464 protein-coding genes, 1 tRNA gene, 1 pseudogene, 5 riboswitches and 2 other annotated features (1 of these 473 cut by a window edge) are annotated in these 461,373 nt (G+C 47.7%); of the genes and pseudogenes, 377 read left to right on the forward strand and 89 right to left on the reverse strand.

What is annotated here, in order from left to right; genetic code table 11:
• Positions 1 to 71: 71 nt before the first annotated feature.
• Positions 72 to 446: a YtxH domain-containing protein gene (locus ABJ225_RS00660; RefSeq protein WP_347317934.1), complete on the reverse strand. Its 375-nt coding sequence runs from the start codon at positions 444 to 446 to the stop codon at positions 72 to 74.
• A 141-nt stretch (positions 447 to 587) separates the two neighbouring features.
• On the opposite strand from ABJ225_RS00660, the gene yhzF reads away from it, so the two are divergent.
• Positions 588 to 782, forward strand: coding sequence for a membrane protein YhzF (yhzF, locus tag ABJ225_RS00665; RefSeq protein ID WP_218245701.1), 195 nt, complete (start codon positions 588 to 590; stop codon positions 780 to 782).
• Between the two features lie 27 nt (positions 783 to 809).
• Here the strand turns inward: yhzF and ABJ225_RS00670 are convergent, their stop codons facing one another.
• Together ABJ225_RS00670 and ABJ225_RS00675 are read right to left on the reverse strand one after the other, a co-directional pair.
• On the reverse strand, positions 810 to 1,346 hold the full coding sequence (locus ABJ225_RS00670; RefSeq protein WP_056538020.1) for a tryptophan transporter: 537 nt from the start codon (positions 1,344 to 1,346) through the stop codon (positions 810 to 812).
• A 122-nt stretch (positions 1,347 to 1,468) separates the two neighbouring features.
• On the reverse strand, positions 1,469 to 1,888 hold the full coding sequence (locus ABJ225_RS00675; protein WP_218245702.1) for an HIT family protein: 420 nt from the start codon (positions 1,886 to 1,888) through the stop codon (positions 1,469 to 1,471).
• Positions 1,889 to 2,477: 589 nt separating this feature from the next.
• On the opposite strand from ABJ225_RS00675, the gene ABJ225_RS00680 reads away from it, so the two are divergent.
• The 5 genes from ABJ225_RS00680 to ABJ225_RS00700 all read left to right on the forward strand — a co-directional run bounded on the left by ABJ225_RS00680 (position 2,478) and on the right by ABJ225_RS00700 (position 6,216).
• Positions 2,478 to 3,221: an ABC transporter ATP-binding protein gene (locus tag ABJ225_RS00680; RefSeq protein WP_079515770.1), complete on the forward strand. Its 744-nt coding sequence runs from the start codon at positions 2,478 to 2,480 to the stop codon at positions 3,219 to 3,221.
• Positions 3,214 to 4,443, forward strand: coding sequence for an ABC transporter permease (locus ABJ225_RS00685; RefSeq protein WP_347317937.1), 1,230 nt, complete (start codon positions 3,214 to 3,216; stop codon positions 4,441 to 4,443). Before ABJ225_RS00680 ends, ABJ225_RS00685 begins: the two co-directional genes overlap by 8 nt.
• 81 nt (positions 4,444 to 4,524) lie before the next feature.
• Positions 4,525 to 5,208, forward strand: a complete 684-nt coding sequence (locus tag ABJ225_RS00690) for an EcsC family protein (RefSeq protein WP_481900601.1) — start codon at positions 4,525 to 4,527, stop codon at positions 5,206 to 5,208.
• 7 nt (positions 5,209 to 5,215) lie between these two features.
• Positions 5,216 to 5,731, forward strand: coding sequence for a GNAT family N-acetyltransferase (locus tag ABJ225_RS00695; RefSeq protein WP_347317941.1), 516 nt, complete (start codon positions 5,216 to 5,218; stop codon positions 5,729 to 5,731).
• Positions 5,732 to 5,805: 74 nt separating this feature from the next.
• A complete protein-coding gene (locus ABJ225_RS00700) occupies positions 5,806 to 6,216 on the forward strand; it encodes a DoxX family protein (protein WP_347317943.1) in 411 nt (136 codons plus the stop codon).
• 57 nt (positions 6,217 to 6,273) lie between these two features.
• Here the strand turns inward: ABJ225_RS00700 and ABJ225_RS00705 are convergent, their stop codons facing one another.
• A complete protein-coding gene (locus ABJ225_RS00705) occupies positions 6,274 to 7,662 on the reverse strand; it encodes a hypothetical protein (RefSeq protein WP_347317945.1) in 1,389 nt (462 codons plus the stop codon).
• Positions 7,663 to 7,839: 177 nt separating this feature from the next.
• The gene (locus tag ABJ225_RS00710) at positions 7,840 to 8,343 is read right to left on the reverse strand and encodes an antibiotic biosynthesis monooxygenase family protein (RefSeq protein ID WP_218245705.1); all 504 of its coding nucleotides are present in this window, start codon (positions 8,341 to 8,343) and stop codon (positions 7,840 to 7,842) included.
• A 287-nt stretch (positions 8,344 to 8,630) separates the two neighbouring features.
• Between ABJ225_RS00710 and hemE the strand changes: the two genes are divergently transcribed.
• From hemE to ABJ225_RS00740, 6 genes are all read left to right on the forward strand, one after another.
• Positions 8,631 to 9,662 carry a uroporphyrinogen decarboxylase gene (gene hemE, locus ABJ225_RS00715; RefSeq protein ID WP_053427606.1) on the forward strand — a complete coding sequence of 344 codons (1,032 nt, stop codon included), beginning with the start codon at positions 8,631 to 8,633 and terminating at the stop codon, positions 9,660 to 9,662.
• 88 nt (positions 9,663 to 9,750) lie between these two features.
• On the forward strand, positions 9,751 to 10,680 hold the full coding sequence (gene hemH / locus ABJ225_RS00720) for a ferrochelatase (RefSeq protein ID WP_347317947.1): 930 nt from the start codon (positions 9,751 to 9,753) through the stop codon (positions 10,678 to 10,680).
• 94 nt (positions 10,681 to 10,774) lie between these two features.
• Entirely contained in the window at positions 10,775 to 12,166 is a 1,392-nt protein-coding gene (hemY, locus tag ABJ225_RS00725) for a protoporphyrinogen oxidase (RefSeq protein WP_347317949.1), read from the forward strand.
• Positions 12,167 to 12,323: 157 nt separating this feature from the next.
• Entirely contained in the window at positions 12,324 to 12,890 is a 567-nt protein-coding gene (locus ABJ225_RS00730) for a TetR/AcrR family transcriptional regulator (RefSeq protein WP_079516702.1), read from the forward strand.
• Positions 12,891 to 13,000: 110 nt separating this feature from the next.
• Complete coding sequence (locus ABJ225_RS00735; RefSeq protein WP_347317951.1) at positions 13,001 to 15,196, forward strand: YhgE/Pip family protein; 2,196 nt, start codon at positions 13,001 to 13,003, stop codon at positions 15,194 to 15,196.
• A gap of 338 nt (positions 15,197 to 15,534) precedes the next feature.
• Positions 15,535 to 16,251 carry a FixH family protein gene (locus ABJ225_RS00740; protein WP_347317953.1) on the forward strand — a complete coding sequence of 239 codons (717 nt, stop codon included), beginning with the start codon at positions 15,535 to 15,537 and terminating at the stop codon, positions 16,249 to 16,251.
• 66 nt (positions 16,252 to 16,317) lie between these two features.
• Here ABJ225_RS00740 and yhfH read toward each other — a convergent pair whose 3' ends face one another.
• Complete coding sequence (yhfH, locus tag ABJ225_RS00745) at positions 16,318 to 16,452, reverse strand: protein YhfH (RefSeq protein WP_079515781.1); 135 nt, start codon at positions 16,450 to 16,452, stop codon at positions 16,318 to 16,320.
• Between the two features lie 185 nt (positions 16,453 to 16,637).
• On the opposite strand from yhfH, the gene ABJ225_RS00750 reads away from it, so the two are divergent.
• The 4 genes from ABJ225_RS00750 (at position 16,638) to ABJ225_RS00765 (ending at position 20,961) form a co-directional block, all read left to right on the forward strand.
• Positions 16,638 to 17,369: an MBL fold metallo-hydrolase gene (locus tag ABJ225_RS00750; protein ID WP_347317956.1), complete on the forward strand. Its 732-nt coding sequence runs from the start codon at positions 16,638 to 16,640 to the stop codon at positions 17,367 to 17,369.
• Between the two features lie 16 nt (positions 17,370 to 17,385).
• Positions 17,386 to 18,372, forward strand: coding sequence for a lipoate--protein ligase (gene lplA / locus ABJ225_RS00755; protein ID WP_347317958.1), 987 nt, complete (start codon positions 17,386 to 17,388; stop codon positions 18,370 to 18,372).
• A 192-nt stretch (positions 18,373 to 18,564) separates the two neighbouring features.
• Entirely contained in the window at positions 18,565 to 20,121 is a 1,557-nt protein-coding gene (locus ABJ225_RS00760) for a fatty acid--CoA ligase family protein (RefSeq protein WP_347317960.1), read from the forward strand.
• A 63-nt stretch (positions 20,122 to 20,184) separates the two neighbouring features.
• Positions 20,185 to 20,961 (forward strand): enoyl-CoA hydratase-related protein, encoded by a 777-nt coding sequence (locus ABJ225_RS00765; protein ID WP_347317962.1) that lies wholly within the window; start codon positions 20,185 to 20,187, stop codon positions 20,959 to 20,961.
• A 49-nt stretch (positions 20,962 to 21,010) separates the two neighbouring features.
• Here ABJ225_RS00765 and ABJ225_RS00770 read toward each other — a convergent pair whose 3' ends face one another.
• Positions 21,011 to 21,196, reverse strand: a complete 186-nt coding sequence (locus tag ABJ225_RS00770) for a hypothetical protein (protein WP_048004385.1) — start codon at positions 21,194 to 21,196, stop codon at positions 21,011 to 21,013.
• Between the two features lie 139 nt (positions 21,197 to 21,335).
• Between ABJ225_RS00770 and ABJ225_RS00775 the strand changes: the two genes are divergently transcribed.
• Complete coding sequence (locus tag ABJ225_RS00775) at positions 21,336 to 22,016, forward strand: protein kinase family protein (RefSeq protein WP_347317964.1); 681 nt, start codon at positions 21,336 to 21,338, stop codon at positions 22,014 to 22,016.
• A gap of 181 nt (positions 22,017 to 22,197) precedes the next feature.
• Positions 22,198 to 23,448 carry a YeeE/YedE family protein gene (locus tag ABJ225_RS00780; protein WP_347317966.1) on the forward strand — a complete coding sequence of 417 codons (1,251 nt, stop codon included), beginning with the start codon at positions 22,198 to 22,200 and terminating at the stop codon, positions 23,446 to 23,448.
• 301 nt (positions 23,449 to 23,749) lie between these two features.
• On the opposite strand, the gene ABJ225_RS00785 is transcribed toward ABJ225_RS00780, so the two are convergent.
• Positions 23,750 to 24,310 carry a helix-turn-helix domain-containing protein gene (locus tag ABJ225_RS00785; RefSeq protein ID WP_347317968.1) on the reverse strand — a complete coding sequence of 187 codons (561 nt, stop codon included), beginning with the start codon at positions 24,308 to 24,310 and terminating at the stop codon, positions 23,750 to 23,752.
• Positions 24,311 to 24,412: 102 nt separating this feature from the next.
• On the opposite strand from ABJ225_RS00785, the gene ABJ225_RS00790 reads away from it, so the two are divergent.
• The 3 genes from ABJ225_RS00790 (at position 24,413) to ABJ225_RS00800 (ending at position 26,895) form a co-directional block, all read left to right on the forward strand.
• Positions 24,413 to 25,132 carry an AzlC family ABC transporter permease gene (locus tag ABJ225_RS00790; RefSeq protein ID WP_347317970.1) on the forward strand — a complete coding sequence of 240 codons (720 nt, stop codon included), beginning with the start codon at positions 24,413 to 24,415 and terminating at the stop codon, positions 25,130 to 25,132.
• Position 25,133: 1 nt separating this feature from the next.
• Entirely contained in the window at positions 25,134 to 25,433 is a 300-nt protein-coding gene (locus ABJ225_RS00795) for an AzlD domain-containing protein (RefSeq protein ID WP_481900602.1), read from the forward strand.
• A 166-nt stretch (positions 25,434 to 25,599) separates the two neighbouring features.
• A complete protein-coding gene (locus ABJ225_RS00800) occupies positions 25,600 to 26,895 on the forward strand; it encodes a M48 family metallopeptidase (protein WP_317948516.1) in 1,296 nt (431 codons plus the stop codon).
• A 23-nt stretch (positions 26,896 to 26,918) separates the two neighbouring features.
• Here ABJ225_RS00800 and ABJ225_RS00805 read toward each other — a convergent pair whose 3' ends face one another.
• Complete coding sequence (locus tag ABJ225_RS00805) at positions 26,919 to 27,578, reverse strand: DUF421 domain-containing protein (RefSeq protein WP_347317974.1); 660 nt, start codon at positions 27,576 to 27,578, stop codon at positions 26,919 to 26,921.
• Between the two features lie 105 nt (positions 27,579 to 27,683).
• Entirely contained in the window at positions 27,684 to 27,920 is a 237-nt protein-coding gene (locus ABJ225_RS00810) for an IDEAL domain-containing protein (RefSeq protein WP_347317976.1), read from the reverse strand.
• 198 nt (positions 27,921 to 28,118) lie between these two features.
• Between ABJ225_RS00810 and ABJ225_RS00815 the strand changes: the two genes are divergently transcribed.
• On the forward strand, positions 28,119 to 28,685 hold the full coding sequence (locus ABJ225_RS00815; protein ID WP_347317978.1) for a competence protein ComK: 567 nt from the start codon (positions 28,119 to 28,121) through the stop codon (positions 28,683 to 28,685).
• Positions 28,686 to 28,688: 3 nt separating this feature from the next.
• Here ABJ225_RS00815 and ABJ225_RS00820 read toward each other — a convergent pair whose 3' ends face one another.
• Entirely contained in the window at positions 28,689 to 29,078 is a 390-nt protein-coding gene (locus ABJ225_RS00820; protein ID WP_048004377.1) for a YhjD family protein, read from the reverse strand.
• A gap of 191 nt (positions 29,079 to 29,269) precedes the next feature.
• On the opposite strand from ABJ225_RS00820, the gene ABJ225_RS00825 reads away from it, so the two are divergent.
• From ABJ225_RS00825 to ABJ225_RS00855, 7 genes are all read left to right on the forward strand, one after another.
• Positions 29,270 to 31,300: a S9 family peptidase gene (locus ABJ225_RS00825; RefSeq protein ID WP_347317981.1), complete on the forward strand. Its 2,031-nt coding sequence runs from the start codon at positions 29,270 to 29,272 to the stop codon at positions 31,298 to 31,300.
• A 215-nt stretch (positions 31,301 to 31,515) separates the two neighbouring features.
• Complete coding sequence (locus tag ABJ225_RS00830) at positions 31,516 to 32,157, forward strand: TVP38/TMEM64 family protein (protein ID WP_056537963.1); 642 nt, start codon at positions 31,516 to 31,518, stop codon at positions 32,155 to 32,157.
• Complete coding sequence (gene lepB / locus ABJ225_RS00835; protein ID WP_056537960.1) at positions 32,154 to 32,714, forward strand: signal peptidase I; 561 nt, start codon at positions 32,154 to 32,156, stop codon at positions 32,712 to 32,714. The genes ABJ225_RS00830 and lepB (ABJ225_RS00835) overlap by 4 nt, the downstream gene beginning before the upstream one ends.
• A 291-nt stretch (positions 32,715 to 33,005) precedes the next feature.
• Positions 33,006 to 34,115 carry an endonuclease gene (locus ABJ225_RS00840; protein WP_347319270.1) on the forward strand — a complete coding sequence of 370 codons (1,110 nt, stop codon included), beginning with the start codon at positions 33,006 to 33,008 and terminating at the stop codon, positions 34,113 to 34,115.
• Positions 34,116 to 34,275: 160 nt separating this feature from the next.
• Positions 34,276 to 37,752: a helicase-exonuclease AddAB subunit AddB gene (addB, locus tag ABJ225_RS00845; RefSeq protein WP_347317983.1), complete on the forward strand. Its 3,477-nt coding sequence runs from the start codon at positions 34,276 to 34,278 to the stop codon at positions 37,750 to 37,752.
• Positions 37,749 to 41,471 (forward strand): helicase-exonuclease AddAB subunit AddA, encoded by a 3,723-nt coding sequence (addA, locus tag ABJ225_RS00850; protein ID WP_347317985.1) that lies wholly within the window; start codon positions 37,749 to 37,751, stop codon positions 41,469 to 41,471. The genes addB and addA overlap by 4 nt, the downstream gene beginning before the upstream one ends.
• A gap of 40 nt (positions 41,472 to 41,511) precedes the next feature.
• Positions 41,512 to 41,808 carry an HNH endonuclease gene (locus ABJ225_RS00855; protein ID WP_347317987.1) on the forward strand — a complete coding sequence of 99 codons (297 nt, stop codon included), beginning with the start codon at positions 41,512 to 41,514 and terminating at the stop codon, positions 41,806 to 41,808.
• A gap of 46 nt (positions 41,809 to 41,854) precedes the next feature.
• Here the strand turns inward: ABJ225_RS00855 and ABJ225_RS00860 are convergent, their stop codons facing one another.
• The 6 genes from ABJ225_RS00860 to ABJ225_RS00885 all read right to left on the reverse strand — a co-directional run bounded on the left by ABJ225_RS00860 (position 41,855) and on the right by ABJ225_RS00885 (position 43,828).
• Positions 41,855 to 42,073, reverse strand: a complete 219-nt coding sequence (locus tag ABJ225_RS00860; RefSeq protein WP_048004371.1) for a spore germination protein — start codon at positions 42,071 to 42,073, stop codon at positions 41,855 to 41,857.
• A gap of 64 nt (positions 42,074 to 42,137) precedes the next feature.
• A complete protein-coding gene (locus tag ABJ225_RS00865) occupies positions 42,138 to 42,527 on the reverse strand; it encodes a spore germination protein GerPE (protein ID WP_347317989.1) in 390 nt (129 codons plus the stop codon).
• A 17-nt stretch (positions 42,528 to 42,544) separates the two neighbouring features.
• On the reverse strand, positions 42,545 to 42,724 hold the full coding sequence (locus ABJ225_RS00870; protein WP_048004369.1) for a hypothetical protein: 180 nt from the start codon (positions 42,722 to 42,724) through the stop codon (positions 42,545 to 42,547).
• Positions 42,702 to 43,328, reverse strand: a complete 627-nt coding sequence (gerPC, locus tag ABJ225_RS00875; protein WP_056537940.1) for a spore germination protein GerPC — start codon at positions 43,326 to 43,328, stop codon at positions 42,702 to 42,704. The genes ABJ225_RS00870 and gerPC overlap by 23 nt, the downstream gene beginning before the upstream one ends.
• Positions 43,329 to 43,360: 32 nt before the next feature.
• Positions 43,361 to 43,594, reverse strand: coding sequence for a spore germination protein GerPB (locus ABJ225_RS00880; RefSeq protein WP_048004367.1), 234 nt, complete (start codon positions 43,592 to 43,594; stop codon positions 43,361 to 43,363).
• A 12-nt stretch (positions 43,595 to 43,606) separates the two neighbouring features.
• Positions 43,607 to 43,828 (reverse strand): spore germination protein, encoded by a 222-nt coding sequence (locus ABJ225_RS00885; RefSeq protein WP_048004366.1) that lies wholly within the window; start codon positions 43,826 to 43,828, stop codon positions 43,607 to 43,609.
• 130 nt (positions 43,829 to 43,958) lie between these two features.
• Between ABJ225_RS00885 and ABJ225_RS00890 the strand changes: the two genes are divergently transcribed.
• From ABJ225_RS00890 to ABJ225_RS00900, 3 genes are all read left to right on the forward strand, one after another.
• Positions 43,959 to 45,161, forward strand: coding sequence for a DUF418 domain-containing protein (locus tag ABJ225_RS00890; protein WP_347317992.1), 1,203 nt, complete (start codon positions 43,959 to 43,961; stop codon positions 45,159 to 45,161).
• A 3-nt stretch (positions 45,162 to 45,164) separates the two neighbouring features.
• Positions 45,165 to 46,061 (forward strand): fumarylacetoacetate hydrolase family protein, encoded by an 897-nt coding sequence (locus ABJ225_RS00895; RefSeq protein ID WP_079515800.1) that lies wholly within the window; start codon positions 45,165 to 45,167, stop codon positions 46,059 to 46,061.
• 73 nt (positions 46,062 to 46,134) lie between these two features.
• Positions 46,135 to 46,506 (forward strand): YisL family protein, encoded by a 372-nt coding sequence (locus ABJ225_RS00900; RefSeq protein ID WP_053427579.1) that lies wholly within the window; start codon positions 46,135 to 46,137, stop codon positions 46,504 to 46,506.
• A gap of 96 nt (positions 46,507 to 46,602) precedes the next feature.
• Here the strand turns inward: ABJ225_RS00900 and ABJ225_RS00905 are convergent, their stop codons facing one another.
• The gene (locus ABJ225_RS00905; protein WP_347317995.1) at positions 46,603 to 47,166 is read right to left on the reverse strand and encodes a DUF2777 family protein; all 564 of its coding nucleotides are present in this window, start codon (positions 47,164 to 47,166) and stop codon (positions 46,603 to 46,605) included.
• Positions 47,167 to 47,316: 150 nt separating this feature from the next.
• Between ABJ225_RS00905 and asnB the strand changes: the two genes are divergently transcribed.
• From asnB to ABJ225_RS00925, 4 genes are all read left to right on the forward strand, one after another.
• Positions 47,317 to 49,164: an asparagine synthase (glutamine-hydrolyzing) gene (gene asnB / locus ABJ225_RS00910; RefSeq protein ID WP_347317997.1), complete on the forward strand. Its 1,848-nt coding sequence runs from the start codon at positions 47,317 to 47,319 to the stop codon at positions 49,162 to 49,164.
• A 306-nt stretch (positions 49,165 to 49,470) separates the two neighbouring features.
• Complete coding sequence (locus tag ABJ225_RS00915) at positions 49,471 to 50,991, forward strand: phytoene desaturase family protein (protein ID WP_347317999.1); 1,521 nt, start codon at positions 49,471 to 49,473, stop codon at positions 50,989 to 50,991.
• Positions 50,988 to 52,490 (forward strand): phytoene desaturase family protein, encoded by a 1,503-nt coding sequence (locus ABJ225_RS00920; RefSeq protein ID WP_347318001.1) that lies wholly within the window; start codon positions 50,988 to 50,990, stop codon positions 52,488 to 52,490. The genes ABJ225_RS00915 and ABJ225_RS00920 overlap by 4 nt, the downstream gene beginning before the upstream one ends.
• Positions 52,456 to 53,286 (forward strand): phytoene/squalene synthase family protein, encoded by an 831-nt coding sequence (locus tag ABJ225_RS00925; RefSeq protein ID WP_218245720.1) that lies wholly within the window; start codon positions 52,456 to 52,458, stop codon positions 53,284 to 53,286. The genes ABJ225_RS00920 and ABJ225_RS00925 overlap by 35 nt, the downstream gene beginning before the upstream one ends.
• A gap of 92 nt (positions 53,287 to 53,378) precedes the next feature.
• Here ABJ225_RS00925 and ABJ225_RS00930 read toward each other — a convergent pair whose 3' ends face one another.
• The 4 genes from ABJ225_RS00930 to ABJ225_RS00945 form a co-directional block, all read right to left on the reverse strand.
• Positions 53,379 to 54,764 carry an ammonium transporter gene (locus tag ABJ225_RS00930; RefSeq protein ID WP_218245721.1) on the reverse strand — a complete coding sequence of 462 codons (1,386 nt, stop codon included), beginning with the start codon at positions 54,762 to 54,764 and terminating at the stop codon, positions 53,379 to 53,381.
• Positions 54,765 to 54,796: 32 nt separating this feature from the next.
• The gene (locus ABJ225_RS00935; protein ID WP_053427572.1) at positions 54,797 to 55,138 is read right to left on the reverse strand and encodes a P-II family nitrogen regulator; all 342 of its coding nucleotides are present in this window, start codon (positions 55,136 to 55,138) and stop codon (positions 54,797 to 54,799) included.
• A 422-nt stretch (positions 55,139 to 55,560) separates the two neighbouring features.
• A complete protein-coding gene (locus ABJ225_RS00940; protein ID WP_347318004.1) occupies positions 55,561 to 56,910 on the reverse strand; it encodes an MATE family efflux transporter in 1,350 nt (449 codons plus the stop codon).
• A 24-nt stretch (positions 56,911 to 56,934) separates the two neighbouring features.
• On the reverse strand, positions 56,935 to 58,695 hold the full coding sequence (locus ABJ225_RS00945) for an alpha-glycosidase (protein ID WP_347318006.1): 1,761 nt from the start codon (positions 58,693 to 58,695) through the stop codon (positions 56,935 to 56,937).
• Between the two features lie 316 nt (positions 58,696 to 59,011).
• Between ABJ225_RS00945 and ABJ225_RS00950 the strand changes: the two genes are divergently transcribed.
• The 5 genes from ABJ225_RS00950 to ABJ225_RS00970 all read left to right on the forward strand — a co-directional run bounded on the left by ABJ225_RS00950 (position 59,012) and on the right by ABJ225_RS00970 (position 65,142).
• A complete protein-coding gene (locus ABJ225_RS00950; RefSeq protein WP_079515807.1) occupies positions 59,012 to 60,286 on the forward strand; it encodes an extracellular solute-binding protein in 1,275 nt (424 codons plus the stop codon).
• Between the two features lie 114 nt (positions 60,287 to 60,400).
• Positions 60,401 to 61,687: a carbohydrate ABC transporter permease gene (locus ABJ225_RS00955; RefSeq protein WP_347318008.1), complete on the forward strand. Its 1,287-nt coding sequence runs from the start codon at positions 60,401 to 60,403 to the stop codon at positions 61,685 to 61,687.
• A gap of 1 nt (position 61,688) precedes the next feature.
• Positions 61,689 to 62,525: a sugar ABC transporter permease gene (locus ABJ225_RS00960; protein ID WP_048004351.1), complete on the forward strand. Its 837-nt coding sequence runs from the start codon at positions 61,689 to 61,691 to the stop codon at positions 62,523 to 62,525.
• A gap of 38 nt (positions 62,526 to 62,563) precedes the next feature.
• A complete protein-coding gene (locus ABJ225_RS00965; RefSeq protein ID WP_347318010.1) occupies positions 62,564 to 64,108 on the forward strand; it encodes an alpha-amylase family glycosyl hydrolase in 1,545 nt (514 codons plus the stop codon).
• Positions 64,109 to 64,119: 11 nt separating this feature from the next.
• Entirely contained in the window at positions 64,120 to 65,142 is a 1,023-nt protein-coding gene (locus tag ABJ225_RS00970) for a LacI family DNA-binding transcriptional regulator (protein WP_056537890.1), read from the forward strand.
• Between the two features lie 54 nt (positions 65,143 to 65,196).
• On the opposite strand, the gene ABJ225_RS00975 is transcribed toward ABJ225_RS00970, so the two are convergent.
• The 5 genes from ABJ225_RS00975 to ABJ225_RS00995 all read right to left on the reverse strand — a co-directional run bounded on the left by ABJ225_RS00975 (position 65,197) and on the right by ABJ225_RS00995 (position 69,255).
• Complete coding sequence (locus tag ABJ225_RS00975; RefSeq protein ID WP_318341064.1) at positions 65,197 to 66,060, reverse strand: SDR family oxidoreductase; 864 nt, start codon at positions 66,058 to 66,060, stop codon at positions 65,197 to 65,199.
• A gap of 103 nt (positions 66,061 to 66,163) precedes the next feature.
• Complete coding sequence (locus ABJ225_RS00980) at positions 66,164 to 67,510, reverse strand: CoA-disulfide reductase (RefSeq protein WP_318341065.1); 1,347 nt, start codon at positions 67,508 to 67,510, stop codon at positions 66,164 to 66,166.
• Between the two features lie 72 nt (positions 67,511 to 67,582).
• Complete coding sequence (locus ABJ225_RS00985; protein ID WP_251404523.1) at positions 67,583 to 68,074, reverse strand: YajQ family cyclic di-GMP-binding protein; 492 nt, start codon at positions 68,072 to 68,074, stop codon at positions 67,583 to 67,585.
• Between the two features lie 148 nt (positions 68,075 to 68,222).
• The gene (locus ABJ225_RS00990) at positions 68,223 to 68,354 is read right to left on the reverse strand and encodes a DUF3941 domain-containing protein (protein ID WP_148794838.1); all 132 of its coding nucleotides are present in this window, start codon (positions 68,352 to 68,354) and stop codon (positions 68,223 to 68,225) included.
• 52 nt (positions 68,355 to 68,406) lie between these two features.
• A complete protein-coding gene (locus ABJ225_RS00995; RefSeq protein WP_347318014.1) occupies positions 68,407 to 69,255 on the reverse strand; it encodes a DegV family protein in 849 nt (282 codons plus the stop codon).
• A 175-nt stretch (positions 69,256 to 69,430) separates the two neighbouring features.
• On the opposite strand from ABJ225_RS00995, the gene ABJ225_RS01000 reads away from it, so the two are divergent.
• Complete coding sequence (locus ABJ225_RS01000; protein ID WP_056538648.1) at positions 69,431 to 70,276, forward strand: YitT family protein; 846 nt, start codon at positions 69,431 to 69,433, stop codon at positions 70,274 to 70,276.
• Between the two features lie 41 nt (positions 70,277 to 70,317).
• Here the strand turns inward: ABJ225_RS01000 and ABJ225_RS01005 are convergent, their stop codons facing one another.
• From ABJ225_RS01005 to ABJ225_RS01015, 3 genes are all read right to left on the reverse strand, one after another.
• Positions 70,318 to 70,497: a DUF3813 domain-containing protein gene (locus tag ABJ225_RS01005; protein ID WP_053427561.1), complete on the reverse strand. Its 180-nt coding sequence runs from the start codon at positions 70,495 to 70,497 to the stop codon at positions 70,318 to 70,320.
• A gap of 1 nt (position 70,498) precedes the next feature.
• Positions 70,499 to 70,642: a hypothetical protein gene (locus ABJ225_RS01010; protein ID WP_162838955.1), complete on the reverse strand. Its 144-nt coding sequence runs from the start codon at positions 70,640 to 70,642 to the stop codon at positions 70,499 to 70,501.
• Between the two features lie 105 nt (positions 70,643 to 70,747).
• Positions 70,748 to 71,557 (reverse strand): Cof-type HAD-IIB family hydrolase, encoded by an 810-nt coding sequence (locus tag ABJ225_RS01015; RefSeq protein ID WP_218245729.1) that lies wholly within the window; start codon positions 71,555 to 71,557, stop codon positions 70,748 to 70,750.
• A 157-nt stretch (positions 71,558 to 71,714) separates the two neighbouring features.
• Here ABJ225_RS01015 and ABJ225_RS01020 point away from each other — a divergent pair, with 157 nt between their 5' ends.
• Together ABJ225_RS01020 and ABJ225_RS01025 are read left to right on the forward strand one after the other, a co-directional pair.
• Positions 71,715 to 72,488 carry a prolyl oligopeptidase family serine peptidase gene (locus ABJ225_RS01020; protein WP_347318017.1) on the forward strand — a complete coding sequence of 258 codons (774 nt, stop codon included), beginning with the start codon at positions 71,715 to 71,717 and terminating at the stop codon, positions 72,486 to 72,488.
• A gap of 66 nt (positions 72,489 to 72,554) precedes the next feature.
• Positions 72,555 to 72,863 (forward strand): metal-sulfur cluster assembly factor, encoded by a 309-nt coding sequence (locus tag ABJ225_RS01025; protein WP_053427558.1) that lies wholly within the window; start codon positions 72,555 to 72,557, stop codon positions 72,861 to 72,863.
• 41 nt (positions 72,864 to 72,904) lie between these two features.
• Here the strand turns inward: ABJ225_RS01025 and ABJ225_RS01030 are convergent, their stop codons facing one another.
• Positions 72,905 to 73,582 (reverse strand): Crp/Fnr family transcriptional regulator, encoded by a 678-nt coding sequence (locus ABJ225_RS01030; protein ID WP_347318019.1) that lies wholly within the window; start codon positions 73,580 to 73,582, stop codon positions 72,905 to 72,907.
• Positions 73,583 to 73,632: 50 nt separating this feature from the next.
• Positions 73,633 to 74,451, reverse strand: coding sequence for an undecaprenyl-diphosphate phosphatase (locus ABJ225_RS01035; protein WP_347318021.1), 819 nt, complete (start codon positions 74,449 to 74,451; stop codon positions 73,633 to 73,635).
• A gap of 174 nt (positions 74,452 to 74,625) precedes the next feature.
• Between ABJ225_RS01035 and ABJ225_RS01040 the strand changes: the two genes are divergently transcribed.
• Positions 74,626 to 74,805: a YjzC family protein gene (locus tag ABJ225_RS01040; RefSeq protein ID WP_048004339.1), complete on the forward strand. Its 180-nt coding sequence runs from the start codon at positions 74,626 to 74,628 to the stop codon at positions 74,803 to 74,805.
• A 122-nt stretch (positions 74,806 to 74,927) separates the two neighbouring features.
• On the forward strand, positions 74,928 to 77,513 hold the full coding sequence (gene clpB, locus ABJ225_RS01045; protein ID WP_347318023.1) for an ATP-dependent chaperone ClpB: 2,586 nt from the start codon (positions 74,928 to 74,930) through the stop codon (positions 77,511 to 77,513).
• A 304-nt stretch (positions 77,514 to 77,817) separates the two neighbouring features.
• Here the strand turns inward: clpB and ABJ225_RS01050 are convergent, their stop codons facing one another.
• Together ABJ225_RS01050 and ABJ225_RS01055 are read right to left on the reverse strand one after the other, a co-directional pair.
• A complete protein-coding gene (locus tag ABJ225_RS01050; RefSeq protein WP_347318025.1) occupies positions 77,818 to 78,048 on the reverse strand; it encodes a hypothetical protein in 231 nt (76 codons plus the stop codon).
• Positions 78,049 to 78,243: 195 nt separating this feature from the next.
• Positions 78,244 to 78,426, reverse strand: a complete 183-nt coding sequence (locus tag ABJ225_RS01055) for a DUF2929 family protein (RefSeq protein WP_053427553.1) — start codon at positions 78,424 to 78,426, stop codon at positions 78,244 to 78,246.
• A 225-nt stretch (positions 78,427 to 78,651) separates the two neighbouring features.
• On the opposite strand from ABJ225_RS01055, the gene ABJ225_RS01060 reads away from it, so the two are divergent.
• The 8 genes from ABJ225_RS01060 (at position 78,652) to ABJ225_RS01095 (ending at position 85,640) form a co-directional block, all read left to right on the forward strand.
• Positions 78,652 to 79,392, forward strand: coding sequence for a hydrolase (locus ABJ225_RS01060; protein ID WP_218245735.1), 741 nt, complete (start codon positions 78,652 to 78,654; stop codon positions 79,390 to 79,392).
• Positions 79,393 to 79,410: 18 nt separating this feature from the next.
• Positions 79,411 to 80,124 (forward strand): hypothetical protein, encoded by a 714-nt coding sequence (locus ABJ225_RS01065; protein ID WP_347318027.1) that lies wholly within the window; start codon positions 79,411 to 79,413, stop codon positions 80,122 to 80,124.
• A 63-nt stretch (positions 80,125 to 80,187) separates the two neighbouring features.
• A complete protein-coding gene (locus tag ABJ225_RS01070; RefSeq protein WP_481900583.1) occupies positions 80,188 to 81,153 on the forward strand; it encodes a BMP family ABC transporter substrate-binding protein in 966 nt (321 codons plus the stop codon).
• Positions 81,150 to 81,332: a ComZ family protein gene (locus tag ABJ225_RS01075; RefSeq protein ID WP_053427549.1), complete on the forward strand. Its 183-nt coding sequence runs from the start codon at positions 81,150 to 81,152 to the stop codon at positions 81,330 to 81,332. Before ABJ225_RS01070 ends, ABJ225_RS01075 begins: the two co-directional genes overlap by 4 nt.
• Positions 81,333 to 81,703: 371 nt before the next feature.
• Positions 81,704 to 82,636, forward strand: a complete 933-nt coding sequence (locus ABJ225_RS01080; protein ID WP_347318030.1) for a beta-ketoacyl-ACP synthase III — start codon at positions 81,704 to 81,706, stop codon at positions 82,634 to 82,636.
• A 49-nt stretch (positions 82,637 to 82,685) separates the two neighbouring features.
• Positions 82,686 to 83,930: a beta-ketoacyl-ACP synthase II gene (gene fabF / locus ABJ225_RS01085; protein ID WP_347318032.1), complete on the forward strand. Its 1,245-nt coding sequence runs from the start codon at positions 82,686 to 82,688 to the stop codon at positions 83,928 to 83,930.
• Between the two features lie 94 nt (positions 83,931 to 84,024).
• On the forward strand, positions 84,025 to 84,786 hold the full coding sequence (locus ABJ225_RS01090) for a DUF2268 domain-containing putative Zn-dependent protease (RefSeq protein ID WP_347318034.1): 762 nt from the start codon (positions 84,025 to 84,027) through the stop codon (positions 84,784 to 84,786).
• A gap of 104 nt (positions 84,787 to 84,890) precedes the next feature.
• Entirely contained in the window at positions 84,891 to 85,640 is a 750-nt protein-coding gene (locus ABJ225_RS01095; protein WP_218245739.1) for a YjbA family protein, read from the forward strand.
• 39 nt (positions 85,641 to 85,679) lie between these two features.
• Here ABJ225_RS01095 and trpS read toward each other — a convergent pair whose 3' ends face one another.
• The gene (trpS, locus tag ABJ225_RS01100; RefSeq protein WP_481900584.1) at positions 85,680 to 86,678 is read right to left on the reverse strand and encodes a tryptophan--tRNA ligase; all 999 of its coding nucleotides are present in this window, start codon (positions 86,676 to 86,678) and stop codon (positions 85,680 to 85,682) included.
• A 76-nt stretch (positions 86,679 to 86,754) separates the two neighbouring features.
• Positions 86,755 to 86,986: a binding site (T-box leader), on the reverse strand.
• A 41-nt stretch (positions 86,987 to 87,027) separates the two neighbouring features.
• Positions 87,028 to 87,414: a DUF3899 domain-containing protein gene (locus ABJ225_RS01105; protein WP_347318038.1), complete on the reverse strand. Its 387-nt coding sequence runs from the start codon at positions 87,412 to 87,414 to the stop codon at positions 87,028 to 87,030.
• 459 nt (positions 87,415 to 87,873) lie between these two features.
• On the opposite strand from ABJ225_RS01105, the gene ABJ225_RS01110 reads away from it, so the two are divergent.
• The 12 genes from ABJ225_RS01110 to pepF all read left to right on the forward strand — a co-directional run bounded on the left by ABJ225_RS01110 (position 87,874) and on the right by pepF (position 102,467).
• Positions 87,874 to 89,538: a peptide ABC transporter substrate-binding protein gene (locus tag ABJ225_RS01110; protein WP_347318040.1), complete on the forward strand. Its 1,665-nt coding sequence runs from the start codon at positions 87,874 to 87,876 to the stop codon at positions 89,536 to 89,538.
• Positions 89,539 to 89,701: 163 nt separating this feature from the next.
• A complete protein-coding gene (opp3b, locus tag ABJ225_RS01115) occupies positions 89,702 to 90,631 on the forward strand; it encodes an oligopeptide ABC transporter permease (protein ID WP_218245743.1) in 930 nt (309 codons plus the stop codon).
• A complete protein-coding gene (gene opp3C / locus ABJ225_RS01120) occupies positions 90,631 to 91,656 on the forward strand; it encodes an oligopeptide ABC transporter permease (RefSeq protein WP_079515822.1) in 1,026 nt (341 codons plus the stop codon). The genes opp3b and opp3C overlap by 1 nt, the downstream gene beginning before the upstream one ends.
• Before the next feature lie 20 nt (positions 91,657 to 91,676).
• A complete protein-coding gene (locus ABJ225_RS01125) occupies positions 91,677 to 92,747 on the forward strand; it encodes an ABC transporter ATP-binding protein (protein ID WP_218245744.1) in 1,071 nt (356 codons plus the stop codon).
• Positions 92,747 to 93,682: an ABC transporter ATP-binding protein gene (locus tag ABJ225_RS01130; protein WP_053427538.1), complete on the forward strand. Its 936-nt coding sequence runs from the start codon at positions 92,747 to 92,749 to the stop codon at positions 93,680 to 93,682. Before ABJ225_RS01125 ends, ABJ225_RS01130 begins: the two co-directional genes overlap by 1 nt.
• A 318-nt stretch (positions 93,683 to 94,000) precedes the next feature.
• A complete protein-coding gene (locus ABJ225_RS01135; RefSeq protein ID WP_347318044.1) occupies positions 94,001 to 95,200 on the forward strand; it encodes a putative glycoside hydrolase in 1,200 nt (399 codons plus the stop codon).
• A 258-nt stretch (positions 95,201 to 95,458) separates the two neighbouring features.
• Entirely contained in the window at positions 95,459 to 96,031 is a 573-nt protein-coding gene (locus ABJ225_RS01140; protein WP_079515824.1) for a GNAT family N-acetyltransferase, read from the forward strand.
• Positions 96,032 to 96,323: 292 nt separating this feature from the next.
• Positions 96,324 to 96,719 (forward strand): transcriptional regulator SpxA, encoded by a 396-nt coding sequence (spxA, locus tag ABJ225_RS01145; protein WP_048004318.1) that lies wholly within the window; start codon positions 96,324 to 96,326, stop codon positions 96,717 to 96,719.
• Between the two features lie 354 nt (positions 96,720 to 97,073).
• On the forward strand, positions 97,074 to 97,745 hold the full coding sequence (mecA, locus tag ABJ225_RS01150; protein ID WP_218245746.1) for an adaptor protein MecA: 672 nt from the start codon (positions 97,074 to 97,076) through the stop codon (positions 97,743 to 97,745).
• Between the two features lie 74 nt (positions 97,746 to 97,819).
• Entirely contained in the window at positions 97,820 to 99,310 is a 1,491-nt protein-coding gene (cls, locus tag ABJ225_RS01155) for a cardiolipin synthase (protein WP_056537807.1), read from the forward strand.
• An 88-nt stretch (positions 99,311 to 99,398) separates the two neighbouring features.
• A complete protein-coding gene (locus tag ABJ225_RS01160) occupies positions 99,399 to 100,550 on the forward strand; it encodes a competence protein CoiA (protein WP_347318047.1) in 1,152 nt (383 codons plus the stop codon).
• Between the two features lie 93 nt (positions 100,551 to 100,643).
• Positions 100,644 to 102,467: an oligoendopeptidase F gene (pepF, locus tag ABJ225_RS01165; RefSeq protein WP_347318049.1), complete on the forward strand. Its 1,824-nt coding sequence runs from the start codon at positions 100,644 to 100,646 to the stop codon at positions 102,465 to 102,467.
• A 60-nt stretch (positions 102,468 to 102,527) separates the two neighbouring features.
• Here the strand turns inward: pepF and ABJ225_RS01170 are convergent, their stop codons facing one another.
• From ABJ225_RS01170 to ABJ225_RS01190, 5 genes are all read right to left on the reverse strand, one after another.
• Positions 102,528 to 102,701, reverse strand: coding sequence for a hypothetical protein (locus tag ABJ225_RS01170; protein WP_164468455.1), 174 nt, complete (start codon positions 102,699 to 102,701; stop codon positions 102,528 to 102,530).
• 283 nt (positions 102,702 to 102,984) lie between these two features.
• Positions 102,985 to 103,851, reverse strand: coding sequence for a ClpXP adapter SpxH family protein (locus ABJ225_RS01175; RefSeq protein WP_347318051.1), 867 nt, complete (start codon positions 103,849 to 103,851; stop codon positions 102,985 to 102,987).
• Positions 103,838 to 104,239: a globin domain-containing protein gene (locus ABJ225_RS01180; RefSeq protein ID WP_053427531.1), complete on the reverse strand. Its 402-nt coding sequence runs from the start codon at positions 104,237 to 104,239 to the stop codon at positions 103,838 to 103,840. The genes ABJ225_RS01175 and ABJ225_RS01180 overlap by 14 nt, the downstream gene beginning before the upstream one ends.
• Before the next feature lie 163 nt (positions 104,240 to 104,402).
• Entirely contained in the window at positions 104,403 to 105,017 is a 615-nt protein-coding gene (locus tag ABJ225_RS01185; protein WP_347318053.1) for a lytic transglycosylase domain-containing protein, read from the reverse strand.
• A gap of 59 nt (positions 105,018 to 105,076) precedes the next feature.
• Positions 105,077 to 105,676, reverse strand: coding sequence for a CYTH domain-containing protein (locus ABJ225_RS01190; RefSeq protein WP_218245751.1), 600 nt, complete (start codon positions 105,674 to 105,676; stop codon positions 105,077 to 105,079).
• 131 nt (positions 105,677 to 105,807) lie between these two features.
• On the opposite strand from ABJ225_RS01190, the gene ABJ225_RS01195 reads away from it, so the two are divergent.
• The 4 genes from ABJ225_RS01195 to ABJ225_RS01210 are packed head-to-tail and all read left to right on the forward strand — an operon-like array spanning position 105,808 to position 108,589.
• A complete protein-coding gene (locus ABJ225_RS01195) occupies positions 105,808 to 106,179 on the forward strand; it encodes a UPF0738 family protein (RefSeq protein ID WP_347318056.1) in 372 nt (123 codons plus the stop codon).
• Between the two features lie 57 nt (positions 106,180 to 106,236).
• Positions 106,237 to 106,884 carry a GTP diphosphokinase gene (yjbM, locus tag ABJ225_RS01200; RefSeq protein WP_048015489.1) on the forward strand — a complete coding sequence of 216 codons (648 nt, stop codon included), beginning with the start codon at positions 106,237 to 106,239 and terminating at the stop codon, positions 106,882 to 106,884.
• Positions 106,885 to 106,897: 13 nt separating this feature from the next.
• A complete protein-coding gene (locus ABJ225_RS01205; protein ID WP_048004306.1) occupies positions 106,898 to 107,692 on the forward strand; it encodes an NAD kinase in 795 nt (264 codons plus the stop codon).
• A 6-nt stretch (positions 107,693 to 107,698) separates the two neighbouring features.
• Entirely contained in the window at positions 107,699 to 108,589 is an 891-nt protein-coding gene (locus ABJ225_RS01210; RefSeq protein ID WP_347318059.1) for an RluA family pseudouridine synthase, read from the forward strand.
• Between the two features lie 33 nt (positions 108,590 to 108,622).
• On the opposite strand, the gene prpE is transcribed toward ABJ225_RS01210, so the two are convergent.
• Positions 108,623 to 109,354: a bis(5'-nucleosyl)-tetraphosphatase PrpE gene (prpE, locus tag ABJ225_RS01215; RefSeq protein WP_347318061.1), complete on the reverse strand. Its 732-nt coding sequence runs from the start codon at positions 109,352 to 109,354 to the stop codon at positions 108,623 to 108,625.
• A 244-nt stretch (positions 109,355 to 109,598) separates the two neighbouring features.
• On the opposite strand from prpE, the gene mgtE reads away from it, so the two are divergent.
• The 5 genes from mgtE to ABJ225_RS01240 all read left to right on the forward strand — a co-directional run bounded on the left by mgtE (position 109,599) and on the right by ABJ225_RS01240 (position 114,954).
• Positions 109,599 to 110,942, forward strand: coding sequence for a magnesium transporter (gene mgtE / locus ABJ225_RS01220; protein ID WP_048013149.1), 1,344 nt, complete (start codon positions 109,599 to 109,601; stop codon positions 110,940 to 110,942).
• A 24-nt stretch (positions 110,943 to 110,966) separates the two neighbouring features.
• Positions 110,967 to 112,829, forward strand: a complete 1,863-nt coding sequence (locus ABJ225_RS01225) for a monovalent cation:proton antiporter family protein (RefSeq protein WP_218245754.1) — start codon at positions 110,967 to 110,969, stop codon at positions 112,827 to 112,829.
• 109 nt (positions 112,830 to 112,938) lie between these two features.
• On the forward strand, positions 112,939 to 113,427 hold the full coding sequence (locus ABJ225_RS01230; RefSeq protein ID WP_218245755.1) for a DinB family protein: 489 nt from the start codon (positions 112,939 to 112,941) through the stop codon (positions 113,425 to 113,427).
• Positions 113,428 to 113,600: 173 nt separating this feature from the next.
• The gene (fabI, locus tag ABJ225_RS01235; RefSeq protein WP_218245756.1) at positions 113,601 to 114,377 is read left to right on the forward strand and encodes an enoyl-ACP reductase FabI; all 777 of its coding nucleotides are present in this window, start codon (positions 113,601 to 113,603) and stop codon (positions 114,375 to 114,377) included.
• Positions 114,378 to 114,525: 148 nt separating this feature from the next.
• Positions 114,526 to 114,954: a CotO family spore coat protein gene (locus ABJ225_RS01240; protein ID WP_218245757.1), complete on the forward strand. Its 429-nt coding sequence runs from the start codon at positions 114,526 to 114,528 to the stop codon at positions 114,952 to 114,954.
• Positions 114,955 to 114,995: 41 nt separating this feature from the next.
• On the opposite strand, the gene ABJ225_RS01245 is transcribed toward ABJ225_RS01240, so the two are convergent.
• Complete coding sequence (locus tag ABJ225_RS01245; protein WP_148794872.1) at positions 114,996 to 115,475, reverse strand: CotY/CotZ family spore coat protein; 480 nt, start codon at positions 115,473 to 115,475, stop codon at positions 114,996 to 114,998.
• A gap of 126 nt (positions 115,476 to 115,601) precedes the next feature.
• Between ABJ225_RS01245 and ABJ225_RS01250 the strand changes: the two genes are divergently transcribed.
• The 9 genes from ABJ225_RS01250 (at position 115,602) to ABJ225_RS01290 (ending at position 120,541) form a co-directional block, all read left to right on the forward strand.
• Positions 115,602 to 115,958 (forward strand): DUF1360 domain-containing protein, encoded by a 357-nt coding sequence (locus tag ABJ225_RS01250; RefSeq protein ID WP_347318064.1) that lies wholly within the window; start codon positions 115,602 to 115,604, stop codon positions 115,956 to 115,958.
• Positions 115,959 to 116,224: 266 nt separating this feature from the next.
• Positions 116,225 to 116,689 (forward strand): sporulation protein, encoded by a 465-nt coding sequence (locus ABJ225_RS01255; protein ID WP_286188182.1) that lies wholly within the window; start codon positions 116,225 to 116,227, stop codon positions 116,687 to 116,689.
• A gap of 12 nt (positions 116,690 to 116,701) precedes the next feature.
• Positions 116,702 to 117,172 carry a stage V sporulation protein AC gene (gene spoVAC / locus ABJ225_RS01260; protein WP_053427520.1) on the forward strand — a complete coding sequence of 157 codons (471 nt, stop codon included), beginning with the start codon at positions 116,702 to 116,704 and terminating at the stop codon, positions 117,170 to 117,172.
• Entirely contained in the window at positions 117,172 to 118,188 is a 1,017-nt protein-coding gene (gene spoVAD, locus ABJ225_RS01265) for a stage V sporulation protein AD (protein WP_218245759.1), read from the forward strand. The genes spoVAC and spoVAD overlap by 1 nt, the downstream gene beginning before the upstream one ends.
• 15 nt (positions 118,189 to 118,203) lie before the next feature.
• Positions 118,204 to 118,560: a stage V sporulation protein AE gene (gene spoVAE, locus ABJ225_RS01270; RefSeq protein ID WP_048012985.1), complete on the forward strand. Its 357-nt coding sequence runs from the start codon at positions 118,204 to 118,206 to the stop codon at positions 118,558 to 118,560.
• A gap of 139 nt (positions 118,561 to 118,699) precedes the next feature.
• Entirely contained in the window at positions 118,700 to 118,828 is a 129-nt protein-coding gene (locus ABJ225_RS01275; protein WP_079515832.1) for a YjcZ family sporulation protein, read from the forward strand.
• Between the two features lie 127 nt (positions 118,829 to 118,955).
• Positions 118,956 to 119,219, forward strand: coding sequence for a sporulation-specific transcription regulator SpoVIF (gene spoVIF / locus ABJ225_RS01280; RefSeq protein ID WP_048004293.1), 264 nt, complete (start codon positions 118,956 to 118,958; stop codon positions 119,217 to 119,219).
• A 122-nt stretch (positions 119,220 to 119,341) separates the two neighbouring features.
• Positions 119,342 to 119,584, forward strand: a complete 243-nt coding sequence (locus tag ABJ225_RS01285; RefSeq protein WP_148794878.1) for a hypothetical protein — start codon at positions 119,342 to 119,344, stop codon at positions 119,582 to 119,584.
• 60 nt (positions 119,585 to 119,644) lie between these two features.
• Positions 119,645 to 120,541: an MBL fold metallo-hydrolase gene (locus ABJ225_RS01290; RefSeq protein ID WP_347318068.1), complete on the forward strand. Its 897-nt coding sequence runs from the start codon at positions 119,645 to 119,647 to the stop codon at positions 120,539 to 120,541.
• Here the strand turns inward: ABJ225_RS01290 and ABJ225_RS01295 are convergent.
• The 4 genes from ABJ225_RS01295 to ABJ225_RS01310 form a co-directional block, all read right to left on the reverse strand.
• On the reverse strand, positions 120,532 to 121,209 hold the full coding sequence (locus tag ABJ225_RS01295) for a DUF421 domain-containing protein (protein ID WP_347318070.1): 678 nt from the start codon (positions 121,207 to 121,209) through the stop codon (positions 120,532 to 120,534). The two genes, ABJ225_RS01290 and ABJ225_RS01295, sit on opposite strands and share 10 nt — an antisense overlap.
• A gap of 127 nt (positions 121,210 to 121,336) precedes the next feature.
• The gene (locus tag ABJ225_RS01300; RefSeq protein WP_347318072.1) at positions 121,337 to 121,759 is read right to left on the reverse strand and encodes a GNAT family N-acetyltransferase; all 423 of its coding nucleotides are present in this window, start codon (positions 121,757 to 121,759) and stop codon (positions 121,337 to 121,339) included.
• Between the two features lies 1 nt (position 121,760).
• Positions 121,761 to 122,282 (reverse strand): YjcG family protein, encoded by a 522-nt coding sequence (locus ABJ225_RS01305; protein WP_056537753.1) that lies wholly within the window; start codon positions 122,280 to 122,282, stop codon positions 121,761 to 121,763.
• 93 nt (positions 122,283 to 122,375) lie between these two features.
• On the reverse strand, positions 122,376 to 123,104 hold the full coding sequence (locus ABJ225_RS01310; RefSeq protein WP_148794885.1) for an alpha/beta hydrolase: 729 nt from the start codon (positions 123,102 to 123,104) through the stop codon (positions 122,376 to 122,378).
• 139 nt (positions 123,105 to 123,243) lie between these two features.
• On the opposite strand from ABJ225_RS01310, the gene ABJ225_RS01315 reads away from it, so the two are divergent.
• The 4 genes from ABJ225_RS01315 to ABJ225_RS01330 all read left to right on the forward strand — a co-directional run bounded on the left by ABJ225_RS01315 (position 123,244) and on the right by ABJ225_RS01330 (position 126,268).
• Positions 123,244 to 123,801, forward strand: a complete 558-nt coding sequence (locus tag ABJ225_RS01315; protein WP_148794887.1) for a phosphatidylglycerophosphatase A family protein — start codon at positions 123,244 to 123,246, stop codon at positions 123,799 to 123,801.
• Positions 123,802 to 124,469: 668 nt separating this feature from the next.
• Positions 124,470 to 124,541 (forward strand) — tRNA-Val (locus ABJ225_RS01320).
• Between the two features lie 227 nt (positions 124,542 to 124,768).
• Positions 124,769 to 124,969 carry a cold-shock protein CspD gene (cspD, locus tag ABJ225_RS01325; RefSeq protein WP_048004281.1) on the forward strand — a complete coding sequence of 67 codons (201 nt, stop codon included), beginning with the start codon at positions 124,769 to 124,771 and terminating at the stop codon, positions 124,967 to 124,969.
• A gap of 165 nt (positions 124,970 to 125,134) precedes the next feature.
• The gene (locus ABJ225_RS01330) at positions 125,135 to 126,268 is read left to right on the forward strand and encodes a thiolase family protein (RefSeq protein WP_347318075.1); all 1,134 of its coding nucleotides are present in this window, start codon (positions 125,135 to 125,137) and stop codon (positions 126,266 to 126,268) included.
• A gap of 32 nt (positions 126,269 to 126,300) precedes the next feature.
• On the opposite strand, the gene ABJ225_RS01335 is transcribed toward ABJ225_RS01330, so the two are convergent.
• Both ABJ225_RS01335 and ABJ225_RS01340 read right to left on the reverse strand, forming a co-directional pair.
• Complete coding sequence (locus ABJ225_RS01335; protein WP_347318077.1) at positions 126,301 to 127,236, reverse strand: nucleoside hydrolase; 936 nt, start codon at positions 127,234 to 127,236, stop codon at positions 126,301 to 126,303.
• 57 nt (positions 127,237 to 127,293) lie between these two features.
• On the reverse strand, positions 127,294 to 128,139 hold the full coding sequence (locus ABJ225_RS01340; RefSeq protein WP_218245955.1) for a MurR/RpiR family transcriptional regulator: 846 nt from the start codon (positions 128,137 to 128,139) through the stop codon (positions 127,294 to 127,296).
• A gap of 172 nt (positions 128,140 to 128,311) precedes the next feature.
• Here ABJ225_RS01340 and gndA point away from each other — a divergent pair, with 172 nt between their 5' ends.
• A complete protein-coding gene (gene gndA / locus ABJ225_RS01345) occupies positions 128,312 to 129,724 on the forward strand; it encodes an NADP-dependent phosphogluconate dehydrogenase (RefSeq protein ID WP_347318079.1) in 1,413 nt (470 codons plus the stop codon).
• Between the two features lie 305 nt (positions 129,725 to 130,029).
• On the opposite strand, the gene ABJ225_RS01350 is transcribed toward gndA, so the two are convergent.
• Entirely contained in the window at positions 130,030 to 130,800 is a 771-nt protein-coding gene (locus ABJ225_RS01350) for a SurA N-terminal domain-containing protein (protein WP_053427506.1), read from the reverse strand.
• 534 nt (positions 130,801 to 131,334) lie between these two features.
• Positions 131,335 to 131,515, forward strand: a riboswitch (cobalamin riboswitch).
• 145 nt (positions 131,516 to 131,660) lie between these two features.
• Between ABJ225_RS01350 and ABJ225_RS01355 the strand changes: the two genes are divergently transcribed.
• The 3 genes from ABJ225_RS01355 (at position 131,661) to ABJ225_RS01365 (ending at position 135,396) form a co-directional block, all read left to right on the forward strand.
• Entirely contained in the window at positions 131,661 to 133,898 is a 2,238-nt protein-coding gene (locus ABJ225_RS01355; protein WP_347318081.1) for a ribonucleoside-diphosphate reductase subunit alpha, read from the forward strand.
• 18 nt (positions 133,899 to 133,916) lie between these two features.
• Positions 133,917 to 134,954 carry a ribonucleotide-diphosphate reductase subunit beta gene (locus tag ABJ225_RS01360; protein WP_218245766.1) on the forward strand — a complete coding sequence of 346 codons (1,038 nt, stop codon included), beginning with the start codon at positions 133,917 to 133,919 and terminating at the stop codon, positions 134,952 to 134,954.
• Positions 134,955 to 135,078: 124 nt separating this feature from the next.
• Positions 135,079 to 135,396, forward strand: a complete 318-nt coding sequence (locus ABJ225_RS01365) for a DUF3243 domain-containing protein (RefSeq protein ID WP_347318083.1) — start codon at positions 135,079 to 135,081, stop codon at positions 135,394 to 135,396.
• A gap of 99 nt (positions 135,397 to 135,495) precedes the next feature.
• Here the strand turns inward: ABJ225_RS01365 and ABJ225_RS01370 are convergent, their stop codons facing one another.
• Entirely contained in the window at positions 135,496 to 135,939 is a 444-nt protein-coding gene (locus ABJ225_RS01370; protein WP_347318085.1) for an SACOL1771 family peroxiredoxin, read from the reverse strand.
• A gap of 150 nt (positions 135,940 to 136,089) precedes the next feature.
• On the opposite strand from ABJ225_RS01370, the gene ABJ225_RS01375 reads away from it, so the two are divergent.
• From ABJ225_RS01375 to ABJ225_RS01385, 3 genes are all read left to right on the forward strand, one after another.
• Positions 136,090 to 136,905, forward strand: a complete 816-nt coding sequence (locus tag ABJ225_RS01375) for a YihY/virulence factor BrkB family protein (RefSeq protein WP_218245769.1) — start codon at positions 136,090 to 136,092, stop codon at positions 136,903 to 136,905.
• A gap of 102 nt (positions 136,906 to 137,007) precedes the next feature.
• On the forward strand, positions 137,008 to 138,033 hold the full coding sequence (locus ABJ225_RS01380; RefSeq protein WP_347319275.1) for a M42 family metallopeptidase: 1,026 nt from the start codon (positions 137,008 to 137,010) through the stop codon (positions 138,031 to 138,033).
• 127 nt (positions 138,034 to 138,160) lie between these two features.
• The gene (locus ABJ225_RS01385) at positions 138,161 to 139,636 is read left to right on the forward strand and encodes a UDP-N-acetylmuramoyl-L-alanyl-D-glutamate--2,6-diaminopimelate ligase (protein WP_347318087.1); all 1,476 of its coding nucleotides are present in this window, start codon (positions 138,161 to 138,163) and stop codon (positions 139,634 to 139,636) included.
• Positions 139,637 to 139,725: 89 nt separating this feature from the next.
• On the opposite strand, the gene ABJ225_RS01390 is transcribed toward ABJ225_RS01385, so the two are convergent.
• Positions 139,726 to 140,943 carry a NupC/NupG family nucleoside CNT transporter gene (locus ABJ225_RS01390; RefSeq protein WP_347318089.1) on the reverse strand — a complete coding sequence of 406 codons (1,218 nt, stop codon included), beginning with the start codon at positions 140,941 to 140,943 and terminating at the stop codon, positions 139,726 to 139,728.
• A 303-nt stretch (positions 140,944 to 141,246) separates the two neighbouring features.
• Between ABJ225_RS01390 and ABJ225_RS01395 the strand changes: the two genes are divergently transcribed.
• The 3 genes from ABJ225_RS01395 (at position 141,247) to nhaC (ending at position 145,735) form a co-directional block, all read left to right on the forward strand.
• On the forward strand, positions 141,247 to 142,815 hold the full coding sequence (locus ABJ225_RS01395; protein ID WP_218245772.1) for a peptide chain release factor 3: 1,569 nt from the start codon (positions 141,247 to 141,249) through the stop codon (positions 142,813 to 142,815).
• A 219-nt stretch (positions 142,816 to 143,034) separates the two neighbouring features.
• The gene (locus ABJ225_RS01400; RefSeq protein WP_347318092.1) at positions 143,035 to 143,982 is read left to right on the forward strand and encodes an EAL domain-containing protein; all 948 of its coding nucleotides are present in this window, start codon (positions 143,035 to 143,037) and stop codon (positions 143,980 to 143,982) included.
• Positions 143,983 to 144,340: 358 nt separating this feature from the next.
• Positions 144,341 to 145,735 (forward strand): Na+/H+ antiporter NhaC, encoded by a 1,395-nt coding sequence (nhaC, locus tag ABJ225_RS01405; RefSeq protein WP_347318094.1) that lies wholly within the window; start codon positions 144,341 to 144,343, stop codon positions 145,733 to 145,735.
• On the opposite strand, the gene ABJ225_RS01410 is transcribed toward nhaC, so the two are convergent.
• Positions 145,732 to 146,589, reverse strand: a complete 858-nt coding sequence (locus tag ABJ225_RS01410; RefSeq protein WP_347318096.1) for a hypothetical protein — start codon at positions 146,587 to 146,589, stop codon at positions 145,732 to 145,734. The two genes, nhaC and ABJ225_RS01410, sit on opposite strands and share 4 nt — an antisense overlap.
• Positions 146,590 to 146,760: 171 nt before the next feature.
• Here ABJ225_RS01410 and ABJ225_RS01415 point away from each other — a divergent pair, with 171 nt between their 5' ends.
• The 5 genes from ABJ225_RS01415 to ABJ225_RS01435 all read left to right on the forward strand — a co-directional run bounded on the left by ABJ225_RS01415 (position 146,761) and on the right by ABJ225_RS01435 (position 153,877).
• Complete coding sequence (locus ABJ225_RS01415) at positions 146,761 to 149,838, forward strand: efflux RND transporter permease subunit (protein WP_347318098.1); 3,078 nt, start codon at positions 146,761 to 146,763, stop codon at positions 149,836 to 149,838.
• 214 nt (positions 149,839 to 150,052) lie between these two features.
• The gene (locus ABJ225_RS01420; protein ID WP_218245776.1) at positions 150,053 to 150,517 is read left to right on the forward strand and encodes a hypothetical protein; all 465 of its coding nucleotides are present in this window, start codon (positions 150,053 to 150,055) and stop codon (positions 150,515 to 150,517) included.
• A 59-nt stretch (positions 150,518 to 150,576) separates the two neighbouring features.
• Positions 150,577 to 150,673: riboswitch (yybP-ykoY riboswitch) on the forward strand.
• Between the two features lie 99 nt (positions 150,674 to 150,772).
• Positions 150,773 to 151,537, forward strand: a complete 765-nt coding sequence (locus ABJ225_RS01425; RefSeq protein WP_056537694.1) for a TerC family protein — start codon at positions 150,773 to 150,775, stop codon at positions 151,535 to 151,537.
• Between the two features lie 439 nt (positions 151,538 to 151,976).
• Positions 151,977 to 152,720, forward strand: coding sequence for an RNA polymerase sigma factor SigI (gene sigI, locus ABJ225_RS01430; RefSeq protein WP_056537691.1), 744 nt, complete (start codon positions 151,977 to 151,979; stop codon positions 152,718 to 152,720).
• Complete coding sequence (locus ABJ225_RS01435) at positions 152,720 to 153,877, forward strand: anti-sigma factor domain-containing protein (RefSeq protein ID WP_347318101.1); 1,158 nt, start codon at positions 152,720 to 152,722, stop codon at positions 153,875 to 153,877. Before sigI ends, ABJ225_RS01435 begins: the two co-directional genes overlap by 1 nt.
• A gap of 39 nt (positions 153,878 to 153,916) precedes the next feature.
• Here the strand turns inward: ABJ225_RS01435 and ABJ225_RS01440 are convergent, their stop codons facing one another.
• The gene (locus ABJ225_RS01440) at positions 153,917 to 154,117 is read right to left on the reverse strand and encodes an alpha/beta-type small acid-soluble spore protein (RefSeq protein ID WP_048004262.1); all 201 of its coding nucleotides are present in this window, start codon (positions 154,115 to 154,117) and stop codon (positions 153,917 to 153,919) included.
• 229 nt (positions 154,118 to 154,346) lie between these two features.
• Between ABJ225_RS01440 and ABJ225_RS01445 the strand changes: the two genes are divergently transcribed.
• The 3 genes from ABJ225_RS01445 to ABJ225_RS01455 all read left to right on the forward strand — a co-directional run bounded on the left by ABJ225_RS01445 (position 154,347) and on the right by ABJ225_RS01455 (position 156,077).
• Positions 154,347 to 155,699 carry a TrkH family potassium uptake protein gene (locus ABJ225_RS01445; RefSeq protein ID WP_056537684.1) on the forward strand — a complete coding sequence of 451 codons (1,353 nt, stop codon included), beginning with the start codon at positions 154,347 to 154,349 and terminating at the stop codon, positions 155,697 to 155,699.
• 82 nt (positions 155,700 to 155,781) lie between these two features.
• Positions 155,782 to 155,943, forward strand: coding sequence for a hypothetical protein (locus ABJ225_RS01450; protein WP_164468453.1), 162 nt, complete (start codon positions 155,782 to 155,784; stop codon positions 155,941 to 155,943).
• Entirely contained in the window at positions 155,940 to 156,077 is a 138-nt protein-coding gene (locus ABJ225_RS01455; protein WP_162838950.1) for a hypothetical protein, read from the forward strand. Before ABJ225_RS01450 ends, ABJ225_RS01455 begins: the two co-directional genes overlap by 4 nt.
• Positions 156,078 to 156,112: 35 nt before the next feature.
• On the opposite strand, the gene ABJ225_RS01460 is transcribed toward ABJ225_RS01455, so the two are convergent.
• Together ABJ225_RS01460 and ABJ225_RS01465 are read right to left on the reverse strand one after the other, a co-directional pair.
• Positions 156,113 to 157,831, reverse strand: a complete 1,719-nt coding sequence (locus ABJ225_RS01460; RefSeq protein WP_347318104.1) for a B12-binding domain-containing radical SAM protein — start codon at positions 157,829 to 157,831, stop codon at positions 156,113 to 156,115.
• Between the two features lie 267 nt (positions 157,832 to 158,098).
• Positions 158,099 to 159,124 (reverse strand): acyltransferase family protein, encoded by a 1,026-nt coding sequence (locus ABJ225_RS01465; protein WP_056537680.1) that lies wholly within the window; start codon positions 159,122 to 159,124, stop codon positions 158,099 to 158,101.
• 158 nt (positions 159,125 to 159,282) lie between these two features.
• On the opposite strand from ABJ225_RS01465, the gene ABJ225_RS01470 reads away from it, so the two are divergent.
• From ABJ225_RS01470 to ABJ225_RS01480, 3 genes are all read left to right on the forward strand, one after another.
• On the forward strand, positions 159,283 to 161,433 hold the full coding sequence (locus tag ABJ225_RS01470) for a PAS domain S-box protein (RefSeq protein WP_218245782.1): 2,151 nt from the start codon (positions 159,283 to 159,285) through the stop codon (positions 161,431 to 161,433).
• A 15-nt stretch (positions 161,434 to 161,448) separates the two neighbouring features.
• Positions 161,449 to 161,916 (forward strand): methylated-DNA--[protein]-cysteine S-methyltransferase, encoded by a 468-nt coding sequence (locus ABJ225_RS01475; protein WP_347318106.1) that lies wholly within the window; start codon positions 161,449 to 161,451, stop codon positions 161,914 to 161,916.
• 196 nt (positions 161,917 to 162,112) lie between these two features.
• Positions 162,113 to 162,700 carry a DUF2087 domain-containing protein gene (locus ABJ225_RS01480; protein ID WP_056537676.1) on the forward strand — a complete coding sequence of 196 codons (588 nt, stop codon included), beginning with the start codon at positions 162,113 to 162,115 and terminating at the stop codon, positions 162,698 to 162,700.
• 46 nt (positions 162,701 to 162,746) lie between these two features.
• Here the strand turns inward: ABJ225_RS01480 and mtnA are convergent, their stop codons facing one another.
• From mtnA to ABJ225_RS01495, 3 genes are all read right to left on the reverse strand, one after another.
• On the reverse strand, positions 162,747 to 163,793 hold the full coding sequence (gene mtnA, locus ABJ225_RS01485) for an S-methyl-5-thioribose-1-phosphate isomerase (protein WP_056537673.1): 1,047 nt from the start codon (positions 163,791 to 163,793) through the stop codon (positions 162,747 to 162,749).
• Between the two features lie 18 nt (positions 163,794 to 163,811).
• Positions 163,812 to 164,990: an S-methyl-5-thioribose kinase gene (gene mtnK, locus ABJ225_RS01490; protein WP_056537670.1), complete on the reverse strand. Its 1,179-nt coding sequence runs from the start codon at positions 164,988 to 164,990 to the stop codon at positions 163,812 to 163,814.
• 98 nt (positions 164,991 to 165,088) lie between these two features.
• Positions 165,089 to 165,236: riboswitch (SAM riboswitch) on the reverse strand.
• A gap of 111 nt (positions 165,237 to 165,347) precedes the next feature.
• Positions 165,348 to 166,145, reverse strand: coding sequence for a carbon-nitrogen family hydrolase (locus ABJ225_RS01495; protein ID WP_347318108.1), 798 nt, complete (start codon positions 166,143 to 166,145; stop codon positions 165,348 to 165,350).
• Positions 166,146 to 166,247: 102 nt separating this feature from the next.
• On the opposite strand from ABJ225_RS01495, the gene ABJ225_RS01500 reads away from it, so the two are divergent.
• The 8 genes from ABJ225_RS01500 to ABJ225_RS01535 all read left to right on the forward strand — a co-directional run bounded on the left by ABJ225_RS01500 (position 166,248) and on the right by ABJ225_RS01535 (position 173,533).
• Positions 166,248 to 167,432, forward strand: a complete 1,185-nt coding sequence (locus tag ABJ225_RS01500; protein WP_347318109.1) for a pyridoxal phosphate-dependent aminotransferase — start codon at positions 166,248 to 166,250, stop codon at positions 167,430 to 167,432.
• A gap of 49 nt (positions 167,433 to 167,481) precedes the next feature.
• A riboswitch (SAM riboswitch) is annotated at positions 167,482 to 167,583 on the forward strand.
• Positions 167,584 to 167,653: 70 nt separating this feature from the next.
• Positions 167,654 to 168,856 carry a 2,3-diketo-5-methylthiopentyl-1-phosphate enolase gene (locus ABJ225_RS01505; protein WP_056537662.1) on the forward strand — a complete coding sequence of 401 codons (1,203 nt, stop codon included), beginning with the start codon at positions 167,654 to 167,656 and terminating at the stop codon, positions 168,854 to 168,856.
• Complete coding sequence (locus ABJ225_RS01510) at positions 168,856 to 169,518, forward strand: 2-hydroxy-3-keto-5-methylthiopentenyl-1-phosphate phosphatase (RefSeq protein ID WP_056537659.1); 663 nt, start codon at positions 168,856 to 168,858, stop codon at positions 169,516 to 169,518. The genes ABJ225_RS01505 and ABJ225_RS01510 overlap by 1 nt, the downstream gene beginning before the upstream one ends.
• Positions 169,515 to 170,144, forward strand: coding sequence for a methylthioribulose 1-phosphate dehydratase (locus tag ABJ225_RS01515; RefSeq protein ID WP_347318110.1), 630 nt, complete (start codon positions 169,515 to 169,517; stop codon positions 170,142 to 170,144). Before ABJ225_RS01510 ends, ABJ225_RS01515 begins: the two co-directional genes overlap by 4 nt.
• A gap of 14 nt (positions 170,145 to 170,158) precedes the next feature.
• Complete coding sequence (locus tag ABJ225_RS01520) at positions 170,159 to 170,671, forward strand: 1,2-dihydroxy-3-keto-5-methylthiopentene dioxygenase (protein WP_056537653.1); 513 nt, start codon at positions 170,159 to 170,161, stop codon at positions 170,669 to 170,671.
• Positions 170,672 to 170,849: 178 nt separating this feature from the next.
• Positions 170,850 to 171,074: an aspartyl-phosphate phosphatase Spo0E family protein gene (locus tag ABJ225_RS01525; RefSeq protein ID WP_056537650.1), complete on the forward strand. Its 225-nt coding sequence runs from the start codon at positions 170,850 to 170,852 to the stop codon at positions 171,072 to 171,074.
• A 194-nt stretch (positions 171,075 to 171,268) separates the two neighbouring features.
• A complete protein-coding gene (locus ABJ225_RS01530; protein WP_079515865.1) occupies positions 171,269 to 171,718 on the forward strand; it encodes a MarR family winged helix-turn-helix transcriptional regulator in 450 nt (149 codons plus the stop codon).
• Between the two features lie 117 nt (positions 171,719 to 171,835).
• Positions 171,836 to 173,533 (forward strand): M3 family oligoendopeptidase, encoded by a 1,698-nt coding sequence (locus ABJ225_RS01535; protein WP_079515866.1) that lies wholly within the window; start codon positions 171,836 to 171,838, stop codon positions 173,531 to 173,533.
• A gap of 50 nt (positions 173,534 to 173,583) precedes the next feature.
• Here the strand turns inward: ABJ225_RS01535 and ABJ225_RS01540 are convergent, their stop codons facing one another.
• A complete protein-coding gene (locus tag ABJ225_RS01540) occupies positions 173,584 to 176,607 on the reverse strand; it encodes an efflux RND transporter permease subunit (RefSeq protein ID WP_347318111.1) in 3,024 nt (1,007 codons plus the stop codon).
• Positions 176,608 to 176,831: 224 nt separating this feature from the next.
• Here ABJ225_RS01540 and ABJ225_RS01545 point away from each other — a divergent pair, with 224 nt between their 5' ends.
• Positions 176,832 to 177,875 (forward strand): YkvI family membrane protein, encoded by a 1,044-nt coding sequence (locus ABJ225_RS01545; RefSeq protein WP_218245791.1) that lies wholly within the window; start codon positions 176,832 to 176,834, stop codon positions 177,873 to 177,875.
• A 52-nt stretch (positions 177,876 to 177,927) separates the two neighbouring features.
• On the opposite strand, the gene ABJ225_RS01550 is transcribed toward ABJ225_RS01545, so the two are convergent.
• Positions 177,928 to 178,107: a YkvS family protein gene (locus tag ABJ225_RS01550; RefSeq protein ID WP_048004243.1), complete on the reverse strand. Its 180-nt coding sequence runs from the start codon at positions 178,105 to 178,107 to the stop codon at positions 177,928 to 177,930.
• 164 nt (positions 178,108 to 178,271) lie between these two features.
• On the opposite strand from ABJ225_RS01550, the gene ABJ225_RS01555 reads away from it, so the two are divergent.
• The 8 genes from ABJ225_RS01555 (at position 178,272) to ptsP (ending at position 185,649) form a co-directional block, all read left to right on the forward strand.
• Positions 178,272 to 178,466, forward strand: a complete 195-nt coding sequence (locus tag ABJ225_RS01555) for a hypothetical protein (RefSeq protein ID WP_218245792.1) — start codon at positions 178,272 to 178,274, stop codon at positions 178,464 to 178,466.
• Positions 178,467 to 178,555: 89 nt separating this feature from the next.
• Positions 178,556 to 179,287: an SDR family NAD(P)-dependent oxidoreductase gene (locus ABJ225_RS01560; protein ID WP_347318112.1), complete on the forward strand. Its 732-nt coding sequence runs from the start codon at positions 178,556 to 178,558 to the stop codon at positions 179,285 to 179,287.
• 439 nt (positions 179,288 to 179,726) lie between these two features.
• Positions 179,727 to 180,659 (forward strand): AAA family ATPase, encoded by a 933-nt coding sequence (locus ABJ225_RS01565; protein ID WP_218245794.1) that lies wholly within the window; start codon positions 179,727 to 179,729, stop codon positions 180,657 to 180,659.
• Between the two features lie 5 nt (positions 180,660 to 180,664).
• Positions 180,665 to 181,879, forward strand: a complete 1,215-nt coding sequence (locus ABJ225_RS01570) for a DUF58 domain-containing protein (protein WP_347318113.1) — start codon at positions 180,665 to 180,667, stop codon at positions 181,877 to 181,879.
• Positions 181,831 to 183,090, forward strand: coding sequence for a hypothetical protein (locus tag ABJ225_RS01575; RefSeq protein ID WP_347318114.1), 1,260 nt, complete (start codon positions 181,831 to 181,833; stop codon positions 183,088 to 183,090). Before ABJ225_RS01570 ends, ABJ225_RS01575 begins: the two co-directional genes overlap by 49 nt.
• Before the next feature lie 80 nt (positions 183,091 to 183,170).
• Positions 183,171 to 183,431 carry a hypothetical protein gene (locus ABJ225_RS01580; RefSeq protein WP_079515872.1) on the forward strand — a complete coding sequence of 87 codons (261 nt, stop codon included), beginning with the start codon at positions 183,171 to 183,173 and terminating at the stop codon, positions 183,429 to 183,431.
• Between the two features lie 230 nt (positions 183,432 to 183,661).
• Entirely contained in the window at positions 183,662 to 183,928 is a 267-nt protein-coding gene (locus ABJ225_RS01585) for a phosphocarrier protein HPr (protein ID WP_048004236.1), read from the forward strand.
• Complete coding sequence (ptsP, locus tag ABJ225_RS01590) at positions 183,928 to 185,649, forward strand: phosphoenolpyruvate--protein phosphotransferase (protein WP_053427469.1); 1,722 nt, start codon at positions 183,928 to 183,930, stop codon at positions 185,647 to 185,649. The genes ABJ225_RS01585 and ptsP overlap by 1 nt, the downstream gene beginning before the upstream one ends.
• A 106-nt stretch (positions 185,650 to 185,755) precedes the next feature.
• Here the strand turns inward: ptsP and ABJ225_RS01595 are convergent, their stop codons facing one another.
• The gene (locus ABJ225_RS01595) at positions 185,756 to 186,433 is read right to left on the reverse strand and encodes a GNAT family N-acetyltransferase (RefSeq protein WP_347318115.1); all 678 of its coding nucleotides are present in this window, start codon (positions 186,431 to 186,433) and stop codon (positions 185,756 to 185,758) included.
• 310 nt (positions 186,434 to 186,743) lie between these two features.
• Positions 186,744 to 187,895: an aminotransferase A gene (locus ABJ225_RS01600; protein WP_056537618.1), complete on the reverse strand. Its 1,152-nt coding sequence runs from the start codon at positions 187,893 to 187,895 to the stop codon at positions 186,744 to 186,746.
• Between the two features lie 199 nt (positions 187,896 to 188,094).
• On the opposite strand from ABJ225_RS01600, the gene corA reads away from it, so the two are divergent.
• The 4 genes from corA (at position 188,095) to queE (ending at position 191,143) form a co-directional block, all read left to right on the forward strand.
• Positions 188,095 to 189,090, forward strand: coding sequence for a magnesium/cobalt transporter CorA (gene corA, locus ABJ225_RS01605; protein WP_053427466.1), 996 nt, complete (start codon positions 188,095 to 188,097; stop codon positions 189,088 to 189,090).
• A gap of 77 nt (positions 189,091 to 189,167) precedes the next feature.
• A riboswitch (PreQ1 riboswitch) is annotated at positions 189,168 to 189,212 on the forward strand.
• Positions 189,213 to 189,336: 124 nt separating this feature from the next.
• Entirely contained in the window at positions 189,337 to 189,999 is a 663-nt protein-coding gene (gene queC, locus ABJ225_RS01610) for a 7-cyano-7-deazaguanine synthase QueC (protein ID WP_347318117.1), read from the forward strand.
• Positions 189,996 to 190,424 carry a 6-carboxytetrahydropterin synthase QueD gene (gene queD, locus ABJ225_RS01615; RefSeq protein WP_056537612.1) on the forward strand — a complete coding sequence of 143 codons (429 nt, stop codon included), beginning with the start codon at positions 189,996 to 189,998 and terminating at the stop codon, positions 190,422 to 190,424. The genes queC and queD overlap by 4 nt, the downstream gene beginning before the upstream one ends.
• Positions 190,421 to 191,143: a 7-carboxy-7-deazaguanine synthase QueE gene (gene queE / locus ABJ225_RS01620; RefSeq protein WP_347318119.1), complete on the forward strand. Its 723-nt coding sequence runs from the start codon at positions 190,421 to 190,423 to the stop codon at positions 191,141 to 191,143. Before queD ends, queE begins: the two co-directional genes overlap by 4 nt.
• A 37-nt stretch (positions 191,144 to 191,180) precedes the next feature.
• On the opposite strand, the gene ABJ225_RS01625 is transcribed toward queE, so the two are convergent.
• Positions 191,181 to 191,345: a hypothetical protein gene (locus ABJ225_RS01625; protein ID WP_318341099.1), complete on the reverse strand. Its 165-nt coding sequence runs from the start codon at positions 191,343 to 191,345 to the stop codon at positions 191,181 to 191,183.
• 140 nt (positions 191,346 to 191,485) lie between these two features.
• On the opposite strand from ABJ225_RS01625, the gene ABJ225_RS01630 reads away from it, so the two are divergent.
• Positions 191,486 to 192,391, forward strand: coding sequence for a chemotaxis protein (locus ABJ225_RS01630; RefSeq protein ID WP_148985515.1), 906 nt, complete (start codon positions 191,486 to 191,488; stop codon positions 192,389 to 192,391).
• Between the two features lie 78 nt (positions 192,392 to 192,469).
• Here ABJ225_RS01630 and ABJ225_RS01635 read toward each other — a convergent pair whose 3' ends face one another.
• Both ABJ225_RS01635 and ABJ225_RS01640 read right to left on the reverse strand, forming a co-directional pair.
• Entirely contained in the window at positions 192,470 to 192,931 is a 462-nt protein-coding gene (locus ABJ225_RS01635) for a YkyB family protein (protein WP_347318122.1), read from the reverse strand.
• A 132-nt stretch (positions 192,932 to 193,063) separates the two neighbouring features.
• A complete protein-coding gene (locus ABJ225_RS01640; RefSeq protein WP_235563592.1) occupies positions 193,064 to 193,366 on the reverse strand; it encodes a hypothetical protein in 303 nt (100 codons plus the stop codon).
• A 177-nt stretch (positions 193,367 to 193,543) separates the two neighbouring features.
• Here ABJ225_RS01640 and ABJ225_RS01645 point away from each other — a divergent pair, with 177 nt between their 5' ends.
• The 5 genes from ABJ225_RS01645 to ABJ225_RS01665 all read left to right on the forward strand — a co-directional run bounded on the left by ABJ225_RS01645 (position 193,544) and on the right by ABJ225_RS01665 (position 197,555).
• Positions 193,544 to 193,762: a hypothetical protein gene (locus ABJ225_RS01645; protein WP_056537606.1), complete on the forward strand. Its 219-nt coding sequence runs from the start codon at positions 193,544 to 193,546 to the stop codon at positions 193,760 to 193,762.
• A 133-nt stretch (positions 193,763 to 193,895) separates the two neighbouring features.
• On the forward strand, positions 193,896 to 194,663 hold the full coding sequence (fadH, locus tag ABJ225_RS01650; protein ID WP_347318124.1) for a 2,4-dienoyl-CoA reductase: 768 nt from the start codon (positions 193,896 to 193,898) through the stop codon (positions 194,661 to 194,663).
• Positions 194,664 to 194,876: 213 nt separating this feature from the next.
• Positions 194,877 to 196,091, forward strand: coding sequence for an EAL-associated domain-containing protein (locus ABJ225_RS01655; protein ID WP_347318126.1), 1,215 nt, complete (start codon positions 194,877 to 194,879; stop codon positions 196,089 to 196,091).
• Between the two features lie 258 nt (positions 196,092 to 196,349).
• Positions 196,350 to 196,592 (forward strand): hypothetical protein, encoded by a 243-nt coding sequence (locus ABJ225_RS01660; protein ID WP_148985411.1) that lies wholly within the window; start codon positions 196,350 to 196,352, stop codon positions 196,590 to 196,592.
• 456 nt (positions 196,593 to 197,048) lie between these two features.
• Entirely contained in the window at positions 197,049 to 197,555 is a 507-nt protein-coding gene (locus ABJ225_RS01665; RefSeq protein ID WP_347318128.1) for a DUF3993 domain-containing protein, read from the forward strand.
• 366 nt (positions 197,556 to 197,921) lie between these two features.
• Here ABJ225_RS01665 and ABJ225_RS01670 read toward each other — a convergent pair whose 3' ends face one another.
• On the reverse strand, positions 197,922 to 198,194 hold the full coding sequence (locus ABJ225_RS01670; RefSeq protein ID WP_347318130.1) for a glutaredoxin domain-containing protein: 273 nt from the start codon (positions 198,192 to 198,194) through the stop codon (positions 197,922 to 197,924).
• A 224-nt stretch (positions 198,195 to 198,418) separates the two neighbouring features.
• Here ABJ225_RS01670 and ABJ225_RS01675 point away from each other — a divergent pair, with 224 nt between their 5' ends.
• The 14 genes from ABJ225_RS01675 (at position 198,419) to ABJ225_RS01740 (ending at position 215,171) form a co-directional block, all read left to right on the forward strand.
• The gene (locus tag ABJ225_RS01675) at positions 198,419 to 198,664 is read left to right on the forward strand and encodes a YkuJ family protein (RefSeq protein ID WP_053427455.1); all 246 of its coding nucleotides are present in this window, start codon (positions 198,419 to 198,421) and stop codon (positions 198,662 to 198,664) included.
• A 242-nt stretch (positions 198,665 to 198,906) separates the two neighbouring features.
• A complete protein-coding gene (gene cbpB, locus ABJ225_RS01680; RefSeq protein ID WP_056537586.1) occupies positions 198,907 to 199,356 on the forward strand; it encodes a cyclic-di-AMP-binding protein CbpB in 450 nt (149 codons plus the stop codon).
• Between the two features lie 117 nt (positions 199,357 to 199,473).
• On the forward strand, positions 199,474 to 200,352 hold the full coding sequence (locus ABJ225_RS01685) for a LysR family transcriptional regulator (protein WP_218245805.1): 879 nt from the start codon (positions 199,474 to 199,476) through the stop codon (positions 200,350 to 200,352).
• Positions 200,353 to 200,432: 80 nt separating this feature from the next.
• Positions 200,433 to 201,143: a 2,3,4,5-tetrahydropyridine-2,6-dicarboxylate N-acetyltransferase gene (gene dapD / locus ABJ225_RS01690; RefSeq protein ID WP_053427452.1), complete on the forward strand. Its 711-nt coding sequence runs from the start codon at positions 200,433 to 200,435 to the stop codon at positions 201,141 to 201,143.
• Between the two features lie 55 nt (positions 201,144 to 201,198).
• Positions 201,199 to 202,317 (forward strand): N-acetyldiaminopimelate deacetylase, encoded by a 1,119-nt coding sequence (locus tag ABJ225_RS01695; RefSeq protein WP_218245806.1) that lies wholly within the window; start codon positions 201,199 to 201,201, stop codon positions 202,315 to 202,317.
• Positions 202,318 to 202,346: 29 nt separating this feature from the next.
• On the forward strand, positions 202,347 to 202,751 hold the full coding sequence (locus ABJ225_RS01700; RefSeq protein ID WP_218245959.1) for a bleomycin resistance protein: 405 nt from the start codon (positions 202,347 to 202,349) through the stop codon (positions 202,749 to 202,751).
• A 388-nt stretch (positions 202,752 to 203,139) separates the two neighbouring features.
• Positions 203,140 to 205,524, forward strand: coding sequence for a DUF7408 domain-containing protein (locus ABJ225_RS01705; protein WP_218245807.1), 2,385 nt, complete (start codon positions 203,140 to 203,142; stop codon positions 205,522 to 205,524).
• Entirely contained in the window at positions 205,521 to 206,456 is a 936-nt protein-coding gene (locus ABJ225_RS01710; RefSeq protein WP_148985408.1) for an ABC transporter ATP-binding protein, read from the forward strand. The genes ABJ225_RS01705 and ABJ225_RS01710 overlap by 4 nt, the downstream gene beginning before the upstream one ends.
• A complete protein-coding gene (locus tag ABJ225_RS01715) occupies positions 206,453 to 207,304 on the forward strand; it encodes an ABC transporter permease (RefSeq protein ID WP_347318134.1) in 852 nt (283 codons plus the stop codon). The genes ABJ225_RS01710 and ABJ225_RS01715 overlap by 4 nt, the downstream gene beginning before the upstream one ends.
• Positions 207,305 to 207,308: 4 nt before the next feature.
• Positions 207,309 to 208,826: a hypothetical protein gene (locus tag ABJ225_RS01720; RefSeq protein ID WP_347318136.1), complete on the forward strand. Its 1,518-nt coding sequence runs from the start codon at positions 207,309 to 207,311 to the stop codon at positions 208,824 to 208,826.
• A 5-nt stretch (positions 208,827 to 208,831) separates the two neighbouring features.
• Positions 208,832 to 209,818: an AAA family ATPase gene (locus ABJ225_RS01725; RefSeq protein WP_056537569.1), complete on the forward strand. Its 987-nt coding sequence runs from the start codon at positions 208,832 to 208,834 to the stop codon at positions 209,816 to 209,818.
• A 5-nt stretch (positions 209,819 to 209,823) separates the two neighbouring features.
• Positions 209,824 to 210,696 carry a DUF58 domain-containing protein gene (locus ABJ225_RS01730; RefSeq protein ID WP_347319277.1) on the forward strand — a complete coding sequence of 291 codons (873 nt, stop codon included), beginning with the start codon at positions 209,824 to 209,826 and terminating at the stop codon, positions 210,694 to 210,696.
• Positions 210,697 to 210,700: 4 nt separating this feature from the next.
• On the forward strand, positions 210,701 to 212,440 hold the full coding sequence (locus tag ABJ225_RS01735) for a vWA domain-containing protein (RefSeq protein WP_347318138.1): 1,740 nt from the start codon (positions 210,701 to 210,703) through the stop codon (positions 212,438 to 212,440).
• Complete coding sequence (locus ABJ225_RS01740; RefSeq protein WP_347318140.1) at positions 212,421 to 215,171, forward strand: VWA domain-containing protein; 2,751 nt, start codon at positions 212,421 to 212,423, stop codon at positions 215,169 to 215,171. The genes ABJ225_RS01735 and ABJ225_RS01740 overlap by 20 nt, the downstream gene beginning before the upstream one ends.
• 42 nt (positions 215,172 to 215,213) lie before the next feature.
• Here ABJ225_RS01740 and ABJ225_RS01745 read toward each other — a convergent pair whose 3' ends face one another.
• A complete protein-coding gene (locus ABJ225_RS01745) occupies positions 215,214 to 216,038 on the reverse strand; it encodes a mechanosensitive ion channel family protein (protein WP_347319279.1) in 825 nt (274 codons plus the stop codon).
• A gap of 428 nt (positions 216,039 to 216,466) precedes the next feature.
• Between ABJ225_RS01745 and ABJ225_RS01750 the strand changes: the two genes are divergently transcribed.
• The 5 genes from ABJ225_RS01750 (at position 216,467) to ABJ225_RS01770 (ending at position 223,322) form a co-directional block, all read left to right on the forward strand.
• A complete protein-coding gene (locus ABJ225_RS01750) occupies positions 216,467 to 218,221 on the forward strand; it encodes an ABC transporter ATP-binding protein (RefSeq protein ID WP_079515888.1) in 1,755 nt (584 codons plus the stop codon).
• 16 nt (positions 218,222 to 218,237) lie between these two features.
• A complete protein-coding gene (locus ABJ225_RS01755; protein WP_347319281.1) occupies positions 218,238 to 220,049 on the forward strand; it encodes an ABC transporter ATP-binding protein in 1,812 nt (603 codons plus the stop codon).
• A 191-nt stretch (positions 220,050 to 220,240) separates the two neighbouring features.
• Positions 220,241 to 221,566, forward strand: a complete 1,326-nt coding sequence (locus tag ABJ225_RS01760) for a cytochrome ubiquinol oxidase subunit I (RefSeq protein ID WP_347319283.1) — start codon at positions 220,241 to 220,243, stop codon at positions 221,564 to 221,566.
• 3 nt (positions 221,567 to 221,569) lie between these two features.
• Positions 221,570 to 222,583 carry a cytochrome d ubiquinol oxidase subunit II gene (locus ABJ225_RS01765; protein WP_347318142.1) on the forward strand — a complete coding sequence of 338 codons (1,014 nt, stop codon included), beginning with the start codon at positions 221,570 to 221,572 and terminating at the stop codon, positions 222,581 to 222,583.
• Positions 222,584 to 222,659: 76 nt separating this feature from the next.
• Positions 222,660 to 223,322, forward strand: a complete 663-nt coding sequence (locus ABJ225_RS01770) for a potassium channel family protein (protein ID WP_056537547.1) — start codon at positions 222,660 to 222,662, stop codon at positions 223,320 to 223,322.
• A 226-nt stretch (positions 223,323 to 223,548) separates the two neighbouring features.
• Here ABJ225_RS01770 and rnjA read toward each other — a convergent pair whose 3' ends face one another.
• Both rnjA and ABJ225_RS01780 read right to left on the reverse strand, forming a co-directional pair.
• Entirely contained in the window at positions 223,549 to 225,216 is a 1,668-nt protein-coding gene (gene rnjA / locus ABJ225_RS01775) for a ribonuclease J1 (protein ID WP_053427822.1), read from the reverse strand.
• 4 nt (positions 225,217 to 225,220) lie between these two features.
• Positions 225,221 to 225,427, reverse strand: coding sequence for a DNA-dependent RNA polymerase subunit epsilon (locus ABJ225_RS01780; protein WP_053427437.1), 207 nt, complete (start codon positions 225,425 to 225,427; stop codon positions 225,221 to 225,223).
• A 611-nt stretch (positions 225,428 to 226,038) separates the two neighbouring features.
• Between ABJ225_RS01780 and ABJ225_RS01785 the strand changes: the two genes are divergently transcribed.
• On the forward strand, positions 226,039 to 226,809 hold the full coding sequence (locus ABJ225_RS01785) for a Cof-type HAD-IIB family hydrolase (protein WP_347318145.1): 771 nt from the start codon (positions 226,039 to 226,041) through the stop codon (positions 226,807 to 226,809).
• Positions 226,810 to 226,859: 50 nt separating this feature from the next.
• Here the strand turns inward: ABJ225_RS01785 and def (ABJ225_RS01790) are convergent, their stop codons facing one another.
• Complete coding sequence (gene def, locus ABJ225_RS01790; protein WP_053427435.1) at positions 226,860 to 227,411, reverse strand: peptide deformylase; 552 nt, start codon at positions 227,409 to 227,411, stop codon at positions 226,860 to 226,862.
• 287 nt (positions 227,412 to 227,698) lie between these two features.
• On the opposite strand from def (ABJ225_RS01790), the gene ABJ225_RS01795 reads away from it, so the two are divergent.
• The 5 genes from ABJ225_RS01795 (at position 227,699) to lpdA (ending at position 233,717) form a co-directional block, all read left to right on the forward strand.
• On the forward strand, positions 227,699 to 228,355 hold the full coding sequence (locus tag ABJ225_RS01795; RefSeq protein ID WP_347318147.1) for a YkyA family protein: 657 nt from the start codon (positions 227,699 to 227,701) through the stop codon (positions 228,353 to 228,355).
• A gap of 429 nt (positions 228,356 to 228,784) precedes the next feature.
• Positions 228,785 to 229,900: a pyruvate dehydrogenase (acetyl-transferring) E1 component subunit alpha gene (pdhA, locus tag ABJ225_RS01800; protein WP_053427433.1), complete on the forward strand. Its 1,116-nt coding sequence runs from the start codon at positions 228,785 to 228,787 to the stop codon at positions 229,898 to 229,900.
• A 3-nt stretch (positions 229,901 to 229,903) separates the two neighbouring features.
• Complete coding sequence (locus ABJ225_RS01805) at positions 229,904 to 230,881, forward strand: alpha-ketoacid dehydrogenase subunit beta (protein WP_053427432.1); 978 nt, start codon at positions 229,904 to 229,906, stop codon at positions 230,879 to 230,881.
• A 123-nt stretch (positions 230,882 to 231,004) separates the two neighbouring features.
• Positions 231,005 to 232,306, forward strand: a complete 1,302-nt coding sequence (locus tag ABJ225_RS01810) for a dihydrolipoamide acetyltransferase family protein (RefSeq protein ID WP_056537538.1) — start codon at positions 231,005 to 231,007, stop codon at positions 232,304 to 232,306.
• Between the two features lie 4 nt (positions 232,307 to 232,310).
• A complete protein-coding gene (lpdA, locus tag ABJ225_RS01815) occupies positions 232,311 to 233,717 on the forward strand; it encodes a dihydrolipoyl dehydrogenase (RefSeq protein WP_056537535.1) in 1,407 nt (468 codons plus the stop codon).
• 40 nt (positions 233,718 to 233,757) lie between these two features.
• On the opposite strand, the gene ABJ225_RS01820 is transcribed toward lpdA, so the two are convergent.
• Complete coding sequence (locus tag ABJ225_RS01820) at positions 233,758 to 234,126, reverse strand: hypothetical protein (protein ID WP_160316496.1); 369 nt, start codon at positions 234,124 to 234,126, stop codon at positions 233,758 to 233,760.
• Positions 234,127 to 234,356: 230 nt separating this feature from the next.
• On the opposite strand from ABJ225_RS01820, the gene ABJ225_RS01825 reads away from it, so the two are divergent.
• From ABJ225_RS01825 to ABJ225_RS01835, 3 genes are all read left to right on the forward strand, one after another.
• Positions 234,357 to 234,605, forward strand: coding sequence for a hypothetical protein (locus tag ABJ225_RS01825; RefSeq protein ID WP_053427429.1), 249 nt, complete (start codon positions 234,357 to 234,359; stop codon positions 234,603 to 234,605).
• Between the two features lie 92 nt (positions 234,606 to 234,697).
• A complete protein-coding gene (locus tag ABJ225_RS01830; RefSeq protein WP_056537526.1) occupies positions 234,698 to 235,525 on the forward strand; it encodes a polysaccharide deacetylase family protein in 828 nt (275 codons plus the stop codon).
• 363 nt (positions 235,526 to 235,888) lie between these two features.
• Positions 235,889 to 236,008 (forward strand): GapA-binding peptide SR1P, encoded by a 120-nt coding sequence (locus ABJ225_RS01835; protein WP_079515891.1) that lies wholly within the window; start codon positions 235,889 to 235,891, stop codon positions 236,006 to 236,008.
• Between the two features lie 55 nt (positions 236,009 to 236,063).
• Here the strand turns inward: ABJ225_RS01835 and ABJ225_RS01840 are convergent, their stop codons facing one another.
• Complete coding sequence (locus ABJ225_RS01840) at positions 236,064 to 237,533, reverse strand: aminotransferase class I/II-fold pyridoxal phosphate-dependent enzyme (protein WP_347319285.1); 1,470 nt, start codon at positions 237,531 to 237,533, stop codon at positions 236,064 to 236,066.
• A 200-nt stretch (positions 237,534 to 237,733) separates the two neighbouring features.
• Here ABJ225_RS01840 and ABJ225_RS01845 point away from each other — a divergent pair, with 200 nt between their 5' ends.
• Positions 237,734 to 238,690, forward strand: a complete 957-nt coding sequence (locus ABJ225_RS01845; RefSeq protein WP_347318151.1) for an NAD(P)H-dependent flavin oxidoreductase — start codon at positions 237,734 to 237,736, stop codon at positions 238,688 to 238,690.
• A gap of 13 nt (positions 238,691 to 238,703) precedes the next feature.
• Complete coding sequence (locus ABJ225_RS01850) at positions 238,704 to 238,973, forward strand: UPF0223 family protein (protein WP_053427425.1); 270 nt, start codon at positions 238,704 to 238,706, stop codon at positions 238,971 to 238,973.
• Between the two features lie 67 nt (positions 238,974 to 239,040).
• Here ABJ225_RS01850 and ABJ225_RS01855 read toward each other — a convergent pair whose 3' ends face one another.
• A complete protein-coding gene (locus tag ABJ225_RS01855) occupies positions 239,041 to 239,661 on the reverse strand; it encodes a YktB family protein (RefSeq protein ID WP_347318153.1) in 621 nt (206 codons plus the stop codon).
• Between the two features lie 173 nt (positions 239,662 to 239,834).
• On the opposite strand from ABJ225_RS01855, the gene ABJ225_RS01860 reads away from it, so the two are divergent.
• The 4 genes and pseudogenes from ABJ225_RS01860 to ABJ225_RS01875 form a co-directional block, all read left to right on the forward strand.
• Positions 239,835 to 240,029 (forward strand): hypothetical protein, encoded by a 195-nt coding sequence (locus tag ABJ225_RS01860; protein WP_053427423.1) that lies wholly within the window; start codon positions 239,835 to 239,837, stop codon positions 240,027 to 240,029.
• 201 nt (positions 240,030 to 240,230) lie between these two features.
• Entirely contained in the window at positions 240,231 to 240,656 is a 426-nt protein-coding gene (locus ABJ225_RS01865; RefSeq protein WP_347318155.1) for an inositol monophosphatase family protein, read from the forward strand.
• A gap of 272 nt (positions 240,657 to 240,928) precedes the next feature.
• Positions 240,929 to 241,678 (forward strand): helix-turn-helix transcriptional regulator, encoded by a 750-nt coding sequence (locus ABJ225_RS01870; protein ID WP_006119203.1) that lies wholly within the window; start codon positions 240,929 to 240,931, stop codon positions 241,676 to 241,678.
• Between the two features lie 3 nt (positions 241,679 to 241,681).
• A pseudogene (locus ABJ225_RS01875) lies at positions 241,682 to 242,062 on the forward strand (inositol monophosphatase family protein); the annotation flags it as partial.
• A 54-nt stretch (positions 242,063 to 242,116) separates the two neighbouring features.
• Here ABJ225_RS01875 and ABJ225_RS01880 read toward each other — a convergent pair.
• Complete coding sequence (locus ABJ225_RS01880) at positions 242,117 to 242,302, reverse strand: YlaF family protein (protein WP_056537512.1); 186 nt, start codon at positions 242,300 to 242,302, stop codon at positions 242,117 to 242,119.
• A gap of 203 nt (positions 242,303 to 242,505) precedes the next feature.
• Here ABJ225_RS01880 and typA point away from each other — a divergent pair, with 203 nt between their 5' ends.
• Both typA and ABJ225_RS01890 read left to right on the forward strand, forming a co-directional pair.
• Positions 242,506 to 244,347: a translational GTPase TypA gene (gene typA, locus ABJ225_RS01885; RefSeq protein ID WP_053427420.1), complete on the forward strand. Its 1,842-nt coding sequence runs from the start codon at positions 242,506 to 242,508 to the stop codon at positions 244,345 to 244,347.
• Between the two features lie 27 nt (positions 244,348 to 244,374).
• Positions 244,375 to 244,683, forward strand: a complete 309-nt coding sequence (locus tag ABJ225_RS01890; RefSeq protein WP_048004185.1) for a YlaH-like family protein — start codon at positions 244,375 to 244,377, stop codon at positions 244,681 to 244,683.
• A 74-nt stretch (positions 244,684 to 244,757) separates the two neighbouring features.
• On the opposite strand, the gene ABJ225_RS01895 is transcribed toward ABJ225_RS01890, so the two are convergent.
• Positions 244,758 to 245,201 carry a hypothetical protein gene (locus tag ABJ225_RS01895; protein ID WP_056537510.1) on the reverse strand — a complete coding sequence of 148 codons (444 nt, stop codon included), beginning with the start codon at positions 245,199 to 245,201 and terminating at the stop codon, positions 244,758 to 244,760.
• Positions 245,201 to 245,401, reverse strand: a complete 201-nt coding sequence (locus ABJ225_RS01900; protein ID WP_053427418.1) for a YlaI family protein — start codon at positions 245,399 to 245,401, stop codon at positions 245,201 to 245,203. The genes ABJ225_RS01895 and ABJ225_RS01900 overlap by 1 nt, the downstream gene beginning before the upstream one ends.
• Positions 245,402 to 245,574: 173 nt before the next feature.
• On the opposite strand from ABJ225_RS01900, the gene ABJ225_RS01905 reads away from it, so the two are divergent.
• Positions 245,575 to 246,030, forward strand: coding sequence for a pyridoxamine 5'-phosphate oxidase family protein (locus ABJ225_RS01905; protein WP_218245819.1), 456 nt, complete (start codon positions 245,575 to 245,577; stop codon positions 246,028 to 246,030).
• A gap of 24 nt (positions 246,031 to 246,054) precedes the next feature.
• Here ABJ225_RS01905 and ABJ225_RS01910 read toward each other — a convergent pair whose 3' ends face one another.
• Positions 246,055 to 246,651: a YhcN/YlaJ family sporulation lipoprotein gene (locus ABJ225_RS01910; protein ID WP_056537504.1), complete on the reverse strand. Its 597-nt coding sequence runs from the start codon at positions 246,649 to 246,651 to the stop codon at positions 246,055 to 246,057.
• Positions 246,652 to 246,825: 174 nt separating this feature from the next.
• On the opposite strand from ABJ225_RS01910, the gene ABJ225_RS01915 reads away from it, so the two are divergent.
• On the forward strand, positions 246,826 to 248,154 hold the full coding sequence (locus ABJ225_RS01915; protein WP_056537501.1) for a PhoH family protein: 1,329 nt from the start codon (positions 246,826 to 246,828) through the stop codon (positions 248,152 to 248,154).
• Positions 248,155 to 248,213: 59 nt separating this feature from the next.
• Here ABJ225_RS01915 and ABJ225_RS01920 read toward each other — a convergent pair whose 3' ends face one another.
• On the reverse strand, positions 248,214 to 248,711 hold the full coding sequence (locus ABJ225_RS01920; RefSeq protein ID WP_079515895.1) for a hypothetical protein: 498 nt from the start codon (positions 248,709 to 248,711) through the stop codon (positions 248,214 to 248,216).
• 125 nt (positions 248,712 to 248,836) lie between these two features.
• Between ABJ225_RS01920 and glsA the strand changes: the two genes are divergently transcribed.
• The 4 genes from glsA to pyc all read left to right on the forward strand — a co-directional run bounded on the left by glsA (position 248,837) and on the right by pyc (position 255,100).
• Entirely contained in the window at positions 248,837 to 249,760 is a 924-nt protein-coding gene (gene glsA / locus ABJ225_RS01925; protein WP_079515896.1) for a glutaminase A, read from the forward strand.
• Between the two features lie 139 nt (positions 249,761 to 249,899).
• Positions 249,900 to 250,181 carry an Fpa/YlaN family protein gene (locus tag ABJ225_RS01930; protein ID WP_056537492.1) on the forward strand — a complete coding sequence of 94 codons (282 nt, stop codon included), beginning with the start codon at positions 249,900 to 249,902 and terminating at the stop codon, positions 250,179 to 250,181.
• Positions 250,182 to 250,279: 98 nt separating this feature from the next.
• Complete coding sequence (locus ABJ225_RS01935; RefSeq protein WP_056537489.1) at positions 250,280 to 251,491, forward strand: FtsW/RodA/SpoVE family cell cycle protein; 1,212 nt, start codon at positions 250,280 to 250,282, stop codon at positions 251,489 to 251,491.
• Positions 251,492 to 251,656: 165 nt separating this feature from the next.
• Complete coding sequence (pyc, locus tag ABJ225_RS01940) at positions 251,657 to 255,100, forward strand: pyruvate carboxylase (protein ID WP_347318161.1); 3,444 nt, start codon at positions 251,657 to 251,659, stop codon at positions 255,098 to 255,100.
• 47 nt (positions 255,101 to 255,147) lie between these two features.
• Here pyc and ABJ225_RS01945 read toward each other — a convergent pair whose 3' ends face one another.
• A complete protein-coding gene (locus tag ABJ225_RS01945) occupies positions 255,148 to 256,053 on the reverse strand; it encodes a COX15/CtaA family protein (RefSeq protein ID WP_347318163.1) in 906 nt (301 codons plus the stop codon).
• A gap of 480 nt (positions 256,054 to 256,533) precedes the next feature.
• On the opposite strand from ABJ225_RS01945, the gene cyoE reads away from it, so the two are divergent.
• The 8 genes from cyoE to ABJ225_RS01985 all read left to right on the forward strand — a co-directional run bounded on the left by cyoE (position 256,534) and on the right by ABJ225_RS01985 (position 264,324).
• Positions 256,534 to 257,442 carry a heme o synthase gene (cyoE, locus tag ABJ225_RS01950; protein ID WP_056537480.1) on the forward strand — a complete coding sequence of 303 codons (909 nt, stop codon included), beginning with the start codon at positions 256,534 to 256,536 and terminating at the stop codon, positions 257,440 to 257,442.
• 98 nt (positions 257,443 to 257,540) lie between these two features.
• Positions 257,541 to 258,617 (forward strand): cytochrome c oxidase subunit II, encoded by a 1,077-nt coding sequence (coxB, locus tag ABJ225_RS01955; RefSeq protein ID WP_056537477.1) that lies wholly within the window; start codon positions 257,541 to 257,543, stop codon positions 258,615 to 258,617.
• A 29-nt stretch (positions 258,618 to 258,646) separates the two neighbouring features.
• A complete protein-coding gene (gene ctaD / locus ABJ225_RS01960; protein ID WP_053427407.1) occupies positions 258,647 to 260,518 on the forward strand; it encodes a cytochrome c oxidase subunit I in 1,872 nt (623 codons plus the stop codon).
• Positions 260,518 to 261,147 (forward strand): cytochrome (ubi)quinol oxidase subunit III, encoded by a 630-nt coding sequence (locus tag ABJ225_RS01965; RefSeq protein ID WP_053427406.1) that lies wholly within the window; start codon positions 260,518 to 260,520, stop codon positions 261,145 to 261,147. The genes ctaD and ABJ225_RS01965 overlap by 1 nt, the downstream gene beginning before the upstream one ends.
• Positions 261,148 to 261,151: 4 nt before the next feature.
• Complete coding sequence (gene ctaF / locus ABJ225_RS01970) at positions 261,152 to 261,484, forward strand: cytochrome c oxidase subunit IVB (protein ID WP_053427405.1); 333 nt, start codon at positions 261,152 to 261,154, stop codon at positions 261,482 to 261,484.
• A 162-nt stretch (positions 261,485 to 261,646) separates the two neighbouring features.
• Entirely contained in the window at positions 261,647 to 262,555 is a 909-nt protein-coding gene (gene ctaG / locus ABJ225_RS01975) for a cytochrome c oxidase assembly factor CtaG (protein WP_218245824.1), read from the forward strand.
• Positions 262,556 to 262,595: 40 nt separating this feature from the next.
• Positions 262,596 to 263,057, forward strand: a complete 462-nt coding sequence (locus tag ABJ225_RS01980; protein WP_347318167.1) for a DUF420 domain-containing protein — start codon at positions 262,596 to 262,598, stop codon at positions 263,055 to 263,057.
• A 145-nt stretch (positions 263,058 to 263,202) separates the two neighbouring features.
• On the forward strand, positions 263,203 to 264,324 hold the full coding sequence (locus ABJ225_RS01985) for a GNAT family N-acetyltransferase (protein ID WP_347318169.1): 1,122 nt from the start codon (positions 263,203 to 263,205) through the stop codon (positions 264,322 to 264,324).
• A 44-nt stretch (positions 264,325 to 264,368) separates the two neighbouring features.
• On the opposite strand, the gene ytvI is transcribed toward ABJ225_RS01985, so the two are convergent.
• Together ytvI and ABJ225_RS01995 are read right to left on the reverse strand one after the other, a co-directional pair.
• Positions 264,369 to 265,427, reverse strand: a complete 1,059-nt coding sequence (gene ytvI / locus ABJ225_RS01990; protein WP_347318171.1) for a sporulation integral membrane protein YtvI — start codon at positions 265,425 to 265,427, stop codon at positions 264,369 to 264,371.
• 146 nt (positions 265,428 to 265,573) lie between these two features.
• Positions 265,574 to 265,933, reverse strand: a complete 360-nt coding sequence (locus ABJ225_RS01995) for a YugN family protein (protein WP_053427400.1) — start codon at positions 265,931 to 265,933, stop codon at positions 265,574 to 265,576.
• A gap of 315 nt (positions 265,934 to 266,248) precedes the next feature.
• Between ABJ225_RS01995 and ABJ225_RS02000 the strand changes: the two genes are divergently transcribed.
• Positions 266,249 to 267,301, forward strand: coding sequence for a CAP domain-containing protein (locus tag ABJ225_RS02000; RefSeq protein ID WP_347318173.1), 1,053 nt, complete (start codon positions 266,249 to 266,251; stop codon positions 267,299 to 267,301).
• Positions 267,302 to 267,330: 29 nt separating this feature from the next.
• Here the strand turns inward: ABJ225_RS02000 and ABJ225_RS02005 are convergent, their stop codons facing one another.
• Positions 267,331 to 267,810, reverse strand: coding sequence for a PaaI family thioesterase (locus ABJ225_RS02005; protein ID WP_347318175.1), 480 nt, complete (start codon positions 267,808 to 267,810; stop codon positions 267,331 to 267,333).
• Positions 267,811 to 267,945: 135 nt separating this feature from the next.
• On the opposite strand from ABJ225_RS02005, the gene ABJ225_RS02010 reads away from it, so the two are divergent.
• From ABJ225_RS02010 to ABJ225_RS02025, 4 genes are all read left to right on the forward strand, one after another.
• On the forward strand, positions 267,946 to 268,350 hold the full coding sequence (locus ABJ225_RS02010; protein WP_235563585.1) for a YlbD family protein: 405 nt from the start codon (positions 267,946 to 267,948) through the stop codon (positions 268,348 to 268,350).
• 14 nt (positions 268,351 to 268,364) lie between these two features.
• A complete protein-coding gene (locus ABJ225_RS02015; protein ID WP_056537458.1) occupies positions 268,365 to 268,601 on the forward strand; it encodes a YlbE-like family protein in 237 nt (78 codons plus the stop codon).
• A 63-nt stretch (positions 268,602 to 268,664) separates the two neighbouring features.
• Complete coding sequence (locus ABJ225_RS02020; protein WP_347318178.1) at positions 268,665 to 269,045, forward strand: hypothetical protein; 381 nt, start codon at positions 268,665 to 268,667, stop codon at positions 269,043 to 269,045.
• Between the two features lie 55 nt (positions 269,046 to 269,100).
• The gene (locus ABJ225_RS02025; RefSeq protein ID WP_056537451.1) at positions 269,101 to 269,550 is read left to right on the forward strand and encodes a YlbF/YmcA family competence regulator; all 450 of its coding nucleotides are present in this window, start codon (positions 269,101 to 269,103) and stop codon (positions 269,548 to 269,550) included.
• A gap of 41 nt (positions 269,551 to 269,591) precedes the next feature.
• On the opposite strand, the gene ABJ225_RS02030 is transcribed toward ABJ225_RS02025, so the two are convergent.
• Positions 269,592 to 269,942, reverse strand: coding sequence for a hypothetical protein (locus tag ABJ225_RS02030; RefSeq protein ID WP_162244145.1), 351 nt, complete (start codon positions 269,940 to 269,942; stop codon positions 269,592 to 269,594).
• 66 nt (positions 269,943 to 270,008) lie between these two features.
• Here ABJ225_RS02030 and ABJ225_RS02035 point away from each other — a divergent pair, with 66 nt between their 5' ends.
• Complete coding sequence (locus ABJ225_RS02035) at positions 270,009 to 270,284, forward strand: YlbG family protein (protein ID WP_053427394.1); 276 nt, start codon at positions 270,009 to 270,011, stop codon at positions 270,282 to 270,284.
• A gap of 27 nt (positions 270,285 to 270,311) precedes the next feature.
• Here ABJ225_RS02035 and ABJ225_RS02040 read toward each other — a convergent pair whose 3' ends face one another.
• Positions 270,312 to 270,701 (reverse strand): DUF7147 family protein, encoded by a 390-nt coding sequence (locus tag ABJ225_RS02040; RefSeq protein WP_056537445.1) that lies wholly within the window; start codon positions 270,699 to 270,701, stop codon positions 270,312 to 270,314.
• 339 nt (positions 270,702 to 271,040) lie between these two features.
• Between ABJ225_RS02040 and rsmD the strand changes: the two genes are divergently transcribed.
• Entirely contained in the window at positions 271,041 to 271,595 is a 555-nt protein-coding gene (gene rsmD / locus ABJ225_RS02045; RefSeq protein WP_056537442.1) for a 16S rRNA (guanine(966)-N(2))-methyltransferase RsmD, read from the forward strand.
• 22 nt (positions 271,596 to 271,617) lie between these two features.
• Positions 271,618 to 272,106, forward strand: coding sequence for a pantetheine-phosphate adenylyltransferase (gene coaD, locus ABJ225_RS02050; protein ID WP_053427391.1), 489 nt, complete (start codon positions 271,618 to 271,620; stop codon positions 272,104 to 272,106).
• A gap of 85 nt (positions 272,107 to 272,191) precedes the next feature.
• On the opposite strand, the gene ylbJ is transcribed toward coaD, so the two are convergent.
• Entirely contained in the window at positions 272,192 to 273,406 is a 1,215-nt protein-coding gene (gene ylbJ / locus ABJ225_RS02055) for a sporulation integral membrane protein YlbJ (protein ID WP_481900585.1), read from the reverse strand.
• A gap of 157 nt (positions 273,407 to 273,563) precedes the next feature.
• On the opposite strand from ylbJ, the gene ABJ225_RS02060 reads away from it, so the two are divergent.
• Positions 273,564 to 274,343: a patatin-like phospholipase family protein gene (locus ABJ225_RS02060; protein ID WP_053427819.1), complete on the forward strand. Its 780-nt coding sequence runs from the start codon at positions 273,564 to 273,566 to the stop codon at positions 274,341 to 274,343.
• A 5-nt stretch (positions 274,344 to 274,348) separates the two neighbouring features.
• Positions 274,349 to 275,401, forward strand: coding sequence for a SepM family pheromone-processing serine protease (locus ABJ225_RS02065; protein WP_347318184.1), 1,053 nt, complete (start codon positions 274,349 to 274,351; stop codon positions 275,399 to 275,401).
• A gap of 12 nt (positions 275,402 to 275,413) precedes the next feature.
• Here the strand turns inward: ABJ225_RS02065 and ABJ225_RS02070 are convergent, their stop codons facing one another.
• Complete coding sequence (locus tag ABJ225_RS02070; RefSeq protein WP_347318186.1) at positions 275,414 to 276,634, reverse strand: nucleotidyltransferase; 1,221 nt, start codon at positions 276,632 to 276,634, stop codon at positions 275,414 to 275,416.
• 239 nt (positions 276,635 to 276,873) lie between these two features.
• Between ABJ225_RS02070 and ABJ225_RS02075 the strand changes: the two genes are divergently transcribed.
• From ABJ225_RS02075 to ABJ225_RS02090, 4 genes are all read left to right on the forward strand, one after another.
• The gene (locus tag ABJ225_RS02075; RefSeq protein ID WP_056537433.1) at positions 276,874 to 277,416 is read left to right on the forward strand and encodes a YceD family protein; all 543 of its coding nucleotides are present in this window, start codon (positions 276,874 to 276,876) and stop codon (positions 277,414 to 277,416) included.
• A 60-nt stretch (positions 277,417 to 277,476) separates the two neighbouring features.
• On the forward strand, positions 277,477 to 277,650 hold the full coding sequence (gene rpmF / locus ABJ225_RS02080) for a 50S ribosomal protein L32 (protein ID WP_034755898.1): 174 nt from the start codon (positions 277,477 to 277,479) through the stop codon (positions 277,648 to 277,650).
• Positions 277,651 to 277,751: 101 nt separating this feature from the next.
• Positions 277,752 to 278,495 (forward strand): enoyl-CoA hydratase/isomerase family protein, encoded by a 744-nt coding sequence (locus ABJ225_RS02085; RefSeq protein ID WP_347318189.1) that lies wholly within the window; start codon positions 277,752 to 277,754, stop codon positions 278,493 to 278,495.
• 70 nt (positions 278,496 to 278,565) lie between these two features.
• The gene (locus tag ABJ225_RS02090; RefSeq protein ID WP_056537427.1) at positions 278,566 to 279,162 is read left to right on the forward strand and encodes an RsfA family transcriptional regulator; all 597 of its coding nucleotides are present in this window, start codon (positions 278,566 to 278,568) and stop codon (positions 279,160 to 279,162) included.
• A 49-nt stretch (positions 279,163 to 279,211) separates the two neighbouring features.
• On the opposite strand, the gene ABJ225_RS02095 is transcribed toward ABJ225_RS02090, so the two are convergent.
• The gene (locus tag ABJ225_RS02095; protein WP_347318191.1) at positions 279,212 to 279,688 is read right to left on the reverse strand and encodes an N-acetyltransferase; all 477 of its coding nucleotides are present in this window, start codon (positions 279,686 to 279,688) and stop codon (positions 279,212 to 279,214) included.
• 195 nt (positions 279,689 to 279,883) lie between these two features.
• Here ABJ225_RS02095 and ABJ225_RS02100 point away from each other — a divergent pair, with 195 nt between their 5' ends.
• From ABJ225_RS02100 to pyrE, 46 genes are all read left to right on the forward strand, one after another.
• Positions 279,884 to 281,239 (forward strand): acetyl-CoA carboxylase biotin carboxylase subunit, encoded by a 1,356-nt coding sequence (locus ABJ225_RS02100; RefSeq protein ID WP_347319287.1) that lies wholly within the window; start codon positions 279,884 to 279,886, stop codon positions 281,237 to 281,239.
• A gap of 15 nt (positions 281,240 to 281,254) precedes the next feature.
• Positions 281,255 to 281,470: a biotin/lipoyl-containing protein gene (locus ABJ225_RS02105; protein ID WP_056537424.1), complete on the forward strand. Its 216-nt coding sequence runs from the start codon at positions 281,255 to 281,257 to the stop codon at positions 281,468 to 281,470.
• A gap of 22 nt (positions 281,471 to 281,492) precedes the next feature.
• Positions 281,493 to 283,031: an acyl-CoA carboxylase subunit beta gene (locus tag ABJ225_RS02110; protein ID WP_347318193.1), complete on the forward strand. Its 1,539-nt coding sequence runs from the start codon at positions 281,493 to 281,495 to the stop codon at positions 283,029 to 283,031.
• A 177-nt stretch (positions 283,032 to 283,208) separates the two neighbouring features.
• Entirely contained in the window at positions 283,209 to 284,093 is an 885-nt protein-coding gene (locus tag ABJ225_RS02115) for a ketopantoate reductase family protein (RefSeq protein ID WP_347318195.1), read from the forward strand.
• A complete protein-coding gene (locus tag ABJ225_RS02120; RefSeq protein ID WP_347318197.1) occupies positions 284,094 to 284,480 on the forward strand; it encodes a DUF3397 domain-containing protein in 387 nt (128 codons plus the stop codon).
• Positions 284,481 to 284,583: 103 nt separating this feature from the next.
• Positions 284,584 to 286,203, forward strand: coding sequence for a bacillithiol biosynthesis cysteine-adding enzyme BshC (gene bshC / locus ABJ225_RS02125; RefSeq protein ID WP_347318199.1), 1,620 nt, complete (start codon positions 284,584 to 284,586; stop codon positions 286,201 to 286,203).
• 209 nt (positions 286,204 to 286,412) lie between these two features.
• The gene (gene mraZ, locus ABJ225_RS02130; protein ID WP_053427380.1) at positions 286,413 to 286,844 is read left to right on the forward strand and encodes a division/cell wall cluster transcriptional repressor MraZ; all 432 of its coding nucleotides are present in this window, start codon (positions 286,413 to 286,415) and stop codon (positions 286,842 to 286,844) included.
• A 40-nt stretch (positions 286,845 to 286,884) separates the two neighbouring features.
• Positions 286,885 to 287,820 carry a 16S rRNA (cytosine(1402)-N(4))-methyltransferase RsmH gene (rsmH, locus tag ABJ225_RS02135; protein ID WP_347318201.1) on the forward strand — a complete coding sequence of 312 codons (936 nt, stop codon included), beginning with the start codon at positions 286,885 to 286,887 and terminating at the stop codon, positions 287,818 to 287,820.
• A 37-nt stretch (positions 287,821 to 287,857) separates the two neighbouring features.
• Positions 287,858 to 288,217: a cell division protein FtsL gene (gene ftsL, locus ABJ225_RS02140; RefSeq protein WP_048004141.1), complete on the forward strand. Its 360-nt coding sequence runs from the start codon at positions 287,858 to 287,860 to the stop codon at positions 288,215 to 288,217.
• Complete coding sequence (locus tag ABJ225_RS02145) at positions 288,217 to 290,397, forward strand: penicillin-binding protein (protein WP_347318203.1); 2,181 nt, start codon at positions 288,217 to 288,219, stop codon at positions 290,395 to 290,397. The genes ftsL and ABJ225_RS02145 overlap by 1 nt, the downstream gene beginning before the upstream one ends.
• A gap of 132 nt (positions 290,398 to 290,529) precedes the next feature.
• On the forward strand, positions 290,530 to 292,446 hold the full coding sequence (locus ABJ225_RS02150; protein WP_235563581.1) for a stage V sporulation protein D: 1,917 nt from the start codon (positions 290,530 to 290,532) through the stop codon (positions 292,444 to 292,446).
• A 192-nt stretch (positions 292,447 to 292,638) separates the two neighbouring features.
• Positions 292,639 to 294,099: a UDP-N-acetylmuramoyl-L-alanyl-D-glutamate--2,6-diaminopimelate ligase gene (locus tag ABJ225_RS02155; RefSeq protein ID WP_056537398.1), complete on the forward strand. Its 1,461-nt coding sequence runs from the start codon at positions 292,639 to 292,641 to the stop codon at positions 294,097 to 294,099.
• 2 nt (positions 294,100 to 294,101) lie between these two features.
• Positions 294,102 to 294,428, forward strand: a complete 327-nt coding sequence (locus tag ABJ225_RS02160; RefSeq protein ID WP_056537391.1) for a hypothetical protein — start codon at positions 294,102 to 294,104, stop codon at positions 294,426 to 294,428.
• Positions 294,429 to 294,466: 38 nt separating this feature from the next.
• Positions 294,467 to 295,441 carry a phospho-N-acetylmuramoyl-pentapeptide-transferase gene (mraY, locus tag ABJ225_RS02165; protein WP_053427375.1) on the forward strand — a complete coding sequence of 325 codons (975 nt, stop codon included), beginning with the start codon at positions 294,467 to 294,469 and terminating at the stop codon, positions 295,439 to 295,441.
• Positions 295,442 to 296,794, forward strand: a complete 1,353-nt coding sequence (gene murD / locus ABJ225_RS02170) for a UDP-N-acetylmuramoyl-L-alanine--D-glutamate ligase (protein ID WP_056537388.1) — start codon at positions 295,442 to 295,444, stop codon at positions 296,792 to 296,794.
• Positions 296,795 to 296,891: 97 nt separating this feature from the next.
• Positions 296,892 to 297,992 carry a stage V sporulation protein E gene (spoVE, locus tag ABJ225_RS02175; protein WP_056537375.1) on the forward strand — a complete coding sequence of 367 codons (1,101 nt, stop codon included), beginning with the start codon at positions 296,892 to 296,894 and terminating at the stop codon, positions 297,990 to 297,992.
• 1,420 nt (positions 297,993 to 299,412) lie between these two features.
• Complete coding sequence (locus tag ABJ225_RS02180; protein ID WP_056537372.1) at positions 299,413 to 300,198, forward strand: cell division protein FtsQ/DivIB; 786 nt, start codon at positions 299,413 to 299,415, stop codon at positions 300,196 to 300,198.
• A complete protein-coding gene (locus ABJ225_RS02185) occupies positions 300,173 to 300,883 on the forward strand; it encodes a DUF881 domain-containing protein (RefSeq protein ID WP_235563579.1) in 711 nt (236 codons plus the stop codon). The genes ABJ225_RS02180 and ABJ225_RS02185 overlap by 26 nt, the downstream gene beginning before the upstream one ends.
• A gap of 44 nt (positions 300,884 to 300,927) precedes the next feature.
• A complete protein-coding gene (locus ABJ225_RS02190) occupies positions 300,928 to 301,656 on the forward strand; it encodes a DUF881 domain-containing protein (protein WP_347318208.1) in 729 nt (242 codons plus the stop codon).
• Positions 301,657 to 301,658: 2 nt separating this feature from the next.
• A complete protein-coding gene (locus ABJ225_RS02195; protein ID WP_053427369.1) occupies positions 301,659 to 302,021 on the forward strand; it encodes a small basic family protein in 363 nt (120 codons plus the stop codon).
• A 114-nt stretch (positions 302,022 to 302,135) separates the two neighbouring features.
• Positions 302,136 to 303,434, forward strand: coding sequence for a cell division protein FtsA (gene ftsA, locus ABJ225_RS02200; RefSeq protein WP_053427368.1), 1,299 nt, complete (start codon positions 302,136 to 302,138; stop codon positions 303,432 to 303,434).
• Between the two features lie 82 nt (positions 303,435 to 303,516).
• Entirely contained in the window at positions 303,517 to 304,674 is a 1,158-nt protein-coding gene (gene ftsZ, locus ABJ225_RS02205; RefSeq protein WP_053427367.1) for a cell division protein FtsZ, read from the forward strand.
• A gap of 209 nt (positions 304,675 to 304,883) precedes the next feature.
• Positions 304,884 to 305,807 (forward strand): sigma-E processing peptidase SpoIIGA, encoded by a 924-nt coding sequence (gene spoIIGA / locus ABJ225_RS02210; RefSeq protein WP_056537366.1) that lies wholly within the window; start codon positions 304,884 to 304,886, stop codon positions 305,805 to 305,807.
• Between the two features lie 44 nt (positions 305,808 to 305,851).
• Positions 305,852 to 306,571 (forward strand): RNA polymerase sporulation sigma factor SigE, encoded by a 720-nt coding sequence (sigE, locus tag ABJ225_RS02215; RefSeq protein WP_056537364.1) that lies wholly within the window; start codon positions 305,852 to 305,854, stop codon positions 306,569 to 306,571.
• 224 nt (positions 306,572 to 306,795) lie between these two features.
• Positions 306,796 to 307,572: an RNA polymerase sporulation sigma factor SigG gene (sigG, locus tag ABJ225_RS02220; RefSeq protein WP_347318211.1), complete on the forward strand. Its 777-nt coding sequence runs from the start codon at positions 306,796 to 306,798 to the stop codon at positions 307,570 to 307,572.
• A 180-nt stretch (positions 307,573 to 307,752) separates the two neighbouring features.
• A complete protein-coding gene (locus tag ABJ225_RS02225; RefSeq protein ID WP_056538588.1) occupies positions 307,753 to 308,049 on the forward strand; it encodes a YlmC/YmxH family sporulation protein in 297 nt (98 codons plus the stop codon).
• Between the two features lie 54 nt (positions 308,050 to 308,103).
• Positions 308,104 to 308,919 carry a peptidoglycan editing factor PgeF gene (gene pgeF / locus ABJ225_RS02230; RefSeq protein WP_347318213.1) on the forward strand — a complete coding sequence of 272 codons (816 nt, stop codon included), beginning with the start codon at positions 308,104 to 308,106 and terminating at the stop codon, positions 308,917 to 308,919.
• A complete protein-coding gene (locus ABJ225_RS02235) occupies positions 308,909 to 309,583 on the forward strand; it encodes a YggS family pyridoxal phosphate-dependent enzyme (protein ID WP_056537357.1) in 675 nt (224 codons plus the stop codon). Before pgeF ends, ABJ225_RS02235 begins: the two co-directional genes overlap by 11 nt.
• 16 nt (positions 309,584 to 309,599) lie before the next feature.
• Positions 309,600 to 310,046 (forward strand): cell division protein SepF, encoded by a 447-nt coding sequence (locus tag ABJ225_RS02240; protein ID WP_053427360.1) that lies wholly within the window; start codon positions 309,600 to 309,602, stop codon positions 310,044 to 310,046.
• 8 nt (positions 310,047 to 310,054) lie between these two features.
• Positions 310,055 to 310,318 (forward strand): YggT family protein, encoded by a 264-nt coding sequence (locus ABJ225_RS02245; protein ID WP_347318216.1) that lies wholly within the window; start codon positions 310,055 to 310,057, stop codon positions 310,316 to 310,318.
• Positions 310,319 to 310,380: 62 nt separating this feature from the next.
• Entirely contained in the window at positions 310,381 to 311,151 is a 771-nt protein-coding gene (locus ABJ225_RS02250; RefSeq protein ID WP_347318218.1) for a YlmH family RNA-binding protein, read from the forward strand.
• Positions 311,152 to 311,238: 87 nt separating this feature from the next.
• Complete coding sequence (locus ABJ225_RS02255) at positions 311,239 to 311,754, forward strand: DivIVA domain-containing protein (RefSeq protein WP_048004120.1); 516 nt, start codon at positions 311,239 to 311,241, stop codon at positions 311,752 to 311,754.
• 52 nt (positions 311,755 to 311,806) lie between these two features.
• Positions 311,807 to 312,027 (forward strand) — a binding site (T-box leader).
• 69 nt (positions 312,028 to 312,096) lie between these two features.
• A complete protein-coding gene (ileS, locus tag ABJ225_RS02260; RefSeq protein ID WP_347318220.1) occupies positions 312,097 to 314,868 on the forward strand; it encodes an isoleucine--tRNA ligase in 2,772 nt (923 codons plus the stop codon).
• A gap of 206 nt (positions 314,869 to 315,074) precedes the next feature.
• Positions 315,075 to 315,356 (forward strand): hypothetical protein, encoded by a 282-nt coding sequence (locus tag ABJ225_RS02265; RefSeq protein ID WP_056537312.1) that lies wholly within the window; start codon positions 315,075 to 315,077, stop codon positions 315,354 to 315,356.
• A 102-nt stretch (positions 315,357 to 315,458) separates the two neighbouring features.
• Positions 315,459 to 315,950 carry a signal peptidase II gene (lspA, locus tag ABJ225_RS02270; protein WP_053427815.1) on the forward strand — a complete coding sequence of 164 codons (492 nt, stop codon included), beginning with the start codon at positions 315,459 to 315,461 and terminating at the stop codon, positions 315,948 to 315,950.
• Positions 315,925 to 316,836: an RluA family pseudouridine synthase gene (locus ABJ225_RS02275; protein ID WP_347318222.1), complete on the forward strand. Its 912-nt coding sequence runs from the start codon at positions 315,925 to 315,927 to the stop codon at positions 316,834 to 316,836. Before lspA ends, ABJ225_RS02275 begins: the two co-directional genes overlap by 26 nt.
• A 178-nt stretch (positions 316,837 to 317,014) precedes the next feature.
• On the forward strand, positions 317,015 to 317,560 hold the full coding sequence (gene pyrR / locus ABJ225_RS02280; RefSeq protein ID WP_053427814.1) for a bifunctional pyr operon transcriptional regulator/uracil phosphoribosyltransferase PyrR: 546 nt from the start codon (positions 317,015 to 317,017) through the stop codon (positions 317,558 to 317,560).
• Between the two features lie 130 nt (positions 317,561 to 317,690).
• Entirely contained in the window at positions 317,691 to 319,016 is a 1,326-nt protein-coding gene (locus ABJ225_RS02285) for a solute carrier family 23 protein (RefSeq protein WP_347318224.1), read from the forward strand.
• Positions 319,017 to 319,157: 141 nt separating this feature from the next.
• Complete coding sequence (locus ABJ225_RS02290) at positions 319,158 to 320,072, forward strand: aspartate carbamoyltransferase catalytic subunit (RefSeq protein WP_347318226.1); 915 nt, start codon at positions 319,158 to 319,160, stop codon at positions 320,070 to 320,072.
• Positions 320,047 to 321,327 carry a dihydroorotase gene (locus ABJ225_RS02295; protein ID WP_347318228.1) on the forward strand — a complete coding sequence of 427 codons (1,281 nt, stop codon included), beginning with the start codon at positions 320,047 to 320,049 and terminating at the stop codon, positions 321,325 to 321,327. Before ABJ225_RS02290 ends, ABJ225_RS02295 begins: the two co-directional genes overlap by 26 nt.
• A complete protein-coding gene (locus tag ABJ225_RS02300) occupies positions 321,327 to 322,418 on the forward strand; it encodes a carbamoyl phosphate synthase small subunit (RefSeq protein ID WP_056537302.1) in 1,092 nt (363 codons plus the stop codon). The genes ABJ225_RS02295 and ABJ225_RS02300 overlap by 1 nt, the downstream gene beginning before the upstream one ends.
• On the forward strand, positions 322,411 to 325,620 hold the full coding sequence (gene carB / locus ABJ225_RS02305) for a carbamoyl-phosphate synthase large subunit (protein WP_056537299.1): 3,210 nt from the start codon (positions 322,411 to 322,413) through the stop codon (positions 325,618 to 325,620). The genes ABJ225_RS02300 and carB overlap by 8 nt, the downstream gene beginning before the upstream one ends.
• A complete protein-coding gene (locus tag ABJ225_RS02310; protein ID WP_347318230.1) occupies positions 325,617 to 326,390 on the forward strand; it encodes a dihydroorotate dehydrogenase electron transfer subunit in 774 nt (257 codons plus the stop codon). The genes carB and ABJ225_RS02310 overlap by 4 nt, the downstream gene beginning before the upstream one ends.
• Positions 326,387 to 327,325, forward strand: a complete 939-nt coding sequence (locus tag ABJ225_RS02315; protein ID WP_347318232.1) for a dihydroorotate dehydrogenase — start codon at positions 326,387 to 326,389, stop codon at positions 327,323 to 327,325. The genes ABJ225_RS02310 and ABJ225_RS02315 overlap by 4 nt, the downstream gene beginning before the upstream one ends.
• Complete coding sequence (gene pyrF, locus ABJ225_RS02320) at positions 327,300 to 328,013, forward strand: orotidine-5'-phosphate decarboxylase (protein ID WP_148985377.1); 714 nt, start codon at positions 327,300 to 327,302, stop codon at positions 328,011 to 328,013. The genes ABJ225_RS02315 and pyrF overlap by 26 nt, the downstream gene beginning before the upstream one ends.
• Positions 327,994 to 328,626: an orotate phosphoribosyltransferase gene (pyrE, locus tag ABJ225_RS02325; RefSeq protein WP_318341132.1), complete on the forward strand. Its 633-nt coding sequence runs from the start codon at positions 327,994 to 327,996 to the stop codon at positions 328,624 to 328,626. Before pyrF ends, pyrE begins: the two co-directional genes overlap by 20 nt.
• A 61-nt stretch (positions 328,627 to 328,687) precedes the next feature.
• Here the strand turns inward: pyrE and ABJ225_RS02330 are convergent, their stop codons facing one another.
• Entirely contained in the window at positions 328,688 to 330,394 is a 1,707-nt protein-coding gene (locus ABJ225_RS02330; RefSeq protein ID WP_290031030.1) for an Rqc2 family fibronectin-binding protein, read from the reverse strand.
• A gap of 187 nt (positions 330,395 to 330,581) precedes the next feature.
• Here ABJ225_RS02330 and ABJ225_RS02335 point away from each other — a divergent pair, with 187 nt between their 5' ends.
• The 131 genes from ABJ225_RS02335 to recA form a co-directional block, all read left to right on the forward strand.
• A complete protein-coding gene (locus ABJ225_RS02335) occupies positions 330,582 to 333,263 on the forward strand; it encodes a cation-translocating P-type ATPase (RefSeq protein WP_347318235.1) in 2,682 nt (893 codons plus the stop codon).
• Positions 333,264 to 333,393: 130 nt separating this feature from the next.
• Positions 333,394 to 334,269, forward strand: a complete 876-nt coding sequence (locus tag ABJ225_RS02340) for a YicC/YloC family endoribonuclease (protein WP_218245863.1) — start codon at positions 333,394 to 333,396, stop codon at positions 334,267 to 334,269.
• Positions 334,270 to 334,325: 56 nt separating this feature from the next.
• Positions 334,326 to 334,598, forward strand: a complete 273-nt coding sequence (gene remA / locus ABJ225_RS02345; protein WP_048004103.1) for an extracellular matrix/biofilm regulator RemA — start codon at positions 334,326 to 334,328, stop codon at positions 334,596 to 334,598.
• A complete protein-coding gene (gene gmk, locus ABJ225_RS02350; RefSeq protein WP_053427342.1) occupies positions 334,599 to 335,213 on the forward strand; it encodes a guanylate kinase in 615 nt (204 codons plus the stop codon). It begins immediately after the preceding gene.
• Positions 335,214 to 335,435 (forward strand): DNA-directed RNA polymerase subunit omega, encoded by a 222-nt coding sequence (gene rpoZ / locus ABJ225_RS02355; RefSeq protein WP_056537277.1) that lies wholly within the window; start codon positions 335,214 to 335,216, stop codon positions 335,433 to 335,435. It begins immediately after the preceding gene.
• 145 nt (positions 335,436 to 335,580) lie between these two features.
• Positions 335,581 to 336,774 carry a bifunctional phosphopantothenoylcysteine decarboxylase/phosphopantothenate--cysteine ligase CoaBC gene (coaBC, locus tag ABJ225_RS02360; protein ID WP_056537276.1) on the forward strand — a complete coding sequence of 398 codons (1,194 nt, stop codon included), beginning with the start codon at positions 335,581 to 335,583 and terminating at the stop codon, positions 336,772 to 336,774.
• Positions 336,774 to 339,191, forward strand: coding sequence for a primosomal protein N' (gene priA, locus ABJ225_RS02365; protein ID WP_347318238.1), 2,418 nt, complete (start codon positions 336,774 to 336,776; stop codon positions 339,189 to 339,191). The genes coaBC and priA overlap by 1 nt, the downstream gene beginning before the upstream one ends.
• A 38-nt stretch (positions 339,192 to 339,229) precedes the next feature.
• Positions 339,230 to 339,715 (forward strand): peptide deformylase, encoded by a 486-nt coding sequence (gene def / locus ABJ225_RS02370; RefSeq protein ID WP_053427338.1) that lies wholly within the window; start codon positions 339,230 to 339,232, stop codon positions 339,713 to 339,715.
• Positions 339,712 to 340,665 carry a methionyl-tRNA formyltransferase gene (gene fmt / locus ABJ225_RS02375; protein ID WP_347318240.1) on the forward strand — a complete coding sequence of 318 codons (954 nt, stop codon included), beginning with the start codon at positions 339,712 to 339,714 and terminating at the stop codon, positions 340,663 to 340,665. Before def (ABJ225_RS02370) ends, fmt begins: the two co-directional genes overlap by 4 nt.
• Entirely contained in the window at positions 340,658 to 341,995 is a 1,338-nt protein-coding gene (gene rsmB, locus ABJ225_RS02380) for a 16S rRNA (cytosine(967)-C(5))-methyltransferase RsmB (RefSeq protein ID WP_347318242.1), read from the forward strand. The genes fmt and rsmB overlap by 8 nt, the downstream gene beginning before the upstream one ends.
• A gap of 125 nt (positions 341,996 to 342,120) precedes the next feature.
• Positions 342,121 to 342,870 (forward strand): Stp1/IreP family PP2C-type Ser/Thr phosphatase, encoded by a 750-nt coding sequence (locus tag ABJ225_RS02385; RefSeq protein WP_056537263.1) that lies wholly within the window; start codon positions 342,121 to 342,123, stop codon positions 342,868 to 342,870.
• 4 nt (positions 342,871 to 342,874) lie between these two features.
• Positions 342,875 to 344,914 (forward strand): Stk1 family PASTA domain-containing Ser/Thr kinase, encoded by a 2,040-nt coding sequence (pknB, locus tag ABJ225_RS02390; protein ID WP_318341137.1) that lies wholly within the window; start codon positions 342,875 to 342,877, stop codon positions 344,912 to 344,914.
• 96 nt (positions 344,915 to 345,010) lie between these two features.
• On the forward strand, positions 345,011 to 345,892 hold the full coding sequence (rsgA, locus tag ABJ225_RS02395; RefSeq protein WP_056537257.1) for a ribosome small subunit-dependent GTPase A: 882 nt from the start codon (positions 345,011 to 345,013) through the stop codon (positions 345,890 to 345,892).
• Positions 345,892 to 346,560, forward strand: a complete 669-nt coding sequence (gene rpe, locus ABJ225_RS02400) for a ribulose-phosphate 3-epimerase (RefSeq protein WP_347318245.1) — start codon at positions 345,892 to 345,894, stop codon at positions 346,558 to 346,560. Before rsgA ends, rpe begins: the two co-directional genes overlap by 1 nt.
• Positions 346,561 to 346,584: 24 nt before the next feature.
• Positions 346,585 to 347,232, forward strand: a complete 648-nt coding sequence (locus ABJ225_RS02405; RefSeq protein WP_347318247.1) for a thiamine diphosphokinase — start codon at positions 346,585 to 346,587, stop codon at positions 347,230 to 347,232.
• Between the two features lie 75 nt (positions 347,233 to 347,307).
• A complete protein-coding gene (gene spoVM, locus ABJ225_RS02410; protein WP_032088878.1) occupies positions 347,308 to 347,388 on the forward strand; it encodes a stage V sporulation protein SpoVM in 81 nt (26 codons plus the stop codon).
• Between the two features lie 784 nt (positions 347,389 to 348,172).
• Positions 348,173 to 348,361 carry a 50S ribosomal protein L28 gene (rpmB, locus tag ABJ225_RS02415; protein ID WP_048004091.1) on the forward strand — a complete coding sequence of 63 codons (189 nt, stop codon included), beginning with the start codon at positions 348,173 to 348,175 and terminating at the stop codon, positions 348,359 to 348,361.
• A gap of 185 nt (positions 348,362 to 348,546) precedes the next feature.
• On the forward strand, positions 348,547 to 348,909 hold the full coding sequence (locus ABJ225_RS02420) for an Asp23/Gls24 family envelope stress response protein (RefSeq protein ID WP_048004090.1): 363 nt from the start codon (positions 348,547 to 348,549) through the stop codon (positions 348,907 to 348,909).
• Between the two features lie 15 nt (positions 348,910 to 348,924).
• Complete coding sequence (locus ABJ225_RS02425; protein WP_347318250.1) at positions 348,925 to 350,592, forward strand: DAK2 domain-containing protein; 1,668 nt, start codon at positions 348,925 to 348,927, stop codon at positions 350,590 to 350,592.
• A gap of 71 nt (positions 350,593 to 350,663) precedes the next feature.
• Positions 350,664 to 351,326, forward strand: a complete 663-nt coding sequence (gene sdaAB, locus ABJ225_RS02430) for an L-serine ammonia-lyase, iron-sulfur-dependent subunit beta (RefSeq protein ID WP_347318252.1) — start codon at positions 350,664 to 350,666, stop codon at positions 351,324 to 351,326.
• A gap of 42 nt (positions 351,327 to 351,368) precedes the next feature.
• On the forward strand, positions 351,369 to 352,265 hold the full coding sequence (gene sdaAA, locus ABJ225_RS02435) for an L-serine ammonia-lyase, iron-sulfur-dependent, subunit alpha (protein ID WP_053427328.1): 897 nt from the start codon (positions 351,369 to 351,371) through the stop codon (positions 352,263 to 352,265).
• Positions 352,249 to 354,300 (forward strand): ATP-dependent DNA helicase RecG, encoded by a 2,052-nt coding sequence (recG, locus tag ABJ225_RS02440; protein WP_218245874.1) that lies wholly within the window; start codon positions 352,249 to 352,251, stop codon positions 354,298 to 354,300. The genes sdaAA and recG overlap by 17 nt, the downstream gene beginning before the upstream one ends.
• A 93-nt stretch (positions 354,301 to 354,393) precedes the next feature.
• On the forward strand, positions 354,394 to 354,969 hold the full coding sequence (fapR, locus tag ABJ225_RS02445; protein ID WP_048004086.1) for a transcription factor FapR: 576 nt from the start codon (positions 354,394 to 354,396) through the stop codon (positions 354,967 to 354,969).
• Between the two features lie 8 nt (positions 354,970 to 354,977).
• Entirely contained in the window at positions 354,978 to 355,976 is a 999-nt protein-coding gene (gene plsX / locus ABJ225_RS02450) for a phosphate acyltransferase PlsX (RefSeq protein WP_218245875.1), read from the forward strand.
• The gene (fabD, locus tag ABJ225_RS02455; protein ID WP_347318256.1) at positions 355,969 to 356,916 is read left to right on the forward strand and encodes an ACP S-malonyltransferase; all 948 of its coding nucleotides are present in this window, start codon (positions 355,969 to 355,971) and stop codon (positions 356,914 to 356,916) included. Before plsX ends, fabD begins: the two co-directional genes overlap by 8 nt.
• Entirely contained in the window at positions 356,913 to 357,656 is a 744-nt protein-coding gene (gene fabG, locus ABJ225_RS02460; RefSeq protein ID WP_053427324.1) for a 3-oxoacyl-[acyl-carrier-protein] reductase, read from the forward strand. Before fabD ends, fabG begins: the two co-directional genes overlap by 4 nt.
• A gap of 75 nt (positions 357,657 to 357,731) precedes the next feature.
• The gene (acpP, locus tag ABJ225_RS02465) at positions 357,732 to 357,965 is read left to right on the forward strand and encodes an acyl carrier protein (RefSeq protein WP_048004082.1); all 234 of its coding nucleotides are present in this window, start codon (positions 357,732 to 357,734) and stop codon (positions 357,963 to 357,965) included.
• A gap of 203 nt (positions 357,966 to 358,168) precedes the next feature.
• Positions 358,169 to 358,912 (forward strand): ribonuclease III, encoded by a 744-nt coding sequence (rnc, locus tag ABJ225_RS02470; RefSeq protein WP_053427323.1) that lies wholly within the window; start codon positions 358,169 to 358,171, stop codon positions 358,910 to 358,912.
• Positions 358,913 to 358,923: 11 nt separating this feature from the next.
• Positions 358,924 to 362,490 (forward strand): chromosome segregation protein SMC, encoded by a 3,567-nt coding sequence (gene smc / locus ABJ225_RS02475; protein WP_347318258.1) that lies wholly within the window; start codon positions 358,924 to 358,926, stop codon positions 362,488 to 362,490.
• Between the two features lie 57 nt (positions 362,491 to 362,547).
• Positions 362,548 to 363,537, forward strand: a complete 990-nt coding sequence (gene ftsY / locus ABJ225_RS02480; RefSeq protein WP_053427321.1) for a signal recognition particle-docking protein FtsY — start codon at positions 362,548 to 362,550, stop codon at positions 363,535 to 363,537.
• A 138-nt stretch (positions 363,538 to 363,675) separates the two neighbouring features.
• Positions 363,676 to 364,008 (forward strand): putative DNA-binding protein, encoded by a 333-nt coding sequence (locus ABJ225_RS02485; protein ID WP_048004078.1) that lies wholly within the window; start codon positions 363,676 to 363,678, stop codon positions 364,006 to 364,008.
• 12 nt (positions 364,009 to 364,020) lie between these two features.
• Entirely contained in the window at positions 364,021 to 365,364 is a 1,344-nt protein-coding gene (gene ffh / locus ABJ225_RS02490) for a signal recognition particle protein (RefSeq protein ID WP_079515936.1), read from the forward strand.
• 118 nt (positions 365,365 to 365,482) lie between these two features.
• Positions 365,483 to 365,755 (forward strand): 30S ribosomal protein S16, encoded by a 273-nt coding sequence (rpsP, locus tag ABJ225_RS02495; protein WP_048004076.1) that lies wholly within the window; start codon positions 365,483 to 365,485, stop codon positions 365,753 to 365,755.
• 12 nt (positions 365,756 to 365,767) lie between these two features.
• Positions 365,768 to 366,001 carry a KH domain-containing protein gene (locus ABJ225_RS02500; RefSeq protein WP_056538584.1) on the forward strand — a complete coding sequence of 78 codons (234 nt, stop codon included), beginning with the start codon at positions 365,768 to 365,770 and terminating at the stop codon, positions 365,999 to 366,001.
• Positions 366,002 to 366,145: 144 nt separating this feature from the next.
• Complete coding sequence (locus ABJ225_RS02505) at positions 366,146 to 366,529, forward strand: YlqD family protein (RefSeq protein ID WP_218245879.1); 384 nt, start codon at positions 366,146 to 366,148, stop codon at positions 366,527 to 366,529.
• Between the two features lie 19 nt (positions 366,530 to 366,548).
• Complete coding sequence (rimM, locus tag ABJ225_RS02510) at positions 366,549 to 367,064, forward strand: ribosome maturation factor RimM (protein WP_218245880.1); 516 nt, start codon at positions 366,549 to 366,551, stop codon at positions 367,062 to 367,064.
• On the forward strand, positions 367,064 to 367,792 hold the full coding sequence (trmD, locus tag ABJ225_RS02515; protein ID WP_079516720.1) for a tRNA (guanosine(37)-N1)-methyltransferase TrmD: 729 nt from the start codon (positions 367,064 to 367,066) through the stop codon (positions 367,790 to 367,792). The genes rimM and trmD overlap by 1 nt, the downstream gene beginning before the upstream one ends.
• Before the next feature lie 131 nt (positions 367,793 to 367,923).
• Positions 367,924 to 368,268 carry a 50S ribosomal protein L19 gene (gene rplS, locus ABJ225_RS02520; RefSeq protein ID WP_048004072.1) on the forward strand — a complete coding sequence of 115 codons (345 nt, stop codon included), beginning with the start codon at positions 367,924 to 367,926 and terminating at the stop codon, positions 368,266 to 368,268.
• A 204-nt stretch (positions 368,269 to 368,472) separates the two neighbouring features.
• Positions 368,473 to 369,012 (forward strand): signal peptidase I, encoded by a 540-nt coding sequence (gene lepB / locus ABJ225_RS02525; RefSeq protein WP_056537231.1) that lies wholly within the window; start codon positions 368,473 to 368,475, stop codon positions 369,010 to 369,012.
• 25 nt (positions 369,013 to 369,037) lie between these two features.
• Positions 369,038 to 369,898 (forward strand): ribosome biogenesis GTPase YlqF, encoded by an 861-nt coding sequence (gene ylqF / locus ABJ225_RS02530; RefSeq protein WP_347318262.1) that lies wholly within the window; start codon positions 369,038 to 369,040, stop codon positions 369,896 to 369,898.
• 85 nt (positions 369,899 to 369,983) lie between these two features.
• The gene (locus ABJ225_RS02535) at positions 369,984 to 370,757 is read left to right on the forward strand and encodes a ribonuclease HII (RefSeq protein WP_347318264.1); all 774 of its coding nucleotides are present in this window, start codon (positions 369,984 to 369,986) and stop codon (positions 370,755 to 370,757) included.
• A 14-nt stretch (positions 370,758 to 370,771) separates the two neighbouring features.
• Positions 370,772 to 372,433, forward strand: a complete 1,662-nt coding sequence (locus ABJ225_RS02540) for a hypothetical protein (protein ID WP_347318266.1) — start codon at positions 370,772 to 370,774, stop codon at positions 372,431 to 372,433.
• Entirely contained in the window at positions 372,430 to 372,711 is a 282-nt protein-coding gene (locus tag ABJ225_RS02545; protein WP_347318268.1) for an EscU/YscU/HrcU family type III secretion system export apparatus switch protein, read from the forward strand. The genes ABJ225_RS02540 and ABJ225_RS02545 overlap by 4 nt, the downstream gene beginning before the upstream one ends.
• A gap of 183 nt (positions 372,712 to 372,894) precedes the next feature.
• Complete coding sequence (sucC, locus tag ABJ225_RS02550; protein WP_053427310.1) at positions 372,895 to 374,055, forward strand: ADP-forming succinate--CoA ligase subunit beta; 1,161 nt, start codon at positions 372,895 to 372,897, stop codon at positions 374,053 to 374,055.
• Between the two features lie 16 nt (positions 374,056 to 374,071).
• On the forward strand, positions 374,072 to 374,974 hold the full coding sequence (gene sucD, locus ABJ225_RS02555) for a succinate--CoA ligase subunit alpha (RefSeq protein WP_053427309.1): 903 nt from the start codon (positions 374,072 to 374,074) through the stop codon (positions 374,972 to 374,974).
• Positions 374,975 to 375,099: 125 nt separating this feature from the next.
• A complete protein-coding gene (dprA, locus tag ABJ225_RS02560; RefSeq protein ID WP_187443096.1) occupies positions 375,100 to 375,909 on the forward strand; it encodes a DNA-processing protein DprA in 810 nt (269 codons plus the stop codon).
• 249 nt (positions 375,910 to 376,158) lie between these two features.
• The gene (gene topA, locus ABJ225_RS02565) at positions 376,159 to 378,237 is read left to right on the forward strand and encodes a type I DNA topoisomerase (protein ID WP_347318271.1); all 2,079 of its coding nucleotides are present in this window, start codon (positions 376,159 to 376,161) and stop codon (positions 378,235 to 378,237) included.
• A 337-nt stretch (positions 378,238 to 378,574) separates the two neighbouring features.
• Positions 378,575 to 379,468 carry a tyrosine recombinase XerC gene (gene xerC, locus ABJ225_RS02570; protein ID WP_053427306.1) on the forward strand — a complete coding sequence of 298 codons (894 nt, stop codon included), beginning with the start codon at positions 378,575 to 378,577 and terminating at the stop codon, positions 379,466 to 379,468.
• A gap of 20 nt (positions 379,469 to 379,488) precedes the next feature.
• Positions 379,489 to 380,031, forward strand: a complete 543-nt coding sequence (gene hslV / locus ABJ225_RS02575; protein WP_053427813.1) for an ATP-dependent protease subunit HslV — start codon at positions 379,489 to 379,491, stop codon at positions 380,029 to 380,031.
• Between the two features lie 37 nt (positions 380,032 to 380,068).
• A complete protein-coding gene (gene hslU / locus ABJ225_RS02580; protein WP_079515943.1) occupies positions 380,069 to 381,478 on the forward strand; it encodes an HslU--HslV peptidase ATPase subunit in 1,410 nt (469 codons plus the stop codon).
• Between the two features lie 93 nt (positions 381,479 to 381,571).
• On the forward strand, positions 381,572 to 382,351 hold the full coding sequence (gene codY, locus ABJ225_RS02585) for a GTP-sensing pleiotropic transcriptional regulator CodY (RefSeq protein ID WP_048004060.1): 780 nt from the start codon (positions 381,572 to 381,574) through the stop codon (positions 382,349 to 382,351).
• A gap of 590 nt (positions 382,352 to 382,941) precedes the next feature.
• The gene (flgB, locus tag ABJ225_RS02590; RefSeq protein ID WP_056537206.1) at positions 382,942 to 383,331 is read left to right on the forward strand and encodes a flagellar basal body rod protein FlgB; all 390 of its coding nucleotides are present in this window, start codon (positions 382,942 to 382,944) and stop codon (positions 383,329 to 383,331) included.
• A 2-nt stretch (positions 383,332 to 383,333) separates the two neighbouring features.
• Positions 383,334 to 383,789 carry a flagellar basal body rod protein FlgC gene (gene flgC / locus ABJ225_RS02595; protein ID WP_056537203.1) on the forward strand — a complete coding sequence of 152 codons (456 nt, stop codon included), beginning with the start codon at positions 383,334 to 383,336 and terminating at the stop codon, positions 383,787 to 383,789.
• A 53-nt stretch (positions 383,790 to 383,842) separates the two neighbouring features.
• Positions 383,843 to 384,103 (forward strand): flagellar hook-basal body complex protein FliE, encoded by a 261-nt coding sequence (gene fliE, locus ABJ225_RS02600; RefSeq protein WP_048004520.1) that lies wholly within the window; start codon positions 383,843 to 383,845, stop codon positions 384,101 to 384,103.
• 30 nt (positions 384,104 to 384,133) lie between these two features.
• Positions 384,134 to 385,729, forward strand: a complete 1,596-nt coding sequence (gene fliF, locus ABJ225_RS02605) for a flagellar basal-body MS-ring/collar protein FliF (protein ID WP_347318275.1) — start codon at positions 384,134 to 384,136, stop codon at positions 385,727 to 385,729.
• Positions 385,730 to 385,739: 10 nt separating this feature from the next.
• Complete coding sequence (gene fliG / locus ABJ225_RS02610) at positions 385,740 to 386,750, forward strand: flagellar motor switch protein FliG (protein WP_053427301.1); 1,011 nt, start codon at positions 385,740 to 385,742, stop codon at positions 386,748 to 386,750.
• Positions 386,743 to 387,480 carry a flagellar assembly protein FliH gene (fliH, locus tag ABJ225_RS02615; protein WP_053427300.1) on the forward strand — a complete coding sequence of 246 codons (738 nt, stop codon included), beginning with the start codon at positions 386,743 to 386,745 and terminating at the stop codon, positions 387,478 to 387,480. The genes fliG and fliH overlap by 8 nt, the downstream gene beginning before the upstream one ends.
• Entirely contained in the window at positions 387,477 to 388,796 is a 1,320-nt protein-coding gene (gene fliI, locus ABJ225_RS02620) for a flagellar protein export ATPase FliI (RefSeq protein WP_347318277.1), read from the forward strand. The genes fliH and fliI overlap by 4 nt, the downstream gene beginning before the upstream one ends.
• A gap of 4 nt (positions 388,797 to 388,800) precedes the next feature.
• Positions 388,801 to 389,247 (forward strand): flagellar export protein FliJ, encoded by a 447-nt coding sequence (fliJ, locus tag ABJ225_RS02625; RefSeq protein ID WP_053427298.1) that lies wholly within the window; start codon positions 388,801 to 388,803, stop codon positions 389,245 to 389,247.
• Positions 389,248 to 389,254: 7 nt separating this feature from the next.
• On the forward strand, positions 389,255 to 389,845 hold the full coding sequence (locus ABJ225_RS02630) for a MotE family protein (protein WP_079515949.1): 591 nt from the start codon (positions 389,255 to 389,257) through the stop codon (positions 389,843 to 389,845).
• Entirely contained in the window at positions 389,842 to 391,017 is a 1,176-nt protein-coding gene (locus tag ABJ225_RS02635; RefSeq protein ID WP_347318280.1) for a flagellar hook-length control protein FliK, read from the forward strand. The genes ABJ225_RS02630 and ABJ225_RS02635 overlap by 4 nt, the downstream gene beginning before the upstream one ends.
• Positions 391,014 to 391,649: a flagellar hook assembly protein FlgD gene (gene flgD, locus ABJ225_RS02640; protein ID WP_079515951.1), complete on the forward strand. Its 636-nt coding sequence runs from the start codon at positions 391,014 to 391,016 to the stop codon at positions 391,647 to 391,649. The genes ABJ225_RS02635 and flgD overlap by 4 nt, the downstream gene beginning before the upstream one ends.
• Before the next feature lie 25 nt (positions 391,650 to 391,674).
• Positions 391,675 to 392,901, forward strand: coding sequence for a flagellar hook protein FlgE (locus tag ABJ225_RS02645; RefSeq protein WP_053427294.1), 1,227 nt, complete (start codon positions 391,675 to 391,677; stop codon positions 392,899 to 392,901).
• A 49-nt stretch (positions 392,902 to 392,950) separates the two neighbouring features.
• Positions 392,951 to 393,172 carry a flagellar FlbD family protein gene (locus tag ABJ225_RS02650; RefSeq protein ID WP_347318282.1) on the forward strand — a complete coding sequence of 74 codons (222 nt, stop codon included), beginning with the start codon at positions 392,951 to 392,953 and terminating at the stop codon, positions 393,170 to 393,172.
• Positions 393,162 to 393,587: a flagellar basal body-associated protein FliL gene (gene fliL, locus ABJ225_RS02655; RefSeq protein WP_148985368.1), complete on the forward strand. Its 426-nt coding sequence runs from the start codon at positions 393,162 to 393,164 to the stop codon at positions 393,585 to 393,587. Before ABJ225_RS02650 ends, fliL begins: the two co-directional genes overlap by 11 nt.
• A gap of 36 nt (positions 393,588 to 393,623) precedes the next feature.
• The gene (gene fliM / locus ABJ225_RS02660) at positions 393,624 to 394,619 is read left to right on the forward strand and encodes a flagellar motor switch protein FliM (RefSeq protein ID WP_218245891.1); all 996 of its coding nucleotides are present in this window, start codon (positions 393,624 to 393,626) and stop codon (positions 394,617 to 394,619) included.
• Positions 394,612 to 395,721 (forward strand): flagellar motor switch phosphatase FliY, encoded by a 1,110-nt coding sequence (gene fliY, locus ABJ225_RS02665; protein WP_218245892.1) that lies wholly within the window; start codon positions 394,612 to 394,614, stop codon positions 395,719 to 395,721. Before fliM ends, fliY begins: the two co-directional genes overlap by 8 nt.
• Positions 395,722 to 395,745: 24 nt before the next feature.
• Positions 395,746 to 396,108, forward strand: coding sequence for a response regulator (locus ABJ225_RS02670; protein WP_048004044.1), 363 nt, complete (start codon positions 395,746 to 395,748; stop codon positions 396,106 to 396,108).
• A gap of 26 nt (positions 396,109 to 396,134) precedes the next feature.
• Entirely contained in the window at positions 396,135 to 396,734 is a 600-nt protein-coding gene (locus tag ABJ225_RS02675) for a flagellar biosynthetic protein FliO (protein ID WP_148985367.1), read from the forward strand.
• The gene (gene fliP / locus ABJ225_RS02680) at positions 396,727 to 397,392 is read left to right on the forward strand and encodes a flagellar type III secretion system pore protein FliP (protein ID WP_053427288.1); all 666 of its coding nucleotides are present in this window, start codon (positions 396,727 to 396,729) and stop codon (positions 397,390 to 397,392) included. Before ABJ225_RS02675 ends, fliP begins: the two co-directional genes overlap by 8 nt.
• Positions 397,393 to 397,405: 13 nt before the next feature.
• On the forward strand, positions 397,406 to 397,675 hold the full coding sequence (gene fliQ, locus ABJ225_RS02685; RefSeq protein ID WP_056537141.1) for a flagellar biosynthesis protein FliQ: 270 nt from the start codon (positions 397,406 to 397,408) through the stop codon (positions 397,673 to 397,675).
• A 4-nt stretch (positions 397,676 to 397,679) separates the two neighbouring features.
• A complete protein-coding gene (gene fliR / locus ABJ225_RS02690) occupies positions 397,680 to 398,456 on the forward strand; it encodes a flagellar biosynthetic protein FliR (protein ID WP_053427287.1) in 777 nt (258 codons plus the stop codon).
• A 1-nt stretch (position 398,457) separates the two neighbouring features.
• Positions 398,458 to 399,555 carry a flagellar biosynthesis protein FlhB gene (flhB, locus tag ABJ225_RS02695; protein ID WP_053427286.1) on the forward strand — a complete coding sequence of 366 codons (1,098 nt, stop codon included), beginning with the start codon at positions 398,458 to 398,460 and terminating at the stop codon, positions 399,553 to 399,555.
• A 5-nt stretch (positions 399,556 to 399,560) separates the two neighbouring features.
• On the forward strand, positions 399,561 to 401,597 hold the full coding sequence (gene flhA, locus ABJ225_RS02700) for a flagellar biosynthesis protein FlhA (protein WP_347318287.1): 2,037 nt from the start codon (positions 399,561 to 399,563) through the stop codon (positions 401,595 to 401,597).
• Positions 401,594 to 402,664, forward strand: coding sequence for a flagellar biosynthesis GTPase FlhF (gene flhF, locus ABJ225_RS02705; protein ID WP_347318289.1), 1,071 nt, complete (start codon positions 401,594 to 401,596; stop codon positions 402,662 to 402,664). The genes flhA and flhF overlap by 4 nt, the downstream gene beginning before the upstream one ends.
• Positions 402,661 to 403,515 (forward strand): MinD/ParA family protein, encoded by an 855-nt coding sequence (locus ABJ225_RS02710; protein WP_347318291.1) that lies wholly within the window; start codon positions 402,661 to 402,663, stop codon positions 403,513 to 403,515. The genes flhF and ABJ225_RS02710 overlap by 4 nt, the downstream gene beginning before the upstream one ends.
• Positions 403,502 to 404,548, forward strand: coding sequence for a protein-glutamate methylesterase/protein-glutamine glutaminase (locus ABJ225_RS02715; protein WP_347318293.1), 1,047 nt, complete (start codon positions 403,502 to 403,504; stop codon positions 404,546 to 404,548). The genes ABJ225_RS02710 and ABJ225_RS02715 overlap by 14 nt, the downstream gene beginning before the upstream one ends.
• A 15-nt stretch (positions 404,549 to 404,563) precedes the next feature.
• Positions 404,564 to 406,600: a chemotaxis protein CheW gene (locus ABJ225_RS02720; protein ID WP_347318295.1), complete on the forward strand. Its 2,037-nt coding sequence runs from the start codon at positions 404,564 to 404,566 to the stop codon at positions 406,598 to 406,600.
• A gap of 13 nt (positions 406,601 to 406,613) precedes the next feature.
• Positions 406,614 to 407,054: a chemotaxis protein CheW gene (locus ABJ225_RS02725; protein ID WP_056537127.1), complete on the forward strand. Its 441-nt coding sequence runs from the start codon at positions 406,614 to 406,616 to the stop codon at positions 407,052 to 407,054.
• 1 nt (position 407,055) lies between these two features.
• Positions 407,056 to 407,679 (forward strand): chemotaxis protein CheC, encoded by a 624-nt coding sequence (locus ABJ225_RS02730; protein ID WP_347318297.1) that lies wholly within the window; start codon positions 407,056 to 407,058, stop codon positions 407,677 to 407,679.
• Positions 407,676 to 408,173 (forward strand): chemotaxis protein CheD, encoded by a 498-nt coding sequence (locus ABJ225_RS02735; protein WP_347318299.1) that lies wholly within the window; start codon positions 407,676 to 407,678, stop codon positions 408,171 to 408,173. Before ABJ225_RS02730 ends, ABJ225_RS02735 begins: the two co-directional genes overlap by 4 nt.
• Before the next feature lie 34 nt (positions 408,174 to 408,207).
• Positions 408,208 to 408,978: a FliA/WhiG family RNA polymerase sigma factor gene (locus ABJ225_RS02740; protein WP_347318301.1), complete on the forward strand. Its 771-nt coding sequence runs from the start codon at positions 408,208 to 408,210 to the stop codon at positions 408,976 to 408,978.
• Positions 408,979 to 408,982: 4 nt separating this feature from the next.
• Positions 408,983 to 409,252 (forward strand): hypothetical protein, encoded by a 270-nt coding sequence (locus tag ABJ225_RS02745; protein ID WP_079515960.1) that lies wholly within the window; start codon positions 408,983 to 408,985, stop codon positions 409,250 to 409,252.
• Between the two features lie 93 nt (positions 409,253 to 409,345).
• A complete protein-coding gene (locus tag ABJ225_RS02750) occupies positions 409,346 to 409,795 on the forward strand; it encodes a hypothetical protein (RefSeq protein ID WP_347318303.1) in 450 nt (149 codons plus the stop codon).
• Positions 409,796 to 409,969: 174 nt separating this feature from the next.
• The gene (rpsB, locus tag ABJ225_RS02755) at positions 409,970 to 410,677 is read left to right on the forward strand and encodes a 30S ribosomal protein S2 (RefSeq protein WP_347318305.1); all 708 of its coding nucleotides are present in this window, start codon (positions 409,970 to 409,972) and stop codon (positions 410,675 to 410,677) included.
• A gap of 122 nt (positions 410,678 to 410,799) precedes the next feature.
• Entirely contained in the window at positions 410,800 to 411,681 is an 882-nt protein-coding gene (gene tsf, locus ABJ225_RS02760; RefSeq protein ID WP_056537119.1) for a translation elongation factor Ts, read from the forward strand.
• 78 nt (positions 411,682 to 411,759) lie between these two features.
• Positions 411,760 to 412,485, forward strand: coding sequence for a UMP kinase (gene pyrH / locus ABJ225_RS02765; RefSeq protein WP_048004026.1), 726 nt, complete (start codon positions 411,760 to 411,762; stop codon positions 412,483 to 412,485).
• Positions 412,485 to 413,042 (forward strand): ribosome recycling factor, encoded by a 558-nt coding sequence (gene frr, locus ABJ225_RS02770; protein WP_048004025.1) that lies wholly within the window; start codon positions 412,485 to 412,487, stop codon positions 413,040 to 413,042. Before pyrH ends, frr begins: the two co-directional genes overlap by 1 nt.
• Positions 413,043 to 413,264: 222 nt before the next feature.
• Positions 413,265 to 414,056, forward strand: coding sequence for an isoprenyl transferase (locus tag ABJ225_RS02775; protein ID WP_056537118.1), 792 nt, complete (start codon positions 413,265 to 413,267; stop codon positions 414,054 to 414,056).
• Positions 414,056 to 414,844, forward strand: a complete 789-nt coding sequence (locus ABJ225_RS02780) for a phosphatidate cytidylyltransferase (RefSeq protein WP_056537117.1) — start codon at positions 414,056 to 414,058, stop codon at positions 414,842 to 414,844. The genes ABJ225_RS02775 and ABJ225_RS02780 overlap by 1 nt, the downstream gene beginning before the upstream one ends.
• Before the next feature lie 38 nt (positions 414,845 to 414,882).
• Complete coding sequence (locus ABJ225_RS02785) at positions 414,883 to 416,025, forward strand: 1-deoxy-D-xylulose-5-phosphate reductoisomerase (RefSeq protein ID WP_218245899.1); 1,143 nt, start codon at positions 414,883 to 414,885, stop codon at positions 416,023 to 416,025.
• Between the two features lie 101 nt (positions 416,026 to 416,126).
• Positions 416,127 to 417,392 carry an RIP metalloprotease RseP gene (gene rseP, locus ABJ225_RS02790; protein WP_309517060.1) on the forward strand — a complete coding sequence of 422 codons (1,266 nt, stop codon included), beginning with the start codon at positions 416,127 to 416,129 and terminating at the stop codon, positions 417,390 to 417,392.
• 111 nt (positions 417,393 to 417,503) lie between these two features.
• A complete protein-coding gene (locus ABJ225_RS02795) occupies positions 417,504 to 419,210 on the forward strand; it encodes a proline--tRNA ligase (protein WP_347318309.1) in 1,707 nt (568 codons plus the stop codon).
• Positions 419,211 to 419,303: 93 nt separating this feature from the next.
• The gene (locus tag ABJ225_RS02800; protein WP_347318313.1) at positions 419,304 to 423,623 is read left to right on the forward strand and encodes a PolC-type DNA polymerase III; all 4,320 of its coding nucleotides are present in this window, start codon (positions 419,304 to 419,306) and stop codon (positions 423,621 to 423,623) included.
• A gap of 185 nt (positions 423,624 to 423,808) precedes the next feature.
• On the forward strand, positions 423,809 to 424,279 hold the full coding sequence (gene rimP, locus ABJ225_RS02805; protein WP_048004018.1) for a ribosome maturation factor RimP: 471 nt from the start codon (positions 423,809 to 423,811) through the stop codon (positions 424,277 to 424,279).
• A gap of 36 nt (positions 424,280 to 424,315) precedes the next feature.
• Positions 424,316 to 425,446, forward strand: a complete 1,131-nt coding sequence (nusA, locus tag ABJ225_RS02810) for a transcription termination factor NusA (RefSeq protein ID WP_053427265.1) — start codon at positions 424,316 to 424,318, stop codon at positions 425,444 to 425,446.
• An 11-nt stretch (positions 425,447 to 425,457) separates the two neighbouring features.
• Entirely contained in the window at positions 425,458 to 425,727 is a 270-nt protein-coding gene (gene rnpM / locus ABJ225_RS02815) for an RNase P modulator RnpM (RefSeq protein WP_053427264.1), read from the forward strand.
• A 10-nt stretch (positions 425,728 to 425,737) separates the two neighbouring features.
• Positions 425,738 to 426,055 (forward strand): YlxQ family RNA-binding protein, encoded by a 318-nt coding sequence (locus ABJ225_RS02820; protein ID WP_347318315.1) that lies wholly within the window; start codon positions 425,738 to 425,740, stop codon positions 426,053 to 426,055.
• Positions 426,056 to 426,059: 4 nt separating this feature from the next.
• The gene (gene infB / locus ABJ225_RS02825; RefSeq protein WP_056537101.1) at positions 426,060 to 428,210 is read left to right on the forward strand and encodes a translation initiation factor IF-2; all 2,151 of its coding nucleotides are present in this window, start codon (positions 426,060 to 426,062) and stop codon (positions 428,208 to 428,210) included.
• On the forward strand, positions 428,207 to 428,485 hold the full coding sequence (locus ABJ225_RS02830) for a DUF503 domain-containing protein (protein ID WP_347318317.1): 279 nt from the start codon (positions 428,207 to 428,209) through the stop codon (positions 428,483 to 428,485). The genes infB and ABJ225_RS02830 overlap by 4 nt, the downstream gene beginning before the upstream one ends.
• Positions 428,486 to 428,524: 39 nt before the next feature.
• Positions 428,525 to 428,893, forward strand: coding sequence for a 30S ribosome-binding factor RbfA (gene rbfA / locus ABJ225_RS02835; RefSeq protein ID WP_048004012.1), 369 nt, complete (start codon positions 428,525 to 428,527; stop codon positions 428,891 to 428,893).
• Positions 428,894 to 428,955: 62 nt separating this feature from the next.
• Positions 428,956 to 429,864, forward strand: a complete 909-nt coding sequence (gene truB, locus ABJ225_RS02840) for a tRNA pseudouridine(55) synthase TruB (protein WP_218245904.1) — start codon at positions 428,956 to 428,958, stop codon at positions 429,862 to 429,864.
• 18 nt (positions 429,865 to 429,882) lie between these two features.
• On the forward strand, positions 429,883 to 430,827 hold the full coding sequence (ribF, locus tag ABJ225_RS02845) for a bifunctional riboflavin kinase/FAD synthetase (RefSeq protein WP_218245905.1): 945 nt from the start codon (positions 429,883 to 429,885) through the stop codon (positions 430,825 to 430,827).
• Positions 430,828 to 430,960: 133 nt separating this feature from the next.
• Positions 430,961 to 431,230, forward strand: a complete 270-nt coding sequence (gene rpsO, locus ABJ225_RS02850) for a 30S ribosomal protein S15 (RefSeq protein ID WP_053427258.1) — start codon at positions 430,961 to 430,963, stop codon at positions 431,228 to 431,230.
• Between the two features lie 242 nt (positions 431,231 to 431,472).
• Positions 431,473 to 433,593, forward strand: coding sequence for a polyribonucleotide nucleotidyltransferase (pnp, locus tag ABJ225_RS02855; RefSeq protein WP_056537091.1), 2,121 nt, complete (start codon positions 431,473 to 431,475; stop codon positions 433,591 to 433,593).
• Positions 433,594 to 433,708: 115 nt separating this feature from the next.
• Positions 433,709 to 434,677: a polysaccharide deacetylase family protein gene (locus ABJ225_RS02860; protein ID WP_056538581.1), complete on the forward strand. Its 969-nt coding sequence runs from the start codon at positions 433,709 to 433,711 to the stop codon at positions 434,675 to 434,677.
• A 47-nt stretch (positions 434,678 to 434,724) separates the two neighbouring features.
• Positions 434,725 to 435,966, forward strand: a complete 1,242-nt coding sequence (locus ABJ225_RS02865; RefSeq protein WP_347318320.1) for a M16 family metallopeptidase — start codon at positions 434,725 to 434,727, stop codon at positions 435,964 to 435,966.
• A gap of 87 nt (positions 435,967 to 436,053) precedes the next feature.
• Positions 436,054 to 436,287: a YlmC/YmxH family sporulation protein gene (locus ABJ225_RS02870; protein ID WP_347318322.1), complete on the forward strand. Its 234-nt coding sequence runs from the start codon at positions 436,054 to 436,056 to the stop codon at positions 436,285 to 436,287.
• Positions 436,288 to 436,454: 167 nt separating this feature from the next.
• Complete coding sequence (gene dpaA / locus ABJ225_RS02875; protein WP_238284409.1) at positions 436,455 to 437,354, forward strand: dipicolinic acid synthetase subunit A; 900 nt, start codon at positions 436,455 to 436,457, stop codon at positions 437,352 to 437,354.
• On the forward strand, positions 437,351 to 437,944 hold the full coding sequence (locus ABJ225_RS02880) for a dipicolinate synthase subunit B (protein WP_048004004.1): 594 nt from the start codon (positions 437,351 to 437,353) through the stop codon (positions 437,942 to 437,944). Before dpaA ends, ABJ225_RS02880 begins: the two co-directional genes overlap by 4 nt.
• 147 nt (positions 437,945 to 438,091) lie before the next feature.
• Complete coding sequence (gene asd, locus ABJ225_RS02885) at positions 438,092 to 439,138, forward strand: aspartate-semialdehyde dehydrogenase (protein ID WP_347318324.1); 1,047 nt, start codon at positions 438,092 to 438,094, stop codon at positions 439,136 to 439,138.
• Between the two features lie 84 nt (positions 439,139 to 439,222).
• A complete protein-coding gene (dapG, locus tag ABJ225_RS02890) occupies positions 439,223 to 440,479 on the forward strand; it encodes an aspartate kinase (RefSeq protein WP_347318326.1) in 1,257 nt (418 codons plus the stop codon).
• On the forward strand, positions 440,476 to 441,345 hold the full coding sequence (dapA, locus tag ABJ225_RS02895) for a 4-hydroxy-tetrahydrodipicolinate synthase (RefSeq protein ID WP_309518205.1): 870 nt from the start codon (positions 440,476 to 440,478) through the stop codon (positions 441,343 to 441,345). Before dapG ends, dapA begins: the two co-directional genes overlap by 4 nt.
• Before the next feature lie 253 nt (positions 441,346 to 441,598).
• A complete protein-coding gene (locus tag ABJ225_RS02900; protein WP_347318328.1) occupies positions 441,599 to 443,272 on the forward strand; it encodes a ribonuclease J in 1,674 nt (557 codons plus the stop codon).
• 115 nt (positions 443,273 to 443,387) lie between these two features.
• Positions 443,388 to 444,128 (forward strand): ClpP family protease, encoded by a 741-nt coding sequence (locus ABJ225_RS02905; RefSeq protein ID WP_148985356.1) that lies wholly within the window; start codon positions 443,388 to 443,390, stop codon positions 444,126 to 444,128.
• A complete protein-coding gene (locus tag ABJ225_RS02910; RefSeq protein WP_053427250.1) occupies positions 444,125 to 444,331 on the forward strand; it encodes a YlzJ-like family protein in 207 nt (68 codons plus the stop codon). Before ABJ225_RS02905 ends, ABJ225_RS02910 begins: the two co-directional genes overlap by 4 nt.
• A 178-nt stretch (positions 444,332 to 444,509) precedes the next feature.
• Entirely contained in the window at positions 444,510 to 446,855 is a 2,346-nt protein-coding gene (locus ABJ225_RS02915) for an FtsK/SpoIIIE family DNA translocase (RefSeq protein WP_347318331.1), read from the forward strand.
• Between the two features lie 394 nt (positions 446,856 to 447,249).
• Positions 447,250 to 447,975 (forward strand): GntR family transcriptional regulator, encoded by a 726-nt coding sequence (locus tag ABJ225_RS02920; protein ID WP_048003997.1) that lies wholly within the window; start codon positions 447,250 to 447,252, stop codon positions 447,973 to 447,975.
• Between the two features lie 43 nt (positions 447,976 to 448,018).
• On the forward strand, positions 448,019 to 449,110 hold the full coding sequence (locus ABJ225_RS02925; RefSeq protein ID WP_056537071.1) for a BMP family lipoprotein: 1,092 nt from the start codon (positions 448,019 to 448,021) through the stop codon (positions 449,108 to 449,110).
• 206 nt (positions 449,111 to 449,316) lie between these two features.
• Positions 449,317 to 450,852 carry an ABC transporter ATP-binding protein gene (locus ABJ225_RS02930; protein ID WP_056537068.1) on the forward strand — a complete coding sequence of 512 codons (1,536 nt, stop codon included), beginning with the start codon at positions 449,317 to 449,319 and terminating at the stop codon, positions 450,850 to 450,852.
• Positions 450,845 to 451,894 carry an ABC transporter permease gene (locus tag ABJ225_RS02935; protein WP_056537065.1) on the forward strand — a complete coding sequence of 350 codons (1,050 nt, stop codon included), beginning with the start codon at positions 450,845 to 450,847 and terminating at the stop codon, positions 451,892 to 451,894. Before ABJ225_RS02930 ends, ABJ225_RS02935 begins: the two co-directional genes overlap by 8 nt.
• The gene (locus ABJ225_RS02940) at positions 451,895 to 452,854 is read left to right on the forward strand and encodes an ABC transporter permease (protein ID WP_056537062.1); all 960 of its coding nucleotides are present in this window, start codon (positions 451,895 to 451,897) and stop codon (positions 452,852 to 452,854) included.
• A 186-nt stretch (positions 452,855 to 453,040) separates the two neighbouring features.
• Entirely contained in the window at positions 453,041 to 454,312 is a 1,272-nt protein-coding gene (gene yfmF / locus ABJ225_RS02945; protein ID WP_056537059.1) for an EF-P 5-aminopentanol modification-associated protein YfmF, read from the forward strand.
• Positions 454,313 to 454,316: 4 nt separating this feature from the next.
• Positions 454,317 to 455,606, forward strand: a complete 1,290-nt coding sequence (yfmH, locus tag ABJ225_RS02950) for an EF-P 5-aminopentanol modification-associated protein YfmH (RefSeq protein ID WP_056537057.1) — start codon at positions 454,317 to 454,319, stop codon at positions 455,604 to 455,606.
• 58 nt (positions 455,607 to 455,664) lie between these two features.
• Entirely contained in the window at positions 455,665 to 456,378 is a 714-nt protein-coding gene (ymfI, locus tag ABJ225_RS02955; RefSeq protein WP_056538572.1) for an elongation factor P 5-aminopentanone reductase, read from the forward strand.
• 372 nt (positions 456,379 to 456,750) lie between these two features.
• A complete protein-coding gene (locus ABJ225_RS02960; protein WP_048003989.1) occupies positions 456,751 to 457,008 on the forward strand; it encodes a DUF3243 domain-containing protein in 258 nt (85 codons plus the stop codon).
• Between the two features lie 172 nt (positions 457,009 to 457,180).
• Positions 457,181 to 457,972, forward strand: a complete 792-nt coding sequence (locus tag ABJ225_RS02965; protein WP_048003988.1) for a DUF3388 domain-containing protein — start codon at positions 457,181 to 457,183, stop codon at positions 457,970 to 457,972.
• A 19-nt stretch (positions 457,973 to 457,991) separates the two neighbouring features.
• Complete coding sequence (locus ABJ225_RS02970; RefSeq protein WP_347318333.1) at positions 457,992 to 458,900, forward strand: helix-turn-helix domain-containing protein; 909 nt, start codon at positions 457,992 to 457,994, stop codon at positions 458,898 to 458,900.
• 53 nt (positions 458,901 to 458,953) lie between these two features.
• The gene (gene pgsA / locus ABJ225_RS02975) at positions 458,954 to 459,532 is read left to right on the forward strand and encodes a CDP-diacylglycerol--glycerol-3-phosphate 3-phosphatidyltransferase (RefSeq protein WP_053427240.1); all 579 of its coding nucleotides are present in this window, start codon (positions 458,954 to 458,956) and stop codon (positions 459,530 to 459,532) included.
• Between the two features lie 63 nt (positions 459,533 to 459,595).
• Positions 459,596 to 460,834: a competence/damage-inducible protein A gene (locus ABJ225_RS02980; RefSeq protein WP_347318334.1), complete on the forward strand. Its 1,239-nt coding sequence runs from the start codon at positions 459,596 to 459,598 to the stop codon at positions 460,832 to 460,834.
• A 213-nt stretch (positions 460,835 to 461,047) separates the two neighbouring features.
• Positions 461,048 to 461,373: the 5' end (the start) of a recombinase RecA gene (gene recA, locus ABJ225_RS02985; RefSeq protein WP_053427238.1), read on the forward strand. It continues 712 nt past the right edge of the window; the window shows 326 of its 1,038 coding nt (coding positions 1–326); its start codon is at positions 461,048 to 461,050; the stop codon falls past the right edge of the window.

Consider the following 461,373-nt stretch of genomic DNA (forward strand, 5'->3'; position numbering starts at 1 on the left):
TTGAAAAACCCGCATCGCAAAGGCCTTCATGTTTTGGAACATACAAGGTGGATACGGGCTTTCCCTATGGTTTACTTCGATTGGGACGAACCTGAAAGATCGATGGATTTTTCTAGATCTTCAATCGTTTGTCTTACGGTCTCGATTTCTTTTTGCAGGCGCTCGTTGTTCGGAGCGGTCGATATTTGCCACTCTTTAATGGAAGCCTGAAGATCTTTTGAAAGCTGAAGAACGGTTTCCTTGCTTTCCTGAGAAAGCGTTCCGATGGATTCCTTCAGTTCATTTGCCCGCTCTTTTAAGTCTTCGAGCGTCAGCTTCCAATCATTCTGCTTATCTTTCAGTTTTCCCCTCAATTCCTTCCCTGAAGAAGGAGCTGAGAGAAGGGAGCCTGCACCTGCGACGATGCCGCCCACGATCAAACCGTACATCAATGATTTCACTTTCATGCCCTTCACCTCTGATTGCTTGGTAGTATTATTATTCTACAAAAGATGTAGATATCCTTTTCCCTATTGTAACAGTTTGAAACGGGATTGTTCATAAGTATTCGAATGGACGCATACGAATAAGGGAGAGGAGGGGGAAGAATGGACGGGATCATTTTCGGTTTCTTTGCTCTCAGTGTGATTTTGGTGATCAGTATGGTGTACAATATTATGAGTTTTCAAAGGCCGGGGATCTATCCCCCTAAGAGCATCCTGAAGAAAAGGGCGGGGTTGATGGGGACGGCGGGAGCAGCTTCCCTAGTGATCGGCAGCTTCCTGTGGTGGATTGCTTCATAAAAAAAAGGCCCAAAGGGGGGCCTTTTTTCATTGAAGCTGATCTGACGTGACCGCTTCGCTTATGGAAGAACGCTTTAAGATACCATTGATTATCGGATATACGACGAACATTGCACCGGCGTTGACGACTGTAGCAGGCAGTACGACCGCTGCGAACAGGGCGATGAATGCTCCAGGAAGACCGCCGATGACTGAAGCTGAACCAAGGAAGATGGCTCCGGAAACGAGCGTTCCAATGGCTGTCAGTACAATTGCTCCCAAAATGGATCGGGAGTACTTTCTTGTAAGCAAGAATAATCCGTAAAAAACAAATGCTGTCACGGGCTTGTCGATCAGGTTCGGGAGGAATCCTCCAGGGAACTGGGTGGTTAATCCGGAAATGACACCGGTCAACAGTCCCACAAGCAGTACATTTTTCTTGGCAGGGAACAGCATGATCCCTAAAAACATCATCGTAAGCATCATGTCAGGCTTCATACCAAGGAAGATCCCAGGGATTACGGCATGCAGTGCGGTTCCGATCCCGATCAATAGTGACAGGGATACAAGCGTTTTAGTATTCATCTTCATCTCTCCTCAACTCGTCTATGCTTTCTCTGCTCCTCCTGATGTGCACTATTGCCATCAGCGAAAAGTTAGGACTATTATAACACATCGGCCCCTCATGTCAACGGACCTGTTCCATCTCAAATATGGCCAGAGATGGATGCGGCGATTTCCTGCAGGTCCTCGGGGGTGTAGTCGTCCGTATGGGTCTTCCAGACGGCGCCGAATCCGTCGCCTACACCGTAGCGCGGGATGAGATGCAGATGGAAATGAAACACGGATTGGCCGGCTGCTTCCCCTGTGTTGCTGAGGAGATTCAGCCCGATGGGTTGGAACGCTTCCTTGATGGCAGACGCGACTTTCGGAGCCGCTTGAAACACGTGCCCGGCCGCTTCAGGGGAAAGCTCATAAACGTTTTTCATATGCTGCTTCGGGATGATCAGTGTATGCCCTTTCGTCACTTGGCTGATATCCAGGAAGGCAAGCACGTTTTCATCTTCATATACTTTTGTGGATGGGATCTTCCCATCAATGATTTTACAAAAAATACAGTCGCTCATTGTATATCCACCCTTCAATATGTAGTAGTTGTATTTTATCACGGGTGCAGATATAAATGAAGAAGAGACGGGAACGAATGTCCCGCCTCTCCATGTAGGGGCTGTGCTTCCTGATGCTTTTCGTAAAGTCGGCGATTCCATTCAGCAGGTGAACGGAACGATCCTATCGCAATCGATTTTTAAAAAATCTTGAGCGTCTTGGACAACCACCTCATTTGACGGTTTGCATACATACGAATGACTCGTGCAATGTGACCATCTCCATCTCCTTACATCACGTAAAGCGAATAAGTGTTTGGATATACGTCAACTTGTTCTTTAACAAACACCTCATTTGTCTGAATGAATGGTGAATGAATGTCATTCACTAAAGAAGAGCATAAATGCTGCAACAATTAGTGAAATTCGGATCCTGGTCTTTAACAACCACCCCGTTTTTCTTATTGCCTTACCCCTACAACTATAGGATGACCCGTCTGTAGGTATTTATTTGTACTAGATAATGGAAAAGTTGTAGATCAAACATGCCTTCATAACGGAATTTTGATAAAATGAAGCAAAGACTGTGCAGAGAAAGGACGTTTTCGCTTTGGCATTATTGGAAATTAACCATTTGATTGGTGGATATACACGTAAGCCTGTATTAAAAGATATTTCCTTCTCAATCGAGTCCAATGAAATTGTAGGACTGATCGGATTGAACGGGGCAGGTAAAAGTACGACGATCAAGCATATCATCGGACTGATGGAAGCAAAGCAGGGGGATGTATCCATCAACGGAAAGACCTTAAAGAAAGATCCCGAGCAGTACCGTAAACAATTCTCCTACATTCCCGAAACACCGATCCTTTATGATGAGCTCACCCTTGAAGAGCATTTAAGGCTGACAGCCATGGCATACGGATTGACGGAAGAAGAGTATTCCGATCGTCTCCCCGGATTGCTGAAGGCCTACAGGATGGAAAAGAAACTGAAGTGGTTCCCTGCCCATTTCTCAAAGGGAATGAAGCAAAAAGTAATGATCATGTGTGCGTTCCTGATCCAGCCAAGCCTGTACATCATCGATGAACCATTTGTCGGGCTTGATCCCCTCGGCATCCAGTCACTTCTTGATTCCATGGAGGAGATGAAAGCAACAGGAGCCGGCATTCTCATGTCCACACACATCCTGGCGACGGCCGAACGCTATTGTGACTCGTTCGTCATCCTGCATGAGGGGAAAATCCGTGCAAAAGGGACCCTTGACGATTTGCGGAGGGAATTCACGATGGCTGGGGCCACCCTTGACGATATTTACATTCAACTGACAAAGGAAGAATCGGATGATGAATAATGTAAATGGGATTTGGAAGCAGCGGGTGACGGAATATACCCTTGAGCTTCAAAAATATCTGAAGTACATGTTCAATGATCACCTTTTATTTGTCTTGATCTTCGCATTCGGCGGAGGAGCCTATACATACAATCAGTGGGTCAAGACATTGGAACCGTCTTTTCCTGCTCCTCTGATCATGGCTGTCATTTTGGGACTTGTTCTGGCATGGAGCCCCGTATATACCTTCCTCCGCGAAGCCGATGCGGTGTTCCTGCTCCCTCTTGAGAAGAAATTGAAGGGCTATTTCACGAAGAGCCTCTGGGTGAGCTTCGCTTTTCAATCCTACATCCAGCTTATTGTGCTCGCTGCCATGATGCCTATGTATGTTGCAGTGACGGGGAAGGGATTCGGCACCTTTTTCCCGCTTCTGATCATCGTCCTGGCCGTGAAATGGTGGAACCTTCTCATGCGGTGGCAGATCCTCCGTTTTCAGGAGAGGAGTGTCCATTTCACTGATTCGTTTTTCCGCTTTCTATTGAGCGGCAGCATCATGTATCTGATTCTCTCTAGTGCTCACCTCTGGGTAATTGCAACGATTGCAGTCATCCAGCTCCTATACGTGGGGTATTTCATGCAGGTTGCCAAAGGGAAAAATCTGAAATGGGACCTGCTGATCACCCTTGAGCAGCAGCGTATGCTCATGTTCTACCGTATGGCCAATATGTTCACCGATGTCCCGAAATTAAAAGGAAAGGTTCATCGGAGGAAGTGGCTCGATGCCTTATTGCCGAATGAGATGGACCAAGGAAAGTCATACCGCTATCTTTATATCAGATCATTGGTAAGGACCAGTGAATATTCTGGCCTCTATATCCGATTGACCCTCATCGGTGCCGTTTTGATCTACAGCAATACGTCCTTGATCTTCAGCGTGATCGCCGGTCTCCTTTTCATGTATTTGACCGGTTTCCAGCTCATCCCGTTATTCAAAAGGTTTGACTATAAGATATGGGTGCTTCTTTATCCGGTTCCCCGGAAGCTGAAGGAGTCATCGTTTCAAACCGTGATCATGCAGGCACTCATCATCCAGGCGTTCGTCTTAACCATCCCATTAATCGTAAGGGGAGAGTGGCTGGGGGGAGTGATCGTGCTTGCTGCAGGTTGTGTCTTTTCCCTCCTGTTCAGCCGCCACTATCTGGTGGGAAGGTTGAAGAAAATGCAGGATCCCCTTCATTCGTGAAACCATCTTCATGACCCGAACGTATACTAACCATCATGTGGAGGAGGGATGAGAGTGGAAATAGAAAAGCAAGAGCTAGATATGTGGAAGCGCCGCATCACACGTAAATCCTCCAGGCTGCAGAGAGTATCCAAGAGGGCCCAGACGAAAATGAACACGTGGATTCCCGAGAAGGCCCATAACCTGATAACGGACAGCATCCGCCGCATGGTGGAGATCACGCTGAACAGCGGAGGCTGGTTACCGATGAATCCCGTGACTGCAAAGGGAAACCTTCAGGAAAGGGAAGAAAGCATGAAGGAGCGACTGGAGTTTTACAGGAAGACGGCTACCATAGAAGGTGCAGGCACCGGTGCAGGAGGGCTCTTCCTCGGCATGGCGGATTTTCCTCTGCTTCTGTCAATAAAGATGAAGTTCCTTACAGAATGCTCGATCATTCACGGCTATGATGTGAATGTCTATGAAGAGAGGTTGTTTCTCCTATATGTATTTCAACTGGCGTATTCAAGTGATGAGCATAAGCGGAAGACCTTGAGCGTGATCGAAGACTGGAATGAGGAGAAAGAACGGGTCAAAGACATGGACTGGCGAACATTCCAACAGGAATACAGGGATCATATCGATTTGATCAAAATGCTCCAACTTGTGCCCGGGATCGGTGCGGTTGTAGGGGCGTACGCAAATTACCAGCTTCTCGATCAGCTGGGTGAGACGGCGAAATTCGCTTACCGAATCCGTCATTTCCACGAGCATGAAAAGGGGTGAAGTGCGGATGACAGTCAGTTTACGCCCTTTTCATCTGGAAGATGCATTAACCATTACCAGGCTAGCAGATGATAAGATGCTGGCAGATACGATCGGTTTGCCCCATCCTTATGAAGTCTCACATGCAGAGGAGTGGATTCGCTCACATCCCTCATTGCGGGAAGCTGATGAGGAGTATAACTTTGCAATCGAATACCAATCAGACATCGTCGGTACAATCGTGATCAGACGTAATCAGGAGCATGATGCAGGAGAACTGGGCTACTGGATTGGCAGTCGGTTCTGGGGGCGGGGCTATGCCACTTCAGCCGTGGAAAAGATCCTGTCATTCGGGTTCCAAGATCTTAGCCTGAACCGTATGTGGGCGATGGTACGTGACTCCAATATAGGTTCGAGGACTGTCCTTGAGAAAACGGGGTTCGTGGAAGAGGCGGTGTTGCGCCAGGCACGCAGGCGTGGCTCCGATTTCGAAGACTGCCTCCTTTATGCAATAACAAGAAGGGATTACCAATCGCTTGAATGACTGGTAATCCCTTCTTTTGTCTTTCGCTGAGCGAAATACATATAGTATGATGGAGTGGAAAGGTGGGGAAACGTGTGTCACGTCGAAAAAAAGTAGTGAGATGGTTCGGCCTCGTTCTATTCTCTTTCTTCTTCATTGCAGCGGGGATATTCCATTTCATAGAGGCCCAAGGCTTTGCGCGGATGATCCCTTCATTCCTTCCTCTGAAGGAGGAGGCGGTCTACCTGACTGGGATACTTGAGTTCATACTCGCCATCCTCCTTCTCATTCCGAAGACGAGAAGAAAAACCGGCATCGTAACGGCCGTCTATCTGGTTCTGATCTTTCCTGCCAATATCTATGCAGCCGTCAAAGGCATACCCGCTCCCGGGGCTGAAGAAGCAAACGCTCCCCTACTTTGGGTGAGGCTCCTCTTCCAACCGCTCTTGATCTGGTGGGTGCTAGCTGTCAGCAAGGTGGAAAAGACTCGTAGCTTCTATTCATAGGAAGATATCAAAAATGCGCCCCGTGAGCAAAACCTGCTTTCCGGGGCGCATTTCGTTTTACATAAGGAACATGGCTGCAATCGTCGTTACGACCAACCCGATGGTGACCGGGAGAAGGTTGCGACGGGCGAGTTCGAAAGGGTCTACCCCGCAAATCGCCGCTGCAGGAATCAGAGCCCATGGAACAAGTGTCCCACCACCGACCCAGATGGCAGCAATCTGTCCAAGGGCTGTGAGGGTCGCAACGCCAGATCCAATGCTGTCGGCAAATAGGGAGGCAATGGACCCGACGAGGGAAATCCCCGAAAACCCTGAACCATCAAGACCGGTTATGGCTCCTACAGCAGTCAGTGTAACAGCACCTACTGCTTGAGATATCGGAACGACTGCTGACAACGCGGCCCCCAAATCATTGACGATACCGTGTGAGGTTTGCGGCAGGTGATCACCGATGATGGCATTAAACCCTGAGTCGCCGAGGTAAAAGAACGCTGCGATGGGAATGACGGGACCGAACACTTTGAAACCGAACTGGAATCCGTCGATGAGGAACCCGGTGGTTTTTGACAAACCATCTCCTTTGAATGCTGCAAGGGAGATGATAAGAACGATGAACATGGCGGTACCACCAATCAATGCAGTGGCATCTCCGCCCTGGAGATTGAAAACAGACATCGCCACCACATTCAGGATGAAGGCGGCGGGAATCAGAATGGCAATGATCCGTCTCCAGACAGGGGAGAGGGAGGATGAGGTGTCCGTTTCGGTGAACAGCAAAGGTGAAGTCTCCACCTTCAGTTTTCCCTGCTTCATATCCCTCTTTAGGAAAATGAAAGCCGTTACGGTCGTGACCACCCCCATGATAATGACCAGTGGGATACTTGCAGAAATAACATCTCCAATCGGGATGCCTGCTGCGTCCGAAGTGAGCTTCGGTGCAGCCTGTATGACAAAGTCCCCTGAAAGGGCAATTCCGTGTCCGAAAAGGTTCATGGCCATGGCGATTCCGAGTGCCGGAAGCCCCACCCTGAGAGCGACAGGAACAAGGACGGCTCCGAGTAGGGCGACAGCTGGCGATGGCCAAAAAAACCAGGAGATGAACATCATGACGAGACCGATTGTCCAGTAGGCAAGGGCAGGAGTACGGATGAATGAAGCGAATGGTTTGATCATCACATCATTGATGCCGGTGGAGGTTAAACTTCTGCTCATGGCAACGATGATGGAAATGACGAGTATGGTGGGGAGCAGTTCGGTAATCGCATAGATGAAGCTTGAGAAGATTGAACTGATTGATCCGGTCAAAGAGCCGGTGGCGACAGCGGCAATGGTGAAAATCCCTAGGATGCAAATGATGGTGGTGTCCTTCCTGAACACCATAAAGGCGATGATCAATCCGATGAACGATAAATAGATCCAATGCAGGGAGGTCAAATCGATCCCCATTAGGAAAACCCCTTTCCATTCTTACAGGGCAAAAGCCCTGATTTGTAGTAATAAGATATGAAAGGGGAAACCTGTTCGTGCCAGGAGTGGTGCATTTCCTGGGGAATAGGGGGGGATATTGTCCATTCCGGCACACAAATAAGGAGCCGCCGAAAATCGGCGGCTCCACTGAAACCATCAGATGGTCGTCACATGATATTTTGTCACATAGGATGAACGGGGGAAGATGTCTTTTTTATTGTCGATTCCGGATTCCGTTCCGCGTTTGGCATGAGCCTTTTTGTACTGGTTGGATTCCTGCCAACCAAGGAAGCTTTTTTCATCCTTCCACTGTGTCATGATCACATATGTATCAGAGCTCTGAGGTCTCAATACCCTGATTGAGATAAAGCCTTCCACTTCTTCCACAAGACCGGCACGATTGGTAAAGCGGTATTCGAATAAGGGGCGCCCTTCGTCCGTTACAGGTATATTGTTGCAAACCACGAACCCTTCTTCCGTAAGCTCCCCGGATGAATCGAGGATGTCATAGGTGCGCGGGGAACTGAAGACGCTGTCCCCTTCGCTTTCGTGGATCAAAAGTCCATCTTCTCCCTGCATGAGGACCATTGTCTCTCCCGGGTGATCGTCTTTGATCGTCTTTAGGAAATCATGGGTCCCTGTCGTCATATAAATCTTCATGTCCATCACCTCTTGCGATATAGTTACCTTCTATTATACTCTTCCCTAAAACCGTTTGCATGTAACATGAAGAGGGAAATGTTTTATAAATCGGTGGCAAAGCCGTGAAAATCGGCAATTTTATGACAGTTGCCACGTAAATCTATACTTTCAGACTGAAAACGTCTATAGTAGTGAGGTTGAGAACATCTATATTCATGAAAACTCTTACATAATTGTTGGAATCAATCTTACTTAGGCTACACTATACATATTGGATGTACGAGGAAAGGTGGACGAACAAAGGTATGAAAGCAATGAATGATACGCTGCTGCGTGCAGCAAGGGGAGAAGATACGGAGCATACTCCGGTATGGTTCATGAGACAGGCTGGACGTTCCCAGCCCGAATACAGGGCGATCAAAGAGAAATATTCTCTTTTTGAAATCACGCATCAGCCTGAACTTTGCGCATATGTGACAAGGCTGCCGGTCGAGCAATACGACGTGGACGCGGCCATCCTCTATAAGGATATCATGTCACCGCTCCCATCGATCGGAGTGGACGTAGAGATCAAGTCTGGAATCGGTCCGGTCATCGACCAGCCGATCCGCTCCCTGTCGGATGTGGAGAAGCTTGGCGAGATTCACCCGGAAGAGGATGTTCCTTACGTACTTGATACGATCCGTCTCCTGACAACCGAGCAGCTGTCGGTTCCCTTGATCGGATTTGCAGGGGCACCGTTCACCATGGCAAGTTATATGATCGAGGGTGGCCCATCAAAGAATTATAATAAGACGAAGGCCTTCATGTATGAACAGCCTCAAAGCTGGTTCGCCCTCATGGACAAACTGTCTGACATGACCATCACGTATGGGAAATCACAAATCAAGGCAGGAGCATCTGCTTTTCAAATATTTGATTCCTGGGTTGGCGCACTGAACGTACAGGACTACCGTTATTTCATCAAGCCATATATGGAACGGATCTTCAATGAATTGAAAGAAACCGGTGTTCCCCTCATCCTCTTCGGGGTGGGTGCCAGTCATCTGGCAAGGGAATGGCATGACCTGCCGGTTGACGTCGTCGGTCTGGACTGGAGACTATCCATCAAGGAAGCAAGGGGGATGGGGCTTACGAAGACTCTTATGGGTAATCTTGATCCTGCGATCCTCCTTGCACCATGGGAAGTCATCGAAGAGCGTACAAAAGCGATACTGGATCAAGGCATGGAATTGCCTGGCCATATCTTCAACCTTGGACACGGGGTGTTCCCTCAGGTGAATCCGGACACATTGAAGAGGCTTGCTGCCTTTGTACACGACTATAGTTCGAGATAACCGATCTGCCGAGCACTATTTTTGGTATTAATGGTCCAAACATGGCACAATATTCACAGACAAGTTATCAACTAAGAGGTGAAGAGGTATGTCTAAGAAAAAAATGGGTCTCCTCGTCATGGCTTACGGGACCCCCTATAAAGAAGAAGATCTTGAACGTTATTACACGCATATCCGTCACGGTAGGGCGCCATCAAGTGAACTGCTTGAAGACCTCCGGGGCCGGTATGAGGCAATCGGGGGGATCTCCCCTTTGGCAAAGATCACCCTGGAACAGGCCAAGAGCCTTGAAGAACACTTAAATGATATGCAGGATGAGATTGAATTCAAAATGTATCTCGGCCTGAAGCATATCGAACCATTCGTGGAAGATGCAGTGGAACAGATGCATCGAGATGGAATTGAAGAAGCGGTCTCCATCGTACTTGCTCCTCATTTCTCTACCTTCAGCGTGAAGTCTTATAACGGCAGGGCGAAAGAAGCGGCAGAGAAACTGGGAGGACCAGTCATTACGTCTGTTGAGAGCTGGTACGATGAGCCGAAATTCATTCAGTACTGGGTCGACCGTGTGAAGGAAACCTACGCGGGTATGTCTTCTGAGGAACGTAAATCAGCCGTGCTGATTGTGTCGGCTCACAGCCTGCCTCAGCGCATCCTCCAATCAGGGGATCCGTATCCCAAGCAGCTTGAAGACACGGCACGTATGATTGCAGATGGTGCCGGCGTGAAGGAGTATGCGGTCGGATGGCAGAGTGAAGGGAATACGCCGGATCCTTGGCTGGGTCCCGATGTACAGGATCTGACCAGAGATCTTCATGAGGAAAAAGGGTACAAAACCTTTGTTTATACTCCCGTTGGATTTGTATCCGACCACTTGGAAGTACTATATGATAATGACTACGAATGTAAAGTGGTGACGGATGAAATCGGTGCGGCTTATTATCGTCCGGAAATGCCGAATAGCAAGCCGGAATTCATCGACGCCCTTGCAGACGTTGTATTGAAGCACATTCAGTAGCTCAGGCAGTTGGACTGAGGCAGAAGGAAACCATTCCCGCAGCCCAGTCCTTCTCTGTGTTTTATGATCTTTGAATAAAAGAAGGCGATGAAGTATGACAGATAGAATGAAGAAGCGGGTCGTCGTCATCGGCGGGGGCATCACGGGATTGGCGGCAACGTTTTACCTTCAAAAAGAAGCGCGTGAAAAGGGGCTTCCTTATGACGTGAAACTTGTAGAGTCGACACACAGGGTCGGCGGTAAGGTACAGACCGTCAAAAGGGATGGATATGTGATCGAGAAAGGTCCTGATTCCGTATTTACGACGAATGACTCGATCTTGAAGCTGGCCGGGGAACTCGGAATCAGCGATACATTGGTGACGAATGAGAAAGGGAAGTCCTTTGTGATTGCCGGGGGGGAATTATACCCCATTCCGGGAGGGTCGATCGTGGGCATCCCTACCCAGATTGCACCTTTTGTCACGACCAATCTTTTCTCTCTCACCGGTAAGATGAGGGCAGCTGCAGATTTCCTCCTGCCACGCTCTCACATGACGGAGGACCAATCACTCGGTACGTTTTTCAGGAGAAGGATGGGAGATGAGGTGGTGGATCATCTCATTGAACCCCTTTTGACAGGCATTTTTGCAGGGGACATCGATCAGATGAGCCTCATGTCCACCTTTCCGCAATTCTATGAACTTGAACAAAAACATCGCAGTTTGATAGCAGGAATCAAAAAAAACAGCCAGAAAGAGACATCAGAAGGCGGATTTTTGACCTTTACCGGCGGACTGCAGTCCATGATCGACGCGTTGGAGGCGAAGATCGAACCGGGAACGGTGTATAAAAGCATGAAGGCGACCCATATCCGAAAAGAAGAGAAAGGATATTCCGTCACCTTTGCCAATGGAAGCATCGAGTGCGATGCCATCATACTGGCTGCCCCCCATCACGTGGTTCAAAGACTTCTTCCACAAGAAGGGTATCTGAGTTTTCTGAAAGAGATGCCCGCCACTTCTGTCGCCACCGTTGCCATGGGCTTCGACAATGAAGCGATCAAGCAAAAAAGGGACGGCACCGAGTTCCTCGTGTCGAGAAACAGTGATTTTTCCCTCACGGCAGCTGCATGGACACATCGGAAATGGCCTCATACGGCTCCAAAAGGAAAGGCACTCATCAGGAGCTATTTAGGGAAACCGGGCGATGAAGCGATTGTTGATCTTTCCGATGATCAAATTGAGCAGATTGTCATTGAGGATCTGAACAAAATCGTTGAATTGAACGCGAAGCCAGAATTCACCATTGTGTCGAGATATAAGCAATCCATGCCTCAGTATACGGTCGGACACCGGGACCGCATAAGGGAAATGGCAAGGAAGGCGGAGGAATCCATTCCTGGTATTTTCATCACCGGAAGTTCCTTCGAGGGACTGAGCATACCCGACTGTGTTTTACAGGGTGAAACGGCAGTGGAAAAGACCCTGCAATTCCTTCAGGATTGATGCATCTCCCGAAAGGCCAAATCTTGCCGATTTGGCCTTTTTTCTTGTGGGAGCTATTTCCTTCTTGCTATAGGTGGGTGTATATGGTAAGTTAAGTAATGGTGATGAAATGACCAAAAATCAAATTTAGTCATTCGGTCATCTGGAGGTGGAAATCATCGACCGTAAAAAACAGATTGTGGATGCAGCAACTAAATCCTTTTCTTTATTCGGGTATAAAGCTACGACCATGGATCAAGTGGCAAAGCTTGCAAATGTGGGGAAAGGGACCATCTATACGTTTTTCAGCAACAAAGAAGAGCTGTTCGATGAAATAGCGTTTTCCTTGATGAATGAAATGAAGGGCAGAGCAGAGGAAGCCATCTCTCCGAACGTGACATTTTCCGAGAACGTTCACAATGCCCTGTTCTCTATGCTGGAATATCGGAAAGAACATAAGCTCACTATCAAACTTTATCAGGAAGCAAGAGAAATGGGGACGCCAGCTGTCTCAGATGCCCTGCATAAGCTCGAACAGATGGTGGTGGAGTTCCTTAGTGAACGGATATCAAGGGCCATCGAGTCGAAAGCAATCAAACCATGCAATCCAGAAATGACGGCTTTCGTCATGTTGAAGCTTTATGTGGCTCTTATTTTCGATTGGGAGCGTGAACGGGGAGAACTTGATAAAGATGAAATCGCCAATCTTTTTAAGCTTTATTTGATTGAAGGATTATCGTTTTGATAGTCCCTTTCTTTTGGAGGGGAATGACCAAATGAATAATATGGTCATTTATTTTATGACCAATATGACCAAATGAATAAAATAGTCAATTCGAATGTGAGGGAAGACAAATGTTTAAATCTGCGGGCTCAGAATTTAAAGCCATTTTTAAAAACAAGAAATTATTGATACCAATCATCGCGGTCCTCCTCATACCGGTCATGTACAGCGGTATGTTCCTATGGGCCTTCTGGGATCCATATGAACAGCTGAGTGATCTTCCGGTTGCCATCGTGAATAATGACGAAGGAGCTGACTTCGAGGGACAGTCCTTGGAAATCGGTTCTGAGTTGGTCAAGAAATTGAAAGATAGTGATCAATTCGATTTTCACTTTGTGAATGAGAAAGATGGATACAAAAACCTCGAGAAGCAGAAATATTATATGCTGGTGGAGATTCCGAAGGACTTCTCAAAGAACGGGACGACCTTGCTTGATGATCATCCTACAAAGCTTGCGTTGAAGTATGTACCGAATGAAAGCTTCAACTTCTTGTCCGCCCAGATCGGCGAGACGGCAATGAAAGAAATCAAAGCAAGCTTGTCCAAGTCTGTTTCTGAAACGTATGCGGAAACGATGTTCGATAAAATTGGAGAGCTTGGAGACGGGTTCAAAACGGCGAGTGACTCAGCCGCAGACATCAATAAAGGGGCAGGAGATCTGGCAAAAGGGGCAGGAAGCCTCAAGGATAATCTGACAACCCTTGCTGAAAAAAATGTGGAAATGAATAATGGTGTCGAGAAGACCCGCTCAGGTGCTAAGTCTCTGGCTGACGGTTCAAGCGAGCTGTCGGGAGGCATGGGGCAGCTTTCCGAGAACTATGGAAAACTATATAAAGGATCCGAGGATATTCAGGCCGGAATCGACAGCCTGTCCTCAGGTTTGGTACAAAGCAGTGAAGGATTGACCCAGGTGGATCAAGGTCTTCAGTCGGCTATCGACAATACGGGAAAACTCCAATCCGGTGCCCAGGAACTGACCGGTAGAATCGGTGAACTGCAGGAAGGGGCAGGCAAGGTGAATACAGGTGCTGAGCAGGTTAACGCCGGTTCGAAGCAGCTGAAAGAACAATTGACGCCACTCCTTGCCAGTCTCCCTGATGAGCAGAGAGCCGCATTGGAAGGAGCATTGAATCAGCTGACCGAGGGTACTGCATCCCTTCAACAAGGAACAGGTGCCCTCCAAGAAGGAACAGGTGCCCTTAAGACGGGAGCAGGTACGCTTGCTTCAGGACTCGGTGCCTTGAATGAAGGACAAAATACATTGCTTTCTGGAGTGAATCAACTTGAAAGTGGATCGGCAGCCCTTCAGGAGGGAGCAGGCAAACTTCAGGCCGGTCAAGGAGAAATCATGAGCAATTTCGCGCTCCTCAACGGAAAGCTGAATGAGGCCAAAGACGGGACCCAGCGTCTTGCTGCTGGTGCCGGAGAGTTAAGTGCCGGTATGGATCAGCTGTATGATGGATCGAGCCGACTGACGGAAGGATCCAGACAGCTCGCAGATGGATCAGCTAAGCTGGCGGATGGCTCGACTAAACTTTCTGAAGGAACCGGTGAGTACGATGAAAAACTGAAGGAAGCATCGGAAAAAGCCAACAGCGTCAAACCGAATGAAGAAACCGCCGACATGATGGCGGCTCCAGTCGACGTGAAAAATGAGAAGATCAATCATGTACCGAACTACGGTACAGGGTTTACACCTTATTTCCTTTCACTTGGACTATTCGTCGGTGCATTGCTGATTTCCATCGTTTACCCATTAAGGGAACCTGCAGGCATTCCTTCCAATGGAGGAAGCTGGTTCTTCGGTAAACTCATGGTTCTTGCAACCGTAGGGATCATTCAATCGATTGTAGCCGTCGCCATACTCCTTTGGGGTCTCGGGCTTGAAGTGGAAAGTGTACCGCTGTTCCTCCTCTTCTCAGTGGTGACAAGTTTTACATTCCTTGCTCTTATCCAGATGCTTGTGACAATCCTTGGAGACCCGGGACGCTTCGTTGCCATCGTGATCCTGATTCTTCAGTTGACCACAAGCGCAGGGACATTCCCACTGGAATTGATCCCTACCGCCCTTCAGCCGATCAGTGCGCTATTGCCGATGACCTATTCGGTTGCAGGATTCAAGGCGGTCATCTCAAGTGGTGATATGACGGTCATGTGTAATAATCTCGGCATCCTCTGTGGATATGCCGCAGTATTTGCCCTGATCACGTTGACATTCTTCATTGTGAAGTTCAAAAAACAGGTAGATCAACCTGTAGAAGCATAACAGTTAGGAACTAGGATAAATATGTTCCTGACAAAAAACATCCGGACGATCATTCGAGTTCCTTAATTGGAATCGAATGCGTTCGGATGTTTTTGTCTATATATGTATCCCCACAGTCAGAGTGATGCATGCCAAGGCGAAGGGAACGACAAAACCTTTAATGGAAGTATGAAAAATCCAAGATATCTTTCAGTGAAGCAACAGGGATATGTATATGAATGCCTCACTTCCTGACCTTCATAAAATGGACAAATACAGTCCTCCTCTTCGGGTGTATACTAGTGGAAGGATCGATTAATACTAGAATGGAAACTATGAAGTAAAGGAGCGGATCGACCATGAAAAAAGCATGGATGGTTCTGATGGGCGCTGCCATTGTATTGGCTGCATGCGGACAAGGAAATGACAAGTCTTCGGACGGCGGGGAAATGCAAAAGCCGATTGATGCCCAAATCGATATTCCTAAACAAGCTGATAAAGGGGAGAAGGTCCCCCTTGCCGTTACGGTGACCCAAGATGATAAAGCAGTGGATGACGCAGGGGAGCTTGAATTTGAAGTATGGCCGAAAGATAAAAAAGAAGATAGTAAAATGGTAGAAGCAAAACATGATAAAGGAGGACTTTATAAAGGGGAAACGACATTCGATCAGGATGGTACATATGTTGTCCAGGCCCATGTGACGGCCCGGGATATGCATACGATGCCAAAGGAAGAAATCACGATCGGCAATGGGGGAGATCATGAGCATCACCATGAAGGAAGCGACACCTCCATCCACTTTATGGCACCGGAAGAACTGAAAGCCTCTCAGGATGAAGTCTTTACCGTCCATGTGGAAAATGACAAAAAACCATTGACCGGGGCGGAGGTAAGGCTTGAAATTTCCCAGGAAGGCGTCGAAAAACATGAATGGATCGACGGAACGGAAAAAGGGAATGGAGAATACGAAGTGAAACACACATTCCCTGAAGCGGGGGAATATATGGTGAAGGTCCACGTGACCAAAGGGGACGAGGTCCACGACCACATCATGGAAACCGTAAAAGTTGATTAAGGTATCGAATAGAACAGAAAACATTGAAAGTGGCGCCCATATAGGGACGCCACTTTTTTCTCTATATCAATACTCGTAGTCTGTCGTACACTTCTCGCAGTATATGCCGTAGCATTCATGCTGTTCTTCGATTTCATCTCCACACTGGGCACAAGACTTTGGCGGCAGGTTCCTGAAAAACTCCATAATGTTTTTTACCATGTTCATCATCACCTTCCAAGTTAGTATCCACCCTTATTGTTATATAACTGATGGATTAATTTGTTTTATTGTATTATAACAGTATAAAAAGCGTCAACCATTTATTCGAAAATAGGCTGAAAAAATGAAAAACTAGGCACAATGAAGTATAGTATGAGTAGCGCACAACAGAATGGAGGTACAAGATGAAACTTACTGTTATCGGGCATTGGGGTGGTTACCCTAAAGCCGGGGAGGCTAGCTCCGGATACATAGTGGAACATGAAGGATTCCGTCTCCTCATTGATTGTGGAAGCGGCGTCCTCTCAAGGCTTCAGACCCATTTTCCTGTCAGTCAGCTTGATGCCGTCATCCTTTCACACTATCACCCTGATCATGTGGCGGATATCGGTGTTCTTCAGCATGCTCTCCTGATTCAGTCTTTTCTTGGAACGAAGAAAAAACTGCCGGTCTATGGACATCGCGAAGACGAGCAGGGATTCCGCTCTCTTGCATATCGGGATGTGATGGAGGGGATCGAATATAAAGGGGACTCAAGCGTTTCTGTCGGCCCCTTTACCATCAGCTTTGTGAAGACCCGTCATCCTGCCCCGTGCTATGCCATGAGGATCGAGGCTGATGGGAAGGTGCTGTATTATACGGGGGATACGTCTTTTACTGAATCCCTTATCCCTCTTGCCCATCAGGCTGATCTGCTGCTGTGTGAATGTAATTTCTATGGAGGGATGGATGGTTCGGGAGCGGGTCACATGACGAGCATCGATGCAGGGCGACTCGCCCATCAGGCCGGTGTAACACGACTTGTCCTGACTCACCTTCCGCATTTCGGGAATCTTCAGCAACTGGTGGAAGAAGCAGGGACAGCCTTCAACGGGACCATCGAACTTGCTGCCATGAACAAAGAATGGATCATATAGAGGAGGAATCATCAACATGAAATTCATAGACAATAAAGGCATCACGGATCCACGGATCAATCTTGCCATAGAGGAATACGCCCTTAAGAACCTTGATATCGATGAGAGCTATCTGTTGTTCTATATCAACGAGCCTTCCATCATCATCGGTAAAAATCAAAATACGATCGAAGAGATCAACACGGACTATGTGGAAAAGCAGGGACTGCATGTTGTTCGTCGACTCTCGGGCGGAGGGGCCGTCTATCATGATCTCGGCAACCTGAACTTCAGCTTCATCACAAAGGACGATGGTGACAGCTTCCACAACTTCAAGAAGTTTACCGAACCAGTGATCGAAGCATTGAATAAATTGGGTGTCAAAGCGGAGCTGAGCGGAAGGAATGATATCCTTGCAGAAGGAAGGAAGATTTCCGGTAATGCCCAGTTCTCTACCAGGGGCCGCATGTTCAGCCATGGTACACTGCTGTTTGATTCTGAAATGGAAAACGTTGTATCTGCCCTACGGGTGAAAAAGGACAAGATTGAATCGAAAGGCATCAAATCGATCCGGAGCCGGGTGGCGAATATTTCTGAATTCCTTGAAGGAAAATTGACGATTGAAGAATTCAGGTCCACCCTTCTCAAGTACATTTTCAATGACAGCGATGTAGAAGAATATGTTTTGACCGATGAGGACTGGGATCGCATTCACGCTTTGTCCAAGGAACGCTATCAGAACTGGGATTGGAATTATGGGAAATCACCTTCGTTCAATCTCCAGCACTCCCATCGCTTCCCTGTCGGTCAGATTGATGTGAGATTGGAAGTAAGAAAGGGCACCATTGAAAACTGCAAGATATACGGAGATTTCTTCGGAGTCGGCAATGTGGATGAAATTGAAGAAAAGCTTACAGGTACCCGTTATGAGCGCAGCGAAATCGAACAAGTTCTCGAAGGTATGGATATCCAATACTACTTCGGTAAAGTGACAAAAGAGGAATTTATCGATTTAGTATATTGAGTATCGGAAGGTGGGCCGTTATGGCCTGCCTTTTTCCATGTTGATCGCGATATCCTAAGTGGCAGAGGTTAAGTAGGCTCGATGGTTTAAATCTTGCAATCTGACTTTTCTTTTAATAGAATATATTTTGAATACTTTTACTAGTTTGATGAATGACCATTCATTCATTTCGAGAAAAAGGGAGGGGCAGGAATGAATATTGCTTCACGGTTAAAGGAAGTTTCACAGGACAAAGGGGAGAAGATCGCGTATCATTTCTTGGACACATCCGTTTCTTACAGGGAGCTTGATGATTCGGTTTCCCGCTTTGCGGGCGGTTTGGAGAGCCTTGGCTTGATGAAGGGGGATCATATTGCTCTCATACTGGGGAACTCGCCTCATTTCGTTATCGGTCTTTACGGCGCGCTTCGCCTGGGATTAAGGGTCATCCCGATCAATCCAATCTATACACCCGATGAAATGGGGTACATACTGAGTAATGGGGATGTGAAGGCGGTCATCACATTGGATCTCATGGTTCCACTCATGGGGAAACTTGAATCGCTTCTTCAATCCGTTGATCACGTCATTCTCTGTGAATCGGGAGATGACAGGGCAAAAGGGGTGGATCTTGAACGAATCGGTTTGTTGAACCCAAAAATGAAATCGTTTACAAATGTACTTTCCCTTGGCGGTACGGATTTTGAAGGAGCAGAGGTAGCAGAAGATGATACAGCCATCATACTTTACACTTCGGGAACAACAGGAAAGCCGAAAGGAGCCATGCTGACACATAAGAATGTGTATTCAAATGCATGGGATGTCGGAACATACCTCCAGATGAGTGAACAAGATCGTGTCATCACGGCCCTTCCCATGTTCCATGTGTTCTGTCTCACAGTGGCACTTAATGCTCCGCTCATGATGGGTGCTACCCTTCTCATCGCTCCGAAGTTCAGTCCAAAGGGGATCTTCGGGTTATCCAGGATGCATAAACCGACCGTATTTGCAGGTGTACCGACCATGTATAATTTCCTCTACCAGTACACTGATGGAGATCCCGATGACCTCAGTTCCCTCAGGCTATGTATATCCGGAGGAGCTTCCATGCCAGTTGCCCTCTTGAAAAACTTCGAGCAGAAGTTCAACGTCATGATTTCAGAAGGCTATGGATTATCCGAGGCTTCACCGGTGACCTGTTTCAATCCACTCGATCGCCCAAGAAAGCCCGGTTCGATCGGAACATCGATCATGAGCATCAAGAATAAAGTTGTCAATGAACTCGGTGAAGAGGTCCCGCCTGGGCAAGTGGGGGAATTGATTGTAAATGGCCCGAACGTGATGAAGGGGTATTATAAAATGGAAGAAGAAACCCAAGCCGCAATCAAGGACGGGTGGCTTTACACCGGTGATTTGGCCCGAATGGATGAAGAGGGGTACTTCTATATCGTGGATCGGAAAAAAGAGCTGATCATCGTCGGTGGATTCAATGTGTATCCAAGGGAAATAGAAGAAGTGCTGTATGATCATCCTGAGATCGTGGAAGCAGCCGTCATCGGGGTCCCGCATCCCGAGAAAGGGGAAGCCGTGAGCTGTTACGTCGTGAGGAAAGATCCGGCTTTGTCTGAAGAAGAGGTGATGGAGTATTGTCGTGAGCGATTGGCAAAATATAAACTTCCTTCTTCCATCGAATTTCTCGAAGAACTGCCGAAGAACACAACCGGCAAGATTTTGAGGAGAGCGTTGAAAGCACAGGTACTGAATCCATGATTTAGAGGTTTTTTTCGAAACATGTCGAATATACGTAGAGACATGAGGAAAGGGGAGTGAAGTATGGAATACATTCTGTTGGAACAAAAGGCTCATGTGGCGGTAGTGACAATCAACCGTCCGGATGCCATGAACGCCTTTCACTATGATTCCCTGCACGAACTGCAGCAAATCGTGGAATCTCTCAGGCTGAACCCTGATGTACGGGCGGTGATCTTCACTGGAAGCGGAGAGAAAGCATTCAGTGTGGGGGCCGATCTGAAGGAGCGCAAAACCCTTACGGATCAGCAGGTTGTACGGAACGTATATAAGATCGGAGAAGTATTCAATGAAGTGGCCATGCTGCCACAGCCGACCATTGCCGCCATGAATGGATATGCATTCGGCGGGGGGATGGAACTTGCACTGGCATGTGATTTCCGCCTGGTGGTCGAAGGCACGTCCATGGGACTGACTGAAACGAGTCTTGCCATCATACCGGGTGCGGGTGGTACCCAGCGTCTTCCAAGATTGATAGGGGAATCGAAAGCGCTGGAACTGATCCTTACGGCGAAGCGGCTGACTTCTGAGGAAGCGCTTGATGTGGGGTTGGTGAACAGGGTCTTCGGAAAAGACCGCTTCATGGAAGAGGTATACGACTTTATTGACCCTATGCTGAATAATGGCCCTATCGCTGTCCAACAGGCAAAATATGCGGTGAAATCCGGTATGAACGTCGATCTGCAGTCCGGCCTCCAGATTGAACGAAAGACTTATGAACGACTGATCCCAACAGAAGATCGTGTGGAAGCCCTGTTGGCCTTCAGCCAAAAACGCAAGGCGGAGTTTAAAGGGAAGTGACTCTTCTGCACATGGAAAAGGACTCGCGAATGAACGAGTCCTTTTTTTATTAATTGGTGAGGAGGGCGCGCAGCCCCTTGTAAATGAGGAATAAAGAGAACAACAAGACCGTGATGATACCGATGACGTCTGTCACTGGTGAAATCCCTTCAAGGAATGTTCCGCTAAGCGGGAGCTTCAATAGCGCAAAACCGGATAGGATGCTGGCGAGCATCAGCAGGATGAATCGATCCATAATAGTACCTCCTTTCATTGATAACACTATATGTAAGCGTTATCTTTTTGGTTGGGTGATAGTACCAGATGCAGATTTATATCAGTTTTCTGACAATCATGCTATAGTGTTTGGAACATATCCTGAAAGGGGAATCAGCATGTCTCATCAATGGAAACAGCTCATCTCTTCATTAGAACAGATTACCGTCACTTCGACGGATGACAATGAACCGGTGACCATCCGTGGTGAATATGAAGGGTTCACCTGCGTGGGAATCGGGACGGACGCTGCCGTATTCCGCTCCCCTGATGATCCGGAGTATGCCTTCAAAGTGTACGCAACAACTAAAGCCGATAAAGCCGAGGCAGAAGCCCGCGTCTATGAAGTGCTTGGTGAATCATCTTATTTTCCCACCTGCTATGGGACCTATGGGAATATCCTCGTACTGAGTTTTGAATCAGGCATCACGCTATTCGATTGCGTCCTGCAGGGGATTCATATCCCGAAACATGTAGTCGACGGAGTAGAAGAGGCGAGGGAGTATGTAAGGAGCGTCGGTCTTAACCCAAGGGACATCCATTTGAAGAATATCCTTTTGCAAGATGGAAGGGCAAAGATCGTCGATGTTTCCGAGTACATCCTGGATGGCAATGATTATCGTTGGGAGCACCTCAAGAAGGGATACGACGAGTTTTATTCCCTTATCGACGGGAGAGCAATCCCCTTCTGGGTCGTTGAAACGGTCCGCAAATGGTACCATCAGTGGGTAAACAGACCATCTACCATAGAGGACTTCATGGCCATGCTGTCCAAGTTCATTCCCTTCAATAAGCAATAGACGGATCTTTCCTAAAGGAAAGGTCCATTTTTCATTGTTCCTGGCACTTTTCTTGAAATCTCGACCTGCTGCAGGGAGAATAGTTCCTGCGGAAATGGGTAAAAGGAGAAGAGCGGATTTTTGACAAGTCGTTCAGAATCGTTTAAAATCCAACCATTACAATCAGAAAAGGAGGATTAAAATGACGAAAGTTATTCAACCGGTATCAGAGCAGAAAGGCCCGGTCCAAGGAGGGAAAGCATTGAGCCCCCCTCAAATTCCATTGGTGGCCGGGGGCAGCATCGTATCTGCCGTACTGGTCATCTATCTCGCTTTCACCCAAGATGTCAGCCAGGTCGTGCTCCTGATTCTCGGTCTCTTATTAGGATTCACCCTATTTCATGCACGATTTGGCTTCACATCTGCGTTCCGCCGGGTGATGTCGGTGGGGAACGGCCAAGCACTCAGGGCCCATATGCTCATGCTTGCCATCGCGGTCACACTCTTCGCCCCGATCCTTGCTACCGGGTTTACATTTTTCGGCGGACAGGCGACGGGGTATGTCTCCCCTGTAGGAGTGAGCCTGCTTGTCGGTGCCTTCGTGTTCGGAATCGGGATGCAGCTCGGGGGCGGATGTGCTTCCGGTACCCTATATGCCGTAGGGGGAGGCCGTTCCGTCATGTTCATCACGCTGCTATTCTTTATTGTCGGTTCGACGGTGGGGGCTTATCATCTGCCTTTCTGGACAGAAGAGATGCCTTCATTCAAGCCGTTTTCACTGGCCACTTCTACGGGTCTCGGTTACACAGGTGCCTGGATTATATCCCTAATCTTTTTTGGCCTTGTGGCATGGGTGACGCTTAGGGTCGAGAAGGTGAAGAATCCTCCCCGCATGGCAGCATTGCCTACTGCGAAAGGATGGAAGCGGGTTGTGCGCGGTTCTTGGCCGCTTATGGCTGCGGCTGTCGTCCTCGCTGTACTCAATGCGCTGACGCTTATGACACGCGGGACACCTTGGGGAATCACTTCTGCATTTGCCCTGTGGGGTTCAAAAGCGGCCTCACTCATGGGGATCGATGTGGCAAGTTGGGGATACTGGACAGGCGAGAATGCAAGCGCCCTCCAGGCTTCCATCTTCAGTGATTCCACGACCGTTTTGAACTTCGGCGTGATCCTTGGGGCATTCCTCGCCTCGGCTGCAGGTGGTCTTTTCCGATTCAATAAGATTACAGGCGGGAACGCCATGGCTTCCGTCATCGGCGGTCTGATGATGGGCTATGGTGCCCGGCTTGCCTTTGGATGCAATATCGGTGCGTATTTCGGCGGAATCGCTTCATTCAGCCTTCACGGATATGTATGGGGAATCGTAGCCCTTTCCGGAACATTCCTTGCCCTCTATCTGAGGCCGTTATTCGGATTGTCCGTGCCGAAGCCAAAGGATACCTTCTGCTGAATTTGCTGAAAAGAGGTTGAGACAAAAGGGTCTTAGATATAGAAAAACCCGAATCCAGTTTGAGATGGATTCGGGTTTTTCATTTGTTTCATGAGCCATTATTATTGTCTCCAGCAGTTGATTGGAGTGCAAGAAAAAAGACTCCTCCGGGGAGAGGAGCTGATGTGAGAAGGGCTGCCGAGGAGGCTCTCGGGATACCCGCGGAAAGCAAAGCCTTGCACGGAAATCATGAGCGGTTTAAAGAACCTATACTGATTTTTTTCATTAGATGGTACCTATTCGTTTTGTCCCAGGCTCTGGTTTATAAGAGTTCACCATAGTAGATGACCATATGACACTCGGCGTCTTCAGAAGAGGGGTTGAGGTATTCATGTGCAACATCAGCTTCAAACCGGATCGATTCTCCTTCAGAGAGGGAATAGGAAGCATCGCCGATCTTTAAAGAGAATGTACCTTTCAGGACGGTCAAGTATTCTTCGACCCCCCGTGGGTGCCCGTCGTTCCGGTAATCACAGCCGGGTTTCATGACAATGCGGTAGCTTTCCCATTTCTTTGTCGGTTCGAATGGGAAAATCGGTATGACCACATACTTTCCCCCGTCTTCGAGAACAGGCTCTACATCTTTGTAGTCAATGATGGCGACATCGGCAGCAGGGGCTTCAAGGAGGGAAGAGAATGATACTTTCAGACCGTTCGCGATCTTCCAAAGGGTCGCAACTGTCGGATTGGAATCATCCCTCTCGATCTGACCGATCATGGCTTTGCTCACCCCTGTCCTGTCGGCAACCTGATCAAGGCTAAGCCCTCTTTCTTTTCTGATTTTCCTGATATTGTCTCCGATCTTCATCGGCATCTCATTCATCCACTACACCCCTTGTGCAATATAACGTCTATATGTATACTATAATGAATTGTTAGAATATTTTCATTGTACGACAGTTTATATGATAAAGGAAGTGTAAGCGTGGAAGTTACCTACTCTGTCAAAAAAACCTCTGATTTTCGTTTGGGGCTGCAGGCGGGCTTAAGCATAGCAATCGGTTATATGCCCGTCGCTCTCACGTTCGGGCTCCTGGCAAGGACAACGGGCTTGACGTTTGCAGAGACGGTACTCATGAGTGTCTTTGTATACGCGGGAGCCGCGCAGTATATTTCTCTGAGCCTCATTGCTGTGGGAACCGGCGTAGTGGAAATCGTCCTTACAACGCTAATCGTAAATATCCGCCATTTCCTCATGTCTGCTTCACTGACTGAAAGATTGGAAGAACATCAACTGTATAAAAAGCTGATGACGGCTTTCGGCGTGACAGATGAAACGTTCTCTGTCATCTCGACTCAGGCAGGGAAGATCCGCACCGCTTTTGCAGCAGGCGTCATGATTATATCGTATGGAAGCTGGGTGGTATTTTCCGGAGTCGGACATCTTATGGGCGATGTCATGCCTGGATTCCTCCAGGTCAGCATGTCCATTGCCCTCTATGCCATGTTTGTTGGGCTTCTTGTTCCTTCCATGAAAAAGAGCGTGAAGGTCACGTATCTTGCAGCGGTTGCGGCAGCCGTGAACAGCCTGCTCATCTTTTATACCGATCTGTCCGGGGGCTGGTCCATCGTTGCTTCGACCTTGGTCTCATCCCTCCTGGTTGAATGGATCTGGCAAATGAAGGGGAGGAATCACCGTGGATAAAATGATGCTTTTGATGATTGCAGGTATGGCCGCTGTCACCTACGTGCCTAGGATGCTTCCGTTTGTGATGTTTTCCGGGGCTGAGCTGCCCCCATTTATGAAGGGGGTACTCAATAATGTTCCCTATGCCGTCTTAGGGGCCCTCATTTTCCCGAGCATTTTTCTGATCAAGGAAGGAGACTTGCTTTTCGGATTCGTCGGAGCCGCAGCCGCCTTCGCCCTCGCATTTTGTGGAGCCAATGTCATCATCGTCGTACTGGGTGCCATCGCGATTTTATCAGCCTATACCTTCTTGGTCTGATCGTGGAAGGGATAAAATGAGAAGAGTGGTTCATAATGAGTGATAGATGCTGCGTGGACAGGATTCAGGTCCTTGATGCGCTGATCAGTGCTCTGTACTTCCGGGTTCTAAATGAGTGGACAGGGTATTACATATAGTAGTGAGGGTTGAGAAGGGAGGAAGTTGTTTGGCGAAGAAGTGGGCGTTCCGTGCGATACTTGCTTATGCGCTGTTGGGCTTGATTTTATATGGTTATCTATTCTATATTGCCGGTTCTGGTGTACCTGAGAGCTTTAAAGGAAGCAGTGCCGATCCTTCAACATTCATGAATGCCAAGGAGATTCTCCTCAGCGAGGATTTTTCCAAGATCAAGAATCTGCTTTTCTTTTTATCCACTCCGTATGAATGGCTCCTGTATTTTTTGATCATGATACTGGGCGTTTCCCGTACGTTTGAGAAGTGGGCAAAAGGAACGGTGAAGAATGGATTCCTTCAGACGGCCATTTATCTGTTTTGGTTATCGATCACGACGTTCATCGCGATCTTTCCATTCCAGTACATCTCCTATCAAGTGTCCAAGGCATACAATATATCCACTCAGACGTTTTCCATGTGGATGAAGGACGAGACCATCGATTTTTGGGTAAATTACCTGTTGATGCTCATCATCGTATCGGTTCTCTATGGACTGATGAAAAGGTTCAAACAGCGGTGGTGGCTTGCTGCATGGGCACTGTCGGTTCCGTTTACGATATTCATGATGTTCATCCAGCCGGTTCTCATCGATCCGCTTTATAACGAGTTTTATCCGTTGAAGAATAAGGAGCTTGAGGCAAAAATCCTTTCCCTGGCTGATCAGGCGGGGATTCCGGCCAATCATGTATTCGAGGTCGATATGTCAGAGAAGACGAATTCCCTCAATGCGTACGTGACCGGTGTTGGATCCAATTCCCGTATCGTGCTGTGGGATACGACGCTGGAGCAGCTGACCGATGACGAAATCCTATTCGTCATGGCCCATGAAATGGCCCACTATGTGGAGAAGCATATTTACATCGGGATCGGGATCTACCTGCTCCTGTCATTCTTCGGTCTCTTCCTTGCATCGAAGCTCATGAGGGGGATCGTCGCCAATTACGGAGAGGAGATCAAGGTAGACCGTGTGGCAAGCCTTCGTTCCCTGCCTCTCTTCTTATTGATCATATCGGTGCTGCTGTTCGCCGTAAGCCCGTTCAGCAACTGGATATCCCGCTATCAGGAGACGAGAGCGGACCGGTATGCCATTGAGTTGACACAGGATAAGGAAGCGGCCATCACGTCTTTCCAGAAGCTTTCGAAGGTCGGTTTATCTCAAGTGAATCCACCCCTTCTGGTCAAGATCTTCCGATATGGTCATCCGACCATGCTGGAGCGGCTGAATATGCTTGAGCAATACAAAATGGATACAAAAGAAAAAGAAGATCCTGCGGAATCTTCTCCATGATCAAATAGGACCCGATGCGGGTCCTATTTGCGTTTATTGATCACGAGGTTTTTTGTTTTTTCCGTCACGTAGGCGAATAATATATCTTTATGATGGAGGTGCTCCCTGCGAAGGCGCACATTGATCCAATCCGAATCCAACCCGAGGAGGAGGAGGTTATGATGTTGAAGCTTTCCATCGACAATGACAGAGATGGGGAGGCCTTCGTCATCGATGTGAAGGTTCAGATGTTCAATCGTAACAGGTGTATTCTCCACTTTAGGGATGATGCTCACTTCGCCGATCGGCTCCAGTATGGCGTAATCCACGTCGGAAATCTTCGGGTATCCTTTAGCCCTCAGGATGGACGTAAGCTGTATGATCGAGATTTTCGACTTCTCCAGATTATCTTCGAGGATCGTGCCTTCTTTGATCAGTAGGGTGGGTTCCCCGAGAAAGAAGCGGTTCCCGAACTGACTCAATGTAAGGAACGAGAAAAGGATATGAAGGGATACAAGGATGATCAATGCCCATAGAGTAGGGAAGAACGCTGTTGAAATCAACGGCTCTGAAGCAATCGTACCGACGATGATGATGGCCACCAGATCATAGGGGGTCATCTGGACAATGGTGGACTTGCCCATGAGCCGCATGGCGGCGATGGTGATGAGGTAGAGGATAAGTGTCTTGAAAAGGATGGTCATGGTATCACCCCTTACTCTTTTCCCTTAAGATGACCATAGGATGGGGCTAACATGCGGAATAGACATGAAAATGGCCGCCTCCCCGTTGGGAAGCGGCCAAGCCATTCATCCATAATGGCAGGATAGTAAAGTCAATTCATCCGTCAATTTCATAAAAAGGTTTTCGTCTTTGCAATCCAGGGCGGCATCGATGGCTTCCAGTAAGTCGGCTCTTCTTGTCGTAAGGATGCTTTCGTGTATGACCATGTCAATATAGATATCTAGGACGCTCTTTTCAGCATGCTTTTTCCTGGTCATCGCGGAAGCCTTCATCATATCAGTATAGGATTTTTTGTTTTCCATATACGATCACCCCTGAATTCTTTTTCTTAGTATATGGGCAAAGGGGTGAAAATTCAACCTGAAAATTAAATATTCTGATAATATTTAACGTGGAAAACGGTCACACTTTTCAAATAACTGAATTTTTTAAAAATACGTAGGACAACTTAGTAAAAATGTGATAGTATTATGGGGAAAAATGTAAAAGGAGGCGATGGAATGAGCACAAAATCCCGAATTATAGAAGAATATGAGGTGAATCCTCATACAATGGTCCTGAAACCGATTGAGTATGGAGCCAAGACGTTCACTCAGATCATCGAAGTGAATGATGTTCTCATCTCACCGTTCAAGCCGCTGGAGATCTTGAAGAAAAGCTGTGAATACTTCGGCTCTTCATACGAAGGTCTGAAGGAAGGAACCAAAACATTGACTGGCATCGTTTATAAAGCCCCGATCATTGTGAATCCCCAGATGTCTCTCTTCTTCTTCCCTACAACATCTCCCGCCAAGCATGAATGCACATGGATATCCCATGCCTTTGTAAAGGAGTACGAGCCTCTTGAAGATGGTTCCACAAATGTTCATCTCCAAAACCAGCAAACGTGCATCGTGCCGATTTCGTACAGCTCCTTCAAGAATCAGATGAGGAAAACAGCGGAACTTCGCATTGCCTATTCACAGAGGATTTCCGAGATGGAAACCCGTTACGGGCTCAGTGCACCCGATTCTTCCCAGGTGAAGATGTTCTATCTGGATCGGGATATTCCGAAACAGGATGCGTGATGATCAAGCTTCCTTCGTCGAGTCCTTTCCGGGGCTGAGGAAGCGCTGGAATAAGTAGTGGCGCAGGAGTTCTTCCACCCTGTTCCTCAGCCTCGGGTTGAAGTAGTTATGATGTTCCTCATACCCCTTGTATAGAAACATGTACATGGTGAACGCATCATCCGTCTGGATTTTCTCCACCTTCATCTTGTTATTCCTCATATACCTCCTTACACGGGCAAGTTCTGCCTGTATCGTTTTCATCGTTTCCTCGATCAGTTCCAGATAGGGGCGTTTCAGTTTGAACGGGCTGGAGGTCACGACCTGCATATCACGATTCAGGATCGTCAGGACCATGGGCAGGTAAATCGCCAGTTCCAGGATATTTCGATCGTCTTCAGGGATCCTTGTCATGAGTGATGACTCCTTTGATTCATGCTTTCTATCCGAGAGGTCCCGGGGAAGGCATGAGTCTTTTTGTTTAGAACGTGTGTTCGTATCTATTGTACGGTGTATGACGATGCTTTTCAATACTAAGTTAATGTGTTTCTATTATGAAAGTTTTTGCAATGTTTTATCCATGGCGATGCCGGGATGGTAGAATGATGAGTATCCGTATCTTGATTACCGGGTACACACATTCATCTCAAAGGAGCGATCATACATACATGGACCGACAAACCGTTTCCATCCATGATCTATACCATATCAAGGCCATTTCCTCCCCGCGGTTTTCACCGGACGGAAAGGAAGCCATTTTTCTTCAGACGGTGATGTGTGAAGAAAAAGATGCCTATTTCACACAGCTTTTCCATTATGACGGGGATGGTGACCAACTTCGGCAGTGGACCTTCCAGGAAGAAAGGATTTCATCCCCTGCATGGTCACCGTGCGGGAGGTATATCGCCTTTCTATCAGACCGCACAGGCGTTTCGCAAATCTACAGGATGGCACGTGGCGGGGGAGAGCCGGAACGGATGACGGACTGCCCCTCATCGGTAAAGCAGTTTCTTTGGTCTCCTTGCTCCGCGAAGATCGTATTTAGTATGAAGCTTGGAACGGGGGAAGACCCGCAAGGAAAGATGAAAGAAGAAGAGCGTCCCCGTCCATACGTCACCTCTACCATGAAATATAAGGGCGACGGGGAAGGGCTTCGGGATCATCGCCATTCTCAACTTGTCATCCTGGATATCATCACCGGGAAGGCTGAAAGGTTGAGCGATGACCATCATGATTACAGTCTTCAGGACTGGTCCCCCGATGGGAAAGAACTCTTGGTGGCGGCCGACCTCAGTGATGATCCGGATTTTTCGTTTCAGCAGCATGTTTATACTTGGTCCATCGAAACAGGCCGCAAGCAAAGGATCACCGGAGGGGCGGGTCAGTACGGAACGGCCCGGTGGTCCCCAGATGGCCGACATATTGCCTACACGGGAGATGAGAGGGAATATTTCAATGCCACGCAGCCGAAACTCTGGATCTACAACGTGGAAGCGCGATATGCATACTGTTTGAGTGAAGGACTCGATCTTCCCATCGGTGATCATATGAACAGTGACGCCGTCCAAGCGGTACAGACCCCGGGGATCAAGTGGTCCACTGATAATGAAAGTGTATATTTTCTGGCATCCGACTCAGGGAATACGGTTTTATACTATGGTCACATAGACGGGGCCATCTTCCCTGCTTATCTGGAAGCGGAACAGCATGTATATGATTTTGACTTCCATCCGCAGGAACAACGGATCATCATGGCCATGAGCACTCCTTCCAAGCCTGGTGAGCTCTATCTGCTCCATGTTCCGACCGGGAGTATCCGGCAGCTGACTGCAAGCAATGATTGGGCAGATGATCGGTCATTGGCTGAAACTGAATCCTTTTACTTCCAAGGCGCGAAGGGTGAGATGGTTCAGGGATGGCTGATGAAGCCTGCAGGCGTAGGTGATGAAAGCAAAATTCCCCTCGTGGTAGAAATCCATGGCGGTCCCCACACTATGTATGGGAATACGTTCTTCCATGAGCTGCAGGTGTTAGCAGGAGACTATGCTGTCCTGTTCATCAACCCGAGGGGGAGCCACGGTTATGGTCAGGCATTCGTCGATGATGTGCGTGGTGACTATGGTGGCGGAGATTATGAAGATATTATGAAAGCCGTTGATCACGTGCTGGAAAACTTCAGCTTCTTGGACGGGAATCGGATGGGTGTGACCGGAGGGAGCTACGGGGGATTCATGACGAATTGGATCATCGGTCATACCGGCAGGTTCAAAGCTGCCATCACCCAGAGGTCGATCAGTAATTGGATCAGCTTTTACGGCGTGAGCGATATCGGCTATTTCTTCACAGAATGGCAGATCGGTTCAGGGCTTGAAGATATGGAGACACTTTGGACACGCTCTCCCCTTGCGTACGTGAGAGAGATGGATACCCCCCTTCTCATCATGCATAGTGAAGAAGACCTAAGATGCCCTGTCGAACAGGCGGAACAACTGTACATCGCTTTGAAGCGCCAGAAGAAAGAAGCAAGGTTCGTCCGCTTCCCGCAATCGGATCATAATCTCTCCAGGACTGGTGCTCCGTCACTCAGGGTGCACAGGTTGAACGAGATGATGGCGTGGTTCGAGAAGCATCTGTAAAGGGGAGGACCGCCTAGGGTGAAAGTGATCCCGAAGCGGTTTTTTTCTGGTCAGGGGAGAGGGATTGGAAAGGGGAGGTTTAAAGCGGCCCTTGCGAGGTTAAGGATGTATAATACAAACTGCGATATGGAAAATGAAACATGATATGATATGATGAAGAAAAATATCACGAAATGAGTCTTTTTTTCATGGTCGTTTAAGGGGAAACATATACTATGGATATCCAAGCGTTCAAAGATTGGTTCACATTAGAAAACATTATGGATCTCATTCAGCAATACCGGTCATTCGGGCCCGTTCCGGGAATCCTTCTCCCTTTGCTTGAAGCCTTCCTTCCTTTTTTGCCGCTGTTTGTGTTCGTCTTGGCAAATGCGAATGCATTCGGTTTGTGGTTCGGATTCCTGTTTTCATGGATAGGGGCTTCGGCAGGGGCATTATTGGTCTTCATGCTAGTCAGAAGATACGGGGAAGCAAAACTATTCCGTTTCTTAAAGAAGAATAAACAGGCAGCACGTCTGACCCATTGGGTGGACAGGCACGGCTTCGGTCCTTTATTCATCCTGCTCTGTTTCCCGTTTACACCCTCGGCCCTCGTAAACGTCGTGGCCGGGCTGTCCCGGATCAGTATCGCCCAGTATATGCTGGCCGTCATCACGGGAAAAATGGTGATGATTTTCACCATTAGCTTTATCGGGTATGATATTGTATCATTAGTGAAACAGCCGATCCGCACCGTCATCGTGGGAGCGATCATCTTCCTCCTTTGGTTTGTCGGCAAGCGTATAGAGGCTCATCTTAATAAAAAGCTTGAAATGGACCAGCGAAACGAACGCAAGAAGCAGGAGGAATCACATTGAAAGAGCAGATAAAGAAAGAGGGCCTGGAATGGATCAAGGCACTTGCGATCGGATTGATCATCTTCATCGTCATCCGCACGTTCCTCTTTTCGAATTATGTAGTGGACGGCGAATCCATGATGCCGACCCTTCAAGATGGCAATAAGCTCGTCGTGAATAAAATCGGGTATCAGATCGGGGATCTTCACCGCTTTGACGTCCTTGTATTCCATGCAAACGAAAAAGAAGACTATGTAAAGCGCGTCATCGGGCTGCCGGGCGACACGGTCACCTATAAGAATGATAAACTTTATATAAACGGAAAATATTACGAAGAACCATACCTGGATACATATAAAGCAGAAAGTCCAGGCAGCAAGCTCACAGGTGATTTCACCCTCGAGGAATTGACAGGTGAGAAGAAAGTGCCAAAAGGCAAACTCTTCGTCCTTGGAGATAATCGCCGTGGTAGTGAGGACAGCCGTTATTTCGGATTCATCGACCGCGATCAGGTAGTAGGGAAAGTGAATCTCCGCTACTGGCCATTGAATGAGTGGGACGTCCAATTCAAAGACTGATCCTGAAGGGTCTACCCGTATAAAACAGTCAAGCACCCAGCAAGGCATCCCCTGCCTTGCTGGGTGCTTTTTATCATATCCAGGTTCGAGTAGTATTACCGGGATGAGCCGAATGGAGCATTTTCCTGAAAACGATTAAAAAATCGATCTCTACGTACATGTTATCCTGTACGCTATAGGTAAACCATACCGGGGGAGGAAAGAATAGTGAAACGATACATGCGGATTACAGTGGTGCTGATCTTGGCGGTTTTTTTGACGGCATGTGGACAAGTGTCGGGAAATCAATCAATGGGAAAGAAAGATACTCCTCATCCCCAGATTGCCAAAAGGGACGTCTCCACACCGCTGACAGTGGAGGAAGCCCTTGAGCGCCAAGACGGTTCACTAGCTGAAGTAGCGGGATTTGTCACAGGTCAGCCTGTATCTGGTTCGGACGTGTTGACGGGCGATTTCACGAATGATTATGCCTTAGCCCTCGCGGATGAACCGGGAGAAGCAGATCCGGAGAAGATGCTGTTTGTCCAAATTCCTTCTTCACAAAGGCCTGAAGCAGGCTTGAAAACGAATCCCGACATATTCGGCAAGAAGCGAGTGATCTCTGGGAAACTGACCGGTTACTTTTCTCGCCCCGGATTAAAGGAGGTCACCTCCATTTTGCCGGGTGAAGAAGACGACGGGGAAGAGGATGAGGAAGAGGAAGAGCCTTCGACAGACCCGGGAGGCTACTACTCAAGCGCTGAAGGGTTGAGCGGTGAAGCACTGAAATCGGAGCTTCACGACATCATCGATGATCACCGGGAGCTCTCTTATAGCGAGCTATGGGACGCAATCGCCAAAACGGATGAAGATCCCGATCACCCCGGCAATGTTATCCTTCTTTATACAGGAAGATCCCAGGACCAGGCGCTGCACGGTGGAGATGTGGATGATTGGAACAGGGAGCACGTGTGGGCAAAGTCCCATGGGAATTTCGGGACGGCAAGAGGACCGGGGACCGATCTTCATCACCTGAGGCCGGCCGATGTCACAGTCAACTCTTCCAGGGGGAATCTGGATTTCGATAACGGTGGCTCACCCCATGAGGAAGCGGATGGGAATTTTTCCGATGAAGACTCATGGGAGCCGCGGGACGAGGTGAAAGGAGACGTGGCGAGGATGCTCTTCTATATGGCCGTCCGCTATGAAGGGGACGCGGGGGAAGTGGACCTCGAGCTGAATGACCGGGTGAATAACGGCAAGACACCGAATCACGGGCGGCTATCTGTCCTCTTGGACTGGCATGAATCAGATCCCGTCGATGACCGTGAAAGACGGAGGAATGAGATCATTTATGAAGAGTATCAGGGGAATCGGAACCCTTTTATCGATCATCCAGAATGGGCAGAGCAAATATGGTGAAATGGACAGTCCGGGGCATCTTCCCGGGCTGTTTTGCATTCTGTTGGAAATCAGGCGGATTAGCATATTTTATAGACAATCTATATTATAATGAACCTATCTAAAAAAACATGTTACTCGCCGGATAGACTAAGAGTATAACGGAAAGGGAGTGAGGGAGATGACGGTAAGATTCATTCTCGGACGCTCTGGGACAGGGAAGACGCATCGCATATTGCGAGAAATAAAAGAAGAACTGAGGGAACGTCCACAAGGCGCCCCGATCCTTTATATCGTACCTGACCAGATGTCCTTCATATCGGAATACGAGCTCGTGAACACACCGGGGCTGAACGGCATGATCCGTGCACAGGTCTTCAGTTTTACACGTCTTGCGTGGAAGATCCTCCAGGAGACAGGAGGCATGACCCGCTATCATTTATCCGACGTGGGGCTCAATATGATGATCAGGAAAATCATCGAAGAGAATAAAGGGGAATTGAGCATTTTCCGGAAGTCTTCGGAAAAACCCGGTTTCATCGGGCATGTGGAAACGATGCTCACGGAGTTCAAACGCTATTGCATCGAACCGGGTGACCTTGCCTCATTTAAAGAAAACGGCATGGGTAAAAAGGTGCTCCGGGATAAGCTTGCGGATCTTGAGCTGATTTACGAAGAATTCCAGTCAGCGTTATTGGGAAAATACCTTGATTCGGAAGACTACTTCCAACTGCTTTCCGATCAGATCCAACATTCCGATCTCCTGCAGAATGCAGTCGTCTACATAGATGGTTTTCATAGTTTCACCCCGCAGGAATACAGGATCATCCAGCAGCTCATTGAGCGCACGCGCAAGGTGACGATTGCCCTGACAGCGGATGCGGAGGAAGTGAGACTCCCTGAGAACGAACTAAGCCTCTTCCGGATGACGAGTGAAACATACGGGATCATACGGGAGGGCTGTATCGCGGCTTCTATACCGGTGGAAGAAGAAGTGATGGAGGCGCCGATCCGCTATCAGAGCGGACCGCTTGCCCATCTTGAACAGCACTATGAGACAAGACCAGTCATCCCTTCAGATGCAGATGGCGATCGCATTGAATTTATGGAAGCGTCCAATCGCCGGGCGGAAATCGAGGGGGTTGCACGAAAAATTCGGGAGCTTGCACGCGGAAGGGATCACCGGTATAAGGATATCGCCGTCCTTGTCAGGAACGGAGTGGACTACAGGGACAAAATCGAAACGATCTTCCAAGACCATGATATCCCATACTTCCTCGATCAAAAACGGACGATGCTCAATCATCCCCTGATTGAGCTGATCCGATCCACTCTTGAAATCATCTCTTCCAATTGGAGGTACGAACCCGTATTCCGGGCAGTGAAGACCGATTTATTATTCCCCCTTCACGAGGAACCGGGGGAGCTCAGGGAGAAGATGGACCGATTGGAGAATTACGTCCTGGCCCATGGGGTGAAAGGCGACCGGTGGGTGAAGAAGGACAGGTGGAAGTACCGCCGATTCAGGGGACTTGAACATGTGGACTCCCCTCAGACCGACCAAGAAAAAGAAATCGAGCATGAAATCAATGAGCTTCGACTCTTCATCTCCGCCCCTATCATCCGCCTGTCAAAACGGTTGAAAAAGCAGAAGACGGGGCAGGAATACTGCGAAACGCTATTCGCTTATCTCGAGGAACTTGATATTCCAGCGAAGCTTGAGCGGAAGCGTATGGAGGCGGAAGAGAATGGCGATCTGGTCGCCGCAAGGGAGCATGATCAGGCGTGGGCCGCTGTCATGGATCTCCTCGATCAATACGTGGAGATCCTTGGAGGAGAAAAGACGAGTGTGAAGGCATTCGCCTCGATCCTCGATACGGGAATGGAAGCGATGAAGTTTTCCCTCGTACCGCCTGCCATCGATCAGGTCATCATTGCCGACCTGGAGAAATCAAGGCTAGCCCATATCAAAACCGCGTTTGTCATCGGCGTGAACGAAGGGGTACTCCCTGCCAAAGTGACCGAAGACGGTATCCTGTCGGATGAAGACAGGGAAACCCTGCAAATCGCAGGTATGAAAGTCGGGCCAAGGAGTAGGACGAAGCTACTCGACGAAGAGTTTGTTGCATATAAAGCGTTCACAACACCGGGTGAACGATTGATCATTTCCTATCCGATTGCCGATGAAGAGGGAAAGGCCCTCCTGCCATCACCCCTCATCAAGAGGCTCAAGGAACTGTTCCCCGCAGCACGGCATTCCCTTGTCGTCAATGATCCGGCGGAGCTTGACGAAAGAGGGCAGCTTGACTATGTCAGCCATCCCGGGGTATCGATTGCCCATTTGACGACGCAGCTTCAGCAGAAGAAGCGGGGATACCCGGTCTTTGAATTTTGGTGGGATGTATACGACTACTACGTCACCTCCGATGAATGGAAGTGGCATACCAGTCATGTACTCTCGAGCTTGTTCCATCGCAATGAATCGGCCGATTTGACCGATGAGTCGAGCAAGGACCTATACGGGGAACATATCCTGGCCAGCGTCTCGCGAATGGAAATGTTCCACGGCTGTCCGTTCTCCCATTTTGCAAGCCACGGCTTGAAGCTGAGGGAGCGGGAATTATTCAGACTGGAGGCACCTGATATAGGGGAGATGTTCCATTCTGCGCTCAAATGGATATCGGAAGAAGTGGAGCGTGCCGGTCTGAGCTGGGCATCGCTCTCCAGAAACCAGTGCTTAAGCCTGGCCAAGGAGGCCGTGACGATGCTTGCGCCGAAACTGCAGCATCAAATCCTCCTCAGTTCCAATCGCTACAACTATATTGCGCAGAAGCTTGAACAGATTATCGGGCGGGCGAATTTGATCCTAAGCGAACATGCGAAAGCCAGTGGATTCGTTCCTGTCGGCGTTGAACTTGGGTTCGGACCACAAGCGACGCTCCCCCCGTTCCAATTCAAACTGCGCAACGGAACGCAGATGGAGCTTCAGGGAAGGATCGACCGGGTGGATAAAGCAGAGGACCAGAACGGTGTATACCTGCGCATCGTCGATTACAAATCGAGCGCCAGGGACCTGGACATGACCGAGGTGTACTACGGGCTAGCCCTGCAGATGCTCACCTACCTGGATATCGTCTTGAGTAATTCCAAGCAGTTTGTAGGAAAGGAAGCACAACCTGCGGGGGTCCTTTATTTCCATGTGCATAATCCTTTGATCAACAGCAAGAAGCTCCTTACCCTTGATCAAATTGAACAGGAGATTTTCAAAAGCTTCAAGATGAAAGGATTGGTGCTAGGGGACAGCGATGTGATCCGCCTCATGGACCAGACGTTGGATACGGGGAATTCAGACATCATTTCCGCAGGGATCAAAAAGGACGGATCCCTGTCATCAAGATCGAAGGCGGCATCGGGAGAAGACTTCCAGTTCATGCGTCATCATGTAAGGAAAATGTATGAATCATCAGGAAACCGGATCGTTTCCGGTGAAACGACCATTGCCCCATATAAACTGAAGGACCGGACACCATGTCAGTTCTGTTCTTACAAACCCGTCTGCCAATTCGATCAGTCCCTTGAGGAAAATGAATACAGAGTATTGCCCGAGGCAAAGACCGAAGACATCATGGCGAAGATAAGAGAGGAGGCTGATCAATGAGCAGTCATCATATACCTGTAAAACCAGACGAAGCAACGTGGACGGATGATCAGTGGAAGGCCATCTGGGCAAAAGGACAGGATGTCCTTGTGGCGGCCGCGGCTGGATCAGGAAAAACGGCGGTGCTCGTGGAGCGTATCATTCAGCGGATCGTATCAGGTCAAGACGGATTGGATGTCGATGAACTGCTGGTCGTCACCTTCACGAATGCTTCCGCGGCCGAGATGAGGCACAGGATCGGTCAGGCCCTTGAAAAAGCCATCGACTCCGACCCCCATTCCACCCATTTGAGAAAACAGCTGAGTTTATTGAATAAAGCATCGATTTCCACCCTGCATTCATTTTGCCTCGAGGTGATCCGGAAATACTATTATTTGATCGATGTTGATCCCGGCTTCAGGATTGCCGATGCGACCGAAGGAGATCTCATCAGGGATGAAGTGGTGGAAGAGCTGTTTGAAGAAGAGTATGGGAAGGAAGGGAATACACCGTTCTATACATTGGTGGATACGTTTACGAGTGACCGGAGCGATAAAGCCCTTCAGGATATGATTCTCAAGCTTTATGATTTCTCCCGGTCCCATCCCGCACCGTCCCTGTGGCTGAATGGACTTGGTGAAATGTATGGCGTGGGAGGGGTGGAGAGTATCGATCAACTCCCGATTGCCGACTATCTCCACAGGGATATATCCCTTCAGCTTGAAGGGGCAAAGGATGTATTTCAGCAGGCATTGAACATGAGCCGTATGCCTGGAGGCCCATCACCACGGGCGGAAAACTTCCTCGATGACCTTGGTATCGTCGAAATGCTTCAGCTCAAGCAGAAGGAGTCATGGGAAGCTCTTTACGAAGGGATTCAAGCCCTCCATTTCACTAAACTGAAACCATGCCGTGGAGATGACTTCAACAAAGATCTGGTGGATCGTGCAAAGGCCCTTCGTGATCAAGGGAAGAAGATGGTAGAGAAGATCCAGGAAGATTTCTTTTCCCGCCGACCGGATTCATTTTTGAAGGATATGGGAGAAATGCAGGCTGTCATCGTCACGTTGGCGGAACTTGTCTCCCGATTTGCCATCCGCTTCAAAGAAGCTAAAGAAGAAAAAGGTCTTGTCGATTTTGCCGATCTTGAACATTTTTGCCTCGATATCCTCAGGGAGCCAGGAAGTGCGGAATTGATTCCCTCAGCGGCAGCGATGGAGTACAAGGAGAAGTTCAAAGAGGTCCTCATTGATGAATATCAGGACACCAATATGGTACAGGAGTCCATTCTGAGGCTGATCACCGAAGCGGATGAAGGGAAAGGGAACCGGTTCATGGTAGGGGACGTCAAGCAGTCGATCTACCGCTTCCGCCTGGCTGAACCAAATCTTTTCCTGGATAAATACAACCGGTTCGGCAGTGACGGAACGGGAATGAAAATCGACCTTTCCAAAAACTTCAGGAGCAGAAAGGAAGTGCTGGACGGGACCAATTTCCTGTTCAAACAGATCATGGGCATGAATGTCGGGGAAATGGAGTATAACCGGGAAGCGGAATTGGTTCCAGGTGCCCCGTATCCGGCGGACGAGCCTTATCCTGTAGAGCTTGCACTGATTCAACAGGAGACAGGAGGCGATGATCCCCTCGACAGTGAGGATACCGAAAAATCTGTGCTGGAAGCAAGATTCATGGCGAAGAAAGTCAAAGAGCTCATCGAAGGCCGTACACTCATACATGATGCCAAGAGCGGTACGGATCGTCCGGTCGAATATCGTGATATCGTCATTCTTCTCCGTTCGATGCCGTGGGCGCCGGAAATCATGGAAGAGTTCAAGCATCACGGGATTCCGATTTACGCCAATCTGTCCACCGGTTACTTCGATGCCGTCGAAGTGGCAATCATGCTCTCGCTTTTAAAGGTGATCGATAACCCGTATCAGGACATCCCCCTGGCATCGGTCTTGAGGTCACCGGTGGTTGGCCTAGATGAAGAGGGACTTGCGAGGATCCGGATCCATTCTAAAGCCGGATCGTACTATGAAGCAATGAAATCCTTTGCGAAAAAGAGACCTCAGGGAGAACGGGATGAAGAAGTGTACGAAAAGGTCCGCGTGTTCTTGTATCATTTGGAACTCTGGCGCACCAAGGCAAGGCAGGGCTCGGTAACGGAACTGATCTGGCAGCTATATAGGGATACGCGATTTTATGATTACGTAGGCGGAATGGCTGGCGGAAAGCAGCGCCAGGCGAATCTGCGGGCTTTATATGACCGTGCAAGGCAGTACGAGGAAACATCGTTCCGGGGGCTGTTCCGATTCCTTCGATTCATCGATCGGATGAGGGAGAGAGGGGATGATCTCGGGGTTGCCCGGGCATTAAGCGAGCAGGAAGATGTCGTCAGGCTGATGACGATCCATTCAAGTAAAGGACTTGAATTCCCGGTTGTGTTCGTGGCAGGGACCACGAGGCAATTCAACCTCATGGACCTGAATGCTGCTTACCTTCTGGATAAGGATCTCGGGCTGGCGGCGAAATACACCGATCCGGTAAAGCGGATCAGCTATCCGTCCCTTCCGCAGCTTGCCTTCAAGCGAAAGAAGAAGCTAGAAGCGATTTCTGAAGAGATGAGGGTATTGTATGTAGCCCTCACAAGGGCGAAAGAGAAGCTGTATCTCGTCGGGACAGTCAAAAACATTGATAAGACGCTTGATAACTGGAAGCGCGGAGGCACAACGGAAGAGTGGTTGCTAAGCGACCATGAACGTTCAAAAGCCCTTTCGTACCTCGACTGGATAGGGCCGGCAGTTCTTCGCCACAGGGACGGAGACCCACTGAGAGCAGAGGGGCTCGCCGGGACGAATGATATTGCCGATCATCCATCCTCTTGGAAGATCACCACATTCCAGGCAGCAGACCTTATGGAAGAATCGGGGGATGATAAAGGGGAATCACAGGACTGGATGGACACCGTCAAAGCCTCGGAAAAGATGGGGATGAATTCACCTTTCGAAGAGGAAGTGCTTCACCGCCTCTCCTGGACGTATCCGCATGAGAGGGCTACAAGTCTCAGGTCCAAGCAGTCCGTTTCCGAGCTTAAGCGGATGGTGGAGATCAAGGATGAAGCTGCAAGCAACGATATTCTGAGAAGACACCAGAAGCCGGTATATGAACGTCCGAAATTCATGCAGTCCAAGGACCTCTCACCGGCAGAAAAAGGTACGGCCATGCATGCTGTCATGCAGCATCTTACCCTTGATGGATCGACACCAGACGAAGCTGACATTCGCAGTCTGCTGGAGGACCTTCTCAAACGCGAGATCATGACGGAAGAACAGATTTCCTCCATCGATGCCTCACGCATCGAGCAATTCTTCCATACTCCAGTCGGGACCCGGTTGTTGAATGCAAGTGAAATCCAACGGGAAATCCCGTTCAGTATGAGCGTCCCCCTTAGGGATATCACCCTCGACGGAGAAGGCGCACCGGAAGAAACGGTTCTGGTCCAAGGGGTGATTGACTGTGTGTTCCGGGATGAGACAGGTCTCATCCTTCTCGACTACAAGACGGATGGAATCCACGATCGATACGAGAATGGATTCGAAGAAGCAAGGCCGGTCCTGGAAGAGCGGTACAGGGTCCAAATCGAACTGTATACCCGCGCCCTCGAATCCATCTGGAAGGAACCTGTGAAAGAGAAATTCCTTTACTTCTTCGATGGCGGGCATGTCCTCGAAATCTGAAGGGTATCCTACATGTAACGAAAAGGGAGGGGAGACACCTATGGCTGAGGACCAAATGTGTGAGCTCTGCGGCAGACGCGATGTGGAGACGACCACCCATCATCTTACACCGAAAGAGGTGGGGGGAACATTTCTCCCGACGGCTGAACTTTGCATCCCCTGTCATAAACAAATCCATTCCCTCTATACGAATGAGGAGCTTGGGATCCGCCTGAATACCATCGAAACCCTTCGTCATGACCCGAAGATATCCGCGTTCATCAAGTGGATCAGGAAGCAACCATCGTCTAAACTCGTCAGAACGAGGAAAAGCAGGGAACGGAGAAAGAAAAAATAAAAATGAACCCAAAAAGCCAAAAGCCCGAGACGGGGCTTTTGGCTTTTTAGTTGTTGCCGGCAATCGGCTGGTCGACTACGTTGCAGTCAAAAGTGGTTGTGGCGCTGAATACATTGTAGGTGAGCTGGAATGGACCGGTGTTGAACCCTCCAGAGCCACCATAGGTTTTAGAAGCATTTTTGGGGGAAATGATTCCCGTGTCTCCGAACTGTACGTTACCCCCGCCGATATTCAGGATCGAGACGGGTCCGACTAATGCTGGCATATCTACCATCTCCTGTCGCGAGTAAGTCCTATCATCCTTAGCCTATGTGAGTGTATGGAAAAGGTTAATTGGACCCTTCGATTTCTTCCGACTGCGTCTGACCGGTGCTTCCCTCGGCATCTTCCAGCTGGCGGATATGTTTTACTCTGGCATCCATGGATACAAGAGAAACATTCCCGACGTGTACGATGGAGGAGAAAGCCGTTGCTTTTACAAATAAGCGATTGACCTTGATGGGACAAAGGTTCAACCGCGAGACGTTTACTCTTGGATCAATGGGGGCTTTCTGAATGGGGGATTGGAACACCCGATAATCGTAGCTCCCTTCACTGGAAAGGAAGAATTCCTTCTCCCGCTGGACGGCGTATGCCCATGACACGGAATCGATGTTCCGCGTATCCCCCAGTTGGTAAAAAGAGCTGAATGCCAGGGTGATGCCTTTGAGTTGATTCACGATGGAATAGCGCATGGTCATCCTTTCGGGGTCAGGGGTACAAAAGGTCCGATGATCAAGGATTCAGCAGGGGTGTCAAAAGCTGAGGTGAGCTGAATGATGTCTGCATCTCCGATCAGCACGAGGGAAGAGCTTGCGACCCCCGCAATATCAATGTTTCCGACGGATAATTCCCTATTGATTACCTGGAGGTTCATGTTGATTCATCCCTTCCATATTGTTTGGCATTTGAGACATGAAGGTGTACAGAGCCGTTTGGATATCCTGTTTGATCCGGGATAGCACTTTCGCTTCCCATTCTTCTTTCGTATGGCGGCCCTCCATGTAGGGGATCGTTTCAAGATAGAATTCGATTCTTCCCGGCATTTGATTCAGGAGGTCCTGTTGGATCATATCATGATACTGGGGATCCAAAGAACGTTGGAACTGCATTTCGTTATCCTGAATCAAGACGGGAAGTTCTTCTTTGATATACCTCCCGACTGCTTCAGCAAGCCTCGCCTTATAGGGCCCGAGATCCTGCATGGACTTGACGTTCACGTTTTGCTCCACCGCCAGATCTTCGATGGTTTCTTTCAGCGAGTTCGGGTTCAGTCCGATGTTCAATGTGCCATCAAGGGACTCCACCTTGAGCTGATCGAATTTATATTCGATTTTCTCCACGTTGATTGATGGAGAGTCCCTCATATTCTGGAGCTCAGCGGAGAGATCATTCATCCTTTTTTCTAACGCGGCAATCTTTGAGTGGAGATTTTCAATATATTGATAGAGTTGTTGTGGGGTCATATAGTAATTATTCATGGTACCACCTCTTTCAGTGCCGCGTGATTTCCTTACGATTCGCCTGGGGGTTGAAGAGGGACAAAGGGAGGTACGGATTGTGATTGGCCTCCCGTACCCCCGTTCTTTTGTGCTTGTGGAGCAGGTTCGGTGAATCCGCCTGTATTATAAAGGTAATCATTTGTAGCGATTTGTCCACACGTCCCGATCTGAAGGACCGAGGAATTGGACATTCCGCCGATTTTGATGAATTGGATTTGGATGGACTGCTGCACATAGTAATTCATCTCGCCACATCCTTAAACGTTTAGGATAATCCCTTGGTCCATCGTGTCGTCATCCACGGTGTACGTCAGGGAGCTTTCGTTATAGACGGATATTCCGCGTCCGGTGATGAAGGATCCAGCTCCTGCAAAGGTTTTGGCCGTTGAAATGGGGCTGATATTGAATACGTCACCTATATGGAAAACACCGCTCGAACCAATGCTGATCACCTGGGCGAAGCCTACGATCGCGGGCATAAAATACTCACACCTTTGTTTATCAATAATTAGTACCAATGTATGTGAGAATTTTGCAAAAGTGACAATCGCCTAATCGACCGTTTCGATGTACACTAGAGTAGAAGAGATTAAGAAAGGGGGACGATTCATGGCGGGACTATCACCTGTGAGTCAATCGGAAAGAATAATCAGCCTCGATGTGATAAGGGGTTTTTCACTACTTGGTATCTTGATCATCAATATGATCTCATTCCATTCACCATTTCTTTATATGGACCCGTATTCCTGGTGGAAAACGGCCGGTGATACAGCGTTGTATCCCTGGATCGATATCTTTGTCCAAGCCAGTTTTTATCCGCTGTTCGCCATGCTTTTCGGCTATGGTTTGGGTATACAAAAGATCCGGGCCGATGTAAAAGGGACATCCTTTTATATGTTCGGGATCCGGAGGCTGTTGATTTTACTGGTCATCGGATGCCTTCACGCCTTTTTTATCTGGTCGGGTGACATCCTCATCAACTATGCGGTATTCGGGCTGATGCTCCTTTTGTTCATGAACATGACTGGTAAATGGCTCATGATGTTGGGAGGCGCTATGCTGATCTTGCCTCAGGTTTTTTTCAGCTCTTTGCTCGTATTGATGACATTCGTCGATCCTGAAGGGGTAAGTTTTTACACGGATATCGCGTCACTTCAGAATTCGGTTGCCGCTTATGGGAACGGGTCATTCGGCGACATCATGAGTCAGCGCTTTTCTGACTGGTATGCGGTGAACGGTCCGGGGAACTTTATCTTCCTTGGTCTTTCGATCCTGCCCATGATGCTGATCGGAGCAGGGGCGAGCAAACTGAGATTATTGGAGAAAATCGCCTTACATAAGAAAGCCTGGCTGTGGATCGGGATCTCCACATTGGTGATCGGGACTGCGATCAAATCACTACCGTTTCTGATCGAGGCCAATACGGCCTATGGCTATATCCAGGATTTCTTGGGAGGTCCGTTCTTATCAGTATCTTATGCAATAATACTCTCATTATTATTGCAGAACCAAAAAATCTTGAAGTGGAGCAAGCCCATTGCGTCAATGGGGAAGATGTCGATGACCAACTACCTGCTTCAATCGATCATCGGGACCCTTATCTTCTATTCTTATGGACTGGGACTCTATGGGGAAGTCACCCTGACGACAGGGACTCTCCTCGCAATCGGGATCTATATCGTCCAGGTTATCTTCTCAGAGATCTGGCTCACGTATTTCAAATACGGACCAGTAGAGAAAGTATGGCGGTTACTGAGCTACGGGAAGCGAAATCTGTCTACTGACAGGTACCATCAAACCAAGGGGGAGTAAACGATGAAATTAGTCAGCTTTGCGGAAAATGATCGTGTATCGTATGGGATTTGCAGTGAGAACGGGGTAGTGGATGTATTCGCGGCCAGCACCGAGCTCGGAGAAGGACACGCGCTGCCGATGGATGTGAGGAGTGGAATCGCGGAAGGGGATGGATTCGTAAAAAGGATTGAGGAAGCATGGAATGCCATGGATGAGGATGCCCTTGACAGGCACACGTATGATTCCGATGCGATCCGTCTGCTCCCGCCCCTCACGTCACTCGGTAAAAATATCATGTGCGTGGGTAAAAATTACCGTGACCATGCCATCGAGATGGGGGCAGAAGATGCACCGGAAAACATCATGATCTTCACCAAAGCACCAACCACTCTGGCTGCATCAGGGGAAGAGCTCCCTGTCCATGATGAGCTTACGGAACAGCTCGATTATGAAGGCGAGCTTGCCGTGGTCATCGGGCAGGGCGGACGCGGGATTTCTGTGGAAGCCGCCATGGACCATGTCTTCGGCTACACGATCCTCAATGATATCACGGCGAGGGACCTGCAGAAAAAGCACGGTCAGTTCTTCCTCGGTAAAAGCCTCGATGGAACCTGTCCTATGGGCCCGTATCTTGTGACGAAGGACGAAATCGGTGATCCTCACGATCTGTCCATCACCACAAAGGTCAACGGGGAAGTCAGACAATCCTCGAACACGAGCAATATGATGTTCAAGATCAGCGACATCATCTCGATCCTGTCAAAAGGGATGACCCTCGAGCCAGGTGACGTGATAGCGACGGGTACCCCGGCAGGAGTAGGGAAAGGCTTCAATCCTCCCAAATTCCTGAAGCACGGCGACCTGATTGAAATCGAAGTGGAATCGGTAGGAAAATTGACAAATCGGTTACAGTCCTAGATAAAATTTTGGAATGGTGGCGGACTATGGTAATATTATGAGCGTACATATACTCTTTTTTAGGAGGGTTCACATGTTTGATAGAACGGATGCTCATATTACGACATGGGCGATCGCCATCATCTTGTTTTTTGTAGCGTTAGGGCTTCACAGAGCCGGGAATGCTAAAGCAATGAAGATTGTACATATGATCCTGCGATTATTCTACATCCTGATCATTGTGACCGGAGCACTGTTGTTCTGGAAACACCAAGGAATTGATCCTGCCCTTTACGGTGTCAAAGGGTTGGTCGGCATTTGGGTAATTGCCATGTTCGAAATTATCCTCGTGCGCTTGAATAAAGGGAAAAGTACGAAGGTGGCCTCTATATTGCTGGTCATTGCCCTTTTGATTGTTCTCTACCTTGGATTTAAGCTTCCACTGGGAATCAACTTCCTGGCGTAAGCAAAAAACCGTTGCCTATACATGGGCAACGGTTTTTTTGTTCTTTAAGTCTAAAACGCCTCGTAGCTTCTCCTTTTGTTGGTCTTCCCGCCGTTATTACTTCACGATATTCTCGATAACGATCCTCTTACCCGTGCTGAGGGTGAATTCGAAGCGGTCGCGCTGTTTTTTGTAGTAGGTGAAGTGGTGTTGTACCGCACAGATTTCGTCCCCATTGTCGAAGGTGATGAAATTCACGCCCTGTTTGATTTTCTGGTTTCCGAGGAATACCAGGTGGTTGTGACAAAAAATACAATCGTAAATGGAATAGTTCAGATTATTCAATGTGGTGATGAACTGGTTGAATGCGTCATCCGATATTTCCTCCATCAGGTTTTCGAGGGAGAACAAGATGCTTTTCTTGATCAAGATCCGATCTCCGCTCTCGATTCTGAACTTCTCATATGGGGTTGCGAGGATGCCGTCTTCCAACAGGACCCCCGTGACCCATTCATCGTCCCTGTACAGTCTGAGCTCCTGATGAAGATAAAAATCCAGTTCCGACTCCTCTTCGGCATCTATCTCAAAGAAATACCATATATCATCTTCTAAGAGCACGGTCCCTTCGGAGTATGCCCGCTTTTGGGATTTTAATATGTTCGATCGATAAATATTGCTCAAATGAATATCCCTCCTTAACTACATTACTTATCATTATTATCATATTTCATTCATATAAAATTGATTGAGTCAATTAACCATTTCCCTTTAGAAGCATAAGATAATCTACATGTCGAAGAGCAGTTTTCTACGAAAGTGAGGATGATGACCATGTGCGGGATCACAGGATGGGTACATTTCGAACGAAATCTGACAGGTGAACGAGGGATTGTTAGGGAGATGGCGGAAACATTATCGAAGCGGGGGCCCGATGAGAATAATCTTTGGGGCGGTGAACATGTCCTGTTCGGTCATAAGAGACTGATCGTGGTCGATCCGGAAGGCGGACGGCAGCCCATGTCCATCCAGCATGAGGGGAAATCCTATACCATCTGCTATAACGGTGAGTTGTATAACACGGAAGATCTCAGGGACGTATTGAAAGGAAAGGGATATACGTTCCGGGGGCATTCGGATACAGAGGTCCTCCTCACATCCTATATCGAATGGAAGGAAGCGTGCGTTGATCACTTGAACGGTATATTTGCCTTTGCCGTCTGGGATGAACAGGAAGGGCGGGTTTTCCTTGCCCGTGATCGCCTTGGTGTTAAACCCCTCTTTTATACCGAGAAAGACGGTGGTCTCTTATTTGCGTCAGAAATAAAAGCATTGCTGGCCCACCCTGATATAGAACCTGAGATCGATCTTCAAGGGTTGAAGGAAGTGTTGGGTCTCGGGCCATCAAGGACCCCTGGGCATGGTGTTTTCAGAGGGGTACAGGAACTGCGCCCGGCATTCGCCATGAGCTTCGGTCCTGAAGGTGTGAAGAAGTGGAGATACTGGAATGTGAAAAGTGAGAAGCACACAGATTCTTTCGAAGAGACCGTAGAAAAAGTGAGATTCCTCGTAACGGATGCAATCAAAAGGCAGCTAGTATCGGATGTGCCCCTGTGCACCTTCTTATCAGGTGGTCTTGATTCCAGTGCCATCACAGCTGTGGCTGCCAGTTGCTACAGGGATGAAGGGAAGGGGCAGCTCCATACGTATTCCATCGATTACGAAGGAAATGATGAACACTTCAAGGCCAATGCCTTCCAGCCCAATGCCGATGCATATTGGATCAATCAAATGACCCAGGAATTCGGAACCGTTCATCACAGCTGCGTCATCGATCAAGAAAAGCTGAAGGAATACCTCACGGAGGCCGTCCTGGTAAGAGATCTACCCGGCATGGCCGATGTTGATTCGTCCCTATTGTGGTTTTGTGAGGAAATCAAACAGGACTTCACGGTCGGTCTATCGGGCGAGTGCGCGGACGAAATTTTCGGGGGATACCCATGGTTCCACCGGGAGGATGATTTCAATCGCAAAGGATTCCCTTGGATGCGTTCAACGCAAGAAAGGCAGGGACTCCTGAAGGAAGAGTGGAGCAACAAGCTCAATCTCGAAGACTACGTACTTTCAAGGTACAAGGATACAGTGGAAGAAACCCCTTTGCTTGAAGGAGAATCGGAAGAAGAGGCGAAAAGGAGGCAGATGTTCTATCTGAATCAGCTATGGTTCATGACGACCCTCCTGGACCGGAAGGATCGCATGAGCATGGGGGCGAGCCTCGAGGTCAGGGTGCCGTTTGCCGATCACCGTCTCGTAGAATATGCGTGGAATATCCCTTGGGAGATGAAACATCACGAAGGGAGGGAAAAAGGCCTTCTAAGGAAAGCACTTGAGGGCATCCTTCCTGATGAGGTGCTCTACCGCAAAAAGAGTCCTTATCCCAAAACACATCACCCAAAGTATACGGAACTTGTACGTGGATGGCTGTCAGAGATCTTGGAAGATGAAACAAGTGTCCTCCATACCATATTCGATGAAGAAAAGCTGAAGGACATCGTACAATCCGGGGGCGCAGCATTCCAGACCCCGTGGTACGGTCAACTCATGACTGGTCCGCAGCTTCTTGCCCATCTGGCACAGATCCATGTTTGGTTCAAGACCTACAATATTAAAATCGTTTCCTGAAGCCAACGATCCCCGGACAATTGTCCGGGGATGTTTTTTATGGAAATGTCCTGTTGCAGCAGGAGCGGAGGTACTCGACTCGCGGATTCGTGATTAAAATAATCTTTTGCACATATGAATCATTAAAGAGAAAAAAGAGGGTAAACTATGAGAGATACCTCATATGACTATTTTTACATATGGCAAAAAAGAAATTTGTTAGTAAAATAGAGTGTTAATCTTTGTGCCCATGAAAAAAGCAATGTATACTTAATTTATAATCAATGTTCAGGTATTGTATATACTTTGTATAAGGGGGAAGACAAGATGTCCAAAAATGTGATTGTCATCGGAGCGGGACCTGGAGGTTTGGCTTCTGCCATGCTTCTGGCCAGTAAAGGATATGAAGTCGACGTATATGAAAAGCATTCCTTTGTTGGTGGTCGCAACGGTGCCATCAAACAAGACGGATACACATTCGATATCGGGCCGACGTTCCTTGGCATGCCGGAAATTGCGGAGGAACTTTTTGAAGCGGCGGGGAAAGACCTTCACGATTATGTGGATTTGAAGGAGCTGCCTATGATGTACGAGCTGAAATTCAAAGATAAAGATGTGAAGATGTACAGGGATCCAGAGCGGCTGAAAGAGGAAATTGAACGCCATTTCCCCGGGAATGGAAAAGGGTATGAGCGATTCATGAATGACACCCGCAAGAAGATGGAGCGCTTGAAACCCATCCTTCAAAGCCCGATGGACCAGTACTATCAATATATCAGCTGGAAAGTCCTTCGGGCCCTGCCTCAGCTTTCCCTCGGTAAGTCGCTCTACAGCGTGCTGAGTGACTACTTCACCGATCACGAACTGAGACTTTCATTTACCTTCCAGTCAAAATATTTGGGTATGTCACCTTGGGAGTGTCCCGGGGCTTTCTCCATCCTTTCTTTCATGGAACACGAGTACGGTGTCTTTCATCCCATTGGAGGGGTGAATCAGCTTTCAGAAGCGATGGCGAAAGTCGTAAGAGAGAGCGGAGGAAAGATCCATCTCTCGACGGGAATCAAAAAGCTTTGGCTTGAAGGGAAAAACGTCAAAGGGGTCATCCTCGAAAATGGGGAGAAGGTATCAGCCGATGAAGTGGTCATTAATGGCGACTTCGCTCACGTGATGACGAATTTGGTGGATGACGGTGTGCTGAAGAAGTACAGCAAAGAAAAGCTTTCAAAGAAAAAATATTCATGCTCCACCTTCATGATCTACCTCGGTCTTGATAAACAATATGATCTGCCTCACCATACAATCATATTTGCCGATGACTACAGGAAAAATGTAGAAGAGATCACGAAAACGATGGCTTTATCAGAAGATCCTTCCATCTATGTTCAAAATGCTTCCGTCACTGATCCTAGCCTCGCGCCAGAGGGACACTCTACGCTTTATGTCCTGGCCCCGGTACCGAATAATATGAGTGAGATCGATTGGGAAGAAAATCAAGAAACCTTCAAGGAGCTCGTCATTCGTTCTCTAGAGGAGAGAGCGGGTCTCGAGGATATCCGGAGTCATATCCGGTTCGAGAAGGTACTTGACCCCCATCAATGGGAGACCGACTTCAATATCTATAAAGGAGCGACCTTCAATCTTGGTCATCAGCTCACGCAAATGATGGCTCTCAGACCTCATAACAAATTCGAGGAACTCGATCACTGCTGGCTTGTCGGCGGCGGCACCCATCCGGGCAGCGGACTGCCGACGATACTTGAATCGGCCAGGATCACTACAGCCATCATGATGAAGGAAGATGCCTCCCAAACTTCAGGCGCTCACAGGGCATTGGAGGAAGCGCTATGAAGGTGGCGGTAGCGGGATCGGGAATCGGTGGGTTGATTACAGGGCTGCTCCTTGCGAAGAATGGTCACAAAGTGACGATTTTTGAAAAGGATGAGGAGATTGGAGGCAGGCTTGCGTTTATAACCAAGGGAGACTACAAGATTGATAAAGGCCCGACGATCGTCCTTCTGCCTGACATGTTGATGTCGATTCTTTCTGATGCGGGTGTGAATACAGATGAAATCGAACTCATTCGCTGTGATCCCCTCTATGGGATCCACTTCCCCGACGGGCAGACTTACCGGAAATTTGCGGATCTTGAAACGCAGCTGGATGAAATCAGGCGGGAGTTCCCGGGTGATGAGGAAGGATTCAAGAGGTTCATGTCGGATATGGATGAGCGCTTTTCCATCGGCGAACCACAATTCCTCCAGTCCTCCTTCCTTGGCATAAAAGACTATGTGAATCCAAAGACAATCGGCTCCCTCATTAAGCTCAAAGCATATCGAACGGTCATGTCGAACCTGAAAACATACTTTGCCCATGAGCGGTTACAGATGTCATACGGATTGCAATCACTCTATATAGGTGGGAATCCCTATTCCACTCCAGCCATTTATAGTCTCGTATCATTTAGTGAGCATAAGCACGGAATCTACTATATTAAAGGTGGGTATGCAAGTATCCTTGAACCGATACGGAAGGCGTGCGAGAGACTCGGAGTAGAGATCAAAACGTCGTGTCCTGTGGAGAAAATCCTTGTGGAAGACGGCAAGGCGGAAGGCATTCGATCGAGTGAGGGGAACTTTATGGCGGATGCCGTCGTAGTGAATGGTGACTTCCCTGGGACTCACTCCCTCATGGAGCGTCCATCCGACAAAAAATATACGCCTTCTTCCGGATGCGTCCTGTTTTATATGGGAGTCAAAGGTACCTATCCTGATAAAGATCTTCACCAGTTTTACCTCAATGAACATTTCTCCAAAAATATGAAGGAGATCTTCGAGAAAGGGAAAGTACCATTGGAACCTTCCTTTTATGTGTTCAATCCATCCATCGTAGACGACTCCCTTGCACCAGAGGGGAATAGTGTCCTCTACGTTCTGGTCCCGGTTCCCGCATCTGGAAAGATTGATTGGGAGGACGCTTCGGGATATCTTTCGTCCTATGTTTTAGATACAATGGAAGAGAGCGGATTCGATGATTTGAGGGAACGGTTGAATTGGATGGAAACACGGACGCCTGAACAGGCCCGTCAGGAAGGGCTGTATGCAGGAGGAAGTTTCGGTATAGCCCCTGCCCTTGGACAATCTGGTCCTTTCCGTCCACAGGTGCAGCCGTTCCCGGAGAAGAACGTGTTTGCTGTCGGAGCATCGACTCATCCGGGTGGGGGTGTTCCCATTGTGATGCAAGGGGCAAAACTGGTCGAACAGGCCGTGCAGAGATATGTTGAAGAGGAATTTGAAAGGAAGGATGTGACCATGGATGAACAGGATTTCGGCAGCGTACGATCACTGTGAATCGGTGATCAAACATCATTCGAAAACGTTTTTCAGGGCATTTTCCCTTTTGCCCAAGAATCAGCGTAAAGCGGTGTGGGCGGTGTACGCTTTTTGTCGTAGAGCGGATGATATTGTGGATGAGGGGAGCCCGCCAGAGGTATTGGATCGTTTTGAACAGGAATTTGAGCTATTCCTTGAAGGGACGTTTGAAGAGCAGCCAATCTGGATCGCCTTGGATGATGTCTTCAAGCGCTTCAATATGGACCGGGAAGCGTTCCGGGATATGATCAGAGGGCAGAGGATGGATCTTGCCGGCAGGAGATACATGACATTGGATGACGTCTTGGACTACTCTTATCATGTAGCGAGCACCGTCGGATTGATGCTCCTTCCAATCCTCGCGCCCGGCAAAGAAAAGGACCTGCGTGAAGACGGGATCTATCTCGGCTATGCCCTTCAGTTGACGAATATTCTGAGGGATGTCGGAGAAGATCTGGACCGGGGCAGGTTGTATCTCCCACAGGATCTTTTGGTCAAGCATGAATGCTCTGTGGAAGACCTTCGTGAAGGGCGGACAACAGAAGCGTTCCGTCTCGTCTGGGAAGAAATGGCCGGCTTGGCGGAAGACTATTACCGTTTATCCATGAGAACGATCGGTCTTTATCCGATCTACTCCAGGGCTCCCGTTAAAGGCGCGGCCCTTCTGTATAAGGAAATACTCAATGAAGTACGCAAGAACGGATATGATGTCTTTTCAAAAAAGAACTTTGTATCTGGGAATGAAAAGGAAAAAATCATTTCAACTATATCGTAAAAAAGAGCTTCCTGTGGGATCGGTTCCCGACAGGAAGCTCTTTACTGTCTTCAAGATGAAAGAGCTGCCCCATGGACAGCTCTTTCGCAGTGTCATATGCTATTGCGTTGCTTGAGGGATTCTTCGGAAGAAGGGGTGCCGATTGAGTTCAGCCTCTCGACAAGATCACTGCCGAATGGGCTTGAAGCGACATCAGGCTCCAAGAAGGTATCCTTCAATTCATATGCATTGGAGCCATGTTCAGCAAAGTCTAAACCTGATAGTTCCTCTTCTTGTGAAACGCGGATAGAGGAAATTCTCGTGACAATGAAGAGAAAGCCGCCTACGCTAATGGTGGTCCAGGCAATGACGGCGATGACTCCAAGGGATTGAACTCCGAGAAGGGAAGCGCCTCCTCCATAGAATAGTCCGTTTTGAACATCGAAAAGTCCAACTGCAAGGGTACCCCAGATTCCGCAAATTCCATGTACGGCAATGGCACCAACCGGATCATCGATCTTCAGGACAGAGTCCAGAAGGGTGACACCTTCAACTAGTATGACTCCCGCAATGAGTCCGATGATGATGGCTCCTGTAAGGGAGACATTTGCTGTGCCAGCTGTGATCCCCACAAGTCCTCCAAGCGCGCCGTTCAACGTAAGAGAGGGATCAATCCGGTTATAACGGAACAATGTATACAGGGCAGATGAGATGATGGCGGCTGATGCTGAGAACAGAGTCGTGCCGATAACCATTGGGACAAGGGAAGGATCGGCAGCAAGAGTACTTCCTCCATTGAATCCAAACCAGCCAAACCAGAGGATGAAGACTCCAAGGGCACCAATCGGGATGTTGTGTCCTGGAATTACGTTGACTTTCCCATTTTGATATTTGCCAGATCTTGCCCCGAGGAACAAGACGGTGATCAGTGCTCCCATGGCACCAGTTAAATGGACGACTGTGGAGCCGGCGAAATCTACGAATCCCAGTTCTGAAATCCATCCTCCGCCCCATATCCAGTGACCGACAACAGGGTAGATGAGGGCAGTCATGGCAACGGTCAGGACCATATAGCTTTTGAGTTTCATGCGTTCTGCCACTGCGCCTGAAATGATGGTGGCACAAGTAGCGGCGAAAACGGATTGGAATACAAAGAATCCAATATCTTCACGACCTGATAATAGAAATCCGTCGCTTCCGAACAGCCCCCCGACATCCTTTCCGAACATAAGACCGAAACCGACGAAGAAGTAAATTAAAGCACCTATGGCAACGGTGAGGACATTTTTCATCAGGATATTCAAGGTGTTCTTGGCACGTGTGAATCCAGATTCAACCATGGCGAATCCTGCGTGCATGAAGAACACAAGGATGGTGGCGATCATCACCCAGGTGGAATCAAGAGATGCCTGTACGGACTCCGCCGTAGGTGCTGCCGCGAATGCCTGGCTTCCGATGAAAAAGGACAATAATAGTAGGATGGAAATTTTCTTGATCAATGTAACCCCTCCAATTGGTTTTGATTGATGATTCATAATACGGCTTGCTTGCCTCTTTCTCCAGAGCGGATCCGGATGACTTCTTCTACGGGGAAGATGAAGATCTTACCGTCACCTACAGTATTGGTGCTGCAGTACTCGACAATCAGATCGATGATGTCTTCGACTTGATCATCGTCAATGACCATTTCAACTTTGATACGGGGGACCAGCTTGATTTCGAATTTATTGCCCCTAAATATGCCTTGTTTCCCTTTTTGTTTGCCGCAGCCGGCTGCTTCCGATACGGTCAATCCACTGAATCCTCTGGTGCTCAGTGCTTCACGTAGGTTGATGAATGCCTCTGCGCGAATAATCGCTTCCACTTTTTTCATTTTTTCGCCTCCTGAATTTGATGTTAGTTTTTATGACATGATTAAGTTATATCAACTATCATATTCAGAAAATATAAAAAGTTCAAGTGTTAATTTTGTATGTAAGCGGTTAAATGTAAAAAAACTTCACATTATTTTTCCTGTGTGAAAAAAGAAGGATCAAAAACTAAAAAGTTTCCCTTTGAAGCGAATAAAATCAGTATATATTTCTTTACAGCTATAATGTACTTCGCTTACCGCGGGTAGCCCGTGAGCCTCCTCGGCAAGCCTAGGGCTCTCACATCAGCTACACTTTCCGCAAGAGTCTTCGTCTTGCACTCCAATCAACCAAAAGCAAAAACCCGCATTCACTTGCCTGATCATAGGCTAATGAATGCGGGTTTTACTACTGCTAAAACACGTTTGTCCCAGCTTCAGATGAATCAAACGGCCTTTTCATTCCTGACAAATCCTTTATGGATCCAAGTTCTGGCACGCCAACGCCTCAGCATGAGAAGGCCCCTGAGCCATTCGTCTGCTATGAAGGAGATCCAAACGCCGACGAGCCCGAGCTCAAGAGTGATGCCGAGGAGATAGGAAAGGGGAACCCCGATACCCCACATCGAGGCGATGCCGAGATAAACAGGGAACTTAACATCACCGGCTGCCCTCAATGCATTGATGACAACGAGATTGAAGCTTCTCCCTGGTTCCAGGAGAAGGGTGAGGTAGATCAGGACCTTAGCCGAAGAGATGATTTCCTCGTTGGAAGTGAAGATCCCCAATAGTGGTTCTGCTGCAATCGAGACGATTCCTGCCATGCACAGTGATATGATGATGGCGATTTTGAGACTTTTTAGGCATCGTGCGTAGGCGTCCTCGTATTGCCGGGCGCCGATCATATGGCCGATCATGATCTGTGTGCCTTGACTGATGGCCACGCTGAAAAGAAAAATGAACATCATCAGGTTCTGTGCGTATACTTTGGTGGTCAAGGCATAGGTTCCGATACTCACGATGAAGTAGGTGATCACCATCTGTGAGCCGTTGTATGATAATTGTTCACCGGCAGATGGAATCCCGATTTTTAGCAGATTCTTCATATGACGGACAGGGATGTGCCCCAGCTTGTTCAACGGCAGGGCTGAAGGGATGCGCTTCTTGATGACAATGATGCTTACGACAAGGCCGATGAAGCGGGAGGCGATGGTGGAGATTGCCACGCCTTCCACTCCAAGGACCGGTAAGCCGAATGGGCCGAATATGAATAGATAATTTCCTGCTACATTCAGGATGTTCATGCCGATGGTGATGTACATAGCGTCTTTTGTATATCCGTAACTCCTGAGGATGGCCCCTGCCGTCATGATGATGGCCTGGATGAAGATGAATCCTCCGACGATCCTGAGGTATCCGGATGCTTCCTCCATCAGTTCCCGGGGGAGCCCCATGATCTCCAGGATGCCTTTCCCAGCTAGCAGAAGGATGGCGCTCAGTAGCACTCCGAATGCAAGGTTCGTGACAAGGGAGACGAGAGCGACTTCACCGGATATGGCATGCTCTTTGGCTCCGATGTGCTGGGCCACCAGGATCGCCGTGCCGGTTGCGATGAAACCGAACATCACGATGATGAGGGAGAGGATCTGATTCGATACCCCGACGGCTGCAACGGAACGATCTGAATATTGACTGAGCATGAGGGTATCGGCATTCCCCATGAGCATGTGAAGAAGGATTTCAATGAAGATCGGCCACGTGAGGGCAAACAAGGTCATTCGTTTTTTTGTATCCATGCTGACTCCTTACATAGAGATGCCTTAAAACTTGATGATGGCGAAACCGTATGCTTCAAGCGTTAATTCGATGCTTTCCGCTTCTGCCGTGAACTCCTCCCCGGTAAGTATGTTCATGAGGGGGACGCCTTTCAATTCGAATGGAATCGTGAATTCCAAGTCGGTGTCGGAACAATTCAATACCACGAGGATCGTCCTGTCACCGTCCGATTTCGTAAAGGCCACATGGCGGTCCTCTCCCACAGTCGGAAGGAAGCTGAAAACTCCCTCATTCCTCAGGAGATCGTATTCTTGGCGGAGATAGGTGAGTTTTTGCACATGTCCATGAAGGTCGAGGTCTTGCTGTCCTTCGTCCCATGGGAAGCATTTGCGGCATCCCGGATCCTGTCCGCCCGTAAGTCCGATCTCATCTCCATAATAGATACATGGGGTTCCTGGGGAGGTGAGCATGAAGGTATACAGCAACTTCAGTTTTCTGACATCTTCTCCGCACTCTGTTAAGATCCGCGGGGTGTCATGGCTTCCCACAAGATTGAAGTTGACATCGGTCACAGTCTGAGGGTACATATGCATGACGGTGGTCATATTCTCAACGAAGGTTTCAGGAGAAATGGCTTCGTGGGCAAACAGCTTCAGAATGTTGGTGGTGAAGGGATAATTCATGACAGCATCGAATTGATCACCCCTCAGCCATGCCATGGAATCATGCCATATTTCTCCGAGGATATACAGGTCAGGCTTGATGGATTTCACGGCATGGCGGAAGTCCCTCCAGAACTGATGATCCACTTCATTGGCAACATCCAGCCGCCAGCCGTCGATATCAAATTTCTCCACCCAGTGACGCCCGACGTTCAATAGATATTCCTTGACTTCCGGGTGTTCTGTATTCAACTTCGGCATGGATGCTTCAAAGGCAAAGGTATCATAATTGGGAGGATTCGACTCGGGGTCCACCGGGCAATCGTGCAGATGGAACCAATCCTTATAAGGAGATTCTTCACCCTTTTCCAATACATCTTGGAATGGGCCGAAATGATAACCGCTATGATTGAAAACCGCATCAAGCATGACCTTGATCCCGCGGTCATGACAAGCATGGATGAGTTCCTTCAAGGTCTCTTCCGACCCGAAGTGAGGATCAATCTCCATGTAATCGGTCGTATCATATTTGTGGTTGGAGGGGGCTTTGAAGATCGGGGTGAAATAAATTCCGTTGATCCCCAGCTCCTTTAAATAGTCAATATGGTCGATGACCCCCTGAAGGTCGCCTCCGAAGAAATGATCGGGGGCCGGTTCTTCCGAATTCCATTCCAATGTGCCATCGGGATCATTGGAAGGATCCCCATTGGCGAAGCGTTCAGGGAAGATTTGGTACCAAACTGTATCTTTCACCCATTCGGGTGCACAGAACACATCAATGGCATTAAGGAAAGGAAAGCAAAAATAGTCGCCGATTTCAAATGATGGTTCATCGCTGAACCCTTTTTCTCCATAGAAAATGTCTTCTTCGCCGTCCGAAAGGAGAAAACCATATCGAAGCCGCTTGAAGGAAGGGGTGACGGTAGCCTGCCAGTAATCAAAGAGTTGATCACTGCCTGTGAGGGTCATTTCAAAGTCGATATATTGCCACTCACCATCTCTCCAATCGTAGGGGTCACCGTGCAAAAGACGGATGGTGTGGATGTCACCCCGTTTCGTCCGGATACGGATGTGCAGGTCTGTTTCAGTGCAAGCGTATGCATATTGATCTCTTGGTTGGTGAAAAATGGCTTCAAGGAACATGGCTTTTCCTCCTTTTGTGAATTCCACTAAAGAGTATTCCAATTATAGGAGGTTGTCAATTATGTAATGACATAGAAAAGTTTTTACTAAAAGGGTATTGTCAAATGGGCGTTACTTAGTATAATGAAAGTAGATTGTGCAATCGCTTTCACAGTAAAAATGAAAACGTTATCTTATATCGGGTGATTGTAAATCATTTATGGAAATCCGATAGGGGAAGCCCGGGGACCATACATAGATTCCAGGGGGATATTCCCGTTTTTGTGCAAGCGGTTGTCCACATTCGGAAATTGACAAACCATTAGGAGGGGTCAGGGTGAAGAAAGTCGTTTCGTTATTCATGGTCTTATTGTTGGTAGCAGGGGTATTGGCTGCATGCGGTCCGAACAGGGAAGAAGGTGCATCCGGAGACGGAGACAAGAAGGCGGAAAACAAAGATAAGCCTGAAAAACTGGTCGTCTGGGAAGATGAGAAGAAATCTGGATGGCTGGACGAAGTCGGTAAGAAGTTCACAGAAGAAACAGGAATCGAGCTCGAGGTGAAGGAGGTCGAAATGGCTTCTAAAATGAAAGAGCAGCTGCGCCTCGATGGACCAGCAGGTACGGGTCCCGATGTCGTGACATTCCCTCATGATCAGATCGGGGAACTTGCCCTTGCAGGTCATATTGCGCCACTTGAAGTGTCTGATGACGTCAAGAAGCGTTTCACAGAGTCTTCCATTCTAGCAGAAAGCTATGATGGGAAGCTTTACGGCTTGCCGAAATCGTCTGAAACACCAGTGTTCATCTATAACAAAGAATTGATGAAAGAAGCACCTGCATCAATGGATGATGTATACTCGTTCGCAAAAGATTTCACGAAAGATGGCAACTATGGATTCCTTGCGCTTTGGGATAACTTTTACTTTGCCCACGCACCGATGGGTGGATACGGTGGCTATGTGTTCGCTGAAAATGACGGAGCCCTTGATCCGAAAGATCTTGGTTTGAATAACGATGGAGCAGTAGAAGGAACAGAATATATTCAGAAATGGTACAAAGAAGGATTATTCCCTAAAGGAATCATCGGTGAAAACGGTGGATCTGCCATGGACGGATTGTTCAACGAAGGCAAAGTGGCATCTGTCATGAACGGACCTTGGTCTTTCCAAGGCTACAAGGATGCGGGGATCGATATAGGTGTCACAGCGATGCCGAAGCTTCCGAACGGTGAGCCGATGAAAACATTCATGGGTGTTAAAGGATGGCATGTATCCGGCTATTCCAAGAACAAAGAATGGGCACAGAAATTCGTGGAGTTCATCACAGAAGATGAAAATGCGAAATATCGTTTTGAACAAACACAGGAAGTACCAACAAACGAAGGCTTGATCAATGATTCTGCGATAGCTGAAAATGAAGGCGCTAAAGCTGTTGCCGAGCAGTCCAAATACGCTGTACCGATGCCAAATATCCCTGAAATGGGTGAAGTTTGGGATCCGATGGCCAAATCACTGCAAACGGTCGTGACAGGCAAGCAGGAGCCGAAAGCGGCTCTGGATGCTGCGGTCAAGCAAATCGAGGATAACATTAAAGCCAACCATTCTAACTGATGAAGAGTGGCGGCACCTGTCTGCGGGTGCCGCCATCCTTTTCAAGAGCTTTCTAAGCAAATAGCCGCCGGCTTAGAAAGCTCTTGAAATATAAAGATAAAGGGGGAGTTCAGGATGGATCAATCCAATCCTACTACTAAACATAGAAAAACGGCACTGGCCCTATCTCTCATTCCTGGCCTTGGCCAGCTTTACCATCGTCAAATCCTGAAGGGGGTCTTCTTCCTCATCATGACCCTTTCCTTCATCCTAGTGTTCAAGAATCTCATATCCTTAGGGCTCTGGGGCATTACGACCCTGGGTACCGATGTTTCCTATGGGGATCATTCCATCTTCCTTATGGTGTACGGCATTTTGGCCATCATCGTCATCTTATTCGGAATCGCATTCTATCTGTATAATCTGAGGGACGCTTATAAGAACGGAGTCAAAAGGGACAATGGAGAGAAAATCGCGACGATCCGCGAACAATATCGGAACCTTGTGGATAACGGTTTTCCCTACCTTATCATGTCGCCGGGATTCCTTCTTCTGATCTTTGTGGTCATTTTCCCGATCATCTTCGTTGTCCTGCTGGCATTCACGAACTATGATCTCTATCACTCTCCGCCAGCGAAACTCGTAGACTGGGTTGGCATCCAGAACTTCGTCGATATCTTCAAGATCGATATCTGGCGTGAAACCTTTGTGACGGTCCTTGCGTGGACGCTGGTCTGGACTTTAGGTGCTACGACCCTGCAAGTGGCTCTTGGAATCTTCCTGGCCATCATCGTGAATCAAAAAGATCTGAAAGGAAAAGCCATCATCCGTACGGTTCTCATCCTGCCGTGGGCCATCCCGGCATTCGTCTCCATCCTCGTCTTCGCCGGGATGTTCAACGAATCATTCGGTGCCATCAATCGTGATATCCTCGGATTTTTCGGAATCGAAGGACTCCCATGGATGACAGAGCCATTATTCTCAAGGATTGCCCTGATCATGATCCAGATGTGGCTTGGCTTCCCGTTCATCTTTGCCATGACGACCGGAGTACTCCAATCGATCCCGGATGAATTGTACGAAGCAGCGACCGTGGACGGTGCTTCGGCGGTACAAAAGTTCAAGAATATCACACTGCCCCTTGTTTTGTTTGCAACGGCACCGATCATCATCACCCAGTACACATTCAACTTCAACAATTTCAACGTCATTTATCTATTCAACGGTGGCGGTCCGGCACTGACAGGTCAAAATGCCGGCGGTACCGACATCCTGATCTCATGGATCTATCGATTGACCATGACTTCGGCGCAGTATTCAAAGGCTGCAGCCATCACGCTGCTCCTGTCCATCATCGTCATCACAGTGGCCATCTGGCAGTTCAAGAAGACGAAATCATTCCAGGAAGAGGATATGATGTAAAATGAAAAAACAAAAAATCATCCGGTTGACCCTATCGTACCTTGTCATTGGCATCATGTTCGCGGTGATTCTCTATCCTGTCGCATGGATCATCGGTTCCTCGTTCAATCCCGGGCAGAGCTTGTCCGGTTCGAGCATCATCCCTAAGAATGCGACCCTTGCCCATTATAAAGAGCTTTTTAATCTGGAAGAAAGCAACTATATGCTCTGGTATTGGAATTCCTTGAAGGTGAGTCTCTCGACCATGGCCCTGACCGTGTGCCTTGTGAGTTTGACGGCCTATGCCTTTTCCCGCTACCGCTTCGTCGGACGGAAAAATGGCCTGATGGCTTTCCTCGTCCTGCAGATGATTCCGAACTTTGCAGCCCTGATTGCCATTTTCGTCCTGGCGCTTTTGACAGGACTCCTTGACAGCCATCTCGGACTTATCCTCGTTTACGTCGGAGGACAGATCCCGATGAACACGTGGCTGATGAAAGGGTATCTCGATACCATCCCGAAGGAGCTCGACGAATCGGCAAAGATCGATGGAGCAGGACATCTCAGGATCTTCCTGCAGATCGTCATGCCCCTTGCAAAACCGATCATCGCCGTCGTGGCCCTGTTTTCGTTCATCTCTCCGTTCGCAGACTTTATCATCGCAAGCATCCTGCTTCGTTCAGAGAAGATGTATACGCTTCCTGTGGCACTATATGATATGGTCGCGAAGCAATTCGGGGCGGAATTCACGACCTTTGCAGCAGGCTCCGTACTGATTGCTGTTCCAATTGCCCTACTTTTCCTTTTCTTCCAGAAATACTTCGTTTCAGGATTGACGGCAGGGGGCACGAAAGGATAATCTTATAGGCGTTACTAACATTTGGAGGAGGAGCGGAGATGAAAAGAAGAGTGTTATCTCTCATTTTAGTCCCGTTTCTTCTTTTTTACGCCCATCCGGTAGGTGCAGCTGAAAAAGAAGAGCGAATGTGGCAGGATGAATCGATTTACTTTTTGATGGTGGACCGGTTCAACAATGGGGATTCAAGCAATGACAAAAATGTGGACGCCAATGACCCGCTGAGTTATCAAGGGGGAGATTTCCAGGGGATCATCGATCGCTTGGATTACATTCAGGAGATGGGCTTCACAGCCATCTGGCTCACCCCGATTTTTGAGAATCAGCCTGGGGGATACCATGGATATTGGACCACAGACTATTATAAGACAGAAGAGCATTTCGGCTCGATCGAAACGTTTAAGAAGCTTGTGGAAGAAGCGCATAAACGCGATATGAAGATCATCCTCGATTTTGTGGTGAACCATGTCGGACCTGAGCATCCGTGGGTGACGGATCCTGCCAAGGCAGACTGGTTCCATGAAAAGCAGACGATGAACTTCGAAGATGAAGACAGCGTGAAAAATGCCTGGTTATACGACCTGCCCGACCTTAATACGGAGAATCCGGAAGTAAAGGAATACCTGATCGATGCCGCTAAGTGGTGGATCAAGGAAACCGATATCGATGGGTATCGCCTTGATACCGTGAAGCACGTACCGAAGGAATTTTGGAAGGATTTCACGAAAGAAGTGAAGGCCGAGAAGGATGATTTTTACGTTTTAGGTGAAGTGTTCGACACGGATCCTGAGAAGATAGCCGAGTATAATGGAGTGGGGATCGATGGATTCGTCAATGTACCCCAGGCCGAGGAAATGCGGCAGGTATTCAAGAAACCGGATACATCCATGGATCGTCTTTTCAATTTCTGGGGATACAATCAGACCTTTTATGAGAACCCTTACTTGATGGGTACCTTCATTGATAACCACGATATGAAAAGGTTCACGCGATTAATGGTGGAAGAGAAGGAGTTCCCGGGAACGAGATGGAAGCTCGCCCTTACCTATATGTATACAACGCCTGGGATCCCGATCCTTTACTATGGTTCTGAAATTGCCGTCGATGGGGGAGAAGATCCTGACAACCGAAGGCTGATGAATTTCCGGGCCGATAAAGAACTCATCCATTACATCACCCGCCTTGGGGAGCTGCGGAAGACCCAACCCGCTCTCACAAGGGGAGAGATTGAAAAGGTATACGAAAATGACGGCATGGGAATCTACAAGAGGACCTATAAAGATCAAACCCTGCTGATCGCCATCAATAATACGACGGAAACACAAACGATCGATTTGACGGAAGATCAGCTAGAAGCAGATCAAGAGCTGAAGAGTCTCCTGACAACGGATCTTGTCAGGAGCGACGGTGAAGGGACCTATAAAATCGTCCTCGACCGTGAGGAATCGGAGATCTATGAGCTGAAGAGTAAGTCCGGGCTCAATATCCCATTCCTCGTCGCTCTTGGGATAGTCTACGTATTATTCATGGTATTCCTATATGTAGTGAAAAAACGCGGTAAAAAGAATAAGCATCAGAAAGAATAGAGGTGGAATACATGGCGATTACCATAAAGGATGTGGCAAGGCTTGCGGACGTTGCTCCTTCGACGGTTTCCCGCGTCATTGCCAATAATCCAAGAATCAGTGAGAAGACGAAGAAGAAGGTGAGGGAAGCCATGACCGAGCTCGGATATCACCCTAACTTCATCGCCAGAAGCCTCGCCAATCAATCGACACAGGTCCTGGGTCTGGTCATGCCCGGGTCCACGAGCACATTCTCACAGAATCCATTTTTCCCAACCGTGTTGAGGGGCCTTAGTGAAGGCGCCCATAAAGAACAATATGCGCTGCAAATGTCCACTGGCCAGACCGAGGAGGAAATCTATGAGGGCATCGTCCAGATGGTCCAGGGAGGAAGGGTGGACGGGATCGTCCTTCTATACTCCAGGGTGGAAGACCGGGTGATGAACTACCTGAGAGAAAGGGATTTTCCCTTTGTGATGATCGGGAAGCCATACAAGTATGCCGAAGAAATCACCCATGTGGACAATGACAACTTCCGGGCGACAAAAGAGGTGACCGAGCATCTGTTGAATCTCGGGCATACGTGCATCGGATTCATCGGTGGAGATCTGAACCTGGTAGTGACGGTCGAACGATTATTAGGCTATGAAAAAGCGCTGGGTGAGGCCGGACTTGAGCTTCATGATGACTACATCATCCATGAGGAGTTCCTCCGGGAAGGCGGCCGGGAAGCCATCAATGAGCTGATGCAGCTCGATGAACCTCCGACGGCCCTGGTGGTGGCAGATGATCTGATGGCTCTGGGGGTACTCAATACCCTGGACGAGATGGGGATCACGGTGCCGGATGATATTTCCATCGTCAGCTTCAACAACGTCCTGCTGGCGGAGATGTCCCGTCCACCCCTGACCTCGGTTGATATCAACATCTTCAAACTTGGGAATGAAGCAGCGAAGAACCTGATCCAGAAAATCAAAGATCCTCTCGAGCCGGTCAAGCGGATCATCGTTCCCCATTGCATAGTGGAGCGGCAATCGTGCACGCGTAAGAGGTAAAGATATGCAAGCAAAAAGGCATTCCAATCGGAATGCCTTTTTGCGTTGGTTGCGTCACCCGTTCACGATCATGCCGCCATTGACATGGATCATCTGACCTGAAACGTATGTGGAGTCTGTACTCGCCAGGTATACGTATGCAGGTGCAAGCTCGAATGGTTGTCCCGCTCTTGCCATCGGTGTATTGCCGCCGAACTGTGAAACCTTCTCCGAGGTGAAGGTGGAAGGGATGAGCGGCGTCCAGATCGGCCCCGGAGCCACTCCATTCACCCTGATGCCCTTGGAAGCGATATTGTCGGCAAGGGAGCGGGTGAAACTGACAATGGCCCCCTTGGTGGCCGAATAATCAATCAGGTCTTTACTGCCTTTATACGCGGTGATGGATGCTGTATTGATGATGGAAGCTCCCTCTTTCAAGTGGGGAAGGGCAGCACGGGTCACATAGAACATGGAGAAGATATTGGTCCTGAACGTGCGCTCCAGCTGTTCATCATCGATCTCTTCAAGACCCGCTTGCGGATGCTGCTCGGCTGCATTGTTCACGAGAACGTCCAGTTTGCCGAAGCGGGAGATCGTATTTTCCACAAGCTCTTTGCAGAAATGGGAATCCCCGATATCACCCGGGAGGAGCTCACAGCTGACCCCTTCCGCTTCAACGAGCTCTTTCGTTTTCTGTGCATCTTCATGTTCATCAAGATAGGAAATGACCACATCTGCTCCTTCACGGGCGAAATACCACGCAACAGAACGTCCGATTCCGCTGTCTCCTCCCGTTATAAGGGCTACTTTCCCGTCCAGTTTGCCGCTGCCTTTGTAATTTTGATCGGTATGAATCGGCTGGGGGTTCATTTCATCGATTGTACCGGGCTGGTGATCCTGGTGCTGAGGGGGGAACTGCTGTTTATTTTGTTGGGTCAATGCAAACACTCCTTTTTAGTATTTCGTCATCTGGAATAGTGTTTACCCAACGTTTGGAAATGATAACGTCATCTTTGCAGATTTTTGATCATTAAGACTCTGGTCAATCCATTTCGGCTTCAGCCTTATATCCGACCATGTTCAACAGTCCTTTCGGAGAAGAGAATGGTGGGGCATAGCACGTTTCGATTTCCTGAAGTCCAGTGATTGTAATCCCCCCATAAATGGCGGTAGCAAGGATGTCAATTTGTTTATCGACTTTTTCTTCGCCGATGACGCTCCCTCCATAGATCTTTCCGCTGGAGGGATCGAAGTGGACTCGTACGTATACATCCTTTGCCCCAGGGTAATAGGCGGCATGGGATTTCCCTTTATGGACAATGGTCTTGAACCGATAGCCCTTCTTGTTCAGTTCTTTTTCCCCGAGACCTGTGGAAGCGACGTGGAGATCGAAAACTTTTGCTATGGCCGTGCCGAGCATTCCGTGGAATGGTACGGGGTCTCCTGTGATATGTCTGGCGATAACATAAGCCTGACGATGAGCGGGCCATGCGAGGGGCACCTGCTTTGGGGCGTGATCAATGAAGTCAATGGACTCCACGGCGTCCCCGACACAATAGATGGAAGGGTCATCCGTCTGCATGAACTCATTCGCCTTGATACCCCCCGAATCCCCGAGAGAAAGTCCCGCCTGTTCTGCAAGGACGTTGTTCGGTTTGATCCCCACAGCAAGAAGCATGCAGTCAGCCTGGATCATCTTTCCGCTGTCGAGCTTAAGCTGATCAGGTCCCGAGACTTCACTTAAGCCATCGTCAAGAAAAACATCAACCCCGTTGTCGTTGAGATGCTTCTGGACGATTTCAGCTGCTTCAGGGTCAATGATATGGATGAGCTGCGAAGAGCGCTCCACTACCGATACACTCATGCCGAGTCCCGTAAGGTTTTCCGCCATCTCCACCCCGATGTAGCCTCCGCCTATGATGGCACAGGATGTGGGCTTTTCTGTTACAAGATGCTGCTTCATCCGGTCCATGTCTGCGACGGTCCGCAGATGGAAGGCGGGAATCTGCTTCAGTCCCGGAATATCGGGGAGGATGGAGGAGGCACCAGTGGCAAGAACCAGTACGTCATAAGTCTCTTCATAATCCTCATTGGTGGTATGATTGCGAATATGTAAGGTCTTTTGTTCCCTGTCGATCGTTAATGCCTCATGCTTCATCCTGACGTCCAGCCCTTTTTTTGTTTGAAGGGATTCAGGAGTGGCGGCGAACAGGCTTTCACGATCCTTGATCACATCCCCGAGATAATAGGGCATCCCGCAGGCGCCGTATGAGAGGTGATCGGTTCTTTCAAGGACGATGATTTCCATTGTTTCATCAAGCTTCCTGAGCTGGGATGCCGTGGTGGCCCCGCCACCGACCGCTCCGATGATGATCACTTTTTTAGTCATGTTCTGCCTCCTAAAAATAAAAAGTCCGATGGGTTTATGATACCCATCGGACAGATAGAAGAAACAGAAGGATCAGCGGAAGTTCACAAACTGGACGTCGATGGAGAGGTCGGCTCCCCTGACAGCTGCCATGATTTGCTGAAGGTCATCTTTGCTTTTTCCCGTAACCCGGACCTGGTCGTCCTGTACCTGGCTTTTGACTTTCACACCCGACTGTTTGATTAGGAGATTGATTTTTTTCGCATTTTCTTTATCGATTCCCTGTACAAGCTTGGCGCGTTGGCGCACGGTACCGCCGGAAGCTCCTTCAAGCTTACTATAGTCCAGATTCTTGACAGGCACATTGCGCTTGATCAGCTTTCCAAGAAGGACATCCTTCAGCTGGTTCATCTTGAACTCATCATCCGAAATCAGGACGAGCTCCTCCCCGTCAAGTGTGATATCGCTTTTGCTCCCTTTGAAATCATAGCGTGTCTTGACTTCCTTCAGTGCAATTTGAATCGCATTGCTTACCTCAGACATATCAACCTGTGAAACGATATCAAATGAATTTTCTTTTGCCATATGTAAATCCCTCCGTATATGCATCATTCTTTTTCTCTTATTAAAATACCACCTGGGCCGGTATAAAGTACAGGATATTCCCCTTATGGGATGGATTTCTTGAATGATCGGCAACAAAAAAGCCGCCTTAGAATAAGGCGGCAGCTGATCAAAGATGATCGGTTTTTTTGGAAAATTGATGTTTACCTGCTTCTCTGTTCTTTTCTTTCAGCTTGTTCTTTTTTTGAAGCAGGGCGTTATTGTCCCTGGCTTTCTTCTCGTTATCTGATGTATGTGACATGATATACCCTCCTTTCCCTTAGTATGGGCAGGGTGGGTAGGAATATGTCTGATCAGTTCAAGAAATAGATGGCGAGGGTGCCGGTGCCTGTATGAGAACCCACAGCACATCCAATAATATTGATGGTAACATCCTTAGGAGAGAAACGCTCTTCAATCATCGCTTTCATCTCTAGGGCAAGCTCTTCATCATCTCCATGTGAAATGCCGATTGTCTGTTGGGAAAGGTTGTTTCCGCGTTCTTCCATCAGATCGAGGATGCGCTTGAGGAGCTTCTTCTTCCCGCGATGTTTTTCAAGTGGCACGAGTTTACCATCTTCCACATGAAGAAGGGGCTTAATATTCAACAGCCCTCCAAGGAATGCAGAAGCTTTTGATACACGACCGCCCTTGGCGAGATATTCCAAGTCTTCGACGGTGAACAAATGCTCCATATGCTCCACATGGTAGCGTGCCGTTTCCAGGATTTCATCCTTGGTGCCGCCGGCATGGAGTACTTCTGCGGTCTTGATGACCGACAGTCCGTATCCAAGGGATGCGCTCCTGGAATCGATGATGGTCAAATCAAGATCAGGATACTCTTCCTTCACCTGATCCCTGATCATCACCGCTGTCTGATAGGTCCCTGACAGTTGGGAGGAGAAGGCGATGTAGACACCTGCATCGCCGGATTTGGCCAACTCTGTGAACGTCCTCAGGAACATATCGGGTGAAACCTGGGAGGTCTTCGGAACATGACCTTCGCGGATTTTATCAAATACTTCCTTGGGCTGGATCGTGACAAGGTCTTCATAATCATGTCCGTCAATATGTACCTGCAGTGGAAGCAGTTCTATGTTGGGTTGGTCGAAGAAAGTTACCGGCAGGTCGCTGGCACTATCAGCAAAAAGTTTTACGTTCATATCTATCACCTTTTTTCGTTATATAGGTTTAGTCTAGCTATTTTTCAGTAAAAGCACAATCGATAGTTATTCAAATTCTTGTACATAAGGATCATGTGCAAGGGGTTTAGCTGTGATATAGTGTGGAACATAAGGAACAATGACACTTGCCAAAGGAGTTCGATTCATGAAAAAAATGCACGTTACCCTGGAAGCGAAGAAGTTTCTTGTTGTATTGGTGGGAGCGGTCCTCGGGGCTGTTGCCATGAACTTCTTCCTGATTCCTGCTAATGTATATGCAAGTGGATTCACGGGTATGGCTCAGTTATTATCCAGCCTCCTGAAGGAATTCACACCGTTTCATCTGTCTACAGGTATTTTATTATTCATACTGAACATACCCGTCACCATCTTGGGATGGATGAAGGTGGGTCGGTCATTTACGATTTACAGCTTCGTCTCGGTTTTCCTTACTTCATTCTTCCTTGAAGTCATCCCTGTGGTGGAGCTTTCACCCGATATCCTCCTCAACGCTGTATTTGGAGGCGTCATTGCTGCAGTCGGTGTCGGTCTTACCCTGAAGTATGGTGCCTCGACCGGAGGGATGGATATCATCGCCATGATCCTTTCGCGGTTGAAGGACAGACCGGTCGGAACCTACTTCTTCATTATGAATTCAATCATCATCATTTCAGCGGGCTTCCTGTATGGGTGGGAAAAATCCCTTTATACGCTCGTGACCCTTTATGTAACAACCAGGGTCATCGACGCCATCCATACGCGTCATGAAAAGCTTACCGCCATGATCGTCACGAAAAGGACGCAGGAACTGAAAGATGCCATCCATGCGAAGCTGGTGAGAGGGATTACGACGGTGCCGGCCAAAGGGGCTTTCTCAGGGGAAGATAAAGAAATGCTCATCATCGTCATCTCCAGATATGAACTGTATGAACTGGAGCACACCATCAAGGAAGTTGATCCCCAGGCATTCACGAATATCGTCCAAACGACAGGTGTATTCGGATTTTTCAGGAAAGACTAAACAAAGGGCAGCCATTTTATCGGCTGCCCTTTTGCATGTTCTTACGATAGGCGGTTCAACTCATCCTGCATGGAGTGAAGCTGCTTTCTCTCCTCGTTATTCGAGTTGGCAAATGCAGAGGAAAGGGCATTTTTCGCTTTCTGTATCGCCTGTGGATCCGATTGTGAGCCACAGGCTTCCTCAACTGCGGTCCGGGCCTGTCGGAAAAGTGGATTTGCCATGTTACAGACCTCCGTCGTAAGGAGTATTGGAAAGCTTCCTTGCTTCTGCCTCGGCATAAGTCAAATGGTATGGAATGCGTTCATCATGTTTAGAGACCGCATTTTTTCCTTGCTGTACAAAACGCTTGGACTTGTTCCTTCCCATCCTAACCACCCCTTATCGAAGTTGGAGCGCCACTTGGACGCTCCTGATTAGTATGGCTGAAATCCATTGAAATACGTTAGCAAGTATTACCCTCCATTGCCAGAATTACAATTCAAGATGCCTTTGAAGGAACCTGCCGATCCCGTCATCTTCATTACTTTCCGTGATATGGTTGGCAAGATCTTTAAGTGGATCGATGGCATTCCCCATGGCTACACCCGTTCCGGCATATTGGATCATTTCAAGATCATTATCCTCGTCACCGAAAGCAATGATGCGGTCCTGTGGAATTTGAAGGCTCGCGGCCACTTTTTCGATGCCGACGGCTTTATTCAGGCCGGTTTTGACGATTTCGATGATGTGCCAAGGAGCAGCCCAGCGGCGATGATCGATTAGTTCTGCATGGACGTCGTCGAGGTGGGAACGGATCTCCGGAACATCGTGTTCATCAGCATGTATCAGCATGGAAGTGGGGTGATCTTTCAATACTTGACGTATATCTCCGGTAGAGATGGACGGATTCCCCATCATGAATACATCGATGATCTTTTCATCATGATAGTGAAGGTACACATCATCCTTCACTTCCGCCACGATATTCTGGAATTTGAAACCGTGACAGGCATCAATGATTTGTTTGGCTGTCTCAAGGTCCATCGGTTCATGATGGACTCCCCAGGAAGAGTCACCCGGGTGATGGACGAATGCCCCGTTAAAATTGACGATCGGCGTATTGAGCCCCATCTGCTTATAGTAAAGTTCACTCGCACGGAATGGTCTGCCTGTTGCAATCATGACCTCATGTCCATTTTTCCTGGCTTTATTGAGAGTATCCAACGTGCGCACGGATATTTTCTTTTCATCTGTAAGCAAGGTTCCGTCCAGGTCAAGGACGATAAGATGTTTATCTTTCATGTTCACTAATCCCCCATTTATATATTCTCTAGTTGTAGTGTACGCATAAGGCCGCACGCTTGTCCACTGAACGTGGAGGTGAAGGCCAAATAATATACATGCCCCTTCCACTAGGATATCATAGGAAGGAAGCTATACTTGGAAGGAGCGGACGATCGTGATCATCGTAGAGAATAATACCATTGAAGAAATCCCCTTTCTTCATCTGGTGAAAGAAGAATACCGCAATGAAGCGCTGCCGACGTGTTTTTTCGTCCACGGATTCACGAGTGCGAAGGAGCATAATCTGCACTATGCATATTACTTAGCCGAGAAAGGCTTCAGAGTGATCCTGCCTGATTGTCTTGAGCACGGGGAGCGGGGGACAGGTAAGACCGAATATGAGCTGGGCAAACGATTCTGGAATATCGTCATCCATACCATCAAGGAGTTGGATATCCTCAAGGAGACTTTCGCCCTGGATGGCCTGATTGATGAGGAAAGAATCGGTCTAGCGGGTACGAGCATGGGCGGAATCGTGACCCTTGGTGCCCTGACTCAATATGAATGGATCAACAGTGCGGTATCCCTCATGGGAAACCCATCTTATGTGAAGCTAGCAAAGGCTCAGCTTGGCCAGCTTGAAAAAATGGGCTATGAGAATCCTTTCACAGAGGGGCAGGTCGAAGAAATCTTGTCCGAGCTCTCACGGTTCGACCTCAGTCTGCAACCGGAAAAGCTGAACGGACGTCCCCTGATGTTCTGGCATGGTAAAAATGACAAAGTCGTACCGTTCCAGCTTACATATGAAGCGTATACGGAACTTCTTCCTTTCTATGAAGGACGCGAGGATCAACTGGTCTTCCTTGAAGATAAGAAGGCTAATCACAAAGTGAGCAGAGACGGTGTCTTGAAGCTTGTGGACTGGTTCGTCGATCATCTGATGGCGTAACCTTTTGTCATATGGGACAGATTTTGTTAAGATTGGTTAAGAATACGGACAGATAGGAGTGATCGTGTGGATCAAGATCTGAAAGATAATATGATGGGCGCCCTTGAACAAGTGGTGGACCCTGAACTCGGAATAGACATCGTGAATCTGGGATTGGTATACGACGTGGAATTGAATGAAGAAGGAACAGCCACCGTTACGATGACGCTGACTTCTATGGGATGTCCCCTCGCCGGGACCATCGTGGATCAAGTAAAAACAGCGCTTCGTGATATCCCTGAAGTAAAAGATACTGAAGTCGACATCGTATGGAATCCGCCTTGGAGCAAGGACAATATGTCACGCTATGCCAAAATCGCATTAGGGATCCGTTAATCGTTCCATAAGAAAAGGGCCTGCACATAGCAGGCCCTTTTCTAGTTGATTTGACAAACGCATAGGGGGCATTGATCGCAATCGATCGTTTCTTTCAGTCGATCCAGTTTATGAATGGTGATGAAGCCTTTGTTCATGGAAATCACCCCGTCTTCCTTGAGGTCGTGCAGCATCCGGTTCACCATTTCCCTGGAGGCACCACAGAAATCGGCCAGGTCCTGATTGGTGAGGCAGATTCCGATGAGGGTCCCGCCCACTTGGTGTTCACCGTACGTATTGGTCAAACGGATCAAGGTTGAATATAGGGCGCCCTTCTTGCCATGAAGAAGAAGATCCCGGAACCTCGATTGGTCTTTCCTCTGTTGCAGCTGAAACCATTTGATCCAATCCCGGTTCCTCACACGATCGTCCAAAAGGGATGTCTCGAAGTCGGTGATAGGAATCGAGAGGAGGGAACAGCGATCCATTGCCCTGGCACTGACCGAATAGGAAGAATCTCCGCAAAGCAATTCTCCCACCACATCACCGGCTCCGACAATTCGAAGGGCCAGTTCACGTCCACCGGGTGTGGACCTCGTTACTTTGATATGCCCTTCCTTGATAAAGAACAAGTGGCTTGGAACTTTTCCTTCAAGAAACAGGTAGCTTCCTTTGGAAACATCATATGGGTGACCATCCAACATGAACATCTCTTTGATCGATCCAGGTACATGTCCCACAGCCTCACACCATTTCGTTTAGATAGGTAAAGGATATTCCTCCCCGTGGATTATAGAAGGGAAAATAGTGCCACGCCACCGCCGACAACAAAGCAGTAGATGGCGAACACTTTCAGGTTGCCCCTTGCCATGATCCCCATGAACCATCTTAATGCATAGTAGGATGCAATGAGGGAGGCAAGGAACGCAACGGTATATGGTACGGCCAGTTCCCCTAAGTTAGGGTCGTTGATCAGGTCTTTGATGCCGAGCAGCATGACACCGAACGAAACAGGTATGTATAAAAGGAAAGAAAATCGAAGGGCGGTTTCGGGTTTCATTCCCCGTCCCATGGCAGCAACAATGGTAGCTCCTGAACGACTGATGCCAGGAATCAGAGCGATTGCCTGTGCCAGTCCAACGATAATGGCATCTTTAAAATTGAGGTCCCCGTCATTTTTACGCCCGCGCAGATTGCGGATCAACCAGAGGGCGATACCCGTAATGAAGAGGGTGATTCCCACAGTGATGATACGGTCCGAAACGAGCGCCTCGATCTTATCACCGAACAGGACACCGATGACACCGGCGGGGATCGTCCCCACAATCAAATACAGGATGAATTTGAAGTCGCGGGTATTTTCCGGGGACTTCGTTTTGAAGTATCCGATCCCGTTTGCAACCAGCCTGTAGATATCACGACGGAAAATAACCAGGACTGCCAGCAAGGATGCGGTGTTCACAAGAATTTCAAACGTTAAAGAAGTGGTCTTGATATTAAAAAAATGCTGGACAATTTGAAGATGGCCACTGGATGAGATCGGGATCGGTTCGGTCAGACCTTGAATGAGTCCGAGTATCAGGTATTTCAGTATTAAAATAAAATCCATTTTGTTTCCTCCAAGTAAAAAAATTCACACTTATTCATTTAACACCATTGTACAAAAGACTGTAAAGGGAATTTCCAGATTCGAAAAGAGATTGACATATTTCTGACAGGTATGAATGGCTCCTGTATGTCGAAAAATAGAAGGGAAGCACATGCTTCAAAAGGAGGGGGCATTATGGGACAGCGCAGACACTTCAAGGGTGGCGAAAAAGCACCTAATAATGGAATATACATTGAAATCGGTGAAACCGGGAGTACAGTCAATCACCCGAAGCAGGCTAAACTGAAGGCCGGGGATCGTTTTCCTGAGACGACAAACGACGATCGCCACTGGACATATGCCAGGAAGCCGTAATGACAAGGGATGGGGCATCTGCTCCATCCTTTTTTCTGCCGTTACGGGCTTTTATTTTCCAATAGGGAAGGAACAAGCTATAATAAAGAAAAGGTCAAGAATGGTCAAGGAGGAGTGTGTACATGAATTTTGATCAATTCACCGTTGCCATCCAGGAGGGGCTCGTGGCGGCAGGGGAACTGGCAAAGGCGAAAAAGCATACTGACATCCTGTTGATCCATCTGTGGGATCGTCTGCTTGAAGGGCCGGACAGCTTTTTGGCTTCCCTTTATGCCCGGATGGATGTCGATATTTCAGAGCTGCAGGAGTTTATACAGTCAAGGATTGAGCAGGTCCCGGAGGTACAGGGGGAGAATATTCCTTATGGACAATACTTCGCTACTGATATTCGTCGTCTCCTTGAAGATGCCAAACAGCTTATGGAAAAATGGGATGATGAGTACATATCCACAGAACATCTTGCTGTAGGGATTTACCGTCAGCAAGACCATCCCATAACGCGTTACTTCCTTTCAAAAGGGATTGAGCAACAATTGATTCAAAATCAGGTGGAAACCATCAGGGGAGGGGACAAAGTGACAGATCAACATGCTGAGATGAAATATGAAGCCCTTAAGAAGTATGGAAGGGACCTTGTGGAAGAGGTGCGATCCGGAAAGCTTGATCCGGTTATCGGACGAGATGGAGAAATCCGTCATGTCATCCGGATCCTTTCAAGAAAAACCAAAAATAATCCCGTTCTGATCGGGGAACCGGGTGTAGGGAAGACGGCCATCGTAGAAGGGCTTGCTCAGCGGATCGTCCGAAAAGATGTTCCGGAGGGGTTGAAGGAAAAGACCATCTTTGAATTGGACCTGAGCTCACTCGTAGCAGGGGCGAAGTTCAGGGGAGAATTCGAAGAGCGACTGAAGGCGGTACTGAAAGATGTGAAAAAAAGTGAGGGAAGGATCATCCTCTTCATCGATGAGTTGCATACGATTGTCGGTGCAGGCAAAACCGAGGGTGCAATGGATGCAGGAAATATTCTCAAACCTATGCTCGCCAGGGGGGAACTCCACTGTATCGGCGCGACGACGCTAAATGAACATCGTACGTATATTGAAAAAGATCCCGCCCTCGAACGACGCTTTCAGCAAGTGCTTGTAGAAGAACCGACCGTAGAAGATACGATCTCAATCCTCCGTGGACTGAAGGATCGCTTTGAAATCCACCATGGTGTCAATATCCATGACCGGGCCATCGTAGCAGCTTCGACTCTATCTGACCGCTACATAACCGATCGTTTCCTGCCGGATAAGGCCATCGATCTTATTGATGAAGCATGTGCCATGATCCGAACCGAGATCGATTCGATGCCCACAGAGCTCGATGAAATCACCAGGAAGGTGATGCAGCTCGAAATTGAAGAAGCGGCTCTGGTGAAAGAAAAGGATGCAGCTTCCTTGGGGCGACTTGACTCCATCAGGGGGGACCTTGCCAGCCTGAAGGAAAAGGTGAATGGAATGAAGATGAAGTGGGAACAGGAAAAAGAAAGCATCGCCATCGTCCAGGAAAAACGTGAGGAGCTGGAAAAGCTGCGCCGGTCCCTCGAGGATGCGGAAAATCAATATGATTTGAACAAAGCAGCGGAACTCCGGCACGGAAAGATTCCAGAAGTCGAGAGAGAGCTTGCTGGTCTCGAAGCAAAAGCGCTGAAGGAAGAAGAAGGGCGTTTACTGAGGGAAGAAGTCACAGAAGAAGAGATTGCAGGCATTGTGGCCAGATGGACGGGAATCCCCGTAACGAAATTGGTGGAGGGTGAAAGGGAGAAGCTCCTGAAACTCGACAGCATCCTTCATGAACGGGTCATCGGCCAGGATGAGGCGGTCGGTCTGGTGACAGATGCCGTCATCAGGGCAAGGGCAGGGATCAAGGATCCCAACCGTCCAATCGGATCATTCATCTTCCTAGGTCCCACAGGGGTAGGAAAGACCGAGCTTGCAAAAACCCTCGCCCAGACCCTGTTCGATAGTGAGGATCACATGATCCGTATCGATATGTCAGAGTACATGGAGAAACACGCGGTTTCAAGACTTGTGGGAGCTCCTCCCGGGTATGTGGGCTATGAAGAAGGAGGCCAGCTTACTGAAGCTATCCGGCGTAAGCCATATTCGGTGATCCTACTTGACGAGATCGAAAAGGCCCATCCAGAAGTGTTTAATATCCTTCTTCAGATGCTTGATGATGGGAGGATCACCGATTCTGCCGGACGAACCGTGGACTGCAAGAACACGGTGATCATCATGACCTCCAATATCGGATCAACCCATCTTCTTGAACGCAATCACGGAGAAGAGGAGATCAATGAAGAAACGAAGGAATTGGTCATGGGTCAGCTGAGGGCTTCGTTCCGACCGGAATTTCTGAACAGGGTGGATGATATCATCTTATTCAAACCCCTAAGCGTCAACAATATTAAAGGTATCATTGATAAGCTCTTTAAGGAGCTGCAAGAGAGGGTAGCTGAACAGGGTCTCTCCCTGCAAATCACGGACGACGCCAAGTCCTTCATTGCTGAGTCGGCCTATGACCCCGTGTACGGGGCGCGTCCATTGAAACGTTTCTTGCAAAAAGAAATCGAAACAAAACTTGCCAGGGCCATTATAGCTGGCGAGGCCACTGGCGAAGTGATGGTTGAGAAAGGGGAGCGGGGTCTGACGATCAGGTAAGGATGGTTGAAAAAAGTCCTATCAAATGATGAACAAGATCAATTCATGTTTTTAATACCGCTAATGATTTCCGTGCAAGACTTCGCTTTCCGTGGGTAGCCTGTGAGCCTCCTCGGCATACCTGCGGGGTCTCACATTAGCTACTCTCCCACAGGAGTCTTCGTCTTGCACTCCAATCAACCGCTGAATACAATGACATTTAAATGTTCGTAAATCAAATTAAAAACCCGAATTCCTTTACCTAGTGGTAGGCAAAGGAATTCGGGTTTTACTATGACTAAAACACTTATGTCCCATCTATTACTCATTCTGAGCGAGCATCATCTTTGTATGTAAGAACAATGAATTTATAGTCCGAACGATTACTGTCCGGAACCTTTTTAGATGGTCGTACATTAATCGTATTTAATATTTCTTCATTGATATGCTCCCACTCATCTAAAGTGAGGGTCACGACTTGTTGAATTATGGCCACATTGATAAATTTCAGTATACTATCCGGATTGATTCTCGGTGGTTGGTCGGCTGCTGGCATTGGTCCCTCTCGGACGGTTATATTGCCTGGATTCTTTCTGCTCGTCATCAGTATTAATTCTCCGTTCACGAAATCTTAAGACGAGTTAATTGCACCAACAGCTCAAGCGGAAAGAACGGAGAAATCTCCGGCGTTTTGAATAAAAAAAGCATGTAGACGGTCTTCTGAAATTCAGACCCGGTCTACATGCTTTTTTTAATGATCTTCGACAGGTTCGTTGGGAAGGATCAATGTTACGATATAAGCAAGGATCGTGACAGCTACGGATAAGATCAATCCCTGCATGAAATCGAATTTTCCGCCACTCATGTTTGCTACAACATAAGTCAGCATCTCGGTCAGTGCAAATGCCCAAAAGAACATCCAGAAAAATTTCACGGTTACACCCCGTTTCTATATAATTGGCTGAAAAAGCCTATGTAAACATTCATAATCTCCTCTATACTACCACAGCTTCAGCTTTTAATAAATGGCGAAAATGTGAAATGTAAACCCTATCATTTTATTCTCTTCATCATGAATTCCTTCATTAATGGGCTAATCCCCTTTCCGATACAGGAACCTCGCATACACTATAGTACCTTGGAAAAAGGAGAATTTCAGATGTATCAACGATTGTTTCAAGTAGAGCAAGAGTGGTGCATGATTCATTATCCAGAACGACCGAACGGTTTTGCAGTGATGATCATCGGTGACTACGGTCAAGATGTAGATGAGAAAAGCAGTTTCTGGTCCCATCATGAATTCCGCAAGAAATGGGTCCGTGACATGACAGATAAAGGGTATATCGTTTTTTACAGCAATCTCTACGGAGCCAATTGGGGAAACAAAAGGGCAGTCCGCCTTGCTCATCGCCTCTATCAATATGTGAAAAGGACTGAGATCATCAATCCGCGTATTCATATCCTGATTGAAGGAATGGGCGGGCTTGTGCTGAAAAACCTGTATCCCCTGATGAAAGACGAGGTAAGGAGCATCGTCATGCTGTCTCCATGTGTGTCCCTTCGAAACCATCTTGAACAGGAGAAGGAGCAGAAGTTTTTCCACAAAAAGCTCATTCGGGAAATCAGACATGCTTTCAGCGTGACGGAAGATCAGTGGCCGGCATTCATTGAATCTTTAACAGAATCAAATGTGTTCCACACCCTCCCCATGCCACTTTACATTGTGCAACCTACCAGTCTGAATCGTTATAAAAATCAAGTCTCACTCATACTAGATATATATAGGGACCGGTTGGAAAATGGTCTGATGGTCGATCTGTTTTATGTTCTTCCTGAGAAGCGGATGTCATTGGGAAGGAAATTCACATCTTATTTTGCGAAGCACGAGAGCGATCTTTAGCTGATGGGAGTGAAAGAAGTGAATCATGCATATGTGTTTCCGGCCCAGGGTTTTCTGGGCTTTCAATTATGTACGGCACTGTTGGAGGAAGGGTGGGAGGTGACGGCACTTGATTCCGGCAGGGAGATGGGTGACCATTGGATGGAAATCGGGCGTAATGCCAATCTTCACTGGACGTCTTTTTCGACTTGGGATCGTCTCGTCCCTTCGGGTAGTCATGTGTATCTACCCTATTATGATGAAGATGACCTTTTGACTGAAAAAGAAGGAGAAACCTTGATGGAACAGGCAGGATACACCATCAGGGTTTTCAGCCATTTTCAGGACCCTCCATCAGTTAATCCATCCGGAGCTGATATATACGTTCCCACTTTGATCGGTCTGCGACAGCCGGTGTCCTACCATTTTGCCAGACTTATAAGGGATGTCCGTGTGGATGAACAGGTCCAGGATGATCCGACCGGGGTGATCTATGTAAAGGATGCGGCCAGGAAGATCATCTCATGCACAGGGGAAAAGGGGGAACTTCATCTGAAGGGAGAGGCAGCTTGGGCCGATGCTTCTGCCCTCCTGACGGAAGCGGGAATTCCGCAATTGAAAGCACCGAAGAACATCAGGGGGAAGGCGATTCCCGTCATGGCTTCAAAGAGTTTAGAAAATATATTTGATGAGCAATTAAAGGAAGCCGGGATAAAAAAAGGAAAAAATAGCTTCCCTTATTCGGACAGGTAAAGGTAAAATATACCCGTTGCAATTATTTTTACGAGTTCCGAAGAAACAAAGGAGTTGCTGTACTTGATCATGAAATTTTTTCACTTGTCGATGATCCTTTTGCTGCTGGGGGGCTGTACTTCCGGTAGCCGGTCAGGAGAGATGGACAATGCTGGCCTGCTGGTCCCGGAAACGATCGATGATGGCGTTTGGGGGACAAAAGGGTATCAAGGTCTTTTGGGCATCCAGAAAGAGTTCGATGTGAAGGTTTACTATAAAGAAGGAATGAATGGAGACACGTCGATCCGTCATGCCCTGGATGAATTTGAAAAAGAGGACGTCAATCTTGTGTTCGGTCATGGGAATGAATACTCTTCCATATTCAATGAGGTGGCATCGGAGCATGAGAAGATGCATCTGGTAAGCTTCAATGGGGACGCTACGGAGAAGAATACTACCAGCTTGACGTTCAACGGGTACGCCATGGGGTTTTTCGGAGGAATGACTGCTGCTTCCCAGACAAAGACGGATCGACTCGGCGTCATTGCGGCCTTTTCCTGGCAGCCGGAAGTCCAGGGGTTCATTGATGGAGCCAGATACCAAAACGGTAAAGCCGAGGTCCTGGTCGAATATACGGGTCACTGGGACCACTCGGAGGTTGCACTCGATAGGCTCGACGGGCTTCTCGATCAAGACGTGGACGTTGTATATCCAGCAGGGGACGGGTATAATGTGGCTGTAATTGAAAAACTCAAGGAATCAGGTCGCTATGCCATCGGGTATGTGAGCGACCAGTCAGATCTTGGGGAAACAACGGTGTTGACGAGTACGGTCCAGCATGCCGACAAGCTGTATGAACTGATTGCCGGGAAATATACTGCCGGTGAACTTGAGTCTGGTAATCTTGAATTCGATTTCCGGGACGGGGTCATCTCCATGGGAGAATTCAGCCCTGTCGTTCCTGCCGGATTCAAGACAGAGATGAACCAGCATATCAAAGCGTATGTCGATACCGGAAAACTACCGAACGGAAAGGAGTCGCCACAATGAATGAAGACAAAACGATGCAATTCTTGCAGATAGCGATGAAGTATCTTCCAGAAGCACAGGAACAGCTCGAAAAATCAGGAATCCAGCTTAGCCCGGAGATGATCGAACCCTTCCTGTCCATGTTCACCAACGTTATGAATGAAGCGTATGAACTAGGTAAGCAAGACGCAGCGAAGTAATGTACATAGAACAGTAGGGGGAAATACACCTTCTGTTCACCGTAAAACCCAGGAGCAGTGACGTTCAGTCCCTCTTGGGTTTTTTCGTATGTGATGAAAAGTGGGTTACTCACTAGCCGGGTTTGAAGAACACGTCTAAATAGAAGAAGTCCTTGCTCCGGGTCAAGTGGGAGTATATCATTCACCCAGCCTGAATCAAATACACACTTCCAGCGAATCGTGAAAACTTTTAGGGACCCTTCAAGGAAACTTGGGTCTGATAATGCAAAACTAAGGCAAAAAGAATTGCAGAAAGAGTAAAAGTCCGTTAAAATTAGTACCAAGTCATAATAATTGATAATAAAGCGAAGGTAAAACAGGGGGATGCCGATATGAATACTGGAATCATTGGAATAGGGCGCTATCTGCCTGAGAAGATATTGACCAATGCCGATTTGGAAAAAATGGTGGATACATCGGACGAATGGATCCGTACTCGGACGGGGATTGAAGAGAGACGTGTTGCAGGGGATGATATCGATACATCGGATATGGCCTATGAAGCAGCGAAGAAAGCCATCGAGGATGCAGGCATCTCACCTGAGGATATCGACCTGATCCTTGTGGCAACCGTTACACCTGATCAGCCGTTCCCTTCCGTCGGATGTCTCCTCCAGGAGCGCCTGGGGGCGAAGAAAGCGGCAGCCATGGATATCAGTGCTGCATGTGCAGGCTTCATGTATGGTATGATAACCGCAAAACAATTCATCGACAATGGAGCCTACAAGCATATCCTTGTCGTCGGTGTGGAGAAGCTCTCGAAAATCACAGATTGGGATGACCGCAATACTGCCGTCCTATTCGGTGATGGGGCCGGGGCTGCCGTCATGGGTCCTGTACCAGATGGGAAAGGGATCCTCGCTTTCGAGCTGGGTTCTGATGGAACCGGTGCAAAACATCTTTATCAGGATGAGCACATCATCATGAATGGTCGCGAAGTATTCAAGTTCGCTGTCCGTCAGATGGGTGAATCCTCCATCAACGTCATCAATAAAGCAGGGCTGGATAAAGAGGACGTCGATTTCCTCATTCCTCACCAGGCGAATATCCGCATCATGGAAGCTGCAAGACAGCGTTTGGAGCTGCCTGTTGAGAAGATGTCCAAGACCGTGAATAAATATGGAAACACATCTGCCGCATCCATTCCGGTTTCACTCGTCGAGGATCTTGAGGCCGGAAGGGTGAAAGAAGATGACGTCGTCGTCATGGTGGGCTTCGGTGGAGGCTTGACCTGGGGTGCGATCGTCATGCGCTGGGGAAAATAATCGATAATAAACTATCTTCTACTACTTATACGATAAAGGAGACCGAACAATGGATATGAAACGTGTTGTCGTAACAGGATTGGGTACCGTCAATCCATTAGGAAATGATGTAGAAACAACGTGGGCGAATGCCCTTGCTGGGAAATCCGGGGTCGGGCCACTCACAAGGCTGAATGCTGATGAGTATCCTGCCAAGGTAGCGGCTGAACTGAAAGATTTCAATATTGAAGACTTCGGAATCGAAAAGAAGGAAGCGCGTAAGATGGACCGTTTCACTCATTATGCCATCGCAGCGTCCTTGATGGCAGTGAAAGACGCCAACCTTGAAATCACGGAGGGAAATGCCAACCGTGTCGGTACATGGATCGGTTCTGGAATCGGCGGGATGGAAACATTCGAAACCCAGTATGAAACCTTCCTTAAGCGTGGATACCGCAGGGTAAGTCCTTTCTTCGTCCCAATGATGATCCCTGACATGGCTGCCGGCCAGGTATCGATCCTCCTAGGAGCAAAAGGATTCAACTCCTGTACCGTAACGGCCTGTGCAACAGGCACGAATTCCATCGGTGATGCATTCAAGGTCATCCAGCGCGGTGACGCGGATGTCATGATCACGGGTGGAGCGGAAGCACCAATCACGAAAATGTCCGTAGCCGGTTTCTGCGCCAATACGGCCCTTTCGACCAATCCCGATCCGGAAACGGCTTCAAGACCATTCGACTCTGAACGTGACGGCTTCGTCATCGGAGAAGGAGCGGGGATTGTCATCCTGGAAGAACTCGAACACGCGGTGAAACGCGGAGCAACGATCTATGCTGAAATCGTCGGCTATGGCTGCACGGGTGATGCCTATCACATCACTGCCCCTGCACCAGGCGGGGAAGGTGGGGCGCGTGCCATGAAGATGGCACTTGATGATGCCGGTGTAACGCCTGATCAGATGGATTACATCAACGCCCATGGTACAAGTACGGCTTATAATGACAAGTATGAAACCATGGCCGTCAAAGAAGTATTTGGTGATCATGCCAACCGTCTGGCCATGAGCTCCACAAAATCCATGACCGGTCACCTTCTTGGTGCAGCGGGTGGAGTGGAAGCGATCTTTACGGTTCTTGCCATGAAGGATGGAAAGCTCCCACCGACAATCAACCTTCAAAATCCGGATCCAGACTGCGATCTGGACTATGTAGCCAATGAAGCACGTGAGCAGGAAGTCAATGTTGCCATGAGTAACTCCCTGGGCTTTGGTGGCCATAATGCCACGCTCGTATTCAAAAAATATGTGAAGTAATCGTGAGTCCGCCGAATCTTTCGGCGGGCTTTTTTTCTAACTCTCCTGCAGATTGCATATACATGAACCAAATTAGCAGGAAAGAGGGATAATGATGCCAGTGATCCCAACAGACGAGTGGATGGATCAAACATTCGAGGACCCAGTCGAGTTGTTAGAAAGGACGAAAAGAGGGGAAGGAGAAGCAGCAGCTTTCTATGCCTACCTCCGAAAACAAGGGATGTATCGCCCGTCTAGGCAGGTGGAAGAATGCTTTAATGAGCTTAAGTCTGACGAACTATGGAAGAGGCTTTCCGTTTTTGAGAAAAGGTACAAAAGAAAATGGAAAGGACCTGATATACCCATCTATTTATTCCCCCTAGAGCCGAAAAGAGGCTTATTCAGAGAACCGGCTAAAAAATCAGGAGTTTGCTTTTTTGATGAAATGTTTCTTTTTGTTCAAAAATTGGAGGATCACAAAGAATATGAGGCACTATTTGTGCATGAATACCACCATTGCACCCGTATGAAAAAGCTGGCGGGTAAAGAGGAGGAATATACCCTCCTCGATTCTGTCATCTTCGAGGGACTGGCAGAGAATGCCGTGAGGGAATATTGCGGCGTTGACTATGCTGCTCCGTGGACAAGGAAATATACTGAAGAGGAATTGAGCGGATGGTTCAAGGAATGGATCGAACCCCATGCTGATCTAACGAGGAAATCACCACTTCATGATGAACTTCTCCACGGGAAAAGACACTACCCAGAGCTGCTGGGGTACGCCATCGGTTACCGGCTCGTACGGTCATTCGCTGAAAAGAACGGAATGAATAGTGTGATGATGCTGGGCCTCCCGTCGGAGACTTTTCTAGAGTAAGCACTTATCATACAGGATAAAACAGGAGAGAGCACGAATAAATCCACAGGTGATTGACCATACTGATTGACAACCAAACAATGTAGTAAAGCGAGGGGTCAATCATGTTATATCTTCATGATGTATGGGTCAATTGGTTCGAAGGGGAAGAAAACGGATATAATATCTGCCATTTTCACGAATGGAGAAAAGAGGACGTAATTGAGTTGCTGGATCAGGTGCCTCTATTGAAAGTCGGCAAAGAGTTGTATCATTACATCGAGAATGATTTATCAGAATTACCTCGGCAGATGCTGAATGATGTGTATCAAAAAGCGTATCTCAGAAAGAACCATGAACGCATTCAACAGGATTATTGCTTCGTGGTCACCGATGGCACGGCGATTCTGGCCGTCGATACGATCGGTTACACCGTCCCGATCAGGAAGAGCCGCCTGATACCACGTCAGGAACAGCTCGTTTATGAAATGGTGGAAAGTCAAGAAGAGCTTGAATATGAGTTCAAGCCTGATCAAAAGCGGGAGGAAGCGTACCACATCCTTTCTCCAAACCCGTTCATGATGAGTGGGCTGACACGCAAGGAAAGGCAGTTGAAACAGCTTCTTTTCATGGCCCTCGATCAACTGCGCACTTCGGAAAATACGGCTGAAGTGAGATACTGGTATACGGAATGGGCCCCGGAACAGTACAGGACGATCCAGGAGCTCGATTTCCAAGAAGCATGGCAGATGCTTTATGAGGACACAAAATACGGATGGTCCGACAAGCATCTGTCACTCTGCGAGAATCTGATTAAAGGACAACCATTCTTCGAAAAGTTATGGGAAGTAGAGAATCGTCCAAAAGTAAATTGAACAAAAAGAACCTTGAGCCCATGCTCAAGGTTCTTTAGTTTATCGCTTTTTCCGTTCTTTTCTTCCAAGACCCATGGCCTTTTCCATTTTCTTCAGCATCTTCCCTGCGGTTCGATTCGCTTTCTCAGCTCCGCGATCAAGGATATCATCAAGTTCCTCGGAATCGATCAGCTCGTAATAGCGGTCCTGAATCGGCTTGATGACATCCACAACCACTTTGGCAAGGTCACCTTTGAAATCGCCATATCCTTTTCCATCATATCGCTCCTCAAGTTCGGCAATCGGAGTGCCTTCAAGAATCGAGTAGATAGAGAGCAGATTCGAAACCCCAGGCTTTTCATCCCGGTCGAATCGGACGATGCCATCCGAATCCGTCACAGCGCTCTTGATTTTCTTTTCAATGACTTTAGGGTCATCAAGCAGTGTAATGAACGCCTTTTTGTTCTCGTCGGATTTGCTCATTTTCTTTAGTGGATCCTGAAGCGACATCACACGTGCTCCTACTTTCGGAATGCGCACCTCTGGAACCGTGAAGATATCATTGTATTTCTTGTTGAAACGCTCCGCAAGGTTCCGGGCAAGCTCGAGATGCTGCTTCTGATCCTCTCCGACTGGGACAAGGTCCGTACCATAGAGCAGGATATCGGCTGCCATGAGGGGAGGGTAGGTGAGAAGACCGGCAGATACGGCTTCTCTTCCATGGGACTTATCCTTGAACTGAGTCATGCGCTCAAGTTCACCGATATAGGTCACGCACTGCAGGATCCATCCGGCCTGTGCGTGAGCCGGAACCTCCGACTGAATGAACAGTGTCGCTTTATCGGGATCGATCCCGCAAGCAATATAAAGGGCAGCAAGGCTGCGGATGTTTTTGCGCAGTTCTGCTTTATCCTGGGCAACAGTGATCGCATGCTGGTCGACCACGCAAAAATAGCAATCATACTCTTCCTGAAGCTCGGTGAATTGCTTCATAGCTCCGATGTAATTACCAAGCGTGATCGTCCCGCTCGGCTGAATGCCGCTAAAAATCGTTTTCATCTTCATTCCTCCTATAGTACAGTTCCTGTATCATCATGACCATCCGGCCAAAAATAAAACCCACCCGTCCAAAAAATATAGGGACGAATGGGTTGTTTCCGCGGTGCCACCCTAAGTTACTCAGGAATGAGTCGGCTTAGTCCATGCATTGCATGGTCCCCGGTTAACGGAAGGGGTCCGTCTCCGGCTACTGCTTTCACCGGGGAAGCTCGAAAGTCCATTCCCCCGCAAGCGGATACCTGCTTTCAGCGGGCGCAGGCTCTCTTGGAACCGGCAAGCGGGGTACTACTCTTTGTCAAAGCTTGTTTCATATATGCAAAAGTCATTATATGAAAAAAAAGCGCCGAAATCAAGTATAGAGAGAATATGAGAGGATCAGGGATACGGCAAGGGATAAAATCCCGATGTAGAAAAGGGGTGCCGTCAGGCGGAATGGTTCTCTCACTGCATACACCTCGTGAATTTCCTTCCGTTCCTCCACGTCATCGAACTGCGCCACGTATTCATCTTTCTTCGACCTTGACCTGAAGCGCTTGAAGGCATATAAGATCCCATTCAAGAAACCGTTTTGGAAAACAAACATCAAGGCGGCTACAGAAGCATAAGAAATTCCGACGATGAATAAAGTATCAATGAGGGAAAGGAGCAAATCCGATCCATTCATGTAACGGACAAGATAGACCGCAGCAAGGTAAAGTAATGTGACCATCGGTAGGACGCGTAAACGTTTCATCATGTTGCACCTTCACTTCCAAAATGATTTCAAGCATTCCTTCCAAAAGAAACGATCAGGAATGCATGCTGTTCTCCTATAGAAGTATACCCGAAGCGTTCAAGTTTTGAAAAGGAAGCAAGAGCACGAATTCACAGTTTTTTATATCTATCCGCCATATTAGATAATTATAATGAAGATAGGAGAACGCTTTCTTTCGATAAAGAAGGAAAAACGCCAGGAAAATCGCTGGTTTAATTGGGTGATTGTAACATTTGTAATGGGACAAACCACCCTGAATTCGATTTCGGAACCCTTATATATCAAGGTTTTAACACCTTATTACCTAGTAAACTGATTATTTAGCAAAAAAACTGTTAAATTCGTATTGCAAAAATATCTCTATCATGTATAATAAGTAACAAATCTTCTGAAAATTAGAAGATAAATAAATATGAGAAGTATGAGGAGGTCAATTTCAAGATGAAGAAAAAGTTTTCTTTATTACTGGTTCTTCTTCTAGCTGTGAGTACTTTCTTGGCTGCCTGTGGCGGAGACAAGAAGACTGACGGCAAAAAAGAAGGGGCAGCTGGGGGATCTGACACGAAAGACGAGCAAGTATTGAATCTTGCGGAAGCTTCCGAAATCCCGTCAATGGATTCAGCTCTTGCAACGGATGCAGTATCATTCAACGTTATGAACCAGGTGTATGAAGGTCTTTACCGCCTAGGAGAAAACGATGAGGCTGAGCTGGGTATCGCTGCTGAAGAGCCTGAAGTAAGTGAAGACGGTAAAAAGTATACTTTCAAACTACGTGATGCAAAATGGTCTAACGGTGACCCTGTCACTGCACAAGATTTCGTATACGGATGGCAACGTGTTCTAAATCCAGACACAGCAGCTGAATATGCGTACATCATGTCTGATGTCAAAAATGCTTCCAAAGTAAACGAAGGTAAAGCGAAACCTGAGGAACTTGGAATTAAAGCACTCGATGAAAAGACTCTTGAAATCGAATTGGAAACGGAAGTTCCTTACTTCAAAGCGTTGCTTTCTTTCGCAACATTCTATCCGCAAAACCAAAAGTTCATTGAAGAACAAGGCGATAAATATGGTCTAGAAGCTGATACTTCTGTATACAACGGACCTTTCACACTATCTGAGTGGAAGCATGAGCAAAGCTTCAAACTTTCTAAGAACAAAGATTACTGGGATGCTGACACTGTTAAACTTGAAGAAGTTAACTTCAACATCGTAAAAGATACAACAACTGCCGTTAACCTTTATGAAACAAACAAAATCGACAGGGTTGGCCTAAGCGCTGAGTTTGTTGACAAGTACAAAAACGATGAAAACTTCAAAACGCGCGGAGAAGCGTCTGTATTCTTCCTTCGTTTGAACCAAGCGTCTAAAAACTCTGAAATCCTGAAAAATGAAAATGCACGTAAAGCATTCGACGCTGCATACGACAAGCAAGGTATGGTTGATGTTCTATTGAACAACGGATCTGTACCAGCTTACTACCTCGTTCCTAAGGACTTCGTTACAGGTCCAGATGGAAAAGAGTACCGTGAAACTGCTGGAGAAGCATACGGTGGATTTGACGTAGAAAAAGCAAAAGACTACTGGGCTAAAGCCAAAAAAGAAACTGGCATCGACAATGTTGAGCTTGAGCTATTGAACTATGACAGCGAAAGTTCCGCGAAAATCGGTGAGTACTTCAAAGAACAACTTGAGTCAAATCTTGACGGTCTGACTGTTAAGATCAAAGCGCAACCGTTCAAGCAAAAGCTTGATCTTGAATCAAAAGGTGACTATGACTTCTCCTTCGCAGGTTGGGGTCCGGATTATCCAGATCCGATGACGTTCCTGGATATGTTCGTAACAGATGGTGCACATAACCAAATGGGTTACTCTAACCCTGAATTTGACAAATTGATCGAGCAAGCTAAGACTGAGCTTTCTTCTGATCCAGAAGCTCGCTGGCAAGCAATGGTTGATGCTGAAAAGATCCTCTTCGATGATCAAGCAATCAGCCCGATCTACCAACGAGGTGTTTCTTACCTTGAGCGTCCATACGTGAAAAACGTATTGGATCACTCTTTCGGAGCTGACTACTCTTACAAGTGGGCTTCTATCGAGAACTAAAACGCTCTAAGTTGAACCTTCTGAAGGAGAGTGTATGCATAGGCATACGCTCTCCTTTTCCAGTCATAAGCGACAATTTTCGCAATTTAAAAAATAAATTGAAAATTTGTCGATTATCGCTATAATGGAGAAGTAGTATAAACATAGAAAAGGGGGGCTAAGCATGGTCAAATATACTATCAAGCGTATTGTTTATATGATCATCACTTTGCTTATTATTGCAACCGCCACATTCTTCTTGATGAAGCTCCTTCCAGGGACTCCACTCACAAATCAAGAGAGACTGTCTCCGCAACAACAACAAATCATCCTAGATAAATACGGACTCAATGATCCACTGCCGGTTCAGTATGTCACCTATATGACGAACTTGGTGCAAGGGGACTTGGGTTTGTCATTCCAATATGACAATCGACCGGTTTCTCAAATGATCGCTGACCGTATAGGACCTTCCGCAATTCTTGGTTTCCAAGCAATGGTATTAGGGACAATCATCGGTTTGATTATCGGGATTATTGCAGCTATAAGACAGAACACCTGGGTTGACTATGGGTCTACATTCCTGGCCGTTCTCGGTATTTCGATTCCCTCGTTCGTATTTGCAGCACTTCTGCAATATTACGTCGGTGTAAAATGGGAAATTCTACCTGTTGCGTTGTGGGGAGAGTATAAACATACCATTCTTCCGACCCTCGCTCTGACAGTAGGGGTAGTAGCCACGATCGCCCGTTATATGAGAACTGAAATGATCGAAATCCTTAATACAGACTATATTTTGCTGGCTAAAGCAAAAGGAACGACGAACACGAATGTCATCGTGAAGCATGGCGTCCGGAATGCTATGATTCCAATCATCACGATTCTTGGGCCGATGACAGTCGGTATCATGACGGGTACGATGGTTATTGAGCAGATTTTTGCCGTGCCTGGATTAGGGGAGCAGTTCGTACGTTCAATCAATACAAATGATTATACGGTCATCATGGGCGTAACATTATTCTATAGTGTTCTTCTTGTTGCCGTAATTTTCTTAGTGGATATCCTTTATGGAATTATTGATCCACGTATTCGTCTAGTTGGAGGGAAGAAATAATGGAACCAAACAATAAAAATCAAGAGCAGCTGTCAAAAGACCTCTTCCAACGACAAAAAGCAACAAGTGCACAGGCTGAAAAAATTGAACGACCAAGTTTAAACTTCTACCAGGATGCATGGATTCGTCTACGTAAGAGCAAGGGGACCATCGTCGGGTTCATTATAACGATTATTATCGTATTCTTTGCGTTTGTTGGACCGATGATGAATGATCATAAGTTCTCTGATCAAAATATCCGTCATGCCAAACTTCCTCCGAAAATCGAAGCGTTGTCTGGAATCAGCTGGCTTCCGTTTGACGGGAAGGATCATGAAGGCTTTGATGTCTACGAAGCGCGCCAAGTGAAAGAAAATTATTGGTTCGGAACAGACGATTTGGGCCGGGACCTATGGACCCGTGTATGGAAAGGGACTCAAGTTTCCCTTTATATCGGGATCCTCGCAGCGATCATCGATTTCTTGATCGGTATCTCTTACGGTGGGATCTCAGGATACTACGGAGGAAGAGTCGATGATATTATGCAACGGATCATCGAAGTACTTGTAGGTATACCAAACTTGATTGTCATTATCCTCTTTATTTTGGTATTTGAGCCTGGGATCTTCTCCATTACTATGGCCATGGTACTAACGGGTTGGACAGGAATGGCTCGGATTGTTCGAGGACAAATACTTCAACTGAAGAATCAGGAATATGTACTTGCTTCAAGAACGTTAGGTTCATCAAATAACAGATTAATTTTTAAACATCTACTTCCAAACGTAATGGGACCAGTTATCATTACTACGATGTTTACAGTTCCTGGTGCCATTTATACAGAGGCGTTCCTGAGCTTTATCGGACTCGGCATTGCACCGCCAAAGGCATCACTCGGATCTTTGGTTAATGACGGTTACAAATCCATTCAGTCCTACCCGCATATGATGCTGATTCCGTCAGCGGTCATTTCATTGATCATCCTGAGCTTCAATCTTATGGCCGATGGGCTGAGGGATGCTCTAGATCCAAAACTGCGTAAGTAAGAAAAAGGGGGATATAGAATATGGAAAAAGTGTTGGAAGTCAAAAATCTGCACGTCTCCTTTAATACTCATGCTGGAGAAGTGAAAGCCGTTCGCGGTGTGGATTTACACTTAGATAAAGGTGAAACATTGGCGATCGTTGGAGAATCGGGATCAGGTAAGTCTGTTACGACGAAAGCACTGATGCGTCTGATTCCAAACCCGCCTGGATTCATCAAGCACGGCGAAATGATGTTTGAAGGAAAAGATCTTGCTAAAATACCTGAGAAGGAAATGCAAAAGATCCGCGGGAAAGATATTTCCATGATCTTTCAGGATCCAATGACTTCTTTGAACCCGACCATGACAATCGGGAAACAAATCATGGAGCCATTATTAAAACACCAGAATATGAGCAAACCGGATGCAAAGAAACGTGCCATCGAACTTCTGAAGCTTGTTGGTCTGCCAAGTCCTGACACCCGTTTCAAACAGTATCCCCACCAGTTCTCCGGTGGTCAGCGTCAGCGTGTGGTCATCGCGATTGCCCTTGCTTGCAATCCTAAGATCCTGATTGCAGACGAACCTACAACGGCACTTGATGTAACAATTCAAGCACAGATCCTTGAACTGATGAAGGATCTGCAAAACAAAATCGATACGTCCATCATTTTCATTACCCATGACCTTGGGGTAGTGGCGAATGTGGCAGATCGCGTAGCCGTTATGTACGGTGGACAAATTGTCGAAACGGGAACGGTGGATGAAATTTTCTACGATCCGCGTCATCCGTATACATGGGGATTGATCAGCTCCATGCCGACGACCGACACAGACGGTGAACAGCATCTCAGTGCGATTCCCGGAACGCCTCCAGATCTGTTGAATCCACCTAAGGGGGATGCCTTTGCACTAAGAAGCGATTACGCCATGAAGATCGATTTTGAGCAGGAGCCACCATATTACCAGGTTTCTGATACTCACTATGTAAAATCATGGTTGCTTCATCCAGACGCTCCGAAAGTTGAGCCACCAGAGGCAGTGAAAATAAGATATCGCAGAATGCCTTCCAACTTTGCAGAGCCTGTACTTGTTGAGGGGGTACGCGTATAATGGCTGAAAAATTATTGGAAATCAAAAACCTGAAACAATATTTCAATCCTGGGAAAGCAAATATGGTTAAAGCCGTCGATGACATCAGCTTTGATATTTATAAAGGAGAAACGCTCGGTCTTGTTGGTGAATCGGGTTGTGGAAAATCCACTACCGGACGGACCATCATCCGCCTTTATGATGCAACAGACGGTCAAGTACTCTTTAACGGAGATGACGTTCACGGGAAAAAATCCCGTTCGCAGCTGAAGAACTTCAACCGTAAAATGCAGATGATCTTCCAGGATCCATATGCTAGTTTGAACCCGCGTATGAAAGTCGCAGACATCATTGCAGAAGGAATCGATATTCACGGTCTTGCTACAAATAAACAAGATCGGATGAAGAGGGTCCATGACCTTCTTGAAACAGTCGGACTAAACAAAGAGCATGCAGGCCGCTATCCTCATGAATTCTCAGGGGGGCAACGTCAGCGTATCGGGATCGCCCGCGCCCTGGCAGTGGAACCTGACTTCATCATCGCCGATGAGCCGATCTCTGCACTGGATGTATCCATCCAGGCGCAGGTCGTGAATCTTATGCAGGAGCTTCAAAAAGAAAAGGGACTAACGTACCTATTCATTGCTCATGATCTTTCCATGGTTAAATACATCAGTGACAGGATCGGGGTCATGTACTACGGTAAGCTTGTAGAACTGGCACCAAGTGATGCCCTGTACAATAATCCGCTGCACCCGTATACGCAATCACTCCTGTCGGCGATTCCACTTCCGGATCCTGATTATGAGCGCAACCGCAGAAGGAAAGAATATAACACGGCTGTCCATAACTATACAGCTGATGACAAACTTGAAATGCGCGAAGTCGCACCAGGACATTTCGTCTATTGTTCTGAAAAAGAATTCGTCCAGTATCAAGCACAATACAAGCATTGAGAAAAAGAAGACTCCCGGACCTGGGGGTCTTCTTTTTTGTGCTGAAGGGCGATACGCTCGTGTACTCTAAAATCGACAAGATTCTGCTGATTTGTTTTAACTCCTCTAGGTGAGAAGGATGAAGCGGTAGGATTACGACTAAGGTATGTTGTTCTCTACCATAATCATCATTCAAGTGAGAAGAAAACGACAGAAATCACATCTTTTCGGAAATTTCGACATTATCTGTCCGTTTTCCCTTTTCTTTCAAGTTCAATCATTGTTAGAATAGGTAGAGAAGATACATATTTTACTAGACGAATAGAGGAGAGGTTCGCTTTGAAGTGGAAAAAATGGGCTGCTGCTGCGGCAGGGGTCGCAGTATTGTGTGCGCTTCCTTTCCAGACGGCAGATGCCGAAGGAACTGGAAAAGAGGCCGGAACTCATCAAGTAAGAGCGATGGCGATGAAGGAAAAGGATGGGAGCGTGTCCCCACGCTTTAAGTATGATTCCGGTTTGGATTTTGAGTATCCTGACGCCGTCCGCGGTATCTATGTGACGGGGCATTCAGCGGGTGGATCCAAATTCGGTCAGCTGACGAAGCTGATCGAAGAGACGGATCTGAATGCAATGGTCGTGGATATCAAGGATGATAATGGGAATCTGACGTATGTACCAGAGGAGTCGTCCCCCTATCATGATATCGGCCAGCCTTTCATCAAAGACCCGAAACAGGTTTTGAAGACGATGGAAGAGAAGAAGATCTATCCCATCGCGCGCGTGGTGGTATTCAAAGATACGGTCCTAGCCAATAAAAAACCTGAACTCTCATTTGTAGATGGAAATGATGTGTGGAAGAACGGGCGCGGGGAATCCTTTGTCAATCCTTTCATGAAGGAAGTATGGGATTATAATGTAGGCATTGCCATTGAAGCGGCAAAGATGGGCTTCAAGGAAATCCAGTTTGACTATGTGCGATTCCCTGAAGGCTTCGAAAACCGTGACGGTGAGTTGAAGTATGATGGTGGGACGTACACAAGTGAAGACTCCGATAACGTGCAAAAACGCGTGCACGCTGTAACGGATTTTGTCGAATACGCTCACAAGCAGCTGGAACCCTATGATGTCGAAGTTTCTGTTGATATTTTTGGCTACAGCGCCACATTGCCTGAAGCTCCGGGGATCGGCCAGAATTTCTCTAAAATCTCAGAGAATGTCGATGTGATTTCATCCATGATCTACCCGAGTCACTGGACGTCTTATTTCGGGATCGACAAACCTGACCTTGAGCCGTACAAATTGGTTGCTGAATATTCCAAGCTCGAGAATAAGAAGCTGGATGAGCTGAAGAATCCACCTACTTCCCGCCCATGGCTGCAGGATTTTACGGCCTCTTGGCTCGGCTCCGGAAACTATAAAGCATATGGAAAAGCAGAAGTAGAGGCGCAAATCAAAGCGCTTAATGATAACGGAATCAATGAGTTCCTACTATGGGATGCAGGAAACTCCTACACAAGAGGTGTGGATTACACGCCTTGATCAATTGACGGTGAGGATCTTTCGGTTTAATGAAAGATCCGCACCGTTTTCTTCTATTAAGTGAACGTTGGATCCAGCCCTTTACACGAGGTGGACATTTGACAATACACTACATACTGCTATCATTATAAGTAGAGTGTCTACCGAAATCCCCTTTTTTCACCCTTAGGCGTGAAAACCCCTCTCTCAAATCTGACATACATTTTACCATTTAGAGAATTCTAGTAATGCAAAAACATTTTCAGAAGGAGTAGATCCATGCATTGGTATGAGAAACTAAATCAATATTTTCCTGTAGAGGAAATGAAATCGCGCGAACATATGGAAACGCTTTTAAAGGAAAGAAGCGATATCTATCACAAAGATGAAGGACAGTATCACGTTCTAATGTATGCGGAACTCGAGGAGTTCATCTTCATCGACTATCTGTTCGTCTCAAAGGATGCCAGGGGCCAAGGTCTTGGAAGCAAACTGATTGAAAAGCTGAAAGAGAGGAAGAAACCGATCCTCCTGGAGGTGGAACCAGTGGACTATGACGATACCGACACCGAAAAGCGCCTTAAATTCTACAAAAGGGAAGGGTTCAAACATGCCGTGACGATAGGATATGCGAGAAGATCCCTTGCAACGAATGAAGTCAATCCAATGGAAATCCTTTACTGGGCACCTCAGGATGAGCCTGAAGAACTGATTTATGAATCCATGAAGAAAACCTACGAACTGATTCATACCTATAAAGATGAAACGTTTTACGGTGAATCCTACGAGTCAGTGGAGGATGTTCTGACAATGGATGAGGATCGTGACGGAGATGTATTAAAAAAACTGTAGCACACCAACCTTATTGCGATTCGCAATAAGGTTTTCTAAATGAAAATGAACTCTTATGTTTAACAGTGAGCAGAAGGGGTATATGTAGAGTAAATGGATATGATTATACTTTGTTAAACAAATGTATAAGAAAATTGACAAATTGGTTAAAAGTATATTCAACAATACATTATTCATGTATAATACGTTATAGAGATTGCTTATTTAAACTTATTTTAATTAAACCGTATACGTTTAAATAATACTCTACCATAATCTTTTCAAAAAAATCTTGAGGGAGTGTGAATGATTCGTGGTAACATTATTCACTTCACCTAGTTGTACATCTTGTCGTAAGGCAAAAGCTTGGTTAGAAGAACATGAGATTCCATATACAGAGCGCAACGTTTTTTCTGAGCCATTGAGCATTGATGAAATCAAGGAAATCCTTCGCATGACTGAGGATGGAACGGATGAGATCATTTCGACTCGTTCGAAAACATTCCAAAAGCTGAACGTCGACCTGGAGACCCTTCCTCTGCAAGAGTTGTTCGAACTGATCCAACAGAATCCTGGGCTTCTCAGACGCCCGATCATCTTGGATGAAAAACGCCTGCAAGTAGGTTATAATGAAGACGAAATCAGACGTTTCCTTCCAAGGAAAGTTCGTACATTCCAACTCATGGAAGCTCAGCGCATGGTTAACTAATTCATATCCGCCCCGGTCGGAATGGCCGGGTACCTTTTCTAAAAAAAGGGGGCCAGCTAATGAAGGTACGTTGCGTATCCTTTTCAGCTGGTCCCCTTTTACATTGGACGAGTTTTATCACTTGAATTTTCTGCAAATATCCGCTAAACTGGCAAAAACACTTAGTTAATCAGCAGGATATGTGAAGTAAAATGGGTGCAAAATGTATTCCCATTTCAGTGGAATCAACATAAAATAGAAGTACAAGGTACAAACTAACCTAACTGTTTCTTCTATCTTCACCAGCAATCGAGCTGCAAGGCTCGGAGGGTGCAGTCCCTTCACTAACTTCATGCAAGAAGGGAGAGGTGTCAAATGGAAATCGAACGCATTAACGAAAATACAGTCAAGTTTTATATATCTTATGGGGATATCGAAGATCGCGGTTTTGACAGGGAAGAAATCTGGTATAACCGCGAGAGGAGCGAGGAGCTATTCTGGGAGATGATGGATGAAGTTCATCAGGAAGAAGACTTCGGGATCGAAGGCCCCCTTTGGATCCAGGTTCAGGCCCTTGATAAGGGACTTGAGATCCTCGTGACTCGTGCACAGGTCTCCAAAGATGGTCAACGTTTCGAACTGCCGATCCCGGAAGAAAAGCTGAAGGATCTGCCGGTTGATGAACGGATTGAAGAACTCCTCGATCAGCACTTCCAGATCAAGCAGGACCCTGAAGGAGAAGGGGATGCTTCACTCGATTTCACTCTTACGTTCCGTGATTTTGAAGATGCGATCTCCCTTGCCCACCGGATGAAGGACCAGTCGCTGGAGCAAATGGCCACAAAGCTATTGGCTTATGAAAATAAATATTATCTATACATTAAGTTTTCCGAAGAACACTTTACGGAAGAGGAAATGGAGAATACGCTCAGCATGCTCCTCGAATATGCGGATGAATCACGCATGACGGTCCATCGTCTTGAGGAATATGGAAAAGTCGTCATGGCTGAAGATGTATTCGGTACGTTACGTACACATTTTGCATAATGCCCAATACCGGTTTCTGATGAAATCGGTATTTCTTTATTTTTAAGAATCCATCCTGAAAGGTGTTCACGAGTGTGAAAAATACAGTGCGTGTTCTCTTATTCCTGCTGGTACTTGTTATCAGTTACCTGCTCTACTTTGATCAGTACTTACATGGTGTAGTCAAATACGTCAGCTTGTTGTTCACCTTCTCCGTCATCTTGATCGGATTTTTGATCTTCTTTGAAAACCGCCATCCGACCCAGACATTGACATGGCTCGTGGTGCTCGGCGCATTTCCGTTCCTGGGCTTTATCTTTTATCTATTGTTTGGCAGGAACTTCCGGAAGGAACGGATGTTCAAGAAAAAATATATATTGGATAAGCAGACCTATTTGCGGTATGAACCTGGTCCGAAAGAAATGGATCGGGATTTGTTTCAGGACAAGTATTTCCGTCTTGCCAGGCGAATCGGCAACAGTTCGATTTCCTTTTCTTCTTCGACAAAGGTGCTGACCAATGGTGATGAAACGTTCCAGGAGATTTTGGACTGGCTGAAGACGGCGAAACATCATATCCATCTTGAATACTATATTGTCCGCCATGATGACATCGGCTCTCAGATCAAGGAGGTCCTCATCCAAAAAGCCAGCGAAGGGGTGAAGATCCGCTTCTTATATGACGCTGTGGGTTCATGGCAGCTTTCCAGAAAATATATCACCGAATTGAAAGAAGCGGGAGTCGAGATGGTTCCATTCGGTCCGGTTAAAATACCCATCCTGAATAATAAGTTCAATTTCCGCAATCATCGCAAGATCATCGTCATCGACGGTTCTATCGGCTTTGTGGGTGGGTTGAATATAGGTGATGAGTATCTTGGGAAGAACCCTTCCTTTGGATTCTGGAGGGATACCCACCTGATGGTGAAAGGGGATGCCGTCAGGACCCTGCAGCTTATCTTCCTCCAGGATTGGTACTATATGACGAGTGACGATTTCATCACACCAGGTTATCTTACTCCTGACCCAAGCGAGGGGGACGGAGGCGTGCAGATGATCGCGGGAGGACCTGACAATGAAGTCAGCGTCCTGAAGAATCTGTTCTTCTCCATGATCACATCTGCTCAAAAGAGTGTGTGGGTTGCGTCACCCTATTTCATACCGGATGAAGATATATTCTCAGCCTTGAAGATTGCCGCCCTCAGCGGAGTGGATGTGAGGCTTCTTGTGCCCCACAAGCCTGATAAAAGAATTGTGTTCCACGCTTCCCGTTCCTATTTCCCTGAGCTCCTTGAAGCGGGTGTCAGGATCTATGAATACCAAAAGGGCTTCATGCACAGTAAGATCCTCATCGTGGATGGTGAACTCGCTTCGATCGGCACGTCCAATATGGACATGAGGAGCTTTCATTTGAATTTTGAGGTCAACGCCTTCCTTTACAAGACGGAGAGCACCCTTGATCTTATGACTGAATATGAGCATGACCTTCTTCATGCAGAAGAACTGTCACTTGATACATTCCAAAAGCGCCATCTTGGCTACAGGTTCCTTGAATCAACATCTCGTCTGCTCTCACCGTTATTATGAACTTTCCCGGGGAATCCCGGGGAAGTTTTTTTGATGGGGGAAAGGAAATGGACGTGTGCACGTAGAATGAGTGTGGAGGAGGTGTTCCATGCTGACTGCTCATGTCAATAACCGTTTAGTCACCGCGTTCCATCATTCGAGAGGAGAACTCTTGAAGCTGCGTTCTTCCACTCCCACGATCACTTGTCCCCACTGTCGTAAGCCCTTGGTCCTCAAAATTGGAAGGAAGACCATCCCGCATTTCGCCCACCAACTAAAGCAAGACTGCCCCGTCATGCATAAAGGGGAGTCCCGTCTTCACCACTCGGGTAAGAAAATCCTTTATGATCGGTTCCACAGCCTGTTCCCGGATGTGAAAGTGGAGTATTTATTAAAGGAAATCAATCAGATAGCCGATGTGTTCATCACTTCGGGGAGCGCAAGAATGGCAGTCGAGGTCCAGTGCTCGACCCTCTCTGCAGCAGAACTGAAGAAGCGGACAGAGGGGTACCGGTCTCTCGGCATCCAAGTGATCTGGCTGTTAACGGAAGGAGCCCCCAGACCGAGCGGGGCAATCAGACTTTCATCGTTTCAGCAAGGCTTCCTGCGCCATGCAGACCCCCTTGGATTATTCCTTCTTCTTTTCCTCCCTGATCAACAGGAATTCCATCTCTACCAAAATCTCATCCCCCTTTCTGCGAATACCTTCCATGCTTGCACGCTTCACAAGATTCCCGTAAGTGAATTCACCATACCCATGACAACCCAAGCACTTGTAAGATCATTTCCCTACAAAATTTGGGACCGCTCGAGGACTGGTTGGATCCAACGCATCCTCAGGTACCCAACCGAGCAAGCCTTTAAGCAGGAAGTATACCAGTCAGGTGATACGTTATTGTATCTACCTCAATGGGTGGGTCTACTTCCCCACTACCGGATCGAAACGCACCCTGTCATCTGGCAGTATTACCTTTGGAGTGATGCGTTGAAGAAAGGGGACGTAGGACTCGGCACAATCGTTTCTGCAATGGCTGTGAGGTCAGAGAGAGGTGACGTGCGGGTCAGGGATCTGCCCCTTGTGGACCAAGGGGGCTGCCCTATAGAGGAAGCCGTCAACTGGTACTTATCTTTATTGGAGAAGCTCGGAATGGTCCGAATGGAGGGAGGGATGTGCAGACTTCTTCAACAGTGGGAATGCCCGGCGACTTTCGATCTCTATATGCTCCACCGAGCGGATTTTTCAGCGCGGTTCCGCATATAGTATAGTGAGACCGATTAGTTGCAGGAATACGTTCGTTGAGAGAGAATAGTACTATTAAGGAAAAATTGCAAAAAATGAGGATGGAGGATCACTATGTCTAATGAAACAGCTGTAAAACGCCTGCCGACCCGCAGTGAAGTAAAGCAGGAGTTAACGTGGAGGCTTGAAGATATCTTCTCGAGTGACGAAGCCTGGGAGAAAGAGTTCAAAGAAATCCAGGAGCTTTCAGGCAAGGCAGGGGATTTCAAAGGAACACTCGGCAACGGAGCAGATGAACTATATGCCGCTTTTGCTTTCCAGGATGAGATCCTTGAGCGGATGGGGAAGGTTTATACATACTCACATATGCGCTACGACCAGGATACCACCAACTCCCATTATCAGGGGATGGACGATAGAGCGAAGAGTCTTTATACAAAGCTCGGCAGCGCATTTGCCTATATGGTTCCGGAGGTTCTTTCCATCGAGGAGGAAAGGATTGTATCATTCCTTGAAGAAAAAGCTGAACTGAAGGTTTATGCCCATGCCCTTGAAGAGATCAACCTTCAACGTCCCCATATTCTGACTGAGAAGGAAGAGTCCCTTCTGGCTCAGGCATCAGAGGTGTTCAGTTCATCGAGCAATACATTCGGAATGCTGAATAATGCCGATCTTGAATTCCCAAGTATCAAAGATGAAAACGGGGAAGTAACGGAAATCACCCACGGGCGATTCATCCGTTTCATGGAGAGCAGTGATCGCGCAGTCAGGAAAGAAGCGTTTGAAAAAGTCTATGAGACGTATGGTAAGTTCCGTAATACATTCGCTTCAACACTGAGCGGTGCCGTGAAGAAAGATAATTTCTCAGCGAAAGTTCGGAACTACGATTCAGCACGCCATGCGGCCCTTTCAAACAATAATATCCCCGAGCAGGTGTATGATAACCTGGTTGAGACCGTCAACAGCAATCTGCATCTCCTTCAGCGATATGTGAAGCTGCGCAAAAAGGTCCTTGAGCTCGATGAAGTCCATATGTATGACTTGTACACGCCACTTGTGAAGGAAGTCAAAATGGAAGTCGGGTATGATGGAGCCCAGAAGATGATCCTTGACGGCCTCAAGCCCCTCGGCGAAGAGTATGCGAATGTCCTGAAGGAAGGGTTTAAGAACCGCTGGGTGGACGTTGTGGAGAACAAAGGGAAGAGGAGCGGGGCCTATTCATCGGGGGCATATGGGACGAATCCGTATATCCTTATGAACTGGCAGGATAATGTGAACAATCTGTTCACCCTTGCCCATGAGTTCGGCCACAGTGTCCATAGCTATTACACCAGGAGCGCACAACCATACACGTACGGGAATTATTCCATCTTCGTGGCGGAAGTGGCATCAACGTGCAATGAAGCCCTCCTCAATGACTATTTATTGAAAACGATCGACGATGAGAAGAAGCGTCTGTATTTGTTGAACCACTATCTCGAAGGATTCAGAGGTACGGTATTCCGTCAGACCATGTTTGCCGAGTTTGAACATCATATCCACAAAAAAGCACAGGAAGGCGTGGCTCTAACGTCGGAATACCTGACGAAGGAATATTATGAACTCAACAAGAAGTACTTCGGTGAGGAAATCATGATTGATGAGGAGATCGGACTGGAATGGGCAAGGATCCCTCACTTCTATTACAATTACTACGTCTATCAATATGCCACAGGCTTCTCGGCTGCAACGGCCCTTAGCCATCAGATCCTTGAAGAAGGCGAGCCTGCAGTCAAACGGTATATCGAGTTCCTGAAAGCAGGAAGTTCGGATTATCCGATTGAGGTGCTCAAAAAGGCAGGAGTCGATATGACAACGTCCTCGCCAGTTGAGGAAGCGTGCAAGGTCTTTGAAGAAAAACTCAATGAAATGGAAGCCCTTCTTGAGAAACTCCAATAAGCGTTAAATAAAAAGACGCCCGCTGAACCACTAGCGGGCGTCTTTGCTTTCGGGCAGAAATCAGCGTTGAAAACCTTTGAATCGATGGCGTGTGAAGAGTGAATGGATGAAGATCAGCACGCATACGAAAAGAATCGGGGATGTGACATAAAGCGGGATCAGCTTCATGAGACCGAAAATATTGAGGATGAAACTGATTCCGATGAGTATAAGGAGGATCACCTGTTTCACCATGAGCACGTCTCCTTTGGAAGCCGTTTTTTACTATGTATATGTGGCAGAGTGAATTCTCATTCAATGGAATATGACAATATTGTGAAATACCATACAAACTCTTGTCATAGCCAGCCGGCTCATGGTATATTATCAGTGTGAAGTTGATCACAAGCAAACATATACCCCTTTGTTTGACCGTGAAAAATTTCTCCCATCCCCTTTGTTCGTATTTGAAAAGCCGATGTTGGCGACAACATCGGCTTTTCCATTTGTGCGATTATTATTATACCGGGATAATTAATTACCCGATATATCTCCAAAATGTCCCGTGTTTTGCGGGGATCTTCTTCACCTTCTGCTGAAGGGCCCACTTTTTCATTTCTTTCTCTACTTCCTCAACCGATAAATCGTATACAACGGCAATTTCCATCGTACCGACCAGGCGGTAATGCTTCATGAATACATCCAGTGAGGGAAGCGTCTTTTTTTCCGGTTTCTCTGCAAGCATTTCTTCAATGATGTGTACGTAGACGTCATAAGGATACATACCTGCGATCTTCAACCCTTCGTCTTCAATGTTTTCATTGAAGAAAACAAGGGTAGGGATCTCTTCGACTTCCATCTCGGATGTGATCTTAACATCACACTTGAACGCCTTCGCAGCAGAATCGGAGTGAATATCGTTCATGAACTCGTTCAGGTCCAGCTTGGCTGCAGTGGCGCATTCCTTTAATACATCGATGGAGGATACGTCCCTTTTTTCAAGGAATAATCGCTCCTGAAGACAACGAAGGAATCGGATGCCCTGATGTTTCCCCTGAAGTTCGGCTGCCTTGATGGCGAATGATACCACATAAGGCGAATCGATGGGATTTTCTTTCCATAGGCTGCCGTCGCAAGACATTCCCGAACGGCTGGCGGTCTTATCCCAGTGCTGGGCGAGATCCGCTTGTTTCTTTCTCGTTGCGATATTCAGCGAGGACAGCTGACCACTTAGGATGTAGCGGATGCGGAAGTATTGACCGTATTCAATGTGAAGCTTTTTCATGATGGGTTCCAGGGCCCAGCATTCCGGACAAAGAGGGTCGACGAACATATAGATTTCCAGAGGCTTCTTATCGGCGCTGCATCCCTTCAACGGATGCCAGTTCACGCTAGTCAATGTCATTCTGCTCCCGTTCATCGGTATTCACCATATGGTGCGCGGTGAGTGCAAGGCGATGGAAGAAATCTTCGCGTACAGGACCCTCTAATTGTACGTCGTCCATTGCTTCATGCATACAGCCGAGCCATGCCTTAGCACGCGACTCGGTAATCGGGAAGGGAAGATGTCTCGCACGGAGCATGGGATGACCATGTTCTTCCGTGTAGATCGGCGGCCCCCCCAGGTATTGTGTCAGGAATTGTTTTTGTTTCCGTGCTGTTTCGGTCAAATCATCCGGGAACAGGTTGGACAGCTCCGGATGGCGGGCTACTCTATGGTAAAACGCTTCTACGAGCATGGAGAGTTTCTTTTCGCCGATTAGATTATAGGGCATGTTAGGTTTCTCGACCATAAGAATGACTCCTTTTTACTAAGTTTGTAAGTTCATTCTAGCAAGCCTGCCGTGTTAGTACAAACAAATCGGCTTGCCCTTCAACCATAGTGTGACCTCGATGGGGGAAACGTATGAAAGGGGGGGCGGGGAAATAAAAAAGAAGCCGGCCTCAATGGCCGGCTCATGCGTAATAAGAATCCATGATTTTTCTCACATAGTTCTGGGTTTCCTGGAAAGGAGGCACTCCACTGTACTTATCTACATTCCCGGGCCCAGCATTATAAGCTGCCAAGGCGAGCTTCATGTCCCCGTCGTATTTCACCAGCATCTGTTTCAGGTACTTAGAGCCGGCAAAGATGTTCTGTTCAGGATCAAAGACGTCAGTGACCCCGAGCCCACGAGCTGTTCCGGGCATGAGCTGCATCAATCCTGCTGCACCTGCGTGACTGGTGGCGGCAGGGTCATAACCCGATTCCTGCTTCACGACGGAGTGGATCAGCTTAGCGGGTATCCCGTAGCGTTCGGCGGCCCTGCTGATGATGGAGTCAATGCCTGTTTCCGGCCCCTTGCTTGCATCACGCTTTTGGGAAAGGGCGAGCGTCGGAGAAAGAGCCTGCTGGGGCATGGTATCGAGAAGATTCTGTACACTCCCCAATGTGTCGGTCCCGGTTGTCTGAAGAGCATTTTCAAGCACGGTTTGGAACACATTGGTTCCTTCGCTTGATGATGAGGCGATGGACCCGAGGTTACCGAGTGCCTGAAGCTCCATCATCGCTTTTACTTGTTGGATGTTCATGTATCGGATCTCCTTGCTCTGATTAGTAGGCGTATACAGTTACTATCGGTAAGATTCCTCTACTGTGAAGGATTTTCCTTCTGCTTTTTCTTCAATTCATCATAAAAGCGCCTGACTTTGTTCTTGGTCTGTCGAACCGGGATCTGGAACGTCTCAAGAAGTTCGAGGAAGATGGCTTCTCCTTCGGTCCTGTCCGCTACTTCATATTCCAGTTCATAGTCTTCTTTATCCAGGTACTCGCTCTGATCCAGAACCAGGAGCCCACCTTTGAATCGTTGTTCCGAGCGTTTTGTATTCAGCGTCCCGAAGTGGTGCAGGGTGTCTGGATCGATATTGAGTCCGAGGATGGTATCCCGCACTTCACCCTCAGGGAATCTTCTATCCTTGAGAAGAGAAGCGACTTCATCCGCGCTTAGGGGCTGGTTGGTCTCGAGCAGGTCTTCGCCGTGGGGGGTCTTCAATGTCAGCGTATGATGTCCGCTCTTGGACCGGATCCTAAGGGCTGAACGGGCTTCCTTCAGTTTGAAATCTTCGGTATCGAAGTAGTGATTGGCCTGGTGCAGAAAATCCGCTTCTTTCACATTGAACGCTGAAGAGAGCTTAACAAACTCTTCGGGTGTAAGAAGGTTCTTGAATTCGATTTCGATTTCTTTTGGCATGAGGGTCTTCCTTTCTACTGTCGGTCATTGCTCCATTATCTCATTGACGAATGGGGAACTTCAATGTTTAGATGAATCCATGAAATGTGGTAGAATGATACTGATTGTTTTATGGAAGGAATGAGTGTTGAATGAGGAAAGTAATCCAGTTTCACCAGACAAGCGTTGAAAACGGTGTCCTGGTCCTGCACACAGAACAGGACGATCTCCTGGAAGGAGTTCGGGCAGCCGGTCAGATCATAGCAGACTCTGATCGATTCGCTTTTGTATACCTAGCAGAAAATGCGGAAGAGTATGTGTATTTATATTTGGAGGAACCGATCTGGCAGGAACTGAAGAACGTCCTGGAAAGCGGCATGCCGGTCATGGCGCGCGGATCGGAACGGACCCTAGAGCTGCATCAGTTCCAGGATGAGCTTCAGTACCTGGTCGAGAATATTCAGGGGAACGGAAACTACGGTGATGAAATGGTCGCTAAGGTTGAAGCGGTATTTTTCCACTGATCAAATAAACATCGTTCATTAAGGCATTGACAGCCGACCCTACCAGGAGGTGATGGAATGAACCATTGGGAACAGTTTTTAGCTCCGTATAAACAGGCTGTTGACGAACTGAAGGTAAAGCTGAAGGGGATGCGTGGTGAGTATGAGAAATATAGCATCCATTCACCCATTGAGTTTGTCACGGGCAGGGTGAAGCCGATTGCCAGCATCTTGGATAAAGCGAACAAAAAAGGAATCAAGCTGTCTGCGATCCAGCAGGAGATGCAGGACATCGCCGGACTAAGGATGATGTGTCAGTTCGTTGAAGATATCCATGTGGTGGTGGAAAAGCTCCGTGCAAGGAAGGACTTCACCATCATCGAGGAACGTGACTATGTGACCCATAAGAAGCCGAGCGGCTACCGCTCCTATCACATCGTCATCGACTATCCCGTGCAGACCATTCACGGGGAAGTGAATATCCTGGCGGAAATCCAGATCAGGACTTTGTCCATGAACTTCTGGGCAACGATCGAGCATTCATTGAATTATAAATACAGTGGCCAGATCCCGGAAGAAATCAGACATAGGTTGCAAGGTGCTGCAGAAGCTGCTTTCCGCCTTGATGAAGAGATGAGCCTCATCAGGGAAGAGATACAGGAAGCACAGGTCATTTTTACGAACAAAACGGAAAAGGACCAGCGAGGGAGACCCAGCGGGACTTGAAAGGGGCATGAGTATGAAGTTCGCGATCACGTCAAAAGGTGATTCCAAATCCAACACGTTGATGCATAAAATGAGGACCTATCTTCAAGATTTTAATCTTACATATGATGAAGACCAACCCGACATCGTCATCTCCGTCGGTGGGGACGGCACGCTCCTCTATGCCTTTCACCGCTATCGTTCAAGACTTGATAAGACGGCTTTCGTCGGTGTCCATACCGGCCACTTGGGCTTTTACGCAGATTGGGTGCCCGAGGAGATCGAAAAGCTGGTCATCGCCATTGCGAAGACTCCTTATCAAGTCATTGAATACCCTCTACTAGAGACGATCATCCGTTATCAGCACGGTGGAAAGGAAACGAGGTATCTTGCACTCAATGAATCCACCGTCAAAAGCGTCGAAGGAACTCTTGTTATGGATGTGGAAATTCGCGGCCAGCACTTTGAACGCTTCCGCGGGGACGGGCTCTGCCTTTCCACGCCTTCGGGAAGTACGGCCTATAACAAAGCCCTTGGAGGTGCTATCATCCACCCGTCGATCCCGGCGATCCAGTTTGCTGAAATGGCGTCCATCAACAATCGCGTCTTCAGGACGATCGGTTCGCCGCTCATCCTCCCGGCCCATCATACATGCATGCTGAAGCCGGTGAACGGTCCTGACTTCCTCGTCACGATTGATCACTTATCCCTGCTTCACAAAGATGTGAAGAGCATTCAATATCGCGTGGCCGATGAAAAGATCCGATTTGCCCGCTTCAGGCCGTTCCCGTTCTGGAAACGGGTGCATGACTCCTTTGTGTCGGACTGACGGATCATGATTCCATACGAAATGAAGTGGGTCATCGGTGAAGAGGACCAGGGACGACGCATGAAAGATTTCCTAAAGGATCATGAGATTTCCAAGCGCACCTTGACGGCGGTCAAATTCGAAGGCGGGGAGCTTAGCGTCAATGGAAAGCGGGAAGATGTAAGGTTTCGCTTAACCAAGGGTGACTGCCTCCGCGTCGTCTTCCCGGTTGAAGACAGTTCCATCCTCCCTGAGCCGCTTCCCTTGAAGGTCCTTTATGAAGATGAGGACGTTCTGGTGGTTTACAAACCCGCTGGAATGAAGACGATTCCTTCGACCGATCAAGCAGGGGGGACATTGGCAAATGCAATCAGGTTTCATTACATGGCTACTGAAGTCGCATCCACTGTCCATATCGTCACCAGGCTTGATAAAGATACGTCTGGGATTGTGCTGGTGGCAAAGCACCGACATATTCATCATCTCTTCACGCTGAGTCAGAAGCAGGGGAACGTTAGCAGGGAGTATGAAGCCATTGCTCATGGGTTGTTTACAGATGCAGAAGGGGTCATCGAAGCTCCCATCGGAAGGAAAGAGACCAGCATCATCGAACGGATGGTGAGGGAAGACGGCCGCCATGCCAAAACCCGATATCGCGTCGTGAAGCAGTACAGAGCGTATGCTCATTTGAGACTGCAGCTCGAGACTGGGAGGACCCATCAAATCAGGGTGCATCTATCCCATATCGGGCACCCTCTTGAAGGTGACGATCTTTACGGCGGTGCGCTTGATCGTATAAAGAGGCAGGCACTCCATTGCAGCCGACTTACCTTTTTTCATCCGGTGAAACAACGCGAGCTGACCTTTCACTGTCCGCTGCCTAAAGATATGAGTCGGTTGGTGGATCAAGGTTCATAATAAGAGCGAGAGCCCCGTGGCCCTCGCTCTTTTTTAGTAACAAGTGAATTTTGTCGGAATCGATGGCATCGTGGAAGGCACACTGACCGTCTCGATTTCCGGGTAGCGGAACGCGGTGAGGCGTCCACCAAAGACGGCACCGGTGTCAATATTGACTGTGCGATGGATCATTCTTGGCTCTGGGACGGGTGTATGGCCATAAACAATCCAAGCATCACCATGATAGTCCCTGGCCCAGTCCCTCCTGACGGGTGTCCCGTTGGGATTCCGTTCCCCGGTGATGTCCCCGTAAAGAACGAAGGTCCTGATTCTTCTATCTTTCCGCCCGATCCATTCCTCTTTCATCCCTGCGTGGGCAAGGATCAGTCTTCCTCCATCGAGCACATCGTAGAGAGGGGCGTCTTCGTACAGAGCGAGGAATTGCTTCTTGATTGCTTCCTGCTTCGAAGGTGAGGCGGATTCCCACTCTGCGACCGTTGTTTCAAGTCCATGGCGTATTTGAACATCATGGCCCAGGAAATAGCGGTACAATTTATCGCAGTGATTCCCAGGGACATACCTTGCTTTTCCCCGTGAGCAGAGAGCTGCCACAAGTTCGATCGTGTCGAGTGATTGCGGCCCCCTGTCCGTAAGATCTCCTATGAAGGCAAGCTTTCGTTCATGATGGACGGGTATCCCGTCATTCCAGCTGTATCCAAGCTTTTCAATGAGTGCGGTCAATTCCTCATAGCAGCCATGTATATCCCCGATGATATCCAGTTTCATATGAGTCAGCTCCTTTTCGCTTTTCTTTTTATTGAAATTATGCCATATTAATGGTTCAGTGTTTCACATATACGCTCGGACCGCAGGACTTCAAGAAAAAGGATGTCATTTTTAAGGCGACAAGAACTGAAGGATTTGCTAGTATTAAAACGATAAAGATACATGTGATAGGAAGAAGGTGTGTTCAATGACTGATATCACACAAGATCAGGAAAGAGACAAAGATAAACCGAATGATAGGGAAATGTTCGATGAAGAACTTCTGATCAGGGCGCTTGAAGAGGAGAATATGGATCTCTTCCGTTCAGAGTTTATTGAACTGCACTCGTATGATCAGGCGACATTCTTTGCACGGGTGGAGGAAGGATTGAGGGCCCGCCTCTATCACTACCTATCCCCAGAAGAAATGGCAGAGCTTTTTGAAAGTCTTGATATTGAAGAAGAAGATTATCAGGATATCCTTGCCGAAATGAATCCCTCTTATGCAGCTGAGATGCTCTCCCATATGTATACGGATGATGCGGTCGATGTATTGAATGAGCTGGATAAGGAACAGGTGGTCAGTTACTTGACCATCATGGATGATGAATCGGCGAAAGAAATCAAAGAACTCCTGCACTATGAAGAATACACAGCCGGTAGTATCATGACCACGGAATTCGTGGCCATCAGCAAGAATCAGACGGTGCGGTCGGCCATGTATATCTTGAAGAACGAAGCGCCGAATGCCGAGACCATCTACTATATCTATGTGATCGACGACGATAAAAAACTCGTAGGGGTCATCTCCCTTCGCGACCTTATCATCAGTCACGATGACGTGATGATCTCAGAGATCATGAGCGAACGTGTCATGTCTGTAGGCGTCAGTGAAGACCAAGAGGCAGTAGCGAGACAAATGAAGGATTACGACTTCCTTGCCCTGCCGGTTGTGGATTTTCAACAGCACCTCCTCGGTATCATCACCGTCGATGACATCATGGACGTTATGGAAGAAGAGGCATCCGATGACTATTCGAAGCTCGCAGGGATCTCGGATCTTGATTCCATCGACCAGAACCCGTTCAGTGCAGCCAAGAAAAGGCTGCCGTGGCTCATTGCCCTTTTGTTCCTCGGAATGTTTACCGCAAGCCTCATCAGCCGGTTCGAGGACACCCTTGCCGTCGTACCGGTCCTTGCCATCTTCATCCCGGTCATTTCGGGGATGTCCGGTAATACGGGTACCCAGGCCCTCGCCGTTGCGGTTCGCGGTATTGCAACGGGAGATATTGAAAAAGAAAGCAGATGGTCCCTTATCATGCGTGAAGCAGGGACCGGTCTGATCACGGGTACAACATGCGGTGTCGGTATCAGCATCATCGTGTACGTGTGGAAGGGTGAGTTCTTCCTCGGACTGGTCATAGGGGTTTCGCTGCTCATATCCCTCTTTGTGGCCACACTTGCCGGGATCCTGGTCCCGCTCGTGATGCATAAGCTCAAAGTCGATCCGGCGGTTGCGTCGGGGCCGTTCATCACTACGATTAATGATATCATTTCGATTTTGATTTATTTCGGCCTCGCCACCATTTTCATGAGCTACCTACTATAACTATAGACAAGGGGGAGAATTAGAATGGAACAACATGCATCTGTTACGTCACTGGTCATTGTGATCCTTGTGGCGTTTCTGACACCTATCCTGCTCCATAAGTTCAAACTCAACTTCATCCCCGTGGTCATCGCAGAGATCATCGTCGGATTGATCATCGGGAAAAGTGGATTTGATATTGTTCACCAGGATATGTGGCTTGAGACGCTTTCTACATTGGGGTTCATTTTCCTAATGTTTCTCAGTGGATTGGAAATAGACTTCACCGCGTTCTCGGGGGGCAAGAAGAAAAAGGCCCTACTGCCGAACGGTAAGGAAGAGCCGAACAGGCTCCGGGTAGCCATGATCATATTCCTGGGAATCTTCGTGGTCTCCCTTGGCCTCTCTTATCTGTTCGTTTGGTTCGGTTTGATTAATAATGCCTTCCTCATGACCCTCATCATCTCGACCATCTCTCTGGGAGTGGTGGTTCCGACGTTGAAAGAGGCCCATATCATGAAAACGGCAATCGGTCAGATCATCCTCCTGGTAGCGGTCATCGCCGATCTTGCGACGATGATCCTGCTTGCCGTATTCGTCTCCCTATACGGGGACGGCCAGGGAAGCATGTGGCTCCTTCTCATCCTCTTCGGTGTGGGAATCCTGCTTTACTTCCTTGCCAGACGACTGAAGAATAATCCGTTCATCAGGAGTCTATCGACAGGTACCGTTCAAATCGGCACGCGGGCGGTATTCACGCTCATCATCGTCCTGGTGGCCATCTCGGAAACCGTAGGGGCAGAGAATATCCTCGGGGCGTTCCTTGCTGGAGTGCTTGTTTCACTGCTTGCGCCCAATCAGGAAATGGTCCATAAGCTGGACTCTTTCGGCTACGGATTCCTCATCCCGATCTTCTTCGTCATGATCGGGGTTGAACTGGACCTCTGGACCCTACTGAGCGACAAGAAAATGCTTCTGTTGATTCCGTTGCTGCTGCTTGCTTTCTTTATCTCGAAAGTCGTGCCGGTGTACTTCCTGAAGTATTGGTATGATACGAAGACGACCCTTGCTTCTGCGTTCCTTCTGACCTCGACCCTTTCTCTGGTCATCGCGGCAGCTAAGATCGCGGAGCGAATCGAGATCATCACTCCGCAGATGAGTGGAACATTGATCCTCGTCGCCGTCATTGCCTGTATCATCACGCCGATTTTCTTCAAGAAGCTTTTTCCGAAAGAAAGTGCGGCAGAGAAGAAGCTCAAGGTTTCATTCCTTGGAGCCAATCAGCTGACGATGCCGGTATCAAGGGAGCTTCAATCCTCCCTGTATGAACCGGTCCTTTACCATACGAGGCAGGACAAATCGGAACAGACCATTGCAGATTCGCTGTTCACCATCAATGAAATCGAGAATTATGATTCTTCGACCATTGAAGCACTTGGGATATTTGATTCGGATATCCTCGTCATTTCTACCGGAGACGAAGCGCTCAATGCTTCATTAGCCGTAGAAGCGAAAGCAAAAGGTGTGGACCGGGTAATCGTCCGGGCCGAGAGTGCAGACCTTCATGAAGATCTGAGGGAGAAGGAGATCGAGGTGTATTCTGTCTACCTATCCACGAAGGCACTCCTGCGGGCCTTGATTGAATCACCGTCTGTACTGAATATCCTTACCAATCAAGAAACGTCCCTGTATGAGATCAGGATGCTGAACCATCAATTCGAGGGAATGTCCCTCAGGCAGTTCCCATTCACCGGAGATGTCATTTTCGTCAGGATTTTCAGGGGGAAGGATTCCATTGTTCCCCACGGTGATACAGAGCTTCATATGAATGATCGCCTGATTGTCACCGGTTCGAAGGAATATGTGGATGAATTGAAGAGAGAATTGGAATTCTGTGAAGACTGCTGAACACATTGGAACTTCCCATGCTATATGCTGGGAAGTTCTTTTTTTATCTCATTAGACAATGGATATCACTATGTTTAGAATGAACGTATAACCAATAGGAGGTGTTCTCATGTGGAGAGAGAATGTGAAGACCATTCGTAATGAATTGATCGACAGCTTCCATGACGCAGGAGAAGATAAACTGAATGAAAAGCCTGCGAGTGGGGGATGGAGCATAGCGGAAGTCGTCCTTCATCTTGCCGGGGCGGAAACACGATTCATGGAGCTCGCACTGCGCTCTGCCTCTGAGAGTATGGCGAAGGGAGAAAAGGTCGACCTGACAGTATTCGATGATCCCGCACATAAGATGATCGCGCCCATCGATCCACCTGACGTACACAAAACCTGTGACGAGCTTCTTAAGGCCCTTCATACTTCGAGGCAGTTAACGGAACGCCTTGAATCTTCCTACACAATAGAAGAGCTGGAGCAAAAATCAATGGATCACCACCGCTTCGGCATCATGCCCATTGAGCAGGTATTCGAACTGCTGGGCAGGCATGAGAAGCGGCATATCCGCCAAATCCACCGGATCAAAGAGCAGATCACCCGACTATGAAAGGATCCCGGTTCTTGGGGGCGTGACGTATGAAGAGCCCCTCCTGTAAGTACGGATGCGGTGGTGGGAGGGATTAGCTTATAAACATCGCGAACAAGGCTTTTCATTTTGGTAATTATCATGTAGAATTAGTATCAGGTACTAATAACATGTATTAAACAGGAGGATATTCAATGACTCTTTCATTAAAGGGAAAAACATACGTCGTCATGGGAGTGGCGAATAAACGCAGCATCGCTTGGGGGATTGCCCGTTCGCTCCACCAGTCGGGAGCACGATTGATCTTTACATATGCTGGTGAACGTTTTGAAAAGGGAGTAACGGACCTTGCTTCCACACTCGAAGGAGGGGAAGATTCACTGATCCTTCCTTGTGATGTGACAAGTGATGAAGATATCGACAAGTGCTTCGCAACCATCAAGGAAGAAGTCGGTGTCATCCATGGCCTCGCTCACTGCATCGCATTCGCGAACAAAGAGGAGCTTGCCGGAGACTATATGAATACGACCCGCGACGGGTTCCTTCTCGCCCACAATATCAGCTCCTACTCACTGACGGCTGTCAGCAAGGCGGCAAAAGGGATCATGACCGAAGGCGGAAGCATCGTGGCTATGACGTACCTTGGAGGAGAAAGGGTCATGCAGAACTACAACGTCATGGGAGTGGCGAAAGCTTCCCTTGAAGCAAGCGTACGCTACCTTGCAAGCGACCTTGGTAAAGATGGAATCCGCGTGAATTCTATTTCTGCCGGTCCGATCCGTACCCTGTCTGCTAAAGGAGTGGGTGACTTCAACAGTATCCTGAGAGAAATTGAAGAGCGCGCACCTTTACGCCGCAACACGACTCAGGAAGAAGTAGGGGATGCCGCTGTATTCCTCTTCAGCAACTACTCAAGAGGAATCACTGGAGAAAATCTCCATGTTGATTCAGGTTATCACGTACTGGGTTAAATTCAGATATCGATAGAAAGAACCTTCATCTAAAGAAGGCTCCTGTTGGAGTCCACCGCGATGAAGGTTCTTTTTTGCATTTTGCCTTGAAGAAACACATAGGAGGGGTGTGCATACATATAAAAGTAGACCATAAGGAGGGATGAATGTGAGGAAAGAAAAGAAGCCTCTGTTATATATTCAGCAGCCCCGCATGATCGATGTGGGCAGCAATATGCAGAATACCTATAAGGGATCAGCCAAGAGGGCCGAATCCAGGCCGAAGCTCCCCGAAGAATTGAAGGAAGAGGTAGTGGAAGCCGTCATAGAGGAACCGGCGGCGCTGACGACAGAATCCTATTTCCGGCCGCTGAAGCCATTCAGGGAGATGGATCTTGAAGGGAAGATAGGCTACCTGAAAGCGAGCATCATGGGGAGGGCCCCGTTCCCATGTACATTCCAGACGGATCAGGTCTCTTACAGAGGTGTGCTTCGATCATCGGATTCCACTACATTGACGGTTAAAACCTTCCAAGGGGAAGATGTGGTGCTGGAAAAAACGGCAGTCAAAAACATCCAGATCATCGGATTGAAATAAAAAGAGCCAGGCGGTCACCCGACTGGCTCCTTCCCTGTTAATCAGTCACAAACTCCGTCCACTCTTACATCATCGATGCATTGGATGGCGCAGAAGCAATCTAGATCAACTGTAATGCAATCCCCTGTCAACTCATAGTAATAGTTATTGTGAAGACCCATCATTTCATCTTCGGAATCAACATCTGCTCCGGAAGCATGAACCTTTTTCAAAACTTGAAGGGTGGCACAACAATCGTCGAATACGTTTTTGACACGGAAGTACGGTGTTTTCCAGCAGTGATGTTTAGGATGCACCTTGAAAAGGTCTCCTTTTTTGTTGTAAAGTTTGAAAACACGCGTGTTTGGTGCATTTCCGACAGGACTGATCAAAGACCCAAGCGGCTCAAGAAAGCAGTCATTCTTACAATCGAAGCAATCTTGATCAGCTGCATCTTGGATATCTTTAATGGCGCGTACGGCTAGACAAACGCATCCTTTACTGGCACCGTGCATATCATCATTTCTTTTTCCGCAACCCATAAGAAATTTTCCTCCTTAAATTGTTTTCATTACACTACTAACATATTGACAGAACGGGTTTTGGGTCACGGACAATAGCCCCTTTTGGGGAAAATAGGCAGAATTGAATGAAGGAGTGGGCGCTTTTTGAAGCTAACTGTTCTGGAATTGATCATCATGGGATTGGCCGTCTTCAGGCTTACCCATCTCATCGTATTTGATAAGATCACTGAATTCATCAGAAGTCCCTTTTTCAACGAAATCACTGAAGCGGATGAAAATGGCTTGGAGGAAGTATATCTGGTTCCAAAAGAGGAGGGGGTCAGAGGGTTTATCGGGGAGTTGTTATCGTGCTATTGGTGTACCGGTATATGGATGGCATTTTTTTGCTACGCGGGATTCATCTTTTACCCTGTTGTGTTCCAACCGTTTCTCGCGATCATGGCGGTAGCGGGGATAGGCGCTATTCTTGAATCGGCCATTCAAAATTGGAAATCACAGTAGGGATTAGGGAAACAGTGGAAACAAGCAATGCATCTTGCGCATATAATGGGAGTGGGAATGAACGAAAGGAGGACGGGGAAGTGAAGAAAACCCCTATACATGTACCGGTCACCACCAATTCCACTCCGAAGAAAAAAGGCTGCGGATGTGGATCGAAAATCAAAAAGAACTAAGACTGCTCCTTTGGGCAGTCTTTTTCTATTCATAAATAATTGCTTTTTAGTGAAAAATACAGGTGAGAACGAACCAAACGGAGGGCGGTATATATGACACGAATGACCATCTGCATCCTGTTCATCCTCCTGCTGACTGGCTGCAAGAGCATGGAAGATGGGAAAGACAGTAAAAATGCATTGATGAAGCGCACCGATCTATCTCCCATCGAACTGGTGGATAATCCGGAAACCGACAGCTTCGGCCATGCCATCAAAAAAGAACTGGCAAAGAAAAAGGAATTATACGATGTTGCTGTGATTCAGGGGAAGGAAAAGACCCTGGTCGTCTATAAAGTGAAACACCTGCAGCGATTCCATATGAAACGGATCGAGCACGACATGGAGGCCTACCTTGAAGATAAGTATCCCGATGAGGATTTCATTCTTTCGAGCGACTATAAAATCTTCCTTGAAACGGTAAGGCTCAAAGAAAGAATAAAGAATAACGATATCGGAAATGAAGAGGCAGAGAAGCATTTCAATGACATCATCACTCTTCAGAAGGAAAAAACATAGGAGGGCTAAGAAGTGGCTAAAACACCAAAAACGCCTGAACAAAAGCAGTATGAAGCCATCGAGAAGAAGTATGAAACGAAACGCCCTTTAATGAAGAACGTGCTGAAAGCCTTTTTTGTCGGGGGATTCATTTGCGTTATCGGACAGGCATTCACTTATATGTATATCTATTTTTTTAACTTCACCGAACAGACGGCTGGAAATCCAACCGTTGCCACCATGGTCTTCCTTGCCATGTTATTGACTGGTTTCGGCTTGTATGATCATCTTGGTCAATTTGCAGGAGCCGGCAGCGCCGTGCCCGTCACCGGTTTCGGAAATTCGGTGATTTCCGCAGCAATCGAACATAAAACAGAGGGGTATGTCCTCGGGGTAGGTGGAAATATGTTCAAGCTTGCCGGATCGGTCATCGTATTCGGCGTTTTCTCTGCCTTCGTCGTGGCCCTCATCAAAACAATCCTCATCCAGTTAGGGGTGATCTAATGTTAAAAGGTTTACAATCATGGGTGTTTCCCCTTAAACCGAAAATCCTTTCCACAGGTGTGGTCGGAGGCCCGTTTGAAAAGAAAGGCCGTCTCAGCGCTGATTTCGATCGTTTCTATGATGATGTGAGGATGGGGACGGATACGTATGAAAAGGCAAACCGTACCATGATTGAAGATGCTGTATCCATCGCACTTGAAAAGAAATCCATCACTAAAAATGACGTCCAGTTCTTCCTGACCGGGGATCTGATCAATCAGATCACACCGTCAAGCTTTGCCGCAAGGACGATCGGGCTCCCTTATTTCGGATTATTCGGGGCATGCTCCACCTCCATGGAAGGCCTCGCCCTTTCTGCACTCATGGTCAATTACCATGGGGCACGCCACGTCATAACCGGAGCTTCGAGCCATAATTCGGCTACGGAAAGACAGTTCAGATATCCGACAGAATATGGCGGTCAAAAGCCTCCCACAGCTCAGTGGACCGTTACGGGAGCGGGGTATGCACTCCTTGGCAATGAAGAGGTCGGATCAGCACCGGGACCGAGGGTCACCTCCGCTACAATCGGAAAGGTCATCGACATGGGTCTATCCGATCCCTTCAATATGGGAGGTGCGATGGCGCCGGCAGCAGTGGATACCATCACGGCTCACTTCAGGGACCTGGAGCGTGATCCATCCTATTATGACTTGATCGTCACAGGAGACTTGGCGAAGATCGGCCGGCTTACGGCCCTTGACCTTCTTCAGCAGAAAGGACTGGGGATCCAGCCCGATCAGTTCCAGGATTGTGGACTGCTCATCTATGATGATGATCAACCGGTTCAGGCAGGGGCAAGCGGTCCGGGCTGTTCTGCCACCGTGCTATACGGCCATCTCCTCAACGAGATGCGTCAAGGGACGTATAAAAGGATCCTCGTAATTGCTACGGGAGCTCTTCTTTCTCCGCTTACCTTCCAACAAGGTGAAACGATTCCTTGCATTGCCCATGCTGTATCCATTGAATATTCATAAGAAAGGGGAGTACCTATGTTAGCGATGTTTTTTTGGGCCTTCGTGGTCGGTGGACTCATATGTGTTGTAGGGCAGCTGCTGCTTGACGTGGTGAAATTCCCTCCGGCATATGCCATGAGTTTTCTTGTAGTCGTGGGTTCCGTGCTTTCGGGATTGGGGCTTTATGAGCCCCTCATTGATTTTGCCGGAGCAGGTGCCACGATCCCGATCATGAGCTTTGGGAATTCCCTGGTGAATGGGGCCATGCAAGAATCCCAGGAGCATGGGATCATCGGGGTGCTGACAGGGATGTTCGAAGTCACATCCTCCGGAATATCGGCAGCCATTGTATTCGGATTTCTCGGGGCCCTCTTGTTCAACCCGAAAGGATGAAGATCAAGCGGTCAGATGGACACCATCTGATCGCTTGATTTCGTTCAGGGCTTCACCCATTTTCACCTCAGCCCAACCATAGGCCTTGTCCGATACATATGTTAATAAGGATTATAGGGCAAAGCGAGGTGATATTTGCATGTACGGATATGGAGGATACGGATGCGGCTACAATTACGGCTGTGGAACTGGCGGATATGGTTCTACATTTGTATTGATTGTCGTTTTGTTCATTCTTTTGATCATCGTCGGAGCCAGTTTCTGCTAGAAAGGAGTAGAAAGGCAGTATCCTTGAGCTATTGGGGATCCTGTCTTTTTTATGGTTTCTGCTTGATCCGAGGAACGCTATTGGGTTTTTTACATATGATGCTTATAGTTAAAGGAGGCGTGAGTAGATGAACAATAATTTTTTCAAGAACCTCGAGAAGAAGACCGGTGTGGATATGAATGAGGTATTTGAACTGGCAAACTCCCTGCAGAATGCAAATTTCAAGGATGAGGCAACTGTACGCAGCGTCATCAAAAGGGTTTCTAAAATCGCCAATAAGCCTGTAAACAAAGAAATGGAAGATAAAATCGTTAAATCCATCGTAAACGATGGGAAGCAACTTGATTTCGGCACCATTTCCAACATGTTGAATAAAGGGAATAAAAAATAAGCATCAGGTACCGATGTCGGTGCGATCGGGAGGCCGGTATATGAGCCTCCTTTTTTTGTTGGGAGGATTAACGTAAAGGGGTACCGGGTAACATACATTAAAAAAGAAGGAGGATGGATCCCATGGGCTATATCGCACCGATTCCCCATTATCAGTATAAGCAGTATCAGGAAAGGGAGCTGAAGGTCACGGAGCAGCCTTACCATTATACCCCTGTACATGCCATCACCGCCCTGTCGAGAGGGATGGGTGGGTATGAAGGAGGACCTCCAGATGATCAGAATGGAAAGGGGAAGGAGAAGGTTCCTGAAAAGATCATTGCAAGACTAACAGGAAAAGGGATCAACTTTCACGAATATGTCTAAGGAGAAGCCATCTCTTCGGAAACGGGGAAGCATCTGACATTATAGTGGGAGCTGAGGACATTGGAATTCATTTTATTACACGAAAACACCTATGCCTTCACTGGGGCCGTGAACATTGGATACTCGGTGAAGGAAGGGAAGGGACTGCTGATCGATACGGGTCTGGATGACTCGGCCGCTAACAAAGTTCTGCGGATACTCGACGAAAAAGGTCTTCCCCTTGATTATTGCATCATCACACATGCCCACACAGACCATTACGGAGGGGCCAATCGGATCAGGAGTAAGAGGGACGTGACGATTCTCGCACCCCGTTTGGAAAAGGCCATCATGGAAAATCCCGTCCTTGAACCCATCTACTTATTCAACGGGGCTTTTCCTCCCATTTCCCTACGGAATAAATTCCTTGAGGCCAAGGGTATTTCTGTCGATAAAGAAATCGAAGCTGGTCCCTTTCAGCTTGGTCCGTTTCAATTGGACATCTTGAGTCTTCCAGGGCACTCCTACGGGCAGATCGGCGTGATGGTAGAAGGGGTCCTCTATGCTTCCGATGCTTACTTTGGCAAGGAGGCACTGGCAAAGCATATCGTTCCATTCATCACAGACGCCGACCAGACCCTGTATACACTTCACTACATATTGGAACAATCCTGTCATGGGGCGGTTCCCGGCCACGGCATATATGAAGAAGATTTTAGAAAGACGGTAGAGGAAAACATCGCCCTTCATCATCGGCATATGGAAGCGTTGGAAGAACTGATTGCGGGCAAACAATCGTGCTCCTTTGAAGGGATCGTCAAGGAGTATTTGAATGAAGTGGGGGTTTCCTCCCGGCAGCTTGGCCAGTTGCTTCTATATCGTACAAGCATAACGGCCTATCTGATTTCACTCGAGAGAAGGGAACGGATCACCATGATGGTCACTCAGAATGAACTTGTGGTGGCCCTTCACTCATAGCCCTGAACCAAGAGCGGTTCATTCTCGGTCCATTCTGCAAAAAGCACGTCTTTTGGCGAAGTGAATCCCTGCATGCTGATCTCAATCTGAAGCCAACGGTCATCTTCCCCCACAATCTTCAAGTTATCATAAAGGATTTCGCCATCCATGATCAGCGACGTGGGCAGGGTTGCTTTCTTCAGTGGAAGGGAAAGGTCCTGACGCTGAACTTGATCGTAGAGAGGCTTCTTGATGACACTGAGGGTACCGTTGGATTCAAGTAGTGCGTACTCGCACTCTTTGACAGAAAAAATATCCTTTGCCCGTAAAAGGTGCTGCAGCTGATTCAAGTCCAGATGATTCTTTTTCAGGACATTATAGTTGATGATTCCCTTATTGATGACGATGGCTGGGGTTCCTTCCATCAAGTGGCGGAATTTCCTGGATTTCTGGGTGAAGAATTCAGTCACAAAAATCAGGGCGCCCCATATCAGGATAGCGGTCAATACTTGAAATACCGAGATATTATCATCGTAAAGGGAGTTACCGACAAGCTCTCCAAGGATCAGGGCCGAGATGAAATCAAATGCTGAGATCTGCGTGATCTGTGTCTTACCCAGTACTTTGGTAAGAATAAGTAATGCGAAGTAACCGACAATCAATTCCACGGCGATGGATGTGTACTCCATGGGGAATCCCCCTTTCGATAGGCTACTCCCCATTATGGACGAATGACCTCTACTCTATACGAATTTGCCGTGAAACTAAACCAGACACAAAAAAGCGCCGGATTCACTCTCCGGCGCCTTCTTGTGTTCATAATGCTTTTTCCATGGTACGGTGGGGAATCCCTGCATCCAAGAATTCATCAGAGACGATCTCATATCCTAATTTCTCATAAAATGGAATGGCTTGACTTTGTGCATTAAGCTTGAGGACAGGAAGGGTCATCTCCCTTGCGTACTCCTCGATGGCCTTCATGATTTCCCGTCCGGCTCCGCGTCCCCTAAGAGAGGAGAGTATGCAGATGCGCTCCGCTTTTCCTTTTCCATCCACGATCCTGAAACGACCTGCGCCTACGGGCTGATCCTCGTCATAAAGGAGGAAATGGGTGGACTCCTCTTCATGTTGATCAATTTCCTCTTCAGGAGGGACATTTTGTTCCCCCACGAAAACGATTTTTCTGATGGAAAATACTTCTTGAAGCTGTTCTTCTGTTGAGGCGATTTTAGTGTGCAATTTACTGATTTTCCTTTCCGAGTCGGAATGTTTCATAGACGGTCCATGAACCGTTCTCCAGCTGATAGAGAAGGTGGAACCGGTCGATGGTTTCCTCATGATCGATGCCAAGCATGGATAGGGAGCCGAAAATGTCAGAGTGCTCATCATTACTCAGCTTCTGGGCTACAGTAATGTGGGGCACGAAAGAGTACTCCGGCTCATCTCCCATGAATTCCCTGTGATGCATGGCATCGTGAAGTGCCTGCAGCTCAGGGTTCGGATCCACTTTGAAATAGATCACGTTATTAACGGGCTGGAAAGAGCTTACTTTATACGCCTTCAGCGTAAAAGGGTCATGTTCTTTGGCGATATGGGAAAGCTTACCGGCGATATCCTTGATATGCTCATCATCGGCGCTGAATACATTTTTCAGCGTCAAGTGAGGCGGGATCAGAGCATAATGAGGGTCATAACGTTTTCGGTAAGAATTTGCGATATCTTGAAGTTTTTTAGATGGGAAAATGACGATGCCATAGTTCATTTTCGTTCAATCCTCCTTAGAAACATATGTGCGTATGAGTAGTATAGCAAATTTTTAAAAAATTTAACATAGGGCGAACGGAGCGACCGCCCATTACTTATGGAACATGAACTTCAGGGCCCTGCGCAGATCAGGCTGCCAGTATTTCCATGTATGATCTCCGTCGAACTCATCATAGAACGTGGTGTATCCTTTTTCTTCGAATGCGTGATTCAATTCACGATTCGGTGTCAGGAAATCCTTGATTTGACCGTCTGTGGTTTTTACCTCGGTTTCACCTTGGCCGATCACATGGTAAATATCCAGCAGGTGAGGGGAAGCGAATGATTCGACGGCTTCAAGAACGGTTTCGTTGACGAGAGGAGATTGCAGGATCACTTTCCCGAATGTATGCGGATATTTCAGGGCCGTCATCAAAGAAACGGTCGCTCCCAATGAATCGCCGATGAGCGCACGCCCTTTTCCCATTTGGTAAGTCGGGTACAGTTCATCAAGCTTCGGTGTCAATTCGTGGGCGAGGAATCGGATGTAATCTGCATTCTCTTCGCCTGCAGGATGATACTTGCGGCTCCGATCCTGTACATTCTTATAGGGGACCCCTACGATGATCGTGTTCTCGATCTCCCCGTTGCCCAAAAGCTCATCGGCCAGTCTTGGAATCCTTCCCAGCTGGAAGTAATCCTTTCCATCCTGGGTGATCAGAATGGAGTATTTATATAGGGGAGAGTAAGAAGCCGGAAGATAGACCAGCATCTTGATCTCCTCATTCAGTGCTTCGCTGTATAGAACCAATTCTTCCACGGTCCCTCTAGCAGTCGTCATTCTACACACATCCTTTATCTCTGTTAACGTTTACAAGTGGATTGTATCACAAAGTGAAGAGAAAAGCTTATATGAGAGAGTTCGGTGGAAAATTCTGATAAATGGTATAATTCAGATAAGTAGGAAGGGAGAGAAAACAATGACAAAAACATCCGTACCATCTAAAGAAGTAACGAAGGCAGCTCTCAGGAAGTTAGAGGAAAGGGGAGTGGCCCTGGAGGATATCGCTGACATCGTCTATCAAATGCAATACCCGTATAATGTTGCTCTTACAATGGAAGATTGTCTTGAGAGCGTAAAGAAGGTCCTATTGAAACGGGAGATTCAGCACGCCATCCTGGTAGGAGTCGAACTCGATCAGCTTGCAGAGCGGAAGATGCTTTCTGAACCCCTTCAATCCATCGTTGCCTCCGATGAAGGTCTTTTTGGGGTCGATGAAACGATAGCCCTTGGGGCTGCCCTTGGATACGGAAGTATTGCGGTCACGACTTTCGGCCATTTGGATAAAAATAAGATTGGCATCATTCAGAAGCTGGACACGAAGGAAGGCGGTTCTGTTCATACATTCCTCGATGACATCGTGGCAAGCATCGCGGCAAATGCCTCTTCCAGACTTGCCCACCGTTTAAGGGACTTGGAAGAGGGAAGACCGCTTGAAGAAAGGCTGGAAGTGGAGGGAGAGGAATTGATCGGTTGAAACACATATATGATAGCATAAAGGGATGAAGTCTTTGACTATACCAAGGTTGCTTCCTTGATGCCATGGAGAGGTAATGACGACACCAAATTGTGTCATAACCCTTACTACTATCCTCTTGGATCAATCTGAATGATTCACCTATCTCAGTATCTATTGAACTCTATAGCAGGAACTACATTATTAGTAGAGTTGATGATCTACTATCGAATGTGAGGGACCAAGTCGCAAAAGAGGAGACGATATGCAATCCGTATCGCTGTTTCATCACCCCGGCAGCTGGTTGTTTATTCTCCTATACGACCGGGATCTCCCTTCAAAAGAGTGGAGGGAGACCGCCAGGATCCCATAAGTCTTAAATGTACGAGGAGCTTTTCTAAGATAGCAATAGGCCTCCACTGCGTTTTCCGTAAGACTATGGACGCGTATTTTTCTTTTGGTAAAGCATTCGCCGTCAAAATAGATGATATCAATATTGATCCCTTCATTTAGGGAGCGGGTAATCAGATTCATGGTGTGGTACCTCCTTCATCCTATCAGCCTACGCGCTGAACGATGCTTTTATTCAGGGTGTGGACCGAATAAATAATATAGAAAAAATTATTTTCGTAAAACATGTTGACTTTTAGCGAAAATCTTATATAATTTAATTTGTACCTTACATAAGCGACCTGTTAGCTCAGTGGGAGAGCACTTCCTTGACAGGGAAGGGGTCGGGGGTTCAAGTCCCTCACAGGTCATCGCTAAGAACGTTTCCATCGGGAAACGTTCTTTTTATATCGAAAATCCCCTTAAATAAAATAAAGGTCTGACTTCTATCGGATTGGCTTGATTAATGTGCGCATACCTGTTATTCTATAGAAGAATTATTTTTGTTCGGTATGTAAGGGAAGAACAAGATTTGCTTTTCGCCTGATATCGCAAGAATAGTAATAATTTGTGCACAAGCACGTAGGAGGCAACAATTATGGAAAACGGTAAAGTGAAATGGTTCAACGCAGAAAAAGGTTTCGGTTTCATCGAAGTTGAAGGTGGAGACGACGTTTTCGTACACTTCTCAGCGATCCAAGGCGAAGGTTTCAAATCTCTTGACGAAGGTCAAGAAGTATCTTTCGACATCGAGCAAGGTGCTCGTGGACCACAAGCAGCTAACGTTGTAAAACTTTAATTTTACATTCCAGGAACAGGCTCCCTCGGGGCCTGTTCTTTTTTTGTGCTTCTTCATCTCTGCTTCCCTTATAAGTTCAATTAACGGAATAGTTAAAATCTGATTTTAATTCCTCCTATTTACAGGTAATATGGGGATATAAATAGGAAGAAGGGGTTGATTGCTGTGAGGGAAGTTGTCATTGTCGAAGGAGTACGCACGGCTGTCGGGAAGCGGAACGGAGCACTTGCCGGAATAAGGCCAGATGACCTTGCCGGTGATCTGTTGAAGGGATTGATGGAGAAGGCGGGTGTTTCACCTGGGCTTGTAGAGGATGTGATTATGGGGTGTGTCACCCAGTCGGGGGAGCAGGCAGGAGATATTGCCAGGGTGGCTACTCTTATAGCGGGTTTTCCCGTTGAAGTGCCAGGGGTCACGATCGACAGGCAGTGCGGTTCGAGCCAGCAGGCAGTCCACTTTGCTTCCCAGGCCATCCTTTCAGGTGATATGGATATCGTCATTGCCGGGGGTGTGGAGAGTATGAGCCGCACGCCGATCGGATCGAATTTCGCCGGGGCCGGACTGAGTGAAAGCTTGAAAAACCGACATGAAATGATCCATCAGGGAATATCGGCAGAACGGATTGCAGACACGTACGGCTTATCGCGGGATGAACTCGACCGGTTTGCTCTGGCTAGTCACAAGAAGGCTTTACAGGCCAGGGCGAACGGATACTTCAAAGAGGAGATCCACGCCATCAAACACAGTGGAGGAGAGTTCTTGGAGGATGAAGGACCGAGGGTGGGAACATCCCTAGAGATGCTAGGAGGCCTGCGCCCTGTGTTCAAGGAAGAGGGCATCATTACAGCAGGAAATTCATCGCAAATCAGTGACGGAGCGGCGGCTCTGCTCCTTATGAGCAGGGAGAGAGCCGTTTCACTCGGATTGAAGCCCAGATTCAAAGTCCATACGAGAGTCGTGGTCGGTTCAGACCCGACGTTCATGCTCACAGGACCGATACCGGCAACGAAAAAGGTCTTGGAAAAGTCAGGTATCCCACTTTCCGAAATCGACGTATTCGAAGTGAATGAGGCTTTTGCACCCGTAGTGCTGGCATGGCAGCAAGAAATCGGAGCAGATCCTGGCAAAGTCAATCCGAATGGCGGGGCCATTGCCTTGGGGCATCCCCTTGGGGCAAGCGGGGCCAGGATCATGGTGGGCATGATGCATGAGCTTGAACGCACCGGGGGGCACTTCGGCCTTCAGACGATGTGCGAGGGTCATGGTATGGCAAACGCAACGATCATCGAAAGACTATGAAAGAACCCGGCCCTTAAAACGGCCGGGTTCTTTCATATCCCACTCAAGATCCTCGTGAAATCACGTATGAATGCTTCATAATCGATGGAGAGATAAATGTTTGGCGAGTGATTGCCCGGTTTTGAAGCCGGGCGGAAATCTGCGTTGGATTGACCCTTGAATGGTCCGGCCGTTTCAACCCCTACGTCCCTTTCAAGAGAACGACCGAATGATGGATTCATCATGAGGGAGGCAGCAACAAGATCATGGATCGGTGGCCCAGGCAACCCGGGTATCTTTTCCTTATAAGCACGGTCATAGAATGAATGGACGTCTTTAAGAATCGAGGTGAGACCCGTACCCGACGCAGGAGAGGATGTGATCATATCGATATGTGATGATGTCACAATCGCCCGATTGGTCACGTTGAGGGGGAAGAGGCTGATGCGCGGTACGGTGGAAAGGATGGCGTGACTGGCGACGGGGTCACCGTGGAAGTTGGCTTCGGCTGTTTCTGTCACATTTCCCGGAACAAGGAAAGCGCCTCCCATGATATAGAACCCGGACACCTGATCGATGAACCCCTCGTCAAGAATGATGGCAACGGCAAGGGAGGTACTCCTTCCAAGGTCCAGGATGTGCACATTGTCATAGGAACGGACGATCTTGAAGATCTCGCTGAACTCTTTGAAACTTCCTTTGAAGGTGGCCGGAGGAGTGATGGGGCCAAGTCCATCCGGTCCGTGGATCTCAGGGTAATAAACAGGCGTTTTCCCCGTACACGAACGGGTGGCACCCATGATGACGGGGATGTCTTTTTGACCTGCAAGGTCCAGGATATAAGCGATATTATTCGCGGCTTTATCACGTGCTGTATTTCCATAACCCGATACGATTCCGATCACCCGGATGTCAGGATGCATGAGGGTATACATGATGGCCAGGGTATCATCGATACCCGGGTCAGCGAATATCAATACATTCTTCACACTTCTTCACCTCCTTACCTCACTATATGAAATGGAAAAGGAAGGTTATGCCAACCCTCAGATCTTCTTCACGGAGATGGCGTCCCTCATTTTTTTGAGTGACCTTGAGGACTGATCTTTCCGTTTCATCATGATGGTCACATAAAGAGCGTCGACGATGCTCAGTTGACCGATACGGGAAGCGAGTGCTTCTGATCGGTAATCGGTTTCTTGTGAGGAAGTGAAAAGAGACACGTCAACACCTAGACTCATGGGGGACTTGGCAAAGTGGGTGATGGCAATGGTTGGAACGCCGTTGCCCTTCGCTACCTCCAATACCTCGAGTAGATCCTTATTCGCTCCTGAATGGGAAATGAAAAAGATGAGGTCTTCACTGGCTAGCTGGGATGCTGATATCAGTTGCATGTGGGAGTCGTTATAAGCAGTGGTCGTCATGCCGGTACGAAGGAATTTGTGATGGGCATCCATGGCAACGAATCCTGATCCCCCGGTTCCATAAAATTCAATTCTGCGTGCCTTCAGCATCATCGCAACCGCCGATGTAAATGATCCCTCATCCATGATGGCGATGGAATCTTCCAACGTCCGGATGTTGGAGCGGAACACCTTTTGTGCAATGACTTTTTCACTATCACCTTCTTCAATCGTTTCATGAATGTCATCCAGGGGGGTGACGATTTCTGCCGCCAAGGAAATCTTCATGGCCTGATAGCCCTTGAAACCGATGCGTTTGCAGAACCTGAAGACGGTGGCGTCGGCTACGGAAAGATCTTCTGCAAGCTGACTGATGGTAGAATGGATAATTTTTTCAGGGTCAGCAATAATAGTATTGGCTATTTTCTTTTCTTTTTCGCTGAATTGAGAATAGTGGGACCGGATGCGTGGTAAACAATGTTGAGGTATATCGTTTTGCCGCAAGGTGAGGCCTCCTTATAAGGGATGATGGATGAAAATTATTTTAACCTATTGTACAATAGAAAAAAATATTATTTCAAATATAGTATCAAGAAAATTTATTTCGTATTATACTATGGATGATGAAATGATGTTTATACAACTGAAAGGATGATGAAAAATGGGACAACAACAAATCGGTGTAGTCGGCGTCGGCGTTATGGGGAAAAGCCTTGCGCTGAATTTTGAAAGCCGTGGATATAAGGTTGCAATCTACGATGTGTCAGAAGAGAAAGTGGCAGGTGCCCTTCAGGAGCATCAGGATAAAAATCTGACAGGATTCCACCAGGTGGAAAAATTCATTGACTCCCTTGAAGTGCCAAGGAAAATCATGATGATGGTACCGGCAGGGAAGATCACGGATCTTGCCATTGAATCCATCCTTCCGCACCTGGATAAAGGGGATATCCTCATCGACGGAGGAAATACATACTTCGAAGATACGGTGAGACGCAATAAGGAGCTAGCTGAGCGTGGAATCAACTTCATTGGGGCCGGAGTATCCGGTGGAGAAGAAGGGGCCCTATACGGACCTGCAATCATGCCTAGCGGGCAGAAGGAAGCCTATGACCTCGTGGAGCCATTCCTCACGAGCATTGCAGCGAAAGTAAAAGGAGATGCATGCAGCACCTATATCGGTCCCGATGGTTCCGGTCACTATGTGAAGATGGTGCATAACGGAATTGAATACAGCGATATGCAGTTGATCTGTGAAGCCTACTATTTGATGAAGAATGTTCTTGGACTGAGCGCACAGGAGCTTCATGAAACTTTCAAGGAATGGAATGAAGGTGAACTTGACAGTTACCTCATCGAGATCACGGCCGATATCTTCACTAAGATCGATGAAGAGACAGGAGAACCTCTCGTTGAAAAGATTCTCGATACAGCTGGCCAGAAGGGAACCGGTAAATGGACAAGTGTAAGTGCACTTGATCTTGGCGTACCGCTTTCCATTATCACGGAATCCGTTTTTGCACGGTTCATCTCGGCCATGAAGGACGAGCGTGTGAAAGCGAGTAAGATCCTGAAGGGGCCAAAAAACCAAACCTTCTCAGACAACAAGGAAGAATTCATCGAGAGCATCCGTAAAGCTCTTTATCTGAGCAAGATCTGTTCTTATGCACAAGGCTTCGCCCAGCTTCAAGTTGCTTCAAAGGAATATGGTTGGAATCTGAAACTCGGTGAACTGGCGAAAATCTTCAGAGGGGGATGCATCATCCGCGCTGGATTCCTCGAAGAAATCATGAATGCCTATGACCGTGATGGCGAGCTTTCAAATCTTCTCCTTGATGATTACTTCAAAGGTATCGTTGAAGGCTACCAGGAAGATGCACGTGAAGTCGTGGCGACAGCGATCAAGCTTGGAGTGCCTGTACCTGGACTTGCCAGTGCCCTCGCCTATTACGACAGCTACCGTTCTGAATCGCTCCCTGCGAACCTTCTGCAGGCACAAAGGGACTACTTTGGTGCCCACACGTATCAGCGGAAAGATAAAGAAGGTGTCTTCCACACTGACTGGCTGAGAAAATAATAGGAAAAACAAGCCTGGCATCGACGCCAGGCTTGTTTTGTTATTCTTCACTTAAAGATGAGTCTTTGCTTTTATGCTTTTTCTTTTCATCATGGAGTTCTTTTTTTTAGTCATCCAAAGGAATTGAGTCGACTGTCTGTTCCTTTTCACGGTCCAGGTTCTCACGGTTTTCACCCGTCTGTTCTGGTTGGTCGTTCTTATTTTTCTCCACGTCAGTTCCTCCTTTCCGTCTTGGTAGTTCAATACCCTCAACGTTCAGTGGGAAACATAAAAAAAGGACATCCGTCGGGATGTCCTTTTTGAAATTAGATTTTCACGTCGACTTTTGCATTTTTCTTGAGATCTTCCACGTGCTTCACAAGCTGTTCTTGTTTCTTTTGCTGTTCAAGCTGTGATTTGAGCTGAGGCTCGACATCTTCAAGTTTTGGTGCATCTTTTGAATCTTGGCCGCTTTGGCTCGCGTACTGTTCGTACATTTTCTTCACTTCATCGTCTGTTACTTTTTCGGTCTTGATTTCTTTATCGACATATTTTGTATATTTGATGTTTTCGGCAATTTGATTTTTCAGTTCATCCATGGTGAATCCGGCATCTTTCATGGCCGCATTGAACTTTTTATCATCTTCGTATTGCTTTTTGACTTCTTCGAGCTGCTTGTCCACTTCGTCATCTGAAGCTTTGTACCCTTTTTTATCCGCTTGTTGAAGCAGAAGGGTCTGTCCTACAAGACTGTCAATCGTTTGTTCTTTGATCTGCTTGGCAGCATCCTTAGAGGTTGGATCCTGACCCATTTGCTGATATTGCATTTGAGAAGAAGAAAGTACGTTGTTGTAATCTTCCCCTTTGATTTTCTCATCATTTACGATGGCGACGACTTTATCGTTGTCGACTTTCTGCTTGTCCATCTTTTTTTGCATTTCTTTCATTTGTTTCGCTTGTTCTTCCTCGCTTTTTGCCTGTTCGGAGGATTTTTTACTATCATCGGATTTTTTTGCACTATCGTCATTAGCCCCGCAAGCTGCGAGCAGCAGTACGGTCATAGCCGCTAAAAGGATCGTGAGTAAACGTTTATTCATAGTGATCTCCTTTCGAAACTGGGTTTCAAGCTTCTAAATGGCATTTTAAAGGATTCCTCAAGAAAAAGAAAGTATTTGGGGGGATTAATTTCCTTGTAATTCCCTTGAAATAGAAGAGAAGTCTTGAAAAGTGCGGGTTTATCACAAGGGAAGCGTGTGACGGCCAGGTGAATGAAACATAACTGTAAGGAATTCAGGGTAAAAAAGGAGCCGCTGCAGATGGGGGTACCATCTCAACGGCTCAAAATAATAGGGGACCTAAGAATACGGTCAAAACAACCTTCTATTGCATCATAAAGGGATAACAGCATTTCCTCAAGGGAAGTCTGGCGTCATGTGGACCGATATGGATGGATTACACGCTGTCTTGTTCCACTCTTCTGTGGAATTTAACGAATAAAATAATTGTAGGCATAAATTCATCTTGCTTTCATTCTTTTCATTTGAGCTTCTCTGTTGTAAAATGTAGAAAGTTGGTTTAATATAAAAGACGCAACATATTGTGTTTTGTTTAAACTTCATAACAATATATTGTTTATAACCTATGATTGTGGTGTCGGATATCGACTTAAAAGGGAACCCGGTGAAATTCCGGGACTGTCCCCGCAACTGTAAGTGCAAACGAAAGAAGGAATGCCACTGTCCATCGGACGGGAAGGCCTTCGAGTAGGCAAAAAGCACAAGTCAGGAGACCTGCCAAGATCAGTACGTGTTATCTTCTTCGGGAATTGGGAGGATAGGCGAGGATTACCTTCGGCGTAGTATGCCTTGTGAATCTATCGTTTATGACTGCCCATCCTATCTTAATAGGATGGGCTTTTTTTATCCTCTCCCGACTAATTAAAGGGAGGAATACTAATATGACATCAACCATTAACGGAACAACGGCATCCCATAGAGCGGAACGTCTACTAAACGGGCTTCGGGAAAGCCACGAATCATTGAACTGGGAGGAATACACTCAAAAGGTATCACTGTATACAGAAGATCAGCCGGGAGTGGAAGAAAAACAGCTTCTTCAGTTCTTGATCCTGTCGGCTGTTGAGCGGATCTCATCCAATGAACCTGATTGGACGTACGTGGCAGCATCGCTTTATCTGAAGAATCTTTATGCCATCAGCTCAAATGCAAGGGGCATGGAGCTATATAAAGGCCTGCATGAACTTATCGGGACACTCACAGAGAAGAATTTGTACTCTCCAACATTACTGAATGCCTACAGCAAGGAGGAGGTGGATCATCTCGAGGGTCTCATCCGTCCTGAACGGGATGAACTGTTCACTTACATAGGAATTGTCACGCTGTCAGAGCGTTATCTCACAAAGGACCATGCAGGAGTCCTATATGAACTTCCGCAGGAGCGATTCATGATCATTGCCATGACGCTACTGATGAATGAGCCGAAAGAACACAGGCTCATGCTCGTGGAGGAAGCGTATTGGGCGCTTTCAAACCTATATATGACCGTGGCGACCCCTACGTTCGCCAATGCAGGCAAGAGTTACGGACAGCTCTCGAGCTGCTTCATCGATACGGTGGAAGACGATCTGCGCAGCATCTACGACAGCAATACCGACGTGTCCACATTGAGCAAGAACGGAGGCGGGCTCGGTATCTATATGGGGAAAGTAAGAAGTCGCGGAAGTGATATCAAAGGATTCAAGGGGGTCAGCTCCGGTGTAATCCCGTGGATGAAGCAGCTGAACAATACGGCTGTCTCCGTGGATCAGCTCGGTCAGCGCCAGGGAGCCATCGCCGTCTATCTGGATGTGTGGCACAAAGATATTTTCTCCTTCCTTGATACGCGGCTGAACAACGGGGATGAGCGTCTTCGTACCCATGACCTGTTCACCGGCGTCTGTCTCCCTGACCTCTTCATGGAGCAGGTTGAAAACCGTGGAAACTGGTATCTATTCGATCCCCATGAAGTCAAGACCATCATGGGCTATGCCCTTGAAGATCACTTCGATGAGGAAAAAGGATCCGGTTCATTCCGCGAAAAGTACTGGGAATGTGTTAACGAACCGGCTTTGTCCAAGGAAATCATCCCGGCGATCGATATCTTCAAGCGGATCATGATCTCCCAACTTGAAACAGGAACGCCGTACATGTTCTATCGCGACAGTGTGAACCGTCAAAATGCGAATAGTCATAAGGGCATGATCTACTGCAGCAATCTTTGCACGGAAATCGCTCAAAACATGAGCCCGACAGTGATGGAAGAAGAAGTAGTCAAGGATGGGAAGATCATTACCTATAAAAATCCTGGAGACTATGTGGTGTGCAACCTGGCATCCGTGTCCCTCGCAAGGACGGTACGGGACGGTCAGATGGAGCGCGTCGTCACCATCGGTGTGAGGCTCCTGGACAATGTCATTGATTTGAACGATATCCCGGTCCTGCAGGCTCAGCTGACGAATGCCCGGTACAGGGGAATCGGACTCGGTACCTTCGGATGGCATCATCTCCTTGCCCTTGAAGGGATCAAATGGGAGAGCGATGAGGCAGTATCTTACTGTGATCATTTATATGAAGACATCGCCTACTTCACAATTAAGGCAAGTCAAAAGCTCGCGGAAGAAAAAGGGGCGTATCCTTACTTCCCGGGATCCGCTTGGGATACTGGAGCCTACTTCACGAATAAGGGATATGAAGGCGAGAGATGGTTGGACCTTAAAGACCAAGTAGCAAGCAAGGGGATCCGCAATGGGTATCTGATGGCTGTGGCCCCGAACTCTTCGACTTCCATCATTGCCGGTTCGACGGCAAGTATCGATCCACTCTTCAGACTGGAATATTCCGAAGAGAAGAAAGACTACAAGATTCCGGTCACGGCACCGGACCTATCTCCAAAAACGACCTGGTACTATAAAACCGCTTATCATGTGGATCAGCACTGGAGCATCAGACAGAACAAGGCAAGGCAGCATCATATCGATCAAGGGATTTCCTTCAACCTGTATGTGAGGAATGACATCAAGGCGATTGAGCTTCTTAACCTTCATATGGATGCGTGGAAATCGAATTTGAAAACAACCTATTATGTAAGATCGACATCTGTTGCAAACTTTGAAGAGTGCGAGAGTTGCCACAGCTAATAAGAAAGGATGGGACATATGGAAGGATTGAAAAAACGGGTGCTCGTGGACGAGACAGCACCGAATAAATCAACAGGGATCGTCAACGGAGAAAGCTCGAACATCCTGAACTGGGATGATGTGCGCTATACGTGGGCATACCCTAAGTATAAGCGAATGCTGGGTAACTTCTGGACGCCGTTTGAAATCAATATGGCAAAAGACATCAAGCAGTTCCCGCAGTTGACGGAAAAAGAACAGGAGACGTTCCTTAAGATCATCGGCCTACTTGCTCTCCTTGACAGTATCCAGACGGACTACGCTGGAAAAGTGGCCGACTATTTGACGGATTCAAGCGTAAACGCACTCATGATCATCCTCGCACAGCAGGAAGTGGTGCATAATCACTCCTACAGCTATGTGCTTTCAAGCATAGTGCCGAAGAGCGTGCAAGATGAGGTGTTCGATTACTGGAAGAATGAGCCGATCCTGATGAAACGGAATGAATTCATCACTAATGGATACAAAGAATTCGTCGAGGCCCCGACGGTAGATAAACTGCTAAGATCCATCATCTATGACGTGATTCTGGAAGGGTTGTTCTTTTATTCAGGGTTTGCCTTCTTCTATAACCTGGCAAGGAACCAGAAGATGGTTGCGACCAGTACAATGATCAACTACATCAATCGTGACGAACAGCTCCATGTCGGATTGTTTGAAAAGATTTTCAAGGAAGTGCTCGCAGAGAATCCGGAATATGATACGGAAGAGCTCAAGCGCTACGGCACAGAAGCTTTCAAGGAAGCGGCCCTCCTTGAAATTGAATGGGGGAATGAAATCATCGGAACGCATATGGATGGGCTCATGTTCAGTGACCTTGAGGCTTACATTAAGTTCATGGCGAATAAAAGGGCCAAGCAGCTCGGTTTCGAAGAGCCATTTGAAGGGTTCAAGTCAAATCCTCTCAAATGGATCATCGCCTATCAGGAAGTCGATATGGGTAAAACCGATTTCTTTGAGCAGAAATCAAGACAATACACGAAAACATCCGATGCAAATGGGTTCGATGAACTCTGATCCAAGAAAAGGCGGTCCCTCCAGGGACTGCCTTTTGCCATATATTCGATGATCTGCACATCACTATGTTTAGACAGGTAGTTCAGGGGGAAATACCCTACAAATAGAAAAGGAGAGGATCAAGATGGCAGACACGAAAATGGATCAGAAGGTAGAAGATAAACTCGGTCGCATGTCCCAAGATAGAAAAGAGGATATTCTTGCAAACTTTGACCACTTCAAACAATACTTAGGCAAGAAAGTATCACTCGCTGAGAAACTTGGACTTGATGAAGAGCAGCAGGCAAAAGCAGCACAGAAGGTCGGGGATTATCTGGCTGCACATGAAGAGCCGAAAAACCGTGAAGAAAAATTACTGTATGAACTGTGGAAAGCAGGGGACGAGCAGGAGCAGCATATGCTATCTCACATGCTCGTGAAGCTCGTTCATCAAGAAGGCTGAATAATAAATGGGATGTCGGAGAAGCGTCCCCAATTTCCAATAGACTCCCAAAACAAACAAGAAACGCACGGTGCCCGGCACCGTGCGTTTCTTGTTTGATCACCCGTTTTGGATGGTTGGGAATACTTCCACTTCGACATTTCCTTTTAAGGCCCTTGTGATCATACAGGATTGTTCGGCCTTGTACATCAATTTTTCAGCCAGGGCATATTCTCTATCCGTAGATCGGTCGAGTGTGAGTATAGGACGGTGTAGAATGCGTTTATAGGTGATGACGCCCTTTTCCACTTCCACTTGACCCTCAGAGGTCATCCTCAGGTTCGATTTGTTGATGTTACTTCGCTCAAGCATAGCGGCAAGGGTGATAATGTAGCAGGTAGCGGCAGCGCCGAGGAGCATTTCATCTGGATTGGTGCCGGCACCGGGTCCATCCATTTCAGGCGGGATCGAGATGTCGGTTGTCAATGTCTTGCCGGACATCGTACCCACATCGTTCCTGAGGCCGGGCCAGTCAGTATCAATAAAGAATGAATGTATAGCCATGATATCTCTCCGTTCTACTAGTAGTTCCTCTCTATACTAAAGGGTGATGGGGTCCTCTTGCAATGAAATGACTTCTCCACATCCAAAGTGGTACGAATCCATCGAATTGGGTAAAATACAGTATCAACTCGTAAGAGGAGAATGAACAACATGAGTGAATATATCAAACAGGTTTTTAGTCGATTTTTCCAGGAGCGCTTTTATGATCAGGCGGCACAGCTTGCCTATTACCTGCTATTGTCCTTATTTCCTTTTTTGCTATTTGTGTTTTCATTGATCAGCTATCTGCCGATTTCCGAAACGAATGTGCTGTTGCTGATCAAGCCTTTTGCCCCTGAAAATTCATATGACATCATCGAGAAGAATGTAGAGAGGGTCCTCTACAATCAAAGAGGGGATGTATTATCGCTCTCCCTCATTTTTACTTTCTGGCTTTCTTCCATGGCGGTTCAATCCATGGTGAGGTCGATGAATCAGGCCTACGGCATCCAGCGCAAGCAGCCGTTCTTGGTAGCCCTCTTTTACGATTTTCTCTTGACGGTGGGATTCATGATCTTGATCTCCTTCTCCCTCATCGTCCCGATTGTGGAGGAATTCATACGCCATACCCGGATCGCAGAAGGACGGATCACAGGAGAGTGGGAGCCTCTTTGGGTCATCGGGAAGTGGGGATTGAGTTCGGTCTTCATGTTCTTTTTGTTTCTATTCCTCTATTATGTCGTGCCGAGTAAAAGGATGCTACTCCGCTATGTCGTGCCAGGGGCCCTGGTCGCTACATTCGGCTGGCAGTGTGTTTCCTGGCTGTACGGTTCCTATGTGAAATTGACGGACTACTCCCAATTCTACGGACAGATGGGGAGTGTCATCACCCTGATGGTCTGGTTCTATCTATCATCGACGATCCTTCTCATCGGCGGCCTGCTGAACGGAACCATCTCCATCAAGCACAATCGTACCTCCGGCTGAAGAAGGCCGGAGGTTATTTTTCCTGTTGTAAATGGGGAATTCGTTCTATAATGGAATAAAGGAGGGAGTCATTTGAATACATATCCAAATGCAAAGAATACGATGGAACTGATCAAACAGCTTGTAGAAATCCCGAGTCCTTCTGGAAACACTCAGGAGATCATCCGATACGTTGAAGAAGAGCTCGGTGGACTTAGACTTCAGATGAAGCGGAATCATAAGGGGGCACTCCTCATCACGATCCCGGGTGAGGATCAAAGCCGTCACCGTATGCTGACAGCCCATGTGGATGCTCTTGGAGCCATGGTCAAAGAAGTGAAGGGGAATGGCCGACTTCGTCTTTCCATGATCGGCGGCTTCAGATGGAATGCCGTTGAGGGAGAGAACTGTAAGATCGAGACTTCTTCCGGTAAAGTTTACACGGGCACAATCCTTATGCACCAAACCTCTGTCCATGTATACAAAGATGCGGGAGAAGCGAAGAGGGATGAAGTGAATATTGAGGTGCGCATCGATGAAAAGGTGCGAAGTGAAGAAGAAGTCAGGGCTCTTGGCATTGAAGTCGGGGACTTTGTATCATTCGATCCACGTGCCGAAATCACCGCCAGCGGATTCATCAAGTCAAGGCATCTTGACGATAAGGCTAGTGTGGGCATGCTTATGAAACTGATTGGTCACATTTGTTCTGAGGAAATCACACTCCCTTATACCACACACTTCCTCATCTCGAACAATGAAGAGATTGGTTACGGGGGGAATTCGAATATCCCAGTCGAGACGGTTGAATACCTCGCCGTCGATATGGGAGCGATTGGGGATGGGCAATCGACAGATGAATATACGGTTTCCATCTGTGCGAAAGATTCAAGCGGACCCTATCATTATGGATTGAGGAAACATCTGGTAAGTATGGCAGAAGAAAATAACGTCGATTACAAAGTCGACATCTACCCGTACTATGGATCCGACGCTTCTGCCGCGATCAGGGCAGGTTTTGACATCGTCCACGGCCTGATCGGTGCAGGAATCGATTCATCACACGCTTATGAACGTACCCATGAGTCTTCGATCCTTCATACAGAAACCCTGCTTTGGCACTATGTCCGTTCGGCCATGGCCGATGCGTAAAGATCTCCTTCCACTTTATGTGGAAGGTTTTTTATATAGGATAGGGGATGTAGGATGTATTTCTCTTATCAAATGAACGCTGGTAAGGTAAAATAGAAACAACTTTAAAATAAACGAGGTACGAATAATGAATACATACACACTACTTGAAAGCATGAAGTTAAAAACCATATATGGAGAACTGCCGGAAGAAGTGAACGGGATCTTCGTGGACTCCAGAAAAGTGATGGAGGGCAGCGTATTCGTATGTACAAAGGGATACACCGTGGACGGCCATGATTTTGCACAAGGGGCAGTCCAGAAAGGTGCCCGCCTCATCATTGCGGAAAAGCGCCTTGATATCGATGAGTCCAAAGCCGCCCTTGTCGTCGTGAAGGATTCCTTCAAGGCACTGGCGTTACTTTCTAACAAGTACTATGATTATCCATCACAGAAGATGAATATGTTTGGCATTACGGGTACGAACGGCAAAACGACGGTGACCAATCTCATTCATTCGATCCTGAAGCGCGATGGTCAACGTTCGGCGCTGTCCGGGACCATCGGGTTCAATCTGGATGGTGAGCTCTTCCCGAGTGAAAATACGACGTGTGATAACCTGACGAATCAGCAGATGATCCGGGAAGCACACGATAAAGGGATTGACAACTTCACCCTTGAAGTATCCTCTCACGGTCTCACACTTGGCCGCCTGTGGGGAGTGGACTTCGACGTAGTGGCCTTCACGAATCTCAGTCATGACCATCTCGATTACCACGGGACGATGGAACATTATGGTTATGCAAAAGGGCTATTATTCTCCCAGCTGGGTCAATCGCTGGATATGCCCAAATATGTTGTCTTGAATGCAGATGAAGAATGGTATGAGCGGTACAGTAATATGACCGCCCATGAAGTCATTAGCTATGGACTTGACGCACATGCCGACTTCAAGGCTGAGAACGTCGAGTACTATAATGATAAAACGACATTCACCCTCCAGTCCCCTGAAGGAGTGTACGAGGTTGAGATGAAGCTTCTTGGCCGGTTCAATGTTTATAATGCTTTGACAGCCATGGCCTCCCTGTTCGCCAAAGGGATGAAGGTCAAACGGATCGTTGAAATCTTTCGGGACCTACCCCCGGTGGACGGACGGATGCAAAAAGTCGAGATGGAAGCACCTTTATCGGTCTACATCGACTACGCCCATACACCGGATGCTATTGAAAAAGCTATCGAATCCGTCATGCCCTTCAAAGAAAACAAGATCATCTTCCTTGTCGGTACGGGTGGAAACCGCGATAAGTCGAAACGCCCGACGATGGCAGAAAAAGCATCGATTGCAGATTATGTGATCTTGACGACGGATGATCCAAGATATGAGGAATATGACAGTATCCTTAATGACCTGGAGAAAGGGATGCAGCATGATCAATATGCGTTGATCGGGGATAGGGCAGAAGCCGTCAAGCATGCCATCGAAGTCTCTGAACCCGGTGATATCATCATCTTCGCAGGAAAAGGGCATGAAGACTATCAAATCATTGAAAACACCAAGTACCCGCATAGCGATAAACAGATCGCCATTGATGAGAGCCTCATGAAATACGTGCATCATTCTTGATATAATTCCGGCCGGGGATTACTCCACGGCCGGTTTTTTTTGCATGAAAAAAGGGTCCCAACCGGGAACCCTAAACGAAACGATTGAAATTAGACAAACATACCAGCGATGGCCGCACTGAGAAGTGATGCAAGTGCACCAGCTAAGACAGCCCGCAAGCCCATTTTGGCGATATCAGTGCGGCGGTTCGGTGCCAGATTACCAAGTCCGCCAAGGAGGATTCCAAGGGAGGATACATTGGCGAAACCGCAAAGGGCGAATGAAATGATTGCAACCGCTTTGTCTGATAGGTCACCAATGACCGGTGCGAAATTTGAATATGCCACAAATTCGTTGATCACTAGCTTTTGACCGATGAAATTCCCGGCGGTAACGGCCTCGCTCCACGGTACTCCTATTGCCCATGCAAGTGGAGAGAAGACATAGCCCAGGATCAGTTCAAGGGTAAGATCGGAATAACCGAATACTCCCCCAATTAGACCAAGTATTCCGTTGATAAGGGCAACAAGTGCTATGAACGCGAGAAGCATGGCCCCGATATTCAAGGCAAGCTGCAACCCGACGCTTGCCCCTTTTGCCGCGGCATCAATGACGTTGGCAGAGTCAGAATCAGCCTCCATTTTAAAGCTGTCCGGCTCCGGTGAATCAACAGTCTCCGGAACAAATAGCTTGGCCATTACCAGTCCTGCAGGAGCAGCCATAAAGCTTGCCGCCAGAAGATACTCAAGGGGAACGCCGAGTAAGGAGTAACCGACAAGCACAGATCCGGCAACGGAAGCCAGTCCACCTGTCATGACGGCAAATAGTTCGGATTTGGTCATGGTAGACAAGTATGGTCTGATGACGAGTGGTGCTTCCGTCTGTCCTACGAAGATATTGGCCGCGGCTGAAAGTGATTCAGCTTTTCGGGTACCAAGAAGCTTTGATAGCGCTCCTCCAATGATTTTGATAAAGAACTGCATGATGTTTAAATAATAGAGAACTGAAATCAGTGCAGAGAAGAAAATGACGACCGGTAGTACATTGAAGGCAAAGACGTACCCAATGCCGGATTCTTTTGTGAATAATCCGCCGAAAAGGAAATTGATTCCTTCGTTAGAATAGTCGATGATGGCATTGACGAAAAATGTCAATGCTTTGAGACCGCTTTGACCCCAGGATGTTTCCAACACAAGGAAGGCGAAAATAATTTGTATGAGAAGCCCGCCGATCACACTCCGATAATTGATGCGTTTCTTATCGGTTGAGAAGAGAAAGCCGATTCCCAACACAACTAGAATTCCAAAAATCCCCCATAAATACTGCATTCTGTCACCTCTTAGTAGTATGTTTTTCTGGTTGTTCGGTTTTTTATTTTACAGTTCTTTCAGAAGTCTGACAACCACCAATTTTCAAGAAGTACGTACATCTGTGTAGGTTAGTGTGCACATATATAGCGTTTTCATGAAAAGGCATACATAATCCAGATGAGATAAAAACCTTTTGGGGATAATGGAAGGAAAAGGTATAGATTTAATGTGGAAATGGTACGGAACATCAGAGATTTATTGCAAAGTAAGTATAGAAAGAATATGATGGGAAAGTGAGTACGACAAGAAAGGAAAGAACTAATGAAAATAGACTTTATCGAAGAAGTAAAATCAAGACGTACATTTGCAATCATATCCCATCCGGATGCAGGTAAAACCACTCTGACAGAGCAGCTGCTGCTGTTCGGGGGAGCCATTCGCGCAGCCGGGACAGTCAAAGGGAAAAAGACCGGGAAGTTTGCTACTTCCGACTGGATGGAAATTGAAAAGCAGCGGGGAATCTCTGTTACAAGTTCTGTCATGGCCTTCGACTATAACGATTTTCGCGTCAACATCCTTGATACCCCTGGTCACCAGGATTTCTCCGAAGATACGTACCGGACCCTCATGGCCGTAGATAGCGCCGTCATGATCATCGACTCTGCCAAAGGGATCGAAGCACAGACGCTGAAGCTATTCAAAGTATGCCGCATGAGAGGTATTCCGATCTTCACCTTTATCAACAAACTTGACCGCCAGGGCCGTGAACCGCTGGAACTGCTGGAAGAGCTTGAAGAAGTGCTGGGGATCCAATCCTATCCCATGAACTGGCCGATCGGAATGGGGAAAGAATTCCTCGGCATTTATGATCGTTTTCATAATCGCATCGAACAATTCCGTGTTGAGGAAGATGATCGCTTTATTTCCCTGAATGACGAAGGAGAGATTGCCGGTGAACATCCGCTGACTGAGAGCGGCTTGTACCAGCAGGCACTTGAGGACATCCTTCTATTGAACGAAGCAGGAAATGAATTCTCAAAGGACCGCATTGCCTCAGGCGAACTCTCTCCTGTATTCTTCGGCAGTGCCTTGACGAACTTCGGGGTACAAACATTCCTTGAAACGTATCTGCAGTTCGCCCCGTCGCCTCAACCTAGAAATTCGGATGCAGGGGAAATTGAACCGACTGCAGAAGAATTTTCCGGTTTCGTATTCAAGATTCAGGCGAATATGAACCCTGCCCATCGTGACAGGATCGCCTTCGTACGGATTTGTTCAGGTCAGTTCGAGCGCGGGATGACCGTCAATCTACCGCGTACAGGTAAGCCGATCAAGCTCAGTCAATCGACCCAATTCCTTGCAGATGATCGAAGTACCGTTAATGAAGCGGTCAGCGGGGACATCATAGGGGTATATGATACTGGGACCTATCAGATCGGAGATACCCTTGTACAAGGGAAGAAAAACTTCCAGTACGAAAAACTGCCACAGTTCACCCCTGAATTATTCGTGCGGGTGACTGCGAGAAACGTCATGAAGCAGAAGCACTTCCAAAAAGGGATCCTCCAACTTGTCCAAGAAGGAGCCATCCAGTACTATAAAACGCGTACTGAGGACGTCATCCTAGGGGCTGTCGGACAGCTTCAGTTCGAAGTATTCGAGCACCGTATGAAGAATGAGTACAATGTAGACGTGAAGATGGAATCCGTCGGTTCCAAAATCGCACGCTGGATCGAGAACGAGGAAGATGTGAAAGACACAATGTCCAGTCAGCGAAGTATGCTGGTAAAGGATCGTCATGGACAGATGGTCTTCTTGTTTGAAAATGACTTTGCCATGAGATGGTTCCAGGATAAACACCCTGAAATCAAACTGTATAGCTTGCTATAAGGAAAAAGTCGCAGCCTGTTGCTGCGGCTTTTTTTGTATACCTGAATAATGCAGAGTAAACAGTTGAATGATGATAAAACGGGTGGGTAAATGGTCTTTTTTTTAAGTGTCGGTGTAGGGGATTGTGAATATTTTTCAATATATAAAGTGAAATGACTGGCTTTATATAGGTAAAAAGATTTAGTATTGAAGGAAAGACTTGTGAAATGAGGGAGACATATGAAAACCACGTGCATCCATTGCGGTGTGACCATGCAGTATGAATCCAAAGGACAATTGAATGTACCATCAATCGGGCAAACGTTTATCTACCGGTCCAAGGAGGAATTGGAGGGGGTGGCCAAGTCACTTGCGGATCATTCCGATGAAATTCAGGTTCATCTGAATGGCAAACACCAGATGACCGCTTCTGAACTCCACTACCGACTTAAATATGAAGAGGTCGTCACGTTAATTCAGTCTGAGAGATTCATCAGCCATCTCCAGCCTATTATCAATGTCGCATCGGGAGAAATTCACGGATATGAATCATTGTTGAGGAGTGATTCAAGGGCATTGAATCCGGGGCTTTTATTTAAAGCGGCATCTCTTACAGGATTCCACTCCATGCTTGACCAGAAAGCGAGGCGTGCAGCCATAGAGGCGAAGAGTAAATACGTTCCACGCGGTGTGAAAAGCTTTATCAATTTCCTTCCATCCACCATCTACAATCCGGAATTTTGTTTGCGTCACTCATTCCAGATCGTCGAAGACTTCGGAGTCGACCCTAATGATCTCGTGTTCGAGGTCGTAGAAACCGAAAAAATCGAAGATATTGATCATTTGAAGAAGGTATTGAATGTATACAAAAGGGAAGGAATGAGGGTGGCACTCGACGATGTGGGCTCGGGATTTGCTGATCCTGAACTCCTCACCCTCCTGAATCCCGATTATGTGAAAATCGACCGCTCCTATATCGATCATTGCGATGAGAGTCCAGACAAGCAGGCCTTTCTGCGGAAAATCATCCATCTGGCACGTGAACGAGGCATCACGGTGTTAGGGGAAGGAATCGAGAGAAAGGAAGAACTAGAGTATTGCCGAAGCATCGGTATCGATCTTGCTCAAGGCTATTTTATTGGGAAGCCGATGGAGCGTCCATTGGTTCCTTCATTCACTTTTGATTGACAAAAATGAAAACCGTGATAAAATACTCATATATTACTTTAGTGCTTAAAAGCGTTTAAGGAAAATAGTGATAGTAAACGATCTTGAAACAGCATAGTAGGTTGAGGGGAACAGCAATTAGAGATCAGGCGGTTTGGTGAAAGCCTTGAGTTCCTTTTAAGTGAATTACACTGCTTCTGGAGGGTAACCTCTAAAAAGGGATCGGAAAGATAGAGTGGGGATGGGCCTTAGGTGTTACACGCTAAAGGCCGTTCCAATTAGGGTGGTACCGCGGAGAGCTCTTCGTCCCTATTTCAGGGAGAGGGTTCTTTTTTTCGTCCTTTCCCACTAAACAGCATAGATAAGGAAGTGACATACGTTGAACAAACATATTTCAAACACGCCAAAAGTCTGGGAAGCTGCCCTCATTCTCCTCATGGTTCTGTCCATGATCGGTACCTTTCTCATCAAACTGGAGACGGTTCCTCATATTCCCATTGCCGTTGCCCTCATCCTTCTTACCATTTTCGGATTGGTCAAAAAGGTCTCCTTTAAATCAATCGAAGAAGGAATGATCTCAGGCATTCAAGGAGGTCTGGGTGCCATTCTCCTGTTCATATTCATCGGGATGCTCGTGGGGAGCTGGCTAACGAGCGGTACGATCCAGACCATCATGTATGGTGGATTTTCTTTCCTGACCCCTGCTTATTTTTATGCGATTGCGTTTTTGGTCACCGCCCTTTGTGGAGTGATTGTAGGTAGCTCCTTGACTACAGCAGCAACTATCGGGGTTGCCATCATCGGGATTTCCGAAACCATGGGGTTATCTATGGGGATCACAGCCGGGGCCATCGTTTCCGGTGCGTTTTTCGGAGATAAGATGTCACCATTATCCGATACCACCAACCTTGCTTCTTCCGTCGTAAAGGTGGACCTTTTTGAACACATCAGGAATATGGCTTGGACCACGGTCCCAGCTTTCATCATTTCGTTGATCCTTTTTGCTGTTCTGTCACCAAACGGGAAAAGTGCCGGTCTAGGAGACTTGAATGCCCTTAAGCAGGCATTGGGTGAAACGGGGGTTATCCATTGGTACAGTCTTATCCCGCTATTCCTGCTTATCGTCATGGTGATGATGAAGGTTCCAGCTTTGCTGACACTCGCCATCAACATTATCGTGTCAACCGGCTTGGCATTCATTCACGGAATGATGGGTGGAAAAGCAATTTTGAATGCACTATTTTCCGGATATGTTTCAACATCAGGGAACGAAGCCCTGGATTCCCTGTTAACAAGGGGAGGGATCGACAGCATGATGTTTACCATCGGACTTGTCATCCTGTCTCTGAGTCTGGGGGGACTCCTATTCAAGCTCGGGATCATACCGGTTCTCTTGGAGAAGGTCAGTTCCATCCTTCAGTCTGCAAGCAAGACAATCTTTACTACGGCCATGACGGCAATCGGATTGAACTTTGCAGTCGGGGAGCAATACCTCTCCATCCTGTTAACTGGGGAAGCATTCAAGGACCAGTACAAAAAAATCGGACTTCATCCAAAGAACCTCTCCAGGACCCTTGAAGACGCCGGGACGGTCATCAACGCCCTTGTACCGTGGGGAGTGAGCGGTATCTTCATTGCAGAGGTGCTAGGTGTACCGACACTCACCTATCTTCCGTTTGCATTCTTCTGCCTACTGTCTCCCATCCTGACCATCCTATTTGGCTTCACAGGCTGGACGATTACGAAAATAGACGGGAAATCCGCTGAGCGTTAATGCTCAGCGGTTTTTTTTTGCGCATATCCATACCAGGAGAAAAGCTTTTTACCTAAAAGGAGCATAGCGATATGGAAAAGGGGTAACGTGAAGAAGCCGCCTATGCCACGAACTACAAGGAAGTTGAAATGAATCAGTCCGTAATCGAGAGTTATCAGGATCAACATGGTAATCAAGAACGCCCCAGTATTATTTGGACGATAGAAGATCGTCAGGGTGTAGAAGTAGTTGCATACCCACGAATAAATGCTGTTCCCCGTAATGGAATTCCTCATTTCGTCTGAGAAGAGATGAATGGGGATTTTGTAAAGATCAAGCAACGGAGACAAAATCCATGATATCGAAAGAGTGAGCACAGACAATGAAAAATAGAGCGTGATAAAATGAAGTTTTTCCAATCCCGGGTCTGCCATCCTCTCCCACCATTTCTTTGAAAGGTAAGCCCCGAGAAGGAGGAATATACTCGTATAGATGCTTTTCCACCAGAAATGTTCATATATGCCTACTGATACGAACCAACTTTCGATGAAGTAAAAGAAAGCGATGATAAGCAGGATCCAGCCGAACTTCAAGCGCTTGAAGGCGATGACGGTCAGGGAAATAGGCACTGAAAACGCCTGAGAGCTTATCGAACCAAGGACGCTGTCATTATATTGATTGGAAAGGATAGCGGGATCGTATTCATAGCTTCCCCCGAGGATAAAAATAAGGAACTCAAACACATAAGCCAATCCAGAGATGAAAAACCAGAAGACGACGATCTTACCGGCTTGATCCCGATTTGTCATCATGAGGAATCCGAGGATTATCAATGAAAGTATGACGAGAATCAAAAACGGGACGGAATTAGTCATCATTCGTTCTCCTTACATGTGAGGTTATGATGTATTGTTTGCAGAAAGATAGGAATTATGACGATAGGCGCACAATATGATGCAAGTGCATCTTATAGATTGAAGGATTTTCCTTTACCCTTTATAGTTGATACTATCAACAAGATAATAGAGAAAGGGGAAAGACACCGTTTGAAAATAAGTGATTTTTCCATACGTAGACCGGTATTCACAATCGTCACCATGATCCTGATCCTGATTCTTGGAGGGGTATCCCTGTCCAAGATCCCCCTTAAACTGATTCCGGATCTTAATCCACCAGTAGCGGTGGTCGTGACATCTTACCCAGGGGCAGGACCGCAAGAAGTGGTAGAAAAAGTAACGAAGCCCCTTGAAGAAAGCCTTTCCACTCTCCCGGGATTGAAAAACGTCCAGTCTACTGCACAAGAAGGATCGAATTTCATCCTTATGGAATTCTCTTGGTCCACATCCATTGAAGAAATTGAGAATGATGTCCTGCAGCGGATTGATCAGGCACCACTTCCCGAAGAAGCGGATAAACCGAGATTCCTGAAATTCGACCCCGCACAATTTCCCATCATCCAGTTCTCATTGAAAGCGGATGGGGATAATGCTTCCCTTCGGACGTTGGCGGAGCGGATGAAACTTGAACTCAATCGTGTTGAAGGAGTCGCCAACGTAAACGTTACCGGTTCTTTCGAAGATGAAATCACGGTCAATCTTGACCAAGATGCCCTCGAGAATAAAGGGCTTAGCCAGAATGATATCGTAAATACCCTCCGCAGCAATAACATCACATCACCGGGGGATACAATCGATACGGAAGGGAAGACGCTCACGACACGGGTCATGAGCGAACTGAAGTCGGTGAAGGAAATCGAGGAGCTCACCGTAACGGTCGATCCCAAAACAGGTAAGAAAGTACCGCTTTCCGATGTGGCTGATGTGAAGATGAAACCGGTGGATGATAATACATACACCCGTGCCGATCAAAAGCCTGCTGTCCTGTTCAGCGTGCTTCAGCAATCGGATGCCAATACCGCTACGGTGTCAAAGGCATTCCAGTCGGGATTGAATGACCTCCTTAAACAGAAACAATATAAAGATGTAGATGCAGAAGTACTTTTCGATCAAGGGGATTATATCACCGACGCCATTGGAAGCATCACGAACTCCCTCCTTCTTGGAGGCGTGTTTGCCATGATGGTCCTCTTCCTATTCTTGAGGAACGTCAGAAGTCCTCTGATCGTAGGGGTTTCCATTCCATATTCAGTGGTCGTGACCTTTGTTCTGATGTTCTTTGCAGGCTTTAGCCTGAATATCATGACCCTTGGTGCCCTTGCACTCGGTATCGGTATGCTTGTCGATAACTCGATTGTCGTCATTGAAAACATCTACAGGCACCTTGCCATGGGGAAACCACGGAAACAGGCAGCCAGTGAAGGGGCGAAGGAAGTGGGAGGAGCCATCACTGCTTCCACCCTGACAACCGTCGCAGTCTTCCTTCCCGTCGTGTTCATTTCCGGGCTCATAGGGGAAATCTTCACTGAATTTGCCTTGACCATATCCTTCAGCCTCTTTGCCTCACTTGTTGTGGCCCTGACCGTTGTACCGATGATGGCAAGCCGCATGCTCAAGGAGCCGAAAGGAAATCTTGAAGCAAGAAGAAGAAGATCGAAATCACGGAGCCGGTTCAAGCGATCGGTGGAGTGGGCCTTGTCCCATCGAACCATTGTCCTCTTGGCTACCCTTGTTATGCTCGGTGTGAGCAGTTGGGGAGTCACGAAGGTAGGAACGGAATTCCTGCCGGCGACAGATGAAGGATTCTTTACCATGAGGGTGGAACTAGAAAACGGTTCTTCCGTTAATGAAACGAACGCTGTCGTCAAAGCGATTGAAGAAGAGCTTGAAAACGAAACGAATGTCCAAACAGCTGTCAGCCTCGTGGGGACTGATCAAGAGCAGTCATTCAGGGGAGGAAAGTCAGGGAATATTGCCGAGATTTATGTGAAGATGAAGCCTTTTGACGAACGCAAGCAGTCCATCTTCTCATTTGCCGATGAAGTAAAGCCGAAATTGGAGAAAGCGGCAAAAGGACAAAATGATACGGCAAACATCGTATTCAATCTACAATCGACTTCTGGATCCAGCCCTCAGACCCTTACCTTCAATCTGAGAGATACGAATGAAAAGCGGCTGGATGATGGAGTTGAAAAGCTTCAAAAGGAATTAGAAGGGATGGATGATGTAAACGAGGTCTCGACGGATCGAATGGAAACGATCAAGGAAGTTCAGATGAAGGTTGATCGTGCGAAAGCCCTCGATCAAGGTCTCGCTCCTTCACAAATCGGTTCACTGGTTCAGGATGTGACTAGAGGGGTCACGGCTACACAGATTGTCACGGAGGACTCAGAAGTCGTAAGCGTATTCGTCAAATATGACCGTGACATCACCGAAAATCTGGATTCGTTGAAGAAACTCCTGATTCCTAATGGTCAGGGAAAATTCATCAAACTGGACTCGGTCGTTAATTTCTCTATTGAAGACGGACCGGTTAGCATCAAACGGATCGATCAGCAGTCGGCTGTTCAGTTCACGGTCAATTATGCGTCTAGTACGAACCTCGGAACGATATCCAAAAATGTGGAAAAGGAAATCACCAAGCTCGATCTTCCTGAAGAAACCCAAGTATCTTTCTCTGGGGAAAAAGAGCTTCTGGACGATTCAATCAATGATATGATCCTCGCTCTGGCCCTGGCTCTTGTTTTGGTATATTTGGTCATGGCTGCCCAGTTCGAATCATTCAAGTATCCGTTCGTTATTATGTTCACGGTTCCGCTTATGGTCATCGGTGTCGCACTGGGCCTATTCCTGACCGAGACCCCGATCAGTGTCCCGGCCGTGATCGGAGTCATCATACTGGCAGGTATTGTCGTGAACAATGCCATCGTCATCGTCGATTATATCAAACAGCGCAAGGAAGAAGGGATGGGGAGTTTTGAAGCCATTGTCACTGCCTCACAGGACCGGATCCGTCCGATTCTAATGACAGCGCTGACGACGATTCTTGGACTCGTCCCACTTGCCCTTGGATTGGGTGAAGGAACAGAAATCAATCAGCCCATGGCCATTGCTGTAATTGGAGGGTTACTCACCAGCACGCTGCTGACTGTGTATATCATCCCCGTCATCTACAGTCTTTTTGATAAAGAGACACGGAGAAGAGCATCTAGGAAAAGTATGGATTAAGGAATGGAGCCGGACCCTATAGGGGTTCGGCTTTCTTGGTTCGGAAGGGATACACAGCGGTCGGAGCGGTGACCGTTATGATCGAACAGAATTGATGTATGCTGACATATTTAGGAGGAGATTGGTCACAATAGGGGGAGAAGAAGCTAGGAGGAGTCCAGAATGCCATTTTCCATCCATCACCCATTACCAGTGAACGTGAGGCAGATGCCGCGTGAAAACATCCATCACAAAACTTGAAGCCATTCTTTGGAGCATTGCACTGCCTGGCTTTCCTCAGCTTCTCGTCGGATTGTGGTTCAAAGGGGCACTCCTGGTCCTTTTGGAGATTTTCATCAATGTCATGAGCGACTTCAACCTGGCCATTATGTACAGTTTTTTGGGTGAGACAAAAAAAGCCGCAGAAGTCATAGATTATCAGTGGCTGATGTTCTATCCCTGTTTATACATGTTCGCTATGTGGGATGCGTATAAGATTGCTTCAAATGAAAAGGAAAAACTCAGCTATCTTCCATTTGTTTTTTCGGCATACTTTGTGACGGTCGGCCTGATGGTCTCCCCGAAGGTCCACCTGTTCGGAGCATTCATCGGTCCCATTTTCCTGCCGATGCTGTTCGTCATTCCTGGCGTAGCGGTAGGCTTTTTTGTTAGAGCCATCGTAATCCGGCTCACCAGATGAATTTATTCTTTACATCTTGGGGGAAATAAGGTACGATTCAGGTATAAATTAAACGTTTTCTACCTGTCAAAGGGGAGTAGCTATAGGTTCACACCTAAACAAAGTCGTCAGTTCATGGGTTATGCCCATCGGCTTTGTTGGCATATCAACTATGCTAAGCAAGACCTTTGCCTTATTTAGGCAAGGGTCTTTTTCTTTTGATAAAAATCCTTGCCTGATGGAAAACTAACTTTATCATTGGGAGGGACTTATAGTATGGATGCATCAATGTTATTAGAATATGGATGGGTACTCCTCATCCTCATCGGTTTGGAAGGAATCCTTGCAGCCGACAATGCAGTCGTCATGGCCGTCATGGTCAAACATCTACCTGAAGAGCAGCGGAAGAAAGCGTTGTTCTATGGATTGATGGGAGCTTTTATCTTCCGTTTCGCCGCCCTTTTCCTCATCTCATTCCTTGTGAATGTTTGGCAGGTGCAGGCAATCGGAGCCATCTACCTGTTCTACGTCGCCATCCATCACTTCATCAAGAAGCGTAAGGGTGAAGGAGCTGTTGATAACGCTGAGAATAAAGGATCAGGTTTCTGGATGACCGTCCTGAAAGTTGAGCTTGCTGATATCGCCTTTGCGGTAGACTCCATGCTTGCCGCTGTGGCCCTGGCCGTAACGCTGAGACCGACAGGATGGTTCGAAGTCGGAGGGATCGATGGTGGACAGTTTACCATCATGTTCCTTGGTGGGGTCATCGGTCTAGTGATTATGCGTTTCGCCGCTACATGGTTCGTCAAGCTTCTAGAAAAATATCCCACTCTGGAATCTGCAGCATTTCTTATCGTAGGCTGGGTCGGTGTCAAGCTTGCCGTGTTCACCCTCGCCCATCCGGATGTCGCAATACTGGATCATCATTTCCCAGAGTCCAAAGTATGGAAACTGATCTTCTGGACCGTTTTGATCATCCTTTCCATCGGCGGATACCTCTTGTCGAAGAAGCGGGCAAATGCAGCCCAAACAGGGTCTTAACAATAGTCATAGTAAAAACCGAATTCAATTGCCTAAGGCAATTGAATTCGGTTTTTTTATTTGTTTTATGACCAGTCATACTTCATTGTTACTAGCGGTTGATTGGGGTGCAAGACGAAGTCTCCTGCGGGCTCATGTGAAAGGCTTGCCGTGGAGGCTCACGAGCTATCCGCCGAGAGCGAAAGCTTGCACGGAAATTATAAGCGGTATTTAGAACCTAGAGTGATCGTGTTCGTCATGAAATGATACGTCTCTAAATTTGTCCAACCACCTTTTATTACATATGACCCCCTCAAAAATTCCGGATTGTACGAAAACCCTTTATAGAAACAATCGATTGTTTTCAGCAAAAGGTTGAATGTCAACCCTTTCCTGTGGGTATATCCTTTGAAACTAGGGTGCTTCTTAGTATAATAGGGTGCAGGATGGAGGGGAACCGATGCTCAATCTACTATTACTCTCGCTGGTCAAAAGGAAAACGACCATCGAGGAAAAAGCGGTCCGGATCCAAAACGGAGAAGAAGAGTTACTTTCAAGTTTGTTGGATGAATACAAGCCATTCATAAAAAAGACGGTATCCTCCGTCTGTAAACGATATATTACCGAGAGCGATGATGAGTTCAGCATCGGATTGATCGCTTTTCATGATGCGATCGTCAAGTACAATACCGAAAAGGGTTCATCATTCATCAGCTTCTCAGAAGTGATCATCAAGAGGAAGGTCATTGATTATATCCGTAAAAATGGAAAGTACCAAGATATAAGTGTGGACATGAACAATACCGATGATGAAGATCTTCCGTCACTCCATATCGAGCAGCTTGCAGCAGTCGATGAGTACCAGAGAAAAGAGGATGCGAGGCTAAGGCGGGAGGAAATTCTACAGTTCACGAAACAGCTGGAAGAATACAATCTTACCTTTGAAGATCTGATCGACGCTTCACCAAAACATGAAGATGCACGGATGAATGCCATCAATATTTCCATGATTGTCGTCAATGAAATGGAATTCAAGGACTACCTACTGGCGAAAAAGCGTTTACCGATAAAAAAACTAGAAAAGACGGTAAGTGTGAGCAGGAAGACCATAGAACGGAATCGTAAGTATATCATCGCCATGTGCTTGATTCTTATGGGCGATTATGTTTATTTAAAGGATTACTTAAAAGGCAGGTTAGGCTGATGAAAAAAGGGATCATCATGGATATCAAGTCGGACGCCCTCGTTATGATGACCGCTGAAGGGGAGTTCATCAAAGGGAAGAAGCATCCTCATCAACAGTATTCAATCGGTGAAGAGATCCCGTTTTTTCCAGTGACGGGAGAACGGTTCTATGCAGGACGCCGATCAGGAAGGATGCGTTGGAAGGTTCTTCTCGCTTCATGTGCAGTCTTTGCTCTTCTGCTAATCTTGCTTCCAAGCACATTGACCGAGGATAGAAAGGCATATGCCTACGTGTCTCTTGACATCAATCCGAGTCTCGAATTGACGCTGGATGAAGAAAAACAGGTGCTTGATATCGTTTCGTACAATGAAGAAGGAGATGAAATCCTATCGTCCCTTCATAAGTGGCGAAACTCAAAAGCAGAGAAGGTTACAGCGAAGATCTTTGATTTATGTGAAGAGCTGGGATACTTCACTGAAACGGATCACATCTATATGACTTCTTCATTCCCTGAAGAAAAAGACGGAAAAGCCAAAGAGAGCTTTATTAATAGCATTTACTCAATGATCGAAGATGAGAATCAATCGAGACCCGTAACCATCACCTATAAAGAAGCCAGCCGGGAAGAACGGAAAGAGGCCCATGAAAACGGGGTGACGGCAGGGCACTTGATGAAAGAGCAAGAGAAGACGGTCGACGAAGCTCCAGAGGATAAGGTGAAGACAGTGGAACCTAAAGAGGGTGACAGGCCTTCTGTTCAGCCACCGGCCAAAGACAAAACGAAAAGCGATGCCGCAGGCAGGGAAGACAATACAAATAAAGAAGAGGAAAAAGAAGCCGTTCCCGAGCAAAAAGCAAACCCTCAAAGGAAACAAGAAAAAGAAAAAAAGAAAGTCACCCCACCGAAAAAAAGACCTGCTCAGCCTCATAAGCGCCATGAGCAGAAAGAACGGGGAAACGACAAGTCAGATACGACAAAAAAGCAAGAAGAATGGTCACCCCCGAGCCAGCAGGAAAAAAAGAACAAACAGGGCGACAAACAGAAGGAAGCAGATAAACACGACCATCGCATGAAGGAAAAAGAAGGTCCAAAAGGGGATGAAAACCCAGGCAAAAGGGGAGAGGACCAGGGCAAGAAGGAAGGCTGGAAAAAGAACCATAAACAAGATGATTAAAGAAAAGCCGGCAGAAACTGCCGGCTTTTGTTATCCATATTATTTAGTTGATTGTCCAGATAAATGTGATTGAGCTTGTTGTACCAGACGCTTAGTGATTTCTCCGCCAACTGATCCGTTTGAACGGGCTACAGTGTCTGAACCAAGGTTCACACCGAATTCCTGAGCGATTTCATATTTCACTTGATCAAGGTATTGCTCCACACCAGGAACCAATAATTTATTGCTGCTTCGTGCCATGCTTGTCTCCTCCAGTCTGTTTGTACTAGAAACAATATGCTTCTGTAAGGATATTATTTGATAAAGGCAGATGTTCATGTGTGGTAAAATTTCGAGGAAGTTGCAGAGTTTGGACAGGGTATCACAGGATCAAGTTTCAGGAACACTAATTTAAAGGTTTTCCTTTCAATCTCAACAAGAATTCATTAAGATAAGGTAGGAATCACCATACTGGAAAGGAAACGACGCTATGTGGCTCAAACTCAAATTACATATAAGCAAACTAACACCAACGCGTGTGATCGTCACCTACTACTTATTGGCGATCACCCTTTCAACCTTATTACTCAGCCTGCCTGTGGCTCACAAAAGAGGGGCGGATTGGAGCTTCATCGATGCGCTTTTTACATCGGTCAGTGCCGTAAGCGTGACGGGGCTGGCTGTCGTCAGTACGCCTGATACGTTCAATACGCTGGGGATTTTCATACTGATCTTTGTCCTCCAATTCGGTGGTATCGGAATCATGACCCTCGGGACCTTTTTCTGGTTGTTATTGGGGAAGCGGATCGGGCTCAAAGAAAGACAGTTGATCATGACCGATCAGAATCAGATGAATCTTTCGGGATTGGTCAATCTGCTTAAGCAAATCCTCCTGTTGGTCATCCTTATTGAAATCGTAGGAGCCGTTGTATTGGGAACCTATTTCTTAAGTTATTATCCATCTTGGCAGGAAGCATATATGCACGGATTATTCGCATCCGTCAGTGCCACCACCAATGCCGGTTTCGATATAACCGGACAATCCTTCATACCATTCAAGCATGATTATTTTGTGCAGGTAATAACAGTCATCCTGATCACATTGGGGGCCATCGGGTTCCCTGTATTGATCGAGGTCAAGAATTTCATCATGAATAAAGAAAAGAAACGCCATCATTTTTCCTTGTTTACGAAGATTACAACCACCACGTTTGGGCTTTTGCTTATCGTGGGCACCCTTTTGATCATCGTGATGGAATTCAATCACTTTTTCCAAGGGATGAGCTGGCACGAAGCTTTCTTCTATGCGTTCTTCCAGTCGGCATCGACAAGGAGCGGTGGCCTCGCCACCATGAACCTTGCCGAATTTTCACTTCCGACGCTCATGATGCTTAGCGGGATGATGTTCATCGGTGCCTCTCCAAGTTCTGTTGGAGGGGGAATCAGGACAACGACCTTCGCGTTGAACCTTTTATTCCTTTATCATTTTGCCAAAGGGAATCAGACCATCAAGATCTTCCGGAGGGAAATCCATCAGCAGGACGTACTGAAATCCCTGGTCGTCACCATGGTGGCAGTGCTTCTATGCTTCACCTCTGTGATCATTTTGACCATCACGGAAGATCACACCCTTATTGAAATCATCTTTGAAGTTTGTTCTGCCTTCGGAACAACTGGATTATCCCTTGGAATCACCCCGGATTTGAGCGTCATAGGCAAATGTGTCATCATGATCCTCATGTTCATCGGACGGGTCGGCATCCTTTCATTCCTGTTCATGATCGGCGGGAAAGAGAAAAAAGCGAATTATCATTATCCGAAAGAGCGTCTGATCATTGGTTGATGCTGAAGACGCTCTTGGCAATCGTTTTCAGTATGTCACCGAGCACCTGAGGGGAAGATATCCTTAAAGGAGCTGAATGAACATGAAACGAAAAGCCCAATGGGATGCAGCAGAGAAGAACAACAAGACCCCCAAGAAGAATAAACAGGAAACAGAAGTATCTTCAGAGTTCATGAATGGAGAAGATCCAGGGAAGGCGGCAAACCGCAATTCCAAACACGGCAAACAGGGGAATGGACAATGAAGAAACATGAAAAGAAAAACGAACTGAACGTACGTGAAGAGTTCGGTCTTGAGTTCGGGGACATGAATGCAGCCAAATTGATGGAAGCATCCCGTAAGGAATTAAAGAAAAAAGAAGCAAATAAAAAATGTTAAGCGATTTCGCTTAACATTTTTTATTTGAAGAGAAATCAGGAAACAACGACGGGGAAGAGGGTGGAGCGACCCGTGGAAGGTTCGAAATAGGCGAGGACATAGCCGTCCTTCCCATCTGTCCCGGTAATGGACTCCAGCATCGTATGCTTATACAGATCTTTCTCCGAAAGGTTCATCTCCATGAACTCTGCTCCCGCGCGTACAGGGGAGGCGAGGATTTCCTGATAGAGTGATGAGCGCTGTTCCTTGGTCATCGTGTTGCTCCACCATGGTTTTCTCGGCTTGTATTTTTGATTTTGGAGATAATCCAACTTCATAAGGCCTTCAACAATCGAAAGGGATAACCCTTCTTTGGTCGAGAGGAATTCGCGAAGCCTCTTGAACAGGTCTTCAAGCTGGTGACCGATCCGTGACCACCCCTTGCCTTCCCAGTAGGAACCGAACTCCTGGAAGAAATCGAATGGAGTCTCGAATACTTCTGAGACGAGGTATTCAATCGTCTGGTCCATGCGGTGGTCGTTCCAGTATTTTTCCAGTACGTCTTCCACTTGTTTGATCCGGACGATATCGTCAAAAGATAGGATATTATTCCCGAGTATTTCATACGGAGAGTGGTCCATATAGGTGTACTGATGATCGTTTGCACGTATTCTGAGGCCTGTATCCCTCAGCATCTTCAGGAAGCCGAGCTGAAGCTCTTCCGGCCTTAGTTGGAATACATCATTAAAGGTCTTTTTGAACGAATGATAATCTTCTTCCGGCAGTCCGGCGATAAGATCCAAATGCTGGTCGATCTTTCCGCCATCTTTGACCATGGTGACGGTTCTTGTCAATTTATCATAGTTCTGCCTTCTCATCACGAGATCATTGGTCTCATCATTGGTGGACTGCACGCCGATTTCGAAGCGGAATAAACCGGCAGGGGCGTTGTGATTCAAGAACTCGATCACTTCAGGGCGCATGATGTCCGCTGTGATCTCGAACTGGAAGACGGTACCCGGCAGATGCTCATCAATAAGGAATTGGAACATCTCCATGGCATAGCTTCGGCTGATATTGAAGGTGCGGTCCACAAACTTGATTGTTTTGGCCCCGTTCTGCATGAGGAACCTGATATCTTCTTTGACCTTCTCTCTGTCAAAGTAACGGACACCGACTTCAATGGAAGATAAACAGAATTGGCATCTGAACGGACAGCCTCTGCTCGTTTCAATATAGGTTACCCTTTTTGAAAGCTGATCGAGATCTTCTTCAAATCGGAACGGAGAGGGAACCTCACGAAGGTCGATCTTGTTCGATTGTGGCCGGATGACGGGCTTATCATCTTTCATATAAGCAATACCGGCAACCTTATCCCAGTTCTCATCTCCATTGGCTTGTATAAGGAACTGTTTGAACGATTCCTCTCCTTCACCCAAAATGATGAAGTCCACATCCGTCAGGCGTTCGAGCCAGTAGGGAACGTCATAGGTCACTTCAGGACCACCGAGGATGATCTTGACGTCGGGCATGATCTTTCTCAGTATCCCGATGACGTTGATCGTTTCTTCGATGTTCCATATATAACAGCTGAACCCGATGACGTCGGGCTGCTTTGAGAATAAGTCGGTTGCGATATTCAAGACGGGATCTTTAATCGTATACTCGGCAAGTTCAACATCAAAGTCTGGCTCGGCATATGCTTTCAGGCATCGTATGGCCAGGTTTGTATGGATATATTTAGCGTTCAATGTACTTAAAACCACTTTCTTCATACCTGTACTCCTTTATTTCCTCATCAATCGAGGTCACTGCATCACACTGTTCCCATTGTAGCGGAGAAGGCGAAAAAGCTCAATCTTTGTCTAAAATCAATTCAAATTTATTGTATTCCAAGGGAGGATTTCGATGAAAGATTTCGAATAGTATTATAAAACCATATGAAATGACATATAGTGGGGAAATGGGAGATATTTTCGTTTTGTTCCATTTCATCCACCAAAAAGGGACTGACTCAATGAGCCAGCCCTTTCTATTGGGTTTTATCTTGTGTTGATTTCTTTTTTTGAAAATAACTTTTGAAATCGGGAGGTCCTGAACTCGACGAGAGGCTGAGTCAGGCTCGTAAAGAACTTGGTCGAAAACAGCATCGTTAATATAAGTGACACGCCGAGCAGGACGAGGATGCTTGTGGTAGGGTTGATTTCATCCTTCAGCGCACTGACCCTGAACAATCTGACAAGGAATCCATGCAGGAGGTACACATAGAGGGTGTTCTTACCCCATTTCGTGAAGAACTGCTGCTTGGTCGGCACGAAGGAGAAAAAGCTGAAGATCATGATGATATTCAGTGCGTATACGGCAGCTCGAATCCCCATTCCGTACAGGTTATTCCAGTTGAAGTCGCCATAAGGTTTAGACCCAAGGAGCCATTTGTCCGAAAATTCCGGTATGAGGAACATTCCCAGGAAGACAATGATGAATGTCAGACCGGCTGCCAAGCGCATCTGTGACGTTTTGAAGTAATCGAAGTGCTCTTTTTTCAGATAGTAACCGAGGAGGAACATCGGGAAGAATACGAATGTCCTCGACAAACTGAGCGTACTCGAGATACTGTCTGCGAATCCGACGATCAGGCCAAGTGAAAATGCCACTGTCAGTCCTGCCGCAGGACCGAATTTAAACCATTTGATGAATGCATAAAGCAGGGCGTTCCAGCAGAACAGGCTGATGAGGAACCACAGGGACCAGTGTGGCGTCAGTGGATCGACCTCAAGAGTGGAGCTGTCATATAGGAAATAATAGTACACGGTATAAATCAACTGGAACACGATATAAGGCAAAATGAGTTTTTTCGCCAGCTTCTGGATATAGCCTTTCTTATAAAACCCTTTGGCAAAGAATCCTGCAAGCAGGATGAATGCCGGCATGTGAAAGGTATAGATGGTTTTATAAAGGGAAAGGATGACGGGATCTTTTTCAATATACGACCGGATGATGTGACCGAATACGACGAGAAAGATCAGGATGAATTTAGCATTATCAAAATATGAATCACGCTGTTTCATAGGCTCACCAACTTTAACGATTTCATTGTTTCATTCATACTTTCCCTAGGATACTATGGGTAAAACCTTCATTTCATTGTTAATTATCGCCAAGGGGTTGTGAACATATGCAGACTGTATTACTAAAGTCGTCTTTAATGAAGCAGGGGGATGTAGAAATGACTAACGGCAGTAAACTTGATTTGGAAGTATTGAAGGAAGAATGTCATCCTATCGATAAGGAAATCTGCTCAGCATCACCACTTCCCATGCTGGTGATCAATGAGGAAATGAAGATCCATTATGCAAATCGCGGAGCATGCACGACCCTTGCCGCCCCTGTGGAGGACCTTATAGGGGAGCTATTCAGCACGTTTTTCACTCCTGTTCCAGCCCCTATCGTCTCTCACTATAAGGAAGTGATGGAGACGGGCAAATCGCTTGAAGATGAAACGCTCATGAACACGACAGGCGATAAGATCATCCATGTGGAGCTGATCCTCAAAAAATCGACCATTTCTCCCAATGCCTATTTGTACTTCAAGGATGTCACGCAGCTGAAGGAAAAGGAACGGAAGGATCATATGAACGTCCATCTCCTATCGAATATTTTCCAGAATGCTTCAGAGGGGATCGTTTTGTTTGATATTGATGGGAACATCAGCGATGTGAATCAGGCCTTCTGTATCCAGGTGGGCATGGATAAGAACGATGTGACAAAACGGAACATCAGCTGGTTTGTTCCTGAAAATGCCCATTACAAGATCGATAAGATCAAAGAGCTGATCGTCGAACATAAGAAGGCAAGGGGAGAGATTCCAATCCGTAAAACGCACAGTGTATCCATTGTGGAATTCACTACGAGTCCGTATGTTCATCATAAGCTCCATATGGCGATCCTGAGGGATGTGACAGAAAAGAGGCAAATGGAGATCCAGTTGAAGCGGAATGAGGAGCTTTTCAAAGGGTTGTTTGAAGAGGCGATCGATGCCATCGTCCTGTGGGATCAGGATGGACGGGTACTGAAAGCCAATACATCCGCCCTGAAAATTTTTGAATGCTCCCTGTCGGAACTCCTGTCCAAAAGGATCAAGGATTTCGTCTATCCCCTTGAAGTGCAAAAGTTCGATCTCCTCATGGAGCAACTAACGATTTCAGGTGCTGTAAGGGATGAAGTGTTATTTCTCATGCCCAATAATCAGCTCAAACATCTTGAATTCACATCCAAGCTCCATTCGGTCGACGGGTACAATATGACCATCTTCCGGAATGTGAGTGAACGATATCAGATGGAAAAAGAACTCCGGGAAAGTGAAGAACGCTTCCGGAAGATTTTTGAGGGGTCACTGGATGGGATGCTACTGACCAACCACAATTATGTTGTCGTTGACTCGAATCCCGAAGTGAGCGAAATTTTGGATGCACCGAAGGAACACCTGATCGGTAAAGATGTACGTGAAATATTAAATATTGACCCTGAGGAAGAAAAATATGCAGGATATCTCCGGCAATTGAAGGAAGAAGGACAGGCTACCTACCAGAAGTCCCTGTATCAGAAAGGGAGGCTGCAGCATGTAGAACTGTCATCGAAGTACAACCTCCTCTCAAACTTGAATCTGACCATTATAAGGGATATTACAGAGCAAGTCGAAATGCAGGAACAGTTGAGGAAAAGCGACACCTTGAGCGTGGTCGGAGAGCTCGCCGCCGGGATCGCCCATGAAATCCGCAACCCGATGACAGCATTGAAAGGGTTCATCCAGCTTCTCGAAAACAGCATCGGTCATGAACATGAAATGTACTTCAACGTGATCACGTCTGAATTCCAACGGATTGAATCCATCATCACCGATTTCCTTGTTCTGGCAAAACCCCAGGCCATCCAGTACCAGGAAACCAACCTCATCAAGATCATGAAAGATACGGTGGAACTGCTTAACGCTCAGGCGGTGATGCATAATGTCCAATACAGGGAGCACTACCAGGAGGGACTTCCGTGCATCATTGCCGAGCCGAATCAATTGAAGCAGGTGTTCATCAATATCATCAAAAATGCCATTGAAGTGATGACGCAGGGTGGCTTTATCTCGATTGCCATCAATGAAACAGACAATGGAATGATACACATCGAGATCCAGGATGAAGGGAGCGGGATCTCAAAGGATAAGATCAAAAAGCTCGGTGAACCATTTTATACAACAAAAGAACGGGGCACTGGACTCGGCCTTATGGTAAGCTTTAATATTATCAAGGAGCATAAAGGGACGGTAGAGGTTGAGAGTCTGGTGGGCAGGGGCACGACCTTTCATATCTATCTCCCGAAAAACTAAGGGAGGGATCAGGCAATGGAACCCATCCATAAGACGATCGATTCGCCGGTCGGTCTGTTGAAGATCACTGCAGACGACCAAGACCTCATCTCCATTGAATTTTCCGAAGGAGAACCTGATGAGGGTCCAGGTCACCATATAATAGATGAAACAAGTTCGCAGCTTCTGGAGTACTTCAAAGGTGAGCGGAAATCATTCAATCTACCACTGAGGTTGGAAGGGACTACATTCCAGAAGGAGGTATGGACTTCTCTCCAGGAAATCCCCTATGGAAAAACCGCTTCTTATCAAGAAGTGGCTGAAAAGATCCGCCGTCCCAAAGCCGTCAGGGCCCTTGGTCAGGCGAATAAAGCGAACCGTTTTCCCATTGTCATACCGTGTCACAGAGTCATTGGAAAGAACAATCAGCTGACCGGTTATGCAGGGAAACAGGTGGATAAGAAATCCGTCCTTTTAGAATTGGAAAAAGCATTCTGCAATTAAGGGAATTTCAAAAAACCATACCAAAAAAACGCACTGTATTTCTTAACGGAATCGTCAGTGCGTTTTTTTATGGCTGAATACGTCGAAACAGACGTGAACACGAGAAATGAAAATTCAGAAAAAAAGGATTGAGTTTTTATTATTATTAGATTATCATCTAAATAGATACTTATCTAATTAGTCGGGGTGGTTGTAAGTGCAACTGAATAAGCAGGTTGAATTTCATAAAACGCTTGGGGATCCTACGAGGCTCAAAATCATTTACCTTTTGTCAGAGGGGCCTCTTCACGTGGGAGCGGTGGCGGGAAAGCTTGGTTTGACGGCGCCGACCATTTCCCATCACTTATCACGATTGAAGGACTGTAACCTGGTGTACTCAAGAAGGGAAAAAAATACAGTATATTACCATCTCAATGCCAAGGTCCTTTTGCATCATGGTAAGGTGCTACAGCAGTTTGCAGAGGGAATGAAAGGGGAGGAACGGAATATGGATCAACGGGTACTGGAGAAACAAAAGGTGATGAATGCCTTCATCGGGAAGGATGGGAAGGTCAGTCAGCTCCCTGCTCAGCAGAAGAAGCGCTTGTACCTGCTGGAACATTGGGTGGAAGGACTGGAGATTGGGAGAAAGTATGAAGAGAAAGAAATCAATGCCTACATTAAACAGTTCCATGATGATTATGCAACAGTGAGGAGGGAGTTCATCATTCATCAATTCATGTTCAGGGAAAACAGTATTTATGAACGAAACCCAAAGGAAATGTGGGGAAGTGTAAAATCATAGGAAAACCAAAAGCCAGGAATCTGCATTCTTGGCTTTTGGTTTGGACTTAGTTCAGTGTATCGGCAATGCTCTGTTTGAAATCGGGATAAAGGATCCCGTTTTCGGTGATGATAGCCGAAATCAGGTCGTGGGGGGTCACATCGAAAGCGGGATTGAAGACAGGGACTCCTTCTGGAGCGATGACGCTTTGGCCCAATGTGGTTACTTCGGTGGATGACCGCTCCTCGATTTCAATGTCGTCTCCCGAGTCGATGGTCAGGTCAAACGTCGAAGAAGGGGCGGCAACATAGAAAGGAATCCCGAAATGTTTGCACAGGATGGCTAAGGAAGAGGTCCCGATTTTATTGGCAGTGTCCCCGTTTGCTGCAACCCGGTCCGCCCCGACGATGACCGCTTCTATGTCTTTGGTTTTCATTGTATGGGCAGCCATATTATCTGTAATGAGAGTGACATCGACGCCCGATTGCTGGAGCTCCCAGGCAGTTAGCCTCGCCCCCTGAAGAACGGGTCTGGTTTCGCAGGCGAACACCTGAAAATTCCGGTCTTTTTCACGTCCAATATGGAACGGTGCCAAGGCAGTTCCATATTTACTTGTAGCGATGGATCCCGCATTGCAGATGGTCATGACCCTATGTGCATCGTGAAGGAGTTCTAGGCCATTCTCCCCGATCCTCCGGCACATATCCTCATCCTCTGCATGGATCTGTATCGCTGTATGGAGAAGGTCGGTCTTGGCTTCATTGACCGTTGCTGCCTGATACAGTTCACGCTCGAGACGCTCGAGGGCCCATGAAAGATTTACCGCCGTCGGACGGGAAGAGAGGAGATGCGCCTTATCCTTCTTGAACAATGTCTTGAACTCTTCAAGGGACTCCGTTTCATATCCTCCTGCTGCCTGGGCGAGGCCATATGCAGCCGTGATGCCGATGGCAGGCGCTCCCCTTACCTTAAGGGTGATGATGGCATCGTAGTAATCCTTTATGGTATAGAGATGGACATATTCCACTGCCCCGGGAAGTTTTTGCTGGTCCAGTATGACCAGGTGGTCTTCATGCCACTCCAATGAAGTAGGTATGGTAAGTTGTGGTGTCATGGGTTTAAGAAAGCTCCTTTAAATAAGTTTATCGAGTAGATCCTGGATTGAACGAATGCGTTGGCGCTCAAGGATACATTCCCTTCCGAGGGCAAGGCACGTCTTTTTATACAAGATCCGTTTTTCTTCGTCCTGGACCGAGTCAAGATCCTCCACGTGAGCAAGACCGATCGTCCTTCGGATCAGTTCGCAACCGAGGAAACCGATTGTATCTGCAAAGCTTTTTTCTAGAACATACTCAAGGTATCCATCAATTTTGGTGTAGGCATCTTCACTTTGATCCCAGAATTGCGAGAAGGTGGACTCAAATACGTTCCAAGTGGTTTCAATATGACGAAGGATCTCTTCCTTCTTTGGCTTTTCTTCGCGGACCACAGCCTGGAAAATGAGATTTGCCAGGAACTGTCCGATATCAAAACCGATAGGACCGTAAAAGGCAAACTCCGGATCAATGACCTTAGTTTCCTCTTTGCCTGCAAAGATGCTTCCGGTATGCAGATCACCGTGGAGAAGGGCTTCCCCCTCGGTCAAAAAGGATCTTTTCAGTTTAGCGACTTCCAGTTTCAGGGGCAGGTCGTCCCAAAGATTCCGGACCTCTTCTTCAAGGGCTTGTTCAAATTCATTCGTTTCACTATTGAAGAACGGGTCGGTAAAGACAAGATCCTCAGTAATCTTGCATAATTCGGGATTCGAAAACTCTTTGACATATCCCTTTTTCTTGAAAGGATGAAGAGCATAGTCGGATGTGAAGAACAGTGTTGCCCCGAGAAATTCCCCGATGTCCTTCGAAAGGGAGGGATAGATTCCTCCTTTGTTGAGGCCTTTTCTGGCGATTTCAAGATGGCTCAAATCTTCCATGACTGTAATCGCAAGCTCTTCATCGGAATGATAGATCTCAGGGACAAGACGCTCAGCAAGGGAACGCTGGAGAGTCAGGGCCCGGGCTTCGATCCTCGCGCGGTCAAGGGTCAACGGCCAGCTTTCGCCTACGACTTTTGCATAAGGAAGTGCTTGTTTGATAATGATGCTTTTTCCGCTTTCGCTGCTTACAATGCGGAAAACGTAATTGAGATTGCCGTCTCCGATCTCTTCACAGGTCAGATTTTCCGATGCATCAAACAGGGAAAGGTCTTTGGCAAGGTTTATAGCAGATTCGATCGTCAGGGAACGATACTGTTTCAATTGGGTGATGGCCATGGGGGGTTCCTCCTTAAAATAGTTTGCAGGAGGCTTTTCTTGTGGAATGAGAAAAGCCTCTTCCAGTTGTGAAAGAGGCTTGAAGAATACTTCGTCGCCTCTTATCTCTCAGAATGGAATCATTCTGTTGGAATTAGCACCGTGCCCTGGTCAGGCGCATCGAATCTGCGCCCCGTCTTTCAACGGTATTACGGTCGGTTGCTGGGCTTCATAGGGCCAAATCCCTCAGCCAGCTCTTGATAAGAGTTGCATATTTAATTTGTTCAGAAAATTACCATTTGATTGACATCATACCACCTTGCGTTTTTTAGTGTCAATGCTTTTTTTGAAAAGATATCCTGATCGATTTTCGCCTCGTCAACGGTAAAAGTCTGGGAGACGGTCGTCGAATATCGGGATTTGCTTCCTTACTTCATCGACGGTATCGAGATTGACAACGGCTGTCACAAGTTCTTCGTGGAGGTAGCCTTCAGCAAGGATCTCTCCCCACGGGTCGATGATCAGGGATGATCCTCCGAACGTATTGTCCGGATCAGAGCCGACGCGGTTGCATGCAGCAACATAACATTGATTTTCAATGGCACGTGCACGGAGGAGGACTTTCCAGTGGTCGATCCGCTGTTCAGGCCATTCTGCACTGACGAACAGGATCTTTGCTCCGGAGAGAACATGCTTACGCACCCATTCAGGGAAACGGATGTCATAGCAGATGAGGCCGGCCATCTGCTCGCCGGAAAGCGTGAATAGACCGTCCTCTTTTCCCGGCAGGAGGTAGTGATGTTCGTCCATCAGTTTGAACAGGTGAAGCTTTGAATACCCTTTGACGAAGTTTCCTTTGGAATCGATCACGATCAAGCGATTATCGATTCCCGACTCCGTTTTATTTGCAACGGATCCCCCTATCACGTTTATCCCATACTGTTTTGCAAAACGGGATAGGAAGGCAATGGTCTTTTCACTGTTTTCATCAGCGATTCCCTCTATCCTCTTAAGGTCATATCCTGTTGTCCAAAGCTCAGGGAAGACAAGGATATCGCATTGTTCGCTTTCTGCTTGTTGAAACCATCTTTCTGCTTGTGCGTAGTTGGATTTTGGATCTCCAAACCGGATGTCCATTTGCGCGAGCCCGATCTTCATATGATCAGCACCTTTCATTGGGAATTGTAAGATTTTACTTTACATTCGTTATTTTCCGTTATATCATTTGTAGCTAGAATTTGAAAGTGAAGAATATTTGAACATTCAGAAGGTGAAGAGATGAAAACATTCCCATATGCGGATCGCCTCGATTCGCTGCCAAAGCAATTTTTCGCTGAATTGACAGCCAACGTTCAGCGTGTCATTAATGAAGGACACGATGTCATTAACCTTGGGCAGGGTAACCCTGATAGGCCCACACCTGAACATATTGTAGATAGTTTGAAGGCTTCGGCCGAAAACCCATTGAATCATCGCTATTCACCTTTCAGGGGGATGGCCTCTTTCAAAGAGGCGGTAGCGCTTTTCTATAAAAGGGAATACGGGGTGGAACTGGATCCTGACAAAGAAGTAGCTATCCTCTTCGGGGGGAAGGCGGGTCTCGTGGAGATTCCGCAGTGCCTGGTGAATCCGGGTGAATCCGTGCTGGTTCCGGACCCTGGGTATCCTGATTATCTATCAGGGGTGGCACTTGCAGAAGCGGAGATGAAGCTGATGCCGCTACTTGAGGAAAATGATTTTCTCCCCGATTACAGCCGGTTTAGTGAAGCCGAACTCGACGGTTCCAAGCTTATGTTCCTGAATTATCCGAATAACCCGACGGGAGCAGTAGCCACACCAGCCTTTTTTGAGGAAACGGTAAAATTGGCAAGTAGCCATGATATCTGCGTGGTACACGATTTTGCTTATGGGGCGATCGGATTTGAAGGCAAGCGTCCCAATAGCTTCCTTGAAACAGATGGAGCTAAGGATGTCGGCATTGAAATCTATACTCTCTCCAAAACGTATAATATGGCGGGGTGGCGAGTAGGATTTGCCGTCGGGAACGAGAGTGTGATAGAAGCCATCAATCTCATGCAGGATCATATGTATGTGAGCCTCTTTGGCGCCATTCAGGAAGCAGCGGTGACGGCGCTCCTCGGATCGCAGGAGTGCGTCCAGGCCCAGCTTGAGACCTATGAAAGCAGAAGGAATGCCCTCATCGGTGGATTGAGATCCATCGGTTGGGATGTGGATGCACCGGCAGGCTCATTTTTCGCTTGGCTCAAAGTGCCGGAAGGCTTCACGTCGATGGATTTCTCGAACCTACTCCTTGAAAAGGCCCATGTAGCCGTGGCGCCTGGCATCGGCTTCGGGGATCACGGGGAAGGGTATGTCCGGGTAGGTCTCCTTACCAGTGAGGAAAGGCTTCAGGAAGCAGTGGAAAGGATTGAAAATTTACATTTGTTCGATAATAGGGATTGACAGGACTCCCGATCGATGCAATAATCCTACTGGAAACCAAATGAATAGATTCTTATCAAGAGCAGGCGGAGGGACTGGCCCGATGAAGCCCGGCAACCGACTCATTACGAGCACGGTGCTAATTCTTGCAGCAGACGCTGGGAGATAAGATAGAGTGATGGATTGAAAGCCTCTTCTTATCGGAAGGGGCTTTTTTGATTGTATAAGGAGGTAGGCAGAACATGAGTGAAGTGATTGCAACATATAGATTGCCAGGGGCAAAAGGGTCTTTCGAAAAAAAGGCAGAAGGCATCGCCTTGGGCTTGACAGTGGGCTCTTGGACAGACCTTCCCCAACTCGAACAAGAGCAACTGCTGAAATTCAAGGGAAGGGTCGTTTCCATCAATGAAGAGGCCGGTGAAGGGGTGGGAGAAATTTCGATCGCTTACCCCGGTGGCAATTATTCAAATGATCTCCCTGCGATACTGACAACGGTCTTCGGGAAACTCTCCCTGGATGGTCAGGTAAAGCTTATCAATCTTGAATTCAGTGACGATCTCAACCGTCACTATCCGGGACCACGGTACGGTATCGAGGGGATCAGGGAACTTGCAGGCGTCAAGGATCGCCCCCTCCTCATGAGCATTTTCAAGGGAGTGATCGGAAGGGATCTCGCTTACATGGAAGATCAGCTGCGTGCCCAGGCTCGCGGAGGTGTTGACCTGGTGAAGGATGATGAAATCCTTTTTGATAACCACCTGACGCCTTTTGAAGAGCGGGTGAAAAACGGCAGGAGGATCCTTGATGAGGTGCAGCAGGAGACAGGTAAGAGGACGCTCTATGCGGTGAACCTGACCGGACGGACGTCTGAGCTTCGCGATAAGGCAAGAAGAGCACGGGATCTTGGGGCGGATGCCTTGCTATTCAACGTATTTTCTTATTCTCTCGATGTACTTCAAGAACTCAGGGAAGATGAAAACATCGGACTTCCGCTCATGGCCCATCCCGCCTTTGCAGGAGCTGTTGCCCAGGCTCCCCATCATGGAGTCGCCTACTCCTTATGGCTAGGGAAATTTTTACGGATGACGGGAGCGGATTTTTCCTTGTTCCCTTCCCCTTATGGAAGTGTGGCACTGGAGAAAGATCAAGTACTCGCCATCAGTAGAGAGCTGACGGATGAGCCTTCACCGTTCAAAAAGACATTCCCTGTCCCATCGGCAGGTATCCATCCAGGACTGGTACCACATCTTGTGGAGGATTTTGGTGAGGAGTGTGTGATCAATGCCGGCGGCGGCGTCCACGGACATCCGGGAGGTGCTGTAAGCGGAGGGCTCGCCTTCCGACAGGCAATTGAAGCGGTGAAAGCGGGAATTCCCTTTGAAGAAGTCCAGGGAGAAGAGCTTAGAGTCGCTCTAAGCTTGTGGAGCAAGGGAGGGAAGGGCTGATGACGGAACGGATCATCTTGTGTGATTTTGATGGAACGATTACGAAAACAGATAATATCATCTCCCTCATGAAGCAATTTGCCCCTCCGGAATGGGAAGGACTCAAAGATGCCATACTTGACCGGACGATGTCGATCGAGAAAGGGGTAGGGGATATGTTCGCACTTCTGCCTTCCCAACAAAAAGATGAGCTCGTGGACTATCTTTTACATACGGCAGTCATCCGGGAAGGGTTCTGGGACTTTGTTCAATTTGCGAAAGAGGAAGGAATCCCGTTATATATCGTGAGTGGAGGGATCGATTTCTTTGTCCGCCCACTCCTGGACGGATATGGCCCATTTGCAGGAATCTACTGCAATGAAGCGGATTTCACCGGTCCCTTCATTTCCATCAACTGGCCCTATGGCTGTGATGGGCAATGCGGGAATGGAGGATGCGGATGCTGCAAACCGTCCGTCCTCCGCTCCCTTTCCATACCGGATGGTGCAGAAGTGATTGCCATCGGTGACTCTGTAACAGACTTGGAGATGGCCAAGGTGGCTGACAAGGTGCTTGCGAGGGATTATCTTGCTGACACTTGCAATGAATTGGGGATTCCCCATATCCCATTTGAAACATTCCATGACTGTATAGAGGCATTGAAGGAAGGGGTGAGGGCATGAGTTACCAAAGAGAGTGGGAAGAGCTGTCCACCATCAAGGGGGAACTCGCAGACCGTGACTGGTTCATGGGCACTTCAGGCAACTTGGCCATCAAGGCCGGATCGGCCACTGGTGCCTTCCTGGTAACCGCCAGCGGAAAGGATAAGAGGAAAAGGACGGTAGAGGATTTCCTACTCGTTGACCTGGACGGGAATCCTCTGGAGGAAACGAAACTCAAGCCCTCAGCAGAAACCCTCCTCCACACGCATATTTTCAAAGGGACCCAGGCAGTCTGTTCCCTCCACGTGCATACCGTAGCCAATAATGTGGTCAGTGAGCTTTATGGGGATCAGGGAGAGATCACCTTCAAAAATCAAGAATTGATAAAAGCGTTTGGAAAATGGGGACAAGATGATGAACTCATCATTCCCATCATCCCGAATTACGCGGATATTCCGACCCTTGCGAGCGCCTTCTCCCATCATGTTAATGAAGACGCCGGCGCCGTGCTGATCCGGAATCATGGGATCACGGTTTGGGGACGGAGCGGTTTTGAAGCAAAAAAGCTTCTCGAAGCATCTGAGTTCCTATTTCAATATCAGCTTTCTCTCTTATCACTAAAATCCACCGTTCAACTTCAATCATAAAAGGAGGAAAAATCATGACAACAATCAAGGTCCAAGGAAGCAATAAAGTCATCGAAAATCAAGAAGAAGTGATACAGTATCTGGAGGAGCAAGGCGTCATTTATGAACATTGGGACATCGGGAAATTGAGCGGCGATCTTCAAGAAAAATTCGATTTGGCTGACGTGGAAAAAGAAAGGATCCTCACAACGTTCAAGGATGAAATTGAAGATATTTCAGCCAGACGGGGATATGAAGCGTGGGATATCATCTCATTATCAGACAGTACACCGAACCTTGAGGAACTGTTGAAGAATTTCCAGCAGGAACATCACCATACGGATGACGAGGTCCGCTTCATCGTCAGTGGTCATGGGGTATTCATCATCCAGGGAAGCGATGGTGATTTCTTCGAAGTCCACCTGAATCCTGGGGACCTTATATCCGTACCGGAGAACATCCGCCATTATTTCACACTATCAGATGACAAAAAAGTAGTGGCTGTGAGAATCTTCGTTACGAAAGAAGGATGGGTGCCGATCTACTGATGGTCACCCATACTAAAACCCGTTCCCTTCTTGATAGGAACGGGTTTTAATATGGCAGTCAATGTCGAATTTTCGGCTATAACTGATTGTTTTGTCTTGTTTTGCGGTTCTATTTACTTTTCTGGTAAACCCTGAGATAATGCTCAAATAAAGCAAGCTATCAAAAGGGGTTAGATGGATGAACCAAATGCTGAAAAGAAAGTGGTTATTGCTGAAGATCAATCAAAAGCGATCGGAAATGATCGCTCTTGGGGAAACGCACGGTCTTGGTGCAAGAGAGACCTTGGCGTGCAGTCAGGAACTTGATCGCCTCTTGAATGAGTATGATAAGGCTTCCCTGGATCGAAGCGAGGCCGAAATGGAATACTATAGTAGACATTTGCTCAAAAGACCCGCATCGTAACATGACATCTGAGAAATCCTCCAGAAAAATCACTCCGTGAAAACACGCATCACATCGACTACTACCTTAAGGGACGTCCATAATAGGGCGTCCTTTTTCCGTTAGACCCTAAGTATTGGAAAAAACAATGTCAGTTCCTTTGACAAAAACACGGCAGATTTGTATAATAGTTTGAAACCGAGATATTTAAAGGAATGAAAACTATGAGTGAATCCAAGCAATCCCTTAAGCTATTCATTGTTCTATCGAGGGCCTTCAAAGCCATCAATGAGGAAATAAATAAACACATCCAGGAAAATGGATTGAATCCTACGGAATTTGCCGTCCTGGAACTCCTTTATCATAAAGGAGATCAGCCCCTCCAACAGATTGGAGGAAAGATCCTTCTTGCGTCCGGGAGCATCACTTATGTCGTGGACAAGCTTGAAAAGAAGGGCCTTCTCAATCGCGTAGCCTGTCCGAATGATCGTAGGGTCACATACGCTCAAATCTCGGAAGATGGCAGGGTAATGATCGACCGTATCTTCCCCGATCATGAGAACAGGATCCATGAACTGATGTCCACCCTTACTCCGGATGAAAAAGAGGAAGCGATTGGACTCCTCAAGAAATTGGGGTTGTCGATTAAAGATCTTTCCTACTGAATGCCTGCAAAAGCAGGCTTTTTTTCATGGTAAAAAGTAGAGGTAGGGAAGGAAATGCACAATCATTGGCGAAGTACTAGAGAGCCCTGATAGATTCTATACAAAATGGAGGTCACAATGAAAAAATTTGAAGAGTATACATACGCCAGACCGGAACTCGATGAGATAAAAGAACGATTCTATGAAGCCTTGAATCAACTGAAAAAAGGTGAAAGCATGTCCCAGCAGGTTGAAGCTATAGAGAAGATTAATAGGATCCGCATGGAAGTCGATACGATGGAGAACCTCGTGTATATCCGTCATTCCATCGATACGAACGATAGCTTTTATAAAGCGGAACAAGACTATATGGATGAACTGTCCCCTGAGATGCACGGTCTGGTTACAGAATTCTATCATGTACTGCTTGAGTCCCCGTATCGCAGAGAATTGGAGGAGAAATGGGGCAACCAACTTTTTTCACTGGCAGAAAGTGAAATCAGAACCTTCTCACCTGAGATCATCCCACTCCTCCAAAAGGAGAATAAGCTATCCTCAGAATATACAAAGCTGATGGCTTCGGCCAAGATTCCTTTTGAAGGGGAGGAGAGGACGCTTGCCCAGATGGGGCCATTCAGCCAATCTCCAAACCGGGAAACGAGGAAGCAGGCGGCAACAGCTACAACCTCTTTCTTTGAAGAGAACAGAAGTGAACTGGACCGGATTTTTGATGATCTGGTGAAGGTGCGACATGAAATCGCCGTGACCCTCGGTTTTGATAACTTCGTCGAACTAGGCTATCACCGGATGACAAGGACGGATTATACACCGGAAATGGTGGAGATCTTCAGACGTCAAGTAGAAGAATTCATCGTGCCCCTTTGTGTCGAGCTGAAGGATAGGCAGGCAGATCGTATCGGTCTTCAACATCTTACATTTTATGATGAAGGCTTTAAATTCTCTTCGGGCAATGCTGATCCAAAAGGGGATCCCCAATGGATCATCGCTAACGGGAAACGGATGTATGAGGAACTTTCCACGGAGACGGCTGAATTCATTTCGTTCATGCTCGACCGCAACCTATTGGACCTTGAAGCGAAAAAGGGAAAAGCAGGAGGTGGGTATTGCACCTACATCGCTGAATACGAGTCCCCTTTCATCTTTTCCAATTTCAACGGGACGTCTGCTGATATCGACGTTTTGACCCATGAGGCAGGGCATGCCTTCCAGGTATATAAAAGCAGGGGCTACGATATCCCTGAATACCACTGGGCTACCTATGAAGCGAGTGAGATCCACTCCATGAGCATGGAATTCTTCACATGGCCGTGGATGGAGTACTTCTTCAAAGAAGATACAGAGAAATATAAGTTCACCCATTTAAGTGAAGCGTTGATGTTCCTTCCTTATGGAGTGGCCGTGGATGAATTCCAGCATTTCGTCTATGAGAATCCGGATGCTTCTCCAGATGAGAGGAAGCAGATGTGGAGGAGCCTCGAACGGAAGTATTTGCCCCACCGTGATTATGACGGCTTCGGATACCTCGAGGATGGTGGCTTCTGGCAGAGGCAGTCGCATATTTACAACTCTCCGTTCTACTATATCGATTATACCCTCGCTCAGATCTGTGCCTTCCAATTCTTCAAAAAGATGAATGAAAATCGTGAGAGTGCGTGGGCATCTTATTTGGATCTCTGTAAGCTAGGTGGGAGCAAGTCCTTCCTGGAGCTGCTTGAGGCGGTCCAGCTCGACTCTCCTTTTGTGGAAGGCACTGTTGAGAAGGTGATCGCTCCGATCCGGAAATGGCTTAATGAAGTGGATGATCAATCGTTATAAGGGCAAAGGAAAAGAGGCAGGCGCAATAGGCGCCTGCCTCTTTGTCATACTTATTTTTTCAATTCTTTCTTTACTGTTTTGTAGAAGAAGACTTCATACAGGACCGGTAGAAGGATGAGCGTCAAAAGGGTTGACGACGTCAATCCGCCGATCACGGTGATGGCGAGCCCCTTGGAGATGAGCGTACCCGATGATGTTGTGAACGCCAGGGGTAGAAGGGCCGTAATCGTCGCAAAGGCCGTCATGAGGATCGGACGGAGCCTCGTTTTGCCCCCTTCGATCAGGGAATCCCTGATGGTCATTCCTTTTTGTTCCCTGTTTTGCCCTATGCGGTCAACGAGGACGATGGCGTTGGTGGTCACGATCCCGATCAGCATGAGCAGGCCGATCATGACCGATACGCTGAGTGGTTCATTGGCGACCGACAGTCCGAGCAGAGATCCGATCGGCACAAAGATCAGGGATGACAGGATGATGAATGGAATCCTTGCTTTCCCGAATGTGATTAGCATGGTGATGTAGACGAGACCGATGGCGATCAGCATGGCGAGACCGAGATCCTGGAACGTCTGTACCGTTTCGTCGCTTCCGCCTCCACCTTCGAATGACACATCATCAGGAAGATCGAGCTTCTTCACACCATCCACTGTTTCTTGTGACACGGTACGGATATCATCACTTGAGATCTGTGCGCTGACACGCGCATAGATCTTTCCTTCTAGCTTCTGGATGGACGTGTAGCCTTCGACTTCATCAATTTTCGCGATATCTGTAAGTGGGACAGGCCCCTTCGCAGTGAATAGGGTGATATCTTCAAGTTCTTCTTTGGAGGATGTTTGATCCTCATAGCTTAATTGTACTTTTCGATCCGTCCCGTCCAGTGGCAAAGTCCCGACAGATACGGGTTCTGTCTGGTCCGTCACGGTCCCGAGCACTTGGAATCCGGACACGCCCGCTTTTGCGGCCTTCTCAGGATCGATATCGATGATGATCTGCTTTTGTTTTTCAGAGAAGTTATTGTTCACATATTTCAATTGATCTTGATCCTTCATGTACGCTTCTACTTCCTTCGCAGCAGATTGAAGGGAATCAAGATTATTGGAGAAGAGGTCGATGTCCACGTTGTTGTTGCTTGGAGGCCCACCAGTCTGCTGCTCCTGGACGCCGAGTTTTGCATCTGGTTCATCTTTGTATACAATGTCTTCCATATTCTTTTGCAAGTCTTCTAGATAAGCATTTACATTCGTATCTTCATCGAGGGTAAGGAAGTAATTGGCCTGGTTTTTCCGTTTCAATCCAGTTTGGAAATCACGGCTACCTATACCTGCCGTCACTTCTTTGATTTCTTTTTCCCCGTCGAAGAATTCTTCCAGCTTCATGGACACGTCATTGGTCCTTTCAAGTGAAGTGGATGAAGGGAGTTGGACACTTGCCACGAGCTGCTTTTGCTCTTCATTTGGAATGAAGGTGAAGCCCAGCCTACCGGCAAGTGCAAAAGACCCGAGAAGGGTGACAAGGGATAGGGCGATAATGACGGTTTTATGGTTCAGCGACCACTCAATTGCCCGTGCATACCATCGTTGTAGTCTCCCTTCCTTTTCCTCTGGCGGAACTTTCTTGAATGAGAATTTGGACAAGATCGGAACGATGGTGATGGCAACAAGCAGGGATGTGAGCAGAGAGAATACAATGGTCAATGCGAACGGAAGGAAGAACTCTCCCGTCACTCCGCCGACGAATCCAAGCGGAAGGAATACGACCACTGTCGTCAACGTTGACGACGTGATGGCTTTCAGGATTTCTTTTGTCGAGTCCTCAATGATTTTATCGTTGATCTCTTCACCTGATTTCCTGACGCGCCTGAATATATTCTCAATGACGACGATACTGTCATCCACTACGCGTCCCACTGCCACGGCCATGCCCCCGAGGGTCATGATATTGAGTGAGATATCGAGCTGAGCCAGGAAAATAGAAGACACGAGCAGCGACAAGGGAATCGAGATGATGGCGATGATTGTCGCACGGATATTCCGTAAGAACAGAAGAACGGCCAGAGAGGCGAATACGGCGCCGAGAAGACCTTCTTTCACCAGGGTCTCAACGGATTTTTTGATTCCGTCTGCCGAATCGAATCCGATGGCATAACTAAAGTCATCCTGGTAATCTTTCATTACGTCAAGAACCTGATCAGCTACTTCCACGGTGTTGGCGTCCTGCTTTTTCGTGATGGCCATGGAGAATGAATCTTCCATATTATAACGGGTGATTTCAGGACGGTCGGTCACCTCTTCAATTTTGGCAATATCACCAAGGGATGTTGGTGGAGCCTGTGGATTGACCTTCGATGTTAGGACAATCTCTTTCAACTGGTTGATGGTATCGACTTTCTCTTGCACCCTTACAGGGACCTGAATGTTATCCCCATCGAGATTCCCAGCGGGGAAAGAAAGGTCCTTTTCATTGATCTGGTCTTTGATATCCGTCAAGCTGAGTCCATTTTCAGCTGCTTTATCTTTATCGATGGTAATTTGAAGAAGTTCTTCCTTCAGTCCACCGACAGAAACGGAATTGACTCCCTCGATTTTCTTCAATTCAGGAATGACGTCATCTTGCAACAGGGACTGTAAATCAGCATTGTCCTTTGCAAATAGTGAGATATTGAAGATTGGAAGCGCTCCGAATGAGGTACGGCTGATATCGGTGGTCACTTCATCCGGAAGGTCGCTGTCAGAGATGAGGGAGTCCACTTTCCTTTCCACTTCATCCATGTCTGTATTGAAAGGGAATTCAAGGTTGATGACAGAAATCGTTTCGTAGGTGGAGCTTGATACTTGTTTTACTCCTTCAACACCTTTGAATTTCTCCTCGAGATCCGATGTCACTTTATCGTCAAGATCGTCGGGGGAAGCCCCAGGGTAAACGATTTCAACTGAAAGCTGAGGAAACTCGATATTCGGGAGCAGATCCAGTTTAAGTTTCTGGAACGAAAACAACCCCCCGAGAATGAGAAGGAATGAAATGATAAAGACCGCTACTGCATTCCTCAGGCTAAAACGGGTAAAAAAATTCAAGTGGATTCCTCTTTTCTGTATGGTTTTCATTTATGTGATCCCTCATATGTTGGAAAGGGACACAAGACTTATATTTATTATAATGACAAAGGCATAAAAAAGCCCATAGGAATATGTTCGTTTTACACTATTTCTAAATAGACATAACAAACGGGTGTAATCTGTACTTCTGATTCGGGGGGCCTGTACATACAGTTATAAGAGTAGAAGTACGAGGTGATGGAATGAAACGATTATCGGGCGCTTTTCAAATCGCCGCCGTATACGTGGGGACGGTCATCGGTGCCGGATTCGCAACTGGAAGGGAAATTGTTGAATTTTTTACGAGATTCGGGGTTTATGGATTAGTGGGCATCCTGGTAAGCGGGTGGCTGTTCATTATGCTCGGTACGAAAATCCTCGTGATCAGCCATGATATCAAAGCGAGATCTTATGAGCAGTTCAATGAATATGTGTTCGGCAAGTGGTTCTCAAAAGGGATGAATCTGTTGATGATGCTCATGCTGATCGGGGTTTCAGCGGTGATGGTGGCAGGGGCGGGAGCAGTCTTTGAAGAACAACTGGGTCAATCGAGGCAATTCGGTATTGTTCTTACGCTTGGTCTAGGGTTCCTGACCATGCTTGTGGGGACCAGGGGACTATTTGCAGTCAATACCATCGTGGTGCCCCTGATGATCTTTTTCAATTTGTATCTGCTTTATGTCTCCTTCACACACCAGCCTGATCTCGGCATGGTGCTCTCAAAGGGAGATGACGGTCTGGGGTGGAAGACGGTGCTTTCACCCTTTGCCTATGTGGCTTTCAACCTTGCCATGGCCCAAGCGGTCCTCGTTCCGATCGCCGGTGAATTAAAGGACCGAAATATGATCAAATATGGCGGATACCTTGGAGGTGTCCTGTTGACGGTCATCCTCATCTCCAGTCATCTGACGCTTAGCCTGATCCCCGATGTCACCCATTATGAGATTCCCATGGCGGTCATGATGAAGACGTTTGCTTCAGGCATGTATCTTCTCTATATCATTATTATTTATGGAGAAATCTTCACGTCGGTCATTGGCGGTATCTTCGGTCTGGAAAAACAGCTTTCGGGCTATCTATCCATCCCGGGAGTTTTTGTATTCACTATGATCATTGTCGTGATTTACAGCCTGAGCTTTTTTGAATACAGCCGTTTGCTATCCTATTTATATCCGCTATTCGGGTATATGAGCATCCTGTTTATGCTCTTGGTTGCCTGGAAGAAGGGACATAAGTCAGTACCTTGATCATATGGATAAGAACAGGCCGTCAGTTCCCTGACGGCCTGTTCTGTGCGACTCATGCTTCCACGACGGTATAATTTTTATGATTCACAACGGTCTTTTCCTCTAACTCAAGATCCCGGTAGTTCTTCATATACGTTAAATCTACGATCACTGAGTTTTCATTCACCTTCTCGACGACTCCTTTTAACCCATTCCTAAATTCAATGACATTCCCAATCTCCGCTTTTTTCATTAGAGGCATCTCCTTTTTACCAGAAATCTACAAACGATTATTAATATTTTGACGTAAAGTAAGGAAAGAGTAAAGAGTTTTTGGAAAATTTCATCAAGAAAAAAATCTTGAGGTTTTAATATGACCCGATAAAATAAGAAAGAGAATCAAAAGGAGGATCTACCATGGATGTCATAGAGATTGAAGGATTAGTGGAAGGATTGCGAAGTGGGGAACTAAATGAAGTGTATGTGAAAAAAGAAGACTTCTTGTCCTTTCGATCAGTCCTTGTGAAACAAAAGGATTTCAAGCACTTCCGAGGCATAGCTGCACAAGGGGGACACGCCGTTTATCATTATCTGGAGACAGCCAGAAGTTAAAAACCACCTGCACGTCCGCAGGCGACGTTTCTTTCACAGAATAACGGGTAAGCTTGTAGAGAATGTACTGTCAGAAGGGAGCAACGGATATGGAACGAATCATCTGCATCACAGGAGGGACTAATGGGATCGGCCGTGGTCTCGTGAAGGCATTCGCTGAAAAAGGCTGGATCGTGGAATTCATGGATATAGACGAAAGTGGGCTTGGATTTGCCGAGGAACTTAATGGACAAGGTCATAAGACACGCTTTCATAAAGTCGATGTAGCAGATCACACTGCCGTTGCCGGAGCATTTTCGAAGATCGGTGCCGATCACGGGCGAGTGGACGTCATGATCAATAATGCGGGTGTTTCAAAATTCAAGTCGTTCTGGGAGCTCGAACCGGGTGAGTGGGACCGCATCCTCTCCGTAAACCTTGGAAGTGTCTTCCATTGCAGCAGGGAGGCGGCCAAACTGATGAAGGATGACGGGGGGAGCATCATCAACCTGTCCTCGACGCGCGCCTTCATGTCCGAACGGGATACCGAAGCCTACTCAGCCACCAAAGGAGGGATTTACAGTCTGTCCCATTCCTTGGCCATCACGCTGAGCGAGTACGGGATCCGCGTCAACTCCATCAGTCCAGGGTGGATTGCGACAGAGGACTATGAGTCCCTGAGGGACATCGATCATGCCCAGCACCCTGCCGGGAGGGTCGGGAAGCCGGAGGATATCGCCAGAGCCTGCCTTTTCCTCTCAGACCCGGAAAATGACTTCATAACCGGAGAGAATCTCATCATCGATGGCGGGATGTCGCGAAAGATGATCTATGAACATTGAACAAATGGAGGCTGAGACAAATATGTTTTAGTCATAGTAAAACCCGAATCATTTGCCTACGATAAAGCAAATGATTCGGGTTTTAAATTTGTTTAATGAACTTTCAAATTTCATCGTTTCCAGCGGTTGATCGGAGTGCAAGACGAAGACTCCTGCGGGAAGAGTAGCTGATGTGAGACCCCGCAGGCGTGCCGAGGAGGCTCACGGGCTACCCGAGGAAAGCGAAGTCTTGCACGGAGATCATGAGCGGTTTAAGATTCTATGCTGATCGTGTTCGGCACTAAAGGGGCCTTTTTTAGTTTAGTCCCATCCTCATTTTATTAGTGTTAATGGATAGAATTATTTGATTATTGCTAATATTTGTATACTGTTTTACACTTAAGGGGGTATAATCAATAAGCTAAAGACATTCTCATAGAAGGGAAAAGGGGGAAGACGGATGTCTTCATTACAAGAATTAAAAAAAGAAATGGAAAAAGTACTGGTAGGAAGGGAAAAAGAAATCGATCTTTTGATGATCGCCCTTCTTCAGGATGGACATGTGCTCCTGGAGAGTGTTCCGGGGACAGGGAAGACACTCATGGCTAAAACCTTTGCACAATCGATCAGTGGTTCTTTCAAACGAATCCAGTTCACACCGGATGTACTGCCGAGTGATGTGACGGGAATCCAATTTTTCAACCCGAAATCTCAGGAGTTTGAGCTCAGGACAGGGCCGGTGCTGACCAATGTCCTTCTTGCTGATGAGGTGAATCGTGCCACTCCAAGGACACAGGCTAGCCTGCTTGAGGTAATGGAAGAAAAGCAGTTTACCATCGATGGGGAAACCATTGTACTGGAACCGCCGTTCATTGTCATTGCCACCCAAAATCCGATTGAGTCCCAGCAGGGAACATTTCCGCTCCCGGCCGCTCAGCTGGATCGATTTTTGCTGAAGATTCCTTTCGGTTATCCGGATTTTGAGGAAGAGAGGAGCATCCTAGGGCGATTCAAGCGTCCACTTGCAAAAGACGCCACCACGGCGGTCCTGGACCTACCGACGATCCAGCGTTTGTCTGAAGACGTGAAAGAAACCCATGTGTCTGCTGATATAGAAACCTACATACTCAAAATCACAAGGGCGACACGTGAGCATGAGTCGATCGAAGTGGGGGCGAGTCCAAGGGCCAGTCTTGCCTTATTGAAGGCCTCTCAAGGATATGCCTTCATCAACGGTCGTGACTATGTGACCCCTCATGATGTCGAGCTGACGGCGCCTTATGTACTTGAACACAGGATTTCCCTCACTTTGGAAGCTTCCATGACAAAGACGACCGGGGAAGTGATGCGGCAGGTTCTTGAGCGTGTCATGGTACCGGTAGAAGCGAGGTAGGGGGGATGAGGTGGAAACGGGATATCGGGGAAGATCCATATCTGAATATGAGCACGATGCTTCTTGTCATCATGCTGGCCGGAAGCTTATTTGTACAATCGTACATCGCTTCCGGGGTACTTCTCTTATGCATCGTCTACGTGCGCGTCCACCGCTGGTTCCTTTTAAGAGCGGGCGAGGGTGTGAAGCTTGATTCGACACCTAAAAAGGTACGGATGCATGAAGGAGAGGGAGGTGAGTGGACGCTAGGCTTCCGTAACGACGGGCTCCCGGTATGGGGTGCCTCATTGAAGCTGAAATTCAAGGATATCGTAGAACCCGCCTCCAAACAGCTGCGATATGACGTATCGTCCGGAGTGGTGGAAGTCGCGATTCCGTTCTCTGCAGGAAAAGGGGAGCGGGTGGAGGTCACCATCCCTGTAATTGGGAAAAGGAGGGGACTCTGCCGGATCACCTCCATGGAGCTCCATATTCCCCATCTGTTCGGGAGCGGGAGGACTGTGCTCCAGCTGATGGATCCGATTCCTTCGACATTGATGGTGTTTCCACATGCTACTCCTGTCGTGGTGGAGGATCACCCCATATCGATGCGTTTTGGAGATGTGTTTACCCCTCATTCCCTGTACAGCGATCCATTTCAAATCGTTGGTACGAGGGGGTATGTAGCAGGGGATAGGTTTCAGGACATCCACTGGAAAGCTTCAGCGAGGACCGGGGATCTGCAGACAAAACAGTTTGCACCCTCCACGCAAAAAGAGTGGCTGATCGCCATCAACTTGTCCGACCGTTATGCGATCACGGGCCGGCTGGAGTCGATCGTAAGCCAAGCTGCCTACATGATGCAGCTGGCAGTAAAAGGGGATATCCCATTCTCCATGGTGATCAATACGAGGGGACCGGGTGCCACACCGTACTTCCACCTGCCAGCGGGATCTGGGAAACCCCATATGCAGAGGGGGCTGGAACTACTATCCACCCTGTCGACGGATGACTTCACCATGCCATTCGAGCTCGTCCTTCAGCATATGCGGAGCAGGCAGTGGGTTCCGCCCGTCATCCTTCTTGCCGGAGAGCTGAATCAGGAAATCGAGCGTGTACTGACACAGATTGCCTCAGGGGGGACACAAATCCTTGAGCTTACTACATTGAATGAACAGGGGGTGGCGTCACGGTGGAATATGAAATCCGTTCCGCGTCAACCGATTACCAAAAGCTCCTGACCATGAAGCTTTGCTTCTTTGCGGGAGTGGAAACGCTTTTTGCATTTGTGCTTTTGACCTTCTTTGCACCAAGTGATCCTCTTCTTATGGACTATCTGCCTCTGTTGCTGCTATCCTTCATTGCGTTATCTGCGTGGTCAGTCATGATTGGACGCACGGGTAAAGTTAACCCGCTTCCGCTTTACGGAATGTTCGCACTGATTCTAATGGTTGGCGTATTCTTTTTCACGGTCAATCTGGTCTTCGTGGCAGGTGCCTTCGTGTTCCTTTACTGGAGAATGAATGCCCACCTACAGGACATGGAATCCAACATTGAAATCAGCAGCGGTGCATGGGTGATCTTCCTTGCCATTGCCGCAGCGTCAATGATGACGAGTCCCATGAGGGGGATGGAGAACGGTACACCGGTCATTGTCTCGATCTTCCTGTACCTGTTGTTGACTGTCAGTGTGACGCCCATTCAGCGGATGATGACCCATGCGTCAGGGAAACGTCCTTATTATGTCCCCCTGACGCTTATGGGTGCCATTGCAGGGGTGGCAACGGTCCTTGGAATGGTGAGCTATGTCCTCATGCAAGGGATATACTGGGTGTTTTCGAAAATCTTCTGGGTATTCTCCTTCGCCGTCGATCCCATCTATAATGCCATCGAGTATTTGAGGGATGTGGCGTCTTCCCTGTTTAATCAAATGTATGGAGATGGTGGGGAAGGGTCAATCGAAAAAGGGCAGGTCGAGGCTGAAGAGCCGCTTCCGATTTCGCAGGGGATGTCACTTGATTGGCTGGTGCTGGTGTCGGGTATCATCGCTGTCGTCCTCATCATTTTGTACTTCTACATGAAAAGGAGGGGAACGTCCGCCTCCCTACGGGAAAGGAAGGGGTTCTCTGTCCAAACCTATCCTGATAAACCGGTGGAAGGCCACCTGAGCTCTGATTACGACTACAGTCAAGCGGATGACCGGATCCGTGAATCGGTGACAGAATTCGAACGCTTTGCCCACTCAAAGAATGCAGGAAGAAAAACCGATGAGGACTTGCGTGGGTGGTTCAGGAGGCTTGGCCTGCAGGATGAAGAACGATTCTTCACCATTTATGAGCAGGTAAGGTACGGCAGGGGAGGAGTCCCACCAGAAGGCGGTGATTTCTTTGTCCATAGGATGGAGATCCATACATCCTCCCTCATGAATCTGTTTGAAGAAAAAGAAGCGTAAGAACCCGGGATCCTGTATGAAGATGCAGGATCCCGAATAAGCTGGATCAGGTTCAAAATTCTTAAAAGGGGATGTTGAGCATGAAAAGGGAAGCAGAACTTGCGTTGAGGGTGAAGAGCCTCGTGCTAGAGGGAATGGAAGAGCTTGTGAAGGATGGTGGCGCTACGGATGATAAAGATTGGAAGAAAGTCGCAGAAGTCTATTCAAGATGCATTTGTGATCTGGTGACAGTCATTGCGGATGAACAGAGCGACCCCGAACGGATCTTAAAAGGGACGGTTGCCAAAGCAAAGATTGGATACAATATGATAGGAAGGAAACAAACGGAATACACAAAGTAAAATTATTGAAGTTTCTAACATAATAAGGAACATATTGACCCTGAATGTAAGAAATACTAAAAAAACAGGATTTTATAATTGTGTATCTCCTCATTGCGTGCTATTATTTTTTTTTGAACAGGTTTATAGGAAGAAAGGATTAATGTAGAAAATGCTAACCGTTTTCATCATCATTCCGACTCTTTTTATAGATCAAACCTAAAACAGATATGATTAAGGAGTCGATTCACATGGCACAAAAAACATTCACAGTAACAGCTGAGACAGGGATCCACGCTCGCCCGGCAACTCTATTGGTTCAAACGGCAAGCAAATTCGATAGCGATGTACATCTTGAATACAAAGATAAGAAAGTAAACTTGAAATCAATCATGGGTGTTATGTCTCTAGGTGTCGGTAAAGATGCAGAAATCACAATCATCACTGAAGGTAGCGATGAAGCAGAAGCGTTGAACAGCCTTGAAGAAACACTTACTAAAGAAGGTCTTGCTGAGTAATGTCCAGCCTTCTTAACGGAATTGCAGCATCCAACGGGATTGCCATTGCAAAAGCATACCGCCTGGTCGAGCCTGATCTCAGCTTCGAAAAGAAAGCGGTTGATAATGTCGAGGCAGAGGTATCCCGTTTTCAGGATGCTATTTCCACATCAAAAACCGAACTTGAAGCTATCCGTGATAAAGCACGGGAGGATCTTGGAGAAGACAAAGCCCAGATCTTTGAAGCGCACCTGCTTGTTCTTAGTGACCCAGAGCTACTGACACCGATTGAAGACAAAGTGAAATCTGAAAATGTAAACGCTGAATTTGCCCTTAAGGAAACAGCGGATATGTTCGTGACCATGTTTGAATCCATGGATAACGAATACATGAAAGAACGTGCGGCCGATATCCGTGACGTGACCAAACGTGTCCTGTCACATCTACTTGGCGTGCAAATTTCGAATCCAAGCATGGTGACAGAAGAAGTGATTGTCATCGCAGAAGATTTGACCCCTTCTGATACTGCTCAGCTGAACCGTCAATACGTCAAAGGGTTCACCACTGATATCGGTGGTCGTACTTCCCACTCAGCCATCATGGCTCGTTCCATGGAAATCCCGGCAGTGGTTGGTACGAAAACGGTTACCTCATCAGTGGAAAACGGTGATCTCATCATCGTGGATGGATTGAATGGAGAAGTACATATCAATCCGACTCCTGAAGTAGTGGCTCAGTACAAAGAAGAACATGCCCGCTATGAGGAGCAAAAAGCCGAATGGGCTAAACTCGTCAATGAACCGACTGTTTCAAAAGACGGTGAACATGTCGAGCTGGCGGCAAATATCGGTACTCCGAATGACCTTGAAGGTGTGAAAAATAATGGCGGTGAAGGTGTGGGTCTGTACAGGACCGAATTCCTTTACATGGGCCGCGATGAGCTTCCAACAGAGGAAGAGCAATTCAAAGCTTATAAAGCCGTCCTTGAAGGCATGGAAGGAAAACCTGTTGTTGTGCGTACGCTGGACATCGGCGGAGATAAAGAGCTTCCATACTTGAATCTGCCTAAAGAAATGAATCCATTCCTCGGCTATCGTGCAATCCGCCTGTGCCTTGATGAACAAGACATCTTCCGTACACAATTGCGTGCACTGCTTAAAGCAAGCACCTTCGGTAATCTCAAAATCATGTTCCCTATGATTTCAAATCTTGATGAGTTCCGTGCTGCCAAAGCCGTTCTTGAAGAGGAGAAAAAGGCCCTTCTTGAAAACGGAGTAGAAGTTTCGGATCATATCGAAGTAGGAATCATGGTCGAAATTCCTTCTACAGCGGTCATGGCTGATGTGTTCGCTAAAGAAGTGGACTTCTTCTCGATTGGAACAAATGATTTGATTCAATACACAATGGCGGCCGACCGCATGAATGAACGCGTTTCCTATCTGTACCAGCCGTATAATCCGGCGATCCTTCGCCTTGTGAAGATGGTCATCGATGCGGCTCACAAAGAAGGGAAATGGGCTGGAATGTGTGGAGAAATGGCTGGAGACGAAATCGCCGTGCCGATCCTTCTTGGACTTGGTCTGGATGAGTTCTCCATGAGTGCCACGTCAATCCTTCGTGCCCGCTCTCAGATCTCAAACCTGAGCAAAGCCGAAATGAAGGAAATGGCTGAACATGTATTGACACTTGATACGAATGATGCTGTTCAAGAAGTCGTTAAAAAAGCAACATCAATGGAATAAGGTTTCAAAACAGGGGGAAAGGGTAAAGAGAAGTATCGAACAGGTTCCCCAAGAGCCTTTTCATTCTCATTTCCCCCTTTTTATTGGATTGAAGGACGCGATTCCTTCAATCCTTTTTTATGTTTGAAAACGGATTTCTCCACTCCATCAGAATGCCGTAATGGCAGGATTCTTCATCTTCGAGATAATCTTTTATGACTCGCACAGGCATCCGTCCGCACTGGAGGAGAAAGGTGATGACTGGGTCTTTGTGTTCTCCCCTGGCTAGTTTCTCCACATATTCATCCACTGTGTAGCGGTCGCGATATGAATGAAAGGTCGGTATGCGTCCACCGCCGAGAAGGCGCTCAAGGCGCAGATGGACGACAATTTCATAGAGTGCATCCATCATCCATTTCCCGAGCTTCAAGCCTCTGTAGGCCGGGTCGATGCACAAATCAACCACATACAACGTATTCCCGTCATCCGAATGATTGGTGATATATCCTTCATCTGTGATGTCATCCCATGTATGATCCGGATCTTCCGGGGAGTAAGAGACAATCAGGCTGGTCATGCTGCCTACCACGAGGCCATCCATCTCTACACAGATGGCTCCCAGAGGGAAACGGTCAACATGCTGGTGCAGCTGATCTTTATTCCACCATAATTCCGGGGGGAATGGAGGTGGGAACGCCCGCTGTTGGATCGAGATCAAAGAGTCAAAGTCTTCTTCCCTGTAGTTTCGTATCGTCACAAGTACCGGATTGCCATGACGGAAGACATATTGCTTTTTTACATACATCCGACAGTCCCCCTCGCTTCGTTATCATTATAGTATTATACTTTATGAAAGCGCTTTTTCATAGACCTTTTATAGGTTTTTACTATGAGAGCCAATGCAAAAGGAGAGAATCCGAAAAAATATTTATTTTTTTAAAATGCGGGTTTACATTTATGATATCTGGGTAGAATTAGAGTAAGCATGAAATTGGAGATTAATTTCTCACTAACACCCCCTTTTCCTTTTTTTGAACCAGTCGAGAACTGGTTCCTTTTTTTTGCATAAATAAAGAAAGGCCTTCGCTTCTCAAAGCGTAGGCCTTTCTCTTTTCTTAAAAGGATGCAAGGAAGTTTTCCATGCGATCCAACCCTTCTTCGAGTTCTTCCATTGAACAGGCGTAAGACAACCTGAAATAGCCTTCTCCCATGACCGAGAATGCCTCTCCTGGTACGACGGCGACTTTCTCCTTCTGTACAAGCTCCAAGCAGAATGCAAAGGAATCACCGTTGAATCTTTCAGGGATCTCCACGAAATAATAGAAAGCTCCGTCAGGCTTGATCACATTCCGGAAGCCCATCCCCACGAGGCGCTCATATACATATTCACGTCTTTTGCGGTAGGCATCCTTCATGGGGATGGCATCATCTTTCCCCTTAGTCAAGGCTGCGAGGGCCGCTTTCTGGGATACGGAGGTGGCGCAGGATACATTATATTGATGCACCTTCAATAGATGCTGACTGATCGCTTTTGGGGCCATGACCATACCGATACGCCAGCCTGTCATACTATGTGACTTCGAGAGACCGTTGATGACAATGGTCTGATCACGGAGGAATTCTGCGATGGAACGATGGCTGCGATCGAAGGTGAGCTCACTGTAGATCTCATCTGCTACCACGAAAATCCCTCGCCCTCGGACCAATTCGGCAATCTCTTCCAGCTCCTCTGCTGTCAGGCTGACGCCTGTGGGATTGGACGGGTAGGGGAGGATGATGCATTTCGTTTTTGATGTGATGGCGGTCTTCAAAAGGGAAGCATCCAGCTTAAAGCCGTTTGATGTTGTATCGATATGGATCGGTTTGGCTCCAGACAGTTTAATGATGGGCTCATACCCGGGGTAAACGGGCCCAGGCAGGATGCATTCATCGCCTTCGACGAGGATCGACCTGAGCGTGACATCAATACCCTGAGAAGCCCCTGAAGTGATGATGACCTCATCTTCATCGTAGTCCAGACGATATTTTTCTTTCATGAAGTCGGAAGCGGCCTTTCTCAGCTCGACCATCCCTGCATTATGGGTATATGAAGTGAAGTTTTCATCGATTGCCCGCTTCCCGGCGTCTTTCACGTGGAGAGGGGTGGGGAAATCGGGTTGTCCGATCGTCAGGGAAATCATGCCTTCGGTGCCTGCCACCATGTTGAAGAAACGCCGGATGCCTGATAGTTGCAATTCCAATACTCTAGGATTCATTTTCTCTTCCAAACTGCACACCTGCTTTGTTTATTTTTATCTATTAGTGTATCACTAAGGATCCCCCTATTTAAAGATGAGAATGGTTTTGGTACAGTATATCAGTAACGCCCGCAAGTTTCGGATGCACGTTCCGAGGGAAAGATGAACCTATAAAGAAGGCTCAGCATGGTTTCGGTTGGCGGCCCATGTGGAGGGTAAGGAGAACGAGATGATTCGGACCAGTGTGATATTGAAAAATGGGGAAATCGTAAAAGATGCCTCCCTGTCCATGATAAAAGATCCGTATGTGAAATGGTATTGGGTGGACTTTTCGGCTCCCACTGAAAAGGAAATCCGTATACTCAAGCTTTATTTCCGGTTTCACCCGCTCGCCATAGAAGACTGCCTCGACGATTTCAGTCAGCGGCCGAAGCTGGATTTCTATGAACGATACATATTCGTATTACTGCATACCATCGATCATGAAACCCATGCAGCAAGTGAAGTGAATATGTTTGTCAATTCAAGCTTTATCGTCACATTCCATAAAGGACGGACAAAGGAACTGGACCGCATTTGGAGCCAGGTGGAAGAAGAAAGGGACGATTGGAGTCCGTTCAAGGTGATGCATGGAATTGCAGATCAGCTTGTAGATGACTATTTTCCACTTGTTTATGCCATCGAGGACCGTTTGAATATCATCGAAGACAATACCAATCAGGACTCGGACAGTGATCTGATGGACCAGCTTTTTGACATCCGCCATGAGATGTCAAAACTGAGGAGGACACTTATTCCGATGAGGGATCTACTATACCGAATCATCAATTCCGGACGTCTGAACGCCCTGAAAGAGGAAAAGCTCTACTTCAATGATGTGTATGATCATTTGATGAAGCTTGTGGAAATGCTTGAATCGTATCGTGAATTTTCATCGGATATCCGTGATAATTACCTTTCAATCAATTCCGATAAGATGAATAACATCATGATGACCCTGACCGTGATCACCACGATCTTCATGCCGCTTACGTTCATTGCCGGTTTATATGGGATGAATTTCGTCAACATGCCGGAACTTCAAAGTCCATATGGATACTTCATTGTTCTTGGGGTGATGGGTATGATTGCCATCATCATGTTCGGTCTATTCCTTAAAGTGGGTTGGCTTCGTGTCTCCTCGAAAAAACGCAACAGGAAACGGCGGTTTCTCCGATTGAAGTGAATTTCGGGGAAATCACTGGATTTTTTCCTCAAAAAGCGTTATATTATTCTAGGATAAAAGAAGAAAAATTGGGACGTACCCGAGAGGTTCTAGCACAACCCTCTATAAAAAACTAAGGAAAACGGCATCCTTAGGTGTCGTTGTTTTTTTGTTTAGGCGAAGGAAGCCGGTATTATAGAGCATGATTAGGAATCTTTTTTCTTCTTTTCGGGGCATCTGCCGTTAGAAAAGAGAGGAGAATCTAGTATGAAAAATGATAAAGCAGTCGTCGTGTTCAGCGGCGGTCAAGATAGTACAACCTGCCTGTTCTGGGCAAAAAAGAATTTCAAAGAGGTGGAGGCCGTTACATTCAACTACGGCCAGCGCCACGTAGCCGAACTTGATTGTGCAAGGGAGATTGCGCAGGAGCTTGATATCCCGCACCAGGTTCTCGACATGAGCCTCTTGAATCAACTGGCACCGAGCGCCCTGACGAGGGATGAGGACATCGTACAGAAGGATGGCGAGCTGCCATCCACATTTGTTCCAGGCCGGAATCTGATGTTTCTTTCATTCGCTGGAGTGCTTGCCAAGCAAATCGGAGCAAAGCACATCGTGACGGGCGTATGTGAAACAGACTTCAGTGGATATCCGGATTGCCGCGATGTATTCGTGAAATCCCTTAACGTAACGTTGAACCTGTCCATGGATGACGAATTTGTGATCCATACGCCGCTCATGTGGATCGACAAGGCTGAAACGTGGGAGCTTGCCGATCAGCTTGGTGCCTTCGAGTATGTACAGGAAAAGACCCTTACTTGCTATAACGGCATCAAGGGAGCAGGCTGCGGGGAATGCCCGGCATGCGAACTCCGACAAAGGGGTCTCGATCAATACCTTGAGAGAAGAGCAGGGGGTGATACCGAATGATCCAGCAAATCTACCCTGTCCCGAATCATCCGTATGAATACGAATTGAACAAAGATATGCACTTTGCTGCCGCTCACTATATTCCGGCCGAGTCTGCAGGAAGCTGCAGTGAAATGCATGGTCACACGTATTTCGCCAATATTACGATTGCCGGTGACGCCCTTGATGAAACAGGTTTCCTTGTCAACTTCCAGCAGATTAAAAAGCTGATCCATAAGCGCTTCGATCACACGGTCATCAATGATGACGAGAGGTTTCAAGGGGACCTCAAATTTCCGACGACGGAAGTCATGGCCAAGGTAATGTATGACATTATCCAGGAACACTTGGATACACTTCCCCACTCTCCGAAATGCCTTCAAGTATTTCTACGTGAAACCCCGACGAGCTACTGCATCTATCGGCCTAAGGGGGGACGGTCATGAGGAAGATCCCTGTCCTTGAAGTATTCGGTCCCACCATTCAGGGTGAAGGAATGATGATCGGCCAGAAGACGATGTTCGTCCGTACCGCCGGCTGTGATTACAGCTGTGCATGGTGTGACTCCGCCTTCACCTGGGACGGGTCAGCCAAGGATGATATCAGGTTGATGGCGGCAACAGAAGTGTGGGACAAGCTGAAGGAAATCGGAGGGGACCGCTTCTCCCATGTGACCATTTCCGGTGGGAATCCAGCGCTATTGCCTCAAATCGGTGATCTTCTGGAGATTCTGAAAGCCAATGGAATCGGCTCTGCCCTCGAAACCCAGGGCAGCCGCTGGCAAGATTGGTTCTATGATATCAATGATCTGACGATTTCACCCAAACCACCAAGCTCCACAATGGAAACGGATTATGATCGATTGGATCTCATTGTCTCCCGCCTAAAAGAGAACGGCTCCAACTTCAGCCTGAAAGTCGTGGTATTCGATGAGAAAGACCTTGAATATGCAAAGGGGATCCATAGGAGGTATGAGGGTGTACCGTTTTATATCCAGACCGGAAATCCCGAAGTATCGATGGAAGATACCCCAAGGCTTGTTTCCAATCTGCTTCTTGACTATGAACGATTGATTGATGTTGTATGTGAGCAAAAGGAGTTGAATGATGTACGGGTACTTCCTCAGCTTCACACGCTTGTGTGGGGGAATAAAAGGGGAGTTTAATACGAAAGGGCTGTCTGCTTCAATGCAGACAGCCTTTTTATTTGGAAGCATCCATGTCTTCGGTTTTCCCGGTTTCAACAAAAGTAAAGTGATCCGGATCATCGACGCCTTCTGCGTTTTTTCCTAAAGATATAAGTGGAGCGGGGCCTTGAAACGGCTGGATATGTGCACTGATATCACCATGCTTATCATCACGATTCATTCGATCACCTCCTTGATACATAGTGTGCACAGACAACTTTAATGTATGAGGTGTGAGATGGAACTAAAGTTTTTCCTGATCTGTTCGATATAAGGAAGGAGATTATCTTATTCTGAAAACAGATTGGACTGACGAGCATGATGAACGATCAACAATCAATTCTTCTCGAAAGTGGGACGAATGAACTTGAAATCATAGAATTCGAAATTGAAAAAAGAAAATTTGGTATAAATGTCATCAAGGTGAAGGAGATCATCCTCCCAACGGCCGTCATCCCGGTCCCGCATTCCCACCCTCATGTGGAAGGTCTCATCCAGCTTAGGGGAGAGGTACTGCCCCTCATCAACCTGGCCAAAGTACTAGGGAAAACCGAGGTGCCGCCACCAGAAGCAAAATATATTGTGGCAGAATTCAATCAGCAGAAAGTGGTCTTTCATGTGCATAACGTGACACAGATTCACCGGATCTCCTGGAATGATATCGAAAAGCCGACGTCCATGTACCAAGGAGGGGACCAGTCGACGATCATCGGCGTCATCAAAAGGACGGAGGATATGATCCTTCTTCTCGACTTTGAGAGCATCCTTCTTGAAATCAATCCTCAGACGGGAATCAGGGTGGAGGAAGTGAAGAAGCTCGGTCACCGTGAACGCAGCGACAAACAGATTGTTGCTGCAGAAGATTCTCCGCTATTGAGGAAGCTCCTTCATGATACATTGAGTGAAGGCGGATACGGCCATGTGGAGTTTTTCGAAAATGGAGCGGATGCACTAGCCTATCTCGAATCCCTTGCTGACCAGGGCGGGAATGTCACGGATCAGGTTCAATTGGTCATAACGGATATCGAAATGCCCCAGATGGACGGACATCACCTGACGAGGAGGATCAAAAGCGATCAAAGGCTGAAAGATTTGCCGGTGATCATCTTCTCTTCCCTCATCACGAATGATCTTAAGCATAAGGGGCATAAGGTGGGTGCGGAGGATCAAATCAGCAAGCCTGAAATATCAGAACTTATCAGAACCATTGATAAACATATTTTGTAGAAGGATACATAAAGGGGATCAGCTGCTGCTGATCCCCTTTACAAAGTATTTGCGTTAGTGCACTAAAATCTACAGGGATTAAAAGAAGCTGTCCCCCAGCTTTTTGAATACGGGCTTCTGATAACAGGTACGCCGATCTCCGCCTGAAGAATGATCTGTCATGCCCGTGTAGTGTTCAAGAGTGCTCTTGGCCTGTTGAAGTCCCATCTTGCATCGCGGGTTCCTGAGAGTGGAATCCAGGGAACCGAGATGTGGAAGTTCCTTGAAGTCTTCCTTGGTTGGCGGGATGTGGAAGGTATACTCCCCGCACGTGACCAGGACATCGGACTGCTGCTGACTGAATCGGGGATTGTTGGAAAAATGCAACCCGACCTTCTTGGCTTTTCCTTCTTTGATCATTTTCAGCAGTGCTCGTTTTTTCAGAGAGTAAAGGTACTTTGGATTGCCGGCTGTCTTTGCATGACGATTCACGGTAAAGATGGCCTGGGAGAGGGTTAATGTTGATGTGGGAGAAGGGGCTTGTCTACTTGAATGGTTCAAATGATGATCTCCTTTCAGAATTGATTTCTCACCTATTATAGCTCATTTTCCTTAGATTGGAAAGGGGGTGGTGCATATAGCCCGTCCCTTCCAAAAAGCTCCCCCGGGGTCATAAACTCCCAGGGTCAAGCATTATCTTTGAGGGTAAATATTGATGTTTTCCGTGAAATTATAAGGGGAGGACTGGATATTGTTCCCATAAGGGACGGGACCCTGTGGATAAGGATAAGGTCCATACCCTGGTCCTGGATACGGAGGGGGATAGCAAGGACCTGGCCCATAACACTGCGGCCGATTGAATAATAATGGGCTGATGGCAAGACCTGCGAGCCCACCTGCTAAAAATGGAAGACCGAAAAAAGGAAAGAAGCGTTGATCTCCTTGATATTCTCGATAATAAGGATAGCTTCTGTAAGGGGCATAGGTTTGATACATAGGAAAACCTCCTCTCTACTCCTTTCAGTGTATGTACCCAGGATGCCTTGGGAGCATGTCTGATATAGAATGGGCTCCGGATCAATGCGTTTGACAGAAGCCTTCTGATGTCTTATGTTAGTGGAAGGGAACATTCCCCAATCAGATAAAGGCTGTTTGTTGAAAAGGAGAGGGACGATGAAAAAGACAAAAGAAATGGAAGTTCTCTTTCTCCCTACCGAAAAAGGAACGATAAAGCTATACGTGTTCGGCTTTAAAGCTCCTCGATCTCTAGGCCGGGTGATTGCAACTTATCATGACGTCACGTTCGAAGTGAAGGGTTACAAAAGGAATAAAACCATAATCAAGGCTTTGGCACAGATTCATGAAGCCATCGTCAATAATCAGGATATATGATCAAGGCTGACGCGTCAGCCTTTTTTATTTTGCCTTATAGTGATTGAAAAATCTGATAGTGAATGCAAAGGGTGACGAGAGTATGGTACTATAATGAGTGAGTATTCATTCATATGTGGAGGGGGATATCAAGTTGGAGGAGAAACAGGTCGTAATCGTGACGGGTGGATCTAACGGTATGGGGAAATACATGGCTAATAAGTTTCTTGAAGAGGGAGCAGATGTCTTGGTGACCGGGAGGAACAAAGAGCGCTTGGAAGCTGTCCAAGAAGAATTCTCACAACTGAAAGGGAACGTTGAAATCTTCCAGATGGACGTGAGGGAAGAAGAACACGTAAAAGCCATGCTTGCTCATTGTCTGGGCTCTTTTGGTCAGGTGGACGTCTTGATCAATAATGCTGCAGGGAATTTCATCTGTCCGGTTGAAAAACTGTCGGCCAATGGCTGGAAGTCGGTGATCGATATCGTTCTAAATGGTACCTTCCTGTGCTCACATGCGGTCGGGAATCATTGGATCGGAGAAGGGAAGAAAGGATCCATCATCAATATCGTCGCTACCTACGCATGGGGAGCGGGGGCAGGGGTTGCCCATTCTGCTGCTGCAAAAGCTGGAGTCCTGTCATTAACGAGAACCCTGGCCGTCGAGTGGGGACATAAGTATGGCATCAGAACAAATGCCATCGCACCGGGTCCAATCGAACGAACAGGCGGAGCAGACAAGCTCTGGGAATCGGAAGAAGCAGCCAAACGGACGCTGAACAGCGTTCCTCTCAAAAGGTTGGGAACTCCTGAAGAAATTGCAGGGCTAGCCTATTTTCTTTCTTCGGAGCAGGCAGCCTATATTAATGGAGAATGTGTGACAATGGATGGGGGCCAATGGCTTAATCCCTTCCCGTTTTAAAAAGTATCAATAAAATGCAGTATGTACCCGGGGTATGGAAGCCCCGGGATATTTGACGTTATGACTGTAAAGATCCCGCTCATGCCTGATGAACCGTTCTATGAAGGATGATGTCAAAGTTGACGAGGGAAATGGATACAAATCATAATGAATACTGTGTTATAATTATGCATACATATACTGATTGTTTTGGGGGAGATAGAGATGGACTCAATGGACGTATTATCCAACAAAGAACAAATCATCCCATACTTTAAGCCGGTCTTCAGCGCTGACGGTCATCGTATCGCTGGGTATGAAGTCTGGGGGAGGCTCGTTGAGGCGGACGGGACTGCAATATGTCTCGAAGGTTTCTTTGAGGATCATGAAATCCCGGATGAATATAAAGTGGAGGTTGCCGATCATATTGCTTCCTCTGCACTCGAACGATATCTGGATGAAAAAGAGGAGGGACTCGTTTTCCTTCACCGCGATGCCCGCCTCCTGATGCTTGATCACGGCGAATCATTCCTGCAGCTCCTTCAGCAATATGAAGAGCGGGGCTTCTCCCTTGACAGGATTGTCCTTGGACTATCAGAATATGCCTATACGGGGAATTTTGAACAATTGGTTCATTTGCTCGTCTACTACAAAACCTATGGGATCAAAATCTCCATGAACAATATTGCTGAGAACGGCGGTCAGCTCGAAAAACTTTCCTTCTTCTCACCTGATATCCTCAGGGTCAACCTTTATCAGCTAAGAAATGATGCAGGTAATAAAGTGTACAAGGACATTTTATACAGCCTATCAGTCCTTGCAAGGAAAATTGGGGCATCCTTGCTATATGAAGGAATCGAGATCAATTACCAGCTTCAATTCGCCTGGCTAAGCGGTGGGCGATTCTATCAAGGGGACTACCTTCACAAGGAGTCGAGCACCTTCCTTGATCCGGATATCCTGAAGCCGAAACTGAAACAAAAGTACGGTGATTTTATCAGATACGAAACCAAGCACCTCAATGCAGGGTACGACCTTGCCGATCTTTTACATAAAGACACGGGCAGTGAGCTCCTGAGGATTAAGAAAGAAATCGGTGATTTCGACGGCATCCTCATGGAACTGGCTAACCATTTTTCCGACAAAGCCTTCCGTCTTTATATTTGCAACGAAGTAGGATTCCAAGTGAGCAGCAACGTCTTGAAGGTGTCAGGCACCTGGGCGAAGGACCCTTCCTATATCGGGAAAAACTGGAGCTGGCGTCCTTACTTTCTCGAGAATATCATCCGGATGAGGATGGATAAAAAAGGACTTCTCTCCGATATGTATTCTGATATCGATTCCGGCGAATCCATCAGGACGTTTTCCTTTCCTCTCGGTAATGAACATTATCTATTCATGGACTTATCCTACGAGTTTCTTTTTGAAGAAGACAGCCTGCTTTATTGATCCATTAGAAGAATCATCCGCTCCCGGTCGTTGACCGGGAGCTTTTTCCTTTTTAATCCCCTTGTGCTTTTCTTCATGTCCAGCTCCAGGGGCTTGAGGCTCGAGGTTATAAGCCAAGAACCCCAAAAAGGCACAGGACGCCTTTCCGGTTTTCTTGTCTTATGCTTGTCGCCTCAGGGCGAGCCCCTTCCGCTTTTCTTGTATACCCATTCTTTTTTCTGGGGAAGTTATGGGAAGATGATGAAAGGGGGGCTTTCGGTGAGTGTTTATGTTTGGGTTTTGTCTTTTTTATGTGTGGGGCTTGCTGGTTACGCTCTTTACTATACGTTCAGGGTGACGGGGCAGACGAAATCGGGGAAGGACAACGGATTTGATTCTGATGTCCAAGAATCAGTAAAGGCACATCCAATTCTGCTGAACCCGGTATTTGTGACGATTGCGATCGCCACGGTTCTGATCACGGCATTTATTGTGTACCAGATCATTCTGTATTACGGTTGATCATGGTTTTAATGATCCTGAGTTAAAACCCATCAAGAAGGCCAGGGACGCCTTTCGGTGGGTTTTATTTTTGGTGGAGTCGGAAAGGTTGGAACTCTTGTATTTTTAGATGAAGCTTTGTTGGCGGGTTGGGGGTCGAGTTCATAAGCCGTGCTGATTCAGAAGGCAAAGAACGCCTTTCCGTGTGTCTTGTCTTATGCTTGTCGCTTCAGAACGACCCGCCTTCGCTTTTCTATCATGTCCAGCTCCGGCGGGTTGAGGCTCGAGGTCATAAGCCGTGCTGATCAAAAAGGCCAAGAACGCCTTTCCGCTAAGCCCGTCTTATGCTTGTCGCCTCAGAACGACCCGCCTTCGCTTTTCTATGTTTAAATGGCGGGGGATCGGGAAAACAAGAAATAAGCAATTGTCAGACAATGGACAAAAGGTTTGTACCATACATACAAGGAGGAATGGCATATGGTGAGAAAATACTGGTTGATCCTGACGCTTGTCCTTGGGTTGAGTTTGACCGTCGGCACACAGGCCACGGCAATTGGAACGACTGTAGATCAATTGGACGGAAAACAGGCTGTCACCCTGGTGGAAGATGCGTTTGAGGTTCAACGTTCTTTAAGTGAAAAGCCGAGGGAAAAGGCTGACATAGAAGCGATGCTTTCAGATTATTTCACGGATGAACAGGTGAAGGGGTTCATGGAAGAAAACCTTTATCAAGAAGGCGATGGGTATAGTGCATTCGGATCGGATTTTGCCTCTTACTATATTCCTTTCTTTACATTTGATAAAGAAACAAAGGCTGCATTTGATGATGGGCATTGGTACATATGGGAAGTACGATCAGGAGATGAGGAAGGACCTGTTTCCACGGTTCAAGGGGAAGAGGTAGTCAAACTATCCTTTACTGATGGAAAGTGGAAGGTCTCTTCTATCTCATATGAACTTCCGTCAGGAATAAAAGGGAGTTAAAGAAAAGGAGGCTGGGACAAGAGTGTTTAAGTCATAGTAAAATCCGAACTATCTTGCCTGAGATAGTTCGGTTTTTTGATTTGTTTCATGACCAATACTTTTTACTTGTTCCTAGCGGTTGATTGGAGTGCAAGACGAAGACTCCAACGGGAAGAGTAGCTGATGTGAGACCCCGCAGGCTAGCCGAGGAGGCTCACGGGCTACCCGCGGAAAGCGTAGTCTTGCACGGAAATCATGAGCGGTATAAAGAAGCCATACTGATATTGTTCGTCATGACCTTTATTGTTTTGTCCCAATTTCTTTTTCAGTGTTTTAAGGAAAGGCCGGGGGGAGCAAAGGGATGGTCGTGTTGACATAGAATACTGTTTAGGAGAGATCCAGGGCTTGAGCCAACTCCTCCATCTGAAATCCTTTGATCACCTGTTCGTCTACCGTAACGGTTGGTGTAGAATAGCTTTTCAACACGTTCAGCATATAGGACCGGGCGTTTGGTTCTTCTTTGATGTTTACCTCTATGTAGGGGATTTGCTGTTCTTTTAAGTATAATTTCACGATTTCGCAAGGGGGGCACTCGGGTTGAGTATATAAAGTGACAGTCTTCACTCTGATCATCCTCTCTCTCGGGTAATGTGAACCCATTTTACAAGAAGCCAGGTGCCCGTGTAAATCGTGAGGTCTTAGATGGTGGATAAAATTATTTATTGAATATGGACCGGATTAGTGGTTAACTTAGAGAGACCTTTTGGACATGCGTGATAAAAACTCATTGTCTAACAGGGCGTATCATTAGATTTTGCAGGATAGAATCTGTTACAATGCAAAAGCTATGACAAAGAATTAGAACAGGAAAGGAGAGACCTGATATGTCTCAGCTTCTTGGAATTATACAAAGACTAAAGTCTCTGCAAGAACAAGGGGAACAAGGAGAAACACAACAACGATACTTTGAATACAATGGAAAAAAAATCTGTGAGGTACGATACCTTCCAAAGCAGGATACCTTTGAAATCGAAGTAATGAAAGAGAATGGGAGTACATACCCTTTCGATAATATAGACATTACGGCTATCGAGATTTTTGAGCTACTGCAAGAAGCAGTTCAAGAATAAATATGTTGGAAAGGTAACCTGACGGGTTATCTTTTTTCATATCCACACTCCGCTCTTCTTCCTTCAGCTATGATGAACGGTTTTCTTTTCCTCCGATTCCCACAATCCGGCGATCTTTCAATATGCATGGTTCGTTCGTGAAAAATAATATGTAGAAAAGGCTTACAATTTGATTCATACATTTTTCTTCCAGTATGTTAAAATGGTAAGGAATGCATTTTTAAAAAATTGAGGGGTTGTACATGATTTCTTTAAGCAGTAAAGAGTTACTTGAAACAAGTATAAAAGAGTACATCATTCCGTCAGAGAAAGTGGCACACGTCCAAGTAGGTAATTCACTTGAGCACGCACTTTTGTTGTTGACTAGGAGCGGCTATTCATCTATTCCTGTCCTGGATCCCTCCTTCCGCCTTCACGGCCTCATCAGCTCCAGGTTGATTACCGATAATATCCTTGGATTGGAGCGCTTCGAATTTGAGAACCTCGAAGAAAGGAAAGTCGAAAGTGTCATGTCGACGGATCTTTCCACTATCTCCATCGATTCAACGTTCAAGGAAGCCTTCAATCTGCTGATCGATCAGCCGTTTTTATGTGTTGTATCCAGTGAAGGCCACTTTGAGGGCATCATGACCCGCCGTGTCGTGCTGAAGGAGCTAAAAAAACATATATATCAAATGATTCATTCAGGGTGATGATTCGAAGATCGGGGTTCCCCCGGTCTTTTCTTTTGCCCAAATTCATGAGTGTATTATGTAAATGAATCAAAAATACGTTATAATATAAGAAAAACTTATGAATGTGGTGAAGAGATGGCTTTTTCTGAATTTCAGCTGCTCCAGGTTTTGGCACATGAGATGAATATGCGGAAAGCGGCCGAAAGGCTCTTTGTATCTCAGCCTGCCCTTTCTCAGAGGCTGCAGAATATGGAGAAGGACTGGGGCACCAAAATCTTTCTTCGCTCACAGAAGGGCCTCTCCCTGACACCAGCAGGCGAGTTGATTGTGAAGCTTGCAGAAGACGTTCTCCAAAAAGAAGAATCCGTTCGGGAAAAGATCCATGCCCTCGAATCGGAGGTTCATGGGACCCTTAAAATCGCATGCGCTTCAATTGTGGGACAAAACTGGCTTCCGAAAGTGCTTAAACGATTTGTGGAAACCTATCCTCATGCGAAGATTTCCCTGATCACCGGATGGAGTAGTGAAATCCTGAAGGCCATTTATGATAATGAGGTCCATATCGGTATCATCAGGGGGACGCCTGATTGGAAAGGGCAAAAGCACCATCTTTTTGAGGATCCGCTGTTCCTTGTCGACCGGGAAATACAATCCATCGAAGATGTCATGAAGACGGATCGCCCCTTCATTCAGTTCAAAAGCGATTCCAATTACTTTCAAGAGATCCAGGAATGGTGGCTGAAGCATTTTCAGACCACGCCGAAACGAACCATCGTCGTCGATCAGATCGAAACATGCAAACAGATGACACTGAACGGGATCGGATATGCCATTCTCCCGGCAATCACCTTAACGGGAATGGAACAGGACATCTTCAAAATTCCTTTAAAGGATGAGATGGGTGGTTTTATTCATCGCGACACGTGGCTGCTCGGCTATGAGTCGGCCTTCCAGCTCCGTCAGGTTGGGGCGTTTCTGGAAGTAGTGGACGATTTTCTCATTGAAAACCGGTAGGTACGGGTTGTGTTACGTTCTTTATCATGATAAAGTAATTCAAGAACTCTGAATTTACTGCTTATAATGGAGGGATTAAGATGAAAATGATGGATGCCAATGAGATTATTTCGTTCATTCAAAATAGTACCAAGTCAACACCTGTAAAGGTATATGTGAAAGGGAAACTCGAAGGGATTAACTTCGGGGAATCGTCACAAACATTCCTGAATGGTGACAGCGGGGTTGTATTCGGCGAATGGAGTGAGCTTGCCGGGGTACTTGAAGAGCACAAAGAATACATAGAAGATTATGTAGTGGAAAATGACCGCCGGAATTCAGCGATCCCACTTCTTGATATGAAAGGGATCAAAGCCCGTATCGAACCGGGAGCGTTCATCCGTGATCAAGTAGAGATCGGTGACAATGCCGTCATCATGATGGGAGCCGTGATCAATATCGGATCAGTCATCGGTGAGGGTACGATGATCGACATGAATGTTGTCCTCGGAGGACGTGCAACGGTAGGAAAGAACTGCCATATAGGGGCAGGGGCCGTTCTTGCAGGAGTGATCGAGCCGCCATCCGCGAAGCCGGTTGTCATTGAAGATGACGTCGTAATTGGGGCGAATGCCGTCGTGCTTGAAGGCGTGACCGTAGGAAAAGGCGCTGTTGTCGCTGCTGGAGCGATCGTGGTGAAAGATGTTGAACCATATACGGTGGTGGCAGGTTCACCGGCGAAGAAGCTGAAAGATATCGACGCCAAAACAAAATCTAAAACAGAAATTAAACAAGAGCTCAGACAGCTCTGATTCAAAAGAGAACGGACGATTTTTCGTCTGTTCTTTCTTGTAAGGAGGGAATATAATGTCAACTGTCGATTTCAAAATGATCAGGCGTGATCTTCATCAGATCCCGGAGCTTGGATTCCAGGAATTCAAGACTCAGAAATACCTTATGGACTACATTTCGTCCCTCCCAAGGGATCGGTATGAACTTAAGCAGTGGAAGACAGGATTGTTTGTCAAAGTCCGCGGGACCGAGCCGTCTAAGACGATCGGTTTCCGTGCGGATATCGATGGATTGCCCATCACGGAACAAACGGGACTGCCGTTCCCGTCCCGTCATGAAGGTCGTATGCACGCATGCGGACATGACTTCCACATGGCCATCGGACTCGGCATCCTGACTCATTTTGTTCATCATCCCATAAAGGACGATCTTCTCTTCATCTTCCAACCGGCTGAAGAAGGTCCTGGGGGAGCGGAACCAATGCTTCGCAGTGATGAGATGAAGGAGTGGAAACCCGATGTGATTTTTGCCCTCCATATCGCACCGGAGTATGAGGTAGGGGCCATTGCACTGAAGCCCGGTCTTCTTTTCGCCAATACGTCCGAGCTGTTCCTGACCTTCAAAGGGAAGGGGGGGCATGCCGCCTACCCCCATCAAACGAAAGACATGATCGTGGCGGCTTCGGCTTTTGTCACGCAGATGCAAGGAATCGTCTCTCGGAATGTCGATCCGCTGGACAGTGCCGTTATCACGATCGGCAAGATGGAGGCGGGAACCGTTCAAAACATCATTGCAGAGAACGCCCGTCTTGAAGGAACGATCAGGACACTCTCTGAAGCCTCCATGGTAAAGGTCAAGGCGAAGCTTGAGGCACTCATAAAGGGAATTGAGACAACCTACGATTGTTCCATTGATGTCGATTATGGAAGCATGTATCATCAGGTGTATAATGACCCGGCATGCACACAAGATTTCCTGGATTATATTGAGGAGAGCGGAAAAACCGAAGCTGTCATTTGCAAAGAGGCCATGACAGGCGAAGATTTCGGTTACATGCTGAAAGAAATTCCCGGGTTCATGTTCTGGCTTGGTGTTGGATCTCCATATGGACTTCACCATGCGAAGCTTGATCCCGATGAAAAAGCAATTGATCATGCCATTAATCTCATGACCGGCTATATAGGACAGCTATGAAAAAAGGTTCAAATGATGAAATCCTCGCGATGAAAAGTCTGGAGGGCCCCGCACTCGTTCCTGAACTTTCTGTCAGGGATGCATCCGTATCTACAACTTTCTATACGGAGCTGCTCGGCTTTCACATCGTTTATGAACGACAGGATGAAGGCTTTGTTTACTTGTCGATGGGAAAGGCATCCCTCATGCTCGAGGAAGTGAACGGTCATTGGGAGACAGGTGAGTTGGTCCCGCCATTCGGAAGGGGGATGAACCTTCAAATCACGGTGGATTCAATCGAACCGATCTTCAAAAGATTGAAAAAGGAAGGGATTCCGTTGTTCAGGGAACCGTTCGTCTCCGAATATGCTGCTGGGGATGAATGGTTCCGGCAACGGGAGTTCCTTGTGCAAGATCCCGATGGGTATCTCCTGCGATTTGCACAATCCCTCTGATAGGAATGCAAAAAAGCTGGGACAAACGTGTTCTAATCATAGTGAAACCCGAATTCATTTGCGGACAATGAATTCGGGTTTTTTATTTATTTCATGACCATTTATCGTTACTTGTTTCGATCGGTTGATTCGAGTGCAAGACGAAGGCTCTTGCGAGAAGAGTAGCACTCTGCAAGCTTTCCGATGTGACTCACGGGCGACCCAAGGAATGCGAAGTCTTGCACGGAAATCATTAAAGGGATAATCCCAACCTCTTTATGTTTGACTAGATCCTTCAGGTAGGAATCGGCACGATGGAAAATATTTCAGATGATATTAGAAAGAAGAGAAACTTTTTATCGAGTGTTACGTCTAAACCATATAGAGAGAAAGAGAGGGGGAATGGGTCATGAAGAATGTGACCAAGTCGATTGCACTGATTCTATTATGTTTTTGTTTATTCCCGTTATTTCCAACCACATCTTCCGCAGCTGAAGGAATTAAGATCACCGTGGACGAAGGAATTGATGGAAAGGTCAAGGAGGAGCGGGGATTCCCGATCACCGTTACCGTGCAGAATGGAGCCGATCATTTCAAGGGGGATATCGTCTTTGATTACGCTCAATCCTATGAAACCGGAGGGGGGAGAGTGTTGTCCATCGACCTCCCGCCCGGTGAAACCCGCACGTTTTCCTTAACCATTCCGGGGTTTGGAGATCCTTTGAGGGGTAACACGTCAAAGGAGACCATTCACTTATTCCAAGGAGATTGGAATTCCGGAAAGGAAGTGAAGTTCACCGGTGATAAGCGGCTGAATCCAAGTTTTATTTATATGGACTATGCTTCGATCGGTGTATTGAGCAAAGACGCCGATCGCTTGAAATCATTGAAAGCCAGTCAGGTCAACGGCAACAAAGTGGAAGTGTTGAATCTTTCAGAGAAAAATTTCCCGGGAGATGCCACGGGTCTTCAGATGTTCGATTTCATCGTGATCGATGGGTTTGATCTATCGGTATTTTCTAAGAAACAACTGGACGCCTTCAATCGCTGGGTGGATAAAGGAGGCACGGTACTCATTGGAAGTGACGTGAATGCCCAGAAGACCCTGGGTCCACTGGCTGATATCGCTCCCCTCAAGGTGGGCGGAGAACAGACTCTTTCAGACCTGTCTTCCCTGGAAACCCAGGAGAATCTCAAAGTGAATTTCAAAACGCTACCCGCCGTCGAAGGTGAACTGACCCAAGAGGCTGAGGCAGTGATCGGAGAGAAGGAATCACCTCTCCTTGCAAAGAAATCCGTGGGACGAGGTGAAGTCTGGCAGACATCCTTCTTATTGAGTGATTCCCGGCTGAATGACTGGGCGGGCTTCACTCCATGGATCAATGAGTTTTATTCAAAAACCAAATATAGCACCAACTTCTATAACATGGGGGGAAGAGCGCAAGGCTTCTATTATGAGATGGGCATGGTCAATGAACTGTTCCCTTCCAATCAATTCAAGGTCAGCACCCTCATCCTGGTGGTTGCAGTCTATCTGATCCTGGTGATCCCTGTCCTCTACTTCCTGCTCCGTAAGTTGGATAAACGGGAGCAGTCGTGGTGGATCATCCCTACAGTGTCTATCCTTCTGTCTCTCGGGATTTTCCTTACGGGAGCTAAAGACCGCGTGACGAAGCCGCACATGAATCAGATGAGTATCCTTGAAGCGGATGGAAAAGGTGCCGTTCAAGGGATATCAGCGTTCACATTCTTCTCCAACTCGAGTGGTGACTATACCCTCAGTGCAGGGCATAATCTCGAGCTGTATGCCAATAACAGCATGAACGCACCTGAATTCGATCAATACAAGTACGCCCTGGACGAAGTAACAAGGAATACGACGGATACGACGCTGAGAGATGTAGAGTATTGGTCCACGAGGACGGTTATGGGAGATGCCTACAAGAGTGATGCAGGTTCATTCGCCCCAGGACTCACACTGGAAGATAAGACTCTGAAAGGAAGCATAGGCAATGACTTCCCGTATGACTTCGAAGAAGTGTATCTCTGGTCCGGAACACGCACTTATTCCCTTGGAAGCGTGAAAGCGGGGCAGTCCCTCGAAGTGGATCAAAAGGTCTCTGTTGACTATCTCTCGAGCCCGGTCAGCAATAATGCCATTCCACCTTCATTTACAGGTCAGCAAGGTCTGGATGATCAGAGAAAACAATCCCTTGAACAAGTTGCCTCCTTGCTGATGGAAGATGGAACGTCGGGAAATCGGCCAGTCATCTTCGGCTATACGAAGAACGGGGTCGTGGATGTAACCATGAAGGATCGAAAGCCCAAGAAAGATAATCTTTCCCTTGTCTATCAATCCATTCCCTCCTTGGGGGATTTCAACGGACCGTTTTCACTTAAGAATGAGCAGCTTGATATAGAGGTCAAACCGATTGACGGAAAGATCATCGATAACTACTCATGGGGTGGATCCGGAGAAATGGAACTTGAGGATGGCACGTATGAAATGATCCTTAAATTGCCTGAACAAATGAAGGACTCCGACATTTCACTGAATTCATTGAGCATCAGGCAATATCCAGAAACGCCGCTTGAGTTCGCCATGATTGCACCCTCTAACGGGAAGGAAAAGAAACTGGAAGAACAATCAGCCAATACGTTCGAAGTGAAGGATCGTCTGACGGATTATTTGAATGAAGATGGGGAGATTGTCATTAAATTGGTGAAATCCACCCAGGGTGACACCTTTACCCAACTTCCGAAAATCGCACTGAAAGGAGAAGCAAAACAATGATTGAACTTATGAACCTATCAAAATCATATGGCTCCTTTCAAGCGCTGGACGGACTTACCCTGAGTATCGGAAAAGGGACAGTATTTGGTTTTGTCGGTCAGAACGGGGCAGGGAAGTCTACGACATTTTCCATTCTGGCAACCCTCCTTGCACCGACGTCGGGAAGGGCGACAGTGAATGGCTTTGATGTATGTGAAGAACCGAAGTTGGTCAGGCGTCAAATCGGATATATGCCGGATTTCTTCGGGGTTTATGATCAGTTGAAGGCAGAAGAATACCTCGACTTTTACGGTGCGAGCTACAAGATTCCGGCCGATGAGAGGGAGGCCCTCATTCCTCAGCTTCTGGAACTTGTGAATCTTACTCATAAGAAGGATTCCTATGTGGATGAACTTTCAAGGGGGATGAAGCAGAGGCTGTGCCTTGCCAGGTGCCTCATCCATGATCCTGAAGTGCTGATTCTCGATGAACCGGCTTCCGGACTGGACCCGAGGGCAAGAATCGAGATGCGTGAGATTTTAAGAGAGTTGAAGAAAATGGGCAAAACCATCCTTATTTCTTCACATATCCTTCCTGAACTTGCCGAGATGTGTGATGAAATCGGCGTCATCGATAATGGGAAGCTAGTGGCGCATGGCTCCGTCGCAGATATCCAGCAGCAATTGGAGGCGGAAAAAATCATCGAGGTGAAGGTAAGGGGGATGCTTGAAACGGCTGCCTCTTTCTTTGAAGATGATCCGAATCTATCGAGCCTTGAAATGGATGAAGAGAAGAAGACAATCAAATTCCTCTATAAAGGTTCCGAAGTGCAGCAGGCCGAGCTGCTCCGATTGGCGATATTGAATGGGGTTGCGGTCGTCAGCTTCAAGGAGACGGAAACGGATCTTGAAGATGTCTTCATGGAGATCACGAAAGGGGTGAAGCCGTCATGAAGCAACTGTTCATCAATCCGATGCTGAATAAGGAGTTCAAGCTTCGGTTCCGTTCATTCAAATCATTCATCGGGATCTTTTGCTACCTCATGGCCATCAGTATTGTTGTGATCGGTTTCATCTACTTCCAAAGCCGGATGTCCATGAACGGATACTTCCGTCCGAACGAAAGCAGGACGATGTTCATGATTCTATCGTTCCTGCAGATCATTCTGGTCCTATTCATCACGCCCGGCCTTACCGGGGGATTAATATCGGGAGAAAGGGAAAAACAGACGCTGAGCATGCTGCTCACCACTGAACAAAGTTCCACAAGCATCATCCTGAGTAAGTTGGTGTCATCGGTTTCCTATCTGCTACTGCTCATCTTGTCGAGCCTTCCGATATACAGTTTCGTGTTCTTATTCGGAGGGGTTGCACCGACGGATGTACTCATGATTTTCGGATACAGCCTTTTCCTTGTATTCGTTTTCGGGTCATTCGGGATCTTTTTCTCCACGATCCTCCGGAAAACGATTGTCTCCATGGTAACGGCGTACGGAAGCGTCTTGTTCCTCGTAGGGGGATCACTTTTCCTGTTTGCCCTCACCATGGCGCTTACAGGCGTTTCGAGTAACGGTACACCAGCGACAAACCCGATCGCTTACTTCCTGGCCATGTTCAACCCGGGCATTGTTCTCTATAGTCATTTCGAACCGAGTATGATGGATGAAATCCTTTCCATGACGGGCATCTCATTCCCATTGTGGATATCTTTTATCATCACGTACAGCATCCTGGCCATACTTGCTTTGTTCGGAAGCATCAGGAAATTACGTCCTCGGATGAAGACCCGGGCAAGGGGGTAAGCCGATGGAAGGGAAAGTGCAATTCCTTCGAAACCTGAGCCGATTAAGAAAGAAACTGCGGTATGCACAGTTCATCCAACAGTTGCAATGGACCGTGTTCGGTTTAAGTATCCCTGCACTGCTTATAACAGCGGCTGTATGGATCCGTCCCTTCCCATTCTGGAAGAGTTACTTGGCGGGTTTGTGGATCCTGCTGATTTTTGGCATGGTGATTCACCTCTACAGAAGGAGGGCGACCATTGAGCAAAGCGTAAAGATATATGATGAGGCAGAAGGTGAGAACACTATCAGCACGGCCAATGCGGAGCTTGAGGGCAATCATCCGTTGCTTCCTCTTGTCCTGCGGGATGCCCTTGATGCCATGAACAGACATGCAGAGAAGGTACAAGGCCGCCGATACTGGTCGTTCCACACCCGATTGGCGATTGCTGCCCTCCTCCTCTATGGGGGATCTGCCCTGATCCTGACCCAGGGTCACGCATCATTCGAAACGGCAGCAGAATTAAAAAAAAAGAGTGAGATCACAAAAGAATCGGATAAGCGTCTAGAACAAGAAGCAATAAAAGATTCTGTTAAGAAAAAAGAGTTGGCAAAGGAGCTTCAGGAAATCAAAAAAGAAAAGGACCCAGTGGAGCGTCAAAAAGCCATTATGAAAAAGGTAAAAGAAAACAACCTTAAAAAACAAAAGGCGGATCTTTCACTGCGTGAGTTAGAACGGTTCAAGAAGATCGCCGAACAATCGAAGGCGGACGGAGTGGCGAAAGCTCTGAAAAACTTCGACCAAAAAGCACTGAGTAAAGAAGTGAAAGCATTGAGCGATGAACAGCTTGAACAGCTCAAAAAACAACTTGGAAGTGATCCGGAAAAGACACTCTCAGACGCATTGAAGGCGGCTGAAGGGGCTGACAAGGATTCACAAGCACTCGCAAAATGGAGTGAAAATCTATCCAAGGAAGCCGCGGACCTGGCCGCGGACCTTGATGACAAAGACCTTGAAAGCATGAATCTTGCAGATACGGGTGATTCACAGCCACCACAGGAACAGAGTGGTAACCAATCCGATCCGGGATCGGATCAGGAGCCCAAAGATCCGTCTTCTGGAAGCGGCTCAAATGCTCCTGGAAATGGCAATGGGGCAGGAAACGGGAGCGGAAAAGGCAGTGGAGGAGCAAATGGAAGTGGAAATGGTAACGGAACCGGAAATGGCACAGGGAGCGGCAGTGGCTCCGGCTCTGGAAAGGGTGCAGGATTGGGTCAGGGATCAAGAGATCTTTTGACGATACCAGAACGAATGGAAGGGAAGACCAACACAGAGACTGATTCAGGCAAGCTTAACAGGGGAATGAAGGGCGAACAATTCTCTTCTGACGGCCCTGTCAAAAGGGGTTCTGTACGGTCATATGAGGAAGTGTACCAGGACTACTATTCCTCCTATCGCAAAGGTGAAGACCGACAGACGATCCCTAAAGACTTGGAATCTGTGGTGGAATCCTATTTTAGTGAAATTGATCCGGGAGAGTGAAAAGGGTGGACGCAGCAGATAAAGAACTGGCCTATAAACAAGCCATAGAAAAGATTGAACAGGTAAAGAGAGAGGTCGGCCGTTATATCGTCGGCCAGAAGGATATTATCGACACGCTTTTATTGACGATCCTGGCCGGGGGCCATGCCCTACTGGAAGGGCTTCCGGGTCTCGGGAAGACTATGCTTGTGCGCTCCTTATCCGACGTCATGGAACTCAGTTTTTCACGGGTCCAGTTCACACCGGATTTGATGCCGACGGATATTACAGGGACCATGGTGATGAGCCATGACAAGGATGAACCATTCACCTTTCATAGAGGTCCGCTCTTTCATCATTTGGTCCTTGCAGATGAAATCAACCGCTCCACACCGAAGACACAAAGTGCCCTCCTTGAAGCGATGGCCGAACAAACGGTGACGGTAGTGGGAGAGACGATGAAGCTTGAGAAGCCATTCTTCGTTCTCGCTACGCAAAATCCCATTGATCTAGAAGGTACATACCCACTACCTGAGGCTCAAATGGACCGCTTTATGTGCAAATTACTTGTTCCCCATCCTCAAAAAGCGGAGTTGAAGGAAATCGTCCGACGAACCACGGGGACAGAAGAAATCCACTTGCAATCCGTCATGGACCGGGCCGAGCTGCTGGCTATACAAAGGCTGGTAAAAGAAATCATGGTCGGCGATGAAGTATTGGACTTTGCCATTTTACTTGTGGAGTCGACACACCCTGATCGGGAATCTTCGTCAGAGCTCGTCAAGCAGTATATCGAATATGGAAGCGGGCCGCGTGGGCTTCAAAACCTCATCCTGATGGCGAAGGCACGAGCATTGGTCAGCGGGAGATATCACGTTTCCATCGGAGACATCAAGCAGACGGCCATCCCGGTGCTCAGGCATCGGATTTCATTGAACTTCGAGGCGGAGGCAATGAATGTGAAAGAAGATGAGATCCTGATGGACCTCATCAAAAGGGGAGCAGGCTCTTGAAGCCCATGTTAAGTCCGCAATTCCTATCACAACTCAAGAGGCATCGGTTAAACCCTTCACGGATCAGCACCGGTCAGCATAAAGGCGCCAGGACATCGACCCGGCACGGGAGTTCACTTGAATTCTCGGACTATCAGATGTATGAACTTGGTGACGATGTGAGGCAGATTGATTGGAACGTCTATGCAAGGACAGAAAAGGTATATGTGAAGCGATATCTGGATGAGCGGGAAGTATCTATCAGCTTATACCTGGATTGTACTGAATCAATGAGAACCGAGTCCGTAAAGTGGGAGCGGGCGACGGAGCTCACGGCATCCCTTGCTTATATGATCCTCTCCTCCGATGACCGTCTGAGCCTCCATTTGGTGGGACAACAGGCAGTTCCGTTGAAGAAGAAGGGGACGCGGGATGCGAAGGGAATCCTGCACTCCATGGGAAATGTGCAGAACGATCCAGGTGAAAGGGATAGTCGAACACCGTTCATGCGTTCCCTGAAAGGGAGGCAGCGGTCAAAGAGCTCTGTCACGATATTGATCACGGATGCGCTTGAACCTCTGTCAGAAATATACGAAGCGTTGAAGTGGCTTTCTTCCAAGAAGGAAAGGGTATATTTCATCCAACTCCTCCATGAAGACGAGATTTCCCCACCCTATACGGGTGACTGGAAGCTGAAGGACAGTGAGCGGGGTGAAGAAATTGATGTATCCTTTCAGCATTCTGTCATCGATCGCTACCTTGAAACCCTTCATTCGCACAACGAGGCAATCGAACGGGAGTGCAAGCGCTTTGGCTTTACATATAGGAACCTCATTTCTTCACAGCCGGTCAATGAAATGGTGCTGAAGGATCTGAAGATGTCCGGAATGGTGAGGTGAGGGCATGGGCATTCAATATCCATTCTATGCCCTGATGGGGCTGTTTCTGATCGCTGTTGTCCTCATGTACTTCTTCAGGAAGCGGTACGACATGAAAGTCGTATCATCGAATCTATTGTGGAATCAAGCGATGAACGAGTGGCAATCATCACCCTGGTTCCATAAACTTCAGCGGAATCTCTTGCTGTTCCTGCAGCTTCTTATTCTGACCTTGCTTATCTTTTCACTGATGAAACCCTATTTGACCAGCTTTTCAGGGACCAGGGGTCATACCGTCATCCTCATGGATACATCCACTTCCATGAAAGCGGTGGAAGGTGGAGTCACCCAGTTTGATCTTGCCAAGAAGGGAGCAGAGGGTGTAATTGAGAAAGCTGGAGGCCCCGTGACGATCCTTGGCGTGGGGAAGAATATTACGATAGTGATATCCGAAGAGGAGAATAAACGGATGTCTTTGAAAGCATTGAATGAGCTCGAAATGACAAATGATCACGAGGATATGCAGAAGGCCATTCAGATGGCACTTGCCATTGCAGGAGCCGGGGACGTTCATTTATTCAGTGATGCTGTTACAAAAAGCATGTTTAAAGACCTTCGAACGGATGCCACGGTCACGGTACACAAGATGATCGAGAATCCCGTCAATATTAGTATCAGAAGCTTTGGAATCAAGGAGAACGGGGGAAAGATGGAAGGTGTTGTAACCATTTCAAATCAAGGTGGTGAAGACCGGAAGGGGACGCTGATCATCCATGGGGGATCGACCGTCGTGCATCAGGGTGCTGTGACCATTCCCTCCGGGGAAGACGTCACCATCCCACTTTCAGATTTTCCCCTGGAAGAAACGTATTCCGCTGAGATCCGTGTGGACGATGATTTTCATGATGATAATGTCATGACGGCTCTTAATATGAGTTCATCTCCTGAAATTTATGCGATGGGAGACATCAATCCGTTCATCATCAAAGGATTTCAGGCATTGGGAATGAATGTGAATACAGTGGAAGAAGCATCCATCCTTGATGATAATGGAATCCTAATCGCCTCCTCACAGGATGCAGAACAAACCGGGTTGCCGGTCCTGATCGTCCCGGATGAAGCAGAAAAGGGAAGGAAGATAGGGGGTACGGTCTCTTCAAAGACGGATCATCCCTTGCTTCGCTATGCCGACGTTGAAAAAATCTTTGTAGAAAAAGCGATGGACCACAACATCTCCGGACTTTCAACGATTGCGGAGCAAGATCGTGTTCCCCTCCTGCAAGCCGGTGAAATCAAAGGCAAAAAAATGGTCCTGATGAATTTTCAGGTGAAGGATTCAGATTTTCCGCTATACCCAGGCTTTCCGATTTTTTTATACAATGTCTACCATTACCTGGGTGATAATCAGCAGGTGATCGGAAACTTCCTGCCGGGTGAAAGACGGACCCTCCAGACAGAGGGTACATGGGATCTCTACAGCATGAACCAGGATTACATCGGTGAGTGGAAAATGGGCACCACCTTCACTGCACCAATCGAACCGGGAATCTACCAGGCTGTTCGTGGTGAGGATGTGAAGTATTTTTCTGTAAGCATTGATGATAGAGAAAAGATGATTGGAAAAGGGGAATCGTTCACAATGAGTGGAAAGGGTGTGGAAGGAAAAAGCGCTCCTTCTTCCATCACTTCCTGGTTTCTGGCGCTTGCCGTCCTTTTCTTATTCATAGAGTGGGAGGTGTATAGACGTGGGAATCAACATTCATGAGCCATTATGGTTTTTACTGGTTCTCCCTGTTATCGCTGTCCTGTATCTGTATGTTAAGCGAGGAAGGTTCAACAAAGAGAAGCGGATGATCATGATCATCAGGTGCCTGACGTTTCTGCTGTTGATCACGGCCTTGACGGATCCTTATCTGACACTGCCCCAAAAAGGGAAGAATGTGATATTCCTTGCTGATCGTTCTGCATCAATCAACGATAGCGCTGATGACATGATGGTTGCCATCGAAGATCAGGTTACGAAGAAAAAAGAAACTGATGCCTACGGTATCGTGTCATTTGCCAAGGGTGCAGCACTTGAACAAAGTCTTTCTTCCAAGGAAAGTGAAGTCCCCGGGTTCTCTGGGGAGGTCGGAGAAGACGAAACAAATATTCAGAACGGCCTCGAGTATGCATCGAATCTATTGGGCTCATCCAATGGGGGAAGGATCGTCCTCTATAGCGATGGAATCGAAACCCTCGGAGCAGGCGAGGATATCATCCCTAAACTGAAGGACAATGGAATCGAGGTAGATTGGGTGAAGCGTCCTTCCAATGGGCAAGACGACGTAGCCGTGACATCCGTCAACTCCCCTGCTTTACAATATAAAGGGGAGGAGGCGACTGTGAGTGTCACACTCCACAGTACCACCCAGACAAGCGTCGACCTGCAGCTTGACCTTAACGGGAATAAGATTGCTAGAAAGCAGGTCAAGGTTCAAGAGGGCAACAATGAATTCGAGTTCCAACATACTGTTGACGAGACAGGAATGCTCGTTTATCGAGCAGAGATCTACTCGGATACGGATGCAAGACCGGAGAATAACCAGCTGAGTTCCATAGCGAGGGCCGAAGGGGATCCCCTCGTTCTCCTTGTCCATGATGACGGGAAGAAGAGTAGGTTGGAGGAACAGTTGAAGTCTGCGGGATTCAGGGTCGAGGCACTTCAATCCTCACAGCTTCCCGACAAACTCAGCTCCTATCTTGATTATCAAACGATTCTATTTGACAATGTCGCTGCCACGGATATACCTGAAGAGAAGATGAACCTGATGGAGCAAGCCGTGAAGGAATTCGGAAGGGGTTTTATCATGTTTGGCGGGGATGAAAGCTTTGCTCTGGGTGGTTACTTCAAGACACCGATTGAGAAGCTGTTGCCCGTAGACATGGAGGTCAAAGGGAAAAAAGAACTTCCTTCACTGGGACTGGTCCTCGTCATCGATCGCTCGGGGAGCATGGATGGACAGAAGCTTTCCCTTGCGAAGGAAGCTGCTGCGAGGACTGTTTCCCTCTTAAGGGAGAAAGACACGCTGGGGGTACTCGCATTCGATGACCGGCCGTGGGAGATCGTCCCGACCGAACCGATCAAAGACCGGAAAAAAGCGGAAGAGAAAATACGTACCATTTCACCGGGTGGGGGAACGAACATCTATCCTTCTCTTGAAGAAGCGTATGTTAGCCTGCAAGACAAGCCGCTGAAGAGGAAGCATATCATCCTCCTGACAGATGGGCAGTCGGCGGCAGGGGGCGATTATGATACACTGATCGAAGGTGGGTTATCGAAGGGGGTCACCCTTTCCACAGTGGCCATAGGTTCGGATGCAGACAGGTATCTCTTGGAGGATCTCTCACAGATGGGGAATGGCCGATTTTACGATGTGGTGGATGCATCGGTCATTCCAAGCATCCTCACCAGGGAGACCGTGATCACGACAAGGACTTATATAGAAGATCATCCTTTCTACCCCACCATTCAATCGAGCAAATGGCAAAAGCTTTTCGAGGGCGGTATGCCTCGAATGAATGCCTACATCGCCACCAGTCCTAAGGATTCTGCACAGGTGGAATTGGCGAGCGACAAGAAAGACCCTATTCTCGCCACGTGGAGGTATGGGCTGGGAACCACCTTTGCCTTCACCTCTGACACAAAGGGGCAGTGGGCGGGCGATTTTGCATCATGGAAAGGCTGGCCGGAGTTCATCAACCAATTGGTTACACGTTCGTTCCCCAGTATCCAATCTAGTCCCTATTCCATCGAGTTGGACGGAAGTGGTGAGAAGACAAAGCTCCTTCTCACTTCGCCTGATAGCGGGACCATGCCTTTGTCCGTCTCTGTGTTGGCTGAGGATGGGAAGCAGGTAGAAGCCACCTCAAGGATCCTTTCACCGGGCGTTCACGAAGTGGAATTCAATGAGAGGCTATCGCCAGGGGTATACAGCATGAGCATCGGAGATCAAGCCCTGAATCAGGCGTATGAAACCGGCTTTGCCGTCCCGTATTCAGAGGAGTATTCTTATCAGGGGGGATCGGCCAGGACAGTGGAAGCCATTGTAAAGGAGACCGGAGGAAAGACGTACGATTCGGGAATAGACGCGTTCAGATCTATGAACGATCGACCGTATAATGAACAGTCCATTCGGACATTCCTTATTCTCGTAGCATTCCTGCTCTTCTTTGCGGAGGTCGCTCTTAGACGATTTGGTTTGCCTATTGCCTTAGCCACATTCGGAGAAAAATTTGGGAGGAAGGTTCAGAAGAATAATGGACCGGAAGCAACGAGAAGAAGGCCTGCAAAAGACTTGGATGATACACATTTAAGACGCGAGGAATCCGTGCCTGTCATGCAGGATGAACCGGAGCCTTCAGCCAAACCGAAACTGAAACCGAAACCGCAAGTCCATCATGATCCTGACAGGATGAAAAGGCTGCTCGATGCCAAAAACCGAAGGAATAAATGATGATCAAAAAAAGCGAAGGGAAATGATCCCTTCGCTTTTTGCTTACTGTTCTTTTTTCTCGATGAAGACCTGATGAGGGAATGGGATGTCGATGCCGTGGCGATCGAAGGCTTCTTTGATCCCTTTGCGTATTTTTCTTTCGACTCCCCATTGCTCCATATTCTTCGTTTTGCAGAGGACCCTCAGGACAACATCCGAGTCACCGAGGTTCTGGACGCCGACCACATTCGGACCTTCAACGATATTTTCGTCTTCTGCCGCCAGTCTGTCGCACACTTCCTGCATGATCACGATGGCTTCATCAATATTGTCATCATAGGAGATGCCGATATCGACAAGGGCACGCATATTGCCGCGCGAGTGATTGCTGACGCTTGATATTTCACGATTCGGTACATAATTGAGGGTACCATCGAATCCCCTTATATGGGTTGTCCTCAACCCGACTTCTTCCACGATCCCATCGAACCCGCCAGTTGTCACATAGTCACCGACATCGACCTGTTTCTCCAATAGAATAAAGAATCCAGTCACGATATCGCTCACGAGGCCCTGTGCACCGAATCCGACGGCTAAACCGACAATTCCAGCCCCAGCGAGGATCGCGGTCACTTGAATGCCGAAGATCTGAAGGATGGTAACGAAAAAGATAAAAATAAGAACATAACCGATGATATTCTTCGTGAGACTCTGGAGGGTCTGGGCCCGTCCGGTCGACACATCATTCCTTTTACTGTAGCGATCAAAGGCGCGCGTGATGATTTTATTGGCAGCCCCTTTGATTACAAGGAAAGCGATCCAGATGGCGATGATTTGGATGGCTCCGATGCCGATCTTCATAAGAAGTGTATTCCAATCGAAGTCCATGATTTTTCCTACTGCACTGTTTCCTAGTATGTAATTCAAGCAAAAACATCCTTTCTGTGTAAATGGTGAACTTTTATAGTATACACAATGGGGTCCGGGTTATGTCAAAGGGTGATTTGCCATAAACCCCTTTCTATATTCCCTATTCCGTTTGACGGTAAACGGTTCGAGGGGAGGGATCCCTTTTGTGAAGACAAATAAGGAATAGGAACAGATCAAAACGCAAGGTCGTGAAAAGGGAAGAACGGCATATCATTCCCTCCGTCATCCGACCGATTCCTTTCCAGACAGAAAAGATTATAATGAGGTTGCTCCACAAAAGAAGGACAATTTCAAAAAAACAAAAAAATGTGAAAAAAGGGTAGATAAATATTTCGAAACTCGATATATTTAGTAATGCACTGTTTTTTACTGAAGGGAGAGAATACATGGATACGTTTAAGAAATTAAAAGATTTTTACTGGCCGTACAAGTCGCAATTCCTCATCTCGATGATTTTCCTCATCTTTGTCACGGGTATCACCGTCGTGTACCCGATCATCCTTCAAATCACCATCGATGATGTTATTCTAAAAGGCGACTATCAGTGGATTCCTTACCTTGCCTTCGGTTTTATCGGAATCATGGCACTGAAGGGGATCGGCACGTTCATTCAGCAGTACTTCGGAGATCTGTTCGGGATTACTTCGGTATATCGCCTTCGCAATGAGCTGTACCAAAAGCTGCAATTCCTTCCTTTCAGCTACTATGATAATGCGAAGACTGGTGACCTCATGTCGAGGTTGACTGCCGATGTAGAAGCATTCAGGTTTTTCCTTTCATTCGGCTTTTCGGAACTACTCCGTTTTTTCCTATTGGTGTCCGTCAGTTTTTGTGTGATGTTCTACTATTCTCCTTCCCTGACATTCGTCACGTTGGCGACCCTCCCATTCCTGGCGGTTTCGGTATTTAAGTTCGATAAGGCCGTCCATCCTGCTTTCAGGGGGATCAGGAAATCATTCGGGAAATTAAACACGAATGTCCAGGAAAATATCAGCGGGATCAATACGGTCAAATCCCTTTCAAGGGAAGAATTCCAGAACGGTAAGTTCAATCGTTCAAACGGGGACTACAAGGATAAATATCTCTTCACCTCTGATATCTGGGCGAAATATTTCCCACTGATGGAGTTTCTGGGCAATGTGAGTGTCATCCTGCTTCTCGGTTATGGAGGATACCTCGTGATGAATGGGAACCTTGCCCCTGGTGAACTGGTTGCCTTCTACAGCCTGGTCTGGTATATCATCTGGCCGATCATGAATCTAGGATTCACCATCAATCAGTTCTCTCAATCGAAAGCTTCTGGAGAGAGGCTACTTGAGATCCTTGAGGTCGATGAGAAAATCAAGGACGGTGTACATGCGGTTGAAGCAACACGCATGAAAGGGGAAGTAAGATTCGAAGATGTTTCCTTCCATTATAATGACCTCGATGAAGATGCCGCCCTGGAGTCCATTACATTCAACGCACCACCCGGTAGGATCGTAGGACTGATCGGCGGGACCGGTTCAGGTAAATCAAGCGTCATTCAGCTTTTGACACGATTTTACGAGCCTCAGGAAGGGAGGATCACCATAGATGGGATGGATATCCGTGACTATTCCATCAAGTCCCTTCGTCAGAACATCGGCGTCGTGCTCCAAGAATCGTTCCTGTTTTCTTCCACCATCAGGTCGAATATCGCGTATGGGCGTCCTGAAGCGTCTCAGGAAGACGTAGAGAAGGCCGCAAAGCTTGCTCAGGCCCATGACTTCATCATGACTCTTCCCGATGGATATGAGACAAAGCTAGGGGAGAGGGGGCTCGGTCTGTCTGGGGGTCAGAAACAGCGGATCGCCATTGCGAGGGCCATCTGCCTCGACCCTTCTATCCTTGTTCTTGACGATGCCACATCGGCGGTGGACATGGAAACGGAATTCCGTATTCAAAAAGCACTGAAGAACGTCATGTCCGACCGGACGACATTCATCATTGCCCATAGGATTTCTTCACTGAAGCACGCTGATGAAATCCTGGTTCTTGAAAATGGGAGAGTGGCGGAGCGGGGTAGACATGAGGACCTCCTTGCCAACAACGGTCCTTATCAGCGCATCTATGATATTCAATACAAAGACCAAAAGAAAATTCTGCAGGCTGGGAGGTGATGAGTGTATGACAAAGATGAAAAATGACAAAAAAGTGATGGACCGGTTCCACTACTCAACCGATCAAGTAATCGACAAACCATTCAACTGGGGACAGCTTTCGCGGCTACTGACGTATCTGAAACCGTATTCCAAGAAGCTGTTGCCTTTGTCCATCCTGACGGTCCTGATCACAACGGCCGTCAGATTGATCATTCCGATTCTGATCGGGGTGTATACGCTGGATAAAGCCATCCGCCAGAAGGATGGGAATCTGTTGATGACCTTGATCGGTGTGATAGCCGGACTCTATGTGCTCAGTTACTTCGCCAACATCCTCAGGATACGATGGATGAATCAGTTGGGCCAAGGCGTGATCTATGACCTGCGCAAGCATCTGTTCAGTCACGTGCAAAGCCTGTCTCACCGATTCTTCGACCAGCGCTCAGCCGGCTCGATCCTTGTCAGGATCATGAACGACATCAACTCGCTTCAAGAATTATTTACAAACGGGGTCATCAATCTATTGATGGATATCATCCTACTTGCAGGGATCATCGTCCTCCTGTTCACTCTAAGCCCAGAGCTCACCCTTGCCGTCATGGTCATCCTTCCAATCATGTTCTTCATTTCCACCACGTTGAGGAAGAACATCCGAAAATCATGGCAGCTGGTGCGGCTCAAACAAGCAAAGCTCAATTCCCACTTGAATGAGAGCATCCAAGGGGTCAGGGTGACACAAGCCTTCACCCAGGAGCGTGAAAACATGGCGTTCTTCGATGGAATCAATACGGAGAACTTCGAGAGCTGGAGAACGGCCACCAAAAAGAATGCCATCTTCAGACCACTGGTTGAAATGACCAACGCCGTTGGTACGGCCGTTTTGATCTGGTATGGTGCCCATCTGATACAGTCTGGTTCTTTGCAACTGGGAGAATTCGTTTCCTTCGCTTTTTACCTAGGCATGTTCTGGGAGCCGATTTCGCGTCTCGGGCAGGTGTATAATCAACTGTTGATCGGGATGGCTTCATCAGAGAGGATCTTTGAATTCCTTGATGAAAAGCCGATTGTTCATGAGAAGGACGAGGCCATTTCCATGAAAGAAATCGCTGGTCATATCCAGTTCAACGATGTGGAGTTTTCTTATGATGATAAGCGAAAGGCCCTTCAAGGCATCAATCTCGAGATGAAGGCCGGTCAGACCGTAGCCCTTGTGGGACATACGGGATCAGGAAAAACGACGATCGCCAATTTGATCAGTCGTTTCTATGATCCGACGGCGGGAGCGGTCACAATCGATGGGAATGACTTAAGGGATGTATCGGTGGCGAGCCTGCGTAACCAGATCTCCATCGTTCTACAAGATACGTTCATATTCTCGGGAACGATCATGGATAATATCCGGTTCGGACGTCCCGATGCGACAGATGAAGAAGTTCGACTCGCTGCGGAAGCGATCGGAGCGGACAATTTCATCGGGAAACTCGCCAATGGCTATGAGACCGAAGTTGAAGAACGTGGAAACGTTCTATCTGTGGGGGAAAGGCAGCTTCTTTCTTTCGCGAGAGCCCTGCTTGCCAATCCCCGCATCATCATTTTGGATGAGGCAACGGCGTCCATCGATACGGAAACCGAGGTGAAAATCCAATCGGCCTTGAAAAAATTATTGAACGGCCGTACAGCCATCATCATCGCCCACAGGCTTTCTACTATCAGGGACTCTGATAATATCTTCGTTCTTGATAACGGAAGAATAAAAGAAAGTGGGAACCATGATCAGCTGATGGAACAGAGAGGGGATTATTACGACCTCGTAGAATCACAGTTCCGAATGATCGAAGCGATATAAAAGAAACATCCCTGGCCGGTCTGGCAGGGATGTTTTTTTTTACCTATGAGAGGGAAATGGTACCATAACATCGAATACAGTTAGTTTGTGAAGTTTGTCACAAAATAGTCATGTTCACTAATTCACATACTCTTGGTTTGTTTTATAATAAGGGTATAACGTACGAGGGGGAATCAGTTTTGGATAGCGTCATGATCAGTAGATTGCTTACATCGAGTACATTGATCTTCCACATCATTTTTGCAACGATCGGGGTAGGGATGCCCATAATGATCGCCATCGCAGAGTTTATAGGGATAAAGAAGAACGATAATCACTATCTCCTTCTGGCCCGAAGATGGGCAAGGGGGTTCACCATTACTGTTGCTGTGGGGGTCGTTACAGGAACGGCCATCGGTCTGCAGCTTTCATTGCTATGGCCGTCATTTATGAAAGTGGCAGGTCAAATCATTGCCCTACCGCTTTTCATGGAAACGTTCGCCTTCTTCTTTGAAGCTATATTTCTTGGAATTTTCCTTTATACGTGGGACCGGTTCAAAGGAAAGTGGACCCATTGGTTCCTCAATCTGCCCATTATGATCGGTTCTTCGGCTTCGGCCTTATTCATTACGACCGTCAATGCGTTCATGAATACGCCTCAAGGGTTCGAGCTCAAGGACGGCAAAGCAATTGAAATCGACCCGATTGCAGCCATGCTGAATCCTGCTACCCCTACCAAGGTCTTTCATGTGCTTACGACGTCTTATATGACTATGGCCTTTATCCTTGCAGCCATCGCCGCCTATTCCATCCTTATGAAAAAAGGGGGGGACTATCATAAAAAGGCACTTCGGATGACTATGACAGCGGCATTGGTCTTTTCACTTGGAGCAGCTCTTGCAGGTGATCTTTCCGCAAAATTCCTTGCGGAGTATCAGCCGGAGAAGCTTGCAGCAGGTGAATGGCATTTTGAAACAGAGAAAAATGCAGATCTCATTGTCTTTGGCACGATCGATGAAAATAATGAAATCTCCAATGAGATCCGACTGCCAGGATTCTTGAGCTTTCTTGCAGGCAGTTCATTCGATACGGAAGTCATCGGCCTGAACGATTTTCCCGAAGATGAACGACCACCCCTCTGGATACACTATATGTTCGATGGGATGGTGTCGATTGGGATGTTCAGTATTTTCATCAGCTTCCTATTCGTCCTCCTGTGGAAATGGAAGAAGGGGAATGAATTCAATAAGCCCCTCCTTTGGGGAATCGTTGCGAGTGGGCCACTTGCCATGCTGGCCATTGAATTCGGCTGGATCTACGCAGAAGTCGGAAGACAGCCTTGGATCCTCAGGGGATATATGAAGATTGCCGAGGCAGCCACCCATGCAGATGGCGTCGCTTGGATTTTCGCCATGTTCCTCGCCCTTTACTTGATGCTCGGCATCTTGTGTGTGGTGGTACTCATCAGGATGTTCAAAAACAAACCTGCAGAAGCGGAACTTGAGAAAAGGTTCCCAGCCGACCGGAAGGAGGAATAGGATATGAGTTTGGAAGTGATCGGGATTTCCGTCCTGTGGATCTTTTTGTATGGATATCTCATTGTAGCATCAATCGATTTCGGTGCCGGTTTCTTTGCCTTCTATGCCCGGATGAAAGGGAAGGAACACACGATGAATGCGCTCATCAGCAGATATCTGTCACCCGTATGGGAGGTGACCAACGTATTTTTCGTGTTTTTCTTCGTCGGTCTGGTCGGATTCTTTCCGGATACCGCTTATTATTACGGGACGGCCCTCCTCATCCCGGGAAGCGTGGCCATCATCCTCCTCGCAATACGCGGAAGCTTTTACGCATTCAGTAACTACGGATCGAAGGAAAATATAGGTTACTTGTTCATTTACGGGGCCACGGGGTTGTTGATACCGGCGTCTTTATCCACGGCGCTCACCATATCCGAAGGTGGCTTCCTAAAGGAAACCGATGACGGCGTGACATTCCTGGCCGGAAAGCTTCTGACCAGTCCCTACTCATGGAGTGTCGTATTTATGTCAATCGTTTCAGTCCTATTCATTTCAGCGGCATTTTTGACTTACTATGCCAATAGGGCAGGGGATATGGCTTCCAGGGAGATTTTGAGGAAATTTGCCCTTTTCTGGAGCCCACCTACGATCATTGCGAGCCTATGGGTTTTCTGGTCATTGAAGAATCACAACGAAGAGCATTTTATGAATGCGATGGGTATTTGGTGGATGTTCGGCCTATCCCTATTATTCTTTGCTCTCGCCACATGGCTTATCTATCGCCGCAAACAATTCGGCCTAGCATTCATTTCGGTCATGCTTCAATTCTTTTTCGCTTTCTTCGGGTACGGTGCCTCCCATTTGCCGTATATCCTGAAGCCTTTTATCACCATCGGTTCAAGTGTAACGAACGAAGTGATGGGGACGGCCCTCATCATCGTATTCATTGCCGGCTTGCTGTTGCTGATCCCATCCCTGTATCTGTTGATGCGCCTGTTTTTATTCGACGCAGATTATGTGAAAGGGAAAAAATAAGCCCCGGGCGGTAGATCAAACATATTCACCTGGTTTTTATGCTAAAATAAGGATAGCAAAATAGGGGGTATGGGAGATGAAAAAAGAGTTTGTTGTCATCGGTTTGGGTCGTTTCGGAGGGAGCATCGTACGCTCCCTCGCCGAGCAGGGGATGGAGGTGATGGCCATCGATATGGATGAGGATAAGGTGAATGAATTTTCCACCACCGCTTCACACGCTGTCGTGGCGGATTCCACCGACGAGTCGGTGCTCAAGAGCCTCGGGATCCGCAACTTCGATCACGTGATTGTTGCCATCGGGGATAATATACAGTCAAGCATACTCACCACCATCATGCTGAAGGAGATCGGTGTGAAGAAGATCACCGTCAAGGCTCAGAATGATTACCATGAAAAGGTCCTGAGGAAGATCGGTGCCAATCAGGTGGTTCACCCTGAGAGGGATATGGGTAGAAGGATCGCCCATAATATCGTTTCGAATAATGTACTGGATTACCTTGAACTGTCGGACGAACATTCCATCGTCGAGCTTGTTGCCAATGAGAAGCTCAGCGGGAACAGCTTGATCGACCTCGATATCCGCGCAAAATACGGGATCAATATCGTGGCAATCAAAAGGGACCGGGATATCATCGTGTCTCCCCAGGCCGAAGAAGAGATACAGGAAGGGGATATTCTCATCGTGATCGGAGCGGACACCGATATCAACCGCTTTGAAAAAAAGATCCTGTGGACATAAAGCGTATAGTAAAAGGATGGCCGACTGCTTACGCGGGCCATCCTTCTTTTGATAGGGGACTTGAGCATATAAAAAGTGACTATGTAATGACGAACACAATCAGTGTAGTTGATACCACTCATGAAACAAATGAAAAATCCGGACTACTTTTCCCCATCTGAGGGGGAAAGTAGTCCGGATTTTATTATGACTTAAGCACGTGTGTCTCAGGCTCTATTATAATGGATCAGACTTCCATGATGATCGGAAGGATCATTGGACGACGTTTGGTTTTTTCGTATAAGAATGGAGCCAGTGTGTCTGTGATTTCATTCTTGATTTCAGACCATTGAGTAGTCCTTCTTTCAAGCACCTTGTTCAGGTGTTTGGAGATCAAGGTTTGCGCTTCGTTGATCAAGTCCCCGGATTCACGCATATAAACAAATCCGCGAGAAATCAGATCCGGACCGGAAGCAATCTTGAAGTCCTTCATATTGATGCTGACCACGACGATGACTAGCCCTTCTTCTGAAAGGATACGGCGATCACGGAGGACGATGTTTCCGATGTCACCGATTCCACTGCCGTCGATGTAGACATTCCCTGAAGGAATCTTCCCAGCCACCTGAGCAGAGTCGCTGCTGAGGGCAAGTACATCACCATTATCCATGATGAAGCAGTTATCAGGGTCTACTCCACAGTCGACGCCAAGCTGAGCGTGCATCTTCTGCATGCGATATTCACCGTGAATAGGCATGAAGAATGTAGGGTTCATCAGACGAAGCATAAGCTTCATTTCTTGTTGTCCACCGTGTCCGGATGTATGGATATTGCTGAGTGGTCCGTGGACCACTTCTGCTCCTGCACGGTATAGAAGGTTGATCGTACGGTTTACACTGATCGTGTTCCCAGGGATCGGTGAAGATGAGAAGACGACAGTGTCACCCGGTTGAATCTGGATCTGACGATGTGTACCGTTTGCGATACGGGATAGGGCAGCCATCGGTTCCCCTTGAGAACCTGTACAAAGGATGGCCACTTCATTCGCAGGCAACCGGTTGATTTGATTATGTTCGATGAAGGTTTCCTTCGGCGCATTGATGTATCCAAGTTCCTGGCCGATAGTGATGGCCGCCTCCATGCTTCGGCCGAACACAGCTACTTTACGGTTGTGGTAGACTGCCGCTTCGACAACCTGCTGCAGGCGGTGGATGTTGGATGCGAATGTAGCGAAAATAACGCGGCCGTCCACTTTCCTGAAGATATCGTCAATGCTTTCGCCAACTTTGCGTTCGCTCATTGTAAAGTTTGGTACCTCAGCATTCGTACTGTCGGAAAGCAGGCACAGGACGCCTTCTTTTCCGATTTCTGCCATTTTGGTCAGGTTCGCAGGTTCTCCTACAGGAGTGAAATCAAACTTGAAGTCACCTGTGTGCACGACATTGCCCGGAGGCGTCTTGACCACGATCCCGTAAGAATCCGGGATGCTGTGGGTGGTTCGGAAGAACGTGACGGACGTTTTCCGGAACTTGATCACATCATCTTCCTGGATGATGTTGAGCTTGGCATTGCGTAGAAGTCCGTGCTCTTCAAGTTTGTTCTTGATCAATCCCATGGCAAGCTTTCCGCTATAGATCGGAATGTTCAGCTCGCGAAGGAGATACGGAATCCCCCCGATGTGATCTTCGTGACCGTGAGTGATGAAAAGTCCCTTGATTTTATCTACGTTTTTAACGAGATACGTATAGTCAGGGATCACATAGTCGATGCCGAGGAGTTCGTCCTCAGGGAATTTGACCCCTGCATCGATTAGGATGATTTCATCCTGGAACTGTACAGCGTATGTGTTTTTACCGATTTCACCTAGACCACCGAGGGCAAATACTGCAGTCTGGTCATTCTTGACAAATTTCATCCGATTATTGCTCCAGCTCGAATGATTCTTGGTTTTTCTCGTGTTCTAGAAAAGCGCCCTCGAGCTTTTGCACGAATTCGATGTTGTACGGTTTGTCTTTCAGCTTGAGGCGTACCTCACGCTCTGAATCTGCTTCGATGTAAAGAGAGTCAGTGCATTCGCGAACAGGCACTTCTTCTTTACTCTTTTGATAAAATACTTTGTAAATCATGTGTTTTCTCTCTCCTTATCCGTTTTCAAAACTTTAACTTTCCTCTATGATAAAAAAGTTATCAACATAATGTGTGGGTTGTTACCATACGGTTTACCCATAAATAGATCATTTCATTCCGATGGGCGACAACGGCCCGGGATCTCTATCATGAATATGTATAGTATGAATTATAAAGGATTCTTCCTATTAAATAAAGTTTTATCAAGATTCCATGCACATAAAGAGCAGGAACGGATCCATTCTTGGAGAAAAGACTCCCAAAACGGCATCAGTCCCTGCTTATGAAAAGTGACAGTATGACATGCATGTAGATGGACTCCTTCATTTAAGCGATCGTCTTCTTTTTAAGCAACTCTTTCCACTGTTTCATAAGCTTTTTGCGCAGCTTCTTGAACATGGATGATCACTCCTTACTTATATTTTACCGAGAAAAAGGCTTGAAGTAAAGATGCCTTCCTTTTATTGTACGGAATTTATCGAATCTCTTACATGGTTAAATATAGTAAATGAAGCGGTTGCGGCATCCATTGACAATTTAGCAGTGAAAGCGTACCTTTATCAACGTCTTACCATTTTGTTATTCCATTACTAGAAAGAGGAGAGTCATAATGTCGAAGATCGTTTTTTTTGATATAGACGGAACACTGCTCGACCACGATAAAGAACTCCCGTCCTCCACGAAGCAGGCCATCAGCCGCCTCAAGGAAAATGGCACGTATGTAGCCATCGCCACGGGGCGTGCGCCGTTCATGTATGAACCCTTGAGGGAAGAACTTGGGATCGATTCATATGTTTCCTTCAACGGACAGTATGTTGTATTCGAGAACAACGTCATCTATACGAATCCACTTGATACCGGCCGTCTTGAAGCCTTGTTGGAAGACTCGGAAGCCAAAGGGCATCCCGTCGTCCATCTTGATCATGAAACGATGAAGGCCAATCATGAAGATGATGAATATATCAATAAGAGCATGGCAAGCCTCAAGTTCACTCATCCTGAATGCCAGCCCGAGTTCTATAAGGGAAGAGACATCTATCAATCACTTCTATTCTGTGATGAAGAAGAAGAGACGTTTTACCGCGAAAACTACCCGGAATTCTCTTTTATCAGATGGCATGAACATTCCATGGACATTCTGCCTGACGGAGGATCAAAAGCAGAAGGGATCAAACGGATGATCGACAAGCTCGGATTCCGGATGGAGGATGTATATGCCTTCGGTGACGGGTTGAACGATATTGAAATGATCAAGGGCGTCGGAACAGGTGTTGCCATGGGGAATGCCGTGGAAGAGCTGAAGCGGCATGCCGACCTCGTGACGGCGGATGTAGCAGATGACGGCATCTCTAAAGCGCTTAGTAAACTGGGCCTGATATAACTAACAGAAAAGGACTCCCCTGAACAACGGGGAGTCCTTTTTCACGATTATCATCGTTCAATGGGGATAGCGTCCGGAATCGGTTCGAACGGATGTTCATGATCGATATGGTCATAGAACATCACCCCGTTCAGGTGATCGATTTCATGCTGGAATACGATGGCTGCCAGGCCTTTCAGACGGATTTTGACTTCGTTTCCGTCTACGTCCCACCCTTTTACCGTCACGCGGGCATACCTTGGAACGAATCCCGGTACGTTCCGGTCAACAGACAAGCATCCTTCACCTGACGTAAGAAAAGCTTTTTCAATGGAATGACTGATGATTTTCGGATTGAAGAGCGCATAGCTGTACAGGCGTTCACCGTCCCTCACGTTAACGGCGATCATCCGTTTAAGGACATTGATCTGTGGAGCAGCAAGGCCGATGCCCGGCCTTAATCCGTACTGTGCGGAAAGCTCGGGATCCTGACTGTTTTTAACATACTCAAGAAGGCTTGAGAGGATCTCTTTATCCTCCTTTGAAGGCGGCAATGTCACTTCCTGTGCCACTGATGTGAGGGAAGGATGGCCTTCACGGATGATATCTTTCATTGTAATCATAATGGTTTTATTCCTCCTCGAAATGCAACGGTCTTTCTGGAAAGGTTTCCGTTGATACATGAAAATATGATGCGCGGAATGCGTGCAATAGAATTATTTTAACACTTCACACACAAAAAGTTAACGAATCTAGCAGGAGTCATGAATACCGGTGCAGCGCGAGGCATAGTAATAGAGTACCGGGTTTCCTGTGAGTAGACATATTCCGACAGGGGTAACTCCCTATTGTCAAAATCTGCAGACATCGATATAGTAGAAGATGGAAAAAATGTTAGGGGGATCTGATCGTGTCGAAATTTCGTTTTGCAATCGTTACAGGTGCAGTCGCACTTTTATTGATGGGATGTTCAGCGACATCATCACCGGAAGAAAGCCTTCAGGATGTCATGGAAGAAACCGTTTCCAAGGAAAAACCGTACGCTGAAGCCCAAAAGCCGCTGCAGGAGCTGGAAAAGAAAGAGCAAAACCTGTATGAGAGCATCATGGGACTTGGAATGAAGGAAATGGACAAGATCCAGGAGCTTTCAGACGAAGCTTTGAAGAATGTCGATAAGAGGAAAGAGTATATCCAAAAAGAGCAAACGTCCATGGACGAGGCTAAAGAGACGTTCGCAGATGCATCCAAATACATAGAAAAACTAGACAACGCAGATCTTAAAAAACAGGCCCAGTCACTGGAGAAAACGATGAAGGCACGCTATGAGCTCCACGGCAAGCTGACGAAATCCTACTTGAACGTCCTTGACGGGGATAAGGAACTGTATGAAATGCTAAAAAAAGAAGACCTCACCATGGAACAACTGGAAAAGCAGGTCACATCGATCAACAAGGAGTATGAAAAAGTCTCCAAATTGAATGATGAGTACAATGACAAGACGAATGAATACAATGAAGCAAAAAAAGATCTATATTCCAATGAGGCATTCGAAGAGAAAAAGGATTGATTGATGGAAGACGGCACCCAATGCCGTCTTTTTTATTTGCTTCAGAGTTACTCTATAACAGAACTCCAAAATCGAAACTATTATATATAACAGGTGGTCAGACCTCAGTGATACAGATGGCTTCAGACGTTAATCTCGAAGTTGTCTGAATATAAATGAGAACTTATAAAATATAGCACTTTGTCGTTGACGTACCGAAAATAGGTATTGTAAACTAATAGAGGTGATTTAATATTGTATTAGTCAGCATCCAGTGTTGAGTAGTACAGATCAACCCGATTTTAAAATTGGGTTTTCTTTCTGAGTATTTGTGGAAAACTAGTAACAGTGTGTCCACGGATATGTGGTAAGTCATACTTGATTTGGGTAATCTAAACTTTGTATGTAAAAAACCAAAATAAATGCATGTAGAAAGGATAGGTGACTTCGATGGCTTCTAAATCAAAGAAGGCACAATTCGACGCAGTGAAAACGCTCGAAGAAGTTGAAAGCAAGTTTGAAATGCTCCAAATTTTGAACGAAGAAGGCGAAGTTGTAAATGAAGACGCAATGCCGGAGATCTCCGATGAGGATCTTCAAGAGCTTATGCGCCGTATGGTTTACACTCGTATTCTTGACCAACGTTCCATCTCCTTGAATCGTCAAGGACGCTTAGGGTTCTACGCTCCGACAGCAGGTCAGGAAGCATCACAGATCGCTTCACACTTTGCACTTGAGAAAGAGGACTGGATCCTTCCTGGATACCGTGATGTTCCTCAAATCATCTGGCACGGCCTTCCGCTAACGAAAGCTTTCTTGTTCTCTCGCGGACATTTCGTAGGAAACCAAGCGCCAGAAGGTGTGAACGTCCTATCCCCACAAATCATTATCGGTGCTCAATACATCCAAACAGCTGGTGTGGCACTCGGACTTAAAAAACGCGGCAAAAAAGCTGTTGCAGTAACATATACAGGAGACGGTGGTTCATCACAAGGTGACTTCTACGAAGGTATCAACTTTGCCGGTGCTTATGCTGCCCCTGCAATCTTCGTGGTTCAAAACAACCAATTCGCGATCTCAACTCCTCGCGATAAACAAACAGCTGGTAAAACCATCGCTCAAAAAGCGGTTGCAGCTGGTATCCCTGGTATCCTTGTAGACGGTATGGATCCACTTGCCGTATTCGCAGCAACTGCAGAAGCCCGCAAGCGTGCAGTTGATGGACAAGGACCTTCACTAATCGAGACACTTTGCTACCGTTATGGTCCACATACAATGGCAGGGGACGATCCGACTCGTTACCGTACTTCTGAAATGGATACTGACTGGGAAAAGAAAGATCCATTGGTACGCTTCCGCAAATTCCTAGAAGCAAAAGGACTTTGGAGCGAAGAAAAAGAAAACGAAGTCATCGAATCTGCTAAGGAAGATATCAAGCAGGCGATCAAAGAAGCTGATGGAACTCCTAAACAAAAAGTGACAGATTTCATCAACAACATGTTCGAAGAGCTTCCTTACAACCTTAAAGAGCAATTAGAAATCTACAAAGAGAAGGAGTCGAAGTAAGCCATGGCGCAAATGACAATGATTCAAGCGATCACTGATGCACTGCGCACAGAACTACGCAACAACGAAGACGTACTAGTTTTTGGTGAAGACGTAGGTCTAAACGGTGGTGTATTCCGTGCAACGGAAGGACTTCAAAAAGAATTCGGTGAAGACCGTGTATTCGATACGCCGCTTGCAGAATCAGGTATCGGCGGACTATCAATCGGTCTAGCATTGGAAGGGTTCCGTCCCGTTCCAGAAATCCAATTCTTCGGTTTCGTATACGAAGTAATGGATTCAATTTCCGGCCAAATGGCTCGTATGCGCTATCGTTCTGGTGGAGCTTACTCTTCACCAATCACGATTCGTTCTCCATTCGGTGGTGGGGTTCATACTCCTGAACTCCACGCGGACAGCCTTGAAGGACTTGTTGCTCAGCAACCTGGTCTTAAGGTGGTTATTCCATCAACTCCATATGAGGCTAAAGGTCTTTTGATCTCAGCGATCCGTGATAACGATCCTGTCATCTTCCTTGAGCACATGAAACTATACCGTTCATTCCGTGAAGAAGTTCCGGAAGAAGAGTATACAATCGAACTTGGTAAAGCCGCTGTGAAACGCGAAGGTTCAGACCTTTCCATCATCACATACGGTGCAATGGTCCATGAGTCATTGAAAGCTGCCGATGAACTTGAAAAAGAAGGCTATTCTGTAGAGGTCATCGACCTTCGTACAGTGAGCCCGCTTGATATCGAGACCATCATGGCATCTGTCGAAAAGACAAACCGTGCGATTGTTGTCCAAGAAGCTCAAAAACAAGCAGGTATCGCTGCTAACGTCGTTGCTGAAATCAATGACCGTGCGATCCTTAGCCTTGAGGCGCCAGTACTACGTGTAGCGGCACCTGATACTGTATTCTCGTTCTCTCAAGCTGAGACAGTTTGGCTTCCGAATTACAAAGATGTAATCGAAACAGCTAAGAAAGTACTTGAATTCTAATCCTATTCGGATAGAAAAAGAAAATAGAAGGGAAGCAACACCCTTCTATTTTCTACTATATAGAGAAAAAAAGATCCATTACATTCATCTATTCAATCATGATAAAACCAGGAGGTAGGATCCATGGCATTTGAATTCAAATTACCTGATATCGGTGAAGGTATCCATGAAGGTGAAATCGTCAAGTGGTTTGTAAAAGCTGGCGATACAGTAGAAGAGGACGACGTACTATGTGAAGTCCAAAACGATAAAGCTGTCGTAGAAATCCCGTCACCAGTTGCTGGTACGGTTGAAGAAGTCCTTGTAGAAGAAGGAACTGTGGCAGTCGTAGGCGATACATTGATCCGTTTCGACGCACCAGGTTACGAAGACCTTCAATTCAAGGGCAGTGACAGCGATAGCGACAAAAAAGAAGAACCTAAAGCTGATGCAAAAACAGAAGCTCAGGTTCAAGGTACTGCAGAAGAAGGTCAAGAAGTGAGCAAAGAAGAAGTTGACCCTAACAAACGTGTCATCGCAATGCCTTCTGTACGTAAATATGCCCGTGAAAACGGTGTTGAAATCCGCGAAGTATCTGGTTCAGGTAAAAACGGACGCGTACTGAAAGAAGATATCGATGCATTTGCTAATGGAGGATCTGCTCCACAAGCTACTGAAGCTAAATCTGAGGCACCTGCCAAAGAAGAAAAAGCTCCGGCAGCAGTTAAAGCTCCAGAAGGTGAATACCCAGAGACTCGCGAGAAAATGAGCGGTATGCGTAAAGCCATCGCAAAAGCAATGGTGAATTCTAAACACACAGCTCCTCACGTTACACTGATGGATGAGATCGATGTGACAAAACTTTGGGCTCATCGTAAGAAGTTCAAAGAAGTGGCAGCAGAAAAAGGCGTTAAGCTTACATTCTTGCCGTACATCGTAAAAGCATTGACTAGTGCCCTTCGTGAATATCCGGCTCTTAATACATCAATCGATGACGCTACAAGCGAAATCGTTCAAAAACATTATTACAACATCGGTATTGCAGCTGACACAGACAAAGGCCTTCTTGTACCAGTCGTGAAAAATGCAGATCGTAAATCTATGTTCAATATTTCAAATGAAATCAATGAACTAGCTGGTAAAGCCCGTGACGGTAAACTTGCCGGTGACGAAATGAAAGGTGCATCTTGCACAATCACCAATATCGGTTCTGCAGGCGGACAATGGTTCACCCCGGTTATCAACCATCCAGAGGTTGCCATCCTTGGTGTTGGCCGTATCGCTGAAAAACCTGTAGTGAAAAATGGTGAAATTGTAGCGGCACCTGTGTTAGCATTATCATTGAGCTTTGACCACCGTATGATCGATGGTGCTACTGCTCAACACGCACTAAACCATATCAAGCGTTTGTTGAACGATCCAGAACTATTATTAATGGAGGCGTAATTCAATGGTAGTAGGAGATTTCCCAATCGAAACAGATACTATAGTAGTCGGTGCAGGTCCTGGTGGATATGTAGCTGCGATCCGTGCGGCACAGCTTGGACAAAAAGTAACAATCGTAGAAAAAGAAAATCTTGGCGGGGTTTGCCTGAACGTTGGATGTATCCCTTCCAAAGCCCTTATCACAGCTGGTCACCGCTTCCACAGCGCACAGCATTCAGATGATATGGGTATCGTTGCTGAAAACGTAAAAGTGAACTTCGATAAAGTTCAAGAGTGGAAAGCCGGCGTCGTTAAAAAACTTACCGGTGGTGTTGAAGGCCTTCTTAAAGGAAACAAAGCGGATATCGTCCGCGGCGAAGCATACCTTGTAGATGCCAACACTCTTCGTGTAATGGATGAAAATTCAGCACAGACGTATACGTTCAAAAACTTGATTTTGGCTACTGGATCACGTCCGATCGAAATTCCTAGCTTCAAGTTCTCTAAGCGTGTAATCGATTCTACTGGAGCTCTAGCTCTTAAAGAAGTACCGGGCAAACTTGTTGTCATCGGTGGAGGTTACATCGGTACAGAACTTGGAACGGCTTATGCTAACCTTGGTTCTGAAGTAACAATCCTTGAAGGCGCTGACGATATCCTCATGGGCTTCGAAAAGCAAATGACAAGCATCGTGAAAAAAGGCCTTAAGAAAAAAGGTGTAGACGTTGTAACAAAAGCTATGGCTAAAGGCGTTGAAGAAAGCGACAACGGCGTAGTCGTGAAATACGAAGTGAAAGGCGAAGAGAAAACAGTTGAAGCGGATTATGTTCTTGTAACTGTTGGACGCCGCCCGAACACGGACGAAATCGGTCTTGAAGAGATCGGTGTTGAAATGAGCGACCGCGGTGTTATCAAAGTCGATAAACAATGCCGCACAAACATTTCAAATATCTTTGCAATTGGAGACATCGTTGATGGTCCTCCACTTGCTCACAAAGCTTCATATGAAGGTAAAATTGCTGCAGAAGTCATTTCTGGTGAGCCTGCAGAAGTTGACTACCTTGGAATTCCTGCCGTTTGCTTCACAGACCCTGAACTAGCGACTGTTGGTCATTCTGAAGCTTCTGCAAAAGAAGAAGGAATTGAAGTGGTTGCAGCGAAATTCCCGTTCGCAGCTAACGGACGTGCCCTTGCTCTTAATGAAACAGAAGGCTTCATGAAGCTGATCACTCGTAAAGAAGACGGACTCATCATCGGTGCTCAAATCGTTGGTGTCGGTGCTTCTGATATGATCGCTGAACTTGGTCTTGCAATCGAATCCGGTATGACAGCTGAAGATGTTGCCATGACGATCCATGCTCACCCGACTCTTGGTGAGATCTCAATGGAAGCTGCTGAAGTAGCAATGGGAAGCCCAATTCACATCATGTAATACACAAAAAAGATGATCCTCATCAGAGGGTCATCTTTTTTTAATCATACCAATGGGAGATTGCCTGGGCCACCGGCTTGACGATGCTATTCTTGTTCGTTGATCCTTCGATTTCACATATGACCTCATTGTCTTCTATGACTAATATGGCAGGGGAATCGGGCGTCTTGTCCAGCACGGGCTGATCTTCAGAGGAACGGGCATTGACGACTTTAAGGTGCTTCAGGCTCTCCGGATGCTTAGACTTGAGTTCCAGGATGGCATCATAATAGGGGATTTCACTCGTGAGATTTTCATCATCCGTGAAGAACAGCACCTGCTTCCTGATCATTTCATCAGTTGCATGGGTCACTTTTTGGGAAGAGACCCCACTGCAGGAACTTAAGAGGAGAGCTGTCGATGCGATCATTAGAAAACATATGCGCTTCATACATCTTCCTTCTTTCTATGTAGGATGGTATGGGATGTAAAATAATGACTATTAACACTGTCTTATGGACCATTCTATCATACAAATATCCTCTATGCGGAAAGTCATGGAAATGTTACAGAATTGAAAAGACAATCATACTGATATTTCTTTGGGCAGAATATAGTATAGATATAGGCCTTCATTTTCATGGTAAAGGATGTCGTCGGATGAAAGTATATATTGCCTTCCTCGTTCAGCTGATGTTATGGAGCGTGTTTTATATTGCCGAATGGTTCTCGACAAAAGATCATGTGGAGTATAAATGGATCATGTTTGCCCTGTTCTTCTATCTTTCCTTCCTCGTGGCGGGGAAGATCGTCCAATCAAGAAAATTGACCCTGTTCATTACTTCTTCCAGCCTTTGCTGTTTCTTTGCTTTCAAAGTTTTGTTTGAGGGAGTCCTTCAGCTTATTTAACCGATTACAGATAGGAAAGATTAGAATATTTTCCAGATGTCACAAGTATATGTTAAAATGTTCAAAGTGACATTGGAAAGGTGTTTGATGGTATGAAGAAATTAGTCGTATTAATTGTGTTCTTATTTGTGTTCCTTGGTGCCTGCTCGAACGGTGAAACGGCTTCAAGCACTACAAAAGAAAAGAAGGAAGAACCAAAAAAAGAAGAGGCTGCTTCAAAGGAAGACACGGATGAAGAAAGCAGTGAAGAGAAAGTAGAGGAAGAAGAAACTCCTGCAGTGGTTGAACCCGAATACGTTGTGAATGAAAACACGTGGACGATCGATCCCATCAAAGATGCGAACAAAAAAGTCGCCCTCCTCACATTCGATGATTCTCCCGACGAGCATGCCGTGAAGATTGCCGAAGATTTGAAGGAGATGGGTGTGGGCGCCATCTTTTTCGTAAACGGACATTTCCTTCAATCAGATGAAGGAAAGGAAAAGTTGAAGAAAATCCACGATATGGGGTTTGAGATCGGCAACCATACATATAATCACAGTTCTCTGAAGGACCTGACATCTGAGGAGCAACGGAAGGAAATCGTAGAGCTGAATGATCTGGTCGAATCGATCATTGGTGAACGTCCTGTCTTCTTCCGTGCACCCTTCGGACAGAATACCGATGAGAGCAGGGAAGTAGTCAAGGAAGAGAAGATGACCCTCATGAACTGGACATACGGGTATGACTGGGAGAAGGCGTACCAATCAAAGGCCGCCATCTCGGACATCATGGTCAACAGTCCTTATCTAGGGGATGGAGCAAATCTGTTGATGCATGACCGGACATGGACGGCAGAAGCAGTTCCCGATATCGTGAAAGGTCTTCAGGATAAAGGATTTGAAATCCTCAATCCAGCAAAGATCAAAACAATCGAATAGGCGTAAAATCATGAAATCCGCATCATTCAGGTGATGCGGATTTTTTTGGCTTTGAGGAGGCATCATCCTTTCATTAGAGGCTAGGCAGTCACTCACGGAATGACAGGGTTCGGACAAAGTACCAGATGGAATCGCCCGATTGGAATCTGAGGGGGGTGGACATAAGCACATTTGGTCTATTTTCAAAAAAATAAAGAAATCGCACACATCAAAATGTAATCGCATACATACACTTATTAGTATGGAGGAATAATGGGGTTTTGAGGAATAAAGTTATACAATTTAAGGTTGATTTTCTAATTGTGTTATAATATTATAGAATCAGATAAAACGCTTACACCAAAACAGAAGGGAATGAACGTAATGGGAACAATCGTTTGTCAATCATGTCTGAACACCATTGAGCATTATGAGGATGAAAAGGTTTCTGTTTTATTCTCTAACTGCTGTACCTGTGAACATGATGTGGAACTTGATGATTGATCGATGATATAAAGAAAAGGATGAAGAGCCACATAGGCTCTTCATCCTTTTTTTATCAACGGATTGCACGATGTTCTTTGATGACGCGAAGATGGCGTAAATCATAATCTTCAGGTCCTTGTACAGGCAGTCCGGCTTCAATATTCGTTTTGATGTATTCGATATTTTCCTTCGTGATGATCTCACCTGGAATGAAGATCGGAATGCCGGGAGGGTACACCATGATGAATTCTGCAATCGTCCTTCCCACCGTTTTATCGATGGGGATGACTTCGGTTTCTGCATAAAAGGCATCCCTCGGCGTGATGGATAGTACGGGGATGTCAGGCAGCATGACCGTGATTGGATCGCGGGCTCCGTCCTGTTTCAACTTTTCAGTAAGCTCTTTGAGTGCACTTACCAATGTGGAAGCGTCCTTTTCAGTATCACCTGGTGTGATGATACAAAGAATGTTATAAAGATCGGATAATTCAACCTCAATATTATGGGATTCCCGCAGCCATTTTTCAGCATCGAATCCGCTGATTCCGAGATCCTTTACAGAGATGATCAGCTTGGTTGGATCATAGTCGAAAGTTGCTTTTGTACCAAGGATTTCTTTCCCTACGCAATACAGCCCTTCAATGCCGTTGATTTCGTCACGCATGCGTTCGGAAAGGTCGATGGTTCTTGAGATAAGCTCGTGACCTTCAGTGGCAAGACGCTTCCTTGCCACATCCAATGAGGCAAGAAGCAGGTAGGAAGTCGATGTTGTCGTCAGCATGCTAAGAATGGTCTGAACCCTTTTCGGAGAGACAAGACCGTTCTTCATATTGAGTACCGAACTCTGCGTCATGGACCCTCCCAGTTTGTGCACGCTGGTTGCAGCGAGATCTGCGCCGGCCTGCATGGCAGAAAGGGGCAGGTCATCGTGAAAATGGATATGAACGCCGTGCGCTTCATCTACAAGGACTGGAACATCATATGAGTGTGCGATCTCCACGATTTTCTTCAGATCTGCCGATATTCCGAAATACGTCGGATTGATGACGAGAACGCCTTTCGCATCGGGATTCTGTTCCAGGGCGCGGGCAACGGCATCTGTTGTGATCCCGTGGGAAATCCCTAGATTCTCATCAATATCCGGATGGATGAAAACAGGGGTCGCACCTGAGAATACGATGGCGGACATGACGGATTTATGAACATTACGCGGAACGATGATTTTATCTCCGGGTCCGCATACACTCATCACCATGGTCATGATGGCGCCGCTTGTCCCTTGCACAGAGAAGAATGTATGATCAGCGCCAAAGGCTTTCGCAGCCAGATCCTGGGCTTCTTTGATCATTCCCTTCGGCTGGTGCAAGTCATCCAACGGGGCAATGTTGATCAGGTCAATGGAAAGGGCATTTTCACCGATGAACTCCTTGAATTCAGGGTCCATCCCTGCCCCCTTCTTATGTCCGGGGATATGGAATTGTACAGGGTTTTTTTTACTATGATTCATTAAGCCGGTAAATAACGGCGTATCATGCTGGGACAATGTAGTAAACACCTCTTTAAAGTCTTCTTGAACTTTTCATTATACTAGAAATCAGACAGTTGTACTAACAAACATATGAATTATAGCATTTCGCCCATTCTTTGCATAGTGGTGTGTGACTTCCATTCTGAATGAGCAGGTTCTGGGAAGGATTTTTGCCTTCATTGAAGAATAGGTGAGTAAGACAGGAGGGATAAAGGATGGAATGGAGTACAAGGGTGACAGACAAATTAAAGATTACATACCCCATCATTCAAGGGGGGCTGGCTCATCTCGCTTACGCAGAGCTTGCGGCAGCAGTTTCAAATGCGGGGGGCCTTGGTCAGATCACGGCCATGTCTATGGAATCCCCTATGGAGGTCAAACGTGAAATCCAAAAGATCAAAACCATGACAGATAAACCGTTCGGTGTGAATTTTGCCATCGGTCAGCATGGCCGTCCATACAAGGAGTATGTGGAGGCAGCTATTGAAGAAGGGGTCCCGGTGATCTCAGTAACTGGTGGAAATCCAGCTCCGATATTGGAGAGGCTTGAAGGAACGGAGATAGTTAAATTGGTTCTTGTGGCTTCGAAACGACAGGCTGTAAAGGCAGAACAGCTCGGTGCCGATATCGTCATGGTGGTGGGGCAAGAGGGAGGGGGACATCTCGGCAAAGGAGATGTCGGGACCTTCGTATTGATCCCTCAGGTGGTCGATGCCGTGTCGATCCCAGTTGTAGCGAGTGGAGGTGTAGGGGATGGAAGAGGATTGATGGCCGCGCTTTCCTTTGGTGCCGAAGGAGTCGAGATGGGGACGAGATTCATCGCTACAAAAGAATGTGTACATGCGTCCGATGCGTATAAAAGCGCCTTGATTGCAGGGGATGAGAATGGTACAGTGGTGATTAAACGAACTCTCGGAGCCCCGGCGAGGGTCATCTTGAATGACTGGACTTCGGCGATACTCGATAGAGAAAAAGAGAATGCGGGATATGAAGGGCTGAAGGATTTCATCAGCGGTGAAGCCAACCGGAAGTTTGCTCAAGAAGGAAATACGGCCGAAGGGTTTGCATGGGCAGGTCAGGTGATGGGATTGATCAAAGATATCCCTACCGTGGACGAATTGATATCCCGTATGATCCTCGAGGGTGAGAGTATCCGTCGTAAATGGTCGTAAGGAGTGTAGATGAATGGAATACCAATATCCCTTTGATATTGATTGGACAACGGAAGAGGTCATCGACGTGATCGCCTTCTTTGAATCAATCGAACAAGCATATGAAAAAAGCATCGATCGGGATGTATTGATGAAGAAATACAAGCGTTTTAAGGAAATCGTACCAGGTAAAGCAGATGAAAAGAGAATCTGCGACGAGTTTCAGCAGTCGAGCGGTTATTCGTCCTATCACGTCATCAAAAAGATGAAGGACCAGCCGGAAAGCGGTAGGATCTCATTGTAACAAAAGGCGGCCTTGCTTCTCAGCAGGCCGCCTTTTGTTTGAGCCCATTCCCTTGTCCCTGACAGGTTTAGCTCATTTTATATAGGGGTAAAAGTGTTTCAAAGGCGACGGTGATTCTGTCCATCAATTCCTCACCGCTCATCTTTGTCACCGTATCTCGATCCAGATGGAGTCCGCAAAGCAATTCAGCTTTTTTCACGGTTTGAACCCTTTTGGCAAGGGTCAAGAGGTCATCCTTGCTCATTGATTCGTAAGGGGTGGCACCCGGTTTCATGTGATCACCCGACCAGACGAATTCCCCTGGTATCATCTCTGGAATTTCGTCCACATGCTGTTCGATTTTTCGGCCGAAATCAGCCTTGCCAGGTGCCTCATAGATCATGGCGAACCAGATGAACAGATGAGTACCCCATAAGCCGATCTGGAAGTGAGGGTGCTTTTTATACCCCCTCTTATCGGATGCAAATGCCACCCACGTATCATTGGGCGGGTTGACTGAACGTCTGGCATGCTTTGCAACATGATAGTGGACTTCATCCCCTGTCATAACCGAAAGGGAATGGGCGAAATGTTGCCCGAGGAGGTCCAATTTCGGACGGACCTTCTCCACGATCGCTTCCATCCTGGCATCGAGGCCATCGATCGAGAATACGTTAAAATCTTCTTCTGTAAATCCATTGAATTTCATCTTTAACCCTCCTTGTACAAGGCTATCGTAGCATATAGGAATGGGAGGGTGTAGCCGGGATGCTTTGCAGATAGGTAATGGCACATTTTAGTTACAAGATGGAGAATTTCTCATAACATGTAGTAAATATTATCAGAACAATCAGATAAAACTTCCGGAAGGGGTGTAGGAAAATGAAACAGGTAATGAATACGTCTAAAAAAAGGGATGTCCAACAGCAAAGGATGAATGTGTTGAGGTTGGAAATGGACTATGAACTTGCCGTCCTTTTTGAAGCCATCCAGATGAATGATGAACAACTTCAGAGCAATTCAAAGCAAAAATTGATGGGCATCCGTGAAGAATTGATGAAACTGAAGGCTTTATAGAATCACTTTCATAACGAGGTAAATACTAAAAATGATGAATACAAGTTAAAAAACGGATCCTGAATGGAGTCACTCAGGTCCGTATTTTTATGCCCGGGCCAGGAACGCCAAGTGCTGTTGCTTGAAAGAGCCTCATTTTTCCATTACACTTATGAGCTAAAGGAAGCCCACGCTCATCCGATACATAGGAGGATTGCTTGCATGACAAACTGGATTGAACTCGACCAAAACGTGAGAAGCTGGATCAAGGAAGCCGGAGAGCGCATCCGCACATCTTTTGATTCGGAGTTAAGCATTAAAACGAAGTCTAATCGTAACGATCTTGTGACCGATATGGATGAGGCGACAGAGAAATATTTCACTGAAGCCATCCGCCATACATACCCCGATCATCAGATTATGGGAGAAGAAGGCTTCGGAGACGATTTACATAAACTTGAAGGAGTCACATGGATCATTGATCCCATCGATGGAACCATGAATTTCGTTCATCAGCAGCGGAATTTCGCCATTTCAATCGGCATCTATGACGGAGCTGTCGGGAAGCTTGGTTATATCTATGATGTCGTGCATGATGAGCTATACTTCGCCAGTAAAGGGGAAGGGGCGTTCCTGCAGATTGAGTAACCGTGAATGTTTGTACAAATGTTTCAAAGATGTTACTATGAGTGTCCCGGCCAGCATCACTTTATATTTTGTGACGTCTGGCCGGACGTTTTCCCTAGTGTTGGCTGTTTTAGCGACCTGGCCGTACAGGTCAGGTTTTTTTTTACCGCTAAACAACTGAAGCCATTGTAACCTCTGAATGATTCATTGTAAGTTACTCTTAAGTATCATCTTGCCTGTACTATAGTGCAGGTTAAGTCCACGTTAAGTAAAAGAAGCAGCATGGAGCCTGAATGTTTTCTTTTTTCCTTGAAAATCAAACAATAACGGATACGCTTCAGACTTACATACAGAGAAAGTTATCTCCGCTGGGTAGTCCGGATTACGCTTACACTGTTGTGAGCAAAAAAAATCCTTCAAATGTTCTGATTATTTCCAGTTATCCTGACGAATGGATTAGGTTATACCGCGCTAACAACTTTCAGCTGACCGATCCGGTTATTCTCACGGCCTTTAAACGCACCTCGCCGTTTGCCTGGGATGAGAATATTACGCTGATGTCCGACCTGCGGTTCACCAAAATTTTCTCTTTATCCAAGCAATACAACATCGTTAACGGCTTTACCTATGTCCTGCATGACCACATGAACAACCTTGCTCTGTTGTCCGTGATCATTAAAGGCAACGATCAGACTGCGCTGGAGCAACGCCTTGCTGCCGAACAGGGCACGATGCAGATGCTGCTGATTGATTTTAACGAGCAGATGTACCGCCTGGCCGGTACCGAAGGCGAGCGAGCCCCGGCGTTAAATCAGAGCGCGGACAAAACGATATTTTCCTCGCGTGAAAATGAGGTGTTGTACTGGGCGAGTATGGGCAAAACCTATGCTGAGATTGCCGCTATTACGGGCATTTCTGTGAGTACCGTGAAGTTTCACATCAAGAATGTGGTCGTGAAACTGGGCGTCAGTAACGCCCGACAGGCTATCAGACTGGGTGTAGAACTGGATCTTATCAGACCGGCAGCGTCAGCGGCCAGGTAGTGAATGAATGGTCAGAGGCTACCGGAACTGGAGGCGGTTCCCGTAGAGGATGCCATCGTTGCCCTCAACGCCCTTTGGGTGACGGATAACAAGCGAATCGACCCTTCAGTCCTTGGCCCGCTTGTCCAAAAGGCAAGGGGAATCCGGTCATACGGATCTGCGGCGATCGAAATGGCCTACATCGCTGCCGGCAGGCTTGATGCGTATCTGACCATGAGGCTTGCTCCCTGGGACTTTGCAGCCGGCAAGATCCTGATCGAGGAGGTCGGAGGAGTAGTGACCGATCTTGAAGGGAATGAATTGGATCCCCTCAAAAAGAGTTCGGTGTTCGTCGGAAAGCCGGAACTGCACCAAACGATCTTGGATACGTACATCAAAAAGTAGTTCAATAAAAAAGGTGCCGAGTGGAGGGATTTCTCCTATCGGCACCTTTATTTTTTATAATCTTCCTTCTTCCCTATAGCGCTTCTTGGTTTTGAAACCGAATCCCATGACGATGATGAGGGCGATGAAACTCCCAAGGGCTAGTAAGATGCTTTGAACACTTATGGATATGGCAATTCCCATGAGGGAGATGGCCGCTAATAGTGAAAACAGGACAAAAATCCATTTTATATTCCCCATTTTGATACCTCCGTTGAATGAATATGCTTGCTATACGTATGATTTTACCCTTGCGGGAAAGAATGTGCAATGTCTGCAGCCTGTAAATGTAAGGGTTTGCGAGAGAAATATTTATTAGGGGATTTATAAACGCTGTGCTATAATGGTCTAGTTGAACAGAAATCAAGTCAGGAATGAAATCCAATATATTCAGGAGTGGAAATATGAACTTAAGAAATGATCTTAGAAATATAGCAATTATTGCTCACGTTGACCATGGTAAAACAACATTGGTTGATGAGCTGTTGAAGCAATCCGGTATCTTCCGTGAAAATGAAACTGTATCGGAACGTGCCATGGATTCAAACGACCTTGAACGCGAACGCGGTATCACGATCCTTGCGAAAAATACTGCGATCCAATATAAAGATACGCGCATCAACATCCTAGACACACCTGGACATGCCGATTTCGGTGGAGAAGTGGAACGGATCATGAAAATGGTCGATGGTGTCCTTCTTGTAGTCGATGCATACGAAGGCTGCATGCCTCAAACGCGTTTCGTACTGAAGAAAGCACTCGAACAAAACCTTACGCCAATCGTAGTCGTAAACAAAATCGATAAAGATTCTGCCCGTCCGGAAGAAGTCATCGACGAAGTACTGGAACTATTCATCGAGCTTGATGCCAATGACGAACAGCTTGAATTCCCTGTAATCTATGCATCGGCCATCAGCGGTACGGCAAGCACGGATCCGGATCCGTCCAAACAAGATGAGAACATGCAGTGCCTGTATGAGTCCATCATTGAAAACATCCCTGCACCGGTTGATAATCGTCAAGACCCACTTCAATTCCAAGTGGCCCTTCTCGATTACAATGACTATGTGGGACGTATCGGTATCGGACGTGTATTCCGTGGAACGATGAGAGTGGGTCAACAGGTTTCATTGATGAAGCTTGATGGATCCATCAAATCATTCCGTGTTACCAAGATCTTCGGTTTCCTCGGATTGAAACGGGTTGAAATCCAAGAAGCGAATGCGGGAGATTTGATTGCTGTATCAGGTATGGAAGACATCAACGTAGGGGAAACCGTTTGTCCGGTCGAACATCAAGATCCACTACCGGTCCTACGTATCGATGAGCCTACCCTTCAAATGACGTTCCTTGTGAACAACAGCCCATTTGCAGGTCGTGAAGGTAAATTCGTCACTGCAAGGAAAATCGAAGAAAGACTTCTATCCCAGCTTCAAACGGATGTAAGTCTCCGTGTCGAGCCGACTGATTCACCGGATGCTTGGACAGTATCAGGTCGTGGGGAGCTTCACCTTTCCATCTTGATCGAGAACATGCGCCGTGAAGGATATGAGCTTCAAGTATCGAAACCAGAAGTCATCGTACGTGAAGTGGATGGAGTGAAATGTGAGCCGGTTGAACGCGTTCAAATTGATATTCCTGAGGAGTTCATGGGCGGTGTCATCGAATCACTCGGACAGCGTAAAGGTGAAATGCTCGACATGATCAATAACGGAAACGGTCAGGTTCGTCTTGTATTCATGGTTCCTGCTCGTGGATTGATCGGATACTCTACTGAGTTCATGACACTCACAAGAGGGTATGGTATCATTAACCATACATTCGACAGCTATCAACCGCTTCAGCAAGGTCGCGTAGGTGGCAGACGCCAAGGTGTCCTTGTATCAATGGAAACAGGTAAAACCACTCAATACGGCATCATGCAGGTTGAGGACCGCGGTACGATCTTCGTTGAATCCGGTACAGAAATCTATGCAGGTATGGTCGTAGGTGAAAACACTCGTGAAAATGACATCACAGTCAATATCACGAAGATGAAGCAAGCGACGAACGTCCGTTCAGCTACAAAAGATCAAACGGTGACAATCAAAAAAGCACGAATCATGACGCTTGAAGAGTCACTCGAATATCTGAATGATGATGAGTATTGCGAAGTGACACCTGAATCCATCCGTCTTCGTAAGAAGATCCTTGATAAGAGCGAGCGTGAAAGAGCTGAGAAAAAGAAAAAAACAGCTGATAAGTAAGGAATAAGCGTTAAGGGGGAGTAGGGTATGGATGTAACGGAGAGGTTATCCTTTTTTGCATCCCTTTACCGTGTGGATCAGAACGCGGAACTGGGGATGTGGCTATTGTATCTGACCATCATCGGTCTATCCATCCTTGTGTACAAGCTGGGATTCGCCAAGAAACTTCCGATTGCCAAATCGATTGTGATCTATCTTTTCCTTGTGATGGGATGCACGGTCTTGACGTTCCTCGGGATTTTCCTCCCGGTGGCGGAGGGATTGGTCATCGCGGCACTCATTCTCATCATCTATAAGGTGCGCCTGAACAACGAAAAGAGAAAAGGGAATATCTGACGAAACCGTACCCCATCATCTTGAAGCACTCCCACATCACCGTCAAAGGGGACGGAAAACCAAAAAGGCAGCAGTCATATAATTGACTGCCGCCTTTTTTTTGTAAACATCTCGTAAAGCATAGGCATGGATACACCGAAAGCAAGGTGACCGATCGTCCATAAGGCGATAGCTGCCATGTCGTCCATAGGAGGAACCTCCTTCAGGGCGAGGTAAGACAAAGGGAAATACAGGAGGATCGTCGGTGCTGTCAAGATGAAGGAAAACCACCAACGCCAAGTCTTATTAAGGTTCCATTTGTCCAGCACCCAACCGTAGAGCATCCCCATGATGACGGCGATGATGAGGTGAAACAAAAATTCCATCCATTCTGGCCAAAGGATGCTGCCGAAGAAAGGGAGGAAGTCTACATTCAATAACAATGTATAAACCCCTATATCGGTCATGAACTGAAACGCTTTTAATATAAGACCCAAGAATGTTCCTGCCAACAGCCCGATCAAAGCACCCTTACCCATTAAAAGTCATCATCCACTTTAGGGGAACGGTACAGCTTGAAGTTGCCGGAAGCTGCGCGTTCTTCGGTCCTTTTTTTGATGCGTTCATTGCATTGATTACACATATATGTGTGAATAGGGCGATTCCTCAGTCGTTTTGCTTGAAGCGAATAATCCTCAATGTTATCAATTACATCGCATAGTGCGCATTTAACTCTCATATGTGACACCTCGATTCAATTTCTCATTAGTCATAGTATATCATGAGCAGTCCCGGTCGTCTTGCGTCGGTTCATAAAGATGAGGAAAATAAATACATGCAACTGTATGAGAGCTCTGATATACTGAAAGTGTAAGATTCCGAGGCCACATTAGAGAGTCTAGGGGGGATTGGATGGCAAACCAGGTAGAACATTCGCTTTTTCCCGATTTATATGATTGTTTTCAATCAGAGAGATTCGTCACGCTGTCCACGGTGGATTTCGAAACCGGTGGACCGAATGTCAGTGCGATTTCATGGATTTATGCAAAGGACGAAACGTCTCTTCTGTTTGCGGTAGACCAAAAATCGAGAATCATTCAAAACATAGGGCAAAACCCGCTGACAGTGGTCAATGTCATTGCGAACGGGTCCTCTTATTCCATTTCAGGAAAGTCGTCCGTTCTACTGCCGCGCCTGGAAGGAGTCCCACTGAAGGTATCGCTCATCAGACTGGCGATCCATGAAGTGAGGGACGTGATGTTTTATGGCTCCAAAATCTCTGTAGAACCGGTGTATGAAAAAACCTATGATAAATCTGCGGCGGAAAGATTGGACCGCCAAGTGTTAGAAGCCATGAAAAAGGCATGATGCCTCTTCATGGCTTCTTTTTGTTCAGTCAATCTTGTCGTAGGATTGCTTTTCTTGTTCTTTTTTGAGCTGTCGGTCATTAGACCTGTTCATATCCCCTTTAGGGTTATCGGGACCATTTTCGGGATTCGTATCCTTAAGGGACTTCGGAACTTCGGGCATCAGCCTTCCCGATATATCGGATAGTTCATTGAAGATCCCTTGGAGGGGCCGTCCGTTTTGGACATCCTTGCTGATTTCTTTCAGTCGGGCATACATGTCGGGATCAGCGACAATAACAGCTTGTGCACCATATGGGTCTTCCTGAAGTGCTTCAGCCACGGAGTATTTAATCGTGCCGACCTGAGACCTTTCAACATTGGCACCGACATCGATGCCTACAAAGGCATATTTCCCTATGACGACGGCAGTGGCATCATGGACATTGGGGATTGATGTGCTCAGGTTGACAAGATGTTCTGAAATCTGTTGACCGGACTTTCGTTCCACCCGCTTGGGGATGTTGCTGTCGTTAACGGTGATCGGCTGATTACCGTAACGCTCACCCTGAGCTTCATCGGTGTTTCGGGCACAAGCCGTGATGAAGGTGAGGGTCAGAAGGAGCAGGATGAATCTGTTCATATACAAACCTCCCTGATTTGGATCATTCTTTCTTCTTATTGTGTAATGTTCTTCTATCTTTATACGCTCGTACATATATTTGAGAAACGGGCCGTCCTATTAGGTAGCTGGAATGACCGGAAGTCGAGAGGCTACATACAATAGTGTTAAGAATAAGGAGCAGGAGGCATCGATTTGAATAAAATTTATGTACTGGATACCAATGTCTTATTACAAGATCCACAGGCCATCTTTTCCTTCCAGGATAATGAGGTGGTCATCCCAGCCGTTGTACTCGAAGAAGTGGATTCGAAGAAGCGTTATATGGATGAAGTCGGAAGAAACGCAAGACATGTATCGAAACTCATAGATCAACTTCGGCAAAACGGAAAGCTCCATGAAAAAATTCCTCTCTATACAGGCGGCTCCCTGCGGATCGAATTGAATCACCGATCCTTCCAGCAGCTTCAAGATATTTTTGTGGAAAAAACAAATGATAACAGGATCATAGCAGTAGCAAAAAACCTTTCCCTCGAAGAAGAAGCGAAAACCGGAGGGAAGACGGTCATCCTTGTCAGTAAAGATACCCTTGTCAGGGTGAAAGCCGATGCCATCGGATTGATTGCGGAGGATTTCCTCAGTGACCGGGTGGTGGAAGTGAATGATGTGTACACCGGTTTTGAAGAGGTGTATGTAGACAAAGAGGTATTGGATCGATTTTACGAGAAGGGGGAGCTTCCCCTGTCGGAGGTCAGCGCACACAGATTATACCCTCACGAATTCATCATTTTGAAAGATGCACTGGGAAGTTCGGCTTCGGCACTCGGGAGGGTGGATCAGCAAGGGCAGAAGCTGAGGAAGCTCGTATACGATCAGGAGCATATGTGGGGGATCAAGGCGAGGAATGTGCAGCAACTCATGGCGACGGAACTGCTCCTGAGGGACGACATTTCCCTTGTGACCATGATCGGGAAGGCCGGTACCGGGAAGACGCTCCTCGCACTTGCGGCGGGGTTGCTTCAGACCGAGGACTTCCACAAATTCAATAAGCTCTTAGTGGCGCGTCCCATCGTGCCCGTCGGAAAGGATATCGGCTATCTTCCTGGCGAAAAACAGGAGAAGTTGAGGCCGTGGATGCAGCCGATCTTCGATAATCTGGAGTATCTGTTCAATGTCAAGAAGCCCGGTGAACTGGATGACATCCTTGCCGGCATGGCTTCCATTGAAGTGGAGGCCCTCACCTATATCCGTGGTAGGAGTATCCCGGATCAATTCATCATCATTGATGAGGCTCAGAACTTGACGAAGCATGAAGTCAAGACGATCCTCACCAGGGTGGGGGAGAGGAGCAAAATCGTCCTGATGGGAGATCCCGCACAGATTGATCATCCATATCTGGATGAATACAATAATGGACTTACGTATGTGGTGGAAAAGTTCAAGGATCAGACGATCGCCGGTCATGTCAGATTGATGAAGGGTGAGCGATCGGGTCTCGCCCAGCTTGCGGCGGACCTGTTATAACAAGGCGAAGCAAAAGACGGCCTCGAGGTGAGTATCCCTCGAGGCCGTCTTTGTATGGTTTATTCGATCCGGAATGCCTTCACCGATGTGATGGGATCTGCTTGATTGGATCCGTCTCCGTAGTAGGCATGGACCGGCCCGTTTTCTTTAAGGGGCCGTCCGTTCAACGAGAAGCCGAGGATCAGGTCCCGGGCTTCTGTCATAGCCATCGCATGTTCCCCGTTATCCGTCTCGATGACAACAGTGGCAGCATCAGCGTGAGGCTCTGCGTTTTTCAGGAATGGAGCGAATGGGATGCCGAACGTTCCAGTCAAGACCCTTTCCTTTTCATATTTCTTTTCCGTCTTCAGTGTAGGAGGGTAGGTGGCACCTTCCTGGATTTCCCTTGACCAGTGGCGGGATACGGCTTTCGTATATTCTTCAAGTTCATCGATCGCTTCTGTCGTCTGTAAGAAATAGGTGGTAAGATCCACTTTTCGGTCGTCAAAGATCCAGACGCCTGCATCTAATGTGATGGGAAATGTAACATTCCCCTTGATTGGTACGATGGTTTCCATGTATTGATCTCCCCTTCTGGATGATACCTAAAGTATACAGGTTGATCCCCTATTTGTCACATGGATTGGAAGTGTTTTCAGGGCTGGCTTTAGGGAATGATAATGAATACTTAGGAGGGGATACGATGACACAAGCACAAAGGATCCTTGAAGAACTCATTCGGCAAGCTGCCCCGTATACAAAGGAAGGACGGGTCGCCGATTATATTCCTGCACTGAAAGAGCAGGATGCGGATGATCTGGCGATTGCCATTCACTTTCTGGATGGAAGGACATGCTATGCCGGATCACATATGAAAAGATTCACGCTGCAGAGTGTGTCCAAGGTGATCACACTGGCATTGGTCCTGATGGACTGTGGGCAGGAAGAGGTATTTTCCAAGGTGGGGATGGAGCCTACGGGTGACCCTTTCAACTCGATTGCAAAGCTAGAAACGAACAAGCCGTCAAAACCGCTCAACCCCATGATCAATGCCGGTGCACTGGCGGTGACCTCCATGATCAAGGGAGGGACATGCAGTGAAAAGTGGGAGCGGCTCATTGCATTCATCAACCACATGACGGGGGATGATGTGACGTATAACCGGGAAGTGGCGGAATCTGAGCTCAAAACCGCCGATCTCAACAGGGCCCTCTGTTATTTCATGAAGCAACACGGGGTGATCGATATCGATGTGGAAGAACTCCTGGATCTCTATACGAAACAATGTGCAGTTGAAATGAACTGCATGGATCTGGCGCGGATCGGAGCAGTCTTTGCCAATGATGGGGTGGAGCCGGGGTCGGGCAGGCGCATCATCACGAAGGATACGGCAAGGATTTGCAAGACCTTCATGGTGACATGCGGGATGTATAACCGTTCAGGGGAATTTGCCATTAAAGTAGGCATTCCTGCCAAAAGCGGTGTTTCGGGAGGAGTGATGGGTGCGGTACCCGGCAAATGCGGAATCGGCCTCTTCGGTCCTAGTCTTGATGACGTGGGAAACAGCGTGGCAGGTGTGAAGATCCTTGAGATGCTGAGCTCCCAATATTCCTGGAGTATTTTCTGATCTCTGATTTCTTCGATCCGTTCATTCATATGATTGTCATAGACTGGTGTCACAATCTCTGTTTTCTCTTGCATTTTACCCTGTTTAACGATAAAATTTTAAGACAGAATGTTATTTGTTCGGAATGGGGTGGACGACTGTGGCGTCAGAAATGACCATCAATCATAGAGAAAAGGCCTACGAGCTACTGAAGGCCGATGCAGATAAAATCTTGCAACTGATCAAAGTTCAAATGGACAATTTAACGATGCCTCAATGTCCTTTGTACGAGGAAGTATTGGACACTCAGATGTTCGGCCTTTCCCGTGAAATTGAATTCGCGGTCCGTTTGGGACTTGTGGATGATAGAGATGGCAAAGAGTTAATTGATTCTTTGGAAAGGGAACTTTCTGCCCTTCATGAAGCATCGACAAAAAAGTAAAATAGACATGACAACTCAAACAATACCTCATACTGTTGTTTGAGTTTTTTTATTAACCGGTATACATAAAGATATAGATGGTAAAGGATTGAAGAGCTATGTTCAAAAAAATATTGAAATCATACGACTACTCACTGATCGGGGTCTATCTGCTGTTGTGCATATTCGGCCTCGTGATGGTATACAGCTCCAGCATGGTCGTTGCTGTAGAAAAGTTCGGTATGGAAAGTGATTATTTCTATAAGAAGCAATTGCTGAATCTCGTCATCAGCTTTGTGGCTTTCCTGGCTGCAGCCTGGTTTCCTTACAAGGCGTTCAAAATCGGAAAGGTCCTGAAGACACTCATGCTTCTGGTCATCGCCCTTCTTATATCCGTTCACTTCTTCGGAAGCGTCGTCAATAACGCAAAAAGCTGGATCGACCTCGGAGTCATGAGGATTCAACCTTCCGAGTTCGCGAAGCTTGCCGTCATCATCTACCTTGGATCCGTCTATTCAAAGAAGCAGGCATACATAAATGATCTCAACAGAGGCTTGGCGCCACCCCTTGTATTCCTTGGTTTCATCTGTTTCATCGTCTTCCTGGAGCCAGACTTCGGTACCGCGGCGATTATCTTCCTCATCGGTCTGATCGTGATACTTTGTTCCGGAATTAACCATAAGACGTTCTTCAAGCTAGCCGGGATGGCAGCTGCATTGGTAGTGATCGTCTCACCGATCATCTACCTTGCCCGGGGACATATCTTCACAGAGGTAAGGATGAACAGGATCAATGCCTACCTTTCCCCGTTCCAGGATGCACAGGGGATCGGGTACCAGCTCGTCAATTCCTACCTTGCCATCGGATCGGGCGGGGTCAAGGGACTCGGTCTAGGCCAGAGCGTACAGAAGCTCGGATATATCCCCGAGCCTCAGACGGATTTCATCATGGCGATCATAGCCGAAGAGCTCGGCATCTTCGGGGTGACATTTGTCATCCTTGGACTCGCCTATATTGTCCTCAGGGGAATCTACATCGGAGTCAAATGCCAAGATCCTTTCGGCACGATGATCGCCATCGGGATTTCCAGCATGATCGGGATCCAGGCTTTCATCAATCTCGGAGGAGTATCAGGACTCATCCCGATTACAGGCGTCCCGCTACCATTCATCAGCTATGGAGGCTCATCGCTTCTCGTCCTGTCCCTTTCACTGGGCGTTCTGGTGAACGTCGCAATGTTCAATCGTTATGAAGAAAAATATAAAACAAAGAAGGAAAATGACATTCCTTCGGAGAATATGTCTAATAATCGGAATTTTTATAAGATGTAAATGTAGAAAAATGCGGTTTTTCTCATTGAATGCCAATTCATTCATGCGTTGAACATGATTGCTTTGTCTAGGGTCTGCCCCCTAAGATACTTCTTTCGGGTCAGCCCTTTTTTCATAGAATGATAGATGAAGACATCAACCATGAAGAGCAAAAGGAGAGATTGTATGAAGAAGATTCAAAAAGTATTAGTAGCCAACCGTGGAGAAATTGCCATCCGGGTCTTTCGGGCATGCACCGAGCTGAATATCCGCACTGTCGCTGTATACAGTAAAGAAGATTCGGGCTCTTACCATCGCTATAAAGCGGATGAAGCGTATCTTGTGGGGGAAGGGAAGAAGCCGATCGACGCCTACCTTGATATCGAGGATATCATCAGGATCGCCAAGACGGCAGATGTCGATGCGATCCATCCCGGCTACGGGTTCTTATCCGAAAACATACATTTTGCCAGGAGATGCGAGGAAGAGGGCATCATCTTCGTCGGACCGCACACCAAACATCTTGATATGTTCGGTGACAAGGTCAAGGCCCGTCAGCAGGCAGTAGAAGCCAATATCCCCGTCATCCCGGGTACCGACGGACCTGTTCAGTCACTCGAAGAAGTCATCAGCTTCGGTAAGGATAACGGATTCCCGATCATCATCAAAGCTTCCCTGGGCGGGGGCGGACGCGGAATGCGGATCGTACGGAATCTTGAAAGCCTGAAAGAGGCGTACGAGCGTGCTAAATCCGAAGCAAAAGCTGCCTTCGGTAACGATGAGATCTATGTTGAGAAATTCGTTGAAAAGCCTAAGCATATCGAAGTCCAGATCCTCGGGGATGAAGAAGGGAATATCGTCCATCTCTATGAGCGGGACTGCTCGATCCAAAGAAGGCACCAAAAGGTTGTCGAGGTGGCACCATCGGTTTCCCTAGGAGATGACCTCAGGGAAGAGATTTGTGAAGCAGCAGTAAGATTGATGAAAAACGTCGATTATGTAAATGCAGGGACGGTCGAGTTCCTCGTGTCAGACGGACGCTTTTATTTCATCGAGGTCAATCCACGGGTACAGGTCGAGCATACGATCACCGAAATGGTGACCGGCGTCGATATCGTCCAATCGCAGATCCTCATTGCAGAAGGGCACCCGCTTCACGGAAACAAACTCGGCATCCCTGAACAAGAAGATGTGAGGACGAACGGATTTGCGATTCAATCCCGTGTGACAACCGAGGATCCTTTGAATCAATTCATGCCTGATACAGGTAAGATCATGGCCTACCGTTCTGGCGGAGGATTCGGGGTAAGGCTCGATGCAGGGAACGGCTTCCAGGGGGCGGTCATCACCCCATATTATGATTCTCTCCTTGTAAAGCTTTCAACGTGGGCCCTCACGTTCGAGCAGGCCGCGAGCAAAATGGTGCGGAACCTCCAGGAATTCAGGATCAGGGGAATCAAGACCAATATCCCGTTCCTTGAAAATGTCGTGAAACACGAAAAATTTGTGACGGGAAAGTATGATACCTCATTCATCGATACAACGCCTGAACTCTTCCTCTTCCCGAAACGGAAGGATAGGGGTACGAAAATGCTCACCTACATCGGGAATGTCACGATCAATGGTTTCCCAGGTGTAGAGAAAAGGAAAAAACCGGTTTTCGCAAAACCACGTATTCCTTCCTTGCAAAATCCGGTAGCTGAACCGGCAAGGGGGACGAAACAGATCCTCGATGAAAAAGGGGCAGATGGCCTTGTCGAGTGGGTGAAGGAGCAGAAGTCGGTCCTCCTTACCGACACAACCTTCCGTGATGCCCATCAATCGCTTCTCGCGACCCGCGTGAGGACGACCGACCTGAAGGCCATTGCGGAGCCGACGGCAGAATTGCTGCCGGATCTCTTCTCCTATGAAATGTGGGGAGGAGCCACCTTTGATGTTGCGTATCGATTCTTGAAGGAAGATCCATGGGACAGGCTCCTGACTTTGAGGGAGCGTATTCCGAATGTCCTCTTCCAGATGCTACTCAGGGCGTCCAACGCAGTAGGCTACAAAAACTATCCGGATAATGTCATCCGTGAGTTCGTGGAAAAATCATCATATGCAGGTATCGATGTGTTCAGGATCTTTGACAGTCTCAACTGGGTGAAAGGAATGGAAGTCGCCATCGATGCGGTGCGCCAGAGCGGAAAGATCGCAGAAGCAGCCATCTGTTATACAGGAGACATTGAAGACGAAACGCGTGCCAAATATAATATCGATTATTACAAAGAGATCGCCAGGGAATTGGAAGCAAGCGGGGCCCATATGCTGGCAATCAAAGATATGGCTGGTCTCCTCAAGCCTCAGTCAGCATATCGTCTGATTTCTGAGCTTAAGAGCACCGTTGACTTGCCGATCCACCTCCATACCCATGACACAAGCGGGAATGGGATCTATACTTATGCAAAAGCCGTTGAAGCAGGAGTGGACATCGTCGATACAGCTCTCAGTACAATGTCCGGCCTGACCTCCCAGCCTAGTGCCAACACACTCTATTACGCGTTGAAGGGGACGGAGCGGGAGCCGAAGGTAGACATCAAATCCCTCGAGACCCTGTCTCATTATTGGGAGGATGTTCGTAAGTATTACACAGACTTCGAAAGCGGGATGATGTCGCCTCATTCGGAAGTGTATAAGCATGAAATGCCGGGAGGACAATACAGCAATTTGCAGCAGCAGGCGAAGGCTGTCGGACTCGGCGATCGCTGGGAAGAAGTAAAGGACATGTACGCGAGGGTAAATCAGCTCTTCGGCGATATCGTCAAAGTTACCCCGTCTTCTAAAGTGGTGGGGGATATGGCCCTCTTCATGGTACAGAATGAATTGGACGAGGAGACGGTACTGGAAAGAGGGGAAAAGATCGATTTCCCTGACTCAGTCATCGAACTGTTCGAAGGCTACCTAGGTCAGCCTCACGGAGGCTTCCCAGAAGACCTTCAGCGAGTCATCCTCAAAGGCCGTACACCGATTACGGTCCGTCCGGGGGAACTTCTGGATGACGTGGACTTCAACGCTTTGAAAGAGAAACTATTTGAAGACCTTAAACGTCAGGTGACGAGTTTTGACGCTCTAGGGTATGCCCTTTATCCTAAAGTCTTTATGGAATATGCCAGTATGGTGGATCAATTCGGAGATATTTCCGTACTCGATACGCCGACCTTCCTTTTCGGCATGAGGCTTGGTGAGGAAATCGAAGTCGAGATTGAAACAGGGAAGACGCTTATTGTCAAATTGGTCTCAATCGGACAAGCTCAGGCGGATGGTACAAGGGTCGTTTATTTTGAATTGAACGGTCAGCCGCGTGAAGTGGTGATTAGGGACGAAAGCATTAAATCCACCGTTGCCGTCAAAATGAAGGCCGATCCTAAAAAAGAATCACATCTCGGTGCATCCATGCCGGGAACCGTCATCAAAGTTGTTTCTGAAAAAGGGGAAAAGGTCCAAAAAGGAGATCACCTCATGATTACAGAAGCGATGAAGATGGAAACGACGGTTCAAGCCCCGTTTGCGGGAACAGTGAAAGAAATCTATGTTTCAAACGGGGATGCCATTTCCCCTGGAGATCTATTGATCGAAGTAGAGAAATCCTGATAACAAAAAAGATTCCGGTCCATGGAGGACCGGAATCTTTTTTGTTTTTATTGACGTTTCTTGCTTCTCGACCCAAGCATGATCAAGTAGCAGAGAAGTCCGAACAAGCAGGAGATGATGAGGGCGTGCAGGAGGGCAACTGCCAGGTTCAATCTGGTCAGGACGACCAGCGCACCGGTCGTAGCCTGCAGGGTCACGAGAATCAAGGCGATGACCCATCCCCAATATACTACCTTTTGCTGTTTGTATTTCTTTACTGCCAAGACTGTGACGTATGCAATCCAGACAAATACGAGGGCGGCAGCAGTACGATGCCCCATTTGAATCCACTCGTACATATTTGTCGGGAGTCCGATGCTTGAATTCACGCAGAACGGCCAATCCTTACATACGAGGCTTGATTCAGTGTGTCGGACGAGTGCTCCGGTGTAGACGACCAGATACGTATAAATCGTCACCCCGATTGTGTGCCATCTCATCCGCTTATCGATAATTACCTTGTCTGCTTCGAACTTTTGATCAACTTCGAAAATCAGGAGGGTCAAGAGTAATACGGAAGCGAATGAAATGAGTGATATGCCGAAGTGGATGGCTAGGACAAAATCAGATTGTCCCCATTTAACCGCCGCAGCGCCGATCAATCCTTGAAGGACAAGGAAGAAAAAGGAGAGGATCGCCAAAAACTTCGTTTCACGCTTATGGCCGATCGCCTTCCACGACCAGATAGAGAGGGCCAGTAGCAGGAGTCCGACTCCGCCGGAAACAACCCTGTGCGCAAGCTCGATGACGAGCTCGATGGTGATATTATCAGGAATCAATTGTCCGTGGCATAGGGGCCAGGAACGACCGCAGCCCATTCCGGAGCCGGTTTTCGTTACGAGTGCACCGCCCAGTAGGACAAATAACATACCAAGACTTGTAAGAACAGCAAGCCATTTTAAACCTTTATGCAAATTCTTCACCTTCTTAACTGATAGAATGCACATATGATCAGTATTGTAGTAAAATATATGCCTCTTCGATGATACCGGACCAGGCGTGAAAACTCAATAAATAAGATGTTACAGAATTTCGAGCAATTATCGACATTTTTCCAACGAACGTCGATTAAGTCTTTACATGCAGAAAGAGTGGAAAACCGGTAGTAGTTTTATCCTAATTGCTAGAATATTAAAATCTGTAAGCGCTTATCATATATTTATGGTATGATTGTCAAAGACCCGTCCTAACTTATTTTCTTCACAATTTCTTCACATTATTGGATAAATATCTTCCAAAAACGGAAATATATATGGTTTAATATTATATTGATAGCGTCTTTACGGTTAGACGAGTCGGTTTTTGTAAACGATTTAATTGTAGGAATATGTCAAACATATCCTTTGCTATGGCGGTCGGGACCCGGCCCTCATGCGTTGGGGAGGAGGAAGTAGATGAGCAACAGTCGAACGATGACCGATGCCATGGGGGAGACTGCGTCCTCAGCATGGAAGGATTTCCTTTCATTGATTAAAATTGGGATCGTCAATTCCAATCTGATTACCACCTTTACCGGGATGTGGCTCGCCTTTTACTTTTCAGGTGCCCATTTTCTTCAATCCTTGGATGTCATTTTCCTCACGCTGGTCGGTTCATCCTTCATCATTGCCGGTTCCTGTGCAGTGAATAATGTGTACGACCGGGATATCGATCACGTGATGGACCGTACAAAGGGGAGGCCCACCGTTACAGGTAAGATCCACTCCGGTAAAGCTCTCGCCATCGGACTGTTCATGATCTTACTCGGCACCATCATGTTATTCATGACGACCATCACAGCAGGTGTCATCGGTCTCATAGGGGTCATCTGCTACGTCCTCCTCTATACGATGTGGTCGAAGAGGAGATATGTCAGTAACACCATTGTGGGCAGTATCTCCGGTGCGGTTCCCCCGTTAATCGGGTGGGCAGCGGTGGACGGTGGCTTGAGTACGACAGCATGGGTGCTTTTCCTCCTCATGTTCATCTGGCAACCTCCGCATTTTTATGCACTCGCCATGAAACGGGTTGAAGAATACCGAGCAGCCAATATCCCGATGCTTCCCGTAGTCAAAGGCTTTAAAGTGACGAAACATCACATCGTCTGGTGGGTGGCGGCCCTTCTTCCGCTTCCATTCTTCCTGCTCGACCTTGGTCTTCCGTTCTTTATCCTTGCGACGGCATTCAATATCGGGTGGCTTGCCCTCGGACTTGCAGGTTATAAGATGAAGGATGAAATCAAATGGTCGCGCCTTATGTTTGTTTATTCTCTGAACTACCTGACCATCTTGTTTGTAGCGATGGTGATTGTCACCGTCGTTTAACATAGGAATTCTTTCTTAAAAGAAATCCAAATAGATCTTTTTTTAAGTCCTTGTTTTACTCAAGAGTCTATTTTACGAAAGAGGGGTTTGATTAAGCTATGAAAGCAAGGCTATCCAAGTGGCGTCTATTCACGATCCTCGCGATGGTGGCGCTCGTCCTTTCAGGTTGCGGGGAACCGTTCCTATCCACTTTACAGCCTGCGGGTGAAGTAGCGCAGGACCAATACGATCTTATGATCCTGTCCACGTTGATCATGGTTCTCGTCATCATTGTGGTCGTCATCGTCTACATGATCGCCATCATCCGTTTTCGCAGGAAAAAAGGGGACAAAACGATTCCTAAACAGGTTGAAGGGAGTCACACACTCGAAATCATCTGGACGGTCATTCCGATCATCCTTCTTTTGATCCTGGCCGTACCGACCGTTACATCCACGTTCAAACTTGCTGATACAAAGGCGATGGACAAAAAGGATGCAGACGGGAACAGAGAAGCACTCGTAATCAATGTCCGTGCCAATCTGTACTGGTGGGAATTCGAGTATCCGGATGAGAAGATCATCACCTCACAGGATCTCGTTGTACCGACCGATCAAAGGGTTTACTTCAATGTAACAGCTTCTGACGTGAAGCATTCGTTCTGGATTCCGGCAGCAGGCGGAAAGATCGATACGAACGTGGATAACGTCAATAAGTTCTTCCTTCAATTCGATGGGGAAAAAGCGAAGGAAGCAGAAGGGCTCTTCTACGGGAAATGTGCAGAGCTTTGTGGACCGTCCCATGCATTGATGGACTTCAAGGTTAAAGCGCTTCCGCAGGAGGAATACACTGCCTGGGTTGAAGATATGAAAAATGCAGGAGAACCGGAGCCTTCCTCGGACCTTGCAAAAGAAGGACAAGAGATTTTCAACAACAAATGTCTTGCCTGTCACGCTGTTTCACCACAGGACGGTCGACCGGAGCAGGCTCGGACAGCACCTAACCTTGCCACATTCGGTGAACGTAACAGAATCGCCGGAGTCCTGGATCACAATGAAGAAGAGCTGAAAAACTGGCTCAGCGATCCGGACCAATACAAGCCTGGTAATAAGATGACAGGTACATACGGCAAATTGACCGATGATGAGATGGATGCACTTGCAGAATATCTCATGGGTCTGAAGGTACAAGATTAAAGGGGAAAGAGTAAAAGGGAGGTTTAATCGTGAGTAGCTACGCACAGAAAAAAGGCTTCGGCGCGACTCTTTGGGATTACCTGACAACAGTTGATCACAAGAAGATCGCCATCCTTTACCTCGCGGCAGGGGGATTCTTCTTCCTCGTCGGTGGTTTGGAAGCCCTTATCATACGTATACAGCTGGCGGTACCGAATAATGATTTCGTGAGCGCCGGTTTGTACAACGAAGTATTGACCATGCACGGTACGACCATGATTTTCTTGGCGGCCATGCCACTGATTTTTGCATTCATGAATGCGGTCGTCCCGCTCCAGATCGGCGCGCGTGATGTAGCATTCCCATTCCTGAACTCATTGGGCTTCTGGCTGTTCTTTGCCGGAGGGGTGTTCCTGAACATGTCCTGGTTCCTGGGTGGTGCTCCTGATGCAGGGTGGACGTCTTATGCGTCCTTATCACTAAACTCACCTGGACACGGGATCGACTTCTATGTCCTCGGGCTTCAAATATCCGGGGCCGGTACGCTGATCGGGGGGATCAACTTCCTCGTCACCATCATCAATATGAGGGCTCCTGGAATGACCTATATGCGTATGCCATTGTTCACATGGACCGTATTCGTCACATCCGCTCTCATCTTGTTCGCATTCCCGGCTTTGACAGTGGGATTATTCCTGATGTTATTCGACCGCATGTTCGGTTCTAACTTCTTCGTTGTCGCCAATGGTGGTAACACGATCATCTGGGAGCATTTCTTCTGGATATTCGGACATCCTGAAGTATATATCCTTGTGCTTCCGGCATTCGGAATATTCTCGGAAATCATTCCTCACTTCTCGAGGAAGCGGCTATTTGGATACTCATCCATGGTCTTTGCCACGGTATTGATCGGATTCCTCGGCTTCATGGTATGGGCCCACCATATGTTCACAGTCGGACTAGGCCCGATCGCCAACGCCATCTTCGCCGTTGCCACCATGGCCATCGCGGTACCGACGGGGATCAAGATCTTCAACTGGCTCCTCACGATGTGGGGCGGCAGTCTCAGTTTTACGACTCCGATGCTTTATGCGGTCGCCTTCATCCCGACTTTCGTAGCGGGTGGGGTAACCGGGATCATGAACGCATCTGCGACAGCAGATTATCAGTTCCATGATACGTATTTCGTCGTTGCCCATTTCCACTATGTCATCGTAGGGGGAGTCGTATTCGCACTTCTTGCCGGAACGCACTACTACTGGCCGAAAATCTTTGGAACCATGCTGAATGACTTCTTGGGCAAGATCACGTTCTGGTTGTTCTTTATCGGTTTCCATCTTACGTTCTTCATCCAGCATTTCCTTGGGTTGATGGGAATGCCACGTCGTATCTGGAAGTTCCTTCCTGGTCAAGGTCTTGACAATGGAAATCTGGTATCTTCCATCGGAGCAGGATTCATGGGCGTAGCCGTCATCTTCCTGCTGATCAATATCATCTCTACACAGGTGAAAGGTGTCCGGGTCGGCAATGATCCATGGGGCGACGGACGTACCATCGAATGGGCCATTCCTTCACCGCCGCCATTCTACAACTTCAAACAGACACCGCTTATCCGTGGGTTGGATGCGTACTGGCTGGAGAAGATGGAGGGGAAAGACGGATTGACACCTGCGGAACCAATCGGTGATATCCATATGCCGAATAATTCCATCATCCCGCTTATCGTCTCACTCGGTCTGTTCATTGCGGCTTTCGGTGCCATGTATCATGTGGATGATAAAGCATGGGCTCTTCCTGTCCTCATCATCGGCATGCTGATTACACTCGGAGCGATGTTCTTCCGTTCGGTTCTGGATGATCATGGGTACCACGTCCATAAGGAAGATCTGCTTGATGACGATGATAAAGGGGGTAAGGCATAATGCATGCAGATGAAAAATTCACGCCTAAGACCTGGCCGGCCTCCCCTGAGAAGGCCACCCTTGAAGGAAAGAATAAATTTATGGGCTTCTGGTTTTTCCTTGGTGGGGAAACCGTCCTGTTCGGCTCATTGTTTGCCACATATTTGGCACTGAAGGATAAAGTACCAAGTGACAGTCATGCGCTGGCAAAGGATATATTCGATCTGCCGCTGGCATTCCTTGCTACGATGCTCCTTTTGGTCAGCTCACTGACAAGCGTTTATGCCATGTACCACATGAAGAACTACAACGTTAAGAGGATGCAGGCCTGGTTATTGATTACAGTCTTGCTTGGAGCAGCATTCCTTGCACTGGAAATCTATGAGTTCAATCATTATGTACATGAATATGGCCACACCTTTACTAGTTCTGCTTTCGGTTCTTCTTTCTACACCCTTGTAGGCTTCCATGGAGCTCACGTGGCCTTCGGTCTTCTTTGGATCGTCACACTCATGCTCAGGAATGCTAAAAGGGGATTGAACCTTTACAACGCTCCGAAATTCTATCTAGCGTCACTCTATTGGCATTTTATCGACGTTGTTTGGGTATTTATCTTTACAGTAGTATATTTAATGGGAATGGTGGGATAAACTGATGGCGAATCAACAATCAAATTCAGGTAACCCAAGCGTGGATTACGAGTACAGACGCAGGAAGAATAAAGAAGATATGCGGATGCAACTCACCGCCTTCATGCTCATGATCTTCTTGACATTGATTGCGTTCATAGCTGTTGCAGGGGATTTCGATAAGTATTTCGTCCTTCCTTTCATCCTGCTTCTTGCCGTGGTCCAGCTTGTATTCCAATTGTATTATTTCATGCATATGAGCCATAAAGGACATGAAGCCCCGTCGCTTTTCCTGTATTCAGGTGCGCTGGTGGCCTTTATCACGATCTTGGCTTTCCTTACAATCGTTTGGATCTAAAAGAGGGAATGACCGGCCACGGAGTTTGTGGCCGGTCATTTTTCTTCGTGTTTGAACCGTACTGCCTTAATGTTCATGACTTTGTCAACAGGTCACATTGAAGTGCCTGAGGGGAGTCAGTATAATGAGGGTAAGTGCTATAAGTGAAATGGGGTGTGGAAAATGCCTTTGGGTATTTTTGGATTTATGGCGTTGTGGAGTCCATTTTTCATTGTGGCTCTTGTATTTTTAACTGCGGTGTATTTTTTGCTGACCGTGAAATGGCGAAGAAGCTTTCCGGATAGCGAACCGCTGACAAAGAAACAGGCAGTGTACTTTATATTGGGAATGCTGCTCCTCTATGTAGTCAAGGGTTCACCCGTCGAGGTGTTGAGTTCCATCTTGTTTTCAGCCCATATGACCCAGATGGCTCTGCTGTATCTGGTCGTCACCCCGCTTATCATTTTGGGAATCCCCACGTGGGTGTGGAAGGCCGTCATCAAACTTCCGGTCATCAAAGGCGTGTTCGGGTTCATGACGAAACCCCTTATATCTCTTTTGTCATTCAATGTGATTTTCTCGATTTATCATATTCCGATCGTATTCGACCATGTTAGGACGGATCCGACTTCGCATGGCCTCGCCATGACGATCCTCTTCATCCTTTCACTTTTCATGTGGTGGCCACTCTTGAATCCGGGAGATGAGGATATTGATCTCAGCGGACTGAAAAGGATCGGATATATCCTTGGGAGCGCTGTCCTATTGACACCTGCCTGTGGATTGATTATATTTGCTGAGAATCCTTTGTATGCTCCGTACTATGACCCTCAGGAATTCATGAAAGCGTTGGCTCTCTGTGTTCCTGCGAATACCCTTGATGGCTTAAGCATCAGTGGTCCCGAATTATTTACGAATATGTCCATCGAAAACGACCAGCAGCTCGGTGGTGTCATCATGAAGATCATCCAGGAGATTGTATTCGGTGTGATGCTGTTCAATCTGTTTTTCCAATGGTACCGGAGTGATCAAGAAAAACAAGAGAAGCTGTCATATGACCCTGTCATTGATCCATCTTCAACCGAATCGTAAAAAGCAATATTTACACTAGAAAAAGCGAGGATTTGAGATTATGTCGTTACCAGTCTTACCTACGATCAGCACGAGCTTTATCGTCCTCAGTGCGATCACCGTTGCCATCGGGTGGTGGCAGATAAAGAAAAGGGAATTCGAAAAACATCAGAAGACCATGACGTTGGCAGGTATCTTTGCCCTCATCTTCTTCATCATCTATGCCAGTCGTACGATATTCATTGGGAACACTTCCTTCGGAGGTCCTGATGATCTGAAAATCTATTACACGATTTTCCTCGTCTTCCATATCACATTGGCTACAATCGGTGCGGTATTCGGGCTGATGAGCTTATGGACAGGCTATCAGGATCGTCTGAAAACACACAGGAAACTTGGTCCGATCACGAGCATCATTTGGTTCTTTACCGCGATCACCGGTGTAGCAGTTTATTTGCTTCTGTATGTCTTTTACCATGGAGGGGAGACGACTTCCGTCATTAAGGCCATCCTTGGAAATTGATCAAGCAGCCGCCAGCTTATTGGCGGTTTTTTATTTTCACTCATTGCAGAATGGTAGTGATCGAAATCTGTGTTAAAGGGATTTGATCCATTAGAGGATATCATAGGTTTATACCGAATAGTTTAAGGTGAAAGGAGGATATACGATGATACGAACCCTTGAAGAACGGGACTATAGCCAGTCCCTGCAGCTTTCAGAATACGCGTTTCAATATAAGCTATCTGAAGAGGAGCGGGAACAAAGACGTGAACAGATGGGGGATCAGAAGATCTTTGGGATTTTCCACGACGATCACCTGGCGGCTAAGCTTCACCTCATGCCATTCCAGACCTGGTTTGGAGATCGGATGATCCCAATGGGAGGTGTGGCCGGAGTCGCCACCTACCCGGAGTATCGAAGGAACGGATATGTTAGGAAGCTCCTCCTTCACTCTCTAGAAGCAATGAAGGAAGCTGGACAGATCATATCCATGCTCCATCCGTTTTATATTGATTTCTATCGGAAATTCGGTTGGGAGGTATTTGCATCCTATCGCCAGATGACAGTGGATCAGAAGGAATTGAGTCCCTTATCAACCTCCACGGGTACCATTCGACGTGGAGGAGTTACAAAAGAAGTGATGGAAGCCTATGATCGATACGCAAAGAAACATAATGGGATGCTCGTTCGGACGAATGGATGGTGGAAGAAGAAAGAAGATCAGTGGCACGTTGCGACCTATCATGAAGGCGAAATGCAAGGGTACATACTATACACCATCTCAGAAGGCGTGATGACCGTCGATGAATTTCTCCCACTGACCCCGGGGGCAAGGAAAGGGCTTTGGAATTTCATTTGTCAGCATGATTCCATGGTACTAACGGTTAAGGTGAAGCTGGCAGAAGGGGAGGTTTTGCCATTGATGCTGAAAAATCCACGCATCAAGGTGGAGGACTATCCTTATTTCATGACAAGGGTCGTGGATGTAGAGCCGTTCCTAAAAACGTATTTGCGGGATAAAGAAACATTCGAAGCCTTTACGTTGAAAGTAGTAGATCAACATGCACCTTGGAATTCAGCTGTCTGGCATCTTTCTGTGAATGGGGTGGAACGACGTGATGGCAGCACGGCAGATGTGGAATTGGGCATCAGGGAATTATCAGCTTTTACCTTTGGCTTTTTGAGTGCGGTAGATTTAGAGGCTATGGGTCATATCGACGCTGGTGAGGTTGCCTGGCTCGAATCGATCCGTACAACAAGGAAGACCTGCTTCCAAGATTTTTTCTGATTCAATGACAAAAGGAGCCTTTATGGGGCTGCTTTTGCATGGTGTTACAATTTGAAGTTGAGCTTGATGATGCCGGCTTCCTTGGCGGAATTGAACAGGATCAACAAAAACGGACCAATGACAAATCCCATGACTCCGAAAAGCTTAAGTCCGAGATACATGGCGATAAGCGTTGCCAGTGGAGAGAGTCCGATATGCGTCCCCATGACCTTTGGCTCAACCGTCCTTCTAATAATGAGAAGGATGGCAGCGAGCACGGAAAGCTGTGTTCCAAGACTGATATCTCCCGTGATGAAGTGATAAAGGGCCCACGGTCCAAGTATGGCAATGGAACCGACCAGGGGCAGGAAATCGATGAACCAGGTGATGACCGACATAATAATGGCCACTTCAGGTGTGATGATGAGCAAGCCGATCAACGTCACGATAAAGATCAGGATGCTGACCAGGAACTGAGCCTTGAAGAATCCGAAGAACACGCCGGTCATCCTCGAGATCATAAAGTTCACCTTTTCAGCAGTCGCATCGGTCAAATGACTGTAGATCATATGTTTGATGCGGGGAAGATCGAGCATGAACAGGAACAGGGCTATGAGGAAGACGAGAAGGCTTACCAGGAAGTTGGGTATGTATGTTAGATAAGCGCTTATCTTTTCTAAATTGAAGGACTGCAAGATCTTGGATTTGGACCGGTCCAGGAAGTGCTGCACATCATTCGAGAATTCCTTCACGATGGTATCGGGGAGGTCTTTGGATAAGTCAAGAAGGCGATCCTCATACTCTTCCCAGATGTCTCCTACCTTTGAAATATAGTGAGGGGTGTTTTCAACGAGTTTGACCCCTTCGCCTACGACTTTGGTAGTCACGAAATAACTGGTAATTCCCAAAAGGAGCAAAAAGAGGATAAAGATGCTCATAACCGCCACCTTGCGCTTCCAATCGAATCGTCCCTGAAGCATTCTGACTGAAGGTTCGAGGATCATGGCCGTCATGAATGCCAGGATCAATGGTAATGAAATGGGAAGGATGAAAAGGCAAAGCAGGATGAGAACGATTATCAGCCCAAGATAAACCAGGAATTTTTTGTTTTTGAATCTAGCCAATGGAGTACTCCTTCCTAAGACACACTATTTCTATAATTATATGTCTAGGTTAAAAGGTTGAACCGTCATTTTGAATGGTGAAAAAGAAATTACCAACCGGTGGCCACGGGCATAATAAAAGACTGCCCTGAGGCAGTCTTAATATATTACCAAGCAAATTCTGCTGCTTCTTTCTTCACGTCGTTCAGGAGTTTCTCACATGACGTGATCAAATGCTTCGGGAAGGTTTCCCCTTCTCCATATTCCACGCCGTGAGGGTAGTAGTGCTTGCCGAGGAGCGGTGTCATGAGTTGGATGACGGCATCGTGTTTGCCCACATCCCCTTCCACGGCGAGGCCCTGTAGACGAAGGTAAAATATTCCTTCTCGAATTTCAAATTTACGATCATAGGTCACACGTTCATAATCCCATTGACCCGCACGGACGAGGCCGTGGGACTCCATGATGTCATCCAGTCGATTCAAGTCGACTTTAATCTCTTCAAAACCCGTTTCAGTGAAATGCATTGTATTCCCTCCTAGATGGTCAAGCGATAGCCTTTCCTTTTGAAAAGGTGCCTTATATTCTCCTATTAATAATAGTTGAAAAAACGTTTTCATGCAATGTCTTCCAGTAGAAGAAGATGGCGATTTGCGTAATGTTTTCCCCATTTTCTGAATTTAGACACTATCCTCTTCGTGATTCCGAGAATCCTTAGTGTTGAGAGAGTGAAAAATATGCTATCCTTTATTGTAGGCAGATTGAACAAAAGGATACTACCTCTACCACCTGAAACATATAATGATAGTAAATAGAGAAGGGAGGGGGAAGATCTGAAGACCTTGCTTAGGATCGGTATCATTCTTATCATCTTTACCGTGTTTGGAATCTATCAGGATCAAAAACAGGAAAATGAACCGCTCAAGGGTCCGGACGTTCAGACGCTGGAGGACAAAGATGATCAATTGGATCAGTCGACAGAAACCCCGCCTGGAGAAAGACCAAAAACCGGCCTATCCGTTTATATCGGTAAGAACGTCAGTGAAATCAAAAAAGAATTCGGAGAACCAGACCGTATAGATGACAGTGCGTTCAATTATGATTGGTGGGTCTACAATGTGCCGGATACGGAATACATACAATTCGGGGTCAGGGACAAGAAGGTGGTATCCCTTTATGCCATCGGGAACGGCCTTGATGTTGCCCCTTATAAACTAGGACAAAAGCTTGAGGACATTTATCGATTCACCATCGTCGACTCTGAAATCGTCGTCAAATCTGATTCTGGATCCTATCAGTTTGAACTGAACGAAGAGGACCTCAATACGAGGCTGTTGGTCCCACTTGGCGATCTGTATGCCCAATTGTATCTGGACAAGTTCACCGGTGAACTATCGAGTATCCGATTCATGGACAGTGAAACCCTTGTTGCGATGCATCCTTATGAAATGATGTATAGGGGAGAACTGGCAGAAGAGGTGCCGCCTTCTGAAGAAGAGTGGGCAGATGTAAACGAAGCGAACGAAAAGCAGATATATGCCATCACGAATATCATGAGGAAGCAATATGGAGAATCCACACTCCAGTGGGATGAAACCACGGCGAACGCCGCCAGGGGCCACAGCAGGGAAATGCACGATAAAAACTACTTTTCCCATGAATCGGATGCCATGGGTTCATTGCAAGACAGACTGGATAAACTGGGTGTCCCTTATCAAACGGCTGGTGAGAATATCGCTTCCCAGTACCTTGATGGTCCTGAAGCCGTGCATGGATGGTTGAATTCGGATGGGCATAGGAAAATCCTTTTGGACAAAGCATTCACCCATATCGGTGTCGGGGTTTACAAAGGGTACTATACCCAGAATTTCATCAAAAAGCCCGATCTACCTTAAAGAGATCCCGGATTCCCCGGGATCTTTCTTCATTTCTTGAATATAAAGAACGAGCCAGTCGAGTGGGCGATGACCTTACCGTCTGACCTGATCACTTTTCCTTCGACGACCATGGTCGTCGTCCCGTGATGGAGAATCTGTGCTGTCGCAGTTAATTCACCGCCTGTTCCCGGTGCAAGATAATGGACATTCAGGTTGGTTGTGACGGCTCCATACCCTGAAGGGAGCGCCCGATTGGCCAATGTACCCATGATGGTATCCACCATCGTGGCCGTGATACCTCCATGCACGAACCCTAGAGAATTATGGGTGAGGGGGGTGATGGGTATTGTGAGCGTGAGGGTCTCATCCTCTTCTCCCCATTCCATTCCAAATACGCCCCCAAGGAGAGGTCCCCCATCCTCCTGCTTTTTCCTCATGCCCGCCAGCATCTGACCAAGGGAGTTTAGGTCCTCCACTGATGCGTATTCCATGCATTCATTCAAAAGCTTCGCTAAATCTTCTTTCATCTTATTCCATCCTTCTTTCCTCATGATGAATCGTTTTACGTCCCGTCCATCGTACTATATCCATGATCGTTTCACCAATCTTTTTCTCCTTTCATACACTGTACTAGGTAAATGCCTGAATGGGAGGTGTGGGGAGTGGGGAAATTACATCCGAAAGTGAATGAGTTCAAGGAATTCGTCAAGAAACACCCTAAGATCATCAAGGATGTGCGTAGTGGCCAGGCAAGCTGGCAGGAATTGTTCGAAGACTGGTATCTTCTCGGAGAAGATGATACGAGGTGGAACAGCTATAGGGACAAATCCGAGCAGAAAGAAGAAAAGAAAGCAGAGGAATCCAAGAATGGATGGATGGACCAGGTCGGGGAAATCGTCAAGAAAATGGATGCCAATCAGCTGCAGAAGCATATTACCAATCTTAGTGAAGCCCTGGGGACTGTCCAGGGGGTCATCAGTCAGTTTCAATCCGGTAAGGGAGATGCAGCGCCAAGGGAAGAAACACCCAAACGGCCTTCTCACCCGTTTTCATTCAGACAGGATTAAGGAGGGGACCAGAGTTGAGAAGTGATATCATCGAATACATCCACGCAAGCGATGATCTGAAGCGGTATCTTCGGGATGCGCCACAGTGGTACCGTACGCTTTCCAGGAATCCGGATCAGCTGGAAAAGTTTGAGATCGCTTCGATTCATCATTTCGAAAAAACAATCCCCCATCGGGTTCAGAAGTTTTCCAACGGCGTGCAGATGGCCACTATGATGATTTCTATGTTCCAGGCCATGAACAGTGGTTGATGAGAAGAGCTCCGGATAAATATTAAAAGGATGGGGATGGCTAATAGCAAGGAGTGATGGAAGATGAAAAAAAGAACCCTTCTTGCTATTGGGCTTGTTTCCCTAACATTGTCGGGATGCCGTGATACCCCGCCTGAGCCGAAAAGTATAGCAGCTGCTGCACATGTGGAAAACAGCTTATCAGTGAAACATCTTACCCGGGGCAACGAAGTGCTCGTGGAGTGCATCGCCACGGGCGTGACGTTTACAAACAAGCAAAAAGGTGCGACGGCTGGAAAGATCGTGATCAGGTCCGGTACGGCAAACGTTTATGAAGAGCATCGAACGGCTGCATTTATCATCAAAGGGATGCCCAAGGGGACCCATTTGATTGATCTTGAAGTCGTGGGGATGGACAATAAGCCCCTGGGCATGAAGAAAAAATTCTATGTGACCATCTCATAGCATATTCGCTTCCTGCCTCTATATCTGTTAGAATACGGATATGGAGGTGGGCATGATGCTTGCTACTATTGAAAGGATGGAAATCCTGGACACTGCAGATGAACTATCTCAGATGATTTTGCAGTCAGAGGTGGTCGAGTACTATCGCAAGTGTTTATATAAAATGCAAAACAACGAAGAAACGCAGCTCAAGGTAAGGCGTTTCACCAAAATGAAGGACCTGTATGAAGAAGTTCAGCGTTTTGGCCGCTATCATCCCGATTATAAAACGGTGATGAAAGAGATCCGTGAGGTCAAGCGGGAAATGGACCTCGATGACCACGTAGCGGAGTTCCGGAGGGCCGAAAACGAACTTCAAGATCTCCTCGATGAAGTCAGTCACTTAATCGGGCATTCGGTTTCGACCAATGTCAAAGTTCCTTCTGGTAATCCCTTCTTTTCTTCAGGGGGAGGCTCCTGCGGGGGCGGCTGTGGATCCGGTGGAAGCTGCAGTTGTTCGGCATAAAAAAAGATCAGGTGGATGTATCCCATTCCACCTGATCTTTTTTATTTGAACCGGACACAATCAGGACAGAGGTTTCCGCAACAGAACATTTTTTCCTGAGGCACATAGAACCGATGCCTGTACACAGAAAGGTCTTCGGAAGCTCTGAAAAAAATGGTTTCCGAGTGGAGCATTTTTCCGCGCATGGCGCGTGCAGACCATTTCCGGATATGGTAATCCAACTCTTCCCGACTAAGCTTCGACTCCACATACAAAAAAGGGATTCCGGCTCGCTTTTGGACCTTTGCGTCCAAGATATGCTCTTGTGACTGAAGATGGGTGAGGAACTGTTGCCAAATGGTTTCGAGGTCCATCGATTTCACTCCGTTCGCATTGGGTTCACGTATCATCATGCGCTTGATTGTTTCATTCGGTTTATGCTAGACTTGTAAAAAAGTGATTCCTAAAGGGGAAGCAAAATGTTGACGGAGAGACAAGGTTTAGTTGTTTATTTACATAGTCTGAAGCATGCGAAGTCCCTACGGCGCTTCGGAAATGTGCATTACGTTTCAAGGAAGATGAAATATGTGGTCCTGTATTGCAATCAGGAAGATCTCCAAAGCATCATGGAGAAAATTTCGGGATATTCCTATGTGAAGCGGGTTGATCCTTCTCACAAGCCTTTTATCAAGTCCGTGTTTGAGAATTCACGACCGGATAAGGCGAAGGAGTACGATTATAAGATGGGCTTTTAAGAGATGCCGTAAAACGGCATCTCTTTTCTATTGCAACGGAGGGATGTAATGGTTCAATCTGAGTATGGCAATCAGATGCTGGTAATAGAGAGCCTTTTCAGGATAGAGGGTCGAGGGCTTTACATCCATCTCGATGATCGTCTTCCCGAGGCGCCCGGCTGTATCTTCAAATAGGCTGTATCGTTTGTTCGGTAGGGTGTGTGGATTGGGCACGCCTTCCCTGCAGATATAAATGGCCTGGAAACCGCCTTCTGTAGTGGGCTCCATCACGACGGCAAGTGACGTCACGGCGCGGTCTTTCACATCCGTATGGAAGGCCATCATATGCTTGAGCCGGTCGCGGTTGTGTTCTGCAAGTGCCAACAACTCATAAATATCAGAAAATCCTTCTCCTAGCTCGATAAAACGTTGAATCATGGTATTCCCCTTTTCCTTTATGTATTGAAATCCATTATTTCAAAATTGGACATAATAGTAAAGACGCGCCAAACATAAAAAGCCCTGCAGCAATACTGCAGGGTCCTTCCATATCCATTTCTGGATCGAAGGCAAAGGGAGAGGAGAAACCGGAGGAAGAACTTATGGGGAATCGTAAGTCTTCTCCGCGGTTGGCAACAACATCAGTAGAGATGCTGTTACCTACAGTATCACCAATGTTCCTTGGATTATACCTGTGATCTGAAAAAATCGGGCTGTGGCGATTCTTGTTGAAATATGATAGGATAATGAAGAAAAATACATATATGGTGGATGATTATGAGAGTAATTTCTGGAAGTTTCAAAGGTAGACAGTTGAAGGCGGTCCCGGGAAGCGGGACGAGGCCGACTACGGATAAAGTAAAGGAGTCCCTTTTCAATATGATCGGTCCCTATTTCGAGGGAGGAACGGCCCTGGATCTCTTTGCTGGAAGCGGTGGCCTCGGGATCGAGGGCTTAAGCAGAGGGCTTGATAAGGTCGTGTTCGTGGACAGGGACCAACAGGCAATCAAGACGATCAAAATGAATCTGGCCGAGTTGACGCTCGGGGATCATAGTGAAGTGTATCGCAATGACGCGGTCAGGGCTGTGAAGGCGTTGATCAAAAGGGAAATGACATTCGATTATATTTTCCTTGATCCACCCTATAAGCAGCAGAAGCTCCATGATCTGCTCACGGTCATCGATGAACATGCTCTTTTGGATGAAAACGGTTCCATAGTGTGTGAACACAGTTCTGATATCAGACTGGCCGATCAGGTGGGGAGCTTGCATAAGAGTAGAGAAGAAACCTACGGGATCATCCGTATTTCCATCTTTAAACAGGAAGATTAAACAAAATCTGGAGGATAGAATCATGACCAACATTGCAGTTTGTCCGGGGAGTTTCGACCCCATTACATATGGACACTTGGATATCATCACACGCGGGGCAAAAGTGTTTGATAAAGTTCACGTCGTGGTGTTGAGCAATTCATCTAAGCAGCCATTATTCACCGTTGATGAACGGATGGAGCTGATCCGTCAATCCACGGCTCATTTACCCAATGTTGAAGTGGCATCCTTTCAAGGGCTTCTGGTGGATTACGCCAAGAAGGTCCATGCGAGTGCCATCATCAGGGGCTTGAGAGCTGTTTCCGACTTCGAGTATGAAATGCAGATTACATCCATGAACCGTGTCCTCGAAGATGAAATTGAAACCTTTTTCATCATGACCAACAATCAATATTCGTTTTTGAGCTCGAGTATCGTGAAGGAGGTTTCGAAATATGGAGCAGATATTTCGGAGCTCGTCCCGAAGCCGGTTGAAGAGGCACTGAAACTGAAATATAAGCAGGCACGTTAAAGATCCTTACAAAAAAATCCGAGCGGAACCGATATTCAATGAATGCCGGTGGCCGTTCGGATTTTATTTATTTTCACCTTGATTTTCATGAGGATCCCAGCCTTTTGACATATAGCAGGCAGTAAAGGAGGAGGCAACTGATCGTCAACGGGGGACCAGCCTTTACTAGTATATCCATCGCATCGATCCAGAAGGAACTTGTTTGCTGAGAAAATACAGGAATGGCTCCTGTAGCTTCCCCGTCGGCCAGTCGGCCAAAGAGGGGTTTGAATAAAAAGATCGTGATGATGGCAGCAGCGACTCCATGAAGGATCCGGGCGAAAAAGAATGGTTTGAACCGGATGTCGGTCTCTGCCAAAATGCTTGCCACCTGAGCCTGGATGCTGAATCCGCTGAAGCCTAATAGAAAACTGACCAAGACAGCCTGTTGAAATAAGCTCACCTCTGCCAATTCGCTTGTCATTTGTGAACCAAGGGTGATTTCGAATAACCCGGGTATGACAGGGATGCTCAGGTTAGGTGGAAGGTGGAAGAAAGAGAGCAGGGAAGAGATACCTGATGATAGTACTGTCGTGATATGCAAATGATAGAGAACCTGGTTCAGTACTGAGAAGAGGATGATGAACCCTCCGATCATGAGCAGGGATTGAATGGAAGAACTAACGGCATCGCCAAGCAATTTACCGAGGGGGCGGTGATCAGCCATACGGCTTTCATGGAGCCCTCTAAAGGCTTCTTTGACAGAGAATTTCCGTCGCACCGACCGCTCTGCCCCTTCATGATCATTCCCTCCATAAAACCGCATTGTCAGCCCGACCACAACGTTGCCGAGATAGTGTGAGAGGGCAAGGATGATGCCCAATGAGGCATTTTGGAAGAATCCGGCCGATACGGCCCCGAAGATGAAGAGTGGATTGGACGAGTTGGTGAAGGAAACGAGTCGCTCTGCTTCAATCCGTGATAACTGTTTTTCCTGCCGGAGCCTCGCGGTGAGGCGAGCTCCTGCCGGAAATCCCGAGGCCATTCCCATCGACCAGGCAAACCCACCGACACCAGGTACCTTGAAGAGCGGTCTCATCAACGGTTCGAGGAGTATCCCGATCAACCTGACCACACCGAATCCTATTAATAGTTCCGATACGATAAAAAACGGCAATAAGGATGGAAAGACGATCTTCCACCAGATATCAAGGCCCCGGGTGGAAGCTTCCAGCGATTCTCCCGGCATGGAAATCAGTGAGGCTGCCATCATGAGAGCGCCGCCTGATAATAATACGGTTTTCCATTTTGTCATAGTCAAACGATACCCTCCTAGAGCGTCCTGCCCTGTCTACGGATTTCCTTATAATGTGAAAGTTTGATAAAATAAAGGTAACTTGTCCTCTTAATAACCAATATACTCATAGCACTTGTAAATAGACCATATGATGTACAAACAGCATGCGGAGGGGATCGCCATGAACAGACCGAAAGTTGGATTGGCCCTTGGCTCAGGAGGGGCAAGGGGGTTTGCCCACCTTGGTGTCCTGAAGGCTTTCGTAGACGAAGGGGTCCCGGTGGATATGATCGCAGGGAGCAGTATGGGTGCTCTGGTAGGCTGTTTTTATGGAGTCGGCCATCAAATGGAGGATCTGTATAAGCTGTCCACCACATTCAGAAGAAAATACTTTTTGGATTTCACCGTCCCGAAGATGGGGTTTATTTCAGGAAAGAAAATCAAGGATTTCATCCGATTATTCACCCATCAGAAAAATATCGAAGATCTCAATCTCCCCGTCCGCGTCGTTGCCACGGATATCACGAACGGCGAAAAGGTCGTATTCTCGTCCGGGCCCATCGCCGAAGCTGTGCGTGCGAGCATCTCGATCCCGGGTGTGTTCGTTCCTGAAAGAATCAATGGGAGGATCCTCGTGGACGGCGGGGTGATTGACCGGGTCCCGGTGTCCGTGGTGAAAGAAATGGGGGCGGATATCGTCATCGGAGTGGATGTATCCCACGTGAAGCGAAATGCCGACATCACGACCGTGTATGATGTCATCATGCAGAGCATTGATATCCTGCAGCTTGAGATTGTCGCGCACAGGGAGATCTCATCCGACTTCATGATCCGTCCCCATGTGGAAATGTACAGCACTAGGGCTTTCAAGAATATAGAGGAAATCATCGAGATCGGAGAGGATGAAGCAAGGAAAATCATCCCCTCCATCAAAAAAGCACTGGACGATTGGAAGGAGTAGCAACAATGAAAATGAAGACACTGATCAGGACTCTGATCATCATGACGGTCCTTATGGTGGCCGCATCATTCTATTATCTGCCCTATTATGTGACGAAGCCGGGCGATGCCCATGAACTCAGTCCGATTGTAAAAGTCGAAGATGGATATGACAGCAAGGGCGAACTGATGCTCACGACTGTCAGGATGGGAAAGGCGAATATTTTCGCCTATATAGTGGCGAGTCTGAGTAAGTATGAGCATATATATCCCGTGGATGAAATCAGAAGCCCTCATGAAACGGATGAAGAATACAATATAAGACAGCTCCAGCTCATGGCTGATTCCCAGAATAACGCCGTCGAAGTGGCATTCGAAAAGGCAGGAAAGCCGTATGAATACCAATATAATGGGATCTATGTCCTGAGCATCTATCCTTCCATGCCGGCAGAAGACGTATTGAAAGCAGGAGATCGGATCACAAAGATCGATGATCAGGCCTTCCAATCTTCCAAAGAATTCATCTCGTATGTCGAAGGAAAGAAGTCGGGTGATCAAGTTGCGATCACGTATAAGCGTAACGGGAAGACAGAAACGGCTGAAGTCCCCCTGGAGGAGTTTCCTGATATGAAAGATAAAGTCGGTCTCGGGATCACCCTCACGGACGACAAGGAAATCATCACCAATCCGAAGGTAAAGCTGAAGACCGAAGATATTGGTGGACCTTCTGCTGGTTTGATGTTCAGCCTGGAAATCTATGATCAACTCACGAAAGGTGATTTGACGAAAGGGCATGATATTGCCGGCACCGGGACCATTTCTGAAGAGGGTACCGTGGGACGGATCGGTGGAATCGAACAGAAGGTTGTTGCAGCAGACAAAGCAGGAGCAGAATACTTCCTGGCCCCGGACGAAACGATCACAAAAGAAATGAAAAAGGAATACCCCGACCTTGAGTCGAACTATAAAGGGGCCGTCAGGACGGCAAAGGATATTGATACCAGCATGAAGATCATACCGGTCAAGTCATTCGATGAGGCGATCGCATTCCTTCAAACGTTAAAAGCAAAAAAAAGCTGATCCCGTCAGGGGTCAGCTTTTTTGTAATTGGAGGGGAGGGGTGGACCATTCCTTTTTCATGGATTCCATCCGGGCACCCATCCCTTTCAGGCCCATGGAGAACATGTTTGCCGCCCTGATATCAAGAGCGGCCTCGACAGGGTCGGCACTTGACAATTTGCTGATGAGTGGAAGGGAGATTTCTTTTTTGTGCTCCCTCAGATACTCACGTCCAGAGGCGCTCATGGCAAGAAGTCTGATGTATGACGGACGACCGCTACGGGCATTCATTTCTTCTTTGCTGACGTTCATCAGGATATGAAGGAGCATCCGTTGTAGCCTGGTCCATGTATACCGCTTTGATTTCAACCTGTTCATACACTCTGTGAAACTTGAAGATCGACTGGCACATTCCACGATCCGGTGTTCGATTCCTTCTTCAATTTCATATATCCTCCGGAGTTGATCAATCGGGGTGGAGAGGATCTTATATTGAAGCAGCGGCCAATAGTCTTCCCACCGATGAAGAGAGCCATATGTATCTTCATATGCTTTGAGGGCGCGCATGCTTTCAGGGGGTAAGTGCGATCGGATCTCCCCCGGGTCCCCATCACCGAAAAGGGCTTTCCTTATACTCGTTGCGCTCGCAATCGAAGGAGAAGCGAAATGTTCATCATGATAGTCAGCGGCCTTCCTGGTAACGGTATAAGCCTTCATCCCGCTGTCGATCTCATCCCTTGCCTGGATATAGTGGAAGCCCAAGATATTATTGGGCTTGCTCAGATCGATGAAGGGCTCTTTCAATCCGAGAGAAAGGAATGCTTTTGAGAGAGCGGCGGGATAGCTCAATCCTTCCCTAGAATACTTCCTGATAGCCGCATTGTACTCTGTCTGCCTTTTCTGGAGCGTATTAGCCGTCCCTTCAAAGGTTTCAATATTTCCATCCTCACTTCCAAAACAGAAACTTGAACACCCGACAGAATCAAGAAGGGATACTGCTCCCTTCGCGAAAACCGATGAATGCTGAGTCGCGAAACTGTATGGGAGCTCGATTACGAGATCCACTCCAGCGTGCAGCGCCATGCCGGCCCTCTCCCATTTGCCGAGGAGTGCAGGCTCCCCACGCTGAAGAAAATAACCGCACATGACGGCCACGGTGACATCGGCACCCGTCAATTCCTTGGTCATTTCCAGATGGTGCAAATGGCCGTTATGAAATGGATTGTACTCGACTATGATTCCTGTTGCATTCAATATACAATCATCCTTTCCGTTTCTCATGGATATAAGTGGTGCTTCTTTTCCCATTATACCCGAAGATCGTCCAGCACCTCCAAAACGCACCGTAAAGGAATATGAGAAAATATTTGAAACCAGTCCGATATAAACGTTATAATAGCAACACTGACGTTGAAAAGCGTGTAAAGAAAAAATATTGACAAACGGTATTATGAAAGCTATAATTACCTTTGTTGCCTTGAGGTGATGACAAATTGAAATGGTCAATCATTCAATTACAAAAGTACAGAGATAAAGGAATGCCGATTGATGAAACGGTTGATCTCAACGATATTAAAGAGATTGATCCGCAAGTCATCAGAGTTTCCCCGATCCATGTGACAGGCAGGGCCGACATCGCTTCAAATCGTGTCACCTTCCACCTGCATATTGAAGGGAAAATGGTTCTTCCATGCTCAAGGACCCTCGTCGAAGTAGATGTGCCTGTCGACCTCCATACGATTGAAACGTACCTTCTCGATGAACGGGAGTACGACATGTATGAGGAAGAGGAAATACATCGCATTGAAGGGGACGTAATTGACCTAAAACCAGCTATAAGAGAATTGCTGATACTTGAGATTCCCATGCAGGTACTCAGTGATGAAGCGAGGGAACAGAATGAAATGCCTTCCGGTAAAGACTGGGAAGTAATGACGGAAGAACAGGCTCATGCTGTCGATAAAGAGGAAGAAAAGAAAGTAGATCCTCGTCTCGCTGACTTGGCAAAACTTCTTGATCAAAACAAGAAATCTTAAAAGCGAAGTACCAGTTCGTTCTGGCTTCATAGACGACTATCTTTTAAGGAGGTGGGAAGAATGGCAGTACCTTTTAGAAGAACATCTAAAACAGCAAAAAGACAACGTCGTACACACTTCAAACTCAGTGTACCAGGTATGGTAGCATGCCCAAACTGTGGTGAAATGAAACTTGCACACCGTGTTTGCAAAGAGTGCGGAACGTATAAAGGTAAAGAAGTAGTAAGCAAATAATTGCCGACTGCTGCAAAAGCGTGAAGAGACCATGGCTCTTCACGCTTTTTTGCATAGACAAAAATGATTTTAAGGAGAGAACAGACGTGGGATCGTTTATAATGCACACTAATGAAAGCGGAATCATGAGGTTTGTCTTGAATCGTCCCGAAAAGCGGAACGCCATTAACTTCGATTTGATCGAGGCTTTTTCCCGATGCCTGGATGAATGTGAAAAAGGGGAGGTGAAGATGCTCCTACTAACCGGTGCGGGAACAGACTCATTTTGTTCAGGAGGAGACCTTTCTGCATTCCATGGGCTTAAGACGGAAGAAGAGAGCTACGGCATGCTCAGGAAGATGGGGGATGTACTGGTCCGTCTAGCGTTCCTGCCCATTCCAACCTTGGCGTTGGTCAATGGTACAGCTGTAGGTGGAGGCTGTGAAATTGCGGCAGCCTGTGATCTACGGATCGCGGCAGATGATGTGAAGATGGGGTTCGTCCAAGGGGGACTAGGCATTTCAACAGGATGGGGCGGCGGTACCCTGCTCCATGAGAGGATCTCTTCTCCACGTGCCATGGAGCTTTTGATGACCGGAACCATCAAGAGTGCAGAAACCTTGTATGACTACGGATTCATCAATTCTTTGGTGAGTTCCACCCATAGATTGGAAGAGCACCCGATCATAACAAGCATGGAAGATAAGAGTATAGGGACACTGAAAGCATATAAACAGCAGCTTCTCGACCGCTGGGACAAGGCTGTCCTGATGGGAAATATAGAGAGGGAGATCCGGCGCTGTTCCAAGCTCTGGGCATCAGATGACCACCATCAAGCGGTGGAAAGATTCTTGAACAAAAAGTAGGAAGAGCGATTCTATCTACTCTAGTAAGGGCATAAGTATGGGTATATGGATTTTACAGGAGGAGATGGAGATGTCTTCGAATAGACAGGACGCTTGGAACCAAGATGAGGATGTGTTGTTGGCGGAAGTGGTTTTGAGGTATATAAGGGAGGGAGGCACACAGCTTCAAGCCTTTGAAGAGGTGGGGAAGAAACTTTCAAGGACTTCAGCCGCCTGTGGATTCCGGTGGAACTCCTTCGTGCGAAAGCAATACAAATCAGGAATCGAACTAGCGAAGAACCAGCGGAAACAAACGAAGAGGGGTGCACCTCAAGTTAAAAAAGAAGCCTCCCCTGAAGTGGAACAAATCAAAGAAGCAACAGACCTGTCGGTTGAGAGCATCATTCATTATTTACAACGAGCCGAGGAGTCTGTACGTCATGAAGAAGAGATCAGGAGTGAAAATCAGAAACTCCTTAACCAAATCGATCAGCTTCAGGAAAAAATGAAAGAAATTGAAACGCAGCTCTTTAATTATGAGTCGAAATATTCTCTTCTTGAAGAGGACCACAAATCCCTTCTGGCCATATTCGAAAAAGCAAGGAAGATGGCCCTTTTGCAGGGAAATGAAGATAAAGTCAAATTTCAGATGGATAAAAACGGGAATCTCCAGCGGTTAAATAAGTAAAAAAATCCGAACCCCCGGAATGCCGGGAAGGTTCGGATTTTTTCGTTGATCAACCATGCTTTTGTTCTGATACTCCCTCAGGGAACCACACCATCGGATTCTCGCTGAGATCCCGTTCGACATCATACGTGACCTGATGAAAGTCCATCCTTTCCCAGAACCCCTGGGACTTGATGCGGGAATTCGTTTTGATCGGAAGCCCGAAGCTTTTGGCGAATTCCACGAGGATGCTGCCGTATCCTTTGTTCTGATACTTAGGAAGGACTTCAAGCTTCCACAACTCAAGGTAATTTTGAGCTGGGTTGAAGTACTGGTCGAACCTTGCATCACGCTGGTAAAGACTCATGCGGGCAACGAGCGTGTCGCCGAAATAGATTCCATAAAACGGGGATTCGCTATCGTTTTCAATGATATTTTCCTGAAGATCGTCGAGCATGGAAAGCTCTTGTACACCATATTCTTTAAACTTCTTAAACTCTTCGAGAGTTTTGTAATTAACTTTCAGCTTCTCTACTTTATTTGCCATTTGAAATCCCTCCTGAAACATTTGAATGATTGCGGATGATCCGCTTTCAATGTATTTACCCTTAATTGCCCGATATATTATTATTATATAACAAATAAACAAAAAATTCTGCACTCAAATAAGAAAACGTTTACATTTTAGAGAGGAATTCCACGATTTTTGTAGAATTCCTACTATGAAGGAGGGGGAGAGATGATACAGAAAATACTCATCGCCAATAGAGGGGAGATCGCTTCACGGATCATTTCCACCTGCAAACAGTTATCGATCGAAACCGTAGCAGTCTATTCAGATGCAGATGCAGAGATGCCGTTCGTCAAAGAGGCGGACCATTCATTCAGGATCGGGGAGTCTCAAGTGAACCGTTCTTATCTGATGATGGATGCAATCGTGGAAGTGGCAAAACGTGAAGGGGTGGATGCCATCCATCCCGGTTATGGTCTATTATCTGAAAATGCTTCATTTGCCAAGCTGGTAGAAGAAGAGGGGCTCATCTTCGTCGGCCCAGATTGGAAAACCATCGAGGTCATGGGCGATAAAGTGAAGGCCAGGAAGATCATGAAGGATGCGGGCGTACCTGTCGTACCCGGAAGTGAATCAGGCTGTGAATCGATTGAATCAGCCAAGCTCCTTGCCGCTGAGATCGGCTATCCGGTCATGCTCAAGGCGAGCGGTGGGGGCGGGGGCATCGGGATGATCCGGTGTGCCGATGAGCAAGCGCTCGTTCAACATTTTGATTCGACCCGGAATCGTGCAAAAGCGTATTTCGGGAACGACGAAGTATTTCTTGAAAAATGTATAGATGAAAGCCGGCATATCGAAGTGCAGATCTTCGGAGATCAACGAGGTAATCTTGTTCACCTGTTTGAAAGGAACTGTTCCGTCCAACGGAGGAATCAGAAGGTGGTTGAAGAATCCCCTTCACCGGCTCTTTCGGAAAAGACCAAGGAGTTGATGCTTGCCGCGGCAGTGAAGGCAGGAAAAGCCGTCAGTTACACCAATGCCGGGACCGTAGAATTCATCGTGGACCGTGATGAGCAGTTCTATTTCCTGGAAATGAATACACGTCTTCAGGTGGAGCATCCGGTGACCGAAGCCGTGACGGAACTTGATCTTGTCAAATGGCAGCTGAAGGTCGCCCAAGGCGAAGAACTGCCCATCTCAGCTCAAGAGGGAATCTTCTCAAGGGGGCACGCCATTGAGTTCAGGATCTATGCCGAAGATCCAAAAACGTTCTTCCCGTCCCCTGGTCTCCTTGCCACACTCGAGTGGGGAGAAAAGCAGGACGGCGTGCGGATCGATGCGGGTTATGCACAAGGGAATAAGGTGACACCGTTTTATGACCCGATGATCGCCAAGTGCATCGTAAGCGGGCAGGACCGCGCGGCTTGCCTTGAGACGGCAAGAAGATTTTTCGGCGGGGTAGAGATCCAAGGGGTCAAAACCAATATTCCCCTCATCCGGGAAGTAATATCAGCCGATGAGTTCATCGATGGGGGTTACTCTACTAAATGGCTTCAGGATTACCTGTCTGCACAACAACAATCATAATGAGGAGGAACGAATATGAAAGAAATCAAAGCCACCATGGCAGGCACTGTATTGAATGTATTGACCGAAACCGGTAAAAGCATTTCGGCGGGGGAAATGGTGCTCATGCTTGAATCCATGAAAATGGAAATTCCCGTTGAAGCGGAAGCTGGAGGAACGGTAGCAGAGGTAAAGGTGAGTATTGGAGATTTTGTTAATGAAGATGATGTGCTGATTCTGCTGGAAGACTGACATTCACAAACGAGGAGGTGTAATGATGACATCAAAAACGACTGAGAAGCTTGAGGAAACAAGGGAAAGGATCCGTACCGGGGGAGAAGAGAAGTATCATCAAAAGCTGAAGGAGCAAAACAAGCTTTTCGTCCGCAACCGCCTGGAGCAGCTTTTCGATCAGGGGGAATATCAGGAGGATGGGATGTTTGCAAATTCAGCGGCCGATGGCCTCCCTGCTGATGGAGTGGTGACGGCTATCGGGAAAGTGGGCGGACAGACCGTCTGCGTCATGGCCAACGATTCCACCGTCAAAGCCGGTTCATGGGGAGCGAGAACCGTTGAAAAGATCATCCGTATCCAGGAAACGGCCATGAATCTGAAAGTGCCGATCCTCTACCTGGTGGATTCAGCCGGGGCAAGGATCACGGATCAGCTCGATATGTTCCCGAATAGACGTGGGGCAGGGCGTATTTTTCATAACCAGGTAAAAATGTCCGGCATGGTGCCTCAGGTTTGTCTCCTTTTTGGACCATCTGCCGCAGGTGGAGCATATATTCCCGCCTTCTGTGATCTGGTGATCATGGTAGAAGGAAATGCGTCCATGTACCTTGGGTCCCCGAGAATGGCGGAAAAGGTCATTGGAGAAAAAGTTACCCTTGAAGAAATGGGCGGTGCGAGGATGCACTGCTCCGTGAGCGGATGTGGTGATGTACTTGCTGCATCCGAAGAAGAAGCCATCAGGGAGGCGCGCCGCTATCTGGGTTACTTCCCGGCGAACTATCAGCAAAAGCCTGCTTTGATCGATGGTGGGGCGCCAGACTCGTCCAAGGTCTTGGAAGACTTGATCCCTCAGCATCAAAATGCCCCGTTTGATATGTACGACGGGATCCATGCCCTGATCGATGAGGGAACCTTCTTTGAGGTCAAGAAATTATTCGCTCCCGAGCTTATTACAGGGTTTGCCCGCTTTGATGGCAGGGTCGTCGGGATCATTGCCAATCAGCCGAAGGTAAAAGGAGGCGTCCTGTTCCATGATTCCGCAGATAAAGGGGCGAAATTCATCCAGCTCTGTGACGCCTTTCATATACCGCTATTATTCCTGGCCGATGTACCGGGCTTCATGATCGGTACGAAAGTGGAGCGGGCAGGGATCATACGCCACGGTGCAAAGTTTATTGCAGCCATGAGTTCTGCCACGGTACCAAAGATCTCCGTCATCGTCCGGAAAGCTTATGGGGCCGGACTTTATGCCATGGCAGGCCCTGCATTTGAACCGGATGTGTGCATTGCCCTTCCAACTGCCCAAATTGCCGTCATGGGTCCGGAGGCAGCAGTCAATGCAGTCTACTCCAACAAGATTCAAGCGATTGAAGATCCAAAAGAGCGTATTGCCTACGTCCAACAGAAACAAAAGGAGTATCAGGAGCATATCGATATTTATAAGCTAGCCTCCGAAATGATCGTGGATGAGATCGTAGCTGCAAATGAATTGCGTTCCGTCCTCATCCAGCGATTCGAGATGTACCAAACAAAGGATGTCGAGTTCAGCCATAGAAAGCATCCGGTTTATCCTGTTTGATGGACCGGTGCGTCATGCCCGGAAAGAGCCCCTATTCTTCTCAGGAAGAGTAATGTCTCTTCCGGGTTTTTTATCGTGAGTGTGGGGTACTTTCAAGCGCTCGTCGATATGAAACCTTTTGTATGAAGAATGAGGAATATTTGGTAAAATGAGTGTACATTGAAAGGCGGGGATCGGATGGATATCGGGATAATAGGGGCAGGGGCAGTCGGACTTTTGTTCGCCGGCTACCTTGGTAAACGACATGACGTGACAGTCTATGCAAGGAGAAATGAACAAAGGGAACACTTGGAAACTAGTGGTGTCACAGTGTGGCGCGAAGGGAGAAAAGAGCAGACCGATGTGGGGGTAAAGTCTCTCAGCTCGCTTGACAGCCAACATGATCTTGTCATCCTTGCCGTAAAGGGGTATGACCTTATTGAGTCACTATTCATCACCGTCCCTACAGAGACCCCTCTTCTGTTCCTCCAAAACGGAATCGGTCATCTGGATTTCCTGAAGACACTTCCTCACGATACCGTCATGGCGGCATCTGTTGAACATGGCGCCCTCAAGGAGAATGATTATACCGTCTTACATAAAGGCGTGGGTGTTACGAAAATCGCCTTGGTTCGGGGAGTGCGCGGGCCGTTGCAATGTTTGATGAAAGACGGGGATGAGGCTTTTCCTTTTGAAGAAGAGGAAGATTATGAAACGATGCTTCTCAGGAAGCTGTTCATCAATGCAGCCATCAATCCATTGACGGCCATTACCGGCTGTGTGAATGGAGAGATGAGGTCGAATCCCCACTACAACGCCCTTATCAGGGAGGTCTATGAAGAACTTCTTCATCTTTACCCCCATATGGAAGCAGTGATTTCCCTTGAAGACATCGAGAGCATATGTTTGAATACCGCTCAAAACCGGTCATCCATGCTCATGGATATGGAAAACGGCAGGAAGACCGAAGTCGAATCCATTCTTGGAGAAATCATCCGGAAGGCTTCACCTCTGGATATACCGGTCATCCATACGCTCTATCTCCTCGTGAAGGGGAAGGAATCAGCAGGGAGGCAGACATAGATGGCTTCTGCATTTTCTTTTATCATGGCGCTCGTTGTCCTCATTCCGTTCGCGGGCTATTTCATCAGTTTCATCATGGCGAAGGAGATCACCGGAAGTCACCGTAAAGCCGTCCACATCTCTATCGACGTCACCACGATCCTCTTGATGATTTCCGTCCATTTCATCATCGTCGCCATCTGGGAACAATCCTATTTCTGGCTGATCCTGTTGACCGTACTCTGTTCAGCATTATTTTTCACCATCGTGTATTGGAGACTGAAAGGGGAGGTTGATTACAGGGGAGTGATCAGGGGGACGTGGAGGCTCAATTTCCTCTTGTTTTCTTTTGCCTATCTTGCCCTTATGGTGACGGGTCTCGCTCTCAGGGTGATGGAATCCACCTGAGTCTCAACTTTTTTACCTGTCTTAGGCAAGTTTTTTCCTTTTCCTTTTGTGGAATGATATACTCATCGTTAGGAAATTATGAGCTAGAAAAGGAGTCATTCATATGGAATTGGAAAGCTTGGATATTCCAGCAATCAATCAGTTTGCTTCAAAGTATATGAAACAGGAAGAACCGGTCACTTCTTTCTTTCATTATAATATCAATGAACAGGACGTCTTCAGCCGTCGCCTTGAAGACCTTGGGGAGAGGGAATTTCCTCGGGAAGGACTCGTAACGTGCATCGCCTCCTATATGGAATCGCTTCCTTCGTCCGATGCCGTAGAAACATCCTTGGAAAAATTAAAAAACGATGCCGTGGCCGTCGTAGCCGGCCAGCAGGCAGGGCTATTGACCGGTCCTCTCTATACCATACATAAAATCGTATCCGTCATCAGACTTGCCCGTGAACAGGAACAAAAACTGAATCACCCTGTCGTCCCTGTCTTCTGGATTGCCGGGGAAGATCATGACTATCAGGAAGTAAACCACATCTTCTTGGAACAGGACGGAAAAATCAAGAAGAATGGCTATCCGGAACAGGTCGTCGATAAGCGGATGACTTCCGATGTCGAATATGATCCGGCAGTGATGAAAAACTGGATCTCATCCATACTTAAAGTGCTCGGGGAAACCGAGTTCACGGCTGGTCTTGCAGATGAGATGGACGGCCTTATCCGTGAAGGAGAAGATATCGTCACGTTTTTTGCCCGTTTCATCATGACCCTTTTCAAGGACTACGGGCTCTTGGTGATCGACTCTTCGTATGGCGCTTTAAGGAAGCTGGAGGCTCCATATTTCCGCCACCTTATCGAGAACAGCCGTGAAATCACAGATCAAGTACTTATCCAACAGAAAACCATCCAAGCGGAAGGTTTCAATACGCAGCTTGAGATTTCCAGCGATGCAGCGAACATCTTCTTGAATCTGCAAAACGAGCGTGCCTTGCTCGAGAGGGATGGTTCAGGATTCAAAGATAAGAATAACGACTCCTTCTTCACCAAGGAAGAACTGCTGGGAATCCTCGATGATCAGCCGGGGAGATTGAGTAATAACGTCGTCACGAGACCCCTCATGCAGGAATGGCTATTCCCTACTTTGAGCTTTATTGGGGGACCTGGGGAAATCGCTTATTGGGGTGAACTGAAAAAGGCATTTGAATTCATGGGAATGAATATGCCCCCTGTCATGCCGAGACTGAACATCACCATCCTTGAGCGGACGGTTGCCAAAAGGGTTGAAGAACTTTCCCTTTCTTTGCAGGAGGTTGTAAAGAACGGGGTCAGTCATGTGCGGAATGAGTTCCTGGACAGTCTGAAGCCGAATGATCTCGAGGGAGAATTACAGGAAATCGAGACCTATCTGATGGCGAAGTATGAAGGCATCAAAAAAGAAGCGTCCGCTGTGGACAGCAACCTTGAGCCAATCGTCGATAAGAACCTTGAAATCCACCGGAAGCAATTCGAGTTCTTGCGAAAGCGGACGGAAAAATCCATCAGGGATAAGAATGAGCGACAGCTTTCCAGGTTCGATCTCATTGAGAATAGCATCAGGCCGAACGGCGGTCCCCAAGAGCGGACGCTGAATATCCTCTATTATATGAACAGATTTGGCCCGGATTTTGTTAACCGGCTCACCGATCTTCCTTTTACGTTCGACGGAACGCATAAAGTTGTCCACCTATAAGGTATTTAGCGACACGTACCACCATAAAAGGATCGATTTCGCTTGAAACGGCGATTTCGGTCCTTTTTTTATGGTGTCTCTTGTCATGAAAACAGGGAAAAAAGAGATAGGTTTAGAGAGGAAATAATATGCAAGAAAAGAATATAGAAAAGAGTGGAGAAAAGTGGGGGGATGTGGTACATTTGTGATAGAAAGTGGGGGCAGTGCATATGTTCATGGGCGAATATCAACATAACATTGATACAAAAGGCCGTTTAATCGTACCTGCCAAGTTCAGGGACCACCTTGGTGATGCGTTCGTCATCACACGCGGTCTCGATGAATGCCTGTTTGGTTATCCCATGGATGAATGGCGCGCACTCGAAGAAAAGCTCAAAGCCCTGCCGCTCACAAAAAAAGACGCCCGTGCCTTTACCCGTTTCTTCTTTTCAGGAGCCACGGAAAGCGAATTGGACAAAACCGGGCGCGTGAACATTCCCACCACGCTTGTGAATTATGCAAAACTTGATAAAGAATGCGTTATATTGGGTGTTTCCAATCGAATCGAGATTTGGAGCAAAGCTATATGGGAAGACTATTTCACACAGTCTGAAGATTCCTTTGCAGAACTTGCAGAGAATATGATCGGATTTGATATCTGATCCCCCACCACTAACAGTCGATTGGAAAGGTGAAACCAACATGTTTAAACACACGACCGTATTATTGAAAGAAACTGTAGATGGATTGAACATCCAGCCTAACGGCATCTACGTCGATTGCACCCTCGGGGGAGCGGGACACAGCGAATACCTGGCAGGGCAACTCTCCAGTCAAGGGCACCTGTACTGCTTCGACCAGGATGAAACGGCCATCGCACATGCCAAAGAAAAATTAGAAGCGTTTTCGGATCGCATCACATTCGTTCAATCCAATTTCAGAAATCTGAAAGCGGAACTAGCGAATCTGGATGTACATAATGTAGACGGGGTGCTATATGATCTTGGCGTATCTTCCCCGCAGCTGGACACGCCTGAACGAGGATTCAGCTACCACCATGATGCTCCACTGGATATGAGGATGGACCTTCAAGGTGAATTGAGTGCCTTCCATGTGGTGAATCACTGGTCCTTCGAAGATCTTGTCCGCATTTTCTACCGATACGGAGAAGAGAAGTTTTCCAAGCAGATCGCCCGGAAAATCGAGGCGGCTCGCGAAAAGAAACCGATTGAAACCACCGGGGAATTGGTCGAACTGATCAAAGACGGGATTCCCGCGCCGGCAAGGCGCAAAGGCGGACACCCTGCCAAGCGTGTCTTCCAGGCAATCAGGATTGCCGTGAACGATGAGCTCGGTGCATTCGAAGATTCCCTTGAGCAGGCAATCGATATCCTCTCCCCTGGAGGAAGGGTCAGCGTCATCACCTTCCATTCCCTCGAAGATCGCATGTGTAAAACGATGTTCAAGGAAAAGGCTGCAGGACCGCAGCTTCCTCCCGGCTTACCCGTCATTCCGGAAGGGTACGAGCCTGAGTTGAAGCTGATCACACGAAAGCCGATCCTTCCTAGTGAAGACGAGCTCGAAATGAATAATAGGGCACGCTCTGCTAAGCTCCGTATAGCAGAAAAAAATAAATAAAAAATAGAAAAAAGATTGAATAATGGGAGGGATCACCTTGAGTAACTTAGCTAGAAATTATCAAACACAACCGATCGAGACAAGTGCACAACCAAAACCGAAACGCCTGCGTGAGGGAAGGACATCCGTCATCACTCCCGGAGAAAAAATCCTTCTAGCAGCGTTCGCCATCATGTTCTGCTTCTTCGCAGTGAAAATCGTATCGAATGAAGCGTCCATCTATCAGGTGAATCGGGAACTGCAAGTAGCCGAGGGTGTCATCGATAAGCAGGAAAAAGCGAACACGGATCTCAAGATCCAGGTAAGTGAACTGAGTGCATATGACCGCATCCTTGATAAAGCGAAAGAGTTGGGTCTCAACTTGAAAGATAAGAATGTCAAGGTAGTGGAAGAATGATGAAAAAAAGATCCAGCATGAACATCGGAGCAGCCATCCTATTCGGGATATTCGGACTGCTCTTTTTTATCATTATGGTCCGATTCATCACGATTCAGGTCACGGGTGAAGTCGACGGGAAGGCCCTGACGGCAGAAGCTGCGAAGAAATACATAAAGGGTCACATCCTCGAGGCCAAGAGGGGATCGATTTACGACAATAATGGGGACGTGATCGCAGAAGACACTTCCGCCTATACGCTAGTCGCGATCCTGGATTCACAGGTTACCACTGACCCGAAAAAGCCGAAGCACGTTACAGATCCGGAAAAAACGGCTGAAATCCTATCTGAGTATATTGATATGGATAAAAGCGAAATTTACAAGAAGTTGAATCAAAAAGGTGAAAAAGCTCCCTATCAGGTCGAGTTCGGCTCTGCGGGAAGAGACATCTCCCATCAGCAGATGCTCGAGATTAAAGAGGAAGATCTGCCTGGCATAACCTTCCGGAAAGAATCGAAACGATTTTACCCGAATGGAACGTTTTCGTCCCATCTGATCGGATTTGCACAGAAGAAAGATGAAGAAAGTTCTGAGACCACGGGAATGATGGGGGTGGAGAAGAGCTTCAATGATATTCTAAGCGGTACAAACGGCTCGGTGCAGTATAAGAGTGATGTTTGGGGATATCTCCTCCCGAATTCTGAAGAGCATGTCACCCCTCCGAAAGACGGAGACGATATTTATCTGACGCTGGACAAGAAGGTGCAGACGTTCCTTGAAGAGGCCATGAGTCAAGTCGAGACAGAATACAAGCCTAAAAAGATGTTCGCCATCGTCTCTGACCCTAAAACGGGCAAGATCCTTGCCATGACCCAGCGGCCTACCTTCCATCCCGATGACAGGGAAGGTCTGTTGAACAACTGGACCAATACGATCGTGGAAGAGACCTTCGAACCTGGTTCCACGTTCAAGTCGTACTCCCTCGCGGCAGCAGTCAATGAAGGGAAATTCAATCCGGATGAACTCTATGAATCTGGTAAGTACTATGTGGACAAAGTTCCGCAGCCGATCAAAGACTATAATTACGGGAACGGATGGGGAACCATCTCGTACCTCGAGGGAGTCCAGCACTCGTCCAATGTGGCGTTTGCGAACCTCCTTGATAAGCTTGGATTCGAAACATTCGGAAACTACCTGAATGATTTCGGCTTCGGAAAACCTACCGGGGTGGGGCTGCCGAATGAGGCAGAAGGTTCGATTCTGTATCACTACCCCATCGAGAAGTATACGACCATCTTTGGGCAGGGGACGACCGTGACTCCCCTCCAGATGATTCAGGCGGAGTCCGCCATCGCCAATGACGGAAAGATGATGAAACCGTATGTCATCTCCAAAGTGGTAGACCCGAATACGAATAAAGTGGTCAAAGAAACAAAACCGGAAGTTGCCGGAAACCCGATCACAAAGGAATCTGCCCAGAAAACGAGGGAGTACTTGGAAACCACCGTTACGTCTCCTGAAGGAACCGGAGCAAGATTCGCACTGGATGATTACCGGGTATCGGGGAAATCAGGGACTGCACAAATCCCTGATCCGGCGACGGGAAGATACAAATCCGGCGCAACGAATAACTATCTCTTCTCCTTCATGGGCATGGCGCCTGCAGATGATCCCGAGCTGATCGTCTATGTCGGAATTCAAGAGCCGGAGCTGAAGGAAGGGGAAATCGGTTCCGATCCAGTAGCGGCCGTCTTCAAACCGGTCATGCAGAACAGTTTGAAGTACCTGAACATCAAGCCGCAGGAGAAGGTGACACTGAAGAAATCATCGCTGCCGGATGTAAAGGACCTTTCGGTGAAAGAAGCAAAGGCGGAGCTTGAAAAAGCAGGAGTCGAACCGATCATTCTTGGAAAAGGAAGCACAGTGACGAAACAGTCGCCGCCTTCTGGTGACAAGATCCTTGAAGGGGAGCGGGTCATCATTAAAACCGACGGAGAAACGACCCTCCCAGACATGACGGGTTGGTCCATCAGGGACGTTTTCAAAGTCGCAGGTTTGACCGACCTGAAACTGAAGGTCGAAGGCAATGGCTATGTGGTCAAACAAAGCATCAAAGCGGGGACCAAGGTGAAAGAAGGCCAAGCCCTGGAAGTAACATTCAAGACGCCTCAAGAACAGATGGAAAAGAAAAAAGAATAAGGGACGAAATATGGGGATCTGCCGAAGCCGGCAGGTCCCTTTTATTCTATGAACTGATTCGGAAATTATGGAACATACGTCCGATGGTCCAAGCATATAATAGAACGAGCCATAGAAGGGGAGGTTCCATTAGTGAAGAGAGTATCGAATGTAACAGTGAGGAAGCGTCTGGCCATTGCACTTATTGCAGGGATCCTGATCTTCTCCATCATTGATGTGAGACTCGGGTACGTCCAGTTTTTCAAAGGGGACTGGCTCACGGGCCTTGCGAAGGATTCATGGAGCCGGAATATTCCGTTCCAGCCTGAGCGCGGTAAGATCCTTGATCGAAACGGTGTGGAGCTGGCGGCAAATCAAAGCGCCCCCACCATATTTGTCGTACCGAGACAAATCACCGAACCGAAAGAAACAGCAGAGAAGCTTGCAGCCACCCTTAATATTTCCGTTGAGGCCGCATATAAATATGTAACACAGAAGGCAAATATGGTCTTGATCAAAGAAGCAAGGAAACTATCTTATGATAAAGCGAAGGAAGTACGTGATATGAACTTGAAAGGGGTTTACCTAGGGGAGGATTCAAAAAGATATTACCCGTATGGAAGCTACCTTTCACATGTATTAGGGTTTGCTGGTATTGATAATCAGGGCCTGATGGGGCTTGAATTATCCTATGATGAGGAGCTCAGCGGGGAAAAGGGATACGTGAAGTTCTTTTCTGATGCCAAAGGGAAGCGGATGCCGGATATGGCGGATGACTTCGAAAAGCCTGACAATGGACTTGATCTGAAACTCACCATTGATACCAAAGTACAGACGATCGTCGAGCGGGAGCTGGATATCGCGCAGGAGACGTATGATCCGGATGGGATCATTGCCATTGCCATGAACCCCAAAAGTGGTGAAATCCTCGCCATGTCAAGCCGTCCCACTTTTGATCCCGCCAACTTCAAAAACGTGCCGCAGGAAGTCTATAACCGGAACCTGCCGATCTGGAGTACGTATGAGCCCGGTTCCACATTTAAAATCATCACCCTTGCAGCTGCTTTGGAAGAGAAGAAGGTGGATCTCCATAAAGATACATTTCATGATCCAGGCCATGTAGAGGTTGCAGGGTCCACGCTTCACTGCTGGAAGCGGGGGGGACATGGGACACAGACATTCCTGGAAGTGGTCCAGAACTCGTGTAACCCTGGATTTGTCGAGCTTGGGGAACGGTTGGGGAAAGAGAAGCTGTTCGAGTACATCGATGATTTTGGATTTGGACAGAAGACAGGAATCGATCTTCAGGGAGAAGGAAAAGGGTTGCTCTTCAATCTGGATCGCGTAGGCCCGGTGGAGCAGGCGACAACGGCATTCGGCCAGGGTGTTGCCGTCACGCCCATCCAGCAGGTAGCCGCTGTAGCCGCTGCGGTGAATGGTGGGACACTCTATCAACCGTTCATAGCTAAAGAACTGGTCGACCCGAAGACGGGTGAAGTAGTGATGAGGAAGACCCCTGAGGCGAAGAGGAAGGTCATATCGGAAGATACATCGAAACAGATAAGGGAAGCACTTGAAAGTGTCGTTGCTCTCGGTACGGGAGGGAAGGCATTCGTAGAAGGATATCGTGTCGGTGGCAAGACAGGTACGGCACAGAAAGCCAAAGACGGAAAGTATCTGGAAAATAACCATATCGTATCTTTCATGGGTGTCGCACCGATGGATGATCCGGAAATCGTCGTGTATGTGGCCGTCGACAATCCGAAAGGCACCGTGCAATTCGGTGGGGTCGTGGCCGCGCCGATTGCGGGAAGTATCATCGGGGACAGCTTGGAGGCGATGGGCGTGCCGAAGAGAAAGGATCAAATCGAGAAAAAGATGACATGGCTGGATGTCCCGCTCATCAAGACACCAGAGCTCGTCGGTTTATCAAAGAGTGAACTCCAGGAGCAGCTTGTGAATTTGAAGCTCGAAGTGAGCGGTGAGGGGGACCATGTCGTGAGTCAGTCACCGGACCCTGGCGTCAAGATCAAAGAGGGATCGACAGTAAGGGTTCAGATGTCTGAATAAGGAACGGCCGGACTTTTAAGGGATCCCTGTGAAAGTCCGGCGTTTTCGCGTCAAGTCTACCGTGTTTGATCGGACGGGAAATCGATAGAAAACGAGATGAACCACGAACTAAGTGAAAAGGTTGATAGCTTTCAGTCGTTTTTTTTTGTAAAATATATAAAGGTTGCTTTCTGCCTGTTAGGAGTTGAAAAGATGAGATTGCACACAATGCTTGAAGTACTACCGTTTTTCACAGTACAGGGTGAAGGGGATCCATCTATTTCGAATATTGTGAACCACCATAAGGATGTTAAGAAAGGCGATTTATTCATCTGTATCAATGGTCTTGAAATCGACAGCCACTCCCTCGTCATGGAAGCGGAGCGGAACGGGGCTGCCGCGGTGCTGGCGGAGAAGGAAGTGAAGACAGGATTACCGGTCGTGATTGTTCCAGACACTAGGAAAGCCATGGCCATCCTCTCTGATTATTTCTTCAAGCAGCCGTCCCACCGTTTATTGCTTGTCGGGGTAACGGGAACAAACGGCAAAACCACCACCACCCATCTGATTGAACAGATCTATGCGGGTTCCGGTCTTACCACCGGCTTGATCGGCACGCTGCATATCAAAGTGGGGGATGTACTTCAAAAAAGCCGGAACACGACACCGGATAGCCTTACACTTCAAAGGACCTTCAAGGACTTCGTGGACAAAGGCGTACAATCAGCTATCATGGAGGTCTCTTCTCATGCGCTGGACCAGGGAAGGGTGCACGGATGTGATTTTGACATCGCGGTCTTTACCAATCTCACCCAGGATCATCTGGATTATCACCGCTCCATGGATGAGTATCGGAACGCAAAGGGCCTGCTTTTTTCACAATTGGGGAATACGTATTTTAAAAAATCACCGAAGTATGCGATTATTAACAGGGACGATGAAGCGGCGGAATACTATATCAAATCCACCGCGGCCCACGTTTTCACCTATGGATTGACCGAAGAAGCTGATTTTTATGCGAAAGATATCTCCTTGAGGGCATCGGGCACCTCATTCACCATGGTGACTCCTTTCGGTACGGAGAAGCTTTCAATCAGCATCCCGGGGCTGTTCAATGTCTATAATGCACTCGCTGCCGTTGCCTCATCTTCTGCTGCCGGCATACCCTTGGCTGAAAGCGCAAGGATCCTAAGTGGGGCGACGGGAGTGAGGGGTAGATTCGAAACGATTTCTGCCGGACAGGAATTCAGTGTAATCGTGGATTATGCTCATACCCCGGATGGATTGAAAAATGTCCTGGAGACGATCCGTTCCATTACAAAAGGAAAAATCATCGTCATTGTCGGGTGCGGTGGCGACAGGGATAAGATCAAAAGACCGATCATGGCTGAAATCGCCTGCGAGTATGGGGATTTTGCCATCTTTACATCTGATAATCCCCGTGGAGAAGATCCGATGCAGATCTTGAAGGATATGGAATCCGGGGTATTCGGTAAAGAGTATGTCATGATCGAAGAACGTAAGGAAGCCATCCGCCGCGGTATTGCCATGGCTTCAGGCGATGATGTGGTATTGATTGCCGGAAAGGGCCACGAAACCTATCAGATCATCGGGTCCCAGGTGTATGAATTCGATGATCGCGAAGTGGCGAAGCTCATCATCAAGGGGGAATAGGCATGCTTTCTTATGAAGATATCCTGCTTCTCTTCCCGGAGGCCAAGGGGATACGCTTCCCCGGTTTGACCTTCGGTATGATTGCAACTGATCCAGGAGAGAAGATGAGCAAGGGGCTCTATGTGCCCCTCGACGGAGGTGCCGACCTCCTCGGCCCCATCGAATCGGGTGCTATCGCTTCCTTGTGGCCAAAGGATATGGCCATTCCAGCCCATGTCCCCAATCATTTCCCTTTGTTCATCGTTGATGATATGAAGCTTGCCTATGAGAGGCTGATCGCCTGTTGGGAGGGTGGATCAGACAAACAGATTAAACCACCCCGGGGCTAACATCCCCAGGGGCAAGAGAGAAAGGACGAACATTCAGAATGACGGAACAAGTAATCTTATATACTATCATCGCAGCATTTATCATAACAGCCGTGCTTGCGCCAATTTTCATCCCCTTCCTTAGAAGGTTGAAATTCGGTCAGAGCATTCGTGACGAAGGTCCCCAGTCCCATCAGAAAAAGACCGGGACACCGACTATGGGAGGGATCGTCTTTTTGCTTTCCATCGTCGCCACTACCTTCCTTATGACCGGCAGATTCTCCGATATTGGTCCAGAAACCTATCTGATGATCCTTGTCACAGTAGGATTCGGACTGCTTGGATTCCTGGATGATTTCATCAAGGTGGTCATGAAGCGAAACCTCGGTCTGACATCGAAACAGAAGCTAGCAGGTCAGATCGTCATCTCCATTATCTTTTATCTGATCTTCAAGCAGAATGACTTCTCAACGGCCGTATCGATCCCGATGACGGATATCTCCGTTGAACTTGGATGGTTCTACTGCCTATTCATCATCTTCTGGCTTGTTGGATTCTCCAACGCAGTCAATCTGACAGACGGGCTCGATGGCCTTGTTTCGGGAACCTCCGCCATTGCCTTCGGGGCCATGGCCGTACTTGCATGGAATCAGTCCCAATTCGACGTTGCCATCTTCAGTGTCGCCGTTGTAGGAGCTGTGCTTGGATTCCTCGTATTCAATGCCCATCCCGCAAAAGTGTTCATGGGGGATACGGGATCGCTTGCACTTGGAGGAGCGATTGCAACAGTCGCAATCCTGACGAAGACCGAGATCATCCTGATCTTGATCGGGGGAGTATTTGTGATCGAAACCCTTTCCGTCATCCTTCAGGTTGCATCCTTCAAGACAACGGGCAAGCGAATCTTCAAAATGAGTCCACTCCACCATCATTATGAACTATCAGGGTGGTCCGAGTGGCGTGTAGTAGTAACCTTCTGGACAGTGGGCCTATTGTTTGCCGTCCTGGGAATTTATATCGAGGTGTGGTTATAAGTGAAATCATCAGTCAAGTTCAAACATAAAAAAGTATTAGTGCTGGGTCTTGCCAAGAGCGGTGTTACGGCAGCATCCCTCCTACATAAGCTGGATGCCTTTGTCACGGTGAATGACCAAAAGCCTCTTTCAGAAAACCCTGCCGCCCAGGGTCTCCTTCAGGAGGGGATCAAAGTGATCACCGGCAGCCACCCCATCGAACTTATGGATGAAGGCTTCCAATATGTAATCAAAAATCCGGGGATCCCTTATACCAATCCCCTTATTCAAAAAGCACTCGAAAAAGGCATCCCGGTCTTGACGGAGGTGGAACTTGCTTACCTGATCTCGGAAGCCGATATGATCGGGATCACGGGTACAAATGGAAAGACCACGACTACGACGCTGCTATTTGAAATGCTGGCGGACGGAGGGCAAAACCCTTTGATTGCCGGGAATATCGGTACGGTTGCCTCAGAAGTTGCACAGGAAGCGGGGCCCCATAATAAAATGGTGGTAGAGCTTTCATCTTTCCAATTGATGGGCATTGAGGAGTTCAAACCGCATATCGCCATTATCACGAATCTATATGAAGCTCATCTCGACTACCATGGCAGTCTTCACGACTATTGGCAGGCGAAAGTGAACATCACGAAGAATCAAACGGAGGATGACTTCCTCATCATCAATGATGATCAGACACATCTGATCCAAGCAGTTGCTCATACAAAGGCACAAGTGGTGCCTTTCTCCACTACGAAAGAAGTCCTTGATGGAGCCTATATCAAGGAAGACGCGATTTATTTCAAGGATGAGTTCATTGTGAGTCTTGACGATATCGTCCTCCCGGGAGCACATAACCTGGAGAACATCCTGAGCGCAGTGGCAGCGTGCAAACTGTATGATGTGCCGAATGAAAGCATCAGGAAGGTTCTTTCCGTTTTCGCAGGGGTCAAGCACCGCACGCAATTCGTGAAGGAAGTGGAAGGCCGGAAGTTCTATAACGACTCGAAGGCAACGAACAGCCTTGCAACGAAAAGTGCACTGAATGCCTTCGCAGGTCCTACGATCCTCCTTGCCGGTGGATTGGACCGCGGTAATGATTTTGATGATCTTATTCCATACATGAAAAATGTAACAACCCTCATCGTGTTCGGTGAAACGGCCCAGAAGCTCGAAGAAACAGGTAGAAAGGCAGGGATAGAATCCATCATCACTGTCGATAATGTTGAAAAAGCTGTTCCTGTGGCATATGAACATTCGCGGCCAGGGGATGTGATCCTCCTGTCGCCTGCATGCGCGAGCTGGGATCAGTATCGCACTTTTGAGGAACGAGGAGACATGTTTATCGACGCCGTGCATATGCTTAAATAAGAGCTTGTCTTATAGAGCAACCGCACACTGGTACGGAAGGCAGAATCCTTGAAGGATGCTCGAACGGCTCAAATAAGTCAATTCGAGGTGCATAACTTTGCCTTTAAAAAAATCGACACCCGATTTTATACTGATCGTGGTCACTATGACCCTGCTTGCCATCGGTCTGATCATGGTTTACAGTGCAAGTGCTGTCTGGGCGGACTATAAATTCGATGACACATTTTTCTTTGCCAAACGTCAGCTGCTATTTGCCGGCGTGGGACTGCTCGTCATGTTCTTCATCATGAATGTGGAGTACTGGACGTGGAAAAGCTGGTCGAAAGTGATGATCATCGTCTGCTTCGTCCTCCTGGTATTGGTTCTGATCCCCGGGATAGGGGTGTTGAGGAATGGGTCCAGGAGCTGGATCGGTGTTGGAGCCTTTTCTGTGCAACCTTCAGAATTCATGAAGATTGCCATGATTGCCTTTTTATCGAAATATTTAAGTGAGAACCAGAAGTACATCACTTCTTTCAGGAAGGGCGTGTTGCCGGCCCTCCTCATGGTCTTCACGGCGTTCGGGATGATCATGCTGCAGCCGGATCTTGGGACGGGGACTGTTATGGTGGGAACATCTGTCGTGATGATCTTCATCTCAGGTGCACGGATCAAACACTTTATGTTTCTCGGTATGATCGGCCTTCTGGGATTCGTCGGCCTGGTGATATCGGCTCCCTACCGGATCAAACGGATTACTTCCTTTTTAGACCCGTGGCAGGATCCTCTCAACTCGGGGTTTCAGATCATCCAGTCCTTATATGCCATCGGGCCGGGCGGGTTGTTCGGCCTCGGTCTGGGTCAGAGCAGACAGAAGTTCTTCTATCTCCCGGAACCTCAAAATGATTTCATTTTTGCCATTTTGGCTGAAGAACTCGGGTTTATCGGTGGAACGCTCGTGCTTCTGCTCTTCTCTTTGATCCTTTGGCGGGGGATCCGAATCGCCCTTGGTGCACCCGACTTGTTCGGTAGCTTCCTTGCCCTTGGGATCGTGTCGATGATAGCGATTCAGGTGATGATCAATGTGGGGGTCGTGACGGGTCTGATGCCCGTGACGGGGATCACGTTACCGTTTCTGAGCTATGGAGGGTCTTCTCTGACACTCATGCTGATGGCGGTAGGAGTGCTGTTGAATATCAGCCGGTATGCTAAAACGTAGATGATTGAGCCGTCTCTCTTAGGAGGGGCGGTTTTTTTGTTTGGGCAGATTGGAGAGAGTGGTGGGATATAATACTTGGAATCGGGTTTTTTTAGAGATGTTTGTAATCCTATCTGGACCGTTCCGTTCCGCTGCGGTCGACCGCTTTCCTGCGGGGTGGACGGTGAGCCGCTTCAGCTGCGCTTGCAGGGTCTCACCTGCCCACTATTCCCGCGGGAGTCGGTCGCCATTCGCTGCACTGCACTGTTGGATTAGGGATATGGAAGTGGCATCGTAGATCGGATCGAAAGCCGCTCAATGTTTTATTTTGGTTTATAAATGAGAAAGGGACCGTTTCGTTTCGCTGCGGTCGACCGCTTTCCTGCGGGGTGGACGGTGAGCCGCTTCGGCTGCGCCTGCAGGGTCTCACCTGTCCACTATTCCCGCGGGAGTCGGTCGTCCTCCCCTGCACTGCACTGTTGGATGGGGATAGGGGAGTGCCATCATAGATGGATTCAAAAGCCATCCAATTTTCTGTTTTGGTTGTAAGTGGGGAAGGGATCGTTCCGTTTCGCTGCGGTCGACCGCTTTCCTGCGGGATGGACGGTGAGCCGCTTCGGCTGCGCCTGCAGGGTCTCACCAGCCCACTATCCCGCTGGAGTAGGTCGTCCTCCGCTGCACTGCACTGTTGGATTCGGGATAGGGGAGTGGCGACGCGAATATAATCTAAAACATCTGAAGCTTAATGGGGGGAGTCTGTCCCTATATCCTTTTAATGGGTCGGTGGGGTACGTTATTTCGATATTGGGTAATATTGCTTAAGCCATTCCGTGATGGTGGTCGGTCTTTCATATCTTTTAGGATGAAGGGAGGGAGCCCTTTTCCTTCTTGAAGGGTGTGAATCAATGGTTGATCATTTCATTTCAGAACGCGTAGAATTCGTATGGATTCCCTAATTATCTTCCACGTCTATCCATAAACCGGAAGCGGGAGGGAGAGATTCGTCAAAAAAGAGCGAAAAGCCCTATGAAAACGGTGTTTTCAGTAAAAAAAGCATAGGCTAATTCCTTAGATGGTGTTACAATAAATTACATATGGATAGTGGGTGTCGCTCCTTTTCTTTACTGGAACTAGGAGAATTTATTACTATTGCAGACCAAATCTTTTACAATTCAATGACAGGCATTCATAAAGGAATATTTCTCGTTTAGAATGTATGAAAAGAGTGTATATATAGGGGATGGACATTTTACTGGCCAACCCGTGTTCATTATAACGGTACACGCTGTTCCCGGTGTCTTTCTCTTACATAGAAAACAATGGCTCCATCCTACATACCTCTTTCTCCATTCTCCTACATGAATGCCGCCGTAAAGGTCAGATCATTTATGGGGATTGTAATCCATGACAGAAATTAGTGATGCTTAGGAGATCGTTTGACATGAAAAAAGAAAACGTTGTTTCGATTGAAGACAGGATCCCTAAACTGAAACAGCATCGGAAAAAGAAAGCGAATCGGCGGCTTTTCTTTCTCTTAACTTTGTTCCTGATCCTGATTTTGTCTGTGGTGTATTTCCAATCACCCCTCAGTCATGTCAAAAAGGTCGAAGTGACCGGGAATGAACTCATCCCGGATGAAAAGGTGCTTGCAGCCGGTGGGATCTCAACAGGTACAAGCGTATGGGGAGTCAATAAGAACTCCGTCGCAGCCAAGCTGAAGAAACTGCCTGAAGTAAAGAAGGCCGAAGTACGCCTGACGTTTCCCAATACGTATGTGATTTCCATACAGGAGCACGACAAAAAAGCGTATCTTTCGCGTGATTCACGCTACTATGTGATTCTGGAAAACGGGAAGATCCTTGATAAAGGGACAGATGCCATGCCGGTCGATGCACCCCTCCTTCGAGGATTCAAAGAAGATAAAGTCCTTGAGAGGATGATGAAGGAGTTGGGTAAACTCCCGTCTGAAATTCAACAGATGATATCGGAGATTAATTTGACGCCGAAGGACACGGATCAGTATCATGTCACCCTCTATATGAATGATGGTTTTGAAGTTAGTGCCACCATACGCACGTTCTCAGAGAAGATGATTCACTATCCGTCCATCGCCAGTCAGCTCGATCCATCAAGGAAAGGGGTCATCGACCTGGAGGTAGGTTCGTTTTTCAAAGCTTATGAAACGGAGGATGAAGGCACTGATGAAGAGGGTCAAAATCAAGAGTAAGCAAGTGATCCTGTCCCTCGTCTGCCTCGTCCTCGGTTTCATACTCGCCTTTTCCTACAGTCTTGCCAATTCGAAGCAGGATGAGGGATCGAACCGTACCGACGGACAGCTGAAACAGGAGGAAGCCCTGAGAGATCAACTTCTTGATTTTCAGCGCAAAAATAATGAGCTGCAGGAAGATCTTTATGAGAAACAGGAAAAAGTGGTAACCATGGAAAAATCCTTTTCAAAGGAAAAGCAGATTTACTTTAATCTGGCTGAAGACGCAGAACGATACAGGATGTACCTGGGGAAAACCAAAGTAAAAGGCCCGGGTCTCAAGGTTACACTGTCGGATGCGGATTATAACCCTGAAGAGGAAAACATCAACAACTATATCGTTCACGAACACCATGTTTTCAAGGTGATCAATGAATTATATATAGCCGGGGCCTCCGCGGTGGCCATCAACGGACAGCGTCTGAAGCATAACTCATATGTCCTTTGCAACGGTCCGGTGATTCAGGTGGACGGGGTGGACTACCCCGCTCCGTTTGAAATCACGGCAATCGGGGACGCTGACGTTCTGAATTCCGCTTTGAATATCAATGGTGGAGTGAAGGATCAACTGCTCAATGAGAATATCGTCGTCTCTATGGAGAAAGAAAAGGAGATTGCATTAGGACCGCTACTCGGGGACTCATGAACCGCTGGGCGTCCGACCAGGTATTGAAGGAAAGGTGACAAGCAATGGGCGGTAGATTAAAGGTGAGCTTCACCGTCGTCACGGTAATCATAGGATTTATGCTGGCCATTCAATTCCAGACGGTCCAGGAACCCGTTGTAAGGGATACGAGGGACGTTTGGGAGCTGAGAGAGGCCTTGTTGAAAGAAAAAGAGCTCAATTCGAATCTGAATACAGAAATGCGTTCGGTGGAAGGGAAGCTTGAACAGTACAAGGAACAGCAAGAATCCAGCCCCGAGGAAGCATTGAAGCAGACCCTCGAGGAGCTTAAGGCCGAAGCGGGGCTGACAGAAAAAGAAGGGCCCGGGCTCACACTCACGATTGAGCCCGTGGAGGAAGAACTCCTCCTTGGTGAACCGGTTAAGAACGTATCACCACAGCTTCTTGAAAGGCTCATCAATGAGCTCAACAAATATGATGCGGCGGATATATCCATAGACGGACATCGCCTTGTCAATACATCCGTCATCCGGGACATCAACGGAGAGACCAAGGTCGACGGGTACTCGATCCGTTCCCTGCCCTTTGAGGTGAGGGTGCTCACAGCTGACTATGCAACGGCTGAAAAGCTTTATAACCGGATGCAGGTTTCACAGTCGCTGGAGGATTTCTTCATCGATAATCTCAGGGTCAATATCTCGAAGCCATTGGAAGATCTTAAGATTCCGGCTTATGAAGATACGATCAGGGTCCGCCTCATGGAACCAGTCAAAGAAACAGGAGGGAACGGTTAACGATGTGGCTACCCCTATTAGGGTTGCTGGTGGGAGTCTTTTTGGGCCTTGCGACGGACATCCGCATACCGGATGAGTATTCAAACTATCTTTCCATAGCCGTCCTGGCTGCCCTTGATACATTATTCGGAGGGATACGTGCGCACCTGCAAAATATCTATGACGATAAAGTCTTTGTTTCTGGCTTCTTTTTCAATATCCTCCTAGCGGCAGGTTTAGCTTTTCTGGGGGTACATCTTGGTGTAGACTTGTACTTGGCGGCGGTCTTTGCCTTTGGAGTGAGGTTGTTCCAGAACATTGCCGTCATTCGACGACTACTGATCAGCAATTGGACAAATAAACGAGAAAAAAGAGAAAAAAATTAGAATATTAAAAGGGAATCGTTTTTATTACAGCGAATATCATAATAAGATATACTTAGAATCAACTATTCTAAGCTTGTTGTTCGAAACAAACATTCTTTAAGGAGGTGCCACAGAGTGAACAGCAATGAAATTTACGTTAGCCTAGACATCGGTACATCCACAGTGAAAGTGATCATCGGTGAAATGACAAATGATTCTCTGAACATTATCGGTGTAGGGAATGTGAACTCAGAAGGGATCCGAAAAGGTTCCATCGTAGACATAGACGAAACTGTTCATACAATCAAAAAGGCGGTTGAGCAAGCAGAAAGGATGGTCGGCCTCTCCATAAGCCAGGTCATCGTTGGGATCACGGGTAATCATGTTTCCCTTCAATCTTGCCATGGTGTCGTGGCCGTCTCCAGTGATAACAGGGAAATCGGGGATGAAGATGTACTAAGGGTCATGGATGCGGCACAGGTCGTATCAATCCCCCCTGAAAGGGAGATCATCAACGTCATCCCGAGGCAGTTCATCGTGGACGGACTGGATGAAATCACTGATCCGAGAGGGATGATCGGTGTCCGGCTTGAAATGGAAGGAACCATCATCACGGGATCAAAGACCATCTTACATAATACGCTCCGATGTGTTGAAAAAGCAGGATTGGAAATAGTGGATATCGTCCTGCAGCCGTTGGCAGCAGGATCGGTTGCCCTATCCAAGGATGAGAAGAGCCTTGGTGCAGCTTTGATCGACATCGGCGGGGGGTCGACTACCATAGCCGTATTCGAACAAGGTCACTTGAAAGCTACCACGGTGCTCCCTGTAGGCGGGGAACACATCACCAAAGATCTGTCCATCGGCCTTAGAACGTCGACGGAAGATGCGGAGAAGATCAAAGTGAAGTATGGTCATGCCTACTACGACCATGCATCTGAAGATGAAGTCTTCTCTGTGCCGATCATCGGCAGCGATCAACATCAGCAGTTCAATCAGTTGGAAATTTCTGATATCATAGAAGCGAGGCTTGAAGAGGTTCTCGATCTCATCAGCCATGAAATGCGTCGTATGGGGATCAGGGATCTTCCTGGAGGATATGTTCTGACTGGAGGTGTATCTAATCTCCCTGGTGTGTTAGAATTAGCACAAATCGTTTTCCAAAATCGTGTGCGCGTAGCGATCCCTGATTATATCGGGGTGAGGGAGCCGCAGTACACTACTGCAGTGGGATTGATCAAATACGCTCAAAAGAATGCTAGACTGCAAGGAAGAGTCGTAAGCGCAGAGCCGGTTGCAGTGGAAGCCGGTGAAAAAAGACAGCAAAAGCCCAGCCCTAAAAAGCCCAAGCCTGCAAAGGTAAGGGAAGAAGTGAACGAAGAAGATAAACCAATGTCTAAGATGAAAAAATTCTTCGGATATTTCTTTGAATAACAGTCTCTAAAAACTGAAAACAATCAAGATAGCCTGGAATTAAATAGGAATCCATGGATTCGATGAGTTAGGAGGATTTGTCATGTTGGAGTTTGATACAAATTTAGATTCATTAGCGACAATTAAAGTAATCGGTGTCGGTGGCGGAGGTAACAATGCCGTTAACCGCATGATCGAACATGGTGTACAAGGTGTGGAATTCATCGCCGTCAATACGGATGCCCAGGCTCTGAACCTATCAAAAGCAGAAATCAAAATGCAGATCGGTGGAAAATTGACAAGGGGTCTCGGTGCAGGTGCCAATCCTGAAGTCGGTAAAAAGGCAGCGGAAGAAAGCAAGGAACAGATCGAAGAAGCGCTCCGCGGAGCAGATATGGTCTTCGTTACCGCTGGAATGGGTGGAGGAACAGGCACAGGTGCTGCTCCAGTCATCGCCCAGATTGCACGCGAGATCGGTGCCTTGACGGTCGGGGTCGTCACACGTCCGTTCACCTTCGAAGGAAGGAAGCGTTCCAACCAGGCAAGCGGTGGGATCGCTGCGATGAAAGAAGGGGTCGATACCCTGATCGTCATCCCGAATGACCGCCTGCTTGAAATCGTAGATAAGAGCACACCGATGCTTGAAGCCTTCCGTGAAGCAGATAACGTATTGCGCCAAGGTGTACAAGGTATCTCGGATCTGATTGCAACACCAGGGCTTATCAACCTTGACTTTGCCGATGTAAAGACCATCATGTCCAACAAGGGTTCAGCCCTTATGGGAATCGGTGCCGCATCAGGCGAAAACCGGGCAACGGAAGCTGCCAAGAAGGCTGTTTCAAGCCCATTGCTTGAAACGTCCATCGACGGGGCACAAGGGGTCCTTATGAACATCACCGGTGGTACTTCATTGAGCCTGTACGAGGTGCAGGAGGCTGCCGATATCGTGGCTTCAGCATCCGATCAGGAGGTCAATATGATCTTCGGATCCGTCATCAATGAAGAATTGAAAGATGATATCATTGTCACCGTTATCGCGACTGGTTTCAATGAAGAAGTGATCCAGCCGAAACAGACGCGCCCTACGTTTGGAGGCGTTAAGCCAAACACGAATCAGGCTCCTAAGCGCGAGCAGCAACCTAAACGTGAGGAACCACAACAGCAAGAGCCTGTTCGATCGAATACGAACCATAATAATCAGGCTGCAGAAGAGACGTTGGATATCCCTACGTTCCTTCGCAACCGTAACCGTCGCCGCTAATTGGTGATAGAACCTGACAGGGTTTCCTGTCAGGTTTTTTATTTTCCCCGCCAATCCTCCTCCTATTACGCCTCTATTTTTACTGACAAGATTCGAACTAATCCCTGAAAAGTTTTCCGTTATCTGGTACAAAAAGTGACAACCTTCCGAATGGTAGGTGCGATATACTTCTCGTAAGTCGTAGGAACCATCGATGAGGAGGGCAGAGATTGACCTTATACCTTGATGTCATATGGTTATTGAATATGCTGGTGGATTGTGCGCTGCTGTGGTTGACCGGAATCATCCTGAAGAGGAAATATGCTTTATGGCGGGTCGGTTCAGGCGGGCTCATCGGCTCGGTCATCATCCTTATGGCGTTCTCCCCGCTCAGTCATCTATCGGGTAGTCCGTTGGTGAAGCTTTCATTCTCCGTCGTGATGGTATGGGTTGCATTCGGATTCAAACGGATGAAATTCTTCCTTGCCAATCTGCTCATGTTCTATTTCGTAACATTTTTAACAGGGGGAATCCTCATCGGGGTACACTATTTCATCTCCTTCGACCCGGGTGCCGAGGCTTCGACCCTCATTGCATCTGTAAGGGGATTCGGTGATCCGATTAGTTGGGTGTTCGTCATGCTAGTATTGCCCCTTGCCTGGTATTTCTCCAAGAGCAGGGTAGACCACTTGGAGTATGCCAAGATTCAGTATGACCAATTGGTAGACGTCACGATCCATTTCGGAGAATATATCATCAGTGTCAAAGGGCTGATTGATAGCGGGAACGGGCTGCAGGATCCAATTGGGAAGAACCCGGTCATGATCCTCTCGCTCTCTCATCTGAAGGACGAAGTTCCGGGAGAATTTATCAAGCTTGCCGGGGACGTTACCGAATTCTTGAGTGATGATTCAATTGAGTCCACATGGTCCGACAGAATGCGGTTGATACCAGCGCAGTCCATCGGAAAGACCGGACAGCTCTTGGCGGCACTGAAACCGGATCGCATCATGCTGAAAGATTCCGGAGCAGAATGGGAAGTTTCCAATGGTCTCATCGCCTTCCGGGAAGAACCATTGTCTCCCGACCATCAATTTGAAGCGATCATCCATCCGCAAATGGCAGCAAGAAAGCCTGTCGATCATGCATCTTAAAAAATCGGCTTTCATTATTACAGCACTTATAAGGGGGACCCATTGTGAAGAAACTTAAGCTGAAACTACAGTATTATTGGTACAAACTCTTATTGAAACTGGGACTCAAGACGGACGAAATCCACTACATAGGTGGAAGTGAAGCCCTCCCACCACCCCTTTCGAAAGACGAAGAGGAAGTGCTCCTTCAAAAACTGCCCAGTGGCGATAAAGCGGCAAGATCCCTCCTCATAGAAAGAAACCTTCGCCTTGTTGTCTATATCGCGCGGAAGTTCGAGAATACAGGAATCAATATAGAAGATTTGATCAGTATCGGAACCATCGGTTTGATCAAAGCCGTCAATACGTTCAATCCTGAGAAGAAAATCAAGCTGGCGACTTATGCGTCCCGTTGCATTGAAAATGAAATCCTGATGTATCTTCGACGGAACAATAAAATCCGTTCAGAGGTTTCATTCGATGAGCCCCTCAACATCGATTGGGATGGGAATGAACTTCTTCTTTCCGACGTGTTAGGAACGGAAGAGGATATTATTACAAAAGACCTCGAAGCAACAGTGGATAAAAAGCTTCTATTCAGCGCACTTCATCAGCTCAATGACCGGGAAAAGCAGATCATGGAACTCCGGTTCGGATTGATGGGGGAAGAAGAGAAAACGCAAAAAGACGTAGCAGATATGCTCGGTATCTCTCAATCCTATATTTCGAGGCTTGAAAAGCGGATTATCAAACGATTAAAAAAAGAATTCAATAAAATGGTTTGACTGATTGAACGATTCCTTTTATGGCACAAAGGAGTCGTTTTTTTGTGTCCTTATCGCCATCAGGGGACGAAAAATGTCATACATAAATTTTTTTCATCTGTCTAAGCCCTGCGTGGCAACCTTTTTGGAAGATCCCTCCTTGATTGCATTTCCCGACATGCATATTTTTCCTGCCCGGGGAGATACTGAACTTTGTACAACAGCTCCTACAAGGAGGGGAAAGAATGACACGCAATAAAGTCGAAATTTGTGGTGTGGATACTTCCAAATTACCCGTGCTGAAGAACGATGAAATGAGAGTGCTTTTCAAGCAAATGCAATCTGGCGAAATTTCTGCAAGGGAAAAACTCGTCAATGGGAATTTACGCCTCGTCTTAAGTGTAATTCAACGATTCAACAATCGTGGGGAGTTTGTTGACGACCTGTTCCAGGTCGGCTGCATCGGTTTGATGAAATCAATCGATAACTTCGATCTTGGCCAGAATGTACGTTTTTCCACTTACGCCGTTCCGATGATCATCGGGGAGATCCGCCGGTATCTTCGGGATAATAATCCGATCAGGGTTTCCCGTTCCCTCAGGGATATTGCCTATAAGGCACTGCAGGTGAGGGAGAGGTTGATGGGAGAAACATCGAAGGAACCGACAGCAGAAGAAATTGCCAAGGTGCTTGATGTACCCCATGAAGAAATCGTTTTTGCCCTCGATGCGATTCAGGATCCGGTTTCCCTATTCGAGCCCATCTATAATGATGGCGGAGACCCCATATTTGTAATGGACCAGTTGAGTGATGAAAAGAACAGGGATTACCATTGGGTGGAGGAAATCGCCCTTCAAGAGGGATTGAAACGGCTGAATGACCGTGAGAAGTTGATCATCAGTAAGCGCTTCTTCCAGGGTAAGACGCAGATGGAAGTAGCGGATGAGATCGGGATTTCGCAGGCTCAAGTGTCCCGTCTTGAGAAGGCAGCCATCAAGCAGATGAACAAAAATATCCAATAAGTGCCCGTTAGAGAGCGGGGAGTGTCGGGATATGCCCACCTCACTGCATACATACGCTTCCGTGCCTCCTGTAAAGAGGGGAAGCGTCAAGAAAGACAGACCGGATCCGGTCTGTCTTTCTTTTTTTCGCATATAGTTAGAAGAGAGAATGTGTGCTTTCTGAAAAGGGGGAAGGAACAGGTGGTACGGATTTCTGAATTTCAAGTGAAGGATGTTGTCAGTGTTTCAGATGGACGGAAACTCGGGAATATCACCGATATCGAAATCAATCTCGACAGTGGAAGGATCGAGGCGATCGTCATAGGAGGGGGAGGAAAGCTCCTTGGGTTCTTCGGGAAGGACGAAGAAGTGGTCGTTCCATGGAACAATATCGTCAAAATCGGCGAAGACGTCATCCTTGTGAGGTATAAGGAGCAACAAGACCATTATTACAAACAGGCTCAGCTCGAGGGGCCGGAATCCTCCACTGATAAATGACGCACTGCCGGGCATATGATACACTTAGGAAAAGAAAAAAAGGAGATTCATTCTGTGGAACCTTTCAAAAGAGAACATGAATCCTACTATACGATTCCTGGATGGAAAGGCGTCACCGCCGGTATTACGACGAAGAACGGGGGCGTAAGCAGTGGACCCTTTCATTCCTTTAATATGGGTCTGCATGTAGGGGATGATCGTGAGTCAGTCGTGGAAAACCGTCGACGGCTTTCTGAACTGATCGGCTTCCCCCTTGCACGTTGGGTTGCAGCAGAGCAGACCCATGGAGATTGCATCGAGCTAATCGATGGTTTGCAGGCAGGAAAAGGCTCAAAAACCTATGACGATGCGGTCCCGGATACGGACGGTTTTCTTGCTTCCTCTGGTGATCTGCTCCTGACGATGTGCTATGCAGATTGTGTGCCCCTGTATTTCTATGACCCAGTGAAGAGGCGGATCGGTCTTGCCCATGCAGGGTGGAAAGGGACCGTGGCCAAAATCGGTCCATCCATGATCGATCGCATGGTCACAGCAGGCTCCTCAAAGGCGGATATCGAAGTTGTAATCGGTCCTTCGATTTGTGGAGACTGCTATGTGGTAGATGATTTTGTCATCGGAAAAATTGAAAAAGTACTAGAAGATGGACCCCACATCCCCTATAATCTAAAGGAAGAGGGTCAATATCATCTGGATTTGAAACAGTTGAACCGGCTCTTATTGATCCAAAGTGGTATTTCCGCTGAACAGATCAGGACTTCCGGTCATTGTTCATTCTGTCATGACGACTTCTATTCGTACCGCCAAGACGGCGGAAAGACAGGAAGGATGATGAGTTTCATAGGCTGGAAGGAGAATGTACATGAACGTTGAACAACGACTTCATAGAATAAACAGCAGTATAGAGCAGGCATGTGAAAATGCCGGCAGGTCCCCTGAGGACGTGAAGGTCGTGGCTGTGACAAAGTATGTGAGCATTGAACGGGCAGAAGAAGCCGTCACCGCAGGAATCACACATCTTGGGGAAAACAGGGACACCGGTCTCACTGAAAAATATGAGGCCATTGGAAACCGTGTCGATTGGCATTTCATCGGCTCCCTCCAGACCAGGAAAGTCAAACAGATCATCGATAAGGTTTCATACATACATTCACTGGATCGCCATTCCTTGGCCGTGGAAATCGACAAGCGGGCGGACAAGCCAGTAAATTGCTTCGTTCAGGTCAATGTGTCTGGTGAAGAATCAAAACACGGTATATCCACGGAAGAAACATCTGGATTCATCCAATCATTGCAAGAACTCGAAAACATCAACGTCATAGGCTTGATGACGATGGCCCCTCATACGGAGGATGAAGCATTCCTTCGCAGCTGTTTCCGAAGCCTCAGAGGGCTGCAGGAGGAGGTCAAGGCACTTGGTCTGCCGCATGCCCCCTGTACGGAACTGTCCATGGGAATGAGTAATGATTTTCATATCGCCATCGAAGAAGGAGCCACATTTGTCCGTATCGGAACGGCATTAGTTGGAAATGACTGAGAGGAGATGAGTAGAAATGGGTATCAAATCAAAATTTAAAACGTTTTTCCTGCTTGATGAAGATGAGTACGAATACGAAGAGGAAGAGAAATACGAAGAACATGAGGAGAAGAAGCCCATGAAATCCCAGTCACCGGCACAGACGAAACAAAACGTTGTCAGCCTGCAGAGCGTTCAAAAGTCATCCAAGGTGATCCTTGTTGAGCCACGCGTGTACGCAGAGGCCCAGGAAATTGCCGACCATCTCAAAAATCGCCGTTCTGTCTTGGTGAACCTGCAGCGAATCCAGCATGACCAGGCGAAACGGATCGTTGATTTCCTGAGCGGCACCGTATATGCCATCGGTGGCGATATCCAGCGGGTGGGGAGTGACATTTTCCTGTGCACGCCAGATAACGTCGAGGTGAGCGGGAACATTTCTGAACTCCTCAGTGAAGAAGACTTTACAGAATCGAGGTGGTAAGCTGAATCATGTTCCTTCTATATCAAATATTATCGTCCCTATTGAATATCTATATGTGGGCGCTCATCATCTATATCCTGATGTCGTGGTTCCCCAATGCCCGGGAAACCTCCATTGGCCAGATCCTCGCCCGCATATGCGAGCCTTATCTGGAACAGTTCCGGAAGTTCATCCCTCCCCTTGGGATGATTGATATTTCACCGATTGTCGCCTTCATCGTACTTCGACTGGCAAGCAATGGATTAAGACAAATTTTCTTATGGATTATGTAGTTAAACAAAAGGACTGATACCCTTACCGGTTCAGTCCTTTTGCATGGAGGGAGTTAAAACCTATGTCGACACTTTATCAGCATTTCAGAGCGGAAGAGAGGGGGTTCATCGACCAGGTGGTCGAATGGAAGGAGCAGGTGGAGAGCCAGTATGCCCAGAAACGGACCGATTTCCTCGATCCCCGGGAGCAGCACATCCTCCTCAGCATCATCGGGACCGAAGGCAGCGTCAGGGTCGCATTTTTTCCGAAAACAGGGGAGCGCAAGCGTGCGCTGATTTACCCTGACTATTATGAGCCTTCTGAAGAAGATTATGGTATATGCCTGTATGAGATTCACTACCCTGCTAAGTTTGTTACAATAGAGCATAGGCAGATCCTCGGGACGCTTATGTCACTAGGTCTTAAAAGGGAAAAATTCGGGGATATCCCTACTGAAGGGGAACGGTATCAGCTCGTGGCGGCCGATGAAATCTCAGGGTACTTGGAAATGGAGCTGCAGCAGATCGGGAAAGCGAAAGTCTCACTCGAAAAGCGTCAGGTGGCAGAACTATTCATCACGGATGAGAAGTGGAGTGAAAATACCACAACGGTAAGCTCCCTGAGACTTGATGTGATCCTCTCCGCCATTCAGGGGGTTTCCCGGCAAAAGGCTCAGGCTCTCATTAAAGCTTCACTTGTGAAGGTAAACTGGAGGGCAACCGAGAGTACGTCCTTCGAGGTGGAAGAGGGGGATGTCATCTCGACGCGGGGGTTCGGCAGAAGCAAACTGCTGACCATCGACGGTAAGACGAAGCGGGATAAATGGCGGATCACGTTCGGTGTTTTGAAATAATTTTGCGAAATTAAAGGAAATTCGGTACAAGCTGTCGAAAAATTAGTTATAATGATAGTAATCAACCAAGTTTTGGAGGTGGCGCCCATGCCTTTGACGCCGTTAGATATACATAATAAAGAATTCAGCCGTGGATTCCGCGGATATGATGAAGACGAAGTAAATGAATTCCTCGACCAGATCATCAAGGATTATGAGATCCTGATCCGTGAGAAGAAGGAAACAGAAGAACGCCTTGATTCCCTGAACGAACGCCTTGGACACTTCACGACGATTGAAGAAACGTTGAATAAATCCATTGTCGTAGCCCAAGAAGCCGGTGAAGAAGTGAAGCGCAATGCGATGAAGGAATCGAAGCTCATCATCAAGGAAGCCGAGAAGAACGCCGACCGTATCGTCAATGAAGCACTTTCGAAAGCCCGCAGGATTGCCATTGAAATCGAAGAACTCAAAAAGCAGTCCAAAGTGTTCCGCACACGCTTCAAAATGCTCATCGAGGCTCAGCTTGACCTCCTCGATACGAATGATTGGGATCAGCTCATGGAATTCGATGTGGACGCAACGGATCTGAAGACCTTGAAAGAAGAAGAGACACTGACTTGACGGATAGGCAGGTCTTTTCATATAATTGAAAAACCAAAAGAATACCTGTCATCAAAAGGCTGTGACAGGGAGAGTACGTTTCAGCAATAACCTTTATCAGCGAATCGGGGGCGGTGCAAGCCCGGTAGGGAATTGAAGCGGAAGATCACCCTTGAGCCCTGTCTGTGAACATATGCTAGCGGACGGCGACTGATCCATGTTACGGATTTTCGAGTGAGGGCAATCATGCCCTTATGAGGGTGGTACCGCGGGAAAAGCTTTCTCGTCCCTTTCTTAGGGATGAGGAAGCTTTTTTTTCATGGTTTGGATGACAGGTTCAATTGAAGAAGGAGGACCATTGAATTGGAATACAAAGAAACGTTATTAATGCCAAAAACAGAATTCCCCATGAGGGGTAACCTGCCGAATCGTGAACCGAAGATGCAGGAGCAGTGGAACGATATGTCGATCTATGACAGAGTACAGGAACGGACAAATGGCCGTCCTTTGTTCATCCTTCATGATGGACCCCCATATGCAAATGGTAATATCCACATGGGCCATGCCCTCAATAAGATCCTGAAGGACTTCATCGTCCGCTATAAATCCATGAGTGGTTTCCATGCACCGTATGTACCAGGTTGGGATACTCATGGGCTGCCGATCGAGCAGGCCTTGACCAATAAAGGAGTCAAGCGCAAGGAAATGACCGTAGCGGAATTCAGGAAGCTTTGTGAAGAGTATGCATATGAGCAGGTGGACAATCAGCGCGCGCAATTCAAGCAGCTCGGCGTTCGCGGCGATTGGGAGAATCCATATATCACACTGAAACCGGAATACGAAGCACAGCAGATCAAGGTATTCGGTGATATGGCGAAGAAAGGGTATATCTATAAAGGGAAAAAACCTGTGTATTGGTCACCTTCAAGTGAGTCTGCCCTTGCAGAAGCCGAGATTGAATATCAGGACAAAAAGTCACCATCGATTTATGTGGCATTCCCTGTAGCTGACGGTAAGGATGTCCTTGCAACTGGTGATAAATTCATCATCTGGACAACGACTCCTTGGACGATCCCGGCAAATCTCGCCATCGCGGTGAACGGGAAACTGAATTACTCGGTCGTAAGCGTTGGAAGCGAGCGCTTCATCGTGGCGGAGGATCTCCTTGAGGAAGTTGCCTCTGTCCTTGAGTGGGAAAATCACTCTGTCGAGAAGACGGTCAAGGGATCAGATCTTGAGTACATTGTTGCCAAGCATCCGATCTATGATCGTGATTCTCTTGTCATCCTTGGTGACCATGTGACAACAGACTCTGGTACAGGCTGTGTCCATACCGCTCCGGGTCATGGTGAAGATGATTTCATCATCGGGAAAAAATACAACCTGGATGTTCTTTGTCCTGTTGACGACAAAGGCGTACTGACAGATGAAGCACCAGGATTCGAAGGTCTCTTCTATGATAAGGCGAATAAACCGATTACTGAAAAACTGGAAGAGGTAGGGGCCCTTCTGAAGATTTCGTTCTTTACGCACTCCTACCCACACGACTGGCGTACAAAAAAACCGGTCATCTTCCGTGCAACAGCACAGTGGTTTGCATCCATTGATAAATTCCGTGACGAACTGCTACAGGCAGTCAATGAGACAGAGTGGATCCCTGCGTGGGGAGAGACGCGCCTTTACAACATGGTCCGCGATCGTGGAGACTGGTGTATCTCACGTCAGCGTGCATGGGGCGTACCGATTCCCGTCTTCTATGCTGAAAATGGACAGGAAATCATCACTGATGAAACGATCAGTCATGTGTCAGACCTATTCCGCAAGCATGGATCAAACATATGGTTCGAGCTTGAAGCAAAAGAACTCCTTCCCGAAGGATTCACTCATGAAGGAAGCCCGAACGGCCACTTCACGAAAGAAACCGACATCATGGATGTTTGGTTCGATTCAGGGTCCTCACATCAGGCCGTCCTTGAAGAACGTGATGGCCTTCAGCGCCCTGCGGACCTCTATCTCGAAGGATCCGATCAATACCGCGGCTGGTTCAATTCTTCATTGACTACCGGCGTAGCCGTGACAGGCAAAGCACCGTACAAAGGCGTTTTAAGCCACGGGTTCGCTCTTGATGGCAATGGGCGCAAAATGAGTAAATCCCTCGGCAATGTCGTCGTACCTGAAAAAGTCATGAAGCAGCTTGGTGCAGATATCCTTCGCCTTTGGGTTGCATCCGTCGACTATCAGGCGGATGTGCGGGTTTCTGATCCAATCCTGAAGCAAGTTGCTGAAGTATACCGGAAGATCCGTAACACATTCCGTTTCCTTCTCGGTAACCTGTCCGACTTTGATCCGGGCGTGCATGCCGTTTCGTACAGCGATCTCAGGGAAGTCGACCGCTTCATGCTCGTGAAGTTGAATGACCTTGTGAAAAACGTGAAAAATTCTTATGATAAGTACGAGTTTGCCGGCATTTATCATGCAGTCAATAATTTCTGTACCCTCGATTTGAGTTCTTTCTATCTCGATTTTGCGAAAGATATTCTCTACATCGAATCTGCCGATCAACATGATCGAAGAGCCATTCAGACCGTCCTGTACGAGTGCCTCGTATCGTTGACCAAGCTCATGTCACCGATCCTTGCTCACACGGCTGACGAAGTATGGGTCCATATCCCGGGTGTCGATGGGGAGAGCGTACAACTGACTGATATGCCTGAAGTACAGTCATTCGACGGTGCGGATGAGCTGAAGCAAAAATGGAATGCCTTCCTTGACGTCCGCGATGACGTCCTGAAGGCTTTGGAAGAAGCAAGGAATGAAAAAGTGATCGGAAAGTCCCTTACCGCTAAAGTCACGCTTTATGTGGATGAAAAGACGGAAGCCCTCCTTTCAAGCATCAAGGAGGACCTGAAACAGCTGTTCATCGTTTCTGCCTTCGAAATCGGCGGACGCACGTCAGAAGCCCCTGCAGAAGCCTTATCACTCGGTGCGAATAACATCGTGGTAGAAAAAGCAGCAGGCGAAACTTGCGACCGCTGTTGGACTGTTTCTCCTCACGTAGGGGAAGACCAGGATCACCCGACCCTTTGCCCACGCTGTGCATCTGTGGTCAAAGAAAACTATTCCCATTTAGCATGATTGAACAGGACCGTCTCTTAATGAGACGGTCCTTTTTGTTATTCCGGTTCTTGCTGGATGGATCTATAAGATATTACCTGATTCGTCATAAGGGATCAGCGGTACCTTGATGCACGGGCAGATGAACGCTTGACATTCCATAATTGCTAGATCTTGCAAGATGGGAACAGCGAGTTTTCCTCCATACTATGAATGGAGGGATGAAGATGACAGATGACCAATACCCGGCAATCATTGAAGAACTGGAATCATCATTGAAGGAATTGGAGTCGGCAGATACAAGCCATCCGATCGTAAGGAAAATGATTGAAGATGAAATCAGGGATGTACGCTATGCACTTGGACGGGCAGACATGAATTCATTTGCGACATGTGAAATGAGCGGGGAATTGATCCCATTCGAGTTGATGAAAATGAATCCTACATCATCAACACTTCAAGAAATGAACGATTGGCGTAAATATGGGAAAGTCCATCTCCATTTATAAGATCCCTTGTTTTTTAAAAAACAAGGGATTAAGTGTCTTTATCACCGGGTTTATGCTAAAATTCAAAGGTAATCATCTCTAATGGATACGGAGGTTGCCTTTGTGTATTATTATCTTCTCGCTTTAGTGGTCATCGGGATCGATCAGCTTACCAAATGGCTGGTTGTACAAAATATGACGCAAGGTGAAAGCATCACGGTCATCCCTGATGTATTTTATATCACTTCGCACAGAAATCCGGGTGCGGCGTGGGGGATCCTGCCAGGTCAAATGTGGTTTTTCTATGTGATTACCATTGCCGTGATCGTCGGGATCGTGTATTACATGCAAAAGCATGCGAAAGGCCATTCACTCTTCAGCACAAGTCTTGCTTTCATGCTCGGAGGCGCCATCGGGAACTTCATCGATCGGGTTTCAAGGCAGGAAGTGGTGGATTTCCTTAATACATATATTTTCACTTACGATTTCCCCATATTCAATATCGCCGATGCATCACTCACGATAGGTGTAATTTTATTGCTCCTGCATATGTTCATGGATGAAAGAAAAGCAAAGAAGGAGAACAAACATGGAAGTCATTCAACACAGCATTGATCAAAATAATCAAGGAGAGCGCATCGACAAAGTTGTCAGCTCCCTAAATAAAGACTGGTCCCGGTCCCTTGTTCAATTATGGATCAAGGATGGGCATGTGAAAGTAAACGGGGAAGTGGTGAAGGCCAACTTCAAATGCCCTCTCGATGCATCGATCGAAATCGCGATCCCTGACCCAGAAGAGCTGGATGTCGAGACAGAGGATCTCAATCTCGATATTGCATATGAAGATCAGGATGTCATCGTTGTCAACAAACCGAAAGGCATGGTCGTGCATCCGGCACCCGGACATTCTTCAGGAACCATGGTGAACGGTCTGATGCATCACTGCAAAGATCTTTCCGGTATCAACGGTGTCATGCGCCCTGGTATTGTACACCGGATCGACAAAGATACGTCTGGTCTCCTGATGGTTGCAAAGAACGACCAGGCCCATGAGCATCTTGTCAACCAGCTAGTGGAGAAGACCGTCACACGTAAATATACGGCCATCGTCCATGGGAACATTCCTCATGAGTACGGTACGATTGATGCACCGATTGGCAGGGATCCCAAAGACCGCCAGAGGATGACCGTCGTGGATAACGGTAAAAAAGCTGTCACGCATTTCAGGGTGCGGGATCGGTATGAGGATTTCACCCTCGTTGAGTGTGAGCTGGAGACGGGCCGGACCCATCAGATCCGTGTTCATATGAAATACGTCGGATATCCCCTCGCTGGAGATCCGAAATACGGGCCGAGGAAGACGCTGCCACTCAATGGACAAGCCCTTCACGCGGGAACACTTGGATTCGTCCATCCCCGTACTGGAGAATACATGGAGTTCCACGCAGAGCTTCCTGAAGAATTCACGAAGCTCATTGCCCGCCTTGAAAATAGTCGTTGACAAATGGGCAGGGGACCTGTATGATAAACGTAATTGAATAAGACCTTTAATACAGTCCCGTGAGACTGAGAAGGAGTTTGTATACCAGGTTAGGTGTGCAAAGATTTATATACGATAAGTGTATCCTCTCATCCATGGGTGAGGGGATTTTTTTATGGCAATGAAGGAGGTACCACTCATGACTAAAAAAGCAACGGTTCTCGACCAGCCTGCCATCCGCAGGGCCCTGACCAGGATCGCACATGAGATCATCGAGCGCAATAAAGGGATTGATGAAATCGTCCTTGTCGGAATCAAAACAAGGGGCATCCACATCGCACGCAGGCTTGCGGAACGGATTCATGATATTGAAGGACAGAAGGTTCCAGTCGGGGAGATTGATATCACACTTTACCGCGACGATCTGTCTGTCAAAACATCAGACCACGAACCAGAAGTGAAGGGTTCGGATCTTCCAGTGGGTATCGCCAACAAAAAAGTCATCCTGATCGATGATGTCCTCTTTACAGGGAGAACGGTAAGAGCTGGACTCGATGCTCTCATGGATCTTGGCCGACCGGGTCAGATTCAGCTAGCCGTACTCGTCGATCGCGGTCACCGGGAACTCCCGATCCGTGCCGACTATGTCGGGAAGAATATCCCGACTTCAAGCTCTGAAAAAATCACGGTTGCTTTGTCCGAGGTCGATGACCGGGATGAAGTATCCATCTACGAAAACGAATAAGTATCCTTTTAAGAGTGGTCCAGTGAGGCTGACAAAGGATGGTGGGGAAGGCGTATGGCCGTCTCCTGCCCTCTTTGTGCCCTCTTGGATAAGAGGGTTTTTTTAATAGGTGAAACAAGGAGGAAATGATATGACTACCAAACAAGATATCGTACTTGATGTACATGAAGTCCCACCAGCAAGAAAATGGCTCACCCTGAGCCTTCAGCATCTGTTCGCCATGTTCGGCGCCACGGTCCTCGTACCGTTCCTCGTCGATTTGAGCCCCGGGGTTGCACTCGTATCGAGTGGCCTTGGAACACTGGCATACATCATCATCACGAGGGGTCAGATCCCGGCCTACCTTGGATCATCCTTTGCGTTCATCGCACCGATCATCGCCGCCAAGCAATTCGGAGGTCCCGGTGCAGCCATGATGGGGAGCTTCATGGCTGGAATTGTGTACGGCCTAGTCGCCCTCTTGATCGCGAAGCTCGGAGTGAAATGGCTGTCCACAATCCTGCCGCCGGTCGTGGTTGGACCGGTGATCATGGTCATCGGACTGGGTCTTGCAGGAACGGCCGTCAACATGGCCATGTATGCCGATCCTTATGCCGATACCCTGGTATATAGCAGCAAGCATATCCTTGTGGCGCTCGCCACCTTGCTTATCACCATCATCTGCTCGGTCTACTTCAAGGGCTTTCTCGGTATGGTCCCGATCCTTGCGGGCATAACAGGCGGTTATATCATTGCCATATTCGCCGGGCTCGTCGACTTCCAACCGGTGCTTGATGCACCACTATTCAAAATGCCAGACTTCTTCATTCCATTCGTCGACTACACACCTTCCTTCTCCTGGTCCATCATGTCGATCATGGTGCCGGTCGCCGTCGTGACGATGGCGGAACACACAGGTCATCAGATGGTCCTCAGCAAGGTTGTCGGAAGGAACTTCATCGAAAAACCGGGCTTGCATAAATCCATCCTCGGTGACGGGGCGGCGACAGTCATTGCTTCCATCATCGGGGGTCCGCCGGTTACCACATACGGTGAGAACATCGGTGTACTCGCCATTACGAAAGTATACAGCGTCTATGTAATCGGGGGTACGGCGGTGCTGGCAGTCGTGTTCGGTTTCATCGGGAAAATCACAGCCCTCATCAGTTCCATCCCGACGGCCGTCATGGGAGGGGTATCCATCCTTCTCTTCGGAATCATCGCATCGAGCGGTCTCAGGATGCTCATTGACTACAAGGTTGACCTTGGGAAGAACCGAAACCTCATCATCTCATCTGTCATACTCGTCATCGGAGTCGGAGGCGCCTATGTGGAACTGGGACAAAACGTCTCACTTTCCGGAATGGCCTTAGCAGCCATCATCGGAGTCGTACTGAATCTAGTCCTTCCGGGACGGGAAGAAACTTCAGGAAATCTATTCGAAGAACAAAAACAAGCAAATGACGAAGTAGCATAGAAAACCTTTTAACAATGGTCCAGAGAGTCCATAAGGGTGATGCGGTATAGGGACGAGTCTGTTCCTCTATGGCTGAAAACACCCTGAGCAGAAGGCACAGGGTGTTTTTTTATACAAAAAGTCAGAAGGGCGGCGTGTACGATGGGGCACTTATTAACCATGAAGGATTTATCTGAAAGAGAGATCCTCTCAATCTTGGATCAGGCAGAACGCTTCAAGGCAGGAGAAAGGTGGGAAGATGAATCAGATCATTTCGTGGCCAACCTTTTCTTCGAAGCCAGTACACGGACGAAATGCAGTTTTGAAATGGCGGAAAGGCGTCTCGGCCTGGACGTGATTCCGTTTGAATCCCATGCCTCGAGCGTCCAAAAGGGAGAAACCCTTTACGATACAGTGAAAACACTGGAATCAATCGGGGTGGGAGCCGTGGTCATCCGTCATAGCAGGGACCGCTACTTTGATGAGCTCAAAGGTCTGGACGTCAGGATCATCAATGGAGGGGATGGATGCGGAAATCATCCGACTCAATGCCTCCTTGACCTGATGACAATCCGTCAGGAATTCGGAGGGTTTCAGGGTCTCCGGGTCGCCATCATCGGCGATATCGCCCACAGCCGTGTGGCTAGATCCAATGCGGAAGCCCTCACCGCACTCGGGGCAGAGGTCAGGTTCTCTGGTCCAGAGGAATGGTTCCCAGAGCGCTACAGGGATCGATATGTAGAGATCGAGGAAGCGATGAGTTCATCCGACGTCGTGATGCTACTGCGCATCCAGCACGAAAGGCATCATGGAACGCCGATTGCGTCCAAGGCGGATTATCACCAGGCATACGGCCTTACCTTGGAGAGGGAGAGGAAGATGGCGCATGGAAGCATCATCATGCACCCGGCACCTGTCAACCGTGGGGTCGAGATCGCCGATTCCCTCGTGGAATGCGGACGGTCCAGGATCTTCAAACAAATGGAAAATGGCGTATACGTCAGAATGGCGGTACTAAAAAGAGCATTCCAATTACAAGGAGGACGTCAACATGAACTGGTTGATCAAACATGCTAACATTCTGAATTCAAAAGGGGAACTGGAACCGGTCGAGGTAAAGACAAAGGGGAATAAGATTGCTGAAATAGGAACCGAACTCTCCAACACGGGTGAGATGGAATATGATGCGCGCGGCATGTTGCTATCACCTGGTTTCGTCGACCTCCACGTTCATCTCCGCGAACCAGGGGGAGAACATAAAGAAACGATCGAAACCGGAACGAAAGCTGCTGCTAAAGGCGGTTACACGACAATTGCGGCGATGCCCAACACACGCCCCGTACCGGATGATACCGAAACACTGGATTGGTTACATAAACGGATTAACGAAACGGCCTCGGTCAGGGTCCTACCTTACGGAGCCATCACAGAGAGACAGGCTGGGAAGGAATTGAACGACCTCGAAGCGATGAAGCAACATGGGGCCTTCGCTTTCACAGATGACGGTGTCGGAGTGCAGTCAGCCGCCATGATGCTCGAAGCCATGAAAAAAGCCGCAGCTATCGGAGCTTCCATCGTGGCCCATTGCGAAGAGAACACCCTGATCAATAAAGGGTCCGTCCATGAAGGCAGGTTTTCAGCCTTGAACGGACTGAATGGGATCCCGTCTGTATGTGAAGCGGTTCATATCGCTCGGGATGTGCTCCTTGCGGAAGCAGCGGGTACCCATTATCATGTCTGCCACATCTCAACAAAAGAATCCGTCAGAGTGGTCAGGGATGCAAAGAGGGCCGGGATCAAGGTGACAGCAGAAGTGACCCCGCATCATCTCCTGCTATGTGAAGATGACATCCCGGGGATGGATACGAACTTTAAGATGAATCCACCTCTCCGTGGGAAAGAGGACAGGGACGCCCTCATCGAAGGGCTTCTGGACGGCACCATCGACTTTATCGCCACCGATCATGCACCGCATACAACAGAAGAAAAGGGAGAGGGCATGGAATTATCGCCATTCGGGATTGTCGGGCTTGAAACGGCATTTCCTTTACTCCATACGCATTTTGTTCAAAAAGGAATCATCACGTTGAAGCAGCTCATCGATTGGATGACCGTCAAACCTTCAGAAGCGTTCAATCTACCGTTTGGCACGCTTAAAGTTGGAGGCGACGCAGACTTCACGCTGATCGATTTGGAAAAGAAGGAAACCATTCATACGGGATCCTTCCTGTCAAAAGGCAAGAACACACCATTCTCGGGGTGGGAATGCACAGGATATCCGCAAGCGACATTTTATCAAGGTCAACAAGTTTGGAATGGAGGAGAAGCATAATGAACAGACAGCTCATTCTGGAAGACGGAACGATTTTTATCGGTGAAGGATTCGGTGCAGACAGTGAGGCCATAGGGGAAGTCGTATTCAACACAAGCATGACAGGGTACCAGGAAATCTTGTCCGATCCCTCTTACTGCGGCCAGTTCGTCACCATGACCTATCCTTTGATCGGAAACTACGGTGTGAATCGTGACGACTTCGAATCGATTTCTCCTGCAGTCAAGGCATTCATTGTGCGGGAATCGGCAGACTTCGCATCCAACTGGCGAAATGAATCCACACTTGATGAGCTGCTCAGGATAAAAGGGATCCCGGGGATTGCCGGTGTCGATACACGGAAGCTGACCCGTCTGATAAGGAAATCGGGATCGATGAAAGGTATCCTTTGCAGCGTGGAAGAAGATCCTGCCCTTATGATCGAAAGATTGAACGCCTCCGCCCTGAGAACCGATCAGGTGGCGCAGGTTTCCACAAAGACCGCGTATGCAAGTCCCGGTCGCGGATTCAGGGTCGTACTGATGGACTTTGGGATGAAGCACGGAATCCTGCGGGAACTGAACAAGCGGAACTGTGATGTCATCGTCGTCCCTCACAACACTTCTTCAGAAGAGATCCGCAGACTCCAACCCGATGGCATCATGCTATCGAATGGACCTGGAGACCCGAAGGATGTACCGGAAGCCATCCAGACGGTTCAAGAACTTCTAGGTGAGATTCCACTGTTCGGAATCTGCCTCGGTCACCAATTATTCGCTCTCGCATGCGGTGCCGATTCCTTCAAGATGAAGTTCGGACACAGGGGAGGAAATCATCCTGTTCAAGATGTGTTGACGAAAAAAGTGGCCCTGACTTCCCAGAACCACGGGTACGCAGTGGATGAAGCATCACTTGACGATACTGATTTAGAAGTTACACATATCGCCATCAATGACGGGACAATCGAAGGGTTGAAGCATAAAAAATATCCTGCCTTCACGGTTCAATACCATCCAGAGGCTTCTCCGGGACCAGAAGATTCCAATTACTTGTTCGACGATTTCTTGACACTCATGAATGAAGAGAAAAGGAAGGAGATTCAACATGCCTAAACGTACAGATATTAAAAGCATCCTTGTAATCGGGAGCGGCCCGATCATCATCGGCCAGGCAGCAGAATTCGACTATGCGGGCACACAGGCCTGCATCGCACTGAAAGAGGAAGGATACAGGGTCATCCTCGTGAACTCGAATCCCGCCACCATCATGACCGATGCCGAAATGGCCGATAAGGTTTATATCGAGCCCCTGACCCTTGAATTCGTATCCCGCATCATCCGTAAAGAACGACCGGATGCACTCCTTCCGACTCTCGGGGGCCAAACGGGCCTCAATCTTGCCGTCGAACTCCATCAATCAGGCATACTGGAAGAATGCGGAGTCGAGATTCTCGGCACCAAGCTTTCCGCCATCGAACAAGCAGAAGACCGTGATCTGTTCCGGAAACTGATGAATGAGCTTTCGGAACCGGTACCTCAAAGCGAAATCATCCACACGGTATCAGAAGCGTACACATTCGTCGAGGAGGTGGGCTTCCCGGTCATCGTTCGCCCTGCATACACCCTTGGTGGAACAGGAGGCGGGATCTGCCACAACGAAGAAGAACTGAATGAAATCGTCAGCTCCGGATTGAAATACAGTCCTGTCACCCAGTGTCTCCTGGAGAAAAGCATCGCAGGATTCAAAGAGGTTGAATATGAGGTGATGCGAGATGCTGCCGATAACGCCATCGTGGTTTGTAATATGGAAAACATCGATCCGGTAGGGATCCATACAGGCGATTCCATCGTCGTCGCCCCGAGTCAGACGCTGAGCGACAGGGAATATCAGATGCTCCGGAATACGAGCCTGAAGATCATCCGTGCCCTCGGGATCGAAGGCGGCTGCAATGTGCAGCTGGCGCTAGATCCTGATAGTTTCCAGTATTACATCATCGAGGTTAATCCACGTGTGAGCAGATCCTCTGCCCTTGCTTCGAAGGCAACAGGCTATCCGATCGCAAAGCTTGCTGCCAAGATCGCCGTCGGGTTGACATTGGATGAAATGATGAATCCTGTGACAGGAAAGACATACGCGGCATTCGAACCTGCCCTTGATTATGTGGTCACAAAGATTCCGAGATGGCCATTCGATAAGTTTGAATCGGCAAAACGGAATCTGGGCACCCAGATGAAGGCTACAGGGGAAGTGATGGCCATCGGAAGGACCCTTGAAGAGTCGCTGCTGAAAGCGATCCGTTCACTCGAGAGCAATACGTATCACCTCGGATTGGATGAGCTGAAAGGCAAGTCAGCTGAATGGATCGAAAAACGGATCCGCAAAGCAGGGGATGAAAGGCTGTTCTTCATCGGCGAAGCCCTCAGGCGCGGCATCACGATCGAGACGATTCATGACTGGAGCAAGATCGACCTTTTCTTCCTGAATAAAATGGACCTCATCATCCGTTTTGAAGAACAACTGAGAACCCACCCATTCGATCATTCCATCGCATACAAAGCAAAGCGCATGGGCTTCTCGGACATTGCCATTGCCTCCCTCTGGTCTGTGACGGAGAGGGAAGTATATGAGTGGAGGAAGCAGGAGAAACTCACACCGGTCTATAAGATGGTGGATACCTGTGCCGCGGAATTTGAATCCGAAACGCCGTACTTCTACGGAACGTATGAGGATGAAAATGAATCGGAAGTAACAGAGCGCGAGAGCATCATCGTGCTTGGGTCCGGACCGATCCGGATCGGTCAAGGAGTCGAATTCGACTACGCCACCGTCCACTCCGTCTGGGCCATCAAGGAAGCTGGTTACGAAGCAATCATCGTCAACAATAATCCCGAAACGGTTTCTACTGACTTCTCCATCTCGGATAAATTATACTTCGAACCGTTGACGGTTGAAGATGTGATGCATATCATCGATCTCGAAAAGCCGAAAGGGGTCGTCGTACAGTTCGGAGGGCAAACCGCCATCAATCTGGCAGATGAACTTGTGAACCGCGGTGTGCGCATCATGGGCACGTCACTGGAAGATCTGGACCGGGCGGAAAATAGGGACAAATTCGAGCAGACCCTCCAGGAACTCGGCATTCCACAGCCTGAAGGCAAGACGGCTGTATCGGTGGAAGGGGCCATCGCCATCGCAGATTCAATAGGATATCCCGTTCTCGTCCGACCATCGTATGTACTTGGCGGAAGAGCCATGGAAATCGTATACAGAGAAGAGGAGCTTCTCCACTATATGGAAAATGCCGTGAAAGTGAACCCGCAGCATCCCGTCCTCATCGACCGCTACTTGATCGGGAAGGAAATCGAAGTGGATGCCGTCTGTGACGGGGAGGATGTCGTCATCCCGGGAATCATGGAGCATATCGAACGGGCAGGGGTCCACTCGGGGGATTCCATCGCCGTCTATCCGCCCCAGCAGCTGACTGAAGAGCAAAAAAGGACAATCGTGGACTATACAACCAGGCTAGCCAAAGGATTGAATATCATCGGGCTTCTGAACATCCAATACGTCATTTCAAAAGGCGAAGTCTACGTACTCGAAGTGAATCCACGCTCGAGCAGGACGGTTCCATTCATCTCGAAAATCACCAACGTGCCGATGGCAAACGTTGCCACAAAGGCGATCCTCGGCATCTCCCTGCGTGAACTGGGATATGAGCCGGGTCTCGTGGAAGAAGCAGAAGGCGTCTATGTCAAAGTACCAGTCTTCTCTTTTGCCAAACTGAGAAGGGTGGACATCACGCTCGGACCTGAAATGAAATCGACCGGTGAAGTCATGGGGAAAGATCAGACCTTGGAGAAAGCACTATACAAAGGCATGGTAGCTGCAGGCATGCAGATGAAAGATCACGGTTCGGTTCTCATGACAGTAGCAGACAAGGACAAGGAAGAAGCGGCCATTCTGGCAAGACGTTTCGTAAGCATCGGGTATCAGATCCTTGCCACGAAAGGGACGGCATCGTACCTTGTCTCTCAAGGCATTCAGGTCCGAGAAGTGGATAAGATCGGCTCGACCGGACCGACTCTGCTCGACATCATCCAAAGCGGGGAAACACAGCTCGTCATCAACACCCTGACCAAAGGAAAGCAACCGGCACGTGACGGCTTCCGGATCCGAAGGGAATCGGTGGAGAACGGAATTCCATGCCTGACCTCCCTGGATACAGCCGAAGCCATCCTGAGAGTCTACGAATCTATGACCTTCTCCGCCGAGGCAATTGCCGCGAAGCCATCAAGAAAGGCGGTCCATTCATGATCGTCAACGAATCGATGATGGTGGTGAGTCACCGCCTCATTGCTCGGAACATCTATGAACTCATCCTGGAAGGTGAATTGGTAAAGGAGATTTCGGCACCGGGACAATTTGTACATGTCAAGGTCGGTAGCGGCATCGATCCCCTTCTAAGAAGGCCGATCTCCATATCCGATCATAATCAGGATGAAAAGAAGATGAGCCTGATTTACCGCGCCGAAGGCAAAGGGACAATGCAATTGTCCCTTGTCGGGGCGGGAGGCAGGGTCGATGTTCTCGGGCCCCTTGGAAACGGGTTTGGTGTTGAACGGGGTGACGGTAGGATGGCACTGCTTATTGGAGGCGGAATCGGCGTCCCGCCACTTTATGGACTATCAAAAGCCCTTCGATCAAATGGATGGAGGGTGACGCATGTCCTTGGGTTTCAGGACGAGGCCGTTAGTTTTTATGAAGACCAGTTCCGGGAACTCGGACCGACGCATATCGCCACGGTGGATGGTTCCCTTGGACGGAAAGGCTTTGTGACAGATGTGATTGAAAAAGAATCAATTCAGTATGATCAATTTTTCGCATGCGGACCGAATCCGATGTTGAAGGCTCTGCAAAACCGCCTTTCGGGAAGTGGATACCTGTCACTTGAAGAACGTATGGGATGTGGGATCGGCGCTTGCTTCGCATGTGTGTGTCATCTGGCCGATGATCCTGAAGGCACGGATTATGTGAAAGTATGCAGCGACGGACCGGTATTTCCTGTAGGGGTGGTGGCGTTATGAAACAATTACAGATTGAGCTGCCAGGCTTGAGTTTGAAGAATCCGATCATGCCGGCATCAGGATGTTTTGGATTCGGCAGGGAGTACAGCCAATTCTATGACTTGAGCGAACTCGGTGCCATTATGATCAAAGCGACAACGGAACATGCCCGTTTCGGCAACCCGACGCCCCGTGTGGCAGAAACCAACGCGGGGATGCTGAATGCCATCGGCCTCCAGAATCCTGGTCTGGAAGCGGTAATGGACAAGGAGCTTCCGTGGCTTTCACAGTTCGATGTGCCCATCATCGCCAATGTGGCGGGATCGCAGATGGAAGACTATGTTCATGTGGCCCGTGAAATCTCCAAAGCACCGAATGTACATGCCCTTGAACTCAACATCTCCTGTCCGAATGTGAAAACCGGTGGAATCGCCTTCGGGACGATCCCCGAGGTTGCAATGGAGTTGACAAGAAAGGTGAAAGCCGTGTCAGAGGTTCCCCTTTACGTCAAGCTTTCACCGAATGTCTCCAATATCGTGGAGATGGCCAAAGCCGTTGAACTCGGAGGAGCCGACGGATTGACGATGATCAATACGCTACTAGGCATGAGGCTTGATCTCAAGACGGGAAGACCGATCCTTGCCAATAAGACGGGAGGGCTATCGGGTCCTGCCATCAAGCCGGTTGCCATCCGGATGATCTATGAGGTGAGTCAGGCAGTCGATCTGCCGATCATCGGAATGGGCGGAGTAGAGTCTGCAGAGGATGTGATTGAATATTTCTATGCGGGTGCGAGCGCTGTGGCAGTCGGCACGGCCAATTTCGTAGATCCTTTCATCTGTAAGAAAATCATTCGCGAACTGCCTGCACTGCTTGCCGAATTGAACGTGGACCATATTTCTCAATTGACCGGAAGGAGCTGGGGGAAGCATGAACAAGCCGTTTATCGCCCTTGATTTCCCAACATGGGAAATGACAGAAACATTTTTATCTCGATTCGACGAGCCCTTGAACGTCAAGGTGGGAATGGAGCTCTACCTCCAAAATGGACCTCGCATCGTAGAGTCCCTTTTGAAAAAGGATCATCGGATCTTCCTTGATCTGAAGCTCCATGATATCCCGAATACCGTGTTTGGGGCCATGAAAGGACTTGGACAGTGGGATCTGGAACTCATCAACGTCCATGCTGCAGGAGGCAAAGAGATGATGGAGAGGGCGATGGAGGCCATACAGTCTCAGGGCAGCAAGACGAAGCTCATCGCTGTCACCCAGCTCACCTCGACGTCTGAACAGCAGATGCAATCCGAGCAGCTCATCCCGAATCCACTGACGGAATCCGTCATCCATTATGCCCGCCTTGCTCAAAACGCCGGACTTCAAGGGGTGGTATGTTCCCCGCACGAGGCTGGCTTGATCAAGGAGTATTGCGGAGAAGAATTCCTTCGCGTCACACCGGGTATCAGGATGAACTCCGATGCCGCGGATGATCAACAGCGCATCACGTCCCCTGGAAATGCTAAGGGATTGGGATCAACTCATATTGTCGTGGGCAGGAGCATCACGAAGGCAGCCGATCCTGTTGCCGCTTACCGAATGATTTGCCAAGATTGGGAGGGAAGCATCTATGAAAAAACAAATCGCTAAGGAATTGTTGAACATCAAAGCGGTATTCTTGAATCCTACTGAACCATTCACATGGTCTTCAGGGATTAAATCACCAATTTATTGCGATAACCGATTGACTTTATCCTACCCTGCCGTGAGAAAGCAGATTGCAGATGGACTTGTCTCCATGATCCGTGAACATTTCCCGGAAGTCGATGTCATCGCAGGAACGGCAACGGCCGGAATTCCTCATGCAGCGTGGGTATCAGAGCACATGGATCTCCCTATGTGCTATGTCAGATCCAAGGCAAAGGGACACGGAAAAGGGAACCAGATCGAAGGAAAGGTTCTTCCTGGGCAAAAAGTGGTAGTCATAGAAGATCTCATTTCAACAGGTGGCAGCTGCATTACGGCGGTCGAGGCCCTGAGAGAGTCGGAATGTGAAGTCTTGGGGGTTGCCGCCATCTTTACATATGAGCTTCAAAAGGGAACGGATGCCCTCAGCGAACATGGGATTGAGGCTGTATCCCTCTCCGACTATTCAAGTCTATTAGAAGCAGCAGGGGAAGAAGGACTGATTTCAGGAGCTGATCTCGTTGAATTGAAAGAATGGCGACGGGATCCCGAGGGTTGGAAGAAGCAAGTGAATTGATATAAAAAACATGAAAAACGCCGGAATCAAAACGATTCCGGCGTTTTCTTATGTGTGCAATTCAACGATCTTTCATGGCCCTGACCTGGTCAAGGTCAGGGGTGACATAGACCGTCTGCTGATTTTCATAGATGACAAATCCCGGCTTGGCACCACGAGGTTTCTTAACCTGACGCACTTCTGTGTAATCGACGGGAACCGATCCCGACTCCCTCGCCTTGCTGAAGTATGCGGCAAGATTGGCGGCCTCGAGTAGAGTTTCATCTGAAGGGGAAGGATCCCGGATGACGACGTGAGAACCGGGTATATCCTTCGTGTGGAGCCAGATGTCGCTCTTCGCCGCTACTTTATTGGTCAGATAATCATTCTGTTTATTATTCTTGCCGACGAGGATCTTGGTACCGTCTGTCGCTGTATAGGATTCGAGCATCGGCTTTTCATTTGCCTTTTTCTTTTTCTGGTTCTTCCGGACGCGCAGGTATCCTTCTTCCTCGAGCTCTTCACGTATCCCTTCAATGTCCCTGGTGGAGGCGGATTCGAGCTGCTGGAGGAGCTGCTCGAAATAAGCGAGCTCATCTGTTGCTTTTTCGATTTGTTCCTGCACGACCTGTACAGCGTGCTTCGCTTTTTGATAGCGGGAAAAATAACCCTGAGCATTTTCAGAAGGTGATTTTTGAGGATTCAGAGGGATCGTCACCGATCCGCCTTCTTCGTCATAGTAGTTAACGACCGAAACTTCTTCCATTCCTCTCTGTACTGCATATAGATTGGATGTGAGCAGTTCTCCGAGGAGCTGGTAGCGATCGGCATCCTTCGCCTCCTGAAGGGTACGCTCGAGCTTGACGATCTTATTCTCGTTTTTATCGCGCTCGTTCCGGATGAAACGCTCAAGGTCATTGCCCTGTTGCTTCACCCGGTCCCTTGATGCCTTTTGGTAGAAGAAGCGATCGAGAAGTCCGCTAAGGGTGGTGAAGGTTTGATGCTCTCCTTCGACGTGATCCAGCGGGCACCAGTAGAATGTTTCCTTGTCTCCCGTGATGAGGGTGGGAGACGTACGGTGTTCCTTGAGGTCCGTCATGAAGTGCAAGAACGAGTCGGCAATGGCAGCCTGTGTCCCGAGGCCGGCACGATGGACGATTTCTTTGGCTGCAAGGGGAGAAACACCTGAGAAGGACCCCACGATCTGCTTGTCCAATTTACCTGAATTGAAATCGAGTGAACGCAGTACATCTTCTCCTTCTGCATCCAGGGGATTGAGCTTATCTTGGCTTGGTGGGAAGATGTACTCGTTCCCAGGGAGCACGGTCCTGTGGGAATTCACGCTTGGTGACAGATGCTTGATGCTGTCAAGGATCATATTGCGGCTTTTGTCGACCAGGATGATATTACTGTGCCTTCCCATCACTTCGATGATCAGTTGTTTGTAGGATACATCGCCGATGTCATTCCTACCCTTTACTTCCAGGATGATCATACGGTCGAGGCCGACCTGGTGGATGTCCTCGATCATATAGCCTTCTAGATGCTTCCGAAGGAGCATGCAGAACATCGGGGGTACGGAGGGATTCTCGTATTCCTCTCCTGTCAGTTGAACCCTGGCATAGCTTGGATGGGCGGATAGGAGGAGCTTATGATTCTTCCCATTGGCCCTGATCACCATGATGATTTCATTTTTATAAGGTTGATGTATTTTATTGATTCTGCCGTGAAGGAGGGCTTCTTTCAGCTCTTCAGTCATGGCTTTTGTAAATAGTCCGTCGAATGACATGCAAAACATCCTCTTCTTTTTTACTCATCCATTTGATTGTAGCGCCTCTTGGCTCCTTTTACAAAACAAAGGAACGGGAGACGAATGAAACCTCTTTAAATCATATCATTTTTCGGGACGAGTCTGAATAAGAATGCTAAGAGAAGGACAACTTTTCGTATTCGTAGAAGGAGAGTGAGATGGGTGCATGAAATTTCATGAGATGAGACAGGAGGATATAGAGAAGGCCATCAATACGGATTATCAACAAGGCCTTTCGTCTGCAGACGCCGAAAACCGGAAGAAGCAGTATGGATATAACCAGTTGGAGGAAGCCGAAAAACAATCGGCCCTATTGGTGTTTTTCAGTCAGTTTAAGGATTTCATGGTACTTGTGCTGCTGGCGGCGACCCTCATATCCGGACTTCTGGGTGAGTATATCGATGCCATTGCCATCATCGCCATCGTAGTGGTCAACAGCTTCCTCGGTTTCTTTCAGGAAAGAAAAGCTGAGAAATCGCTGCAGGCACTGAAGGAATTATCAGCACCCCAGGTTTCTGTCCTCCGGGATGGATCATGGATGAAGGTGCACTCCAAAGAAGTGACAATCGGAGATATCATCCGGTTCTCAAGCGGCGATCGGATCGGTGCCGACATCCGTTTGATCGAAACGAATAACCTGGAGATCGAAGAGTCTGCACTGACAGGAGAATCCCTTCCCGTCCTTAAAACGACCAAGCCTCTCCACGGTAAAGGGTTGAACCTCGGGGACATGGAAAATATGGCGTTCATGGGCACACTCGTCACCAGGGGGAACGGGTTGGGTGTCGTCACTTCCATCGGAATGAATACGGCCATGGGGCAGATCGCCGATATGATCCAAAAAGCTGAAACGATGACTACCCCGCTTCAGCGCAGGCTCGAGGAGCTCGGCAAGATCTTGATTACAGTTGCCCTCATCCTGACGGCCCTTGTCGTTGGAATCGGTGTGCTCCAGGGACATGACATCTACTCCATGTTCCTTGCAGGTGTATCTCTTGCGGTGGCCGCCATACCTGAGGGGCTTCCGGCGATCGTGACGGTTGCCCTGTCCCTCGGCGTCCAGAGGATGATCAAGCAAAAGGCGATCGTCCGAAAGCTTCCTGCCGTGGAGACACTGGGCTGTGCTTCGGTGATCTGTTCCGATAAGACAGGGACCCTCACCCAGAATAAAATGACTGTCACCAAGTTATGGAGTGCAGGAAGGCTGTGGGATGTGTCTGGCACCGGATATGTTCCGCAAGGTGATTTCTTCAACGGAGAATCAAGGGTTTCCCCGTCTTCTGATCAATCATTGAAACAGCTTCTGACGTTTGGAATGCTCTGCAACCATGCAGAACTAGTGGAAAGGGACGGCGAGCTCATACTTGACGGTGACCCGACGGAAGGTGCCCTTCTCGTTGCGGGGATGAAGGCGGGATTGACCCGGGACGCATTGTCGACCTCCTTCAGGATCGTGAAGGAATTCCCGTTTGACTCCACTCGGAAAATGATGACGGTCGTGGCAGAGGATGCTGCTGGAAAGCTTTTTGCAGTCACCAAGGGGGCTCCCGATGTCCTCGTGGGAAAAAGTGCGTCCATCATATGGGACGGAAAGGTTCAAAAAGCGGATGAAGCCGCTTTTCAAGCAGTGGAAGAGGCGATTTCCGGTATGTCTTCGAATGCCCTCAGGACCATCGCCATCGCCTATAAGCCTTTGAACGGTCAATCATTGGATCTGCTCACAGAGGCTGCGGTAGAAAAGGAAGTGACGTTCATAGGGCTCCAAGGAATGATCGATCCTCCTCGTCCCGAAGTCAAACAGGCGGTCAGGGAATGCCGTGATGCGGGAATCAAGACGGTGATGATCACGGGGGATCATGTACTGACGGCCAAAGCCATTGCCAAACAGCTCGGTATTTTGAAATCAAACGACAGGGTGATGGACGGTAAGGCGCTGAATGAGATGGAAATTGAAGAACTTGAAGAAATCGTCGAAGATGTCTCCGTATTCGCCAGGGTATCGCCAGAGCATAAATTGAAAATCGTAAAAGCCCTGCAGAACCGCGGTCACATTGTTGCAATGACCGGAGACGGGGTCAACGATGCACCGGCCATCAAGACGTCCGATATCGGGATCGCCATGGGCATAACCGGTACCGATGTGGCGAAGGAATCTTCATCCCTCGTCCTACTTGATGATAACTTTGCAACCATCAAATCGGCCATCAAGGAAGGGCGGAACATTTACGAAAATATCCGTAAATTCATCCGCTATCTCCTTGCCTCTAACGTGGGTGAGATCCTGGTCATGCTGTTTGCCATGCTCTTGGCCCTACCGCTTCCGTTGGTCCCGATCCAGATCCTGTGGGTCAATTTAGTGACGGATGGACTGCCGGCCATGGCCCTCGGCCTTGATAAGCCCGAAGGAGATGTGATGAAGCGGAAACCGCGGCATCCGAAAGAAGGAGTCTTTGCAAGGGGACTCGGCTGGAAGGTCGTCTCTAGGGGATTCCTTATCGGGGGTGTCACCCTTCTTGCCTTCATCATCGCCTATCATCAGCATCCGGATCAGCTTGAGTACGCCCAGACGATTGCATTTGCGACCCTGGTCCTTGCCCAGCTTATCCACGTATTCGATTGCCGCAGTGAGGTATCGGTGTTCTCGAGAAATCCATTCGGCAATATGTACTTGGTGTGGGCCGTGCTTTCATCCCTGGTGTTGATGCTGGTCGTGATCTATCTGCCGGGTCTTCAACCGATCTTCCATACCGTGTCCATCGAGCCGAGGGACTGGCTGCTGATTGTCGGCTTGAGCTCCATTCCGACGTTTTTACTGGCAGGTTCATTTTTTGCAAGAAAAAAACAATAGAATATGATATAATCCATAAGGTAATAGAGTTTGCTCTCTATTACCTTTTTTATAAGCAAGTGCGGGCCGCCTTTAGGTGTTCCGAGAATGAAATTCGACAGGCACGTCGCATAGATTGGGTGTGATTGGAATGGTCATCAGCATGACAGGCTTCGGACGGAGCCGGATTGAGTCGGGGGGACATACCGTCATTGTTGAAATGAAAACCGTGAACCATCGATTCAGCGAGCTCAATATCCGCATGCCGCGCCAACTCATGAAGCTTGAAGATAAGATCAAGAAGCAGCTCTCCACCTTTATTAACAGGGGAAAAATCGATCTGTTCATCGATATTTCCGGCGGAGGTCTCATACATAAGAATTTACATATTGACTGGGGACTCATTGAGGATTATCATCAGTTAGTAAATAAAGTGAAGGATACTTACTCACTCAAGGGTGATATCGCCCTCTCGGACCTTCTCGGCAGAGGGGAATTCGTTACGGTGGAAGAAACGGAAGAGGAGAATGCCGAACTTGACGAACTGGTCATGGAGGCAGTCCTGAAGGCTTCAGATGAATTAAGGAAGATGAGGGTGGAGGAAGGGAAGGCGCTTCATGCCGACTTCCTTATCCATCTGGATCAAATAAGGATCTGTCTAGACGAACTTTCAGCCCATGCACCCGCGGTGACCCTGCAATACAGGGAACGACTCCGCAAGCGGATCCGGGAATGGAGTGAAGGAGATCCCGACGAGGCAAGACTCCTCTCCGAAGTGGCCATATTTGCAGATAAATCTGATATAACCGAAGAGTTGACGCGTCTCGGGAGTCATCTTCAGTACTTTCATGCCACATTGAATCAAGATGGTGTGATGGGGAGGAAACTGGATTTCATCATCCAGGAGATGAACCGGGAAGTGAACACGATCGGCTCCAAGGCAAATGACTCCAGCATTTCCACACTGGTGGTCGAGTTGAAATCGGCACTGGAGAAAGTGCGGGAGCAGGTCCAAAATGTTGAATAAGAAGTTTAGTTTCCACGTGAACGGGCGAAACTAAACTATTGATTAGGAGGAGCGTCATGTCAATCAAGCTCATCAATATAGGCTTTGGGAATATTGTATCAGCAAACCGAATCATATCGATCGTCGGTCCGGAATCAGCGCCCATTAAGCGCCTGATGCAGGATGCGAGGGATCGGGGAACATTAGTTGACGCTACATATGGAAGAAGGACGAGGGCCGTGATCATCACAGACAGCGATCATGTCATCCTGTCGGCCGTCCAACCCGAGACCGTTGCCCATCGAGTGACTGATAAAGAGGATTTAATAGAAGAAGGGCAGGGTAAATAAATGAAAGAAAAAGGATTGCTGATCGTTCTATCCGGACCTTCCGGAGTAGGGAAAGGGACAGTTCGAAAGGCGATTTTTTCCCAGGAAGATACAAAATTCGAATATTCCATTTCTATGACAACGCGTCATCCGCGTGAAGGGGAAGTGGACGGTGTGGACTACTTCTTCAAGACAAGAGAAGAATTCGAAGCACTGATCGAGCAGGGCAAACTTTTGGAGTATGCCGAGTTTGTCGGCAATTACTATGGCACGCCTGTTGACTATGTCCGCCAGACCCTTGAAGAAGGAAATGATGTTTTTCTTGAAATCGAGGTTCAGGGTGCGCAGCAGGTCAGGGACAAATTCCCTGAAGGCCTGTTCATATTCCTTGCTCCGCCAAGCTTGTCGGAGCTTCAGAATCGGCTGGTCACACGTGGGACTGAGACAGATGACCTGATTCAGGGCAGGATGAATACAGCCCGCAAGGAGATCGAAATGATGAATCTTTATGATTACATCGTTGAAAATGATCAAATCGAACATGCCGTCGGTAAGATCAAGTCCATCGTACAGGCTGAACACTGCAAGCGCGAACGTGTACAACAACGCTATCTAAATATGCTGGAGGTTGAGTGAATGTTATATCCATCTATTGATTCACTAATGAAAAAGATCGATTCGAAATATTCGTTGGTCAGCGTGGCTGCCAAAAGAGCGCGTGATCTACAGGATAAAAAGGACTTCCGCATGGAACAATATGTGTCGGAAAAGTTCGTTGGTAAGGCCCTTGAAGAAATCCACTCCGGCCACTTGTCCATGAAAGAAAGAGACGAAAAAGCCATCTATGAGGATGAATAAATCCCATCTGTACGGCAAATAGGAAATGAAGAGGGTTGAACCGGGAAGTGATGAACTTTTCCGGTACAGCCCTATTTTCTTTTTGCGGCAATATCCTTCATAATAGAGGCTACGAATAGATTAGATAATGGAGGCAATGAACGATATGGGGAAAAAAATACTATTGTGCGTGACCGGTGGGATCGCAGTATATAAAGCAGCAGCACTCACGAGCAAGCTTGTGCAGGCGGGCTTCGAGGTAAAGGTCATGATGACGGAATCCGCGAGGGAGTTCGTTTCCCCGCTCACCTTCCAGGCATTGTCGCGCCAGGATGTCTACTGGGATACATTCGATGAGAAAATTCCAGCGAAGATCGCCCATATCGACTTGGCAGATTGGGCAGACCTTGTACTAGTGGCACCTGCTACGGCAAATATGATTGGGAAACTTGCCGGCGGTATCGGAGATGACATGATCTCCACCACGTTACTTGCGACAGAGGCCGAGATTTGGATTGCTCCTGCCATGAACGTCCATATGTATGACCATCCTGCAGTCAAGAGGAACATTGCCACACTGCATGAGGATGGCTGCCGGTTCGTTGAACCGAGTGAAGGGTACTTGGCATGCGGATACGTCGGCAAAGGCCGACTGGAAGAACCTGAAAAGATCGTAGAACTGATTGCCGCTCACTTTCACTCTCCGACAGAACAGCCACTTAAAGGGAAGACCGTCCTTATTTCTGCCGGTCCGACAAGGGAAATCATTGATCCTGTCCGATATTTCTCAAACCGCTCTACTGGGAAAATGGGATTTGCCGTGGCAGAGGCAGCTGCAAATATGGGCGCCGATGTGACCCTGGTATCAGGTCCGGTCAATCTGTCTCCACCGCGTGGGGTGCATCTCGTCGAGGTGACGACAGCAGAGGACATGTATGAGGCAGTACTCGCGAAATTCGAGGGTGCAGACATCGTGGTGAAGAGTGCCGCGGTCGCCGATTATCGTCCAAAGGAAGTCCATAAGGAAAAAATGAAAAAACAAGATGGCAATCTGATCATAGAATTCGAGCGGACGAAGGATATCCTCATGGAGCTCGGAAAAAGGAAGAACGGGCAATACCTTATCGGGTTCGCTGCCGAAACGTCCAAAATCGGTGAATACGCCAAAGGTAAGCTCGAAAGAAAAAGAGCTGATATGATCGTTGCAAACAATGTGAGCGAAGAAGGTTCAGGCTTCGGGACAGATACAAATAAAGTAACCATTGTGACAGAAGACGGCATACGTGAATTGCCGATGCTCTCAAAGTCAAAAGTGGCAGAAGAAATACTTCTTGAAGCATTGAGACGGATGGATTCTTGATGAAAAATGTAGCAAGCGTCATCGTTGATGTTGCTGCCATGCAGACGGACCGCTGCTTTGATTATCTCATACCTGCTGAATGGACAGGGAGCATTGTGCCGGGGATGAGGGTCGTCGTTCCATTCGGTCCCAGAAAAGTACAGGGATTCGTCATGGAACTGAAAGAAAAGAGTGAGGTGGCGAAACTCAAACCGATTGCGGAACCGATGGATCTGAAACCGGTACTCAACAATGAGCTTCTTACGATGGCAGATTGGCTTACGGAGAATACGCTATGCTTTAAGATCTCTGCCCTCCAGGCCATGCTGCCTGCAGCCATGAAAGCAAAATATGAGAAACAGTTGGTAGTGGAAAAGGGTATTCACGTCGAGAACCTGCCTGAACCCCTCAGACCCCATTTCCTTAAAGGGACCGCCACTTGGAAATCCATCGAGACCGCTGGCTTGCTCCCGCTGGCTCAGCATGAAGTGAAAAACGGCATACTGGAAGTCGTGTATAAGGTGAAAGGGAAAACGAATAAAAAGATGATCAGGAAACTATATCTTGGTATAGCCCCTGAAACCGTCGAAACGGAAGCTTCCGCCCTCCCGGCGCAGGCTAAGAAACAACGTGATGTCCTCATGTTCTGGAAGGAACATGCCGATCAGGGGTTCTCAATGAAAGAGCTTTATGAGCGGTCGGGGACGACGTCTTCCACCATTCAATCCTTGGTGAAAAAGGGACTCCTCGTCCAACAGGATGAAGAGATTTACCGGGATCCATTCGAAGATCGGACGTTCAAGCAAACCACTCCACTTCCCTTAACTGATCAACAGGGGAAAGCAATCACCCCCATTCTTGAAAAAATCGAATCCGGTATACAGGAAACCTTTCTCCTTTATGGTGTGACAGGGAGCGGGAAGACAGAGATCTACCTTCAATCGATCCAACGGGTGCTTGAACAGGGAAAGGAAGCCATCGTACTTGTTCCTGAAATCGCCCTGACTCCTCAAATGGTGAATCGCTTCAAAGGGCGATTCGGCAATGAGGTTGCCGTACTTCACAGCGGGCTATCTTCAGGAGAGAAATATGACGAGTGGCGAAAGATCGAGCGGAAGGAAGTCCGGGTTGTAGTCGGGGCTAGATCTGCCGTATTCGCACCGTTTGAAAATCTAGGTATTATCATCATCGATGAAGAGCATGAAACCAGCTACAAACAAGAAGAAAATCCCCGATACCATGCCCGTGATGTCGCCATTTGGCGAAGTGAATACCATGGATGCCCGGTGGTTCTAGGAAGTGCGACACCATCATTGGAATCATTCGCCAGGGCTTCAAAAGGGGTATACACCCGGTTGAACCTCAGCAAACGGATGAATGACGGGCCCCTGCCTTCAGTAGACATTGTCGACATGCGGGAGGAACTCCGCGAAGGGAACCGCTCGATGTTTTCGAGGAATCTGTTTGAAAAACTGGAGGACCGCCTTTCTAAAGGAGAGCAGACGGTCCTCTTCCTCAACAGAAGGGGCCACTCATCCTTTATCATGTGCCGGGACTGCGGGTATGTCGTGCAGTGTCCGAATTGTGATATCTCGTTGACGTACCATCGTTTCTCCAACGGAATGAAATGCCATTATTGCGGATACGAAGAGCGTGTACCGGAGACCTGTCCGGAGTGTACCAGCGAACATATCAGATATTTCGGCACGGGAACGCAAAAAGTGGAGGAGGAGCTCACTAAGCTGCTCCCTCAAGCACGGATCATCCGGATGGATGTGGATACCACTACAAGGAAGGGATCCCATGAAAGGCTGCTGACTTCCTTCGGGGAAGGAAAGGCCGATATCCTATTGGGTACCCAGATGATAGCGAAAGGATTGGATTTTCCCAACATCACCCTTGTGGGCGTCCTCAGTGCGGACACGATGCTCCATATCCCCGATTTCCGCTCTGCGGAGAAGACGTTCCAGCTTCTGACCCAGGTGAGCGGCAGGGCGGGGCGTCACTCCCTCCCGGGTGAAGTCGTCATCCAGACCTACACGCCGGAGCACTACTCGGTTGAACTCGCTTCGAGTCATGACTATGAGCGATTTTATGAACAGGAAATGGCGATGAGGAAAATGGGATCTTATCCTCCATTTTATTATATTTCCCTTGTCACGATCAGTCATGAAGACCTGATGAAGGTAGTGGATGTTTCGGAGAAAATGACGGGCTTCATCAGGAGTAGATTATCCGGTACGACGAAGATCCTTGGTCCCGTTGCTTCACCCATCCCCAGGATCAAAAATAGATATCGATACCAATGTTTGATAAAATACAAGCGGGAACCGCGACTGGCGGAGACGCTGAAGACGCTGCTTGAACAATTTCATCAGCAGTACGCTTCACAAGGCCTCACGGTCAGCATCGATGTGAATCCTTATGTCATGATGTGACCTTACTGGCGAAACAATTATAGAAAGTTGGAATTTGAATGGCTGTATTACCGATCGTCATGCATCCCGATCCGATCCTCGTAAAGCGATGTGAACCGGTGAAAGAGTTTGATAAAAAATTGAAGAAGCTTCTTGATAATATGTACGAAACGATGATCGAAGCAGATGGTGTCGGACTTGCTGCACCACAAGTGGGAGTTGACCTCCAAGTAGCAGTCGTGGATATCGGGGATGAAACAGGCACAATCGAACTCATCAATCCCGAAATCTTTGAACATTCAGGGGAGCAGACCGATCTTGAAGGATGCCTGAGTTTCCCTGGTCTTTTCGGGGAAGTGAGCCGTCCATATAGCATCTCATTCAGGACGCAGGACCGGAAGGGAAGATGGCTTGAAGGCAGGGCAGAAGGGTTCCTTGCCCGGGCAATCCAGCATGAAATCGATCATTTGCACGGTGTCCTTTTCAATACAAAGACTGAAAAGCTCCTGACGGAAGATGAATTAGAAAGGTTTGAAGAAGAATGACCAAAGTGATTTTTATGGGGACCCCGGATTTTTCCGTCCCGGTCCTGAAAGCGTTGATCGAGAACGAGTATGAAGTGGTTGCTGTTGTAACCCAACCCGATCGTCCCGTGGGAAGAAAACGCATCCTCACGCCCCCACCCGTCAAGGTAGAGGCTGAAAAGCACGGTATCTCCATCTACCAGCCGGAAAAGATCAAGAGTTCCGATGAACTGGAAGAAGTGCTCGCGTTAGAACCTGATTTTATCGTAACGGCAGCATTCGGCCAGATTCTTCCGAAGCGCCTCCTCGACGCACCCAAGCATGGCTGTATCAACGTCCATGCGTCACTGCTGCCAGAACTCAGGGGAGGGGCTCCGATCCATTACTCCATCCTTCAGGGGAAATCCTCCACTGGTATCACCATCATGTATATGGTAGAAAAGCTGGATGCAGGCGATATCATCAGCCAGGTTGAAGTTGAAATCGAAGAAACGGATCATGTGGGGACCCTCCATGATAAGTTGAGCGAAGCGGGTTCAGCCCTTCTGATCGAGACACTTCCAAAGCTTCTGGATGGATCCGTCTCACCGGTCAAACAAGACGAAGAACAGGCCACCTTCGCGTGGAACATCAAACGTGAGCAGGAAAAGATCGATTGGACAAAATCCGGGAAGGAAGTGTACAACCATATCCGCGGTCTGCACCCTTGGCCAGTGGCTTATACGACCCTCGCTGGAGCCGTTATGAAAATCTGGTGGGGTGAAAAGGTGAAGGGTCATGGTTCATCGGTACCCGGGGAGGTCCTCGCGATCGAAGAGGATGGATTCATCGTTTCTACAGGTGATGATATATCCATCAAAGTGACCGACCTTCAACCTTCGGGCAAAAAGCGGATGAGTGCCAAGGACTATTTAAGGGGCGCGGGCTCTCACCTCACAGTCGGGGACAGGATCGGTGAAGAACATGAGTAAGCAGAAAACGGTCAGGGAAGCCGCACTGGAAGTCATTGAAGCCGTTGAAAAAACCCAATCCTACAGCAATCTGCTGCTCAATCATGTCATCGAGAAGAACGATATCCCGTCAAGGGATGTCGGTCTCCTTACCGAGCTTACATATGGAACGATCCAGCGGAAGATGACGCTGGATTATTATTTGAGGCCGTTCGTAAGAGGAAAGGTCGAAAGCTGGGTCAGACAGCTCCTGCGCATGTCCCTTTATCAGCTTGTGTACCTCGATCGCATCCCCGATCGGGCCGTATTTTATGAAGCAGTCGAAATTGCTAAAAAACGAGGTCACAAAGGAATCTCCGGGATGGTGAACGGTGTGCTCCGTTCGGTACAGCGGAAGGGGCTTCCGTCCCTTGAAGACATTCAAGATCCCATCGAGAGAGTATCCATTGAAACGAGTCACCCTCTATGGCTTGTGAAAAGATGGAGCGATCAATTCGGTCTCGAGAAAACGAAGGCCATGTGTGAAACGAATCTCCTTGCACCGAATCAGACGGCAAGGGTCAATCCGCTTAAAGGGACAAGGGAAGAACTGTTGGAAATTCTCACCGAGCATGGGCAATCCGTTCAAGAAAGTCCCATCGTTCCCGAAGCGATCCAGTCACTGAGGGGAAACCTTGCTAAGACGGATGAATACCGCAATGGAAGGTTGACGGTTCAGGATGAAAGTTCGATGCTCGTGGGTCATGCCCTTAAATTAGAAGAAGGTATGAAGGTACTCGATGCTTGTGCGGCACCAGGTGGGAAAACGACCCATATCGCCGAGATGTTGAATAATACAGGTGAGGTACACGCCCTAGACCTTCATGCCCATAAAGTGAAGCTCATCGCTGAAAATGCCGGTAGACTCGGTCTTTCCAATGTTCATGCACGTACCCTCGACAGCCGGAAAGCCGGAGAGGTGTTCGCAGAAGAAAGCTTTGATCGAGTCCTTGTTGATGCTCCGTGTTCAGGACTTGGTGTCCTGAGAAGGAAGCCCGATATCAAGTATGTGAAGAAGGAACAGGATTTGAACTCCCTGCAGAAAATCCAGCTTGATATTCTAGATGCTGCATCCAAACTGCTGAAAACGGATGGGATCCTTGTATATAGTACGTGTACAGTTGACCAAAATGAAAACGAAGGTACCGTGACGGAATTCTTGAGGCATCATCCTGAATTCGAACCCCACCACCTTGATGACATGCCGAAAGCGGTAAAACCATTCATCCAAGGCCATATGCTGCAGGTATTCCCGCAGGATTTCGGAGGGGATGGATTCTTTATCTCATGCTTCAGGAAGAAAAATGGATAAGCGTATTGTAAAGCAGGAAAATTCGCCATCGGAGTCGTAAGAGTAGTAAAGCCTTCTTTGACGGAGGAAAGAGGGGAAGCCCCTTTCCTTCACCGGGAAGTGCCAGTAGAGACGAGGTGACCTATGTGAAAACGGTATATTATTCGGATAAAGGGAAAGTGAGACAGCTTAACGAAGATAGTGCAGGTGTATTTGTCAATGGACATGGAGACTACCTGGCAGTGGTAGCGGACGGGATGGGCGGCCATCGTGCTGGTGACGTTGCCAGTCAGTTGACCATATCATTCCTCGATGAACGCTGGGGGAAGACAGAAAAGTTCCATACAGCTGATGAAGCTGAAAATTGGTTGAGGTCGACCATTGCAGACGTCAATCATGAAGTTTTCACTTATGCGCAGTCCAATTCTGATTGTGAAGGAATGGGTACGACGCTTGTCGGTGCCATCTGTACATCCCTATTCGCCACTGTGGTGAATGTCGGGGACAGCAGGGGCTATATCCTTAATGAAAACGGGTTCCATCAGCTGACGGAAGATCACACCCTTGTCAACGAGCTTGTCAGGAGCGGAGAAATCACTAAGGAAGATGCAGAGCATCATCCAAGGAAGAATGTCATCCTGAGGGCGATCGGCACAGAAGAAACCATCAGCATGGATATCAAGACAATCATGTTTGAAGAAGAAGATGTGCTGCTATTATGCTCCGATGGGTTATCCAATAAAGTATCGGAAAGAGAGATGCAGCGGATTTTGGTTGAAGATCATCCACTCTCGGATAAAGGGGAAGCTCTGGTAGATCGCGCCAATGAATACGGCGGAGAAGATAATATTACTGTAGTGATCGTTGAGTATGCCGCTGTAACGGAAAGCGGGTGATCGTATGATGAATGGAAAGCGCATCAGTGGCCGCTACAAAATTATCAAACTGATCGGCGGGGGCGGCATGGCCAATGTATACCTTGCCCATGATATGATCCTTGACCGGGAAGTCGCCATCAAGACGCTGCGGTTGGATTTCGCTAATGAAGAAGAATTCATCAAGCGCTTCCAGCGTGAGGCACAATCTGCCACAAGCCTTACTCACCCGAATATCGTCAGCATATACGACGTCGGTGAGGAGGATGACCTGTCTTATATCGTGATGGAGTACGTCCATGGCATGACCTTGAAGCAGTACATACAGCAACATTCTCCCGTGGATGTGGAAAAAGCGATCGATATCATGAAGCAGTTGACCATGGCCATCGCACACGCCCACCAGAATCATATCATCCATAGGGATATCAAGCCCCATAACATCCTTCTGGACGAAGAAGGCAATGTCAAAATTACCGATTTCGGGATTGCCATGGCCTTGAGTGCCACCTCCATCACCCAGACGAACTCGGTTCTCGGGTCCGTTCACTATTTGTCTCCCGAGCAGGCAAGGGGGGGGATGGCAACAAAGAAATCGGATATTTATTCTCTTGGGATCGTCATGTTCGAATTGCTGACCGGACGCCTCCCGTTTTCTGGAGAATCTGCGGTTTCTATTGCTTTGAAGCATTTGCAGTCCGAGACGCCTTCCATGAAGCGGTGGGCACCGCATATCCCACAGAGCGTCGAGAATATCGTCCTGAAAGCTACAGCCAAAGATCCTTTCAGAAGATATGAAAATCTGGATGAACTGCAGGAAGAGCTAAAGACATGCCTTGAGCCCGGTCGCTTGGACGAACCAAGATTCAGCGTGCCTCTGGATGATGAAGCAACGAAGGCCATTCCGGTCATAACCGACCAGAATGCACACTCCAATCTGGACGATACGATCGTCCATCATCAATCAACACCTGAAGAAATGGATACAAAGCCGTCGGCTCCAGTAGTGGAAGCGAAGAAGGGCAAGAAAGATAAGCAGAAAAAGAAGAAATCGAAAGACAAAAATAAAAAGAAGTGGCCGATCCTGATTGTTTCTCTCTTTTTCCTCTTGGTGCTGCTGGGTGCGGCGGCCGTTTATTTCATCCCCGATCTCCTCGGACCCAAGGAAATCGAGGTTCCGGATGTATCCGGCAAGGAATCAGCTGAAGCAGCATCCCTCATCGTGTCTCAAGGGTTTGTAGTGGGCAAGACCGAAAAGCAGCCGAGCGAGACCGTACCTGAAGGGGAAGTGATCAAAACCAACCCCAAGGGAGGGAGGACGGCTAAAGAAGGCTCCACCATTGATCTCTATGTCAGCTCGGGAAAAGAGAAAATCGAGATGAAGGATTATACGGATGCCATGTATGATGAGGCGAAAAAAGATCTCGAGGAGCTTGGGTTTGAGGTAGAGAAGGAAGAAGTGAATGACCAGGCGGATGAGGGAACCATCCTCAGGCAGGACCCATCGGAAGGTGAGGAAGTCATACCGGACGAAACGACAGTCACACTAACCGTAAGTCTGGGCCCCGTTTCATTCGATCTCAGGGACCTTACCGGTTTTGATAGCAAACTTCTTGAAGAGTACGAGGATTTGAGAGGCATCTCGATCGAAAAAGGTGCAGAAGCCTACTCCGATAATATCCCGGAAGGAAGCGTCGTCTCCCAGGAAACCAAAGCGGGAACGCCGATATTTGAAGGGGACGTCATCTATGTGACGATTTCTAAAGGTCCGGACCCGACTCAACAGAAGGAAGAAGAAGAGGCAGCAGCATCTAAAACGACGAAAGAAGTGCCTCTAGAGCTTTCGATTCCTTATGAAAAGGAAGATGGGACCCCTCAATCCGTCGATATTTATATCGAGGATGCCAACAAGAAATTGGATGATAGCGATCAACTTCTGGCCATCACGGAAGAAACCTCTGTTACATTGACCTTCACTCTTGAAGAAGGGCAAGAAGGAAAGTATAGGATCCTTTTAGATGGCAAGGAGTATAAAGAAGATACAGTGGAATATCCTAATGATTGATAAGAGTAGTCCTTGTTGGGGCTGTCTCCGTCTTAGACGGGACAGTCCCATTATTTTCGATTATAATGAGGATGTAAACCAGAACGGAGGTAGCGAATGGCTGAAGGGAAAATTGTGAAAGCGCTCAGCGGTTTCTATTACGTACTTTCTGAAGGGACCGTCACTCAATGCAGGGGTAGAGGGAACTTCAGGAAAAATAAAATCACGCCCCTAGTTGGGGATCACGTTGAGTTCCAGGCGGACAATGTGACCGATGGATACATATTGAAGGTTTTTGAACGAAAGAATGAGCTCGTCAGGCCACCGATCGCCAATGTGGATCAAGCGATCCTCGTCTTTTCGGCGAGCGAGCCGGATTTCAGCACGACACTTCTTGACCGATTCCTCGTACTTATCGAGAGTAAGGAAATCGACCCGCTCATCTGCATTACGAAAATGGACCTTCTTACGGAGGAGGAGATGGGCAGGATCCACCGATACGCAGACGACTACCGGAGGATGGGGTATGAAGTGCTGACGACTTCTTCGAAAACGGAACAGGGCGTCAAAGAACTCGCCCCGTATCTTAGGGATAAGATTTCGGTGTTTGCAGGTCAGTCAGGGGTCGGGAAATCCTCTCTGCTCAACGCACTTGATCCCGAACTCGATCTGAAGACCGCCATGATCTCAAGCCACCTTGGAAGGGGAAAACATACCACACGTCATGTGGAGCTGATCCATGTAGACGGAGGCCTCGTGGCAGATACACCCGGTTTCAGTTCACTGGACTTCACGGAGCTTGATGAATCCGATCTGCCTCTATGCTTTCCAGAAATGGTGACGGCTTCTGAAGCTTGCAAATTCAGGGGATGCCTGCACGTGAATGAACCAAAGTGCGCGGTGAAAGAGCAAGTGGAGGCGGGAGACATCCCGGCCTATCGATACGATCATTATCTATCCTTTCATCAGGAAATCAAAGAAAGAAAGCCGAGGTATTAATGATGAAGATTGCACCATCGATTCTGTCAGCAGATTTTTCTAAACTAGGGGAGGATATCCGTGAGGTTGAAGCGGGTGGAGCGGATTACATTCACGTGGATGTGATGGATGGTCACTTTGTACCGAACATAACTCTGGGACCGCCGATCGTCAAAGCCATTCGTCCCATCACAGGGCTTCCCCTCGACGTCCATCTGATGATATCGGAACCGGCCAAGTATGTGGACGCATTTGCCGACGCAGGCGCAGATTATATTACTGTGCATGTAGAGGCGGACCCCCATATTCATAGGACCATCCAGTCGATCAAAAATCGGGGAGTGAAAGCAGGAGTTGTCCTTAATCCAGGCACGGCCTCAGAGCTGATCAAACCACTCATAGCCGATATTGATATGGTGCTCCTCATGACGGTCAATCCAGGCTTTGGTGGTCAGGCGTTCATTCCATCCGTGGTCACTAAGATCAAAGAAATCAGGAAGTGGGCCGATCAACTGAATCCAGCCCTTGAGATCGAAGTCGACGGTGGAATCAATCCCGAGACCATTGCAGTTTGTGCCGAAGCTGGAGCAGATGTATTTGTGGCCGGATCAGCCATTTACAATCAAAGCGATCGTAAAAAAGCAATTGAAGATCTTAAAGCAGCGGCTTCTGTGGGGAAAGCAGAGTAGCTGCTCTGCTGGAAAGAGGACCCTATGAAAATCTCGATTTTAGCTGGAGGACCGACACCCTACCTTCCTCCCCTGGTCGATGTCCCTATGGATGCTCATATATGGGTAGGGGTGGACAGGGGGGTATTCACCCTCCTGGAAAAGGGGATTGAGCCTCATGTCGCTTTCGGTGACTTTGATTCAGTCAGCCCACGTGAATGGCAACTGATTTCTTCCTGTGTTGAAGAAGTGAATCGCTATAGGCCGGAGAAGGACGAAACCGACCTCGAACTCGCTTTGAACTGGGCCGCTGAACAGGATCCCGAAGATATCACCATTTACGGTGCAACCGGAGGCCGTCTGGATCATTTTATGGGAAATGTGCAGCTTCTTCTTAAAGATGACTTGAAAGGGATCTCAGTTCGTCTCGTTGATTCCCTGAATGAAATGTATATAAAAAGACCGGGGGAGCACGAGGTGGAAATGAACCCCCGCTACACGTACATTTCGTTCGTCCCGATCAGCCCTATTGTGAAGGGGTTGACCCTGTCCGGCTTCAAATATCCCCTCACCAACCGGAATATTTACTGGGGATCCACACTATGTATTAGTAATGAACTTATACAATCGCATGGTACTTTTTCTTTTTCCGACGGCATAATAATGGTGATAAGAAGCAACGATGCTTCTTGACCCAAACGTGTAGATCGGCTTGTATAAGCGATTTGTAATGAGTATGTTCTATAGATTGTGGGGAGGGACTTGAAAATGCGTTTCTATACAATCAAACTACCGAAATTTCTTGGAGGCCTTGTCAGGGCCATGCTGGGGACGTTCAAGAAAGAATAGCACCTGGAGGCGGGAAACCGTCTCTTTTTTTTTGTCTTCTGCAGTAAGGGAAGGTCAGAGGTAGGTGTTAACCTGCAACATCATCTGCTCAGAATGAGATCACTGTGAGAGTTATACATAGCCGCAGGGCGTCTTAATGCCTGGTCTTGTGCTTGGAGTCCAAGTGATATTGATTGGAGCTCAAAAAGGTAAAGAACGCCTTTCCAGGTTCTCGTCTTATGCTTGTCGGGTCAGGGCGAGCCGCCTGCGCTTTTCTTGGTGTCCAGCTCCGGCGGGTTGACCCTCGAGGTCATAAGTCAAAGATCTCAAAAAGGCATAGAACGCCTTTCCGAGATCTTCGCCTTATGCTTGTCGGGTCAAGGCGACCCGCCTGCGCTTTTCGTGGTGTCCAGCTCCGGGGGCTTGAGGCTCGAGGTCATAAGTCAAAGATCTCATAAAGGCACAGAACGCCTTTCCGAGATCTTCGCCTTATGCTTGTCGCCTCAGGGCAAGCCCCCTCCGCTTTTCTTGATGTCCAGCTCCGGCGGGGTGACCCTCGAGGTCATAAGGCAAGAACCCAAAAAGGCACAGAACGCCTTTCCGGGTTCTTGCCTTATGCTTGTCGGGTCAGGGCGACCCGCCTCCGCTTTTCGTGGTGTAAAGTATTTTTTCTTGAAAGGTTCGATTGTGGTATTGCATTGTGGTTTGTTGTGTGATAAATTATTAAGGTATCTTTTATGAAAAAAAAGCGAAATGTGAATCTGAAATTTACTTCAGCTTCTTGTTAGTGAGGAGGGAATATATTATGGCGAAACAATGCGTAATTACTGGCCGTAAAGCTAGCTCAGGTAATGCTCGCTCTCACGCGATGAATGCGAATAAGCGTACATGGGGTGCTAACCTGCAAAAAGTTCGTATTCTTGTAGACGGTAAACCTAAAAAGGTTTGGGTTTCTGCAAGAGCATTGAAATCTGGTAAAGTTGAACGCGTTTAATAATCAAGTTGAAAAGACGTCTAGCTGCTAGACGTCTTTTTTTCATGTTTGCGGCCGGATGATGCTTGGAGATAATGAAAGAATGGCGTCCTGGATGGGGCACCTGACAGTTTAGCTTTTAAAATAGGGTATTATATAGTAAAATGTTTGTAGCCAAGCATGTAAACGAAGGGGGATCACATTCCATGTCCATCGAAATGAGAACGCAGTACGGACAAATTGATATTACTAATGATGTCATTGCAATGATTGCTGGAGGTGCAGCGGTGGATTGCTACGGAATTGTTGGGATGGCTTCAAAAAACCAGATCAAGGACGGTTTCACTGATATTCTGCGTAAAGAGAACTTCACTCGGGGAGTGATCGTTCGTCAGGAAGCAGAGGAAGTACATATTGATATGTATATAATTGTGAGTTATGGTACGAAGATTTCCGAGATTGCTCACAACGTACAATCCAAGGTTAAATATACCCTTGATAAAACCGTCGGCTTGGCGGTCGATTCTGTAAATATTTTTGTACAAGGGGTTCGTGTAACGAACCCGTAGTGAGGAGGAAGATTCGTGTCGATTACTTCTTTGGATGGAAAACGTTTTGCAGAAATGGTGCTTCAGGGGGCAAGTCTTTTGTCTGCGAATGCACAACTTGTTGATGCACTGAATGTTTTTCCTGTTCCTGATGGAGATACCGGAACAAATATGAATTTATCCATGACTTCCGGTGCGAAGGAAGTTCAAAAAAACATACAATCCCATATCGGAAATGTCTCCACCTCCCTTTCTAAGGGACTGCTGATGGGCGCGCGCGGTAACTCTGGCGTCATCCTTTCCCAGTTGTTCAGGGGATTCGGCAAGGCGATTGAAAGCAAATCCAGCCTTACGACAGAAGAGTTCACCCAAGCCCTCCAAGCAGGAGTGGATACAGCCTACAAAGCTGTCATGAAACCTGTAGAGGGAACGATCTTGACAGTGGCGAAAGATGCGGCGAAAAAGGGTGTTTCCGTTGCGAAAAACGAGAGCGATTTCATTAAGGTGATGCAGGCGATTGTCGAGGAAGGGCAGGCGTCATTGGACCGGACCCCGGATCTCCTTCCTGTCCTGAAGGAAGTCGGAGTTGTGGACAGTGGCGGTCAAGGACTGCTGTTCGTCTATGAAGGCTTTCTTGCAGAGCTGAAGGGGGAGAAGGTTTCTGAACGTGTGAACCTTCCATCCATGAACGATCTTGTGAGCGCTGAACATCACAAATCTGCCCAAGACTTCATGAGCACGGAAGATATCGAATTCGGGTATTGTACAGAATTCATGGTGCGCTTTGAAGATGGAAAGAAATCGTTCGATGAGGAAGCGTTCCGTCAGGACCTCAGCGGGTACGGGGATTCCCTCCTTGTCATCAGTGATGAGGAGTTGGCCAAAGTCCATATCCACTCGGAGGAGCCGGGAAATGTCCTAAGCTATGGTCATCAATACGGAAGCCTAATCAAGATCAAGATTGAAAACATGAGGGAGCAGCACAGCTCCATCGTGGGTGAATCACGTCCAGCTGCAAAGGCTGAGACTCCTAAAAAGGAAGTCGACTTTGCCATCGTGACCGTAGCAATGGGTGAAGGTGTGGCGGAATTATTCAGGAGCATCGGTGCCACGGTCGTCATCGAAGGCGGACAAACGATGAATCCAAGTACAGAAGATATTGTCAAGGCAGTGGAAGAGGTTAATGCTAAAAAAGTGATCATCATGCCGAATAATAAAAACATCATTATGGCGGCGGAGCAAGCGGCGGAAGTCCTTTCACAGGAAGTGGCTGTCGTGCCGACGAAAACCGTTCCTCAAGGAATGTCTGCTCTACTGGCTTTCAATCCGGGTGCATCCGTATCGGAAAACCAGGCAGGGATGTCTGAAGCAGCCAAACAGGTGAAAAGCGGTCAGGTGACATTTGCTGTCAGGGATACAAGCATTGACGGCATCACGATTTCCAAAGATGATTTCATGGGGATCAATGAAGGAAAGATCGTGATTGCAGAGAAAGACCTCAAGAAGGCGGCAACCGGCCTGCTTGGGCAAATGCTTGACGAAGATTCAGAGATTCTGACCATCATATACGGAGAAGATGTTTCTGAAGAAGACGTTGAGTCACTGCAAGAGTATATCGAACAAAAATATGGGGAAGTGGAAGTGGAAGTGGAAGTTCATAACGGGAAACAGCCACTTTACTCCTATATCTTCTCGGTCGAATAGGATGAAAGGAAGGGGACAGTCCGATTGGGCTCGTCCCCTTCAATTATCTCAAAATGAAGGGATAGAGGACGATGAAGTATAAAAGCGTATTTGATATCATCGGGCCGGTCATGATCGGTCCATCAAGTTCTCATACTGCGGGAGCCGCCCGCATCGGAAGACTTGCCAGGGAGCTGTTCCGTCGAGAACCGAAATGGGTCAATGTTTCCTTTTACGGTTCATTCGCAAAAACATATAAAGGGCACGGAACCGACGTGGCCATCATCGGCGGGGTCCTCGATTATGACACATTCGATGAACGGATCATCAATTCAATCGAAACTGCCAGAGAAAAAGGAATCAAAATCAGATTCAGGGAAGAAGAGGCCATAACGGATCATCCCAATACAGCTAGGATCCACATGGGTGATGACGAAGGGGAAATTGAGCTCGTTGGAATATCCATCGGTGGAGGAAAAGTCGAGATCATTGAATTGAATGGCTTCGAACTAAAGCTCTCTGGACATCACCCGGCCATTCTCGTTGTCCATGACGACCGGTTTGGTGCAATTGCAGCTGTTTCAAATATTATTGCCAAGCACGAATTGAACATCGGACACATGGATGTATCAAGGAAGGAAAAGGGAAAAATGGCATTGATGACGATCGAGGTCGATCAGCCGATTGATGAGGCTGTGCTCAAGGAGCTGTCGTCGCTTTCCCATATTACCCAGGTGACCAAAATCACCGATTGAAGAATTGAAATATGATAGCGTTTACATTATGGAGGTAGACTTATGTTTCGAAATGTCGCAGAGTTGATTGAACTCGCAGAAAGTCAAAATAAAAAGATTTCAGATATCATGATCGAACAGGAGATCGAATTCACTGGTAAAACCTACGAGGAAGTCTATCAGCAGATGGAAACCAATCTGGAAGTGATGGAAAAGGCCGTTGCCAGGGGGCTTGAAGGTGTAAAATCCCACTCGGGACTGACCGGTGGGGATGCCGTCCTGCTTCAAAAATATATTGAATCGGGCAAGTCGTTGACAGGTGAAACCATCCTTGACGCAGTAAGTAAAGCGGTCGCCACCAATGAAGTGAATGCGGCCATGGGCACGATCTGTGCCACACCGACTGCAGGTTCTGCCGGTGTCGTACCCGGTACGTTGTTTGCTGTCAAAAACAAATTGAACCCTACGAAGGAAGAGATGATCCGTTTCTTATTCACTTCCGGAGCATTTGGCTTTGTCGTGGCGAATAATGCTTCGATATCCGGTGCGGCTGGAGGTTGTCAGGCGGAGGTCGGCTCTGCGAGTGGTATGGCCGCGGCTGCCATCGTCGAAATGGCAGGGGGAACACCGAGTCAGTCTGCTGAAGCCATGGCGATCACATTGAAAAACATGTTGGGGCTTGTTTGTGATCCGGTAGCAGGGCTTGTTGAAGTTCCGTGCGTGAAGCGGAATGCAATGGGGGCGGCAAATGCAATGGTGGCAGCCGATATGGCTCTTGCAGGAATCACGAGCAGGATCCCATGTGATGAAGTCATTGATGCCATGTACAAGATCGGTCAGACCATGCCGGTCGCTCTCCGTGAAACAGCACTGGGAGGATTGGCTGCTACACCGACGGGGCGGGAGCTAGAGGCGAAAATCTTCGGCGTGGCACTGAATAAACGTGACGACGTGGAGTGAGGCACCAACGGTTGAATCCATCAAAGGGATAGGGTCAGAAACGGCGGTTCAATTACATGCCATGGGCATACGGACCGTTGTCGATCTGATGGAATATCTTCCTTATCGCTATGATGATTTCAGATTGAGGGACCTGGAAGAGGTTGCTCATGACGAACGCGTCACCGTAGAAGGGAAGGTCCACTCGGAACCCGCCCTTATGTTTTACGGCAGGAAAAAATCCCGCCTCACATTGAGGATCCTCGTAGGAAGGGTCCTCGTTCAGGCCGTATTCTTCAACCAGCCTTATTTGAAAAAGAAAATCAATCTTCATGATACCGTGACGGTCACAGGGAAATGGGATAAGAATCGTCAAATCATCACGGTTCAAAGCCACCAGCTAGGACCGCATAACAAGCAAGGAGACTTCGAACCGGTCTATGCGTTGAAAGGGACGATCAAAGGAAATGCCCTGACCAAGTATATCAGGGCGGCGTTCCATGATTTCAGTGACCTGATCGAAGAGATTCTCCCAAACTATTATCTTGAAAAGTATAAGCTCTCAGGTCGCCTCGATGCCCTTTATCAGATGCACTTTCCAGACTCACCGCAAGCCATGAAACAAGCAAGGAGAAGGTTCGTATTCGAAGAGTTTTTGCTGTTCCAGCTCAAGATGCAGGCGCTCCGGAAGTTTGAAAGGGAACATTCACACGGGATCAGCCAGCAGTATGATATTGAAAAGATCCAATCCTTCACGGATACGTTGCCATTCCCATTGACAAATGCTCAAAAACGTGTGGTCAATGAGATTTCAGCGGATATGAAAAGCCCTTATCGCATGAATCGCCTCCTTCAAGGGGACGTAGGATCAGGGAAGACCGTTGTATCTGCCATCGCCCTGTATTCCTCGGTTACAGCAGGATATCAGGGTGCCCTCATGGTTCCGACTGAGATCCTAGCAGAGCAGCATGCAGACTCCCTCAGTGCGCTCCTTGAACCGACCGGGACAACTGTCGCCCTTTTGACAAGCTCGGTGAAGGGGAAACGGAGGGCTCTCCTCCTGGAAAAATTGAAGGAAGGGGAGATCGACATCCTGATCGGTACCCATGCCCTCATCCAGGGAGATGTGGAATTCGAGAACCTGGGTCTTGTCGTCACCGATGAACAGCATCGGTTCGGCGTCAATCAGAGACGCGTGCTCAGGGAAAAAGGCGGGAGCCCTGATGTGCTATTCATGACGGCGACCCCGATTCCGAGGACTCTTGCCATTACGGTCTTCGGCGAGATGGATGTGAGCATCATCGATGAAATGCCTGCAGGGAGGAAAGCCATCGAAACCTATTGGGCTAAGGAAGATATGCTTACCAGGGTCCTTGCCTTCATGGAAAAGGAATTGAAAGCCGGCCGGCAGGCGTACGTCATCTGCCCCCTAATTGAAGAGTCCGACAAACTGGACGTGCAGAACTCCATCGATGTGTACAACCAGCTCAGTCAGCATTTCCAGGGACGATTCTCAGTAGGCCTCATGCACGGGAGACTGCATCCGGATGAAAAGGAAGAAGTCATGAGGAGTTTCAGTCGGAATGATGTACAAGTCCTCGTATCCACGACGGTGGTGGAAGTCGGGGTCAATGTTCCGAATGCCACATTCATGCTCATCTATGACGCAGAGCGATTCGGGCTGTCGACCCTTCATCAGCTGCGGGGGCGTGTAGGGCGGGGGGATGATCAATCCTACTGCATTCTCTTGGCAGACCCTAAGACTGAAGTCGGCAAGGAGCGGATGAAGATCATGACCGAGACGAATGATGGCTTCGTCCTTAGTGAAAAGGACCTTGAACTTCGGGGGCCCGGTGATTTCTTCGGAAGGAAGCAAAGTGGGATGCCTGAATTCAAGGTAGCCGATATGATCCATGACTATAGAGCGCTGGAGGTCGCGAGAGACGATGCGGCAACCCTCGCAAATTCAGACGCTTTTTGGAAAGACGACGAATATGCACCACTCAGAAGGTACCTGGAAGACTCGGGGATCCTTGAAGGGGAGAAGCTTGATTAGACAGGGCGGATTGCAAGATTATCTCTTGCAATCTGCTTTTTTTGTCTATATACTACTATTAGTACCTAGTACTAATACTGGACGGTGTATATAATGAGACTTTCTAAGAAAGAGCGGCAGAATGCACTTGTGAATACAATCAAAGAAAATCCGTTCATCACCGATGAAGAATCGGCCGAGCGGTTTGGCGTCAGCGTACAGACAATCCGCCTTGATCGCATGGAATTATCCATCCCTGAACTCAGGGAACGAATTAAACATGTAGCTGAGAAGTCTTTTGAAGATGAAGTAAAGGCACTTCCAATCGAAGAAATCATCGGTGAAATCATCGATATCGATCTGGGGGACAGTGCCATCTCCATATTTGACGTGAAGCCCGAACACGTTTTTGTAAGGAACGGAATCGCCCGTGGGCATCATTTGTTCGCACAGGCCAATTCATTGGCGGTTGCCGTGATCAATGATGACCTGGCGCTGACGGCCAAGTCGTCGATCAGGTTCACACGTTCCGTCAAACAGGGGGACCGCGTGGTAGCGAAAGCGAAGGTGGTACATGCCCATGACCAAAAAGACCGTACAATGGTGGAAGTGAATAGCTTCGTTGGCGGGGAATTGGTGTTCACGGGTGAATTTGATATGTATCACTCCACCAAACCGGAGAAGGAGTGAATGAAAGAATGAAACTGGCCGTTGATGCAATGGGTGGAGATCATGCACCCAAAGAAATCGTACTGGGTGTGAAGCGTGCCCTGGACGAATTCGATGATATCGAAGTCTTATTATATGGGAATGAAACACAAATCAAAGAGTGGATCACACCAGGTGACCGCTTGACGATCGTACATACGGATGAAGTGATCGAGGGGACGGATGAACCGGTCCGTGCCGTTAAAAGGAAGAAGGATGCTTCCATGGTGCTGATGGCCCAAGCCGTCAAGGACGGGGAAGCCGATGCATGCATTTCAGCAGGTAATACGGGAGCGCTCATGACAGCAGGGCTTTTCATCGTCGGAAGGATCGAAGGCATAGAAAGGCCGGCGCTGGCACCGACACTTCCGACACTGGATGGAAAAGGATTCCTTATGCTTGACCTTGGGGCTAACGTCGATGCAAAACCTGAACATCTCGTTCAATATGCCATCATGGGGAGCGTCTATGCAGAGAAGGTCAGGGGAATCGACCGTCCGAGGGTGGGTCTCCTGAATATCGGAACCGAAGAAAAAAAAGGGAATGAACTCACGAAGAAAACCTTCCAGCTCATCAAGGAAACACCGGTGAATTTCGTCGGGAATATTGAATCCCGTGATCTTTTGAACGGTCCCGCCGATGTAGTCGTGACAGATGGATTCACAGGGAACATGGTCCTCAAGACCATCGAAGGAACGGCATTGTCGGTTTTCTCCCTGCTTAAAGAGACGCTCACATCATCAATGAAGAACAAGATTGCGGCAGGTATGATCAAAAACGATCTAAAAGGCCTGAAAAATATGTTGGATTACTCGGAGTATGGTGGAGCCGGACTATTCGGTCTGAAAGCCCCTGTCATCAAAGCGCATGGTTCCTCCAATGAAACGGCATTCTATAATGCCATGAGACAGGCGCGGGAAATGGTGCGCCATCAGGTCGCACTAACGATAAAAGAAGCTGTAATAGGGAGTGAAGAAAATCATGGGTAAAATCGCCTTCGTTTTTCCAGGGCAAGGTTCGCAAACAGTAGGGATGGGTCAGCAATTAGCCGATGCCCATCCAGAATCAAAGGAGTATTTCACTAAGGCTGACGCGGCTCTTGGCATCGATCTGTCTTCCGTCATCTTCGACGGACCACAGGAAACATTGACGGCCACATTCAACGCCCAACCAGCCCTCCTCACAACGAGCATGGCCATCGTGGATCGTCTGACATCAGCAGGCATCCGTCCTGATTTCACTGCAGGACATAGTCTCGGTGAATATTCTGCCCTTGTGGCTTCAGGTGCGATTTCATTCGAGGACGCCGTGGTAACCGTCAGGAAACGCGGGGAACTCATGGAAGCAGCCGTACCGAGCGGAGAGGGCACGATGGCTGCTGTACTAGGCATGGAGCGTGCAGCCCTTCAAGAGGTAACGGAAGCAGTGTCTGCTGAGGGTCATGCCGTAGATCTTGCCAACATGAACTGTCCGGGACAGATCGTGATTTCCGGTACGGTCAAAGGAGTGGAACTCGCATCGGAAAAAGCCAAGGAAGCGGGAGCTAAACGTGTGATTCCCCTTCAAGTAAGCGGTCCTTTCCATTCCCGCCTGATGAAACCCGCTGCAGAGGATTTCAAAGGCGTGCTCGACAGTAAAACATTCAATGAAGCGGGTGTTCCGGTCATTGCCAATGTGACGGCCGAACCGGTGACAAACGGTGAGGAAATCAAAGACCTACTCGTACAGCAATTGTACTCTCCTGTCCTTTGGGAGGATACAGTCGAAAAACTGCTTGATCTCGGTGTGGATACATTCATCGAAGTGGGCCCGGGTAAAGTGTTGTCTGGCCTTATCAAAAAAGTGAACAGAAGAGTGAAGACATATGCCGTTCAGGATGAGGAAACGTGCATCCAGACGATCGAAGCACTGAAGGAGGAAGCGCAATGAACTTAGAAGGAAAAGTGGCACTGGTTACCGGGGCTTCCCGGGGAATCGGCAGGGAAATTGCCATGGAGCTTGCACGTGAAGGCTGTAATGTTGTCGTAAACTATGCCGGAAGCGAAGCAAAGGCCCATGCGGTTGTGGATGAGATCAAGGCCCTTGGCAGGGATGCTGTAGCCTATCAATGCAATGTATCAGAGAGTGAAGCGGTACAGGCAATGGTTAAAGAGACGGTTGGACGCTTCGGGCGCATTGATATCCTTGTGAATAACGCAGGGGTGACGCGTGACAATCTCCTCATGCGCATGAAGGAACAGGAATGGGACGATGTCATCAACATCAACCTCAAAGGTGTATTCCTTTGCACGAAGGCAGTCACCCGTCAAATGATGAAGCAGCGCAGCGGCCGGATCATCAACATTTCATCCATCGTGGGCGTAAGCGGGAATGCCGGACAGGCAAACTATGTGGCCGCCAAATCCGGTGTGATCGGCCTTACGAAAACGTCTGCACGTGAACTTGCTCCGCGTGGGATCACTGTAAATGCCATCGCTCCAGGCTTTATCTCTACGGATATGACAGATGAACTACCGGAAGAAGTCCGTGATGGAATGCTTTCCCAAATTCCTTTGAGCAGATTTGGTGAACCGAAAGACATCGCCAAGACCGTCTCCTTCGTTGCGTCCGATGCAGCTGCCTATATGACGGGTCAAACCCTTCATATTGACGGCGGAATGGTGATGTAATTGCGGAAAAATTGATATTCTCCTTTTCAATCGGGGAGGTTATGCACTATAATACCTTGAGGGGAGGTGACAATAATGGCAGAAGTACTAGATCGCGTAACAAAGATCATCGTTGATCGTCTAGGTGTAGATGAATCACAAGTGAACCTTGAAGCTTCTTTCAAAGAAGATCTTGGAGCTGACTCCCTTGACGTAGTTGAGCTTGTTATGGAGCTTGAGGATGAGTTTGACATGGAAATCTCTGATGATGATGCTGAAAAAATCGGCACAGTCGGTGATGCTGTGAACTACATAAAAGCAAACACATAATTTTGGGGTCGACCAAGATGGTTTGCTTTCATGTGAACTTCATATATCTTTGGTACAAGACACAATGACTTGGTAGAAGCTTCTTTCTACCAAGTTTCTTTATGTCCGGCAATCCCGTGAAATTAACTTTTGCGAAAATGTTTTTTTTAGCATAAACTTGATTAGTATATAGTGAGAACATTTATAGCAAGGTGGAGTGCCTCATGCGCAAACAAAGCAGAAATAAAGGATTAGCAAACAAATATGATGGAAAGTTCAAAGCCTTTCAGGATGAACTCCAAATCCATTTCTCAGATGAAAAATTATTAAAGCAAGCGTTCACTCATTCATCTTATGTGAATGAGCATCGCCGGAAGCCTTATGAAGACAACGAACGCCTCGAGTTCCTTGGGGATGCGGTACTGGAATTGACCGTATCACAATTCCTTTTCAAAAAATATCCCATGATGAGTGAAGGGGAACTGACAAAGCTCAGGGCGGCGATCGTATGCGAACCGTCCCTTGTGAAGTTCTCCAGGGAAATGAATTTTGGGGAATTGATCCTTCTCGGAAAAGGGGAAGAAATGACCGGTGGAAGGGAGCGTCCCGCTCTCCTCGCAGATGTATTCGAAGCCTTCATCGGGGCTCTTTACCTCGATCAGGGACTCGAAACGGTTGTCTCGATTCTTGAAAAGGTGGTTTATCCGAAGATCAATGCCGGTGCTTTTTCTCATGTGATGGATTACAAAAGTCAACTGCAGGAACTTGTACAGAGAGGAAGCGCGGGTACGATCATGTACAGCATCCTCGATGAGAGCGGTCCTGCCCATAACCGTGAGTTCATTTCACGAGTATGCTTGAACGGCGAGGAGCTCGGGGTCGGCAAAGGTCGATCGAAAAAAGAAGCAGAACAGAAGGCCGCCCAGAAGGCGCTCGAAAAGTTAAAACAAAAGCTTGATGTGAAATAGGGGGAAAGAAGATGTTCCTCAAACAACTAGAAGTGATGGGGTTTAAATCATTCGCAGAAAAGATTTCTGTGGAATTCGTACCTGGGGTGACGGCGGTAGTCGGGCCCAACGGAAGCGGCAAAAGCAATATCATCGATGCAGTCAGGTGGGTTCTGGGCGAGCAGTCGGCCAAAAGCCTCAGGGGCTCGAAGATGGAAGATGTCATCTTTGGAGGCAGTGATTCTAGGAAGGCTCTCAATATAGCAGAAGTCACCCTGGTACTTGACAATGAAGATGGGACCCTTCCGATCGATTACAGTGAAGTGAGTGTCACAAGACGGGTATACCGATCAGGGGACAGTGAATACCTATTGAACAGGCAGCCCTGCAGACTGAAAGATATCATTGAACTCTTCATGGATTCCGGACTCGGGAAGGAAGCGTTCTCCATCATCAGTCAGGGGAAGGTCGAGGAGATCCTGAACAGTAAGCCTGAAGAGCGCCGAACGATCTTTGAGGAGGCGGCTGGTGTCCTGAAGTACAAAACCAGGAAGAAAAAAGCCGAGAATAAGCTGTTTGAAACCCAAGAAAACCTCAATCGTGTCAACGATATCCTCCACGAACTTGAAGGGCAGGTTGAACCCCTTAAAATCCAGGCCTCTATGGCGAAGGATTACTTGGAGAAGAAGGAAGAGCTCGAGACATTCGAGGTGTCCTTGACAGTCTATGATATTGAAGATCTACATAAGCAGTGGGAATCCCTGAGCGAAGAATTTGAAAGGCACGGACGTGAAGAAGGCAATCTGTCGGCTGTGATTCACGGCAAGGAAGCGGACCTTTCAGGAGCAAGGGATAAAATTTCCGCCCTGGATGAATCGATCACCGGACTTCAGGAGGTGCTTCTTTCCACAAGTGAGGAGCTCGAAAAGCTTGAAGGCAGGAAGCAGGTCCTGGTTGAGAGGAAAAAGAACTCTTCCACGAATGAAACACAGCTCAAACAGTCCATCGTGGAGCTTGAAGACCAGATCCGGGAAATGAAACAAGAGAAAGAGCGTCTTGAAAAGGAAAGGGCCGGGCTTCAGCTGGAAGTCGACGAATCAAGGATAGCTCTAAAGCAGAAGCAAAATCAGCTCTCCCTCTTCAGTGAAAATATCGAGGACGTAATTGAATCCCACAAAAGTGATTATATTGAAAAATTGAATCAACAGGCATCCGCCAAAAACGAGATTCAATATATCGAGCAGCAGCTCACCCAGCAATCGGGACGAAGCGGCCGTCTTGAAGCTGAAAACGAAAAATACATCACTCAGCGTGAAGAGCTATATCGCGATCATGAAAAGCTGAAAGCAGAACGCGGAAGCCATCAAATCGACATGGATCAGCATATCCAAGCGTACCGGGATGAGAAACGGAATCTCGAATCTGCCCAACTGAAGTATGAGAAACAGGAAAAAACGCTCTATCAAGCCTATCAATACCTGCAACAGGCCAAGTCCCGAAAGGAAATGCTTGAGGAGATGGAAGACGATTACAGTGGTTTCTTCCAAGGGGTCAAAGAAGTCTTGAAGGCAAGGGACGGGATTCTGGATGGAATCGAAGGAGCCGTTGCAGAGCTTATTTCAGTACCGAAGAAATATGAGGCTGCCATGGAAACCGCCCTAAGCGCGTCCATGCAGCATATCGTTGTCGGAACCGAGCAGGACGGTCGCAAAGCCATCGCATATCTCAAGCAGAATCAATATGGAAGGGCTACTTTCCTGCCGATGAATATCATCAAAGGGAAAACCCTTCAGGGGGCACAGCTCTCCATGCTGAAGGGCCACCCTTCCTTCGTTGGGATCGGAAGTGATCTCGTTCAGTACGATGGACGCTTCGAGAGGATCGTTTCCAATTTACTTGGTCATGTCATTATCACAGAGGACCTCAAGGGTGCCAATGAAATCGCAAAGCTCATCCAATATCGTTACCGGCTGGTGACCCTTGATGGGGATGTCGTCAATCCGGGAGGATCCATGACGGGCGGTATGGTCAAGCAAAAGAAAAACTCGCTTCTATCACGGAAAACCGAGCTGGAAGACATGAAGGTGAAGCTCGAGAATATGGAAGAGCAGACCCGTACACTTCAGCAATCCGTCAAGGATCTGAAAGAAGAGACGGCGTACAGGTCGAAAAAGCTTGAAGAGCTCCGGGTCAAAGGAGAGAAATTGCGGCTTCAAGAACAGGATCTTCAATCCAGGCTCCGGGAGAACGAACTGAGCACGAAAAACCTCGATGAAAGATTGTCTCTATACGACATGGAAAAGCGTGATTTCAGTTCCATGAAGGAGCGACATCACGCACGGAAAGAAGAACTCGAGTCACTACTGGCACAAATCGGCGCAGACATTGCAGCACTGGATGAAAAAATTGAAGAGTTGACGCTACAAAAAAACAGCGACCGTTCATCGAAGGACGTCCTGACAAATGCCATAAGCGACCTGAAAGCCCATCTCGCAGGAAAGAATCAGCAGCTTCTTAGTGTTGCGGACCGTCTTGGAAGGGTGGACTCAGCCGTTGTTGAGTCTGAGAAACGACTGTCTGCCCTCCTGGATGACCTCGAGTGGCTTCAGAGTCAGATGAAAGACAATTTCTCTGGAGAAGAGGATTTGACCGTCAAGGCAAAAGAATGTGCCACACAAAAACGGGAAACGTCTGAGCTTATCACGGCAAGAAGGGATGAACGATCCCGTTTGCAGCAACAGGCAGAACAGGAAGATGAGGAATTGTCAGAGCTGAAACGAAAGCATAAAGGTCTCTTGAATGCCTTGAAGGATGAGGAAGTCAAGATCAACCGCCTCGATGTAGAGCTTGAGAATCGCTTGGAGCATTTACGTACAGAGTATATGCTATCGTTCGAAGCAGCCAAGGAGCATTACCCTCTGACCGTCGATATCGATGAAGCGAGGAAAAAAGTGAAACTGATCAAGCTTGCCCTGGAAGAATTGGGAACCGTCAACCTCGGGGCGATTGATGAATATGACAGGGTGAAGGAACGATATGAATTCCTCCTTGATCAAAAAAATGATCTCACCGAGGCCAAAGATACCCTCTATCAGGTGATCCATGAAATGGATGAAGAGATGGTGAAGCGGTTCGGGGAAACATTTGCGTCGATCCAAGCCCAATTCGGGGAGGTATTCAGGGAGTTGTTCGGAGGTGGCCGGGCAGAGCTGAAACTGACCGATCCGAAAGACCTTCTTCGGACCGGGGTGGATATCGTAGCCCAACCGCCCGGTAAAAAACTTCAGAACCTCGGATTGATGTCGGGTGGAGAACGTGCGCTCACGGCCATTGCCCTGCTTTTCTCCATACTGAAGGTAAGACCGGTGCCATTCTGCATCCTCGATGAAGTGGAGGCTGCCCTCGATGAAGCCAATGTGCAGCGATTCAGCCAGTACCTGCGCAAGTTCAGTGATGACACCCAGTTCATCGTCATCACCCACCGCAAAGGGACAATGGAGGAAGCACATGTGCTATATGGTGTGACCATGCAAGAGTCTGGTGTTTCAAAACTTGTATCAGTAAGGCTTCAGGAAACACAAGAGCTATTGGAAGCATAAAGGCCGCGGCAAACAGGCCGGAAAGTATGAATATTCAAAGAATGGGGTAGATGGATTGTGAGTTTCTTCAAAAAGCTGAAAGACAAATTCACACAATCAAGCGACAGTGTGACGGGGAAGTTTAAAGACGGGCTGAGCAAAACCCGGAGCAACTTCACTACAAAGGTGAATGACCTGGTCGCAAGATACCGTAAGATCGATGAGGAGTTCTTTGAAGAACTCGAAGAAATCCTCATCGGTGCGGACGTCGGGTTTGATACGGTCATGGAACTCATCGATGAACTGAAGCTCGAGGTCAAGAGGAGGAATATCTCCGATCCTGTTGAAGTCCAGTCCGTCATTTCTGAGAAACTGGTTGATATCTATCAGGGGGATGCCGAGGTATCGAGTGAGCTGAATATCCAGGAGGGTGAACTGACCGTCCTTCTTTTCGTCGGGGTAAACGGCGTGGGGAAAACGACGACGATCGGCAAGATGGCCCATATGCTCAAGAGTGAAGGGAAGAATGTCATCCTTGCAGCAGGAGATACGTTCAGGGCCGGTGCCATCGAACAGCTTGAAGTGTGGGGTGAGCGGGTCGGTGTGCCTGTCATCAAACAGGGGGCGGGAAGTGATCCCGCAGCGGTCATGTATGATGCCGTACAATCGGCCAAGGCGAAGAAGGCCGACATCCTCATCTGCGATACGGCAGGTCGACTGCAGAATAAGGTCAATCTGATGAAGGAACTCGAGAAAGTCAAGCGCGTCATCGAGCGTGAAGTTCCGGGAGCCCCGCATGAGGTCCTGCTCGTATTGGATGCGACGACGGGTCAAAATGCCATGGTGCAGGCGAAAACGTTCAAAGAAGCCACGGATGTGTCGGGAATCGTCCTTACGAAGCTCGATGGGACAGCCAAAGGCGGGATCGTCCTTGCGATCCGCAACGAACTTGATATTCCCGTGAAATTTGTCGGTCTCGGAGAACAGATGGACGATCTGCAGCCATTCGATGCCGAAAAATATGTGTACGGCTTGTTTTCAAATGAAGTAGACAATAACGAAGAATAAGGGAAAGTCCGGTCGATGAATCGACCGGACTTTTTATCTCTAAAAGTGAAAGTTTTTCATGGGGCATCCTTGACAAAGTCGCTTGAAATCTGTATTCTTCATATGTAAAGGTTTTTCACTTAACAAGGAGGGATGACCATGCTGGAGAAAACGACCAGGATGAACTATCTCTACGATTTCTACCAGTCACTACTGACTCCCAAGCAACGGAGTTACATGTCCCTTTACTACCTCGATGATTTCTCCCTTGGAGAGATTGCAGAAGAGTACAGCGTAAGCCGTCAGGCGGTCTATGATAATATCAAGCGTACTGAGGCCATGCTGGAAGAGTATGAAGAGAAACTTTTATTATTCAACAAGTTCCAAGAGCGGAATCTCATCCTGAATCGGTTGAGAAAAAGCCTTGAAGAGTCGGATATCGACTCTGCGGACTGTTTAAAACTGATTGACGACCTTGAAATTTTGGATTAGGAGGCGGCATGAATGGCATTTGAAGGATTAGCCGACCGACTGCAAGGCACAATACAGAAAATCCGTGGTAAGGGGAAGATCTCCGAAGCGGATGTTAAAGAAATGATGCGTGAGGTCCGTCTCGCCCTTTTGGAAGCAGACGTTAACTTTAAAGTGGTCAAGCAATTTGTCAAAAAAGTAAGCGAACGGGCTGTCGGGCAAGAAGTCATGAAGAGTCTTACACCCGGCCAGCAGGTCATCAAGGTGGTCAAGGAAGAACTGACCGAACTGATGGGCGGCGAACAGAGTCAGATTGCTGTCTCCAAACGCCCTCCGACCGTCATCATGATGGTGGGACTACAGGGTGCCGGTAAGACGACGACCACCGGGAAGCTTGCGAACCTGCTTCGTAAGAAACACAATCGAAAACCTCTTCTTGTCGCGGCTGATATTTACCGTCCCGCTGCCATAAAGCAGCTTGAAACCGTCGGTAAACAGCTTGACCTGCCGGTATTCTCACTGGGAGATCAGGTCAGCCCCGTCGAAATTGCCAAGCAGGCAATCGAAAAGGCGAAAGAAGAACACCATGATTATGTGCTGATCGATACGGCCGGCCGTCTTCACATCGATGAAAACCTCATGGGGGAGCTCAAGGATATCAAAGAGCTGTCAAACCCGGATGAAATCTTCCTCGTTGTCGATGCCATGACCGGTCAGGATGCCGTCAACGTAGCTGAAAGCTTCAATGAAGCCCTTGGCATCAGCGGGGTGGTCCTGACGAAGCTGGACGGTGATACCCGTGGTGGAGCGGCCCTTTCGATTCGTTCCGTCACGGAAAAGCCGATCAAATTCGTCGGTATGGGTGAGAAGATGGATGCCCTCGAGGCGTTCCATCCTGAGCGCATGGCGTCAAGGATCCTCGGGATGGGTGACGTCCTATCCCTGATCGAGAAGGCACAAGCCAACGTCGATGAAGAGAAGGCGAAGGAACTGGAGCAAAAGATGCGTACCATGTCCTTTACGTTCGATGACTTCCTCGAGCAACTCGGACAGGTGAAGCAGATGGGGCCATTGGATGAACTCCTGAAGATGATGCCCGGCGCCAACAAGATGAAAGGGCTCGATAAGCTTCAGGTGGATGACAAACAGATCGTCCATGTGGAAGCGATCATCCAGTCCATGAGCAAGAAAGAAAAAACCAATCCTGAAGTCATCAATGCGAGCAGGCGCAAACGGATTGCTAAAGGAAGCGGGACATCCATCCAGGAGGTCAATCGCTTGCTGAAGCAATTTGAAGACATGAAAAAAATGATGAAACAAATGAGCGGTATGCAGGGTAAAGGCAAGAAAAAGGGAATGAAATTCCCGTTCATGTAACCGATCTTAGCACTTTTTTTGAAGAAAAAAAGAACTGTTAAGAAAAAACCCTTTACAAACAAATTAGGTTTTTGATATCATACTATCTTGTGTGAAACTATTCGGAGGTGCTTTAATAATGGCAGTTAAAATCAGATTAAAACGTATGGGAGCAAAAAAATCTCCTTTCTATCGTATCGTAGTTGCAGACTCTCGTTCACCACGTGACGGTCGTCAAATCGAAACAGTTGGAACATACAACCCGGTTGTTCAACCAGCTGAAGTTAAAATCGACGAAGAATTGGCTCTTAAATGGCTTTCAAATGGTGCGAAACCATCTGACACAGTCCGTAACCTATTCTCAAAACAAGGCATCATGGAAAAATTCCACAATGCCAAAAACAGCAAGTAATCGACTGATTTGATGAAAGATCTTATTCTGACGATTGTGAAACCCCTGGTCGACCATCCTGACGCTGTCTCGATCGAGACGGAGGAAGGACCTAATGGAATGACATACAAACTCTCGGTACATCCGGAGGATATGGGTAAAGTCATCGGCAAGCAAGGGCGCGTAGCAAAATCGATTCGAACTGTGGTATACGCTGCAGCAGGATCTTCACAACAGAAGAAAATCTTCCTGGAGATTGTGGAATGACCCGGTGATGATCGGGTCCCGCTTCCGGGAACAAAGGACTGACCAGCGAAGGAGTGAAAGCTTGCCCCTACTTTGTCAGTCCTTTTTTTATCATTCGCCGATGTTCTTGGTGATGCGGCGGAATCAATGAGGAGGAGTGGCCGATTGGATATCATACATAAGGTGACGGTTAAACAAATCCTGACTGAAACAAGCAAGGGGCGTCTTGTGACGCGCTATCAAGAACAGGCAGCGCAACTAGCGAAAGAATGCGATCAGCTGAGGTTCGAGATGAAAAAGATCGAACGGGCAAAGAAGTATCCGTCAGAAAAGCTCAGGCAGCATTTCGATAAAGAGTTGGATGAGCGAGCCGAGAAGATCAAGCTGCTTGAATTCCAGCTCGATCAGCTGGACCTCCTGCCCCTCGGGAGTGAACTGAAAGAGAAGGAAGTTCAGAGTATATCGAGGGTGCAGGTGGGTGACAATTGGAATGACGAGATTCAAAGGACGATCATCATTGAAGATGGGATTATCAAAGAAATACGCTGAATGCAAGAGGTGAATGGATATGGAAAAATGGTTCAATGTCGGCAAGATTGTAAATACTCACGGGATAAAAGGGGAGCTGAAAGTCCTCTCCATGACCGATTTTCCTGAAGAGCGGTACCAAAAGGGAAATGAACTGACCCTCTTCATCGAAGGAAAGGAACCGAAATCACTGACGATCGCTTCTTACCGTAAACACAAGAATTTCGACTTGTTGATGTTTGAAGGCTACAGCGATATCAATGAAGTGGAAGGGTTCAAGCAAGGGATCTTGAAAGTCGATGAAAGTCAGCTTCAAGACCTTGATGAAGGAGAGTTCTATTTCCATGAAATCATTGGCTGTGTGGTCAGGACGACGTCTGGCGACGAGCTCGGTGTCGTAAAGGAAATCCTCAGCCCGGGTGCAAACGATGTTTGGGTGGTCAAAGCCCCCCGGGGGAGAGAGCATCTCATCCCTTATATCGAGGATATCGTAAAAAAGGTCGATATTGCTCAAAAGGAGATCATCATTGAACCGATGGAAGGGCTTCTGTCATGATGAAGATCGATGTACTGTCCCTTTTCCCTGCCATGTTCGAAGGGGTATTCGGAGAATCAATTCTGAAGAAAGCAGCTGAAAAGGAAGCTGTGAACTATCAGGTCGTCAATTTCCGGGAATTCTCGGACAACAAGCATAAGCAGGTGGATGATTATCCATACGGTGGTGGAGCAGGTATGGTCCTCAAGCCGCAGCCTGTCTTCGATGCCGTTGATTCCCTGAAGGGGGATGCTAAACCTCGTGTGATCCTCATGTGCCCTCAGGGTGAGCGATATACCCAGGCTAAGGCCGAGGAGCTTGCAAAGGAAGAGCATCTCATCTTTATCTGCGGCCACTATGAAGGGTACGATGAACGCATCAGGGAGCATGTGGTGACGGATGAGATATCCATCGGCGATTATGTCCTGACCGGGGGCGAATTGGGGGCCATGGTGGTCATCGATTCTGTGGTGAGGCTGATCCCGGGGGTACTCGGGAATGAAGATTCACCTGTCCTTGATTCCTTCTCTTCGGGTCTACTCGAGCATCCGCATTATACGAGACCCTCTGACTTCAGGGGGATGGAAGTCCCGCAGCCGCTGTTATCCGGCAATCATAAGCTGATTGAAGAATGGCGGGAGAAGGAAAGCTTCCGAAGGACCCTTGAGAGGCGTCCGGATCTACTTGAAAACTATCCTCTCACTGAAAAGCAGGCAGCCTTGGTGGAAGAGTTGAAAAAGTCGAAGTGACCTATTGCAACGCCCATTGGTTTATGCTATTATATTCTTTGTGGCTTGAGCGAAAGCTTGACCACTGATCCCGATGTTCCGCTGCAATACATCGCTTTTGTATGAGCATCTGTTGGAAGGAGTTGAATAAGATGCACAAATTAATCGAAGATATTACGAAAGAACAACTTCGCTCTGATCTACCATCTTTCCGTCCTGGTGATACAGTACGCGTACACGTTAACATCGTGGAGGGTACTCGTGAACGTGTCCAGGTTTATGAAGGTGTCGTAATCAAACGCCGCGGTGGCGGTATCAGCGAAACATTCACAGTTCGTAAAATTTCTTACGGTGTAGGTGTTGAACGTACATTCCCTGTACACACACCAAAAATCGCTAAACTAGAAGTCATTCGTCGCGGTAAAGTCCGTCGTGCGAAACTTTACTACTTGCGTAACCTACGTGGTAAAAAGGCTCGGATTAAAGAAATTCGATAATGAACGAAGAAGAAGGAGCTTGGAGACAAGCTCCTTTTCTTTAGGGTTTTTTTGGTCTTACTGACGTTCAAATGAACCGGTGAGCATGTTCCTGTTGCCGGCTTTCTGTGTATTTCGAACTAAACCTCTCTTTTTTGATGAGAACAGGGTGGTTTTCTAGTAGAATGAACAAAAGATGGTATCCATACATAAGGCGGTGGGAATATGGAAAAGGAGAAAAGTGAATGGCGGGAATGGACGAAAGCCTTGGGCATTGCATTGATACTGGTCATCGTAATCAGGTATTTCTTGTTCGCGCCCATCGTTGTGGACGGCCTTTCAATGACTCCTACACTCCATAATGGAGATCGTATGATCGTCAGCAAGTTCGGCACGCCTGATCGATTCGACATCGTGGTGTTCCATGCACCGGAGCGTAAAGACTATATCAAGCGCGTGATCGGCTTGCCCGGTGATAAAATCGAATACAAAGATGATACCCTATATATAAATGGGAAAGCATATGAGGAACCTTATTTAAAAGATAGTAAAGCTGCGCTCCAAGAAGGACTCCTGACGGATGATTTCACGTTGGACGAGATCATCGATCAAGAGACGGTTCCAGATGGAGAGATTTTCGTGATGGGTGATAACCGCAGATACAGTAAAGACAGCCGGCATATCGGCACAGTGCCCCTTGAAGAGGTGGTCGGCATTACAAGCGTGGTAGTATGGCCGATCAAAGACATGGGCATGGTGGAATAAGCAAAGAACGTTTGGAGGTGGTCATATGACCATTCAATGGTTTCCAGGCCATATGGCAAAAGCAAGAAGACAGGTAACGGAAAAGCTGAAACTCGTAGATATCGTCATTGAACTGGTGGACGCGCGCATCCCCCTGTCATCCCGAAATCCCATGATCGAGGAGATCATCGGTGAAAAGCCGAGGCTTGTCCTATTAAACAAAGCCGACATGGCGGATCCGGCTAAAACGAAGCAGTGGATCCACTATTTCGAAGAGCAAGGGATCATGGCCCTGGCAGTCAATGCCCAGGCAGGGAAAGGGCTGCAAGCGATCGTCAGTGGTGCAAAAGAGATCCTGAAGGCGAAATTCGACCGCATGAAGTCAAGAGGAATGCGCCCGAGGGCCATCAGGGCGATGATCGTCGGAATCCCCAACGTAGGGAAGTCGACCCTCATCAACCGTCTCGTCAAGAAGAACATAGCCAAAACCGGCAATACACCGGGAGTGACCAAAGCTCAACAGTGGATCAAAGTCGGCAAGGAACTGGAGCTCCTCGATACGCCGGGGATCCTGTGGCCGAAGTTCGAAGATCAGGAAGTAGGCTACAAGCTGGCCCTCACAGGAGCCATCAAAGATACGATCCTCAATCTGCAGGATATAGCGGTCTATGCCCTCAGGTTCCTAGAAGCAACCTATCCCGACCGATTGGAGTCTCGTTATGGGATCAAGGAAATCCCTGAAGATGTGGTGGAAAGCTTCAATCATATCGGTGCCAGAAGGGGATGCCTCATGGCCGGAGGAGAAATCAACTATGATAAGACGGCCGAAGTGATCGTGAGGGACATCCGGAACGTTCAACTCGGTCCCATTACGTTAGACCGTGTGGAAGTCAAGGTCGAAGATTGATAAACAGGCTGCAAAAGGGATGACCCTGCTGCAGCCTGTTTAATTTCCCGAGATCCAACCGATATAGAGAAGAGAGGTACAACCGATGGAACGAATTGATTTAACAGTGTCCGAGATAAAAGAAACACTTAAACAACTGGCAGAAGATGATCCCCTCTGGGATCAACTGAAGCTCGACCCGCGCAAGAGTGTCCGTCAGTTGGTCAGAAGTGCGGAAACCTCCCGTGAGAAAAAGGCGAAGGAGATTGCCGAGTTTATGCGCATGTCCATCCATGAAAACGAATTATGGAACGCCGGGTATGATCATATTGCAGGAATAGACGAAGTCGGCAGAGGACCACTTGCTGGGCCCGTAGTGGCCGCTGCTGTCATCCTTCCTCACGATTTCTACCTCCCGGGACTCACGGACAGCAAAAAGGTGCCTGAACGGAAACGCGAAGCATTCTTCAACACGATCATGGAGCAGTCGATTGCGATCGGTATCAGTATCATCGGACCGGAAGTAATCGATGATATCAATATATATGAAGCGACAAAAAAAGCGATGAGTGCAGCAATCGGGGAACTTTCGGTACAGCCCGATCATCTATTGATCGATGCCATGCCGCTTACGACACCATACCCGAGCAGATCCATCATCAAGGGAGATGCCACCAGCATCTCGATTGCGGCTGCTTCCATCATCGCGAAGGTGACAAGGGACCGCCTGATGAAGGAGTATGCCGTCACTTATCCTGGATATGGTTTTGAAAAAAATGCGGGGTATGGAACGGCGGATCACTTGAGAGGGTTGGATCAGTACGGAGTGACACCCATACATAGAGCCAGTTTTGCACCGGTTAGAGAAAGAATCACGTAAAGGGAGCTGATGCTATGGAACGGATCCACGGAAGGGCAGAACAAATACCGGGACAAGAACCCAAACCCTTGACCTTATTACCAGGACGGGTCCTGCTCATCCGCGTCGACCGCATGCTTGGAGACGGGACCGCAGAAGTCTCCTCAGGTGGGCATCGTTTCATCGCCAGCGTCCAGACCGGCTTAAAAGCAGGGGAAAGCTACTGGGTGGAGACGAAGCAGACCGGAAATGGAATTGGTCTCTCGGTTCTTATGGACCGCTCCCAAGGAGAGGGAGGACATACCCTGAATTCCCTCCTCTCTCACTATTCACTTAAACGAGAAGGGCCAATCAAGGAGCTGATCGCAGAGGCCCTGAGGCTCAATGTACCGATCTCAAGGGCCATGATTGAATTTGCAACGTCAGTCGGAGATCGCTTGAACCCCGACATTATCCTGAAGATGGAGAGACAGCATCTCCCATTTGTAGATCGAGTATATAGATCCCTAGAGGCTGGTGGGAAACAACCAACACTTTTAGCCGGCATTGAAGGATTGAAGAATCAACTGATTGCCGTTGGCTCGACTTCAGAGGCAGAGAAACTCATGAAGAACGTTCAAGCACCCCTTGAAACCCTGGTAGGGGGGAAGGTTGCTGACCGGGCACTGTGGATATTGGCAGACGATGCACAGCCTTTCCCGCAGCGGCTGGCTGCCCTTGACCTTTTAAGGGAGCTTGGAGTCCTGCACGATCATAGCAGGATGGGTCAATGGAAGGAAGAACTGGTGAAAACCATTCTGAAGTCTTTCCCTGATGCGCTAGCTGCTGAAGAAGGGTTGGCCAAACTGGGAGCCGGACTTACGGGAGATCGTGCAGTATCCAAGCAACCGTCAGTCCCCCGTTCGCCTGAGGACCTGAACGTTACTGCCCGCAGGGTGATAGATGCCATCATCACGGCAAAAAAGGAACTCATCTCATCTGTGCATTCACCTATAGTGGTTAGAACCGCTGCGGGACAATTTGAAGGGCATGATAGCATGACGAACAAGGATTCGCTCCTTTCACAGCTCCGAACCATCGTGCTTGATGAACTGAAAGATGCCATTCATGGTAGGGACATATCAAAGTTGCTTAAAAGGGCGGTCTCATCCCTCGGGTTGAATTTTGAAACCGATCCCTTCGTGGATTCAGCCAAACGGCAGCTGATTCAGCTCAGTCAGGGGCATCCGGTGGCTTCCATTAGGGAAAGTGCCGATGAAATCGTCCTGAAAATGAATCACCCTGCCCTCATGTCACAGGATCAGTCCGGTTTTCTCACCATTGTCCATCAGATCCCCCTCTATCACGCAGCGGGCCAGACCGATGTGACCATCCAGTGGAGCGGGAAGAAAACCGATGATGGCCAGATCGACAGTAGCCAATGCAGAGTGATGTTCTACCTTCATCTCGGTCATTTGGACGAGACCATCGTCGACCTGCAGATCCAGCAGGGGGTCCTGCAAATCGTCGTATGGAATGAGCATCCGAATATAAAGGATCTTGCCCGCGAATTCCTGCCTGCCCTTAAAAAGGGCATTGAAGAGAACGGTTATACATTCTCCTCCATACTCTTCAAAGTCCCGGAATCACGTCCGGGACCTGCAAGCGTGACCGATCAGCACCCAGGCGTGCACAAAGGAGTGGATATCCGCATATGAGCAGGGAACAAAAGCGTAAAGCGGCAGTAGCGCTTGGATATGACCGTACAATCGACGGGTCTCCCCGTGTCATGGCCAGGGGGAAGGGCCTGATTGCCGAAGAGATCCTCAGGAGGGCTGTAGAGCATGACATCCCTGTTCAGGAGGATGAAACGCTGGTAGGTCTCTTGGGACAGCTTGATATCAATGAGTCGATACCTGAGGAGCTTTACGGAGCGGTTGCCGAGGTGTTCGCCTTCATTTATCGCGTGGATAAATCATTCCACGAAGAGAAGTAATTGGTTTTCAAGTATAATATATTCTTGGAGGACACTTCCTCGACAGGCGCCTCTGCCTCGCTTAAAATGTTGGAATTTTTAAATTAATATAATATTTTTAGTATAATGGTAGACATCTAATCTATCATTTTATACAATGAAAGCGCAGTCTATTTTTTGAAGAGTTCGATAGGAGGATGGAAAATGAATATCCATGAATATCAAGGTAAAGAAATCCTCAGAAATAACGGGGTATCCGTGCCAAACGGTAAAGTGGCCTTCACTGCCGATGAAGCGGTCGAAGCTGCAAAGACACTCGAATCAAGTGTGTATGTAGTAAAAGCTCAGATCCATGCAGGCGGCCGCGGAAAAGCGGGCGGAGTCAAAATAGCGAAAAGCTTGGATGATGTTCGTACATATGCCGATGAACTTCTAGGAAAAACATTGGTGACACACCAAACAGGTCCTGAAGGGAAGGAAGTAAAGCGCTTACTTATCGAAGAAGGCTGCGACATCAAAAAAGAATATTATGTCGGTCTTGTTCTTGATCGTGCAACTTCTCAAGTCGTGCTCATGGCATCTGAAGAAGGCGGTACAGAGATCGAGGAAGTAGCGGAACAAACACCTGAAAAAATCTTCAAAGAGTACATCGATCCGGTAGTGGGTCTTACTGGTTTTCAGGCAAGACGCATTGCATTCAACATCAATATCCCTAAGGAATTGGTCGGTAAAGCAGCCAAGTTCATGCTCGGGCTTTATCAGGTGTACCTGGAAAAAGACGCTTCCATTGTTGAAATCAACCCTCTGGTTGTTACGGGTGACGGCAATGTGATGGCGCTAGATGCAAAATTCAACTTCGATTCCAATGCTCTATATCGTCATAAAGACGTCCTTGCACTTCGTGACTTGGAAGAAGAAGACGCAAAAGAAATCGAAGCATCGAAATATGATTTAAGCTATATCTCCCTTGATGGAAATATCGGCTGCATGGTCAATGGAGCTGGACTTGCCATGGCCACAATGGATATCGTCAAGCATTATGGTGGCGATCCCGCCAACTTCCTTGATGTTGGGGGCGGCGCAACGGCAGAGAAAGTAACCGAAGCCTTCAAAATCATCCTTTCCGATGAGAACGTAAAAGGGATTTTCGTCAATATCTTCGGAGGAATCATGAAGTGTGACGTCATTGCAACTGGTGTCGTGGAAGCGGCGAAACAAATCGGCCTGGACGTTCCACTTGTTGTACGTCTTGAAGGTACGAACGTAGACCTCGGTAAAGAAATCCTGAATCAATCAGGCTTGAATATCATTGCAGCCGAATCAATGGCTGACGGCGCACAAAAAATCGTTGAGCAAGTAGGCTGAGAAAGGCGGGAGAAAAATGAGCGTATTTATTAATAAAGATACAAAAGTCATCGTACAGGGAATTACCGGTTCAACAGCGCTTTTCCACACGAAGCAAATGCTTGAGTACGGTACTCAGATCGTAGCTGGTGTGACTCCTGGTAAAGGCGGAACAGAAGTCGAAGGCGTGCCTGTATTCAATACAGTCGAAGAAGCGAAAAAGGCAACCAATGCCAATGCTTCTGTCATTTATGTTCCTGCCCCGTTCGCGGCGGACGCGATCCTCGAAGCGGTCGATGCTGAACTGGATCTTGCCATCTGTATCACAGAGCATATCCCGGTACTTGATATGGTGAAGGTGAAACGTTATATGGAAGGCAAGAAGACCCGTCTTGTCGGCCCTAACTGTCCTGGTGTCATCACTCCGGATGAATGTAAAATCGGTATCATGCCTGGATATATTCATACAAAAGGTCACGTCGGTGTGGTATCCCGCTCCGGTACATTGACGTATGAGGCGGTTCATCAGCTGTCACAGGCCGGAATCGGTCAGACGACGGCAGTCGGTATCGGAGGAGACCCCGTCAATGGAACGGACTTCATCGATGTGTTGAAAGCCTTCAATGAAGACGAAGAAACGTATGCTGTCATCATGATCGGTGAGATTGGTGGAACGGCAGAAGAAGAAGCGGCTGAGTGGGTCAAGGCGAATATGACCAAACCGGTCGTCGGATTCATCGGTGGACGCACTGCACCTCCAGGAAAGCGTATGGGACATGCAGGGGCAATCATTTCAGGTGGTAAAGGGACAGCTGACGAAAAGATCCGCGTCATGAATGAGTGCGGGATCGAAGTGTCGCCGACTCCTTCCGAGATGGGTGAAACCCTCATATCCGTACTGAAGGACAAAGGCATCTACGATAAATGTAAAACTCATTAATCAAGGGAAAGGGCTGATGGACTCAGCCCTTTTTACCATACCTATTAAAGGAGGTCCTTTCACTGGAAATACGTGAAGCAATATTCCGCTTGTCTCATTGCCGAGAGATCGGCACCTCACGAAAATTGAAGCTTATTTCATCACTGCAAGCCCCCACATCAGTCCTCCCCCACATTTCCGCACTCCAACTGATACTCTCCATCTCCATTGAAAAAGCATCTAAACTCCATAAAGAATTTCATTCCATCCCTTTTACCAAACTCAAGCTGCACTATGCAGATAAAGGGATAAAGTGGTTCACAATTGCCGATGAAGGGTATCCTGATCTGCTCAAGGAGGTCTATGATCCGCCCCTGCTCCTATTCTGTAAGGGGGATACCGAGCTCATGCACGCTCCTATGAAACTAGCTATCATCGGGGCTAGAAAATGCACACCCTACACTGGGAAAGTCCTCTCCCATCTCATCCCATCCCTTACTCAACACCGCGTGACGATCATATCCGGGCTTGCCCGGGGTGCCGATACGATTGCTCATGAAACATCAATCCGAAGCGGTGGAAAAACCATCGGAGTCATTGCCGGGGGGTTCGATAATATTTATCCGAAAGAAAATGTGCCCCTAGCGAATCACATGATGGATCACCATCTCATGATCAGTGAATTCCCTCCCCATACAAGACCTGAAAAATGGCAGTTCCCACTACGAAATCGGATCATCAGCGGCTTGAGCCATGCCGTATTGGTGACGGAGGCACAGCGGAAGAGTGGTACCTATAGTACGGCAGACTATGCACTGAATGAGGGGAGAGATGTATTCTGCATCCCCGGGCCCCTATTCGCACCCATGTCCGAAGGGACGAACAGCCTCATCCAGGAGGGTGCCAAAATGGTGGTTTCAGCTGAAGATATTCTTGTAGAATTGGCTCGAATGTGATGAAGACCGGACCTTTCGGTGCGATGATTTAACAGGTTTTTGTACAAAATGGTTGCATTTATGATGAAACTGTTATACATTTTGCATCAGGTATCAAAAACAATAGAAGAGAGACATAATGAAGAAATCGGATCCCTGTTCCAGCTTTGCAACAATTGCTGAAAACGTTTCCCTCAATTGTATGATGGAGGGAGATTAAGGGAATTAAGATTGAAAAAGGATCATTTTCCTCTTTAAGGAGGCCCATGAATGGCAGATTATTTGGTAATCGTAGAATCGCCAGCGAAGGCAAAAACAATTGAGCGTTACTTAGGAAAAAAATATAAAGTACGTGCATCCATGGGGCATATCAGGGATTTGCCGAAGTCCCAGATGGGTGTCGACGTTGAAAATGAATTCGAACCGAAATATATTACAATCCGCGGGAAAGGCCCCGTGTTGAAAGAACTGAAAACAGCCGCAAAAAAAGTGAAGAAAATCTATCTCGCGGCTGACCCCGACAGGGAAGGGGAAGCCATAGCTTGGCACCTCGCCCATAGTCTGGACCTTGATGTCGCATCAGATTGCCGGGTAGTATTCAATGAAATCACGAAGGATGCCATCAAAGAATCATTCAAGCACCCGAGAGCTATCAATATGGACCTGGTCGATGCACAGCAAGCAAGGAGAATCCTCGACCGACTCGTCGGGTACAATATCAGCCCGCTCCTATGGAAAAAAGTGAAGAAGGGGCTGAGTGCAGGACGGGTACAGTCGGTTGCGGTCCGGTTGATCATCGACAGGGAAAATGAGATCAAAGAGTTTACTCCTGAAGAATACTGGTCCATCGATGCTCAGTTCAAAAAAGGGAAAGACATCTTCTCGGCAGCATTCTACGGAATCGATGGTAAGAAAGTGGAACTGAAGAATGAAGATGAAGTGAAAGACGTCCTTTCACAGATGAAAGGGAAGTCGTTCTCTGTTGATAAGGTGACGAAGAAGGAACGAAAGCGTAATCCCGCTCCTCCGTTCACTACTTCTTCCCTCCAACAGGAAGCAGCTCGTAAACTCAACTTCAGGGCAAAGAAAACCATGATGCTCGCCCAGCAACTCTATGAAGGAATCGAGATGGGCGGCAAAGAAGGAACCGTCGGTTTCATCACCTATATGAGAACCGATTCGACCAGGATCTCCGAAGTCGCTCAAAAAGAGGCCGGTGAGTACATCACGGGGAAATACGGGGAAGAGTTCCTCAAAACCAGCCCTCGTAAGGATAAAAAGCAGCAGAAAGCCCAAGATGCCCATGAAGCAATCCGTCCGACCAGCACCCTGAGGGACCCTTCATCGGTGAAGGAATTCCTCTCGCGGGATCAGCATCGCCTTTACAAGCTGATCTGGGAGCGGTTCATATCAAGCGAGATGGCACCTGCCGTCATGGATACAATGAGTGTAGACCTCGTCAATGGTGGAGTATTCTTCAGGGCGACGGGTTCCAAGGTGAAGTTCCCAGGATTCATGAAGGTTTACGTAGAAGGATCGGATGACCAGAAGGAAGAGAAAGATAATATCCTTCCCGCTCTTAAAGAAGGAGATAAAGTGACTTCGGAAGCCATCGACCCGAATCAGCATTTCACCCAGCCACCTCCAAGATACACAGAGGCAAGGCTCGTCAAGACCCTTGAAGAGTTGGGGATCGGTCGTCCTTCCACATATGCCCCGACCTTGGACACCATTCAGAGAAGGGGATATGTTTCCCTTGATAACAAGCGATTCATCCCTACCGAACTTGGTGAGATCGTCCTTGAACTCGTGCGGGAATTCTTCCCGGATATCATCGATGTTGAATTTACCGCCAATATGGAGAAAAGCCTGGATAATATAGAAGAAGGCAATGAAAAATGGGAAAAAATCATTGAGCACTTCTATAAAGATTTCGAGAAGCATCTTGAAATCGCCGAGAATGAAATGGAAAAAGTCGAAATCCGGGATGAACCGGCCGGGGAAGACTGCGAAGAGTGCGGTCACCCGATGGTATTCAAAATGGGACGCTACGGGAAGTTCATGGCGTGCAGCAATTTCCCTGACTGTCGGAACACAAAGCCGATCGTCAAGGAAATCGGCGTGAAATGTCCGAAGTGTGAAAAAGGGAATATCATCGAGAGGAAGAGCAAGAAGAAGCGAATCTTCTACGGATGTGACCAATATCCTGAGTGTGACTTCCTTTCCTGGGATAAGCCGATTGAGCGGAAATGTCCGAAATGTTCCGAAATGCTCTTGGAGAAGAAGCTTAAAAAAGGAAATCAGATCCAATGTGTCAACTGTGATTACAAGGAAGAAGAACAAAAGTGATCAGAGGGTCATTCTTCCTATTGAAGAATGCATTCTAAAAGCATAGAATAAACAAGGGACTGTCCTGAAAGCTCAATGCCATTTCAGGTCAGTTCTTTTGTTGTTTCCACCTTATACATAAATTTACAAAATACTTAAAACTTTTTTATTTTACGCAATTGGTGTACAATTCTTCATGGTAGACGACCAGCCCGTGGACCCTGTTTTAAGGGGTTGGATGTGAAAAGGTGGCCCGTTGGGATAAACAATTCAGAACTTTGTGAAAAAAGGGTGAAATGAATTGCAAGCCCCATGGGGTTGTGTTACTATTTAGTAGCCCTTGTGAGGTGTTTAACGAATGAATGAAGAACATTCACTACAATCCTTTATCGATTATCTGAAAATAGAGAAGCATTATTCTTCTTATACATTTGAACATTATCGTCATGATATTGAAGAGTTTTACGTATTTATGAAAGAGCAGGGTATAGGTTCTTTGAAAGATGTCGAGTATTCTGATGCAAGGCTGTTTTTGACCAAACTCCATGATCAAGGTTTGAAGAGAGCTTCTGTCGCGAGGAAAGTATCGAGCATAAGAAGCTTTTATCGTTTCTTGAACAGGGAGGCCCGTATCCTGGAAAATCCATTTTCTTATGTGAACCTTCCAAAGCGGGAGCAAAGGCTGCCGAAGTTTTTTTATGAAGAAGAAATACAAGCTCTCCTTGATGCCTGTGGGGATTCCACTCCGCTCGAAATCAGGAACAGGGCATTATTCGAGCTTCTGTACGCAACGGGCATGAGGGTAAGTGAATGCTCGGGTCTTACGCTGGATGATCTGGATTTCTCCTTGTCGATCCTCTTGGTCCGAGGGAAAGGGGGAAAGGAGAGGTATGTGCCGTTCGGTAGTTTTGCCCATGACGCACTGGAGGAATACATAAACCGTTCGAGGACGACTTTGACCAAACATGCGTCAGAGAAACATCTCTTCCTGAATCATCGGGGCGGTCCCCTGACTCAAAGGGGGATCAGACTGATCCTGACCAAGCTGATCGACAAAGCCTCCCTGACAAGGAAGATTCACCCTCATATGCTCAGGCACACATTCGCCACGCATTTATTGAACAACGGTGCGGATCTGAGGGCTGTGCAGGATCTCCTTGGGCATGCCTCTCTTTCTTCCACCCAGGTGTATACGCATGTATCGAAGGACCAATTGAGGAAGTCATACCTCGCGCATCATCCACGTGCATAATGGAGAAGGGAATGAGTAGGATGGAACAATTTCATGCAACAACGATATTCGCCGTTCAACATAACGGTCAATGTGCCATGAGCGGTGACGGTCAGGTGACATTCGGTAATGCAGTCGTCATGAAACATACGGCCAGGAAAGTAAGGAAGCTTTTCAATGGTAAGGTTCTTGCTGGATTCGCCGGATCGGTTGCCGATGCATTCACCCTTTCTGAAATGTTCGAAGGAAAGCTTCAGGAGTTTAACGGAAATCTCCCCAGGGCTGCCGTTGAACTTGCAAAGCAATGGAGGAGCGACAAAATCCTGAGAAAGCTAGAGGCCATGCTTATCGTGATGGATCAGGAACACCTATTGTTGATATCAGGAACTGGGGAAGTCATTGAACCGGATGACGGGATCCTTGCCATCGGATCAGGGGGCAATTACGCCCTTTCCGCTGGACGCGCACTGAAGCAGTATGCCGGTGAGCACCTGACGGCAAAGGAAATTGCCCGGTCATCTCTGAATATTGCATCTGAAATTTGCGTTTATACGAATAGTCAAATCATCGTTGAAGAGCTTTGATATAGATTCCCGTATGGGGCAAAGGAGTGTGTAGAGAATGAAGAATTCGGAACATTTAACGCCGAGGCAAATCGTTGAGCGTCTCGACCAATTCATCATCGGTCAGAAAGATGCCAAGAGGGCTGTAGCGGTCGCTCTTCGCAACAGATACCGGAGAAGTCTTCTCTCAGATGAACTGAAGGACGAAGTGATCCCGAAGAATATCCTGATGATGGGCCCTACCGGAGTCGGGAAAACCGAGATTGCCAGAAGGATCGCCAAGCTGGTTCGTGCACCTTTTATTAAGGTGGAAGCAACAAAATTCACTGAAGTTGGGTATGTAGGACGAGATGTTGAATCAATGGTCAGGGACCTGGTGGAAACGTCGGTGCGTCTCGTGAAGGAAGAGAAGATGACAGGCGTGCAGGAGGCAGCGAGGAAAAACGCTGATCAACGCCTCGTCGAGCTGGTCGTTCCTTCAAAGAAAAAATCTTCATCCTATAAAAATCCCTTCGAAATGATCTTTGGAGGGAACCAAGCCCAGCCGTCTGATGATGATCAGGAAAAGCAGGAAGAGATGTCCCTCCAGGAAAAACGGAAGGTCATTGAGGAAAAGCTTCGCAACGGTGAACTCGAAGAAGAGTATGTCACCATTGAGGTGGAAGAACAACAGGCATCCATGTTCGATATGCTGCAAGGTTCCGGAATGGAACAGATGGGGATGAACATGCAGGATGCCTTGAGCAATCTTGTTCCTAAAAAGAAGAAAAAGAGGAAGCTCAAGGTGAAGGAAGCACGTGCCGTATTGACGAGTGAAGAGGCCCAGAAACTGATCGATATGGATGAGGTGACGCAGGATGCCGTCCTAAGGGCAGAGCAGTCGGGTATCATCTTCATCGATGAGATCGATAAGATCGCGAGCAAGGGTTCCGGTCAGTCTTCAGCAGATGTATCGAGAGAAGGCGTACAACGTGATATCCTGCCGATCGTCGAGGGCTCCACGATCGTTACCAAGTATGGCTCCGTGAAAACGGACCATGTCCTATTCATCGCAGCGGGTGCTTTCCATATGAGTAAGCCGTCTGATCTCATCCCCGAACTTCAGGGACGTTTCCCGATCAGGGTGGAACTTCAAAAGCTGTCCACGGATGACTTCGTGAAGATCCTGGTTGAACCTGATAATGCAATCATCAAGCAATATATTGCGTTGCTGGAAACAGAAGGTATACAAATCGAATTTTCTGACGATGCTATTCGTAGACTCGCCGAAATCGCCTATGACGTGAATCAGGAAACAGACAATATCGGTGCAAGGAGGCTTCATACCATCATGGAGAAACTTCTCGAAGATCTGTCGTTCGAAGCCCCTGATATTTCGATGGGAACCGTTTCGATCACTCCGGGCTACGTCGACGAAAAACTGAAAGCCATCGCAAAGGATAAAGACCTCAGCCAATTTATACTATAAGTTTTTTTTAGTGTGAATGTGGGTAAAGAAACATGAATTCATTCCATTATATATTGAAGAAGAAACACTTTAGCCGTAGTAGGAGGAAATAGTATGAATTTACTAGCGAAAACAAGAACCATTAATGCCATGCTGCAAAATGCAGCGGGTAAACCAGTTAACTTTAAAGAAATGTCCGAAACATTGAGCCAGGTCATCGAAGCGAATGTCTTCGTTGTAAGCAGAAGAGGGAAACTTCTTGGCTATGCAATCAACCAACAAATCGAAAATGAACGCATGAAGCAGATGCTTGCAGACAGACAATTCCCTGAAGAGTATACTCAAAACCTCTTCAATGTCCAGGAAACATCTCCAAACTTAGATGTGAACAGTGAATATACTGCGTTCCCAGTAGAGAACAAAGAATTGTTCAATAGTGGTCTTACAACGATCGTCCCGATCATCGGTGGAGGAGAGCGTCTTGGGACACTGATCCTAGCCCGCTTGGAGGCTTCATTCGAAGACGATGACCTCATTCTCGGAGAATATGGTGCAACGGTCGTAGGGATGGAAATCCTTCGTGAGAAAGCAGATGAGATCGAAGTAGAAGCCCGAAGCAAAGCGGTTGTTCAAATGGCCATCAGCTCCCTCTCCTACAGTGAGTTGGAAGCAATCGAGCACATCTTCGAAGAACTTGATGGCAATGAAGGGTTGCTTGTAGCATCCAAAATTGCCGATCGTGTAGGGATTACCCGCTCAGTCATTGTCAACGCACTCCGTAAGCTTGAAAGTGCCGGTGTGATCGAGTCACGTTCCCTTGGTATGAAGGGAACGTACATCAAAGTGCTGAACAACAAATTCCTCGTGGAATTGGATAAGCTTCGTACCAACTAATAGTTCCGCAATTACTAAAACCCCATCGTCGTTATCCGGTGATGGGGTTTTTTGCGTTGGATACACCTATTATATGCTTAAAAAACTATTTATGAGATTTATCAGGAATATGACTATTATGACAGCGTTTATTCAGATTCTTCTTTGTAAAACCATGCGGAAATCAAATATCAGTTCTCTAAAATAAAGCAAAAGTACTAGACGAGGTGAATCTTTAGCCCTTGTTAAACATTTGTTGAATAGTACAATTAAATTAATTCCTTGTACGACGGCATTCGACTGTGAAAGCTATAAAATTACATTTAATGGCATGATATAGAGAGCGTTTACTAACATAAAACCACGTGTAATAAGGAGTGAGGGAACTTTTTTTGTACTGATGAACTGATTTTCCAAGTGGATACGATGGGAACAAAAGGATTTTACATAGTATATAAGTCATATTTTTTTCAATTATCGACAAAGTTCTATCATTTTTACGGAAATTTCATAGACACTACTCGAGTGAAACATTACAATAAATACTGTTGCATGATAAATATGTCAAACTAAGTAGTAATTTGTAAAATAACTAGTTAGAGGTGGATATAGTGAACATTTTTTCCAATACATTTTCAGTTCTTGAACGGGGCCTTGACTATGCTTCGCTTAATCAGCGGACCATATCGCAAAACATCGCCAACGTGGATACCCCGAATTATAAAGCGAAAAAAGCAGAGTTCAGTCAAGTGCTTCAGGATTCAATGAATGCCTTAGAAGCAACCAGGACGGACTCCAGGCACTTCGCCTTCCAATCACAGCCCTCTAGCAGTCGAATTTCAATCAAACAACCCAATGAATACAATCATAACGGGAACGGGGTCGACTTGGATCGGGAAATGTCAGACCTTGCTTCCAATCAAATCTATTATAATGCCGTGACAGATAGACTGAGCGGTAAATTCAACAGCCTCCAGTCAGTCATTAAAGGAGGGAAATGAGCATGACCATTTTTGCAGGGATGAACACCACGGCTTCGGCCCTTACTGCCCAGAGGCTCAGGATGGATACGATTTCGTCCAATATGGCCAATGTTGATACTACCAGAGGAAAGATGGTAGATGGAGTGTGGCAACCCTATACACGCAAGAGCGTCGTGATGGAAAGTAAAGGTGGAGGGTTCACTTCATTCTTGAACCAGGCGATGGGCAAGACGGATTCTCCTGGAAGCGGTGTTCAGGTCTCAAGGATTGAAGAAGACACGCAAACACCCTATAAGATGCAGTATGACCCGGAAAATCCGGATGCCGATGCTGAAGGGTATGTAAGGCTGCCGAATGTCGACCCTTTGCGTGAAATGGTCGATCTCATCTCGGCTACTCGCTCCTATGAAGCGAATGTAACGGTGTTCAATGCCAATAAATCCATGCTGTCAAAGGCACTTGAAATAGGTAAATAAAGGAGGGGAAGCACTTGGCAATCTCAGGAGTCAATTCTGTACAAGGCGGTATGATGATACCGTCAGTCAAGATAAATGAAACGAAAACCGGAGAAGCGGGGTTCGGCAAGTTACTGAAGGATACGATCGATGAAGTGAACAAGAGCCAGCTTCAATCCGATGAAATGACCAAAAAATTGGTGATGGGGGAAAATGTGGACCTGCATTCCGTCATGATTGCATCCCAAAAAGCCAGCATCACCATGCAGACTACCATGGAAGTGAGAAACAAAGTGATTGAAGCCTATCAGGAAATCATGAGAATGCCAATGTAAGTAGATTGGCTATAGTACCGGAGGATTGTAATGAATGAATCGCTTACGAAATATAAAGATCAGATAAAAACGTTTTGGGGCAGTCGTTCCCGAAAACAAAAAGCCGGGATGGGGATCGGTCTACTGCTTATCCTCATCTTGATCGCTATCATCAGTTTCTTTGCCACCAGAACAGATCTGGTGCCTTTATACAGCAATCTCTCTGTGTCCGAAACGGGTACGATCAAGGAAAACCTTGACGGGCGGGGAATCACTTCGGAAATTTCAGACGGTGGAACGACGATCATGGTCCCGAAGGAACAGGTGGACACATTGAAGGTGGAGCTTGCCGCAGAGGGGATCCCCAATTCAGGAAGCATCGATTATTCCTTCTTTAGTCAAAACGCCGGTTTCGGAATGACGGATAATGAATTCAATGTATTGAAACTGGATGCCATGCAGACCGAACTGGCGGATCTAATGAAAAGCATCGACGGGGTGAAAGATGCAAAGGTCATGATCAACATGCCGGCCGAGCAGGTATTCGTGAGCGATGAAAATCAGCAGGGCTCTGCATCCATCGTATTGAATACCAACCCAGGATTCACGATGGACCAGAGACAGATCAAATCCCTTTATCATTTGGTGTCAAAAAGCGTACCCAAACTTCCTACAGACAATATCGTAATCATGAATCAAAATTTCGAGTACTTTGATCTTGATTCGCAAAATGCAGGTAGCAATGCAGTCGCCGGCCAGATGGAGATCAAAAAGGAAGTGGAGCGTGATCTTCAGCGCCAGGTCCAGAATATGCTTGGCACGATGATCGGCTTCAATAAGGTCGTCGTTTCCGTTACAACTGATATTGACTTTACCCAGGAAAATAGGGAAGAAAACCTCGTAACTCCGGTAGATGAAGAAAATATGGAAGGAATTGCAGTCAGTGCACAGCGGATCAATGAAACATACTCCGGTGAAGGCGCAACCGACGGGGGGACACCTGGTGCGGGTGACGGCAATGAACCGACCAACAGCGGTGTCACATATGGAGCTGGTAGCGAGTCCAATGGTGACTACGAAAAAATGGAAGAAACCATCAATAACGAAGTGAACAGAATCAAGAAAGAAATTACCGAGAGTCCCTATAAGGTAAGGGATATCGGAATCCAAGTCATGGTCGAACCACCCGAGCCCGATAACTTGAACTCACTTCCGCAATCGCGGGTGGATGACATTCAGCAGGTTCTCTCAACGATCATCCGCACGTCCATCGACAAAGATGAAGTTCCAGACCTTACGGATCAGGAACTGAGTGACAAGGTCGTCGTTTCTGTCCAGCCCTTCAACGGCAAGGTGGAGATGGACGACGAGAAAACCACTGGCCTGCCTTGGTGGATTTATGCAGTCGGAGGGGTGCTTCTCTTAGTGATCATTCTCCTCGTCATCATGATCATTCGTTCAAGGAAAAACGAAGAAGAAGTGGAAGAGCTGATCGTAGAAGAGAAAGTGGAGCTCGCATCCATCCCTGATATAGAGCCTAAACAGGAAACAGAGGCCACCATCAGGAGGAAACAACTTGAAAAGATGGCCAAGGATAAACCTGAAGAATTTGCAAAATTACTGCGCACGTGGCTAGCGGAAGAATAGGGGGATCGGTATGAGAAGAGAAAAAGGACTAACAGGTAAGCAAAAAGCAGCAATTCTCCTGATCTCCCTTGGGCCGGATGTATCGGCATCGGTGTACAAGCATCTGTCAGAGGAAGAAATTGAAAAGCTGACCCTTGAGATCTCCGGTGTGAAAAAGGTGGAGACCGAAGCAAAGGAAGGGATCATGGAAGAGTTCCATCATATCGCCATGGCACAGGATTATATCTCTCAGGGCGGTATAGGATATGCGAAGACCGTTTTAGAAAAGGCGTTGGGGGCTGATCAAGCGACGGCCATCATCAATCGCCTAACGTCTTCCCTACAAGTCAGGCCATTCGATTTTGCACGGAAGGCCGATGCTGCGCAAATACTGAATTTTATCCAGAATGAACATCCACAGACGATTGCACTCATTCTTTCCTACCTTGATCCGCAGCAGGCAGGTCAGATCCTTTCTGAACTTCCTCAAGAGGTACAAGCGGATATTGCGCGCAGGATCGCCCTGATGGATGGGACCTCTCCTGAAGTGATCAGTGAAGTGGAAGCCATTCTCGAGAAAAAACTATCGGCTACAGTCACACAGGATTATACGCAGACAGGCGGAGTCGAGGCAGTAGTGGAAGTGTTGAACGGAGTAGATCGTGCCACGGAAAAAACGATCCTCGATTCACTTGAAATACAAGATCCGGAGTTGGCTGAGGAAATCAAGAAGCGGATGTTCGTCTTTGAAGATATCGTCACCCTTGACAGCCGCTCCATCCAACGCGTCATACGGGATTGTGAAAATGAAGACCTTCTTCTTGCCCTTAAAGTCTCGGCTGATGATGTGAAGAATGTAGTGTTCAAGAATATGTCGAGTCGAATGGTCGAAACAATCAAAGAAGAGATGGAATTCATGGGACCGGTTCGCCTGAAAGATGTAGAAGAAGCTCAATCAAGGATCGTATCCATTATCAGACGACTCGAGGACTCGGGAGAAATCATCATCGCCAGAGGCGGGGGAGACGATATCATTGTCTAAGATCATCAAAAATGTCTCTGAGCGTGGCAGTAAGATCATTGAACCGAGAAGAATCCTCCTTTCACGGGTGGCTGATAGTCAAGATCACAGTGCTGATACCGATGCCATCCTGGAGAATGCGAGAATCGAAGCAGACCGTGTCCTTGAAGACGCACGGCGTGAACATCAACGCACCCAAGAATCGATTCAAACGGCTAGAAGCGAATGGGAAAAGGAAAGGGAACGACTGATGGAAGAAGCATACAACGAAGGCTACTTGCTGGGGGAGCAGGAAGGGAAACAGTCTGGTTATAGTGCTTACACTGGAATCATCGAAGAAGCGAACCGCATTGTCGAGGAAAACCGAGAACACTATTACTCTTACATCGAGCGTGCTGAGAAGGTCATCCTCTCCCTCGCTGTCCGTAGTGCAGAGACAATCCTCCATCAGGAACTGGAAGACGAAGAGCGTTTCATCCCTATCCTTCAGAGGGGACTGAAGGAAGTCAGGGATCTTCCAGAAGTGCGAATTCACATCCATCCGTCCAGGCACCACCTTATCATGGAACATAAAAGTGAACTGGAAGCGATGTTTCCGGCAGACGTGCAATTATTTGTTTATTCAAACGATGATCTCGATCCATTGGAGTGTTACATGGAAACCAAGCAGGGTAGAATCATTCTTTCCGTTGATTCCCAGCTTGAAGAGCTGAAAAGGAAGCTTCTAGAGCGGATGGAGGAGGAAGGATGAAAGCAAGTGAACTTCTCGATATCATCCCGAAGACGCCGACATTCAAAAAATACGGAAAAGTCCATCGTGTAGTAGGATTGATGATTGAATCACAAGGACCCGAAAGTTCCGTGGGAGAAGTATGCCATATCCATATGAAAAGCAGGGGGAAAGAGAAGATCATCCCGGCGGAAGTGGTCGGATTCAATGGGGAACTCGTCATTTTGATGCCGTACACGAGTATGCAGGATATTTCACCGGGTAGCCTAGTGGAAGCCACCGAAAAACCACTTGAAATCAAGGTCGGCCCTTCCTTGATCGGGAAGGTGATCGACTCCCTTGGAAATCCCCTCGATGGCAGTACCCTACCGTATGGACTGAGTTCGGTCCATACGGAAAAAGATTCGCCTAATCCCCTGTCCCGTCCCCCGATCGATGAAGTAATGGAAGTCGGCGTCAAGGCGATCGACAGTATGCTTACGGTTGGGAAAGGACAAAGGATCGGTATATTTGCCGGGAGCGGGGTTGGGAAAAGCACCTTGCTAGGAATGATTGCCAGGAATACGAAAGCTGACCTGAACGTCATCGCCCTCGTCGGGGAGCGAGGCAGAGAGGTGAGGGAATTCATTGAGAGAGACCTTGGCGAGGAAGGTCTGAAGCGGACCATCGTCGTAGCAGCCACTTCGGATCAGCCCGCCCTTAAAAGGATCAAAGGTGCCTTTACGGCTACGGCCATCGCGGAATATTTCCGTGATAAGGGGATGAATGTGATGCTGATGATGGACTCCGCCACAAGGGTGGCGATGGCGCAGCGTGAAATCGGCCTTGCCGTGGGAGAACCACCCACCACGAAAGGATATACCCCTTCTGTATTCGCCATCCTCCCAAAACTTTTGGAACGGACCGGGACCAATACAAACGGAAGCATCACGGCTTTTTACACCGTACTGGTGGACGGAGATGACCTCAACGAGCCGATCTCCGACACGGTGAGGGGGATTTTGGACGGCCATATCGTCCTTGATCGGGACATTGCCAATAGGGGGCAATACCCGGCCATCAATCTTCTGAAAAGCGTAAGCAGATTGATGAATCACCTTGCGGACCCTTCACACAAACAAGCTGCAACCCGTATTAGGGAACTTCTCAGTACGTATTTGAAATCGGAAGACCTCATTCAGATCGGAGCATACAAAAAAGGCTCGTCCAAAGAAGTGGATGAAGCGATCGACTATTATCCGAACATCATTTCTTACTTGAAACAGGATGTCATGGAGAAGCGCTCTTTCAAGGAAAGTGTGGAAGGGCTAATACAACTGGCGGAAACGGGTGAATGAAAGAATGACCTATGAATATCGATTCGAGCGGATCCTTACCTTAAAGGAGCAGGAAAAAGAAGACATGCAGGAGCAATACAAATCCAGTGTGTCAAAATTCCAAGAAGCTGCGGAACAATTATATGGGGCGTTGAAGAAGAAAGAAACCCTGGAGGCGATGCAGGTAGAGAAGCTTTCAACAGGGTTATCGATCCTCGACATCAGGCATCACCAGCAGTTCATCACGAATCTCGAGAAGACCATTTCTTACTTTCAGAACCTCGTGGTCCAGGCCAGGAACAGGATGAACTGGTATGAGGAAAAAATGATTGAGATGAACATGGAAGTTAAGAAGTATGAAAGATTGAAAGAGAAGGATTTCAAAGCCTTCTTGGTCCGTCTTCAGGCGGAAGAAAATAAGCAGCTGGACGAAGTTTCCGTGACCCAGTACATGAAGCAGGAAGTCAGGTGACGAGAAAATGGCAAAATCAAAAGGAATAGATAACCCACAGCCTCACGGACGATTCCAAAAATTTGTATTCATCGTCCTGATCCCGATCCTGTTCATCATTGTCGTGACGCTGGTGGTCTTGACGGCAACGGGAACAAACGTATTCGAAAAAGCACAATCACTGGGAATTCATCTTCCGTTTACCGACGATAAGGAACCAGCATCCGCTGATACTGAGAAAGAAGATACGGATGCCCTCAAGGTGGTCATAGAAGATCAAAAAGCTGAAATCGCCCAGTTGAACTCTTCCCTGGAGCAGAAAACGAAGGAAGCGGACGGGCTGAATGCATCCTTGGAGCAACAAGCTTCCGAAATGGAGGAACTCCGTCAAACGGGAGAAGAAAGCAAGCGTTCCTTCAAAGAGATCATCTCCACCTATGAAGCAATGTCGGCAAAAAATGCGGCACCGGTCATCTTGAATTTAAAAGATGATGATGCAGTCAGGATCCTGTCGAGCGTCAAGCCGGCGACATTGGCATCCATCCTTGAAAAAATGCCCCCGGCTGATGCAGCAAAATATACGGCCTTGATCACTGCGGAAGAAGGAGGGAACCAATGATGCAGATCACACCATTGATGAATCAGTTAGGTGCCTTATCCGCTTCCTCCGAAGCGCCTGGAGTAGTAGTAGGTGGGGATGCGCTCTTCACTTCTCAGCTTCTGGGCTTCCTGGGACAAGTGCAGGTTGGAGGAACTACGCCCGCCGAAGCTGAACAGCCTTCCCTCCTGCAGAACCTTCATCTACTCCTTCAAACAGATAGCCTGTCGGGACTCGGAGTACCCGAAGGAGAGTTGGATGCACAGTCAGATGGTGAAGAGGTGACGATGGAAGACATGGCAGAGCTACTTGGAATCGATGTGGAAGCTCTCCAGGCCTTTCATGCTGCACTGCTGAAAGAGATGCACATCACCTCAGGCAGTGTCGAGCCCCCTGATGATCTTCAAGAGCTTGTAGCAGGAATCCTGCAACTTTCGAAGGAGCTTCCCCCCGCAATCAAGTCTCAGCCACTTGAACAGGCAGTCAAACTGATCCAGGCAATGCAGCTTTTGAGCGCTTCGGGTAAATCCGAGTGGAATGACACGTTTGAATCGGCCCAGATCAAAGAGGCGCTCAAGGAGCTTCTGATCAGGATGGAAGGAACAGGTCAAGCGGTAACTCGGAAAGAACCCGAACTGAAGGCCAGGAACCAGGGAGACAAGGTATCACGAGATGTGCCGGCCGGTTTGAATGCTTTTCAACCTGCCACTTCTTCACAAGGTATATCCACAGCCACAGTGAAAGCGAGTTTATTCATAAAACCCGAACAGCCTGAGAGCGTAGTTCAGCAGTTTCAGAGCCTGTTAGGCAAGTCACAGTTTTCTTCCATGGGCTCGATGAGCAAGCTGTTCATCAAGCTTTACCCCGAGCATTTGGGTTCCGTCAGGATCGAGCTCCTTCAGCAAAACGGTGTGATGACAGCAAAGATCTTGGCATCTTCGGCATCGGCAAAGGAAATGCTTGATTCCCATCTGCAAGGATTGAAGCAGGCTTTTCACTCTCAAAATATCCAAGTGGATAAAATCGAAGTGTCACAGAGTCTGAGCGATCCTGAAAGGGCGTTCAAGGGTCAATCACACCAGCAGCCCAAAGAACATGGTCAAAAACAAGGCGGACACGATAGGGAACAAGATGCAGATATAGACACGGATTTCAAGGAGTTACTCATAAAGAATGAACAGGTGATAACATGACGAAAATCGATCCCGGTCTACTTTACTCAAATCTTCAACCGGAGAAACGTTCCGGAGCGAATGATATCCTCGGCAAAGATGACTTTCTCAAAATCCTGATGACCCAGCTTCAGAATCAGGATCCCATGAATCCTATGCAGGACAAAGATTTCATTGCTCAGATGGCCACTTTCTCTTCTCTAGAGCAAATGACCAATCTGAATAAGACGATGGAAGGGTTTGTGGAAGCAGAGGCTCAGAGCCGCTTGATTTCCTATAATTCATTCGTCGGGAAGCATGTCACCTGGCACAAGCTTTCAGGTGAAGGAGAAGATGCGTCCATCGAGCAGGGGGATGGAATCATCAAGGGGGTGCGTTTCAAGAACCAATCGGTTGAATTCATCATGGAAGACGATAGTATCCTTACGCCGGCCAATATCTCACAGGTGAATCAGACTGCACCTGGTGATACCGCTTTAGTAAATGCTACGATGCTGATCGGCAAATTGGTATCATGGCAGGACGGGGAAGAGGTCAAGCAAGGGGTCGTCCAGTCCGTTTCCAAGAAAGATTCGGATATCTGGATCCATTTGAGCTCTGGAGAGAAAATCAAATCAGGTGATTTGACGGCAATCGAGACGCCTAAAGCCTAAGAGAGAAAAAGAGAGGGGAAAAAACATGTTACGTTCAATGTACTCAGGTATCAGCGGAATGAAGAATTTCCAAACGAAACTGGATGTAATCGGTAATAACATCGCCAATGTCAATACGTTCGGCTACAAAAAGGGCAGGGTCACCTTCCAGGATCTTATGAGCCAGACAGTTTCCGGTGCCAGTCGTGCCACAAATGACCGTGGTGGTCAAAATGCCAAGCAGGTGGGCCTTGGAAGTTCACTTGCAACGATTGACTCGATCCAAACCCAAGGGAGCCTTCAAACGACGGCAAGGGATTTGGATGTGGCTGTATCTGGCGACGGGTTCTTCGTGGTCAAGACCGGTAATAACACGATGTATACCCGTTCAGGGAACTTCTATCTGGATTCTAATGGAAGCCTGGTCACGGCACAAGGGAACCTTGTGCAAGGCTATCCCGTCAATGCTCAGGGTGTCGTTAACCGAAGTGGAGCAACTAATATCAAGGTGGATACTAATGCAACGATGGCTCCACAAGCATCCTCACTTGCCACGTATAACGGTAATTTAAAAGCAAGTGCCGCACAAGGAACCGAAGTCGAAGTTGAAACAAAGGTGAAAGATTCGCTCGGCAAGGATGTAAGCCTGAAGATCACGATGACGAAGACCGGTGTCAATAACCAATGGGATGTAGCCATTTCGAGTCTTACACCTGGCGTGACCGTGGCAACGGGTACTACCAGGACGTTTACATTCGATAATCAAGGGAACCTGACGAACCCTACATCTTCCAACATCTCACTCAACAATACGACAGGAGCGAATCCTACCCAGCCTATCGAGCTTGATTTCTCCAAGATCACCCAGTTCGACAGCTCATCTTCCGCCAACACGGATACGGTGGATGGAAATGCAGAAGGGTATCTGGAAAGCTTCAATATCGGGTCATCCGGTGAAGTGAACGGCGTATTTTCAAACGGTGAAGTTAGGGTTCTGAGTCAGCTTGCGGTTGCAACATTCTCGAATCCGGGGGGACTGATGAAAGCAGGGGGCAACCTGTTCCAGGCTTCGAATAACTCCGGCCTTCCGAATACCGGTGTACCGGGGGAAGGTCGCGGAATGCTTCAGGCAGGCGCACTGGAAATGTCCAACGTCGATCTTTCCGAAGAATTTACGGAAATGATCACGGCACAGCGTGGTTTCCAGGCAAATACAAGAATCATCACCACTTCGGATGAAATCCTTCAGGAACTTGTGAACCTGAAACGATAATCGTCTGACATAAGGAGGGAAGGACTGAGTTTCCCCTCGGTCACATAACATGATTACGTTAACTAGGTTGAACGGCAAAGCGCTCACGATCAATGCATTATTCATTGAAACCATTGAATCATTCCCGGACACGGCCATTCTTCTCACCAATGGTAGACGATATGTGGTAAAGGAATCAGTGGTGGAGGTGCAAGCCCTCTCAACAGAATTTTATCGACGTGTCCAGCTCCACGGGAATGGACCCAAGGGAGGAATGAACGATGAAGAATAAAGCCATCACCATCACCATGGTCATTGTCGCTACTTGTGTCCTTTTGGGGGCTGTAGGCTGGGTGGTCGTGAAGCAGATGTCACCGAAAGCAGAAGCCAAGGAGCAGAGCATTGAAGAGGTGCTCTCTTACTCGGTTGATGTACCGGAGTTGACGACCAATCTGTCGAGCAATGATTTCATTCGTATCTCATTCAAGATCCAGACCGATGGAAAGAAGGCAAAAGAGGAATTACAGCAGCGGGACTTCATGGTTAATAATATCATCATTGAGGAGCTATCCGAGCTGAATGCAACCGATCTGAAAGGCAAGAAAGGCAAAGAACTGATCGAAACAACCATTCGTAAAAGAGTCGACTCCCTTATGCAGGAAGGATCCGTCGAAAAAGTTTATATTACATCGATGATGATCCAATAGGGATACCTGTTTTGATTGGTAGGGAGGTGAATGAATTTGGCCAATGAAATCTTATCACAAAGTGAAATCGATGCCCTCCTTTCCGCGATCAATACCGGGGAAATGAGTGCGGATGATTTTAAAAAAGAAGAAGAAGAGCGAAAAGTAAAGGTCTATGATTTTAAACGGGCACTCCGTTTTTCCAAGGATCAAATCAGGAGTTTGACAAGGATACATGAAAACTTCGCACGAATCCTGACTACTTACTTCTCTGCACAGTTAAGGACCTATGTCCATATCAATGTCGCATCGGCCGATCAGATTCCATATGAGGAGTTCATACGGTCTGTCCCGAAGATGACGATATTGAATGTGTATGAACTGCCTCCACTCGATGGGCGGATCCTCATCGAGATCAATCCCAATATTGCTTACTCGATGATGGACCGCGTCATGGGTGGAAAAGGAGTGTCCATCAATAAGGTGGAGAATCTCACGGAAATCGAGACGAGCATCATGAGCCAGCTCTTCGAAAAAGCCTTCGAGAGCTTGAGGGAAGCCTGGAGTACTGTCGTAGACGTTGATCCTGTCTTCGATGAGTTCGAAGTGAATCCCCAGTTCCTGCAGATGGTCTCCCCGAATGAAACCGTGGTGGTCATTTCGTTGAACACGACAATTGCAGAAACTAGCGGGATGATCAATATCTGCATCCCTCATGTCGTCCTTGAACCGATTTTGCCGAAACTCTCAGGGAGCTACTGGATGGAGAGCAAGCGGAAAGAAAGCAGCTCTTCTGAAGTGACCCAACTCCGAGAGGGCATCAAGAAGGCGAAGGTGCCCGTTGTAGCTCAACTGGGGAAGACGGAGGTCACCATCGAGGACTTCCTATCTATGGGAGTCGGCGATGTCCTCGATCTCGGTACCGGCATAGGAGATCCCTTGACCGTCTGCGTCGGGAATGTGCCTAAATTCATTGCACAACCTGGCCGCTCCAAGAAAAAACTGGCTGTACAAATTTTGGAAACATTGAAAGGAGGAGATGGTGATGAGTGACATGCTATCACAGGATGAAATTGATGCGTTGCTAAGGGGCTCTGCCGAATCCGATGAAACGAATGAAAAACCTGAGATCCGGACCGATGACCACATTTCCATTGTAGAAGTCGATGCATTGGGGGAAATCGGGAACATCTCTTTCGGAAGTTCAGCAACAGCCCTATCCACTCTTTTGAATCAAAAAGTGGAAATCACAACCCCGCAGGTATCGATCGTAGACCGCAATCTGCTTGAAGAAGAATTCCCGCATCCTTATGTTGCGATACAAGTACAGTACACCGAAGGATTCTCTGGCGCCAATCTGCTCGTCATCAGACAGTCCGATGCTTCGATCATCGCGGATCTGATGCTTGGTGGTGATGGCATTTCCCCGTCACAAGACCTCGGAGAGATTCAATTGAGTGCTGTGCAGGAGGCGATGAATCAGATGATGGGTTCCGCTGCCACGTCCATGTCGACGGTGTTCCGGAAAAAGGTGGACATTTCACCACCTTCCATCGATCTCATGTTTATCCCGAAAGGAGAAGGAAAAGAAAATCTTCCTGAAGAGGATTTGCTCGTCAAGGTATCGTTTGCCCTTAAGATCGGAGAACTGATCGATTCGAGCATCATGCAGCTCCTTCCTTTGAAATTCGCCAAAAGTCTCGTGGATGAGCTTATGGCTCCAGAAGAAGTGGACATACATACTCCCTCTATACCAACCGAGGAACCGTATCAGGCAGAAAGGGAAGTGGCAGCAGCACAGACAGTGGAAGCGCCGAGGGTGGAGGAGCCGAGTGTGAACGTGCAGCCGGCGGCATTTGCAGATTTTGAATCACCGCAGCTCGGTGCCCATGAAGCCCAGAACCTGAATATGCTTTTGGATATCCCGTTACAGGTGACAGTAGAGCTCGGAAGGACGAACAGATCTGTCAAGGAAATCCTTGAGCTATCATCGGGTTCCATCATTGAACTTGATAAGCTTGCAGGAGAACCGGTTGATATCCTCGTCAACAGCCAGCTCATGGCCAAAGGCGAGGTCGTAGTCATCGATGAGAACTTCGGCGTGAGGATCACTGATATCGTCAGCCAAAGCGATCGTCTAAAGCGATTAAAGTAAAAAGAATGATGGAGGTAGACCAGAATGGCTAATAAAATTCTTATTGTAGATGATGCAGCATTCATGCGAATGATGATCAAGGATATTTTAACAAAAAATGGTTTTGACGTAGTGGGAGAAGCAGCAGATGGGTCCCAGGCAGTTGACAAGTATAAAGAGTTGAAGCCTGATCTTGTGACGATGGATATCACCATGCCTGAAAAAGACGGTATCGCCGCGTTGAAAGAAATCAAAGCGAGCGATCCTGGCGCTAAAATCATCATGTGCTCGGCCATGGGTCAACAGGCCATGGTCATTGATGCCATCCAGGCGGGGGCAAAGGACTTCATTGTCAAACCGTTCCAGGCAGACCGTGTAATCGAAGCAATCCAAAAAGCATTGAGCTAAAGGTGATTTAAGAAGGTGTGCATGCAGTGAGAAAACTATTAGTAACCCTATGCATCATGATGGCCCTTGTGGCCATCTGGGGGCATACGGCCCTTGCGGTGGAGGATAGCACGAAATTTTGCATCGAGAATCCGGATAAATGCAATCAATCCGATGAAACACCCGCAAATGTAGCAGGCGATACGTCTGTTACATTCGTGGATTACGTCAAAATGGTCGGTGCCTTGCTGTTTGTCATCGCATTGATCTACGGCCTATTGAAGTTCATCAATCAAAAAGGGAAATCGTATCAACAATCAAAATTGATCCATAACCTTGGGGGGACCACCCTGGGAGGTAATCGTTCCGTACAGCTCATAAAAGTGGGGGATGAGATCCTCGTGGTAGGGGTCGGAGAGAACATCCAGTTGTTAAAAGAGGTAGAGGATCCCTCTCAAAAAGAGAAAATCCTCTCTTTTTATGAAGACAAATCAGTCTCTCCCGCAAACTGGGTATCTAAATTCACAACCCCAAAAGGGACAGGATCGTTTCAAGCCCATTTGAAAGAACAGCTGGAAGAAATGAAGCGGGGACGAAAGACGATGCTTGGTGAGTGGAAGAAGAAGAGGGATCAGTCAGATGAATGAATTCATGGAGTTCTTCAATACGAGTTCAGCAGATAATGTCTCCACCAGCGTAAAACTTCTCTTATTGTTTACCGTGCTGTCCCTTGCACCGAGCATTCTGATCCTCATGACGTGTTTTACCAGGATCATCATCGTGCTTTCATTTGTGAGGACGTCCCTTGCGACCCAGCAGATGCCCCCGAATCAGGTGTTGATCGGTCTTTCGCTTTTCTTGACCTTCTTCATCATGGCTCCGACGTTCCAACAGGTGAATAAAGACGCTTTGACACCGTTATTCAATGAAGAGATCAACTTGGAGCAGGCGTATGACCGGGCATCGGTGCCATTCAAGGAATTCATGAGCGGCCACACCCGGCAAAAGGACCTGGAGTTGTTCTTGAACTATTCAGGTGCTGAGCAACCCGAGTCGATCGAAGAGATTCCTCTTACGTCCCTGGTACCAGCTTTCGCACTGAGTGAAATCAAGACCGCCTTTCAGATCGGGTTCATGATCTTCATACCGTTTCTGGTGATCGATATGGTGGTCGCGAGCATCCTTATGTCCATGGGTATGATGATGCTTCCACCGGTGATGATTTCCCTTCCGTTCAAGATTCTCCTCTTCGTACTTGTAGACGGGTGGTATCTGGTCGTGAAATCTCTCCTACAAAGTTTTTAAGAAGGTGAAGCAATTGAGTGTAGAATCCGTAATTTCCTTGGCTGAAAGAGGGATTTATACGACCTTGATCGTCTCTGGACCATTGCTATTATTGGCACTGGTCGTGGGGCTGATCGTGAGTATTTTCCAAGCAACGACGCAGATACAGGAGCAGACGCTTGCCTTCATACCGAAGATTGTGGCCGTGCTCCTGGGGATCATCTTTTTCGGTCCCTGGATGCTGACAAAGATGTTGACCTATACATCACAGATATTTTCAGATTTAACCAGGTTCGTAGGCTAAGGGCATGGAGCAGCTTGTCCCGTTATTATCGGTATATTTATTGATATTTGTCAGGGTTTCATCTTTTTTTATTACCATGCCCCTGTTTTCCTATAGAACCATACCTGCTCAGCATCGAATCGCGTTTTCCGCTGTCATTTCATGGGTGATGTATTATTCCGTGGAAGCTTCGGCGTTTGATATCAACGGTGAATACATCCTGTTGATCATGAAGGAAGCCCTTGTCGGCCTCCTGATCGGATTTATCGCCTATATGATCCTATCCGCCGTGCAGATTGCCGGGGGATTGATTGATTTTCAGATGGGGTTTGCCATCGCGAATGTGATTGACCCTCAGACGGGTGCTCAAAGTCCGCTCATGGGGCAATACCTCTATACATTCGCCCTGCTGCTGTTGTTGACATTGAACGGTCATCATCTCTTGCTCGATGGGATCTTTTACAGCTATAAGCTCATACCCATCGATCAGGCGTGGATTCCCTTCGGCAACGAAGATATGGTGGATTACGTTCTGAAGGCATTCAATTCCATGTTCATCGTCGCCTTTCAAATGTCGATTCCCGTTGTTGCCACACTTTTCCTTGTCGATGTGGCGTTGGGGATCGTGGCACGTACCGTCCCGCAGCTCAACATTTTTGTAGTCGGATTCCCGATCAAGATTGCGGTTTCGTTTATCATTCTCTTCATTGTCATGGGCGTCATGTTTGCCGTGATGCAAAAGTTGTTCGGGATGATGCTCGTCACCATGAGGGACTTAATGAACATCATTGGAGGCACATAAATTGAAGCTTTTGAAACTGGACCTGCAGTTTTTCAGTGGGGAGAAGACCGAGAAGGCAACACCGAAAAAAAGGGACGATGCACGCAAGAAAGGGCAGACCGCTAAGAGTCAGGATGTGAATACGGCGATCATCCTCCTGTCGGTATTCATGTTTATGCTTTTCGGGGCATCCTTCCTTGGAGATGTTGTATTCGATCTGTTCCATCAGACGTTCCAGGAGTACATGCTCATGGACCTGACCGAGAAAAGCATTCGTGTAATCACCCTGGATATAATGAAAGAGCTCGCTTTGCTTCTCGGCCCCATCATGCTTGTCGCATTGCTTGCCGGACTTGTGGCGAACTATATCCAGGTGGGAGTGATGTTCACGGTTGAGCCGATCCAACCAAAGTTGGAAAAGATCGATCCGATTAAGGGATTTAAACGGATCTTTTCCCTGAGGGCGATCGTTGAGCTCGTAAAATCGATCCTCAAGATCGGTTTCGTGGGAACCATTACATTCGTGGTCCTCTGGATCAATATCGATAAGGTACTGAGCCTTTCGTTTAAATCAGTCGGTGATTCGTTGCTCACAATGGGAAAGCTTACCGTCCAGATGGGTATCGCAGCCTCGATTGCGCTCCTGTTCCTTTCTCTGTTCGATTTCCTCTATCAGAGATATGACTTCGAAAAGAATATCAGGATGTCAAAGCAGGATCTGAAGGATGAACATAAAAACATCGAAGGCGATCCGCTGATCAAGTCGAAAATCAAGCAGAGACAGCGGGAAATGGCCATGCGAAGGATGATGCAGGAGGTTCCCCAGGCCGACGTCATCATCACCAATCCGACGCATTTTGCCATCGCCCTTAAATACGATGAAACGAAAATGGACGCTCCTTTCGTTGTGGCAAAGGGTGTTGACTTCCTGGCGCAAAAAATCAAATTCATCGCAAGTGAGCATGATGTTGTCACCATTGAAAATCGACCGCTGGCAAGAGCCCTCTATGATGCAGCTGATATAGGGGATGCTGTCCCGGAAGAATTTTTTAAGGCTGTGGCAGAAATCCTTGCGTACGTATACAAAACCAAAAAAACACATGCCCTACATAAGGAGTGAGAACTATGCCAGCAAGAGATCTATCCGTTTTAGCAAGTGTCATCTTGATCGTCGCCATGCTGATCATCCCATTTCCGGGGTGGCTGCTGAGCGTATTGATCATTATCAATATTTCACTTGCCCTCCTTGTGCTCCTGATCTCCATGAATATGAATGAACCATTGCAATTCTCGATATTCCCGTCGCTTCTGTTGCTACTGACGCTGTTCAGACTAGGTCTAAATGTTTCCACAACGAGGTCGATCCTTAGTAAAGGGGAAGCAGGAGGCGTTGTGGAAACATTTGGAACGTTTGTGGTCGGAGGAAATGTCCTGGTGGGCCTCGTGGTATTCGTCATCTTGATCGTGATTCAGTTCATTGTCATTACAAAGGGATCAGAGCGTGTATCCGAAGTGGCTGCCCGTTTCACCCTTGACGCGATGCCAGGAAAACAGATGAGCATCGATGCCGATCTGAATGCCGGGATGATATCTGAACAAGATGCCCGAACCCGGCGTGAAAAAGTCGGGAGGGAGGCAGACTTCTACGGAGCCATGGACGGAGCATCCAAGTTCGTCAAAGGGGATGCCATTGCCGGAATCGTCATCGTCATGATCAATCTGATCATGGGGATCATCATCGGGATGACCCAGATGGGTCTTCCCATCGCAGATGCTGCCACAAAATTCTCACTTTTGACCGTCGGTGATGGAATCGTTAGTCAAATCCCGGCCCTATTGATTTCAACGGCAACAGGAATCGTCGTTACACGTGCTGCCTCTGAAGGGAACCTCGGGGAGGATATCATGAATCAGCTCTTGGCTTACCCCGTCATGCTTTATGTGGCGGCCTCAACGATCTTTTTACTCGGTGTGTTCACACCAATTTCATTCCTCGTCACGGTGCCCATAGCAGCCGCCCTTGCACTTGGCGGCTACATGGTCTCGAGAGCGCCTAAGGAGGATGAATCCGATCTGATGGAGCTCGAAGAAGAGATGGAACATGAAGAAATGAAAAGTCCCGAAAGTGTTGTAAACCTGTTGAATGTAGACCCAATCGAATTCGAATTCGGGTACGGGCTCATTCCCCTTGCAGATTCTAATCAAGGGGGGGACCTCCTTGACCGCATCGTCATGATCAGGAGGCAGCTTGCCATCGAAATGGGCCTCGTGATCCCGGTTGTGAGAATCAGGGATAATATCCAGCTTCAGCCGAATGAGTACCGTCTGAAGATCAAAGGAAATGAAATGGCGAAGGGTGAACTTCTTCTCGATCACTATCTCGCCATGAGTCCAGGGATCGATGATGGATCAGTTGAAGGAATTGATACGATTGAACCGTCATTCGGACTCCCGGCCAAATGGATCTCCGAGGAAATGAAGGAACAGGCCGAAATCTTCGGTTATACGGTGGTCGACCCGCCTTCTGTTGTTTCCACGCATTTAACGGAAATCATCAAGACGAACGCACATGATCTTCTTGGACGGCAGGAAACGAAGCAGCTGATCGATCATCTGAAGGAATCATATCCGATCCTGGTGGAGGAAGTAACACCGAATCCACTTTCCATAGGTGAGATACAAAAAGTGCTGGCCAAATTATTGAAGGAACATGTTTCAATCAGGAATCTACCGGTGATCTTCGAGACCCTCGCCGATTACGGGAAAATGAGCTCCGATACCGATTTGTTGGCAGAGTACGTAAGACAAGCCCTGGCTAGACAGATCACAAGCCAGTACGCAGGCGGTGATGCCATGCTTAAGGTTGTGACCGTTTCAGGGAAGGTCGAAAAGAAAATTGCCGACAGTATTCAACAGACCGAGCATGGAAACTTCCTGTCCCTTGATCCCGGTGACTCACAAGAGATTCTTGAAAGTGTGGCATCTCAGGTCGAACAGGTTTCCCTCATGGAAGAATCACCGGTCATTCTCTGTTCCCCGGCTGTCCGTATGTACGTCAGACAAATGACCGAGCGCTACTTCCCGCACGTTCCGATCCTTTCGTATAATGAGCTCGAAGCAAACGTCGAAGTACAAAGTCTAGGGGTGGTGAATATCTCATGATGGTCAAAAAATATAGAGCCGATTCAATGAATGATGCCATGGCGAAGGTTCGAAAGGATCTTGGATCAGATGCAGTGATTCTTCATTCGAAACAGATTCAATCAGGAGGCATCCTCGGTTTATTCAAAAAAAGAGGCGTGGAGGTCATTGCTGCTCTCGATCCCGATCACACGGAGACGGAGGATCACGTAAAAATGGAAAGAATCCAGGATCCCACGCCACATCCGGTCATCAATCAGCAGCTTGGTGAACTGAAAGGCATGATCGCAGCATTGTCCTCATCGATGACGGACCATTTCCCTTCTTCTGTATCGGATATCCTGGATTCCTTAAAAAAACAGGGGATGAAGGAAGAATACCTGTTGGAGCTCGGGAACCGGCTTCAGCGGCTTCCTGAAGAAACCTACATCGAAAGCACAGAAGCTTTCCTAAGCGAGCGTATGGATACTGTACCCATGGGTGGGATGACCTTCACTCATAAATATATCAATCTCATGGGACCGACCGGGGTAGGAAAGACCACGACCCTTGCGAAATTGGCGGCAGAAGCCGTGATCGAGAAAAGGAAGAAAGTTGCTTTCCTGACGACCGATACTTACCGGATCGCTGCGATCGAACAGTTGAAAACCTATGCGTCCCTGCTGAACGTTCCGGTTGAAGTGATCTATAAGGCAGATGATTACAGTGCTGCGATTGAGAAGTTCCGGGACTACGATCATCTCTTCATCGATACGGCCGGCCGGAACTACCGGGAAGAACATTATGTGACGGAACTTCATAACCTGATTGACTTCAGTACCGATATGGAATCATACCTCGTTCTCTCGCTCACCAGCAAGGAAGAAGATATGAGGGAGATCGCCACAGCGTTCTCGTCTATGAAAATCGACCGGTTCATATTTACCAAACTGGATGAAACATCGAGTATGGGGGCAATTTTCAACCTTATCCTTGAGACGGGGATCGGTGCCGCATATGTGACGACAGGGCAGGGTGTTCCTGAAGACATTGAACCACTCTTGGCCAAAGACATTGCACGGCTACTGATGAAAGGGATCCGTCCATGAATGATCAGGCACATAAACTCAGACAAAGGATGAATGAGAGTGCGAGGACCTTTGCCGTCGTGAGCGGCAAGGGTGGAGTCGGGAAGTCTAATATCACGACGAACCTGGCCATCCTTATGGCGAAAAGAGGGAATCGGGTCCTTCTATTCGATATGGATATCGGCATGGGGAATGTGCATCTTCTCCTGGGTAGCCACAGGAAGTACTCCGTGATGGATTATATAGACGATGGACATAAGACGATTCACGATGTGGTATGTAAAGACGTGCACGGTATCTCCTATATCTCCGGGGGCAATGGATTGAAAGACCTGGTGGAATGGCACGGTGAACGGATGGAACGATTCTTCGAAGGCTTGAAAGAGCTCATGCGGCATTATGATTATATTTTATTCGATATGGGCGCCGGGGCTTCGAGTGCGACCATTGAATTCCTGCTGTCTGTCGATGAAATCATTGCCGTGACCACACCTGAGCCAACGGCCATGACCGATGTATATTCCATGATGAAGTATATTTTCCTTAAAGACCGATCTAAGGAGATTTCGATTATATGCAATCGCGCCGCGACGAAAAGAGAAGGAAGGGAAACACTGCTCAGGCTTAAACATACAGTAGGAAAGTTCCTCTTGAAGGAAGTATCTGACCTCGGATTCCTCCCTGAAGATCCTACTGTACGAAAAGCCGTGATCAATCAGGTGCCTCTGGTCATCGGATATCCTTCTTCCGCCGTATCGAAAAGTCTCATGGACGTGCTCGATTGTCTGATCCCTGCGGGTGCACAGGTGAAGAAGTCTTCTTTTATAGAAGGATTCCGAAAGTTTTTCAAAGGGGTGGATGCTGTTGATTAACGTGTTGGTGGTGGATGATTCTGCGTTCATGAGGAAGCTCATCAGCGACTATCTCCGGTCCGAAAGTTCGATTGAAGTCATCGGTACCGCCCGCAACGGGGAGGATGCCATCAAGAAGATCAAAAGGCTGCGGCCAGATGTAGTGACATTGGATATCGAAATGCCCGTCATGAACGGGCTGGAAGCACTCAAGGTCATCATGGATGAACATCCAGTCCCCGTTGTGATGCTCTCTTCTACGACGAAAGAAGGCGCGGATGAAACCGTGAAAGCCATGAGCATCGGGGCTGTGGATTTTCTTGCCAAGCCTTCGGGCACGATTTCCCTTGATTTGTATAAAGTGCAATCCGATATAGTCAGTAAGGTGATTGAAGCGAGCAAGGTGAATATAGGGAAATTGGTGCCAGAGAAGAGCCGTATCAGTCTCGTTGAAGGGCCGAAGCTTAAAGGGCTGTCTGCCAAAAACGCCCTGATTGCCATCGGAACCTCTACGGGGGGACCGCGGGCTCTCCAAAAGGTCCTTGGCGAACTGCCGCGTGCCATCCCGGCTCCAATCGTCATCGTGCAACATATGCCCCCGGGATTCACGAAGTCGCTTGCTACCAGGCTTGACGGTCTGAGTGACATCACCATTAAGGAAGCAGAGCAAGGAGAGAAGCTGAAAAAGGGGACGGCATATATCGCCCCGGGCGGGCAACATCTCAAAATCGTTTCCAAGGGAGACGACCTTTTTGCTCAGCTTGATGAGGGAGAGCCTGTAAACGGGCACCGGCCTTCCGTTGATGTATTATTTGGATCCATTGCCGCCCTTGGCCATCAGAACACCATTGCGGTCATTATGACGGGCATGGGTTCTGATGGAACGAAAGGACTAGCCTCCTTGAAAAGAATGGGAAGGGCAAGGGTCATCGCAGAAGCGGAAGAAACCTGTATCGTGTATGGAATGCCTAAGGCTGCCGTGGCAGGCGGGTATGTGGATCAATCGGTGGAACTGGGAGAGATTTCTCATTCCATCCTGAATTATTTGAGGTAAGGGAGTGTAAAGCTGATGGAGATGAGTCAATACCTGGAAATATTTATAGAAGAAAGCAAGGAAAATCTTCAGGCGTGCAACGAACAATTGCTGGCACTGGAGAAGCATCCGAATGATCTTTCGATTGTCAATGAGATTTTCCGTGCAGCCCATACACTAAAGGGAATGGCGGCAACGATGGGGTACGATGATCTGGCGAATCTCACTCATAAGATGGAAAACGTTCTGGACGGGATAAGAAACGGTGTGCTGGCCGTGACACCCGGGGTATTGGATGTCGTTTTTCAGGCCGTGGACGATCTGGAAGCAATGGTACTTTCCATTGCCGACGGCGGAGACGGCAAGCGGGATGTCTCCAATGTGGTCCGTTTATTGCAGGAAATCGAGAGTGGAGAAACCCCGGTGACTGCAGCAAAACAGGAAGTGGCTGCAACAGCAACAGCAACAGCCCTTTCCGCACGACTTACATATGAAGCATATGAACAGACTGTGATCGAGGATGCGATCGAACAAGGTTTTAAATGCTATGAAATCTCGGTGTCCCTTCGGGAGGACTGCCTTCTGAAGGCTGCTCGCGTATATATGGTATTCGAGCTCCTTGAGAAAGACGGGGAAGTGATCAAGTCAGATCCTCCGGTGGATCAGCTGGAAGAAGAGCGGTTCGATCGGGATTTCACGGTCTCGATCCTCACGATGGAAACGGCTGAAAGCATTGGCGGGAAAGTTGAAAAGGTGTCTGAAATCGAGAGGGTGAGCATTTCTCCTATCGAATCGGGAAGTTTCCGAAGCGCTGAAGAAAACATCGTGAAACCTGTTACAGAGAAAATCCAGCAGGATCTTTCAGGCGAGCCGGATCCCCATTCAAAGGAAGAGAGTGCAGAAAACGTGAAGAAGGCAGCACCTTCCTCAAAGACAATCAGAGTCAACATCGACAGGCTCGATATCCTCATGAATCTATTCGAAGAACTGGTCATCGACCGTGGAAGGCTTGAGGAAATCTCCAAACAATTCGATAATCCGGAACTGAATGAAACGGTTGAACGGATGACGAGGATTTCCGGCGATTTGCAATCCATCATCCTGAACATGAGGATGGTTCCGGTGGAGACCGTATTCAACCGGTTCCCTCGAATGGTACGCCAGCTCGCCAAGGACCTTGACAAGCAGATCGAACTGGAAATCGAAGGAGCAGAGACGGAGCTCGATCGCACGGTCATCGATGAAATCGGCGATCCACTCGTCCACTTGATCCGGAATGCCATTGATCACGGAATCGAGACACCAGAAGTCAGAACGAAACACGGAAAAGAGCCTTTCGGAACAGTCAAACTGAAAGCCTATCACAGCGGAAATCATGTGTTCATCGAACTGGAAGATGATGGGGCTGGAATCAATAAAGAAAGAGTCCTGCAAAAAGCGATCGATAAAGGCGTTGTCTCTTCTGAGCAGGCACTGACGCTTTCTGACCGTCAAATTTATGAGCTGATCCTATCGTCTGGATTCTCAACTGCGGAAAAATTATCGGATATTTCCGGACGTGGAGTGGGCTTGGATGTTGTAAGATCTACGATCGAATCACTTGGAGGTTCCATCACGATTGATTCGACTGGTGGAGAGGGATCAAGATTTTCCATCCAGCTGCCTCTTACGCTGTCAATCATCGCCGTAATGCTCGTCGATGTGAAGTCTGAAAAGTATGCTATTCCACTGTCATCCATAATCGAAACGGCCATCATCAAAAAAGAAGATGTCCTCCATGCGCACAATCAAAAAGTCATCGACTTCAGGGGCAAGGTCGTTCCGCTCCTATTCCTCGAAGAAGTGTTCGAAGTCCCTTCTGAAGAGGATGAAGCTGATCAATATTCCATCGTACTCGTGCGCAAGGGAGAGAAGACGGCTGCGTTGGTGGTCGATTCATTCATCGGACAGCAGGAGGTCGTACTGAAATCACTCGGTCATTATCTAAACGATATCTTTGCCATTTCCGGAGCTACGATTCTCGGAGATGGGCAAGTGGCTTTGATTATCGATTGCAACGCATTAATCAATTAAGGAGGTCGGCACTATGACCGATGTCATGACAGAACAAACCAAACTGATCGTGTTTCAGCTTCATGATAAGGAATATGCATTGGAAGTGGAAAATGTCCGCTCCATTGAAAAATTGGAGCACATCACCCGGGTACCGAAAACACCTGACTACGTAAAGGGAGTCATCAATCTCAGGGGTGTAGTGACACCCATCGTCGATCTGCGTGTGCGCTTCGGACTGTCGTCCATTCAGGATACGGAACATACGCGCGTCATCATGGTGATTCTCGATGATAAGGAGGTCGGGCTCATTGTCGATGCTGCAAACGATGTCCTTGATGTCCACACTGAAGATATCGAGGATTCTCCAGATGTGGCAGGTGTCCAGGAAGCAGATTATGTGGCCGGCGTGGTGAAATTGGATAAGAGGCTCTTGATACTACTTCACTTGGATAAGGTCCTTCAGGCGCTCTGACGTGGGATATCACCATATTACAACAGGGCATCTGGATGTATTGAAAGAGATAGGGAACATCGGGGCTGGCCACGCAGCAACATCCCTCTCGTTCCTGCTAGATAAGAAGATTGATATGAAGGTGCCAGCGGTCGACATGGTTTCTTTTGATGACATGACGGAGCTTGCAGGAGGGGCCGAAACGATTGTAGTCGGAATCTTTCTAATGATCCAGGGGGAGGTAACGGGTAACATGTTCTTCCTGCTTCCTCTGGAACAGGCCACCCGCTATGTTCAAATCATGCTGAAAGATCCGTCCCACACATTCCAGGAACCACCATACGAAGATATCGCCCTATCTGCCATCCAGGAGCTTGGCAACATCGTATCCGGCGCCTATCTCTCTTCTCTATCCGACTTCACGGGATTATCGATCCAATCTTCCGTACCTGCCGTTTCGGTCGACATGGCAGGGGCAATGGTCGGTTACGGTCTTCTCGAGATATCCAAGGTCGGTGATCACGCCCTCGTAATCGATACCGCTCTCAATGAAGAGGGTACACAGGGCGTCAAGGGGAACTTCTACCTTATTCTTGATCCCGAGTCATTCTCCATCGTGTTCAATTCCTTGGGAGTGGACGCATGATGGGGACGGATTCGGTTGTCAAAGTAGGGATTGCTGACATGAAGTTCGTCAGGGATAAAGGGTCGATCCGGACGACGGGTCTTGGGTCTTGTGTAGGGCTTGTCCTCTATGATGGACAGCTTCGATTGGCAGGTATGGCCCATGTCATGCTACCGGACTCATCCTTTACAAAAGAAGCGACAATCAACCCAGGCAAATATGCAGATCTGGCCATACCGGGTCTTGTAGCCCTCTTGAATCGACATGGTGCGGACACTTCGAGGCTCGTATGCAAAATGGCAGGCGGTGCACAGATGTTCCAGGCGGCATCCGGGAGCGATATCATGCGGATTGGCCCCAGGAATGTTGAAGCGGTCAAGGAGCAGCTACAAAAACTGAATATCAGCATCATCGCTGAAGACCTCGGGGGTAATAAAGGAAGAACCATTGAATTTTTCCCTGAAACCGGAATGATGCATGTGAGGACGGTGTATGCAGGAACAAAGGAAATGTGAGGACGAAGACTAGCTCTTGGAAAGGAGGGTTAACATGTCCCGACAACCGGATCGGAACGAAGAACAACCCTACTGGGATAGATGGATCCACAACCGCGATACAGAGGCAGGGGATATGCTCGTGAAGAAATATATGCCCCTTGTTTCTTATCATGTTCAACGAATTTCAGTCGGCCTCCCGAAAAACGTTTCAAGAGAAGATATCAAAAGCCTCGGTCTCATGGGCCTATTGGATGCACTGCAAAAATTCGATCCCACGAGAGATCTCAAGTTTGATACATATGCATCCTTCAGGGTCAGGGGAGCCATCCTGGACGGCCTCAGGAAAGAAGACTGGCTTCCACGCTCCACAAGGGATAAGGCGAAAAAGATTGAAGCAAGGACATTGGAGCTCGAACAATCCCTTTTACGCCACGTGACACCGGAAGAAGTTGCCGCATCGCTTGAAATGACAACCGATGAAGTCTATCAGGCAGCCAATGAGCATTTCTTTGCAAATGTCTTATCCATGGATGAACAGCTTTCTGCTGATGAAAGTGAATCTTCCTCCTTTTCTCTGAAGGATGAACGGGTCTTTTCCCCGGAAGAAGCGACCGTCAAACAAGAGAACGTGGAAGAGCTTGAAAAGATGATATTAAAACTTTCAGAGAAAGAGCAGCTCGTGCTAAGCTTGTTTTATAAAGAAGAACTGACTTTGACCGAAATTGGTCATGTTATGAGTTTATCCACATCGCGCATTTCGCAGATTCACTCCAAGGCCATTTTCAAGTTGAGGAATTTCCTGAAACCTGAAGCAGGGGGATGATAAGGTGACTCTCAAGGCGATCGAACTCCAGGTGGCACTGCCGAGGACATTCGAAGCGGGAAAAATGACAGAACAAGCACAGCAGCTCGGTCAGTCAGTCAATCATGCCGCATCCCTCGGGATGGAAAAGAAGACATATAAAGAACGTCATACGGTCAATCGCATGAAAGGGAAGGCTCCCTTGTCACGCAGCGGGAAAGATCCCCGTTACGAAGAGGGGAAGCGTGAAGGGCATCATCCGTTTAAAGGGAAGGCAATCGATTACAGTGGATGATAGAACGACTGTTCCGGAGGAAACCGGGACAGTTTTTCCTTGTTGAGCTGACGTTAGAACTCAAATATGAAAAGATAACAGGGTGATCCATTAATGATTTTCGCAATAGTACTATCCATTTTATTGAATCTCGTCGCTCTATTTGCCATCATCCTGCTATACGTAAGGCAGAACCGCCTCCTGGCCCTTGACAACCAGCAAAAGAGAAGGGTGGCAGAAATGGAAGAGCTGATGTCTGCTTATATGGAAGAATTGAAGGAAGAGAATGATGCTTTTCTCTTATCTCTGAAAAAGGATGAGCCTGTTGCAAAGGAACGTGTGGCAGAACCTCCTTCCAAGGTTCGGATGAAAGCAATGGAAGCCTATCAGTCGGTTCCGACCATCGACCCTACCATCGATCCGTCCGATCATTCTGATATGGCGGAACTTGATATGGTGAGTATGCATCGCGCGGGCTTTTCGATTGATGAAATCGCAAAAGCCGCTGGTGTTGGGAGGACGGAAGTAGAGCTTTTCCTGAAATTCAATAAGAATATCGAATAATTTTCCTCGAAAATCGCGGCAAGCCCTTGATTGGATAAAAGAGGTATGCTATAGTATTCATGGTGTGATTACACACGTTTCCTGATTGAGGTGGATGGTGCTATTTTTAATAGTTTCTGCCCCAAGATGAAGGAGACGGAGGATAAAAACAAAAACCATTAGGAGGAACCACACATGTCAGTCATTTCAATGAAACAATTGCTTGAAGCTGGTGTACACTTCGGACACCAAACTCGCCGTTGGAACCCTAAGATGAAGAGATACATCTTCACAGAGCGTAACGGCATCTACATCATCGACCTTCAAAAAACCGTTAAAAAGGTTGAAGAAGCTTACAACTTCGTGAAAGAACTAGCTGGTAACGGCGGTAAAGTTCTTTTCGTAGGAACAAAAAAACAAGCGCAAGAATCTGTTAAAGATGAAGCGGAGCGCGCTGGTATGTACTACATCAACCAACGTTGGTTGGGTGGAACACTTACTAACTTCGAAACAATCCAAAAACGTATTTCACGTCTTAAGCAAATCGAAAAGATGGAAGAAGACGGTACGTTCGAAGTACTACCTAAGAAAGAAGTAGTACAACTGAAAAAAGAACATGAACGTCTTGTGAAATTCCTAGGCGGAATCAAAGATATGAACACACTGCCTGATGCACTATTCATCATCGATCCTCGTAAAGAGCGTATCGCTGTTGCGGAAGCACGCAAGCTTAACATCCCTATCGTAGGTATCGTTGATACAAACTGTGATCCGGATGAAATCGATGTTGTCATCCCTGCGAATGATGACGCGATCCGTGCGGTTAAGCTTCTTACAGGGAAAATGGCAGATGCCATCCTTGAAGCGAAACAAGGTGAAGAAGCAGCTGAAGCAGCTGAGTAATGACGAAAAGGTGATAAGAGGGCTTACCCTTATCACCTTTTTTTAAAGAGGAATCAGACTATCTTTTCAGGTAGTTCACAGCAGGGAAACCTGCGATAGATAATCTAAGGAGGAAACCTACTATGGCAATCACTGCACAAATGGTTAAAGAACTTCGTGAAAAAACCGGCGCTGGAATGATGGACTGTAAAAAAGCGCTAACAGAAACTGGCGGAGACATGGAGAAAGCAATCGACTTCCTTCGTGAAAAAGGAATCGCGAAAGCAGCTAAAAAAGCTGATCGTATCGCAGCTGAAGGTACAACGTTCATCGCGAGCGAAGGAAACACAGCAATCATCCTTGAAGTGAATGCTGAAACGGATTTCGTTGCGAAAAACGAAAACTTCCAAAACCTTGTTAAAGAACTTTCTTCTCACCTATTGGCTACAAAGCCTGCTTCTGTTGAAGAAGCGATGGATCAAAAAATGGAGAACGGTTCAGTTGTTAGTGAGTTCATCAATGCGGCAATCGCGAAAATCGGAGAGAAAATCACTCTTCGTCGTTTCGAAATCCGCACTAAAGATGACAACGCAGCGTTCGGTGAGTACCTCCACATGGGTGGACGCATCGCTGTTCTTGCTGTAGTTGAAGGCACGACTGATGCTGCTGTAGCAAAAGACGTGGCTATGCATGCTGCAGCCCTTAACCCTAAATACGTTTCACGTGATCAAGTGTCTGCTGAAGAAGTAGCGCATGAGCGTGAAGTGCTTAAACAACAAGCACTTAACGAAGGCAAACCTGAAAACATCGTTGAAAAAATGGTGGAAGGTCGCCTAAGCAAGTACTTCGAAGATATCTGCATCCTTGACCAGCCTTTCGTTAAGAATCCAGATCAAAAAGTACGTCAATTCCTTGAGTCTCACAAAGCTACCCTCACAGACTTCACTCGTTACGAAGTAGGGGAAGGCCTTGAGAAACGTCAAGAAAACTTCGCTGAAGAAGTTATGAGCCAAGTGAAGAAATAATCAACCGATTCGCTGTAGGGAACACATCGTGTGTTCCCTATTTTTCAAGAAAAATCTTATTTACATACGGAGGTTCCCATGAGCGTTCCAAAATATAAACGTGTCGTGCTTAAATTAAGTGGAGAAGCCTTAGCCGGTGAAGACGGCTTCGGCATCAACCCGTCCGTAATCAAAAACGTGGCGGAAGATGTGAAAGAAATTGCCGAACTAGGTGTGGAAGTCGCAGTCGTCGTTGGCGGCGGAAACATCTGGAGAGGGAAAATCGGCAGTGAGATGGGTATGGACCGTGCTTCTGCCGACTATATGGGGATGCTGGCGACCGTCATGAACTCATTGGCCCTTCAGGACAGCCTGGAGCAGGTCGGTGTCGAAACGCGGGTGCAGACTTCCATCGATATGCGTCAGGTAGCCGAACCATATATCAGAAGAAGAGCGATCCGCCACCTGGAGAAGAAGAGGGTAGTCATCTTTGCAGCCGGTACCGGAAACCCTTACTTCTCAACAGATACCACAGCGGCTCTTCGTGCAGCAGAAATCGAAGCAGAAGTCATCCTGATGGCGAAAAACAATGTCGATGGCGTCTATTCTGCCGATCCGATGAAGGACGCCAATGCAGTGAAATATGACAAGCTTTCCTATCTTGATGTGTTGAAAGAGGGCTTGGCGGTCATGGATTCAACGGCTTCATCCTTATGTATGGACAATGATATACCGCTTATTGTATTCTCTATTATGGAAGATGGAAACATCAAAAAAGCCGTAACAGGCGAAAATATCGGTACAATCGTAAGGGGGAAAGAATAATGGCAGAAGCAATCATTTCAAACGCAAAGGAAAGAATGACTAAAGCAATCCAAACGTATTCACGTGAACTGGCGACAATCCGGGCGGGACGCGCGAACGCATCCCTTCTTGATAAGATCACCGTCGATTATTATGGTGCGCCTACACCGGTGAACCAACTGGCAGGTATCTCGATTCCTGAGGCCCGTATGCTTGTCATCCAACCTTATGATAAAACAGCATTGGGCGACATCGAGAAAGCGATCCTCAAATCCGATCTCGGTATCACTCCGAACAGTGACGGGAATATCCTTCGCATCATCATTCCTGCTTTGACTGAAGAGCGTCGTAAAGAACTGGTCAAACGTGTGAAGAAAGAAGCGGAAGATGCGAAAGTTGCCATCCGTAACATTCGCCGCGATGCAAATGAAGAACTGAAGAAACAGGAAAAAGCGGGCGAGATCACGGAAGATGATCTTCGCAGCTACTCAGAAGATGTCCAGAAGGCAACGGATGAAAGCATTGTGAAGATTGACGGTATCGCAAAAGATAAAGAGCAGGAAATGCTAGAAGTATAATGAACGAGTACCGCCGACCTATAAGCGAAACCCGCTTGGTCGGCTTTTTTTACACTACATATTGATTGCACACCCACCGGCATCCCTTGGATCTTTCCCCTTAAAAATGTCTGAAAAGGACTGGCAGGGAATGGTATAATCGAATTTCATGGAGATATCTTTTGTGATTTTTGTTATGATAGTAGAGGTAAATATTTTTAGGATTGTTGGTGGAGGATTTTTATGCTAAACAAGCTTAAGCAATGGAAGCGGCAGCAAGGTTCAGAAGACTATGATGAACGGTATAGGGAGTTGAGGAATCACCCGATCCCGGAACATATCGCCATCATCATGGATGGTAACGGGAGATGGGCCAAGAAAAGGGCCATGCCCAGGGTTGCCGGCCATCATGAAGGAATGAAATGTGTAAGGAGGGTGACCAGGCTGGCAAATGAGCTCGGCGTGGGCACCTTGACTTTATATGCTTTCTCTACAGAAAACTGGAAGCGCCCGAAAATGGAAGTAGAGTTCCTGATGAAGCTTCCCGAAGAATTCCTTGGAACATTCCTTCCGGAGTTGATCGAGGAAAACGTTCAGGTGAAGATGATGGGTGCAACAGACGCCATCCCTGAGCACACCAAGCGGGCAGTACAGAAAGCAATCGAAGAGACTAAAGAGAATGACGGCCTTATCTTGAACTTCGCTCTGAACTATGGAAGCAGATCTGAAATCCTCGACGGTGTGAAGCATGTCTTAAATGATGTAAGAAGTGGAATACTGGATGAAGAACAATTGACAGAAGACGTGTTTTCCACTTATTTAATGACAAAGAACCTCAAGGATCCCGATCTGCTCATACGGACAAGCGGAGAAATACGTTTGAGTAATTTCATGCTTTGGCAGCTCGCATATACTGAATTCTGGTTCACGGATGTATTGTGGCCCGACTTCGGCAAGGAAGAGCTTGTGGAAGCCATTGAGGCCTATCAGGGCCGCTCAAGGAGATTCGGCGGGTTACAAAGCGAGGAGTCCTAATGAAACAGCGAATTATTACAGCGGTCGTCGCAGCGGCGATCTTCTTGCCGATCATCTTGGTTGGTAAGATACCATTCATCATCCTGATGTATGCCATTGCATCCATCAGTCTCTATGAAGCACTTAAAATGAGGGGCCACGGGATCATGACGATACCAGGTTTATTATCCCTTGCCCTCCTATGGATCTTTTTGATCCCGAATGAAACCATCGATGTCATTGCGGACTTCGGATACTCCAAAATGGAGTTTGTGTTCATCGCCGTTTTATTATTGCTGGTCTATACGGTGATCACGAAGAACCGCTTCACCTATGACGACGTCGGTTTTCACTTATTGAGCCTATTATATGTAGGAATCGGTTATTTCTATTTCATCGAGATCCGCATGCTGTCGAATGGCGCACAGCTCATCTTCTATGCCCTATTCATCATCTGGGCTACGGATTCCGGAGCCTACTTTATCGGACGGGCCATGGGGAAGAAAAAACTCTGGCCGCATATTTCTCCGAATAAAACAGTTGAAGGGTTCATCGGCGGAATCGTTTCGGCTGTCATTGTCGGTATCATCATCACATTTTTCACCGACCTCGGCATCTCGATGCCAAAGCTAATCATCATCACGGCGATACTCTCCGTATTCGGTCAAATGGGGGATCTGGTGGAATCTGCCCTTAAAAGGCACTACGGAGTCAAGGATTCCGGGAATCTCCTTCCGGGACACGGTGGGATGCTCGATCGTTTCGACAGTTTGTTATTCGTACTGCCACTGCTGCATTTTCTATTATAAAGATAAAGAGAGCAACACATCTGTAAGGAGTGGAGTCATTGAAGAGTATTAGTTTAATGGGGGCCACCGGTTCCATCGGGATCCAGACACTCGATGTCATCCGGCAGCACCCCGAAGAGTTCCATCTATCGGCTGTATCGGCAGGCCGCAACATGGAAAAGACAAGGGACATCATCCGTGAGTTCATGCCGTCACTCGTCTCTGTCCAACTGAAAGAGGATGCAGAGAAGCTCCGCTCAGAATTTGGTGATATCACCGTTCTCCATGGAGAAGATGGTCTGATCGAGACAGCGTGCTTCCATGAAGCCGACGTCTTGGTCAACGCGGTGCTCGGTAGCGTGGGCCTCCATCCGACTTTGAAGGCCATCGATGCGGGCAAGACCATCGCCATCGCCAACAAGGAGACCCTCGTAACAGCAGGGCATCTGGTCATGGAAGCGGCTCGGAAGAAGGGTGTACAGCTTCTTCCCGTTGATAGTGAACACTCCGCGATCTTTCAGGCACTTCAAGGGGAGAATCCGAAAAATATCGAAAAACTCATCATTACCGCTTCCGGAGGGAGCTTCCGTGATAAATCAAGAGATGAGCTTGTCGGCGTGACGGTAGACGATGCGCTGAATCATCCGAACTGGTCCATGGGGGCGAAAATCACCATCGATTCGGCAACCATGATGAATAAAGGACTTGAAGTCATCGAAGCCCACTGGCTCTTTGATCTGCCTTATGATCAGATTGACGTGGTACTTCACCGTGAAAGCATCATTCATTCTATGATCCAGTTCCACGATTCTTCGGTCATGGCTCAGCTGGGAACACCTGATATGAGGGTACCGATCCAATATGCCCTCACGTATCCAGACAGGATGCCCCATCCTAAAGGGAAGAGACTGGACTTGGTGGAAATCGGGAAGCTTCACTTCGAAGAAATGGATACGGACCGGTTCAAATGCCTCGGATTTGCCTATGCAGCCGGCAGGGAAGGCGGGAGCATGCCGACAGTCCTGAATGCAGCCAATGAAGCAGCTGTGGCACTCTTCCTTAAAGGGGCTATCTCATTCCTGCAAATCGACGACCTCGTGGAGCGGGCATTGAACGGGCACGTCACGATACAAAGGCCGGACCTCGGGACGATCCATGAGATCGACCGGAACACGAGGAAGCTGGTCGATTCCTGGGTGTAAAGGGTATGTTTTCCCGCGATGATACGTATGATGATTATGTACAACCCTTCATTTACATTTAAATCTGTGCAGTTTGACAGGTTACAAAGGTGGTTATTTACATGCAGACAGTCATAGCCTTTATCGTGATCTTCGGGGCATTGGTTTTTTTCCATGAACTGGGGCATCTGATTTTTGCCAAGCGTGCAGGGATCCTCTGCCGCGAGTTTGCCATCGGCTTCGGTCCAAAGGTTTTCTCATTCAAGAAAAATGAAACCGTCTATACGATCCGCCTGCTTCCATTGGGAGGTTTCGTCCGGATGGCGGGTGAAGATCCAGAAATGGTCGAACTGAAGGCGGGCCATCGCATCGGTCTCCTATTTGATCAGGATGAGAAAGCTTCCAAGATCGTTCTGAACAACAAGGACCGCTATCCGAACATCCGCGTCATCGAGGTGGAAACGGCGGATCTTGAAAGGGAACTCATCATCAAAGGGTATGAAGATGACGAAGAAGAATTGAAAACATTCCCTATTTCACGAAACGCTGTCATCGTCGAAGACGGCACAGAATCATTGATTGCGCCATGGGATCGTCAATTCGGTTCGAAATCCCTGCCGAAGAGGGCGATGGCCATTTTCGCAGGTCCACTCTTCAACTTCATCCTGGCTTTCTTCATTTTCATTCTGGTCGGGTTCCTTCAAGGGGTACCGACCAACGATCCCGTCCTTGGTGATCTGACGGATGATGGCGCAGCCAAAGGATCAGGCCTTCAAAAAGGGGATGTGGTCCTGAGCATCGACGATAGTGAAATCTCCACGTGGGAAGATATTGTCGGTGTGATCCAGAAGCACCCCGGTGATGAACTCGTCTTCACCGTCGAAAGGGGAGGAGCGACACAGGATATCTCTGTAACGCCAGAGCCTCAGAAGGTAGAAGGGCAAGAAGAAATCGGAAAGATCGGCGTTCACAATCCTATGGAAAAATCGCCGCTGAAGGTCGTATCTTCAAGTGCGGAGCAAACCTACGAAATGGGCAAGCTGATCTTCGTCCTCTTAGGCAAGCTTGTTACAGGTGAATTCTCCATTGATGCCTTGAGCGGACCGGTTGGGATTTATCAGTCCACCGATGTCGTTGCACAGTCGGGTATCTATGATTTGATGAGATGGGCAGCCATACTCAGCATCAACCTCGGCATCATGAACCTCCTGCCGATCCCGGCCTTGGACGGAGGAAGACTCCTGTTCTTCGCAGTGGAAGCGCTGAGGGGAAAACCGGTGGACCGCAAGATGGAAGGAATGGTTCATTTTGTAGGCTTCGCCCTCCTGATGGTCCTGATGCTCGTTGTCACATGGAATGATATACAACGATTCTTTATACAGAATTAGCATGTTTGGCAGTTTCATCCTAGTGGGTGATACTGCCTCTTGCATTGCTCGGGGAAAAACGGGTACATACAAATAAACAATAAAAATATTATGGTAACTGAGGTGCTCTGAATGAAACAATCACAAACGTTGATCCCAACCTTGAGGGAAGTTCCGGCCGATGCAGAGGTCAAAAGTCATCAGCTTCTCCTTCGCGCGGGATATATGAGGCAAAATGCAAGCGGAATCTATAGCTACCTGCCACTCGGAACGAAAGTATTGAAGAAGGTAGAAGCGATCATCCGCGAGGAGCTTGAAGCAGCGGGGGCAGCAGAACTGTTGATGCCGGCCTTGCAACCTTCTGAACTATGGAAGGAATCTGGACGCTGGGGGACATATGGTCCTGAACTGATGAGGATGAATGACCGCCATGACCGTGAGTTCGCACTGGGAGCAACCCATGAAGAAATGATCACGAGCCTGATCAGGGACGAAATAAAATCGTACAAACGACTTCCTTTGACCCTTTATCAGATCCAAACGAAATATCGTGACGAAAAGCGTCCACGATTCGGCCTTCTGCGAGGAAGGGAATTCATCATGAAAGATGCCTATTCCTTCCACTCTTCACAGGAAAGTCTCGATGAAACCTATGATCGACTATTCCAAGCCTATTCGAATATCTTCACACGCTGTGGATTGGATTTCAGGGCCGTTATCGCAGATTCAGGGGCCATGGGGGGCAAGGATACCCATGAATTCATGGTCCTTTCAGAAATCGGTGAAGACACGATTGCTTATTCTGATACATCCGATTTTGCTGCCAATATTGAAATGGCGGAAGTCGCAGATACGTATGAGCCTTCAAAGGAAGACATGCTGGATCTCGAAAAGATTTCAACGCCTGATACGAAGACCATCGATGACGTTTGTGCGTTGTTTGATAAGCAGCCTGAAGAGTGCATCAAAAGCCTTTTGTTCAAAGCGGATGAAGAGTATGTACTCGTCCTGGTGCGCGGTGATCATGAAATCAATGACATCAAACTGAAGAACCTTCTCGGTGCTGATCAGGTCGAGCTTGCCACAGCTGAAGAAACAGTAAGCGTACTTGGTAGCGAAGTAGGTTCCGTAGGTCCGTTCTCCCTTCCTGCTGAAGTGAAGATCATCGCCGATCAGGCCGTGAAGTATGTCCGCAATGGTGCGGCAGGTGCCAATGAAACAGGCTTCCACTACTTGAATGTGAATGTGGAAAGAGATGTGGATGCCATCACATTCACAGATCTGCGCTTCATTCAAGAAGGAGACCCTTCACCGGATGGTAAGGGAACGATCCAATTTGCAAGAGGCATCGAAGTAGGACATGTCTTCAAGCTTGGAACAAAGTATTCCGACAGCATGGGCAGCACCTATCTGGATGAAAACGGCCGTTCACAGTCCATTATCATGGGTTGTTATGGAATCGGGGTTTCAAGGACGGTTGCGGCGGTAGCCGAACAGTTCAACGATGACAGAGGTCTTGTATGGCCGCTGGACCTAGCTCCATATGATGCCCATGTAATTCCGGTCAATATGAAAGATGATGCCCAGAGAGAGCTTGCTGAAGAATTATACGGTACGCTAAAACACGCACGATATGATGTCCTAATGGACGACCGTGCGGAGCGGCCGGGCGTTAAATTCGCCGATTCCGATCTGATCGGCCTCCCGTACCGCATCACGGTCGGCAAGAAGGCTGCTGAAGGAATCATTGAATTGAAAGTCAGGAAAACAGGTGATATGCTTGAAGTTCATAAAGATGAATTAGTGAAAACACTTCAAGAACTTTCTGAAACAAATTAAAGGGATGAAGGGCTTGACTCCAGTGGTTGTACCTCTGCCGTCGGCCCTTTTCCTCTGAGGATATAGAAAGGCACTAAAGGGGGAGTGAGAGAAATGGAAGAGAGATCCCTGAGCAAGAAAGAGCGATTTCAAGTATTACTATCCCAGCTAGGGATGACCGGGGATGATGTGGTTCAGTACTTCAACAATGCTGAAATTGAAAAATTATCCGTTTATAGAAAAGAGAAAAAATGGCATTTTCATTTCGCGCTGGATCAGATCATTCCCTGCAAGGTGATGAACCAGTTTTCAAATGCTCTAAGGTCTTCGTTCAAGCATATCGCCCAGGTAGGATTTTCGGTGAAGGTCCTCAATACGGAAGCAACCGAACAGCATATCCTTGATTACTGGACAGAATGCATCAAGGAAGTGCAGGGCATATCACCGCCATTATTGAAGATCCTCAATACACAGAAGCCTAAGATACAGGGTAATAAAATTGTCGTGCAGGCTTCCAACGATACAGAAGCGACACAGTTGAAGAAAAAATATAGTGATATCATCTGTTCGGCATTCGAACAGTTTGGATTTCCCCGCCTCATGCTGGATGCAGAGGTAGGACAGGCTGAAGCTCAAAACAGTGACTATGAGAAATTTCTTGAAGAAAAGCTCAAGGAAGATCAAGAGCGGGCAAAACAGGCTCTCATTGAAATGGAGAAAGCTGAGAAGGAAGAAGCCGCAGGGATTCCGAGCGGGCCCTTCATGCTTGGTTTATCGATCAAGGATGACACTGAGTTCAGGAAGATCGAAGACATCCTCGATGAGGAGAGGCGCATTGCCGTCGAAGGCTATGTGTTCGACTGTGAAACGCGTGAGCTGAGAAGCGGCCGTACCCTCCTCACATTCAAGGTGACGGATTATTCAAGCTCGATCCTTGTGAAGATGTTCTCCCGTGACAAAGATGATGCAGCCATCATGAATACGATGAAGAAGGGGATGTGGGTCCGCTGCAGGGGAAGCATCCAAAATGATACATTCGTCCGCGACCTCGTCATGATCGCCAACGATGTCAATGAAATCAAACCGGTTCTGAGACTCGATACGGCACCTGAAGACAAGAAGAGGGTAGAACTCCACATGCATACCCCGATGAGTCAAATGGACGCAGTATCGTCCGTCAGTTCCCTTGTTTCGCAAGCAAAGAAATGGGGTCATAAGGCGGTTGCCATCACGGATCATGCCGTGGCACAATCCTTTCCGGAAGCGTTCAGTGCAAGCAAAAAGAATGATATCAAGGTGCTGTACGGCATCGAGGCAAACCTCGTCGATGACGGGGTCCCCATTGCCTATAACGACAGGGACCGCATACTAGAAGACAGCACGTATATCGTATTCGATGTGGAAACGACAGGTCTTTCCGCGGTATACGATACGATTATCGAACTCGCAGCCGTAAAGATCAGGGACGGGGAAGTGATCGACAAGTTCGAGCGCTTTGCCAATCCTCATCATCCCCTTTCTGCTACAACCATCGAACTGACTGGCATCACCGATGATATGGTGAGGAATGCCCCTGAGATCAACGATGTGCTGAAGGAATTCCATGCATGGGTGGAAGATGATATCCTGGTTGCCCACAATGCATCATTCGATATGGGGTTCCTGAATGCAGGATACAAGAAAGCAGACCTTCCGAAAGCGTCAAATCCGGTCATCGATACGCTGGAACTGGCAAGGCTCCTTTATCCTCAATTCAAGAATCACCGCTTGAATACCCTGGCGAAGAAATTCGATGTCGAGCTCACCCAGCATCACAGGGCGATCTATGATGCGGAAGCCACTGGATATCTACTTCTCAAAATGCTGAAGGATGCATCGGAGAAGGGGATCATGAATCATAATCAGTTCAATGATTACATGGGGAAAGGGGACGCCTATAAGCGTTCAAGACCTTACCACTGTACCCTGCTTGCCCAGACGGAAGAAGGACTGAAGAATCTGTTCAAGCTCGTATCGATTTCCCACATGCATTATTTCTTCCGTGTCCCCCGCATCCCGAGGTCACAGCTCCAAAAATATCGCGCTGGCATCCTGGTTGGTTCGGGTTGCGATAAAGGGGAAGTGTTCGAAGGCATGATGCAAAAAGGCATCGAGGAAGTGCTCGAAACAGCTGAATTCTATGATTACCTTGAGGTTCATCCGAAAGAAGTCTATCAGCATCTGATTGAACTGGATCTCGTGCAGAGTACGAAGAATCTGGAAGACATCATCAAGAATATCGTCGATCTCGGAGAACGGATCAATAAGCCCGTTGTGGCAACAGGGAACGTGCATTATTTGAATGAAACAGACAAGATTTATCGGAAGATCCTCGTGAGTTCCCAAGGTGGGGCAAACCCGCTTAATCGTCATGAACTTCCCGATGTCCATTTCCGTACAACGAATGAGATGCTGGATGCCTTCTCCTTCCTCGGGAAAGACAAGGCCGAGGAGATCGTGGTCGAGAACTCAAATAAGATCGCTGACATGATCGACTCCATCAAACCGATCAAAGATGACCTTTTCACCCCTAAGATCGAAGGGGCAGACGAGGAAATGCGTCGCATGAGCTATGAGATGGCCAAAAGCATTTACGGGGAAGACCTTCCTGAAATCGTCGAAGCGCGCCTTGAAAAAGAGCTGAAGAGCATCATCGGCCATGGATTCGCCGTCATCTATCTCATTTCTGCTAAACTCGTTAAGAAGTCACTGGAGGACGGATATCTTGTTGGATCCCGTGGATCCGTCGGCTCATCATTCGTTGCCACCATGACGGAGATCACAGAAGTGAATCCACTTCCTCCGCATTACGTGTGCCCGTCCTGCAAGAAGTCGGAGTTCTTCGATGACGGTTCCGTTGGTTCAGGATTCGATCTGCCGAATAAAGACTGTCCGGATTGTGCGATTCCATTCAAAAAAGACGGACACGATATCCCGTTTGAGACATTCCTGGGATTCAAGGGGGATAAGGTTCCCGATATCGATTTGAACTTCTCGGGGGAATACCAGCCGAAAGCCCATGATTATACGAAGGTGCTGTTCGGAGAAGACAACGTCTATCGTGCGGGGACGATCGGTACAGTAGCCGAGAAAACAGCCTATGGATATGTTAAAGGGTACGCAGGAGACAATAACCTGCAGATCCGCGGCGCAGAGGTCGATCGCCTCGTCAGCGGGTGTACAGGCGTGAAGCGGACCACCGGGCAGCATCCCGGGGGGATCATCGTTGTACCGGATTATATGGATATTTATGATTTCTCACCGATCCAGTTCCCTGCGGATGCGAGTGATTCGGAGTGGCGCACCACTCACTTCGATTTCCATTCCATCCATGATAATCTCCTGAAGCTCGATATCCTCGGACACGATGATCCGACGGTGATCAGGATGCTCCAGGACTTATCGGGGATCGATCCTAAGACGATTCCGACGGATGATCCTGAAGTCATGAAGATATTCAGTGGCACGGAGTCCCTCGGAGTCACCGAAGAGCAGATCATGTGTAAAACGGGGACCCTGGGAATTCCAGAGTTCGGAACCAGATTCGTCCGGCAGATGCTTGAGGATACGAAGCCGACAACATTCTCTGAACTTGTGCAGATCTCCGGTCTTTCCCACGGGACCGATGTATGGCTTGGGAATGCACAGGAATTGATTCATAATAAAATATGCAATCTCAGTGAGGTTATCGGATGCCGTGATGATATCATGGTCTACCTCATCTATCAGGGTCTTGATCCTTCATTGGCATTCAAGATCATGGAGTTCGTCCGAAAAGGAAAAGGGCTTCAGGATGAATGGGTGGATGAAATGAAGAATAACGGTGTACCGGATTGGTATATCGACTCCTGCCTGAAAATCAAGTACATGTTCCCGAAAGCCCATGCTGCCGCCTACGTTCTGATGGCAGTGAGGATTGCATACTTCAAAGTCCACCATGCCCTTCTGTATTATGCCGCCTACTTCACCGTTCGTGCTGAAGACTTCGACATCGAAGCCATGGTGAGGGGCTCTCAAGCTGTAAGGGCCAAGATCGAAGAGATCAATGCCAAAGGACTGGACGCCTCACCAAAAGAAAAGAACACGCTCACCGTCCTTGAGCTTGCCCTTGAGATGTGTGAGAGGGGCTACCAATTCCAGAAGGTGGATCTATACCGCTCGGAAGCCTCCGAATTCGTCATTGACGGCGATACCCTAATCCCACCATTCAATGCGATTCCGGGTCTTGGGACGAATGCCGCCCTCAATATCGTGAAGGCGAGGGAAAATGGAGAATTCCTTTCGAAAGAGGATCTACAGCAAAGGGGACGGGTATCCAAGACCATCATCGAATATCTGGATAATCACGGATGTCTGGAGTCCCTGCCGGAGAAAAATCAGCTGTCCTTGTTCTGACCATGATGTAAGGGAAATTTATTTGCATAAAAATATCGGTTATGGTATATTTTTATTGGAAATACTAAGGATAGCTCTAACGTCGAAGAGTGGGGTCGCACCCCACTCTTTCGTTATTACTTGGAGATTTTTTCTATCTTTTATAGTCTTGGTGCAAGATTTTTCATATAGACCAGGAGGTAAGTATGAGTAAAATTACAACACTTGTAGAAGAACTTGTCACACCCATATTGGATGATCTTTCACTAGAACTGATCGATATGGAGTACGTGAAAGAGGGATCAAACTGGTTCCTTCGCATTTTTATCGATAAGGACAGCGGTGTTGATATCGAGGAATGCGGAATCGTCAGCGAACGCCTCAGCGAGAAGCTGGATGAGCTCGACCCGATCCAGCACAATTATTTCCTGGAGGTCTCCTCACCGGGAGCAGAGCGCCCTCTCAAAAAAGAGAAGGACTTTGAGAAGTCCATCGGAAAGAATGTATACGTGAAACTATATGAACCGATGGATGGAGAAAAAGCATTCGAAGGTTTGCTGTTATCATATACGCCCGAGAAGCTAGAACTTGAACTGACGATCAAAACGCGTAAAAAGAAGGTTGAAATACCGATGGATAAAGTCGCGGCTGCAAGACTTGCCGTAACCTTTTCCTAACTGAACAACCGCAAAATAAAGGGGGATAAAACCGTCATGAGCACGCAGTTATTAGATGCTCTAACTGTATTAGAGAAAGAAAAAGGCATTGCGAGAGATGTGATCATCGAAGCGATCGAAGCCGCTCTTGTATCGGCCTATAAACGGAATTTCAATCAGGCACAGAATGTAAGGGTGGACTTGAACCTGGACACAGGTACCATGAGGGTCTTCGCCCGCAAGGAAGTCGTGGATGAAGTATTCGATTCCCGTCTTGAGATTTCCGTGCCGGATGCAACAGACATCAATCCAAGCTATGAAGTAGGCGATGTGGTGGAGCTTGAGGTCACTCCGAAGGACTTCGGACGGATCGCAGCCCAGACGGCCAAGCAGGTCGTCACACAGCGTGTACGCGAGGCGGAACGCGGCATCATCTACTCTGAGTTCGTAGATCGTGAAGAGGATATCATGACAGGCATCGTCCAGCGTCAGGATAACCGCTTCATCTATGTGGCTCTAGGTAAAATCGAAGCATTGCTTCCTGTAAGCGAACAGATGCCGAATGAGACTTACAAGCCCCATGACCGCATCAAGGTCTTCATCACCAAAGTCGAGAAGACGACCAAGGGACCTCAGATCTTTGTTTCCCGTACTCATCCAGGTCTGTTGAAGCGCCTCTTCGAAATCGAAGTGCCTGAAATCTTCGATGGTACGGTCGAAATCAAATCTGTTGCACGCGAAGCCGGAGATCGCTCCAAGATCTCCGTTCACGCAGATAATGGTGAAATCGATCCCGTCGGTGCCTGTGTCGGAACCAAGGGTGCCAGGGTTCAGGCAATCGTCAACGAACTCAAAGGGGAAAAGATCGATATCGTGCAATGGTCCGAAGATCCTGTCACATTCGTTGCGAACGCATTGAGCCCTTCCAAGGTACTTGATGTACAGGTGAATGAGGAAGAGAAGTCCACACGCGTCATCGTGCCGGATTACCAACTTTCCCTTGCCATCGGGAAGCGCGGTCAAAATGCCCGTCTTGCCGCCAAGCTCACAAACTGGAAAATTGATATCAAAAGTGAAACAGATGCCAGGGAACTTGGTCTCTATCCCCGCGAGGAATCCTTCCTTCCAGAAGAAGAAGAGTACGACGCGGATGAGCCTTTGAATATTGATTTCAACGATCAAGATTAAGAGGTGGACACATGAGTACCAATAAGAAAATCCCGCTCCGCAAATGCGTAGCGACCGGTGAAATGAAACCGAAGAAAGACATGATCCGAATCGTCCGATCGAAAGAGGGGGAGGTGTCCGTGGACCCGACCGGTAAGAAGTCCGGGCGCGGCGCCTATCTTTCTAAAGATCGGGACATCATTTTACAAGCGAAAAAGAAGAATACGTTAGCCAATCAACTTCAAGCGAAGATAGATGATTCATTGTATGATGAGTTGATACGTCTTGTAGAAAAGGAGTAACATTTAGCGTATGGAGCAGAATCGTTGGATGTCCCTTTTAGGATTGGCCAATCGGGCACGTAAGACCGTATCCGGTGAAGAACTGGTGATCAGGGAAGTCCGCAAGGGTCGGACGAAGCTTGTGATCCTGGCCCGGGATGCTTCCGAAAACACCCGTAAGAAAGTGACGGATAAATGCACCCATTATAAGGTCCCGGTCCGGTTCGCCCCGGATCGATCCCTTCTTGGCCAGGCCATAGGGAAGGATCAAAGGGTGGTCGTCGCCGTCATGGAAGCGGGGTTTGCCGGCAAGCTTTCCGAAATGCTCGATGAATCTCAGTGGGGGTGAACATATGAGCAAGATCCGTGTATATGAATATGCGAAAAAACATAATGTTTCAAGTAAAAATGTGATCGACAAATTAAAGGAATTGAATATTGAGGTATCAAATCATATGGCAACTTTAGAAGACGGTACAATCAAAAAATTGGATAAAACATACGAAGGCAAAAAGCCCGCAGCAGGGAGCAAAGATCAAAAACCTGCAGCACAGTCTGGCCAAGGCGACAGCAAAAAACCTGCTCCGGCGGCTCAGAAAAACAACAAAGGACCACAGAATCGCGGCAACAACAACAATAAAAAAGGTCCGAACAACTTTAACCGCAATAACAAGAATAATAACAACCGAAATAAACAGAATCGCAACACAAAGCCTGCTCCACAGCAACAACCTGTGAAGAAAAAAGAGCTTCCAGCCAAAATTACCTTCACGGATTCCTTGACGGTAGCAGAGCTTGCGAAAAAGCTTTATAAAGAGCCTTCTGAAATCATCAAAAAACTCTTCATGCTCGGAGTCATGGCTACGATCAATCAGGAACTTGACAAAGATTCCATCGAATTGATCGCCGGTGAGTACGGAGTGGAAGTCGAAGAGGAAATCAGGATCGATGCAACGGATCTTGAAGTCTACTTCACAGAAGATGATGCAGAGCAGGTACAGGAACGTCCTTCCGTCGTGACCATCATGGGACACGTTGACCACGGGAAAACGACATTGCTTGATTCCATCCGTAATACGAAAGTGACGGCAGGAGAAGCAGGAGGAATCACGCAGCATATCGGTGCTTATCAAGTGGAAGTGGAAGGCAAGAAAATCACATTCCTTGATACCCCTGGACACGCAGCCTTCACTACAATGCGTGCACGTGGTGCGAAAGTGACTGATATCGCGATCATCGTAGTAGCTGCAGACGACGGTGTAATGCCACAGACGGTCGAAGCGATCAACCATGCGAAAGCCGCTGAAGTTCCAATTATCATTGCCGTGAACAAAATGGATAAAGAAGCTGCCAATCCTGACCGTGTCATGCAGGAACTTACAGAGTATGAGCTGGTTCCGGAAGCGTGGGGTGGGGATACGATCTTCGTTCCATTATCCGCCCTATCTGGAGAAGGGATCGACAACCTTCTTGAAATGATCATCCTTGTGACTGAGGTAGAGGAGCTAAAAGCGAATCCAAAACGTCTTGCACTGGGTACGGTCATCGAAGCACAGCTTGATAAAGGACGTGGCTCCGTCGCGACACTCCTCGTACAGAATGGAACGCTCAAAGTCGGGGACCCTATCGTGGTAGGTAACACGTATGGCCGCGTTCGTGCCATGGTCAATGATCTCGGACGCCGTGTGAAGGATGCCGGTCCATCTGCGCCTGTTGAAATCACTGGTCTGAACGATGTACCTCAAGCAGGAGACCGCTTCGTCGTATTCGAAGACGAAAAAACGGCTCGTTCTGTTGGTGAGGCACGTGCTACACAGGCCCTTCAGGCACAGCGTGGCGAAAAATCCAAAGTCAGCCTAGAAACTCTGTTTGAACAAATGAAACAAGGGGAAATGAAAGACCTGAACCTTGTTCTTAAAGCAGATGTTCAAGGTTCTGTTGAAGCACTTGCTGCATCCCTACTTAAAATCGAGGTGGAAGGTGTCAATATCCGCATCATCCATACCGGTGTAGGGGCCATCAATGAGTCTGATATCACACTTGCCTCAGCTTCCAACGCCATCGTGATCGGATTCAACGTCCGTCCGGATGTGAATGCTAAACGTACGGCTGAAGCAGAGGGTGTTGAAATTCGTCTTCACCGTATCATCTACAAAGTGATGGAAGAGATCGAAGCAGCCATGAAAGGGATGCTTGATCCTGAATTTGAAGAGAAAATCATCGGTCAGGCAGAAGTGCGTCAAACCTTCAAAGTATCCAAAGTGGGTACAATTGCAGGAAGCTATGTAACAGAAGGGAAGATTTCCCGTGATAGCGGCGTGCGTCTAATCCGTGATGGAATTGTCATCTTCGAAGGGGAGCTTGATGCACTCAAGCGTTTCAAAGATGATGCGAAGGAAGTAGCTCGTGGATATGAGTGTGGGATTACCATCAAAAACTTCAATGATGTAAAAGAAGGCGACGTCATCGAAGCCTTCGTCATGGAGGAAATCTCCCGTTCATGATCACCTGCGCCGAATTCGAATGCATGATCCATCAATCAGGGTCGCTCAAGGAAAAACGGGCGGTCCTGCAGCGGATCATGACCAGGCTCAAGCAAAAGTATAATGTCTCAGTTGCTGAAGTGGGGCATCAGGATGCATGGCAGCGGACGTCCCTTGCCATCGTCTCTGTGGCTTCCACGAAAGCGGCCAGTCAAAAGGAAGTGGACAGGGCGCTTGCCTTTGTCGATTCCTTCCCTGAGTGGGAGAGACTGCTTACAACAATCGAATCACTGTAGCACCAGTGATTCATCATAATTCGTTTTTGAGGTGATAGTATGAGCCATCGTGCTAATCGAGTTGGCGAACAAATGAAAAAAGAGCTGGGTGATATCATCGGGCGCAAGATCAAAGATCCGCGCATAGGGTTTGTGACGGTCACGGATGTTCAGGTAACCGGGGACCTTCAGCAGGCCAAAGTGTATATTACCGTCCTTGGTGGTGAAGCTCAAAGGGAAGATACCTTAAAAGGTCTTGCCAAAGCGAAAGGCTTCATCCGTTCCGAAGTGGGACAAAGGATCCGGCTCCGCAAGACGCCAGAGATCATTTTTGAGTTCGACGAATCGATCGACTACGGCAATCATATCGAATCCCTGTTGAAAAGCGTTCAGGACGAACCAGGAGATTCAACGAATACCGATAAGTAATGCATGGGGCTGATCCAAATCGGATCAGCCCTTTCATTTTCCCTATGAAGGAGTGAAGGAACATGAATGGCATCTTGCCTCTATGGAAGGAACGGGGAATGACGTCGCATGATTGCGTGTTCAAGCTGAGGAAGCTGCTGCGCACGAAAAAGGTGGGGCATACAGGTACGCTCGATCCCGAAGTCGAAGGCGTCCTCCCCATTTGCATCGGAAGGGCGACCAAGGTTGCAGAATATATCACGGATTCCGGCAAGGAATATGTGGGTGAAGTGACCCTTGGCCTCTCTACGACAACCGAGGATGCGACGGGTGAAAAGGTGGAGGAAGCCCCTGTGGAAAGGAGCATCACCCGAAGGGAAGTGGAAGAGGTCCTTGGCGCCATGACCGGGGTCATCCGACAGACGCCTCCCATGTTCTCGGCGATCAAGGTAAACGGCAAGCGTCTCTACGAGTATGCCAGGCAGGGGATCGAAGTGGACAGACCATCACGTGAAGTGACGATCCACCACTTCGAGATCATCGGAGAATGGGAAACCCTCGAAGGAGAACAACCATCGTTCACGTTCAAGGTAGGGTGTTCAAAAGGGACCTATGTACGTACGCTTGCCGTCGAAATCGGGCAACGGCTTGGCTACCCATCACATATGTCATCCCTAACCCGTACAAGATCGGCATCCTTCGTCAAAGAGGACTGCCTGAGTCTTGCCCAGGTAGAAGAAGCGCTGAAAACTAGCCAACCGGAAGAGCTGTTGATCCCTCTCGAATTCGGGCTTTCTCATTTGCCGAAATGGGTGATAAATGATACATTAGCATTGAAAGTAAAGAACGGGGCACGCTTGGAAGAACCGGCTGAATGGCCGCAAGAGGAACAGGTGATGATGGTGCATGAAGGAAAGGCGATCGCCATCTATCAGCGTCATCCGTCAAAGGGTGGGATCATCAAGCCTGTCAAAGTCCTGTTCAATGACTAATGAAAAAGGTGAACTGCTGTGAAAGTGATAACGCTACATCATCCCCCATCGTTCGATGGACTGGACCTTCCGCCGCTCGTAGTGGCACTCGGTTATTTCGATGGGGTTCACCGGGGGCATCGACAGGTCATCACCACTGCCGTCGAGAAAGCAGGGGAGCTTGGGGCCTCAAGTGCAGTCATGACGTTCGATCCCCATCCCTCCGTGGTCCTTGGACATAAACGGAAGCATATAAAATACATTACTCCGATGGAAGACAAGATTGAGCAGATCAAGGGGTTGGGCGTGGACTATCTGTTTGTGGTCCGGTTCACATCCGAGTTCGCCGATCTCACCCCGCAGGAATTCGTGGACCTGTATCTGATCGGGATGAATGCCATCCACGTAGTGGCCGGATTCGATTATTCCTACGGCCGCCTCGGCAAGGGATCGATGGACAGCCTGCCATTCCATTCCCGGGATCATTTCGGTTCTACGGTAGTGAATAAGCTGACTGAATCCGATACGAAGGTAAGCTCGACCTTGATCCGCCACTCCCTTGATGAAGGAGCCATCGCTGAAGTGAATAAACTCCTTGGAAGGCCCTATACGATGAGGGGAATGGTCGTCCACGGGGAGAAGAGGGGACGGAAGATCGGGTTCCCCACGGCAAATATCGACCTGGCCGATGACTATCTTACACCAAAGGTGGGCGTGTATGCCGTCAAGATGAAGATCAAAGGCCGGTGGTATGACGGAGTATGCAACATAGGGTACAAACCGACGTTTAAAAATCCCGATGAATACAGTCTTTCGATTGAAACCCATGTGTTCGATTTCGACTCTTCCATATACGGGGAAGAAATTTATCTTCAGTGGCATAAGTGGATCAGGGATGAGAAGAAGTTCAATGGAATAGAAGAACTGATCGCCCAGATCCAGAAAGATAAGGACTCAGCCATTGCTTATTTTAAAGGAATTTGAGATTGCCCTTGATTTTTGACTGGAATAGTAGTATTCTTAAAAGCGTATGAAATGAACCTTTGCTTGGCACATCGATTCACCAACGACTGCTGGGTAACAGGGGATTTGAAAGAAATGAATGGAGGTGAAAAGGATGGCTATCACTAAAGAGCGTAAAAACGAACTAATCAGTGAGTACAAAACACATGAGAACGATACTGGATCTCCAGAAGTTCAAATTGCTGTCCTAACAGAAGAAATTAACAACCTGAACGATCACTTGCGCGTTCACAAGAAGGACCACCACTCTCGTCGCGGTCTTCTTAAAATGGTAGGTCACCGTCGTAATCTTCTATCTTACCTACGTAAGAAAGATGTACAACGCTACCGTGAGTTAATCACAAAACTTGGTTTACGTCGATAATCAGACAAAAGGAAGCGGGAATTTTTCCCGCTTTTTCTTTAGTTTTCATAATCCTATCCATTCATCATGAAAGAAAGCAATCGATTTTGTCTACAATACATAATAGGATGAACGAGGTAAGCCTTCCGCCTGATCCGTACCTGAGGTGACGAGGCTCCTTTTTATAAAAAATGTTCGTAACAATCATACAGGCATGCGTCATCTATGCCTTTAAGTGATATATAAAGAGAGGGGTACAAAAGATGGAACAGACCAAACAAACATTTTCCATTGATTGGGCCGGACGTGAATTGACCGTCGAAGTCGGCCAGCTTGCCAAGCAAGCCAATGGTGCTGCACTGATAAGATATGGAGATACCGCTGTCCTGAGCAGTGCTACAGCGTCAAAGGAACCGAAACCACTTGATTTCTTCCCTTTGACAGTTAACTATGAAGAAAGACTATATGCAGTAGGTAAAATCCCTGGAGGCTTCATCAAACGTGAAGGACGCCCGAGTGAGAGAGCCATCCTTGCCAGCCGACTGATCGATAGACCGATCCGACCGCTATTTGCCGATGGTTTCCGTAATGAAGTCCAAGTCATCTCCATGGTCATGAGTGTCGATCAGGACTGCTCATCCGAAATGGCTGCTATGTTCGGGTCTTCTTTGGCGCTTTCTGTATCGGATATCCCGTTCGAAGGACCGATCGCAGGAGTCGTCGTTGGGCTGATCGATGGAGAATTCATGATCAATCCGACAGTCGCGCAGCTTGAGAAGAGTGAAATCCACCTTTCTGTAGCTGGTACGAAGGACGCCATCAACATGGTTGAGGCAGGGGCAGATGAAGTTCCTGAAGAGACGATGCTTGAGGCGATCATGTTCGGGCATGAAGAGATCAAAAAGCTGATTGCCTTCCAGGAAGAAATCATCGCAAAGATGGGTAAAGAAAAACTTGAGATCAAACTGTTCGAACTGGATGAAGTCATCGAAACGGAAGTGCGCTCCCTATGTGAGAGCGAATTGATCCCGGCGATCCAGGTCCAGGAAAAACACGCACGTGAAGAAGCAATCAAAGAAGTGAAAAATAAAGTCATCTCTGTTTACGAAGAAAAAGAAGCAGATGACGCTACGTTGAAACAGGTCAAAAAGGTATTGGACAAACTTGTGAAAAACGAAGTGCGCCGTTTGATCACGGAAGATAAAGTCCGTCCTGATGGGCGTGGAGTGGATGAAATCCGTCCCCTTTCCTCTGAAGTCGGCCTTCTTCCTAGAACGCATGGTTCAGGCTTGTTCACACGTGGACAAACCCAGGCCCTCAGCATCTGTACGCTTGGTGCACTTGGTGACGTTCAGGTCCTTGATGGTCTGGGTATCGAAGAATCCAAGCGATTCATGCATCACTATAACTTCCCTCAATTCAGTGTGGGAGAAACTGGTCCGATCCGTGGCCCTGGCCGTCGTGAAATCGGACACGGAGCGCTCGGAGAAAGAGCTCTTGATCCGATCATCCCGGATGAATCCGACTTCCCATATACAATCCGTCTTGTATCCGAAGTACTTGAATCCAACGGATCCACATCCCAGGCAAGTATCTGTGCAAGCACCCTGGCGATGATGGATGCGGGTGTTCCGATCAAGGCACCGGTTGCAGGTATTGCAATGGGTCTGATCAAATCAGGCGAACATTATTCCATCCTGACCGATATCCAGGGCATGGAGGATCATCTTGGAGACATGGACTTCAAGGTGGCAGGTACATCCAAAGGGGTTACTGCCCTGCAAATGGACATCAAAATCGATGGACTTTCAAGGGAAATCCTTGAGGAAGCACTCCAACAAGCGAAAAAAGGCCGTATGCAGATCTTGGACAGCATGCTTGCAACGATCTCAGAATCAAGGACGTCCCTATCCGCCTATGCTCCTAAGATCCTTACGATGCACATCAATCCGGATAAGATCCGCGACGTCATCGGGCCAAGCGGTAAACAAATCAATAAGATCATCGATGAGACAGGCGTGAAGATCGACATCGAGCAGGATGGAACCATCTTCATTTCGTCCACTGATGAAGAGAGCAACAAAAAAGCGAAAAAGACGATCGAAGATATTGTCAGGGAAGTCGAGCCTGGCCAAATGTATCTTGGGAAAGTCAAGCGCGTAGAGAAGTTCGGAGCGTTCGTCGAAATCTTCGCAGGAAAAGATGGACTCGTACACATTTCAGAGCTTGCTGAAGAGCGCGTCCGTAAAACGGAAGACGTTGTCGCTGTCGGTGATCAGCTTCTTGTGAAGGTGTTGGATATCGATAATCAAGGCCGTGTCAACCTATCAAGGAAGGCCGTCCTTAAAGAACAGCGTGAAAAAGAAGAGCAAAACCAGGCATAATGTTGCTGATCAAGTCGTCTTGGTGGGATTCCATCCCGCAAGGCGGCTTTTTTTTGCCCGCGTTCTACCTTGTCCCAGTCCTTCATACTATTAATAGGGAGGACGGTGAATGCAAATGGGGAGAAAATACTTGATAGCACTACCTGTAATTGCTATTCTGACTTTAGCGGCTGTACAAAACCCTTTGACCAATCAGTATGTCGCGCATCTTAAAGGCCAGTCGGTGACGACAACTTCTAATAAGAGCAACCTCATGCAACAAATCGAGGAAAAGGCATCCGGGGGGATCAAGCCGCAAGATGCCATGATTGATCCGGTATGGAAGGCAACACCCGGCTATAATGGTATCGATCTGGATATTGATGCTTCCTATAAGCAAATGAAGAAGACAGGAACCTTTGATGATGATAAACTTGTGTGGAAGCAGTTGAAGCCTTCTAAGCATCTGGAGGACCTTCCGCCTTCCCCTGTGTACAGAGGGAATCCGGAGAAACCGATGGCTGCATTTATCATCAATGTTGCCTGGGGTAACGAGTATATCCCTGATATGCTGGAGACGCTCAAGAAGCACCAGGTATACGCCACCTTCTTCCTTGAAGGACGGTGGGTAAAGAATAATCCGAAGCTTGCCAGGATGATTGTCGAGGCGGGTCATGAAGTAGGGAATCATTCCTATTCCCACCCTGATATGAAATCCCTGCAAACCTCCAAGGTGAGAGATGAATTGAAACGTACGAATGATATCATCGAGGTGACCACTGGAGAAAAGGTTAAGTGGTTTGCCCCTCCGAGCGGGAGCTATCGGGACGAAGTGGTCGAAATTGCCGATGAAATGGATATGAGGACCATCATGTGGAGTGTGGATACGATTGATTGGCAAAAACCGAGTCCGGATGTGTTGATCGACCGCGTGATGGGAAAAATGCATAAAGGGGCAATCGTCCTTATGCATCCCACTGCGTCTACGGCAAACGCCCTGAACGCCCTCATCGTTCAGGTGAAAGAAAAGGAATTGAGACTAGGGACGGTCTCTAGTTTAATGAAAGAAGAAAGAATCCTTGAAGAAGGAGATAATTCTCCTTGAGTGAGGAAATAGTAAGGACAGGTACATCAAGACTAGGAGGAACTTTTTTGATTAAGAAATATACTTGCCAAAATGGACTGCGAATTGTGCTCGAACAAATCCCGACGGTCCGATCGGTTGCCATCGGGGTTTGGATCGGTGCAGGTTCACGCAATGAAACAAAAGAAAACAACGGGATCTCACATTTTCTTGAACATATGTTTTTCAAGGGGACGAAAACGAAGACGGCAAGGGAAATCGCCGAGTCATTCGACAGTATAGGCGGTCAGGTTAATGCCTTCACATCAAAGGAATACACGTGCTATTATGCGAAGGTGCTCGATAACCATGCCGGCTACGCCTTACATACGCTAGCAGATATGTTCTTCCATTCCACTTATGTGGAAGAGGAATTGAAAAAGGAAAAGAATGTGGTATACGAAGAGATCAAAATGTACGAAGATACACCTGATGACATCGTGCATGATCTCTTGAGTAAAGCCATATATGAAGATCACCCACTGGGCTATCCGATCCTCGGAACGGAAGAAACACTGGATACGTTCAACCAGGCAAAGTTGAAGCAGTATATGCATGATATGTATACTCCGGATCAGGTAGTGGTGTCCATTGCAGGCAACGTCGACGAGTCCTTCATCAAAGAGGTGGAGAAGCTTTTCGGATCCTATGAGGGAGGAAAAGGCCGCGACGATCGTGAACAGCCCCAATTCTTCTATAATAAACTTGCACGGAAGAAGGATACGGAGCAGGCTCATTTATGCCTTGGGTATAACGGCCTTCAAATCGGTCATCCCGACATCTATAACCTCATCATCCTGAACAATGTACTAGGAGGCAGCATGTCTTCACGCCTCTTCCAAGAAGTAAGGGAGCAGCGTGGACTGGCGTACTCAGTATTCTCCTATCACTCCTCCCATGAAGATAGTGGAATGGTCACCATCTATGGAGGGACAGGAGCCAATCAGCTTGATGAGCTGTTCGATACGATCGACTCCACATTGAAAAGCCTAAAGGCAGAGGGCATCACGGAAAAGGAACTCCTTAACAGCAAGGAACAGTTGAAAGGAAATCTGATGCTGAGCCTTGAAAGCACCAACAGCCGGATGAGCCGCAACGGGAAAAATGAACTGTTGTTGAAACAGCACCGGACGCTGGATGAGATCGTCGATGAAATCGATGGCGTCACCATCGATAAGGTGAATCAATTGACCCATGAGATTTTCACGGACGACTATGCAGCTGCATTGATCAGTCCTGATGGGAACCTGCCGTCCAATATGAGAAAATAATCAAAAAGGTCAGCACATGCTGGCCTTTTTTTTGATTCTGATTGTGAAGAGGGTTGTATACATTAATAATAAAGGGAGGGGAAGCCAGTGAGATTGAGTGAACTGAGCGGAAAGGAAATCGTGGACTACGGAAGGGCTGAAAGATTGGGGGTTCTGGGACATACTGATCTCGAATTTGATCATCGATCGGGTCAGATCGATGCCTTGATCATTCCCATGGGCAAGTGGATGCGCAAGCAAAGCGGTGAAATACTGGTCCCATGGCATATGATCAGGACCATCGGAACGGATATGATCATACTGGAAGTGGCAAGGGAATGAAAAAACGGGGAAGCCCGTTTTTTTTTGCTTTCTTGTGACGCGCTCCCAAAAGTGTAAGGAAGGAATGCAAGAGGCATCTCCTCACCCTTTACGTGCTCTATACATAGACTGAAGAAGTGAAAGGCTTCATGAAGATGCGATTATGGTAAAAGTAGGTGAAAGCACTGATGTTGACCGGAATGCACATCGCAGTTCTGGGTGGAGATGCTCGCCAATTGGAGATTATCCGTAAACTTACTGAGTTGGATGCGAAGATATCCCTTGTCGGTTTTGAACAATTGGATCATGCATTCACCGGGGCTACGAAAGAGAAAATGAGTGAAATTGATTTTTCCATGATGGACGCCATCATTTTACCGGTTCCGGGTACCAATCTTCAAGGGGAGATCGAAACCATCTTTTCAAATGAAAAAGTCGTGTTGACAGAAGAAATCTTAAGCAGGACCCCTGACCATTGCACAATCTACTCCGGAATCACCAATGATTATTTAAGCGGGATCGTGGATGCGTCAAAACGCGATCTTATTCAGCTGTTCGAAAGGGATGACGTCGCCATCTATAATTCCATCCCGACAGTAGAAGGCACAATCATGATGGCCATTCAACATACGGATTTCACCATCCATGGTTCGAATATCGTCATCCTCGGGCTTGGTCGTGTGGGGATGAGCGTGGCCAGGACCTTCCATCATCTCGGGGGCAGGGTGAAAGTAGGCGCCAGGAAAACGGAGCACTTGGCAAGGGCATCAGAGATGGGACTGGATTCCTTCCAATTAGGTCAGCTGGAAAAGCATGTCGGACAATGTGATATCTGCATCAATACCATTCCGGCTCCCATCATCACACCAGGGGTCATTGCAAAGATGCCCTCTCATATCCTCGTTATCGACCTTGCTTCCAAACCGGGAGGGACCGACTTCAGATTTGCCGAGAAGCGTGGGATCAAGGCGCTCCTTGCCCCGGGTCTCCCGGGTATTGTGGCACCGAAGACGGCAGGTCAGATACTGGCCAATGTTCTATGCAAGCTGATGGATGATCGAAACAAAGGAAAGGGGAGTTCTACGTGAGCATTAAAGGAAAAAGAATCGGATTTGGTCTGACTGGTTCGCACTGTACCTATGATGAAGTATTTCCGCAAATCGAGAAACTGGTCAACGGAGGCGCGGATGTTCTTCCAGTCGTATCATCAACCATGATGAACACGAACACGCGGTTCGGAAAAGGGGAGGACTGGGTCAAGAGAATTGAAGACGTGACGGGGCACAAAGTGATTGATTCAATCGTGAAAGCAGAGCCGCTCGGTCCGAAGATTCCCCTGGACTGTATGGTGATTTCACCCCTTACAGGCAATACCATGAGTAAATTCGCCAACGCCATGACCGACTCCCCGGTCCTGATGGCGGCAAAGGCTACTTTGAGGAATCATCGCCCCGTTGTACTTGGGATCTCAACAAATGATGCCTTGGGGCTTAACGGTATCAATTTGATGAGGCTGATTTCCACAAAGGATATCTATTTCATCCCATTCGGCCAAGATGCACCGGAGCAAAAACCGAAATCCATGGTGGCACGGATGAGCTTGACTCAGGAGACAATCGAAGCCGCGATGGAGGGAAGGCAGCTCCAACCTGTCGTGATTGAACGGTATCTGGATTGATTGCAAGGGAAGGCTTCCGCATGGATAGCCTTCTTTTCCTTGTACGAAAAAGAGTCTATTGAAAGAAGATTCTTTATGTTAGAATATACTTTATTATAGTAAATGGCTAAATTGCTATTATGAAAAGTTTTGGAAGGAGAGAGGATTTTGAATACAACGGAATTAAACGTGGCAGTCGTCGGTGCAACCGGGGCAGTCGGACAACAAATGCTGGAAACATTAGAAAAAAGGGATTTTCCGATAAAAAATCTGATCTTACTATCTTCTGCCCGTTCGGCAGGTTCAACAGTATCTTTTAGAGGAAAAGAGTATACGGTGAAAGAAGCGAAGCCCGAAAGCTTTGAAGGGGTGGATATTGCCTTGTTCAGTGCAGGGGGAAGCGTATCAAAGCTTCTTGCTCCAGAGGCAGTGAAAAGGGGGGCCATCGTAGTCGACAATACAAGTGCCTACCGTATGGATCCCGAAGTTCCGCTCGTTGTGCCTGAAGTAAATGAGGAAGATCTGAAACTTCATAAAGGCATCATTGCCAATCCCAACTGTTCGACAATCCAGATGGTTGCCGCTCTAGAGCCACTGCGTAAAGCCTATGGACTGAAAAAGGTGATCGTTTCTACCTATCAAGCTGTATCCGGAGCCGGTGCAGTCGCCATAGATGAATTAAATGATCAGGCGCAGGCGATCCTGTCGGGCGATTCCTTTGAGCCGAATGTCCTGCCGGTCAAAGGGGATAAAAAACATTATCAGATTGCCTATAATGTGATCCCTCAGATTGATCTGTTCCAGGAAAATGGTTTTACATTCGAAGAAATGAAGATGATCAATGAAACAAAAAAGATCATGCATCAACCTGATTTGAAGGTGTCAGCCACATGTGTGAGACTCCCAGTAGTAACAGGTCACTCTGAAAGTGTATATATTGAGATTGATAAGGACTCCATTTCGGTGGGGGATATTCATGCGCAACTCACGGCAGCTCCGGGTGTAACCCTTCAGGATGTACCCGAAGAACAAATTTATCCGATGCCTGCCGATGCAGTAGGGAAGCCGGATGTTTTTGTCGGACGCGTGAGAAAAGACCTTGATGAGGACAACGGATTCCACATGTGGATCGTATCCGATAACCTTTTGAAAGGCGCTGCCTGGAATTCAGTGCAGATTGCTGAAAGCCTATTGAAATTGGGTCTGGTTAAATAAGCAGAAGAGGATCATAACAACATACGACGACTAACTCAAGCAACCATCCCCCTACCTCTTGACCATTGATGAAGAGGTGTAGACATGAAAGTGATCGTCCAGAAATTCGGAGGTACTTCCGTAAGGGATGAATCAACAAGGCTGAAAGCCATTGCTCATACAAAAGAAGCCATCAGTGAAGGGTATAAGGTGGTCGTGGTCGTCTCCGCCATGGGCAGAAAAGGGGAGCCGTATGCAACCGACTCCCTACTCGGACTCATAGGAGAAGGGAACACGAGAATCAGCAAAAGGGAACAGGACTTATTATTATCATGCGGAGAAATCATTTCGAGTCTCGTCTTTTCCAATATGCTCCTGCAGAATGGGGTGTGTTCCACGGCGCTGACCGGGGCTCAGGCAGGGTTTCGCACCAATGATGACTTTGGCAATGCCAGGATCATGGAAATGGATTGCGAAAGGATTAAAAAAGAACTTGATCTTCATGACGCCGTAGTGGTAGCCGGGTTTCAAGGAGCGACCCCCAGGGGTGATATTACGACGATCGGCAGGGGTGGGAGCGATACCTCAGCCTCCGCACTCGGCGTCGCATTGGAGGCAGAGTTTATCGATATCTTCACCGATGTGGAGGGAATCATGACGGCGGACCCACGCATTTCATCCAGGGCGCGGCCCATTAAGGTCGTATCCTATAATGAAGTATGCAATATGGCGTACCAGGGAGCAAAGGTCATTCATCCGCGAGCGGTTGAAATCGCCATGAACTCGAATGTACCCATCAGGATCCGGTCCACGTATTCGAAAGATCCGGGTACCCTCGTCACCACACCGAGCTTCATGAAGGATCATGAACATTTCAGAAGTCACCCCGTCACAGGCATAGCCCATGTACAGTCTCTTACACAGATCAAGGTATTCGCAAGGGAGGATCAATATGATTTGCAGGCGGAAGTGTTCAAGGCGATGGCGAGGGAAGGCATCTCCGTGGATTTTATCAACATTTCCCCTCGGGGAGTCGTTTATACGGTTTCTTCCACTTTGAGCGACCGTGCCATTACCGTTCTTAAGAATCTCGGTCATGTTCCCCATGTGGAACGGGAGTGCGCCAAGGTATCCGTGGTTGGAGCGGGAATGACCGGTGTTCCGGGTATCACATCCGTCATCGTGTCCTCCCTTTCTGATCTTGGTATCAGGATCCTGCAGTCTGCCGACAGCCATACAACCATCTGGGTACTCGTAAAAGAGCATGATCTTGTGAATGCCATCAATGCCCTTCATGATGCCTTTCAACTGCAAGAGAGGGATGCTGCCTGGTTAGCGCATCAATTTGAGGAGAGTGAATAGTTGTGAATTTTGGCCGTGTATCAACAGCGATGGTCACACCGTTTGATCGTAAAGGGAATATCGATTTTAATAAAACGACACAGTTGATCAACTACCTGATCGAACATGGGACTGATTCTCTCGTGATTGCCGGGACAACAGGAGAATCCCCGACGCTTACAAAGGAAGAGAAACTTGCATTATTTCGTCATGCAGTCAAAATCGCAGATGGCCGGATCCCTGTCATTGCAGGTACCGGAAGCAATAATACGAAGGAATCCATCGATCTGTCCAAAAAAGCGGAAGCAATCGGTGTCGATGCCATCATGCTTGTAGCACCATATTATAGTAAACCAAGTCAGGAAGGCATGTTCCTTCACTTTAAAGAAGTGGCTGACGCCGTCACATTGCCGGTCATGCTCTATAATGTCCCTGGAAGGTCCGCCGTCACCATTTCACCGGACACCATCATCCGACTATCGGGGGTTCCGAATATCATGTCGGTAAAAGAGGCAAGCGGCGACCTTGGTGCCATGACGAAGATCATCGCGTCCACAGCTGACGACTTCCTCGTATATTGTGGAGATGATGGTTTGACCCTGCCTGCCCTATCGATCGGTGCCGATGGAATCGTCTCTGTTGCTTCCCACATCATCGGGAAAGAAATGCAGCAGATGGCAGAGGCCCATCTCTCTGGAGATACAAGTCGTGCAGCGAAACTGCATCAGGAGTTGCTACCTTTGATGGAAGGTCTATTTGCAACCCCGAGCCCAGGACCTGTCAAAACCGCCCTGCAGCTTAAGGGTCTTGATGTCGGTTCTGTCCGCCTTCCGCTGATTCCACTGACGGAAGATGAAAGGAAGAGCCTCAGCAAACTTTTATCATGAAAACTCAAGTGGCCCCGGCATGGATGTCGGGGCCATTCATCATATAGAGGTGTACTCTGTGATAAATTTCTAGGTCAAAGAAGGATTCCTCACAGCCATTCTCGAAATAGTACATATTCGAACGTGCACTTTTCTACATAGACGTCAACCAGAAGGTAGAGGATAATTTTGGTTGTATTATGAAAAGGGTTTCCTTTATAATGATTTTAACTGATATAAGATCGGGGAAAGCACAACATAGGAGGACATAATGGTGAGTAATAGCAAAGTGAAACATGAAGAAATCAAGATCATCCCCTTGGGCGGAGTAGGGGAAATCGGTAAAAATATGTATATTGTAGAAGTCGATGAAGATATTTTCGTCATCGATGCAGGGCTGATGTTCCCTGAAAATGAAATGCTCGGGATCGATATCGTCATACCGGACATCCAATACCTTGAACAAAACCGCGGGAGAGTAAAAGGCATTTTCCTTACCCATGGTCATGAAGACAGCATCGGGGCCATTTCTTACCTATTGGATAAAGTGAGGGCACCGGTTTACGGTACAAGATTGACCAATGCACTCGTGAAGGCAAGGCTGAAAGATGAGCAGGTGCGCACGGATGTAAAGTTCTACACCATTCACTCGGACAGCAGGCTCCAGTTCAACGGTGTGGATGTGACGTTCTTCAAGACGACTCACAGTATACCGGACTCTGTGGGAGTTTGCATCCATACCTCACAAGGAGCCATCGTGCATACAGGTGAATTCAAATTCGATCAATCTGCTAAGCACTTTTATCGTCCCGACCTTGGAAAGATGGCGCAGATTGGTGAGAAGGGAGTCCTCTGTCTCCTATCGGACAGTACTGAAGCAGAAAGACCTGGTTTTACCACCTCGGAATCGGTCATTGAAATGCATCTGAATAGTGCATTCAGAAAAGCCAAGGGCAGAGTGATCGTTGCCTGCTTTGCATCAAATCTCATCAGGCTCCAACAGGTATTTGATGCAGCTGAACAGAACAAGCGGAAAGTCGTGGTTGTAGGCAAAAGCCTGAAGAGAGTTTACGATATCGCGCTGAAGCTCGGGTATCTCCATGTCCGCGAAGACTTGATCATAGGCATCGACCAGATCGGTGATTTCTCAAGTGACGAGGTGGTCATCCTTGCCACCGGCTCACATGGAGAACCATTCGAGGCCCTTCAGCGTATGGCCAAGCGTTCCCACAGACATGTGAACATCGAGAAGGGTGATACCGTATTGATTACGGCAACGCCATCACCTGGCATGGAAGTGATCGCTGGAAGAACGATCGACATGGTGTACAGAGCGGGAGCAGAAGTATTGACCGCTGATAAGAAAGTACATGTTTCCGGTCATGGGTCACAGGAAGATCTGAAACTTATGCTCAATATCATGAAACCGAAATACTTCGTTCCGATCCAAGGGGAATATAAAATGCTTATTGCCCATAGTAAAATCGCTCATGGTATCGGGCTTCCTTTCAAGCAAATCTTCATCCTCGACAAGGGAGATATCCTACAGTATAAAGACGGGAAGATGAGGATGGGCGGCCGGGTCCAGGCCGGCAATGTACTGATCGATGGGATCGGAGTAGGAGATGTCGGCAATATCGTCCTCAGGGACAGAAGACTCCTATCTGAAGATGGTGTATTCACTGTCGTCGTCACGATCAACCGGAAGTCCAAGAGCATTGTAGCAGGACCGGAAATCATCTCTAGAGGGTTCGTATACGTGAGGGAATCGGAAGCTCTCATCGAGAAAGCGTCAGAAATCGTCGAAAGTGTGGTCCATAATTATCTGCAGAAAGGGTCATTCGAATGGACGACCATCAAGCAGGATGTAAGGGACCAGCTCAACTACTTCTTATACAATAAAACCAGAAGAAGACCGATGATTCTCCCGATCATCATGGAAGTTTAATCCAAGAAGGCTATCTGTTGTCCATGCAGATAGCCTTTCCGTTTTACGCAGGGGTATAAATCCTCTCCTTTATTGAATAATAATGGTATGCACCAAGCGAAAAGGAGTTGGACTTATGGATACAAGAATGGAACAGGAAGATCAGCCGGGCAAGGATGATAAAGATAAACCGTCAGGCTTGATGGAGAAGATCCAACAGCTGGGACAAACCAATGTGCCACAGCTTTCACAGGACTCAAATATTCACTGTCTGACAATCGTGGGACAGATCGAGGGTCATATGCAGCTCCCACCACAAAATAAAACAACGAAATATGAGCATATCCTTCCTCAGCTCGTGGCCATTGAACAGAATCCTAAAATCGAAGGGCTCGTCGTCATACTCAACACCGTCGGCGGAGATGTGGAAGCGGGTCTTGCCATATCAGAGATGATCGCATCGCTTTCTAAGCCGACAGTATCCCTTGTTCTTGGCGGAGGGCACAGCATAGGTGTCCCAATTGCCGTTTCGTGTGACTATTCATTCATCGCGAGCACTGCCACCATGACAATCCATCCTGTTCGATTGACCGGTCTTGTGATCGGAGTGCCGCAGACATTCGAGTATCTGGACAAGATGCAGGATCGCGTCGTGAGCTTTGTAACCAAGCACAGTAACATTTCTGAAACAGATTTCAAGGACCTTATGTTCGCAAAGGGGAACCTGACACGGGATATCGGGACGAACGTCGTTGGTGATGATGCGGTCAAATACGGTCTCATCAATGGGATCGGAGGGATCGGTCAAGCCATCAAGAAAATCAATGAGCTGATCGAACTGAACCATACGGATGAAGGGGAGGGACTGATCCAATGATCCTCTACACCATCATTCCCCAGGAAGCCGTATTCGCGACGGACCCAGAAGTATATGCCTCCCAGATGATGATCGACTATGAAGGAGTGCCGCTGATGGTCCAGAAGGAAGAGGAGAATTACCGGGTATTGAGGGTGATGAGCAGTGATCCTTCCCATTTCCTCGACAATCGCTTTTCTCCTGGTATGATCCTTGGTAATTAAGGAATAAAGAGGATTCTTTCACCATGTAGGGTATGGTATACTAAAAAGGAGACATAAGTTGAACATGACGGATGGGGACTGACACCTGTGGCGAAGAAGGATGCCGATAAGGGTCAGCCCTTTCTTCATCTTCACGTACATAATCCGTAAGACTTCTTAAGAATTTAGGTGAATTGAATTGGCGAAAAAAAAGAAAAGGAAAAAAAAGGTATCGAACACCAACGCACTGAAGCAGACTATAAAATATGAAATTACCGGCTTGATGCTGTTGACGCTCAGTTTGATATCCGTCATCAAGTTGGGGGCGGTGGGTAGGGCCGTCGTCCATTTCTTCAGGTTCTTCATGGGTGAATGGTATATGGCAGCTCTGCTTCTCATGATCTACATCGCGGGATACCTGATGGTGAAACGGGAAGTACCGCTTCTCTTCAGCAGGAGATTGGTAGGGATATATATCATCGTGGCGAGCTTCCTGCTCCTCAGCCACGTGAAGCTTTTCGATCTGCTGAGCAATGATGGTGCCTTCGAGCACCCTAGTGTCATCATGAACACATGGGATCTCTATTGGATGGATATCAGGGGAGAATCCAGTACCTCCGACATCGGAGGTGGGATGATCGGCAGCGTCCTGTTCGCCGTGTCCTATTTCCTCTTTGATTCACAGGGGGCACGGATTATGAGTGCGACCTTCATCATCATCGGGATCATCCTGGTGACCGGTCGATCCCTTGGGGATGTACTCGGTCGGATCGGAAAAAGATTCGGAGCATTCATCACCTCCCAGTGGGAAGCATTCAAGGTGGATATGGCAGAATGGAAAGAAGAAAAAGCAAAAAAGAAGCTGGAAAAGCCAGCTGTTGAAAAGAAAGTGCAGGAGAAGGAAACGAAGGTGCCTTCCGTCGATCCGATACCAGATGTTGAGCCTCAGGTCGATATCCGGGAACCGATCATATCGAATTTTGCCGAGAAGGCCTATGCCCATGAACGGACCGATAAAGAAGAACCGGCAGCAGGGGAGGCGAAAGATGATTCAACTGATAAGGGCGTTCAAGACGATGCTCCTCCGATCACCTTCACCGAAGTCGAGAATAAAGATTATAAGCTTCCGTCGATTTCGCTGTTGAAAAGTCCGAAAAAGACAGATCAGAGCAATGAATATCAGCTGATCCATGCCAATGCAGCGAAGCTCGAACGCACCTTCCAAAGCTTTGGCGTCAAAGCGAAGGTGACCCAGGTCCATCTAGGGCCTGCCGTAACCAAATATGAAGTGCACCCGGATGTCGGGGTGAAGGTGAGCCGTATTGTCAATCTCAGCGATGATCTCGCATTGGCGCTCGCTGCAAAAGACATCAGGATCGAAGCACCGATACCGGGGAAATCCGCCATTGGAATCGAAGTGCCGAATTCGGAAGTGGCCATGGTATCCCTCAGGGAAGTGCTCGAATCAAAGGAAAAAAACAAGCCTGAGTCAAAACTCCAGATCGGACTGGGCAGGGATATTACAGGGGAAGCCGTACTTGCCGAACTGAATAAGATGCCCCATCTCCTTGTAGCGGGAGCCACGGGTAGCGGGAAGAGTGTTTGTATCAACGGCATCATCACGAGTATCCTTATGAGGGCCAAGCCCCATGAAGTCAAACTCATGATGATCGACCCCAAAATGGTTGAGCTCAATGTGTATAACGGAGTTCCCCACTTGCTGGCACCCGTCGTGACGGAGCCGAAGCGTGCCTCTCAGGCGTTAAAAAAAGTCGTGAATGAAATGGAGCGAAGATATGAGCTTTTCTCCCATACAGGCACACGTAATATTGAAGGATACAATGATTATGTCAAAAGACAAAACCTTGAGAACGAAGACAAACAGCCCCTTCTTCCTTATATCGTCGTCATCGTCGATGAGCTCGCTGACTTGATGATGGTCGCATCGAATGATGTAGAAGATGCCATCACCCGCCTTGCGCAGATGGCCCGTGCGGCAGGGATTCATTTGATCATCGCCACACAGCGACCGTCGGTGGATGTCATTACCGGTGTCATCAAGGCAAACATCCCTTCAAGGATTGCCTTTGCTGTCTCTTCCATGACCGATTCACGAACCATCCTAGATTCTGGAGGCGCAGAAAAACTCCTTGGAAGGGGGGATATGCTCTTCATGCCTGTCGGTGCTTCCAAGCCGACAAGGGTACAGGGGGCCTTCTTATCCGATGAAGAAGTAGAAGAAGTCGTCGACTTCGTCATATCGCAGCAAAAAGCACAGTATCAGGAAGAAATGATCCCGGATGAAGTCCAGGAAGAGTCCGGCAGCGGGGAAGCGGAAGATGAGCTGTATGATGATGCAGTCCAATTGATTGCTGAAATGCAGACTGCGTCTGTTTCCATGCTGCAGCGCCGGTTCAGGATCGGCTATACGAGAGCCGCCAGGATCATCGATGAAATGGAGGTACGGGGAGTAGTCGGACCTTATGAAGGAAGCAAGCCACGGACCGTACTTGTCGGCAAGCCCTCCGAAGAACAATCCTCCTAAGAGCCCATACCTCTTGAGACATGAGCTGAAAGACCCCGCTTGAGCATCTGCTCAAGCGGTTTTTTTATTAAAATCAAAAAGTTATCCACCAATGAGTTATACTATTGGCAACGCTTCCTAAAAACATGCATTATTTCATTAGTGTGAACATTGCTACATATAGGCGTTGGAAATGTAAAAACCAGGACGTTTAATGATAAAAACATGAAAAAATCAAGGGGTTTTTCCATAAAGAAGGGCATTTGGAAGATAAATTTTTTAATAAATCATTTTTTTCGACAAAATCACACAATGCTATTTATTTATGTTTTGAAAAGTGTTATAGTATTTTCGATTAGTAGGAAAGATATACATCAGAGGTCTGATGACTTGAGAAAATTTGGTGGTGGTTCCGTTGACAATTAAGACAGACAATCGGCATTTGTATTTGCAGGTCATTGATCGCTTGAAGAAAGACATCGAAGCGGGGATGTACAGAGAGAAAGAAAAACTTCCTTCCGAATTCGACCTTTCCAAACAGCTCGGCGTTAGTCGCGCTACGCTGAGGGAGGCACTCAGGATCCTTGAGGAAGAGAGTGTCATCGTCAGGCGGCATGGAGTCGGTACATTTGTCAATGCCAAACCCCTCTTCACTTCGGGCATCGAACAGCTCAGCAGCGTGACCAATATGATCAGGCAGGCTGGGATGGATCCGGGGACTATTTTTTTGAGCTCGACGACCCAGGAAGCAACCGAGGAAGATATGAAACGCTTCTCATTGGAAGAACCGGAGGATGTCATCCTCATCGAGAGGGTGCGTACGGCGAATGGGGAACCTGTCGTCTACTGCATGGATAAGATACCGGCTAGAATCATGCCGCGGAACTTCACCCATGAAGACAATTCCATCTTCTCCGTTCTGGAGAAAAGGGAGAATAAGAGAATCACATATGCGGGGGCACATATCGAGCCTCTCGGGTATCATGATAAAATCTCCCCGATCCTGAACTGCGAGCCTGAAACGGCACTTCTTGTGCTGAAACAGATGCACTTCAGTGAGAATGATGAACCAATCCTCTATTCGGTGAACTACTTCCGCTCGGATAAGTTCAGCTTTCACGTGCTTAGGAAGCGTGTATGATCCGCCTTTCTACTAATTTATAACAATACTAGGGGGTACTCAGGTGAAAAAGCGTAAATTTGGTATGGCGATGTCATTCGTGTTGGCTGCAGGAACAATTCTAGGTGCATGTGGAACAAGCGATGACAAAGATAATGCAAGTGACGGGAAAGGCAAGGATGATAACTTCACAGTGGCAATGGTAACAGATGTCGGCGGTGTTGATGATAAATCATTCAACCAATCAGCTTGGGAAGGCCTTCAAGCTTATGGTAAAGAAAATGACTTGGAAAAAGGGAAAAAAGGATTCGATTACCTTCAATCCCAATCCGATGCTGATTATGCTACCAACCTGAACAACTTGGCTCGCCAAGACTTTGACTTGATATATGGAATTGGATTCATGATGAAAGGTGCGATCGAAGATATCGCCAGCCAACAGAAGGATTCTCACTTCGCCCTTGTGGATGAAGTTGTAGATCAACCGAATGTTGCCAGCATCATGTTCAAAGAGCAGGAAGCTTCTTTCCTAGCGGGAGTAGCGGCCGGTCTTGCAACCAAAACCAATAAAATCGGATTCATCGGCGGAGTGGAAAGCCCGGTTATCGAGCGCTTCCATTCAGGATTCATCGCCGGTGTCAAAGCAAGCAACCCTGATGCAGAAATCGTTGCGGACTATGCAGGTGCTTTCGATAAAGCAGAGCTTGGTCAAACGATTGCTTCAAAAATGTACTCTTCTAAAGTAGATGTCATCTTCCACGCAGCTGGTGGAACAGGTAACGGATTATTCAAAGAAGCACGTGATCTGAAAGCAAAAGATCCTTCCCGTGAGCTTTGGGCGATCGGTGTCGACTCTGACCAGGTAGACGAAGGAAAAGTGGGAGACCACAACATCGTCCTGACTTCTGCCCTTAAGCGAGTGGACAACGCAGTGAAAGATGTCGCGACTCAAGCGAAGGACGGGGATTTCCCTGGTGGGAAAGAAATCTTGTTCGGTCTTAAAGAAGACGGTGTAGGTCTTGCGGAAGTGAATGAAGAACTTTCCAACAAAGACGAAGTCGTGAAAGCCGTTGATGAGTGGAAAGAAAAAATCAAGAGCGGTGACGTGGAAGTTCCTTCTTCCATCAAAGACGCCGAAAGCTTCAAAGCTAACTGATTATAGTTCATTGGGGATAAGCGGGCCAAGGATAGCCGGTCTCTTATCCCTTTTTTGCAGCAAAATATAAGAAAATTGAAAATCTAATTGAAGGGTAGAAGCCCATTCTATCTTTCACTTAGTTTTTTACAAGGGAAATCGATCTTAAGGTCTGACCTCTAACTACTAGATAAATTGTCCCTAGCCTATCGCAAGGAGTGAATAAAATGGATTATGTAATCGAGATGCTGAATATCCGCAAGGAGTTCCCTGGCATCGTAGCTAACGACAATATTACTCTCCAGCTCAAACAAGGTGAAATTCATGCGCTTCTTGGTGAAAATGGAGCCGGTAAGTCCACGTTGATGAACGTGTTGTTCGGTCTCTACCAACCCGAACAGGGTGAGATCCGCGTGCGAGGGAAAAAGGTGGACATCACGAATCCCAACATTGCAAATGATCTCGGGATCGGAATGGTCCACCAGCATTTCATGCTCGTTGATACGTTCACTGTAACGGAGAACATTATCCTCGGCAGGGAACCAAAATCGGGTGCCACGGTGGATATTAAAAAAGCTGAAAAAGAAATATCGGATATATCTGAGAAATATGGCCTTAGGGTCGACCCTTCTGCCAAGATATCAGATATATCAGTAGGGATGCAGCAGAGGGTGGAGATCCTTAAAACGCTCTATCGCGGAGCTGAAATCCTGATCTTCGATGAGCCGACCGCCGTCCTGACGCCACAGGAAATCAAAGAGCTGATCCAGATCATGAAAACCTTGATCAAAGAAGGGAAATCCATCATCCTTATCACTCACAAACTGAAGGAAATCATGGAAGTGTGTGATAATGTAACCGTTATCAGAAAAGGAAAAGGGATCGGGACTGTCAGCGTGTCAGACACGAACCCCAATGATCTGGCAAGCCTTATGGTCGGAAGGGAAGTCACGTTCAAAACGGAAAAGATCCCTGCATCCCCTAAGGAAGTGGTTCTCGAGGTTCGCGACCTTCAAGTGAAGGACTCCCGGAATGTTCCGGTCGTGAAAGGATTGAATCTGGACCTGAAAGCAGGTGAGATCCTCGGTATTGCAGGAGTCGATGGTAACGGTCAAAGTGAACTGATCGAAGCCATCACCGGCCTCATGAAAGCAGACAGCGGTTCGATCAAACTGAATGGTAAAGAGATTTTGAACATGAGACCGAGGAAAATCTATGAAGCGGGTGTCGGACATATCCCGCAGGATCGTCATAAGCACGGATTGGTACTGGACTTCCCGATCGGTGAAAATATCGTTCTTCAAAACTACTATAAAAAACCGTATTCAAATAAGGGAATTCTGAGCTATAAAAATATTTACAATCATGCAAGGAAGATCATCGCAGAGTTTGATGTTCGTACGCCGTCTGAATACACCCTGGCACGATCTTTGTCCGGGGGGAATCAGCAAAAAGCCATCATCGGCAGGGAAGTGGATAAAGATCCGGATCTTCTCATCGCTGCACAGCCTACCCGCGGGTTGGACGTAGGGGCGATCGAATTCATTCACAGGCGTCTCATCGAACAGCGGGACAACGGAAAAGCCGTATTGCTGCTTTCTTTCGAACTGGATGAAATCCTGAATGTAAGCGACCGTATTGCTGTGATTTATGAAGGACAGATTGTCGCGATCGTCGATCCAAAAGACACGACGGAACAGGAGCTCGGCCTCTTGATGGCTGGTTCGAAAGGGAAAGGAACGGGGGAAACATCACATGTCTAATCGTCTAACTAATATATTGATCCCTATCATATCAGTGGTCCTTGGCATCCTTGCCGGTACCATCATCATGCTCGTGAGCGGGTATAATCCGATCGAAGGGTATTCCGCCCTATGGGACGGGATCTTCGGGGAAGTCTACTTCGTCGGGGAAACCCTCCGTCAGATGACCCCTCTGATCCTAGCGGGTCTAGCCGTTGCATTTGCATTCAGGACAGGCTTGTTCAATATCGGGGTTGAAGGACAGCTTATCGTGGGCTGGCTTGCAGCCGTGTGGGTGGGTACATCCTTCGGCGATCTGCCAAAGTTCATCCATCTGCCGCTCGCTGTCATCGCAGCCGCACTGGCCGGGGCCTTATGGGGATTCGTTCCAGGACTTTTGAAAGCCCGGTTCAGGGTGCACGAAGTCATCGTAACCATCATGATGAACTATATCGCCCTGCAGGCATCGAATGCTATCGTGCGTGATGTGTTGACTGACAGGAAGGAACGGACGGATTATGTAGCGGAATCAGCTTCCCTGAAGTCGCCATTCCTTGAATCCATCACAGACTTCTCACGCCTGCACTGGGGAATCATCATTGCCCTTGCGTGTGCATTCATCATGTGGTTCCTTCTTGAGAAGACGTCACGTGGATATGAATTGCGCGCTGTAGGATACAATCAGAACGCATCTCAATATGCAGGAATGAACGTGAATGGAAATATCATTTTGTCCATGGTGATTTCAGGAGCGTTTGCAGGGCTTGCCGGTTCCATGGAAGCTCTCGGTACATTCGGTTATGCTTCCATCAAGGGAGGCTTCACAGGAGTCGGTTTTGATGGAATCGCTGTAGCGCTCTTGGGCGGAAATGCAGCAATCGGGGTCATCTTCGCGGCACTGCTTTTCGGTGGCTTGAAGGTCGGAGCCCTGAATATGCCGCTTGATGCAGGCATTCCGAATGAGCTGGTCGATATCATTATCGCCCTTATCATCTTCTTTGTGGCATCAGGTTATATCATCCGCTATATGATTCAACGATTCAGGAAAAAGGGGGTGAAATAAGTGGGGTTCATCGATATCTTAACCATACTTATTCCATCAACATTATTGTGGGCATCACCACTTATTTTCACTTCACTTGGTGGAGCATTTTCAGAGCGATCAGGGGTCGTCAATATCGGCTTGGAGGGATTGATGGTCATCGGAGCCTTCTCCTCCATCGTCTTTAACCTTGCATTTGCTGATACCTTCGGAGCTGCCACCCCGTGGGTGTCCCTTCTTGTCGGTATGCTTGCCGGAGCATTGATCTCCGTCCTGCACGCTGTCGCATCGATCAGCTTCAGGGCAGACCAAACTGTATCAGGTGTGGCCATCAATCTCCTTGCTGTCGGTTTGACGCTTTTCCTCGTAAAGCGCATTTATGGAAAAGGCCAGACAGACATCATTTCAGAAGGCTTCTCGAAAATCGATGTGCCTGTTCTCCATAAGATACCGGTGATTGGAGACATCTTCTTCAGTAATACGTACTGGCCACCGTTTGTGGCGATCATTGCGGCATTCCTTGTGTGGTTCATCATGTTCAAAACGCCATTCGGTTTGCGTCTGCGCTCTGTCGGGGAACACCCTATGGCTGCCGACACGATGGGCATCAACGTGACACGTATGAGATATATCGGAGTCATCCTCTCTGGAGCCTTCGCTGGAATCGGGGGCGGGGTATATGCCCAGTCGATTTCATCCGATTTCAGTCATGCTACCATCAGTGGACAAGGTTTCATGGCCCTGGCTGCACTGATCTTCGGAAAATGGCATCCACTTGGTGCCATGGGTGCAGCGATCTTCTTCGGATTCGCTCAGAGCCTCAGCATTATCGGAAGCAGCCTTCCGCTATTCGAAAATATTCCGAGCGTGTACCTCTTGATCGCACCTTACGTTCTTACGATCCTGGCTTTGACAGGGTTCATCGGACGTGCAGATGCACCAAAAGCTCTTGGAACACCTTATATCAAAGGAAGTCGTTAATGGAAAGGAGCCCTTCATCAAGGGCTCCTTTTGCATGTTTTCCGTGTTTTTTTCATATAATAGCCCATTAAGGTTTTACCAGCGGAGGAAGATGCTTGAAAACGCGTGTGGCAAACATGTATAGTTAGACGTAAATACCCGTAAAATAAAGGTGTTTATGCAAGATATGAAGGAGGCTTGAGCCGAATGTCTGATATTAATGAAGTGATCAAGAAGAAGAACGGATATACGCTACATATCGTCAAAACTGAAAAATTCAAAACAAACAGCATCGTCTTTAAAATGAAGGCGCCTTTGGATCAAGATACCGTGACATTGAGAGGGCTGCTGCCGCATGTGATGCAAAGCAGTACTAAATCCTACCCGTCCACGACTACACTGCGTTCCCACCTTGATGAACTATATGGGGCGAACTTTTTTGTCGACCTTGGAAAGAAGGGCGAGTACCATATCGTCAGCATGTCTGTTGAGATAGCCAATGAAAAGTTTCTCGCTGATTCTGAACCACTCCTTCAAAAAGGAATCGAATTTTTAACGGAGGTCCTTTTCAATCCCCATGCCACCGATGAATTCGACCCTGCAACGGTCGAGAAAGAGAAGCGGAATCAAAAAATCCGGATTCAATCGGTCTACGATGACAAAATGAGGTATGCGAACTCCCGTCTGGTGGAGGAAATGTGTAAAGGCGAGCGATTCGCCCTTCACGTCAACGGAGAGAAGGACGAAGTCGATGCGATTACACCGAAGGCGCTTTATGATTACTATGAGCGCGTCATGCAGGAAGATCAATTTGATCTTTATGTGATCGGCGACGTCGATGCGGATGAAGTAGAAAAGCTGTGCGATGGTCTCATGAATCTTTCCGAACGGGATCCTAAGCGTGTCGACCAAGGTATTCAAAAGCAAATCCAGAAGGAAAATGTCATCAAGGAACAGCAGGATGTCAAACAGGGAAAATTGAATATCGGCTACCGTACCCATACTCAATATGGCGATGAGGACTATTTTGCGCTTCAGGTCTTCAATGGGATATTCGGTGGATTTTCCCACTCCAAACTGTTCATCAATGTACGTGAAAAAGCAAGCCTTGCCTACTATGCAGCAAGTCGCCTCGAAAGCCACAAAGGGCTACTCATGGTCATGAGTGGAATCGAGTCGAAGAATTATGATCAAGCGGTGGGAATCATCGATGAGCAGCTTCAAGCCATGAAGGCTGGTGATTTCACTAGTGATGAGTTGGATCAAACCAAAGCAGTCATGCGCAATCAAATGCTTGAAACCATCGATACTCCGCGTGGTCTTGTGGAAGTCCTGTACCAAAACGCCTTTGCCGGGATCGATATCGGCTTGAATGACTGGCTCGCAAAAATCGACGCAGCCACAAAGGATGAAGTGGTGAAAGCGGCCAATAAAGTCGAACTTGATACGATTTACTTTTTAACAGGAACGGAGGGGTAATGATATGAAGAAGATTACCTTCGATCAGCTGCAGGAAAACCTTTATTATGAGAAGATGGCAAACGGGTTGGATGTGTACATCCTTCCTAAGGAAGGATTCAATAAAACCTATGCAACCTTCACAACAAAATATGGAAGCATCGATAACCATTTCGCCCCTCTCGGAGAGGAAGAATTGGTCAAAGTTCCAGACGGCATCGCCCATTTCCTCGAGCATAAGCTTTTTGAAAAAGAAGACGGAGATGTGTTCCAGCAGTTCAGTAAGCAAGGCGCTTCTGCCAACGCCTTCACGTCATTCACGCGCACAGCCTATCTTTTCTCCAGTACCACTAACGTGGAGCGGAATCTGGAAACACTGATCGACTTTGTGCAGGATCCTTACTTTACGGAAAAAACAGTTGAAAAAGAAAAGGGGATCATCGGACAGGAAATCACCATGTATGATGATAACCCCGATTGGCGCCTGTATTTCGGCGTGATTGAAAATATGTACAAAAATCATCCTGTCAAGATTGATATAGCAGGGACGATCGAGTCCATTACACCTATCACGAAAGACATGCTCTATCAGTGCTACGGCACGTTCTATCATCCGAGTAATATGTTGCTGTTCGTTGTCGGTTCCGTGGACCCTGAGGCTATTATGAATCAGGTCAGGGAAAATCAAGGCAAAAAGGATTATGAAAAGATGCCTGAAATCAAAAGGGAATTCGATCAGGAACCCGATGAAGTGGCAGAAAAGAAAAAAGTCCTGAAAATGAACGTGCAAAGCCCAAAATGTTTGGTTGGCCTGAAGGCATCCGACCCACATCAGCAAGGCAAGGAAATGCTGAAGCAGGAGCTTTCCATTAACGTTTTCCTTGATATTTTGTTCGGGAAAAGTTCAAATCACTATTCGGACCTTTATAATGACGGACTGATCGATGAAACGTTCAGTTATGATTATACCCAGGAAAATGGGTTTGGTTTCCTAACTGCCGGTGGGGATACGGAGAAGCCGGATGAATTGGCCGAACGCATTCAGGGTCTCCTTCTGAAGGCTGTGAACGAACCGATCGTAACCGAAGAAAACCTGGCGAGGACGAAGAAGAAGAAAATCGGAGCCTTTCTCCGTGCCATCAATTCTCCCGAGTTCATTGCCAATCAGTTTACCCGCTATGCATTCAATGAAATGGATCTATTCGATGTCGTACCGACACTTGAAAGTCTGTCAGTGGACGACATCACCAATGCAGCTGCAGGTCTGATTGATGAAAAACGGATGACCGTATGCCAGGTTGTACCAAATTCATGATGCTTGAAGGGGAACTGTCCATAACCGGCAGTTCCCCTTCTTGTGTAAAGGAGGAACGATCATGAAATTCGCTCTAATTACCGGTGCTTCTGGAGGTATCGGTAAAAGCACGGCAAAGAAGCTTGCCAGTGAGGGATGGAGTCTCTATCTCCATTATCATCGAAATGAAGAAGCCATCACTACATTGATGGAGGAGATTAAAGGAGTGGATGTAATACCGGTCAAAGCGGATCTCACTTCCTCCGGGGGAGTGGGGAAATTGACTGAACAGATCTTTGATCTGGACGCCATTGTGTACTGCAGCGGAACGTCTCACTGGGGACTGTTCCAAGATCAGTCCGAAGAAAGCATGGATGAGATGATCAGCTTGCATGTAAAGAGCCCGATGCTCCTAGTACAAGCCTTACTTCCGAAGTTGGTCAGGAAAAAAGGATCCATTGTACTCATGAGCTCCATCTGGGGCCAGACGGGTGCATCCTGCGAAGTTGTTTATTCTGCTGTGAAAGGAGCCCAGCTTTCATTTGTAAAGGCCCTTAGCAAAGAGGTCGCCCTTAGCGGGGTAAGGGTCAACGCCGTGGCCCCCGGTGCTGTGAGCACCAATATGCTCTCCGGTTTTACAGAAGAAGACGTCCAGGGAATCAGAGACGAAATTCCCATGGGGGAACTCGCCCACCCCGACCAAATAGCAGACGCCGTGGACTTCCTCCTCTCACCAAAAGCAGCATACATAACCGGCCAAACCCTATCCGTCAACGGGGGCTGGTACACCTAGAAAAGCGGAGCCGGGGAGAACTGACCCGACAAGCATAAGGACGTCAGGACAGAAAGGCGTCCCTTGCCTTTATGGTCTGAGGGACTTATGACCTCGAGGGTCACCCCGGAGGAGCTGGACAAAGAGAAAAGCGGAGCCGGGGAGAACTGACCCGACAAGCATAGGAACGTCAGGACATAAAGGCGTCCCTTGCCTTTATGGTCTGAGGGACTTATGACCTCGAGGGTCACCCTTGAGGAGCTGGACAAAGAGAAAAGCGGAGCCGGGGAAATCTGACCCGACAATGCCTCCATTGAAATTTGAGACCGGACGCATAATTCCCTTGAAAAGATGCAAACTAAGCTTGTATCTCAATAAAGGAGGTCATATGACATGTCAGTATTAGAAAACTGGTCTGATTGGAAAAACTTCTTGGGTGATCGCTTGCACCAGGCTCAGCACAGCGGTATGGAAAACGAAACCGTGAATGATCTTGCTTATCAAATCGGTGACTACCTTTCCAAACAGGTGGAAGCTAAGAACGATCAAGAAAGAGTCCTTGCAGATCTTTGGTCTGTCGCTTCACCTGATGAGCAGCATGCTATCGCCAACATGATGGTCAAGCTTGTCAACAATAACGGAACTCGCTAAAGAGAGGGGATTTTCCCTCTCTTTTTTACATTGTCCCATCCAACGTGAAAAATAGAGAAAATGTAGGCAATTATGTAGGTTTTTCTTTTATATTAGAAAAAAATACTTTATTATAATACCTAGAGTTTAAAATCCCCGAATCTGGATCATTGCCTTTGAAGGAGGAAACCCGATGGAAAGGAAAGAATGGTACCTGGAATATGAGATTCAAAAGAACCGACCCGGCCTGTTGGGGGATATTTCTTCCCTGCTTGGGATGCTCTCGATCAATATCGTCACCATCAATGGGGTGGACGAAGGGAGACGGGGAATGCTGCTCCTTGCTGACACGGATGAGCAGATCGGAAGACTCGAATCGATCCTGCAGACGATGGATACCATCAATGTAACCAAGCTTCGAGAACCGAAACTGAGGGATCGCCTGGCTGTCAGGCATGGACGTTACATCCAGCGGGATGCAGATGATAAAAAGACGTTCCGTTTCGTTCGGGATGAGCTCGGACTTCTTGTCGATTTCCTTGCAGAACTATTCAAGCAGGAAGGACACAAGCTTGTGGGGCTGCGTGGTATGCCCCGCGTGGGGAAAACGGAATCTATCGTCGCTTCGAGCGTCTGTGCCAACAAAAAATGGCTATTCGTATCTTCCACTTTATTAAAACAGACCATCAGAAGCAAACTGATCGAAGATGAATATTCAGACGATAATCTCTTCATCATTGACGGAATCGTCTCTACCCGGAGGGCAAATGAACAGCATTGGCAGCTTGTCAGGGAAATCATGCGCATGCCGGCGGTCAAAGTGATCGAGCACCCTGATGTGTTTGTCCAAAACTCCGAGTATACCCTGGAGGATTTCGATTACATCATCGAATTGCGGAACAATCCTGAAGAGGAAATTACATATGAGTTGGTTGAACAAAATAATTTATTTCAAAATTCCGATTTCGGCGGTTTTGATTTTTGATATTGGAAGGTGTTAAAAAGTGTCTGAATTAGGAAAACGTTTAAAGGATGCAAGGGAGTCTAAAGGCTATAGCCTCGACGATCTGCAGCGGATCACGAAGATCCAGAAACGCTATTTGACCGGAATCGAGGAAGGTTCGTATGATTCCATGCCCGGTAAATTTTATGTGAGGGCCTTCATCAAGCAGTACTGTGAAGCAGTCGGCCTGCCACCTGAAGAAATCTTTGAAGAGTACAAGTCCGAAATCCCTGTCACACAGCACGAAGAAATTCCTGATTCCCTTTCAAGGGTTCAGACAAGAAAGACGGTGTCCGAAAGTTCCTCGAAGGTCCTCGATTTCATCCCGACCCTGCTCATCGTGGTGGTGATCATCGGCATCCTCTTTGTCCTGTGGGTTTTCATCCAAGGGAAAATGGGTAACGATGATGCTGCAGATAACGATACGAATAAAAACAGCCAGGTAGCGGTAGACGAGAAGGATGTACCGAAGGAAGACGATGGTGAAAAAACATCATCTGACAAAGAAGAAAAGCCTGCAGCCGATAAGGATAAAAAGCAGGATAAAGAAGATGATTCAAAAGATACTAAAAAGGAAGATGAACAAACACTCAAGCAGACATCTGTCCAGGGATATAAGACCACTTACGAACTGAATGGAACAGATCAATTCAAACTTTCGTTATCTGCTGACGGTGATTCGTGGATTCGCGTGTATAATCAAGATGAAAAGATTTTGTTTGAAGGGACCCTTAAGAAGGGTGGGCAGGAGGACATTGATCTTTCAGATGAGTCCCAGGCCTATCTCATCATCGGGAATGCTGCCAACACAGGTATCACCATCAACGGGGAGGAAGTCGAGTTTGGAATCCCAACCGATGTGGTCAGGCAGGATGTTATCATTAATTACAGCAAAGAATCTTCAGAGTAAGGAGAAAGGGGCGCCTTCCCTTTCTTCTAGTGCACTGGATTGGAGGCAATACATTGAATTTACCTAATAAAATCACCATTTCCCGGATCATTCTGATCCCGCTCTTCCTCATTATCATGCTGGTTCCCTGGAACTGGGGGGATATGCGCTTCCTTGGCGCGGATCTTCCGGTCAATCAATTCGTAGGGGCTCTCATATTCATCATCGCGTCTACGACAGACTGGATCGATGGATATTACGCGAGGAAATTGGATCTCGTCACCAATCTCGGGAAGTTCCTTGATCCCCTAGCGGATAAGCTACTTGTATCTGCAGCCTTGATCGTACTGGTTGAAATGGGAGTGGCGCCTTCATGGATTGTCATCATCATTATCAGCCGTGAATTTGCCGTGACGGGTCTACGACTTGTGCTGGCAGGAGAAGGCGAAGTGGTAGCTGCAGGTCAGCTCGGTAAGATCAAGACGTGGGCACAGATCATTGCCATATCGGCATTGCTGTTGAATAATGCCATCTTCGAGCTCATGAACTTGCCGTTCGATGTCATTGCCCTTTGGATTGCCATGTTCTTCACCATCTGGTCCGGTTGGGACTATTTTTACCATAATCGCAAAGCGTTTGTTAATTCAAAATAACGGATGGAAGGGGCTGATTCAATTGGAATCATCCCTTTCTTCTTTCACCGGGAGGAAATAATCATGAATGCAGAAATTATCGCAGTTGGATCGGAATTACTTTTGGGGCAGATTGCTAATACCAATGCCCAGTTCATCTCAGAAAGGCTTGCCGAGATCGGAGTGAACGTGTTTTATCATACAAGCGTTGGAGATAACCCGGCGAGACTTGAAGAGGTCATCAAACATGCAGAAGAGAGGGCGGACCTTCTTATCTTCACGGGAGGTCTCGGACCGACCAAGGATGATCTGACCAAAGAGACCATTGCAAGGAGTCTGGGTGTCAGCCTCTCCATGGATGAAGAAGCCATGGACTCCATCAGGACTTATTTCGAAAAAGTCGGCAGGGTGATGACTCCCAACAACGAAAAGCAGGCACTGATTCTCGAAGGTTCGGTGCCATTGAAAAATGATTTCGGCATGGCACCCGGTATGGTGTTCCAACAGTCCGGGAAAGCGTATATCCTGCTGCCTGGCCCGCCTTCTGAGATGAGGCCGATGTTCAGTACGTACGGGGTTCCTGCCGTCATGGGCCTCATGAAACGAAAAGAAGTGATCCATTCCCGTGTACTTCGATTCTTCGGGATCGGGGAGTCGCAGCTCGAAGCCGACCTTGAAGAACTCATCGACCGGCAGACGAATCCGACGATCGCCCCTCTTGCCGGGGACGGAGAGGTTACTTTGCGATTGACGGCCAAGCACGAGTCAAAAAATGTCGCAGAGACTCTCTTGAATGAGTTGGAATCGGAAATTCGGCAAACAGTCGGGGAGTACCTATACGGATACGACCAGGACTCCCTTGAGGGGGTGGGCTTCAGGCTCCTGAAAGAAAAAGGCCTGACCCTTGCGGCAGCTGAAAGCCTCACGGCAGGCTTGTTCCAATCCAGCTTTGCCTCGATCGCAGGTGCTTCTTCCGTCCTTGAGGGGGGAGTGGTATGCTATCAGGATTCTGTGAAGAGGAATGTGCTGAACGTACGGGAGGAAACGTTGAAGAATCACGGTGCGGTCAGTCGTGAATGCGCCATCGAGCTTGCGGCCAATGTGAGAACCTTGTTCAAATCCGATATAGGCATCAGTTTCACTGGTGTAGCAGGACCAGAAGCGCAAGGGGATCTGCCTCCTGGAACCGTTTGGATCGGCATCGCCTCAGGTGATGAAGAGCCGAGGGCATACAAGCTCACACTGGCTGGAAGCCGAAACGGGAATCGCAGCCGGACAGTAAAATACGGGTGGCATTACTTGGTGAAGGAATACAAAGCATAAGAAATCGTATGGGTGCCTGCAGGGCACCCATTTTTTCATAGGATTGGAAAAAGTAAGAGAACCCTTAAAATAGGCGAAGGATAAAAAACCGAATGAATGTTCGACTTTTTGCTTGTTTTCTATTAAAAAAACCTTTATAGTTATAGATAGGTTGGAAGTGAGACAAGCGTATAGATTGTTAACCAGTTAACCATTCTGAAGGAGGAATCATTTGTGAGTGAACGTAAAGCAGCCTTGGATATGGCTTTAAAACAAATAGAGAAACAATTCGGTAAAGGTTCCATTATGAAATTGGGAGAAAAGACCGACAGGGAAATCGTAACGGTACCAAGTGGATCACTTGCCCTTGACGCAGCGCTTGGGGTAGGCGGTTATCCACGTGGTAGGATTGTCGAAGTCTATGGACCGGAATCTTCTGGTAAGACAACCGTTGCCCTTCACGCCATTGCAGAAGTACAGGCCCAAGGTGGCCAAGCAGCATTCATAGATGCTGAGCACGCACTGGATCCCGTTTACGCACAAAAATTGGGAGTCAATAT

The sequence above is a fragment of the Rossellomorea sp. RS05 genome, from assembly GCF_039822645.1.
GTDB classification, from domain to species: domain Bacteria; phylum Bacillota; class Bacilli; order Bacillales; family Bacillaceae_B; genus Rossellomorea; species Rossellomorea marisflavi_B.

What these genes read in the sequence shown, in the direction of transcription:
- ABJ225_RS00660 (WP_347317934.1), bottom strand. Translation starts at nt 446, where the DNA reads ATGAAAGTGAAATCATTGATGTACGGTTTGATCGTGGGCGGCATCGTC.
- yhzF (WP_218245701.1), top strand. Translation starts at nt 588, where the DNA reads ATGGACGGGATCATTTTCGGTTTCTTTGCTCTCAGTGTGATTTTGGTG.
- ABJ225_RS00670 (WP_056538020.1), bottom strand. Translation starts at nt 1,346, where the DNA reads ATGAATACTAAAACGCTTGTATCCCTGTCACTATTGATCGGGATCGGA.
- ABJ225_RS00675 (WP_218245702.1), bottom strand. Translation starts at nt 1,888, where the DNA reads ATGAGCGACTGTATTTTTTGTAAAATCATTGATGGGAAGATCCCATCC.
- ABJ225_RS00685 (WP_347317937.1), top strand. Translation starts at nt 3,214, where the DNA reads ATGAATAATGTAAATGGGATTTGGAAGCAGCGGGTGACGGAATATACC.
- ABJ225_RS00690 (WP_481900601.1), top strand. Translation starts at nt 4,525, where the DNA reads ATGTGGAAGCGCCGCATCACACGTAAATCCTCCAGGCTGCAGAGAGTA.
- ABJ225_RS00695 (WP_347317941.1), top strand. Translation starts at nt 5,216, where the DNA reads ATGACAGTCAGTTTACGCCCTTTTCATCTGGAAGATGCATTAACCATT.
- ABJ225_RS00705 (WP_347317945.1), bottom strand. Translation starts at nt 7,662, where the DNA reads ATGGGGATCGATTTGACCTCCCTGCATTGGATCTATTTATCGTTCATC.
- ABJ225_RS00710 (WP_218245705.1), bottom strand. Translation starts at nt 8,343, where the DNA reads ATGAAGATTTATATGACGACAGGGACCCATGATTTCCTAAAGACGATC.
- hemE (WP_053427606.1), top strand. Translation starts at nt 8,631, where the DNA reads ATGAAAGCAATGAATGATACGCTGCTGCGTGCAGCAAGGGGAGAAGAT.
- hemH (WP_347317947.1), top strand. Translation starts at nt 9,751, where the DNA reads ATGTCTAAGAAAAAAATGGGTCTCCTCGTCATGGCTTACGGGACCCCC.
- hemY (WP_347317949.1), top strand. Translation starts at nt 10,775, where the DNA reads ATGACAGATAGAATGAAGAAGCGGGTCGTCGTCATCGGCGGGGGCATC.
- ABJ225_RS00735 (WP_347317951.1), top strand. Translation starts at nt 13,001, where the DNA reads ATGTTTAAATCTGCGGGCTCAGAATTTAAAGCCATTTTTAAAAACAAG.
- ABJ225_RS00740 (WP_347317953.1), top strand. Translation starts at nt 15,535, where the DNA reads ATGAAAAAAGCATGGATGGTTCTGATGGGCGCTGCCATTGTATTGGCT.
- yhfH (WP_079515781.1), bottom strand. Translation starts at nt 16,452, where the DNA reads ATGGTAAAAAACATTATGGAGTTTTTCAGGAACCTGCCGCCAAAGTCT.
- ABJ225_RS00750 (WP_347317956.1), top strand. Translation starts at nt 16,638, where the DNA reads ATGAAACTTACTGTTATCGGGCATTGGGGTGGTTACCCTAAAGCCGGG.
- lplA (WP_347317958.1), top strand. Translation starts at nt 17,386, where the DNA reads ATGAAATTCATAGACAATAAAGGCATCACGGATCCACGGATCAATCTT.
- ABJ225_RS00760 (WP_347317960.1), top strand. Translation starts at nt 18,565, where the DNA reads ATGAATATTGCTTCACGGTTAAAGGAAGTTTCACAGGACAAAGGGGAG.
- ABJ225_RS00765 (WP_347317962.1), top strand. Translation starts at nt 20,185, where the DNA reads ATGGAATACATTCTGTTGGAACAAAAGGCTCATGTGGCGGTAGTGACA.
- ABJ225_RS00770 (WP_048004385.1), bottom strand. Translation starts at nt 21,196, where the DNA reads ATGGATCGATTCATCCTGCTGATGCTCGCCAGCATCCTATCCGGTTTT.
- ABJ225_RS00775 (WP_347317964.1), top strand. Translation starts at nt 21,336, where the DNA reads ATGTCTCATCAATGGAAACAGCTCATCTCTTCATTAGAACAGATTACC.
- ABJ225_RS00780 (WP_347317966.1), top strand. Translation starts at nt 22,198, where the DNA reads ATGACGAAAGTTATTCAACCGGTATCAGAGCAGAAAGGCCCGGTCCAA.
- ABJ225_RS00785 (WP_347317968.1), bottom strand. Translation starts at nt 24,310, where the DNA reads ATGAATGAGATGCCGATGAAGATCGGAGACAATATCAGGAAAATCAGA.
- ABJ225_RS00795 (WP_481900602.1), top strand. Translation starts at nt 25,134, where the DNA reads ATGATGCTTTTGATGATTGCAGGTATGGCCGCTGTCACCTACGTGCCT.
- ABJ225_RS00805 (WP_347317974.1), bottom strand. Translation starts at nt 27,578, where the DNA reads ATGACCATCCTTTTCAAGACACTTATCCTCTACCTCATCACCATCGCC.
- ABJ225_RS00810 (WP_347317976.1), bottom strand. Translation starts at nt 27,920, where the DNA reads ATGGAAAACAAAAAATCCTATACTGATATGATGAAGGCTTCCGCGATG.
- ABJ225_RS00815 (WP_347317978.1), top strand. Translation starts at nt 28,119, where the DNA reads ATGAGCACAAAATCCCGAATTATAGAAGAATATGAGGTGAATCCTCAT.
- ABJ225_RS00820 (WP_048004377.1), bottom strand. Translation starts at nt 29,078, where the DNA reads ATGACAAGGATCCCTGAAGACGATCGAAATATCCTGGAACTGGCGATT.
- ABJ225_RS00825 (WP_347317981.1), top strand. Translation starts at nt 29,270, where the DNA reads ATGAGTATCCGTATCTTGATTACCGGGTACACACATTCATCTCAAAGG.
- ABJ225_RS00830 (WP_056537963.1), top strand. Translation starts at nt 31,516, where the DNA reads ATGGATATCCAAGCGTTCAAAGATTGGTTCACATTAGAAAACATTATG.
- ABJ225_RS00840 (WP_347319270.1), top strand. Translation starts at nt 33,006, where the DNA reads ATGGGAAAGAAAGATACTCCTCATCCCCAGATTGCCAAAAGGGACGTC.
- addB (WP_347317983.1), top strand. Translation starts at nt 34,276, where the DNA reads ATGACGGTAAGATTCATTCTCGGACGCTCTGGGACAGGGAAGACGCAT.
- addA (WP_347317985.1), top strand. Translation starts at nt 37,749, where the DNA reads ATGAGCAGTCATCATATACCTGTAAAACCAGACGAAGCAACGTGGACG.
- ABJ225_RS00855 (WP_347317987.1), top strand. Translation starts at nt 41,512, where the DNA reads ATGGCTGAGGACCAAATGTGTGAGCTCTGCGGCAGACGCGATGTGGAG.
- ABJ225_RS00860 (WP_048004371.1), bottom strand. Translation starts at nt 42,073, where the DNA reads ATGCCAGCATTAGTCGGACCCGTCTCGATCCTGAATATCGGCGGGGGT.
- ABJ225_RS00870 (WP_048004369.1), bottom strand. Translation starts at nt 42,724, where the DNA reads ATGAACCTCCAGGTAATCAATAGGGAATTATCCGTCGGAAACATTGAT.
- gerPC (WP_056537940.1), bottom strand. Translation starts at nt 43,328, where the DNA reads ATGAATAATTACTATATGACCCCACAACAACTCTATCAATATATTGAA.
- ABJ225_RS00880 (WP_048004367.1), bottom strand. Translation starts at nt 43,594, where the DNA reads ATGAATTACTATGTGCAGCAGTCCATCCAAATCCAATTCATCAAAATC.
- ABJ225_RS00885 (WP_048004366.1), bottom strand. Translation starts at nt 43,828, where the DNA reads ATGCCCGCGATCGTAGGCTTCGCCCAGGTGATCAGCATTGGTTCGAGC.
- ABJ225_RS00890 (WP_347317992.1), top strand. Translation starts at nt 43,959, where the DNA reads ATGGCGGGACTATCACCTGTGAGTCAATCGGAAAGAATAATCAGCCTC.
- ABJ225_RS00895 (WP_079515800.1), top strand. Translation starts at nt 45,165, where the DNA reads ATGAAATTAGTCAGCTTTGCGGAAAATGATCGTGTATCGTATGGGATT.
- ABJ225_RS00900 (WP_053427579.1), top strand. Translation starts at nt 46,135, where the DNA reads ATGTTTGATAGAACGGATGCTCATATTACGACATGGGCGATCGCCATC.
- asnB (WP_347317997.1), top strand. Translation starts at nt 47,317, where the DNA reads ATGTGCGGGATCACAGGATGGGTACATTTCGAACGAAATCTGACAGGT.
- ABJ225_RS00915 (WP_347317999.1), top strand. Translation starts at nt 49,471, where the DNA reads ATGTCCAAAAATGTGATTGTCATCGGAGCGGGACCTGGAGGTTTGGCT.
- ABJ225_RS00920 (WP_347318001.1), top strand. Translation starts at nt 50,988, where the DNA reads ATGAAGGTGGCGGTAGCGGGATCGGGAATCGGTGGGTTGATTACAGGG.
- ABJ225_RS00925 (WP_218245720.1), top strand. Translation starts at nt 52,456, where the DNA reads ATGAACAGGATTTCGGCAGCGTACGATCACTGTGAATCGGTGATCAAA.
- ABJ225_RS00935 (WP_053427572.1), bottom strand. Translation starts at nt 55,138, where the DNA reads ATGAAAAAAGTGGAAGCGATTATTCGCGCAGAGGCATTCATCAACCTA.
- ABJ225_RS00940 (WP_347318004.1), bottom strand. Translation starts at nt 56,910, where the DNA reads ATGGATACAAAAAAACGAATGACCTTGTTTGCCCTCACGTGGCCGATC.
- ABJ225_RS00945 (WP_347318006.1), bottom strand. Translation starts at nt 58,695, where the DNA reads ATGTTCCTTGAAGCCATTTTTCACCAACCAAGAGATCAATATGCATAC.
- ABJ225_RS00955 (WP_347318008.1), top strand. Translation starts at nt 60,401, where the DNA reads ATGGATCAATCCAATCCTACTACTAAACATAGAAAAACGGCACTGGCC.
- ABJ225_RS00960 (WP_048004351.1), top strand. Translation starts at nt 61,689, where the DNA reads ATGAAAAAACAAAAAATCATCCGGTTGACCCTATCGTACCTTGTCATT.
- ABJ225_RS00965 (WP_347318010.1), top strand. Translation starts at nt 62,564, where the DNA reads ATGAAAAGAAGAGTGTTATCTCTCATTTTAGTCCCGTTTCTTCTTTTT.
- ABJ225_RS00970 (WP_056537890.1), top strand. Translation starts at nt 64,120, where the DNA reads ATGGCGATTACCATAAAGGATGTGGCAAGGCTTGCGGACGTTGCTCCT.
- ABJ225_RS00980 (WP_318341065.1), bottom strand. Translation starts at nt 67,510, where the DNA reads ATGACTAAAAAAGTGATCATCATCGGAGCGGTCGGTGGCGGGGCCACC.
- ABJ225_RS00985 (WP_251404523.1), bottom strand. Translation starts at nt 68,074, where the DNA reads ATGGCAAAAGAAAATTCATTTGATATCGTTTCACAGGTTGATATGTCT.
- ABJ225_RS00990 (WP_148794838.1), bottom strand. Translation starts at nt 68,354, where the DNA reads ATGTCACATACATCAGATAACGAGAAGAAAGCCAGGGACAATAACGCC.
- ABJ225_RS00995 (WP_347318014.1), bottom strand. Translation starts at nt 69,255, where the DNA reads ATGAACGTAAAACTTTTTGCTGATAGTGCCAGCGACCTGCCGGTAACT.
- ABJ225_RS01000 (WP_056538648.1), top strand. Translation starts at nt 69,431, where the DNA reads ATGCACGTTACCCTGGAAGCGAAGAAGTTTCTTGTTGTATTGGTGGGA.
- ABJ225_RS01005 (WP_053427561.1), bottom strand. Translation starts at nt 70,497, where the DNA reads ATGGCAAATCCACTTTTCCGACAGGCCCGGACCGCAGTTGAGGAAGCC.
- ABJ225_RS01010 (WP_162838955.1), bottom strand. Translation starts at nt 70,642, where the DNA reads ATGGGAAGGAACAAGTCCAAGCGTTTTGTACAGCAAGGAAAAAATGCG.
- ABJ225_RS01015 (WP_218245729.1), bottom strand. Translation starts at nt 71,557, where the DNA reads ATGAAAGATAAACATCTTATCGTCCTTGACCTGGACGGAACCTTGCTT.
- ABJ225_RS01035 (WP_347318021.1), bottom strand. Translation starts at nt 74,451, where the DNA reads ATGGATTTTATTTTAATACTGAAATACCTGATACTCGGACTCATTCAA.
- ABJ225_RS01040 (WP_048004339.1), top strand. Translation starts at nt 74,626, where the DNA reads ATGGGACAGCGCAGACACTTCAAGGGTGGCGAAAAAGCACCTAATAAT.
- clpB (WP_347318023.1), top strand. Translation starts at nt 74,928, where the DNA reads ATGAATTTTGATCAATTCACCGTTGCCATCCAGGAGGGGCTCGTGGCG.
- ABJ225_RS01050 (WP_347318025.1), bottom strand. Translation starts at nt 78,048, where the DNA reads ATGCCAGCAGCCGACCAACCACCGAGAATCAATCCGGATAGTATACTG.
- ABJ225_RS01060 (WP_218245735.1), top strand. Translation starts at nt 78,652, where the DNA reads ATGTATCAACGATTGTTTCAAGTAGAGCAAGAGTGGTGCATGATTCAT.
- ABJ225_RS01075 (WP_053427549.1), top strand. Translation starts at nt 81,150, where the DNA reads ATGAATGAAGACAAAACGATGCAATTCTTGCAGATAGCGATGAAGTAT.
- ABJ225_RS01080 (WP_347318030.1), top strand. Translation starts at nt 81,704, where the DNA reads ATGAATACTGGAATCATTGGAATAGGGCGCTATCTGCCTGAGAAGATA.
- fabF (WP_347318032.1), top strand. Translation starts at nt 82,686, where the DNA reads ATGGATATGAAACGTGTTGTCGTAACAGGATTGGGTACCGTCAATCCA.
- ABJ225_RS01090 (WP_347318034.1), top strand. Translation starts at nt 84,025, where the DNA reads ATGCCAGTGATCCCAACAGACGAGTGGATGGATCAAACATTCGAGGAC.
- ABJ225_RS01095 (WP_218245739.1), top strand. Translation starts at nt 84,891, where the DNA reads ATGTTATATCTTCATGATGTATGGGTCAATTGGTTCGAAGGGGAAGAA.
- trpS (WP_481900584.1), bottom strand. Translation starts at nt 86,678, where the DNA reads ATGAAAACGATTTTTAGCGGCATTCAGCCGAGCGGGACGATCACGCTT.
- ABJ225_RS01105 (WP_347318038.1), bottom strand. Translation starts at nt 87,414, where the DNA reads ATGATGAAACGTTTACGCGTCCTACCGATGGTCACATTACTTTACCTT.
- ABJ225_RS01110 (WP_347318040.1), top strand. Translation starts at nt 87,874, where the DNA reads ATGAAGAAAAAGTTTTCTTTATTACTGGTTCTTCTTCTAGCTGTGAGT.
- opp3b (WP_218245743.1), top strand. Translation starts at nt 89,702, where the DNA reads ATGGTCAAATATACTATCAAGCGTATTGTTTATATGATCATCACTTTG.
- opp3C (WP_079515822.1), top strand. Translation starts at nt 90,631, where the DNA reads ATGGAACCAAACAATAAAAATCAAGAGCAGCTGTCAAAAGACCTCTTC.
- ABJ225_RS01125 (WP_218245744.1), top strand. Translation starts at nt 91,677, where the DNA reads ATGGAAAAAGTGTTGGAAGTCAAAAATCTGCACGTCTCCTTTAATACT.
- ABJ225_RS01130 (WP_053427538.1), top strand. Translation starts at nt 92,747, where the DNA reads ATGGCTGAAAAATTATTGGAAATCAAAAACCTGAAACAATATTTCAAT.
- ABJ225_RS01140 (WP_079515824.1), top strand. Translation starts at nt 95,459, where the DNA reads ATGCATTGGTATGAGAAACTAAATCAATATTTTCCTGTAGAGGAAATG.
- mecA (WP_218245746.1), top strand. Translation starts at nt 97,074, where the DNA reads ATGGAAATCGAACGCATTAACGAAAATACAGTCAAGTTTTATATATCT.
- ABJ225_RS01160 (WP_347318047.1), top strand. Translation starts at nt 99,399, where the DNA reads ATGCTGACTGCTCATGTCAATAACCGTTTAGTCACCGCGTTCCATCAT.
- pepF (WP_347318049.1), top strand. Translation starts at nt 100,644, where the DNA reads ATGTCTAATGAAACAGCTGTAAAACGCCTGCCGACCCGCAGTGAAGTA.
- ABJ225_RS01170 (WP_164468455.1), bottom strand. Translation starts at nt 102,701, where the DNA reads ATGGTGAAACAGGTGATCCTCCTTATACTCATCGGAATCAGTTTCATC.
- ABJ225_RS01175 (WP_347318051.1), bottom strand. Translation starts at nt 103,851, where the DNA reads ATGACATTGACTAGCGTGAACTGGCATCCGTTGAAGGGATGCAGCGCC.
- ABJ225_RS01180 (WP_053427531.1), bottom strand. Translation starts at nt 104,239, where the DNA reads ATGGTCGAGAAACCTAACATGCCCTATAATCTAATCGGCGAAAAGAAA.
- ABJ225_RS01185 (WP_347318053.1), bottom strand. Translation starts at nt 105,017, where the DNA reads ATGAACATCCAACAAGTAAAAGCGATGATGGAGCTTCAGGCACTCGGT.
- ABJ225_RS01190 (WP_218245751.1), bottom strand. Translation starts at nt 105,676, where the DNA reads ATGCCAAAAGAAATCGAAATCGAATTCAAGAACCTTCTTACACCCGAA.
- ABJ225_RS01195 (WP_347318056.1), top strand. Translation starts at nt 105,808, where the DNA reads ATGAGGAAAGTAATCCAGTTTCACCAGACAAGCGTTGAAAACGGTGTC.
- yjbM (WP_048015489.1), top strand. Translation starts at nt 106,237, where the DNA reads ATGAACCATTGGGAACAGTTTTTAGCTCCGTATAAACAGGCTGTTGAC.
- ABJ225_RS01205 (WP_048004306.1), top strand. Translation starts at nt 106,898, where the DNA reads ATGAAGTTCGCGATCACGTCAAAAGGTGATTCCAAATCCAACACGTTG.
- ABJ225_RS01210 (WP_347318059.1), top strand. Translation starts at nt 107,699, where the DNA reads ATGATTCCATACGAAATGAAGTGGGTCATCGGTGAAGAGGACCAGGGA.
- prpE (WP_347318061.1), bottom strand. Translation starts at nt 109,354, where the DNA reads ATGAAACTGGATATCATCGGGGATATACATGGCTGCTATGAGGAATTG.
- mgtE (WP_048013149.1), top strand. Translation starts at nt 109,599, where the DNA reads ATGTTCGATGAAGAACTTCTGATCAGGGCGCTTGAAGAGGAGAATATG.
- ABJ225_RS01225 (WP_218245754.1), top strand. Translation starts at nt 110,967, where the DNA reads ATGGAACAACATGCATCTGTTACGTCACTGGTCATTGTGATCCTTGTG.
- ABJ225_RS01230 (WP_218245755.1), top strand. Translation starts at nt 112,939, where the DNA reads ATGTGGAGAGAGAATGTGAAGACCATTCGTAATGAATTGATCGACAGC.
- fabI (WP_218245756.1), top strand. Translation starts at nt 113,601, where the DNA reads ATGACTCTTTCATTAAAGGGAAAAACATACGTCGTCATGGGAGTGGCG.
- ABJ225_RS01245 (WP_148794872.1), bottom strand. Translation starts at nt 115,475, where the DNA reads ATGGGTTGCGGAAAAAGAAATGATGATATGCACGGTGCCAGTAAAGGA.
- ABJ225_RS01255 (WP_286188182.1), top strand. Translation starts at nt 116,225, where the DNA reads ATGACACGAATGACCATCTGCATCCTGTTCATCCTCCTGCTGACTGGC.
- spoVAD (WP_218245759.1), top strand. Translation starts at nt 117,172, where the DNA reads ATGTTAAAAGGTTTACAATCATGGGTGTTTCCCCTTAAACCGAAAATC.
- spoVAE (WP_048012985.1), top strand. Translation starts at nt 118,204, where the DNA reads ATGTTAGCGATGTTTTTTTGGGCCTTCGTGGTCGGTGGACTCATATGT.
- ABJ225_RS01275 (WP_079515832.1), top strand. Translation starts at nt 118,700, where the DNA reads ATGTACGGATATGGAGGATACGGATGCGGCTACAATTACGGCTGTGGA.
- spoVIF (WP_048004293.1), top strand. Translation starts at nt 118,956, where the DNA reads ATGAACAATAATTTTTTCAAGAACCTCGAGAAGAAGACCGGTGTGGAT.
- ABJ225_RS01285 (WP_148794878.1), top strand. Translation starts at nt 119,342, where the DNA reads ATGGGCTATATCGCACCGATTCCCCATTATCAGTATAAGCAGTATCAG.
- ABJ225_RS01295 (WP_347318070.1), bottom strand. Translation starts at nt 121,209, where the DNA reads ATGGAGTACACATCCATCGCCGTGGAATTGATTGTCGGTTACTTCGCA.
- ABJ225_RS01305 (WP_056537753.1), bottom strand. Translation starts at nt 122,282, where the DNA reads ATGAACTATGGCATCGTCATTTTCCCATCTAAAAAACTTCAAGATATC.
- ABJ225_RS01310 (WP_148794885.1), bottom strand. Translation starts at nt 123,104, where the DNA reads ATGACGACTGCTAGAGGGACCGTGGAAGAATTGGTTCTATACAGCGAA.
- ABJ225_RS01315 (WP_148794887.1), top strand. Translation starts at nt 123,244, where the DNA reads ATGACAAAAACATCCGTACCATCTAAAGAAGTAACGAAGGCAGCTCTC.
- cspD (WP_048004281.1), top strand. Translation starts at nt 124,769, where the DNA reads ATGGAAAACGGTAAAGTGAAATGGTTCAACGCAGAAAAAGGTTTCGGT.
- gndA (WP_347318079.1), top strand. Translation starts at nt 128,312, where the DNA reads ATGGGACAACAACAAATCGGTGTAGTCGGCGTCGGCGTTATGGGGAAA.
- ABJ225_RS01350 (WP_053427506.1), bottom strand. Translation starts at nt 130,800, where the DNA reads ATGAATAAACGTTTACTCACGATCCTTTTAGCGGCTATGACCGTACTG.
- ABJ225_RS01355 (WP_347318081.1), top strand. Translation starts at nt 131,661, where the DNA reads ATGACATCAACCATTAACGGAACAACGGCATCCCATAGAGCGGAACGT.
- ABJ225_RS01360 (WP_218245766.1), top strand. Translation starts at nt 133,917, where the DNA reads ATGGAAGGATTGAAAAAACGGGTGCTCGTGGACGAGACAGCACCGAAT.
- ABJ225_RS01365 (WP_347318083.1), top strand. Translation starts at nt 135,079, where the DNA reads ATGGCAGACACGAAAATGGATCAGAAGGTAGAAGATAAACTCGGTCGC.
- ABJ225_RS01370 (WP_347318085.1), bottom strand. Translation starts at nt 135,939, where the DNA reads ATGGCTATACATTCATTCTTTATTGATACTGACTGGCCCGGCCTCAGG.
- ABJ225_RS01375 (WP_218245769.1), top strand. Translation starts at nt 136,090, where the DNA reads ATGAGTGAATATATCAAACAGGTTTTTAGTCGATTTTTCCAGGAGCGC.
- ABJ225_RS01380 (WP_347319275.1), top strand. Translation starts at nt 137,008, where the DNA reads ATGGAACTGATCAAACAGCTTGTAGAAATCCCGAGTCCTTCTGGAAAC.
- ABJ225_RS01385 (WP_347318087.1), top strand. Translation starts at nt 138,161, where the DNA reads ATGAATACATACACACTACTTGAAAGCATGAAGTTAAAAACCATATAT.
- ABJ225_RS01390 (WP_347318089.1), bottom strand. Translation starts at nt 140,943, where the DNA reads ATGCAGTATTTATGGGGGATTTTTGGAATTCTAGTTGTGTTGGGAATC.
- ABJ225_RS01395 (WP_218245772.1), top strand. Translation starts at nt 141,247, where the DNA reads ATGAAAATAGACTTTATCGAAGAAGTAAAATCAAGACGTACATTTGCA.
- ABJ225_RS01400 (WP_347318092.1), top strand. Translation starts at nt 143,035, where the DNA reads ATGAAAACCACGTGCATCCATTGCGGTGTGACCATGCAGTATGAATCC.
- ABJ225_RS01410 (WP_347318096.1), bottom strand. Translation starts at nt 146,589, where the DNA reads ATGACTAATTCCGTCCCGTTTTTGATTCTCGTCATACTTTCATTGATA.
- ABJ225_RS01425 (WP_056537694.1), top strand. Translation starts at nt 150,773, where the DNA reads ATGGATGCATCAATGTTATTAGAATATGGATGGGTACTCCTCATCCTC.
- sigI (WP_056537691.1), top strand. Translation starts at nt 151,977, where the DNA reads ATGCTCAATCTACTATTACTCTCGCTGGTCAAAAGGAAAACGACCATC.
- ABJ225_RS01435 (WP_347318101.1), top strand. Translation starts at nt 152,720, where the DNA reads ATGAAAAAAGGGATCATCATGGATATCAAGTCGGACGCCCTCGTTATG.
- ABJ225_RS01440 (WP_048004262.1), bottom strand. Translation starts at nt 154,117, where the DNA reads ATGGCACGAAGCAGCAATAAATTATTGGTTCCTGGTGTGGAGCAATAC.
- ABJ225_RS01445 (WP_056537684.1), top strand. Translation starts at nt 154,347, where the DNA reads ATGTGGCTCAAACTCAAATTACATATAAGCAAACTAACACCAACGCGT.
- ABJ225_RS01450 (WP_164468453.1), top strand. Translation starts at nt 155,782, where the DNA reads ATGAAACGAAAAGCCCAATGGGATGCAGCAGAGAAGAACAACAAGACC.
- ABJ225_RS01455 (WP_162838950.1), top strand. Translation starts at nt 155,940, where the DNA reads ATGAAGAAACATGAAAAGAAAAACGAACTGAACGTACGTGAAGAGTTC.
- ABJ225_RS01460 (WP_347318104.1), bottom strand. Translation starts at nt 157,831, where the DNA reads ATGAAGAAAGTGGTTTTAAGTACATTGAACGCTAAATATATCCATACA.
- ABJ225_RS01465 (WP_056537680.1), bottom strand. Translation starts at nt 159,124, where the DNA reads ATGAAACAGCGTGATTCATATTTTGATAATGCTAAATTCATCCTGATC.
- ABJ225_RS01470 (WP_218245782.1), top strand. Translation starts at nt 159,283, where the DNA reads ATGACTAACGGCAGTAAACTTGATTTGGAAGTATTGAAGGAAGAATGT.
- ABJ225_RS01475 (WP_347318106.1), top strand. Translation starts at nt 161,449, where the DNA reads ATGGAACCCATCCATAAGACGATCGATTCGCCGGTCGGTCTGTTGAAG.
- mtnA (WP_056537673.1), bottom strand. Translation starts at nt 163,793, where the DNA reads ATGACACCACAACTTACCATACCTACTTCATTGGAGTGGCATGAAGAC.
- mtnK (WP_056537670.1), bottom strand. Translation starts at nt 164,990, where the DNA reads ATGGCCATCACCCAATTGAAACAGTATCGTTCCCTGACGATCGAATCT.
- ABJ225_RS01495 (WP_347318108.1), bottom strand. Translation starts at nt 166,145, where the DNA reads ATGAAAGGTGCTGATCATATGAAGATCGGGCTCGCGCAAATGGACATC.
- ABJ225_RS01500 (WP_347318109.1), top strand. Translation starts at nt 166,248, where the DNA reads ATGAAAACATTCCCATATGCGGATCGCCTCGATTCGCTGCCAAAGCAA.
- ABJ225_RS01505 (WP_056537662.1), top strand. Translation starts at nt 167,654, where the DNA reads ATGAGTGAAGTGATTGCAACATATAGATTGCCAGGGGCAAAAGGGTCT.
- ABJ225_RS01510 (WP_056537659.1), top strand. Translation starts at nt 168,856, where the DNA reads ATGACGGAACGGATCATCTTGTGTGATTTTGATGGAACGATTACGAAA.
- ABJ225_RS01515 (WP_347318110.1), top strand. Translation starts at nt 169,515, where the DNA reads ATGAGTTACCAAAGAGAGTGGGAAGAGCTGTCCACCATCAAGGGGGAA.
- ABJ225_RS01520 (WP_056537653.1), top strand. Translation starts at nt 170,159, where the DNA reads ATGACAACAATCAAGGTCCAAGGAAGCAATAAAGTCATCGAAAATCAA.
- ABJ225_RS01525 (WP_056537650.1), top strand. Translation starts at nt 170,850, where the DNA reads ATGAACCAAATGCTGAAAAGAAAGTGGTTATTGCTGAAGATCAATCAA.
- ABJ225_RS01530 (WP_079515865.1), top strand. Translation starts at nt 171,269, where the DNA reads ATGAAAACTATGAGTGAATCCAAGCAATCCCTTAAGCTATTCATTGTT.
- ABJ225_RS01535 (WP_079515866.1), top strand. Translation starts at nt 171,836, where the DNA reads ATGAAAAAATTTGAAGAGTATACATACGCCAGACCGGAACTCGATGAG.
- ABJ225_RS01545 (WP_218245791.1), top strand. Translation starts at nt 176,832, where the DNA reads ATGAAACGATTATCGGGCGCTTTTCAAATCGCCGCCGTATACGTGGGG.
- ABJ225_RS01550 (WP_048004243.1), bottom strand. Translation starts at nt 178,107, where the DNA reads ATGAAAAAAGCGGAGATTGGGAATGTCATTGAATTTAGGAATGGGTTA.
- ABJ225_RS01555 (WP_218245792.1), top strand. Translation starts at nt 178,272, where the DNA reads ATGGATGTCATAGAGATTGAAGGATTAGTGGAAGGATTGCGAAGTGGG.
- ABJ225_RS01560 (WP_347318112.1), top strand. Translation starts at nt 178,556, where the DNA reads ATGGAACGAATCATCTGCATCACAGGAGGGACTAATGGGATCGGCCGT.
- ABJ225_RS01565 (WP_218245794.1), top strand. Translation starts at nt 179,727, where the DNA reads ATGTCTTCATTACAAGAATTAAAAAAAGAAATGGAAAAAGTACTGGTA.
- ABJ225_RS01570 (WP_347318113.1), top strand. Translation starts at nt 180,665, where the DNA reads ATGAGGTGGAAACGGGATATCGGGGAAGATCCATATCTGAATATGAGC.
- ABJ225_RS01580 (WP_079515872.1), top strand. Translation starts at nt 183,171, where the DNA reads ATGAAAAGGGAAGCAGAACTTGCGTTGAGGGTGAAGAGCCTCGTGCTA.
- ABJ225_RS01585 (WP_048004236.1), top strand. Translation starts at nt 183,662, where the DNA reads ATGGCACAAAAAACATTCACAGTAACAGCTGAGACAGGGATCCACGCT.
- ptsP (WP_053427469.1), top strand. Translation starts at nt 183,928, where the DNA reads ATGTCCAGCCTTCTTAACGGAATTGCAGCATCCAACGGGATTGCCATT.
- ABJ225_RS01595 (WP_347318115.1), bottom strand. Translation starts at nt 186,433, where the DNA reads ATGTATGTAAAAAAGCAATATGTCTTCCGTCATGGCAATCCGGTACTT.
- corA (WP_053427466.1), top strand. Translation starts at nt 188,095, where the DNA reads ATGATTCGGACCAGTGTGATATTGAAAAATGGGGAAATCGTAAAAGAT.
- queC (WP_347318117.1), top strand. Translation starts at nt 189,337, where the DNA reads ATGAAAAATGATAAAGCAGTCGTCGTGTTCAGCGGCGGTCAAGATAGT.
- queD (WP_056537612.1), top strand. Translation starts at nt 189,996, where the DNA reads ATGATCCAGCAAATCTACCCTGTCCCGAATCATCCGTATGAATACGAA.
- queE (WP_347318119.1), top strand. Translation starts at nt 190,421, where the DNA reads ATGAGGAAGATCCCTGTCCTTGAAGTATTCGGTCCCACCATTCAGGGT.
- ABJ225_RS01625 (WP_318341099.1), bottom strand. Translation starts at nt 191,345, where the DNA reads ATGAATCGTGATGATAAGCATGGTGATATCAGTGCACATATCCAGCCG.
- ABJ225_RS01630 (WP_148985515.1), top strand. Translation starts at nt 191,486, where the DNA reads ATGAACGATCAACAATCAATTCTTCTCGAAAGTGGGACGAATGAACTT.
- ABJ225_RS01640 (WP_235563592.1), bottom strand. Translation starts at nt 193,366, where the DNA reads ATGTATCAAACCTATGCCCCTTACAGAAGCTATCCTTATTATCGAGAA.
- ABJ225_RS01645 (WP_056537606.1), top strand. Translation starts at nt 193,544, where the DNA reads ATGAAAAAGACAAAAGAAATGGAAGTTCTCTTTCTCCCTACCGAAAAA.
- ABJ225_RS01655 (WP_347318126.1), top strand. Translation starts at nt 194,877, where the DNA reads ATGGACGTATTATCCAACAAAGAACAAATCATCCCATACTTTAAGCCG.
- ABJ225_RS01665 (WP_347318128.1), top strand. Translation starts at nt 197,049, where the DNA reads ATGGTGAGAAAATACTGGTTGATCCTGACGCTTGTCCTTGGGTTGAGT.
- ABJ225_RS01670 (WP_347318130.1), bottom strand. Translation starts at nt 198,194, where the DNA reads ATGGGTTCACATTACCCGAGAGAGAGGATGATCAGAGTGAAGACTGTC.
- ABJ225_RS01675 (WP_053427455.1), top strand. Translation starts at nt 198,419, where the DNA reads ATGTCTCAGCTTCTTGGAATTATACAAAGACTAAAGTCTCTGCAAGAA.
- cbpB (WP_056537586.1), top strand. Translation starts at nt 198,907, where the DNA reads ATGATTTCTTTAAGCAGTAAAGAGTTACTTGAAACAAGTATAAAAGAG.
- ABJ225_RS01685 (WP_218245805.1), top strand. Translation starts at nt 199,474, where the DNA reads ATGGCTTTTTCTGAATTTCAGCTGCTCCAGGTTTTGGCACATGAGATG.
- dapD (WP_053427452.1), top strand. Translation starts at nt 200,433, where the DNA reads ATGAAAATGATGGATGCCAATGAGATTATTTCGTTCATTCAAAATAGT.
- ABJ225_RS01695 (WP_218245806.1), top strand. Translation starts at nt 201,199, where the DNA reads ATGTCAACTGTCGATTTCAAAATGATCAGGCGTGATCTTCATCAGATC.
- ABJ225_RS01700 (WP_218245959.1), top strand. Translation starts at nt 202,347, where the DNA reads ATGAAAAGTCTGGAGGGCCCCGCACTCGTTCCTGAACTTTCTGTCAGG.
- ABJ225_RS01705 (WP_218245807.1), top strand. Translation starts at nt 203,140, where the DNA reads ATGAAGAATGTGACCAAGTCGATTGCACTGATTCTATTATGTTTTTGT.
- ABJ225_RS01710 (WP_148985408.1), top strand. Translation starts at nt 205,521, where the DNA reads ATGATTGAACTTATGAACCTATCAAAATCATATGGCTCCTTTCAAGCG.
- ABJ225_RS01715 (WP_347318134.1), top strand. Translation starts at nt 206,453, where the DNA reads ATGAAGCAACTGTTCATCAATCCGATGCTGAATAAGGAGTTCAAGCTT.
- ABJ225_RS01720 (WP_347318136.1), top strand. Translation starts at nt 207,309, where the DNA reads ATGGAAGGGAAAGTGCAATTCCTTCGAAACCTGAGCCGATTAAGAAAG.
- ABJ225_RS01730 (WP_347319277.1), top strand. Translation starts at nt 209,824, where the DNA reads ATGTTAAGTCCGCAATTCCTATCACAACTCAAGAGGCATCGGTTAAAC.
- ABJ225_RS01735 (WP_347318138.1), top strand. Translation starts at nt 210,701, where the DNA reads ATGGGCATTCAATATCCATTCTATGCCCTGATGGGGCTGTTTCTGATC.
- ABJ225_RS01745 (WP_347319279.1), bottom strand. Translation starts at nt 216,038, where the DNA reads ATGGACTTCGATTGGAATACACTTCTTATGAAGATCGGCATCGGAGCC.
- ABJ225_RS01750 (WP_079515888.1), top strand. Translation starts at nt 216,467, where the DNA reads ATGGATACGTTTAAGAAATTAAAAGATTTTTACTGGCCGTACAAGTCG.
- ABJ225_RS01755 (WP_347319281.1), top strand. Translation starts at nt 218,238, where the DNA reads ATGAAAAATGACAAAAAAGTGATGGACCGGTTCCACTACTCAACCGAT.
- ABJ225_RS01760 (WP_347319283.1), top strand. Translation starts at nt 220,241, where the DNA reads ATGATCAGTAGATTGCTTACATCGAGTACATTGATCTTCCACATCATT.
- ABJ225_RS01765 (WP_347318142.1), top strand. Translation starts at nt 221,570, where the DNA reads ATGAGTTTGGAAGTGATCGGGATTTCCGTCCTGTGGATCTTTTTGTAT.
- ABJ225_RS01770 (WP_056537547.1), top strand. Translation starts at nt 222,660, where the DNA reads ATGAAAAAAGAGTTTGTTGTCATCGGTTTGGGTCGTTTCGGAGGGAGC.
- rnjA (WP_053427822.1), bottom strand. Translation starts at nt 225,216, where the DNA reads ATGAAATTTGTCAAGAATGACCAGACTGCAGTATTTGCCCTCGGTGGT.
- ABJ225_RS01780 (WP_053427437.1), bottom strand. Translation starts at nt 225,427, where the DNA reads ATGATTTACAAAGTATTTTATCAAAAGAGTAAAGAAGAAGTGCCTGTT.
- ABJ225_RS01785 (WP_347318145.1), top strand. Translation starts at nt 226,039, where the DNA reads ATGTCGAAGATCGTTTTTTTTGATATAGACGGAACACTGCTCGACCAC.
- def (WP_053427435.1), bottom strand. Translation starts at nt 227,411, where the DNA reads ATGATTACAATGAAAGATATCATCCGTGAAGGCCATCCTTCCCTCACA.
- pdhA (WP_053427433.1), top strand. Translation starts at nt 228,785, where the DNA reads ATGGCTTCTAAATCAAAGAAGGCACAATTCGACGCAGTGAAAACGCTC.
- ABJ225_RS01805 (WP_053427432.1), top strand. Translation starts at nt 229,904, where the DNA reads ATGGCGCAAATGACAATGATTCAAGCGATCACTGATGCACTGCGCACA.
- ABJ225_RS01810 (WP_056537538.1), top strand. Translation starts at nt 231,005, where the DNA reads ATGGCATTTGAATTCAAATTACCTGATATCGGTGAAGGTATCCATGAA.
- lpdA (WP_056537535.1), top strand. Translation starts at nt 232,311, where the DNA reads ATGGTAGTAGGAGATTTCCCAATCGAAACAGATACTATAGTAGTCGGT.
- ABJ225_RS01820 (WP_160316496.1), bottom strand. Translation starts at nt 234,126, where the DNA reads ATGATCGCATCGACAGCTCTCCTCTTAAGTTCCTGCAGTGGGGTCTCT.
- ABJ225_RS01825 (WP_053427429.1), top strand. Translation starts at nt 234,357, where the DNA reads ATGAAAGTATATATTGCCTTCCTCGTTCAGCTGATGTTATGGAGCGTG.
- ABJ225_RS01830 (WP_056537526.1), top strand. Translation starts at nt 234,698, where the DNA reads ATGAAGAAATTAGTCGTATTAATTGTGTTCTTATTTGTGTTCCTTGGT.
- ABJ225_RS01835 (WP_079515891.1), top strand. Translation starts at nt 235,889, where the DNA reads ATGGGAACAATCGTTTGTCAATCATGTCTGAACACCATTGAGCATTAT.
- ABJ225_RS01845 (WP_347318151.1), top strand. Translation starts at nt 237,734, where the DNA reads ATGGAATGGAGTACAAGGGTGACAGACAAATTAAAGATTACATACCCC.
- ABJ225_RS01850 (WP_053427425.1), top strand. Translation starts at nt 238,704, where the DNA reads ATGGAATACCAATATCCCTTTGATATTGATTGGACAACGGAAGAGGTC.
- ABJ225_RS01855 (WP_347318153.1), bottom strand. Translation starts at nt 239,661, where the DNA reads ATGAAATTCAATGGATTTACAGAAGAAGATTTTAACGTATTCTCGATC.
- ABJ225_RS01860 (WP_053427423.1), top strand. Translation starts at nt 239,835, where the DNA reads ATGAAACAGGTAATGAATACGTCTAAAAAAAGGGATGTCCAACAGCAA.
- ABJ225_RS01865 (WP_347318155.1), top strand. Translation starts at nt 240,231, where the DNA reads ATGACAAACTGGATTGAACTCGACCAAAACGTGAGAAGCTGGATCAAG.
- ABJ225_RS01870 (WP_006119203.1), top strand. Translation starts at nt 240,929, where the DNA reads ATGTTTTCTTTTTTCCTTGAAAATCAAACAATAACGGATACGCTTCAG.
- ABJ225_RS01880 (WP_056537512.1), bottom strand. Translation starts at nt 242,302, where the DNA reads ATGGGGAATATAAAATGGATTTTTGTCCTGTTTTCACTATTAGCGGCC.
- typA (WP_053427420.1), top strand. Translation starts at nt 242,506, where the DNA reads ATGAACTTAAGAAATGATCTTAGAAATATAGCAATTATTGCTCACGTT.
- ABJ225_RS01890 (WP_048004185.1), top strand. Translation starts at nt 244,375, where the DNA reads ATGGATGTAACGGAGAGGTTATCCTTTTTTGCATCCCTTTACCGTGTG.
- ABJ225_RS01895 (WP_056537510.1), bottom strand. Translation starts at nt 245,201, where the DNA reads ATGGGTAAGGGTGCTTTGATCGGGCTGTTGGCAGGAACATTCTTGGGT.
- ABJ225_RS01900 (WP_053427418.1), bottom strand. Translation starts at nt 245,401, where the DNA reads ATGAGAGTTAAATGCGCACTATGCGATGTAATTGATAACATTGAGGAT.
- ABJ225_RS01905 (WP_218245819.1), top strand. Translation starts at nt 245,575, where the DNA reads ATGGCAAACCAGGTAGAACATTCGCTTTTTCCCGATTTATATGATTGT.
- ABJ225_RS01910 (WP_056537504.1), bottom strand. Translation starts at nt 246,651, where the DNA reads ATGAACAGATTCATCCTGCTCCTTCTGACCCTCACCTTCATCACGGCT.
- ABJ225_RS01920 (WP_079515895.1), bottom strand. Translation starts at nt 248,711, where the DNA reads ATGGAAACCATCGTACCAATCAAGGGGAATGTTACATTTCCCATCACA.
- glsA (WP_079515896.1), top strand. Translation starts at nt 248,837, where the DNA reads ATGACACAAGCACAAAGGATCCTTGAAGAACTCATTCGGCAAGCTGCC.
- ABJ225_RS01935 (WP_056537489.1), top strand. Translation starts at nt 250,280, where the DNA reads ATGTTCAAAAAAATATTGAAATCATACGACTACTCACTGATCGGGGTC.
- pyc (WP_347318161.1), top strand. Translation starts at nt 251,657, where the DNA reads ATGAAGAAGATTCAAAAAGTATTAGTAGCCAACCGTGGAGAAATTGCC.
- cyoE (WP_056537480.1), top strand. Translation starts at nt 256,534, where the DNA reads ATGAGCAACAGTCGAACGATGACCGATGCCATGGGGGAGACTGCGTCC.
- coxB (WP_056537477.1), top strand. Translation starts at nt 257,541, where the DNA reads ATGAAAGCAAGGCTATCCAAGTGGCGTCTATTCACGATCCTCGCGATG.
- ABJ225_RS01965 (WP_053427406.1), top strand. Translation starts at nt 260,518, where the DNA reads ATGCATGCAGATGAAAAATTCACGCCTAAGACCTGGCCGGCCTCCCCT.
- ctaF (WP_053427405.1), top strand. Translation starts at nt 261,152, where the DNA reads ATGGCGAATCAACAATCAAATTCAGGTAACCCAAGCGTGGATTACGAG.
- ctaG (WP_218245824.1), top strand. Translation starts at nt 261,647, where the DNA reads ATGCCTTTGGGTATTTTTGGATTTATGGCGTTGTGGAGTCCATTTTTC.
- ABJ225_RS01980 (WP_347318167.1), top strand. Translation starts at nt 262,596, where the DNA reads ATGTCGTTACCAGTCTTACCTACGATCAGCACGAGCTTTATCGTCCTC.
- ABJ225_RS01985 (WP_347318169.1), top strand. Translation starts at nt 263,203, where the DNA reads ATGATACGAACCCTTGAAGAACGGGACTATAGCCAGTCCCTGCAGCTT.
- ABJ225_RS01995 (WP_053427400.1), bottom strand. Translation starts at nt 265,933, where the DNA reads ATGCATTTCACTGAAACGGGTTTTGAAGAGATTAAAGTCGACTTGAAT.
- ABJ225_RS02005 (WP_347318175.1), bottom strand. Translation starts at nt 267,810, where the DNA reads ATGAAAGAAGATTTAGCGAAGCTTTTGAATGAATGCATGGAATACGCA.
- ABJ225_RS02020 (WP_347318178.1), top strand. Translation starts at nt 268,665, where the DNA reads ATGAAAAAAAGAACCCTTCTTGCTATTGGGCTTGTTTCCCTAACATTG.
- ABJ225_RS02025 (WP_056537451.1), top strand. Translation starts at nt 269,101, where the DNA reads ATGCTTGCTACTATTGAAAGGATGGAAATCCTGGACACTGCAGATGAA.
- ABJ225_RS02030 (WP_162244145.1), bottom strand. Translation starts at nt 269,942, where the DNA reads ATGATGATACGTGAACCCAATGCGAACGGAGTGAAATCGATGGACCTC.
- ABJ225_RS02035 (WP_053427394.1), top strand. Translation starts at nt 270,009, where the DNA reads ATGTTGACGGAGAGACAAGGTTTAGTTGTTTATTTACATAGTCTGAAG.
- ABJ225_RS02040 (WP_056537445.1), bottom strand. Translation starts at nt 270,701, where the DNA reads ATGATTCAACGTTTTATCGAGCTAGGAGAAGGATTTTCTGATATTTAT.
- rsmD (WP_056537442.1), top strand. Translation starts at nt 271,041, where the DNA reads ATGAGAGTAATTTCTGGAAGTTTCAAAGGTAGACAGTTGAAGGCGGTC.
- coaD (WP_053427391.1), top strand. Translation starts at nt 271,618, where the DNA reads ATGACCAACATTGCAGTTTGTCCGGGGAGTTTCGACCCCATTACATAT.
- ABJ225_RS02060 (WP_053427819.1), top strand. Translation starts at nt 273,564, where the DNA reads ATGAACAGACCGAAAGTTGGATTGGCCCTTGGCTCAGGAGGGGCAAGG.
- ABJ225_RS02065 (WP_347318184.1), top strand. Translation starts at nt 274,349, where the DNA reads ATGAAAATGAAGACACTGATCAGGACTCTGATCATCATGACGGTCCTT.
- rpmF (WP_034755898.1), top strand. Translation starts at nt 277,477, where the DNA reads ATGGCAGTACCTTTTAGAAGAACATCTAAAACAGCAAAAAGACAACGT.
- ABJ225_RS02085 (WP_347318189.1), top strand. Translation starts at nt 277,752, where the DNA reads ATGCACACTAATGAAAGCGGAATCATGAGGTTTGTCTTGAATCGTCCC.
- ABJ225_RS02090 (WP_056537427.1), top strand. Translation starts at nt 278,566, where the DNA reads ATGTCTTCGAATAGACAGGACGCTTGGAACCAAGATGAGGATGTGTTG.
- ABJ225_RS02095 (WP_347318191.1), bottom strand. Translation starts at nt 279,688, where the DNA reads ATGGCAAATAAAGTAGAGAAGCTGAAAGTTAATTACAAAACTCTCGAA.
- ABJ225_RS02105 (WP_056537424.1), top strand. Translation starts at nt 281,255, where the DNA reads ATGAAAGAAATCAAAGCCACCATGGCAGGCACTGTATTGAATGTATTG.
- ABJ225_RS02110 (WP_347318193.1), top strand. Translation starts at nt 281,493, where the DNA reads ATGATGACATCAAAAACGACTGAGAAGCTTGAGGAAACAAGGGAAAGG.
- ABJ225_RS02115 (WP_347318195.1), top strand. Translation starts at nt 283,209, where the DNA reads ATGGATATCGGGATAATAGGGGCAGGGGCAGTCGGACTTTTGTTCGCC.
- ABJ225_RS02120 (WP_347318197.1), top strand. Translation starts at nt 284,094, where the DNA reads ATGGCTTCTGCATTTTCTTTTATCATGGCGCTCGTTGTCCTCATTCCG.
- bshC (WP_347318199.1), top strand. Translation starts at nt 284,584, where the DNA reads ATGGAATTGGAAAGCTTGGATATTCCAGCAATCAATCAGTTTGCTTCA.
- mraZ (WP_053427380.1), top strand. Translation starts at nt 286,413, where the DNA reads ATGTTCATGGGCGAATATCAACATAACATTGATACAAAAGGCCGTTTA.
- rsmH (WP_347318201.1), top strand. Translation starts at nt 286,885, where the DNA reads ATGTTTAAACACACGACCGTATTATTGAAAGAAACTGTAGATGGATTG.
- ABJ225_RS02145 (WP_347318203.1), top strand. Translation starts at nt 288,217, where the DNA reads ATGAAAAAAAGATCCAGCATGAACATCGGAGCAGCCATCCTATTCGGG.
- ABJ225_RS02155 (WP_056537398.1), top strand. Translation starts at nt 292,639, where the DNA reads ATGAGATTGCACACAATGCTTGAAGTACTACCGTTTTTCACAGTACAG.
- ABJ225_RS02160 (WP_056537391.1), top strand. Translation starts at nt 294,102, where the DNA reads ATGCTTTCTTATGAAGATATCCTGCTTCTCTTCCCGGAGGCCAAGGGG.
- mraY (WP_053427375.1), top strand. Translation starts at nt 294,467, where the DNA reads ATGACGGAACAAGTAATCTTATATACTATCATCGCAGCATTTATCATA.
- ABJ225_RS02180 (WP_056537372.1), top strand. Translation starts at nt 299,413, where the DNA reads ATGAAAAAAGAAAACGTTGTTTCGATTGAAGACAGGATCCCTAAACTG.
- ABJ225_RS02185 (WP_235563579.1), top strand. Translation starts at nt 300,173, where the DNA reads ATGAAGAGGGTCAAAATCAAGAGTAAGCAAGTGATCCTGTCCCTCGTC.
- ABJ225_RS02190 (WP_347318208.1), top strand. Translation starts at nt 300,928, where the DNA reads ATGGGCGGTAGATTAAAGGTGAGCTTCACCGTCGTCACGGTAATCATA.
- ABJ225_RS02195 (WP_053427369.1), top strand. Translation starts at nt 301,659, where the DNA reads ATGTGGCTACCCCTATTAGGGTTGCTGGTGGGAGTCTTTTTGGGCCTT.
- ftsZ (WP_053427367.1), top strand. Translation starts at nt 303,517, where the DNA reads ATGTTGGAGTTTGATACAAATTTAGATTCATTAGCGACAATTAAAGTA.
- sigG (WP_347318211.1), top strand. Translation starts at nt 306,796, where the DNA reads ATGACACGCAATAAAGTCGAAATTTGTGGTGTGGATACTTCCAAATTA.
- ABJ225_RS02235 (WP_056537357.1), top strand. Translation starts at nt 308,909, where the DNA reads ATGAACGTTGAACAACGACTTCATAGAATAAACAGCAGTATAGAGCAG.
- ABJ225_RS02240 (WP_053427360.1), top strand. Translation starts at nt 309,600, where the DNA reads ATGGGTATCAAATCAAAATTTAAAACGTTTTTCCTGCTTGATGAAGAT.
- ABJ225_RS02245 (WP_347318216.1), top strand. Translation starts at nt 310,055, where the DNA reads ATGTTCCTTCTATATCAAATATTATCGTCCCTATTGAATATCTATATG.
- ABJ225_RS02250 (WP_347318218.1), top strand. Translation starts at nt 310,381, where the DNA reads ATGTCGACACTTTATCAGCATTTCAGAGCGGAAGAGAGGGGGTTCATC.
- ABJ225_RS02255 (WP_048004120.1), top strand. Translation starts at nt 311,239, where the DNA reads ATGCCTTTGACGCCGTTAGATATACATAATAAAGAATTCAGCCGTGGA.
- ABJ225_RS02265 (WP_056537312.1), top strand. Translation starts at nt 315,075, where the DNA reads ATGACAGATGACCAATACCCGGCAATCATTGAAGAACTGGAATCATCA.
- ABJ225_RS02275 (WP_347318222.1), top strand. Translation starts at nt 315,925, where the DNA reads ATGGAAGTCATTCAACACAGCATTGATCAAAATAATCAAGGAGAGCGC.
- pyrR (WP_053427814.1), top strand. Translation starts at nt 317,015, where the DNA reads ATGACTAAAAAAGCAACGGTTCTCGACCAGCCTGCCATCCGCAGGGCC.
- ABJ225_RS02285 (WP_347318224.1), top strand. Translation starts at nt 317,691, where the DNA reads ATGACTACCAAACAAGATATCGTACTTGATGTACATGAAGTCCCACCA.
- ABJ225_RS02290 (WP_347318226.1), top strand. Translation starts at nt 319,158, where the DNA reads ATGGGGCACTTATTAACCATGAAGGATTTATCTGAAAGAGAGATCCTC.
- ABJ225_RS02295 (WP_347318228.1), top strand. Translation starts at nt 320,047, where the DNA reads ATGAACTGGTTGATCAAACATGCTAACATTCTGAATTCAAAAGGGGAA.
- ABJ225_RS02300 (WP_056537302.1), top strand. Translation starts at nt 321,327, where the DNA reads ATGAACAGACAGCTCATTCTGGAAGACGGAACGATTTTTATCGGTGAA.
- carB (WP_056537299.1), top strand. Translation starts at nt 322,411, where the DNA reads ATGCCTAAACGTACAGATATTAAAAGCATCCTTGTAATCGGGAGCGGC.
- ABJ225_RS02310 (WP_347318230.1), top strand. Translation starts at nt 325,617, where the DNA reads ATGATCGTCAACGAATCGATGATGGTGGTGAGTCACCGCCTCATTGCT.
- ABJ225_RS02315 (WP_347318232.1), top strand. Translation starts at nt 326,387, where the DNA reads ATGAAACAATTACAGATTGAGCTGCCAGGCTTGAGTTTGAAGAATCCG.
- pyrF (WP_148985377.1), top strand. Translation starts at nt 327,300, where the DNA reads ATGAACAAGCCGTTTATCGCCCTTGATTTCCCAACATGGGAAATGACA.
- pyrE (WP_318341132.1), top strand. Translation starts at nt 327,994, where the DNA reads ATGAAAAAACAAATCGCTAAGGAATTGTTGAACATCAAAGCGGTATTC.
- ABJ225_RS02330 (WP_290031030.1), bottom strand. Translation starts at nt 330,394, where the DNA reads ATGTCATTCGACGGACTATTTACAAAAGCCATGACTGAAGAGCTGAAA.
- ABJ225_RS02335 (WP_347318235.1), top strand. Translation starts at nt 330,582, where the DNA reads ATGAAATTTCATGAGATGAGACAGGAGGATATAGAGAAGGCCATCAAT.
- ABJ225_RS02340 (WP_218245863.1), top strand. Translation starts at nt 333,394, where the DNA reads ATGGTCATCAGCATGACAGGCTTCGGACGGAGCCGGATTGAGTCGGGG.
- remA (WP_048004103.1), top strand. Translation starts at nt 334,326, where the DNA reads ATGTCAATCAAGCTCATCAATATAGGCTTTGGGAATATTGTATCAGCA.
- gmk (WP_053427342.1), top strand. Translation starts at nt 334,599, where the DNA reads ATGAAAGAAAAAGGATTGCTGATCGTTCTATCCGGACCTTCCGGAGTA.
- rpoZ (WP_056537277.1), top strand. Translation starts at nt 335,214, where the DNA reads ATGTTATATCCATCTATTGATTCACTAATGAAAAAGATCGATTCGAAA.
- coaBC (WP_056537276.1), top strand. Translation starts at nt 335,581, where the DNA reads ATGGGGAAAAAAATACTATTGTGCGTGACCGGTGGGATCGCAGTATAT.
- priA (WP_347318238.1), top strand. Translation starts at nt 336,774, where the DNA reads ATGAAAAATGTAGCAAGCGTCATCGTTGATGTTGCTGCCATGCAGACG.
- def (WP_053427338.1), top strand. Translation starts at nt 339,230, where the DNA reads ATGGCTGTATTACCGATCGTCATGCATCCCGATCCGATCCTCGTAAAG.
- fmt (WP_347318240.1), top strand. Translation starts at nt 339,712, where the DNA reads ATGACCAAAGTGATTTTTATGGGGACCCCGGATTTTTCCGTCCCGGTC.
- rsmB (WP_347318242.1), top strand. Translation starts at nt 340,658, where the DNA reads ATGAGTAAGCAGAAAACGGTCAGGGAAGCCGCACTGGAAGTCATTGAA.
- pknB (WP_318341137.1), top strand. Translation starts at nt 342,875, where the DNA reads ATGATGAATGGAAAGCGCATCAGTGGCCGCTACAAAATTATCAAACTG.
- rsgA (WP_056537257.1), top strand. Translation starts at nt 345,011, where the DNA reads ATGGCTGAAGGGAAAATTGTGAAAGCGCTCAGCGGTTTCTATTACGTA.
- rpe (WP_347318245.1), top strand. Translation starts at nt 345,892, where the DNA reads ATGATGAAGATTGCACCATCGATTCTGTCAGCAGATTTTTCTAAACTA.
- ABJ225_RS02405 (WP_347318247.1), top strand. Translation starts at nt 346,585, where the DNA reads ATGAAAATCTCGATTTTAGCTGGAGGACCGACACCCTACCTTCCTCCC.
- spoVM (WP_032088878.1), top strand. Translation starts at nt 347,308, where the DNA reads ATGCGTTTCTATACAATCAAACTACCGAAATTTCTTGGAGGCCTTGTC.
- rpmB (WP_048004091.1), top strand. Translation starts at nt 348,173, where the DNA reads ATGGCGAAACAATGCGTAATTACTGGCCGTAAAGCTAGCTCAGGTAAT.
- ABJ225_RS02420 (WP_048004090.1), top strand. Translation starts at nt 348,547, where the DNA reads ATGTCCATCGAAATGAGAACGCAGTACGGACAAATTGATATTACTAAT.
- sdaAB (WP_347318252.1), top strand. Translation starts at nt 350,664, where the DNA reads ATGAAGTATAAAAGCGTATTTGATATCATCGGGCCGGTCATGATCGGT.
- sdaAA (WP_053427328.1), top strand. Translation starts at nt 351,369, where the DNA reads ATGTTTCGAAATGTCGCAGAGTTGATTGAACTCGCAGAAAGTCAAAAT.
- fapR (WP_048004086.1), top strand. Translation starts at nt 354,394, where the DNA reads ATGAGACTTTCTAAGAAAGAGCGGCAGAATGCACTTGTGAATACAATC.
- plsX (WP_218245875.1), top strand. Translation starts at nt 354,978, where the DNA reads ATGAAACTGGCCGTTGATGCAATGGGTGGAGATCATGCACCCAAAGAA.
- fabD (WP_347318256.1), top strand. Translation starts at nt 355,969, where the DNA reads ATGGGTAAAATCGCCTTCGTTTTTCCAGGGCAAGGTTCGCAAACAGTA.
- fabG (WP_053427324.1), top strand. Translation starts at nt 356,913, where the DNA reads ATGAACTTAGAAGGAAAAGTGGCACTGGTTACCGGGGCTTCCCGGGGA.
- acpP (WP_048004082.1), top strand. Translation starts at nt 357,732, where the DNA reads ATGGCAGAAGTACTAGATCGCGTAACAAAGATCATCGTTGATCGTCTA.
- rnc (WP_053427323.1), top strand. Translation starts at nt 358,169, where the DNA reads ATGCGCAAACAAAGCAGAAATAAAGGATTAGCAAACAAATATGATGGA.
- smc (WP_347318258.1), top strand. Translation starts at nt 358,924, where the DNA reads ATGTTCCTCAAACAACTAGAAGTGATGGGGTTTAAATCATTCGCAGAA.
- ABJ225_RS02485 (WP_048004078.1), top strand. Translation starts at nt 363,676, where the DNA reads ATGCTGGAGAAAACGACCAGGATGAACTATCTCTACGATTTCTACCAG.
- ffh (WP_079515936.1), top strand. Translation starts at nt 364,021, where the DNA reads ATGGCATTTGAAGGATTAGCCGACCGACTGCAAGGCACAATACAGAAA.
- rpsP (WP_048004076.1), top strand. Translation starts at nt 365,483, where the DNA reads ATGGCAGTTAAAATCAGATTAAAACGTATGGGAGCAAAAAAATCTCCT.
- ABJ225_RS02500 (WP_056538584.1), top strand. Translation starts at nt 365,768, where the DNA reads ATGAAAGATCTTATTCTGACGATTGTGAAACCCCTGGTCGACCATCCT.
- rimM (WP_218245880.1), top strand. Translation starts at nt 366,549, where the DNA reads ATGGAAAAATGGTTCAATGTCGGCAAGATTGTAAATACTCACGGGATA.
- trmD (WP_079516720.1), top strand. Translation starts at nt 367,064, where the DNA reads ATGAAGATCGATGTACTGTCCCTTTTCCCTGCCATGTTCGAAGGGGTA.
- rplS (WP_048004072.1), top strand. Translation starts at nt 367,924, where the DNA reads ATGCACAAATTAATCGAAGATATTACGAAAGAACAACTTCGCTCTGAT.
- lepB (WP_056537231.1), top strand. Translation starts at nt 368,473, where the DNA reads ATGGAAAAGGAGAAAAGTGAATGGCGGGAATGGACGAAAGCCTTGGGC.
- ylqF (WP_347318262.1), top strand. Translation starts at nt 369,038, where the DNA reads ATGACCATTCAATGGTTTCCAGGCCATATGGCAAAAGCAAGAAGACAG.
- ABJ225_RS02535 (WP_347318264.1), top strand. Translation starts at nt 369,984, where the DNA reads ATGGAACGAATTGATTTAACAGTGTCCGAGATAAAAGAAACACTTAAA.
- ABJ225_RS02540 (WP_347318266.1), top strand. Translation starts at nt 370,772, where the DNA reads ATGGAACGGATCCACGGAAGGGCAGAACAAATACCGGGACAAGAACCC.
- ABJ225_RS02545 (WP_347318268.1), top strand. Translation starts at nt 372,430, where the DNA reads ATGAGCAGGGAACAAAAGCGTAAAGCGGCAGTAGCGCTTGGATATGAC.
- sucC (WP_053427310.1), top strand. Translation starts at nt 372,895, where the DNA reads ATGAATATCCATGAATATCAAGGTAAAGAAATCCTCAGAAATAACGGG.
- sucD (WP_053427309.1), top strand. Translation starts at nt 374,072, where the DNA reads ATGAGCGTATTTATTAATAAAGATACAAAAGTCATCGTACAGGGAATT.
- topA (WP_347318271.1), top strand. Translation starts at nt 376,159, where the DNA reads ATGGCAGATTATTTGGTAATCGTAGAATCGCCAGCGAAGGCAAAAACA.
- xerC (WP_053427306.1), top strand. Translation starts at nt 378,575, where the DNA reads ATGAATGAAGAACATTCACTACAATCCTTTATCGATTATCTGAAAATA.
- hslV (WP_053427813.1), top strand. Translation starts at nt 379,489, where the DNA reads ATGGAACAATTTCATGCAACAACGATATTCGCCGTTCAACATAACGGT.
- hslU (WP_079515943.1), top strand. Translation starts at nt 380,069, where the DNA reads ATGAAGAATTCGGAACATTTAACGCCGAGGCAAATCGTTGAGCGTCTC.
- codY (WP_048004060.1), top strand. Translation starts at nt 381,572, where the DNA reads ATGAATTTACTAGCGAAAACAAGAACCATTAATGCCATGCTGCAAAAT.
- flgC (WP_056537203.1), top strand. Translation starts at nt 383,334, where the DNA reads ATGACCATTTTTGCAGGGATGAACACCACGGCTTCGGCCCTTACTGCC.
- fliE (WP_048004520.1), top strand. Translation starts at nt 383,843, where the DNA reads ATGATACCGTCAGTCAAGATAAATGAAACGAAAACCGGAGAAGCGGGG.
- fliF (WP_347318275.1), top strand. Translation starts at nt 384,134, where the DNA reads ATGAATGAATCGCTTACGAAATATAAAGATCAGATAAAAACGTTTTGG.
- fliG (WP_053427301.1), top strand. Translation starts at nt 385,740, where the DNA reads ATGAGAAGAGAAAAAGGACTAACAGGTAAGCAAAAAGCAGCAATTCTC.
- fliI (WP_347318277.1), top strand. Translation starts at nt 387,477, where the DNA reads ATGAAAGCAAGTGAACTTCTCGATATCATCCCGAAGACGCCGACATTC.
- fliJ (WP_053427298.1), top strand. Translation starts at nt 388,801, where the DNA reads ATGACCTATGAATATCGATTCGAGCGGATCCTTACCTTAAAGGAGCAG.
- ABJ225_RS02630 (WP_079515949.1), top strand. Translation starts at nt 389,255, where the DNA reads ATGGCAAAATCAAAAGGAATAGATAACCCACAGCCTCACGGACGATTC.
- ABJ225_RS02635 (WP_347318280.1), top strand. Translation starts at nt 389,842, where the DNA reads ATGATGCAGATCACACCATTGATGAATCAGTTAGGTGCCTTATCCGCT.
- flgD (WP_079515951.1), top strand. Translation starts at nt 391,014, where the DNA reads ATGACGAAAATCGATCCCGGTCTACTTTACTCAAATCTTCAACCGGAG.
- ABJ225_RS02645 (WP_053427294.1), top strand. Translation starts at nt 391,675, where the DNA reads ATGTTACGTTCAATGTACTCAGGTATCAGCGGAATGAAGAATTTCCAA.
- ABJ225_RS02650 (WP_347318282.1), top strand. Translation starts at nt 392,951, where the DNA reads ATGATTACGTTAACTAGGTTGAACGGCAAAGCGCTCACGATCAATGCA.
- fliL (WP_148985368.1), top strand. Translation starts at nt 393,162, where the DNA reads ATGAAGAATAAAGCCATCACCATCACCATGGTCATTGTCGCTACTTGT.
- fliY (WP_218245892.1), top strand. Translation starts at nt 394,612, where the DNA reads ATGAGTGACATGCTATCACAGGATGAAATTGATGCGTTGCTAAGGGGC.
- ABJ225_RS02670 (WP_048004044.1), top strand. Translation starts at nt 395,746, where the DNA reads ATGGCTAATAAAATTCTTATTGTAGATGATGCAGCATTCATGCGAATG.
- fliP (WP_053427288.1), top strand. Translation starts at nt 396,727, where the DNA reads ATGAATGAATTCATGGAGTTCTTCAATACGAGTTCAGCAGATAATGTC.
- fliR (WP_053427287.1), top strand. Translation starts at nt 397,680, where the DNA reads ATGGAGCAGCTTGTCCCGTTATTATCGGTATATTTATTGATATTTGTC.
- flhA (WP_347318287.1), top strand. Translation starts at nt 399,561, where the DNA reads ATGCCAGCAAGAGATCTATCCGTTTTAGCAAGTGTCATCTTGATCGTC.
- flhF (WP_347318289.1), top strand. Translation starts at nt 401,594, where the DNA reads ATGATGGTCAAAAAATATAGAGCCGATTCAATGAATGATGCCATGGCG.
- ABJ225_RS02710 (WP_347318291.1), top strand. Translation starts at nt 402,661, where the DNA reads ATGAATGATCAGGCACATAAACTCAGACAAAGGATGAATGAGAGTGCG.
- ABJ225_RS02715 (WP_347318293.1), top strand. Translation starts at nt 403,502, where the DNA reads ATGCTGTTGATTAACGTGTTGGTGGTGGATGATTCTGCGTTCATGAGG.
- ABJ225_RS02720 (WP_347318295.1), top strand. Translation starts at nt 404,564, where the DNA reads ATGGAGATGAGTCAATACCTGGAAATATTTATAGAAGAAAGCAAGGAA.
- ABJ225_RS02725 (WP_056537127.1), top strand. Translation starts at nt 406,614, where the DNA reads ATGACCGATGTCATGACAGAACAAACCAAACTGATCGTGTTTCAGCTT.
- ABJ225_RS02735 (WP_347318299.1), top strand. Translation starts at nt 407,676, where the DNA reads ATGATGGGGACGGATTCGGTTGTCAAAGTAGGGATTGCTGACATGAAG.
- ABJ225_RS02740 (WP_347318301.1), top strand. Translation starts at nt 408,208, where the DNA reads ATGTCCCGACAACCGGATCGGAACGAAGAACAACCCTACTGGGATAGA.
- ABJ225_RS02750 (WP_347318303.1), top strand. Translation starts at nt 409,346, where the DNA reads ATGATTTTCGCAATAGTACTATCCATTTTATTGAATCTCGTCGCTCTA.
- rpsB (WP_347318305.1), top strand. Translation starts at nt 409,970, where the DNA reads ATGTCAGTCATTTCAATGAAACAATTGCTTGAAGCTGGTGTACACTTC.
- tsf (WP_056537119.1), top strand. Translation starts at nt 410,800, where the DNA reads ATGGCAATCACTGCACAAATGGTTAAAGAACTTCGTGAAAAAACCGGC.
- pyrH (WP_048004026.1), top strand. Translation starts at nt 411,760, where the DNA reads ATGAGCGTTCCAAAATATAAACGTGTCGTGCTTAAATTAAGTGGAGAA.
- frr (WP_048004025.1), top strand. Translation starts at nt 412,485, where the DNA reads ATGGCAGAAGCAATCATTTCAAACGCAAAGGAAAGAATGACTAAAGCA.
- ABJ225_RS02775 (WP_056537118.1), top strand. Translation starts at nt 413,265, where the DNA reads ATGCTAAACAAGCTTAAGCAATGGAAGCGGCAGCAAGGTTCAGAAGAC.
- ABJ225_RS02780 (WP_056537117.1), top strand. Translation starts at nt 414,056, where the DNA reads ATGAAACAGCGAATTATTACAGCGGTCGTCGCAGCGGCGATCTTCTTG.
- rseP (WP_309517060.1), top strand. Translation starts at nt 416,127, where the DNA reads ATGCAGACAGTCATAGCCTTTATCGTGATCTTCGGGGCATTGGTTTTT.
- ABJ225_RS02795 (WP_347318309.1), top strand. Translation starts at nt 417,504, where the DNA reads ATGAAACAATCACAAACGTTGATCCCAACCTTGAGGGAAGTTCCGGCC.
- ABJ225_RS02800 (WP_347318313.1), top strand. Translation starts at nt 419,304, where the DNA reads ATGGAAGAGAGATCCCTGAGCAAGAAAGAGCGATTTCAAGTATTACTA.
- rimP (WP_048004018.1), top strand. Translation starts at nt 423,809, where the DNA reads ATGAGTAAAATTACAACACTTGTAGAAGAACTTGTCACACCCATATTG.
- nusA (WP_053427265.1), top strand. Translation starts at nt 424,316, where the DNA reads ATGAGCACGCAGTTATTAGATGCTCTAACTGTATTAGAGAAAGAAAAA.
- rnpM (WP_053427264.1), top strand. Translation starts at nt 425,458, where the DNA reads ATGAGTACCAATAAGAAAATCCCGCTCCGCAAATGCGTAGCGACCGGT.
- ABJ225_RS02820 (WP_347318315.1), top strand. Translation starts at nt 425,738, where the DNA reads ATGGAGCAGAATCGTTGGATGTCCCTTTTAGGATTGGCCAATCGGGCA.
- infB (WP_056537101.1), top strand. Translation starts at nt 426,060, where the DNA reads ATGAGCAAGATCCGTGTATATGAATATGCGAAAAAACATAATGTTTCA.
- ABJ225_RS02830 (WP_347318317.1), top strand. Translation starts at nt 428,207, where the DNA reads ATGATCACCTGCGCCGAATTCGAATGCATGATCCATCAATCAGGGTCG.
- rbfA (WP_048004012.1), top strand. Translation starts at nt 428,525, where the DNA reads ATGAGCCATCGTGCTAATCGAGTTGGCGAACAAATGAAAAAAGAGCTG.
- truB (WP_218245904.1), top strand. Translation starts at nt 428,956, where the DNA reads ATGAATGGCATCTTGCCTCTATGGAAGGAACGGGGAATGACGTCGCAT.
- rpsO (WP_053427258.1), top strand. Translation starts at nt 430,961, where the DNA reads ATGGCTATCACTAAAGAGCGTAAAAACGAACTAATCAGTGAGTACAAA.
- pnp (WP_056537091.1), top strand. Translation starts at nt 431,473, where the DNA reads ATGGAACAGACCAAACAAACATTTTCCATTGATTGGGCCGGACGTGAA.
- ABJ225_RS02860 (WP_056538581.1), top strand. Translation starts at nt 433,709, where the DNA reads ATGGGGAGAAAATACTTGATAGCACTACCTGTAATTGCTATTCTGACT.
- dpaA (WP_238284409.1), top strand. Translation starts at nt 436,455, where the DNA reads ATGTTGACCGGAATGCACATCGCAGTTCTGGGTGGAGATGCTCGCCAA.
- dapG (WP_347318326.1), top strand. Translation starts at nt 439,223, where the DNA reads ATGAAAGTGATCGTCCAGAAATTCGGAGGTACTTCCGTAAGGGATGAA.
- ABJ225_RS02905 (WP_148985356.1), top strand. Translation starts at nt 443,388, where the DNA reads ATGGATACAAGAATGGAACAGGAAGATCAGCCGGGCAAGGATGATAAA.
- ABJ225_RS02910 (WP_053427250.1), top strand. Translation starts at nt 444,125, where the DNA reads ATGATCCTCTACACCATCATTCCCCAGGAAGCCGTATTCGCGACGGAC.
- ABJ225_RS02930 (WP_056537068.1), top strand. Translation starts at nt 449,317, where the DNA reads ATGGATTATGTAATCGAGATGCTGAATATCCGCAAGGAGTTCCCTGGC.
- ABJ225_RS02935 (WP_056537065.1), top strand. Translation starts at nt 450,845, where the DNA reads ATGTCTAATCGTCTAACTAATATATTGATCCCTATCATATCAGTGGTC.
- yfmF (WP_056537059.1), top strand. Translation starts at nt 453,041, where the DNA reads ATGTCTGATATTAATGAAGTGATCAAGAAGAAGAACGGATATACGCTA.
- yfmH (WP_056537057.1), top strand. Translation starts at nt 454,317, where the DNA reads ATGAAGAAGATTACCTTCGATCAGCTGCAGGAAAACCTTTATTATGAG.
- ABJ225_RS02960 (WP_048003989.1), top strand. Translation starts at nt 456,751, where the DNA reads ATGTCAGTATTAGAAAACTGGTCTGATTGGAAAAACTTCTTGGGTGAT.
- ABJ225_RS02965 (WP_048003988.1), top strand. Translation starts at nt 457,181, where the DNA reads ATGGAAAGGAAAGAATGGTACCTGGAATATGAGATTCAAAAGAACCGA.
- ABJ225_RS02980 (WP_347318334.1), top strand. Translation starts at nt 459,596, where the DNA reads ATGAATGCAGAAATTATCGCAGTTGGATCGGAATTACTTTTGGGGCAG.